The sequence below is a fragment of the Roseateles sp. GW821-FHT09G09 genome, assembly GCF_059415965.1.
This window is the reverse complement of the sequence record NZ_JBWKOG010000005.1, coordinates 1-459,964: the sequence shown is the minus strand read 5'-3', so window position 1 is coordinate 459,964 and position 459,964 is coordinate 1. Positions and strand designations below refer to the sequence as shown.

Below are 459,964 nucleotides of genomic sequence, written 5' to 3'. Positions count from 1 at the left end.
AGACGCGCCTCCGATTATATACGCACGAGGGAATCTCGAATCCTTCACAAGGCTGCCTGGAATTGCCATAGTGGGCACGCGAAACGCAACGCCTCACGGATTGCGTATTGCCGAACGTATCGCAGCCCATGTTTCCTCTCAAGGCTGGTGTGTGGTTAGCGGACTTGCACTGGGCATTGACGCTGCAGCACATGAAGGGGCCCTCAAGGGAGTCGCTCCCACCATAGCCGTTCTAGCTCACGGTCTAGAAAAGGCGAGTCCCCGCGCCAATGAGCCACTGGCTTTGAGAATTCTTGACCATGGGGGGCTATGGGTTTCTGAACACCCGTTTGGCACTTCGGCTCGTCCCGAATACTTCGTGCAACGAAATCGTATTCAGGTAGGGTTATCTGCAGCCTCTGTGATCGTGGAAGGAGCGCTGAAGAGCGGTTCCATGACGCAGGCTGAATACTGTATCCGGTACAGGCGAGATCTTTTCGCCGTGGTTCCAGATTCTGCTAGCGCCGTCTCTACCCAAAGCGTCCTGCCGCGCATGCTTGTCCGTGATCGCGGCGCCAAGGCAATCCAAACGTTGAGAGACTATCCGACGTTACTTGAGGTTGCCGCGAACCGGGTTGCGGAGCTCCGGCAGGATTGACCCATTTTGAGCGCGGGTTCGGAAAGCTTCTTTCTTTGAGACAGTGGCATACATAGTCCATGTCTTTTCAGGAGTTTACTAAGATCGCCCGGTTATGGAGTGTCGTAGCGCCAAACTTTCAATGTGGCTTAAGCAATGAAAACGCCAAATTCATTATTCAAATTTGTCGCTCCTGAGCGCGTTGACATTCTACAGAATGGGGTGATTCGATTTACGCCACCGATAGATTTTAATGATCCGTTTGAACTCCGCCCTCGAATCACTCATTTAACAAGGGAGTGGGTCGACAAGGGGTCAACTGCATTGGGATCTGATGAGCCAATTGACGATGCCGATCGAGACTTCTCCCTCGCACGTTTTCATAGGCTTGCAGAATATTCTTCGATCGTGTCCGCACGCGCTAGCGAGTACGGAGTGCTCGCGCTAAGCGCTTCTTACGACATTAGCGAAAACCCATCTTTGATTGTTGGACATCAAGGCGATCCAAGAAATAATCTATTGATGTGGGCGCATTACTGTAGTAGCCACAAAGGATTTGTAATTGAGTTTTCTTGCGGTGCTTTTGGCATACGTGCGGAACAGGTTGTCTATCAATCTCAGCGACCGCAGCAAACTTTCGAGGAAATTCAATCCGACGAATTCTCAAACTATCTTGCGAAGAGCCCGGAGTGGGCCTACGAGAATGAGTGGAGAATCATTAGAAAGTTACGTGACGCCGACGTTGACAATGGCCGTGGGATCCACCTCTTTAGGTTCGATCCGGAAGGCGTAAGGTCGATTACTGTTGGTTGTGCCGCATCTCCGAATACTTGGGATGAAATACGTAGAATATTGCGCTGTGGTAAATATAAAAATGCCCAATTATTCCGCGCAAAATTAAGCGATAAATTATTTTCTCTTGAATTCGATGAAACCATTTTGAATGGCAATCGCGAGTGGTCTAATTCGAATCATTCAAATGATGTCGTGATTTCTGTTCAAAAAAGGCCTAGATAAATCTCTGCGATTTTCGATTGTGCAGTCGGACCTACAGATGCACGCTGCTTTTCGAATGGCGTCCGAGCATGTCGGAAAGGTCGATGGATTTCAAGCGCGCATGAGTCCGCGGTACGTATTAAAGAAGATGCGCGCATAGAAGGCTTGCGAGCGATAACGTGCAGCCAGTCGTTTCGAAAGTTTCAAGAAACCCTAACGGGGCTGCGCCAACGGGCTGCAATCGTCGACTCCTTTCAACACCGCGAGGTTTACAACCTTCGCAAACGCCCCCGCTTCCCTTCGCAACCCTCCGCAACTTCATCGTTGCCCGTCGGCCCATCCGCTGCGAACATTGTGAACTTCCCCATTTCACAACCCGCAATGGACTGGCCTACCGCGCTGTCGAGCGCTTCTTCGACGGAGATGCTTCGCAGCGAGCTGGTGCTGCCGCGTCACGCGAACCACTACGGCACCCTGTTCGGCCCTGAAGCGCTCTCCTGGCTCGGCCAGAACGCCCACATGGTCGCCACGCGCTTCTGCCACCAGGACATCGTCATGGTGGCCGTGAAGGACGTGCAGTTCCTCGCCCCCGTCCCGGTAGGCTCGGTCCTCCACATCCACTCCCGCGTCTCCCGCGTCGGTGGCACCTCGATGACCGTCGAGGTCCACGCCCGCATCGACAATGCGGCCCCTTCCGACGTCCTCCGCGCCACCTTCGAGATGGTCGCCGTCGACGGCGGCAAGCCCTGCCGAATCACCCCTCGCACCGCGCCCGCCGGGCAGCCGCTACCCTCGATCCCATCGGGCCAGGCCTGAGCCTGCCCGTCCAGCTTCCCCCCAGATTCCACTTCCAGGAGACATCCCCATGAGCGACACCACGACCGCGAACGCGGCAGGCGCCCCCGCCTTCAAGCCCAAGAAGTCCGTCGCCCTGTCCGGCGTCGCCGCCGGCACCACCGCCCTGTGCACCGTCGGCCGCACCGGCAACGACCTGCACTACCGCGGCTACGACATCCTCGAGCTCGCCGAACGCTGCGAGTTCGAAGAGATCGCCCACCTGCTCGTCCACGGCAAGCTCCCCAACGCCGCCGAACTGCGCGGCTACAAGGCCAAGCTGAAGTCGCTCCGCGGCCTGCCCGCCGCCGTGATGGACGCGCTCGAAACCCTGCCCGCCAGCGCCCACCCGATGGACGTGATGCGCACCGGCGTCTCCGCCCTCGGCTGCTCGCTGCCGGAGAAGGACGACCACAACCTGCCCGGCGCCCGCGACATCGCCGACAGGCTGATGGCCTCCTTCGGCTCGATGCTGCTGTACTGGTACCACTACAGCCACAACGGCCGCTCCATCGAGGTCGAAACCGACGACGAGTCCATCGGCGCCCACTTCCTGCACCTGCTCCACGGCATGACGCCGTCCAAGGGCTGGGAACGCGCGATGCACACCTCGCTGATCCTCTACGCGGAGCACGAGTTCAACGCCTCCACCTTCACCGCCCGCGTCATCGCCGGCACCGGCTCGGACATGCACTCGGCCATCGCCGGCGCCATCGGCGCCCTGCGCGGTCCGAAGCACGGCGGCGCCAACGAGGTCGCCTTCGAGATCCAGAAGCGCTACGACACCCCCGACGAGGCCGAGGCCGACATCCGCCGCCGCGTCGAGGCCAAGGAAGTCGTCATCGGCTTCGGCCATCCCGTCTACACCGTCAGCGACCCCCGCAACGAGGTCATCAAGAAGGTCGCCCACCAGCTGTCCAAGGACGCCGGCTCGACCAAGATGTACGACATCGCGGAACGCCTCGAGAAGACGATGTGGGACGCCAAGAAGATGTTCCCCAACCTGGACTGGTTCAGCGCCGTCAGCTATCACATGATGGGCGTGCCGACCGCCATGTTCACCCCGCTGTTCGTCATCGCCCGCACCAGCGGCTGGGCCGCCCACGTGATCGAGCAACGCCAGGACAACAAGATCATCCGCCCCAGCGCCGTCTACACCGGCCCGGAAGACCAGGTCTTCGTCCCGCTGGCACAGCGCCCTTGAGAAGCCGGTCGACGCCGTCGACCGCGATGACCGCATGAGAGAAGTTTCAGAGATGCCAGCCACGACGCCCGCACCCACCATCGCCTCCGCCATCCCGCTCAACGAGACCTGGCGCAAGCCGCTGGCCGGCACCGCGCTCGACTGGTTCGACGCGCGCGCCGCCGTCGAGGCGCTGCGCCCCGGCGCGTGGGACCGCATGTCCTACACCGCCCGCGTCCACGCCGAGAACCTGGTGCGCCGCTGCGATCCCGCCACCCTCGACGAGAGCCTGCTGCAGCTCGCCGACGGCAAGGCGGATCGCGACTTCCCCTGGTACCCGGCGCGCGTGGTCTGCCACGACATCCTGGGCCAGACCGCCCTGGTGGACCTGGCCGGCCTTCGCGACGCGATCGCTGATCAAGGCGGCGACCCCGCCAAGGTGAACCCGGTCGTGCCGGTGCAGCTGATCGTCGACCACTCGCTGGCCGTCGAGTGCGGCGGCTATGACCCGCAGGCGTTCGAGAAGAACCGCGCGATCGAGGACCGCCGCAACGAGGACCGCTTCCACTTCATCGAGTGGTGCCGCACGGCCTTCCGCAACGTCGACGTGATCCCGCCGGGGAACGGGATCATGCATCAGATCAATCTGGAGCGGATGTCGCCGGTCGTGCACGTGGACCGCGGCGTCGCCTATCCCGATACCTGCGTCGGCACCGACAGCCACACGCCCCACGTCGACGCGCTCGGCGTGATCGCCGTCGGCGTCGGCGGGCTGGAAGCGGAGAACGTGATGCTCGGCCGCGCCTCGTGGATGCGGCTGCCCGACATCGTCGGCGTCGAACTCAGCGGCCATCGCCAACCCGGCATCACCGCCACCGACCTGGTGCTTGCGCTGACCGAGTTCCTGCGCAAGGAGAAGGTCGTCGGCGCCTACCTGGAGTTCTACGGCGAAGGCGTCTCCAGCCTCACGCTCGGTGACCGCGCCACCATCTCCAACATGGCGCCCGAATACGGCGCCACCGCCGCGCTGTTCGCGATCGACGAGCAGACGCTCACCTACCTGCGCCTGACCGGGCGCGAGGAAGCGCAGGTCCAGCTCGTCGAGACCTACGCGAAGGCCGCCGGCCTGTGGTCAGGGGAGGGCAACACGCTGTCCGGCGTGGTCTACCCGCGCATCCTGCGCTTCGACCTGGCCAGCGTCGTGCGCAACATGGCCGGCCCGTCGAACCCGCATCGCCGCCTGCCGACCTCCGCGCTGACGGAGCGCGGCATCGCCGGCCCGTGGACCGAAGAACCCGGCCGCATGCCCGACGGCGCCGTGATCATCGCGGCCATCACCAGCTGCACGAACACGAGCAACCCGCGCAACGTCATCGCCGCGGCGTTGCTCGCGCGCAATGCGCGGCGCCTCGGCCTGACGCGCAAGCCGTGGGTGAAGACCTCGCTCGCGCCCGGCTCGCGCGCGGTCACGCTGTACCTCGAGGAAGCCGGCCTGCTCGGCGACCTGGAGGCGCTGGGCTTCGGCGTCGTCGCCTATGCCTGCACCTCGTGCAACGGCATGTCCGGCGCGCTGGATCCCGCCATCGATCGCGAGATCGTCGAGCGCGACCTCTACGCCACCGCCGTGCTCTCGGGCAACCGCAACTTCGACGGCCGCATCCACCCGCGCGCCAAGCAGGCCTTCCTGGCCTCGCCACCGCTGGTGGTCGCGTACGCGATCGCGGGCACCATTCGCTTCGACATCGAACGCGACGTGCTCGGCGTCGTCGAAGGCCGCGAGATCCGCCTGAAGGACCTCTGGCCCGAGGACGACGAGATCGACGCGCTGGTGCGCAGCAGCGTGAAGCCGGAGCAGTTCCGCAAGGTCTACGAGCCGATGTTCGCGATCACCGCGGCGTCGACCACGAAGACCGAGCCGCTGTATGACTGGCGCGCGCAGTCGACCTACATCCGCCGTCCGCCCTACTGGGAAGGCGCGCTGGCCGGCGAGCGCACGCTGCGCGGCATGCGCGCGCTGGCGGTCCTGCCGGACAACATCACCACCGACCACCTGTCGCCGTCCAACGCGATCATGCTGGACTCGGCCGCCGGGGAATACCTGTTCAAGATGGGCCTGCCCGAGGAGGACTTCAACTCCTACGCCACTCACCGCGGCGATCACCTGACCGCGCAGCGCGCCACCTTCGCCAATCCGACGCTGAAGAACGAGATGGTCCGCGGCGCCGACGGCGAAGTGCTGGCCGGCTCGTTCGCGCGACTGGAGCCCGAGGGTCAGGTCATGCGCATGTGGGAAGCCATCGAGACCTACATGGCGCGCCGCCAGCCGCTGATCATCATCGCCGGCGCGGACTACGGGCAGGGCTCGTCGCGCGACTGGGCCGCCAAGGGCGTGCGCCTGGCCGGTGTGGAGGCCATCGTCGCCGAAGGCTTCGAGCGCATCCACCGCACCAACCTGATCGGCATGGGCGTGCTGCCGCTGGAGTTCCTGCCGGGCACGACGCGCTTGACGCTCGGCCTGGACGGCTCGGAGACCTACGACGTGTCGGGCGAGCTGTCGCCGCGCGCGACGCTGACGGTCATCGTCCACCGCCGCAACGGCGAGCGCATCGAAGTGCCGGTGCGTTGCCGCCTGGACACCGCCGAGGAGGTCGAGGTCTACCAGGCCGGCGGCGTGCTGCAGCGCTTCGCGCAGGACTTCCTGGCGGCGGCCGAGGCCGCGTGAGCAGCGCGGCCTGAACGGCATGGGAAGGGCGTCTGAAGGATCCTTGAAGGACCTTCGGCGCCCGCAACAACGACGGAAGCAGTCATGAGTTTTCTCCCTCAAGTGAAGATCCCCGCGACCTACCTGCGGGGCGGTACCAGCAAGGGCGTGTTCTTCCGCCTCGACGACCTGCCCGAGGCCGCGCGCGTGCCCGGCGCCGCGCGCGACCGGCTGCTGATGCGCGTCATCGGCAGCCCGGATCCCTACGGCAAGCAGATCGACGGCATGGGCGGCGCCACGTCGAGCACCAGCAAGACGGTGATCATTTCGCGCAGCACGCGGCCCGGTCACGACGTCGATTACCTGTTCGGCCAGGTGGCGATCGACACGGCGCTGGTCGACTGGTCCGGCAACTGCGGCAACCTGTCCGCCGCGGTCGGTCCGTTCGCGATCCAGGCGGGTTTCATCGACGCGGCCACGCTGCCGCGCGACGGCATCGCCACCGTGCGCATCTGGCAGGCCAACATCGGCAAGACCATCGTCGCCAAGGTGCCGATGCGCGACGGCCAGGTGCAGGAGAGCGGCGACTTCGAGCTCGACGGCGTGACCTTCCCGGCGGCGGAGGTCGAGCTGGCCTTCCTCGATCCGGGCAATGACGATGCCGATGGCGACGACGCCGGCGGCGCGCTGTTCCCGACCGGGAACGTCGTGGACGTGCTGACGATGCCGGAGGACCTCGTCCCCGGCGGCCAACTGCGCGCGACGCTGATCAACGCGGGCATTCCGGCGGTCTTCGTCGACGCGAAGGACCTGGGCTACTCGGGCACCGAGCTGCAGGACGCGATCAACGGCGACCCCGCCGCGCTGAAGCGGCTGGAGGCGATCCGCGCGCACGCCGCGCTGCACATGGGCCTGATCAAGACGCTGGACGAAGCGAAGACCCGGCAGCACACGCCGAAGCTCGCCTTCGTCGCGCCGCCGTCGACCTACCGCTCGTCGAGCGGCAAGACGGTCGAGGCCGACAGCATCGACGTGCTGGTGCGCGCGATGTCCATGGGCAAGCTGCACCACGCGATGATGGGCACGGCGGCGGTGGCGATCGGCACCGCGGCCGCGATCCCCGGCACGCTGGTGTGCGAGGCCGCGGGCGGCAAGGCGCTGCCGGCGGTGCGCTTCGGCCATCCGTCGGGCACGCTGCGCGTCGGCGCGGAAGCGGTGCAGGAAGGCGGCCCGGACGGCCAATGGCGCGTGACGCAGGCGGTGATGAGCCGCAGCGCGCGCATCCTGATGGAAGGCACCGTGCGCGTGCCCGCCGAGGCGCTGTGATCGGCGCCCGCTGATCTGGCCATCGACATCCGTATCGAATTCGAATTCAGACCATCAAAGAGAACTGACATGACATCGACCCGCAAGACGCTGCGCGCGCTGGTGAACGAACGCCGTGGCGTGCTGGTGCCGGGCGCGTTCAACGCGCTGTCGGCCAAGGTGATCGAGGACCTCGGCTTCGAGGCGATCTACGTGACCGGCGCCGGCGTGACCAACATGTGGTTCGGCCTGCCGGACCAGGGCTTCATGGGCCTGTCCGAGATCGCCGATCACACCGCGCGCATCCGCGACGCGGTGAACCTGCCGCTGATCGTCGACGCCGACACCGGCTTCGGCAACGCGCTCAACGTGCGCCACACGGTGCGCGTGCTGGAACGCGCCGGCGCGGACTGCATCCAGCTCGAGGACCAGGTGGCGCCCAAGCGTTGCGGGCATTTCACTGGCAAGGAGGTCATCTCGACCGAGGAGGCGGTGAGCAAGATCAAGGCGGCGGTGGATGCGCGACGTGATCCGGACTTCCTGATCATGGCCCGCACCGACGCCTGCGCGACGCAGGGTTTCGAGGCCGCGATCGAGCGCGCGCAGCGCTTCGCCGAAGCCGGCGCGGACATCCTGTTCGTCGAGGCGGTCACGAAGGCGGAGGAGATCCGCGCGCTGCCGCAGCGTCTGTCCACGCCGCAGCTGATGAACATGGTCATCGGCGGCAAGACGCCGATCACCGATGCGGGCGAGCTGCAGCAGATGGGCTACGGCGTCGTGCTGTACGCCAACGCCGCGCTGCAAGGCGCGGTGGCCGGGATGCAGAAGGCGCTGGGTGTGCTCAAGACGCAGCGCCGCATCGACGAGGATCCCAACCTGGTGATCCCGTTCGCCGAGCGCCAGCGGCTGGTGAACAAGCCGGAGTGGGATGCGTTGGAGAAGAAGTACACCTGAAGCCTCCCTGCTCACGCCGCGTGAATCCCATTCAAGTTTTCTTGAATTAATATCGTTTTACGTCATGGAGAACGGTCCCTACGCTTCGGGACCTTTCAGCAGTTGTTCTCCCGGGAGGGAGCTTCTCCATGACCACGATCCACAACCTCGGCTTTCCCCGCATCGGCGCCAGGCGCGAACTGAAGTTCGGCCAGGAGGCCTACTGGAAGGGCCAGTCCACGCGCGATGAACTCCTCGCCCTCGGCGCCCGGCTGCGCGCGACGCACTGGGCCGCGCAGCAGGCGCTGGACCTCGTGCCTGTCGGCGACTTCTCGTTCTACGACCAGGTGCTGGACATGAGCTTCACGCTCGGCAACCTGCCGCAGCGCGTGCGCGACTTCCACGGCGACACGCTGGACAACTACTTCCGTGTCGCCCGCGGCCGCTCCGCCGAGAGCGCCGAAGCGCACGCGCATTGCTGCGGCGGCGTCGCCGCCGGCGAGATGACCAAGTGGTTCGACACGAACTACCACTTCATCGTTCCCGAGTTCGACGCGTCGACCACCTTCAAGCTCGACGCCTCCCGCCTGCTGGCGCAGCTGGCCGAGGCGAGGACCCAGGGCGTGAAGGCCAAGCCGGTGATCGTCGGCCCGGTGACCTATCTCGCGCTGGGCAAGGCGAAGGATGATTCCGACCGCCTCGCGCTGCTCCCGAAGCTGCTGCCGGTCTACGTGGCGCTGCTCGAGACGCTCGCCGAGCACGGCGTCGAGTGGGTGCAGATCGATGAACCGATCCTCGTCACCGACCTCGAAGCCGGCTGGGCGCAGGCCTTCAAGACCGCCTACGCGGCGCTGTCGGGGTCAGGCGTGAAGCTGCTGCTGGCCACCTACTTCGGCCCGCTGAAGGACAACCTGGCGCTGGCCGCCGGCCTGCCGGTCCAGGGCATCCACCTGGACGCCGTCAACGCCCGCGATGAGGTCTCCGCGCTGACCGCGGCGCTGCCGGCGGACCGCGTGGTGTCGCTGGGGGTGATCAACGGCCGCAACATCTGGAAGAGCGATCTCAACGCGGTGCTCGACTGGCTGGAGCCGGTGGCCGCGACGCTCGGCGAGCGTCTGTGGATCGCGCCCTCGTGCTCGCTGCTGCACGTGCCGGTGGACCTCGCGAGCGAGCAGAAGCTCGATGCCGAGGTGAGATCCTGGCTCGCCTTCGCATTGCAGAAGCTGGCGGAATTGGACTTGCTCGGCCGCGCGCTCAAGGGCGGTCGCGCCTCGGTGCAAGCCGAGCTCGACGCCAACCGCCGCGCGATCGAAGCCCGTCGCCGCTCGCCGCGCGTTAACAACCCGGCGGTGAGGGCCGCGGTCGCGGCGATCGATGCGAAGTCGGGTCAACGTCAGGCCGCCTACGCGCAGCGCGCGGCGAAGCAGGCCGCGCTGCTGAAGCTGCCGGCGTTCCCTACGACGACCATCGGCTCCTTCCCGCAGACCGGCGAGATCCGCCATGCGCGCAGCGAGTACAAGGCCGGCCGCCTCGACGAGGCCGGCTACCAGGCGGCGATGCGCGCCGAGATCGCGCGCAGCGTCAAGGAACAGGAAGCACTGGGGCTCGACGTCTTCGTGCACGGCGAGGCCGAGCGCAACGACATGGTCGAGTACTTCGGCGAGCAGCTCGAGGGCTACGTGTTCACGCAGTTCGGCTGGGTGCAGAGCTACGGCTCGCGCTGCGTGAAGCCGCCGGTGCTGTTCGGCGACATCAGCCGTCCGAAGCCGATGACGGTCGAGTGGACGCGCTACGCGCAGTCGCTGACCGACAAGCCGATGAAGGGCATGCTGACTGGGCCGGTGACGATCCTGAACTGGTCCTTCGTCCGCGACGACCAGCTGCGTTCGGTGTCGTGCAAGCAGCTCGCGCTGGCGATCCGCCAGGAGGTGCTGGACCTGGAGCAGGCCGGCGTGCGCGTGATCCAGATCGACGAGGCCGCGCTGCGCGAGGGCCTGCCGCTGCGCCGGTCGCAGTGGCGCGAGTACCTGGACTGGGCCGTCGAGTCCTTCCGCATCACCGCCAACGGCGTGGCGGACGAGACGCAGATCCACACGCACATGTGCTACTCGGAATTCAACGACATCATCGCGTCGATCGCCGACATGGACGCGGACGTGATCACGATCGAGACCTCGCGCTCGGACATGGAGCTGCTCGACGCGTTCGACGACTTCAAGTACCCGAACGAGATCGGGCCGGGCGTCTACGACATCCATTCGCCCAACATCCCGACGCAGGCGCACATCGTGCACCTGATGCGGAAGGCGGCGGAGCGCATCCCGGCGGAGCGCCTCTGGGTGAATCCGGACTGCGGGCTCAAGACCCGCCAGTGGGCGGAAGTGATCCCGGCGCTGACCAACATGGTCGCCGCCGCGAAGACGCTGCGAGAGTCGGTCTGAATGGCGCCCTCTCCCTCTCACGCTCGCCGGAGAGCAACCGTGTCAAGCCTTCTTTGACTGCCACGTCCGCTGGCCCTCACCCCAACCCTCTCCCGCAAGCGGGAGAGGGGGCAAGAGGGTCCGCTCGGTGCACGCTCACACACTCTCCCGCTTGCGGGAGAGAGGGCAAGAGGGTCTGCTCGGCGCACGCTCACACACTCTCCCGCTTGCGGGAGAGGGGGCAAGGGGGGGCAAGAGGGTCCGCTCGGTGCACGCTCACTCCCTCTCCCGCTTGCGGGAGAGGGCGGGGGTGAGGGCCAGCAGCCTCACGCACGAACTGACGTCAGGGCTTCAGGAAGTCGTTCTCCACCCACGCCGCCGCACTCGCCTCGTTGAACTTGAAGCCGGCCGCCACCCTGACCTGCGCGAGCTGCTCGCCGTCGTCGTTCAGCGCGGTCAGCGTCGCATACGGGTTGTCTTCATCGGGCACGATGTCGAGCAGCACCTGGATGCGCCCGTTCGCCGTGTCCAGCTTGACGCTCTTGTGCAGCCTCGCGTGCAGCTGCTGCTCGTGGCGCCGCAGCACCTCCGAGGCCGTCTTCACCAGCGTGTGGAACGCGGCCGCGTCGAGCGGCTTCGGATTCTTCTTGTCGCGCCCCATGGTCCAGGGCCCGACCAGCGCCGGCTCGGCCTCGCCGATCAGGGTCATGGCCACGGCCCAGCCCTCATCGTCCTCGTTCTTGATGACCTGCGCGGTCCAGCGCTCGTCCTGCCACGTGCGCGGCTCCTGGATGATGGGGCGTTCTTCGTCAGGGAAATTCGTGCTCATGACGATGAAGGTACCACGCGGGCCCGAGCCTCGAAGCAACGCCGAAGCCACGCCGGGTCGTCCTTCGCGACCGGCGACAATCCCTTCATGACCGAGTCCGCCCCGCCGCCGCAAGAGCAACCGCGCAACCCCTTGCACGGCCTGACGCTGGAAACCATCGTGACCGAACTGGCCGCCGAGTACGGCTGGGACGGCCTCGACGAGCGCATCCCGCTGCGCTGCTTCGCCTTCGAGCCGAGCGTCAAGTCCAGCCTGAAGTTCCTGCGCAAGACGCCGTGGGCGCGCGAAAAGGTCGAAGGGCTCTACCTGTTCATGCTGCGGGAGCGGCGGCGGACCACGCGACCCTGAACGGCCATCGTCGTCGACGCGCGACGAACGACGCGCACCGATCAGAGATCGATGATCCCGCGCCTCACCGCGATCGTGACCGCATGCGTGCGATCGCTCGCGACCAGCTTGCCGAGGATGCTCTTCATGTGCGCCTTCACCGTGCCCTCGGCGATGTCCAGCTGGCTGCCGATCCGCTTGTTGGAGCGACCTTCGGCCACCAGCTTCAGCACCGTCGTCTCGCGGCCCGTCAGGTGCTGATCCGCCACGTGCTCGGCGAGCTGCATGGCCAGCGCTGACGGGAAGCGCCGGCCGCCGGCATGCACCGCGCGGATCGTGTCCAGCAGGTCCTTGCGCAGCGTCTCCTTCATCAGATAACCCGCCGCGCCGGCCTGCGCCGCCTCCAGCAACTGCGCCGGCGCGCCGAAGCTGCTGAGCATCACGACGCGCGCCGCCGGGAACTCGCCGCGGATCGCCTTCAGCGCGGCGATGCCGTCCATCGTCCGCATCCGGACGTCCATCAGCGTCACGTCCGGCAGGTACCGCCGGAACGCCTCCAAGGCTTCCGCGCCGTCCTGCGCCTCCGCCACCAGGCGCATGTCGGACTGCAGGCCGATCGCGCCCGCGAGGCCCTCGCGCAGCATCGGATGGTCGTCCACCGTCATCACGCGGATCGGCCGGTCGTTCTTCAGCGGTGTCGTCGTCATCGGGCGTGTCCTCTGTGCGGATCCTCTCCGCGACGACTCTGCCCGTTCGTGGGAGGGGCGGGATCTCTCCTTCGGGAGATGCCCCCGCGTGACGGTGACAGCCGGTGGAAGCCAGGCCGCGCACTGCCTACCCTGTACGAAAGAGGGAGGCGAGGGGGAGCCTATGCGGCATGGCGGCGCGCGCCGACGCTGGCGAACATCGCCCTCACCTCGCCGCATTGGCTCAGGTATCCCTCCCCATTCGGCAACCTCTGCCCCGCCTGAAGGAATCCCTCATGACAACGAACGCCACCCGCCGCACCGTCGCGGCGCTCCTCCTCGCGGGAGGCACCGCGATCAGCGCCGTCGGCGCCCTCGGTGCGCTCCTTGCGGCATCGTCGGCGATGGCCCAATCGACCGCCGCCACCGCCACCGCCGCGACCGCAGCGGCGAAACCTGTCCCCATCGTCGAACGCGACGCCACCGTGAACGGCGTGAAGCTCCATTACCTGACGGCCGGCTCCGGCGACGCGACCCCCATCGTGCTGCTGCACGGCTACGCGCAGACCAGCCGGATGTGGCGCCCGCTGATGCCGCGCCTGGCCACCGACGGCCCGGTGATCGCAGTGGACCTGCGCGGCGCGGGCGGTTCCGGCAAGCCGGACCGACCCGGCGAGAAGAAGCTGCTGGCCCAGGACATCCATGCGCTGACGCAGCAACTCGGCTACAGGAAAGTGAAGATCGTCGGTCACGACATCGGCCTGATGGTCGCCTACGCGTACGCGGCGCAGTACCCGGACGAGGTCGAGAAGATCGCCCTGCTGGATGCCTTCCTGCCGGGCGTCGGCGACTGGACCAAGGTCTGGCTGCTGCGCGACCTGTGGCACTTCCACTTCTACGGCGAGGTCCCCGAGAAGCTGGTCGCCGGCCGCGAGCGCATCTACTTCGAGCACTTCTGGAACGACTTCGCCGCGGACAAGACCAAGTCCATCCCCGAAGCCGATCGCAAGTTCTACGCGGCGGCCTACGGGCAGCCCGGCGGCATGCACGCCGGCTTCGGCTACTTCAAGGCGTTCGAGCAGGACGCCAAGGACTTCGAGGCGATGTCGAAGACCAAGCTGAAGATGCCGATGCTCGTGCTCACCGGCGAGAAGGCCTCGGGCGAGTTCCTGATCGCGCAGGGACGTCTGGTCGCGGAGTCGGTCGACGGCCGCATCGTGAAGGGCGCCGGCCACTGGATCATGGAAGAGTCGCCGGACTACACGATGGACGCGCTCGTCGAGTTCCTGAAGTGAGCCAGATCCTCGAGTGATCCCGATCCGGGCGTGACCCGGCCTCAAACTGGCCCCAGCCCGGCCTCAACCTGCCCTCAACCCGGCGCTCGCGTGGGCAGCACGCGACCCAGCAGCTCGCGCAGCCGCCGCTGAAGGGCCGGTAGGCGCGGCGGCTTGTCGCGCCGGCGGTAGGCCAGTGCGGCAGGGATGCTCAGCAGCACGTCGGTGCCCGCGCCCGGCGCGCTGCGCAGCTCGAAGCTGCCGCCCACGCGGGTCACGCGCTCGCGCATGCCGCTCAGGCCCCAGTGACCCGGGCTGTGGCCGTCGGCCTGCGTCGCGGTCGGAACGCCGACGCCGTCGTCGGCGATCCTGATCGTGAAAGCAGCGTCGGTGTACGCGATGGTGAGCGTGATGCCCGTCGCCTTCGCATGCTGGAACGCGTTGAACAGCCCCTCCCGGCCCACGAGCGCCAGCTCCGCGTGCACGCACGCGTCCAGCAGCCGCGGCGTGCCTTCGACGTCGCAGCGGAACGCCGCGTCATGGAAACCGGAAAGGTCCCGCCCCAGCGCCTCCAGCGTCTGCTCCAGCGTGCCGACGTCGGGCGGCGGCAGGCGCAGGTCGGTGACGCGGTTGCGGCCCTCGATCACCACGGCGTCGGCCTGGTCCAGCACACGCTCCATTTCCGCGCGCGCCGGGGAGTCGTCGGGGATGCCCCACGCCACGCGCTGGAAGCGCAGCAGCAGCCCCTGGAAGCCCTGCAGCAGCGTGTCGTGCAGGTCCTGCGCGATGCGGGTGCGTTCGTCGAGCCGGGCGCTGTAGCGCTCACGCGCCCGCGCTTCGATCTGGCGCAGGCGCATGCGCACGACGAGCGCGATCGCGATCAGGGCCGCCAGCGCGCAGAGGACACGGAAGCCGGTCGACTGGACGAAGGTCGGCGGGATCTCGATGGCCAGCGTGGCAGGCTTGGCGCTCCAGACGCCGTCCTCATTCGTTCCCTGCACTTCGAAGGTGTAGCTGCCCGGACCGAGGTTGGTATAGAAGGCCTGGCGGCGCGAGCCGGCCTCGTGCCAGTTCGTCTCGAGCCCGCGCAACCGGTACTTGAAGCTCGCGCGCTCGGGCATCGCCAGCGACAGCGAGGTGTAGTCGACCTGCAGGTCCTTGGTCCCCGCGACCGCGCGCACGAGGCCGCCGGCGTCGGGTCGAAGCGCCGTGCCGTTCACCAGCACGCGCTGGATGTCGAGTACCGCAGGCGCTGCGCTGCGCGTCAACCGGGCCGGATCCACGGTGACCACGCCGTTGGTCATGGCGAACCAGAGCCGACCGTCGGGCGTCTGCAGCGCCGTGCGCAGCGGCCAGTTGGTCTCCGCCCGGCCGGTCAGGCCATCCTGCGTGTCCAGCTGCGTCAACGGCACCTGGAAGCCCGGCGCCTCCATCGCCCGCCGCAGGTCGGCCGCCGCGATGCGGGTGATGCCGGCCGCGCCGTTCAGCCAGAGCTCGCCCTCGGCGGTCTCGACAATGCCGCTCACGCTGTTGAGCGCGTCCGCCGAGCCGCTGCGCAGGTCGTGGAAACGACCATCGTCGTCCAGACGCTGCACGCCACGGTCGCCGCCGATCCAGACGTGTCCCTTGCCCGCGGTGATCGCCAGCACGCCGCCGACGCGCAGCCCGTCCTTGTCGGCGAAGCGGGTGAGCCGGTCGCCTTCGTCGACGCGCAGGACCTGGCCGTCGACGTAGCCGATCCAGACGCGACCCCGCGGATCCACGGTGATGCTGGAGGCCAGCGAGCCCGACGGGAATCCCTTGTTCCCGGACAACCATTCCCACCGTCCGTCGCTGAAGCGGCGCAGCAGCCCACTGAACTGCGAGGCGACCCAGATCGTGCCCGAGCGGTCTTCGGCCAGATCCTTGATCGTGCCCTTCCAGTTCGGAACGTCCGGGGTGCGTACGACCGTGGACGGCCCGCCGGGATCCAGACGGGAGAGGCCTCTGATCTCGCCCACCCAGACGGTGTCGGCATGGTCGACGAACACCCGGCTGATCGTCGAATTGGGCACGGCGTACTGCCGCAGCTCCTGCTCGCCGCCCGCCGGCGGCAGATGGAAGATGGCGGCGCGTGACGTGAACCAGAGGTCGCCGCGCGGCCCCATGGCCATCGCCAGCGTGGACATGGGAACCGGGAACTGGAACAGGGAGACCCGCGTGGGCCGCAGGCGGTCGAGCCCGCCGTTCGTGGCGATCCAGATCGACCCCTCCCGGTCCTGCAGCAGCCGCATCACCTGCTCGCCGCTCAGGCGCTGGTTCGGCGTCAGGCGCTGGATGGCCGGGAGGCCGAAGGTGTAGGCCTGCATGCCGTCGGTCGCGGTGGTGATGGCCACGGCTGCCGAGGCGGCCGTGGTGGCCGGGACGGCCGATGCGGGCACCAGCGGGAGGAAAGGCGTGGGCGGCGGGGCCAAGGCCTCGGGCGAGAGGTCCCGGCCGACGGCGGGCTCCTCGCCGGGGAAGCGTTCGCGTGTCACCCCGTCGCGTGCACCGGACCAGAAGTAGCCGTCCCGGTCGAACATGGGCATGTAGGTGCTCGCGGCGACGGGGTGGCCGGTGCCGAAGACGTCGCCGGGCACCTGGGGACGCGGCAGCCTGAAGTAGCGCATCTGGAACGGCTCCATCTTGATGACCGCCCAGATCCGTCCGGTCGGATCCACTGCCATGTAATTGGGGGTGGTGCCTGGCGTCTCGACCGGAGAGAAACGGGACTGCCCCGCCGCTTTCACCAGCAGGCCGCGGGTGTTGTTCACCCACAGGTTGCCGTCGCCGTCCAGAAGCACGTTCCAGGTGATGAGATCGGGGGAGGGCTCGGGATAGCCCTCTGCCTTCCCCATCCGTTGCCAGCGGTCGCCGGTTCTCTTGAACAGGCCGCGCGTGCTGGCCACCCAGACGGTGCCGTCCTTCTCCTGTGCGAAGCCGCGCGTGGCGCCTTCGAACCCGCCGGGGCGCATCGGCTCCTGCAGCAGGACGTGGCCGTCGCGGACGTGGGCGAGGCCGCCGCGCATGAAGCCGATCCACAGGCCGTTGTCCGGGGTGGCACGCAGCGAGAGCACGGACCGCTCGGGGAGCTTCTCGCCGGCGAGGGACTCGAAGGTCTCGAAGCGGACGCCGTCGAAGCGCAGCAGGCCGCGATCGGTGCCCAGCCACAGGTAACCGTCGGTGGTCTGCGCCAGGCTGTAGACCGGCCCGACCAGTCCTTCCCGCGGACCCCACGAGGTGTGGTGGAGCTGGTCCAGCGGCGGATGCTTCAGCAGCTCGGCGAGGGGGATGCGCTCCGGCGTCGGCGCCTGGGCGGCCATCGCGGCCATGGCGGCGGCCGGGACGAGGAGCGGCAGCAGCAACGCGAGTCCGGCACGGACGATGGCTCGGAGCAGACGAAGACCGGGTGCTTGCATGTCGGGATGCCGGTGGTGCGGAGCGCGCAACATACCACCCACGGGGCAGGCCGACGTCGCCCGGATGGGAGACGCCGGCACCGCACGCCGGCGCGCGGCCGCTCAGCCTCGGCTGTGCTGCGGCAGCGTGCTGTCCGATGCCGGCCGGCGCCCGGCGCGCCCCGACGCGAAGTCCTCCTGGTGGTGGCCGTTGAGGCGGTCACTGGGGCGCGCATCGCTCCCTTCGGGCAACTCCTCCGGCACTTCCTCCTGCACTTCCTCCGGCACCACGGCGGGGTCGGCGGGATCGGCGTCGGACGATCGCCGGGGCGCACCGCCGCCGTCGTCACCGGTGCGCACGGCGCCGGAATTCGATTCGCCGACGTCGCCCTCGCTGTCGCCCTCGCTGTGGCCTTCCGGCGCATCCGGATCGGTCGATCCGGTCACCGGCTGGTTGTCCCCCACCGGATCGTCGTCTTCATTCTCGGGGCGCGAGGTCGGGGGAGGCGGCGTGCCGCCGGGGGAGGGATGGCTGTTCATGATCACACCTTCGTTGTGCCGGAACCCGGCTCAACGATTCCAGGCAAGCTGGGCGCCGTCGCGCGGGGACAGCCGCGCCAGAACGGCGGTGCTTGGCGTCACGCATCCAGGGAGGCGCTTCACGGCGGCAGGCCCGCCGCCGGGTCGGCGACAGCCCGGTAAGCCGTGCCGATGACGAGCAAACGCAGGGAGAACTTCCCGGCTCGTCGTCAGACGGTTCAGGGCTGGGACTGAGACCGCGGGTGGGGCTCCGCGCTGTCCAGCATGCTGCGCAGGTGCACGTCCATCTGCGGATACGGGATGTCGATGCCGGCGCGATCGAGCGCCGCGAGGACGCGGGCGAGCAGCTCGCCGCGCAGGGTCGTCCATCCGCCGACGTCCTGCGTCCAGACGCGCACCACGAAGTTCAGCGCGCTGTCGGCGTAGCCGGTCATCAGCACCACCGGCGCCGGATGCCCGGACACGCCCGGCGTCTCGCGTGCCGCCGCGCCGAGCACCGCCAGCACCTGGGCCGGGTCCGATCCATAGGCGACGTTGACCGCGATCTCGATGCGGCGGCTGCGGTCGAACAGGGTCCAGTTCGTGAGGTTCCCGCTCAGCAGCAGGCCGTTGGGCACCACCACGTCGGCGCCGTCGAAGGTGCGCAAGATGGTGGCGCGCAGGCCGATCTCGCGCACGGTGCCGGACGTGCCCGCGGCGTCGACCAGGTCCCCCGGCTGGATCGGACGCTCGAACATCAGCACCAGGCCGCAGACGAAGTTGTTGACCACGCCTTGCAGTCCGAATCCGATGCCCACGCCCAAGGCGCCGAACACCAGCGCGAGCTGGCTCACCTTGAAGCCCGCCGCCGACAGCGCCACCAGGAAGCCGAACAGCAGGACGCCGTAGTAGCTCAGCGAGGCGATGCTGTTGCCCACGCCGCGCGGCAGCGCGGCGTGGTGGGGCAGCTCGTCGCGCAGCAGTCGACGGACGGCGCGGGCCACCCACAACGCCAGCCAGCTCGACAGGAGGAACACCAGCACATCGCCCAGATGGATGGAGACCTCGCCCACGTCGACGCCGAGATCCAGCACCCGGGTCCCGATGGCGTGCAACGGGCGGAGCACGCGGAACCGGTCCATGCTGTAGACGAGCCAGCCCAGCCAGGCGGCGAGGACCAGCAGCCGGGTGACCATCACCTCCAGCGTCGGCCCATGCTGCCGGACGAGTTTGCGCTGCGCCAGCTCGGGTTGCCGCACGAGCGCGTGCAGGATGCCGCGCACCGCCGCCACGCCCGCGTAGAGCAGCAGGGCCATGTAGCCGCTGTCGATCACGCCGCTGGTCAGGGTCTCCGCGAGGGAGATGTTCCCGCCGATGTTGGAGGCGACGGAGACCGTGAGCACGGCCAGCACGATCCAGCTGATCCGGCGGACCGCCGCCTGCAGACGGCTTTCGCCGGCGGGGCGGTCACGAGGCGCGCGTCGGAGCAGCCACACGGTGAGCCCCATGGCCAGGACGCTCACGGCCAGCGTGTAGAGGCGGTACAGGCCGACGTCGGCCGGAACGGCCACCCCCAGGCGGTCGGCGATGTAGAGCGCCACCGCGACGTAAGGCCAGACGCCCAGCGCGCGCACCGTGCCCGACGGCAGCAGGCGCAACACCGGGACGAGCGCCAGCACCAGGGCGATTTCCTGCACGAGCAGCGGGGCGTCGGGCTCCAGCACCAGCACGCCCAGCATCGCGAGCAGCAGCCAGGACGAGACGGGGCGACGCAGCGCGCGCGTCACGTGGCCGGGGGCGCCATCATCGGGGGCACGGCGGGCGCGCACCGCCAGCCACAGGATGAGCGGCAGCAGCAGGATCTGGAACAGACGCAGCGCCTGCTGGTTGCCGCCGTCGGCGGCGTGGTAGTCCACCGCGAACTGGCGTTCGATGTCGAAGCCGCGCGCCATCGCGGCGATCGCTCCGGCCGTGCCGGTGCCAGGTCTGAACTCGTGCCACAGCGGCGGCACGTCCGTCCGCAGCAGTTGACGGTCGATCTCGTCGATGGCCGCATCGACCTCGTCACGCCCGGACTGGATGCGGGCCTTCAGCTCGCTCGCGCGCTGCGTCAGGTCGAACTGCCTCGCCAGCACGACGCTCAGCGCCGCTTCGGACGCATCGAATTGCGCCAGCATCGTGTCGACGCGCGCCGAGAGCGCCGGCGGAAGACCGTCGAGCAGGCCCGCCGCGCGCGTGGCCGACCACGCCGCGCGTCGTTGGGCCAACTGGAGGGCGGCCTCCGCGTACGGGGACAGCGCCCGGTCGGACCGCTCTTCCCATCGCGCGAAACGGCGGTCGTCGAAGTCCCAGTGTCGCGCCAGGCTCTCGAGGCGCATGACCGTCAGCGTGCGCAGTGCACCGCCCGCGGCGGCGTTGAGCTTGGCGTTGACCGGCCGCGCGATGGTGTCGAGTTCCCGGCCCAGTCGTTCGGACGGGTCGGCCGCCCCGAGCAGCCGCTTCGCCCGGTCGACGCGCTGCAGGTCTTCGTCGGCGCGCGTCAGGATGTCCGGCGCCGCGACGGGGGCGACCGCGGCGGTCCCCGAGGCCATCGGAGCGGACGGCGCCGGGCTGGCGCCGGCCAGCGTCAGCAGCGGGGCCAGTGCCCCTGCCACCAGGAGCCGTCGGACGTATCGAAGGAAGAGGATGGGCGAGCCGCGCATTTGGCAGGGGATTGTGCATGGGCTGACCGTGCCTGGAGCGCCTCGTGGGCCCCATGCGCCTCATGCGCCTCATGCGCCTCATGCATGACGCCGGACGGCTCAGTGCTCGTCCTTCGTGCGGTCGCTGTCGCTGCGGGTCGTGGCGGCGTCGTCGGTCCTCGACTGGGCTTCATGGCCGCTCTGCCACGCATCCTTGCGCTCCTGCCACAGGTCGGCGCATTCCCCGGTGCTGGTGGGCAGGTTGGAGGTCTGGTCCATCGGATTGCCGGACGTCCCGTCGCCGCGGGCCGCGGCCTTGGCACCCTGCCGCTGCAGCTCCGCGCGCTCCGCGGTGGGCAACGCGCGTTCATCGCCGGGGCGCTGTCGCTTGTCGGGGTGGGGTGGGGTACTGCGCTTCATCATCCGCTCCAGCGTTGATCCTGAACATCATTAGGCGCCCTCGGCGAGGCGTCGGAGGCCGATGATGGCATTCCTCAGCCGGTGAAGCGGTAAGACACCAGCGACTCGCTGTCGCTGTCCGCCACCAGCGCCTTGCCGGCCGGCGGGAACGCGCGCTGCACGCAGTGCTCGCGCGGGCAGACGCGGCAGCCGGGGCCGATGGGGATCGCCTGCTTGGACACCGTGCGCTCGTCGAAGCTCAAGCCCTCCGCGTACACCAGCTCCCGCGCATGCGAGATGTCGCAGCCCAGGCCGATCGCGAACAGCTTGCGCCGCGCCAGGTAGCCGCCGCCGCCGTGCCGCTCGATGGTCCGTGCGATGCCGAAGAAGCGGCTGCCGTCGGGCATCTCCGCGATCTGCGTGAGGAAACGCCCCGGCTGCGCGAAGGCCTCGTGCACGTGCCACAGCGGGCAGGCGCCGCCGTGCCGCGCGAAGTGGAAGCTCGTCGCGCTCTGCCGCTTCGAGATGTTGCCCGCCTGGTCCACGCGGACGAAGTAGAAGGGCACGCCGCGATGGCCGTTGCGCTGCAGCGTCGACAGCCGATGGCAGACCGTCTCCACGCTGACCTGGAAGCGCTGCTGCAGCAGCTCGACGTCGTAGCGCGCGTGGCGCGCCGCGGTCAGGAACTCGCCGTACGGCAGCAGCGTCGCGCCGGCGAAGTAGTGGGCGAAGCCTTGTCGCGCCAGCGCGCGCGTCGCGTCGTCGACGAAGGCGCCGGCCCCGAGTTCCGCCTCGATGGCCTCGGCCTCGGCGATCAGCGCGTACTGCGTCGCAAGCTGGAACGCCTGCTGCGCATCGCTCAGGAAACGCGGCATCCGCAGCAGCTTGCGCCGTGCGTCGTAGTGACGCAGGAAAGCGTCGGACGACGCCTCCCGCGTCTCGCCGTCGTCGCCCACCTCGGTGCGGATGCCGAAGCGCCGCAGCAGCAGCTCCCGCAGCGGCTGCGCGCGATGGCCGGGCACCAGACCGAGCGACTCGGCCAACTGCTCGCCGCGCAGGTCCAGATCGTCGAGATGGTTGTTGCGGCGGTTCAGGTGATCGCGGACGGCCTCGTGCGGCAGCGGCTCGCCGCGGAACGAGGGCGGCGCCCCCGCCGCCTCGCGGCCCTGCTCGCCGTAGAAGCGGTCGATCATCTGCGAGTGCTCGTCCTGCAGCCGAAGGTAGCGTTGATGCAGCGCGACGTAGGACTCGGCCAGTTCCGGCGCCTGCTCCACCAGCCGCGCAACCTGCGCCGGCGCCATCACCGTCGTCGTCAGCGAGCGGTCGCGCAGCGCCGCGTCCAGGTCCGCCAGCAACTGCTGGTCGTGCTCCTCCGAGAACTGTCCGATGCCGCCGCCGAACACCTCCGCCAGCTTGATCAGCACGCTCGCCGTGACCGGCCGCTGGTTGGTCTCGATCTGCGACACGTAGCTGAGCGACAGCGCCAGACGGCTCGCGAGCTCGGCCTGGTTCCACTGCAGCTGCTCGCGCAGCCGGCGGATCCGCGGGCCGATGAACAGCTTGCGGGACGAACTCGGCGGGGGGCTGTGGGGAAGGGCCATGCGATTCACAGGATTCGCTGATTTCACAGAATTCTTGTGGAGTGTTTTGCCGCCGCACCGCTTCACAAGAGGAAGAACTGGTGTCTTGCGAAGTGTGTGGATAGATTCTCTGTGAAATTCAACCCACCGTCGAGTGCGCCGCGAAATCGTCCGTGAATGGTTCGCGAACGGGTCGCGACGATGGCATCGACCTGCTGGAGACCGTGCATGAGCCGCGAAGAGTTGCCCCGTATCCCGTTGCTGATCAACGGCGAATTCGTCCAGTCGCGCAGCACCGACTGGCGCGACGTGATCAACCCGGCGACGCAGCAACGCCTGGCCCGCGTGCCGATGGCCACGCCCGAGGAAGTCGAGGCCGCGATCGCCGCCGCGCAGCAGGCGTTCAAGACCTGGCGCAAGGTGCCCATCGGGCAGCGCGCGCGCATCTTCCTGAAGTACCAGCAACTGATCCGCGACAACATCAAGTCGCTGGCCGCGACGCTGACCGCGGAGCAGGGCAAGACCCTCGCCGATGCCGAAGGCGACGTGTTCCGCGGGCTGGAGGTCGTCGAGCATGCGGCCAACATCGGCTCGCTGCAGATGGGCGAGCGTGCGCACAACGTCGCCGGCGGCGTCGACACCTACACCCTGCTGCAGCCGCTGGGCGTGTGCGCCGGCATCACGCCGTTCAACTTCCCCGCGATGATCCCGCTGTGGATGTTCCCGATGGCCATCGCCTGCGGCAACACCTTCGTGCTGAAGCCGTCCGAGCAGGACCCGATGGTGACGATGCGGCTCGTGGAACTGGCGCTCGAGGCCGGTATCCCCCAGGGCGTGCTGAACGTCGTGCACGGCGGCGAGGACGTCGTCAACGCGCTGTGCGACCACGCCGGTATCCGCGCGATCTCCTTTGTCGGCTCGACGCGCGTCGGCACGCTGGTCCACGACCGCGCGACGAAGGCCGGCAAGCGCGTGCAATGCATGATGGGCGCGAAGAACCACGCCGTCGTGCTGCCCGACGCGCACAAGGAACAGACGCTCAACGCGCTGACCGGCGCGGCGTTCGGCGCGGCGGGGCAGCGCTGCATGGCCGTGTCGGTCGCGGTGCTGGTCGGCGCCGCGCGCGAGTGGCTGCCGGACCTGATCACCAAGGCCAAGGGCCTGAGCGTCGGCGCCGGCGATTCGGCGACGACCGACGTCGGGCCGCTGATTTCCTGCGCGGCGCGCGATCGCGTCGACAGCCTGATCGCGCGCGGCATCGAGGACGGCGCGACGCTGGCGCTCGACGGCCGCCTGCCGCCGCTCAGCGGCCGACTGAAGGAAGGCAACTTCGTCGGTCCGACGATCTTCAGCGGCGTGACGCCCGGCATGACGATCTACGACCAGGAGGTCTTCGGCCCGGTGTTGTGCGTCGCCGAGGCCGCGACGCTGGACGAGGCGATCGCGATGATCAACGCGAATCCGAACGGCAACGGCACCGCCCTGTTCACGCAGTCCGGCGCGGCCGCGCGCCGCTTCGAGGACGAGATCGACATCGGCCAGGTCGGCATCAACGTGCCCATCCCCGTGCCGGTGCCGCTGTTCTCGTTCACCGGCTCGCGCGCGTCCAAGCTCGGCGACCTGGGACCGTACGGCAAGCAGGTCGTCCTCTTCTACACGCAGACCAAGACCGTCACCGCGCGCTGGTTCGACGACGCGTCCACCGGCGGCGTCAACACGACGATCAGCCTCCAGTGAGGCCAAGAGGCCATGAGGCAGTAAGGCGGTGAGGACCTGATGGACTTCGAGCTCGACGAGCAGCAACGCGCCTTCCAGCAGGCGGCGCGCGACTTCGCCCGCGACGAGATGGCACCGCATGCGGCCGGCTGGGACGCGCAGTCCTTCTTCCCGCGCGACACGCTGCGTCATGCGGGTGAGCTCGGCTTCTGCGGGCTCTATGCGCCGGCGGCGACCGGCGGACTCGGGCTGCCGCGGCTGGACGCGAGCATCGTGCTGGAGGAACTGGCCGCGGCCTGCCCGTCGACCACCGCCTTCCTCAGCATCCACAACATGGCGGCGTGGATGGTGAGCACCCATGCGTCGGAGGAGATCGCGCATCGATTCGGACCGGCGTTGTGCAGCGGCGCGAAGCTCGCGTCGTACTGCCTGACGGAGCCGGGGTCGGGGTCCGACGCCGCCTCGCTGCGCACGACGGCGCGGCGCGACGGCGACGACTACGTGATCGACGGCAACAAGGCCTTCATCTCCGGCGCCGGCGCGACCGACGTGCTGGTCGTGATGGCGCGCACCGGCGGCGCGGGCGCGGACGGCATCTCCGCCTTCCTGGTGGAAGGCGATTCGCCCGGCATCCAGTACGGCCGCAAGGAAGAGAAGATGGGCTGGAACAGCCAGCCCACCCGCGCCGTCGCCTTCGACGGCGTGCGCGTGCCGGCGGCGCACCGGCTGGGCGAAGAAGGGCAGGGCTTCCGCATCGCGATGCAGGGGCTGGACGGCGGGCGCATCAACATCGCGACGTGCTCGGTCGGCGCCGCGCAGGGCGCGCTGGCCGCGGCCCAGCGCTACATGCATGAGCGCCACCAGTTCGGCCGGGCGCTGGCGGACATGCAGGTGCTGCAGTTCAAGCTGGCCGACATGGCGACGGAGCTGGTCGCCGCGCGGCAGATGGTGCGGCTGGCGGCGTCCAAGCTGGACGCGAAGTCGCCCGACGCGCAGGTGTACTGCGCCATGGCCAAGCGCCTGGCCACCGACATCGGCTTCAGCGTCTGCAACGAGGCGCTGCAGATCCACGGCGGCTACGGCTACATCCGCGAGTACCCGCTGGAGCGCTACCTGCGCGATGCGCGCGTGCACCAGATCCTCGAAGGCACCAACGAAATCATGCGCGTCATCGTCGCGCGGCGGATGTTGCAGGACCAGGCGCCGGAGGCGATCCGGTGATCAGGACTTCGTGCGGCCGCTGGCCCTCACCCCCCCCTCTCCCGCAAGCGGGAGAGGGAGTTCCACCGCGCCCTGCCTACTTCCTTTCCCGCTTGCGGAAAAGGAAGTGCGCCCCGCTCGCTCCTTTTACTCCCTCTCCCGCTTGCGGGAGAGGGCAGGGGTGAGGGCCAGCGGCCTGTCGAAGTCAGATGACCTTCAACCCCTCGATCCCATCCCCACCTCACTTCCTTGACGCCATGACTGACAACCACGAAACGACGCCCGGCTACGCCGGCCTGCGCCTGGAGCGCCGCGGCCACACCGCGATCGTCACGCTGGCGAATCCGCCTGCCCACACGTGGACGGCGGACAGCCTCGCCGCGCTGACGCGGCTGGTCGGCGATCTCAACCGGGATCGCGAGATCTACGCTCTGGTCATCACCGGTGACGGCGAGAAGTTCTTCAGCGCCGGCGCCGACCTGAAGCTGTTCGCCGACGGCGACAAGGGCGTCGCCGCGACCATGGCCCGTCGCTTCGGCGAGGCGTTCGAGGCGCTGTCGAGCTTCCGCGGCGTCAGCATCGCGGCGATCAACGGCTACGCGATGGGCGGCGGCCTGGAGTGCGCGCTGGCCTGCGACCTGCGCATCGCCGAGTCGCAGGCGGTGATGGCGCTGCCCGAGGCGACCGTCGGCCTCCTGCCCTGCGCTGGCGGCACCCAGTGGCTGAGCTGGACCATCGGCGAGAGCTGGGCCAAGCGCATGGTGCTGCTGGGCGAGCGTGTCGACGCCGAAACGGCGCTGCGCATCGGCCTGGCCGACGACCTCGTGCCGAAGGGCGGTGCGCTGGCAAAGGCGCTCCAGTGGGCCGAGCGCGTGCAGGCGCAGAGCCCCACCAGCGTGACCGCGTGCAAGCGGCTGATCCAGGGCGCACGCGTCGCGCCGCCGCAATCGCAGCTGGCCGCCGAGCGCGAGGCGTTCATCGGGCTCTTCGAGTCCGAAGACCAGCGCGAAGGCGTGCAGGCCTTCCTGGGCAAGCGCAGCCCGCAGTGGCGCAACGCCTGAGGAGCGGCGATGACAGCCCATCAGAACGCCAGTCGGGATACGGATCCGGACGCGCGAACGAGTCAAGCTGAGCACGCGCCAGCCCCGGTGCTGTTCCGCACCGTGGTGACCGCATCGGGCCACCGCTTCGGCCACGCGACGCTGAACGCGCCGGCCAGCCTCAACGCGCTCACCTTGCCGATGGTCGACCTGCTCCAGGCGCAGTTGAGCGCGTGGGCGGACGATCCGCAGGTCGCGGGCGTGGTCCTCGACGGCAACAGCGACAAGGCCTTCTGTGCCGGCGGCGATGTGGTCGGTCTCTACCGCGCGATGCGCGTGGCCGGACCCGGCAAGGTGCCGCGCGACGCCGCCGACTTCTTCGAGCGCGAGTACCGCCTCGACCACACCGTCCATCGTTTCCCGAAGCCGCTGCTGGTCTGGGGCCACGGCATCGTCATGGGCGGCGGCATCGGCCTGATGGCCGGCGCGTCGCACCGCGTCGTGACGCCGCGCAGCAGGCTGGCGATGCCGGAGATCACGCTGGGCCTCTATCCGGATGTGGGCGGGAGCTGGTTCCTCTCGCGGCTGCCGGGACGCACCGGGCTGTTCCTCGCGCTGACCGGCGCGCCGCTCAACGCGGCGGATGCGCTGTGGGCCGGGTTGGCCGATCGCGCCGCACGCGCCGAGGATCACGGCGCCCTGCTCGAGGCCATCGCCCAGGCGCGCTGGGACGGTGAGCGCGCAGCCGACGCCGAGCGGCTCGACGACCTGCTGCGCGCGTTGCCGTCCGCGGACCTCGCGCCTGGCCAGCTCGCACCGCATCGCGCGCGCATCGACGCGCTGATCGGTCCGCACGACACGCTGGCGACGATCGCGCCGCGACTGCGCTCGCTGGCCTGCGAGGCCGATGCCTGGCTGGCCGCCGCCGGAGCGGCCTTCCAGAAGGGATCGCCGACGTCGGCAGCGCTGGCCATCGCCTTGCAGCGCCGCTTGCGGCACGCCTCGCTCGCCGAGGTGTTCCGTCTGGAGTACCAGGCCTCGGTCGGCTGCTGCGTGTTCCCCGACTTCGCCGAGGGCGTGCGCGCGCTGCTGATCGACAAGGACAAGACGCCGCGCTGGCAAGGCGCCTCGCAGGACGAAGGCGGGGCAGCGCATCTGGAGGCGCTGCTCGCGCCGCGCTTCACCGGCGAACATCCCTTGGCCGATCTGCGCTGAGTTCAAGGCAACCCAACCCAACCCAACCCAACCCAACGCAACGCAATGCAAGGCTTCGATGGCATCGCATCGCATTGCCATCGACCCCAAGGGCATCGCACACCGTGCCTGCAATCAAGACAAGGAGACGAGACCATGAACAACGCACCCGGCCAGGCACCTGGAAACGCAACCGCAAACGCAACGACTGCAGAACGCATCGCCTTCATCGGCCTCGGCCACATGGGCGGGCCGATGGCGGCGAACCTCGTGAAGAACGGCTATGCGGTGGCCGCCTTCGACCTGAGCGAAGCGGCGCTGGCCGCGGCGCGCGCGGCGGGCGTCACCGTGGCGCCCTCGGCGGCCGCGGCCGTGGAGGGCGCATCGGTGGTGATCTCGATGCTGCCGGCCAGCAGGCATGTCGAGTCGCTGTTCCTCGGCGACGACGGCCTGATCGCGCGCATCGCCGCCGGCGCGCTGGTGATCGACTGCAGCACCATCGCCCCGGCGAGCTCGCAGCGCGTCGCCCAGGCGGCGCAGGCGCGGGGTCTGGCGATGATCGATGCGCCGGTCTCCGGCGGCACGGCGGGCGCCGCGGCCGGCACGCTGACCTTCATCGTCGGCGGCGATGCGGCGGCCCTGGCGCGGGCCCGGCCCGTGCTGTCCGCGATGGGCAGGAACATCTTCCACATGGGCGCGTCCGGCGCCGGCCAGGTCGCCAAGCTGTGCAACAACATGGCGTTGGGCGTGATCATGGCGGTGACCGGCGAGGCGCTGGCGCTCGGCGTCTCCCACGGCCTGGATCCGCAGGCGCTGTCCGCGATGATGGCCGTCAGCACCGGCCGCAGCTGGGCCACCGAGGTCTGCAATCCCTGGCCCGGCGTGAAGCCCGAAGCGCCCGCGTCGCGCGGCTACAGCGGCGGCTTCGGCAGCGACCTGATGCTCAAGGACCTCGGCCTGGCAGTCGAGGCCGCCCTGCAGGTCGGCGCGGCCGTGCCGCTCGGCGAGCTCGCCCGCAACCTCTATGCGCTCAACAGCCGGGCTGGGCGGGGAGGCCTGGACTTCTCGAGCGTGCAGCAGCTGCTGACGACGCCGTGAGCGCCATCGCCGCGTCGTCGCGCCACAGCGCACGTTGCAAGGCGACCAGTTCATCGGCGCCCGGAGCGCGCTCGCGGGCGCTCCATTCCAGCTCGCCCGCCAGCCACACCCGGCCGCCGCGCAACTGACGCAAGGCGCGCAGCGATGCCAGTGCCTGCGTGCCGCCGTGGTCCTGGGCGCTGATCCGTACCGACAGCTCCCGCTCGCGTGGCAGCCGCTGCGCCGCTTCCTTCAACGCCTCGGAATCGATCGGCGCGTCGATGTGCAGGCCCGCCACCGGCAACTCGCAGGCGAGGGCCAGGTTGCCAGGCAGCAGCGCCGCGCCGGTCGTGAGCATCAGATGCTGATCGACGCCGAGCAGCCGCGCATACGCCCGCCGCAGGGCGTCCTGCCACGCCGGCTGCAAGGCTTCGCCGAGCAGCGGCTCGTCCATCTGCACCCAGGTCACGCCGCGCGCCGCGAGCTTGGTCAGCAGCGTCTCGTAAACGGGGAGCAGCCGGTCCAGCAGGCCCAGCCGGTCGAACCCCGCTTCCACGCTCTTGCCGAGGAACAGCAGGCTCACCGGCCCCAGCAGCGCCACGCAAGGGCTGGCGGGGAGGGCGATGGCTTCGTCGATCTCGGCCAGCAGTGCGCCAGCATCGAGCTGGAAGCGCGTGGCGCTGTCGAAGTCGACAGACCCGATACCGACCAGCCCCAGCATCTGCGTCACCGCGTCGATGCCGGGCCGGGCGCCCACAGTCACGAAGTCCCGGCCCTTGGCCTGCTGCGCCCGCCATACGGCGGCGCGCGACGCCAAGGTCGCCGGAGCGCTCAACCACCGCATGGGTTCATGGATCCTGATCATCTGGCGCGTCGTCTTGCTGAAAGTCGATGCGCATGATCCGGCGTGGCTCGATATGATTCAAACGAAACGTTTTTCGGTTGATCAGCAATTTCATTCATGAACCTGCCGTTGGAATTGAGACACCTCCGCACGCTGTTGGCGGTGCGCGAGGCCGGTAACGTGTCGCGTGCCGCCCAGCTGCTCAACCTCACCCAGTCCGCGCTGTCGCATCAGCTCAAGGGACTCGAGGACCATTACGAGGCCGTGCTCTTCGAGCGCAAGAGCCAGCCGGTTCAGTTCAGCGTGGCGGGCCAGCGCCTGCTGCGCCTGGCCGAGCAGGTGCTGCCGCTGGTGGAGGAGGCCGACCGCGACCTGCGCCGCCTGGCCGCCGGCGCCGCGGGGCAACTGCGGATCGCGGTGGAATGCCACACCTGCTTCGACTGGCTGATGCCGGCGATGGACGCGTTCCGCAGCCGCTGGCCGGAGGTGGAACTGGACATCGTGTCCGGCTTCCATGCGGATCCCGTGGGACTGCTGCACCAGGACCGCGCGGAAGTGGCCATCGTCTCCGAGGTCGACGTGGACGAGGCGGCGGTGGTCGTGCACCCGCTCTTCGAATTCGAGATCGTCGCGCTCCTGCCCAAGGGTCACGTCTTGCTCGCGAAGCCGTGGCTGGAGGCGGCGGACTTCGCCGATCACACGCTGATCACCTATCCGGTGCCGGACGAGATGCTGGACCTCGTGCGCCGCGTGCTGAAGCCCGCGGGCGTGACGCCGCCGCGGCGCACCAGCGAGTTGACGGTGGCGATGCTGCAGCTGGTGGCCAGCGGCCGCGGCCTGGCCGCGCTGCCGCTGTGGGCGGTGGAGAACTACCTCGCGCGGGGCTACGTCGCGCAGCAGCGCATCGGCGAGGGCGGCCTGACCGGCCGGCTGTATGCGGTGAGCACCACCGCGCTGGCCAGCAAGCCCTACCTGGGCGACTTCGTGCGCATCATGCGCGAGACCTCGCTGCTGACGCTGCCGGCGGTCAGTCTGCTCTGAGGGCCGCCTTCGAGGCGGCTGCTGCGGCTGAAGCGGCCGACGCCTTCGACGCGGTCGACGCGATCCTCGCCAGGCTCCCCAGGTCCACCGGCTTCGTGAGGTGCGCATCGAAGCCCGCGGCCGTGGCGCGGCGCTGGTCTTCCTCCTGGCCCCAGCCGGTCAAGGCCACCATGTGGACCGCGTGGCCGATCTCCTCGCGGACGTTCCGGCAGGCCTGGTAGCCGTCGATGCCCGGCAGGCCGATGTCCAGCAGCACGAGGCCCGGCTCGAAGGCGCGGACGTCGTCCACGATGCGCGTGGCGTCGTAGGCCACGCGGACCTCGCCGCCGCACATGGTCAGCAGCATGGCGACGCCGTCGGCGGCGTCCTGGTTGTCGTCGACCACCAGCACGCGGAGTCCGGCCAGATCGGCGTCGCCGTCGTCGCGGTCGGGCAGCGCGGGTGACGCCGCAGGCACGCGCACGGGCAGCCGGATGGCGAATTCGCTGCCATGACCGGCGCCGACGCTGGTCGCCTCGATCGAGCCGCCGTGCAGCGTCATCAGGCTGCGCGACAGCGCCAGGCCGATCCCCATCCCGCCGTGCCGCGAGCTGTCGGACCGCGCCTGCGTGAACAGGTCGAAGATGTTGGGCAGCACGTCCGCGGCGATGCCGACGCCGGAGTCGGTGATGCGGAGCACCTGCTCCGAGCCTTCGCCGGACAGGGCGGGCGCGACGGTCGAGCGGATCGCGATGCGGCCGCCCGCGGGGGTGAACTTCACCGCGTTGTGGAGGACGTTCGAGATGACCTGCGACAGCCGCGTCGGGTCGACCTCGAGCTGCCGCTCCGGGTCATCGAGTTCGACGACGAGGTCGATGCCGCCTGCGGTGATCTGGCCGCGGTGCGCCTCGAGCGCGCTCTCGACCAGCGATCGCAGGCTGACCCATTCGCGCTTGAGCTGCACCTTGCCGGAGCGGATCCGCGAGACATCCAGCAGGTCGTCGATCAGATGGACGACTTGGCCGATCTGCCGCTCCATCATCGGCCGCACCCGCTCGATCAGCTGGATGTCGCCGTTGGCGCGCTTGAGCACCTCGATGCCGCTGCGGATGGGGGCCAGCGGGTTGCGCAGTTCGTGGGCCAGCACGGCGATGAACTCGTCCTTGCGCCGGGCTTCCTCGCGCAATTCGCGCTCGCTCGCCAGCAGGGCTTCCTGCACCTGGTTGCGCTCGATCAGGTCGGCGGCCTGGCGGCCCAGCAGGTCGAGGAAGCGGAGCTCGCGTTCGCTGAGCTCGCGCGGCTCGCGCCAGTGCGTGGAGAACATCCCGATCGGGCGGCCCGAGCGGCTGAGCAGCGGGGTGGACTGGGCGCTGCTGACGCCGGCCGAGCGATGCAGCTCATGGGAGCCGTCCGGATCGGGCAGGGACGGATCGTCGAAGCGCACGAACGACCGTTGCCCGGTGGCGAGCGCGATGCCGCAGGGCGATCCCGACGACGCGTCGACGCTGGCGAAGTGGTCCACCATCGCGGGGAGAAAGCCGCGGGTGGCCAGGAAGGTCAAGGTCTGCGAGGTCTCGTCCAGCAGCTGGATGGTGCCGGCGTTGCCGTCCAGGATCTCGATCGCCGCCTCGAGGATCTCGCCGTACAGGGCCGAGCCGCCATCGGTGCCGATGAGGCGGGCGGCGACGTCGCGCAGCCGCCGGGTGTCGTTGAGCTCGCGGGTGATGACGCGTTCCACCTGGTCGCGCTCGCTCAGCAGCGCGGTGATGCGCTGGTTTTCCCACTCCAGCAGCTCGCGCGTGTCGGCGGCGGCGGCCAGCGCCGCCCGGCGCTGCTCGTCCAGGTCCTGCGCGTCGAGCTGGGTGCCGATGAGCTTGGCGAACAGCTCCAGCGTCTGTTGCAGCACGGGATCGTCGAGCTTGGCCGGCTGCGGGTCGATGGCGCAGAGCGTGCCGAAGAACGCGCCGTCGGCGCGGAAGATCGGGATCGAGACGTAGCTCTCGAAGCCGTATTGCCGGGGGGTCGGGTGATTCCGGAAGTACTCGTCCGTGCTGGCGCTGCCGAAGATGATGGGGCGTCCGTGCTGCCGGATCTCGTCGCAGATCGTCGTGACCAGCTCGAGTTCGTCGCCCGGCTTGAGCCCGAAGGCGATCTCGTCGCGTACGGCGCACGCCGTCCAGGAGCTGTCCGTCACACGGGCGACGGCGGTGAAACGCATCCCCGTGAGACGCGCGGTGGCGTCGAGGATGGTCGGCACGACGGCCATCCGGCCGATCGCGTCGATGTACTGCTGTTCCGTGCCCATGCGCGGATGTTAGCGCTGTCGCCTCCCCAACCGGTCTGCAGGGTCTGTGGGGGTAAGCCCGCAGGCGTCGGGTCGGACGTCGCCGGTCAGGGGCCGGGTCAGGGTCGGGGTCCGGGTCCGGCGGTGGCGCTCATGTGCTCGACGAAGGCCTTCACCTTCGGCGGCACGCGCGCCCCCGCGGCGTAGAGCAGATAGGCGGCGCGCGCATAGGTCCCGGCGGGCGTCCACGCCTCGAGCACGCGGACCAGCCGCCCGGCGTCCAGCCCCGCCTGGGCGGAGAACAAGGGCAGCAGCGCGATCCCCGCGCCATGCGCCGCCGCCGTCGCGAGCGCCAGGCTGTTGCCGATGGCGTGCCGCGGCGCGATCGCCACGACCCGCTGCTCGTCGCCGCGCTTCAGCGGCCAGTTGGCGTCGAACGCGCCGAAGCCCAGGTGGATGCAGCGATGCCGGGCCAACGTCTCGGGACGCTCCGGGGCGCCGTGCGCCGCCAGGTAGGCGGGCGAGGCCACCAGCACATATGGCGTGTCGAACAGCTTGCGCGCGACCAGGTCCTGGGGCGGCTGTGCCGTGATGCGCAGCGCGACGTCGACGCGCTCGGTGACGATGTCCACCGGGCGGTCGTTCAGCGAGAGCTGGAGGTCGACGTCCGGATACGCCTCGGCGAAGGACGCGAGCCGCGGCGCGAGCCACAGCTGCCCGAGCACCACCGGCGCCGAGACGCGCAGCATGCCCGAGGGACGCGCGCCGTAACGCGCGGCGAGCGCATGCACGTTGGTGGCGGCATCGCGGATCAGCGCGCTGTCGCGCAGCACCTGCTCGCCGAGCTCGGTGAGCGCCATCGAGCGCGGTCCGCGGACGAGCAGCTTGGCCTGCAGCGCACGCTCCAGGCGTGCCACGCTCCGGCTCATCGACGAGGGTTCCACGCCGAGCGCGCGAGCGGCCTGCGAGAAGCCGCCGTGCTCGACGACGTGCCAGAAGGCCACCATCTCGTCGAGCAGCAGTTCGTGGCGGTCGGCGTGGCTGCCGCCGTCTTTCACGGGTGGGGACGTGGTCACTCGCGTGGCGCTTCGGGAATGGGCGCCCATGATAGGTCGCACCGACCTTCGTACTCCCTCTCCCGCTTGCGTGAGCGGGAGCGGGAGCGTGCAGGGGTGAGGCCAGCGACGGTGGAAGTGCGGTGGCCGTGTTGCTCCCTCTCCCGCTTGCGGGAGAGGGCAGGGGGTGAGGGCCAGCGTCGCTGTCGCGTCCGAAGACCACCAGCAATCGACTGTTCGACTTGCAGATCTGCTCGTAGATCTCGATACGTCCTCCGCCGTTGTCACGCGCGCCGAACGGTTCGATGTGGTCCGGCATGCCGATGGCCGCATGGACGTCGTAACTCGGAATGCTGACGAGCGGACTGGCGGGGCAGGCCAGCGTGACCGCGAGTGCGTGTACGGCGCTGGATGACCACGGTACGCATGAGCCGTCAGGCGCCGAGTGACATGCCTCTCATGGCGGAGGGCCAGCAGTGCGGGTCCTCCTCATGCTGCTGGCGCAGCCGCTCGAGCAAGGCGCGGGGGCCGTCGTTGCTCGACCGGGCGTCGAGCGCGAGCGAAGCGGACAGTTCATCCACGAGCAACGCCATGCTCCATCGGTCGAAGTAGCGGACCTTCGCCGCGTCATCCAGCAGCAGGACGAGGTCGGAATGGCGCTCGTCCTGGCGAATGCGTTGCAGCGTCGCTTCAACGCTGTCGGCATCGCCTTCAAGCACCTGCGCGAAGGTCGCCGGTGCCACCGCCAGGACGCCGGTCACATCGAGGCGACGATTGTTCAGTTGGGCCCTGGCAACGATCTGTCGGAGCGCTTGGTCCGTGAGACCTTCGGCCATCGTGCTGATGTAGAGAATTCGTCGGAGCATTGCGGGTTGCGTGGCGTCGCGTGGCGTCTCCGGCAGCTTAAGGCGCCATCGCACAGGGCCGCCGCCGCGCGAGTCCGACTCGCGTCAAAACGCACGGGCGACGCGGAGTCGTCGACTATCAAAATCATCATTCATTCAGGCTTGGCCTGGGCGTGCGAACCCGGGAAACCGAAGTCCCAAAAAAAACGGCCCGGCCACTCTCGTGGTCGGGCGCAATCGACTTTCGCCGACCCCGCTCAGGGAGGAAAAGCGGGGACGAGGACACCGCTAGGAAGCGGCATCAACGTGATACGAATTATGCATTTCTATCACTTTGCGTAAAGCCGGCAAAAGCATCAAGGCGAGGTCAGCAAAACACCTACAGGCGCCGGGTGCGGCGTCGGGTCGGCAGGATCATGAGGGCTGCGCCCAGCCCCGCGATCACCAGCGCGCCGGTGCCCGGCTCCGGCACGTTGTTCCCGGGCTGACCCGGGTCGACGGCCGACAAGGCGAGGGTGCCCGCATACGTGGCGATGGACGCGCTGTTGATGCCGGAAGCGACGATGGCGTAGTTGCCCGGGCTGAGCGGCGGCGTGGCGAGCGTCCAGGTCTCGAAGGGATCGCGGGTGAACTCCGCCGCCATCAGCTCACCGGACGGCCCGCGCAGCAGGACGCTGGTGAAATCGATGTCCTGCGCCCCGCCGACCGCGGAAGCCAGCATCAGTTTCACGGCCTGCGGCGTGCCGATCGAGAACGTGAAGGTGTTCGAGAAAGCGCCGGCGTTGGGCGTGCTGACGAAGCCGGCGCTGCCCGCGCTGAGGTCCAGCGGGCCGCCGCTGCCCGATGGGAGGGCGCTGCTGCTGCCCGACAGCGCGATGGTGCCGACGAAGGTCGACAGGGCCGCGCTGCTCGTGCCGTTGGCCGTGAGCGTGTAGTTGCCGGGCGCCAGCAACGCATTGCTGATGATGTGGCCGCTGAAGGGGTCAGGCGTGAACTCGGTGGCGGCGATCGGGCCCGAGGGACCGTTCAGGACGATGCCCGAGAAGTCGAGGCGATGGTCGCCCTGGGTCACCGATGCCAGCAGGATGTTGACCGTGGTCGGCGAGGCGAGCGAGAAGGTGTAGGACTCGGCAAAGTCGCCCGCACCGGGCCTGCCGATGAATCCCCCGGTGCCGGAGGACATGTCGATCGGCGCGGCGGAGGTCGGCATGCCGATGCCTCCGAGGATGAGGGCGGCGGTGAAGGCGAGCGAGGACGGGATGCGCATGGCGGGTTCTCCTGGGTTCCTCCTCGTTGAACGAGATTCCAGGTCGGAACGGGACACGGCCGCGGGGCGGGCGCGTCAAGCGTTCGAGGGACACGGCGGGTCGGGAGACAATCACCGTTTGGACGGCCCCTGATCGGCTGGACAGCCTGTCCCCCCTGCAGCTGGTGCCGTCAGACCGCTCATGACCGACGCTCAATACACGACCTTGCCGCAGTGGCCCAACGCCTATCCGGCCAGCGGCGCCAGCGCCACCCTGAAACGCCTCAACGAGGATTTCATCGTGACCGAACTGCCGCTGCAACTGCCCTCCGGTGAGGGCGAACACATCTGGCTGGACATCGAGAAGAACGGTGCCAACACCGCCTTCATCGCCCTGCAGCTGGCCGATGCCACCGGCGTGGCGGAAAGGGATGTGGGTTATGCCGGCCTCAAGGACCGCTACGCCATCACCCGCCAGTGGTTCAGCATCTATCTGCCCAAGGGCGAGACGCCCGACCTGACCCTGCTTCAGCACCCGGAATTCAAGGTGCTGAGCCAGACCCGCCACGTGAAGAAGCTGCGCCCCGGTGACCTGCAGGGCAACCGGTTCCGCATCGTGCTGCGCGACGTGATCGGCGACCGCGACGCCATCGAGACCAATCTCCAGGCCGTCGCGTCGCAGGGCGTTCCCAACTACTTCGGCGCCCAGCGTTTCGGCCACGACGGCGGCAACGTCGAGCAGGGCCGGGCCATGCTGGCGCGCGAGATCCGCGTGCGCAACCCGAAGAAGAAGGGCATCTACCTGTCGGCGGTGCGCTCCTTCGTCTTCAATGAAGTGCTGGCGCTGCGCATTCAGCAGGGACTGTGGGGCCACACCTTGTCCGGTGACATGATGGACGAGTCGGGCCGACCCACCGGGCCGCTCTGGGGACGCGGCCGCGTGAGCACCACCGATGAAGCGCAGGCCCTGGAAAACGGCGTGGCCGGACGTCACGCCACCTTGTGCGACGGCATGGAACACGCCGGTCTGGATCAGGAGCGCCGCGCCCTGGTGGCGAGCCCGCTGGACATGTCATGGGAATGGCCGCAGGCCGATCAACTGGTGCTCACCTTCTCCTTGCCCGCCGGGAACTACGCCACGTCCGTCCTGAACGAGATCCTCCGCACCACCGAGCCGGAACGGCACACGGAGAGCGAGCCCGCGCCGGTCGAATGAGGATGGACCGCATGCACACCTACGATCCCGCCGCGCCCAACCTGCCCCACAACCCGTTCAACGCCATCGTCGGACCTCGCCCCATCGGGTGGATGTCCACGAAGAGCAAGGCCGGTGTCGTCAATCTGGCGCCGTACAGCTTCTTCACCGCGTTGAACTACACGCCGCCGATCATCGGCTTCTCCAGCATCGGGCGGAAGGACTCGCTGAGGAACGTCGAGGAGACCGGCGAGTTCGTCTGGAATCTCGCCACGCGCGAGTTGGCCGAGGCCATGAACGCGACGTGCGCGCGGGTTCCCCACGGCGTCAATGAATTCGAGCTCGGGAAACTGACCGAGGTCGCCTCGGTCAAGGTGGCGCCGCCGCGCGTCGGAGAGAGCCCCGTCGCCTTCGAGTGCCAGGTGTCCCAGATCATCCAGCTGAGTTCCAAGGACGATGAGCCCGTGGACACCTGGATGATCCTGGGTCAGGTCTTGCTCATGCACATCTCGCCGGCCCTGTTGAAGGACGGGGTGTTCGACACCGCCGCCGCGGGCTTGATCCTGCGGGGCGGCGGTCCCGGCGACTATTTCGAGCTGGGGAACAAGTTCTTCATGGCGAGACCGGACTGAGCGGCAAGACGTGGCAAGCGCGACAAGACGCGGCAAGACGCGACGTCGCCCTGACAGCGACGTCGTCGCCCCCGCCGAGCGCGCTCAGGGCAGCGCGTTGAGCGACGACCTCACGCCGCGCGAGAAGCTCTGCCCGTCGTGGCGGTCCCAGTTGATCGACCACGTCATCACGCCGCGCAGCGTTGGATAGGCCTGCGGCGGCTTGATCGCGCCGCATTGCGACAGCTTCGTCAGGCAGTTGAGCGCCGCCGTGATCGTCGCGACGCTCGCCTGGCCGCTGTTGGCCGAGGACGGCCCCGACGGCAGCCCGAACGCGACCTGGTCCGGCCGCAACCCGCGGAACACGAACGGCCCGGTGCCGTTGTTGGTCGTGAAGCCCTCGATCAGCATCCGGCTGGTGGCGACCAGCATGTCGGCGCTGCCCTCGGCCAGGCCTTGCGTCGCATACGGCGTGTAGACGGCGCCGTTGTTGTAGTACTGGACGTGGAGCACGTTCAGCTCGTCGCGCAGGCCGTCGATGATGGGCAGGTAGGCGCCCCAGATGCCGCTGTAGGCGACGAAGCCGCCCTGCACGTACGGATGCTCCGGCGCCATCGACAGGTAGAAGCCGCTGCCGATGCGCGCCTTCAGCTGCTTCACCGCGCTGACCAGGTTGGCCTGCACCGGCGCGCCGGAGGTGACGCCGGCGCCGCTCTCCAGGTCGATGTCGATGCCGTCGAAGCCGTAGCGCCGCATGATGGCCTCGACGCTGTTGACGAAGTTGGTCACATGCGACGCGTTGTTGAGCGTCACCGTGCCGTTCTGGCCGCCGAAGGACAACACGACCTTCTTGCCCTTGGAGCGCGCGGCCGCCACGTCCGCGATGAAGCGGGCCTCGCCGCCGGCGCTCGGGTCGAGGTTGAAGGCGATGCTGCCGTTGCCCGCGTCGTCCGCGAAGGCGACGACGATCACGTCGTAGTCGGCGGAGACCTCGCTGATCGGGAAGGTCGGACCGGCCGGGTTGGTGAAGTTGTGCCAGTAGCCGATCAGCTGATGCTTGCCGGGCGCGGGTGCCGGGCCGGGCGACGGGGCCGGCGTGGGCGCGGGACCGGGCGCCGGCGTCGGTGCCGGCGAGGGCGCGGGCGCGGGCGGCGTGGGCGCCGGCGACGGGGCGGGCGGCGTCGTGCCGCCGTAGACCGTCCACGGCTGGCCGGTGCCGACCGGGCCGCTGCGGGTCGCGGGGTTGTCGCCCTGCGTCCACCAGTTGGCGCGGTAGATCACGCCCTGGTAGCTGACGATGGCGCCGCCCGAGTACGCCGTGGCGGCATTCCATGCGCCCTGCGGTGCAGGGGCCGGAGCCGGCGTGGTGGGGGCAGGCGCGGGGCTCGGCGTGGGAGCGGGCGACGGGGCGGGCGAGGGCGCCGGGCCGCTCGCCGGACCGACCGGCGTCCACAGCGATGCGTTGGTCGGGTTCCAGCCGGTGCTGGCGTAATCGGTCTGGTTGACGGTGGCCCGGTAGAGCTGGCCGTTGTAGCTCACGACGGTGCCGGCGGTGTAGTACGTGTCGGGCTTCCAGGCCGCGGCGGTCTGGGCGACCGCCTGCAGGGTGAGCACGGCGGCGCCGAGGGCGACGATCAGCCGCAGCGGTGCGGAGGTGGAGGAAGAGGGGCGTCGGACGGAGACGGTCATGGCAGGGGTTCCCAGGTGAGAGGCCGAAGCGGGTCCCGAGCCCGCACCAAAGCCGCCGGCGGCCTGTTCATGGGCGTGCACGGCGAATCCAGCGGTCAGTGGATCTGAATTGGTATTTGTTCGATCCAAGTTTATTGCCACCGCTTGGATACCACTTTCCGAAAAAGCGACGCGGCGGCGGAGCGGGAAAACCCGGATCGTGGTGACAAGGCGTGTATCCCGGCGCCCGCCAGCAGGGCCCCGGACGGGCCTCGTCACAAATCGGCGGGCGTGGCCGGCCAATGGCGAGCCGACCGCAGGGTGTCGATCTCCGGGGTGCCCGTTCGTCGTTTAATGGGACGGCAGTGAGCCGCGCCAACAACCGGAGAACCGCAATGAACTACGTGGATGGATTCGTGATCGCCGTGCCGACCGCCAAGCGCGAGGCCTATCGCCAACTGGCGCAGGACGCCTCCGCGGTGTTCAAGGACCACGGCGCGCTCAGCGTCGTCGAGTGCTGGGGCGACGACGTGCCCGAGGGCAAGGTGACCTCGTTCCCGATGGCCGTGCAGCGCAAGCCCGACGAGACGGTGGTCTTCTCGTGGATCGTCTGGCCGTCGCGCCAGGTGCGCGACGAGGGGATGAAGAAGTCGATGGAGGATCCGCGGATGAACCACGATCCGAAGGACATGCCCTTCGACGGCCAACGCATGATCTTCGGCGGCTTCGACATCATCGTCGAAGCTTGAGCGCGGGCCGCGTTGCCGCACCGGGCCTTGCCGCGCGGGCCTCGTGGTTTCGCGAGATCAGCGCTCAAGCTGGCGCAGGAATCGCCGATATTCCTGGCATGAACATCACCAACACCCCCAGCGTCGCCGCAGCGGTCAGCAATGCGTCCAGCAGCACGCCGAGCACGGTCGGCAATGCCGCCAGCCTGTTGGTGCTCCGCAAGGCCATGGACGTCCAGGAATCCGGCGCGGCCGCGCTGCTCGCGGCTTTGCCTCAACCTGCCCTGGCCACCGAAGGCAATCTCGGGCGCAACCTCAACACCTACGCCTGAGCCGGCCGCCGGTCTTCACAGACCTGTGCGGTCGCCGTGGCCACCACAGGCCGCGGTCACTTGCCGGCGGCGGCCGCCGCGCGCAGCTTGTCCTTCTTGCTCGGCCGCCTGCCCTTGATGCCGCCGGCGGCGGCTTCGGGCGAAGCGATCTCGGTCGGCTCGAAGCCGGCGATGCGTTCGCGCTCGACGCGGCGTCCCTGACGCTTCTCGATCAGCCGGAAGTGCGCCTCCGTGGCGGCGCTGATGAAGCTCACCGCCAGGCCGCTCGCCCCCGCGCGCGCCGTGCGACCGATGCGGTGCGTGTAGTCGTCGGCGGCGCGCGGCAGGTCGTAGTTCACCACCACCGGCAGCCGCGCGATGTCGATGCCGCGCGCACCCAGGTCGGTCGCAACCAGCACCCGGATCCGGCCCGCCTTGAAGTCGGCCAGCGTGCGCGTGCGCGCGCCCTGGCTGGCATCGCCGTGGAAGGCTGCGGCCTCCAGGCCGTTGCGGCGCAGCTTGTCCGCCACGTGGTCGCAGGCGTAGCGCGTCGCGACGAAGACCAGCACGCGCGACCAAGCACCCTGCTCGATCATGTGGCGCAGCAGCGGCGTGCGCTTCGCGGCATCGACCTCGACCGCATGTTCTTCGATCTGCCCTTCGGTCGCCGGCTCGCCGGAGACCTCGATGCGCACCGGGTCGCTCAGCAACTGGTCCGCCAAGGCCTGCACCGCCGCGGGGAAGGTGGCGGAGAACAGCAGGTTCTGCCGGCGCTTCGGCAGCAGCGCCAGCACCCGCGCCAGCTCGTCGGCGAAGCCGGCATCGAGCAGCCGGTCGGCTTCGTCCAGCACCAGGCACTCCACCTCGGAGAGCTTCAGGGCATTCTTCTCGACGAGGTCCAGCAGCCGGCCCGGCGTCGCGACCACGATCTCCGCGCCGCCGCGCAGCGCCATCATCTGCGGATTGATCGACACGCCGCCGTACAGCACCGAGACCTTCAGCGGTTCTTCGAGGAAACGCCCGACCTGGATCACCGTCTCGCCGACCTGCGCGGCGAGTTCGCGCGTGGGCACCAGCACCAGCGCCTGCGTGCGGCGCAGCGCGGGCCGCACGCGGGCATCGAGGCGATGCAGCATCGGGAACACGAAGGCCGCTGTCTTGCCCGAGCCCGTCGCCGCGGAGCCCAGCAGGTCGCGGCCGTCGATGATCGGCGGCATCGCGGCGGCCTGGATCGGCGTCGGCACTTCAAAACCGAGCTCGTCGGCCGCGCGCACGAGGCGCGGCGACAGGCCCAGCGCGGCGAAACTGTCCATGGTGCTCACAGCAGGCGCACCTTCACCGACTTGCCCTTGACCTTGCCGGCGTTGAGCTTGCGCAGCGCCTGGTCGGCGATGCCGCGTTCGACGGCGACGTAGGTCGAGAACTCGTTGACGTTGATCTTGCCGATCTGCGCGCCGTCGAAGCCGAGGTCCTTGGTCAGCGCGCCCAGCACGTCGCCCGGACGGATCTTTTCCTTGCGGCCGCCCAGGATCTGCAGCGTCACCATCGGCGGGCGCAGCGGCTCGGCGCCCGGCTCGGGGGTGAGCTCGCTCAGCGGGTGCCAGGGCGTGACCGTGCCCTGCATCTGGTCGATGCGGCCGACGCGGCCCATCTCGTCGAGGCTGGCGAGGCTGAAGGCCCAGCCTTCCTCGTCCGCGCGGCCGGTGCGGCCGACGCGGTGCGTGTGCACCTCGGCGTCGGGCGTGATGTCCACGTTGATGACGGCTTCCAGCTGCGCGATGTCGAGCCCGCGCGCCGCGACGTCGGTCGCCACCAGCACGCTGCAGCTGCGGTTGGCGAACTGCACCAGCACCTGGTCGCGGTCGCGCTGGTCGAGGTCGCCGTGCAGTTCCAGCGCGACGATGCCCTCGGCCTGCAGCACGGCGACGAGGTCGCGGCACTGCTGCTTGGTGTTGCAGAACGCCAGCGTGCTGGCCGGGCGGAAGTGATTGAGCAGCAGGCCGACGGCATGCAGACGCTCGTTCTCCTTCACCTCGTAGAAGCGCTGGCGGATCTTGCCGGCGGCGTGCTTCTCCTTGAGCGTCACCTCCTGCGGCGCACGCATGAAGCGCGTCGCGATGGACTTCACACCGTCGGGGTAGGTGGCGGAGAACATCAGCGTCTGGCGCGTCTTCGGGCAGTTCGCGATCACCTGGGCGATGTCCTCGGCGAAGCCCATGTCCAGCATGCGATCCGCTTCGTCGAGCACCAGCGTGTTCAGCGCCTCCAGCGTGAGCGTCTCGCGCTGCAGGTGGTCCAGGATGCGGCCCGGCGTGCCGACGACGATGTGCGCGCCGTGGGACAGGCTCGCCAACTGGTTGCGGATGGGCGCGCCGCCGCACAGCGTCAGGATCTTGATGTTGTCCTCGGCGCGGGCGAGGCGGCGGATCTCCTGCGTCACCTGCTCGGCGAGCTCGCGCGTCGGGCACAGCACCAGCGCCTGCACGGCGAAGCGGCGCGGATTCAGGTTGGTCAGCAGCGGCAGCGAGAACGCGGCCGTCTTGCCGCTGCCCGTCTTCGCCTGCGCGATCAGGTCCTTGCCGGCCAGCGCGAGCGGCAGGCTGGCGGCCTGGATGGGCGTCATCGAGAGGTAGCCGAGCTGCTGCAGGTTCGCCCGCATCGCGGGCGGCAGGGGCAGGCTGTCGAAGGAGGTGGCGCTAGGCGCCGCCGGCGGCTGCGAGGCGGCGGGCGCCGAGGCAGCGCCGCCGGTGGGATCGGTGCGGGTCATGCACGATTGTCGCCCAGCGGGTGTGCCATGAAGAAACACAGCATCTGCTCGCTCGCATCGGGCCCCAGCCAGTCGGTGGACGAGCCGCTCTGGTCGCCGCCCGACCAGCCATGCCCGCCGCCCTCGATCAGCCAGAGTTCGGCGTGGACGCGACCTCGCGGCGTGACGTGCGTCCGGCGGGTGTAGGCGCGGGTGCCTTCGCGACCGTTCTCCAGGCGTTGGACGCCGGCCACGCCGGCCGTGGCGTCCGCGTAGATGTGCTCGCCGTTGAGCGGGTGCACGGTCATGTCGCGGGTGCCGTGGAAGACGATGGTCGGCGTGGGGACCGGCGCCTGCGCGGACGCGGCGTCGGCCGGCGGCCGCGTGTCCTGGCCGGCGCGCATCATCGCGATCGCGCCGGTCGCGTCGTCGACCGCGCCGTGCGGCAGGCCCGAGTGCACGCCGACCGAGGCGAACAGCTCCGGGTAGGCGCGGCCGAGGATGACCGCCATTGCGCCGCCGGCCGACAGGCCCGCGACGTGGACCCGGTTCGCATCGACGCGGTGGCTGGCCAGGATGTGTTGCGTCAGCGCCGCGAGCAGGGCGGGTTCGCCCCGGCCGCGTTCCTGGTGATTGGTCTTGAACCAGTTCCAGCAGCCCTGGGGGTTGGCCTGCGTCGACTGCGCCGGATAGAGCACCAGCCAGCCGTTGCGCCGGGCCATTTCGTTCATGCGCGTGCCCAGCGCGAAGTCGTCCGGATCCTGTCCGCAGCCGTGCAGCATCAGCAGCAGCGGGCGCGGTTCGCGGTGGTCGCCCGGCGGGACGTAGAGCTTGTAGTCGATGGCCGCGTGGCCATGGGAGAAGGTGCCGGAGAGGAATTGTTCCTCCGGCAGCGACGTCGGCGGCACGGGGGCACGCGCCGCGCGGGACGGGGGGCGCTCGAACTCAGGTTTCAATTCAGATCCTTCATGGCCAGGCGATCCAGCGGTGGGACGGCCTCTCGGCCGAGAGGAGTCAAGGGGTCTCAGGGAAGCCAATCCCCGGCAAGCCGTTGCGGGTCGAGTTCGTCGCGGATGCCTTCCAGCGTGCCGGTCTTGGGATCGAACGGCAGGTCGATGAACAGGGCGCGGCGGGGCGGAGCGTGCCGGCGCTGGAAGATCAGGGTCCCCAGCTCCGAGCGGTAGGGGCAGATGTAGACGACGTCGAAGGACGAGATCGTGAGTCCCTGGATGTTGGCGAGTCTCGCCTTGACGAACATGTCGCTTCCTTTTCGGCGGTGCCCCGGGCGGGGCGGCGTGGTCGTCAGCGGGTCGGCCAGGCATGCTGGCCGACGCGGCAGTCGAAGGGCCGAAGGCGCGTGTGTCAGTGGCGCGATTGAAGCACGGATCCAGGACAGGAGGGATGAAATTTGGTGGGCGAGGTCCTCGCGTGATTCCGCGTACGTCCGCGGGATCCAGCGTGATCCCCGCGTGATCCCCGCGCGATCCCCGCGTGATCCCCGCGCGATCCCCGCGCGATCCTCGCGTGCCCTCAGCCGAACACCGGCTGCACGAACTCCACGACCTGCGCCGGATCCGCGACGCCGCTCGCGGGTTTCCCGCGCGCCGACTGGACCCGCGCCAGCGACTTGGCGGACTGGTCGCCGAACACGCCGTCGGCCTTCACCGGCTCGCCCGCGTCGGAGAGCGCCAGCTGGAGCAGGCGCACGTCCAGCCCGCGCGTCAGCGGCGAGGTGACCGCCACCGGCCGCGTGCCGGGCGTCGGTCCGGCGTAGCAGCCGGGCGGCGGCTCGGACAAGGTCGCGGGGGAGATCTCCAGCCCGCGCACCACCAGGGGCAAGGCCAGGCCCCATCGATCCTGGTCGATCAGGCGCTGGAAGGCGTCCATGCGGTAGACGGTGGCGCGCAGGTCCTCGCGCGGGCTGGTGGCCAGCCAGTTCATGCGGCGCTTGACGTAGGCCTGGATCCAGCCGCGCTCGCCCCGCTGCGGGAGGCTGCCGTCCTTCTCGGTCGTCTCGTCGCGCAGCCGGTCCCACGAGCCGTGCACGCGGCTGTCGTAGACGACGGCGAACGACAGCGGCAGGCTGAGCCCGAGCTGGCGGCCCGTCTCGACGGCCGGGGTCCAGTAGCGCGTGTCGAAGAACAGGTCCTGCGTCTCGCGCATCACCAGGTCGTCGCCGCAGGCGCGCAGCACGTTGGCGAAGGTCGCGTCCGTGTCGAGGGACAAGTCGCGTGCCGCGGTGCGCGCCAGGAAGGGCGCGAGGCGCTTCGAGAAGCGTGCGCCGGGATTGGCCGCGTACAGCGCGAGCAGGTCGTGCAGCAGGCCCGATCCGAGCGTGGTCTGCGACCGGCCGTAGGTCAGGTGACCGGTGTCGCCGGGGATCAGCGTCACCTGGTCGTAGCGGCCCAGCACGGCGCTGGTCTCGAAGATGTTGACGATGGCCTTGGCCGCCTGCGACTGCGTGGCCGTCAGCACCGGCGAACCGGCGGCTGGTGCCTGGCCGCCCGCGCCCGTGCCCGTGCCCGTGCCCGTGCCCGTGCCCGTGCCCGAGGCCGACGCCGCGATCGTCTTGCCGGCCAGGCCTGCGGACAGCACGCCCATCGTGCCCAGGCCGATGCTGCCTTTGGCGCTGCCAGGGTAGGTCGCCTCGATCGTGAAGAGATCGTGCCCTTGCGCGGTCACCGTCGCGATGCCGCCGCGTTGCTCGAAGGAGCTCCTGATCTCGCTGACCTCGGACGAAGGAACGTCGGTGATGCGTTCGGTGTGTGCCATCGCGGCTCCTCGGAGATTGCCCGGTGGATCGCTTGTAGGGGCATCGCCGAGGGGTCGCATCCTCAATCCGGAGGAGGCCGGTGGGCCGGCTGAGCCCTGTTCACGGGTCCTCGGAGCGGCGCTCCGGATCGCGATCGCGCTCGTAGTGCCGGGCGATCGGGAACGGCGGCAGCCAGGCCTCGCGGCGCACGGTCCAGAGCTCGTAGGTGGGGGTCAGCTGGTCGGGCGCATCCAGCGCGCCCAGGTGGACCTCGATCTCGTCGCCGCTGCGGGCGAAGACGGACGATCCGCAGCGGGGGCAGAAGTGCCGGCCGCGGAACTCGTGGGTGTCGCCCCAGAGGGTGACCGCGTCCTGCGGGTAGATCGCGGACGCATGGAAGAGCGCGCCGTGATGCTTGCGGCAGTCGAGGCAATGGCAGAGGCCGACCCGGTAGGGACGGCCCGTCGCGACGAGGCGGACGTCGCCGCAAAGGCAGCCGCCGGTGAATCGGTCCATGGCGGGATCTCCTTTCGACTGACGAGGCCCGACGACGCTGGACGACGCCCTGGATGACTCAAGGCGCCTTCGACGATTCGCACGCCGCGCGCCGCATGGGGAAGTCTCCGGGCACTCGTCGATGCACGAATCTAACGCTGACGGCGGGCGACCGCCATGCTGGCAGGTCGCACAATGACCTTTTGGCATCTCCAGACAATCCGGCGACATGGATCGATTCGACGCGTTGCAGGCTTTCGCCCGCGTGGTGGAGGCGGGCAGTTTCACCAAGGCGGCGCAGACGCTGCACATGAGCAAGACCACGGTGACGCAGCTGGTGCAGCAGCTGGAGGCGAGGCTGCGCGTCAAGCTGCTGCATCGGACGACGCGGCAGGTCCGCGTGACGCCGGACGGCGCCGCGTATTACGAGCGCGTCGTGCGCGTGCTCGCAGAGCTGGATGACGCGGACACGGCGCTGTCGGATGCGACGAGCACGCCGCGCGGGCGGCTGCGCGTCGACGTGCCGAGCCCGTTCGCGCGCATGGTGATGATGCCGGCGCTGCCGGACTTCCATGCGCGGCATCCGGAGATCCAGCTCGACATGGGCGTCAGCGACCGCATCGTCGACGTGATCGGCGACAACGTTGATGCGGTGCTGCGCGGCGGCGAGGTCACCGTGCCGTCGCTGATCGCGCGGCGCGTCGGGGATCTGCCGCTTGGCGTCTTCGCGTCGCCCGGCTACCTGGAGACCGCGGGCACGCCGGGTCATCCGAGCGAGATCGAGGACCCTCACCACCGCATCGTCGGATTCTTGCGCGCCAGCAAGGGCACGGTGATGTCCATCGAGATGCGCCGCGGCAACGAGGTCGTCGAGGCGCGAGGCCGCTACGTGGTGGCCGCCGACGACGGCAACGCCTACCTGGCGGCGGGCCTCGCCGGGATGGGCGTGCTCTGGCTGCCGCGCTACATGGCCGATCCGCACGCGGCGCGCGGCGAGCTCGTGCCCTTGTTCACCGACTGGGAGATGGACCCGATGCCGATGTACCTCGCCTATCCGCCCAATCGCCACGTCAGCGCGAAGCTGCGCGTCTTCATGGACTGGATCGAGGCGTTGATGGCGCGCCATGCGCCGATGGCGACGGGGCGGTCGTGACACACCCGCTGAGACGCACCCGCTGACGCGGACGCGTCCGGCGCGTGCTCAGGGCGCGGCGTTGGCCGATCCGGAGCCGGCGCTCCGGCGGCTGTCGACCCAGTCATCGACCACCTGCTCGAGCACCGTCAACGGCACGTCGCCGGTCAGCAGCACGACGTTGTGGAACTGCTTGATCTCGAAGCGGTCGCCCAGCTGCTGGCGCGCCTTCTCCCGCAGCGCCTCGATGCGCAACCGGCCCAGCATGTAGGCGCAGGCCTGGCCCGGCCAGGTGACGTAACGGTCGACCTCCTGCGGCGTGATGCCGTAGTCGATGGCCTGCTGGCGGGTCCACTTCATCGCATGCAGGCCGGTGTCGACCACCAGCCGCCGCGCGCGGAACAGCGCGCCGTACAACTGGCCGAGGTGCCCCACCGGATCGCCGTCGTACCAGCCGTTCTCGACCGCCAGCTGTTCCGAGTAGAGCGCCCAGCCCTCCACATAGGCCGAGCCGGCGGAGAACGCCTGGCGGCGGCGGAAGTAGGGCAGGTCCCTGGCCTCCATCTGGATCGCGAGCTGGAAGTGGTGACCGGGGATCGCCTCGTGGTGGACCAGCGTCCGCATGTCGGCGATCTCGTAGGTCGGCCCCGCGAGCGGCGCCCAGAACACGCCCGGCTGCGAGCCGTCGGGCGCCGGGGTCGTGTAGTGCGCGGAGGCGGTGGGCTCGGTCAGCGCGGGCTCGCGGCGGACTTCGACGGGCGCTTTCGGCATCACGTCGAAGATCAGGCGGGCGCGCGCCTCGGCGTCGCGCAGGTAGGCGGTGTAGCGGTCCAGCAATTCGCCCTGCGGCGCGGCGCCCGTGGGCTGGCGGTCGGCGTCCATCTTGCGGAAGCGCTGCTCGATCGTGCCCTCGGCATAACCGAGCTGCCGCAGCAGCCCGTCCATCTCGCCTTCGATGCGGGCGACCTGCTTCAGTCCGATCGCATGGATCTCGGCCGGCGTCAGCTCGGTCGTCGTGTTGGCGCGCAGGCGCGCGGCGTAGAACCTGTCGCCGTCGGGCAGGCGCCAGACGCCGGCGTCGTCGGTCGTCAGCGGCAACTGCGCGCGCATCAGCGCCAGACCGCGTCGCCATGCCGGGACGATGGATCTCGCGACGAGGGTCTCGGCCCGTGCGCGGATGCGTCGGCGGGCGGCGTCGTCCAGGTCGGGCAGACCGGCCATGCGCTCGGTCAGCGAGATCACCAGCGGGTTCGCGGCCGGCGGCACGGCCACGAACTGCTCGATCTGGCCGATCGTCGTCGCGGTGATGAAACGCGGCATCAGCACGCCCTTGGCCTGCGCCGCACGGGCGCGGGCGATGCCCTGGTCCATCAGCGCCGCCAGGCCTTCCATCCGCTTCAGGTAGCTGCGCACGTCGCGCGCGCCGCGCATCGGATGCTCCTGCACGAGGAAGGTGATCGGACCGACGTGCACGCCGGCCATGTGCTCGAAGACGTAGTGGTGATCGAAGAACGCCGCCTCGGCCACGTCCTGCTGCAAGGTCCAGGCCATGAGCGCGGCGGAAGTGCGCTGCGTCGGGGTCATCGCCTCGCGCGGGAACCGGGCGAGTTCGACCAGCGCCTGACGGTCCCGGGCGAGGTCGGCGAGCGCCGAGGCCCGCGAGAGCTCGTCCCATTGGCCGTCCAGTCGGGCCTGCGTGGGGCCGTCGAAGTACTGCATGCGGGTCGCGTGCTCGGGGACGCTCTTCATGCGCGCGGCGGCGGTGCGCTCGGCCCACGCGTCGAAGTCGGCGGCGGCGAAGGAGGTTTTCGCCGTCGCCGCCACGGCGTCGAGGACGGGCACGGCGCTCAGCCAGCCGGCCACGCTGGCCGCGAGCAAGGTCCGGCGCTGGATGGGCAGCGCGGGGGTGGAAAGGGTCATCTTCGTCATGTGCTCTCCCGGGTCGACGAACGGTCGATTGGAACGGGAGGCAGGGTAACGGGCTATTCGTCACTCCCGGCCGGGCCGGAGCGGGTCACTCGGCGCTGAACTCGTAGTCGGCGAACTCGGCGTGGCTCCACTTGATCAGCACGTTCAGCTTGGCGCCGGCGGCGGGGAATGCCGACCGGTCGAACTGGCAGGACAGGCTGACATTGCCGTCCTCGCCGAACAGGCTGAGCTTGCTGCCCTCGCCGCAGGCGAACGGCTGGCCGTCGAGTTCCGGCGCGATGCTGGCCGAGGTGTCGTCATGCCCGCCGGTGAACATCGCGCGGAAGCTGAAGCGCTTGGGCGATGCGCCGGCGGGGAGGGCGCATGTGATCTCGCGCCAGTCCATCATGCGGTCGGTCTCGACACATGCGGCGGCCTTGAGCGAGGTGCCGGGTATTACGGCCGAGGGCGTCTGGGCCCGCGCGGAAGTGCTGAAGTTCGCGGAAAGGCCGCATGCGGTGCAGATGGCGAGCAGCAGGGCGATCGTTCGCATGTCGAGCCTCGATGCATGAAAGCCGGAGATCTTCGCGAGCGTGTGTGACAAGGCGACGCGTGTCACCTTTGATTGTTGTCATCCGGAAATCTTGCGGCGGGACATCGACGTCGATAGACTGCGAAGCTCAAGATCTACATTGAGCGCGGGGTGAGAAAGGTAGTGCCGCCCGAGTCATCGGGTCCCAGCTGGAATGGGAGTTCGCGGTTTCCGCGATAGAGAACCTCGCAATGCGACGGCCCCTTCGGGGGCCGTCTGTCTTTGTGGCCTTCGCGTTTGGCGTCAGGCCTTGACCCTTTGTCCCAGACTGGTCGTTTTCAGGATCTTGAAAAGGGACACCCGTCGCCGCTCCCGTTGGCGTTGACGAATCAACTCCTTCGCATACGCGGATTGCACGTTGAGAAGTAGGCGGCGCCTGCGTTTGAGGTCTCGAAGCACTTGGAAGAAGACGACATAGTGGCGCGGATGGCGGACGTCGCCGTCGTCCATCGCTTCCGACGTCATGAAGTTCAAGGGATCCTCTCCTGCGACTTGGATGGCGCTGCTTCGCAGTTTCCGGATCAGCGCCGGAAGACGATGTTGCGAAAGCTTGAGTCGATCTTCGCAGAGCACGCGCACCTCGCGTCCGTCGTCGAACAACTCGTCCAAGGGAATCTCGTGCCGCGCGCGACCGTCTCGCACCAGCGACCGTGTGAAGCAGTGAGACGAGAAGACCACGACAACGATGACCTCGAAGCCGAGTCCCGGGTCGACCCGGAATGCGAAGGGTTCGAGGTGCGACAGGTCCCAAGCTTTTCCTCCTCGAACGATGTTCCTGAATCGATGGTGAGCACGAAGGGCATCCAGGTGATCGGCAATCGGCACCTCGGTGACGGAAGAATCTTCTCGAACAGGGCGCGGCTCGCCCTCCAGCGTTGAACTGCACATGACTTGGCGGCCCTGGTGATGACGGGCCGGTCATGTTTCCGAGGAAGGACTCCCGTGATCTTGCGCGTGATCAAGGGTTCCGCAGGTCAAGCAGAACGTGCTGCGTTCGTCGTGAGTTCGCGACCTTCAATGTGTGAATCGGTCGCCGCGGGTGACTGAAAAAAGTGGTCGCGTGACTGGACAAAGCCTTGGCCTTTCGGGGGCCGTCTGTCTTTGTGCCTGCCGGCGACGAATCAGCCGTTCACACGAACTGTGCCGCCGCATTCGCCGACGCCCACGCCCACTGGAAGTTGAAGCCCCCCAGGTGACCGGTGACGTCGAGGACCTCGCCGATGAAATAGAGCCCCGGCGACTTCAACGATTCCATCGTCTTGGACGACACCTCCTTGGTGTCGACGCCGCCCAGCGTGACCTCCGCCGTGCGGTAGCCCTCGGTGCCGGCGGGCACGACCTGCCACGCGGACAGGCGCTCGGCGATCTGCTCGAGCTCCGCATGCGCGTACTGCTTGATGGGCTTGGACACGAACCACTGCTCGCCGATCAGCGTCGCCATCTTCTTCGTGAACAGCTCCGCCAGCAGCGTCTTGAGCTCGGCATTGGGCCGGTCGTTGCGTTGCCGCGCGAGCCAGTCCGGCACGTCGATATCGGGCAGCAGGTTGATCTCCACCGCCTGGCCGGGCAGCCAGTACGACGAGATCTGCAGGATCGCCGGGCCACTCAGGCCGCGGTGCGTGAAGAGGATGTTCTCGCGGAAGCTCTTGCCGTTGCAGCTCACCAGGCAATCGACCGAGGTGCCGCTGAGCTCGTTGCACAGGTCCTTGAGCTGGTCCGTGATGGTGAACGGCACCAGCCCGGCGCGAGTCGGCAGCAACGTGTGCCCGAACTGCTTCGCGACCTGGTAGCCGAAGCCGGTCGCGCCCATCGTCGGGATCGAGAGCCCGCCGGTGGCGATCACCAGCGACTGGCAGCGCATCGGGCCCGCGGAGGTCGTGAGCGCGTAGCCCGACTCGGTCTTCGCGATGGTCTCGACGGTGGTGTCGAGCATCGGCGTCACGCCGACCTCGGCGCACTCGGCGAGCAGCATGCGCAGGATGTCGATGGACTTGTTGTCGCAGAACAGCTGGCCGAGCTTCTTCTCGTGGTGCGGGATCTGATGCTTGTTGACCAGCGCGATGAAGTCCCACTGCGTGTAGCGCGCCAGCGCCGACTTGCAGAAGTGCTTGTTCTCGGACAGGAAGTTGGCCGGCTCGGTGTACAGGTTGGTGAAGTTGCAGTTGCCGCCGCCGGACATCAGGATCTTCTTGCCGGCCTTGTTGGCGTGGTCCACGAGCAGCACGCGCCGGCCGCGCTTGCCCGCGAGCGCGGCGCACATCAGCCCCGCGGCGCCCGCGCCAATGATCACGACATCGGTGTCCTGCACATCCACAACTGCTTCCCTTCGACCCTTGAAAACCCGCGTCTTGAAACCCCGCTTGAACCCGCTCCGCGCCGAGCCGCACGCTGCGGGCAATGGGCGCGGGACTTTAACGCATGCGCTTGTGCCGGGTCTTGCGGACCCCGGCATCGGCGGCTAGACTCGCGCCCTCCTTTCTGACTGCTGCTGCAGAAAAGGTCCTCAGCCGCGGCTTCGCGCCGGCGGTTGTCCCTTTTCGCCTGGTCGAACCAGGTCTCGGGCGCCTTCCGGCCCCGGAGCGCACAGCATCATGTCCCACTCCCTTCGACTCCAGCGCGCGTTTGCGCGCTCGCACATCGACCTGCGCGTCGAGGACGGCGTCTACACCGTCCGCAACGACAGCGCGCAAGCCACCATCCTGTTGCCGGCCTCGTTGCCGCTGGAGGAGAAGGCCGTCAAGCAATTGCTCGCCTTCGCTTCGGTGAAGACGCCCGGCGGCGATGCCGCCGTCTGCGCCGCATGCGCGACGCCCGACTTCCATCCGGGCTCGATCGCCCCGGTCGGCGCGGTGGTCGCGACGCCGACGGACGTCGTCATCCCGGCCGCCATCGGCACCGACATCAACTGCGGTATGCGGCTGGTGACGACCGGTCTCTCGCTGGCGCAGGCGGCGCCTCGTCAGTCAGCGCTGATCGCGCGGCTGAAGGCCGTGCTGCTCGAGAACGCGCGCAACGTCCCGACGCCGACCCGGGCCTTCAAGGCGCTGTTCGACGACGGGCCGCTGGCCTTCCTTGACCGGCTCGCGCCGGAGGGCTTGTGGGCCGGCGTCGACCGCGACCGGCTCGCGGCGGAGGTGGATCGCTGCGTCGGTCTCGACCGGCTCGGCGGGCACTCCCGCCACGCGCCGCATGCGTTCGTCGACGGCCGCGATCGCTTCCGCGATCCGTGTCTCGGCACGCCGGGCGGCGGCAACCATTTCGTGGAACTGCAGGTCGTCGATCGCATCCTTGATCGGCACGCCGCCTATGAGCACGGGCTGCGCGCCGGGGACGTCGTCGTCATGATCCACAGCGGTTCGCGCGACATGGGCTTCCATGTCGGCGCCCGCTGGATGGACCGCGCCCGCGGTGCATGGCCCGCCGGCGTGCGTCATCCGGAGAGCAAGCTGTACGCCCTCGAAGGTCCGCTGGCCGGCGAGTACCTCGAAGCCATGGGCGTTGCCGCCCGCTACGCGTGGGCCAACCGCGTCGTGCTGGCGGAGATGGTGAGGCGGGAACTGGCGGACCTGTTCGGCGCGGACAGCTCGAAGCTGGTCGTGGACGTGCCGCACAACGTCGTGCTCAGCGAGCACGGCCTCAACATCCATCGCAAGGGCTCGACACCGGCCCAAGAGAGGCAGCTCGCGCTGATCCCGGGCTCCATGGGCGACGGCTCATACGTCGCTCGCGGACTCGGTCACCCCGATTGGCTCTGGTCCTGCAGCCACGGCGCGGGTCGACGGATGCGTCGCCAGGAAACGCGGCGCCTGCGGGCGGTCGACCGCAGTGATGCGGACTGGCAATGCGTGACGCTGCGCGAGGAACGCCGCATCGAGGAGGCGCCCGAGGCCTACAAGCCGATCGGGCCCGTCATCGATGCGCAGACGAGCGCCGGGCTGATCGAAGGTGTGGCGAAGCTGCGGCCGTGGGTGACGTTCAAGGCGTGAAGGCGCGCCTCACGCTGCCCCTGACCGCCACCGCGGCCAGCACCGCCGGCACCGCCAGCAGCGCGAGGATCCCCGCGAAGCTCCAGCCCAGGCCCAGCAGCACGCCGCCGATCATCGATCCCAGGATGCTGCCGAAGCGGCCCACGCCGAGCATCCAGCTCACGCCCGTCGCGCGCGCCATCGTCGGATAACACGAGGGCGCGTAGGCGTTGAGCCCTGTCTGCCCGCCGCTCATGCAGAAGCCCACCAGCGCGGACAGCAGGCCCAACCCGTTCACGCCCGCGCCCATCGCCGCCAGCAGCAGCACGCTCAACGCGCCGCCCGCGTAGGCGACGCTGATCACCCGCGTCGGCCCCATGCGGTCCATCAGCCAGCCGACCACGACGCCGCCCGCCGTGCCGCCGATCTGGAACATCGCCGTCACCATCGCCGCCTGCGAGATGCTCAGTCCCTGTTCCTTGAACAGCGTTGGCAACCAACCCGTCAGCAGGTAGATCACGAGCAGGCCCATGAAGTACGTCGTCCACAACGCCAGCGTCTGGCGTCCGTAGCCGGCCGAGAAGAGCAGCCGAACCGGCGTGCGGGCCGCCACCTCCGGCTCCTTCGAGACGAACTGCGTGTGCGCCGCGAAGCGCTCGCCGCAGACGCGGCCAAGCGTCGCGGCGATGCGCGCGCCCGGGACGCCGCGCACCGCCATGAAGCGGCACGACTCCGGCAGCCACGCCATCAGCAAGGGCACCAGCACGAGCGGCAGCGCGCCGCCCACCGCCAGCACCGAGCGCCATCCCCAGTGCGGGATCATCCCGGCCGCCACGAAACCCACCAGCGCCGAACCCAGGTTGAAGCCGGTGAACATCAGCGTCACCATCAGCGAGCGGGAGCGCGCCGGCACGTACTCCGACAGTAGCGTCGTCGTGTTGGGCATCGCTGCGCCCAGGCCGATGCCGGTCAGGAAGCGCAGCACGACCAGCTCCGTCAACCCCTGCGCGCGGGATGCCAGCAAGGTGAAGATCGCGAAGACCAGCACCGAGACCACCAGCACCTTCTTGCGGCCCACCCGGTCCGAGGCCGGCCCGGCGAAGAGCGCGCCGAAGACCAGGCCGATGGGCGCGGCGCTCATGACCATGCCGAAGGCGGCCTTCGAGAGACCCCATTCCTGCAGGATCGAAGGCGCCAGGAAGCCCATGATCGCCACGTCCATGCCGTCCGCGGCCACCACCAGGAAGCACAGGGCCAATGTCAGCCATTGACGCGAGGACATCCCGCGCCCGTCGATGAACGCGCGAACGTCCACGGTCGAAATCGTATTCACCAGAGGTCTCCCGTCGCCGTCAGAACGCGTGGCGGATGCCCATGCCCAGCCCCGTCTGCGAGCCGCCCGCCACCGGCGTGCTGCCCGCCGCCGCGGCCGCGTTGCTGACGCCCAGCGCGAGCGTGCCGTCGTTGTCGATGCGGCCCGCCGTCGCGTAGACCGACGTGCGCTTGGACAGGAAGTAGGTGCCGCGCACGGCCCACAAGGTCGCCTCGTTGGCGCTGTTCTTGTAGTCCAGCTTGAACACCTGGGCGTCGAGTCCCCAGCTCGGGTTGAGCGACCACGTGGCACCGGCGTACCAGAGGTTGCTCTTGGGCGTCGTGGCGCTGGCGTCGTTGCGGCGGGCGATCAGCCCCGCCGCGAGCTTCCAGTCGCCGGTCTTGAACCAGCCCGCCACGGTGCTGCGGCGGTCCTTCATCGCGCTGCTGGTCAGGCCCGCGAACGCGCCGGCGCCGCCGCGGATCTCGTCGACCGCCGCCGCGAGGCCCCACACCGGCGTGTCGTACTTGACCATCGCCGACCATTGCCGGCAGGCGTTCTTGTCGGCCGCGTTCTCGCCGGCGCAGTTGGTGCCCGACGGGCTCGGTCCCGCGTTGACCGCGTCGCGCCCGGGGCTCCAGGTGGCGCCCACGGTGAAGCCGCTGAACTGGCCTCGGTAGGCGATCGCGTTGTCCACGCGCGCATTCGGCAGGTAGCTGTCCAGCGAGCCCGAACCGAACATCGCCGGGCCGAGGATGTCCGCGTCGGTCTGCGACCAGAACAGCATCGAGTACTGCCGTCCAAGGCTGATCGTGCCCCAGCCGCCCTGCAGCCCGACGTAGGCCTGACGACCCCACGCGCGGCCACCCTGGTTGAGCGTGCCGCTGTCGGCCCCGATGCCCATCTCCAGCGTGAACACCGCCTTGAGCCCGTCGCCCAGATCCTCCGTGCCGCGGAACCCCAACCGCGACGGCGCGTAGCCGCCGCTCAGGCCCGGCATGCGGGTCAGGCTCGCGCCGGTGGCGCCGACCTTGTTCAGGTATTCGACCGGCACATCGAGCAGCCCGTAGATCTGCACGTTGGTCGAGCTCGGCGTCTGCGTCTGCGTCTGCGCCTGGGCCGGCGCGTGCGCCAGGCCGCAGAGCGCGACGGTGGTCGTCAGGGTCGCCGCGGAAAGTCTTCTTGTTGTCTTCACGATGTCTCCTCGTCTCTTGGGTTGGGGGAAGGGGAAGCGAGCGGATCGGAGGCGGCCGAGGGGGACGCCACCGAATAAAGGACCCGTGCGTTGCGGGTCGCCTGGAATGCGTCCAGCGTCTCGCCGCGCATCGCGGCGTAGATGTGCAGGTTGGAAACGCCGATCACGGCGCCCAGCTTCTCGAGCAGGAAGAAGATGACGCCGTAGCGGATCAGCCCGAGCCAGTCGCGGCGGCGCACGAGCTCGCGTTCTTCGTCGCTGAGCGCGGCGCGTTCGAACATTGCTTCCTCATCGGCGAGGAAATCGCGCCGGACGGCGGGATCGACCAGCGCATGCAGGAAGCGGTTGAGCCGGTAGGCCGTGACGCTGCGTTCCAGCGTGAATGGATAGGTGCCGGGCAGGGCGGCGACGCCGTCGAGCTGGCGGGCCATGTGCGCGCGGTGGCGGTCGAGCGTCGCGTCCGGCAGTGCCTGCTCCCCAAGTGGCCCCTGGTGCACCGGCTCGAAGATCGCCGTCGCGATGCCGGTCATCGACGGCAGCGTGTACGCGCGGTGCAGGCAACGCACCTGCGCGGCGAGCGCGCCGCGCATCACCAGCCACATGATCACTTCCGAGCCTTCGAAGCCGCCCAGGGTCGCGTACTCGGCGTGCGTCATGTCGGCGAGCGCTTCCGGATCCTGTTCGAGCAGGTCGAGGAAGCGCGCGTCCCACGCCGGGTTGTTGAAGCCGGCGCGCTCGCCGTGCACCTGATGCGACAGGCCGCCGGTCGCGACGATCGCGATGCGGAGGTCCTCGGGGTAACTCTCGATCGCGCGGCGCAGCGCCTGGCCGAGCCGGTAGCAACGCCGCGCGCTCGGGATCGGGAACTGCAGCACGCCCATCTGCAGCGGCACCAGCGCCACCGGCCACGCGGGCTCGTGCGGGCACATCACCGACAGCGGCGAGAAGCAGCCGTGGTCGAGCGCCTTGTCCTGGAAGAAGGACATGTCGAACTCGTCCGCCATCAGCGACTGGCCGATGTGCGCGGCCAGCGCCGGATGGCCGTCCACCGGTGGCAGGTCGCGCGCGCCGCCGCCCTCGTCGGCCACGGCCCAGCGCTCGCCGACCCCCAGCGAGAACGCCGAGTAGTGGTCGAAGAAGAACGAGGTGACGTGGTCGTTGTAGACCATCAACAGCACGTCGGGCCTGTTCGCCGCGAGCCAGTCCTGGACTGGCGCGAAGGCGTCGAAGATCGGCGCCCAGGCGGGGTCCGAGCGCTTGTCGCGATCGAACGCGAAACCGATCGTCGGTGTGTGCGAGGCGGCGATGCCGCCGATGATCCGGGCCATGGGGGTGAGGGCGTTGGAGCGGTGCGTGACCGGACGGTCAGAGGGGCGCGGCCGCGTAGGGATTGAAGAACTCGATGCCGGCCCAGTCCGGGACCGACGAGGTGTAGAGCGCGGGGCCCTTCGTGTAGTTCCCCGCCTGGCTCGCGTCGGCGCCGCTGTTGAGCTTGGCCAGCGACGGATACGGGTACACCGGACGCGACGCGGTCACCGCGCCGCCGGCGTCGGTGCGGCTCGTCGTGATGCCGTCCGGCGTGGTGCCCTTCTCGACCCAGTTCACGGCGGCGGTGACCAGGTCCATCTTGTCGTGGCCCTCGCCGCTGCCGCAGTGCGCAACGCCCGGCACCAGGTACATGCGCAGGAAGCTGTCCATCGTCGACTGGCCGAGCACCTTCTGCATGGCCTCGTAGTACGCGATCGTGCCGAGCGGCGAGATGTGCTGGTCCGCCCAGCCGTGCCAGAGGATCAGCCGGCCGCCCGCGGCCTTGAAGGCGCTCAGGTCCGGGTTGGTCGCGTCGTTGAGCGGATGGCGCGGGCGCAGCTTCGCGTAGAACGCTTCGCTGAAGTCGAGTTCGTCGATCGTCGGCGGCGTCGCGTCGGTGAAGATCACCGAACGGGCGCCGTTGACGAAGTTGTCGCTGCCCAGGCGGGTCGTCGGCGTGTCGTTGGACGGCACGAAGACGCCGGACCAGTTCAGCTCGGAGCCGTACTGCGAGGTTCCCACCAGCACGCGCCGGTGGGTCGAGGCGTCGCGCGGGCCGGCGTAGAACTTGCGCGCCGAGGCCACCTCGGTCGCGGTCAGGCAGGCACTGGTGTCGGTGGCGCCGTCCGGGCACTGGATCGCGGCGGGGTCGTAGCTGCACAGCCGCGGATCGCTCAGCAGACCGTCGGTCTGGCCGTCCTGCGCATCGCAGGCGGCGACGACCGCCTGGTGCAGCACGGCGGCCTTGGCCGGGTACATCACGATGTTGCCGGTGGTCAGGCCGTTGTCGCGGTTGGCCCGCGAGCCCCAGCCGTGCAGCAGCGAGTTCTGTGTCTGGAACAGGAAGGCCGGCGCGCCGACGACGATGCCGTTGTAGTCCGTCGGATAGCGCTGCGCGGCCATCAGCCCTTCACGTCCGCCGTCGGAGCAGCCGACGAAGTAGGCGTACTTCTGCGCCTGGCCGTAGAAGGCCAGGGTCAGCTTCTTCGCGGCGAGGTTGGTGATGTGGACCGCGCGGTAGGCGAAGTCCACGCGGCGCTGCGCATCCTGCGACCAGGTGGCCTCGGCGTTGGTATGGCCCATGTTGGTCGAGGCGAGCACGAAGCCGCCCGCCTGCACCAGCGGACAGCCATAGGCTTGGCCGGGGTCGACCGCCGCGCTGGTCGAGCCGCACAGACCGCCGCAACCGAGGTCGAGCGTGCGCTGCGTCCAGGTCTCCAGCGGCAGCCGCACGCGGAAGCCCACGGCGGGTGCGAGCGTGCCCTCGACCGTGCAGAACTTCGTGTCCTTGCCGTTGATCGCGACGGTGCCTTCCGTCGCGGCGGTGATGGTGCTGCCGACGCCGCCGATGTCGACCAGGTTGGTCGCGGCGAGGCTGGCGCAGGTGGCGGTGGGCTTGACGATGCCGAGCTCGACCGACGCCGGCGGCGTGGTCGTGTCGGCGGGCGATCCGTCGTCGCCGTTGCAGCCGCTCAGCCCGCCAAGGACCGCGGCGAGCAGAAGCCCGAGCGTCCTGGTGATAACCCTAGGTTGTGTCATGCTTGTCTCCTGTCGTTGCTGTGGGGAAGGTCTTCGGTTCCCTGTCTCAGCGCGCGCATGGCCGCTTTGTCGCGGCTTCATCGATGTTCTCGTCGGTCGACTCGATCCGGATCAAGTCGATTCGGGGCGCAGTCTAGGAATCGAGGCCGGCATCTGGCAGATGCCGTGGAGCGTGGCGCGATAACCAGTCGTTATCATTCCGGCGCATGAAGCTCACGAACTTGCGGGCGCTGGTCGCCGCGGTGGAGGAAGGCAGCCTGCGCGCGGCGGCGCGTCGCGTCGGGGTGTCTCAGCCGGCGTTGACGAAGATGGTCCGGGAGCTCGAGCGCGAGCTGGAGACGACGCTGCTGCTGCGGTCGACGACCGGCGTGCTGGCCACGGCGCAGGGCATGGTCCTGTACGAGCGCGCCCTGGCCGCCGACCGTGAGCTCTCCCACGCCCGCGAGCAGATCCAGCAGCTGGGCGGTCGCATGACGGGGTCGCTGACGATAGGCGCGGTGCCGCTGGCGGTGATGCTGCTGGTGCCGGAGGCGCTGCGCACCTTCGGCGCGGAGTTCCCCGACATCCAGTTGCGCATCGTCGAGGAGCTCTACATCGCGCAATTGACGCGCGTGCGCAAGGGCGAGGTCGATATCGCGCTCGGACCGTTGCCCGATCAGCTGCCAAGGGGCGAGTGCATCGTCGAGTCGCTGATGCCGATCGACATGGTGGTCGTGGTGCGCAAGGGGAATGCGCTGGCACGGTCGAAGCAGCTCGCGGACCTGGCCGAGGCGCGCTGGGTCTACACCGGCGCGACCGAGGCGACGGGGCTGGCGCGCACGCTGTTCGAGACGAACGGGCTGCCGCCGCCGCCGGCCGGCGCGGTCGTCAATTCAACGCTGGGGCTGCTGTCCGTGATCGCCAGCGGCAATTGCGTCGGCCTGCTGCCGCGGCAGATCGCGGCGCACCCGTTCGCCGCGCAGTTCCTGCAGGTGGTGCCGGTGAAGGAAGCGCCGCTGCGGCTGACGCTGGGCGCGATGGCGCGCAACGACGCGGCTGTGAAGCCGGCGGTCAGGCACTTCATGGCGCATCTTCACCGTGCGGCGTATGTCATCACGCACGGTCGCGCTTGACGCTTCAGCGCTGCCGCCGCCGCTGGCCCTCACCCCCACCCTCTCCCGCAAGCGAGAGAGGGAGTCCGACCGGCTCCACTCGCAGTGACGGCGCCTCTTTCCCCCTCTCCCGCTTGCGGGAGAGGGAGTCCGACCGGCTCCACTCGCAGTGACGGCGCCTCTTTCCCCCTCTCCCGCTTGCGAGAGAGGGAGTCCGACCGGCTCCACTCGCAATGACGGCGCCTCTTTCCCCCTCTCCCGCTTGCGAGAGAGGGAGTCCGACCGGCTCCACTCGCAGTGACGGCGCCTCTTTCCCCCTCTCCCGCTTGCGGGAGAAGGAGTCCGACCGGCTCCACTCGCAGCGGTGGCCCCTCTTTCTCCCTCTCCCGCTTGCGGGAGAGGGCAGGGGTGAGGGCTGCGGTCGTGGCAGTACGGCCCTACCCGCCATGCCGGATCTGAATAGCAGCTAGTCCAAGCCATAACTTGGACGTCGAGGCGCGGCTCTCCACAATGCACCGCAGTCGACCTGGCAGGGCAGCGCCCTGCCACGGTCGTTCCCAGCAAACCCGAGAGCCCCATGATCATCGACGTCCACGGTCACTACACCACCGCTCCCGCCGCGCTCGGCGCCTGGCGCGACCTGCAGATCGCCGGCCTGAAGGACCCGACGCGGGCCCCGAAGGCCAGCGACCTGAAGATCTCCGACGACGAGCTGCGCGAGTCGATCGAGACCAACCAGTTGAAGAAGATGAAGGAGCGCGGCTCCGACCTGACCATCTTCAGCCCGCGCGCCAGCTTCATGGCGCATCACATCGGCGACTTCCAGACCTCGTCCACCTGGGCCGCGATCTGCAACGAGCTCTGCGCCCGCGTGGCGGCGCTGTTCCCGGAACACTTCGTCGGCGCGGCCATGCTCCCGCAGAGCCCGGGCGTCGACCCGGCGAGCTGCATCCCGGAGCTCGAGAAGTGCGTCAACGACTACGGCTTCGTCGGCATCAACCTCAACCCCGACCCGTCCGGCGGCCATTGGACCAGCCCGCCGCTGACCGACCGCCACTGGTACCCCCTCTACGAGAAGATGGTCGAGCTGGACATCCCCGCGATGATCCACGTCAGCACCAGCTGCAACGCGTGCTTCCACACCACCGGCGCGCACTACCTGAACGCGGACACCACCGCCTTCATGCAGTGCCTGACCGGCGACCTGTTCAAGGACTTCCCGACGCTGAAGTTCCTGATCCCGCACGGCGGCGGCGCGGTGCCGTACCACTGGGGCCGTTTCCGCGGGCTGGCGCAGGAGCTCAAGAAGCCGCTGCTCGACGAGCATCTGCTCAACAACATCTTCTTCGACACCTGCGTCTATCACCAGCCCGGCATCGACCTGCTCACGACCGTGATCCCGGTGAAGAACGTGCTGTTCGCGTCCGAGATGATCGGCGCCGTGCGTGGCATCGATCCCGAGACCGGGCACTACTTCGACGACACCAAGCGCTACATCGCCGCCACGGCACACCTCAACGACGAGGAACGCCACCTGGTCTATGAAGGCAACGCGCGGCGCGTGTTCTCGCGGCTGGACGCGCGGCTGAAGGCGCAGGGCCGCTGAGCGTCGCGGCGTGCGGCGGCGCGAAGTGCATGAGGATTCGCGCTGACGCCGGGCTCCCGTGCTGCGACACTCCTGGGCACGCTTTCTGCTTCGTGCCCGGGATGAGCGCCACACCTGACGACCCCCCACCGCCGCCTGCCCCGATCGTCGCCGAGCCGCTCGCCGACCTGGCGATCCGCTCCCACACGGCCTTCGAGGACGCGCAGGCGATCTTCACCGGGACGCTGTTCGTCTCGCTGGCGCTGATCCTGTTCGCGCAGGTCGGGCTGCTGACCGGCGGCACGGCGGGCGCGGCCTTCGTGCTGCACTACGCCACCGGCGTCAGCCTGGGCAAGCTGTTCTTCCTGATCAACCTGCCGTTCTACTGGTTCGCGTGGACGCGCATGGGCCGCGAATTCACGATCAAGACTTTCCTCTCGATCGCGCTGCTGTCGGTGCTGACCGAGTTCTCGCCCAAGCTCTTCGCCATCGACCGCATCCATCCGGCCTATGCCGCGATCCTTGGCGGGGCGCTGCTGGGCTCCGGCTGCCTCTTCCTGGCGCGGCACCGCGCCAGCCTCGGCGGCGCGACCATCGTGTCGCTCTACCTGCAGAAGGCCAAGGGCTGGCGCGCCGGCAAGGTGCAGATGGCGATGGATTGCGCGATCGTGTTGCTCGCGCTCACCGTCGTCGATGCGGAGCGGGTGGCGTATTCGGTGCTCGCGGCCGTCGTGATGAATCTCTTCATCGCCGTCAACCACAAGCCCGGCCGCTACGCGGTGCTGTGAGGGAAGAACTTCACCGCCACGGCGATCAGCAGGATCAGGCCGATCCAGAACTCGCCCCAGCCGGTGCTGCGCGACTTGAAGCGCAGCGCGAGGTGGGCCAGGCCGCCGAAGAACACCAGCCAGGACGCGATCAGCAACGCGGCCATCGTGACGATGCCGGCCTGGCGGGCGTACAGGCCCCAGTTGACCGGGCTGGTGCTCTGCGAGGGCGGCTCCCGTGTGGATGAGGTCGCCGCCGCGCGCCGCGCGGCGTGCTGGGCCTCGCGATCGGCCTCTCGATCGGCCTGCTGCTGGCGGCGCTGATCCTGGCGGGACGCCCGGGCCGGCGCCTCGCCGCGTCGTTCGGTGCGGGCCGCGTTGATGCGTTCCTGACGCGCCGCCTTCATCTGGGCGGCGGTCTGCTGCAGCACCGGCTCGGGCCGGTCCGCCGGCTGCCACCAGGCGCCGCGTGCGAGCGCCGGGGCTTCGCCGGCCGCGGCCTTCTTGCGGAACAGCTCGCCGAAGGCCGAGCGCTTTTTCGCGGAGCCGCCCGGCAGCGCCAGCGCCTGCTTCAGCAGCGGCGCGCCTTGCTGCCGGTCGACCATCGCGACGAACCGTCCGTAGCCGACCAGCACCTCACGCGTCGCCGGGTGGCCGTGCCAGGTCGCCGCCTCGAGGCCGTCGCGCGTCGCCTTGTGCAAGGCCGCTCGCAGCTTGCGGCGTTCCTCGCGGGACACCGACGGCTTCTCGTTGACGATGACGCCCGTGACCTCCTGGCGTGAGCCAGCACGCATCACACGCTGCTTGTCCGGATGCGGCGTGAAGCCTTCGTCGAGGAGCACATGCCGCGCCTGCCGCAGCAGCGTGCCGACCTTGGCCGCGCCCTCGCCGGAGGCGGAGAAGGTCAGGTCGTCCGCGTAGCGCGTGTAGGTGAAGCCCAGTTTGTCCGCCAGCCCCTGCAGCCGCCGGTCCATCTTGCGGCACAGCACGTTGGTCAGCATCGGGCTGGTCGGCGCGCCTTGCGGCAGCACGCGATCGCGGCCCTTGCCGCCGACGAAGAAGCGTTCGCCGTCGACCTCCAACTCGTCGCAGGGGTTCTCGCTGCAGAGCAGCGCGAGCATCGTCGCGACGCGCTCGTCGTAGCCCAGGCCGCGGAACACGCCCTTGATGCGCGGGAAGGTGATGGTCGGGAAGAAGTCCTGGATGTCGAGGTTGATCACCACCGCGCGGCCGGTGTGCGGCGCGGCGTTGGAGACGATGCCGCGCCCCGGCAGGAAACCGTGCGCGGCCGCATGGCAGGGCACCTTCGCGAGCAGCTGGTCCAGCACCCAGTACTGCGCGCGCTTGAGCCGCGGCATCGGCGCGGAGATGGTGCGCTGGCCGCCGGTCTTCTTCGGCAGCAGGAAGCGGCGGTAGTGCGTGGTGCGGGCGACCTCGCGGTGGAAGCACAGGAACTTGAGCTCGGGCAGCGTCAGGCCCATTGCGCCGGCGAGGTCCAGCGGCGTCGCGAGCGCGGGCAGGCCGTCGAGCAGCGGTCGTGCCGACGCGCGGGCTGCGCCGGTCGCATTGACCGCCGGTGCCTGCAGGCCGCCCGACACGCCGGCGCCGAGGTAGCCGGCATCCGTCTTGCGCGCCGCGTGCCAGCGCAGCGCGCGTTCATGGCGGCGCTGCTCACGGGCTTGCGCGGTGGCCTCGCGGCGTGCGCGCGACTCCGCCATGCGCTGCTCGCGCATGGCCTTCATGGCGGCCTCGGGATCGCTGTGGGTGCGCAGCGTCGCTTGCACTTCGTCGAGCGCGCGCGTGAGTTCGATCTCGCGCTCGATCAACGCGGCTTCGATGCCGGGCTTCCCGTCGCCGGCGGGCCAGAAGCCCAGGCGCTGCATCTCTTCGAGCACGACGGCGTCCTTGGACGACGCGCGGATGCGCTCGATGATCTCGGCGCGGGTCAGGACACGGTCGCTCATGCGGCGCCTCCATCGAGGAGCGCCGAGGCGGATGGCGTCAGCGGGGCAGGGGATGGGGCGTGGGTCGCGGATCCGGACCGCAGCGCGGACCCGGCACCGGAATCCGGGATGAGAAGGAGTGCAGCGCGCTTCTCGTCGAAGAGCCTGGAAGGCTTGAGGGACGGGCGCTGTCCACTCGACGCCGCGCGCCTACCCGTCGCACGATTCGCTTCAGGGAAGCCCCATCGGAATCTGCGACGGGTAGGCTGCGCGGCACAGTGAAGACGGCGCCCGTGACGCATGGAACGGCAGGTGGCAAGGACGGCGAAACACCGCCCGGGTTGCAAGAGCCTGCGCGCTGCACTCAAAAACAGTTTAACCGCGGCGGTCGTCATGCGGCCTCCGTGCGGGTGCCAGGTGTTGCGGCCGTCGATGTCGACGTCGACGTCGACGTCGTGGGCGGCAGCTCGGCCAGCCGCGGCTGCGCCAGCTGGCGCAGGGCCAGCATGTGGGCGCAGGGACCGCGGCGCAGCCGGTTCTGGCGGAAGAAGTTGCACTGGCAACTGCCATCGACGAGCTGCTGGTCGGCGTTGAGGATCAGGCGCGGCGTGAGGACCTGCTCCTTGAGCTTGACCTCGCCGTCGACGACGAGGCGCGTGCCCTGCGGTGCGATGTCGCGCAGCTTGGCGCGCTTGTCGTGGATCAGCCTGAGCGCGCTCGCCTCCTCGGGACTGGCGAAACGCAGCGTTTCCATCGGCAGCGGCTCGCGCGCGAGTTCGCGCCAGGCGTAGCGGTTCGTCGGCAGATCGAAGACCGCGCGGCCGGCCTGCACCCACAGGCTGAGCGCCGCGTCGACGTCCGCCTTCGGCAGGCCGGTCCGCGTGGACAACTCGGCGGACGAGGCGATCCAGTCAGCCTGCAGCGCGCCGGCGACGGAGAGCTTGGTCGCGTCGCTCACCTCGTGCCGCGGCTGCAGCAGGTCGAAGCGGCCGGCATCGGACCAGTCGTTGGCGGTCCAGCCGGAAAGACCTAGCGTGACGGTGATGTCGCCGATGTCCACGACCCAGAAGCTGGGCATGCCGCTGCCCAGCAGGTGGACGCGCACGCGGGTCGCGAGCGCGATCAGCCGCTCCAGCGTCAGCAGGCGACGTCGGCCCCAGACGCGGATCGAGCGCGGCTCGGTCAGCGGCGCGCCGACGATCGCGCTGCGGCGCGCGGTGAGTTCGATGTTCCATGGCTCCAGCACCATGCGCGCCGGCCCTTCGGGCGCCAGCTCGAAGCGCAGCGAGCGCGGACCGGCGCGTTCCTTGTGCTGGCGCAGCACGGCGCAGAGGTTGTGCAGGTCCATCGGATGCAGCTCGACCACGGTCGCCGGCAGCGTCATCGCGCTGGACACCTGCAGGAAGCCGCGCACCCAGCTGTCGGGCAGGTCGATCTTTTCCTCGCGGAAGGCGGGATCGTCGCCGGTGGCGACGGTGAAGCCGGCCGGGTCGATCTGCAGCCGCGTGGCCTTGTAGTCGCGGATCTTCTGGAACTCGTCGTACAGGCTGGCCGAGTAATCGATGTTGGTCGTGCCGCAGACCATGCCGTCGCCTGTTCCGCCGACGCGGTCGAAGACGTCGTGCCTCACGCTGACGGCGCAGTAGGTCGACTCGTCCTGGCTGAAGGCCTCGAACAGCACCCGCTCCGGATGCACCGTGATCACCGGGTCCAGCACGTACCAGGCGTCGCGGTTGTTCCAGAACAGCCATTTGAAGTAGGCCGCCTGCGCCGTGTAGAAAGGCGCCAGCAGCGTGATCTTGCGCTGGCGCAGCGAGCGCAGTTCCTCGGTGATCCCGTCCGCGCGCTGCTTCAGGTCGACGGCCTGCGCCATGAAGCGCGCGAGCATCGATTGCTCGTTCTCGGCCAGCCAGGCGCGGTAGGCGGACTTGTCGCGGCCGCGGTAGCGCAGGTCGCTGACGACGACCGAGTGCAAGGCCGAGAGCGCCTCGCGGAAGGCCAGATGCGCGTGCGAGTCACGCCGCAGCAGGCCGTCGAAGGCGACCGGCGGCCGCAGCGTGTCCGGCGCGAAGCTGAAGGCCTGCGACGTCGCGGTGTCGTCGACGGTGGTGCTGCCGTAGTACTTGTAGCGGAACTGCATCGTCGTCAGGCGGTGGAGGCCGGAGAAGTCGAGGGCGCCGAGGAACCAGAAGGACCGGAAGGACCGGAAGGGCCCGGGGGACTGGGCCTGAGCGGTGCGGCGGGCAAGGCGCCATGCGGCCCTCCCGGCGGCTTCCACTGGAGGAAGGGCAGGGCGATGCCGGGGTGCTTCGCGGCGATGTCGCGCAGGCCGGCGATGTACTGCGGCTTGTCGGTCAGGCTGGCGGTGACGACCTGGCGGGCGAAGATCTCGGCCACGACGGCGGCGGTGCCGGCGTCGTCCGTCTGCGCGCGCAGGAAGGCGGTGATGCGCGACTTGGCCGCGCGACCGCGATGGACCTGGCTGAGCACCGTCAGGAAGTAGGGCGTGAGCGCCCGCAGCCGGCGCGCGAGTTCCGCCTTGTCGTCGGTCGGCAGCTCCAGCAGCCATTGCGTGACGAAGAGCTGCACCTGCGTGCCCGGGTGCTGGCTCAGTCGCGTGAGGCAGAGCGAGGCGTCGGCCGCGCTCATGCGACGCACGAGGCGTGCGCGGCCCAGCGCCTGCACCCAGGCCTTCGGATGATCGACCCAGGCGATGAGCAGCTCGACGGCGAGCGATTCATCCGGCAGCCGCTCGCCGAAGAGCGTGCGGGTGTAGTCGACGGCGTCGTCGAAGTCGGCTTCGGCGAGCGGGAGCAACTGCTCGGCCTGTTCGGGCGTCGGCACCGGCGGCAGCGTGAGGTCGAGCGCCTGCATCGACCAGCGGCGCACGGTCGTGTCGGGGTGGCGCGCGAGCGTGGCGAGCTGCCGCAGCGAGAAGTCGGCCGGCGTCAGCGACATCAGTGCCCAGGCGCCGTATCGCTGGGCGCCCGCGCTGCGCGCCTGCAGGGCGCGCCAGGTTCCGGACGCATCGCGCGCGGGCGCGGCGGGGGCCAGGTCTTGCGTCAGCCACCGCAGCGCGTCGGCATGGGCGCCCTCGCCCGACTCGGTCTGGAACAGCGCGCGGTGCAGGCGGTCGGCGATCAGGCGGGCGAACCCGCCATCGCCGCGCGCGACGCGCAGCAGCGCCGGACCGACGGCAGCGCGGATGCCGGCATGCGCGTGGGTGGCGAGATCGCCGATCAATTCGACCTGACCGCGCAGCACCTCGTCGGGCAGCGCGGCCAGCAGACGCACGCCACAGGCGCGGCGGTCGGGATCGTCGGCGCCGATCAGCTGCTTCATCAGCGCCGGCGGCAGCAGCGTGACGCCAACCGGATGCAGCAGCAGCCAGGTGACGCCGACCCGCACCACCGGCACGGCCGGATGGTCCAGCAGCGGCAGCAGCGCGCCGAGCTGTCGCAGCACGGCGTCGCCGGCCGGCGTGGCGAGCGGGCCTGTCAAGAGTTGCTCGATCAGCGCCGCACCTTCGGCCAGGCCGTGATCGGCAGCGTCGGCGGCCAGCAGCGCGGGCGGCAGTTCGTCGAGCAGCGGCTGCGGCGTCGCCAGCAGCGCCAGGCCGTGGCCCTGCCTGCGCGCGCGGTCCTGGCCGCTGAGCAGCAGCGCCACGATCAGGTCCGGGAAGCCCGCGAAGGCGCCCGGATCGCCGGCGATGTGGAGCAGCGCGAAGTCGCGCGCGGCGTGATGCGTGCTGGCCGCCATCAGCTTGAGCCACGGGATCTGCTCGGCCGGCGTGCCGCGCTCGACGTGGGCGCGGGCGACGGCGAAGCCGGTCTCGGCCGTCGGGGCGTACGGGCTGCGCAGCAGTCGTTCGAGGACGCGGACTGTCTGTCGGCCGAGGAAGTCGGCGTGGTCCTGCAAGGCGCGCGCGACCACCGCGTGGATCAGCGCGCTGCGGCTTTCCATCGCCAGGCGCAGCAGCGCTTCGGGATGGGCGTCCCACATCTCTCGCAGGCCTTCGGCGCGCTCGGGCAGCGCGCGCGTGAGATCGATCGGCTCGCGGGTCCAGACCCGCTTCGCCCGTCCGCGATCACCGCCGCCGGCGCCATGGACGGGTTCGCGGTCATTGTCCCGGTCGCCCCGGTTCGGCACTCGCGCCAGCAGCAGCCGCGTGACCAACAGCCAGTTCGCGCCGGCGGGGTAGTGGCGCACGACCGTCGTCCAGCGACGGTCGACGTACTCGGATCGGTGCTCGATGGCGGCAGCGGGGACTTCGTCGTCACGCAGGCCGAGCAGCAGCTCAACGGCGAGCTCGGACGCATGCGGATGCCCGATCGCGGCGAGCCGGCGCACGCTGCGCAGTCCGCGCAGCCGGAGGTACTCGCGCGTCAGGCGGCCATAGGCGCGAGCGGGCTGGCGCTGGCTTCCGCCGCTGCGGACGATGAGGTCCCCGGTCGACGGATCGACGTACTGACGCGTGGTCAGGCCGCCCTTGGCCGGACGCGTGTTCTCGAAGCGCGCATGCAGCACGCCGAGCACCTCCGCATCGCGGCGCAGCTCGGCGGTCTTGTAGACGTAGCGCATCGCCTGGAAGGCTTCGGCCTGCACCGGCAGCGCGCGCAGCAGCGACAGCACCCGCTCGCGCGCGGCGGGGCGGGCGAGCGCGATGTCGTACCAGTCCTGCATCAGGTCGGGCCAGTCGAGCCGGCGAGCGTCGAGCGGATCCAACAGCGCCACGACCAGCTTTGGTCCGTCGACTTCCAGCGCGAGCTCTGACGACCACTGGCTGGCGAGCAGCTCGGCATGCGCGGCGAGCTCGTCCGGCGACAGCAGCATCAGCCGCGCCTGATGGGCGAATCGTTTCGTCGCGGGGCTGCGGCCGCGCTCGGCCAGCATCCGCATCGCCTCGGCCGCGCCGGGATCGCCGAGACGGCCGATCGCTGCGGCCAGGCACAGGTCCAGCAGGTCGCTGCCGCTTTCCAGCAAATCGACGAGGCGAGGCACCAGGCCGCGCAACGCGCGTTGCGCGGCGGGATCGGCCTCGGTCCGGTCGCTGCATTCGGCAATGCGCCAGGCGGAACGGGCCTGGCGCTCGGCGGTCTCGAGCTTCCAGCGCGCGGGCGCGAAGCGCGCGACCAGCGCGGCGATGCGCGGTGGCACGGGACCGGCGGACGACGTCGAGGGGGCGGCGGAAGAAACGGAGGAAGAAGCGGAGGAAGAAGCGGAGGAAGAAGCGGAGGAAGAAGCGGAGGAAGAAGCGGAGGAAGAGGCGGTGGAAGAGGCGACGCGCGCGTTGCCGGGCGCGGTCGCGGCGCTCCCCGAGGACGCCCCGTCCGCGTCGTGCTCGGACAGCGCTTCGAAGCCCTGACGGCGGACCAGCGTCTCGCCCGCGGCGAGGCGGCGGCGGATGAAGTCCAGCGCGCGGCGCTCGGCGTCGGCGAGCGGGCAGGGCGTCGCGGTCAGCGACGATTCGCGGCTGTCCTGGCGCACGGTGACGACGTAGCGCGCGCCGCCGTCGCGGCTGGCGGGCAGGTCCAGCTCGACCAGTTCCACCGTGCAGCGCCGCTCGCGCGGATGACCACGTGACAGCGTCGCGGATGCGATCTTCCTCAAGCTCTTCTCCCCCTGGGCCGGACGATTCTAGGGGGAGCGATGCGACGCTCCCCCGCGGCGGAACGACGACTTAGGGGGAGGACGACGACCTAGGGATGGGCGGCTTCCGCGGGGCTGCCTACGCTGCCTTCCACCCGTGTCCACGGTGGGGCCAGCAGATCAGGCCGCCCCAACCCCACCGTGAAGGGAACCGGTCTCCAGGGCCTCCCTAGCCCGGCGTCCCGGCCTGTCGGCGGCGGAATTCCGTCGTCGGCAGGCCGCCGACGCCCCAGTTTTCCAGCTCGACCTCGTCGATGACGACGAAGGTCGTGTGAGGCGGCTTGCCCATCACCTCGAACAGCAGATCGCTGACGCCCTGGATCAGGGCGGCCTTCTGCTCGGGCGTGGTGGCGCTGGCGCCGGGGGCGGTGCCCTCGCGGGTCACCTTGATGTTGACGTAGGGCATGGTGATTCCTTCGTTTGCTGGGACGCGAAGCGATCCTGCTCAGCGGCCGGCGTGCTGGCCGCCGTCGACGTTGAGCAGCTCGCCGGTCACGAAGCCGGCGCGCTCCAGGTACAGCACGGCCTCGACGATGTCGCTGATCTCGCCCATGCGGCCCATCGGATGCAGCGCGGCGAGGAACTCGTGCGTCTCCGGCGCGTGCATCGGCGTCTTGATCACGCCGGGACGCACCGCGTTCACGCGCACGCCGGTCTTGGCGTACTCGATCGCGAGCGAGCGCGTCACCGCGTCCAGGCCGCCCTTGGTCAGACCGGCCAGGCCGGTCGGCACGGCGGCGATCGGCTGGTCGACCAGCGTCGTCGTGATCGTCACGACGTGACCGCGCTTCTGCTGCAGCATCTGCGGCAGCGCCAGCTGCGTGACGTGGAAGAAGCCGGCGACGTTGACCGCGATCGCGTCCTGGAAGTCCTGCGGCGTGTACTCGACGAAGGGCTTGGCGATGAAGATGCCGGCGTTGTTGATCAGCGTGTCGATGCGGCCGAAGCGGTCGAGCGCGGTCTGCACGACGCGTTGCGCCACGAGGCGGTCGCCGATGTGGCCGGGCACGGCGACGATGTCCGCGTCGTCGCCCTGCTGGATGTGGCGGGAGTTGGCGACGACGGCGTAGCCCTGTGCGCGATACGCGGCAACGAGTGCGGCGCCGATGCCTTGCGAGGCGCCGGTGACGATGGCGACCTTCCGGGCGGACGTGCTGGGGATGTTGGACATGGAGATGCTCCTGTTCATGCGGGATCCGGAGGATCCGGGTGGGTGGATCACGCCGTGGCGATCGGAGAAACGTCCGGCGTTGGACGCAAGGTTAGGAGCCGTCCCTCCCGGGCGGTAGCCGCTATCCTGTCTCAATGGCTGATCAAAAACGCACAGGGTTCCGAGGCGGCGTCGACTGGGAGGACTTGCGGGTCTTCCTCGCGCTCGGCCGGCATGGGAGCCTGTCGGCGGCGGCACGGGCGCTCTCGGTGAATCACGCCACGATCTCGCGGCGCATCCAGGCGCTGGAGGACAGCCTCGGCGAGAAGCTCGTCGATCGCCGACCGGACGGCTACGCGCTGACGGCGGCGGGACGGCGTGCCCTCGCGGCGGCGGGCGACATGGAGTCCGCCGCGCAGTCGCTCGCGCGCGGAGGCGACGACGACGGCGCGGTGCGCGGACTGGTGCGGGTGAACGCGCCGCCGGCGCTGTCGCAGGGTTTCCTGATCGACCGGCTGGCGCGGCTCGCAGCGCTGCATCCGGGATTGGATCTGGACCTTGCGACGGACCTGCGCGCGGTGAGCCTCGATCGTCACAAGGCGGACATCGCTGTTCGTCTGACGCGACCCAGGGATGGCGACTTCATCGTGAAGCCGCTGGGCACGATGGGCTTCGGGTTCTACGGCACGCCGACGGTCTGCGAAGCCGTCGAGGCCGGCGCCGATCCCGTGTTCGTCGGCTTCGACGAAGAGAACGCCGACATGCCCGACGCGCTGTGGCTGGCGCAGCGCTTCCCGCGCTCACGCGTCGCGTTCCGCGCCAACAACCACATGTCGCAGGCGATCGCGGCGAGGACCGGCGCGGGGCTCGCCGTGCTGCCGCATTACATCGGACGGCAGGTGCCGGGGCTGCGCGCGTGCGCGCTGGAGCCTGTGCGTGAGCCGCGGGACATGTGGCTGCTGATCCGCGGCCAGGACCGCAAGGACCAGGCGATCCGCACGGTGGCGGATCACCTGCAGCAGGCGTTCGAGGAAGAGAAGGCGCTGTTCCTGCCGTGACCCCGTGATCTTGGGATGCCCTGATGCCCTGATGCCCTGATGCCCTGATGCCCTGATGCCGTGAGCGTCCGCGAGTCCGCGAGTCTGAGCGGCTCAGGTCGAGGCGAGTTCCTGCAGATTCAGCAGTCGGCGCACGCCGTCCTCGTCCTCGCGCGTCGCCGGCTGGTAGACCACCATGCCGAGGTCGGGACGCTGATCGACGGAGAAGGCCGAGTACTCGAAGGCGATGAGGCCGACGGTCGGGTGTCGCAGCCGCTTCACGCCTTCGCCGAAGGCCTTCACGTCGTGCTCGCGCCAGTAGCGCTCGAACTCGGGGCTGAGCGCGCTGACCTCGCGCACCAGCGCCTCGACCTTGGCGGTGTCGGCGACGCGCGCCGAGTCCGCGCGGAACGCCGCCACGACGAAACGCGCGACGCTCTCCCAGTCGTCCTGCGCAGCCCGCACGCGCGGGTTGCAGAAGATCAGCTTCACGATGTTGCGCTGCTCCGGCGGCAGCGCGTCGTAGTCGGTGAGCACGGCGGCCGCGGCGCGGTTCCAGCCGACGACGTCCCACAGCGGCGTCTTCACGATCGCCGGGCTCAGCGTGAGCGCGTCCAGCACACGCTGAAGCCGCGGCGTGATGCCGACGGCTTCTGGTGCGCGGAGTTCGGGTGCGCGACCGAAGGCGAGCTGGAAAAGATGCTCGCGCTCCACCTCCGTCAGCAGCAGCGCGGTGGCGATGCGCTCGAGCACGACCTCCGACGGCGCGCCGCCGCGGCCCTGCTCCAGCCAGGTGTACCAGGTGGGGCTCACATGCGCGCGTTGCGCGACCTCCTCGCGACGCAGGCCGGGGGTGCGTCGACGCGCCATCGGCAGGCCGAAGGCGGCGGGGTCGAGCCGCTCGCGGCGATCGCGCAGGTAGACGCCGAGCACCTTGTCCTTCGGCGTCTGCACGGCAACGGCCGCAAGCCCGGAAGGCGGCGGCACGGAGGGAAGGGGAAAGACGTTGTTCATCCTGTTAGCCGCCATACCTGGATAAGGTCACTACTACACCGGGATGGATTCTGCGTCGACGATGCGTCGCATCAACTTTCGAGGGTTTCTCTCATGCGCGTTTTCGTCACTGGAGCCACGGGCTTTGTCGGGTCGGCGGTGGTCGATGAATTGATCGAGGCCGGCCATCAGGTGCTGGGTCTGGCGCGGTCGGACGCGTCCGCGGAAGCGCTCGTGCGCGCGGGCGCCGAGGTGCACCGCGGCACGATCGACGATCTGGACGGCCTGCGTTCAGGCGCGGCGTCGGCTGATGCGGTCATCCACACCGCGTTCGATCACGATTTCTCCCGCTTCGCCGAGAACTGCCGACGCGATGGCGTCGCCATCGAGGCGCTCGGCGAGGCGCTGGCCGGATCGGACCGGCCGCTGCTGGTGACGTCGGGGCTGGCGATGGCGGTGTCGGGTCGGCTGGGTCACGAAGGGGATCCGTGCCTGCCGGTGTCCGACGGCTATCCGCGCGCGTCCGAGCCGACGGCGCTGCTGCTTGCGGCGCGCGGCATCAACGCGGCGACCGTGCGACTTTCACCGACGGTGCATGGCGCGGGCGATCACGGCTTCGTGCCCATCCTCATCGACCTGGCGCGGCGCACAGGCCGCTCTGCCTACATCGGCGACGGCCAGAACGCGTGGAGCGCGGTGCACCGGCGCGATGCGGCGGTGGTGTTCCGTCGGGCGATCGAAGCACCGAGGGCCGGTGCGCGCTGGCACGCGATCGCGGAGGAGCGGATTCCCTTCAAGGACATCGCGACGGCGATCGGCGAGCGACTCGGCGTGCCGGTGGTGAGCCTGTCGCAGGACGAGGCGCCGGCGCATTTCGGCTGGTTCACGAAGTTCGCCGGCTTGAACCTCGCGGCCACGAGCACCGTCACGCGTGAGGCGCTCGGCTGGACGCCGAAGCATCCGACGCTGCCGCAGGATCTGGATGACGCCGGGTACTTCGACTTGGCGCCGGACCGGCAACAGTGATCGGCAGACAGGGGTTGGCCCTCACCCCCACCCTCTCCCGCAAGCGGGAGAGGGAGCCCGACCGCGGTCTCTCTACCCCCTCTCCCGCTTGCGGGAGAGGGCAGGGGTGAGGGGCGCGCGCAGCGCGCGGGGTCTAGGCAGCCATGCGGCGCCTCTTACTCCGACTTGCGGGAGAGGGCAGGGCTGAGGGCCAGCGGCCTCACGCAGGCCTCACTTCGGCTGCTTGACGATGCGCAGGTAAGGCTTGGGCGCCTTCCAGCCTTCCGGGTAGATCGTCTTGGCTTCGTCGTCCGACACCGAGCCCGCGATGATCACGTCGTCGCCGTGCTTCCAGTTCACCGGCGTCGCGACGCGGTGCTTGGCGGTCAGCTGGATGGAGTCCAGCACGCGCAGGATCTCGTCGAAGTTGCGACCCGTGGTCATCGGATAGGTCAGCGTCAGCTTGATCTTCTTGTCCGGACCGACGATGAACACCGAGCGCACCGTCGCGTTCGTCGCCGCCGTGCGACCGTCCGACGTGCCCGGCTCCTCGGCCGGCAGCATGTTGTAGAGCTTGGCCACGGCCAGGTCGGTGTCCCCGATCATCGGGTAGTTCACCGCGGCGCCCTGCGTCTCCTCGATGTCCGCCGCCCACTTGGCGTGGTTCTCGACCGGGTCGATCGACAGGCCGATCAGCTTGGCATTGCGCTTGGTGAACTCGGGCTCGATCTTGGCCATGTAGCCCAGCTCGGTCGTGCACACCGGCGTGAAGTCCTTCGGATGCGAGAACAGGATGGCCCAGCTGTCGCCGATCCAGCTGTGGAAGTCGATCTCCCCCTGCGTGGTCTTGGCGGTGAAGTTCGGGGCGATGTCGTTGATGCGCAGAGACATGGTGGGCTCCAAGGTTGAAGGGGCCGTCGCCCGCGAAGGACGATCAGGCAAGCCGGGCGATTCTCGTCGTCAATCGCGCTGCCGGGGGCGTCCGGCAGGGGGAGCGACATTCTTGTCCTCCGGATCGACGATGGGCAGAGTCTGCCCAATGGCCTTACTCGACCAGCGACTTTACTCATGCGGGAAAAGAATGCCGCGCGGCCCCGCGCAGGCTCACTGACCGAAAGTCCAGTTCGCGCCTATCGTCCACCAGCCTTCCTTGGGCGCGCGGGCGGTCGCGGGACTCTTCGCGAAGCTCAGGTCCAGGGTCCAGCGCTCGTCCACCGTGCGGCGCAGACCGAGCCGCGTCAAGGGCCGCTGGCCGTCGTGGAAATGCTCGGCCAGCGTCTGCCAGGCCGGCGTCATCTGCCACTCGACGGCGACGCCGCGCTGGGTGCGATCGTCGGCGCCTCTCAGCAGCGTGCGTCCCAGGTTCAGATGGATCGCCAGGTCCTCGCGCGGCGTCCAGGTCAAGGGCACCAGCAAGGACTGCTGCGACCGCGGGGTCTGGTCTTGCCATCCCAGCGCGGCGACCAGGCCGATCGCCAGTTGCGGCTGCAGGGCGGTCGCCCACTTGAGTTGCACGCCGTGCACGTGGCGCGGCGAGGCGGCGCGGGCGGTCTCGCGGTCGGCGTTGATCCCGACCTCGACGCCGAGCAGATTGCAGCCGAGACCGGCATGCTGCAGCTGGCGGCGATCGAGGTTGGATCGCTCGGCCCAGAGTTCGAGGTTGCACTGGCCGGCGTCGTCGATCGCGGCGTCGTCGACGGCGTGATGTCCGCCGGCGGCGAAGCAGCGGAGGGGCAGCAGCAGGCCGGTCGCCAGGACCAGCAGGAAGAAACGCATGGGAAGACTCCTGCGCGCACTGTCCCGCACGCCGGTTGAGGCGTGATGACGGCGCGGTTCACGATGGATCGGATCGGATGAGTCGTCGCGTGGCGGCGACGGTTGCCTCGGAAAGGCGATCGATGCGACAGGAGGAAGAAGGCGGCACGACGTGGCGCACCACCGGAGCCGGGTCAGCGCGTCAGTCGTGCGGCGGCCGTTCCGGCTCGCGTCGCGAAGGGACTGGGGGAACTGTCCACGGGGGCTCCTGGGGATGAGAGGCGCGGATTTTGTCACCGGCATGACGGCGAAGGCAATCTCGACCCGCCCACGACATCGAGAAAACTATCGCTCCGATAAAACCGAACTGTTGCTGCGCACACTGAGCGAGTTCTAGACTCGTCCGCGCTCGCACGCTGTGGCGGACAAGCGGACTGTTCCCCAAGGCTCAACTCAGGAGGAAGACATGTCAGGCGAATCGAAGTGCCCGTTCTCGGGCGGAACCCACCACCACACGGTGGCCGGCACCAAGGGCAACCGGGACTGGTGGCCCGAGCAGCTCAATCTCTCCATCCTCTCCCTGCATTCGTCCAAGACGAATCCGATGAGCGAGGATTTCAAATACGCGCATGAGTTCCAGACCCTCGACCTCGACGCCGTCGTCAAGGACCTGAACGCGCTGATGACCGACTCCCAGGACTGGTGGCCCGCCGACTACGGCCACTACGGTCCGTTCTTCATCCGCATGGCCTGGCACTCGGCCGGCACCTACCGCGTGCAGGACGGACGCGGCGGCGCCGGGACCGGCGCGCAGCGCTTCGCGCCGCTCAACAGCTGGCCCGACAACGGCAACCTCGACAAGGCCCGCCGCCTGCTGTGGCCGATCAAGCAGAAGTACGGCCGCAAGCTGTCCTGGGCGGACCTGATGATCCTGGCCGGCAACGTCGCGCTGGAATCGATGGGCTTCAAGACCTTCGGCTTCGCCGGCGGCCGCGCCGACGTCTGGGAACCGGAGACCGACGTCTTCTGGGGGCCGGAGACCACCTGGCTCGGCGATGAGCGGTATGCCGGCGATCGCGACCTCGCGAACCCGCTGGCCGCCGTGCAGATGGGCCTCATCTATGTGAACCCCGAAGGCCCGAACGGCAATCCCGATCCGGCCGCGTCGGCGCGCGACATCCGCGAGACCTTCAAGCGCATGGCCATGAACGACGAGGAGACCGTCGCGCTGGTCGCCGGCGGTCACACCTTCGGCAAGGCGCACGGCGCGGGCGAGGTCCACCACGTCGGCGAGATGCCCGAAGGCGGCGACATCGAGGACCAGGGCCTCGGCTGGAAGAATGCGCTCGGCGAAGGCATGGGCGTGTACACGATCACCAGCGGCATCGAGGGCGCCTGGACGCCGACGCCGATCACCTGGGACAACAGCTACTTCGAGACGCTGTTCGGCTTCGAGTGGGAACTGACCAAGAGCCCCGCCGGCGCGCACCAGTGGACGCCCAAGGGCGGCGCCGGCGCGGGCACGGTGCCCGACGCGCATGACAAGACACGCAAGCACGCGCCGATGATGACGACGGCCGACCTCGCGCTGCGCGTGGACCCGGCCTACGAGAAGATCTCCCGCCGCTTCAAGGACAACCCGGCCGAACTGGCCGATGCGTTCGCGCGCGCCTGGTACAAGCTGACGCACCGCGACATGGGGCCGGTGTCGCGCTACCTCGGCAAGCTGGTGCCCCAGGAAGAACTGATCTGGCAAGACCCGGTACCCAAGGTCGACCATCCGCTGGTCGACGACCAGGACGTCACCGCCTTGAAGGCCAAGCTGCTGGCGAGCGGACTGACCGTGCAGCAGCTGGTGTCGACGGCGTGGGCCTCGGCCTCGACTTTCCGCAGCGGCGACAAGCGCGGCGGCGCCAACGGCGCGCGTATCCGCCTCGCGCCGCAGAAGGAATGGCCGGTGAACCAGCCCAGCGAGCTCGAGAAGGTGCTGAGCAAGCTGGAAACGGTGCGCAAGGAGTTCAACGGCGCGGCGGCCGGCGGCAAGAAGATCTCGCTGGCCGACCTGATCGTGCTGGGCGGCTCCGCCGGCATCGAGGCGGCGGCGAAGCAGGGCGGGCATGATGTCGTCGTGCCGTTCACGGCGGGACGCACCGATGCGTCGCAGGACCAGACCGACGTCGAATCGATGGGCTACCTGGAGCCCGCGGCCGACGGCTTCCGGAACTACATCCGCAAGGACCTGGTCAAGCACACGGCCGAGTTGCTGATCGACAAGGCGCAACTGCTGTCGCTGAGCGCGCCGGAACTGACGGCGCTGGTCGGCGGCATGCGGGTGCTCGACACCAACGTCGGCCACACGAAGCACGGCGTCCTCACGACCCGGCCGGGCACCCTGAGCAACGACTTCTTCGTCAACCTGCTGGACATGCGGACGCGCTGGCAGAAGTCGGCGAGCGAAGAGGGCGTGCTCGAAGGCCAGGACCGCACGTCCGGCGCCGCGAAGTGGACCGCCACGACGGCGGACCTGGTCTTCGGATCGAACTCGCAGCTGCGGGCGCTGGCCGAGGTCTACGCGTCCAAGGACGGCGAGAAGGTGCTGGTCAACGACTTCGTCAAGGCCTGGACCCGGGTGATGAACCTGGATCGCTACGACCTGATCTGAGTGGACGAAGGGGCCGCCTGCCCGGGAGGGTGGGCGGCCCTTTTTTTCGGGAGCTGTAGGCAATTTGGCTACGGTGTAGGCAAATTGGCTACACCAGGTCGGGCTCAACCCGGGGCGCTGACCCTTTGCAACGTTTGGTTCCAGAAATCTTTCCAGACGTTTCCTAAGATACCTGGATGGACGTCCCTTCCAACAAGCCGGCCCACCGGCAGCTCCCTACTTCGATGATCGTCGCCGCCCTCCTGGCGTTGGGTCTGGGTGCGTGCGGCGGCGGAGGCAGCGATGCACCGGCGGCCGACCCCGTCACGACGCCCACCAGTCCCACCGATCCCACGAACCCGACCAACCCCGGGCCGACGGATCCTCCGCTGGTCGCCGGCACCTGCGACCTGCCCAACTTCAAGCAGGACCTGCTCACCCGCATCAACGCGCTGCGCGCCGCGGGCGCCAGCTGCGGCACCTCGGGGAACTTTCCCGCCGTGGCGCCGGTGGTCTGGAACGACAAGCTGACGGCGGCCGCCGACGGGCATGCCCTGGACATGGCGGCGAAGAACTACTTCAGCCACGACAGCCAGGACGGCCGCAGCTTCTCCACCCGCATCACCAACGCGGGCTACACCTGGTCCGCCGTCGGCGAGAACATCGCCGCCGGGCAGGGGACCGTCGAGGCGGTCATGACCTCCTGGCGCAACAGCGCCGGCCATTGCGCCAACCTGATGTCGGCGAGCTTCGTCGACGTCGGCGTCGCCTGCCGTCCGGCGGCCTCCTTGGCCAACACGTACAGCAAGTATTGGGTCATGGACCTGGGCAAGGCGCGCTGAGGCTCAGGCGCGCGCCGGTCGCCGCACCGCCCGCAGCTTGCCGCTGCCCCCGCAGCCGCAATAGAACAGCCCGGCGCCGTCCGACTCCAAGCCGCTGACGCCGACATTCGCCGGCATCGCCAGACGCTCGATCACGGCGCCGTCCGCGGGGTCCACGCGGCGCAACTCGCTCTCGTCGCCCTCCCAGGTGCCGTGCCAGAGTTCGCCGTCCACCCAGGTGACGCCGGTGACGAAACGGTTGGACTCGATGGTGCGTCGCACCGCGCCGGTCTCCGGATCGATCTGCACGATCTTGCGGTCGCGGTACTGGCCGACCCACAGGCTCCCCTCCGCCCAGGTGAGCCCCGAATCGCTGCCTTGCCCCGACGGCGCGGGGATCGTTCCGACGACGCGCCCGCTGGCCGGATCGATCTTCTGGATCTGCGAATCGGCGATCTGATAGAGGTGTCGTCCGTCGAAGGCCGTGCCGGCGTCCGCCGCGCAGGGCAGGGTGCGCTGAACGTCGCCGCTGGCCGGATCGATCGCGAGCAGGCCCAGCGCCGTGGCGGCCCAGACCCGGTCGCCATCGTGGCTCACGCCGTGGACGGCGGGCGCGCCGGGGTAGGGGCCGAACTCGCGGACGATCTCGGCCGCGCGGGCTGCGGGCAAGTGTGCGTTGGACGCCATGCGGGCCTCGGCTTGGGGATCGCAGGCGGCGGAATTGGAAGCAGTCATCGTCATCTCCTGTACGGCGAAACCGTCGCCGCATGGATCGCAATCTATCCAGCCGGCGGCTGAGCGGGGGAGTAACAAGATCGTCGCGATTCCCGTCATCGGCGGCGCCAGCCAGCGCTTCGCGCGGGCCTGGCCGAGTGCGCGCACGCGCCCCGCGGCCCCGAGCTCCGCGAGCGCGCGCTGCACCGTCCGCTGGCTTGCGCCGAGCGCCATCGCCAGCGCCGACGTGGACCAGGCCGCGCCATCCGCCAGCAAGGCCTGCAGGGAGGCGGTCTCGCCTTCCGTCGGCGGTACCAGCAGACTGACCGCGCGCTCGCCGTCCACGCGCAGCGCGAAACCGTCTCGCGTCGCTTCGATGCGGGCGACGGGATCGATCAGCGCGCGAAGGCGGCCCAGCTCGACGCGCAGGCGTGCGCGGTGGGTCTCGTCGGGGTGGCGGGTCCGGAAGGCCCGCAGGATGAGCGTCGCCCGATCCGCGTCGCCGGGCCACGCTTCGGCCAGCACGCGGGCCAGCGCGAACAGCACGGGCCGTCGCGCGAGGTCGACGGCCAGCCCCGCGCTGCGGATCGCGCGCCGGCAGGCGTCGATGACCAGCATCGGGGAGGCGAGCAGCGCCTCGACCTCCTCGAGTCGCAGCGCACGCACCTGTCCGCCATCGATGCGTCGCGCGGCCGGGTGATCGAGCGAGGCGCGCAGATCGTTCGCCTCCGCCGTCAAGGCCGGCACGCCGGAACGCTGCGCGGCGACGAGCGCGCGCTCCACGGCGAGCTTCGCATCGCCGCTTCGCAGCGCACGCATCGCGAGTTCCGCCGCGGCCAGGCCGACCATCGCGCCGAGCAAGGGCGGTGCGCCGTCGACGTCCTCCGTGGGGAGTGCTTCAGCGGCCTCGTCGAGGCGGCCCAGCAGGATCAGGCGACGCGCGGCAATGAGCCGGGCCTGCACCGCATTTGCGCGGTCCTCATGGGCGGCCAGCGTCGCCGCGGCCTGCAGCAGCGGGCGCGTCGGATCGCCGAGATCGCGCATCGCCAGCGCGACCTCCGCTTCGGCCACGATGCAGCGCGCGCGGGCGACGGCCTCCTTCGGTCCGAAGGCCTTGGCGGCTTGGCGCAGTAGCTCGCGAGCGCGGGCGTGTTCGCCGAGCTGCGCCATCGCGATGCCGCGCAGCGCGAGCGCCGGCGCATCGTCGCGCAGGGCCACCCGTTGCAACGCGCTCAACGCATCCCCGGCGGCGAGGAAGCGGGCGGCGGCGGTGATCAGGGCGTCCATGGGCCCGCAGCTTAAGCGCCGGTGACAGCGGCCGACCGGCCTTCCGATCCCCCGGGGTCAGGGAGACCCCTCGTCGGCAGGTGGCGGGGGCCACGCATACACTCGTGCCCCATGGAACTGAAGATCGTCGTCTATTCGAAGTCCGCCTGCCCGCAATGCGACACGGCGAAGAGTCTGCTCAAGGCCCGCGGGATCGAGTATCAGGAGATCCTGATCGACGACGAGGCCGAGCGCCTGGCCTTCTACGAGAAGTGCGGCCCGTCCGTGCGGCAGATGCCGCAGGTCTTCATCAACGACCAGCGCGTCGGCGGTGTGACAGGCCTGCAGGCCGCGCTGAAGCAGCTGGGCCGCTGAAGCAGTCGGACCGCAAGCAGTCGGACCGCAAGCAGTCGGGCCGCTGACGCCGTCGGGCGGCGGCCCGGGGAGCGCCGAAGCGCTCCCGGCGATCACTTCGCCGGCGCGATCCCCAGCAGGCCGTCGCGCGTGCTGCCGCGGACCTTCGGGCCGATCCACACCTTCATCATCATCGGGAAGAAGCTCTCGCCCTGGATGGTGTCGCCGACCTTCTGGCCGTTGACGCTGAACTCCGTCGTCTGCTTCGCGGGGTCGTAGTCGATCGTGACCAGGTCGCCCTTGAGCAGCTTCGCGCGGTTGCCGAAAACGACGCCCAGCTGCGAGGTCTGGATGATGTTCTTCGAGAACTCCTCCGCCGCGTTCTGGCGGATGCGGTCCAGCATCGCGTTGGCCAGGTCGCGCGAGGACACGTCGCGCATCATGTAGAAGGTGATGCGCTTCGCGCCCTTCTCGGCCACGGCGGCTTCCATCGTCGTCTGCTTCTTCGGCAGGTAGAAGGCGACCGCGGTGGAGCGCGTCGACAGGATGCTCGAGGTCGCCGCGCCGTTCAGCTGCAGCGTCTGGTTGTGCAGCAGCGCCGTGTCCTGGAACTTGAAGCCCTCGACTTCCACCTCCGCCGCGAAGGCGAACGAGGACATCGCGGCGAGGCCGATGAACAGGGCATTCCGGACGGAGCGGGTGAAGGTGGAACGTTGCATGGGGAAGTCTCCTCGCAGTGACGCGTCGTGTTGTGGGGTTGAGCCGCGAGCCGACCGGACGCGGTGGCGAAAAGTGGCGTGGCTCATGGCGTCGCGAGTTCGAGCCGATGGTGACGGCGATCGCGGGGCGCGGTGCGGACCGGATTAAAGCGCGGCGGGTTGTGGCGCGTCAGCCCCGGAATCTGGGGCCGTGCCTCTAATCCCGGCTCCGATGTGACGAATGGCACAAGCCCCGGCCAGTTCCGCTGGCACGATGCGCCCCGATTCGAAAATCCAGAACTCCCCGGAGGGATCCCCGTGTCCATCGACCTTCTCCGCGTGCGCCCGTCCGCGCTCGCCGCCGCCCTCGTCTCGCTGGTCGCCATCACCGGCACCGCGCACGCCACCGAGAACAGCCAGGTGCGCGCGCTGCTCGGCGCGCCGTCCTATGAAATCTCGACGCCGCAGTTCCCCGGCGTCTACCTGCAGACCTGGTACCAGCACTATGAGGCCGACAAGCTGCGCGACGCCGACGGCAACACGCCGACGCGCGCGCTGACGATCCCCGGCGTCGGCACGCTGCCGCTGACGGTGAACGGCTCGATCAAGGCCGACGTCTTCGTGCCGCGCCTGACCTGGGTCACCGAGAAGATCGTGATGGACGGCCGCCTGGGCTTCTCCGCCGCGTTCCCGCTGGTCAAGCAGACCAACGACTTCACGCTGACCACCGTGCTGCCGGCGGGCCTGCCGCCCACGGCCGTCGCGCAGATCAACCAGCAGCTCTCGGCCGCCGGCAATGCGCTGTCGGGCACGCGCAGCGGCCTGGCCGATCCGGAACTGGCCGCCTACATCGACTGGCAGCAGGACGAATCGCGCGTCGCGCTCGGCGTCGCGTTCAACCCGCCGATGGGGTCGTACGACGCCAGCCGTGCCGTCAATCCGGGCGCGGGCAAGTACTGGACGTTCAAGCCGCTGCTGGTCGCGTCGCGGGTGTGGGAGAACGGCTTTGCCGTCGGCCTCCGCGCCACGTACTCGATCAACACGCGCAACGACGACACCGGCGTGCGCTCCGGCCAGTACCTGCATGCGGACTGGTCCGGCACCTACAACGTCAATGACCAGTGGAAGGTCGGCGTGCAGGGCTACGTGCTCAAGCAGTTCACCGCCGATCGCGGCGGCGATGCCGGTGCCAACAAGGTCCAGGCGCTGTCGGCCGGTCCGCTGGTCGCCTACCTGGCGGAGAGCGGCGAGTGGGGCGTCGACTTCAAGGTGATGAAGGAGTTCTCGGTGCGCAACCGCCCCGAAGGCACCATCACCTGGCTGCGCCTGAACTACCGCCTGAACTGATCGTCAGAAGTCGTAGATGTGCTCGATGTGGTCGCCGGCGCGGTCGGCGCGCCGGAGCTCGTCGCCCAGTCGCGCGATCGGCAGCGCGATGACCGCACGTTTGGTGCCCGGCCGCGTCAGGATCGGTTGCTCGAAGAGCAGCCGCGCCCCGGTCGGCTGCCACGCCTGCGGGACCAGTTCGCTGACCACGATCTCGCCGCTGTTGCCGGCGACGCTGAGGAAGTCCACGTCCTGCCGCGCGAGCCAGCGGCTGTAGGTCGTGAAGCCCTCGTAGCGGGGAATCGTCGCGAAGATCGGTCCTTGCGTCGATGAGGGCGACGACATCGGCGGGACGATGAAGTCCGGATGCGCGGCGCGCTCGGCCGCGTCGTCCGGCGCCCGGCTCAGCCATACGGCGGTCACCGGTTTCGGCGCGTCGTAGATCGTCTGCGTGCCCAGCTTGATGAGCCGTGCATAGCCTTCCTTGACGAGCAGTTCCGTCGTGAGCAGGTAGCGCCGTTCCCACTTGCGCGCCATGTCCGGGCCGGTCATCGGCACGTCGCGCCACAGCGCTTTCAGCTGCGAGGCGAAGTCGAACTTGTACCAGGGGTCGACGCGGATGAAGTTGACGTAGTCCTGCGCGTACCGGGCCGCGAAGCGCTCTTCCTCCACTGGCCCGCCCGCGCCGCGCAGGCCCTCGGCGATGCGGCCGATCGTGCGTTCGTAGGCGCCCTTGAGCGCGTACTCCACCGTCGTGCTGACTCCTATGACCATCACCATCAGGTGGGAGCCGCCGTTGAATGGGTAGCGCGCGATCTCGCGGTTGATCGCGCCGTACGACTGCCAGAACTGCCCGACGTGCGCGAACAGGGGGAAGCGGCTCGGTGCGTCGCTGCGGCCCAGCCAGGCGGCGTACTCCGCCGGGCTGTGCACCAGGTACCACTCGGGGAAGGTGAGGAAGGTCTGGTCGGGCGTGCGGCGATCCTCGACCGGGGTCTCAGGCTCAGCGGCGCCGACGACGCCACCGAAGGCCACCGTGACCCCGATGGCCAGCATCGATGCGACGGCCCGAGCCCTGGCGATCCAGGCCTGCGACCGCCATGGCGCGCGTCCGTTCATGCGACCTCCGCCGGCTTGATAAAGCAGAACAGCGTGTTCATCGTCGGATCGTTGGCCTGCAGCACGCGATGGCCGCTGTCCTCGAAGCCGGCGTCGCGCAGGCGATCCACCCAGTCCTGTCCGGAGGCGAAGTGGCGCCGCTCCGCGACGTTGCTTTCCCAGGTCTCGCCCAGTCCCGCGTTGAAGACCGTGTGCGCCAGCGACACCAGGGCGCCGAGCTCGGGATCGCGCACGTCGTGATCGCGCACGATGAACGCGCCGCCGGGGCGCATCACGCGATGGACCGAGCGCAGGAAGGGGCCGAGCGTCTCCGGCGTCATGTGATGCAGCCCGATGTAGCAGGTCACCAGGCCGATGCTGCCGGAGGCGATGGCGTCGGGCAACGGGGCGTAGTCGTCCAGCGTGAAGTGCCGGCCGGGCCGCGCGATCCGGCCGCGCTCGACGATGTCGACGGGCGACTGGCTCTGGGGCTTCTCCTCGACGAACACCAGCTCGCCGCGCAGCCGCAGGGCCTTCGCCAGTCCGCCGTGGTATCGCGCCTTGGAGCCGATCTCCAGGTAACCGTCGAATTCGCGCGCCGGCAGCACGGCCAGCGTCTGCCGGGTCATCTCCGCCTTCTGCTTGAACAGCGCCGGGAGCGCGTAGCGCAGTTCCGCCGCGGCCGGCTTGATCGACGGCAGCCGGCGCTGGATGTCGCGGTAGATGCTCTCCTCGTCGCGATGGCGCGCGACGGCGTCCGCGATCAGGTGATGGAAGCGATCCTCCGGCGCGGTGTGGAACACGTTCTGGAGGAAGAGGTAGAAGGCGTCGGACAGGCGCGCATCGCCGAACACGCGGTGGAACTCCGTGCTGCCGGCGGCAGGGGTCGCCGCGGCCTCCGGCGCGCAGGTCGGCCCCGGGCAGTACTTGTCCCAGAGGGCATTGGTGAACCGGTGGTGCGGATCCAGCCGCTGCTTGAGCGCGAAGAGCGCGCGCGCGCCCGGATAGGCGCGGTGGAACTGCTCATGCGTCGCGTGCGGCTGGTAGGGCAGGTAGTAGGACCCGCCCACCGACAGCACCGCGTCGATCAGCTCGCGCGTCCACACGGCGACGCGGCGACGCGCGTTCTCGCGGGTGCGCTGCTTGTGATACAGCACGAAGGCGAAGGTCTCCGTCGGCGCCCAGGCCATCAGCGTGTCGGGATCCGGCATCGCATGGCGGATCGAGATGTTGAGCGCGTTCACGCGATGGCGCCGCAGGATCTCGGCCATCCTGGGCACGAAGTCCGTCAGCCGCTCCACCGGCACGAAGTACTCCTGCAGCACGTAGGTGCGGTGCATGCGCGTCGGCGGTTCCAGCTCGGCCACGTCGTACCCGGCCTCGTAGTTGCGCCAGTGCACCTTGCCGCGCAGGTAGAGCAACGGATCGATCAGCTTCTCGCGGCGCTCCTTGCCGAAGGGCGTCTCCGACATCGACCACAGGAAGTAGCGATGCAGCGGATACGCGCTGCGCAGCGGCTGCAGCCGGTCGGGGACGGTGGCGGGCTTGTCGGTCTCCTTCCAGGTGACCGCGCGCAGCGTGCGGTAGTGGGGGCCGTAGAGGTCGGCGTTGTGGAAGACGGCCGCCGGGTTGCCGCGCACCTGGTCCTTGAAGTAGCGCCAGTAGTCCTCCAGCGGCATGACCGCGTCGTGGCGCTCCACCTTCTGGTTGGTGTCGAGGTCGAGCTCGACCTCCACGATCACGCCCAGCGCCCCGTAGCCGCCGATGGCGCCGCGGAAGATCTCCGCATGGGACTCGCGCGTGGCCTCGACGACGCTGCCGTCGTGGAGCGCGACGCGGATCGCGCGCACCGACAGCACCAGCGGACCGAGTCCGACGTAGCGGCCGTGGCAGTTCACGCTCAGCGCGCCGCCGACGGTGAAGTTGGCGTAGGTCTGCATGATCTTCACCGACAGCCCGTGCGGGTCGATGAAGCGCTGGATGTCGCACCAGCGCGTGCCGGCCTGGACGCGGATCGTGCGCGCCGTCGGCGAGAACGCGATCACGCGGTTCATCGACCGCATGTCGATGTGCAGGCTGCCCGGGCTGGCCGTCTGGCCGCCCATGCTGAAGCGGCCGCCGCCGATGGACACGGGACCGGTGGTGCGGCGCAGCGCCTCCTGGACGTCCTCCACCGATGCGGGCGCGACGATGGCCATGACGCGCACCGGATTCAGACCGGTCACGTCGTTGACGATGTGATGGGAAGACAGGCTCATGGGGCGACGGTGAGGTAGTCGGCGGGACGCCGCGCATCGAAGTGGCGGCCTTCGGGGGCGGAGCGGCGCAGGCCGCATTCGATGCACAGGGCGAGCGGGCCCAGCACCGGCAGCGCCGCGAGCAGCAGCCACCAGGCGGAGCGCCCGCGGTCGTGCAGGCGGCGTCCCCAGACCGAGATCAGCAGGACGGTCGCCGCCAGCGCGGCGGCCCATCCCAGCGGCGTGTCCGCGACCGCGATCGCGATCCACAGCGCGAGCGGCACCAGCGTGCCGTGGCGCAGCCAGAATCCGCCCCGCGTGAGCGTGCCGGCCGTCGAGAACTCCCGCATGGCCGTGTGTGTCGATGGCATCGCCATTCCTCCCAGGCGCGCATCATGCCGCAGGGCGGGCACTGCCCCCGCCCCGCGACACCCGCCCGGGTGAGGGGGCCCTCAGCGCTCGTAGAGCTCCAGCGGCAGCCCGTCCGGATCGGCGAAGAAGGTGAAGCGCTTGCCGGTGAGCGCGTCCACGCGCACCGGCTCCACGGCGATGCCCTGGGCTTCGAGTTCGCGCTTGCCCGACTCGACGTCGTCGACCTCGAAGGCCAGGTGGCGCAGCCCCTGCGCCTCCGGGTAGGACGGCCGCGGCGGCGCGTCGGGGAAGCTGAAGAGCTCGATCTGCGAGCCGTCGGGCAGCGCCAGGTCCAGCTTGTAGGAGCGACGCGCCTCGCGGTAGGTCTCCGCGATCACGCGCAGGCCCAGCACCTCGGTATAGAAGCGCCGGGAGCGCGCGTAGTCGGCGCAGATGATCGCGGTGTGATGGATGCGCAGCAGCATGGTCGTTCCATTCTGCCCTGTCGGTCCCTGGGGTCCTTTCAGTTTGTCCGGTCCGTCCGGTCCGTTCGGCCAGCTGTCGACCATCGCGCGGCCGTCAACGGGGTCCGCCGGTCCGTCGTCGCTCCATCAGTGGGCGCCGGCGCTCACGAGCACGTCGCGGGGCCCGGCCACGAAACGGTAGTCGGGTGCCGGTAGCGGCGAGGCCTCGTCGTCCAGCGCGTAGACATGCAGGTGCACGCCCTCGCCGCCGGCCTCGAACTGGCAATGGCCCCCGAAACTCGTGCCCTTGGCCAGACGGCGGTCCAGGTCGTCGTCGTCGTCGTGGACGTCGGCGTTCACCCAGACGTAGTCCAGTCCCTGCGTGCCGTGCTCGATCGCCGTGGAGCGCACCGGCTGGCCGTGCAGCATCGGGCGCAGCAGTGCGACGCAGCGGTCGTGCTGGGCGGTTTCGTAAGCGGTCATCTCCGGCTTGCGGCTGGTCGAGCCTGACCCGCAGGCGCTCAGCAGGGCGCACAGGATCGCCATCGCGACCACGGCGCGGACCGCGGTCGCAGGGCGCTGGATCGATCGAAGGTCAGTCACGGCTACTCCTGGATCGTCCCGCTGGACCGCAGGACGAGACGCGAAGGCTAGCGGCGTCTCGTCAAGCGCGTGTGAATGGGGTCTCTGGGCGAGATGCGCCCGGACCCAGATCCTGGGGACACCCGCTGTGTGGCGGTCAGCCGTCGGGGCGGTTCCCCGGGCGTTGTTCCCCGGCGCATCGCGCCGTCCTGCAGTTCATCCGCTCCGGCGATCGGTCTGTCGGAGGGGCGACCGTCGCGCGCGCGCTTGCCTAGACTCCGCCCCGACATCCATTTTCGAGGGACTCCTTTCATGACCATCCGCTCCATTCACGCCGCCCGTCCGATCGCCTGGCTGCTCGCCGGCGCCGCCGCCGTCCTGTCCACCGGCTGCGTGATCGCGCCCAACACCTCCGAGGCCAACACCCAGCGCATGGAGGATGTCCGCAAGATGAGCGAACAGGCGACCGCCACCTGCGGTGCCGGCAACGTGAAGGAAGTGAATGCCAAGAGCTTCACCTGCAAGTGAAGCGCAGCCGTGACGGCGGTGGCGAGAGCCTCCGCCGTCGCTGCTGACAGGACCTGGCGCGCGGCCCTTCGAGGGACGCGTATCGTTGCTGCTCACCTTCAACGGGAGACGGCGACATGGGCACCGAGAGACACAACCGGCCGCTGGCCGGCCGCGTGGCCGTGGTCACCGGCGCGAGCCGGGGCGCGGGACGCGGCATCGCGCAGGAACTGGGCGCCGCCGGCGCGACGGTCTACGTGACCGGCCGCAGCACGCGCGCCCAGCCGGCGACGCAGTACGGCCGTCTCCAGGCTCTGAGCGGTATGGCGCGCATTCCTGGCTCGATCGACGACACGGCCGATGAGGTCACCCGATTGGGCGGGCGCGGCATCGCCGTGCGCTGCGACCACACCGACGAGGCGCAGGTGCGCGCGCTGTTCGAGCGCGTGCAGGCGGAGCAGGGCGGGCTCGATCTGCTGGTCAACAACGCCTGGGGCGGCCACGAGGTCTTCAGCGGCGTCTTCGACGCGCCGTTCTGGGAGCGCCCGATGGACGAGTGGGACGCGATGCTGGACCGCGGCGTGCGCAACCACCTGCTCGCGAGCCGCGCCGCCGCACCGATGCTCATCGCGCGGGGCGGCGGACTGATCGTCACGACGACCTTCTGGGATCGCGGCAGGTTCCTCAAGGGCAACCTCGTCTACGACCTCGCGAAGGCGGCGATGACGCGCCTGGCCGGCGCGATGGCGCAGGACCTGCGGGCGCATCGCGTCGCGTCGGTGGCGGTGTCGCCGGGGTGGATGCGGACGGAGTTCGTGCTCGCCGGCCACCACACCGACGAGGACCATTGGCAGCAGCGTCCCGAGCTGGCGGGCACCGAATCGCCGCGGTACGTCGGCCGCGCGGTGGCGGCGCTGGCCGCGGATCCGCGCGTCATGGACCGCACGGGCGGAGTGTTGCGCGTCGGCGACCTCGCCGCCGACTACGGCTTCACCGACATCGACGGCCGCCGCATTCCGCCCTTCGAGATGGAGCCCGCCTGACAGGGGCATCGCCCTTGCGCGATCATCAAGACCCGTCTTGTCGAGTCCAGGATCTGCCGCCATGCCTACCTCCAGCGCGCCCTTCGCCCCGTTCTTCCTCGGCACCCGCTTGCCGCTGATCCAGGCGCCGATGGCCGGCGTGCAGGACGCCCGGCTGGCGCTGGCGGTGAGCAATGCGGGCGGGCTGGGTTCCCTGCCTGCGGCGATGCTCACGCCCGAGGTTCTGCAGAAGGAATTGAAGGCGCTGCGAGACGGCACCGACAAGCCGTTCAACGTCAACTTCTTCGCGCACACGCCGCCGACGGCGGACGACGCGCGCGAAGCGCGCTGGCGCGATCGCCTGGGGGCCTATTACGCCGAGTTCGGCATCGATGCGACGCAGATCAAGGCAGGGCCTGGACGCGCGCCGTTCACCGCGGAGATCGCCGATCTCGTCGAGCCTTTCAAGCCGCCGGTGATGAGCTTCCATTTCGGGCTGCCGTCGCCGGAACTGATTGCTCGCGTGAAGGGCTGGGGCAGCCTGGTGCTGGGCAGCGCGACCACGGTCGACGAGGCCCGCTGGCTCGAAGCGCACGGTGCCGACGGTGTCATCGCGCAAGGCTGGGAGGCGGGCGGCCATCGTGGCCATTTCCTCAGCGACGACCTGACGCGGCAGCCCGGCACGATGGCGCTGCTGCCGCAGATCGTGCGTGCGGTGAGGGTGCCGGTGATCGCGGCAGGCGGCATCGCCGATGTACGCGGCATCCGTGCGGCCTTGGCGCTGGGCGCGTCGGCGGTGCAACTGGGCACGGCGTTCCTGCTGTGCGAGGAAGCGACGACGAGTGCGCCGCATCGGGCGGCGCTGCGCGATCCCGCGAATCACCACACGGCGGTGACCAACCTCTTCACGGGGCGTCCTGCGCGCGGCATCGTGAACCGCTACATGCGCGAGGTCGGTCCGCTGAACGACGCGGCACCGGCGTTCCCGCTGGCGACCTCCAGCGTCGCGCCGCTGCGCGCGAAGGCCGAGGCGCAGGGCAGCGGCGATTTCTCGCCGCTGTGGTCGGGCCAGAATTTCGCCGCGGTGCGCGAGATCGGCGCGGCGGCGCTCGTGAGCGAGCTCAGCGCGGCGTTCTGACGCTTGGCTGGGTGGTACTGCCACCGCCGCTGGCCCTCACCCCCGCCCTCTCCCGCAAGCGGGAGAGGGAGTAAGAGGGTCGCTGGCCTTCACCCCCGCGCTCTCCCCCAATCGGGAGAGGGAGTCAGAGGGCCGCTGGCCTTCACCCCCGCGCTCTCCCGCAAGCGGGAGAGGGAGTCAGAGGGCCACTGGCCTTCACCCCCGCGCTCTTCCCCAAGCGGGAGAGGGAGTCAGAGGGGCGGGCATTTCCACTGCCGAAGGCGCTTGACACGGTTGCTCTCCCGCAAGCGGGAGAGGGGGAAAGAGGAGCCGCTGCTGCGAGTGGAGCCGGTCGGACTCCCTCTCCCGCTTGCGGGAGAGGGTGGGGGTGAGGGCCAGCGGCCTCACGCAGTCAAGGCAACGGCGCCCCGCGCGCCGCCACGTACAGCGCGTACCACTCATTGCGGCTGAGCTTCACCCGGAGCGCGTCGCCGCAAGCGCGGATGCGATCCGGATTCGCCGACCCGATGACCGGCTGGATCCGTGCCGGATGCTTCATCAGCCACGCCAGCAGGATGCCTTCGGTGCTGACGCCGTGTTCCTGAGCCAGCTTCTGGACCAACGCGCGGGCGGCCTCGTCGGCCGGGTCTTGAGCGGTCTCCCCGCTGAAGCGGCCGCGGGCCAGCGCGGCCCATGCCTGCAGCTGGATGCTGTGCTGCTGGCAGTGTTCCAGCGTGCCGGTCCAGGCCAGCGCCCCGGGGCGTGCCGCGGCCTGGCGGTCGTTGAAGCAGGTGCCCGCATCCAGCGGTTCCAGATGGCCGAGGCCCAGTTCCAGCTGGTTGACGACCAGCGGCTGGTCCAGCACACGGCCGAGCCAGGCCATCTGGCCGACGTTCATGTTGGACACGCCGAAGTGGCTCACCTTGCCCGCCGCGCGCAGGCGCTGGAAGGCTTCGGCGATCTCGTCCGGCTGCATCAGCGGATCGGGGCGATGCAGCAGCAGGATGTCCAGACGCTCCGTCCCGAGACGCTTGAGGCTGGCCTCGACCGCCTGGACGATGTAGCCGCCCGACAGGTCGTAGCGGCCCGGGCCCTCCTCGTCGGCGAAGCGGATGCCGCACTTGCTCTGCAGCACGATGCGCTCGCGCAGCGAGGGCTGGCGGCGGAACAGTTCGCCGAAGACCGACTCGGCCTTGCCGCGGGTGTAGATGTCGGCGTGGTCGAACAGCGTGACGCCGATCTCCAGCGCGGCCTCGACGGCGGCTTGCGCATGGTCGACGTGGGCCGCGGTGAACGGGGAGTCGTCCCAGTGTCCGCCCAGGCCCATGCAGCCATAGGCGAGCGGGCTGACGGTCGGGAGGTGCTGCTGCAGCGGAAGGGCGTGGCTCATGGTGGGCGTGCGCGTTCTGGAATGGGGAACGCGCCCGGGTGGGCGCGCGGTGCGGGATTGTGACGCGGCGCGCGGGCGCCGCGTTTCATCGCGGTTACGTCGCCGGCAGGACGTCCACGCGCCAGGCGTTGCCGGCGCGCGAGACCTCCAGATGCGAGTCGAAGCGCACGTCCAGGAATCGCTCGATGACACCGAAGTTGGTGCGGCTGTGCTCGGTCAATTCCGTGCAGGTGAAGGCCGCCGGGCGACCCGATTCCGCCACCGCCAGCGCGAGCGGCAACGCGAGCTGATCCGCCAGATGCGGGCCTGCCGCGCCGCCTGAGGTCTCGTACGCGCGCATCTCCGTGAAGACCGTCCGCGCCACGTCCTCCGCCGACAGTCCGCGCTCGCCGAAGGCGATGAACACCTCGGTCAGATGCTCCTGGACCAGCGTCGTCATCAGCGCGTTCCCCGGGCCTTCGTTCTGCCGCGCGGTGCCGACGCGCAGCTGATGCTTGTCCCAGCCGGTCAGGCGTTCCAGCACTTCCAGTTCGCGATCCGCGACACCACGCGGCAGCCCCGGCGCCAGCACTTCGGCGAAGGCTTCCAGCGGCTCGCCGCGCTCGAGCAGGTCGAACGGGCGCAGGCCGCCGTCGGCCGGCGTGATGACGGCGTCGATCTCACCGCCGCCGGCGGGGAAGAAGCCGTGCCGACGCAGCGTCAGGTCGAGCTTCGCTCCGGTGCGTCGCACCAGCGGCGCGAAGCTGCGCTGCAGGAAATGGAAGGGCGGCGCCATCGGGTTGTGCGTACCGCCGGACAGGCGCAGTCGGCTGGCGCCGTCCGCCAGCATCAGCGGCGGCAGTACGGTCTGCAGCACCAGCGTGCAGCTGCCCGCCGTGCCGACCGCGAAGCGGTAGTCGCCCGCATGCACCTGGCCGGGACGGAATTCCAGCGCCTGCGAGCCGAGCTCCGCGCCGATCACCGTCGCGCCGCAGACCTCCTGCGCGGCCAGCACGCAGGTCAGGTGCTGGCGCATCAGGCCCGGCTTGGGTCGCCTGGCGCGGATGCGCTCGATGCGCAGCGGCGTGCCGGTGCACATCGCCAGCGCGAGCGCCGTGCGCAGGATCTGCCCGCCGCCTTCGCCGAGCGAGCCGTCGAGGTCGATGACCTTGTTCTTGTTGTCCATGATTCCCTCTCGCGATCGGACGCCGCGCGGTTTCCTCGTCCGCGCGGCGCCGTTCGCCACTTTCTCGTTCTCGTTGTCCTCGTTCTCACCCCTTCACACACACCACCTGCTTGAGCGTGTGCACCACCTCCACCAGGTCCTGCTGGGCCGCCATGACCGCGTCGATGTCCTTGTAGGCCATCGGGATCTCGTCGATGACGTCGGCGTCCTTGCGGCACTCGACGCCCTCGGTGGCGGCGCGCTGGTCCTTCAGCGTGAAGCGGCGCTTGGCTTCCGTGCGGCTCATCGTGCGGCCGGCCCCGTGCGAGCAGCTCTCGAAGCTCTCCGGGTTGCCCTTGCCGCGAACGATGTAGCTGCGCGCGCCCATGCTGCCGGGGATGATCCCCATCTGGCCCTGCTTCGCGCTCACCGCACCCTTGCGGGTCACGAACACGTCCTGGCCGAAGTGGGTCTCCTTCTGCACGTAGTTGTGGTGGCAGTTCACCGCCTCGATGTGGCTCTCGAACGTCTTCCCGATCACCTTCTTGGCGGCGCCGATCACGCGGCGCATCATCACCTCGCGGTTGGTCTCCGCGAACTTCTGCGCCCAGCCCACCGCGCGGACGTAATCGCCGAAGTACTTCGCGCCTTCCTCGAAATACGCGAGGTTCGCATCCGGCAGGTTGGCCTGGTGCTGCATCGCGTCCTTCTTTGCCAGCTCGATGAACATGGTGCCGATCGCGTTCCCGACACCGCGCGAACCCGAATGCAGCATGAACCACACGAAGCCCAGTTCATCCAGGCAGACCTCGATGAAGTGGTTCCCCGTCCCGAGCGTGCCCAGGTGCTTGTGGTTGTTGGTGTTCTTCAGCTTGGGGTAGTCGCGGCAGATCTCGGCGAAGTCGGGCTGGAGTTCCGCCCAGGCCGCGTCGACCCTCTCGGGCGGGTTCTCCCAGGCGCCTACGTCGCGGCCCTTGGGCGTGCGCCCGTGCGGCACGGCGGCCTCGATCGCGGAACGCAGCGGACCCAGGTTGTCCGGCAGGTCCTCGGCGCGCAGCGTGGTCTTGCAGGCCATCATCCCGCAGCCGATGTCGACCCCGACCGCGGCCGGGATGATCGCCTTCAGCGTCGGAATCACCGACCCCACCGTCGCGCCGATGCCCAGGTGCACGTCGGGCATCGCCGCGATGTGCTTGAACACGACCGGCAGCTTCGCCGCGTTCATCAGCTGCTTGCGCGCCTCGTCCTCGACGGGCACGCCCTGCGTCCACATCTTCACCGGCACACCGCCGGCGACTTCCATCTCGTTGTAGTTCTTCATGACTCGTTCCATTCAAAAGCGCGGTGACAAGGGATCGGCAAGACGTTGTCTGAGCTACCGGCTTGCGCCGGGCGGGATTCGGACCCGCGACCTCCGCGCCCCGAAGGGCGGGTGCTCTACCGATGTAGTCCTGCCTGCATTCACCGCAAAAACAGGGTGCTGGGACTCGACCGGGCAGTTGCCGCGGTGAACGATGACAAGGGGTGGTGAAACGGTTCCTGCTCTATCCGACTGAGCTACGGACTCCCGAAGGAGCCCGGCGGGACTCGAACCCGCGACCTGGGCAGTGACAATGCTGTAGTTCCACCGGCATTCATCGCTCGCCGCGGCAACCGCATCCGGTGCCGTCGACAGCCATCATTCAATCGTTCAATCGTTCACTGCGGATCCAGTGACACGCGCTCGATCTCGCGAACCCAGTGGCCGACCTCGGTCGCACCGGCGGCGAAGTCGCCGACCATACGGAACACCGCGTCCGAGAAGCCGCCCACGTTCATCACGTCCTTCCGCTCCACCGCCTGCGTCGAGGCGCCGGGCTGGATGTCGATGCAGACCAGTTTCGCCGTCGGGCACCGGGCCTTGATCGCCTCCCACTGGGTCAGGGTCTCGGTCGCGCCGTGACGGCGCGCGTCGATCCACGACTCGTTGTCGGACACGATCACGACCAGGTCCACCGCCGCGCGCTCCTCGTTGAGCTGCCGCAGCGGCGCGCTCACCGAGGTCCCGCCTCCGCCGATCGCCGCGAGCTTCGCCGCGTTGGTCATCACCGAATCGCGAGGATTCAGCTTGACCGGCACGACCCGCTGCTCGAACGGCATCACGCGGCAGCGCGGGTTCTTGCGGACCAGCGCCGCGGCCACCAACGCCGCCACGTCGATGCATCGCACCACCGACGTCGCCGAACCGCGCCCGCCGGTCACCGCCGATGACATCGATCCCGACACGTCCGGGCAGACCACGACGCGGCCCTCGATCGCCGGCACGTTGACCAGCGCGGCCTCCATCGCGTCCTGCAGCGCGTCGCGGATCTCCGCCGGCACCGCCGACGCCGCGTTGAACGCCGTCATCAGCTGGTAAGGCAGCACGCGGGCCGAGGCCACGGCGGCCGGATCGCGCAGCAGCGCAGCGAGTTGCGCCGTCATGCCCGGACGGTCGAACACGCCATGGCGTGCGAACGCGTTCAGGTTCTGACGCACCATCTGCCACGAGCCCTGCGCCGCGATGCGCGCCCAGTGCGCGTCGTTCAGCGGCAGCGCCGTCAGCATCTGGAAGGGCACGGGCGGCAGGTCGTCCGCCGTCGCGCCTTCCGTCTTGCCGGCGAGCAGCGCCCGCTTGAAGCGCTCGTAAGCCTGCGTCGCGGGCGGCAGCGCCGCTTCGTCGTAGGGACGGCCGATCAGCCATGCGAACCACGCTGCGCGCCAGGCCTCCGCCGGCTTCGGGTGGACCATGCGGACCACGTCGGCCAGCGTCGGCTCGTTGCCGATCGATGCCTGCAGCAGGCGTTGCTCGCTCGCGTTCACCAGCCATTGCTGGACCAGCTTCTTCGGACGCGACCCCAGCGACTTGCGACCGATCTGACCCGACCGCAGGATCTGGACGAAGTTGCGCAGCATCTTGCCGTTGTCGATGACGCGGCCGAACACGGGCTGCAGCAGCGCGATGTCGCGTTGCGCCAGCACGGCGGCCAGCAGCGCCGGCATGTCCTTCATGTGGCCGGACTGGCGGGCGTAGACCGCGGTCTTGGCCAGGAAGGCGGTGTCGACGTCCTGCGCCAGCGTCAGCGCATCCTCCAGCTGGGACCGGGCGTCGGCGTGGAAGGTCGACGTCATGCAGCCAGTGACCGCCAGTTGCGCCAGGTGGTGCCGGGTCTTGTAGCCGTAGGCACGGGCGCCGGACTGGTTCACCGCGTCCGCGGCGGGCGCCAGCTTGCCGGGCGTCGTCTTGAAGAGTTGCGTGTTGACCATGTTGTCCTCCCTGGCGGATTCGGATGTCGTTCGGCGATGCCGTCCTGGTGGCGTCGCCGTGTTGTCTTGCCTTCTTCTTTGCAACGCCCGTGCCAGGTCTTGCCCGGCCGTGCCAGGCCGCGGCTCGTGATCCATCAAGTCATTGATCCAAAAGGGAAAATTATTTCGATGGTCGAGAGATCGCGGAGAGATCGCCTCCCTCCATTCATCCACGCTGCGATTCCGGATTGGATGATTGGCTACATGACTAGCGAAAAAGCTAGATCGCCGGGTCGGCCCGGATAAACTGCGGCCCCATGGCGAAGAAGAATGTGGTGATCGGCTACCTGGGATCGCAGCTGGACGGCGGCATGGGCGCCGGTCGCTGGGAGAAGTGGCGGCCGACGGTCTCGCTGGTGTCGCAGCCGGACGTGGTCGTGCACCGGCTGGAGCTCTTCCATGCGCCCCAACACCTGGCCCTCGCGGAACTGCTGCGCACCGACATCGCCAAGATCTCGCCGGAGACGGACGTCCATCTCGTCGAGATGCCGCACGAGGACCCCTGGGACTTCGGCGAGGTCTACGCCACGCTCTACGACTGGGTCTGCGGCTACCGCTTCGATCCCGCGCACGAGCAGTACTGGGCCCACATCACCACCGGCACGCACGTCGCGCAGATCTGCATGTTCCTGATGGTGGAGGCGCGTTTCATCCCGGGCGTGCTGCTGCAGACCTCGCCGCCGCGCAAGTGGAAGGAGGGCGAACCCGGCTCGATGACGCTGATCGACCTGGACCTGTCGCGCTACGACCGCATCGCGCAGCGCTTCCAGGCCGAGCAGCACGACGCCGTCGCCTTCCTGAAGAGCGGCATCGCGACGCGCAACCGCCGCTTCAACGCGTTGATCGAGGAGATCGAGCGCGTGGCCGTGCACTCGCGCGCGCCCATCCTGCTGGCCGGACCGACGGGCGCGGGCAAGTCCTTCCTCGCGCGCCGCATGTACGAGCTGAAGCAGACGCGCCACCAGCTCGCCGGCGCCTTCGTCGAGGTCAACTGCGCCACGCTGCGCGGCGACGGCGCGGCGTCGACGTTGTTCGGGCACAAGAAGGGCTCGTTCACCGGCGCGATGGCCGATCGCGCGGGCCTCCTGCGCACCGCGGACGGCGGGCTGCTGTTCCTGGACGAGATCGGCGAACTCGGCCTCGACGAGCAGGCCATGCTGCTGAAGGCGATCGAGGAGAAGCGCTTCCTGCCCGTCGGCGCCGACCGCGAGGTGGCCAGCGATTTCCAGCTGATCGCCGGCACCAACCGCGACCTGCGCGCCGAGGTGGCCGCGGGGCGTTTCCGCGACGACCTGTTCGCCCGGATCAACCTCTGGACCTACAGCCTGCCGGGCCTGCGCGACCGGCCCGAGGACATCGAGCCCAACGTCGACCACCTGGTGCAGCAGGTCGGTCGCGAGAGCGGCCGTGCCGTGCGCTTCAACGCCGAGGCGAAGACACGGTACCTGGGCTTCGCGCAATCGCCACGGGCGCCGTGGAGCGGCAACTTCCGCGATCTCTCCGCGTCCGTGACCCGGCTGGTGACGCTGGCCGAGGGCGGGCGCATCAGCCTGCCGCTGGTCGAGGCGGAGATCGCGCGTCTGCAGTGGCTGTGGGAGCGCGAGACGGCGAGCGGCGGCATCGGCGGAGACGGCGCTGGCGCGGGTGACGCGCTGCTGGAGGCGCTCATCGACGCGCAGGCGCTCGAGGCCATGGACCTCTTCGACCGCCTGCAGCTCGCCGCCGTGCTGCGCGTGTGCGCGGCGTCGTCGTCGCTGTCGGAGGCGGGGCGTCAGCTCTTCCACGCGAGCCGTCAGGCCCGCAGCGTGGTCAACGACGCGGACCGCCTGCGCAAGTACCTGCTGAAGTTCGGCCTCTCCTGGGATCGCATCGCCGCGGCGCGTTGAACGATGACCGCACCCGCCTTCACGCGCACCTCACCCGTCGCCCGTACGGCAGCCGGGATGCTGCTGCAGGACCGGTCACAATCGCCGCTTCCCCGCCTATGACTTTCGACCGGTCCTCCTCCGCTCCCTGCGCCGCTCCCGTGCCCGCGACGACCCTGCGTCACCGCGCGGCGGCTTGGCTGCTCGCCGCGTGCTGCGCGGCGTTCGGCGCACCGGGCGCGATGGCGGCGGGGACGGCCGGCGCTGCATCGGCCGCCTCCTCGGCTTCCGCGCCGGCCGTCCATCCGGCCCTCGACCCGGGCGCCATCGGCGACCTGTCCGATCCGGTCCGCGCGGTCAGCCAGTACAAGATCGACCTCTGGCAGACCGAACAGGGTCTGCCGCTCAACACCGTCCAGGCCTTGCTCCAGTCCCGCGACGGCGGCCTGTGGATCGGCACGGGCGGCGGGCTGGCGCGCTTCGACGGCAAGCGTTTCGTGGGCTTCGACGCCGCGCAGGCGCCGGACGTCGCTTCGCAGCCGGTGTTCGCGCTGCTGGAGGACCGTCGCGGCCGGCTGTGGATCGGGCTTCCCAACGGCGTGACCGTCTACGAGCACGGCCGTTTCTCGCCGGCCGTCACCCAGGCGCAGGCGGGCGGGCGCCGGATCTGGTCCCTGGTCGAGGACAAGGCCGGTGCGATCTGGGCCGCCGGCGACGGCGGGCTGGTCCGCTGGAAGGACGGCGCGGTCAAGGTCTTCGGCGCCGCGGACGGCCTGCCCGCCGCGCGTCTGCGCAGCGCCGCCTTCGACACCGCCGGCACGCTCTGGATCGGCACCACGGGGGCCGGCCTGTTCGCGATGACGCCGGACGGCAAGTTCAAGGTGTTCGATCCGGCGTCCGGCTTCCCGCATGCGCAGGTGCGCTTCGTGCTGGCCGATCCGGCCGGCGGCATCTGGGCGGCGACGGCGGGCGGCGGACTGGTCCGCATGCCAGGCGTCGACCAGCCGCTGGCGCGTGTCTACACGACCGCCGACGGCCTGCCCAGCGACCACCTGACCGCGCTGACCCGCGACGCCCGCGGCGACCTGTGGGTGGGCAGCTGGGGCGCCGGCGTCAGCCGCTTCCGCGACGGGCGCTTCAGCACGATCTCCACCGGCAACGGTCCGGGCACGGGACTGGCCGGCAACCAGATCTGGTCGCTGATGGCCGACCGCGAGGGCAGCCTCTGGGTGGGCACCTGGGTCGACGGCCTGAACCGCCTGCGCAACCGCGCCTTCACCGTGCTCGGCACGCCCGAGGGCCTCAGCCACGACAACGTCCGGTCGGTCGTCGCCGCGCGCGACGGCTCGATCTGGGCCGCGACCTCCGGCGGCGGACTCAACCGGCTGAAGGACGGCCGCATCGAGACGGTGCGCCGGGCCGACGGGCTTCCGACCGACGAGGTCTCCACGCTGCACGAGGCGCGCGACGGCACGCTCTGGATCGGCACCTACACGGCCGGCGTCGCGCGGCGTCGACCGGACGGCCACATCGACACCTTCGGCGCCGACAGCGGCCTGCCCGGCATCGAGGTCCGCGCGATCTTCGAAGACCGCGCCGGCACGGTGTGGGTCGGCACGCGCTCGGCGCTGGCGCGCTTCAACGGCCACGGCTTCGACGTCGTCACCGCGCCGGGCCTGCCCAACGAGGGCGTCGCCGCGATCCTGCAGGACCGCGCCGGCACGCTCTGGTTCGGCACCACCGGCCAGGGGCTGGTGCGCTGGCGCGACGGCAAGGCGCGGCAGTTCACGACGGCCGACGGCCTGCTGTCCGACTGGATCATCGCGCTCAAGGAGGACGCCCGCGGCGAGCTCTGGATCGGCACGAACGGCGAGGGCATCAACCGCCTGAAGGACGGCCGCATCGGCGCGATCAAGCCGGCGGACGGCCTGTGGGACGGGCTGTCGCAGGTCTTCCTCGAGGACCGCGCGGGGCACTTCTGGATCACCTGCAACCGTGGCTTCTACCGCGTCGCGCGGGACGATCTCGACGGCTTCCTCGACGGGCGGCTCAAGCAGGTGCGCTCGGTCGGCTACGGCCCCGGCGACGCGTTGCGCGCGACCAGCTTCGCCGGCAACCTTCAGTCGGCCGGTGCGATCGATGCCCAGGGGCGCGCCTGGCTGCCGTCGTCGGCGGGCCTGGTGGTGGTCGATCCCGGGCGTTTGCCCGGCGGCGGCGATCCGCCGACGGTGCGCATCCAGCAGATCAAGGTCGACGGTGAAACGCTCGCGCTCGACGGCCGGCCGCTGGCACTGCCGCCGGGGCCGGTGGCGCTGTCGGTGAGTCTCGCGGCGTCGACGCTGCGCGAAGCCGACCGGGTGCGTTTCCGCTTCTGGATGGAAGGCCTGTCGCGCGGCTGGACCGACGTCGGCAACGACCGCGAGCTCACCTTTCCGGCGCTGTCGCACGGCCGGTACACGCTGCGCCTGGCGGTGTCCGGCGACGGTCAGCGCTGGCGCGAGTCGGACACCCCGCTGGCCATCACCGTGCAGCCGCGTTTCCATGAGACCGGCTGGTTCCACGTCCTCGTCGCGGTGGGCGCGATCGGCTTCTTCGCGGGTGCCGTGATGTTCCGGATGCGCCAGCTCCGCGAGCGTCACGTCGAGATGGAGCGCCTGGTGGCGCAACGCACCGAGGAACTCCGGCAGGCCAATGAGCATCTGAAGCAGCTGTCCTTCCTCGACGCGGTCACCGGGCTGCCGAACCGCCGCCGCTTCAATGAAGCCGCCGACGAGGAATGGCGCCGCGCGCGTCGCGCCAATACCTCGCTGGCGCTGGTGATCGCCGACGTCGACGCGTTCAAGCGCTACAACGACCAGATGGGGCACCTGAAGGGCGATGAATGCCTGGGCGCCGTGGGCGCCGTGCTGGGCGCGTCGATCGGGCGCGCGGGCGATCTCGCGGCGCGTTACGGCGGCGAGGAGTTCGTGGTGCTGCTGCCCGGCGCCGACCGCGAGGCCGCCCTCAAGGTGGCCGAGTCCGTCCGCGCCGGCATCGAGTCGCTCGCCATGCCGCATCCGACCTCGCCGGTCTGTCCGGTGGTCACCGTCAGCCTCGGCGTCGCGGCCTGCGTGCCCAGCGACGCGTGCACGCTGGAAAGCCTCATCGCGCAGGCGGATGAGGCGATGTACCTCGCGAAGCGGGAAGGGCGGAACCAGGTCCGCTGATCTGCGTCGACCGAGCGGTCGCCGGGCATGCCGCCGAGCGGTCGCCGGGCACGCCACCGAGCGGTCGCCGGGCATGCCACCGAGCGGTCGCCGGGCATGCCGGTGCCCCCGGTCGCTCAATCTCCTCCTCGCCGCTCGGAATTCGCGCCCGGGGGCACTGGCATGCCCGGCTCCAGCATGAGGCGGGACGGGCGCAAGGATTTCATGCCAGTGAAGCAGGAGCGGGTGTACAACACGGACTCCGCGTTACCCGTGTCCGTGCACGCCGCCTTCGCGCACATCGACCCGGCTCCCCAACGTCCGTCCGAACGTTGCCGACCATGACGACCTCGCAGACCGTCCGCCAGCACAAGGGCCGCACCTACATCCTCGATATCCACGGGCCAGGCCCCGGGCCCTGGCGCGGACGATTCGTCGTCAAGGGCAAGGAGGACGGCCGCCCCGGCGTCACCGCCTGGCATGAGCTGGACGACGAGTTCCTCTCCGCCGACGAGGCCGTGGCCCACGCCGATCGCGTGGCATGTCAATACATCGCCACGTTCGCCGAACAGGCATGACCCCACCTGGCTTCGCTTTGAGATGAGCCCGCACATGTAAAGCTGGCCGGCCTGTGTTTTGCCCCGCCGAGGTCCAACCGTTCGGCCTCAGGGAGAAAAAACATGCCAACGTTGTCCAACTTCAACATCGGCACGCGGCTGGCCGCCGCATTTGCCGTCGTCATTGCCTTGCTGCTGCTCGTGCTGGCCGTGGCCGTCTCGGTGCTGAACCGCACCAGCGGCACGATGGACCGGGTGGTCGAGGACCGCTATGGGCAGATCGCCCTGAGCGACGACATCAAGAACGTCGGCGACCAGGGGGTGATCGTCATCGGCCGGCTGCTGATGGCCACCGACCCGGCGCAGGCCAAGCGCTACATGGACGACTACGCCGCCGTCCGCGCCGCCAACACCGCGAACTTCGCGAAGTTCGAGAAGATGCTCAACACCGACGAGGCCAAGGCGATCTTCGCCGAGCAGTCGGACGCCCGTAAGACCTACGGCGCCGCGGTGCGCAAGCTCTTCGACCTGATCGCCGCCGGCCAGCGCGAGCAGGCCATGGCCGTCTACCAGGGGGACATGGCGCAGTCGCAGGTCCGCTACTACGCGCTGATCGACAAGATGGTCGACCACCAGGCCAAGGCCATGGCGGACGACGTCGTCAAGGCCAAGGAAGACGCGCGGCGCTCCAAGCTGTGGATGACGCTGGTGGCCGCGATCGCGGTGGTGCTGGGCGTGGTGACGGCGATCAGCATCACGCGCTCGATCACGCAGCGCATCCACGGCGCGATCCGGCTGGCCGAGGACGTCGCCAAGGGCGACCTGACGCTGCGCCCGATGCCGCAGAGCACCGACGAGATCGGCCGCCTGATCGGCGCGCTGCAGCACATGGTGCGCAGCCTGCATCGCATCGTCTCCGAGGTGCGCCAGGGCGCGGACACCATCTCGGCGGCGGCCAAGGAGGTCGCGCAGGGCAACGCCGACCTCTCGGCCCGCACCGAGGCGCAGGCCAGCGCGCTGCAGCAGACCGCGTCGGCGATGGAACAGCTGACCGCGGCGGTGCGCATGAGCGCCGACAACGCCGACCAGGCCAATGCGAGCGCGGCGTCCGCCTCCGATGTGGCCAGCGAAGGCGGCAAGGCCGTCGGCGAGGTGGTCGCGACGATGAGCGCCATCTCCGCGTCCTCGCAGCGCATCGGCGAGATCATCGGCACGATCGACGGCATCGCCTTCCAGACCAACATCCTGGCGCTGAACGCGGCGGTGGAGGCGGCACGCGCCGGGGAGCACGGGCGCGGTTTCGCGGTGGTGGCGTCGGAGGTGCGCGCGCTGGCGCAGCGCTCGGCCGGCGCGGCCAAGGAGATCAAGGCGCTGATCGTCGAGTCGACCGAGCAGGTGGGGGCCGGCGGCCGGCTGGTCGAAAGGGCCGGCGAGACCATGTCGCAGGTGGTCTCGGGCATCCGGCAGGTCAGCGGCGTCGTCGCCGAGATCAGCGCCTCCAGCCGCGAGCAGAGCATGGGCATCGAGCAGGTCAACGCCGCCATCATCCAGATGGACGACACCACGCAGAAGAACGCCGCGATGGTGGAGCAGAGCACCGCGTCGGCGAAGGCGCTGCAGGATGAGGCGGCGCATCTGAACAACGCAGTGCGGGCCTTCGTACTTTGACGGCCGGGGTCTTTGCAAACTCACCAGGGAGTTTCAGATGAACGACCGCATACAAGAGGGCGCGCCCGCGGGGGAGTCGTCTACCCGTTGGCGACCCGAGGTGCTCGCCTTCATCGACGCGCATCGCCGCGACGGCCATCGCAGCGCGCGGCTGGATCCGCTCGGCCTCGCGCGCCCGGCCGATCCGACGCTGCTCGATCCGCAGCGCTTCGGCCTGCAACCGGGCGACTGGCTGTCGCCGCGCGGCACGCCGCTGTGGAGCGCCCGCACCGTCGCCGACCTCGACCGCGCGCTGAAGGCGATCTACTGCGGTGGTCTGGCGCTCGATGCCAGCGCGGTGCGCGACGCATCACGGCGCGACTGGCTCCACCACGCGATGGAATCCGCGCCGCCGGGCGCGGGCGGCGCGGCGGAGCGCCTCGCGCTGCTCGACCGGCTGGTCCGCGCCCAGGGTTGGGAAGAGCATGTCGCGCAGGCCTTCCCGCATGCGAAGCGCTTCTCGCTGGAGGGCAACGAAACGCTGATCCCGCTGCTGGACGCGCTCTGCGAGCAGGCGGCCGGCCGCGGCGTGCGGCGCATCTTCCTCGGCATGCCGCACCGCGGCCGGGTCAACGTGCTGGTCAACCTGATGGGTTTCCCGCCGGCGCGCGTGCTGGACTTCTTCGACCCGAAGTCGCCGCATCCCGAGCTGCACACCGATCTCATCTACCACCTCGGCGGCGAGCGCGAACTCGACACGCCGCGCGGCCGCCTGACGCTGACGCTCGCGCACAACCCCTCGCACCTGCAGAGCGTGCATCCCGTGCTCACCGGCCTGGCGCGTGCCTGCCAGGACGCGCTCAGCCGCGAGCACGCGGACCAGGACGGCCGGCGGCTGGTGCTGCCGCTGATGCTGCACGGGGACGCGGCCTTCGCGGGGCAGGGCGTCGTGATGGAGACGCTGATGCTGGGCGGCAAGCCGGGCTACACCGTCGGCGGCACGGTGCACGTGATCATCAACAACCAGGTCGGCTTCACCGAGCCGAACCCGATGAGCGCCTGGCCGGCGCAGTACTGCACCGACGTGACGCGCATGGTCGACGCGCCGGTCCTGCGCGTGAACGCGGACGAGCCCGAGCAGGCCCTGCGGGCCGCGGCGATCGCGCTGGACTGGCGGGCGCGCTTCGGTGCCGACATCGTCATCGACCTGATCGGTTACCGCCGCCTCGGCCATTCGGAGAGCGACGTCCCGGCGCTCACGCGGCCGCGCATCCACGCGCTGATGCAGACGCACCCGACGATCGTCGACCGGTACGCCGACGCGCTGCGCGCCGATCGCGTCCTGCCGCCCGACACCGACATGGCTTCGCACCTCACGCACAGCCGCGTGCGGGCGCACCAGGCCTTCTCCGATCCGGCGATGCCGGACTCGGACGACGCGCCGTCCCCCCTGCGCCGTCCCGGTGAGGTGCCGGCCCTCGACGCGGACGGCGTGCAGGCGCTGATCGATCCGATGACGCGGCTGCCCGATGGCTTCGAGCCGCACGCGATGGTGCGCACGCTCACGGACCACTGGCGGCGCATGGCCGGCCTGGCCGAGCCGCCGCTGCGCGCCGACTGGTGCTTCGCCGAGAACCTCGCCTACGCGACGATCCTGCAAGGCGGGCTCAACGTGCGCATCTCCGGCATGGACGTGCGGCGCGGCACCTTCCTGCATCGGCAGGCGGTGTGGACGTCCCAGGCGAATCCCGTGACGGACGCCTCGGGCGAGGGCGTGCCGACGGAGTTCGTGCCGTTGCGGCAGATCGGGGGGGACCACGGCCACGGCGACGGCGACAGGCAGGGCGCAGGTCCCGGCGATCCCTCACGCGGCCGTTTCGACATCTTCAACTCGCCGCTGTCCGAGGAGGCCGTGCTCGGCTTCGAATACGGCTACAGCGTCGGGGCGCGGCGCACGCTCACGGTGTGGGAGGCGCAGTTCGGCGACTTCGTCAACGGCGCGCAGGTCTTCGTCGACCAGTACATCAGTTCCGGCGAGGAGAAGTGGGGCGACACCTCCTCGCTGGTGATGCTGCTGCCGCATGGCAACGAGGGGATCGGGCCGGATCATTCGAGCGGCTACCTGAGCCGCTTCCTGCAGCTGTGCGGCGAGGACAACCTGCGCGTGGCCTGCCCGTCGACGGCGGCGCAGTGGTTCCATCTGCTGCGCCGGCAGGCCTTCGACACCTTGCGCAAGCCCTTGATCGTGATGTCGCCCAAGGGCACGCTGTACCACGAGCCGGCGTCGCACGCGGAGATCGCCGACCTGACGAGCGGCCGCTTCCAGCCGGTCATCGACGACGCGTCGGTCGAGCGTCCGTCGCAGGTCGAGCGGCTGCTGCTGTGCAGCGGCAAGGTGCATCACGACCTGGATCGCGGGCGCCGTTCGGTGGCGCGGGCGGACCTGGCGCTGGCCCGCATCGAGCAGTTCTATCCCTTCCCGGCGGACGCGCTGACGGCGCTCTTCGCGCGCTACCCGGCCCTCGTCGAGATCACCTGGGTGCAGGAGGAGCATCGGCAGCAGGGCGCGTGGACCTTCATCCGCGAGCAGATGGATGCGGTGCTGCCGCAGCAGGTGCAGCTGCGCTGCGTGGCGCGCCGCGCGAACGGCTCCGGCGCGACGTCCTCCCACACGATCCATCAACTGGAGCAGATGGAACTGGTCGCGCGCGCCCTCGGCGAGGCGTGACGTCGATGTTGACGTCGACGCCGACGCCGACGCCGACGCCTATTGCCCCAAGGTGTCCGTCCGTCGCCGGCTCGAACTGCTGCCTCGTCCCTGGGCCTGCGGCCGGCCGAGCTGGAGGATCTCGATCGCATGACACGCCGCCTCGGTGGCGTAGTTGAGCGCCTCGTTCTCGGTCGCCCACGCGGCGTCCGTGCTCGGATGGACGATGTCGTCGACGCCGTCGGCGTCATCCTGGCCGGGTGCGAGCGCATCCCCGAAGGCGTCCTCGGCCGCCGGTGCCGCGGCGGCGAGCCGGTCCGCCTCAGGGCCGGCCGCATCGTGCCGGCGCCGTCCGGCGTCCAGGAGCTGGAAATGTCCGACGAAGGTGTCGCCGGACGCCGGTGTCGATTCGACGCGGTAGGTGACGCCGCGGTACTGTCCGTCGCGTTGCATGAGGGTTCTCCCGGGTCTGCGATGGTGCAGGAGCGGCAATTCCCACGCCCGGCGGGGCGGCACGATGTCGCGGCGATGAAGGACCCGCACGCGATCCGGCGGACGGCACCGGTGTCGGGACGGACGGCGTCCGGAAGTGCTTCCGAGTTGTGACAACATCCACCGCTTCAGACCTGATTCCGACCGCCGATCTTGGACGCCCTGCTCGCCCGCCTCACGTCGACCCTCCCCGTCGCCCGCAACCTGGAACAGCTGACCCGCCCGCTGCTGGACATGCTGGGCACGGTCACCGGACTGGAATCGACCTACCTCACCACCATCGACCTGCGCGCCGGGGAACAGCATGTGCTGCTCGCCCGCAACGCCGGCACGATGACGATCCCGGAAGGCCTGACGGTCGCCTGGTCGGACACGCTGTGCAAGCGTGCGCTCGATGCCGGCCGCATGGTCACGAACGACGTGGCGACGTGCTGGGGCGACTCCGACGCCGCGCGACGGATAGGCATCCAGACCTATGTGAGCGCCCCGGTGCGCGACGACGGCGGCGAGCTGCTGGGCACGCTGTGCGCGGCCAGCGCTGAACGCCGCGCGATCAACCCGGAGGCGCAGTCGCTGCTGCGGCTGTTCTCGACCCTGGTGAGCCAGTTCCTGCAGCGCGAGCGCCTGGTGGCCGACCTGCGCGCCGCCAACGAGCAGCTGGCGACCTTCGCCCTGACCGATGTGCTGACCGGACTGCCGAACCGCCGCGCGCTCTTCGACGAGCTGCAGCGCGAGCTGGTGCGCGCGACCCGCGACGGCCGCTGCGTGCTGCTGGGCTGCATCGACCTGGACGGCTTCAAGTCGGTCAACGACCAGCTCGGCCACCATCGCGGCGACCTGTTCCTGCGCGAGATCGCCCAGCGCCTGTCGCTGGAGTTGCGCGGCTCGGACATGCTGGCGCGGGTCGGCGGGGATGAGTTCATCGTCGTCGGTCCCGGCGTGAGCCTGGGCGGGCTGCCGCGTTCGCAGGGCCCCGTGGTGGACCGCGGCGAACCGGCCCAGGCCGCGCGCACGCTGGAACAGCGCGCCGCGCTGGCCAGCGTCGGCCGTTTCGACCTCGACGGCCACGCGCTGCAGTACGCGGGCGCGAGCGTGGGCGTCCTGGCGCTCGATCCGGCCGGCCTCAGCGTGGAGCAGGCGCTGCACCTGGCCGATCAGCGCATGTACGACGTCAAGCGCGCGCGTCGCCGCAGCATCGTCATGCCGGCGGTCCTGGCGCAGGCCGCGGACTGATCCGTCGGGCGGTGACCGGCGCCGCCGCGCCGGTGGGCACCGGTCAGGCCGATCAGCGCCGATCAGCACCGGTCAACACGACTCAGCGCGGGCGCCCCAGCAGCACCTTCTCGATGAGCAGGTCCACGTCCACCGGCTTGGCCAGGTGGTCGTCGAATCCGGCGGCGATGGCCGCATCGCGGTCCTGCAGCGTCGCCAGCCCGGTCAGCGCGACGGCATACAGCGGCGTCGCCGTGCCCATCGAACGTTCGCGCGCCCGCAGCCGGCGCACCAGCGAATAGCCGTCCGCGCCGGGCATCGCCACGTCGCTGATGAGCACGTGCGGCGGATGCTCCGACGCCGCCGCGACCTGTTCCCATCCCTGCTCGACCGATCCCGCGGCGCGCACGTCCGCGCCGGCCAGTTCCAGCAGGTGCCGCAACGCGTCGAGCGCATGCGGATCGTCGTCCACCAGCAGCACGCGCAGGCCGCCCAGGTCGGCGTCGACACGGTCGCGCGGCGCCGTCTCATGCGTGTCGGAGACCAGTTCCACCGCCGGGAAGCGCACCATCAGGCGGGTGCCGCGGCCCTCGCCGTCGCTGTGCGCCGTGACCGTGCCGCCGTGTGCCAGCACCAGGTGCCGGACGATGGACAGCCCCAGTCCGAGGCCGCCGTACTCGCGCGTGCGGCTGATGTCGGCCTGCGTGAAGCGGTCGAACAGCCGCGGCAGCAGTTCCACCGCGACGCCGATGCCCGTGTCGACGACGGCCAGTTCGATCGTCGGTCCGATGCGGCTCAGCGACACGGTGATCCGGCCGTCGCGCGGCGTGAACTTGAGGGCGTTGCCGACGAGGTTGGCCACGATCTGCTGCATCCGGCGCTGGTCGCCCTGGATGCGGTGCGGCTGCTGCAGGCCGGTGCCGCTGAGCGTCAGGCCCTTGGCCTCGGCGGCCGGCTGCAGGCCGTCGACGACCGCGCGCACGCAGGCCGCGAGGTCGAGCGGCCGCATCTCCAGCGTGAGGTGGCCGGAGGCGATGCGCGACACGTCCAGCAGGTCGTCGATCAGCTGCGCCTGCGCCTGGCAGTGCTTGAGGATGGTGGCGATCGCGCGCGTCGCGGTCGCCTCGCCCAGCGTGCCGCGTTCCTGCGACTGCTTCAGCACCGAGGCCCAGCCGGAGATGACGTTCAGCGGCGCGCGCAGCTCGTGCGACACCATGCCGAGGAAGTCGTCCTTGGCCGTGTTGGCGCGCTCCGCGTCGTCGCGCGCGTGCTGCGCCGATTCGAGCGCGCAGCGCAGCTCATGGATGTCCTGGAAGGCGATCACCGCGCCGTCGATGCGCTCGTCCGCGGTGCGGTAGGCCCGCACGTTGATCAGCCACCAGCGGCCCTCGGTGTCCTGGTGTTCGTGCTCGACCGGGGCCAGGCCTTGCACGGCGGCCTGCACCAGCTGCTCCAGCTGGCCGACGGCGAAGCGGGAGGTGACCTTCACCGCCGGCTGTCCGATCGCCTGGCCCAGCGCCGCGGGATCGAGCCCGAACAGCTGGGCCACCTGCGGCGAGGCGTGCCGCAGCCGCAGCTGGCGGTCCAGCACCACGACCGGCAGCGGGATGCCCTCGACGAGGTTGCTGAGGTCGTCGTTGGCGAGGTCCAGCTCGTCGTTGCGCGACTTGAGCTCCTCGTTCAGCGAGAGCAGCTCCTGGTTCGCCGATTCGAGTTCCTGCTTGGCGCTCTGCAACTCCTCGTTGGCGCTCTGCAGCTCCTCGTTGGTGCTGAGCATCTCCTCGTTGGCGGTGCGCAGCTCCTCGTTGGCCGATTCGAATTCGACCACCAGCGTGCGCAGCTGCGCCTGGGTCGCCTCGAGCTCGTCGGACAGGGTCGTGACGGTGCGTTCGAGCTCGTCGACGCGCGCGCGGGCACCGCTGGGCGAGAAGGGCGGCGTGGACAGCGCCGACGCGGCGTCGGCGACCGGTTCATCCGGCTGGGGCGCCAGCGTGACCAGGAAGTGCTGCGGCGCCTCGCCCGCCTCCAGCGGCAGGACCTCGAGCACGTAGCGGCGGTCGTTGAAGGCGACGCGCTCGCGCCGCACCGGTTGCCCGGTGCGCTTGGCCTCGACCAGCGCCGTGCGCACGGGCACGTTGAGCGCGACGTTCAGCAGGCGCGGCAGCGCGAGCGTGGCCTCGCCGCTGGCCGGCGCGATGAAGGCCGAGACGTCGCCGCGGAACTGCACCACGTCGCCGCCCTGGCTGACGACGAAACCCGGCGGCACGTAGCGCGCGAGCGCGACGCGATTGGCGGCTTCGCTGACCAGGTCCGGCGGCGGCGCCTGCGGCACGCGGGGGGCGTTGCCGTCGCTGGCCCAGGGGCGCAGCGCATCGATCGGGAACAGCGGCCGGTGGCGGCGCGAGTTCGGCAGCTTGCGGTATAGGTGCGGCGCGCCGGCGTGCTCGAAGCCGTCGGCGACCGACGCGGCCTCGGCGCGGCCCAGCAGCATGAAGCCGTCGTTGCGGCAGGCGTAGTGCAGCACCTCGAAGACATGCTGCTGCGCTTCCTTGCGCAGGTAGATCAGCATGTTGCGGCAGCTGATCAGGCCCATGCCCGAGAACGGCGCATGCGTGAGCAGGTTGTGCCGCGCGAAGACGCACATCTCGCGCAGGTCCTTGGCCACCAGGTAACCGCCGGAGCTCGGCACGAAGGCGGTGTCGCGGAAGGGCTGCGGCACGTTCTCCAGCGCGGCGGCGGTGTAGCGGCCGGCGCGCGCGGTCTCGATCGAGGACTCGTTCAGGTCGGTGCCGAAGATCTGCACGCGGCGGTGGATGCCCTCGGCGTTCATCGCCTCCTTGAGCAGCATCGCGATCGTGTAGACCTCCTCGCCGGTCGAGCAGGCGGGCACCCAGACGCGGATCGGGTCGTGGCGCAGCGCCAGCAGCTTGGGCAGCACGACCTGGCGCAGCACGTTGACGAACTCCGCGTCGCGGAAGAACGCGGTGACGCCGATCAGCACGTCGTCGCGCAGCGCGGCGGCCTCGTAGGGGTCGGTGCGCAGGAACTGGAGGTAGGCCCCGACGTCGCGGTCCTTCTGCAGCAGCACGCGGCGCAGGAAGCGGCGGCGCAGGTTGACGTCCTTGACGTAGCCCAGGTTGACGCCGGCCTTCTGCTGGACGATGGCCAGCGCGGTCTCCAGCGCGTCCACGTCCTGCGCGACGCCGGCGGAACCGGGCAGGTCGCTCTCGTGGTGCGGCTGGCCGAAGCGGCGCAGCAGCGCGGCCGGGATGTCCTCCGGGGGCAGGACCTCGTCCACCAGGCCGGTATTGATCGCCGCGACCGGCATGCCGTCGTGCGCGGCGGTGTTGGGCGTCTGCGCGATCGCGAAGCCGCCGGTGGCCTTCAGGTCGACCAGGCCCGCCGCGCCGTCCTGGCCGGTGCCCGAGAGGATGACCACCGCGCCGTCGAGGTCGGGGTCCTGCGCCAGCGAGGCCAGGAAGGCGTCGATCGGCAGGTGCAGCCCGGGCGTGCGGCGGGTCAGGCGGAAGTGCCCGTCCAGCGCCATGACGCCGGCGTTCTCCGGCATCACGTAGACGCGGCCGTGTTCGACCTTGGTGAGGTGCTCGAGGCGCTCCACCGGGAGCGTCGTGCGGTCGCGCAGCACCTCGGGCAGGCGGGTCTCCTCGTTGGGGTCGAGGTGGGTGATGACCAGGACCGCGAAGCCCGGTTCGTTCGGTAGCGCACCCAGCACGGTGCCGAGCGCGTCGATGCTGCCGGCGGAGCCGCCGAGTACCACCACCCGCAGGGGCTGTCGCTCCTCTGTGTCCACCCAGGGTCCCGTTGTCGTGATTGAAAAGCTGCGGGGGAGTCTACCCCCGTCGGAAGACAGGGTCCGCGCGGGGACTCTGTTTCCGGCGACGCGCCGCGAAAGGGATACTGCCTCGCTTCCCCCTCTCCGAACGCCGCCTCCCGGTCCACGCCATGTCATCGTCGATGTCCCCCGCGCCCTGGCAACACACGCATGTCTTCGACGAAGGCAATCCGCTTGCCGCACGCAACACGCGATGGGCCGTGCTGCTGACGGTCGTGATGATGGTCGCGGAGATCGTCGGCGGCTACGTCTTCAACTCGATGGCGCTGCTGGCCGACGGCTGGCACATGAGCTCGCACGCGGTGGCGCTGGGCGTGTCGCTGCTGGCCTACGGCGCGGCGCGACGCTGGGCGAAGGACGGGCGCTTCGCCTTCGGCACCTGGAAGATCGAGATCCTCGGCGGCTACAGCAGCGCGCTGCTGCTGGTCGGCGTCGCGGGGCTGATGCTGTGGCAGTCGGTCGAACGACTGTTCGCGCCGACGCCCATCCATTACGACGAAGCGATCGCGGTCGCCGCCATCGGACTGGTCGTCAACCTGGCCTGCGCGTGGCTGCTGCGCGGCGAGCATCACCACCACGGACATGACCACGCACACGGTCATGGTCATGGTCATGGTCACAGCCATGGGCATGGGCATGACCACGGGCACGCATCCGCACACGCTCACGCCGATGGACATGCGCATGATCGCGACGGCGGCCACGGTCACGACGGTCATGCCGACCTGAACCTCCGTGCCGCCTACATGCATGTGCTGGCCGACGCGGCGACCTCGGTGCTGGCGATCGTGGCGCTGCTGGGCGGCCGACTATGGGGCGCGGACTGGCTGGACCCGGTGATGGGCATCGCCGGCGCGGTGCTGGTGGCGGCGTGGGCGCGCGGGCTGCTGCGCGACACCGGTCGCGTGCTGCTGGACGCCGAGATGGACGCGCCCGTCGTCGACGAAATCCGCGAGGTCGTGGCCGCCGCGCCGTGGCCCGCGGTGATCGCCGACCTGCACGTGTGGCGCGTCGGTCGCGCGCAGTACGCCTGCATCGTCTCGCTGGTCACCGACAGCCCCGAGGCGCGGCCCGACGAGGTGCGCCGCCTGCTGGCCGTCCATGAGGAACTTGTTCACGTCACCGTCGAGATCAACCGGCCCGACCGCGCGACTGTCTGATCCGCGCCGCGGACCTCGCCGGACGTCCTCCGGCGCGCCGCCACAATCGCGGCCCATGAAAACCAACTACCTCCTCGCCGCCATCCTGGTCAGCAGCCTGATCGGCGCCTTCGTGGCCAACCGTTCGATGAAGACCGCCTGCGCGGCGGTCTCCGGCGCGATCGCGCTGTATGCGCTGCTGCGCCAGGTGATCTGAGCGCCCACCCCTCGCATCCCTCGCACCCCGCGGACCTGCCGTCCCCATCAGATCCATCAGATCGAAGTGATCGATCTGATGGATCGCGGTGCGGCTTCACACGCGCTTGACGCACGAGTCCATCCCGCTGACCGCCTGGCCGACCACCGCAGCCTTTCGTCACACCCCCTCCGGCATCCCCCCACGTCCACCCTATGGTGGGATGGCACTTGGGCCGACCCCCGTTGATAGTGGGAACTCGTCAGGAGAGGACCATGCGACCACGTTTCGCGTCACCCGCCGGGGAACCCGGCCACCCGTTCAGCAAGGCCATGCAGCACATCCTGCGGCAGACCGAGGTGTTGCTGCAACGGCGCATTCCGTTCAGCCCGTCCGGCTGGCCGATCGAGGATCCGCCCGCGCTGGAAGGCCTGGAGGTCACCGAGTCCACCTGGGACGAATGGACCGAGGCGATGGCGCATCAGAGCCGCGGCGCATGACCTGACCCCTCCTGGGCCTTGCGCTCGAGCGGCGCCCACACTGCGATCCCTGCGATCCCTGCGATCCCTGCGCTCCCCCCTTGCGCTCCCCCTGCGCTCACACTGCGCTCAAACCGCGCGCTGATCGCCCGGGCCGGTGCCGCCCTCGCGCGAACTTGAGCCGGCAAAGCGGCGAAGAACTCCCCCAGTTCCTTCCCTCGGTGACGCAGTTCACCGAGTCCGCGACGACCGCTGAGTTCGCCGCGCTCATCGCCGCATGCCGGGAGGTGGCCGCGGCGAAGAATCCGTTCACCCCAACGAACGAGAGCGCTTCGCCATGCACGTCAAGTCCAACGCTTCTCCGTCGCCGGCCGTGCACGCCGGCGCTCCGGCGCCCGCGGGCGCCGCCAAGGGCGCCAAGAGCGCCAATGGCGGCGCGCCCGATTTCGCCCGGATGCTGAACGACGCGAAGGCCGGAGCGCCGGCCTCCGCCGCGACCGCACCGATGGCCGCACCGATGGCCGCCCCGATGGCCGCCGCGCCGGCTGCCGCCGGCACGTCCACCGCCACGCCTGCCATGCTCTCCCTCGACACGGCCTCGCTGGCCGCGCGCGGCTGAGCGCCGCCGGGAGTCCCCCTTGAGCAGCGTGCCCCTCCTGTCCAGTCTGGTCGCCCTGGCGACGTCCTCCGACGGCGCGCACGAGAGCGGCCGCGCCGCTGCCTCGGGCGGGTCGTCGGGATCCTCGCGCGGCGGCGGCCCCAGCCTGACGCTCGGTCCCGTGCTCGGCGTGACGGCGACCATCAGCGCCAAGGGCCTGCAGGCGCTGGCGAGCGACGCGGCGGACGCGGTCGAGACCGCCGCCGACGTCGTCACGGACACGGTCGGCGATGTCGCCGGCGGCGTCGGCAACGTGCTCGGCAATGTCGTCGGCTACGGCGTGATGGCCGCGCTGGGCGGCGTCGCCGTGCTCGACGAGCTGGTGTGAGGACGGGGCCATGCGCATCCGACCCGCACGGTGGCCGCGCGCGTCCACCGGGTTCCTCCGGCTCCTCGGCATCGCCGCGCTGACGGCCCTCGGCGGCTGCAGCGCGCTGAGTCCGCTCCCGGCCTGGGAGTTGCTGAAGGGCGCCGGCACTGCGACCTCGACGGCGCTGGCGACGGCCGCGCCGGCCAAGGCCAGCAACACCGTCCATCACGGCGACGCGCCGGTGCGCGCGCTGTGCATCGAATTCAACCGCAACGCGCCGCTCGAGGACCTGGTTCCGGCGATGCAGGCGGAGCTGAAGGGCCAGGGCGTGGACAGCCGCGTGTACGAACCCGGCACGGGGCTGCAGCAATGCGAGGTCTGGCTGCGGTATGTCGCGACGATCGAATGGGGCGTGCCGCCGATGGCCGGCGGCTACCGCGCCAACCTCAGCGCCGCGTCGCTGAGCCTGCACCGGTCCGACGGGACGCTGCTGTCGACCAGCAGCTACGTCGCCGAGGAGAACTTCGGCCTGGCCCGCTGGGCCGGGACGCGCAACAAGATCGCGCCGGTCGTGAAGGCGCTGATCACCGGCTTCCAGAGCTGAGGGAGAGGGATGTGATGTCGACAGAAGAATCCCGCCGCGCGAGGGCGCGGGCAAGGGCACCGGCAAGAGCACCGGCAAGAGCGCCGAAGACCGCTGCCGTCGCTGCCATTGCGGCCATTGCGCTCGGCGCGCTCGGCGCCTGCGGCGTGCTGGGAGCGCTCGGCGGATGCGCCGGCACGTCGCCGACGGTGGCCGGTCCGATGATGGTCACGCCGCCGCAGGCGCCGATGTACATCGAGCGGCCCAACAACGGCGCGATCTACCAGCCGAGCATGGCGACCACCTCGCTGTTCTCGGGCGAGAAGCGTCCGAGCGCGATCGGCGACACCCTGAAGGTGGACATCCAGGAGACGCTGAAGGCAAGCCAGAAGCAGACGACCGACACGAGCCGCGACAACAAGCTCGCGGTGCACGGGCCGGGCGGCCAGAGCAGGATCGGCGCGGTGGAGCGGCTGCTCAACATCGACGCGACGGCCGCGGGCAGCGATTCGTTCAAGGGCTCGGGCACGACCGAGACGGACAACAGTTTCACCACCACGGTGGCGGTGAGCGTCATCAACGTGCTGCCCAACGGCAACCTGCTGGTGGCGGGCGAGCGCAACGTGGGCCTGAACAAGGGCGTGAACACGCTGCGTTTCTCGGGCATCGTGAATCCGCGCGACATCCGCCCGGGCAACCTCGTGTCCTCGCGCGACGTGGTGAACGCGAGCCTGGAGAGCGTCGCGCAGGGCGACGTGTCGGAGGCCTCGTCGCGCAGCTGGCTGCAGCGCGTGCTCGCCAGGAGCCTGTCCATCTGGTGACCCGCTGATCGACGCGCGGTCAACCCGCAAACCGGGCCGGGGCCACGGGCCTTATCGACCGATCGGGATCGGCGGTCCGCTTCTATAACCCACGATTCGCCGTCAAGGCATCCGCGAACCTTCCGCATGAGAGGCGGCGGGCGGAGCCTTGTCCGGCGAGTTTCACGCAGAACACACCATGAGCACGAGAGGGACGCGGACGCCGACGCATGACGGCGCACCGGACGCGACGAGCGACGACTGGCTGGCCGACGGCCAGATCCGGACGTATCGGCGCGGCCAGAAGATCATCGAGGCCGGGACGCCGCTGGCCGAGTGGATCGCGATCAGCGGCGGCGCGGCGTTCCTCGCGGCGAAGGTCGCGGCGGACACGCGCGTGGCCGTGGCGGCGCTGTGGCTGGGCGACGTGATCGGGGCGGATTCGCCGCTGGGCAAGCTGGCGGCGCGTTACGACGTGACGGCGCTGGTCGACGTGACGACGATCCACATCCCGATGCCGCGAATGAAGGATGCGAGCGTGCCCGAGCGCGACGCGGCGACGGGCGAGCTCTATGCGGCGACGGCGTCGCGGCTGCAGGACCAGATCACGATGCGACTGGCCGGCAACGGCTTCCAGCGACTGATCAGCGTGCTGGCGACGCTGGCGGCGGCGCTGAGCAGCTCGCAGCGCGCGGGCACGGCGGGCAACAGCCTGGCGCTGCCGGTGTCGCAGGCGTGCATCGGGCAGTTGTCGGGGCTGTCGCGCCGGCAGACGTGGATCTACCTGGGCCAGCTGGCGGAACGCGGCTGGGGCCGGACCTCGCGCACCAAGGTCACGCTCGAGGGCCTGAACGCGTGGCTGAGCCTGATGGGCGAGGTCGAGTCCCGCGGGCTCGACTGCATCGCGACGGTGGATCAGTGCGACATGACCTTGTCGCAGCTTGCCAGTGCGCGGACGCCGATGAAGTGACCCGGCGGCGCCGGATCAGCTCGCCTCGAAGCTGATCGCCGCGGCCTTCTTCGCTGCCATCGTCGGACCGAAGCTGTTGAGGTTGCGCAGGATCAGGGTGTGGTGGTCGATGATCTGCGGCGCCGTGAGGTCGCCGTAGGCGATCGTCGTGTGGCCGTCCTCGACCAGCGTGACGTCGTAGCCCGAGCTCAGTGCGCGGCGCGTGGACGTGTCGACGCAGAAGTCGCTCTGCGCGCCGCAGACGACCAGGTGTGTCACGCCGAAGCCCTTCAGCACAGCGTCCAGCTCCGTCTTGTGGAACGAGTCCGGCGAGGTCTTGAACACGCGACGGTCGTCCGGCTTCACGTGCAGGCGATCGTCGATCTGCCAGCCTTCGCTGCCGTGGCGCAGCGGCTCGTAGCCGTCCTCCTCGTGCTGGACGAAGACCACCGGCGTGCCGGTGTCCCGCGCCTGCGCGATCAGGCCGTTGATGCGACCGATCACGGCGTCGACCTCGTGGCAGGCGTACTCGCCGACACAGAGCGCGCGTTGCAGATCGATGATGAGCAGGGCAGTGGCCATGGCGTGCGGCACCTCAGAACTTGTAGTTCAACACCACCCGCATCGCGCGGTTGTCGCCGCGGATGTTGTTGGGCTTGTCGAGGTTGAGGTTGTCGCCGCCCAGCCGGTTGGGCGTTGCCCCCGGCTGTGGCGCGTTGCCGATCCAGTCGTCGAAGCCGCCGTAGTTGTCCGCGCCGAGCACGTTCAGCACGTCCAGCCGCAGCGCGACCTGGTGGAGGCCGTACTTGAAGGCCTTGCCGATGCTGATGTCGACCTGCCGGAAGCTGGGCGAATCGCCTTCCACCAGGAAACACTGCGGCGTGCCGCCGATGCAGTTCGTCAGGCGCCGCGGGAAGCCGCTCGCATAGGTGCCCTTGGCCGAGAACGTCAGTCCCCACGGCAGCAGCTTGTCCGTCATGAACGCGCCCACCAGCCGGTGCCGGTCCACCAGCGTGCTCGGATTCCAGCCGCGACCCGCGCGGCCGTAGGTCCAGTCGAAGGTGTCGTTGCTCCACTGCAGGTTGGTCGTCTTCGCGTCGCTGTAGGTGTAGGCCAGCGTGGCCGTCCAGCCGGAGGACTCGGTGTAGGGCTTGTCTGCCTTCACGAACACCGAGTCGGTGCGCGTGCGGCCGATCGAGTCGCCCAGCACCACCTGTCCGAAGCCCGGTGGCCCGCCCCACAGCGGGTCGATCGACGACTGCTGGGCGAAGCCGCCGTTGGCGTCGCGGTTGCCGCTGAACCAGACGAACTGGTTCTTCGCCTCGATGCGGCTGAGTGCGATCTCGCCGTTCCACGTCTTTGACAACGCCTGCCGCAGCCCGATGCTGAACTGGTCCGCGTAGGGCATCTTCAAGTCGTTGCGGATCAGCCAGATCTCGCCGCCGGTCGCCTGGTTCTTCTGCAGCTCGTCGAGCGCATGGTTGGCCATCGTGCGGTCGTAGCTGCGGCCGTAGCCGCCGAAGACCACCGTGTTGCGATTGCCGGAGACGTCGTAGGAGAACCCGACCCGCGGCGCGATCGCGTTCTTGAAGGCCTTGCGGGAGCTGCCGCTGCTGATGTACTGCGACACGTCGATGCCGCCCTTGGCCAGCGACTGCGCGTAGGTCTGGTCCGTCGGCGGGACGATGCCGTAGCGCTCGCCGTCCGGCGCCAGCAGCGCCGCGATGCGGTCGGCCGGCGTCGCGTAGCCGTTGTTGAGCATGTTGTCCTCGTAGTCCCAACGGACGCCGAGGTTGAGCTCAAGCTTGGGCGTGACGCTCCAGTCGTCCTGCAGGTACAGTCCCCACTGCTTGTTCTTGAAGCTGGCGCCGGAGGCCGCCGCCGCGCGCCGGATGTTGCACTGCGCGCTGGTGCTGCCGTTGTTGGAGACGTTGGTGCCCAGGCAGTTGGTGCCGTCCCAGTAGGGCAGGCCGGTGACGTTGTCGATCAGCACCTCCACCGCGTCGACCGAGTTGGCCGTGCCGCTCAGGTCGTAGCGCATGTCCTTGAGCTTCACGCCGCCCTTGAGCACGTGGCCGTCGAAGCCGGTGTAGGTCAGTTCCTCCGACACGAAGGTGCCGCGCTGCTGGCGGCGCTGCGCATCCGGCGAGCCGCCGTCCAGGATCACGTCCTGCGAGGCCGTCAGCACCTGCGGCGACGCCGTCGACACCTTGTAGCGGACCAGCGGCGTGTCCGACGCCGACTTGGGATTCCACAGGTAGTCCTCGTAGCCGATGCGCGCCTCGCTGAGCCAGTCGTCGCGCGACCACTCGTGCTTGAGGTCGATGCGGGTCTCGTCGTTGCGGCGCTCCTTGTCGTTGCCCGGCAGCGAGAGGTTGCGGTCCTCGGCGATGCGGTCGGTCTCGCGGCGCAGCCGCGCGCTGAGGGTCAGGCGATGCTCGTCGTTGAGCTGCGCGTCGAGCTTGCCGAAGAACAGGTCCTCGTGGAACGGGTCGACCTGGCTGCCGCGCCGCGCCAGCAGCTCCGGCACGATGCCGGCGTTCGGCAGCTTCTCGAAGTTCTGGCCGGCAATCTGGCGCGAGTCCTCGATCCGCTTGGCGTCGTAGGCGACGAAGAAATGCAGCTTGTCCTTGACGATGGGACCGCCCACGCTGCCGCCGTACTCGTACTTCTCCGACGACGGCCGCGGGATGCCCTGGGCCTCGCGCTCCTTCTCGAGCGCGTTCATCGACCGCCAGTTGGTGCCGGTGCGGTCGCCGTAGAGCTCGCCATGGAACTCGTTGGTACCGGACTTCGTCACTGCCGTGATCGCGGCGCTGCTGACCTGGTCGAACTCGGCCTTGTAGTTCTGCGTCAGCACCTTGTATTCGGAGATCGCCGACTGCGGAAACGGATTGCCGCGCGTGTCCGACTGGCCGCTGACGCCGCCGCGCAGGATGTTGTTCTTCTGGCCCACGCCGTCGATGAAGACGTTGAGATGGTCGAAGTCCTGCGCGCCCGACTGCACCCGGCTCAGGCCGCTGGAATCGGTCGAGAACGCGACGCCTGGCGCGAGGTCCGCCGCGCTCAGGAAATTGCGGGTGTTCTGCGGCAGCGCCTCGATCATGCGCTGCGACACGACGGTGCCCAGCTGCGAGTCCTTGACGCCCTGCCGGCTCGCGTTGCCTTCGACGGTGACCGTGCCGAGCTGGATCGCGTCCGGCGTGGCGGCCGCGGGCGCGGCACCGAGATCGAGCGAGGCGCTCTCGCCGACGGACAGCGTGATGCGCTCGGTGCGAATTGGCTTGCCGTCGGCGGCGGCGACGCTGATGACGTAGTCGCCCGGCGCGAGGCCGATGAGCGCGTAACGGCCATCGGCGCGCGTGCTCGTCCGGTAGCGGGCGCCGTTGGCGCTGTTGGTGGCCGTGATGGCCAGCCCGCCAGGCGGAACGCCGGCCGGCGCGTTGACGAGGCCGCGCACGGTCGCGCGGCTCACCTGCGCCTGCGCGGACGGGGCGAGCCCGGCGGCCAAAGCGATCACGACGGCCAGTGCGAGCGCGGAGCGGGTTGCGAAGGGGGTGGTGGGGGAGAAGGGAAGGCGACGTGATTCGGTCGTCGGCCGGGGGCGCGGCGCGGTCATCGACCGCGCGTCAGGTGGAAGGACCGGCCTTGGCGCGGCGCATCTGCTCCGCGAAGACCTGTTCCATCGCCTTCTTTTCAGGCAGGACGTACACGATGCCACCGCGCTTGCCAAAGGTCGGCCACAGCGTCTGCTCGAAGAATTTCACCGGCATGTTGATGCAGCCGAAGCTGATGCGGTTGTCCTTGGGCGTCGGCGACGCGAGCCGCTCCAGTCGACGCTCCGCGGGGTTGGTCGGGCGCACGCGGTGCATGGACACGGCGGCGTCGTAGTCGACCCAGAGCACGTCCTCGTGCCCGGCGTTCTTGCCGGGCTGCGCGACGAAACGGCCGGCCGGCGTGGTGCGCTCGTTCGGGCGCACTTCGGCGATGGGCCTCAGGCCGATGCCCGCGACGCTATCGTCGCCGGCGGCGTAGCCCAGCAGCACCGGCGTGGTCGCCTGGAGCTTGCCGTCAGGGCTGAACACCAGCACCTGGGCCTGGCGCTTGTCGAGGATCGCGAACGGTCGACCGTTGTGATCCCAGCCCGACATCACCCATTGGGCGAGCTGGCGGGCCTGCTTGGAAACCTTGGTCTTGCCGAAATCGGCCGTGCCGGTCCGCAACACTGGCGCGGGGGCGTGGACGACCGGCTGGACCGGCGCTGAAGGGGTGTGACGGGCCACGACGGGCGGAGCCGGCCGCAGCTGCTTCATGAGGAAGGTCGCCGCCGGCCAGGCCAGCAGCGCGCCGGCCAGGCCCAGCGCCAGTCCCTGCACCGCCCATCCCGCGCGTTCCCGCAGGTGCTCCGGGATCCATTCCGATACCCCCTTCGAGGGCGGCTTCGGGGGAGGATCGCTGAAGAAGTACCCGCTGGAGGCGCGCAGCATGGTGGGCTTTCAGGGAGAGGTCAGATCCGGGCGTGGCGGCGGAAGGCGCTCACCGATCAGTTGCGGTCGGCGCGCGGAGCCGGCGTGCCGGCGCTGGTCGGTTCGGTCGGCAGCGGATCCTGCTGCGACTGCGGCTGCTGGTTCTGCCACTGGTCCGTCGAGGACGGCTGCGTCTGTTGCGACTGGGCTTCAGGCGTCGTCTGGTTCTGTTGGGTGGTGGCCGTGTTCGACTGGTCGGCCGGCGTCATGCTCTGGTCGGCAGGCGCCTGCTGCTCGGTCTGGGTGGCGGGGTACTGTTCCTGCGTGGCTTGCGTGGTCGGCGTCTGGGTCGACTCGGTCGAGTTCTCGACCTGCGCATAGGCCAGGCCCAGCACGCTGGCGAAGGCGGTCAGGGCGACGGCACCGGTCACGAGGGATTTGGTTGCGTTCATTTGAGTCTCTCCTTTGGGCTTGAGGGGCCGATCGGTGGAGATCGGTTAGGACCAACTTTGGACCGTCGGAGGGGAGTCGGAAGTGGGCTGATGTCGCGAGGCTTTGTAGGACAACCGGCAGGTTGCACCCCGATACATCCGCGTGTTCATCGGGGCAAACGGCGATCCCTGGGAAGTTGCCGGGTCCGATGCGCGGCCGCCTCGCGCCCAAGAAAAAACCGGACGGCCCCTGAAGGGCGGTCCGGTGAAGAAGGCGCTGATGGACGCCTTCGGAGACGGGAGATCTCCGAACAATAGGCATTCACCCCGATCGCATAAATGCTGCGCCGCGCAACGCACCGTTGTGGGGACCTCAACAATCCGACCTGGTGCCGGGTCGTCCCCGATGCCGCCTGGGGATCCCACCGCCTCCAGGGGGTGTTGTGCGGTGATCGCCCGAACTCCCGTTCGCACATTCGGTTACCGCCCGTCCCGTCATCGCTCCCGGTTGTCGGTTTCGTGCGATAGATGTCCGCTCGCTAGGTGGGGTTGTCAATGGATGTCAGTGACATGCGTCAAGATCGCGCCCGCCGCGAGCGTTCTGCGCCAACTTTTTCAGCCCGTCACCAGAAATCGGTTTCCTAACGGTTTCTTGATGCCGAAAGGGACGAGGGACGACGGAACACGGGACGCGGCCGAACGGTGCCGTTGGAGGGTTCGGTGCCGTTCGTCATCAGCGGGCCGCGTCGCGGCCGCCTTTCATTGTTTGAGGAGGACCCATGTCTACTGTGCTGACCGATCAGGGCGGCGGATCCGCCGGCTCGAGCTGGCTGGACAAGGAGCGCACGATCGCCGCTCCTGGTTTCAACCGCTGGCTGGTGCCGCCGAGCGCGCTCGCCATCCACCTGTGCATCGGGATGGCCTACGGCTTCTCGGTGTTCTGGCTGCCGCTGTCCAAGATGCTGCAGACCGCCGGCACCGGCGCCGCCTGCGGCAAGGACGTGGGCTTCTTCGCCCAGCTGTTCACCACCCAGTGCGACTGGAGCGTCGCGACCCTGGGCTGGATGTACACGCTGTTCTTCGTGTTCCTGGGTTGCGCGGCCGCGATCTGGGGCGGCTGGCTGGAGCGCGCCGGTCCCCGCAAGGCCGGCCTGGTGTCGGCCGTCTGCTGGTGCGGCGGCATGCTGATCTCTGCGATCGGCATCCACACCCACCAGTTCTGGATGATGATCCTCGGCTCCGGCGTGATCGGCGGCATCGGTCTGGGCCTGGGCTACATCTCGCCCGTGTCGACGCTGATCAAGTGGTTCCCCGACCGCCGCGGCATGGCGACCGGCATGGCCATCATGGGCTTCGGCGGCGGCGCGATGATCGGTTCGCCGCTGGCCGTCGAACTGATGAAGCACTTCGCCACCCCCACCGACGCGGGCGTGATGCAGACCTTCGTCGTGATGGCCGTCGTGTACTTCGTGTTCATGGTCGCCGGCGCGCTGGGCTACCGCGTGCCGCCCACCGGCTGGAAGCCTGAGGGCTGGACCCCGCCGGCCGCGCAGGCTACCAACACCATGATCACGCAGCGCCACGTGCATGTGAAGAAGGTGTGGGGCATCCCGCAGTTCTGGCTGGTGTGGATCGTGTTGTGCATGAACGTGTCCGCCGGCATCGGCGTGATCGGCATGGCCAGCCCGATGCTGCAGGAGATCTTCGGCGGCTCGCTGATCGGCGTGGAAGCCAGGTTCGCCGAGCTCGACAAGACGCAGCTGGCGGCCATCGCGGCCATCGCCGGCGGCTTCACCGCGCTGCTGAGCCTGTTCAACATCGGCGGCCGCTTCGTGTGGGCGTCGCTGTCGGACAAGCTGGGCCGCAAGCTGACCTACACCGTGTTCTTCGTGCTGGGCGGCCTGCTGTACGCCAGCCTGCCGAGCAGCGCGGCCGCGGGCCACAAGCTGGCCTTCGTGGGCGCGGTCTGCATCATCCTGTCGATGTACGGCGGCGGCTTCGCCACCGTGCCGGCCTACCTGGGCGACCTCTTCGGCACGCAGATGGTGGGCGCGATCCACGGCCGCCTGCTGACCGCCTGGGCCACCGCCGGCATCCTGGGCCCCATCGTCGTGAACTACATGCGCGACTACCAGTTGGGCCTGGGCATCCCGCGCGAGCAGGTCTACAACCAGACGATGTACATCCTGGTGGGCATGCTGGTCGTCGGCCTGCTGGCCAACCTGGCCATCCGTCCGGTCGCCGACAAGCACTTCATGACCGACGCCGAACTGGCCGTCGAGAAGAAGCTGGCGCACGAGAAGGCCGCCGCCGCCGAAGTGGGCAGCGGCCCGGGCGCCGGCCGCGCCACGCCGACCGTGCTGGTCGCGCTGGCCTGGCTGGCCGTGGGCATCCCGCTGGCATGGGGCATCTATCGCACGCTGCTGAGCGCCGCGAAGTTCTTCTCTTGACCCTCACGGCACGGCGCTGACTGCCAGCGCCGATACTGTGAACACGATGGCAGGCCTCGGTCTGCCATTCTTCCTTCTTAGCGAGGGGCGGGCCGAGCGCCGGGCCGCCCCAAGCCGGCCCGCCACCCCCACGGGGGGTGGTTTGAACGGGCCGTGGCCCGATCAAACCGGGGGTGAACATGAGCGACCAGAAGATCCATTTCTACAAGGGACCGGCCGGCGGCTGGGGCGCGCTGAGGAGCGTCGCGAAGCACCTGCAGCAGCAGGGCGTCGCGGTGAAGGGCGCCAAGACGCTGCTGTCGGCCAACCAGGCCGACGGCTTCGACTGCCCGGGCTGCGCATGGCCCGACCGGGATCACCGCTCGACCTTCGAGTTCTGCGAGAACGGCGCCAAGGCGATCGCCGCCGAAGCGACCGCGCACCGCGCCACGGCCGAGGTGCTGGGCGGGCACACCGTCAGCGAACTGGCCGAGTGGTCCGACTACGACCTCGAGAACATGGGCCGCATCACCGAGCCGCTGGTCTACGACCGCGCCACGGACCGCTACCAGCCGATCGCCTGGGACGACGCCTTCGAGCTGATCGCCGCGCGCCTGAACGCGCTGAAGGATCCCAACGAGGCGATGTTCTACACCTCGGGCCGCGCCAGCAACGAGGCCGCGTTCCTCTACCAGCTGTTCGTGCGCGAGTTCGGCACCAACAACTTCCCCGACTGCTCGAACATGTGCCACGAGCCCAGCGGCCAGGGCCTGAAGCCGACGATCGGCATCGGCAAGGGCACGGTGACGCTGCACGACTTCGAGCAGGCGGACGCGATCTTCATCTTCGGCCAGAACCCGGGCACCAACCACCCGCGCATGCTGGGCGAACTGCGCGAGGCGTCCAAGCGCGGCTGCAAGATCGTCAGCTTCAACCCGCTGCGCGAGCGCGGGCTGGAGCGCTTCGCCGATCCGCAGGACAAGCTGGAGATGGCGACGCTGGGCAGCACGCCCATCTCGACCAACTACTTCCAACTGCGCATCGGCGGCGACATGGCTGTGATGAAGGCGCTGTGCAAGCGCGTCTTCGAGCTGGACGATGCGGCGGTGGCCGCCGGCGGCGAGCGCGTGCTGGACCTGGGCTTCATCGCCGAGCACACCCACGGCATCGAGGAATTCGAAGCCAGTATCCGGGCCGAAAGCTGGGAAGCGCTGGAAGCGGAATCCGGCCTGTCGCAGGAGCAGCTCTGCGCCGCCGGCGACCTGTACGCGCAGGCCAGGCGCGTGATCATCTGCTGGGGCATGGGCATCACCCAGCACCAGCATTCGGTCGCGACGATCCAGCACATCGCGGCGCTGCTGATGCTGCGCGGCAACCTGGGTCGCGAAGGCGCGGGCGCCTGCCCGGTGCGCGGCCATTCCAACGTGCAGGGCGACCGCACGATGGGCATCTACGAGAAGCCGCCCAAGTCGCTGCTGGACCGCCTGGGCCAGGTCTTCGGCTTCGAGCCGCCGCGCGAGAACGGCTACGGCACCGTCGAGGCCATCCAGGCGATGCTCGACGGCAAGGGCAAGGTGTTCTTCGCGCTGGGCGGCAACTTCGCCTCGGCGACGCCGGACACGATCGCGACCTGGAAGGCGCTGCGCTCGACCGACCTGACCGTCCACGTGACGACCAAGTTCAACCGCAGCCACACCATCCACGGCAAGGAGGCGCTGGTGCTGCCCTGCCTGGGCCGCACCGAGATCGACATGCAGGCCGGCGGCCCGCAGGGCGTGACGGTGGAGGACTCGATGAGCATGGTCCACCTGTCCAGCGGCATGAACGCGCCGGCGTCGGAGCACCTGCTGTCCGAGCCGATGATCGTGGCGCGCCTGGCGGCCGCGACGCTGAAGGGCCGGTCGAAGACGCCGTGGATGTGGCTGGTGGAGGACTACTCGCGCATCCGCGACAAGATCGAGGAGGTCTTCGACGACTTCGCCGGCTTCAACGAGAAGATCAAGACGCCGGGCGGCTTCCGCCTGCGCAACACCGCCTCGGAGCGTGTCTGGAACACGCCCACCGGCAAGGCCAACTTCATCGCCTACGCGCTGCCGACGGACACGCCGCTGCATCAGGCGCGCGCGCGGATGCGCGACGAGAAGACGGTGGTGTTCAACCTGGCGACGGTGCGGTCCCACGACCAGTACAACACGACGATCTACGGCAACGACGACCGCTACCGCGGCGTCTGGGGCCATCGCCGCGTGGTGTTCATCAACAAGGAAGACCTGCGGGCGATCGGCATGAAGGCGGGCCAGTGGGTCGACATCACCAGCGTCTACAGCGACGGCGACACGCGTCGCGCGGAGAAGTTCGTGCTGATCGAGTACGACATCCCGCGCGGCTGCCTGGCCAGCTACTTCCCGGAGACCAACGCGCTGGTGCCGCTGAGCAGCGTGTCCATCGGCGCCGGCACGCCGACGTCGAAGTCCATCCCGGTGGTGCTGACGCTGCGCGAGCAGGATGCGCCGCTGCCGCAGGACCAGGCCCGCTCGGTGGCGGGCGTGAGCGCCTGAGGACGCGACCATGAGCGCTGCCGACGCGCCCGCCGCCGAGGCCCGAGACGACCTCGACCGTCAGGTCGAGGAGGTCGAGGAGGTCGAGGAAGTCGAGGAAGTCGAGCAAGAGGTGGAGCACGAGGTCGATGACGACGGCGACGGCGACGTGGCCGCGCAGGCGCGCTTCGCGTTGGAGACGCTGGCGGAGCTGGACGGCGGCAATGGCGTTTCGCTGCCGCGTCTGGCCAAGCGCACGGGGCTGCGCGTCAGCGTGCTGCTGCGGCTTTACACCTTGATGAGCGATGCGCGCGTCGGCGACGCGCAGGGACCCGGCTGGGTGCGCCTGCACGTGGACGAGGACGGGCGCTGGATCGCCCGCATCACGCCGGCGGGTCGCGGCGACGACGTGGACGATGCGGTCGCGGAGACAGCGTCATGAGCGACACCCTGAACGATGCCTGCGCGCTGCCCGACGATGACGACGCACCGCTGCCCTCCGCGCTGATCGCGGTGCGGCCGGAGCGGCTCGGCGCCGCGCGCGCGGCGGACGAGGAGTTCGTCGCCGAGGAAGTGCCGATCGCGCTCGAGTACAACGGCCTGTCGCACGCCGTGATGCTGGCGACGCCGCTCGATCTCGAGGACTTCGCGCTTGGCTTCTCGTTGACCGAAGGATTGCTGGCGACGCCAGCCGACCTGCTCGATGTGGAAGTGCGGACGCGACCCAACGGCGTCGCGCTGCAGCTGCGTGTTACCGCGCGCTGCGAGGCGCTGCTGAAAGAACGCCGCCGCAGCATGGCCGGCCGCACGGGTTGCGGTCTCTGCGGCACCGACAACCTCGACCAGGTCTTCCGCGTGCCGGATCGGCCCGTGCCGGCGTTGCCCGCAGGGCTCGCAGACGCCGACGCCCTCGTGCCCGCGCTGTCGCGCGCCATGCGCGAGCTCGCCGCCGCGCAGCCGCTGCAGCAGCGCACCGGCGGCATCCACGCTGCCGCGTGGTGCAGCCCCGACGGCGAAGTCATCCTCGCGCGCGAGGACGTGGGCCGCCACAACGCGCTCGACAAGCTGATCGGCGCCATGGCCAAGGCCGGGATCGACGCCTCGCATGGCTTCGCCGCCGTCACCAGCCGGGCGAGCTTCGAGATGGTCCAGAAGGCGGCGATCGCCGGCATGCCGATGCTGGCCGCGGTCAGCGCGCCCACGCACCTGGCGATCCGCACGGCACAGTCCTGCGGACTGCGGCTCGCAGGCTTCGTCCGCGAAGGGCGGGCGACGCTCTACGCCTGAGGCTTCAGCACTTCCGCGGCAGCTGGCCCTCACCCCCACCCTCTCCCGCAAGCGGGAGAGGGAGTCCGACAGGCGTCCTTCCTCCCCCTGTTCCCGCTTGGCGGAGAGCCGCGCCGACACCTTCTTTCTCCCTCTCCCGCTTGCGGGTGAGAGCAGGGATGAGGGGCGCGCGCAGCGCGCGGGGTCCAGGCAGTCATGCAGCGCTTCTTACTCCCTCTCCCGCTTGCGGGAGAGGGCAGGGGTGAGGGGCGCGCGCAGCGCGCGGGGTCCAGGCAGTCATGCAGCGCTTCTTGCTCCCTCTCCCGCTTGCGGGAGAGGGCAGGGGTGAGGGGCGCGCGCAGCGCGAGGGGTCCAGGCAGTCATGCAGCGCTTCTTGCTCCCTCTCCCGCTTGCGGGAGAGGGCAGGGGTGAGGGCCAGCGGCGGTGGCAGTACTGAAGCGTTCAGTCGAGCGTCTGCCGGTATCTGAGCAGCGCGATCGTTCCCGCGACCAGCAGGAAGACCAGCATCGGCCACAGCTCCGGCACCAGTTGCTCGAACGAATTCCCCTTCAGCATGATCCCGCGCACGATGCGCAGGAAGTGCGTCAGCGGCAGCGCCTCGCCGATGACCTGCGCCCAGCGCGGCATGCCGCGGAACGGGAACATGAATCCCGACAGCAGCATCGACGGCAGGAAGAAGAAGAACGTCGCCTGCAGCGCCTGCAACTGGTTCTTCGCCAGCGTGGAGAAGGTGAAGCCCACCGCGAGGTTGGCGAGCATGAACACGCCGATCATCGTCAGCAGCAGCGTGAAGCTGCCCGCCATCGGGATCTGGAACAGCAGCGCCGCCGCTAGCAGGATCACCCCCAGCTGCACGTAGCCCAGCACGATGTAGGGCAGGATCTTGCCGATCATGACCTCCAGCGGACGCACGGGTGTCGCGAGCAGGTTCTCCATCGTGCCGCGCTCGCGCTCGCGCGTCATCGCGAGTCCCGTGAGCATCACCATCGTCATCGTCAGGATCGTGCCGATCAGCCCCGGCACGATGTTGTAGCGGGAGAGTCCCTCGGGGTTGTAGCGTCGATGGATGCGCCATTCGAAGGGCATCGCGGGCGAGGCGCCCACCGGCCCCGCCGTGGTCGAGGACGTCGAGAGTGCCGTCGCGCCCGCGGCGGCGTTCGGACGCGCGGCGCCGACCAGGTCGCGGCGCAGCGCTTGCGCGCCGAGCTGCGCCAGCGCCGCCAGCGCATTGCTCGACGCGGACGGATCCGTCGCGTCGACGCTCACCAGCACCGCCGGCTGCTCGCCGCGGATGACGCGCCGGCTGAAGTCCGGCGGGATGACGATGAGGAATTGCACCTCGCCGTCCTCCACCATCGTGTCGCCTTCCCGCTCCGACGCCGGCCGGGCCTGGACGCGGAAGTAGCCGCTCTGCGCTAGCGCCGCGACCAGGCTGCGCGCCATCGGCCCGCGGTCCTGCGTCACGACCGCCGTGGGCAATCCCTTTGGATCGGTGTTGATCGCGTAGCCGAAGAGCAGCAGCTGCAGGATGGGCACCCCCACCGCCATCGCGAAGGTGGGCCGGTCGCGCAGCATCTGCTGGACCTCCTTGATGAAGATCGCCAGCACGCGCGCGAGGCTGAAGCGGCTCGTCTTCATCGCCCGCCCTCGAAGTTGTCGGGTGTCTTGCTGATCAGGCTGATGAAGACGTCTTCGAGGTTGGCTTCGGCACGTTCCCAGCGCAGACCAGCGCTTGCGCCACGGTCGTCGCGATGCGGTGCGATGGCGCGCTCCAACGCCGCCTCGTCCTGGCCGGCGACGTGCAGGCTGTTGCCGAACGCGGCGACGCTGAGCACGCCCTCGGCGCCGTTGAGTGCCGTCGACAGCTCGGCCAGGCGCCTGGGATCCTCCGCATGCAGCGCCCAGACGGTGAGCTTGGCCTGCTCGATGATCTCGCGCTGCGTGCCGCGCGCGAGCAGCTTGCCGTAGGCGATGTAGGCGAGCTCATGGCAGCGCTCGGCCTCGTCCATGTAGTGCGTCGAGACCAGCACCGTGATGCCGTCCGCCGCCAGGCGATGGATCTCGTCCCAGAAGTCGCGCCGCGCCTTCGGGTCGACCCCGGCGGTGGGTTCGTCGAGCAGCAGCAGCTTCGGCTCGTGCAGCAGGCAGGCGGCGAGCGCCATCCGTTGTTTCCAGCCGCCCGACAGCGCGCCGGCCAACTGGTCCTGACGCGTCTTCAGTCCGAGCCGGTCCAGCGCCTCGTCGACGCGGCGCTCACGGTTGTCGAGTTCGAAGAGCCGTCCGATGAAATCGAGGTTCTGCCGGATCGACAAGTCCTCGTACAGGCCGAAGCGCTGCGTCATGTAGCCGACCTGCCGCTTGATCTCGCCGGCGCGCCTGCGCATGTCGAGCCCGAGGCAGGTGCCTTCGCCCTCGTCCGGCGTCAGCAGGCCGCAGAGCATGCGGATGGTCGTCGTCTTGCCGCTGCCGTTGGGGCCGAGGAAGCCGCAGATGCGGCCGCGTCCGAGCTGCAGGTCGATATGGTCCACAACGGTCCGCTGACCGTAGCGCTTGGTCAGGCCTCGGACGTCGATGGCGAGCTCGCTGGCGTTGTCGCTCATGGACGTCCCGGCGACGAGGCGGGAGAGGCGGGAGAGGCGGGCGAGGCGCCCGCCACGGGCCGGACCTCGAGCGGCTGACCGGGATGCAGCCGGAGCGCCTGCGCCGGATCCGGCCTGGCTTCGACCAGGAACACCAACCGCGATCGCTGGCTGTTGGAATAGATGACCGGCGGCGTGTATTCCGGCTGCGGCGAGATGTAGCTGACGCGCGCCGCGATCGGCGCGCCGCAGCCATCGCAGCTGAGCTGAACCGTCTGCCCCTGGCGCAGCGAGGCAAGCTCGGGCTCCGGCACGTAGAAGCGCGCCTTGCGCTGCGTCGGCGGCAGCAGCGACACGACGGGCTGCCCGGCGTTCACGTATTCGCCGACGCGGTAGAAGGTGTCGTCGACCAGGCCGGCGGCCGGCGCGCTCTGGCGTGTCTGCGATTCGCGCCACTGCTGCTGGGCGAGCGCCGCCGACGCCGCGTCCGTGTTGGCGCGGGCGGCCGCCTGCTGGTCGTTGCGCGCCGGCAGTTCCGCCACGCGCAGCGAGGACTCGAGCTCCCGCACCCGTTGGCGAGCCTGCGCGGCGGTGGCGCGCGCATCGTCCAGCCGCGAGGCGGAGATGAAACCCTGACCGATCAGTTGCTGCTGCCGCGCGAGGTCGGAGTCCGCCAATGTCGATTGCGCACGCGCCTGCGCGAGCTGGGCGCGGCTCATCGCGATCTCGTCGGGGCGACGGCCCTTGGCGACGTCGGCCTGCTCGGCCTTGGCCGCCGCCAGCCGCGCGTCGGCCTCGGCCCGCGCGGCGCTCACCGGCGTGACGTCGATGCTGAAAAGCGGCACGCCCGCGTTCACGGTGTCGCCGCGCTGGACTTGCAGATCGACGAGCTGTCCGGCGACCGGCGCCGCGACGTAGACCGGATCGCCCTCCGCATAGCCGGACCAGGCCGGCGGCGGCTCGTCCCCGCAGGCGCCCAGCAGCGCGACGGAGATCATGGCGAGCAGACACAGGCGGCGCGGCATCTTCGGCATCGACGCGTTCTCCGGTGACGAGGTGACAGGGATTATTGCCGCGGGCCAGTCGTCGCCCCCCGGTAACGCGACCGCCGTTCCGGCGCCTGTCGGCCCGCGACGTCCCCTCCGGCACCAGGGGCAAGCCGGGTGCCCCGCCGCGTTTCCATGACGGTCGACATTACATTATTCATGTCGATCAACATTTAAAAAGCCTCGCGGCGCCTCGCGCCCCTGCTCAAGGACACCATCATGGACTTCAAGAACACCGTCGCCTTCGTCACCGGCGCCAACCGCGGCCTGGGCAAGAGCTTCGTCAAGGCGCTCCAGGCCGCCGGCGTGACGAAGATCTACGCCGCCGCGCGCGACCCGTCATCGATCGATCTGCCCGGCGTCGTGCCGGTGAAGCTCGATGTGACGCAGCAGGACCAGATCGACGCCGCCGTGCGCGCCGCGGGCGACGTCACGCTGCTGATCAACAACGCGGGCATCTCGCGCGGCTCGCCGCTGCTGGCCGACCACGCGCTGGCGGCGCTGCGCGACGAGTTCGAGACCAACGTCGTCGGCCCGCTGGCGCTCACGCGCGCGTTCGCGCCGGTGCTGAAGGCGCAGGGCGGCGGCGCGGTGGTGAACGTGCTGTCGGTGCTGAGCTGGCTCAACCTGACCGGCGCCGCCACCTACAGCGTGTCGAAGGCGGCGACCTGGTCGGTCACCAACGGCCTGCGCCAGGAGCTGAAGGGGCAGGGCACGTCGGTGCTGGGCCTGCACGTCGGCTTCATGGACACGGACATGACCGCCCGCCTCGACGCGCCCAAGGCCGATCCGCTCGACGTCGCGCAGCAGGTGCTGGACGCGCTGGCCGCCGGTCGCGACGAGGTCTACGCCGACGAGCTGACCCGCGGCGTCAAGGCTGGCCTCTCGGCCGAGCAGGGCAGCTACCGCGGCGGGGTCTGAGCGGGCTCAAGGCCAGGCGCGCAGCAGCCAGTCGTTCAGCGTCTTGACGCGGTCCGGATCGGCGCCGAGCGTGCCGGCCTTCCAGACCGCGTACTGCAGCTTCTGCTCGGCGGTGCTGCGATAGTCCGTGGAGGCCATGACGTAGACGCCGGGCGACTTGAGCGTCAGCGGCTGCTTCGTCCGGTCCAGGCAGAACGAGAAGCCCGCCGTGGGTTCGGCTTCGCCGAGGTCCATGTTGTTCGGGTCGCAGCGGCGCCAGACAGCCGGATCGGTGACCGTGTAGAGCTGGTTGAACTGCTTGAACGCGCCGTTGAGCAGCTTCAGCGTGAGACCGGCCTGCAGCTTGTCGAGGCGGCGGAACGGCGAGGTCTGCGTCGCCTGCGTCGAGACCGCCTCCATGAAGTTGATCGGGTTCAGGTGCTTGACCACGGCCGCCTTGCTGAAGCGTCCGCGGTTGTTGATGATGGAGCGCGTGTCCGTCGGCACCCACAGCGGGATGCTGTTGTTGACGAACTGCGCCGACTTGATGCGCGCCTGCAGCAGGCGGATGTCGCTCATCAGCGCCGCCGTGGACTGCGCCGGCGTCGCGTCGCCCAGCGTCTGCGACAGCAGCGAGTCGAAGCCGGTCAGATAGGGCCAGTCCACCGAGAAGTTCACCCAGTCGCTCTGCGCGCCCGGGTTCAGCGTGACCTGCATCTGGTACCACGCGTTGGTCCGCGTGTAGGAACCGAGCTTGTTGCCGGTCTCCCAGGCCAGCAGCCACTCGCGGGTGATCTTGCCGGCGGCGTCGGTGTCCTGCTGGTAGACCATGTGCGGCGCCAGGAAGAAGGCGCTGACGGTGTTGAACGGCCAGCCGCGCTGCTCGCCCCGGCCGGCCCAGGTCCTGGCGGTCGCGTCGTAGTTGCCGATGAACCAGCGCTGGTCGCCTTCGAGGCCGTAGCGCTGGGCCCATTCCCATTGCTGGACGAGGTTCCACTGGAGCGCGTTGCCGACCACCCGCTCGATGAAGGCGTTGGTCGTGAAGGCGGCGGGTTCCGAGGCGATGCGCGCGGACGAGGCGGACTTCATCAGCTGCGCCGCGCCGACCTGCGCGCCGTACTGGCCCGTGGCCGCGACGTGGTTGCCGCGGCCGCCGCCGAGGAAGGCATAGAGCTCGAAGCCGGAGGGCTGGAGCATGGACTGGATCTCGTTGCGCTGCTGCGGGGTCAGGTGGCTCCAGTCGCCGAAGCGGCCCGAGCGGTGCGACTCGAACCAGGCGGCGATCTTCTTCGAGGTGGCCAGCGGATCGAGGCGCCGGTTCTCGGCGCTGAAGGTCGCGCCGGTCTCGAAGGAGCCCGCCGGGTTGGCGCCCGTCGGCCAGATGTCCAGCGGATGCATCGCCGGCAGGTAGGAGTTCCAGTCCGGGAACTGGATGGGCAGCGGCACCTCGCGGGTGTTGAGCGTCGCGTCGGCGTCCATCACCTTGTCCACGTCGGCCTGGGTCAGCGCGAGCGCCGTGCCGTCGAGCGGCTTGCCGAACAGCGCCTTGACCGCGTCCGTGGGCGAGTCCAGCACCGCGTCCAGGCCGGCGCCGGCGGACCATTCCGCGATGGGCTTGCTGTCAAGACCTGGCCCCGGCTGGTAGGGCGGATTCCACGGCGCGGCCTGCGCGACGTGCGCCATGTCGCGCAGCGCATAGCGCAGGTAGGCGGCGATCTGCCCGCCTTCGGCCTCGGTCAGTCCGTGGAAGCGCGAGCGCTGGACGATCGCGTTGTTGGAATAGTTGAAGTACTGCAGGTCTCGGCCGTCCGAGGCATGGCACGAGGCGCACGCGGCGCGGAGCTGGTGGTTCACCAGCGTCGACTTCATCAGGCGGTTCTCCGCCTTCCACAGCTTCTCGCCGGCGGCGACGTCGGCGGTCAGCGTGCGGCCGGCCACCTTCTCGGCGTTGATGTCGGCGCGCTGCACCGCGTTGGTCGCGAGGCTCTGTCCCTGCGCGTTGCGGAACTGCAGGTCGATGACGCGGTAGCCGTTGGATTCGCCGTCGCTGCCGTTGAAGCGGAACTGCACCAGGTTCACGCCGCTGACCAGGCGCGCGCGGGTGGTCGCGTCCAGCGTGAGCGCCATGCGGGCGGTGTAGAGGCCGCCGCCGCGCTGCAGGCCGCCCTGCACGCGCTCGGCATCGGCGAGCGTCATCGTGGCGTCGGTGATGTCGACCCAGGGGATCGCGCCGGCATTTGCCGCGGCGGTGCCGCCGAGGATGCGCAGGCTCGCCTTGATGGTGGCCGGCTTCTCGAGGGTGGCCTCGTACTCGGGCGGACCGAAGAAGCCGCAGCGATGGCAGCGCAGCCACAGCTCGGTGGCGGCGCCGGCGCCGCTGGCGTCGAGCGTCAGGTTGGCGGTGGCGACGGTGGGCGCGCTGGGGAGGCCTGCGCCCAGCAACTCCAGCGGCAGGCTCAGCGGGGTCGTGGCGGTCGGGCCGCTGGGGGGCGCCGGCGACGGGGCTGGCGCGGGAGAGGGCGCTGGCGCAGGGGACGGTGCCGGAGCGGCGGGATCCGTCGGCGTGGTCGGCGTTGTGGGCGTTGTGGGCGTTGTGGGCGGCGGAGGCGCCTCGGCGACCGGCGGGTTGGCTTGCGGCCGGGACTCGTCGCCGTTCCCGCCGCCGCAGGCGCTCAGCGCCGCGAGCAGGGCGCCGGCCAGCGCGGCGCGGCTCGAACTGACGGCAGCGCGACGCAGCCATTCGGTGGAGGTGGGACGGGGGGCGGGCGCCATGGGGAATCCTCTCGGCGCTGCGGCCGGCGTGTTCGGTCCCGGCGCGCGGGTCGCGCGTCAGGGCAGCGCATTAAAGGGGTCCGCGACAGGGCGCGTCAATCGATCGCGCCCCTCTGACATCGACCGTTACCCGTGTTGCCGAATCCGTCGATTCGCACACCACAGGCCTACCTCCAGCGAGGGAGGTGAAGCCTCTCGCAAGCGGGTAATGCGTGACCCGGCGCATGACCCGGTGCTGACCCGGTGCTGACCCGACGCATGATCCGGCACCATGAAAAAAGCCCCGCGGCGCGAGCACGCCGGCGGGGCTTTCAGAAGAGGACGGGTTCCGCCGTCAGCCGACCAGGCCCAAGGCCCTCGGCAGCGCCAGCGACAGCGTCGGCCAGTAGGTCACGACCATCAGGAAGCCCAGCATCGTGAGCAGCCACGGCCACACGGCGACGGTGAGTTCGGTGATCCCCATCTTCGTGATCCCCGAGGCCACGTAGAGGTTCAAGCCCACCGGCGGATGGCAGAGGCCGACCTCCATGTTCACCGCCATCAGGATGCCCAGGTGCACCGGATCGACGCCGAGCTTGGCCGCCACCGGGAACAGGATGGGCGCCATGATCAGCACGATCGCTGCGGGGTCCATGAAGTTGCCCGCGCCCAGCAGGATCAGGTTGACCAGCAGCAGGAAGACGAACAGTCCGAAGCCCTGCGCCGACATCCACGCGGCCATCGTCTGCGGGATCTGCTCCGAGGCCATCAGGAAGCTGAACAGCACCGCGTTGGTGATGATGTACAGCAGCATCGAGCTCATCGCCGCGGCCTTGAGCAGCACCTTGGGCACGTCCTTCAGGCCCATGTCCTTGTAGACGAAGACCGAGATGATGAAGGCGTACACCGCGGCCACCGCGGCGGCCTCGGTCGGCGTGAACTTGCCGCTGTAGATGCCGCCGATGACGACGACGATCAGCATCAGGCCCCAGAAGCTGTCGCGGAAGGCCTTGAAGCGTTCGCCCCAGGTGGCCTTGACCATGCGCGGGTAGTCGTACTTCTTGGCGCGGTACCAGGTCGTGATGCCCAGCAGGATCGACAGGCACACGCCCGGCACGACGCCGGCCATGAACAGCTGGCCGACGGACGCGGTGCCGACGACCTCGCCGTGCGGACCCGTCGCCGACATGCCGGCCGTGGCGATGGAGAACATCACCAGGTTGATCGACGGCGGGAACAGGATGCCCAGCGCGCCGGACGTCGTGATCACCCCCGCCCCGAACTGCTTCGGATAACCCTGCTTGGTCATCGCCGGCAGGATGATGGAGCCGACCGCGACGACCGTCGCCACCGACGAGCCCGAGATCGCCGCGAACATCGCGCAGGCCAGCACGCCGGCCAGGCCCAGGCCGCCGTACCAGTGGCCGATCATGGTCGTGGCGAAGTGGATGATCCGCCGCGCCACCCCGCCGTGCGTCAGGAAGTTGCCCGCCAGGATGAAGAACGGGACGGCCATGATCTCGAACTTCTCGATGCCGGTGAACAGCTTGAGCGCGACCGATTCGATCGGCACGTTCGTCATCGTGAAGAGGTAGGTCAGGACCGTCAGGCCCAGCGAGATCGAGATCGGCATGCCGGTGAGCATCAGCACCACCAGCAGCGAGAAGATGATCAGCGTGTTCATGCGCGGTCTCCCTTCGAGCCGTTCGACGTCGAGGCCTTCGCGGCTTCCTCGGCGGTCCTCACCGACGCGACGGCGGCGACGTCGTCCTCGATGCCTTCGACATGGCCGTGGTCCGCGTGCGGCGCTTCACCGGTGCGGATGAAGGTCCAGCACACCTGCAGGAAGCGGAAGCACATCAGGTAGGACCCGAGCGGCACGCAGGAGTAGGCGATCCAGGTGGGGATCTCCAGGTCGGGCGAGGTCGGACCTTCGAACAGGTCGGGGTTGTTGATGCCCAGCGCGTGCGTGAATGCGTAGTGCGCGCCGTTCTCCCACACGAAGGTCGCGCCCAGCGTGCCCACCGTCGCGGTGAAGAGGGCGCCGGCCAGCAGGCTGAAGATCACCAGGTACTTCGCGTGCGCGGGCTTGAGCTTGCGCACCACCACGTCGACGCCGACGTGGGTGCCGGCGCGCACGCCGTAGGCCGCGCCGAACTTGGCCATCCACACGAACATGTAGATGCACAGCTCCTGCGCCCAGCTCACGTCGATGCGGATGACGTAGTCCTGCACGGCCGGCACGCCGGCCAGGAAGCGGTGCAGCACGGCCATCGCGATGACCAGCGTCGCCGCGCCCATGAGGAACGCGATCAGCGTTTCCTCCAATCGATCCAGCCACTTCAAGGACATGGCGGTCTCCTTCAGGCAAAGAAAAGCCGCGCCGCCTAAGCAGGGCGCGGCTGAGGAAGGGCGGTGAGCGATTTACTTCGTCGGCGGGACGAAACCGGCGGCTTTGTAGGCAGCCTCAACGGTGGCCTTGCCCACGCGCGACTCCATCTCCTTGTGGACCGGCATCAGCGCCAGCTTCCACTCGTTCACTTCCGCTGGGGTCAGCGTGTAGATGGTCGTCTTGCCGCTGGCCTTGATCTTCTCGAAGGCCTGCTGGTTCTCGGTCTGCGCGATCGCGTTGGCGTAGGTGGTCGCGTCCTTGACGCTGCTGTCGACCACGGCCTTCAGATCGGCCGGCAGGCCGTCGTAGAACTTCTTGTTGATGATCAGCGCGTAGGCCAGGTGGCCGTGGTTGCTGATCGTCGTGTGCTTCTGCACCTCGTAGGTCTTCTGCGTGTAGAAGTTGGACGGTACGCCTTCGGTGCCGTCGACCACGCCGGACTGCAGCGCCTGGTACAGCTCCGAGAAGGCCATCACCTGCGGGATCGCGCCCAGCGCGCGCATCTGGGCGTCCAGCACCTTGGAGGACTGGATCCGCATCTTCAGGCCCTTGAAGTCCGCCACGTGATGCAGCGGCTTGTTGGCGCTCATGATGTGGAAGCCGTTGTCCCAGAAGGCCAGGCCCTTGATGCCCTTGGGCTCGAGCTTCTTGAACAGCTCCATGCCCAAGGTCTGCGTCGTGTTGCGGAACGAGGCGTCGTCCTTGAACAGGAAGGGCAGGTCGAAGACCTCGAATTCCTTGACGCCCAGCGGGCCGAACTTGGCCAGCGACGGGGCCAGCATCTGGACCGAGCCCAGCTGCAGCGCCTCCAGCTCTTCCTTGTCCTTGTAGAGCTGGCTGTTGGGATAGACCTCGACCTTGAGCTTGCCCTTGCTGCGTTCCTCCGCGAGTTCCTTGAAGCGCTGCGCGCCCTTGCCCTTGGGGGTGTCGGGGGCGACGACGTGGCTCAGCTTGATGACGATCGGGGCCTGCGCGAAGGCGGATCCCATGGTGGCCACGCCGGCAATGGCGAGAGCGGCCGACAGCAGCAGGCGGCGGGGGAATTGGGTGGACATGCGGTCTCCTGGTGTTCTTCGGAATCCGCTGCACGGGCGCGCAACATGGGAGGTCGCGCGGCAGGGGGCGGAATGTGACGGATTGTGGAAATCCGGTTCCCGCGCCGCCAGTTGTGGACTTCCACATTGGGGAAACACGTATCCCGCGGGGCCCGTCGTGCGCTCTGCGCAGCGCCTAGACTGCCGCCATGGCCGCGTCCCGACGTCTCCTCCACCTGATCAAGCGCGCGAGCTGGGCGCTGCCGCTGGTGCTCGCGCTGGCCTTCGCGGCGTCGGTCGGCGTGTGGCTGCGATTCAGCGACATGCGCGACCTGGAGGAAGAGCGGCTGACGCTGATCGCCGACGCGCTGTCGCTGGAGGCGCGCATCTCGGACTGGCTCAACGCGGAGCACGCGGCGGTGGATCGCCTGGCGCAGCAGCTGCCGGGCAACGTCGACGACCAGATCCTGCTGAACCATCGCGCGGTGGCTGAAGGCTTGCGGCGCTTGTGGGTCAGCGTGACGGTGCTCGACGCCAACAACCGCGTCATCGCGCATGTGCCGCAGCAGACGCCGCAGGCGCTGGCGCCGTCGCGGGAGCGCAGCGGCGTGAGCCTCGACGAAGGCGGGCTGACCGCGCACTGGAGTTCACCGCGGCCGCAGGGCGGCCGGCTGGTCGTGCGCTTCGCGCCGAGCGCGCTGCTGCGGCAGACGCTGCCGTGGTGGCTCGCGCAGAAGTACGACGTGCGCCTGGTCGACGGACTGGGGCAGCGGCTGGCGCAGACGGGCGACGCGCTCGCGCTGCCCGACACGCAGAGCTACCGCGTCAGCGTCGATCCGGCAATGCGCGAGACGTGGTTGGAACTCAACACCCGCGTGCCGCACCGGCCGTGGTGGTACACGCTGGCGGCGGCGCTGATGGGCGTGTTCCTGCTGCTGTCCGCATTGGCCAGCGGCATGCTGCGCCGGCAGATGCGCGAGGTGCGGCGGGCCGAAGGCGAGGCGCGCACCGAGGCGGCCTGGCGCCGCGCGGTCGAGGATTCGCTGACGGTGGGCCTGCGCGGTCGCGACCTGGACGGCCGGCTGACGCATGTGAACCGCGCCTTCTGCGATCTGGTGGGCTACAGCGCCGAGGACCTGCTGGGCCAGTTGCCGCCGATGCCGTACTGGCTGCCCGACGAGATGGCGGACAGCCTGCGCCGGCACCAGCGCAACATGGCCGGCGGTGCGCCGCGCGAGGGGTACGAGGCGCGCTGGATGCACCGCGACGGGCACGAGCTGGACGTGATGATCTTCGAGGCGCCGCTGGTGGACGCGAACGGCGTGCAGATCGGATGGATGGGGTCGATCGTGGACATCAGCGCGCGCAAGCAGACCGAGGAGCGCGACCGTCGCCGCACCGAGGCGCTGGCACACCAGGCGCGGCTGAGCACGCTGGGCGAGGTGGCGTCGGCGCTGGCGCATCAGCTGAACCAGCCGCTGGCGGCGATCGCGGGCTACAACGCGGGGGCGCTGCGTTCGCTGGAACGCGCGGGCCAGACCGACGAGATCGTGATGGAGGCGCTGCGCCGCCTGGGCGAGCAGGCGCAGGAGGCCGGGCGCATCGTGCAGCGCATCCGCGCCTTCCTGACGCGGCGCGCGCCGCAGCCGGAACGCTGCGCGGTGCCGGAGCTCGCGTCGCGGGTGCTGGCGCTGCTCAAGCGCGACCTGCGCGGCGTGCTCGTCGAGGTGGCGATGCCCTCCGGCCTGCCGGATGTGCAGGCCGATGCCGTGCTCATCGAGCAGGTGCTGATCAACCTGGTGCGCAACGCGCTCGACGAACTGCACGGCAAGCCGGGATCGCAGGTGCGGATCGCGGCGCAGCGTGTCGGCGATCGTTTCGTCCGGGTGGATGTCGACGACAACGGGCCGGGGCTCCAAGGCCGCGGCATCGATCAATTGACGACGGCGTTCTATTCGACGAAGTCCGAAGGCATGGGGATGGGGCTGGCGATCTGCCGTTCGGTGATCGAGGCGCACCATGGCGGCATGGAAGCCGGCGCGAGCGCGCTGGGCGGCGCGAGGATCAGTTTCACGCTGCCGCTGTGTCCGGGGCAGGGCGCCTGCGACGACAGCGAGCACGCCGCCGTCGTGGGCACGGGCGCGGGCACGAATGCGGGCACGAATGCGGGCACGAATGCGGGCACGAATGCGGGCACCCTTGCCGGCACCGGCAAGGGCGTCATCGGACAACACAAGGAGGGCGCGCGATGAGCGACCCACAGGCGACGGTCCACCTGGTGGACGACGAAGCGGCGGTGCGGGACGCGCTGGCTTTCCTGATGCGGACGCACGGGCTGCGGGTGGAGCCGCACGCGAGCGGTCCCGCGTTGTTCGAGGCGCTGGCCCGCGCAATCGACCCGCACGGCTGCATCGTGCTGGACGTCCGGATGGAGCCGCTCTCCGGGCTGCAGGTGCATGACGAGCTGATCGCGCGCGGCGTGCCGCTGCCGGTGATCTTCCTGAGCGGCCACGGTGACATCCCGATGGCGGTGGACGCGATGCAGAAGGGCGCGCTCGACTTCGTCGAGAAGCCGTTCAACGACCAGGCGCTGGTCAACAAGGTGCAGCGCGCGATCGCCACGGACATCCACCGCTGGCGCGAGTCGCGCGCGCACGCGGACGTCGCCGGCAAGCTCGCCAGCCTGACCGACCGCGAGCGCGAGGTCGCGGTGCTGGTCGCGGCCGGCAAGCTCAACAAGCAGGTCGCCGACGAACTCGGCATCGCGATCCGCACGGTGGAGGTCCACCGCGCGAGGGCGTTCACCAAGCTCGGCCTGCGCTCCGCGGCGGAGCTGGCGACGATGCTGGAGCGGTTCGAGGTGAAACGTGGCCCTTGATTTGCGAATCAAGGCAGTTGCGTCGACGGGCTTCGGCGACAAGGCCTTGAACATGAGCAAGGTATCCGGAGTCGCCAGTTGATTCGGCGTCCAGAAGAATCGCCTGAATTGCTGCCTCGTTGTTGAGGCGCTCGACGACGTCGTAGGTCAGTAGGAATTCGGGCATGCGGCCAGCGTAGACCGCATGTCCTCAAGCCGCACTGATCACAAGCGACACGTTGCTTCCGCCGAATGCGAAGGAATTGCTGACCATTGACTTGGATGAGTCGAACGCTCGCGGCTCGCGGATCAGGTCGGCGATTTCCTCGAGCTCGCTCTTGCCGATGTGCGCGCTCGCCGGGAGTTCCCCGCGGCGCATCGCCTGCACGCAGGCGACCAGTTCCAGCGCGCCGCCGGCGCCGATCAGGTGGCCGTGCAGCGCCTTGGTCGCGCTGACCGGCACGCCGCGCACGCCGAAGACGCGCGACAGCGATTCGGCCTCGACCGTGTCGCCGACATCCGTCGCCGTGCCGTGCGCGTTCACGTAGCCGACCTGCGACGCCTCGATGCCGGCATCCGCCAGCGCGGCGCGCAGCGCGCGTTCCTGGCCGTCGGCGTCGGGCCGCGACAGGTGCACCGCGTCCACGCTATGCCCGTAGCCGGCCAGCACGGCAAGCGCCGACGCGCCGCGTGCGCGGGCGTGGCTCTCCGTCTCCAGCACCAGCGCCGCCGCGCCCTCGCCCAGCACCAGGCCCTTGCGTGCATCGTCGAACGGCCGGCAGCTGCGCGACGGATCTTCCGGATCCGCTGGCGCCATCACGCCCATCGCCTGCCAGGCCGCCACCGACCCCGGGTTCAGCATCGCCTCCGAGCCCCCGACCAGCGCCACGTCCGCGCGGCCCTGGCGCAGCAGCATCAGCGCCTCGCCGATCGCCTGCGCCGACGAGGCGCACGCGTTGGAGATCGTCAGCATCGCCGCCTTCAGCCCGTACTTCATCGCCAGGTGCGACGCGGCCGAGTTGCTCATCACCCGCACCACCGTGTACGGATGGATGCGCGGCGTCTCCTTCGTCAGGTGCTCGCCGTAGGACTGCTGCAGCGCGTTCGAGCCGCCCAGTCCCGTCCCCCAGGCCACCGCCGAACGCTCCGGCGTCGCGGACGTCGCCGGCAGGCCGGACTGCGTCCAGGCCTCGCGCGCCGCGTGCAGCGCCATCAGGCTGTGGCGGTCGTGCAGGTTGCGCTGCGCCGGCGGCATGTCCTGTCCCAGCGGCAGCGTCACCGCCGCCGCCGCGAACGGCACCACGCCGCGTGTCGGTTCTCCCGGCTGCAGCGTGATCCCCGACCGCCCCTGCGCCAGCGCCAACGCCAGCGAGTCCGCGTCCGGGCCGAGCGCGCTGCACGCGCCGATGCCGGTGATCCATACCGCTTCCGGGCTCATGCCGGCACCGGCGCTCAGGCGGCGACGGCCGCGGGCGTGCCGCCGGCGTCGGCCTTGGCGGCCAGTTGCTCGTCCACGATCGCGGCCAGGCCGACGATCGTCGGCTGCTTCATCGCGGTGTCGTGGTCGATCTCGATGTGGAACTTGTCCTCCACCGCGAACATGAAGTCGACCAGCATCAGCGAGTCCAGTCCCAGTTCGGCGAAGGTGACGTCGTTCTTCAGTTCGTCGTCGGTCATGCCCAGCTCGTGGCAGGCGAGTTGACGGAGTTGATCAAGCGTGTTGCTCATGGCGGAGGTCCTCGGTCGTGGTCAAAGGGGAATGGCGCTCGGACAGTGCCTCGACGGGCACCAGGCGCTGCAGGAACTGACGCGCCGCCTGGGTGACGGCGCCGCGTTCGTTGTCCAATGTCAACATGTGATAGCTGTGATGGAACCAGTGCACCTCGGGCGTCGTGGCCAGACGGCGCTGCAGCTCCAGCACCGAACGAGGACCGCTGACGTCGTCCTCGCTCGCATGCAGGACGACGGCGGGCGCGTCGATCTCGTGCAGGCGGCGGCGCACGAGGCGGATCATCCGGGACGCCTGATACAGCGACGCGGCCGGCAGCCGGTCCGCGCCGGCCGCGGAGACGTGGCTCGCATTCATCGCCTGCGCGACCCACTCGCGCAGCCGTTCGTTCTTGATGCCGTAGGGCGGCGTCTCGCGGAAGGCCAGCCACTGGCGCAGCGGCGGCACGTAGGCCAGCGGCAGCAGGCGGCGCCATGGCGAGACGTTCCAGCCGTCGAAGTGCAGGCTGGTGGACAGCAGCATCAACGCCGCCGCCGGCCGCTTCAGCGCCAGGGCCAGCGCCAGCACGGCGCCCATCGACAGGCCGCCGACGGCCACGCGGGCGTGTTTCGCGGCCAGCGCGTCGAAGTGCGCGGCCGCCATCTCGACCCATTGTTCGAAGGGCGGGACCGCGCGGCGGACGGGCTTGTCCGCGGCCGGCGCGCCGGCGACCGGGGGCACGACGCCGTAGCCGTCCAGCGCGGGCGCTTCCACGGCGTAGCCGGCGTCGCGCAGCGCGCGGGCCAGCGGCATCATCTCCAGCGGGTTGGCGCACAGGCCGTGCAGGAGCAGCACGGCGGGGCGCGGATCCGGCTGGGCGGGGAAGTCGGGATGGGCGGTGTTCGGCATGGACGGCAGTCTGTCCAAGCTCGCTGTTGCGGACTTGACGACAAGCTGTCCGGAACCTGTCGGCGCCGTTGCCCTCAGGTTTCTGACAGGTGACCGATTGGCCCGTGCAAGGGTCTAGCCTTATGCTGACGCTCCATGCGAATCCTCCTGGTCGAAGACGATGAGTTCCTGGCGGAGTCCACCGCCCGGGCGCTGCGCTCGCAGTCCTGGGTCGTGGACGTCAGCGCCCGCGGCGAACCCGTGCCGCTGTCCTTGCGCGAGGACCGTTATGACCTGCTCATCCTGGACATCGGTCTGGCCGGCATCGACGGCTTCGAGACGCTGCGGCGCGTGCGCGCGCAGGGCAGCACGACGCCGGTCCTGCTGCTGACGGCGCGCGACGCCGTCGAGGACCGCGTGCGCGGCCTGGAAGGTGGCGCTGACGACTACCTGGTCAAGCCCTTCGCGCTGAGCGAGCTGATCGCCCGCGCCCGCGCGCTGGTGCGCCGCAGCCAGGCCCGCACCGGCAACGAGTTGAGACTCTCCTCGCTGCGCATGGACATGGAGGCGCGCCGCGCCTACATCGCCGAGGAGCCGCTGGCCTTGTCGGCCCGCGAGTGGGACGTGCTGGGTTTCCTGCTGGCGCGCGCCGGCAAGGTGGTCGCCAAGGAGCAGATCGCCTCGGCCAGCAACGGCTGGGAGCAGGGCGTCAGCGACAACGCGATCGAGGTCTGCGTCTCGCGCCTGCGCGCCAAGATCGAGCCCGCCGGCCTGCAGCTGCGCACCGTGCGCGGCCTGGGCTACCTGCTGGAAGAGATGCCGTCCCCGCCGGCGGCCAAGGCCTGACCCCCGCGGCATGACCGAGTCGTCCCAGCCCGGCGGCGGCCGGACCTTCAGCCTCAAGCAGCGGCTGCTCATCTGGCTGATGTTCCCCGTGCTGGTCGCGGTGCCCGCGGCCGGCTTCATGCTGTACCGGGTCATGCACGACACGGCGATCTCCTGGCTCGACCAGGCGCTGGGCGACACGGCCCTCGCGGTGGCCAGCCTGCTGCGCGAGCGCGACGGGCAGGTCGTCGTCGACGTGTCGGGGCCGACCGACCGGGCGCTGCGTTTCGACCGCACCGATCGCGTGTACTACCTGGTGCTCGATCCCTCGGGCGAGGTCGTGCTGGGCGACGCGCAGCTGGCGCGACTGAAGCTGCCCAAGCGCAAGCCCAACGAATGGTTCTTCACCCTGGCGACGCTGGACGGCGAATCGCTGCGGGCGGCGGCGCTCGGCGCCACCTGCGGCAACGGACGCGTCTGCCAGATCCTGGTCGCCGAGACGCTGAACAAGCGCGATGCGCTGCAGCAGCAGCTGCTGGTGGTCGTCGGACTGCTGATCGGCGGCATGGCCGTGCTGCTGGCCGGCGCCGGCTGGTGGGCCACCTACCGCGGCCTGAGACCGCTGGCGCAGCTGAGCGAGGAGCTCGAGCAGCGCGACCTGTCGCGCCTGGAGCCGCTGCAGCCCGACGTGCCCGCCGAGTTGCGACCCTTGATCGCGGCGTTCAACCGCCTCTTCGAAAGGCTGCGGCGGGCGTCGTCGGCGCAGCAGGACTTCCTGGCGAACGCGGCGCATCAGCTGCGCACGCCGTTGACCTCGCTCCGCACCGAGATCGACCTGGCCCTGCTGGAGCCGCACGATCCGCAGATGGAGCCGGTGCTCAAGCGGCTGCAGGGGTCGGTGGACCGCAGCGCGCGGCTGGCGACGCAGATGCTGTCGATCGCGCGTGCCGAGGCCGAGCCCGGCGGCCGCGAGCAGCCGGTGAACCTGCGCGACATTGCCGCGCAGGTCGCGGAGGACTGGGTGCCGCGTGCGCTGCAGGCCGGTGCGGACATCGAGTTCGAACTGGAGAGCGCGCCCATGCTGGGGCAGAGCTTCCTGTTGCGGGAGTTGCTGTCCAACGTGCTGCACAACAGCCTGAACTACGCCGGGCCGAATCCGCACATCACGGTGCGTACCGGCAGCGACGGCGAGTGGTCCCGCATGGAGGTCGAGGACAACGGCCCCGGCATCCCGCCGCAGGACCGCGAGCGCGCGCTGCGCCGCTTCGAGCGCGGCAGCGAGTCCAAGGGCACGGGCAGCGGCCTGGGCCTGGCGATCGCGCTGGACATCGCGCAGCGGCATCGCGGGAAGCTGGAGCTGCTCGACGCGACCGCGGGGCAGGGCCTGCGGGTGCGGTTGAGCGTGCCGAGAGAACAGCCGCAGGGCTGAGGTTCAGGCGCTTGACCTTCCCTTCCTCTGGCACGGCTTGCAAAGCAAAACGCCCGGCACAAGCCGGGCGTTTTGCTTGAGGCCGCAAGGCCTCCATCGATGCAGCGCGACCTTCAGGTCTTACTGCGCCGAAGCGACCTGGAGGCTGTCGGACGAGGTATCGCGGCGGCCGGTCACGTAGACCGTCGGCAGCTGCTGACGCTTGGCCGAGATCACCACCGGATCGAGCGTGACGATCTGGGCGCGCATTTCGCGTTGACCTTCTGCGTGGGCCATGCCCAGACCCAGCACCACGGCGGCGACTGCGCCGAAAGCGACGGCCTTGATGCTGCGGCTGGTGGCGGATTCGATGTCGAGGCGGTGGGTCATGTCGTTCTCCTGGATCGGTGGGCTGTGTCGATGGATGGAGTGTCGTCATCGACGCCCCGCGTTTCGAGCAGCAGGAGACGAAGCCGCAGCGCAGCGGCGTGAACTGCATGGGCGGCGGATGAGCGGAGGTGAGGAGGGCGGAGATTCGCTCTGCAGCGGATGGGTGCGTTTCGGCGGATGAACCTCGGGGACGGCAGCGTGGTCAGGGCGCAGCGAAGGACTGTTTGGCAGCGGAAGCGGACCAGGGACATCAAGCGTCGTAGAACGACTCGGGATGCACCTCCACTTCAGCAAGCGCAATTGCCCGCTTGAGCTCTGAAAGCGAGAACGCCACGTCCCGGTCGCCGTGGAGCACCACCTGCATACCTAGGTCCTCGTCTGCACGGAACGTGACGACAGGTAGAGACGGGTTGCTGGGCCGGCCCGTCACTTCGACGTGCATCCCATCGCCGACTGCGGAGAAGCACTGAAGTTGAAGCACAGCCACGTATTCCGGGTCGGATGTATGCATGCCCAGAGCTTAGCCCTGACTGCCGGCTGAACTCACCCGCAGAACCACTTGGGGGTGAGGCCGGACGTCCGCTTCCAGCCTAAAAGCGGTCCCGGCCTTGCTTTGCGATTGAGCCTCGCGTCTCCGGCCGCCGAACATGCAGTCGCCTGGCGCGTGGCGGGTCTCCTCCCTCCGAGTGCGGTTGTCCGCTGAGAGCTCCAAGCGACGTCAGGACCAATTGATGGGCGTCGCCTGGGCCGTCGTACCGGCGGCGGGCTGCTTCTACGTGGGTCTGGTGTGAGCACTGCACGGCATTGACCGCGGCTGGTGAGAAGTGGCTTACGTCCGGGGCTCGAAGACAATGGAGAGAGACGCCGGGCAAGACGCTCGACCATCACCGATCCCCTCGCCCTTGTCCCAGCCACAACTATCACCCTCCGCCTTCCTTCCACGCCGCGAATTGGCCGGAAACGAACGCGACACCTTCATTGCCCGGCGAGAGCGCCTCTTCACTGCCTGCACGCCGCAGGAGCAGCATCTGCTCGTCGCGTGGGCGTGTTGGTATGAGCGGAACAATCCGGAACTGCTCACGCGTCCCAATGCGTTCAGCCGCGCTCAGCAGATCCGGAGCGCTGAGATATTTCTCCCGCTGCTGCGGTTGGCGCTCAAGCAGAAGGCGGAAAAGCCGCCAGGCGCGCTCGTTCGTGGCCTGGCGACCATCGGCGACCTGATCGACCGATGGGAGGCGCGCCGCAGCAGGTTCGCCCAGCAGCGATTTTTCCGGCATGTCCAGGCAGCGTTGCGCGAGGCTTCCCCCGAGGCGGCGATGGGCGCCGTCCACGTGCTGCGGACGCTCCCGGTGCATGTGGGCGTCGGACACCCGCGGGGTGGTCCCGATTCCGACTTCGCCAAGGGGCTGGTCGAGCTCACTGCTGAATGCGCGAGGGACCGCAGGTCTCCGGCTGCGCGTCGTCTCGCTGCGCTGCTGCGCTGCTCGCAGTGGTCCACCGAGTTCTCGACGCCCCTTCACCGCCCACGCGACCTGGGACTGCTCAGGTGGCATCTGCTGCTGGCGCGTATCCAGGAAGATCCCGCTGGTGCAGGCACGGCCTACGACGAGATGAGCGATAGAGACACGACGGCCTATCCCTTGAGTGACATGGACTTGTTCGGGGAACCGATGCTGAGCCAGGAACTGGCGACGGCGCTGTTTGTCTCTCGGCCGGAAGCCGCGGCGACGCTGATGCAACGATCGCTGTTTAGCAGCATGTCCACCGTCAAGCGGCCCGCCAAGGAAGACGATGCTGCAGGAGACATCCGGCGCGTTCTTGATGAGGCGGGCGAGACGCTCGCCGAGTGGGTGCTGACCGACGGCGCGTTGTCACCGATCGCGGCCTTGTCGGCATTGCGTGCTTTGTTCCGCGACGGTGACCCATCGAAGTCCTACTGGCCCATGCTGCCGCGACGGACGGCCGAGCTGCTGCGGGACTTGGCGCCGGCGAACCGGCATCTTGAAGTCAATGGGTGGATGAACGTCGCCCTGTACGAGCCCGCTGGCAGCGCGCTCGGCCAGGAGGCCGTTGCTTGGCTGGGCCGACGCGCGCAGGAGCTTTTGAGCAAAACCGACGGTCTGCCTTTTGCAGCCGGCTCTTCGCTCATCGATTTCCTCGAGAACACCGTGGAGCGGCTTGACGATTCGGTGTTGAGCGGGCGGAACTGGCGACTGCCGGCGCCGGCGGACCACACGATATACCGGATCGTCGACGCGGGCTTGGACGAGCTGTTCGCGCGGCGTTCGACCGACCACCCGGAGCGATCGCTGCGGGATCGCGCCAGCCTGATCCGCAATGCGCCGCATGAACACCTGATCCGCAAACACCACCGTCTGTTTCGACATGAATTCGCGGGGAAAGCGCGAGCGTTTCCGAAGGATGCGGGACTGGCGCTGAAACGGATCGCGCAATACAGCGAATTCAGCCAGATCGACGACCGGATCTATCGACAGGACCTATGCAAGGAAACCTTCAAGGAGTTGCTGCCGCCGCTGGAAGCGATTTCTCCGAAGGATGCAGCCGTTGCTCGCGCAGGGAAAAACTGGGATCCGCGTGAAGAGCCTTTCGAGGACTTCGATGACTGACACAAGTGCTGCGCCGCTGGGATCCGGGCCGGAGGCCCAGCAAGACGCCGAACGCCCGGTCTTGGAGGGGCGCATACAGCCTCAGTCAGAAGCCGACATCCGCTCTGCAGCGATTACGGTCTTTCGGCCCGGATCCAGATCTGACCGCAGCAAACCCCAAAGCAGTCGACCGCATGTGCGGGAGTACGAGTCGTAGATCAGTCAATCAAGGCGCCCAGCCCGCAGCTGTTCACGCTCGTTTACCTCGACCTGGCGGCTTAGGCAAACTTGACCTGGCCCTTCTTCACAACCCGCCCGGTCCCGTTGGCAGCGGGCCTGGCATCAACACCTCGCCGTTCGGGCCCCAGTCGACCTGGGTGATGCCTGGCTCCATCGCTTCCAGCCGGCGCCGTTCCAGCTCGTAGGCGCTGGGCATGGCGCAGGGGTCGAAGGCCAGCGCGGCCTGCAGATCGGCGAGCAGCTGCGCCTCACTCCAGGGTTTGGGGATGAAGCGGAACACCCCGGCGCGATTCACTGCGGCCAGCAGGGTGCCGAAGTCGGTCGCGGCGCTGAGCATCAGGCGCACCGCGCGCGGGTCCAGTTCGCGGGCGCGGGCGAGCAGGCTGACGCCGTCCAGCCCCGGCATGCGGTAGTCGCTGATCAGCACATCGAAGCGCTCGTGCTGCAGGCGCTGCAGGGCCTGCAGCGGATCGCTGCACAGCGCGACACTGAACTGCTGCGGTATGAACTGGCGCTGCAGCAGGCGGCGCAGGGCCTGCAGCACCGGCATCTCGTCGTCGACGATGAGCAGGCGCTTCATGATCCGCTCTCCCGCGGCGACTGCACGGACAGCAGCAGGCTCAGGCCATGCTTGCGCTCGAAGCCCCGGATGCGCTCGATCAAGTCGTCGCTGAGACGCTGGCCGGCCGACAGCAGCAGCACGCCCTCGGGCGACATGAAGTCCTTGGCCAGGACTTGGCCGGCGCGCAGCTCCGCAGTGGCCAGCCGCAGCATGGCCGGCTTGCGCCTGGGCGGCGCGGTCGAGAACAGGCTCACGAAGGCATCGACGACGCCGGGGTCGAACTGGCTGCCGCGCCCGGCGATCACCGCTTGACGGGCCTCGGAGGGACTCAGGGCCTGGCCGTCGAGATGGCCGCTGCGCAGGTCCTCGTAGGCGTCGGCCACCGCCAGGATGCGAGCACCAAGCGGGATCGCCGTGCCGCGCAGGCCGTCGGGGAATCCCTGCCCGTCCCAGCGCTCGTGGTGGGCGCGGATCAGCGGCGCCACGCCCTGCATGTCGTCGTTGGCCAGGAGCGCCTGCTCGCCGAGCACCGGGTGCAGCCGGTATCGGCGCAGCTCATCGCGTTCGAGCTTGTTCAGCGGCCGCGCCAGCACTGCGTCGCTGAGGCCGATGTGACCGATGTCGTGCAGCAGTGCGGCGATGGGCAGATCGTGCGCCGTGTTGGCGTCCAGCGTCATCACCTGCGCGATGCGCCGCGTCAGATCGGCGACCTGGCGGGCATGGCCGACCTGGGCGCGGTCGCGCAGCTCGATCAGCGCGGTGAAGGCCTTGATCGAGGTCAGGTAGTTGCGCTTGGGCCTGTCGTTGGCCGCGGCCAGTTGCTCGGTCCGCAAGGCAACGCGGACCTCCAGATTCGCGTTCAGCGTCTTCAGCTCGTCGTTCTGCTGTTGCGTCAGGCACTCCAACGCCCGCTTGTCGGCTTCGAGCTGCTGGATCTCGGCGACTTGCCTCAGGGTCAGCAGCAACTCGTCGTCGTTCCAGGGCTTGGCGATGTAGCGGTGCACGCGGCCGTGGTTGATGGCGGCGATGGTCGAGCCCAGATCAGCCTGGCCGGTCAGCAGCAGGCGCGCGGTCTGCGGCCAGCCCTGGCCGACCCGTTCGAGCAGCTGCACGCCGTCCATGCCCGGCATGCGCATGTCTGACAGCACGGCGTTGACGGGCTCGCTGGCGAGCAGGGCCAGCGCCTCCTCGGCATTGCCGGCGGTCAGGATGCGCCAGCCGGTGCTGCGGAACAGCCGCCGCAACACGGCCAGGATGTTGGGCTCGTCGTCGACGGCGAGCAGGGTCCAGGGCGTGGGTTCAGCGCTCATGCTGCAGCCCCGGAAGTGCCCGGACGCCGCACCGGCAGCGTGACGCGAAAGCACGAGCCCCGGCCCGGTTCGCTGCGCACGTCGATGCGGCCCTGGTGCTTCTGCACGATGCCATAGGCCAGCGACAGGCCCAGGCCGGTGCCGCGACCGACCGGCTTGGTAGTGAAGAAGGGGTCGAAGACTCGCGCCAGGTGCTCGGGCGCGATGCCGCAGCCATCGTCCTCGACCTCAACCCAGACCTTGTCGCCGGCGTCGGCGCTGCGCACGACGATCAGGCCACGTTCCGGGCCGATTGCATGGGCCGCGTTGACGAGCAGGTTCAGGAATACCTGGTTCAGCTCCGAGGGCAGGCATTCGACGTCGGGCAGCTCGCCGTACTCGCGCTTCACGTCGGCCCGGTACTTGATCTCATTGGCGACGATGTTCAGTGTCGAGTCGATGCCCTGGTGCAGCGAGGCCCAGACCCATTCCTGGTGGGTGTCGACGCGCGAGAAATCCTTCAGGTCCTGGACGATCTGGCGCACCCGGGAGAGGCCCTCCTTGGACTCGCCCATCAGCATGGGGATGTCCTGCTTCAGATAGTCCAGTTCGACCCGTTCGCGCAAGGCCGCGAGCCGCTCCGCGACGGCGCTGCCGGCCAGCGCCGCCTCGGCCTGCTCGTAGGCCTCAAGCATCTCGAACAGACGCACGAGATACGCCTGCAGCGTGCCGAAGTTGGAGAACACATAGCCGATCGGGTTGTTGATCTCGTGCGCCACGCCGGCGGCGAGTTGCCCGATCGAGGCCAGCCGTTCGGACTGCAGCAACTGGTCCTGCGTGCTGCGCAGGCTGTCGTTCAGCGCTCGCAGCTCCTGGTTGGCGCGCTGCAAAGAGAGGAGTTCGGCGTCGGTCATGGGGGTCCTTCAGTGAAGCAGCGCCTCGCAGATGGCCTCGAACTGGGCCTCGGTGTGCGCAAACACCCGCTGGCAGGCGGCGTCGTCCAGGCCGCATGCGGCCCAGACCGGCAGTGCCAGGCTCGGCACCGCCTCGTCGGCATCGCCGGTCAATCCCAGCGCATGGGCGATGGCATCGGCGACATGAGCGATGCCGGTCAGCGTCAGCCCGGGGGCGGCCGATGGTGCGTGGTGCTCGCGGATGGCGTCGACGACGGCCGGTGAGAAGTTCCAATGCCCGGCGATCAGCCCGCCGACCTCGGCGTGATCGATGCCGAGCACGCCGCGCTCGGCATCATCGGCGGGGCAGTCCTGCTCGTGCCGCCAGCGTCCGACCTCGGCGTAGGCCGGCGCAAACGCACTGGCCAGGGCCAGCCGCCCGATGTCATGCAGCAGGCCGACAGTGAAGGCCAGGTCGGCGTCGTCGCGCCCCAGTTCGCTGGCAAGCGCCTGCGCGCACAGCGCACTGCCCAGCGAGTGGCGCCAGAAGGCATCGTGATCGAAATCAGCGGGGTGGCCGAAGCTGCCGGCCAGGCCAGCGGCAGTCACGACCCCGCGCACGGTGCGCAGGCCCAGCACGCCGATCGCCTCGGCCACCGACCCAACCCGCCTGCCACGACCGTAGAAGGACGAGTTCGCCAAGCGCAGGGTCTTGGCGGCCAGGGCCTGGTCCTGGGAGATCTTGGTGGCGAACTGCTCGGCACTGAGCCCTTCCTCCCCCAGCGACTCGACCAGTTCGAGCACCAGCGAGGGTAGCGGCGGCAGGTCGCGCAGCGCGGCAAGCAACTCGTCGCGGGTGATGGCTCGCAAGGCCGTGCTCATCGCGGCGACTCCTGGCGATACCGACGCATCGGATGCAGCAGCGGGTGCACCCGCCCGTCGCGCAGGCTGTGACGAAACAGCTGCGCCAGCGCAGTCGGCTCCACCGGCGTTTTCTCGGGGGTTTCTGGACTGTTCATTTCGGAGCCTCGGTTTGCGGCAGCAGCACGAGCAGGCGGCCGCGCGCATTGCCGTCCAACAGACGGCTGATCGCCCACCAGCGGCGCCCGGCCAGCGTCACCAGCATGGCGACGCCGTCCAGCGCTTGCCGCAGGTTGGGCGGCAACTGCTCGCCGGCCGGCTCACCCAGCCGATCGACGGCCAGACCGCACAGCGCGCGAGCCGGCGCATTGGCGAACACCAGCAGGCCTTCGTCGTCGATGCCGAACGCGGGCACCGGCACGGCATCCAGCAGCTCCTGCGCCGCCTCGCGACTGCCGACCTCGCGCAGGTTGCGCTCGCGCTGGGCGCTCAGCAGCGTCCGCAGGCGCCGGTTCAGCTGGGCCAATTCCTGGTTGGCGGCCTGCACCTCCTGGCCGAGGCGGCGGTTCTGGTCGGCCATCTCCTTGATCGTGAAGGCCTCGCGCAGATGAGCGCGCAGTTGTTCGTCGTCCCAGGGCTTGGCGAGAAACTTGTAAATCGCCCCTTCATTGATCGCGTCGGTGATCGACTGCAGCTCGGTGTAGCCCGACAGCACCAGGCGGATGGTCTCCGGGTAGAGCTGGCGGATGCGGCGCAGCAGCTCGACCCCGGTCATGCCCGGCATGCGCTGGTCGGACAGGATCACGTCGACCTCGTGCCGTGCCATCTGCTCAAGCGCCTGCTCGGCGCTGGTGCTGCTGAGCACCAGCCAGCCTTCGGCGCGCAGCAGCCGTCGCAGCGCGGCGAGGATGTTCTCCTCGTCGTCGACCAACAGCAGGGTGCGCTGCCGCGAACGCCGGCCGATCAGCGCTGCATCAATCTGCCGGCCCTCGCGCAACATGGTTTCGATGGCCTCCGCCGGCACCGCGGCGCTGAACCAGTAGCCCTGCATCTGGTCGCAGCGGTTGGCGGCCAGCAGCGCTGCCTGGCCTTCGCTTTCGACGCCCTCGGCGAGCACCTTCATCTGCAGCTGCTGGGCCATGGTGATGATGGCGCGCGTGATCGACACCGCTTCCGCCGGGGCGCTGACGTCGGGCACCAGGGAGCGGTCGATCTTGACCACGTCCACCGGCAGCCGGCGCAGATAGCTGAGGCTGGAATAGCCGGTGCCGAAGTCATCGAGCGAGACCTCGACGCCGAGGGCGCGAAGCGCGCTCAGGTGCTGCACCGCCTGGTCGAAGTTGGCGATCAGCATGCTCTCGGTGACCTCGACGCCGAACCGCCGCGGGTCCAGCCCGCTGGCCGCGAGCAGGGCCTCGATGCGCCGCGCCAGGTCCGGCTGCAGCAGCTGGCGCGCCGACAGATTGACCGCCATGCGCAACGGCGGAAGCCCGGCGCGCTGCCAATGCGCCGCCTGCTCGATGGCGTGGCGCAGCACCCAGTCACCGATGGGCACGATCAGGCCGGTTTCCTCGGCGATGGGGATGAAACGGTCGGGCGCAATGCGGCCCAGGGTCGGGTGCTGCCAGCGCAGCAAGGCCTCGACGCCGACGATGCGGCCATGGCCCAGGTCGAGTTGCGGCTGGTAGTGCAGTTCGAGCTGTTCGTCGCGCAGCGCATGGCGCAACGCGGTCTCCAGCGTCAGCCGTTCGGGGTCGTCGTCATGCGGCGCACCGGCATAGGCGCTGACCTGGTTGCGGCCCAGCAGCTTGGCCTGGTGCAGCGCGGCGTTGACGCGGCGCAGCAGGGTGTCGGCGTGGTCGCCGTCGGCCGGCGCCATGGCAGTCCCGATGCTGCAGGTCAGGTGGATCTCGTGGCCTTCGATCGTCATCGGCCGGGCGATGCTGTCGAGCAGTGCCTGCCCCATGTGCGTCGCCGCGTCCGCAGGAGCGGGCATCACGACCACGAACTCATCGCCGCCGCGGCGCGCCACTAGGTCGACGCTGCGCACGGTGGCGGCGATGCGCCGAGCGACTTCGCGCAGCGCGGCGTCGCCGACATGGGGGCCGAGCCCGTCGTTGATGCGCTTGAAGCGGTCGAGCTCCAGCATCAGCACCGCGGTTTCGGCGCTGGTATGCAGGATCGCGTCCAGGCGCTCTACGAGTAACTGGCGGTTCGGCAAGCCCGTCAGTTCGTCGAACTGCAGCAGTTGCTGGATGCGGCGTTCGGCGGCGCGTCGTTCGCGCAGGTCGTCGATGCAGACATGGGCGAAGAAGGTGTCGCCGCTGGTCACCAGACTGACGGAGACATCGGCCGGAATCTCATGGCCCTCGTGGTGACGCAGGCTGGTCTCGAACCGCAGCGCGCCGCGTTCGCACAGCTCGCGCCAGCGCTGCGGCCACTGCCCCTCGTTGACCTGGGTGTCGATGTCGGGCACCCGCAGCCGCAACAGTTCGGCGTGCTCCAGGCCGAGAAGCCGGCAGGCCGCGGCATTGGCATCGAGAACGGCACCGTCGGGGCCGACCTGGAGCAGGGCGTCGTTGGCTTGCTCGACCGCGTGGCGAGTTAGCAGCAATTGCTGCTGCGCCTGCTCGCGTTCGCTGACGTCGCGTGCGGAAGGGATCAGCCAGAGCACGCGTCCGTCGGGGCCGAACAGCGGCAGCAAAGAGAAATCCATGGCCAGCATGGAGCCGCTGGCACTGGCGATACGCACATCGAAGCGCGAGGCTTCGCCGCGTGTCGCGCTGGCCAATGCCTCCTGCACGCGCTGCTGGGACAACGCGCAGCCCTGCCACCAGGGCGTGGCCTCGAAGCGCTGGCCGAGCACCTGTTCCGGCGTGCGGCCGATGGCCTGCAGCGCGGCCTGGTTGGCATAGCGCAGCCTGCCGTCGACATCGAGCAGGCCGGCAAAGACCGAGGGGCCCAGCCTGTCCATCACCTCGTGCAGGGACAGATTGGGGCCGGATGCGGGATGGCTGGCCGGCACCAGCGTCAGCGCGGCATGGCGATGCGGCATACGCGAGGCAGGGTGGGTTGGGGCATGCCTTCACTCTGCGCGGCGGCATGCACCGCTGGCGTGATCAGTTGCCGCCGCCGGCGACCGGATCAGATGGGTGCAGGCGTCGGCTGCCCAGCGCGCACGGCGTCGTCGACCAGGCGCGCCAGGGTGCGCATGGCGCGTTCGAGCGTGCCGTCCCATTGCTGCCCGCAGGTCAGCCGGATGTGGTGCTGGAACTCGGCGCGCGCCGAGAACATCGGGCCCGGGGCCAGGCTGATGCGCTCCGCCAGCGCGGCCTGGTGCAGCGCCATCGCATTGACGCCGACCGGCAGCTCCACCCAGACGAAGTAGCCGCCCGCCGGCCGCAGCACCTTGCTGCCATCGGGAAAGTGCCGGCTCACGGCGTCGAACAGACTGTTCCGCTGCGACCGCAGCGCCTCGCGCAGGCCGCGCAGATGGCGATCGTAGCCGCCCTCCTGCAGGTACTCGGCCAACGCCGCCTGCACCGGGATCGAACCGGACAGGCTGGTCATCAGCTTCAGGCGTTCGACCTCGCGCACCCGCCGCCCGGGCGCCGCCCAGCCGACGCGGTAGCCCGGCGCCAGGCATTTCGAGAACGACGAGCAGTGCATCACCAGGCCACGTCGGTCGAAGGCCTTGGCCGGCAGCGGCGCCGTCTTGCCTTCGTAGAGCTCGGCGTAGACGTCGTCTTCGATCAGCGGCACCTCGTGGCGGGCCAGCAGCTCGACGAGGTCGCGCTTCTTCGCCTCGGGCATCAGGCTGCCGAGCGGGTTCTGGAAGCTCGTCATCAGCCAGCAGGCCTTCGGGCGGTGGAGCTCGAGGACCTGTGCCAGACGGCTCAGGTCGATGCCCTCGCGCATATGCGTCGGCACCTCGATGGCGCGCAAGCCCAGGCGCTGCAGCGCCTGCAGCGCCATGTAAAAGGTCGGTGACTCCACCACCACTGCGTCACCCGGCCGCGTCACGGCGTTTAGGCAGAGGTTCAGCGCCTCCATCGCGCCATGGGTCAGCACGATCTCATCGGTGGCGATGGCCATGCCCTGCAGCAGGTAACGCTTGGCGATCTCGCGCTTGAGCCGCAGATTGCCCGGCGGCAGGTCCTCAACCATGCTCCAGGGGTCGAGCCGGCGCGTGCTGGAGACCAGCGCGCGGCGCAGCCGATCCAGGGGATACAAGGTCGGGCTGGGGAACGCGGAACCGAAGGGCACGATATCGCGCGCTCGTGCCGCGCCAAGACAGGCGTAGATCAGGTCGTTGACCTCGACCGGCTGCGATCCGGCATGCGGCTCCGAGGTCTTGGGCTCGGCGAGCAGCACGCCGCTCGCACGGGCGGCGACGTAGTAGCCGGAGCGCGGCTCCGCACGGACCAGGCCGCGCGACTCGAGCAGGTAATAGGCTTGGAAGACGGTGCTCGGGCTCAGGCCCCGACTGGCGCAGGTCTGGCGCACCGAGGGCAGCCGATCGCCAGGCCGCAGCACCCCGGCGGCGATCTGCTGCTCAAGTTCGCGAGCCAGCAGTTCGAACTTCGCGGTGGTGGTGGTTGGCGGGCGATCACGCATAGTGACGGCACCGCGCCTCGGGCGACTGCCGGCTGGGTGAAGTGGCGTGCAGTCAGTCTAGGGCTTGGGGGCGGTGATGCAAGCGCCGGAGGTCGGCAAGGCAGCGATGGTTGGCATGAGCAAGGCCAGCATCAAGTTCGAATAGTGCGCTGGCCGCGTCACAAACGCCTGCCGTCGAACGTCTGGTGGGCAGACACTGGAACCTGTCGTGTCGCTCCCGGCCCCACCGCCTCCCGCCAAGTTCACCCTATCGCCATGGACACCGCATGGAAGATGCCACCGGAATCTTTGATCGCCTGCGCCCGCACCTGCAAGGCATCGCCTACCGCATGCTGGGCTCCACCGCCGAGGCCGAAGAGGTCGTCCAGGACGCATGGCTGCGCTGGCACGACGCCGATCAGGCGGCGATCACCAATACCGAGGCATGGCTGGTCGCAATCGCCACGCGAATCGCGATCGACAGGCTGCGTGCAGCCAAGGTGCGGCGCGAGCATTACGTCGGCTTCTGGCTGCCCGAACCGCAGCTGGCTGACTCGCCGCGTTCTCCCGAACAGGTCCTTGAACATGCCGACGATCTGTCGATGGCGTTCCTGACTTTGTTGGAACGGCTGGCGCCGGAGGCGCGTGCCGCCTTCCTGATGCGCGAAATCTTCGATGCCGACTATGCCGAGCTGGCCCAGACGATCGGCAAGAGCGAGGTGGCGTGCCGTCAGTTGGTGAGCCGCGCGAAAGCGCAGCTGCGCGACGCACGACCGCGCTACGCCGTGGCGCCCGAAGCGCACCTGCGCGTCATGCGCCAGTTCGCCGAAGCGCTCTCGCAGGGAGACTTCAAGGCGCTCAAGTCCATGCTGGCCGAGGAGGCCGAGTTGATTGGCGACGGCGGCGGCAAGGTGCCGAGCTTCGGCAAACCGCTACGCGGAGGACAGCGCATTGCGCAGCTGTTCTATGCGACGTCGCTGCGGTTCAAGGCCTTGGTTCGGATCGAGCTCGCGGTCATCAACGGCCAATGGGGCGTGTTGCGCTTCATCGACGGCGTGCTCGAGTCAGCCCAGGCCTACGAGACCGACGGCGAACTGATTGTGCGCATCCACGTGCAGCGCAACCCGGACCAGCTGGTGCGCATCGCGGCGGCTCGCGCGCCGTCCTGAACCGGCTCGTCACAAGCGCGGCTGCTCGCGCGTCTTCAGGGGGTGTGTCCTCAACCCTGATCGAAAGCGATCCGCCACCATGACCCAACGCCTCAACTATGCCGAACAGTCGTCGGAGTACTTCAAGAAATTCGCCGCCTTCAGCGCCTCGCTGAACGGCAGTTCGATCGAGCAAGGCCTGCGCCACCTCGTCGAGATCCGCGCGTCGCAGCTCAACGCCTGCGGCCTGTGCGTTGACATACACGTCAAGCGGGCGACGATCCACGGCGAGCGCGCGCTGCGCCTGCATCACCTGGCAATCTGGCGTGAGTCGCCGCTGTTCGCGCCGCGCTCGCGTGGACCGAGGCGCTGACGAAGCTGCCTGAGCATGGCGTGCCCGACGAGCTGTTCGAGCGGGTGCGTACGCAACTCTCGGAGAAAGAGGTCTCGGACCTGACCCTCATCGTGATGTCGATCAATGCGTGGAACCGTGCCAACGTGGCCTTCAAGACCGTGCCCGGCGCGTCTGACGCGGCCTTCGGGTTTGACAAGGCCAACCTCCAATGAGCGCGCCGAATCCCATGAAGATCGTCGTCATCGGCGGGAGCGGCCGGATCGGCGCCAAGGTTGTCACCATGCGCCTTGCCCGCGGACACGAGGTCGAGAGCGGGAGGAGGTCGACAGGCCTGTTTCACGGGGCTCGGCGGCGGCAGGGGAGCGATTCTGGCTGAGACGAACAACGCCGTGAGCGTCAAAGGGCGGGCTCAAACGCCGGACGCGGATGCCTGCCATTCCAGTTGGCGGAGCCCCGCGAGCACGAAGGCCCGCGTGCCCGGCGCCTGCAGGCCCTCGGTCACCTCGACATCGTTGGTCGTGCTCGACTTCAACCAGGCGGCCAGCGCCGTGTGGACCACGGACAGTTCGGTCTCCCGCAGCAGGAGATCGAACAGGGGCCGACCCGCCGCCGGATCGGCGAGCTGTAGCAGCGCGCCGGCAGCTTCGCTACGGCACTCCTCGTCCTGACTGGCCAGTTGCTCGATCAACAGGGATCGCGAGCCATCGTCGAGCAGGCGAGCCTGCGCACGCAGGACGGAAGCGACAGCGACACCGCGACGCAGCGCGTCCTGCAGTGCCGGCATCGCCGCCTTCGTGGCGACAGAAGCCAGCGTTTCGACGATACGTTGCACCTCTTCGTCGTGGGTCGCCTGTGCCAACACGGCGACCAGGGCTTCGCTGGTTCGGGCGTCAGGCGTCTTCATCAGAGACAGCATCGCGCCGTCTCGAAGAGAGTGCGTCCCCAGCAGCAGCGGCGCCAGCAGTGCGGCACCGGCGGGATCGCGGAATTCGCCGAGCGCATGCGTATGACGCGGGTTCACGCCTTCGCAGGCCGTTGCGGCGCTGATCAGCGACGGCAGCAGATCGGCGCCCTGAGCGGCCATCGCCTGGCAGACGTCGTTCACGTACTGGTGACTGATGCGTGGCAGCAACTCCAGCAGCAGGGCGTGGACACGTGGGCCTCGCAGGTTCGCGCAGGCGCTCGCCACCGCACTGGCGTTCCAGTGGTGCGGATCGTCCGCCAGGGCCTTCGAGAAGCCTTCCCAGCCCTGTTCGTCGCCCAGCCGCACCAGCGCCTCGGCCACCCCGATCGCATCACCCGGCTTCACTTCGCCCAGCAGCTTGCGCAGGGGGACCACCGCCGCTTCGGGATCGGACGTGGCCAGCTGGAGGGCCGCCGCGCGGCGCACTGGCAGCGACGCCGAGGAGAGGCCGACGCGCGGCCAGTGTTGATCGCCTGGACCGACCAGACGGGCCAGCTCGTCAGCAAGCTCGCTGGCGTCGCGCGGCGTCTTCGCTTGTTCGAGCGCGGCCACCAGGTCGGGCGCGGCCTCCAAGGCCTTCAACTGCCCCAGCGCCTTCGCCGTCACGTGGGCGCCAAGGCGTCGCAGAGGCCCGATCGCCCGCGCGTCGCCCAACTGCCCGAGCGCGGCCACCACGGCATCGCGCCACACCAGCGGTGCGCTGGCACCGATGTCATCCAGCCGCTGGCACAGGATCGTGACCGCGGCCTCATCGCCGACCCGGCCCAGCGCGTCGATGCAGGTGCGGCGCACTCGCGCGTCGTCGTCGTCCAGACCCTGCATCAACCGCTCGCGCTGGGGCGTCTCGGCCTTGTCGACCACCGTGGCGCAGAGGGTTTCGATGACCGTGGAGAAGTCCTTCTTCTTCGCCTTCTCCTCACGACGCAGCGCGCCGATGGCGTCCAGCAGATCGCTCACCCAGCTGCCGTCGGCGCGACGCCGGATCGCTTCCGCCGCTGCGACGCGGACGCTGGGGCTGCGGTGCGCCAGCGCTTTCAGCAAGGGCACGCGGACCTCGGAGCTGGACAGCCGTCCCAAGCTCGCCAGGCCCGTGGCGATGTCTTCCGCGCTTCGGGACTTGAGCAGGCGAAGGTAGAACGGCAGCGCCTCGTTGGTGGGTTCCCGCAGCAAGGCGTGTTTCGCTGCCGCCGCCACGGACGGATGCTCATCCTCCGTGGCCGGGATGAGCAGCGCAGGCGCGCGCCGGGCCAGACGCTCCAGCGCGGGGTGCGCCAGATAGGGCTCCGAACCGGAACGAAGGAACGCGATGATCGCTTCGCCCGCTGGTGCAGACCCGGCACGCGACAGCGCTTCGAGCGCCAGGAGCGCGTCCACGTCGTTGTCGGCGACGCGCAGGGTGTCGGCAAGGGCGGCGGTCAGGGCTTGTTCGTTCATCGGGATGGGGCGTCGTTGTCGGAATGGCTTCTTGGGGGCCAGATCTTGCCACCCATTTGACTCCCAGCGATGCGCGCCGATCCGGGCACGAACGGGACCAGCGCCATCCGGTCCCGTCCCTGGCGCTTGGAGGCGTAGAGGGCCTCGTCGGCCTGCTTGAGCCAGTGCGACAGTTCCGCGTCGGGCTGGCCGGACAAGGTCGCGCCGATGCTCAGCGACACCGGCTCAGGCGTCACGAACATCTCGCGCGCCTGCCGAGAGAACGCCTCGCGCAAGTTCTGGCCCAGCGCATGCGCGGCGGCATCGGAGACGCCTTGCAGCAGGATCACGAATTCGTCCCCGCCCAGTCGCGCGGCCAGCGCGCCTGGGGGCAGTGCGCCGCGGATGAGGTCGCTCAGCGTCATCAGCAGGCGATCCCCGGCGGCGTGGCCGTGCAGATCGTTGACCTGCTTGAAGTGGTCGATGTCGATCAGCAGCAGGGCGCAGGGGTTGGCCGGGGAAGCCTGGTCCAGCAGCGCCGGGGCGCGCAGATAGAGCGCGCGTCGGTTGTCCAGATTGGTCAGCGGGTCGCGTGCGGCGATCTCGGCGATGCGCTCCCCGCGGCGATGTCGCTCGGTGCCGGTCATGGACATCGCGAGCAGCATGATCGCCATCACGCCTTCCACCAGTGACACCAGGATCACCGTGCCGCGGAAGCCCGCGAGGCTGACGAAGGCGTCCGGCGCCATGGCCGAGGCGGCCTTGGCGAGGTAGAACAGGCCGTGTGCCAGCAGGACGAAGCGCAGTTGCGCCGCGCCCGGGCTCAACATGCCGCCGTGAGGGCGCAGCAGCAGGCCCGCGCGCAGGGTGATGACGGCAATCAGCAGGGACTGGATGCCCAGCATCGCCTTGGACCACCAGGGCCCGTCGGGCAGAAGCAGCATCGCGAGCCAGACGACGACCAGCAACCACCAGGCGCGTGGCAGCCGGGTGCGCGTGAATCGCGCGACGCCGGCCAGGAACATCCAGTGGGCGCCGATCAGCAAGCCATTCGGAAACCAGATTCCGAACAGCATATGGCCGCTGGAACGCAGCAGGGCCAGCACGCTGCCCACGGCGATGATGGCGAAGCCCGTGCTCCAGAGCTGCAGCGAACGTTCGCGCACGCTGCCCCATTCCGCGGCCAAGTACAGCGCCGAGGCGGCGGCCATGGCCGCGGTGAGGACGAGCAGGGTGAAGGGTCAAGAACCATGGACAACGGATGAGCGGGTGCGTGCAGGATCCAATTGTTGGCCATGGGAACGCAGCGTTGGATGGACTGGGGCTGCGAAGGAGAACTCGTTGCTCATCTGCTGCCCGTGGTCGGGACGGAGGGACGCTTTGGAGCGGGGGCGGAAACGGACCTTAAAAGCAGAACGCCCGGCGCGAGCCGGGCGTTCTGCTGGGGGAATGATCCTTGGGCTTCAGCCGATGGATGTCCCCATCGATGCCGCGCAACCTTCGGGATTCACAGCGCCGAGGCGACCTGGGCGCCATCGGCCGAGTTGTCGCGGCGGCCGGTGACGTAGACCGTCGGCAGTTGCTGGCGCTTCACGGTGATCACCACCGGATCCAGAGCGACGATTTGAGCGCGCGCTTCGCGCTGGCCTTCTGCGTGCGCGATGCCCAGGCCCATCACCACCGCAGCGACCGCCCCAAAAGCGACCGCCTTGATGGTGCGGCTGGTGGCGGATTCGATGTTGAAGCGGTGGGTCATGTCGTTCTCCTGGATCGGTGGGCTGTGTCGATGGATGGAGTGTCGTCATCGACGCCCCGCGTTTCGAGCACCAGGAGACGAAGACGCAGCGCGGCGGCGTGAACTGCATGGGCGGCGGATGAGCGGATGTAAGGAGGGCGCGGATTCGGATTTGCGGCGGGTGCGTGCGCGTTTCCGCGGTTGGACCTCAGGCTCAGCAGCGTGATCACGGCTCCGCGAGGGACTGCTTGGCAGCGGAAGCGGACGTTGCGCCTACGATGGTGGAATGAGCAAACGCCTGTTCCTCACCTCCGCGCTCAACACCCTGGCTGCGGCCCTATCGACCCTCCGCCGAGCGGGCTACACAGTCACACTGACGACCGAAGGGTATCGAGCGGAAAGCGCCACTACCAGCCTGTTGGCCGAAGACCTAATGCAGCTTCTCAGCTTGGCGCGTTTGCTCGACGTGCGAGGTGCGGCTTGGCCGCCCACTGACGAGGAGGTGCAGGCGTTTGTGAATCTCGAAGGCGAGGTCTAAGGGGGTGCGTTGACACTCCGAGCACTTGTCCCGCGACTGGTTCCATCACCCTCCACTATCTGAGCCATGTGCGTCCGCTCCAAACCTGACGTCGCAACGGCTTTGCAACGAATGCAGACTTTCAAGCGCAAGGCGGACGTGATTCCGCGCCGGCTGTATTATTTTGCGGATGGCAGATCGCGCGTGGATAGTCGATTCGGTAGGTGCAGCGGCCTTTAGTCGGCTGGCAGACGGTTTGACTGGCTCTGCTCTTCAATCGCTGTTGCTTGAAGTGATGCATGCACGAGCCGAGGCGCGATGCGCGAGCGAACTGGTCGATCAGTATGTCCGCGACCCCTTTTGCGCACCGTCGGCGATTGACCTCCGTGCAATGCTTGCCATCGACGCTCAATTGCTGGTGGCCGCCGAGCGCTTCGAGGCGGTCGAACTGTCACCGGTGGCTCCCATGGGGGCCTGTTCGGTTGTTGGTCCCTCTCATCAGAACCGCGTCCTGTCAGCGTTGCGGTCGACCGAGGTCGTATCGGACCCGACGAATGTTCTCGCGTTGGAGTGTTCGCTGCGAATGCGGGCATCCTCGGCGGCTGATGTTCACCTGGCCACAAGCCACCGCGTCCTGCGAGCCCAACCCTTTCCGAGGCAACCAGGATACGCCCAACACTTTCGTCTGTTCGCCCTCGGAAGCGGGGGCGTTGAACGCAAGGATCACGCGTTCACGGTCGAGGCGGTGGTGCTGCATGTGCGCACGATGCTTGCAGGTTTGCTTCGGCTCGAACAGTTGGGCTACTCACTGCACCGGCCTCGCGTGGAGGTGCTCGTGTCGGCGGAAAAGCGGCAACTCGGGTCCCGGATTGCCGACATCCTGAGCGCCGACCTGCAGCCTCTAGAGCATCCTTATTACTCGGGCGGACTTCGCTATCGAATATGGGTGCCGGCACCCGACGGAGGTGAGCTTCCGCTGGCCGATGGTGGAGTCTTCGACTGGCTTGGCCAACTCTCCTCCAATCGCCGCGCCGTCTTCATCGGAAGCGGACTGGGTTCGCAATTGATTGCGCTGCGCTTTGCGCGCCAGTCGCTGGGGTGAGAGAAGCCCGCGCGATGAAGTGATCTGACCCGAGGTCGTCTTTCATTGAGGGCCGCTACGGCGGAAATCGATCGTCCGCCGCGCCAACCACCAACTTCCGCTCCCAGCCTGAAGCCGCGGCTGCATCGCAGCGGAAGCGGACCAAGTTGAAGTAGGCTCCGCCCCCATGGACTACCACCTGTCGGTCAACGAAGCTCTGGCACGCCTCCCTGAGCTGGAAGGTCTGGACATCCGCATTGAGGGGGTCCTGAGTTTCGACTTTGAAGACGTGTGTGTGAGTCACTTCCCAGCCGACGAGCGAGCCGATGGGTATCGGTCCTCGATTTGGCTATGGGTCGGGACTGGCTCACTTGGATTCGACCGAGAAGCCTGTCGTCGTCTCAACGGGAGGCGGGTGATGGTCGAAGGCTCACTGTCCGCCGCGACTCCCACCATGGGCTGTGGACACATGGGCCTGTGGCCGGCGGAGCTGCTCGTCAGGACTCTGAATCGTGCCTGATGTCCGTCCGCTTCCAGCCTAAAGCGCGCATTGAGAGTCTTGGTTGAATTGCGGCGTTCGCTGTGTCGTGCAGCTCGCTCAGCGCCACACGAGCCAGGGGACCAAGGCCCTTCGACCGCAGCAGCTGGGCATCGATCCGGCCCCAGGATTCCCTCCTGGAAATCCGGTCGACACCGCGTGATCATGTCGCCATGAGCATCCGCATCGTCCAACTCGGTGTCACACCGCGCCTGCCCGACGAGGGCCCTCGTCTTGGCACCGTCCGTCGCCCGCCGCGCGGGATCCGCAAGGAGGACTACGGGCGTCTGGACTACTACGACAGCTGGCTGCCATTGCTCTCGCCCAGCGCGGAGCTGATGGCGCAAGGCCGGGCGGCCGAGGACGACAAGCAATGGACCGCCTTCGCCCGCGCGTATCGCAAGGAGATGAGCGAGTCCGCGCCATCGCAGTTGCTGGACACGCTGGCGGTTCTGTCGCACACGTCCAATCTGTCGATGGGCTGCTATTGCGACAATCCGGAGCGTTGCCATCGCAGCCTGCTCACGCACTTGCTGGCTGAGCGCGGCGCTGCAATGCGAAACGAGTGAGGTCAGCGAGCCGCGTCGAACGCGATCGCGTCGAACATCCGCTGCAGCTTCTCGACCCGCGAGGGTGCCAGGAATTGCCTGGCCCACGCGAGACGCCCGAGCAGCGGTGAACGCAGTGCCGGATCAACCGTGCCGCTTGCGCTCGACCTGCCGAGCCGGTGCAGCTCTGCCTTCAAGCGATCGAAGTCCTCCCGCGCGAGGTTCGGCTTCGCATTGACGACGACGCCGGTTACCTGCTGCCGGCCGCCCTTGGGCATCGCGTGCGTCTTGTCGCGTCGCAGCCAGAAGCCCTCGTCTTCGACGATCGCCTGCACCCAGGCGCGGAACTCACGTTGATCGCGGCGCAGTGTTGCGGGGCCGGAGAACACGAGGTCATCCGCATACCGCGTGTAGCGCGCGCCGAAGCGATGGGCGAGCCCGTCCAGCCGCATGTCAAGCGGGAATGCGCAGAGATTGGCCAGCGCCGGCGATGTCGGCGCGCCCTGCGGCAGATGCGGCGAGGCGAGCCGCTTCGCGCCGTCGAAGTCGATCGAGCCGTCCTCGCGCAGGCGCTCTCGCACCGCGACCGGCGTGCGCGCCGTGCAAAGCGTCGTCAGCCGTTCGACGACGGCGTCGGAGAAGCCCAGCGTCCGGAACGTCGCCGCGATCCGAGCGCGTCCGATGCTGGGGAAGAAGTCGCGCAGGTCGAAGCGGATGACGAAGTCCTGATCGGCGTGCACGGTCGCATTCGTCGCGACGTTGCGGCCCGGCACTAATCCGTGAGCGGCTTCGTGGCAGGGGAGCGTGTTCAGGAGGCCGTCGAGCAGACGCCGCTGGATGGCCTTCAGGCGCGGCAATGGCGCTTCGAGCAGCCGCAGGCCGCCGCGGCGTTTCGGCACGAGCAGGCATCGATAGTGAGGCGTCGGCGTGACATGCGGGCGCTGCGGCGTGGCAATGGACTCCCGGTACTGCCGCGCGGGACCGGCGAAGCGATCGAGCTCGTCGAGCGTCAGGCCGAGCCACGCCGCCAGGTCGGCCTCCGTCGGCCAGTCCGGCAGCGCCAGGTGTTCCAGCGCGAAAGGCAAGGGCCGCATCCGCGAGGGTCGCAGCAGCAGGCGCCGCACCGTCGGTCGCGGAAAGCGTTCGCGATCGAAGCCTTCGTGGAAGGCCCCGATCTCCAGCAGCGCTTCGGCGAGGCTGCTCACCGAATGCGCCCGCCACACCGGCGTCGTCCATCGCGCGAGCGCCACGCACAGCGGCTTCAGCCAGGGCCGCGCCTCGGCGCCGAGGCATTGCTCGGCACGCGCCTGCAGCGCCTCGGCCTCACGGGCACGCGGTGACTCGTCGTCCGCCTGCAGCGCGCGGGCGAGCGCCAGCGCGATCCAGCGGGGATAGGTCAACGGCGCGGCAACGGTCATCGGCGGCGGGCGGTCCTTGTCGACGCCGCAATGGCGGCGACGGGGGAGGCAAGAGGTGACCCCCGATGCGCCGCCAACTGACGGGTCCTGCTGATACAGCTCCGCGCGGCAGCGCGGTTGAGTATCGGCGCCGGATGACTGACTGTGGAAAGCGCCGCGGGGAACCCCCGCGGCCGGAGGCGCGAACGCTTCCGAAGGCTTGGCGGCGACCGGAGGTTGGCGACGATTATGGGCGCTTGCCGTGACGCTCAAGCGGCGTCGGGACGGTGTGAAGCCTCAAAGCTCGACCTCGACCGCGTGCTTCGTGCCTCGTGCCTCGTGCCTCGTGCCTCAGGCCGCGCTCAGCACCGCCTGCTTCGCCGCATTCGCCTGCAGCGGGATGTATTCCGCGTCCGACTCGGTGCGCTTGGCCTCGCAGCTTGCGACCAGCTGCTTCTGCCATTGCGAATGGCGTTCGAACAGCTCCGCGATCCAGTCGACGAACACGCGCAGCTTGGTGCTCAGGTGCCGGTTCGGCGGGTACACGACGTACAGCGGCAGCGGGTCCGATTCCCAGTCGCAGAGGAAGGGCACCAGCTCGCCCGAGTCGATGTGCGGCTTGATCATGAAGTAGGGCGCCTGGATCACGCCCAGCCCCGTCAGGCCCGCGGTCATGTACGCGTTGCCGTCGTTCACCGAGACCTTGTAGTGGCCGTAGATCTCGTAGCGCTGGCCGTTCTTGCTGTAGTCGAACGGGAAACGCTTGCCGGTGCGCGTCGAGAAATAGCTGACCACGTGGTGCTGGTCGGACTCCAGGTCCAGCGGATGCTGCGGCAGGCCGTGCTGCTGGATGTAGGCCGGCGACGCGCAGCAGCCGTAACCCCAGTCGCCGATGCGGCGCGCGACCAGCGACTGGTCGGTGATCTCGCCGCCGCGCACGACGCAGTCGACGCTGTCGCCGATCAGGTCCACCGGCCGGTCCGACACGCCGAGGTCGATCTGGATGTCCGGATGTCTTGCATAGAACTCCGGAAGTGCAGGAATCAGCAGCAAGCGCGCCACACTCGACGCCACATCCACGCGGATGCGCCCCTTCGGCGCCGCGCGCGCATGCGACACCGACCCCTCGAGTTCCTCGATGTCCGACAGCAGCCGCGTCACCCGCTCGTAATACGCGGCGCCGTCCGGCGTCACGCTGACGCGCCGCGTCGTGCGGTTCAGCAGCTTGACCTTGAGGTGGTCCTCCAGCGACTGGATCAACCGCGTCACCGCGGTCTTGGGCAGGTCCAGCGATTCCGCCGCCCGCGTGAACGTTCCGGCTTCCACGACGCGTGCGAAAGCCTGCATGGCATTGAGCTTGTCCATCCTTGACCCCTGACGGCGGTCATCACCGCCACTGCTCCGTCAACACAACCCGGCGCGTCTGCGCGCGCGCGAGGTCGCCATCCTGCCCGATCGATTGTTTCGTCGATGAAACGCTGATTCGCGCTCCAGGCTGTTTATCGGACGGCGTCCAGTCTCCAAACTTCGCTGCATTGCAACATGAACCGGTCTGCCCCCACGGGGAGCAGGCCTTTGGCCCTGCCATGGATGCGCTGCCGCTGACCTCCTGCCACGACGACCTCCTGCCCGCCGGCGACGGCGTGGTGCCGGTGCGCGTGTACAAGGGCGCGGCGCGTCGCAAGGACGCACCCGTCGTCATGCATCTGCACGGTGGCGCCTTCACCCGCGGCGACCTGGACAGCGGCGAGCTGGTCTCCCGCCTGCTGGCGGACGCGGGCGCGGTCGTCGTCGACGTCGACTACCCGACCGGCGAGGCCACCGTGTTCCCGACCGCGCTGAAGACGCTGGACGCGCTGCTGTCCGGCGTGCACAAGGCGCGCGCCAAGCTGTCGGGCAAGGGCGCGCCGCTGATCGTCGCCGGCGAAGAAGCCGGCGGCAACCTCGCCGCCGCGCTGGCCCTGATGGCGCGCGACCAGGGCCACCGCAAGCTGTCCGGCCAGATCCTGATCGGGCCCATGCTCAATCCCTGCATGGGCACCGCCTCGCTGCGCCAGGCCGACGCCGGCTACGGCGAGTGCCGCTGGATGCACGGCTGGCGCGCCTACCTCGGCGAATGCGAGGACGGCGATCACCCCTACGCCGCGCCGGCCAACACCGGCCGCCTGTCGGGCCTGGTGCCGGCGCTGGTGGTCAGCGCCGAGGACGACCCGATGCGCGACGAGGCGCTGGCCTATGCCCGCGCGATGAAGCGCGCCGGCGTCGACGTGCAGCAGGCGCTGATCGCCGGCCCCAGCGGCTGGCCCTGCAGCCTGATGAAGCTGCCCTCGCTGTCCGCCCTCCAGCTGCCCTGGGCGAGCGCCCTGCGCCAGAAGCTGGCCGATTTCCTGTCCCTGATCCCACCGGCCGGCAAGCGCCGACTGCAACCCGCCTGACCTCAAGAGCCCGCCAAGAACTCCCAACGTCTACCCCCGTCACCGGAGCACCCACCATGAACAAGAAGATCTTTGCCACCTCGCTCACCGCCGTCGCCGCGGTCGTCGGGGCCCTCGTCGTCGGCCTGCACAGCCAGCAGGCGGTCGCCAACCAACCGTCGGGCGCGCCGCAGGCGATTCCCGTCTCCGTCGCCACCGTCGCGAGCCAGGAAGTGGCCGCGTGGGACGAGTTCTCGGGCCGCCTGGAAGCCGTGGAGCGCGTCGATGTGCGCGCCCGCGTGTCCGGCGCCGTGCAGTCGGTGCATTTCCGGGAAGGGGCGCTGGTCAAGGCCGGCGAACTGCTGATCACCATCGATCCCGCGCCCTACCAGGCCGAGGTCGACCGCGCCGAAGCGCAGGTGCTGGCCGCGCAGGCCCGCGTCAGCTATTCGAAGAGCGAGCTGGAGCGCTCCACCCGCCTGTGGAGCGAGCGCGCCATCGCGCAGCGCGAGCTCGACGAGCGCAGCAACGCCGCCAATGAAGCCAACGCCAACCTGCGCGCCGCGCAGGCCGCGCTGCAGTCGGCGAAGCTGAACCTTGGCTACACGCAGGTGAAGGCGCCGGTGGCCGGTCGCGTCGGCAAGCTGGAAGTGACGCAGGGCAACCTCGTGGCCGCCGGTCCGGGCGCGCCGGTGCTGACGACGCTGGTGTCGGTCAGCCCGATCTACGCCAGCTTCGATGCCGACGAAGGCACCGTCGCCCGCGCGCTGAACGAGCTGCACGGCAACGCCAGGATCGCCTCCGGCGCCCTGTCGAGCATCCCCGTCCAGATCGGCACGGCCGCGACCGCGGACACGCCGTTCAACGGCAAGCTGCAACTGATCGACAACCAGGTCGACGCCCGCAGCGGCACGGTGCGCGTGCGCGCGGTGCTGGACAACAAGGACGGCGCGCTGATCCCGGGCCAGTTCGCCCGCATCCGCCTGGGCCAGGCCAAGAAGAGCGCGGCCGTGCTCGTCAACGAGCGCGCGGTCGGCACCGACCAGAACAAGCGCTTCGTGATGGTGGTCGGCGCGGACAACACGCTGAGCTACCGCGAGGTCCTGCTGGGCGCCAACGTCGACGGCCTGCGTGTCGTGACGTCGGGCCTGAAGGCCAACGAACGCGTGGTCGTCAACGGCCTGCAGCGTGTCCGCCCCGGTGCGCTGGTCGCTCCGACCATCGTCCCGATGAACGCCAAGGCCGAGATCCAGGCCAAGGACGGCGCTCCCAAGGCGGACAAGACCTGACCTGAACCCGAAGGGACGGGCAAGACCCGTCCCCATGGGGCGACGGACAGCCTCCGGGGCGGCGCGACGCTGCCCCGCGGGGGGACCTTTGCCGTTTTCTCCAGTCGACTTGAAAGACTGACATGAATCTCTCCAAATTCTTCATCGACCGCCCGATCTTCGCGGGCGTGCTGTCGGTGCTGATCTTCGTCTCCGGGCTGCTCGCCGTGCGCGTGCTGCCGATCTCGGAATACCCGGAAGTCGTGCCGCCGCAGGTGGTCGTCCGCGCGCAGTACCCCGGCGCCAATCCCAAGGTCATCGCGGAAGCCGTGGCCACGCCGCTCGAGGAATCGATCAACGGCGTCGAAGGCATGCTCTACATGGGCAGCCAGGCGACCACCGACGGCCTGATGACGCTGACGGTCACCTTCAAGCTGGGCACCGACCCGGACAAGGCCCAGCAGCTGGTGCAGAACCGCGTCTCGCAGGCCGAGCCGCGCCTGCCCGAGGAGGTCCGCCGACTCGGCCTGACCACGGTCAAGAGCAGCCCCGACCTGACCATGGTCGTGCACTTGCTGTCGCCCAACGACCGCTACGACATGACCTACCTCCGCAACTACGCGGTGCTGAACGTCAAGGACCGCCTGGCGCGTATCCAGGGCGTGGGCCAGGTGCAGTTGTTCGGCTCGGGGGACTACTCGATGCGCGTCTGGCTGGACCCGCAGAAGGTCGCCGAGCACGGCCTGTCGGCCAGCGACGTCGTCCAGGCGATCCGCGAGCAGAACGTGCAGGCGGCCGCCGGTGTCGTCGGCGCTTCGCCGGGCCTGCAGGGCATCGACCTGCAGCTGCCGATCAACGCGCAAGGCCGTCTGAACAACGAGCAGGAATTCGGCGACATCATCGTCAAGTCCGGTGCCAACGGCCAGGTGACGCGTCTGCGCGACCTGGGCCGCATCGAGCTGGGCGCCGCCGAATACGCGCTGCGCTCGCTGCTGGACAACAAGTCCGCGGTGGCGATCCCGATCTTCCAGGCCCCGGGCTCGAACGCGATCGAGATCTCGAACAACGTGCGCGCCACGATGGCCGAGCTCAAGAAGGCCATGCCCGAAGGCGTGGACTACTCCATCGTCTACGACCCGACGCAGTTCGTGCGGGCGTCCATCGAGTCCGTCGTCCACACGCTGCTGGAAGCGGTGGCGCTGGTCGTGCTGGTCGTGATCCTGTTCCTGCAGACCTGGCGCGCGTCCATCATCCCGCTGCTGGCGGTGCCGGTGTCCATCATCGGCACCTTCGCGGTGATGCATCTCTTCGGTTTCTCGATCAACGCGCTGTCGCTGTTCGGCCTCGTGCTGGCGATCGGCATCGTGGTGGACGACGCGATCGTGGTCGTGGAGAACGTCGAGCGCAACATCGAGGCGGGCCTGAGTCCGCGTGAGGCGACCTACCGCGCGATGCGCGAAGTGTCGGGTCCCATCATCGCGATCGCGCTGGTGCTGGTCGCGGTGTTCGTGCCGCTGGCCTTCATCACCGGCCTGACGGGCCAGTTCTACAAGCAGTTCGCGCTGACGATCGCGATGTCGACGGTGATCTCGGCGGTCAACTCGCTGACGCTGTCCCCCGCGCTGGCCGCGATGCTGCTCAAGGGCCACGACGCGCCCAAGGACTGGCTGACCCGCGCGATGGACAAGGTGCTGGGCCGCTTCTTCGGCGGCTTCAACCGGCTGTTCAACCGCGGCGCCAAGGCCTACAGCAACGGCGTGACCCGGGCAATCTCGCGCAAGGTGATCATGCTGATCGTCTACGCCGCCCTGCTGGGCCTGACGGTGGGCCTGTTCAAGGCGGTGCCGAGCGGCTTCGTTCCGGGCCAGGACAAGCAGTACCTGATCGGCTTCGCGCAGCTGCCGGACGGCGCCACGCTGGACCGCACCGAAGACGTGATCCGCCGCATGAGCGAGATTGCGATGAAGACGCCGGGCGTGGAGCACGCCATCTCGTTCCCGGGCCTGTCGATCAACGGCTTCACCAACAGCTCGAACTCGGGCATCGTGTTCGCGTCGCTGAAGTCCTTCGACGAGCGCACCGGCAAGGGCCTGTCCGCCGGCGAGATCGCCGCCAAGATGAACGCCGACTTCGGTCAGCTGCAGGACGCCTTCGTCGTGATGTTCCCGCCCCCGCCGGTGCAGGGCCTGGGCACCACCGGCGGCTTCAAGTTCCAGCTGGAAGACCGCGGCGGCCTTGGCTACGAGGCGCTCGACGGCGCGGTGAAGGCCTTCATGGCCAAGGCGCAGAAGGCGCCGGAACTGGCGGGTCTGTTCAGCAGCTACCAGGTCAACGTGCCGCAGCTGTACGCGAACCTGGACCGCACCAAGGCACGCCAGCTGGGCGTGGCGGTGACGGACGTGTTCGACACGATGCAGATCTACCTGGGCTCGCTGTACGTCAACGACTTCAACAAGTTCGGCCGCACCTACACGGTCCGCGTGCAGGCGGACGCCGCCTACCGCGCCCGTGCCGAGGACGTGGGCCTGCTGAAGGTGCGTTCGGCCTCGGGCGAGATGGTGCCGCTGTCGGCGCTGATGAAGGTCGAGCCGAGCTTCGGCCCGGAACGCGCGATGCGCTACAACGGCTTCCTGTCGGCCGACATCAACGGCGGCGCGGCGCCCGGCTACTCGACCGGCCAGGCGCAGGACGCGGTCGCGCGCATCGCCGCGGAGACGCTGCCCCCGGGCATCAGCTACGAGTGGACCGAGCTGACCTACCAGGAGATCCTGGCCGGCAATTCGGGCGTGTGGGTGTTCCCGCTGGCCATCCTGCTGGTGTTCCTGGTGCTGGCCGCGCAGTACGAGAGCCTGTCGCTGCCGGTGGCGATCATCCTGATCGTGCCGATGGGGCTGATGGCGGCGATGACCGGCGTGTGGCTGAGCCACGGGGACAACAACGTCTTCACGCAGATCGGGTTGATCGTGCTGGTGGGCTTGTCGGCGAAGAACGCGATCCTGATCGTGGAGTTCGCCCGGGAGCTGGAATTCGCCGGCAGGACGCCGCTGCAGGCGGCCATCGAGGCGAGCCGGCTGCGTCTGCGTCCGATCCTGATGACGTCGATGGCATTCGTGATGGGCGTGCTGCCGCTGGTGCTGGCCACCGGCGCGGGCGCCGAGATGCGCAACGCGATGGGCGTGGCGGTGTTCGCCGGGATGATCGGCGTGACGGCCTTCGGCCTGTTCCTGACGCCGGTGTTCTACGTGGTGGTGCGCCGCCTGACCGGCAACCGGCCGCTCAAGCAGCACGGCGAGGTGCCGCATGACGTCGAGGCGTTCGTGCAGCCCGCGCAGGGCGAGGGCCACGATTTCGGCGCGGGCGGCAACGCCCGTCCGCATCCCGCCGCGCCGCGCCACGAGCACGAATAAAGGATTCGAGCCATGAAAACGAAACTGATGATGACAACGCTGCTGGCGGCCCTGGTGCTGGCCGGTTGCGCGACACCGCCGCCGATCGACGAATCGCGCATTCCGGCGACGCCGACGGCCTTCAAGTCGCAGGCGACCGCGGCCGCGACCGCGACGGTAGGCGAGGCGCGCTGGGCGGTGGCCCCGCCGGCCGATGCCGAGCCGCGCGGCGACTGGTGGCTGGCGTTCGGCGATGCGACGCTGAACGATCTGATCCGCCGCTCGCTGGTCGGCAACAACGACCTGCAAGGCGCGGCGGCGCGACTGGCGCAAGCGCGTGCGCTGCTGCGCAGCACGAATGCGGATCGCCTGCCGCAGGTTGGCGCCAGCGCCGGTGCCACACGCGGCACGGTGGCGGGCCAGGGCCCGGCCGCCACGACGGTCTACAACGCCGGCCTGGGCGCGAGCTGGGAGGTCGATCTCTCCGGCCGCCTGTCGGAGGCGACGCGTGCGGCCTCGCTGGATGCGCAGTCGCGTGAAGCGCTGCTGCAATCCACGCGGCTGATGGTGCAGGCGGACGTGGCGCAGACCTACCTGGCGCTGCGTTTCGCCGATCAGGAACGCCGGCTGGTGCGCGACACCGTCGCGGCCTACCGCGAGACGCTGGCGCTGACGCAGCGTCGTTATCAGGCGGGCGACGTCGCCGAGCTGGACCTGGCGCGCGTGCAGACGGAAGTCGCCGCGACCGAGGCCGAGGCGATCAGCCTCGACCGCCGCCGCGCCGAGCTGGAGAACGCGCTGTCGGTGCTGCTGGGCGAGCCCGCGTCGGGCTTCAAGGTGGCGGAAGACACGGCGCTCGCGCCGCTGCCGTCGATTCCATCGGGTCTGCCGAGCACGGTGCTGGCGCGTCGCCCGGACGTGGCTGCGTCGCAGCGCAGCCTGCTGGCGGCGCAGTCGCGGGTGGGCGTGGCGCAGGCCGCGTGGTTCCCGAGCCTGACGCTGACGGCCAACGGCGGCTACGCGTCGCCGGAGCTGAGCGACGTGTTCCGCTGGTCGGCGCGCGCGTGGTCGGTCGATGCGCTGCTGTCGCTGCCGATCTTCGACGGCGGCCGCCGCAAGGCGGGCGTGGAGTCGGCGAAGGCGGGCCTGGACCTCGCGATGGCCAGCTACCGCCAGCAACTGCTGCAGGCGCTGCGCGAGGTCGAGGATTCGCTGGTCGGTCTGCAGACCTTGTCGCAGCAGGCGGAAGTGCAGGGGCAGGCGGTCCAGTCGTCGACGCGTGCGACGGCGCTGTCGGACTCGCGCTACCGCAACGGGCTGGTGAGTCAGCTCGACCTGCTCGACGCGCGCCGCAGCGAGCTGCGCAACCGCCGCGCGGCGCTGCAGGTGCAGGCCGCGCAGTACCAGGCGACGGTCGGACTCGTCCGCGCCCTGGGCGGCGGCTGGACCACGCCAGCCTGAGCCCCGGCCGGGCAAGACCCGGCCCCTTTCAAATGCGACCGGACCTTTACCGGTGCCCCTTTGGGCGTGCAGGGATGCACGCCCTTTTTTTCGTTGTTCGCTGATTGCAGTGGGTGCTCTGACGCGTTGTCGTAGGCAACCGCGCCTCCTCCACGAGTGGAGGTCATTGTTCTTGCCGGGCGCGACGCTAACGTTGGTGTCACCCAAGAAGACCTTGGAGCGCACGCAGCGCGTGTCGACGGTGGCTTAGGACTGCGCCGAAGCCTGCTCCAGAAAGCGGAAAGCCTCCTTGCGGAGGCCTTCACACTCTTTTCACCGGGTCGCGCCCTTTCGGGTTGTCTAACCGGCGCGTCAGGGGTGGAAATTTACTCCAGCGAGCGCGTGGGGACAAGCCTGGATGCATCCTCAGAGTCAAATGTTCGAACGGGTCATCTCCAAACCTCGTCTCGATAGCTACCGGGGCTACTGGAAAGTCGACGCCGACACGGCCGTCGGCCTCTACATGTGGAATGGAGAGGTCTGTGGCGAGCTGTCCAAGCTTCTTTCCTACCTTGAGATCGCCCTGCGCAACAGCATCCATTGCGAGCTCAGCCTGAATGCCAGCATGGGCGCCAGTTCAAGTTGCCATTGGTGGGACATCCATGCGGGGTCGTTGAAAGCTGAAGCGAAAAATCAGATCAGGCGGGTTCGCGACAATGCGCCCCAGGCCGTGCTCTCTCCGGATGAAATCGTGTCCAGGTTGACCTTTGGGTTCTGGCCCAGGATCCTCACCTGGGTGTCGAAGCAGTTCCCCACGCTTCTGTCCAGGATCCTTCCGGACCATCCGCTGAGCCGGCACGGTGCGTCGCCCAACTGGTTCCACCGCCACGCCCGTCATGCGGCTTGCCTGGAGTTCCTCGAGTTCAGTGATGTGCGCAACCGGATCGCGCACCACGAGCCGCTTTGGAAGTTCTCCGACATCGTCGACACCTCACCGGCAGTTCCAGCTCCGGCCATCCTGATCTGCTCGCGCTCTGTCGATGAGCCCTCCACCTTCGCTCGATTTGCTCGACTGCTGGCCTTGTTGGATCGGACGGTTCATGCGCTGTCGCCCGCACTTCAGGCCAGTCTCGTGGCTTCGAGCTGGCGCGTGCGGCTGGACTTTCTGCTCTCGCCTCGCGGCGTGCAGCGCTACAAGGAGGGACGCCATGTCCCCGAACCGCAGGCCATGAGTTCCAACGCGTTGCGCCAGCAACTGGCTTCCGTGATGCAGCGGAATCGACCGGTCAGGCTATACGACCACGGCGGCGAAGGGATGTTCGTGCCGGTCTAGGTCTGGGAGACGCGCGTCGCAGGTCTGCTGCCTAGAATCTGCTCAACCGAAAGGAAGCATGAAAACGGTCTGGATCATCGACGGCGCCTACCTGTTCAACGTGGGTCGCGGCCGTCCGTTCGATTACCTGAAGCTCAAGAACGAGCTCGTGCAGCGCAACGGTGGTCCGTTCTACGAGAGCTACTACCTGAACTCCACGCGCGACCTGGCGACGGATCAGCAGAGCGCGTTCCACACGTGGCTCAAGGCAGCGCCGCCGCGAGGTCCGAAGATCCGCGTCCAGCTGTACGAGATGAAGAACTTGCATCTTCAATGTCCGGATTGCGGCGTCCAGTTCGACCGTGAAGTGCAGAAGGGCGTGGACGTCGCGATCGCGACGCTGCTGATCAAACTCGCGGTGCAGAACGTCTACGACCGGTTGATCCTGTCGGCGGGCGACGGCGACTTTGAAGACGCGATCTCCTACGTCAAGTCCGATCTCAAGAAGGAAGTCTGGGTCAGTGGCCTGCAGGCCAATCTGTCGACCGACCTCCAGTCCTACGCGGACGAGGTGGTGTGGATGGACGATCTCTATCCGACCATCGCCAGGTGACGGTCGCGGTCGGGGCGCCCAACCCATGAATCCGTGAGTTGATGTCCGGAGGGCCTCAACTCATCGCGTCGCCACATCAGCGTTGGGCCGGCCCCCTCACAGTCCGGCCCTGACGACGCCCCCGTCGATCGGAGTGCTGACATGCAACGTCGCCCGCTTCTCCTCGGTCTTCTGGGCCTGCTCGCGACACTGGGCGCCCGGAATTCGTTCGCCCTTTACGACGCGGCGCCGAACCCGCTGCTCGGCCACCTGGCCGGGTCCTGGCGCGGGACGCTGACCTACCGGGACTGGGGCAAGGCCGAGCGTCTGGTCACCCTGCCTTGCCGCATGCACGCGGCGCTGCTGACGCCTTCGGGCCTGAGCCTCTACTTCGTTTTCGATGACGGTCCGGGGAAGACGGTGTATTCCTACGACCGCTGGCTGTTCGACTTCACCAAAGGCAGGATGGTGTGGGCATCGGGCGACGGCAAGGGGACGGAGACGTCCTATCGCATCGTCTCCACATCCCGGTCCGATGAAGGCGATGCCGTGGTGCTCGTCAACACGGCGGAAGGCAAGACCTACCGACAGACACTGCAGGTGTCCATGCGTTCCTTGAAGCTGGAGAAGGTGGAGATCGCGGAAGACGGCCGGGAGGTGTTTCGAAACGGCTACGACCTGAGCCGGGCCGACGCGTGATGTCCCGGATCCGCCCCGGTCTTCATCTTGACCACAATGGGGCCATGCGCGCTTCGTGGACAGACTGGATCCCCCCTCGCGAGGTCGTGCGCATCTACGCGCTGGCGTGGCTGCCGGTGCTGCTGATCTACCTGGTCGCCGTCGAGACCGACGGGGTCTGGACGCGCGGCTTCAATCTGTGGAGCGCCGTGCACGGCACACTGCGCAACATGGGGCCGCAGTTCGTGCTGCTGCTGCTCCTCTGGCCGGTGACGGGCTGGATGGAAGCTCGGCGAATCGGCGCCGGGCGACAGATCGCGGCCCATGCCGCGGTGTCGGTGCTCTTCGTGCTGACGTGGTACGCGCTGCTGTGGCTGTGGATCGTCGCCGAGGCCGGCGTGGCGGGCGCGGAGCGCGCGCGTGCGAACTGGTTCATCTGGCAACTGGAATTCGGCATGCTGGCCTACGCCGCGGCCGCCGGCGGTTTCAGCGCCTACCGCGCCGTGCGCCGCGCCATGGCACAGGCCGAGGTCGCCGCGCAGGCGCAGACGCTGCTGGCCCGAAGCGAACTGGCCGCATTGCGCAACAGGCTCAATCCGCACTTCCTGTTCAACACGCTGCACAGCATCCTCGCCTTGGTGCGCAAGGATGCCCGCCGCGCGGAAGACGCGCTGTTCATGTTCAGCGAGATGCTCCGCTATCTGCTGGACACCGAGCGCAGCGGGGAAGACCAGGTGCTGCTGCGCGACGAGCTCGCCTTCACGGAGCAATACCTGTCGCTGGAGGCCATCCGCCTCGGTGATAGGCTGCATGTCGACTGGCAGGTGGACGCTGCGGCGCTCAGCGCGACCGTGCCGGCCCTGTCGCTGCAACCGCTGGTGGAGAACAGCATCAAGCACGCCTTCAATCCGCGAAGCGCGCCGGGCACGCTGCGCGTGTCGGTGCGCCGCACGCCGCAGACGCTGGACATCGTCGTGGCCGACGACGGTCCCGGCGTCGCACTTCCCGTTGCCGGCGGTCTGCCCGAGGGGCGGGGACTGGGCCTGCGCACGGTGGCACGGCGGTTGGCGCTGCGGTGGGGCGATGCCGCCCGGCTCGAGGTGACATCGACGCCCGGCGCGGGCTTCGAGGTGGCGATGAGGATGCCGGCATGAGCATCCGAGCCCTGATCTGCGAAGACGAGCCGCTGGCCCGCGAGACGCTGCGCGACTTCATCGCGGCGTCGCCGGATCTGCTGCTGGTGGGCGAGGCGACCAACGGCCGCGAGGGCTTGACGCTGATCCGCGCGCTCGCGCCGGACCTCGTGTTCATGGACATCCAGATGCCGGAACTGACGGGTCTCGAGGTGGTGCGCGAGCTGCTCGCGGCCGGGGAGCACATGCCGCCGCTGATCTTCACCACCGCCTACGACCAGCACGCGGTCGCGGCCTTCGAGCTGCACGCGCTCGACTACCTCCTCAAGCCGTTCACGGCGGCGCGCTTCGATGCCGCGGTGAAGCGGGCCTTGATCACGTCCGCCGCGATGGCCGAGCGTGGCGCGGCCGCCGTGGCGGCGCTTGGCGGCGGGCTAGGTGCGCCGCTGTCGCGCATCCTGGTCCGTGATCGCGGCCGCATCTTTCCGCTGGCGCTGGACGAGATCGAGCATCTGCGCGCCGATCTCAAGTACACGCAGATCATGGCGCGCGGCGAGAGCTTTCTCGTTCGCATGCCGCTGAACGAGCTCGAAGCCCGGCTGGACGCGACGCGATTCCTGCGCGTGCATCGGAATGCCATCGTCAACCTCGATTTCGTCGCGTCGATGCGGCCCGGCGAACAGAGTCAGCTCCACATCCTGATGCGGGACGGCACCGAGCTGTTGGCCAACCGCGAGGCCAGCAAGCGGCTCAGGGACATGGCGATCTGAGCGCGGTCTGTCGTCGCCCATCTGAATGACTTGAGGTCGATCGTCGAATCAGTCCTCACCGCAGGTTCGCGAGCAGGCTTTGCGGATGGTGCTGGAGCCCCGCGGGGAGTACCCGTCCCTGTGGGCTGCGATGCAGTCCATGGCACCGAAGATCGGCTGCGTGCCGCAGACGCAGGTAGAGGACGCGCAGGTGTCCAGATGGCCCAGCAGCTCACCTTCGAAGGGTTGCCCTTCGCTCAGGCCGCAGCCGAGCACGGCGTGACCCCGGCGACAGCCCGCAAGTCGTTGGCTCGCCATCTCGCGGGCGGCGAGTGGGCGCTGGAAGACGCGTCATCGCGGCCAGCCGAACCGACCTCCAGTCCGACGCGGACGAGGTCGTGTGGATGGACGATCTCTATCCGACGATCGCCAGGTAAGGCGCCAAGGACGTTTGCCCTTATCCCTTTTTGGCATACAGGGGCATATGTCTTTTTCGTATTCCAAGTACCGATTTTCCGATAATTCCGCCTTGACGCGCCGGACCGGTCAGCTGGATGTATCTGATACGTACCATACGGCTGGACAGACGAGTTCACCCTCTTGTGGGGGAGTGGTTGGCCATTGCGACCATGCCTATAGTTCGTTCGTCTGGTTTGAGTCAGACATAACTGAACGTTTCCAAGGAGGAATAAAATGATGAATGAAATTCGTGAACTGTCGGTCGAAGAACTGGAACTCGTCGGCGGCGGATGGAAGAAGGTACTGGAATTCTTCGCTGCAGAAGCGGCGCCGTACATCGGCGGAGCAATCGCGGACTACAACAACTCCGGCGCGGCGGCTGAATTCCAGACCGGCAGTGGCAGCGGCGCCGGCACCTTCGGTTAAAAGCGCTGAGGGCCCTTCGGGGCCCTTTCAACGACATGTCCCGACTCATTGAATTTTTGCGGCGGCTGATCGCCCACGAGCGGTGGTTCCTCTTTGCGACGTTGACCGCACCGGTTGCCTGGTTGGTCGCCGCAGGTATTGCGCTGCCGTTCATTCTGGTCGCACAGCCGGAATCCTTGCCAGATCGCGTCGGCTGGCCTCGGATACTTTCCGGCCTGTTTTTTGCGCCGGTGCTGGAGAATCTCATCATGATTGCGATGATCGGAGTGGCGCGGCACTTCTGCCGCGCCTGGCTTTCGGTTGCCATCATGGTATGCATCATGGCACTGGTGCACGCAATAGCGGCCTCGTGGATGGCCATCGCGGCCTCCGTGGCATTTCTTGTCTACGGTGCCAGTTATGTGGCCTGGTACCCGTCCGGCGGTCGGCGCGCTTATTGGATTACTGTGCTGCAACACGCCATATTCAATCTGCCAGCGACATTGGCGGGGACCCTTTTCCGCTGAATATCGGCGGATTCAGGCCAACGCGGCCCATTCAGAATCCACAAAATGAGCAGTTCCTTGTTTCGCACCGCGGTGTTGAAGGAGCAAGGCTCTCGCCGCTATGGCGAGATCGTCCTGACCCACCAGGTCGGGCACAGCCTGCTGGTTGCATTGTTCGTCGCGATGGCGTGTGGCCTGATCCTCTTCTTCGCGACCTGCGACTACCAGCGAAAGGCGCAGGTAGCGGGGGCCGTTGTGCCGGCCGCCGGCCTGATCCGTTTGACACCGACACAGAACGGCATCGTCAGCCGCCGGATGGTGCAGGAGGGTCAGGTCGTGCGCGCCGGAGACGTCCTGTTCGCACTCGTCAGCCAGCGCAACAGCGCCACGGGAGGTGATGCGGAGAAGGCGATAGCCGCCCTCCTTCAGTCGCGGCGACAGAGCTTCGACGGCGAGCGCGAGCAACTTCGGGAACAGTCGGGCCAGCGCATCGAGACCTTGGCCCGCCGTTCCGACGATCTGGCCAACGATGTCGCCCGCGTCGACGCGCAGATGACTTTGCAACTGCGGCGAGTCGCCCTGGCGGAAGAGACATTGGAGCGGCACACCAAACTGCAGACCCAGGGTTTTGTTTCATCGGCCCAGGTTCAGGACAAGCAGGGCGAGCTGCTGGACCAGCGGCAGCGTCTCGGTGACCTCGAGCGCGCCCGGGCGTCGCAGGAACGGGATCTGGCTTCCGCCCGGTCCGAGCTGAAGGACCAGCGCATCCAGGCTCGACGCGACCAGGCGGCCGCCTCTCGCAGCATCGCCTCGCTTGATCAGGAGCTGACCGAGAACGACGTGCGACGCGAATCCGTCATTCGCGCGCCGCAGGATGGCGTGGTCGCCGCAGTCAACGCTGAAGTGGGTTTCGCGGTCACTGCGGGACAGGTGCTGGGCTCGATCGTTCCGCGCGGCTCGCCGTTGATCGCGGAGTTGTACGTGCCCTCGCGGGCTGCCGGATTCATCAAGCCGGGCATGGACGTGATGGTTCGATATCAGTCGTACCCCTATCAGAAGTTCGGGCAGCACCGTGGGCGCGTCAATGCGGTCTCACAAACGGCGCTGCGGCCCGACGAAATCAGCGCGTCCGCGACGAGTGCTCCGCAGGGCGGCGAGCCGCTGTATCGCGTTCGCGTCGAACTTGATTCTCAGGTGGTGACCGCGTACGGCGCGCCGTATCCGCTCAGGTCCGGCATGGCCCTCGACGCCCATGTGCTGCTGGAGAAGCGTCGGCTGTATGAGTGGGTGTTGGAGCCGCTGCTCACCATCACCGGTCGTCTCTGAGAGAAGAAGTCAAGATGATGTCAGTGCCAAGCCAAGCGCCGTCTCCGCGTTTCTGGGGAAGCCGTCGCCTGCCAGTTCATCTGCAATCGGAAGCTGCCGAATGTGGATTGGCCTGCCTGGCGATGGTGTGCAGCTATTGGGGGCACCGGATCGACCTGACGACGATGAGGCGCCGTTTCTCGGTGTCACTCAAAGGTGCAACGCTCAAGGCCCTGGTGGCCATGGCTCAGGCTCTCGGGTTGCAGGCGCGACCGCTGAAGCTTGATGTACAGCATCTGTCCGGTTTGAGGCTGCCGTGCATCCTCCACTGGGACATGGACCACTTCGTGGTGCTGAAGAAGGTCGGGCGATCGGGCGTGATGATCCACGACCCTTCTGTCGGCGAACGTCGCGTGACGATGGCCGCCTTGTCGAATCACTTCACCGGGATCGCGCTGGAGTTGACCCCCAGTTCGACTTTCCAATCCCGACGCGACGAGCAACGCTTCACGCTCGCGTCGTTGATGGGTCGTGTGGTGGGCCTTCGCCGTGGATTGGCGCAGATCATCCTGCTCGCGGTCTCGCTGCAGGTCTGTGCCCTGGTCACGCCGTTCTACATGCAGTGGATCGTTGACGAGGCCCTCATCGCCGCGGACCGTGACCTCATCACCGTGCTCGGCATGGGGTTCCTGGTCCTGGTGCTGATGCAGACCGCGATCGGCGCGGTACGTTCATGGGTGACGACCGTCCTCGCCACCAATCTGAACTTCCAGTGGTTGGGGAACGCCTTCGCCCATCTGATGAAGCTGCCGTTGCCTTACTTCGAGAAGCGGCACCTGGGCGACATCGTGTCTCGTTTCGGCTCGATCCAGACGATTCAACGCAGCTTGACCACCCAGTTCGTCGAAGGCATCGTCGACGGGCTGCTCGTCTTCGGCACGCTGGTCGTCATGCTGCTCTACAGCGTGCAACTGACAGTCGTCGCGCTGGGCGCAGTGGCGATCTATGCCGTTCTGCGCTGGACGATCTTCCAGGCCTTGCGCGAAGCGACGGCCGAACAGATTGTCCATGCCGCGCGTCAGCAGACCCACTTTCTCGAGTCTGCACGTGGCGTTCAAAGCGTGAGGCTCTTTGGCCGTGCGGAGGAGCGCCGCATTGGCTGGATGAACGCGCTTGCGGAGCAGTTCAACGCCGATCTGCGCATCGCCAAACTGTCGATCTCCTATCAAACCGCCAATACGCTGCTGTTCAATGCTGAACGGATCATCGTGATCTGGCTGGCGGCGCTGGCAGTGCTCGACACGCGCTTCTCGGTGGGCATGCTCCTGGCTTTCATCAGCTACAAGGACCAGTTCAGCCAACGCATGGCCTCCCTGATCGACAAGCTCTTCGAGCTGAGGATGCTGCGCCTGCATGGTGAGCGCGTGGCCGATATCGTCCTGACCGACCCCGAAGACAGTACGCACGACATCGAGCTGGATCCCGAGCGCATCGAACCGACGCTGGAGGTCCGCAATGTCTCCTTCCGCTACGCGGATGGCGAGCCTGACGTGCTGAAGGACTGCAATCTCATCATTCCAGCAGGGCAATGTCTGGCAATCACCGGGGCCTCGGGCTGTGGCAAGACGACCTTGGTCAAGATCCTGCTGGGTCTGCTCAGGCCCACGGAAGGAGAGATCCTTGTGGGCGGCGTGAAGCTTGAGAGCCTGGGACTGCACAACTATCGGCGGATCATCGGAACCGTCATGCAGGAAGACCAGCTGTTCTCCGGATCGATCGCCGACAACATCACCTTCTTCGACCCCAAGCCGAATCAGGAGCGTGTGCAGACATGTACGCAGCTTGCTGCGGTCCACGACGAGATCGCGTCAATGCCGATGGGCTACAACACCTTGGTCGGCGACATAGGCACAGGCTTGTCTGGTGGACAGAAGCAGCGAATCCTGCTGGCTCGAGCGCTCTACAGGGACCCCAAGCTGCTGGTCCTCGACGAGGCCACCAGCCATCTGGACGTCGGCAACGAACAGACCGTGAATGCGGCGATCAAGCGGATTGCACTGACGCGTATCCTGGTGGCTCACCGACCGGAGACCATCGCAATGGCGCAGCGGGTCGTTGTGCTTCAAGGTGGTCGCATCGCCCGCGATCTGACGACGGAATTTCAACTGCAGGTGCCCACGAACGGTGCCGAGGCCGCCGACGCTGGCCGCGTGAACCGATAATCGCTCAGCAATGCCCACCCGCCCGCGCCCTCAACCGGCGCCAGCCCGCGCGCATGAGCCACGTCCCGATACCCGCCAGCAGCAGCACGATCACGAACGCTCCGCCGGCTCCCGCCGGCGCGCCTGCGCCTTCCGCGGCGCCGATCAGCGGCTTGAGCGCGTTGTAGCCCGCCACCACCGCCGCGATCCACAGGACCGCGCCGCCCAGGAACTGCCCGATCGCCACCAGCTTGTTCATCCCGTCACTCCGTCCACGTCGGACACTGCCATGCGTGCAGCCTAACGGGCCTCGCGGCGGCTTCGCTCAAAGCCCCTCGGTGAGGAACGGCATCACCGCCGCCAGCAGGGCGTCCGGCGCTTCCTCCGGGATGTAGTGACCGCAGGGCAGCGGCCCGCCGTCGACGTCCACCGCGACGCGTCGCCATTCCTTCAGCGGGTCGAAGCACTTCGCCACCACGCCCTGCGCGCCCCAGTACACGCGCAGCGGCATCGCCAGCTTCGCGCCGGCGTCGCGGTCCGCGCGGTCGTGGTCGAGGTCGATGCCCGCCGCCGCCCGGTAGTCCTCGCACATGCCGTGCGCGGTGCCGGGCAGCGCCAGCGCGCGCTGGTACTCGGCGAACGCGCGCGGATCGAAGGCCGACAGGCCCGCGTGCCGCCGGCCCATCACGTCCAGCGCATACGCCGCCGGATCGGCCTCGATGAGCCGTTCCGGCATCGGTGCCGGCTGGATCAGGAAGAACCAGTGCCAGTACGCCCGCGCGAAGGCCTCGGTCGTCTGCTCGTACATCGCCAGCGTCGGCGCGATGTCCAGCAGCGCGAGCCGCTCGACCGCCGCCGGATGATCCGCCGCCATCCGATGCGCGACACGCGCGCCGCGATCGTGCGCCAGCACGCGGAAGCCGGCATGACCCAGCGCCCCCATCACGCGGACGAGGTCCTGCGCCATGCGGCGCTTGCTGTAGTTGCCGTGGTCCTCATCGCCTGCGGGCTTCGAGGAATCACCATAGCCGCGCAGGTCCGGCATCACGACGGTGAAGCGCGCCGCCAGCGCCGGCAGCACGCGGTGCCAGATCACCAGCGTCTGCGGATGCCCGTGCATCAGCAGCAGCGGCGGACCTTCGCCGCACACGCGCGCATGGATGCGCACGCCGGGCTCGGTCTCGACGAACAGGCGTCGCGTCGACGCAGGGAACAGGGCATCGGCCGGATGCGGCTCGACGGTGACCTCCGCCGAGAAGGCGGAGAAGCCGACGGACGTGGCGGTGGAGGAGGGCGCGCTCATGCGCCGATGCTAGGCGCGTCGTCCCCGCCCCCGCTGTCGGGAACGAGACACATCGCCCGCGAACGCCGCTCCCACGCCGCGAGCGCGACCAGCACCGTGCAGGCGAAGGCGCTGGTCGCGACCGGCGGCCAGTCGTGCACGAACGGCCCCGCCGCTGCCAGCACGATCACCGCCACGCCATGCGACCACGGCCAGCGGCCGACGACCGCCCGCTTGAACAGCCCCACGCCGATCACGTAGATCGCCACGCCGCCGAGCAGGCACAGCGCCGTCTTCAGGTCGGTGTGGCCGTCCGGATGCGCCAGCACGAACTCGTCCGCCGCCGCGTTGACGATGATCCCCGCCACGATCGGCAGGTGGATGTAGGTGTAGGCCAGCCGCGCCAGCCGCCCCGGGTCGTCGCTGTGGGTGATGCGACCCGTCGCGAAGTCGTTGGTCGTGTCGAAGTACAGCCACCACAGCGCGATGCTCCCGGCGAAGGACACCAGGAAGGCCAGCAGGCTCATGGCCGTCAGCGGTGTCTCCGCGAAGGTCGCGCCCGTCACCAGCAACGACTCGCCCAGCGCGATGATCACGAAGAGCGCGCAGCGCTCGGCCAGGTGACCGCCGGAGATCGTCCAGTCCGCCGTCGTCGAGCGCCCCAACCCCGGCACGAAGAAACCGGCCGACGGCCCGACGACCTCGATCGCCAGCGCCGCCACCCACAGCGGCACGCGCAGCGACGGGCTCAACGCGCCGGCGATCCACAACACCGCGGACACCACCAGCCACGCGCCGATGCGCTGGAAATTGCGCACCAGCCCGGCCTCCGCGCCGCGCGCCGCCCAGAGGAAGAACAAGGTCCGCCCGACCTGGATCGCGGTGAACGAGGCCGCGAACATCAGCGCGCGCTCGCCGAAGGCCTGCGGCAGCGAGACCGACATCAGCAGCCCCGCCAGCATCATCGCGAACAGGCAGATCCGCACCGGCAGGCGCTCCGGATCCAGCCAGTTGGTCACCCACGAGGTGAAGATCCACACCCACCAGACCGCCGCCATCAGGAAACCGGTCTGCAGCGCGCCGCCCAGCGTGACGCCGTCATGCGCGAAATGGCCGATCAGCGTGTGCGACAGCTGCGTGACGGCGAAGACGAAGACGAGGTCGAAGAACAGCTCGACGAAGCTGACTTTCGCGTGGCCGTGCGGGTCGGGCTGGCGCAGGAGGGGGATCGAGGGCATCCCCGGACTGTCGCATGCCGGCACCGCCGGACCTCCGGGACCGATGCCGGCTTGACGGCAATCGCACGGCCCTCCCCATAATCGCCTGCAATCCCCACCGGCCCCGCCGCCGCCACGGCCGGTCGAGCGCGCGTCCTCCGCGCGCTCCAGGGTCCCACGCTTCCGCGGCCCGCCAGAGACCGCCCCGCCCGAGACGTCGCCATGCGTGCCTTCGCCGAGCCGATCCATCGCACCAGCCTCGGTCGCGGCGTGGCGCTGCTGATGGCAGCGCTGGTGGCGATGGCCGTGATCGTGACGCTGCTGGTCTGGCGCGCCCGGTCGACCATCGACGACCTGCACCGCGCCGACCACATCAACACCGTCCTCTCGGCGCTGACGCTGCTCAACGAGGACCTGCTCAATGCCGAAACCGGCCAGCGCGGCTACCTGCTGACGCAGCGCGCCGGCTACCTGCAGCCCTACCGGGATGCGGTGCGCAACCTCGACCGGCGCCTGGCGGACCTGTGCGCCTGCGACGACGACCCCACCCACGCGCCCAAGCTCGCCCGCATCCAGGAGCTGGTCCAGCTCAAGATGACGGAGATGAGCCAGACGATCCGGCTGCACGATTCGGGCCGTCACGAGGAGGCGCTGGAGCTGGTGCACGGCGACCAGGGCCTGCATCACATGGATGAACTGCGGGACGTGCTGGGCGAGCTGACCTCGTCGCTGCGCACGGAGCGCGCGGCGATCAGCGAGCGGCTGTGGCGCGAGGCCACCCATTCCGAGCTGCTGATGCTGGCCGGCCTGGCGGTGCTGGCGCTGTTCACGGTGATGGCGACCTCGCAGGTGATGCTGCGCTCGCGCGAGCTGCTGCGGACGCAGAAGCTGCTGCGCGGCATCGCCGACAACGTGCCGGCGCTGATCAGCCATTACGACGGACGGGGCCGTCTGCGCTTCGCCAACGCGGAGGTCGGCCGCGTCTTCCAAGCCGACCCGCAGTCGCTGATCGGCAAGACGCTGGAAGCGGTACGCGGCGAAGAGAACGCCGCGCAGATGCGGCCCTTCGTCGCGCGCGTGCTCGACGGCGAGGCGGTGGCCTTCGACGCGGAGCAGGTCATCGACGGCGAGACGCTGCACTTCCACCAGAGCTTCGTGCCGGAGCTGGCCCGGGGCCGCGTCGAGGGCTTCTACGCCTGCTCCATGGACATCACCGAGCGCAAGCGCGCCGAGGCCGCGATCGCCGCCAGCGAGCGCCGGATGAAGGCGATCACCGACAACCTGCCGGTCTTCATCTGCTACATCGACGCGGAGCGCAAGCTGCGCTACACCAACGAGACGATACGCAGCTGGTTCGGGCTCGACCCGCAGGCGGCGCTGGGGCTGCACATCGACGACGTCTTCGGCGTCGCGAGCACCAGCCAGCGCAGCGCGCAACTGGCGCTGGCGCTGAGCGGCGAGCGCGTCGAGTTCGAGATCACCTCGACCATGCTCGGCAAGCAGCGGCACCTGCGCTCGATCTACGTGCCGGACATGGGGCCGGACGGGCGCGTGACGGGCATCTTCACGCTGTCCATCGACATCACCGCGATGAAGCAGGCCGAGGCGCAACTCGCGCGGCTGGCCAGTTCGGATGCGCTCACGGGACTGCCGAACCGGCGCGAGTTCGACCAGGCGCTGGCCGGCGCGCTCGCCCGGCAACGCCGTCAGGCGCGGGAGGGGCGGATGCTGGCGCTGCTGTTCCTGGACATCGACCACTTCAAGACGATCAACGACACGCACGGGCACGGCGTCGGCGACATCGTGCTGCGCGACTTCGCCACCGTGTTGCGACGCAGCGTGCGGGGCAGCGATCACGTGGCGCGCCTGGCGGGGGACGAGTTCGTCGCGGTGCTCGAGGGCTTGAACCGGCCCGAGGAGGCCGAGCAGGTCGCCGCCAAGATCGTGGAGGCCGTGCGGGCCACGCGGCCCGCGGGCGTCGCGATCACGACCAGCATCGGCATCGCCAGCGTCGCCGATGGCGACGTGCCGTCGATGGACCTGATCGCGCTCGCCGACCGCGCGCTGTACCAGGCCAAGCACCAGGGGCGCGACGGCTGGGCGGCCGTGGGATGGCCCGGGCCGGACCAGCGGCGCTGACCGCGCTACCCGAGGCGCACCCAGGACCACAGCCAGGACGACACCAACGGCGGCATCCGCAGCGGCACCTGCAGCGGCACCTGCAGCGGCACCGGCACCCGAGGCGGTGATCGGCGATGATGACCGGATGAAGCACTCCCGATTCCTCCCGGGTGTCCTCATCGCCGCTGTGCTGGGCCTGGGACTCTCCGCCGTCTCCGCGGTCTCCACCGCTTCCGCGGCGTTCGCGCAGACGGCCGCAGCGCCGCCGACCGGCGCCGGCGCCGGACACGGCGCCGAACCCGGCGCCTCGCGCCCGTTGCGCCCGCTGACCAACGACATCGGCGAACGCATCCAGGCCTGCACGCTGTGCCACGGCGCGCAAGGCCGCGCGACGTCGCAGGGCTACTTCCCGCGGCTGGCGGGCAAGCCGTCGGGCTACCTCTACAACCAGCTGCAGAGCTTCCGCGACGGCCGTCGCCATCACGCGCTGATGGCCGGGCTGCTGCGCAACATGAGCGACGACTACCTGCGCGAGATCGCCGGCTACTTCGCGGCGCTCGACGTGCCTTATCCGGCGCCGGGACCGTCGGGCCTGAACGCGGAGCAGCAGGCGCGCGCGGAGCGGCTGATCCTGCAGGGCGATCCGGCGCGCAAGGTGCCGGCCTGCACGGCCTGCCACGGCCCGTCGATGGCGGGGCGCGCGCCGGCGATCCCCGGTCTGATCGGGCTGCCGCGCGACTACCTGGTCGGGCAGCTCGGCGCATGGCGCAACGGGCTGCGCCGCGCCCACACGCCCGATTGCATGGCCGACGTGGCCAAGGCGCTGTCGACCGACGACATCGCCGTCGTCGCGAGCTGGCTCGCGGCGAGACCCGCCGGCGCACACCCGGAGCCGCCGTCCACGACGCCCTTGCCGGTGCAGTGTGGAGGGCTGGCGCCATGAGCGGAGCTCCGACCTCCAAGCCGACCCTCGGGGACACCGCCAGCAAGACCGGCGAGACGTCTCACGCGGCGCCGATGAGGACCTTCGTCCGCCTGCTGCTGGGCATCGCGATCGCCCTCCCGCTGATGGCCGTGCTGCTGCTGGCCGGCGCGTGGGGGCGGGAGCTGTGGCTGTCCGGGCGGCCGGCCCAGTCCGGCGCGGAAGACACCAGTCCCGCGTTGATCGCCCGCGGCGCCTACCTGGCGCGGATCGCCAACTGCGCCGGCTGCCACAGCCCGCGCGGCGGCGCGCCGCTGGCCGGCGGCATGCCGCTCGGGACGCCGTTCGGCACGCTGTTCAGCAGCAACCTCACGCCCGACGCCGAGACCGGCCTCGGCCGCTGGAGCGCCGACGACTTCTGGCGCGCGATGCATCACGGCCGCAGCCGCGACGGGCGGTTGCTCTATCCGGCCTTCCCGTACACCAGCTACACGGCGATGACGCGCGAGGACGCCGATGCGATCTTCGCGTGGCTGCGGCAGCAGCCGGCGGTGACGCAGACCGCGCCGCCCCATCAGCTGGGCTGGCCGTACCGCTGGCAGTCCGCGCTGGCGGTGTGGCGGCTCATGTACTTCACGCCGGGCGATGCGCCGTCGCGTGACGACCCGGGCATCGATCGCAGCGCCGATCTTGGCATCGGTCGCGGTGCCGATCGTGACGCCGGTGCCGGTGGCGGTGCCGTCCAGGACGTCGCCGGCGAGGCGGCGCTCGCGCGAGGGCGCTACCTCGTCCAGGCGGTCGGCCACTGCGCCGAATGCCACGCGCCGCGCAACCGGCTCGGCGCGCTCAGGGATGCGGCGGGCCTGCGTGGCGGCTGGGTCGGCGTGCAGGGCTGGATCGCGCCGTCGCTGGCCGATCCGCATGCGGCGGGCGTGCAGGACTGGTCCGAGGCGGAGGTTCGGTCGTGGCTGCGATCCGGCTGGTCGCCGAGGGGCGCGGCGCTCGGCCCGATGGCCGACGTGGTCGCGGAAAGCCTTCAGCACCTGAGCGACGCCGACGCGCAGGCGATGGCCGTGTACCTGCACGGCCTGCCGCGCGAGGGATCCGAGGCGGCCGAGTTCAAGCCGGCCTCGTCGACGCAACTGGACCTCGGTCGTCAGGTATACGCCAAGCACTGCGCCGATTGCCACGGCGACCAGGGGCAGGGCCGGCTGATCGACGGCCAGCCGGCCTATCCGCCGTTGGCGGGCAACCGCACGGTGACGTTGGAGGCACCGCAGAACGTGCTGCAGATGCTGGCCGACGGCGGCTATGCGCCGACGACGCCGGGCCATCCGCGTCCGTACGGCATGCCGCCGCTGCGGCAGGTGCTCACGGAAGCCGAGATGGCCGCCGTCGCGACGGTGATCCGGCAGAGCTGGGGGAACAAGGCGTCGGCGGTGACGGAGCAGGAAGTGCTGCGGTTGAAATAAGAGGGACTGGGGGCGCAAAAGTGCTCGAACAGCGTTCCCGGCTCGCGCAGCGGGCGCGCCATATGGGGACGGGCCCCCTTTGATTTCAAGATCTTGAAGCCCGGCTTCTCGGTCCTAGGTGGGGATGCATGGCGGACACGTCCCGCCGCGATCCACCCGCAGGAAGCCAAGGAGCCCCGCATGTACCGTCAACTGTTCGCCCGTGAGCTGTTCAACGACCTCGACCGCTTCCAGCGCGAGATGAGCGGCCTGTTCGAATCCACCGCCGGCCGCGCCCCGTCGCGCGGCGGCTATCCGGCTCTGAACGTCGGCCTGTCGCCGGAAGCGGTGGAGGTCTATGCCTTCGCCCCCGGCCTGGATCCCGCCACCATCGCCGTCGACCTGGAGCGCGGCGTGTTGAGCCTGTCCGGCGAACGTGCAACCTCGCTGGCCGCGACCAGCGAAGGCGCCGCAGCGACCGCTGGTGCCGCCGAAGGCGGGACCGCCGCCCCCGCCGCACCTTCCGCGAAGGCCGCCGGCAAGACCGTCGTCCATCAGCGTGAACGCTTCGCCGGGAAGTTCCGTCGCGTGGTCAGCCTGCCCGACGACATCGATCCGGAACAGGTCTCGGCCTCCTACAAGGACGGCGTGCTGCGCGTCAGCGTCAAGCGCCGCCCCGCGCCGCAGCCGCGCCGCATCGACATCCATTGAGTCCCGGACGCGCCCTTCCGTTTCCGTCGTCCCCGTCGTCCCTCATACCGAACAAGATCCGAAAGCACCCCATGACCACTGCCGTCCAGACCCCCGCCGCCAATGCGGCCGAGCCAGTGAAGACCAACGCCTCGACCGCCGCTCAGGCCGAGCGTCGTCGCGATGACTATGCGATCCAACCCGCGGTCGATGTGATCGAGGACGCGCAAGGGCTGACGCTCTTCGCCGACCTGCCGGGCGTGCCCCGCGAGCAGCTGCAACTGCGTGTCGACAAGGACCGTCTGATCATCGAAGCCGAGATGCAGCTCGACCTGCCCGACGGCCTCAAGGCCGGCCACGTCGAGGTGTCCCGCCAGTTCTACCGCCGCGCGTTCACGCTGAGCAAGGAGTTGGACGCGGAGCAGATCGGCGCCGAGCTGAGCAACGGCGTGCTGCGCGTGCGCATTCCCAAGGCGGCGCATGCGCAGCCGCGCAAGATCGAAGTCAAGCTGAGCTGATCGGGAGGCCGCTGGCCCTCACCCCCGCCCTCTCCCGCAAGCGGGAGAGGGAGCCAGAGGGCCGCAGCGCTTCCACCGCCGTCGGCGCTTGACACGGTTGCCCTCCCGCAGGCGGGAGAGGGAGTCAGAGGGCCGCAGCGTTTCTACTGCCGTAAGCGTTTGACACGGTTGCTCTCCCGCAAGCGGGAGAGGGAGCAAGAGGCGGCATTACTGCAGGCGCGACAGGGTCACGTCCGGCTCCGGTGGCGCGGCCATCGCGGCGAAGGCCGCATCGGCGGCCTCGCCCGCGCGGGCGGCGTCGTCCAGGCTCACCTGCAGCCGGCGACGCATCCACGGCCGCAGGTCCTCCAGCGGACCGACGTCGGGCAGCAGGCTCCAGTCCTGCAGGGCCTGCACCGCGTGCGGCACCGGCTCCTGGCCGACGAGCGCCCGCTGCAGCCGTCTGGCCGATTCCGGCAGCTCGGCCAGGAAGTCGGCGTCCAGGTCCTTCGCGCGGCGCATCAGGCTCTGCCGCATCATCGAGAGATGCGCCATCAGCCGGTAGCCGTGGTCGAGCACCGTGTTGAGTTCCTGCAGCGGCGGGCGCACGCGGCGCGGTTCGGCCGCGCTGCGCGTCAGCGCCGCGGACAAGGCGGCCAGCGCGTCGTAGGCCTGGCGCCGCGCCATGCGCTGCGTCAGCGCGCCGGCCGGCGTCATCGCCGCGGTCATCGCCTGCATCGCGTACTGCTGCAGCGCGCCGCGCGCCCGCTTGAGCGCGCGCGGCAGGTTGCGCCGCTCCCAGGCCGGCAGCACGTAGCTGAAGGCCCAGGCCAGGATCGCGCCCAGCACCGTGTCCGCGAGGCGCTCCGAGATCGCGATGCCGTGCGTCGGATCCGCCAGGTGCGATTGCAGCAGCGCCATCACCGTGGCCGCGATCGCGGTGATCAGGTAGCGGCGCGTGACGAACGCGTGCGCGATGCCGACCGCGATCTGCAGCACGACGATCCACAGCGTCTGGTTCGGGATCAGCGACAGCGCCAGCATCAGGCCGCAGCCGATCGCCGTGCCGAGCACCCGCATGTTGCGGCGTTCCAGCGTCTGGTCGAGGCTGCCGCGCAGCACCACCGCCACCGACAGCACCAGCCAGTGCGGATGCGAGGCCCAGGGCAGCGCGAGCGCGATGAAGTAGGCCGCCGACAAAGCCAGCGCGCTGCGCAGCGCGTGGCGCAACACGGGCGAGTCCAGATGCAGCTGCGCCTTCAGCAGGCCGATCGGCCAGCCCACCGGCGTCACGAAGCTGCGCAGCTCGCCGGCGTCCAGCGGCAGCGGCGGCAAGGGCAGGGCGGCGTCGAGCGCGCGGCCCATCGCCAGCACCTCGCCGTCCAGGTGGGACAGCCGGTCCTGCAGCACGAGCTGCAGGCGCGTGCGCGGATCCTGCGGCGGCAGGTCCGGCCATGGCGTCGGCCGGACGGTGTTCATCGCCGGCGCGCGCTCATCGAGCAGCGCGTCGCGGTACTCGTCCAGCAGCACGGAGAGCGCCCGCAGGCGGCCGACCAGCGCCGTCCGCATGTGCTGACCGACCGGGTCCTCGCCCAGCAGCTCCAGATCGAGGCGGCTCGCCAGCATCAGGTCGCGCAACTCGACGATGTGCAGCAGCACCGCCGCGCTGCGCGGATCGGTCTTCGCGCGCGGGAAGACCTGGTCGCGCGCCGTCTGCAGCAGTTCCGCCAGCTGGGCTTCGTTGCCCAGCCAGTCGCGCATCGCATGCGCCGCGCCGCCACTGCCCAGCAGCTCGGCGCGCGCGCTCAGCAGCTGCGCCAGGCCGTGCAGCGCGTCGGCCAGCGCGAGCCGGTGGAAGCGCCGCTGCAGCACCGCGCTGGAGATCACGCTCCACACGAGGTACAGCGCGATGCCCGCCGCGCCGCTGGCCAGCACGATGTGCAGCGGCTGGTGCGGCCACGCGAGCGCGAACACCATCGCCAGGATGGGCGCGAAGGACACGGGGCCGGCGCGCGGGCCCCAGCTCAGCAGCATGGCGCTGCCGAAGGCGAGCGCCGCGACCAGCGCGCCCATCGCGGCGTGATACGGATGCAGGACCGCGACCAGCCCCACGGCCAGCAGCGTCATGCCGCCGGCGGTGAGCACGCGGTTGCGGTTGCGCCGGACGCTGCCCGGCAGATCGGCCAGACTGGCGCAGATGGCGCAGGCCATCGCCAGCTGCGAGGCGATGTGCGACAACTCGGCCGGAGCCGCGCGCGACACGATCACCTGGACCAGCATCACCCCGAGGGCGACGCTGAGGCCGTTCCACCAGTGCGCCGGCCAGTGACGCCAGCGACCGGCCGCCATCAGGCTTCCCGGACGCGCTGGTTCAGATGGGCCAGGGCCTCTTCGACCTGGTCGACCAGCACCAGGCACAGGTCGCCCGGCTGCAGGCGTTCCAGCGCGCGGTCGATCGCGACGAACTCGCCGCGGATCTCCTCGATGTGCTTGGTCCGCGTCGCGCCCTTCAGGCCCTGCTGCAGCAGCGCCAGGACCTCGCCGTCCTCGCGGCCGCGCTGGCAGGCGTCCTGGAACAGGATGGCCTCGTCGAAGGCCTCGCCCAGGATCTGGGTCTGGATGCGGATGTCCTCGTCGCGGCGGTCGCCGGCGCCGGAGATCACCACCGAGCGCTTGTTGGCCGGCAGCGCCTGCACCGCCTGCACCAGCGCGCGCATCGCGTCGCCGTTGTGGCCGTAGTCGGCGATGACCGTCGCGCCGCGATAGTCCATCACGTTGAAGCGGCCCGGCACGCTGTCCGGATCGCTCATGAAGCTCGCCAGCCCGCGCCGGATCGTGTCCCAGTCCAGGCCCACGCCCCAGGCCGCCGCCACCGAGGCCATCGCGTTCTCGTTCTGGAACGGGATCGCGCCGCCGCGGGTGAAGGGGATGTCACGCAGCGGGATCGACTCGCGCCAGGCGCCCTGCGCCGCGACCAGCGCGTCGCCGTCGATGTAGACGCAGCGCTTGCCCTGCGCGCGGTGCGTCGCCATCAGCGGATGGTGGCGGTCGCTCGCGAAGAAGATCACCTGGCCGGGGCAGACCTCGGCCATCCTGGCCACGACCGGGTCGGCGGCGTTCAGCACCGCGTAGCCGTTGGGGGCCACGTTCTGCACGATCACGCGCTTGACCAGCGCCAGTTCCTCGACGGTGTTGAGGAAGTTCATGCCGAGGTGGTCGCCCTCGCCCAGGTTGGTCACCACCGCCACCTGGCAGCGGTCGAAGCCCAGGCCCTCGCGCAGCACGCCGCCGCGCGCGGTTTCGAAGACCGCGGCCTCGACGTCCGGATGCATCAGCACGTTGCGCGCGCTCTTCGGGCCGGAGCAGTCGCCGCTGTCGGTCTGGCGGCCGTCGACGTAGACGCCGTCGGTGTTGGTCATGCCTACGCGCAGGCCCTGCGTCGCGAACATGTGGGCGACCAGGCGCGACGTCGTCGTCTTGCCGTTGGTGCCGGTCACCGCGACGATGGGGATGCGGCCGTCCTCGCTCGCGCCGCCACGGTGGCCGCCGTAGATGCTGGAGATGATGGCCTCGCCCACGTCGCGGCCCTTGCCGTAGGACGGGCTCAGGTGCATGCGCAGGCCCGGGGCGGCGTTGACCTCGACGATGCCGCCGTTCTGTTCCTCGAGCGGCCTGAGCACGCTCTCGGCCACGACGTCGACGCCGCAGACGTGCAGGCCGACGACCGTCGCAGCGGCGATCGCGCGCGCGGCGACTTCCGGATGCACGTCGTCGGTCACGTCGGTCGCGGTGCCGCCGGTGGACAGGTTGGCGTTGTTGCGCAGGATCACGCGCTGGCCCTTGTCCGGCACGGATTCCGGGGTCAGGCCTTGCAGGTCCAGGCGCGCCATCGCGATGTCGTCCAGGCGGATCCGGGTCAGCGAAGTCGCGTGGCCGTCGCCGCGGCGCGGGTCCTCGTTGACCTTGTCGACCAGCTGGCGCACCGTGTGCACGCCGTCGCCGGTGACGTTGGGCGGATCGCGGCGGGCCGCGGCCACCAGCTTGTCGCCGACGACCAGCAGCCGGTAGTCGCTGCCGGGCAGGAACTTCTCGACCATCACCGTGCCGATCTCGTCCGCGGCCTTGTAGGCGATCTCCATGTGCTCGCGCGAGGCCACGTTGACCGTCACGCCCTTGCCCTGGTTGCCGTCCAGCGGCTTGACCACGACCGGCAGGCCGATCTCGAGCGCCAGCTCCCAGGCCTCGTCGACCGTTTCCACCGGCGCGCCGATGGGCACCGGCACGCCGGCCGACTGAAGCAGGCGCTTGGACAGGTCCTTGTCCTGCGCGATCGATTCGGAGACGGCGCTGGTCGCGTCCACCTCGGCGGCCCAGATGCGGCGTTGCTTCACGCCCCAGCCCAGCTGCACCAGCGAGCCCTGCGTCAGGCGCCGGAACGGGATGCCGCGCTTGCAGGCGGCGTCGACGATGGAACCGGTCGAGGGGCCGAGGCGGATGTCCTCGTCGGTCTCGCGCAGCGCCTTGACGGCGGCGTCGGCGTCGAAGGCGGCGCCCGACTGCGCGGCGTTGATCAGCTCGACGGCCTTGTCGAAGGCGGCGCGGCCGACGTCTTCCTCGCTGTACTCGACGACGACCTGGTAGGTGCCGGCTTCCGAGGTGGTGTGCGTGTGGCTGTAGGTCACCGGGCAGCCGGCCTGCGCCTGCAGCGCCAGGGCGGCCTGCTCCAGCACGTGGGCCAGGGTGATCGGCGTCTTGGCGGCGCTGGCCGGCCGCAGCGGGCCGATGCCGGGGAAGCGTTCGCGCAGGCGGGCCTCGAAGCCGGCCATGTCCGCGATGGTGCGTTCCGTGTCGCTGCAATGCACGACCGCTTCGATCGCGGTGTGGCGGCTCCACATGTTGGGACCGCGGAGGGCACGTGTGCGGGAGACTTCCATCTGTCGTCTTTCGGGTTCGACTGTTCTTTGAAGCGGCTTGCCGTGTGCAGCGTGTACAGCGTGTGCGGCGTGTGCGGCGTGATCGCGCTTCGGTTGGCTTACTGCGGCAGGTCCGGCACGAAGGTGTCCAGCCCGGCCGAGATCAGCTCGGGCGAGATGCCCATGGCCCAGCCGGTCGCGACCGCGGCCAGCACCGCGTCGGTCGCGATCTCCTGGCCGACCGCGCGGAAGCGGGCCTGCAGCGATTCGACGTTGGCGCCGGAGGTTTCCGACGTGCCCTGCGCCAGCATCGCGGCGCCGCCGCGCAGGAACACGCCGCGGCCTTCCTTGCCGCGGTGTTCCGTCAGCGCGGCGTTGCCGGCGTCCAGCGCATAGAGGATCACTTCGCCGTCGGAGAGCTCGGCCATCTCGGCCACCTTGGCCTCGTCGGCGTTCAGCACGGCGACGCCGTCGGACAGCACGACGTCGACCTGGGTGCGCAACACCTTGAAGAGCTGGTCCTCGGTCTGGATGTCGTGGTTGTCGAGCTCGGCCACGCGGCCGAGGTCGGTGACGACGCCGACCTGGCAGCGGTCGTAGGCCAGGCCGTCGCCGAGGATGGTGCCCGCGCCGTTCTCGACCACGATGGCGTCGACGGCGCGGTTCATCAGCAGGCGGTGGCTGGCGGCCCAGGTCGCGCTGGGCTTGCGCTCCACGCGGCGGGTGCCCAGGAACAGGCCGGCGCCGCAGGCCAGGCCGACATGGCGGCCGTTCAGGTGCAGCAGCCAGCCGACCAGGCGCGCGATCTGCGCCGTGCCGCGCGAGCCGGCCACGCCCACGATGGGGATGCGGCCGCTCTCGTCCTCGGCGAACAGGTGGTCGATGATGGCCTGGCCCACCGGCTGGGGCATGCCCTCGGCCGGCTTCAGGTGCATCAGCAGGCCGGGGCCGGCGTTGACCTCGACGATGGCGCCGCCGGTCTCGGACAGCGGCTTGGAGATGTCGCTGCAGACCAGGTCGACGCCGGCGATGTCCAGGCCGACGGTGCGCACCGCCAGCGAGACGGCGTGCGCCACTTCCGGATGGATCTGCGCGGTGCAGTCGATCGCGACGTTGCCGTTGCGCTGGATCAGCACGCGCTGGCCGGCTTCGGGCACGCCGTCGCCGGTCAGGCCCTGGCGCTGCAGGTCCAGCAGCACGACCGGGTCGCCGGTGATGTCGATGCGGTTGAGCGGGAAGTCCTCGGTCGTGCCGCGGCGCGGGTCGGTGTTGATCTGCAGGTCGATCAGTTGGACGACGGTGTGGGTGCCGTCGCCGGTGACCCAGGCCTCCTCGCCGCGGGCGGCGGCGACCACCTGGCCGCCGACGACCAGCAGCCGGTGCTCCATCCCGGGGATGTAGCGCTCGACCAGCACTTCGGAGCCTTCCTTGTCGGCGACGTGGAAGGCGGCCTCGACGTCGGCCTCATGGCGCAGGTCCAGCGTGACGCCGCGGCCGTGGTTGCCGTCGGACGGCTTCACGACGACCGGCAGGCCCAGGTCCTGGGCGACTTCCCAGGCCTCGGCGGCGGTCTTGACCGCCCGGCCGGCCGGCACCGGCACGCCGACCGACTTCAGCAATTCCTTGGTCAGGTCCTTGTCGCGCGCGATGCCCTCGGCGATCGCGCTGGTCATGTCGGTCTCGGCCGTCCAGATGCGGCGCTGGCGCGCGCCGTAGCCGAGCTGCACCAGGTTGCCGTCGTTCAGGCGGATGTGGGGGATGCGGCGGTCGGTGGCCGCGGCCACGATGGCGGCGGTCGACGGGCCGAGGTAGCAGTCGTCGAGCTTGTCGCGGATGGCGGTGACGGCGGCATCGACGTCGAAGTCGTCGCCGTTGATCGTCGCCATCAGGAGCGCGTGGCCCTGCTCCAGCGCGCAGCGGGCGACCTGCTCGTCGCGGGCGCGGAAGACCATGCGGTACACGCCGTGGCGCGAGGTGGAGCGCGTCTGGCCGAAACCGGTCGGCATGCCGGCCAGGTTGAGCAGCTCGATGACGATGTGCTCCAGCACATGGCCCATCCAGGTGCCCTCGGTGAGGCGCTGCAGGAAGCCGCCGCGCTCGCCGACGCCGCAGTGGTGCTCTTCCAGCGCCGGCAGGCGCCTGCACAGGCGTTCGGTGAAACCGGGGATGAGGTGGGAGGGGTGTTCTTCCAGGCCACCCAGGTCCAGCCAGGTTTCCAGCACCGGACGGTAGGTCCACATGTTGGGGCCGCGCAGGTAGTTGATGCGCAGGAGCTTGATGTCGTCGTGTCGGCTCATGAGGGGTGGAAACGTGGAAGGGGGCCGCCCGGCGGACCACCGGACAATGATGCGAAGCACAATTGTGCGCTTAAGCGAAAATTGTGCGAAACATGCCACGACCTGGGTGGACCGGGTCTTGCCCCAGGAAGGGGCGGTGGCAGAAAACTCCCGGGGAAGTCGCCCGGGAATCTCCCGAGAAATCTCCCGAGAAATCTCCCGAGAAATCGCCCGAGAAATCTCGTGTTCCGCAGATCGCCAAGAAGAATCACAAATGCAGCATTCACATCCTGTCGCGTTGGCCGGTGCCGGCGGTGTTCCGACCCTGGGGGGCTTCGAAACACGCCTGCGGCGTGGCGAGAACGTCCGGGCCTCGCTCGAGGTTGACCTGGACGGCCGCCTGCGCTTCTCGGCGGGCGGTCTGCGACTCACGGATCAGCGGCTGCTGGCGCTGGAGGCCCCGGCGGAGGGCCACGGCGACCCGGTCTTCCGGGAATGGCCGCTGACGCCCGACCTGAAGCTGGTGCTGTCCGACCACGCCGGGCTGGGCGCGCTGGAGCTGGTGGACGCCCGCGGCCGGCTGGCGCAGTGGCGTTTCACGATGAAGGCCAACCTGCAGGCGCAGCGCTTCCTGGACGCCTTCAACCGCCGCGACGAGGTCGAGGCCCGCCTGGACGAGGAGCCCGAGCTCTGCCCGAGCTGCCAGGCCGTGCTGCCCGAGGACAGCGAGGAGTGCCCCTCCTGCGCCCGCGAGCTGCACACGCCGCCGTCGACCTGGGTGCTGCTGCGGTTGTGGCGCTTCGCCGGGCCGTACCGGGGTCAGCTCTTGCTGGGCTTCCTGCTGATGCTGGGCGCGACCGGCGCGACGCTGGTGGCGCCTTATCTGGCGATGCCGCTGATGGACGACGTGCTGATCCCGTTCCAGCAGGGCAAGCAGATCGACACCATGCTGGTGGTCATGTACCTGGGCGGGCTGTTCGGGGCGGCGATCGTGTCCTGGATCCTGGGCTGGGCGAAGACCTACATCCTGGCGCTGGTGTCGGAGCGCATCGCCGCCGACCTGCGCACGGCCACCTTCGACCATCTGCTGGGCCTGTCGCTGGAGTACTTCGGCTCCAAGCGCACCGGCGACCTGATGAGCCGCATCGGCTCGGAGACCGACCGGATCAGCGTGTTCCTGTCGCTGCATGCGCTGGACTTCATCACCGACTGCCTGATGCTGGCGATGATCACGGCGATCCTGTTCCACACGAATCCGTGGCTGGCGCTGGCCACGCTGGTGCCGCTGCCCTTCATCGCGTGGCTGATCCACCTGGTGCGGGACAAGCTGCGCACCGGTTTCGAGAAGATCGACCGCGTCTGGGGCGAGGTGACCTCGGTGCTGGCGGACACCATCCCCGGCATCCGCGTGGTCAAGGCCTTCGCGCAGGAGCGCCGCGAGGCCGAGCGCTTCCGCAATGCCAACAAGCACAACCTGGTGGTCAACGACCGGCTGAACAAGACCTGGAGCCTGTTCACGCCCAGCGTCTCGCTGCTGACCGAGATCGGCCTGCTGGTCGTCTGGGCCTTCGGCATCTGGCTGATCGCGCATTCGCAGATCACGGTCGGTACGCTGACCGCCTTCCTGGCCTACATCGGGCGCTTCTACGGGCGGCTGGATTCGATGAGCCGGATCGTGTCGGTGACGCAGAAGGCGGCCTCGGGCGCGAAGCGGATCTTCGACATCCTGGACCACCATTCCAACGTGCCGGAGCCGACCCAGCCGGTGGTGCTGGACAAGGTGCAGGGCGAGCTGTCGCTGCAGGACATCGGTTTCCGCTATGGCAACCGGACGGTGATCCGCGACCTCAACCTGGTGATCAAGCCGGGCGAGATGATCGGGCTGGTCGGCCACAGCGGCTCGGGCAAGAGCACGATGGTCAACCTGATCTGCCGCTTCTACGACGTGACGGAGGGGGCGATCAAGCTCGACGGCGTCGACCTGCGGCGTTTCAAGCTGTCGGACTTCCGCCGGCACATCGGGCTGGTGCTGCAGGAGCCCTTCCTGTTCTTCGGCACGATCGCGGAGAACATTGCCTACGGCAAGCCGGACGCGACGCGCGACGAGATCGTCGCCGCGGCCCGCGCCGCGCATGCGCATGAATTCATCCTGCGGCTGCCGCAGGGCTATGACTCGCTGGTGGGCGAGCGGGGTCAGGGCTTGTCCGGCGGCGAGCGCCAGCGGATCTCGATCGCCCGCGCGCTGCTGATCGATCCGCGCATCCTGATCATGGACGAGGCGACCTCGGCCGTGGACACGGAAACCGAGAAGGAGATCCAGAAGGCGCTGGACAACCTGGTGCGGGGCCGCACGACGATTGCGATCGCCCACCGGCTGTCGACGCTGCGCAAGGCCGACCGGCTGGTGGTCATGGACCGCGGCGAGATCGTCGAGGTCGGGCCGCATGACGAGCTGATCGCCAAGCAGGGCGCCTACTGGCGCCTGTGGGAGGCGCAGGTCCGCCGCGTCGATGCGGAGGAGCAGGACAACGTCGTTGTCGTCGCGCCCAACGTCAACGTCCACACGGCCACGCAGGCCTGATCGCGCCGAGGTCCCTTCATGAACAACATCCAGACCCTGGCGCGCAACGCCTTCGGCCGGCTGATGCTGGTGGACGACGCCGGCCAGACCCACGACAACGTCACGCCCGTGCGGGCGCACCCGCTGAGCGCGCCGGACGAGGGACTCTCGCTGGTCGGCACCGACGGGCATGAGATCGCCTGGATCGACCGGCTCGCCGACCTGCCGCAGGCGCAGCGCGAGCTGCTGCAGGACGAGCTCGCGCATCGCGAGATGACGCCGACGGTGCTGAAGCTGCTGGACGTCTCGACCTTCTCGACGCCGTCGCAGTGGACCGTCGAGACCGATCGCGGCACGACCGCGTTCATCCTCAAGAGCGAGGAAGACATCCGGCGGATCGGGGAAGGGCGGCTGCTCATCGCCAGCTCCCACGGGCTGCACTTCCTGGTGCCCGATCGCTTCGCGCTGGATCGGCACTCGCGCAAGCTGCTTGAGCGCTTCCTCTGACGGAGACCGAGCGCAGCCTCGGGAATCCGGGCCGCCCCCGGCTCATACGCTCGGCAGGCTCCGCTAAATCGCCGGGGGCGGCCCGGCTTCCCGAGGCCCGATCCACCGGGCGTACCTCCTGATCCTGCTGATCCTCCAGATCCTTCTGATCGCGCCACCCTTCTTACTCCCTCTCCCGCTTGCGGGAGAGGGTAGGGGTGAGGGCTAGCGGCGGTGGCAGTACTGGAACCCTCTTAAGCATTTATGCGATAGCCGAGACGCGACGGACCTGCCCTACAATTGACGTTTACGTAAACGTAATACGAACAGCCCAGCGGGCGCCCCGGAGTGGCGTCCGCGGAGGCGGTCGAGGAGACAAACCCATGAGCCTGCCCGGTCTGAACTTCCATCTCGGTGAAGACATCGACGCGCTGCGCGATGCGGTGCGCGAGTTCGCCCAAGCCGAGATCGCCCCCCGCGCCGCGGAGATCGATCGCAGCGACCAGTTCCCGATGGACCTGTGGCGCAAGATGGGCGACGTCGGCGTCCTGGGCATCACCGTGCCCGAGGAATACGGCGGCGCCGCGATGGGCTACCTCGCCCACATGGTGGCCATGGAGGAGATCAGCCGCGCCAGCGCCTCGGTGGGCCTGAGCTACGGCGCCCACTCCAACCTGTGCGTCAACCAGATCAAGCGCAACGGCACCGACGCCCAGAAGCAGAAGTACCTGCCCAAGCTGATCTCGGGCGAGCACGTCGGTGCGCTGGCGATGAGCGAACCCGGCGCCGGCTCCGACGTCGTGTCGATGAAGCTGCGCGCCGAGGACAAGGGCGGCTACTACGTCCTCAACGGCAACAAGATGTGGATCACCAACGGTCCCGACGCGGACACGCTGGTCGTCTACGCCAAGACCGAACCCGAACTCGGCGCCCGCGGCATGACCGCCTTCCTGATCGAGAAGGGCATGAAGGGCTTCTCGATCGCGCAGAAGCTGGACAAGCTCGGCATGCGCGGCAGCCACACCGGCGAGCTGGTGTTCCAGGACGTCGAGGTCCCGGCCGAGAACGTGCTGGGCCAGGTCGGCGGCGGCACCAAGGTGCTGATGTCGGGCCTGGATTACGAGCGTGCCGTGCTGGCCGCCGGTCCGATCGGCATCATGCAGGCGGTGATGGACAACGTCGTCCCCTACATCCACGACCGCAAGCAGTTCGGCCAGTCGATCGGCGAGTTCCAGCTGATCCAGGGCAAGGTCGCCGACATGTACACCGTGCTGCAGGCCGCCCGCGCGTTCTGCTACACGGTCGGCAAGAACCTCGATGCGCTGGACGGCTCGCACGTCCGCCAGGTGCGCAAGGATTGCGCGTCCGTCATCCTCTGGTGCGCCGAGAAGGCCACCTGGATGGCCGGCGAAGGCATCCAGATCTTCGGCGGCAACGGCTACATCAACGAGTACCCGCTGGGCCGCCTCTGGCGTGACGCGAAGCTCTACGAAATCGGCGCGGGCACGTCCGAGATCCGCCGCATGCTGATCGGCCGCGAGCTCTTCGCCGAGACAATGTGACCCCCCCTACCGGCTTCGCCGGCCCCCCGAGGGGGCGCACCCGATGGCCTGGCAGAGCCAGTTCCATGGGGGCTGCTTGGTTGGAAAGCCGCATTCGCTACTGTCACGCCATGTGACGCGACAATGCTGGTCATGAGCACGACGAACGAACTGCAAGACCTGCTGGACAACAACAAGCGCTGGGCCACCGCGACTGAAGAACAGTCGCCCGGCTTCTTCTCGCGCTTGCTGAAGCAGCAGACGCCGCAATACCTCTGGATCGGCTGCGCCGACAGCCGCGTCCCGGCCAATGAGCTGGTGGACCTGCTGCCGGGCGAGCTCTTCGTTCACCGCAACGTGGCGAACGTCGTGGTCCATTCGGACCTGAACTGCCTGTCGGTCATGCAGTTCGCCGTGGACCAGTTGAAGGTCCAGCACATCATCATCGTGGGCCACAGCAACTGCGGCGGCGTGCGCGCCGCGCTGGAAGACCTGCGCGTCGGCCTGGTGGACAACTGGCTGCGCCACGTCCAGGACGTGCGCAACCACCATCAGGAATGGCTGGACCAGGTCGTCCCCGACCAGCGCGCCAATGCGCTGTGCGAGCTCAACGTGCTGGAGCAGGCCCGCAACGCCTGCCAGACGACCGTGGTCCAGGACGCCTGGGCGCGCGGCCAGTCGGTCGCCGTGCACGGCTGGGTCTACGGTCTGCACAACGGTCTGCTGAAGGACCTGAGCATCACCGTCGGCAAGGCCGAGGACGTCGGCCCCGCCTACCGCAGCGCGCTCGAGGCGCTGCACCGCCGCTACGAGGCGGCGATGGGCCGCTGAGCCCGCGCGGCCGCCGAGCGCAACCCAGCGATCACGACCGGGACGGAGCAAGACACCGATGTTCCCTCACGAGCTCAACGATCCGCGGGCCTTCGAGATCGCGCAGGCGATGCTCGAAGGCTTCGACAAGCACTACCGCCTGTTCCGCGCGGCGTCCGCGACCGCCAAGCAGCGCTTCGAGCAGGCCGATTGGCACGGCCAGCAGCGCGCGCAGCGCGAGCGCATCGAGTTCTACGACCTGCGCGTCGACGAGGCCGTCCTGGAACTGGAACAGCGCTTCCACACCAGCGCGCTGCCCAGCGAGGTCTGGCAGCAGGTCAAGCTGCACTACATCGGACTGCTGACCAAGCACCTGCGGCCGGAGCTCGCCGAGACCTTCTTCAACTCGGTCACGACGCGCATCCTCCACCACAGCTACTTCCACAACGAGTTCATCTTCGTCCGGCCGGCGATCTCCACCGAGTTCATCGAGAACGAGGAGCCCGCCGCCCAGCCGACCTACCGCTGCTACTACCCCTCGCAGGACACGCTGCGCGACACCTTCATGCGCTTCGTCTGGAACTTCCAGCTGGCGCTGGAGTTCGAGGACCTCGGCCGCGACATCGACCTGGTGCTGGCGGCCGTCGGCCAGGAACTCGGCGCCTTCCGCTGGCGGACCAACTTCCAGGTGCAGGTGCTGTCCTCGCTGTTCTTCCGCAACAAGGGCGCGTATATCGTCGGCAAGATCATCAACGGCTTCACCGAGACGCCGTTCGCGCTGCCGATCCTGCACAAGGAATCGACCGACGGCCAGACGGAGCGGCAGCTCTACATCGACGCGGCGCTGTTCGGCGAGGACGAGCTGCAGATGCTGTTCAGCTTCGCGCGGGCCTACTTCCTCGTCGACATGGAAGTGCCCAGCGCCTACGTGCAGTTCCTGCGCTCGCTGATGCCGCGCAAGCCGCGCTCGGAGATCTACGCGACGCTGGGGCTGCAGAAGCAGGGCAAGAACCTCTTCTACCGGGACTTCCTCAACCACCTGCGCCACAGCAGCGACAAGTTCCGCATCGCGCCCGGCATCAAGGGCATGGTGATGCTGGTCTTCGACCTGCCGTCCTACCCGTTCGTGTTCAAGGTCATCAAGGACTTCTACCCGCCGCAGAAGGACACGACGCGCGAGCAGATCCAGTCCAAGTACCTGCTGGTGAAGCAGCACGACCGCGTCGGACGCATGGCCGACACGCTGGAGTACACGCGGGTCGCGTTCCCGCGCAACCGCTTCGAGGACGAGCTGGTGGCCGAGCTGAAGCACTTCTGCCCCTCGCTGCTGGAGGAGACCGGCGACGACCTGGTCATCAAGCACCTCTACATCGAGCGCCGCATGGTGCCGCTCAACATCTACCTGCAGGAAGCGTCGCCGGCGCAGCTGGCGCACGCGGTGGTTGAGTACGGCAACGCGATCAAGGACCTGGTGGCGGCCAACATCTTCCCCGGCGACATGCTGTGGAAGAACTTCGGCGTGACGCGCCACGGCAAGGTCGTGTTCTACGACTACGACGAGATCGAGTACCTGACCGACTGCAACTTCCGCAAGGTGCCCGAAGCCCGCAACGAGGAAGACGAGATGTCGGGCGAGGTCTGGTACACGGTCAACAAGCACGACGTGTTCCCGGAAACCTTCGGCCCGTTCCTGCTCGGCCATCCCGGCGTGCGCGACGTCTTCATGGCGCACCACGCCGACCTGCTCGATGCCGCGTTCTGGCAGACCCACAAGGAGCGCATCCTGGCGGGTCACGTCGAGGACGTGTTCCCGTACGACCCGCACAAGCGCTTCCACGTCCGCGACGTCGCACCGGCGCTGAAGGTGCCGGAGTCGCAGGACCGCGAGCTTCCCATCCACTGAACACACAGGCTTTCTAGAAGGAGACCCCCATGTCCGATTCCATCGTCATCGTTTCCGCCGCCCGCACGCCGATCGGCGGCCTGCTGGGCGACTTCGCCGGTCTGGCCGCGTGGGAGCTGGGCGCCGTCGCCATCAAGGCGGCCGTCGAGCGCGCCGGCATCCCGACCGACTCGATCGAGGAAGCCTTCCTCGGCAACTGCCTGATGGCCGGCCAGGGTCAGGCCCCGGCGCGTCAGGCCGTGCTGAAGGCGGGCCTGCCGCAATCGGTGGGCGCGGTGACGCTGTCCAAGATGTGCGGCGCCGGCATGCGCGCGACGATGTTCGCGCATGACACGCTGAAGGCGGAGAGCGCCGACATCCTGATCGCCGGCGGCATGGAGTCCATGACCAACGCGCCGCACCTGATGTTCGCGCGCAAGGGCGTGAAGTACGGCGCCGCGCAGATGTACGACCACATGGCGCTGGACGGCCTGGAAGACGCGTACGAGCGCGGCAAGGCCATGGGCGTCTTCGCCGAGCAGTGCGTCGACAAGTACGCCTTCACGCGCGAGGCGCAGGACCAGTTCGCGATCGCGTCGACGGAGCGCGCCAAGCGTGCGAACGAGGACGGCAGCTTCGCGTGGGAGATCGCGCCGGTGACCATCGCCGGCCGGGGCGGCGACACGGTGATCTCGCGCGACGAGCAGCCGTTCAAGGCCAAGCTGGACAAGATCCCGACGCTGAAGCCGGCGTTCAAGAAGGACGGCTCGATCACGGCCGCAACCTCGTCGTCGATCTCCGACGGCGCCGCCGCGATGGTGCTGATGCGCGAGTCCACCGCGAAGAAGCTCGGCGTGACGCCGATCGCCCGCATCGTCGGCACGGCGGTGCATGCGAACGCGCCGGAGTGGTTCACGACCGCGCCGGTCGGCGCGATCCAGAAGCTGCTGGCCAAGAACAACTGGGACGCGAAGAGCGTCGACCTGTGGGAAGTCAACGAGGCCTTCGCCGCGGTCACCATGGCGGCGATGGCCGAGTTCAAGCTGCCGCACGAGATCGTCAACGTCAATGGCGGCGCCGTGGCGCTGGGTCACCCGATCGGCGCGTCGGGCGCCCGCATCCTGGTCACGCTGCTGGGCGCGCTGAAGCACCGCGGCCTGAAGCGCGGCGTCGCGGCGCTGTGCATCGGCGGCGGCGAAGCGACCGCCGTCGGCGTCGAACTGATCTGAGGACGGACCGGATGACGCAAGTCCTCATCATCGGCGCGTCGCGGGGCATCGGCCTCGAGCTCGTGAAGCAGCACCGCGAGCGCGGCGACACCGTCGTCGCCACCGCGCGGGACGACGCCAGCCTCGAGAAGCTGAAGGCGCTCGGCGCGACCGCGATCAAGCTCGAGGTGTCCGACGTGGTCAGCATCGCCGGCCTGGCCTGGCAGCTCGACGGCTACCAGTTCAACCGCGTCCTGTACGTGGCCGGCCTCTACGGTCCGAAGACGATCGGCCTGCAGCCGCCGAGCGCGGCCGACTTCGACGCCGTCATGCACACCAACGTGCTGGGCCCGATGCGCGTGCTGCCGCAGCTGCTGGACGCGCTCGCGCCGGACGCGCGCATCGGCATCCTGTCCTCGCGGATGGGCTCGCTGACGCTGCGCGCGAACTCGGCGGGCTGGGTGTATCGCGCGTCGAAGGCGGCGGTGAACTCGGTGATGAAGGACCTCTCGCTGACGCTCGACGGCCGCGCGATCTGCGTCAGCCTGCACCCGGGCTGGGTCAAGACCGACATGGGCGGCCAGGAGGCCGACATCGACGTCGCCACCAGCGCGTCCAGCCTGCGCGCGGTGCTCGACGGCCTGAAGCCGGGCGACAACGGCGGCTTCTTCAACTACGACGGCAGCCCGCTGCCCTGGTAACGCTGCCGCCCGGAAGACCGAGCGCGCGCCTCCCTCTTTCCCCCTCTCCCGCTTGCGGGAGAGGGCAGGGGTGAGGGCAGCGGTCGTCCGATACGCGCTGACCACAGATCGAGATTCAGGGAGAGAACGATGAAGCGTTGGGCTCGCGTGACGCTGAAGATCCTGGGCGGTCTGCTGCTGGGCGTGGTCACGCTCGCGGCGGCCTGGGCGGCGTTCAACAACCGGCTGGTCGACGACGCGCCGCGTCCGGTGCCGGACGCGTTGCGCGTGCCGGCCATGACGCTGCCGCCGGAGCGCAACGCGTTCTTCGCGCTGATCGGCCTGACGTCCGCCGGCGACGATCCGCAGGCGGCGGGTCTTCAGCGCTGGGCCGTGATCGACGCCGGCGCGATCGATGTGCGCGAGCCGCCGGCGCCGCGGAAATGGCCGTCGTCGGCGCCGCGCAGCCCCGCCGTCGACGCTTGGCAATGCGACGCGCAGACGCAGGATTGCGTCGCCGTCTGGACGCGCGAGGCCGTCGGCCTGCGCGCGTTGATCGACGCCCATGCCGAGCTCGGCGGTCGCTGCGAAGCGCTCGCGCGGCCCGGCATGGTCCTCGAGGAACCGATGGTCACGCCGCGCGCGGAACTCAAGACCGCCGGCGACAGCTACTCGCGGCGCGCGAGCGGATCGACCTGGCACGGATCGGTGAGCTGTCTGCGCTGGCTGGAGATCCGCGCCGCGCTGGCGGGGCAGTCGGGTGACACCGCCGCGATGCTGGGCTTCACCAGACAGGCCGAAGCCCTGACGGGCGCGATGCTCGCCGGCACGCGCACGCTGATCGGCATCGGCGTCTCGGGCGCGATGGCCCGCATCCACTGGCGTGTCGTCACTGATCTGGCTGCGCGTTATCCGGCAGCCGGAGCCGAGCTGAGCGCCATGCTGCGGCCGTTGCCGGCGCAGGCGCTCGACGCCTCCCACTGGATCCGCAGCGAATCCCAGTTCGGCCGGGAATCCGTCCGGGAGTTCGCTTGCTACGACGAAGGGGTGAATCCCTACGCCGCGCCGTCGGTCACGCCGATGCGCTGCGAGCCGCAGTTCTTTTCAATGCCCCACGCGACGCAGCACCTCATGGACGCGCAGTGGGCGCAGGCGCAGGAAAAGGCCGGCGAAGGGCCGCTGAACCTGCTCGACTGGCAGCCGGCTCCGGCCGCGAACTGGGTGCTCGGCGTGCCGTGGCGCAACTCGATCGGCGGCATGCTGGTGTCGGCCGCAGCGACCGGTTACCCGACCTATGCGCGCAGACAGGCCACGCTGCTGCTGCTCAACGAAGCCGCCCGCCTCGCGCTGGCGGCCGGCGCGGTCGAGCCCGCGAAGCGTTCGGCCTGGCTGTCGCATCAACCGATGGACGCCCGCGTGCGCGAGCGTCTCGCCATCGACGGCGATCACGTCGTCGCGCGCCTGTGGGCGCCCGTGTCCAGCCAGGACACGCTCCGCTACCGCATTCCCTCCGGCGCCACGAGCGCCGCCACCGTCACGGGATCCAACCCGGATCCCGCTCCGTCCAAAAGCTGACCAAGAGCTGACCAAGAGCTGACCATGCTGCTTTCCGAAGACCACCGCGCCGTTCAGGACGCCGTCCGCGCCTACGTGCAAGACCAGATCGCGCCGAAGGCGGCCGCGTGGGACAAGTCCCACCAGTTCCCGGCGGAGGAGCTCAAGGGCCTGGCCGCGCTGGGCTGCTACGGCGTGGCCGTGCCGACCGAGTACGACGGCGCGGGCCTGGACTACCTGGCGCTGGCGATCATCCTGGAAGAGATCGGCGCCGGCGACGGCGCGACCTCCACCGTCGTGAGCGTCAACAACTGCCCGGTGTGCAGCATCCTGATGGCCTTCGGCAACGAGGACCAGAAGCAGCGCTTCCTCAAGCCGCTGGCGCGCGGCGACATGCTGGGCGCGTTCTGCCTGACCGAGCCTCACGTGGGCTCCGAAGCCGGCGGATTGAAGACCACCGCCGTCCTCGACGGCGACGCCTACGTGCTCAACGGCGTCAAGCAGTTCATCACCAGCGGCAAGAACGGCGACGTCGCCATCGTCATGGCGGTGACCGACAAGGCGGCGGGCAAGAAGGGCATCTCGGCCTTCCTCGTCCCGACGACCACGCCCGGCTACGTCGTGGCGCGCATCGAGGACAAAATGGGCCAGCACGCCAGCGACACGGCGCAGATCCTGTTCGAGAACTGCCGCGTGCCCGTCGCCAACCGGCTGGGCGAGGAAGGGCAGGGGCTCAAGATCGCGCTGTCCGGGCTGGAAGGCGGCCGCATCGGCATCGCGTCGCAGTCGGTGGGCATGGCGCGCGCGGCCTTCGAGGCGGCGCTGCGCTACAGCAAGGAACGCGTCGCCTTCGGCGTGCCGATCTTCGAGCACCAGGCCATGCAGCACAAGCTCGCCGACATGGCCACGCAGATCGAGGCCGCGCGCCAGCTGATCTGGCATGCCGCCGCGCTGAAGGACGCCGGCCAGCCCTGCCTGAAGGAAGCGGCGATGGCCAAGCTCTTCGCCAGCGAGATGGCGGAGCGCGTCTGCTCCGCCGCGATCCAGGTCCACGGCGGCTACGGTTATGTCAGCGATTTCCCGGTCGAGCGGATCTACCGCGATGTCCGCGTGACGCAGATCTACGAAGGTACGTCCGAGGTGCAGAAGATCCTGATCGGCCGCGCGCTGGCCTGAGCGGGCCGGCGGGCCGGCCAGCCAGCCAGCCCGAGCCGGCTCATTCGCTTTCCTGGACCAGACGCGCGTTGAGAGCTTGCACCGGCCGCGCGTTCTTGCCGACCAGCTGGCGGAACGCGGCGATCTGGCGGGACGACAGCGTCACCGCTTCCTTCAAGACCATCCAGTGCACGCCCTCCGAGCAGGGCGGCGTGGTCAGCGAGCCGGCGAAGTCGTAATAACCCAGCGACTTCGGCAGCAGGGCGGCGAGGTCCAGCGACAGGTCCTCCACGGTGATCGTCTCGCCCACGCGCGGCAGGTGCTGGAACACCGGTTCCCACGCCGCATTCGAACGCCCCGCGCGGATCAGCACCGCCACCACGCCGAGTTTCCCCGCCGCGTTCTTGTGGACGAAGTGCGCCACCATCGGCTCCGACTTGCCGTCGATGTGTTCCTCGCTGGGCGTGTGGAAGTGGAACTGCAGCAGTTCGTAGGTCTGGCCGCCGACCTCCAGCGTGTTGCCGGCGGGCAGGTTCACCTGCACCGTGTGACCGTTGTTCCAGATCGTCGGCGCGGCGTTGCCGTAACGGAAGTCGAGGCGCGGCAGGGCGGTCTTCACCGGCTTGACGATGTTGATCGGGCTCTGCTGGTGGCCGGAGGCGCACTCGGCGAACGAGGGGTCGATCGCGCCCCAGTGGGCGGCGCCTTTCTCGCCCGTGTAGGCCCATGGGGGCGCGGCGGTCGCGGGCAGGGTGCAGGACAGGAGACCGGCCGACAGGACGGCGAACAGGGCGCGTGCGTGAAGGGTCATGAGGAGCTCGAGGGGCTGATGGCGTGGAACGGCCAAGGACGGCTCCCGACAAAGGGTGTCCGACGGCGGCCGCAGGGCGGCGTTCGTGTCGTGATCACAACGTCATGAACGCGTCGGTCTGAGTGCATCCACAGCGAACATTCGTTCGGCGGCGCGAAGCCTCCGCGTCGTGCGCGATTCACGCTTTCGGACGCTCTCAGCGTTTTCCCGCCCCTCTTCAGTCGGCTTGCTCCCGCGCGGCCCGCCAAGTACATTCCGGCGCCGATGGCGACAAGACCTGACCCCGGCGCGGGGATCCGGCACCGCCGTCGATCAGGGAGAAATTCATGTTGTCGACGATCCGGCGGCGCCTGCCCGCCATGGGAAATCTGCTCGCACCGATGCTGGTGCTGATGGGCGCGGTGATGCTGACGGGATGCGGGGGCGCCGTGAAGGACGTCCTGACCGACACCCGGGACCTGTACCAGCTCGACAAGGGCAATGCCGACTGCACGGTCGACCAGCCGACCGGGACCTGCCAGGACGTCAAGATCCTGGCGTCCAAGCGGCACACCTTCAACAACGACTTCCGCCCGCAATGGGTGGAGAAGCCGGACACGGCCGGCGGGAGCCGCGTCATCGACCATGTCTACCGGGACCCGCTGCCCAATGGCGACATGCAGCTGAGCGTCGGTTTCAATGCCAGGTATCGCCCGGGCGTGTACACCGGCACCATCGAGCTGTCCGCCCTCAGCCTGGACCCGTTCACCGATTGGCTGCCGACGAAGATCCGTTACCGGCTGGAGATCGGCAGCGGCGGCACCACGAACCTGACCACCCTGCCCGCCGTGATTGCGGGAGGGGGCGACTGGGCAAGCTTCGGTGGCAACGGTGCGCGCACCGGCCATGTGCCGGTGTCGCTGGACGCGACGAAGTTCAATGCGCGCTGGACGCGCTGGATCGTCGGCCCGGGGACCGTGTTCGGAGAGGGGGTTCAACTGGGCCAGGGGCTGATCGCGGTGCCCGACCTGGCCACCGGCGGCGGTGCCGTGACCAGCAATGCGACGGTGATCTCGCTCAAGGACGGCACCGACCTGTGGAAGGGTTTGCTGCCGGAGAACCCGACCCAGGTGATCGGACAGGGCACGCGCTTGTACTGGGGCGCCGCGAGCGGTCGGGTGATGGTGACGTCGACGACCGCGGCGACGCTGCTCGGCGATCACACGTCCAAGGGCAACACGCCGGTGGCGGCGGGCTGGACCTTCGCGGGCGGACGGCTGCTGATGCCGACGGATCCGGAGGTGAACTACCTGTCCGCACTGGACGTGGCCGATGTCAAGACGCCGGTGTGGACGACGACCTTGTCCGATCGGATCACGGGCGTGAACTTCATTGCCTGGGGCGCCACCGCCGACACGAACGCTGGCCTGGCCTACGTGAGCGCGGGCGGCGTGTACCGGGCGCTGCGTCTGAGTGACGGCACGATCCAGGCGGAGGCGCAGGTGCCGACGCGGGAGAACATCGGCATCGGTCAGGTCTCGACCTTCCAGGCGCCGGTGCTGCCGGACGATGGCGTGAGCGCCATCCTGCTGAGCCATCGTGATCTGGCGCGGGGGAGCATCGAGCAGAACCACCTGACGGTCGTGGATCGCGCCAGCGGCGCGCAGCGCTGGGACGTGTCGGGTCAGTTCATGGACCACCCGGTGACGGCGCGCGGTGTGGTGTATGCCTCCAACCAGCTCACCAAGTCGGTGGAGGCGCGCAGCCTGGCCGACGGCACGCTGCTGTGGACCTGGGCCATGCCGGCGACGGACGGCTACTGGCAGCGGCAGATGGTCCTGACGGACACCCACCTGTTCGTGTCAACCGACAAGCAGACCGTCGCGATCGATCTGGCGACGCGCACCGCGGCGTGGCAGGCGCCGGTGGGCGGCTGGCTCGGCCTGACGCCGGAAGGCGTGCTGGTGGTGTTCTCGTCGGAGGGCGGCACGAACCAGCTGTCGGCGGTGAGAGCCTTCAACCTGCGTTGAGCGCCATAACGACAGGGATTGCCGGCGGGCGGTGATTCGCGCGTCATTCCTCGTCGATGTTCAGCCCCGATTGCCACACCGGCAGGGCTGCGTCGAACATCGACGGCGCGCTTCCCAGCGCTTTCGGATCCCGGGCCAGCTTGATCCAGGTCAATGTGTCATGGTGGCTGCCCGGCAGCAGGTCACGGCTGCGCTCCTGCATCAACCAGCCGTGCAGCACGGCGTACTGGTCCGGGTGACGCTGCGCAGTCCAGCCCAACGCGACGAGGTCGCCATAACCTTCCTCGCGACGCACGGACTTCATCGACAGGTAGGCGCGCTGCAGGTCCGGGCTCAGGCCGTCCGGCACCGGCGTGGCCGAGAAGCCGGCCGGCAGGTGGAACCAGGCGCCTTCCAGGTAGCGGCGGCAATGGCCGAGCTCATGCGCCGCCATCAGTTCGAGTGCGCTGTCCTCCAAGCCCGCCGGCAGGCGCTGCGTCGCCGCCTCGCCCTCGGGGTTGCCGCGCAGGCTGAGGACGAACTTGCAGCGGCCGTCCTTGAAGCCCAGCGCCAGCGGCGCGGCTTCGGGCGCGTCCTGCGGCTGCACGACGACGTCGACCGGCATGCCCGAGGTCCTGGCGTGCTGAAGCACCGGGGTCATGCCCGCGATCCAGCGCTGTTCCAGCGCCGTCAGGCCGGCGGCGTGAGCGGTCGTCGAGACGACGGTGAGGGCGGCGGCGAGCGCGGCAAGCGCGGCGAAAGACTTCTTCATCACGGCTCGGGTCCTGCAAGCAAGAAAGCAGAGCACCGATAGTGACGGGACCTGCGGCCGTTGTGGGCGCGCGGCTCCGCATGCGAGCCGGGGTCGCGTGACAGGCTGCCGCTGGAACGCGGCGAGTTGTAAACCGGGCCGGAGGGTCGCGTGACGGGTTGCGGGCTCTCGGCCCCGTCGGCAGCCGGGCGCTCAGCCCAGCGCCGTGTCCAGCACCATCATCAGCGCGAAGCCGAGCATCAACCCCTGCGTCGCCCAGCGCTCATGGCCCTTGCGGTGCGACTCGGGGATGATCTCGTGGCTGATGACGAACAGCATCGCGCCGGCCGCGAAACCCAGGCCCCAGGGCAGCAGCAGCGGCCACGCGGACACCACCCACGCCCCCAGCACCGCGCCGACCGGCTCGATCAGCCCCGACGCCGCGCCCAGCAGCAGCGCCTTGCGCCGCGAATAGCCCACCGACATCAGCGCCACCGCGATCACGAAGCCCTCGGGCAGATCCTGGATCGCGATGGCCAGGCTCAGGCTGGCCGCCGCGACCGGATCGTTCGCCGCGAAGGCCACGCCCATCGCGAGGCCCTCGGGCAGGTTGTGCAGCGTGACGGCGATCACGAACAGCGTCGTGCGCCGCAACCGCGTCGGGTCCATGCCCTCGCGGCCCTTGATGAAGTGCTCGTGCGGCAGCCAGCGGTCCATCGCCATCAGCGCCCACGCGCCGAGCAGCACCGCCAGCGCGACCTGCGTCGCCGCACCCGTCGGCGTCGAATGCGCGCGCGCGGCCTCGAGGCCGGGAATGATCAGCGAGAACGAACAGGCCGCCAGCATCACGCCGGCGCCGAAGCCCATCAGCGCGTCCTGCCCGCGTGCGGACAGACTGCGCGTGCCCAGCGCGGGCAGCGTGCCGAAGGCCGTCGCCGCTGCGGCGAGCAGGCCCGCCTGCAGGGCCATCCCGATCACCGAGCCGTGTCCGACGCTGCCGGCCGGCGTGATCCACAGCCAGCCCTGCCGCAACAGCAGGACCGCGCCGATCAGGAGGATCGCAAGACCGAAGGCCTGGCGCAGCCGATGCCGGCGCGCCAAGGTCCTGTCAGGGTGGGCGATCGCGTCAGAGTCCGCCATCGGTGAGTTTCGCGGGATCCAGCATCTGCTGGAGGGTGGCGCGATCGAAGTCGGTCATCTCCTCGGCGACGTCGAGGATGGGCCGCTTCTCCGCATAGGCGCGCTTGGCGATCGCGGCGGCCTTCAGGTAGCCGATCTCGCGGTTCAGCGCGGTGACCAGGATCGGATTGCGCGCCAGCGCATGCTGCAGCCCGTCGGTGTTGACCTTGAAGTCGCGGATCGCCTGCTCGGCCAGCGCCTTCGACGCCGCCGTCAGCAGTGCCAGGCTGTCGAGCAGGTTGGTTGCGATCAGCGGCAGCATCACGTTGAGCTGGAAGTTGCCCGACTGGCCCGCGATCGTGATCGCCGCGTCATGGCCGATGACCTGCGCGCAGACCATCGTCACCGCCTCCGGGATCACCGGATTCACCTTGCCCGGCATGATCGACGAGCCCGGCTGCAGCGCGTGCAGTTCGATCTCCGCCAGGCCGGCCAGCGGGCCCGAGTTCATCCAGCGCAGGTCGTTGGCGATCTTCATCAGCGCGACGGCCAGGCCCTTCAGCGCGCCGGACAGCGCCACCGCCGTGTCCTGCGCCGACAGCGCGGCGAAGAAGTCCGGCGCCGGCCGGAAGCTCAGGCCGGTGAGCTTGGAAAGTTCCTCGGCGAAACGCTGCGCGAAGTCCGGATGCGCGTTGATGCCGGTGCCCACGGCGGTCCCGCCCTGCGCGAGCTCGCACACCGACGGCAGCAGCGCGCGCAGCTGGGCGCGACGCGCGTCGATCTGCGCGCACCAGCCGCCGAGCTCCTGGCCCAGGCGCAGCGGCATGGCGTCCATCAGGTGGGTGCGGCCGGTCTTCACGTGATGGCCGACGCTCTGGATCTTCTCCTGCAGCGTCTGCACCAGCAGGTCCAGCGCCGGCAGCAGCTCGCCCTGCAGCGCCTGCGCGGCGCTGATGTGCAGCACCGTCGGGATCGAGTCGTTGCTGCTCTGGCCCGCGTTGACGTGGTCGTTCGGGTTGACGGTGACCGGGTTCGCCGCGCCGCTGCCGATCAGCCGCGTGGCCACGGTGGCGATCACCTCGTTGGCGTTCATGTTCGAGCTGGTGCCCGACCCGGTCTGGAAGATCTCCACCGGGAAGTGGCTCATCAGCGCCGGGTCCTGCAACAGCTGCGTCGCGGCGCGGTCGATGGCGTGGCCGATGTCGGCCGGGACCTGTTCGAGCGCGATGTTGGCGCGCGCCGCGGCGGCCTTCTGCAGCACCAGGGCGCGCACGAAGCGCTCGGGCATCGGCTGGCGGCTGATCGCGAAGTTCTCGACGGCACGCTGCGTCTGCGCGCCATACAGCGCGTCGACGGGCACGGCGACTTCGCCCATGGAGTCGCGTTCGATGCGGGTGGCCTTGCTAGCCTGGGTCATGGGGATGCTTCTTTCCTGGTCATTCCTGGAGGGGGCTGCGGCTCAGACGCCAATGGAAGCGCTGCAGGCGCGCGACGAGGGCGGCATCGCCCTGGGCGTCGGCCAGCCGGTGCAGCGCCGCCAGCGGGCGGTTGAGTTGATCCAGGCAGGCACATCGCCAATGCCAGGGTAGCAGCGTGTCGTGAGCGGCGCCGTACAGCAGCCGGAGGGCCTGTTCGTGAGCGGGGATCGCCGGGAGGACGCCGGCCTCGACCAACTGCTCCAGCGCCAGCTGGTGCCGCCGCAGCAGCGCCGGGTCGTCGGGGGCGAGGCCGCAGGTGATCTTCAACGCCATCCAGCGCAGGCATTCCACGCCGGGATGATCGGCGGCGGCGCATCCCCCGTCGACCGCCATGGGAGCGGCACGCGACTCCCCCGTGGGAGGGAGTCCCAGCACGGCGGCGGGTAGGGACGGGCCGCGCGGCGCGGGCATGCGAGAAGGCAGCAAGGGCATGGCGACTCCTGGCGATCGAGGCGTGAACCGGGGATCCGGCGGACACGGGCTGGCAGGGACGCTTGCTTGTGGCGGAACGGGAAGCGGCATCCGGCAAGAGCGGCGCCCGACGCAAGGCAGAAAAGAAAAGAGAGGTCGAGCCGGGGACCGATGCCGATCGGATCACGGCGCAACCTCTCTGCAAGTTGCATTGGTCGCGCGGGGTCGGAACCCGCAGGAGTCTTCTCGTTTGTCTCGATCCTAGATGAGAATTGCTCTCATCTGCAAGCCAGTGTCTGCAAGCGCTTGCAGTGCCTGGGGGCTTTGCGCGAAGCGCCGTCAGACCAGGCGAAGGTCCTTGGGGCGCACACCGGGAAAGACGCGGGCCAGGGCCGCGTTGGACAGGCCGAACTGGCGCTGCCACAGGCCGCCGAGCACGGCGCGGTAGTCGTTGAGCACCGGGTAGTCGCGGTTCTGGAACAGCGTGGTCGCCGTCAACGCGATCTGGTCGCCGGCCACCGGGCCGCCGGACGCGAGGCCGCCGCCCAGCAGCCAGTACACGCTGCCGTGACCGTGGTCGGTGCCGCGGTTGCCGTTCTCGCGGAAGGTGCGGCCGAATTCGCTGATCACCATCACGGTGGTCTGGCGCCACAGGTCCGGTCCGAGCTCATCGGCGATGCCCGCCAGGCCGCGGCCGACTTCCTCGAAGCGGTTGGCCAACTGGCCGGTCGCGCCGCCCTGGTTGACGTGCGTGTCCCAGCCGCCGACATCGATGAAACCGAGGCTGAAACGCCCCCGCATCAGCGTTGCGATGCGGCGCGCCTCGAGCTCGAACCCCTTGGCGGGAATCGCGTTGCGACCGGCGGCGTCGGTCATCGTCTTCATCCGGTCGGGAGACAGGTCGCGCGCCAGTTCCTCGCGCAGGGCAAGCCCTTCCTCGACCGAGGCGCCCAGGCTCTGGCCCTGGTACATGCTGGCGATCAAGGCACGGTTCTTCGCGTCGACGGCGGGGCGCGCGGTCTCGCGCAGGCCGGCGTTGGCGATCCTCACCGGGCCGCGGAAGGCGATGGGCAACTGGTCCGTGAACGACAAGGCCTGCTGCGCGTCCAGCTCGGCCGCGAGGCGGTTCAGGAAACCGGAGTTGTAGTCGCGGGACCCGCCCACCGGCTGGCCCAGCTCGATGCTGTCCTGCGTCTCGAAATGGCTGCGCGAGAGGTCCTCCGTCCCGGCGAACGGGAGGAAACGTGCCTGGCCCGCCTGGGCCAGCGGGTAGAGACTGGCTCGCAAGGCCGGGTGCAGGCCCCAGTCGGCATTCAACGGCAAGGCGGCAGCCGCGTCGGTCGAGGACGGTCTGGCGATCGCGATGCGCGGTCGCTGCTCGTAGTAGAAGCTGCTGCTGGTGGGAATCAGCAGGTTGGCGGCGTCGTAGCCGCCGCGCAGGAACACCAGCAAGAATCGGGGGCGTGCGCCCGAAGCCGGGGACTGCACTGCGGTGCCGGTGCCGGTGCCGGTGCCGGTGGCGAAGAGGCGGGCGTGCGAGATCGTCAGGGACCCCGCCGCCAGCGCTTGCAGAAGATGTCGTCGGTCCATGGTCAGCGATACATGAAGTCAGGACTGGAAAGCCACAGCGTCAGCCATTGCTGGGGCGTGGTGGTCTGCGCGAGGGCCGTGCGCGTCGCGGGTGCCAGCGTGGGCTCGACGCGCAGGCGCAGCGGCTGCAGGTCCGGCAGCGGCACCGGCATGTTCGTGCCCTCGGGCCGGTACAAGGCCACCGCACCACCGCCGATCTGGCGCGCCACCTCGAATCGCAAGGTCATCTGCCCCGGGCTGTTCCAGGCGTCCGCCGTCAGCGGATAGCCGTCCGGCGTCTGCTTGTCGTAAAGGCCCTGTCCGAGGCGACGCAACCAGTTCTGCAGCGGCTGCGCGTTCTGCAGTTCACGTTGCTCGAAGCCCGCGCGCAGGCTCGACAGCAGGTAGACGTGCGGATCCTTGAACCGCGGCGTGTCCGCCGACGCGAACTGCGGTGCGTACAGCATCGGGCGCAGCGTCGCGGGCAGGTCGCCCTTCGTTCTCAGGAAGGCGGCGGCCATCGCGTCGACCACGTCCCGTGGCGGCTGTTCGCCGAGGAAGAACACCGCCAGCTTGCCGCAGACGAAGCGCGCCGTCGCCGGCTGCGCCACCAGCAGGTCCAGCACCTCGTCGAGCTCGTCGGCACCGCGGCCCTTGATCGTGCGGCCGAGCAGCTGCTTGTCGCCGAAATCGTGGCGGCCGGGGTGGAACTCGAACAGGCCGTCGCGCTTGTAGAGCGCCTCGAAGCGCGGCGCGACCTTCGCCGGCTCGGGATCGACGCGCACGCCGAAACCCGTCAGCACGCGCGCCAGCTCCTGCACGTCGCGCTGCGTGTAGCCGCCGTCGACGCCCAGGGTGTGCAGCTCCAGCAGTTCGCGCGCGTAGTTCTCGTTGATCGCACGCACCGCGTTCTGGTCGTTGTCGAGGTAACGCAGCATCGCCGGATGCCGGGCGACCGCGCCCAGCATGGTCCTGAACGAGCCCAGCGCCTGCGGACGCAGCGCGCGGTCCTGGTAGTCGGCCAGCATCAGCCGGATGTCGCGCTTGCCCTGGTGCACGTTGAAGTGGTTGAACCAGAACCACGACAGCTGCTCCAGCAGTTGCTGTTCGGCGTAGAGCTCGCGCAGCAGCTGACGTTCACCGGTCTCGCGCGCGGCGAGGCCCTGGGCGTCCTGATAGGCCTTGCGCGCGGCGACGCGTTCCTCGTCGGTCGCGCCCTTGTTGTCGCCGTTGCGCCGGAAGGATTCGGCGGCCCACACGCGCGAGGACAGGTCGCCCTGGCTGATGCCCATCGCGTCGATGCGGGCCTGGACGGCCTTCGGCAGCGGCGTCTTCGGATCGGCCCGGAGCTGGCGTTCGACATAACGCCCCCAACCGACGCGTTCGATCTCGCCCAGTTGCGATTGCGTGGCGCCCCAGCCGATGCGGTTGGCCGCCCGCAGGCGCTGCGACGCGTCCAACGGGATGTCGGGCGCCGAGGGCAGCCCGCCGCAAGCGGCGAGCGCCGCGGAGGCCGTCGCGCCCAGCAGCAGCGAGCGGCGCCGGAGCGCGAGGGCAGGTGCTGGAGCTGGAGCTGGAGCCGGAGCCGGAGCCGGCACCACCGTCGATGGCGGGATCGGTGTCGAGGGTGACATGCGACAAGCATGCCGCCCGCGTATCGACCGTGTCCAGTGTCCTTTGCGCTACTTCACAGTTGTAGCGCGCCGCACGGTCAGAGTTCAGCCACGCCCTTGACGCGTTCGGGCGCCTTCGTCAGCGGCACGACGGCGATGGGCGCCTCGACCGCGCGACCCTGGAAGCGGTCCAGCAGATCCTTCCACTGCGCGCGCACGGTGACGACGTTCGCGAGCTTCACGTGGCCATAGCCGCGGATGCCTTCGGGCAGTCGCGCGAGCTTGATGGCGACGTCGAGCTTCTCGGCGCTCAGGTGCGCCAGCAGCTCGTCGACCAGCGCTTCGTAGTCGCGGACCAGCTGACGTTCGATGCGGCGCTCTTCGGTCTTGCCGAAGATGTCGAGCACGCCGCCGCGCAGGCCCTTGAACTTCGCCAGCGTCTTCAGCGCCTTGAAGGTCCACGAGCCGAGCTCGACCTTCTTCGCGCGGCCGTCGGCGCCCGGCTTGGAGAGCAGCGGCGGGGCCATGTGGAAGCTCAGGTGATCCCAGTCCTCGAACTGCGCCTTCAGCGCGGCTTCGAACTTGCCGTCGGTGTACAGGCGCGCGACTTCGTATTCGTCCTTGATCGCGAGCAGCTTGGCGTAATAGCGCGCGACGGCCTTGGTCAGGCGCAGGCCCTTGCCGGCTTCGCCGAGCGCGGACTCGGCGGCGCGCACGCGCTGCACCAGCGCCTCGTAGCGCGCGGCATAGGCGGCGTCCTGGTAGTCGGTGAGGAAGGCCTTGCGGCGCGAGATCAGGCCGGGCTGGCCGTCCTTGTCGTCGAGCTGGTCGAAGTTGAACCACTGGACCGCGGCGCCGCTCTGCTCGCCGGCCAGCCGGCGCAGCGCTTCCGGCGCGGCGATCGCGAGGCGGCCCAGCGCGAAGGCGGTCTTGTTGTTCTCGATGGCGACGCCGTTCAACTCGATCGCGCGCATCAGCGCCTCGAAGGACACCGGCACCAGGCCGCGCTGCCAGCAGGCGCCCAGCATGATGATGTTGCTGGGCATCGTGTCGCCCATCAGGCGCTTGGCGATGTCCTGCGCGTCGATGCTGGCGAGCAGGTCCTTGCCCTCGCCGACGGCGTGGCGCATCTTGGCGATCAGCGCATCGGCCTGCAGGCTCGCGTCCGGGTTGCGGACGAAGGCGGCGGTCGGCAGCTCATGCGTGTTGGCCAGGATCACCGTGCGGCCGGCCTTGATGGTGGCCAGCGCGTCGGCGCTCGCGCCGACCACCATGTCGCAGGCCAGCAGCACGTCGGCCTGCTGCGTGTCGATGCGGACCTGGTTGAGCAGGTCCTGCGTCGGCGCGACGCGCACGAAGGACAGCACCGCGCCGCCCTTCTGCGCGAAGCCCATGAAGTCCAGCACCGAGCTCTGCTTGCCTTCCAGGTGCGCGGCCATCGTGACGAGCGCGCCCACCGTCACGACGCCGGTGCCGCCGACGCCGGTGACCAGCATGTCGAAGGGACCCGTCCACGCCCAGGGCGCGGGCGGCCGGATCGCGGCGATCTCGCGCGCCAGGTCCGCCGGCCCGAAGGCCGCGCCGGCGCGCTTCTTCAGCTTGGCGCCGTGCACCGAGACGAAGCTCGGGCAGAAGCCGTTCACGCAGCTGAAGTCCTTGTTGCAGCTGCTCTGCTCGATCACGCGCTTGCGGCCGAAGTCGGTCTCGACCGGCACGACGGACAGGCAGTTGCTCGCCTGGCCGCAGTCGCCGCAGCCTTCGCAGACGGACTCGTTGATGAAGATGCGCTTGTCGGGGTCGGGGAACTCGCCCTTCTTGCGGCGGCGGCGCTTCTCGGCGGCGCAGGTCTGGTCGTAGATCAGCACGGTGACGCCGGCGATCTCGCGCAGCTCGCGCTGCACGGCGTCCAGCTCGGACCGGTCGTGGAAGGTCGTGCCCGCCGGGAAGAGGCCGTGGTGGCCCTCGTACTTCTCGATGTCGTCGGAGACCACGACCAGGCGCTTGACGCCTTCGGCCTCGACCTGTCGCGCGATCTGCGGCACCGAGGTCTGGCCGTCGACCGGCTGGCCGCCGGTCATCGCGACCGCGTCGTTGTAGAGGATCTTGTAGGTGATGTTGGCCTTGGCCGCGATGGCCTGCCGGATCGCCAGGTAGCCCGAGTGGTAGTAGGTGCCGTCGCCCAGGTTCTGGAAGACATGCTTCTCGGTCGTGAAGCGCGAATGCGCGGCCCAGTCGACGCCCTCGGCGCCCATCTGGATCAGGCCCGAGGTGCCGCGCTCCATCCAGCTCGCCATGAAGTGGCAGCCGATGCCGGCCAACGCGCGCGAGCCCTCCGGCAGCTTGGTCGAGGTGTTGTGCGGGCAGCCCGAGCAGAAGTAGGGCTGGCGGCGCACCGCGTCGGCGCTGTTGGACAGCAGGCAGGGCGTCAGGAAATCGACCACCAGATGGCGCCGGTCCAGCGCCGGGTTCAGCCGCGCCAGCCAGTCGGCGACGGTCGGCATGATGCGCGACGGTCGCAGCTCGCCGAGCGCGCTCAGCACCGCGGCCCCGTGTTCATCGGACTTCCCGACCACGCGCGGACGTTGCGCGTCGGGCAGGTGGTAGAGCAGTTCCTTGATCTGACGCTCGACGACCGGCGCCTTCTCCTCGATGACCAGCATGTCGGTCAGGCCCTGCGCGAACTCGCGGATGCGCGTCGGCTCCAGCGGGTACACGAGACCGACCTTGTAGACGCGCACGCCGGCGGCGGCCAGCGCGTTGGGGTCGAGGTCCAGGCGGCGCAGGACTTCCATGAAGTCGTAATGCGCCTTGCCGACCGTGACGATGCCCAGCGACGCGCGCGGGCTGACGACGATGTGCTTGTCGATCGAGTTGACCTTGGCGAAGGCCAGCACCGCGTCGATCTTGTGCGCGAGGCGCGACTCCAGTTCCAGCGACGGCAGGTCGACGGAACGGATGTGCAGATTCGTCGGCGGCGTGTGGTCGACTGGCAGCTCGAAGTCCATCGGCACCGCGTCGAGGTCGACCGTCATGCCCGACTCGACGACTTCGGAGATCGCCTTGAAGCCCACCCACGCGCCCGAGAAGCGCGACAAGGCCCAGCCGTAGAGGCCGAACTCGAGGTACTCGGCGACGTTGCCCGGATGGACCAGCGGCATCGACCAGGCCTGCAGCGCGAGGTCGCTCTGGTGCGGCGTCGACGAGGACACGCAGCCGTGGTCGTCGCCGCAGACGACGAGCACGCCGCCCTGCTTCGCGGTGCCGTAGACATTGCCGTGCTTCAGCGCGTCGCCGGAGCGGTCCACGCCCGGGCCCTTCCCGTACCACATGGCGAACACGCCATCGACGGTGCGCTTCGGGTCCAGCGCCACGCGCTGCACGCCCAGGCAGGCGGTCGCGGCGAGGTCCTCGTTGATCGCGGGCAAGAAGTTGACTTCCGCCTTGTCGAGGAACTTCTTCGCCTTCCACAGCTGCTGGTCGACCATGCCCAGCGGGCTGCCGCGGTAGCCGCTGACGAAGCCGGCGGTCTTCAGGCCCTGGCGCTCGTCCTGCGCCTTCTGCATCAGCAGCAGGCGCACAAGGGCCTGCGTGCCGGTCAGGAACACCGGCCCGGCGCTCGCCGCCAGGTTGTCGGACAGCTGGTAGGGGCGCAGGGCCGGCGCGGCGGCAAGACTGGCTTCGGTCATGGCTTGTCTCCCCAATGGGGCGAGCCGGCCGGCAAGCGCCGGTCGGCTCGGAGGTCTGGAAGGATGAATGAGGGGATTCTTTCCGAGACAATGCGAACTTTCTTCCTCCGTTTACTAGCACGGTGGCAAAGATCGACTGAATCATTCTCGGAAAGCGTCAATATGGAGAACGAACGTTTCGATCGGGCGACCCGCCTGATCCTGGAGGCCTTGCAGGCCGATGCGCGTCAGAGCACGCAGCAGCTGGCGGACAAGGTCGGGCTCTCGGCGACGCCCGTCTGGCGCCGGGTCAAGGAGCTCGAGGAGCGTGGCGTGATCAAGCGCCATGTGGCGCTGGTGGACCGGGAGCAGCTGGGGCTTTCGATCTGCGTCCTGGCGAACGTCAGCCTGGTGCGGCACACGGAGGGGGCGGTCGACGCCTTCGAGGCGATGGTCGCGGGCAGTCCGGAGATCGTCGAATGCCAGGCGATCACCGGCGAGGCGGACTACGTCATCAAGATCGTCGCCCCTGACATGAAGGCGTACGACCAGTTCCTGCAGAGCAAGGTCTTCCGCGTCCCGGGCATTGCCAGCGTGCGCAGCAACGTGGTGCTGCGCGAGGTGAAGTACGAAACCGCGTATCCGGTCTCTTGACCCACCCCGCCAGTTCAACGTGCAGTCAGAAACTGAGAGTGGGGCCGGAATGATGCTGGGGGTTCGCGGACGCGATGCCCCCTGCGTCGTGGAGTGCCCGCGCCTGGCCTCCCGCACGAACGCGCCCGCCGCAGTGCGCGTTCTCCTCAATGGGCATCGCGTTTCCCCCGTGAGATCCTGACGCCATGTTCTCCGTCTACGGCACCTCCGGCAAGATTCTCACCGGCGGCCTGGAGCAGGTCCGTGACCTCGCGCCGGTGCAGGCGGTGGCGCGCACGCGTGCCGTGGCGCCGATCGCGCGGCAGGGCGATCTCACGCCGTCGACGGTGGTGCTTGCGGGCGTGGGGCAGGGGGGTGGCGGTGGGGTCGGCGGCGGGCCGGGATTCGGCCCCTCGGCCTACATCGCGCACGAGGCGCTGGCCGCCTACGCCGGCGACACCACCCGCGTGCCCTTGACGCAGGTGCATCAACTGATGAGCCGCAAGCTGATCAGCGTGATGGCGGGCTCGTCGCTGCGGCAGGCGATGCGGACGATGTCGCGCGCCGGCGTCGCGCAGGCGCCGGTGCTCGGGCCCCAGGGCGAGGTGCGAGGCCTGGTGTCGCGCGGGGATCTCACGCGCGGGCTGGCGGAGGACCTCGAGGAGATGGCCGAGATCATGGTGATCGCGCGGCGGCTGGCCGCGCCCGTGGATGACCTGATGTGGACGCCGGTGCCCGTCGCGCAGCCGGACACGCCGCTGCGGGAAGCCGCCCAGTTGATGCTGGACCTGGGCCTGCCCGGCCTGCCGGTGGGCGACGACAACGGCCGGTTGATCGGCTTCCTCTCGCGCAGCGACCTGCTGCGCGGCATGACGCACGAGCCGCCGCTGGACCTCTGGTCCTGACGACGACGGCCCCAGGAACCCGCCAGGGGGTCAGTACTTGCGCATCCCGCGATCGGCTTCTTCCTGCTCGATCGCCTGCAGCGTGCGCCAGTCGGTGCACACGAACACGCCGTCCTCCACGATGCGGTCCGGCAGCGAACCGTCGCCGCGGGCTACCTTCCCGTCCTTGCAGATCAGGGTGCCGCGGGCCTGGCCCTGGTCCTGCAGCGCCTTGCCGATGACCATCGAATCCCGGGTGTACAGCGTCAGCATCAGCAGCGCGAACAGCACGCCCAGCATCAGCGCCACGCCGACAACGATGTCGCTGACGTCGCGCAGCGCCGAGGGCGGCGCCGGCTGTGCCCCTTGCGCGCGGGGCGCGGCGGCAAAGCTCCGCCCCTCGTCGCGCGAGGCGCTCGAAGGCGAACGCGACGTGGACGGACCGGATCGCGTGTTGGCGCGGGACAGACCGGGCGAAGGACGGGTGGTGGCCATGTTCATGAAACGGATCGCTTTGCCAAAGACAAACACCAGCAAGGACGGACCGATGACGGACGGGATGAAGGCTACAGGCGACTGCCCGGGTCAACTACTTAAATGCGGGGCTCCCCACCAAAAATGCACGGGAGCCCGCGACCCTTTCCGTTGGTTACAGCAGTTGCAGAACTAAGATTTCTGCCTATCCAAAGAGCGCCCCCGGGCGCCCTGAAGCGCCCTAAGAGGTGCAGTGCGCATATCGCGCGAACCCACACGCCGACCCTGCGTCTACCTTCGCGAGTTCCAACATCATGTCCCACGCCGATACCCCTCTCACGACCGCCGCGCATCAAGCGCTGCAGAAGCTGTCGCACGAGTTGCCGGATGCCTGCGAGCGTCTGGACTACGTCAAGCGCATGACCGACCAGGCGGCCAACAAGGTGCTGGGGATCGTCGAGTCGGCGCAGGACGACGCGCAGGCGGTGGCGCGTCAGGGCCGCGAGTTGTCGGAGTCGCTGCAGCGCCTGGCCGCCGCGCCGGACCTGAGCGTCGAGCGCGCCCGCGCGATGATGCGGCTGTGCGCCGCCTATGCGGCCGGCGCCGCCGGTTTCGCCGACCGCGTGAAGGGCCTGCAGACCGAGATCATGATGGCCCAGGACTTCCAGGACCTGTCCGGCCAGGTGATCAACAAGGTGCTGAACATGCTGCGCCCGGCGGAGGAACCGCTGCAACAGCTGCTCGCCACGCAGGATCACGCCGCGCCGACCGCCGCTGCGCAAGAGCAGCTCGCCGGCGTGCAGACGCCGGACAAGGCGCTGCAGCAAGACGACGTCGACGCGATGCTGGCGGAAATGGGCTTCTGAAGCCGCTGAACCGCTGAAGCCGCTCCAGCCGCTCCAGCCGTCCCCGACCTGCCGATGAACGCCGTGGTCCGCGTTCAGGACCAGAGCATGGGATCCACTTCGTAGTACCGACGCAGCTCCGCATACAGCGCGGGATGCGCCTGCGCCAGCGCCCACGGCTGCCCGAAGAAACGTTCGCTTGCGACGGCGAAGAATTCCGCCGGCTCCGTGGCCGCATAGTCGCCCAGCGGATCGGGCTCGCCCGCGGCCAGCCGTGCGCGCAGCAGGTCGAAGCTCTGCTGCATCACCACCGCCCAGCGCGCCTGCCGCGCCCGGTTGCCCAGCCACGGCGCGCCGTTGGCCAGACCCTTGACCTGATCGAGCTGGTGCGCGAACTCGTGCACCGCGACGTTGTGGCCGCGCTCCGGCTGCGCGGCGTCGCGCAGCACGTCGTCCCAGGACAGCACGACCTGGCCCTCGCCCCAGGATTCGCCACTCAGCACCTGCCGGTCCTGCATCTGCAGCGGGCCCTGATGTCTCACGCGGTCGACGATGAACGCCCCTGGATACACCAGCACCGTGTGCAGCTTCGGGTAGTAGCCGCGCGTGCGGCCCAGCAGCGGCAGCGTCGCCAGCGCGGCGATGGTCACGCGGACCTCGTCGGTGATGACCTGGCCGGCGCAGCCGATGAAGGATTTCTCCGCCAGGAAGACCTGCATCTGGCGCTTGAGCCGGAGCTGCAGGTCCGCCGGCAGCCGCGCGACCTGCGGCACGTTGCGACGCAGGATCGCGCGCCACGCGGCGGGGAAGGCCTTCGCGCGCAGCCGGGCGCGGCGGCGCGCCTGCCGCCAGGAGTGGCTCATCAGCCAGAAGCAGATCAGCGCCGCGATCAGCGCGAGCAACAGCAAGGTCATGGCGGGGAGCGCATCGGCGCTTCGCTGCAAGGGGACCAAGATGCGCGCGTTCCGGACGCTTTTCAAGAGCGGGTCAGGTCTTGCTCCCTCGTCTGGAGAATCGCGTCGGAAATCGCTGTCCGAACACGACTGCGGCGCCGGCGCGACGAAGTCCCTCGTCCCGGGCGATTGACGGTCGGTGCGAGGGCGAAGACGCCCGGATCCGCCCTGCGCGACCCGGACAATTTCGGCCTGGACGACCGCGGACTTGAGCGCTGATCAAGGCGCCGGCAGACAAAGGTCGCCGTGAGATGAACCGATGAGCATGAGGGAGGGCGGCACCCGGCCGGAAGGCGCGGTGGCCGTCGAGGCGATTTGAAGTTCTTGGAAGTGCAGGCGACGTCGCTGAGGACGTCGCCGTTCGACGTCAGTCCGCTGCAGCAGTACCGCGCGAAGGTCCAGCAGGAGATGCTGGATGGGCCTCCGCCGTCCGTGGTGCTGCGCCTGTCCCCGTTCATCGGGACGGAAGGGCCGCTCAAGGAGATGTACGCGCAGAACAGCGCCGACGTCACCTACGGCCGGCACCCCCTCGGCCAGGAGGCGCCGCCGATCAGCCGTGTCGGGACGCCGCCGTACTCTCACGGCACCTACACGGCCGCCAACTTCCCGGACCTGCGCGTGCAGGTCGAGCTCGGGCCGACGCTCGTCAGCCACGTCGATCGCGCCGGCGGAACGCCGCGCGTGCTGGACGTCACCGCCTGACCCGTTTTAGCATCGCCTGACACCGTGTGCGATTGGCGCGCGGACCATGCAAGGTGGGGGAGGACAAGATGGGTCAACCAGATCGGCAGGATCAGCGTCTGCGCTGGATGCGACGCGTCATCGCGGCGCCCGTCGCGGTGGGGCTGGTGCTGGGCGGTGCGCCGGCACAGGCGGCCGAGCAGACGATCGAACTGAACTCGCGGGGCGGCTATCAGAGCCACCGGCTGCCGGACGGCGCGACCGATGTGGAGCTCTTGCAGCAGACCGCCGGCGGTTGCCGCTTCGGCCGGACCTGGGGCTTCGACCTGACCAGCAAGGAGATGTGGGTCGACGGCGGCTGCGGCGGCCGGTTCAAGGTCACGGTGGCGGGGGGCGGCACGGGCGGAGCGGGCGACAGCGGCAGCTCGGACAACTCGAGCAACGTCGGCGCGGCGGTGGCCGCCGCGGCGGTGATCGCCGGCATCGCGCTGCTGGCGAGCAAGGACAAAGACAAGGACCGCGACAACGACAACGACTGGCAAGGCGACGCCGGCTGGAACAGCCGGCAGATCCGCGGCAAGGGCGGGCTCTGTCTCGACATCGAGGGCGGCGCGCGTCCCGGCCGCAACCTCATCGTCTACGACTGCAACGGTGGCGGGAACCAGCGCTTCGAGTGGAACCGCAACGGCGAACTGCGCGTGTCCGGCCTGTGCCTGGACGTCGCCAACGGCAACAGCTCGGACGGCGCCCGGGTCATGGCCTACGAGTGCAATGGCGGCGCCAACCAGCGCTGGCGCACGCGCGGCGGGGAGATCCGCAGCGTGGACTCCGGCAAGTGCCTCGACATCGAGAACGGCCGCGCCCGCCCGGGCACGGCCGTCATCATGTACCGCTGCAACGGCGGCGAGAACCAGCGCTGGTCGTGGTGAGCGCGTCGCGGTGACGCCGGCCGCCGCGATCAGCGCGCGACGGTCTCCGTCCGTGCGGCGCGGACCGCCTCGCTGAGCACGTCCAGCACCTGGATCGAGTCGTCCCAGGCCAGGCAGGCGTCGGTGATGCTCTTGCCGTATTCCAGCCCGGACGGATCGTCCTTCCCGGGGCTGAACTTCTGCGCGCCGCCCTTCAGGTGGCTCTCGACCATCACGCCGAAGATGCTGGTGCCGCCGGCGCGGATCTGCGCCGCGATGTCGCGCGCCACGTCCAGCTGGCGCTCATGGTTCTTGCTGCTGTTGGCATGCGAGCAGTCGACCATCAGCCGCGTCTCGAGCTTGGAGGTCGCCAGGTCCGCGCAGGCGGCGGCCACGCTCTGGGCGTCGTAGTTCGGCGCCTTGCCGCCGCGCAGGATCACGTGGCAGTCGCGGTTGCCCTTGGTCTCGACGATCGCGACCTGGCCGTTCTTGTGCACCGACAGGAAGTGGTGCGGCCGCGCCGCCGCCTGGATCGCGTCGGTCGCGATCTTGATGTTGCCGTCGGTGCCGTTCTTGAAGCCGATGGGTGCCGACAGGCCCGAGGCCAGTTCGCGGTGCACCTGGCTCTCGGTGGTGCGGGCGCCGATCGCGCCCCAGCTGATCAGGTCGCCGATGTACTGCGGCGAGATCACGTCCAGGAACTCCGAGCCCGCCGGCATGCCCAGGCGGTTGATCTCCAGCAGCAGCTGGCGCGCGATGCGCAGGCCCTCGTCGATGCGGTAGCTCTCGTCGAGGTAGGGATCGTTGATCAGCCCCTTCCAGCCCACCGTCGTGCGCGGCTTCTCGAAGTAGACGCGCATCACGATCTCCAGCGTGTCGGCGTGCTGCTCGCGCAGCGTCACCAGGCGCTTGGCGTATTCGAGCGCCGCGACCGGATCGTGGATCGAGCACGGCCCGATGATCACGAGCAGGCGGTCGTCCTTGCGCTGCATGATGTCGCGGATGCGCTGGCGCGTGCCGACGACGAGCTGCTCCATGGCCGTGCCACGGATCGGGAAGAAGCGGATGAGGTGTTCAGGAGGCGGCAAGGGCGTGATGTCCAGGATGCGTTCGTCGTCGGTCTGGGAGGTCTTGTCCTGCGGCGAATACCAGCGCTCCGCCTGCGTGGCGCTGGGATAAGGACTGTTCGACTGGGCATTCATGGGAATCACGCTTTCTCGTGGGGGTCGGGTGCGACTGGGGCGTCATCGGGTAGTCACTGGCCCGGCCGAAAAAAAACCGCCGGGCTTGTGGGCCCGGCGGTTTCTTGAGGATTCTTTGGCGCTCTGCTTATGCGTTCGCCTCTCCTCCGCCGGGGCGGTGCGAGAACCAAAAATACGCAAAGTAGAACGCGGGTGCGGAACGCATGGGACCGATAGTGCCTGTGCTCACCGCGGCGCGTCAAGCGCCGCGGGGTGACAGCCGCCCGTGTCGCGCGACGACATCGGGCAAGCCATCCTTCGTGAACGCCGAGGTCAGCGGGGTCAGGCCGTGCCGCCGACGGTCAGGCCGTCGATGCGCAGCGTCGGCTGGCCGACGCCCACCGGCACGCTCTGGCCTTCCTTGCCGCAGACGCCGACACCGGTGTCCAGCTGCATGTCGTTGCCGATCATGCTGACGCGGGTCAGCGCGTCCGGGCCGTTGCCGATGATGGTCGCGCCCTTGACCGGGTACTGGATCTTGCCGTTCTCGACCCAGTAGGCCTCGCTGGCGGAGAACACGAACTTGCCCGAGGTGATGTCCACCTGGCCGCCGCCGAAGTTGGTGGCGTACAGGCCCTTGTCGATGCTGGCGATGATCTCCTTCGGATCCTTGTCGCCGCCCAGCATGTAGGTGTTGGTCATGCGCGGCATCGGCATGTGGGCGTAGCTTTCGCGGCGGCCGTTGCCGGTGGGGGCGACCTTCATCAGGCGCGCGTTCATCGCGTCCTGGATGTAGCCCTTGAGGATGCCGTCCTCGATCAGCACGTTGCGCTGCGAGGCGCAGCCCTCGTCGTCGACGTTGAGCGAACCGCGGCGGTCGGGGATGGTGCCGTCGTCCAGCACCGTCACGCCCTTCGCGGCGACGCGTTCGCCGATGCGGCCCGAGAAGGTGGACGAGCCCTTGCGGTTGAAGTCGCCTTCCAAGCCGTGGCCGACGGCCTCGTGCAGCAGCACGCCGGGCCAGCCCGGGCCGAGCACGACGGTCATCTCGCCGGCCGGGGCCGGGCGCGATTCCAGGTTGGTCAGCGCCGCGCTCACCGCCTGCTCGACGTAGGAGGCGATCATCTCGTCGGTGAAGTAGGCCAGGCCGAAACGCCCGCCGCCGCCGCCGGAACCCACTTCGCGGCGGCCGTTGCTCTCGGCGATGACGGTGACGGACAGGCGCACCAGCGGCCGCACGTCGGCGGCCAGCGTGCCGTCGGCGCGCGCGATCAGCACGACCTCGTGCTCGGCGGCCAGGCCGGCCATCACCTGCGCGATGCGTGGGTCCTTGGCGCGGGCCAGGCGCTCGGTGCGCTCCAGCAGGGCGACCTTCTGCGCGCTGTCCAGGCTGGCGATCGGATCGGCGTCGCCGTAGAGCGCGCGGCTGCCGGAGACGATCGGTTCGGTCGGGACCTTGACGCGACGGCTCTGGCCGGCCGACGCGATCGCGCGCACGGTGCGGGCGGCGTCGAGCAGCGCGGCTTCGGAGATGTCGTCGGAGTAGGCGAACGCCGTCTTCTCGCCGGCGACGGCGCGCACGCCCACGCCCTGGTCGATCGAGAAGCTGCCGCTCTTGACGATGCCTTCCTCCAGGCTCCAGCCCTCCGCGCGGGTGGTCTGGAAGTAGAGGTCGGCGTCGTCGACGCGGTGCTCGGTGATCAGGCGCAGGGCCTGAGAGAGCGACGCATCGGTCAGGCCGAAGGGTTCGAGCAGCTGGGCACGGGCGGTGACCAGGCGGGCGAGGGTGGGTTCGCGCGAAATCATCGGCCGATTGTAGGCATCGCCCGGCGCGCCCGCTCGCGGGCGGGCGGGACCGACCCTCCCGGGGTGATGGTGACCGGCGGCGATGGCCGTGACGACGTCCGGTAGCGTCCGATCGCGCCGGGTAGCGTCCGGTAGTGCCCGGCAGCGCCCGGTAGCAATCGCTTCATCGATCTTTACGGCGACCCCGTCACCGTGTCCGCTTGGACGTTCGTTGTCTCCCCAGCGGCAACGAAAACCGCAGCCAACCTCCCAAGGAGAACCTCGATGAAGCGCATGTCCCTGTCGATTGCCCTCGTGTCCAGCCTGATCGCCGCCTCGGCGTTCGCCCAGACCGCTGCTCCGGCGACTCCGGCCGCGACCGCGACGCCGCGCGTCGACCAGCGCGAAGCGAACCAGCAGCAGCGCATCGCCAACGGCGCGGCTTCCGGTCAGTTGACCGCCAAGGAGACGCAGCATCTGGAGAAGCAGCAGGCCCGCGTCGACAACGCCGAAGCGAAGGCCAAGTCCGACGGCGTCGTCACCGCCAAGGAACGCCGCCAGCTGCAGCGCAAGCAGGACGTCGCCAGCGCCGACATCCGCCGCGCGAAGCACAACAACAAGATCGCGGGTAAGTGAGCCAGACCTGACTTGCTCTCCCGGTGTTCGGGAGAGCGCCCCGTGGCAGGTCCGCTGACTGCCGAGGCCACTGGCCCTCACCCCGCCCCTCTCCCGCAAGCGGGAGAGGGAGTCGGTGCAGCGCGGACTTCGTGGGCTCCCTCATCCGCAAGCGGGAGAGGGAGCAAGAGGAGCCAGCGCTGCGAGTGGAGCCGGTCGGACTCCCTCTCCCGCTTGCGGGAGAGGGCGGGGGTGAGGGCCGGGGTCTCCGCAGGAAGATGAATTCAGGGCGCCTCGCCGGCGTCCTCTTCATCTTCGCCCTCAGCGTCCTGCTTCCATTCGAGCGCCTGTTGATACAGCGCTTTGCGCGACTCGCCCGTCAGTTCGGCGGCCAGCGCAGCGGCCTGTTTCAGCGGCAGGTCGCGCACGAGCACGCGCAGCGTGCGCAGCGCCTCGTCGGGCAAGCCCTCATCGCTGGCGACCGCCGGCGCCGCGTGCAGCACCAGCACGAACTCGCCGCGCTCGCGCTGCTTGTCCTCGGCCAGCCAGGCGGGCAGCGTCGCGCAGGCGGCGGTGTGGATGGTCTCGAACTGCTTGGTGACCTCGCGGCACACCGTCAGCGTCTGCGCGGGCGCGAGTTCCGCCAGCAGCGCGATCAGTTCCTGGATGCGATGCGGCGCCTCGAACAGCACCTGGCTGTGCGGCGCGCCGGTCAGCGCCTGCAGCGCGGCGCGGCGCTCGGCCCCCTTGGTCGGCAGGAAGCCCACGAAGCGGAAACCCTGCGCGCGCGCGTCGCCGGCGACGCTGAGCGCCGCCGCCGCGCTGCTGGCGCCGGGCAGCGGCATGACGCGCACGCCGGCCTTCGCCGCGGCGGCCACCAGCACCGCGCCCGGGTCGGAGATCGCCGGCGTGCCTGCGTCGCTCACATACGCGATGCGTTCGCCTGCGAGCAGCCGCGCCACGAGACCTTCCGCCGCCTGCTGCTCGTTGTGCTGGTGCAGCGCCACCAGCGGCTTGTGCAATCCGAGCCATCTCAGCAACTGAGCGCTGACGCGCGTGTCCTCGCAGGCGACCGCGTCGACCAGGCCGAGCACGTGGATCGCGCGCAGGCTGAGATCGGCGAGGTTGCCGATCGGGGTCGCGACGACGTAGAGCGTGCCGCCCGGATATTGCTGATGACCGGCCGCGGCAGAGGCGGCGGCGATCAGCGAAGCGGACGGGGACGTCGACATGTTCAAGAAATTCTCCAGGGGAAGCACGGACACCACGGGGGCCGTGGACAAGCAAGCGCGCGGCGCCGAGGCCGAACAGCGCGCCCTCGATCATCTGCGGCGCCAGGGCCTGCGGCTGGTGGCGCGCAATTATCGGGTGGCGCGCGGACCGTCCGCGCGAGGCGGCGAGGTCGACCTGATCCTGCGCGACCGCGACGGCACGCTGGTGTTCGTCGAGGTCCGCGCCCGGGAGGGTGATGCGCACGGCGGCGCGGCCGCCAGCGTGACGCGGGCCAAGCAGCGGCGCGTGATCTTCGCTGCGCAATGTTTCCTGCGGACGCAGGCGGTGCTGCCGCCCTGCCGCTTCGACGTGGTGGCCATCGACGGCGACGGCATCGAGTGGCTGCGCGGCGCGTTCGATGTGCCGGCGGAGCATTGAGACGCCTTTATCATCCCCGCACCTATGTTGGAACAACGCATACAACAACAATTCTTCGAAAGCGCGGACCTGCTGTACCAGATCGCCGAGGGCCTGTCGCGCCCGCTGGCGGTCGCGGCGCAGATGATGGTGGACGCGCTGACGGGCGGCGGGCGCGTGCTGAGCGCGGGCCTGGGCATCTCGGCCGCGGACGCGACCTACATGGCCTCGCTGCTGTCCGGCCGCTTCGAGCAGGAACGCCCCGGCCTGGCCGCGCTGGCGCTGGACGCGCAGGCGCAGGGCTACGCCGATCCGGCGTCGGCGCTGATGCGCCAGATCCAGACCTTCGGCCATCCGGGCGATCTGCTGCTGCTCTTCGAAGCCCAGGCCAGCGGCGCCGCCGCCGCGCTGCTGCAGGTGGCGCACGGCCAGGAGATGAGCGTGATCGTGCTCAGCGGCACGCAGGACGACGAGTGGCGCGGCACGCTGCTCGACACCGACGTGCAGCTGCGCGTGCCGCACAGCCGCTTCGCGCGGGTGGCGGAGGCGCACCGGCTGCTCTCCCACTGCCTCAGCGACGCGATCGACCTGCAGCTGCTCGGCGCGGGCGAATGACCTTGAACCCGACGGCGATGCCGACGACCTCCCTCCCGACCTCGAAGGACCTCCCGATGACCCAGACCCGTTGGACCCGCCGCCTGATCCTCGCCGCCGCGCTCGGCGGCAGCCTGCTGCAGACCGCCTGCGTGCCGCTGATCGTGGGCGGCGCCGCGGTGAGCGGCGCGCTCGTGGCGACCGACCGCCGCACCTCCGGCACGCAGCTCGAGGACCAGGGCATCGAGCTCAAGACCTCCAACCGCATCCGCGAGCAGCTCGGCGATCGCGTGCACATCAGCGTCAACAGCTACAACCGCATGGTGCTGCTGACCGGCGAGACCCGCAACGATGAGGACAAGGCCGCCGTCGAGCGCATCGCGCAGGGCGTCGAGAACGTCAGCACCGTGCTCAATGAAGTGGGCGTCGGCATGCTGAGTTCGCTGTCCAGCCGTGCCAACGACGTCGCCATCGCGGCCAAGGTCAAGGCCAGCCTGGTCGATGCGAAGGATCTGATCTCGAACGCGTTCTATGTGGTGGTCGAACGCGGCAACGTCTACATCATGGGTCGCGTGACCGAGCGCGAAGCCAACCGCGCCACCGAGATCGCGCGCGGCGTGCGCGGCGTCCAGAAGGTCGTGCGCGCGATGGAGATCATCAGCGAAGCCGACCTGGCCGCGATGGGCCAGTCGCAGTCCAAGGCCAAGGACAGCCCCTGAGCCTCGTCCCCGGCCCCGGCCGGCCTTTGCTCTCCTCGAAGGACCGCCGCGGCGGTCCTTTTTTCTTGCCGCGACGCCTGCCCCGGAAAAAGGGGCGCATCAGTGTCGGCTCCCCCGTGGGCGGTGCGATCTGAACTCGTCGCTTTCGAGCATTTTTGCAAGTCCTTTGACTTGGCTCACACATGGAGGCAATCGCTGCTGACGGATCAGCCATCGCTCCTCATCATCGCGCCTCCCTCAATGAGCAAAGCGGAGGCCGAGCCGATGTACTTTCCTTATCTCCATGGCAAACAGAAGGAGGTGCTGGCCTTGCGGCACCTCGCGCCGGTGCTCGGATCGGAAGGGCGCCTGCAGCCGGTGCTGGAGCCGGTGCGCCAGGCGACGACCTCGGTGCGCCACACGCTCGAAGCCTGCGAGACGCATCGGCTCCAGGTCTGGCTGGTGATCAACCCGGTTCGTCAGGACTTCGAACTGCTGCCGCCGGCGCAATCGCTGGAATGGGGTCGCCAGCTGTTCACCTCGCTGCCCAGGCGGCAATGGATCCATCCGACCCTGATGCTCGGCCCGTCCATGACACCGGCCGTGCTGCGGCGCTTCGTGCAGCTGTTCGGATCGAGGCCGCTGGGAATCGTCGTCGGGCCCGACGCGCCGCCTTTGCCCGAAGTGATGGCGCTGCTCGGCGGCGCCCAGGTGCGCATGGTCTTCTTCAAGGACATCGAGCCCACGCCGTCGGCGCGCGCGGCGGCGGGCGCGGCGGGATGCGTCTGGGTCGAGGACCGGCGGCTGCCGGAGAACCCGGAGCTGCGGGTCAGCGAGCGGCACCTGTTCACCGATCGCGCATTGACCTTCGGCCGTGACGGGCTGGCCGGGTTCTCGGACTACACGACGCTGCCGTCGCGCCCCGAGGCGCCGGAACTGTCGTCGAGGCTCGCGGCCTTCCGGCTCAGCTGCCTGCGCACCGCGCCCGCCACCGGCGAGTTCTGGATCGAGCACTTCATGGGCGGACGTTTCGGGGTCGAGGAGGGTGGCGCGGACGCCCGCTTCCGCCAGTCGCTGCTGGCCTTCCATGCAGCGCTGGACCGGACCGATGTCTCCTTCGGCCCCACGGAGGCGGTGCGGCGCTACCTCGCCGGCCTGATCGAGGGCACCGTACCGACGCGGGCGTTGAGCAAGCAGTGGGAACTCATGCACCACCTCGAACTGGTCAGCGGCGTGCTGGCGGGACGGTTCCCGACCCGGCCGGCGGCCGGTGTGCCGGACAGCCTGCTCACGCCGCCGCCGCGCTCAGGCGCACGGGAATTCCGCTGAGCACCGAGGTGCCGGAGATCGGGTCGCGCGCCTCGTCGTCGAGCAGCAGGTTCATGTTCACGCCCGGATGCCGGGCCGCGACCGAGAGCCGGCTGCCGGTGAGGTCATGCCCCCAGCCGTGCGGCAGGCTCACCACGCCCGGCCGCATGTCGGCGCTGACGGTGATCGGCGCGATGAGGCTGCCGCGCGCGTTGCTCAGGCGGGCGGACTGGCCGTCCGCCAGGCCCGCGCGCGCCGCGTCGTCGGGATGGACCAGCAGCGTGCAGCGGTCCCGGCCCTTCGCCAGCACCGGCAGGTTGTGCATCCAGCTGTTGTTGCTGCGGGTCTCGCGCCGGCCGATCAGCAGCAGCTCGTCGCCGGTCGGATGGCGCAGGGCGGCATCCGCGTGCACGAGGTCCGCCAGCAGCGCGGGCGGCGCCAGTTCGATGCGGCCCGAGGGGGTGCGCAGGACCTCGGGGATGCGAGGCTGCAGCTCGCCGAGGTCGATGCCGTTAGGCGCGGCGCGCACCTGCTTCAACGTCAGGCCGTCCGGCCTGGCGCCGAAGCCGTCGCCGTACGGGCCCGAGCGCAGGGCCAGGTCGAGCCAGCGCGCCGGGCCGGCGCCGCCGTCCAGCATCGCGAAGACGGCTTCGGCGTGATCGCCGGTCTGGCGCTTGAGCTCGGCGCGCAGGGCCGCGTCGTCGAAGGCCTGCAGATCCGCGTCGGCGGGTTGGCCGGCGACGATCGCGGCCAGTCGCAGCAGGGTCTGCCACTCGGGGCGCGGCGCTTCGGACGGCGTGGTGGACGTCTTGGTGGACGGCCCGGGGGACGGCCTGCTGGTCGACCTGTCGGACGAGGCGTCCGCGTCGCCGCCTGCGTCGGCGTCCGTCGGCATCACCGGGCCGGACCAGCGCGCGTGATTGCGCCAGGACAGCTGCGCGAACACCATGTCGTAGTGCCAGTCCTCCAGCGGGGACGGCGGCGGCAGGATCAGGTCGGCGTGCCGGCTGGTCTCATTGATGTACGGGTCCAGGCTGACCATGAAGTCCAGGCCGTCGAGCGCACGGGCGAGCCGCGCGCCGTTCGGCGAGGACAGCACCGGGTTGCAGGCCACCGTGATCAGCGCGTGGACCTGGCCCTGGCCGGGGGTCTCGATTTCCTCGGCCAGACAGCTGAGGGGGAACTCGCCCATCACCTCGGACGCCTTGCCGACGCGACTGTGGCGGCGGCCGGTCGTCACGCCCTTGCCCTGGCCGGGTCGGCCCATCGTGTTGGCGGCGAAAGCCGCGGCCTTCGGGAACATCAGGCCGCCCTCGGTGTCGAAGTGGCCGGTGACGATGTTGAGCGCATCGATCAGCCAGCTGTTCAGCGAACCGAAACGTTGCGTGCAGGTGCCGAAGCGGCCGTAGAGCACCGCCTTGGGCGTCGTGGCGAACTCGCGCGCGAGCCGCCGTTGCGCGTCCGCGGGGATGCCGCAGTGCGCCGCGCCGCGTTCGGGAGGGAAGTCGGCGACGGCGGCGTGCAGCGCGTCCAGGCCTTCGACGTGGTCGGCCATGCGGCCGAGCGTCACGAGGCCTTCCTCGAACACCGTGTGCAGCAGGCCCAGCAGCAGGAAGACGTCGCCGCCGGGGCGGATCGCGAGGTGCTCGTCGGCGGCCTGCGCGGTCTCGGTGCGGCGCGGATCGATGACGATGATGCGCCCGCCCCGCGCGCGCATCGCCTTGGCCTTGCCGCGGTAGTCGGGGCTGGTCCACAGGCTGCCGTTGCTGACCATCGGATTGGCGCCGAGGCAGATGAACAGGTCGGTGCGCGGCAGGTCCGGCACCGGGACGCTGAGCCAGTGGCCGTACATCAGCCCGCAGGCGAGCTGCTTGGGCATCTGGTCCAGCGTCGAGGCGGAGAACAGGTTGCGCGTCCCCAGCGCGCGCGCCAGGTGCGGGAAGTAGCTGAACAGGCCGATCTTGTGCGACGCCGGATTGCCGATCGTCAGCGCGACGGCGTCGGCGCCGAACTGCTCGCGCAAGGGCGGCAGGCGGCGGGCGATCTCCTCGAAGGCCTCGTCCCAGCCGATGGGGTCGAAGCCGGAGCGGTCCGCGCGTCGGCGCACCGGCTGGCGCAGGCGGTCGGGGTCCTCATGCAGGTCCTTGAGCGCGACGCCCTTGGGGCAGAGGTAGCCGTGGCTGAACGGGTCCGCGTCGTTGCCGCGGACGGACACGATCGCGGTGCCCTTGGCGGACGTGCGGGTGCGGATCTCAAGGCCGCAGCAGGCTTCGCACAGCGGGCAGATCCGGGTGTGCGTGTGTTCAATGGTGGTGGTGGCGGCGGCTATGGCCATGGCTGTCTCCCCGTCGTTTGCGGACGATTGTGGGAGCGGCCCAGTGCCCGCGAGGTCATGTGCGCGACATGCGCCGGGGGTTCGGTACTGCCGCCGCCGCTGGCCCTCACCCCCGCCCTCTCCCGCAAGCGGGAGAGGGAGTCCGAACGGTTCCATTCGTTGCGCTGGCTCCTCTTGCTCCCTCTCCCGCTTGCGGGAGAGGGTAGGGGTGAGGGCCAGCGGCCGTTGCAGGCTACATCTGCCGGAACAGATGCGTGTAGCTCTCCGCGACGATGAGCGCGTCCTCGCTCTCCTTGAGCTTGACCTGCATGCGGCCGCGGAAATCGCGCGACACGCCGGCGACTGCCGCCGCGTTGACCAGCGTGGAGCGGTGGATCTGCCAGAACTGCTGCGGATCGAGTTCCTCGACCAGTTCCTTGAGCGGCTTGCGGATCAGCGCCTCGCCCTGGCGCGTGGCGACGCGGGTGTACTTGGTGTCCGACTGGAAGTACAGCACCTCGTCGACGGTGATCAGCTTGAGCGTCTGCCCGACCGACGCGTTGATCCAGCGCAGGTACTGGCGCTTCGTGGTCGCGCCCGCCTGCGCGCCGAGCTGGCTCAGCACCGCGCTCAGGTCGGCGGGCGGACCCGCCAGGCGCTGCTTGATGCGCTGGATCGCGGTGAACAGCCGCGCGGGCTCGAGCGGCTTGAGCAGGTAGTCCACAGCGCCCTCGTCGAAGGCGGCGACGGCGTACTGGTCGTAGGCGGTGACGAACACGACGTGCGATCGCCCTTGCACCTGCCGCGCCACGTCCAGGCCGGTGGCGCCCGGCATCTCGATATCGAGGAAGAGCACGTCCGGCTTGACCTCGTGCAGCAGGCGCAGCGCCTGCACGCCGTCGGCCGCCTCGCCGACGATCGTCAGTTCGGGCCAGAGCTGTTCCAGCCGTTCGATCAGTTCGTGGCGCAGCGTCTCTTCGTCCTCGGCGACGACGGCCGTCGCGGCAGCGGAATGAAAGCTCATGCGGGCAGCTCCAAGGTGAATTCGGTGTCCTCGGCATTGCTGCGGCACTGCAGTCGCGGCGCCGGCGCGCCGGGGGCGCGTTCGAGGCGTTCCAGCCGCTCACCGAGCGCGTGCAGCGCCGCTTCCTCGCCGCCCAGCCCGCCGCGGTCGAACGACAGGCTCAGCCGCAGCCCGCCGCCGGGCGTTTCCTGCGCGCTCAGGCGGGCTTGCGACGGCAGGCGCGTGGTGTCGCGCAGCATCAGCTGCGCCAGCGGCAGCAGCAGCATCGGCGGCAGCGGCCGCGTGGCCAGCCACGCCGACCACTCGGTCGACAGGCTCAGCAGCCGGCGATGGCGTCCGGCGACCACGGCGAGGTAGCTGTCCAGCAGCACCGCCTCGGACGCCAGCGTCACGCCGCTGTCGCGCAGCCGGGGCAAGGCCACGCGCAGATGCCGGATCAGCCGTTCCATCTGCTCGGGGGCTTCGCGGTCGGCGCGTTCGTAGGCGCGTTCGATGTCGACCAGGGTGTCGAACAGGAACTGCGGCTCCACCTGCGCCTGCAGCGCCGCCAGCCGCGCGGCGACGGCGTCGCGCTGCATCGCGCTCTGCTCGCGCAGCAGCGCCTCCACCTTGGCGCGGGTGCGGCGGCGGCGCATCGCCATCTCGTACCAGGCCACCGACAGGCTGGCGGTGACGCAGACCGACAGGCAGTCGCCGATGAAGTTGACCCAGCCCACCGGCTGGCACGGCATGTCGCACTTGCGGGCGCGCGCGAGTTCGGCGATGGAAGGCAGCCCGAGCATCGGCATCAACTGGTCGTAGACCAGCTTGGCCAGCACCGATCCGAGCAGCACCGCCGCGGCCAGCCGCGCGACGCGCCACCGGTTCTCGGGCGCGCTGCGCGAGGCCGGCAGCCAGGTCAGCAGCAGCACCAGCGACACCATCAACGGCGTCAGCATCTGGTTGGCGAGCGCCGCCGGCCAGCGCGCGTCGTCCATCACGTAGAAGATCGACGACGCATCCACCAGCCCGTAGAACACGCCGATCAGCAGGAACCAGGACAACTCCTCCAGGCGCAGGGAGCGCCACGAGTGCCAGAGGTGGGCGACGGGTTCGCGCACGGTCACGTGGTGGCTCCGGCGGCTCCAGCGGTGCCGGTCGCGGTGGACAGCCCCGCGGCGGCGTCGCCCGGGGCGCGGCCCATGCCGCCGCCCGTGCCGTTGCCCGTGCCGTTGCCCGCACCGCCCGCGAGGGGCACGCGCACCCGCGCGACGACGCCGCGCGGTGCCGCCGCCTCCAGCTCCAGCCACGCCTGGCGCCCGAACATCGCCATCAGTCGCGCGCGGGTGTTGGCCAGGCCCACGCCGCTGCCGCCGCTCGCGGCGAAGCCCTGGCCGGTGTCGCGCACCTCCAGCAGCAGCGCGCCGCCGTCGGGGTCGCGTCGTGCGGTGATGTCGATGCGGCCGCCCTCGGGCAGCGGGGACAGGCCGTGCTTGATCGCGTTCTCGACCAGCGTCGGCAGCACCATCGGGGGCAGCGGCGTCGCGAAGAGCGCGGCGTCGGCCTCGATCTCGAAGCGCAGCCGCTCGCCCATGCGCATCTGCAGGATGGTCAGGTAGCTGCGCGCCAGCTCGAGTTCCTGGCCGAGCGTGGACATGCCTTGGCGCATGCTCGGCAGCGCCGCGCGCAGGTAGGCGATCAGGCTGCCCATCATGTCGCGGCCGCGCTCGGGCGCGGTCTCGTAGAGGCGCTTGACGTTGGCGAGCGTGTTGAAGAGGAAATGGGGTTCGATCTGCGCGTTCAGCGCGGAGAACTGGGCCTCCATCTGCTGCGCCTGGAGGCGGTCGTGCTGGCGCGCCAGTTCCGCGAGCCTGGCCTGGGCGCTGCGCTCCTCGCGCACGCCGTGCAGCAGCGCGGCGAAGAAGCCGCCCAGCACCAGCCACAGGGCCATCGTCGAGGCCAGCCAGTCCCAATGCAGCGGCGCCGCCGGATCGCCCAGGTTGGCGACCTTGTAACGCAGCAGCGTGCCGACCGTCGCGCCGACAGCCACCGCGACCGCGCGCACGGCCAGGGGCCAGCGCAGCGTGCTGCGCGCGAGCAGGGCTTCCGCCAGCGCCAGCGCGGCCAGCACGCTCAGTGCCGTCAGCAGGGTCTGGCGGGTGAAGCGCAGCCACTCCATGAGCCAGCCGGCGATGCTGTCGTCCTGCGTCAGCCAGGTCAGCGAACGCGCGCCCGCCATCGCGAGGCAGAAGTAGAAGCAGGCCGCGATCATGCGCAGGTTGAAGAGCTGCAGCGCGGCGTCCCGCGCCGAGCCGCGGGGTTGGGAAGGGAGGTCTGCGGGCGTGGCGGGGAGCGCATCGGACATGGGCGGGATTCTGTCCGCCTCACGGACGCCTTGCCAGCGCGTGCGACGAAGCCGGACAGGGCGGGACGAGTCCGCCCCTCGCCGGACCGAAGTCCCGCGGTCGGAGGCGGCATACTTCCCGCCCATGAAGATCCATATCGGAAACGGCGCCCGCCTGTTCGTGGACGTCGAGGGACCCGGCCTGGTGCCGGACGGGGCACGGATGCGGGAGAAGCCGACGCTGATCTGCATGCATGGCGGGCCGGGCTTCGACCATGCGGCGTTCAAGCCGGCGTTCAGCCAGTTGGCGGACCTCGCGCAGATCGTCTACTACGACCACCGCGGCCACGGCCGCAGCGATCCGCGTCCGCCGTCCGAATGGACGCTGGACATGTGGGCCGACGACATCGTGCGCCTCAGCGACGCGCTGGGCATCGAGAAGCCGATCGTGCTGGGCCAGTCCTTCGGCGGTTTCGTCGCGCAGCGCTACATCGCGCGGCATCCGGGCCATGCGGCCAAGGTGATCCTGTCGAGCACCTCGCACCACATGGGGCTGGCGCGCAAGCTCGATGCCTTCGAGCGGCGCGGCGGACCCGAGGCCCGCGCGCTGGCCGAGGCCTTCTGGAGCCGCCCGACGCGGGAGACCTTCGAGGCCTACTGGAGCGGCGTGCGCCACCTCTACAACACGCAGCCGGCGGCCGATCCTGAGGCAAGCGGTCGCACGCTGGTGAACCTGGACATCCTGCTGCACTTCGTCAGCGGCGAGAAGCAGGACCTCGGCCTCCTGAAGGGGCTGGAGAAGGCGCAGTGCCCGGTACTGGTGATGGTCGGCGAGGACGACCCGGTCTGCCCGCTCGAGGACGCGCTGGAGATCCACGACGCGCTGCCGGCGCAGTGGCGTCAGCTGGCGCGGTTCCCCGGGGTTGGCCACGGCGCGTGGCGCGACGATCCGGTCGCGGCCTTCGCGGTGCTGAGGAAGTTCATCGCCGCGTGAATCGGTCTAACTCCCTCTCCCGCAAGCGGGAGAGGGAGCAAGAGGGTCAGGACGCGACCAGCGCCTTGAGGTCGCGCTCGACCAGCGTCGCGTCGCCGAGGTTCAACTCGATCACGCGGCGCAGGTGGGTGATGCTCTCGATGTCGATGCCCAGGCAGAGCAGCCCGACGCGATCGCCTTCCACGTGCGCCAGCTGCGCCGCCATCGTGATGCGACCGTCATGCGGCGCCAGCGGCAGATCCAGCAGGCACAGCGCACCGGGCTCGACGCCCGAGCCGGGCGGCAGCAACAGCAGCGCGCCCTTGAGCGACAGGTCCAGCACCTGCACCGGCAGGCGTTGCTCGACCGTCACCAACTGCGCCGGACTGGCGAAGGCGATGCGGGAGAAGTGACGGCGTTCGGCGCTCATGGTGTCGTCGGGCGTGGACCGGGCTTCAGAGCTCGGCGTAGATCGTGCTCTTCTCGATCGCCTGGTGCAGGCGCGACGGCGCCAGCGGTTCCAGGCCCATGGTTTCCAGCAGGTACCACGAGGCGCGCAGCAGCGCGGACGTGGCCTGCCGGAGCTCGGTCGATTCGGGCGACTCCGAGCGCGACAGCATCGCCTGGAGCTGGCGGGACTGGTGGTGGCTGGGCACCTCCGGCACCTGCGACGGCACATGGGCCTGGGTGAGCCGGCCCAGCAACTGCTGGACCTCATGGCCGTGCTCGGGGGACTGGATCAGGCGCGCCAGGTCGCCGAGCAGCCGCTCGCCGGCGGCGGCCAGCAACTGCGCGGAGTGGTCCGCGCCGCCGGCCACGTAAAGCGCCGACGCCATGTCCAGGTACTCCAGCGCTCGCGCCAGACGGGGCAGGTCACTGCTCACTGCATGTCCTCCTTGATGCACTCTTGTCACGACTGCGTTTTGCATGCATCGCCGCTCCTTGTTCTGGAAACCGGTTCCCTCTTGACGGCGTGGAGGGAGTGTATCGGCGTGCCGCGACGCTGCGCGCACCGTTTGTCACGACGACGGGTAGCATCCATCGGTTCGCAGGGCGGGCATTCTTTTTGCCGTCCGACCAGGCCCGGCGGGGGCGACGCCAGAATCCCACGCCATCCAGACATACCCGGAGATGCACATGGACCGTCAAGACATTTCGACCGAGGGGCTGATCGATCTCAGCGAGGCGCCGACGATGCGGGCGCGCCGCGACGCGCTGGGACGGCTGGGCCGCTATGCCGCCGCCGGGCTGGTGCTGCCGCCCGGACTGGCCGCGCTGCCGGCGCTGGCCGCCGACAACGAGGACGACACCTACGACGAGGATTCGGTGCTGAAGGCGGCGACCGATTTCTTCGGCGAGACGACCGAGGGCCTGGCCAAGGTGATCGAGAAGGCCTTCAAGGACCAGGGCCGCCCGAACGCCTACATCAAGGGCCAGGAAGCCAGCGGCGCGCTGACGGTGGGCCTGCGCTACGGCGAAGGCTCGCTCATCATGAAGCGCGGCGGCGGCAGCAGTGTCTACTGGGCGGGCCCGTCGGTGGGCTTCGACGTCGGCGGCAATGCCTCGAAGGTGTTCACGCTGGTCTACAAGCTGCCCAAGGCGAGCGCGATCTACCGCCGCTTCCCCGGCGTGGACGGCAGCCTGTACTACATCGGCGGCGCGGGCGTGAACTACCAGCGCGCCGACGGCATCACGCTGGCGCCGATCCGGCTGGGCGTGGGGCTGCGCGCGGGCGCGAGCGTCGGCTACGTGCACTACCGGCGCGAGAAGTCGATCAATCCGTTCTGAGCTTGGATCGCGGAAGGCCGCCGACGGCGGGGTCCGCGAGGGCGAGGCCGGCGCTCAACCGCTCCAGCCGGTTCAGCCGGTGCGCAGCGGCGCGCCTTCGCGCTGGCTGCGCGCGAGCGCCTGTTCCGCGCGGCCCAGCAGGCCGCTGCCGGTATCGCCCGGACCGCGCCAGGCGGTGAGGCCCATGCTGAGCGGGCCGGCGGTCGGCTGCTGCTGCATCCACACCGCGCGGAAGCGCTCGCAGACCTTGCGGCCGGTGGGCAGGTCGACGTCGTGCAGCAGCATGAGCATCGCCTCGCCCTGCCCGAGGGCGAGCACGTCCTGCGCGCGGCATTGCTGGCGCAGCATGTGCGGCAGCGCGCCGGCGGGCGCCCGTGCCGCGCCCAGTGCGACCAGGCACCAGGCCATGTCCGGGGAATTGTGCTGCTGGCGCTCGACCAGCCGCGCGAGCAACTGGTCGCGCGAGGCCAGCGGCGAGGACGCGCCGGACTCGATGGCCAGCACATGGAAGCGCTTGAAGTGGGCGAGGGCCACGTTGTAGTCGCCGTGCGCCTCGGCCAGCGCGCTGAAGGTTTCCTGCATCGGCGCGTGGTCGTCGCCGTGGATCTTGCGCAACTCGTCCAGACGCGAACGGGCTGCGTCGAGTTGGCCGTCCAGGATGAGACGGCGGGCTTCGGCGCAGCCTTGTTCCAGATCGCCCAGGGTACCGGGGCTGGAGCGCAAGACCTTATCAACAGTCATAACGGAAAAGAATAGCGTCCGCTATACGACCAAACCATGGGACGAACCCGGGGAAACGCCGTTGCACTCGCATCAAATGGTGTGTGGAGCGCAAGTGCGTGCTTACCGGTGGACACGCTGAAGCCAGTTTGGTGACGAGCCGATGAGCGGGCGGTGGCGGCGGGGAGGCCGGGACTAGGATGGTCCGAGCCCCGTTGACGGAGACCCGCGCATGACCCAGAAGAACCTTCCCGCAGCCGCGATGCCGTTGCAGCGCCTGCTGCCCCAGGCGACCGCGGAGACGCTGCCGCCGCAGGACATCAGCGCCGAGGTGCTGCTGGAGAAATACGCCAAGGGCGGCGAGCGCAGCCTCGAGGAGGTACGGGCGCGGGTGGCGCGCGCGCTGGCGGCGGCGGAGTCGCCGGAGCACCGCGCCCACTGGGAGGCGCAGTTCCTGGAGGCGCAGCGGCGCGGTTTCGTGCCGGCGGGACGGATCGCCTCGGCGGCGGGGACGGGGCTGTCGGCGACCTTGATCAACTGCTTCGTGCAGCCGGTGGGCGACGCGATCGCGGAGGAAGAGGACGGTCATCCCGGCATCTACACGGCGCTGACCGAGGCGGCGGAGACGATGCGGCGCGGCGGCGGCGTCGGGTATGACTTCTCCCGGATCCGGCCGCAGGGCGCGTACGTGAAGTCGACGCAGTCGAGCGCGTCGGGGCCGGTGAGCTACATGCGGGTGTTCGACCGCAGCTGCGAGACGGTGGAATCGGCCGGCTCGCGGCGCGGCGCGCAGATGGGCGTGCTGCGCTGCGACCATCCCGACATCGAGGCGTTCATCCACGCCAAGGACCAGGGCGACCTGAAGAACTTCAACATCTCGGTCGGCGTGACCGACGCGTTCATGGAGGCGGTGGAGGCGGACGCGGACATCGAGCTCGTGCACAGGGCGGCGCCGGGCGACAAGCAGCGCGCGGCCGGCGCGACGCAGCGGGCGGACGGACTGTGGGTCTACCGCCGGATGCGGGCGCGCAAGCTGTGGGACCAGGTCATGCGCTCCACCTACGACCACGCGGAGCCGGGGGTGCTGTTCCTGGATCGGATCAACGCGGACAACAACCTGCATTACTGCGAGTCGATCAGCGCGACGAATCCGTGCGCCGAGCAGCCGCTCCCCTCCTACGGCTGCTGCTGCCTCGGCTCGATCGACCTGACGGTCTTCGTCAAGGACGCGTTCGTGGCGAAGGCCTCATTCGACGAGGCCGGGTTCTCCGACATCTGCAAGACCGCCACCCGCATGCTCGACAACGTGCTCGACGTGACGCCGTGGCCGTTGCCCCAGCAGGCGCGCGAGGCCGCCAACAAGCGCCGCGTGGGGCTGGGCTTCACGGGCCTGGGCGACACGCTGGTGATGCTCGGCCTGCGCTACGACGGCGAGCCCGCTCGCGCGATGGCGCGGCGCATCAGCGAGATCATGCGCGACGCCGCCTATGAAGCCTCCGCCGACCTCGCGATCGAGCGCGGCGCCTTCCCGCTCTTCAACGCCGATCTCTACCTGTCGGGCGGCAACTTCGCCTCGCGGCTGCCGCCGTGGCTGAAGGACAAGATCCGCGCGCAGGGCCTGCGCAACTCGCACCTGCTGTCGATCGCGCCCACCGGCACGATCTCGCTGGCCTTCGCCGACAACGCCAGCAACGGCATCGAGCCCGCGTTCTCGTGGAGCTACACCCGCAGGAAGCGGATGCCCGACAACTCCTTCAAGGAGTACGCCGTCGAGGACCATGCCTGGCGGCTCTACCGGCACCTGTTCGGCGCCGACGCACCACTGACCGACGCCTTCATCACCGCGCTCGAGCTGCAGGCGTCGGACCACGAGGCGATGGTCGCGGCCGTCGCTCCCTACGTCGATACCTCGATTTCCAAGACCGTCAACGTCCCCGCGGACTACCCCTACGGCGACTTCCAGGACCTCTACCGGCTGGCCTGGAAGAGCGGGCTCAAGGGCCTCGCGACCTACCGCCCGAACAGCGTGCTCGGCGCGGTGCTCAGCGTCGAGCCGATCGCCAAGCCCGAGCCGCTGAAGGCCGACATCGGCCCCAACCAGCGGCTGCGCGTCGAGCGTCTGCCCAAGCCGGTGCTCGCCTCGCTGCGCTGGCCGAGCCGGCCGGAGATGCCCGGCGGCAATCCCGCCTGGTCCACGATGATCCGCCACCCGCATGGCGACTTCGCGCTCTTCGTCGGCGAGCTGCCGGCGGAGGGGCCGGATGCGGGCCTCTTCGGCCGCACGCTGCCCTTCGAGGTCTGGGTCAACGGCGCGGAACAGCCGCGCGGCCTCGGCGCGCTGGCGAAGACGCTGTCGATGGACCTGCGCGCCAACGACGCCGCCTGGCTGCGGCTGAAGCTCGACGCGCTGGCGACCGTCGCCGAGGAACGCGCCTTCGAGATGCCGATGCCGCCGCAGGGCGAGCCGCGGCTGTTCCCGGGCGTGGTCGCGGCGACGGCGGCGGTGATCCGCTGGCGCTGCGAGCAGCTCGGCGCGCTGCAGGAAGGCGGTCCGACGCCGGTGCTCGATGCGATGTTCTCGCGCGAGGAGCCGCGCACCGGCACGGCCGGCACGCTGGCGTGGGCGGTCGACGTGGACAACCCCGCCACCGGCGAGCTGTTCACCTTGACGCTCAAGGAAGTCAGCCTGCCCACGCCCGACGGCGGCAGCGTCACGCGGCCCTGCGCGATGGGCTTCTCAGGCAACTATCCGAAGGCGCTCGATGGATTGGCGCGCCTGCTGTCGCTGGACATGCGGGTGCTCGACCCGGGCTGGATCGGCATGAAGCTGCGCAAGCTGCTCAACGTGGGCGAGCCGCTGGGCCATTTCATGGCGCCGGTGCCGACGCTGTCGGGGGAAAGACGGCAGCAGGTGTGGCCGTCGACGGTCGCGTATGTCGCGCGTCTGGTCATCCATCGCTACGCGATGCTGGGCGTGCTGGACGAGAGCGCTTATCCGCTCGTCGACATGGGCCTGATGCAGCAGGCGCCGCTGAAGGGCGCCGTCGCGGTGCGCGCCGCCTCGGAGGCCGGCGGCATCGTGGCGATGGCCGGCAAGCAGTGTCCCGAGTGCGGCAACGCCACGCTCATCCACCGCGACGGGTGCGAGTTCTGCACCGCGTGCGGGTTCGTGGGGCAGTGCGGGTGACGGCCCCGCCGGGGTCGGCCCCGGTTGCTCAGGCCTGACCGGGGGCCTTGTCCTCGGCCGGGGCGGCTTCGCCGACGGTGCCGGCGGCGTTGTTCACGTCGTCCGGCGGCGCGTCCGAACCTGCGCCGCTGGCCTTGCGATGGGCCTTTTCTTCCTTCTTCTTTTTCTTGGCCAGCTCGCGTTGGCGTTTTTCGTATGAGTAGTTGGGGGTAGCGATATCGGCCTCCGATAGGTTGGGGGTGATCGATGAGCCTGACGTTTCCGCCATTGCGCGAATCCGGGCCAGTTCCTGGCGATGGACGTTGGTCCCGGTGGTGGTCAATCGAAGGCCGCCGCCATGCCATTCCAGCCAGTCCAGATCGACCAGACGGTCGATCAGCTTTTCCGGAATCTCATTGGCCTGACGCCGCTGGAGCGCATCGACACTCTGCCGCAACGAAGCACGGAGCTCGTCGAGGGTTTGTGGGACAGGCATGGTGCTCCTCCTCCGATCTCGCTCCGCGACATGCGGTGCGAACAGATTCGCCAAGCAATCAAGGCGAGGACTTGCACGGCTTCCGACAGGAGAGACGAAGCGAAGACTTCGGGATGACAGGCTCACGGTCTATCGGCTGATCGTAGCGCAGACCGCGCGCGAACCTTTTTCGCGGAAAACGAATCCGTTAAGACGGCGTTTGCGTACAGCGTCATCGGTGGGGCATTCCGGCCTCGCCGCCCACCTACGAGGAGCTGCGATGACCCCGCTGAATGCCCAGAATCCCCGCACGAAGTCCGTCCTGGCCCTGCTGGCGCCGGTGGCGCTGCTCGGCGCCTGTGCCACGACCGGTCCGTCGGGCTCGACCGCGCCGACGTTCTCCCAAGCGGGCCTGCCGGCCGCCGTGCAGGTGCCGGACGGCCACAAGGTGGCGTTGGAGACCGTCGGCGTCGGCAAGATCACCTACGAGTGCCGCGCGAAGAAGGACATGGCGGGACAGGCCGAGTGGGCGTTCGTCGGCCCTGACGCGACCTTGAGCGACCGGCGCAGCACCGTGGTCGGGAAGTACTACGGACCGCCCGCGACCTGGGAAGCCCGCGACGGCTCCAAGGTCACCGGCACGCAGGTCGCGGTGGCGCCGGCGGCGACGGGCAGCATCCCGCTGCAGCTGGTGAAGGCGAATCCCGCCGTCGGCATGGGCGCCATGCAGGGCGTGAGCCACATCCAGCGCGTGGCCACCCGGGGCGGTGTCGCGCCGCAGACGGCCTGCGACGCCTCGGGCGTCGGGCAGAAGCAGGTCGTCGACTACCAGGCGGATTACATCTTCTGGGCGCCGGTGGCGATGCGCTGACGGGTGGCGACTGCCGGCGCGCGGTCAGCTTCAGCGTGCCGCCGTTCAGCGCGAGTGCGCCGGCGGCGCCCAGGCGCTGGTCGCCTTGCTGCGGACCAGCCTGCCGCTGCCGCCCAGGCCGCCGATGTGGATCACCGAATCGCTGGCGCCGCGGATCACGCCGCCGGCGCCGTTGATCACCGTGGCGTTCGCATGGAGCGCTTCGCGCTGGCCGGCGGAGAGAACGCCCTGCGCGGCACCGCTCGAGCGGGGCCGATGGAGGCGGTCCTGACACACGCCTGTCACGGCGCGATGAAACGGGAATCCCCGGACGCCATCGGAGAAACCCGCCGCTCGTGATCATCGTCACGGCGTGCCTCCCCGCGAATGCGGGGGGTCGGAAAACCGATCCCGCACTGCGTCACGTCGCGGCGGGAGTGACATATTCGTACGACTGGTTTCAAAAGTAGCATTTCGACTGTTTCTACGCCTCTTCAGGAACAGGTCATGAATGCTCTTTCGGTCAAGAAGCAGCTGATGTTCGCCTTCGCCGCGCTGGTCGCGACGGTGGTGCTGGTCAGCGTCGTCGCCTTGCGCAACCTTGCCGGCGCGGATGCGCGCTTCAGCGGCTTCGTCCACGGCATCAACGAACGCGAGTCGATGGCCGTCGACGTCCGCATCGACGCCAACCGCCGCGCCATCGGCGTGCGCGACATGGTGGTGGTCAAGGAAGCGGCCGACCTGGAGGCGTCGAAGAAGATGGCGCTCGACGCGCATGCCGCGATCGGCGCGGATCTGAAGCGGCTGAGCGATGCCGTCGCCGCCGCGCCCGACGCCAGCCCGCGGGAGCGGGAACTGCTGGCCCGCATCGTCGAGGTGGAAACCAAGTACGGCCCGGTCGCCGCGCACATCGTCGATCTGGCTGCCGCGGGCAAGCGCGACGAGGCGATGGAGACCATGACCCGGGATTGCCGCCCGCTGCTGGCGGCGCTGTTGAAGGCGGCGCGGGAGTATGCCGACCACGCCGACAAGGTCGGCGACGAGGTGGCCGCCGCCGCCACCGCCCAGTACCAGGCGCAGCGTTGGTGGATGACCCTGATCAGCCTGGCCGCCGTCGGCCTGGCGATCGGTCTCGGGTGGGTGATCACGCGTCGCCTGATGAAGGCGCTCGGCACCGAGCCGGCGCAACTGGCCGACGCCGCCCACCGCATCGCCGACGGCGACCTGCGCCCGGTCGAAGGCGCCGCCTCGGCGCCCGCCGACAGCGTGCTCGCCTCGATGGGCCTGATGCAGTCGCAACTGGTCGCGCTGATCGGTCAGGTGCGCGGCTCCGCCGACCAGATCGCGATGGCCAGCACCCAGATCGCCCAGGGCAACAACGACCTGTCCGCGCGCACCGAGGAACAGGCCTCCGCGATCGAGGAGACCGCCGCGTCGATGGAACAGCTCAGCGCCACCGTGCGCCAGAACGCGGACAACGCCCAGCAGGCCAACCAGCTGGCGCGCAACGCCAGCGACGTCGCCGTCCGCGGCGGTGAAGTGGTGGGCCAGGTCGTCGAGACGATGCGAGGCATCAACGACAGCAGCCGCCGCATCGCCGACATCATCGGCGTCATCGACGGCATCGCCTTCCAGACCAACATCCTGGCGCTGAACGCGGCGGTCGAGGCCGCGCGGGCCGGCGAGCAGGGCCGCGGCTTCGCGGTCGTGGCCTCGGAGGTGCGCAGCCTGGCGAGCCGGTCCGCCGGCGCGGCCAAGGAGATCAAGCAGCTCATCGGCGATAGTGTCGCCCGCGTCGAGCAGGGCACCGGGCTGGTGGACCAGGCCGGCGCGACGATGACCGAAGTCGTCGGCGCGATCCGCCGCGTCTCCGACATCGTCGGCGAGATCAGTGCCGCCAGCGTCGAACAGAGCGCCGGCGTCACGCAGGTCGGCGAAGCCATCACCCAGATGGACCGGGCCACGCAGCAGAACGCCGCCCTGGTCGAGGAAAGCGCCGCCGCCGCCGACAGCATGAAGCAGCAGGCCAACGACATGGTGGGCGCCGTGGCGGTCTTCCGGACCGGCGACGACATGCCGGCCCCGGCGACGTCGGCGCGAACACCGGTTCGCGCCGATGCGCAGTCCGTGACGCGGGTGTCGACGCTCCAGCGCGGAGCGTCTGCAAGGACCGCTCCGGTGTCGGCATCGCCGTCCAGGGCGGCCTCTTCGCCCGCGTCGGTCGGCTCGCGCCCGAAGGTGCGCGTCGTCGCGGCCACGCCTGCGCCACAGCGGCGTTCAGCGCCGACGCCGGACCTGCACGTGGTCCGGCCGCCCGCCGCGCCCGCGAAGGCCGTGGCCGCACCCGCGCTGGTGGGCGACGACGACTGGACCTCGTTCTGAATCGGCGGGACGGCGGCGGACGCCGTCCCCCACCGCCACGCCCCCTGCGATGGCGGGCGCCGATCGGGCTCGGACTGACAGGCACGAGTCATCCGATGCGGTTTTGCGGCAATTCTTCTCGCACCGGTTTGCTGGCGTCGATGACTGAGGAAGGCCATGCGCTGCTTTCAAGAGCAAGCGTTTCCTTTCCATCTACTCCTGAGGCAGACCATGAACGGTCTTTCGATCAAGAAGCAATTGATGCTTGCGTTTGCCACCCTCGTGGCAGCTGTCGTGCTGGTCAGCGTCTTCTCCCTGCTCAACCTGGCGGGCGCGGATGCGCGCTTCAACGGGTTCGTCCACGGCATCGATGCGCGCGAGTCGATGGCGGTGGATATCCGCATCGACGCCAACCGCCGCGCCATCGGCGTGCGCGACATGGTCATCGTGAAAGACGCGGACGACCTCGAAGCCTCGAAGAAGATGGCGCTCGACGCGCATGCGGCGCTCGGTCTGCACCTGCGCCAGCTGCGCGATGCGGTCGCGGCGGCGCCTGACGCCACGCCCCGCGAGCGGGAGCTGCTGGGTCGCATCGTCGAGGTCGAAGACCGCTACGGCCCGGTGGCTGCGCACATCGTCGATCTGGCTGCCGCGGGCAGGCGCGACGAGGCGATGGCGGCCATGACCCAGGACTGCCGACCCCTGCTGGTGAAGCTGCTGGCCTCGGTGCGGGAGTACAACGACTACGCCCTCAAGGCCGGTGACGAGGTGGCCGCCGCGTCCACCGCGCAATACCAGTCACAGCGCTGGTGGATGTCGCTGATCAGCCTGGGCGCCGTCGCCGTCGCCGTGGGCCTGGGCTGGCTGATCACGCGCCGCCTGACGATGGCGCTCGGCACCGAGCCGGCACAACTCGCCGCTGCCGCCCACCGCATCGCCGAAGGCGACCTGCGTCCGGTCGAGGGTGCCGCGCAGGCCCCTGCGAACAGTGTGCTCGCGTCGATGGGGGCGATGCAGTCGCAACTGGTCGCGCTGATCGGCCAGGTGCGCGGCTCCGCCGACCAGATCGCGATCGCCAGCACCCAGATCGCCCAGGGCAACAACGACCTGTCCGCGCGCACCGAGGAACAGGCCTCCGCGATCGAGGAGACCGCCGCGTCGATGGAACAGCTCAGCGCCACCGTGCGCCAGAACGCGGACAACGCCCAGCAGGCCAACCAGCTGGCGCGCAACGCCAGCGACGTCGCCGTCCGCGGCGGTGAAGTGGTGGGCCAGGTCGTCGAGACGATGCGCGGCATCAACGACAGCAGCCGTCGCATCGCCGACATCATCGGCGTCATCGACGGCATCGCCTTCCAGACCAACATCCTGGCGCTGAATGCGGCGGTCGAGGCCGCGCGGGCCGGCGAGCAGGGCCGCGGCTTCGCGGTCGTGGCCTCGGAGGTGCGCAGCCTGGCGAGCCGGTCCGCCGGCGCGGCCAAGGAGATCAAGCAGCTCATCGGCGACAGCGTCGCCCGCGTCGAGCAGGGCACCGGGCTGGTGGACCAGGCCGGCGCGACGATGACCGAAGTCGTCGGCGCGATCCGCCGCGTCTCCGACATCGTCGGCGAGATCAGCGTCGCCAGCGCCGAGCAGAGCGTCGGCGTCACGCAGGTCGGCGAGGCCATCACCCAGATGGACCGGGCCACGCAGCAGAACGCCGCCCTGGTCGAGGAGAGCGCCGCCGCCGCCGACAGCATGCGGCAGCAGGCGGCCGAGATGGTCGGTGCGGTCGCGGTCTTCCGCACCGGCAATGACGGCCATGACGGCCCTGCGGAGGCGGCCGCCGCGCGTCAAGCATCGCCGGGCGGCGTCGCGGTCTCCCCCGGGCGCATGTCCCTGCGCGCGGCTCATCCCGTGTTCTGAACCCGGGCGGTCGGGAGTACCCTGTCCCGCAAGAAAAGGATGTCGAGCGGGTCCGCATCTGACTATGCTTCCGCACCGTCGCGGTGCTCGTGGCGGGTGCCGAGGAGGTATCGATGCCGGCTCTCCGTACCGCCAGTCCCCTGGCCCGATTCGACTATCCGCACGCCGCTCGCCGCGAGATGCTGGCCTTCCTGCCGAAGGACTGCCAACGCCTGCTGGACGTCGGCTGCAACACCGGTGCCTTCGGAGAGGCCGTCAAGCAGGCGCACCCCGGCATGGAGGTCTGGGGCGTCGAGCCCGATGCCGGCGCCGCGGAGCGCGCCACCGCCCATCTGGACCAGGTCATGCAGGGTTTCTTCGGCCCCGCCCTGACGCTGCCCGAGGCGCACTTCGACGTCATCTCCTTCAACGACGTGCTCGAGCACATGCCCGACCCCTGGGAGGCGCTCAACCACGCCGCGCCGCTCCTGGCGCCTGGCGGCGTCGTGGTGGCCTCGCTGCCCAACCTGCTGCACATCGACACGATCTGGCCGCTGGTCCACGACCGCGACTTCCGCTACGAGCCCTGCGGCGTCCGCGACCGGACGCACCTGCGCTTCTTCACCCGCACCAGCGCGCTGCGCATGTTCGACGAGTGCGGCTATGAGGTGCTCAGCGTCCAGGGCATCAACGAGCAGTGGTACACCGCCTCGCTCAAGCGCCGGCTGGCCTTCCGGCTCTTCGGCCGGCGGCTCGAGGAGACGAAGTGGGTGCAGTTCGCCTTCGTCGCCCGGCCGAAGGCGCCCCGGCTGGTGTCCTGACAGCGGTCCTGACTGCGGCCCTGTACGGCGGCCCTGTACGGCGGCCCTGTACGGCGGTCCTGGCCGGCGGAAAGAATCGCCCCACCGCCGACGGGTGTCCTCCGCAGCCGCGACAATGCGGCGCATGCGCGCCCTGATCGACCTGCTGATCCAACACGACTTCCTGCTAGTCTTCCTCGTGACGCTGGCCGCGCGCATCGGTGCGCCCGTGCCCGCGGCGCCGCTGCTGGTGGTGGCGGGCGGACTGGCCGCCGCCGGGCGGCTGTCGGCGGTGTCGCTGGTCGTGGCGGCGGTGCTCGCCAACGTCCTGGGCGACGCGATCTGGTTCATCGCCGGCCGCAGCTACGGCCACCGGGTGCTGCGCCTGTTGTGCCGCGTCTCGCTCTCGCCCGACGTCTGCGTCCGCCAGAGCGAAAGCCTCATCGCCCGATGGGGCGGCAGCTCGCTGCTGGCCGCGAAATTCCTGCCCGGCATCTCGGTCGTCGCGGCGCCCATGGCCGGCGCGCTCGGCATGGGCTGGCGGCGCTTCATCGCCTACGACGCCGTCGCCGGGCTGGTCTGGACGGCGTGTTTCCTCGGTCTCGGACTGATCTTCAGCGACCAGATCCAGGACGTGCTGGACTTCCTCTCCAACGCCGGCATGTTCGCGGTGGCCGCGATCGTCGCGGTGCTCGCGCTCCTGGTCGGCAACCGCTGGCGGCGTCGTCGCCAGATGGCGAAGCTGCAAGGCGAAGTCGAACGCATCAGCGTCGAGGACGCCGCCGCGCTCTGCGAGCAGGACATGGCGCCGCTCTTCATCGACGTGCGCAGCGACCCCGGCCGTGCCGCCGATCCGCGCACGCTACCGGGCGCGCTCAACATCCCGCTGACCCGCCTGCCGGAGTACGCGGCGCAACTGCCCGACGATCGCCTGCTGGTCCTCTACTGCAACTGCCCGAACGAGGTCTCCGCCATCCAGGGTGCGCACGAGCTCCTCAAGCGCGGTCACCCGCGGGTGCTGGCGCTGGACGGCGGCCTGGACGGCTGGCATGAACTTCAGCGTCGCCAGGGCCGGGACCGGGGCGACAGCGGCGACGGCGATGCGGCGGGACGGTCGCCCAAGGCCACGCCGGCCGCGTCCCCTTCGGCGCCCCCGGTCACGCAGTCGGCGATGCCGGCCGTCCCCTGATCTGAGGAGGGGCGGCTCCCGCGGCTGGCCCGGCGCTTGCATACTGGCGCCCATGAGCGTCGCCGTCCTGCCTGCCGCCACTCCGGTCGTTGCGCCGACCATCCTCGATCTGGAGGCTTCCGGTTTCGGGCGGGGCAGCTACCCGATCGAGATCGGTTTCGTCGAGGCGGGCGGCCTGCCGTTCTGCTCGCTGATCCAGCCCGCGCCCGAGTGGGAGCACTGGGACCAGCAGGCCGAGGCCCTGCACGGCATCACGCGCGAGCTGCTGCTGCGTCACGGACGCCCGCGTGAGTGGGTCGTCGACGAACTCAACAAGCGCCTGGCGGGTCAGACGGTCTACTCCGACAGCTGGGGTCACGACTATCCGTGGATGAGCAAGCTGTTCGACAGCGTCGGCCGCCTGCCGCGTTTCCGGATCGAGGACCTGCGCCGCCTGCTCAGCGAAGACGAGGCCCAGCGCTGGAACGCGGTGCAGCAGGAGGTCCGTGCCGAGGCCAAGCTGCGGCGTCACCGCGCCAGCGCCGATGCCAAGGTCCTGCAGATGACGCTGATGCGCCTGAAGCATGGCCCATCGACGCCGACGGCGTCGCTGGATGGCCGCAGCCCCGGGGACTTCGGCAACTGCGGCTGAGCGCGCACCGCATCGCGCCGCGCGGCTACTTCGTCGACGTCTTCCGCTCCGCGCAGAGGCTCCCGCTCGATCGTCCCCGACCGGCCCGTTTCGCCCGATAGAGCTGCTCATCCGCCTGCGTGACGAGGTCGTCGATGTCGGCCAGCCGTGCCCACTGGACGCAGAACCCGACGCTGGTGCCGATGTGGAGTTCGAGCGCACCGATGCGGAACGGCATCGTCAGCGCGTGCACCAGTTTGTCGGCGACGACCTGCGCGTCGACCGGCTTCGCGACATGGCTGAGGAACACCGCGAACTCGTCGCCGCCGATGCGCGCCACCAGGTCCTGCGGCCGCAGCGCATGCCGCAGCCGGCCGGCGACGGCCTTGAGCAGCGCATCGCCCACGGGGTGGCCGTACTCGTCGTTGACCGGCTTGAAGCGGTCGAGGTCGAGGTACAGCAGCGCCACCAGTTCGTCGCGCTCGGTGGCGCGGCGGAGCGCGGCATTGACCTGCGACGCGAAGCCCGCGCGGTTGAGCAGTTCGGTGAGCGGGTCCGTGTTGGAGGCCCGCAGCAGGCGCAGCTGTTCCTGCTTGACGTCGGTGACGTCGCGCGCGACGCCGTAGGCGCCGATGATCGTGCCGTCGTCGGTGACCAGGGGGGCGTAGGTGAGCTCGACGTAGCGGGTGTCGCCGCGGTCGTCGCCGCGGTCGTCGCCGTCCAGCGGCATCGGGCGGCTGACGCCGTCGTCGTCGCGCATCTCGACGACGCTGGTCTCGCCCGCGAAGGCGCGCAGGATCAGCGGATGCACGGCGGGGTAGAGCGCGTCGAAGACATCGGACGCATGGCGGCCTTGCCAGGAGTTCTCCCGGATGTCGAAGCGGCGCTCGAAGGCCTTGTTGCAGAAGAGCACGCGTTCATCGGTGTCGACCGCCAGCATCATGACGTTGACGCTCTGCGCCATCGCGCCCATCACGGCCTGGTTGCGCTCGCGCTCGCGTCGGGCGGCGAGCTCGGGGGTGATGTCGGCGACCGTGCCGGCGTGCGCCACGATGCGTCCGCCCAGCCGCATCGGCCGCATGCGCAGCCGGGCCAGCAGCTCCGTGCCGTCGCGGCGCGCCAGCCGCCGCACGCGGTCGAGCGGTTCGCCCACCGCGACCAGCGCGGCCCACTGCTCGCGCGTCAATTCGCGCTCCGACGCGGGCAGGCGGTCCAGCCAGCCCCAGGCCAGGTCCTTGGGGTCCACCTCCAGCAGGCGCAGGTAGGTCTCGTTGGCGTAGACGGTGCGGCCCAGCAGGTCGCAGCGGAACAGGCCCATCGGCGACGCGTCGGCGGTGGCTTCGCGCTCGGCCTCGCGCAGCCGGGTGCGCTGCTGCAGCCGCGTGAACCACGCCATCAGGCCGACCGCGATCACGGTGACCAGGAGCGAGAAACCCAGCACCGCGCGGCGTTGCTGCAGGTAGCCGGCGAGGATGCGCTCGCGCTCGAAGGACACGAACAGGCGCAGCGGGTAGTCCTGCAGCACGCGGTAGGACACGATGCGGTCGCGCCCGTCGGCGGGGCTCTGCGACACGATGAACTGGCCGCTGGCCGGCGGGCTGGGCGGCAGCAGGTCGCCGCCGGGGACCTGCCGCAGGTTGGTGCCGACAAGACCTGGCACCTCCGGCCATCGCGCCATCGCGACGCCGTCGTCGCGTTCCAGCAGCACGGCCATGCCCGAACGCATCGAGCGCGTCCGGTACACGCGCAGCAGCGCGTCGAGGTCGATGAAGCCGACCGTCGCGGTGAACGGGCCGGTCGGCGCGCTCAGGCGGGTGGCCACCGGCAGGACGAAATGGGCGCCCGGCCGCAGCCGGATCGGCGCGCCGAGGATGACGCTCGGTCCGCCTGGCCGGCCCAGCTCCGACAGGAAGCTCTTCGGGCCGAGGTCGACGTAGGGTTCGCCGGTGACCGACGGGATGCGCCATAGGCGGCCGTCCGCGCTGGCGAGCATCACGTCGGTGATCCCGCGCGAGTTGTCGCGCAGCGAATCGGCCAGCAGGGACACGGTGGCGTCGAGGTCCTGGCGCTCGTTCTTGCGGGTGAGCAGCAGCAGGTCGAGGGTGCGCAGGCTACCTTCGGTCTCGCGCAGCAGCTGTTCGGTGTCCTGGGCCGCGTTCAGGGCGATGCTGTGCAGGTCGTCCTGCAGGTCCTCGACCAGCGACTTCGGATAGAGCAGCGCGAACCACAGCACCAGCGCCCACAGCACCACCAGCACCAGTCCCAGCGCCAGGAAGGGGCCGAAGACCAGCAGGCGCCTGACCTGGAGGCGCTCCGCGACGGACTGGCTGAATGAGGAGGCGGGCATCGGTGGGATTGTGGCCGTGCCGCGTACGCCTTCAAACGCCCAACAACGGGGGCTCGGGCGGCTTGTTCGGCGCGTCCGGCACGTGGCTGTCCGGATCGCCGCGGGCCAGCTCGCCCAGGCAGCGCAGGCACAGGCATCGATCCGGCCAGCGCGCGGCGAGCTCCCGCCGCAGGCCCTCGCCCAGCCGCGTGCCGAAGCAGGCGCACCAGCCCTCGTTCACGCCGCAATGGAAGCCGCCGCCGCAGCGCGGGCAGGCGGTGTCGAGGGCGTCGACCGGGCCGGTCGAGACGGTCGAGCCGGTTGAACCGGTCATGCCGCTCGTATCGGTCATGCCGATCGTGTCGGTCACGTCGGCCATGTCGGTCATGTCGGTCGTGCTGGCGGGGAGCGGCGTCGGCGTGCTCATGACGTCGATTGTCGGCGATGCTCAGCCGAACAGGCCTCGATGCCGCTCGCGCAGCAGGTTCTTCTGCACCTTGCCCATCGCGTTGCGCGGCAGCTCGGTCTCGACGAAGACCTGCTTGGGCACCTTGAAGCCGGCGATGCGGTCCTTCAGCGCCGCGATCAAGGTCCCGCCGTCGAGCGCGGCGCCGGCGCGCGGCACCACCACGGCGATCACGCCCTCGCCGAAGTCCGGATGCGGCACGCCGATGACGGCCGACTCCGCCACCCCGGGCAGCTCGTTGAGCCAGCCCTCGATCTCCGCCGGGTACACGTTGTAGCCGCCGGTGATGATCAGGTCCTTGCTCCGGCCCACGATCGTCACATAGCCACGGTCGTCACGCCGGCCCACGTCGCCGGTCTTGAACCAGCCGTCGGCGGTGAACTCCTCCCGGGTCTTCTCCGGCATGCGCCAGTAGCCCGAGAACACGTTGGGTCCGCTCACCTGGATGTGGCCGATCTCGCCGTCGCCGGTGCTGGGGCAGGGCGCGCCCGCGTCGTCGACGATGCGCAGGCCCACGCCCGGCAGCGGGCGGCCGACCGTGCCGCCGCGGCGCTCGCCGTCCTCGGCCGGGTACGGATTCGAGGTCAGCATCACCGTCTCGCTCATGCCGTAGCGTTCGAGGATCGTGAACCCGGTGCGGCGCTGCCACTCGTGGAAGGTCTCGATCAGCAGCGGGGCCGAACCGCTGATGAACAGCCGCATCCGCGCGCACGCGTCCTTCGTCAGCGTGGCCTGCTCGAGCAGCCGCACGTACAGCGTCGGCACGCCCATGAACAGCGTCGCGTCGGGCAGCCGCGCGATCACCCCGCGCGGCTCGAAGCGGTTGAACCACAGCATCCGGGCGCCAGCCAGCAGCGCCCCGTGCGACGCCACGAACAGGCCGTGCACATGGAAGATCGGCAGCGCGTGGATCAGCACGTCGTCCGCCTTCCAGCCCCAGGCGTGCTTCAGCACCTCCGCGTTGGACAGCAGGTTGCCGTGGCTGAGCATCGCGCCCTTGCTGCGACCGGTCGTGCCGCTCGTGTAGAGGATCGCGGCCAGGTCATCGGCCTGCTTCCCGGCCACCTGGTGCGTGTCCGGCATCTGCACCGCGCGGTCCAGCAGCGTGCCGCTGCGGTCCTCGTTCAGCGTGAACACCCACGGCACCTTCGCCTGGAACGCCAGCTTGCTGATCCATCCGAAGTTCTTCCCCGCGCAGACGACCACGGCCGGCTCCGCGTTGCCGACGAAGTACGCGAGTTCCGCAGCCTGGTAGGCCGTGTTCAGCGGCAGGTAGACGTAGCCGGCGCGCAGCACCGCGAGGTACAACAGCAGCGCCTCGACGCTCTTCTCCGTCTGCACCGCCACGCGGCTGCCCGCGGGCAGGTCCAGCGAATCCAGCAGGTTCGCGATCATCGCCGTGGCGCGGTCGATGTCGCGCCAGCTGTAGCGCTGACCGGCGTCGGGGCCGTCGGCCAGCTCGATCGCGCAGGCGTCGAGCTCGTCGGGGAAATTCGCGCGCAGCGCGGCGAACAGGTTGGCGTTCGCGGTGGCTTTCAAGGGAGCGTTCATCAATCCAGTTTCGCACCGCTGCGCTTGACCACGTCGGCCCAGCGCAGGACCTCGCCGTGCACGAACTTGCCGAACGCGTCGCCGTACAGCGTCGGCATGTCGGTGCCCAGGCCGGTCCAGATGGTCTTCAGTTCCTCCGTCGCGTAGGCCTTGCGCAGCTCGGCCTGCATCGCGGCGATCACTTCCCTGGGCGTGCCCTTGGGCGCCCACAGCCCGTACCAGGTGGCGACCTGGTACTGCGGGATGCCGGCTTCCACCGCGCTCGGGATGTCCGGGAAACCCGGCGCGCGCTTGGCGGAGGCCACCGCCAGCGCCTTGATGCGGCCGCCGCGGATGTGCGCCGCCGACGAGCCCAGGCCGTCGAACATCAGGTCCACCTGGCCCGCCATCAGGTCCTGCAGCGCCGGGCCGGCGCCGCGGTAGGGGATGTGGGTGATGAAGGTCTGCGTCTGCAGCTTGAAGAGCTCGCCCGCCAGGTGGTGCGAGGTGCCGTTGCCCGCCGAGCCGTAGTTCAGCTTGCCGGGGTTCTTCTTGAGCAGGTCCAGCAGGCCCTTGACGTCGGTGACCGGCACCTTCTGCGGATTGACGACGATCACCTGCGGCACGCTGGAGACCAGGGCGACCGGGATGAAGTCCTCCTCCAGCTTGTAGTCGAGCTTCGGGTACATCGCCGGCGCGATCGCGTGGTGCACCGCGCCCATGAAGAAGGTGTAGCCGTCCGGCGCCGCCTTGGAGGCGATCGTCGCGCCCACGGTGCCGCCGGCGCCGCCCTTGTTGTCGATGATGAACTGCTTGCCGGTCTGCTTGGTCAGCACGGCGGTCAGCGGCCGCGCGAAGGCGTCGGTGCCGCCGCCGGCGGGGAAGGGCACGACGATGACCACCGGCCGGCTCGGCCACGTGGCCTGCGCGAAGGCCGACGGCGCCATCCCCGCGCCCGCGGCGGAGAGGGAGGCCAGGGCGGCGGCGCCCAGCAGGCGGCGGCGGGTCGTGGAACTCTGGGTCATGCGTGTCTCCTGTGGGCCTCTGCGGGCCGCGGTGTCGGTGAGCAAGGGGAAACCGGAGTGATGCGGCGGTTTATAGCCGGATCGCCTCCCGCGTGGCTGAGTGGGCGCCTCGGGGATTCCCCAGGGCGATCGTGCGGCGGGACGGCCTTCGCACCGCGGAGGCGGCTGCTACATTGGTCCGCATCAGATCCGGGGCGGCGCCGCGCGGCGGCAGGGCGACCCCGGACCCCCTTCCACAAGGCGGCGGGCCCGGGACGGACGTCCAGGAAGCATGCCCAGGAAGAATGCCAAGGAAGAGTGCCAAGGAGACAAGGCATGAACGACATTCCCCAGGATGCCGAGGCGGTGCTGCGGCTGGCGGCGCAGTCGATGTTCGACGTGCTGGCCAGCACCGCGCAGGGCGCGATGGTGGTGAACCGCGAGCACCGCGTCGTCTGGATCAGCGAAGGCTACAAGCGCTTCCTGCCCGCGCTCGGTTTCCGCGACGAATCCGAGTTCGTCGGGCGCCGCGTCGAGGAGGTCGTCCCCAACACCCTGATGGCGCAGGTCATCGACACCGGGCAGCCCATCCTCGTGGACCTGCTGACCAACAAGGCGGGGACCTTCCTCGTCAGCCGGCTGCCCTTGCGCGGCCCGGGCGGCGACGTCATCGGCGCGATGGGCATGGTCCTGCTGGACCATCCCGAGACGACGATGCAACCGTTGATGAACAAGTTCGCCTGCCTGCAGGCCGAGCTCGACGACACGCGGCGCCAGCTGGCCGCGGAGCAGTCCCGCAACCGCCGCGCCAAGCACCGCATCATCGATTTCATCGGCGCCAGCCCCGCCGCGGTCGAAGTCAAGCGCCACGCGCGCCGCGTCGCGCAGACCGAGGCCACGGTGCTGCTGCTCGGCGAGACCGGCACCGGCAAGGAGCTGCTCGCGCATGCCATCCATGCGGCCTCGCGGCGCGCGGCCAGGCCGCTCGTGTCGGTGAACATCGCCGCCGTGCCGGAGACGCTGCTGGAGGCCGAGTTCTTCGGCGTCGCGCCCGGGGCCTACACCGGCGCCGATCGCAAAGGCCGCGACGGCAAGTTCAAGCTGGCCGACGGCGGCACGCTCTTCCTCGACGAGATCGGCGACATGCCGCCGGCCCTGCAGGCCAAGCTGCTGCGCGTGCTGCAGGAGCAGGAACTGGAGCCCCTGGGCAGCAACGAGGTCGTGAAGGTCGACGTCCGCGTGATCGCCGCCACCAGCCGGGACCTCGCCGCGATGGTGCGGCGCGGCGAGTTCCGCGCCGACCTGTTCTACCGGCTGAACGTCCTGCCCATCCGGCTGCCGGCCCTGCGCGAGCGCTGCGAGGACATCGCGACGCTGGTCGACGGACTGCTCGGGGACATTGCACGACGCAGCGGTCTCGCGCCGAAGACGCTGAGTGCCGCCGCGCTGAAGGCCCTCGAAGGCAAGACCTGGCCCGGCAACGTGCGCGAGCTGCGCAACGCGCTCGAACAGGCCTTCCTGATGAGCGACGACGAGGAACTGCTGCCGAGGCATTTCGGGCTCCATGAATCGGCGATGACGACGACCGGGACGACGACGTCGTCGTCGTCGTCGATGACGACCACCTCCGCGGCAGGAGCCGCAGCCGCGGCCGCGTCGACCGAAGCGATCACCGCGAGCGATGCGGACGTTGCGGGGGCCGGTGCCCCTCCGAGCGACCTTCCGAGCATGCGCAGGAGTGGGAGCGAGGAGGGGTACCGGCTCCCGCAACGTGTGCTCGGTGCCACCCCGGCCACCCTCCCCGCCCGCAAAGCCGAGCTGGAGCGTGCTGCCATTGCCCAGGCGCTCAAGAGCACCAACGGCAACCGTGTTGCTGCTGCGCGGCTGCTGGCGATTTCCCGCGCGACGCTTTACGAGAAGCTGGCGAAGTACCCCGAGCTTGCTTCTGCCTGACGCGTACGGCAACGCGAGGCTGCTGGCACGGCGGGCCGATGCCACGCCACATCGTCACGTTTGCCCTGTGTTCATGGGCTTTTTCGAGGGTTCCGGAGGCTTGCCGCACGGTGTGCGACATGCGCATATTCGAGGTCAGGGCAGATGATGAGGACCGGATGGACCGGCCCGCCCAGGAGACTTCATGAACACGCTCACCTCGACCGCGACCGGATTTCGTGCGGAGGCGCCTGCCGGCGCCGGGACCCTGGCGAAGGGATCGGGCCCTCGTGCCTGGACGCTCGCCACCAAGCTGCGCGTGGCCGTGCTGACTGCGGTGGTCGGTTTCGTCGTGCTGGTGATGTGGTTGAGCCACCGCTCCGCCATGAGCCTGCTGGACGTCAAGATGATCACGACGGTCGAGCAGGTGAAGAACGCCGAGCAGATCGCCAAGCGCCACTTCGACCGGATCGGCGCCGGCGGCCTCACCGAGGCCGACGCGAAGAAGCAGGCCGCTGCGGAAATCGGCAAGATCCGCTACTCCGGCAACGAGTACATCTGGATCAACGACATGACGCCCAAGATGGTCATGCATCCGATCAAGCCGGAGCTCAACGACAAGGACCTGTCCGGAAACAAGGATCCGAACGGCCTGAAGCTGTTCGTCGCCTTCGTCGACACGGTCAAGGCGCAGGGCAGCGGCTTCGTCGACTACCTGTGGCCCAAGCCGGGCGCCAAGGATCCGGAGCCCAAGCGCTCCTACGTCGCCGGCTTCAAGCCCTGGGGGTGGGTGATCGGCTCGGGCGTCTACATCGACGACGTGTCCGGCATCGCCCGCCGCGACGCGACGATCGCGCTCGCGCTGGTGATCGCCTTTGGCGTCGGTGCGCTGGTGGCCGTCGAGTGGTTCGCCCGTGGCTTGAAGCGGCGGCTGAACCAGATGCGCGAGGTGGTCGAGGCCGTGGCCAACGGCGACCTGCGCGCGCAGGCCGTCGGCGGACAAGGGACGGGCAATGACGAGATCGGCCAGGTGCTCACGCAGGTCGCCGCGATGCAGGGCCGGCTCAGCGATCTGGTCCGCGCGATCCGCGACGCCACCGATTCGATCCAGCATGCCTCGCGCGAGGTCGCGATGGGCAGCCAGGACCTGTCGCAACGCAGCGAGCAGGCGGCGTCCAGCCTGCAGCAGACCGCGGCGTCGATGCACGAGCTGACGCAGCAGGTCACGCACTCCGCGCAGGCCGCGCACCAGACGAATCAGCTGGCCATCGGTGCGGCCGACCGGGCCAGGCTGGGCGCGGACGTGATGGGCGAGGTCGTGCAGACCATGGACGGCATCGCCGGCGCCAGCCGCAAGATCGCCGACATCATCTCCGTCATCGACGGCGTGGCCTTCCAGACCAACATCCTGGCGTTGAACGCGGCGGTCGAGGCCGCCCGTGCGGGGGAGCAGGGTCGCGGCTTCGCGGTCGTGGCTTCCGAGGTCCGCGCCCTGGCCCAGCGCAGCGCCAACGCGGCCAAGGAGATCAAGGCGCTGATCAACGACTCGGTCACGCGCGTCGACGCGGGGGGCGCGCAGGTCGGCCGTGCCGGCGAGGCGATGGGCCAGATCCTGCAGTCGGTGCAGCAGGTCAGCGGCACGGTGGCCGAGATCAGCCAGTCCAGCGCGGGTCAGTCCGACGGCCTCGCGCAGATCAACCAGGCCGTCAAGCATCTGGACGACATGACGCAGCAGAACGCGGCGCTGGTCGAAGAGACCGCCGCCGCCGCCGAGTCGCTGCAACAGCAGGCCCGCCTGCTCAACGAGCACGTGGCGACCTTCCGCACCTGAGGGCGCGCTGTCCGATGTCTGGACATTGACCGGTTTCCAGACACGCTTCCCTTTCCCACCGCACGCCGCTGTCCGGAACCTGGACAGCGGCGTCGCCGTTTCTGGCATGCCGATGTCGGCACGGACCTTGCGATGGAGGAACCCCGAGACCGGCGCACGACCGGTCCGCCCCCAGGAGACAAGTTCCATGATCCATCGCTTCATCCGCGCCGCGACCGGCGCGGTCCTGGCGCTGTCCGCCGTTGTCGGCGGCAGCACCCCGGCGCTCGCGCAGGGCAAGGAGATCCGCATCGCCCACGTCTACAGCCGCACCGGCCCGCTCGAGGCTTACGGCAAGCAGACGCAGACCGGCTTCCTGATGGGCCTGGACTACGCGACCGGCGGCACGATGACGGTGGCGGGCCGCAAGCTTGTCGTCATCGAGAAGGATGACCAGGGCAAGCCCGACGTCGGCAAGAGCCTGCTGGCCGCGGCCTACGGCGACGACAAGGCGGACATCGCGGTGGGGCCGTCGTCGTCGGGCGTTGCGCTCGCGATGCTGCCGGTGGCCGAGGAGTACAAGAAGATCCTGCTGGTCGAGCCCGCCGTCGCCGATTCGATCACCGGCGACAAGTGGAACAGGTACATCTTCCGGACCGGCCGCAACAGCTCGCAGGACGCGATCTCCAACGCGGTCGCGCTCGACAAGCCGGGCACCGTGATCGCGACGCTGGCGCAGGACTACGCGTTCGGCCGCGACGGCGTGAAGGCCTTCAAGGATGCGATCAAGAAGGCCAAGGTCGTTCATGAGGAATACCTGCCGACCACCACGACCGACTTCACCGCCGGCGCGCAACGGCTCATCGACCGGCTCAAGGATCAGCCCGGCCGCAAGGTGATCTTCATCATCTGGGCCGGCGCGGGCAACCCGTTCAAGATCGCCGACCTCGACCTCAAGCGCTACGGCATCGAGATCGCCACCGGCGGCAACATCCTGCCCGCGATGGCCGCCTACAAGGCCCTGCCGGGCATGGAAGGCGCGACCTACTACTACTTCGGCATCCCGAAGAACCCGGTCAACGAGTGGCTGGTGGCCAACCACTACAAGCAGTTCAAGGCGCCGCCCGACTTCTTCACCGCCGGCGGCATGAGCGCCGCGATCGCGGTCGTCGAGGCGCTCAGGAAGACCGGCGGCGACACCAGCACCAACAAGCTCATCCAGGCCATGGAGGGCATGAGCTTCGAGACCCCCAAGGGCCGCATGACCTTCCGGCCCGAGGACCACCAGGCGATGCAGTCGATGTACCACTTCAAGATCAAGGTGGATCCGGCCTTCGCCTGGGGCGTGCCTGAGCTGGTGCGCGAAATCAAACCCGAGGAAATGAACATTCCCGTCCGCAACAGGCGGTAGAGACGAAGGTCCGTCGACATCAAGGAGGTTTCCGATGAAGTTCTCCGTTCTGATCCGTTCGCTCGCTGCCGCGATGGCGCTCGTCGGCGGGGCCCACGCCGCCGTGCCGCTGCCCTCGCTCAACATCGACAAGACCCAGATCACCGTGTCGGGCCTGTCCTCCGGCGGCTTCATGGCCAACCAGCTCGGCTACGCGCATTCATCGACGTTCAAGGGCATCGGCGTCTTCGCCGCCGGGCCCTACAACTGCGCCGGCCACAGCAACTACACCGCCTGCATGTACAACGCGACGATCTCGTCGTCCGCGCTGAACACGATGCAGGCCGACCTCAACAACTGGAGCGGCACGGCGATCGACGCCAAGAGCAACGTCGCCGCGCAGAAGGTCTACCTGTTCGTCGGCCTGAGCGACACGACCGTCGGGCCCAACCCGATGAACGCGGTGCAGACGCAGTACCTCAACAACGGCGTCCCGGCGGCCAACCTGGACTACGTCCAGCGCAGCGGCACCGCTCATGTGCTGCCGACCGACTTCGACGCCACCGGCAACAACAGCTGCGGCAGCAGCGCATCGCCCTACATCGCCAACTGCGGCTACGACGGCGCGAAGGCGGTGCTCACGAAGTTGTACGGCACGCTGAGCGCGCGCAACAACAGCCCCGCCGCGGCCAACTACATCGAGTTCGACCAGACCGCGTTCAGCACCAATCCCGGTCTCGCGGCGACCGGCTGGGCCTACGTGCCGGCCAACTGCGCGGCGGGGCAGGTCTGCAAGCTGCACGTCGCGCTGCATGGCTGCCAGCAGAACTACGCCACCATCGGCGACAAGTTCGTCAGGAACACCGGCTTCTCGCGCTGGGCCGACACCAACAACATCGTGGTGCTGTTCCCCCAGACCAAGGTCGACAACACCTCGCGCTCGACCGCCGCTAGCGGCCTGCTGCCCAATCCGAACGGCTGCTGGGACTGGGTCGGCTGGTACGGCTCGAACTTCGCGCAGAAGGCCGGCACCCAGATCGCGGCGATCAAGGCGATGGTGGACAAGGTCGCCGGCGGCACGACGGGCAATCCGGGCGACCCCGGCGACCCTGGTGACCCCGGCGATCCGGGCACGCCCGCGACCTGCGTCACCGCGTCCAACTACAACCACTCGATCTCGGGACGCGCCTACGCGCTCTACGGCTTCACCTACGCCAACGGCTCCAACCAGGCGATGGGTCTGTGGAACATCTTCGTCACCACGACGCTGAAGCAGACCGCGCCCAACTACTACGTGATCGGCACCTGCCCCTGATGCTCGAGACCCGCGACCTCACCGTCCGATTCGGCGGCCACACGGCGGTGGACCGCGTCAGCTGCGCCTTCCATCCGGGCACGCTGACGGCCATCGTCGGGCCCAACGGCGCCGGCAAGACGACCTATTTCAACCTGATCTCCGGTCAGCTCGGTGCAAGCGCCGGCCGGGTGCTGCTGGACGGCGAGGACCTGACGCGCCTGGCCGCGCCGCTGCGCACGCGGCGCGGACTGGGGCGCGCGTTCCAGCTGACGCAGCTGTTCCCGACGCTGAGCGTGCTCGAGAACGTGCGCCTCGCCGTGCAGTCGCGGCGCGGGGAGGGCCTGCGGATGTGCTCCGTGTGGCTGAACCACCGCGAGCTGCTCGACGAGGCGCGCGCGATCGTCGAGCGCGTCCGGCTCGGTCATCGCGTCGATGCGCCGGCCGCGAGCCTGCCGCACGGCGATCAACGCAAGCTGGAGGTCGCGATGCTGATGGCGCTCAAGCCCAAGGTCTATCTGTTCGACGAACCGACCGCGGGCATGAGCGTCGACGAAGTGCCGGTGATCCTGGACCTGATCCGGGCGCTGAAGGCGGAGGGCACGCACACCCTCCTGCTGGTCGAGCACAAGATGGACGTGGTGCGGGAACTGGCCGACCGCATCGTCGTGCTCCACAACGGGCAGCTCGTCGCGGATGGCGAGCCGGAGGCGGTGATCGCCTCAGCGGTCGTGCAGAACGCCTATCTGGGGCTCGCGATGCCGGACGCCGCATGAGCGCCATCCCACCGACCCCCATGCCGACGGGCGCGACCATGAACGCGCCCATGAACGCGCCCATGAATGCGACGACCACCTCGACGCTGCTGTGCCTGGACGGCGTGCACACGCACATCGGGGCGTATCACATCCTGCACGGCGTCGATCTGGCCGTCGTGGAAGGCGAGGTCACGATGCTGCTCGGCCGCAACGGCGCCGGCAAGACGACGACGCTGCGCACGGTGATGGGCCTGTGGCGCGCGAGCGCGGGCCGCGTGCGCTTCGACGACCGCGAGATCCAGGCCATGCCGACGCCGGAAATCGCGCGTCTGGACATCGCCTACGTGCCCGAGAACATGGGCATTTTCGGCGAGCTGACGGTGCGCGAGAACCTGCTGCTGGCGGCGCGGGGTGCGCGCTCGCTCGATGACCTCGACACGACGCGGCTGGACTGGCTGTTCGGGCTCTTCCCGGCGCTGCGCAAGTTCTGGCTGTACCCGGCCGGCAAGCTGAGCGGCGGGCAGAAGCAGATGCTGGCGATCGCGCGCGCGATGATCGAGCCGCGCCGGCTGCTGCTGGTCGACGAGCCGACCAAGGGGCTCGCGCCGGCGATCATCCGCAACCTCATCGAGGCGCTGCGGGAGATCCAGCGCGGCCGCGACGGCGCGCGCACGACGGTGCTGCTGGTCGAGCAGAACTTCATGGTCGCCCGCGCGCTGGGTGACGGCGTCGCCGTCATGGACGACGGCCGCGTCGCGCATGCCGGCCGCATGGCCGACCTCGCCAACGACGAGGCGCTGCAGCGGCGCCTGCTCGGCCTGTCCCTGGCGGCTCACCAATGATTCCGACCGATCCCGTTCCCCAGGCGCGTTTCGACGCGATCCCGCTGTTGCTGGTCGTCGCGCTGGCGCTGGCGGCCCTGCCGCTGATCGGCTCGATGTCGAGCTGGGCGACCCTGACGATCGCCGGTCTCGCGATGGGGCTGATCGTCTTCGTCATCGCCTCGGGCCTGACGCTGGTCTTCGGCCTGATGGACGTGCTGAACTTCGGCCACGGCGTGTTCATCTCGCTCGGCGCCTTCGTCGCGACGACGGTCATGGGCGCCATGAACGCCTACGGCGGATTCGTGGCGAGCCCGTCGCTGACGGTCAACCTCCCCGCGGTCGCCGTCGCGGCGCTCGCGGGCATCGTCAGCGCGGCCGCCCTGGGCCTGGTCTTCGAGCGCGTGCTGGTGCGTCCCGTCTACGGCATGCACCTGAAGCAGATCCTGATCACGATGGGCGGGATGATCATCGGCGAGGAACTGATCAAACTGGTCTGGGGCGCCCAGATGATCCCGCTGCAGCCGCCGGAATCGCTGCGCGGCGCGCTCGTGGTCGGCGACGTCGCGGTCGAGAAGTTCCGGCTGCTGGCCGTCGTCGTCGGCCTGGCCGTCTTCGTCGGGCTGCTGTGGCTGCTCAACCGGACCAAGCTCGGCCTGCTGATCCGCGCCGGCGTCCAGGATCGCGAGATGGTCGAGAGCCTGGGCTATCGCATCCGGCGGCTGTTCGTGGCGGTCTTCGTCGCCGGCTCCGGCCTGGCGGGGCTGGGCGGCGTGCTGTGGGGGCTCTACCAGCAGAGCGTGGTCCCGCAGATCGGCGCGCAGGTCAACACGCTGATCTTCATCGTGATCATCATCGGCGGGCTGGGATCGACGCTGGGCTGCTTCGTGGGGGCGCTGCTGGTCGGACTGATGGCCAACTACTGCGGTTTCCTCGCGCCGAAGGTGGCGCTGTTCTCCAACATCGGGCTGATGGTCGCCGTGCTGCTGTGGCGGCCGCACGGCCTGTATCCGGTCGGCCACCGTTGAGCGGAGCGACATCCTCATGCGCCTCCTCCGATCCCTGCTCCGTGGTCTTCTTTCACACGACCTGCCCCGCAGCCGCGTGCTGGCCGCGCTGCTGCTGCTCGTCGTGTTCGGACTCGCGCTCGCGCCGTTCGTGTTCCCCGGGACCCGGGCGCTCAACGTCGCGGCCAAGATCCTCGTGTTCATCGTGCTCGTGGGCAGCTACGACCTGCTGCTCGGCTACACCGGCATCGTCAGCTTCGCACACACGATGTTCTTCGGCATCGGCGCCTACGGGGTCGCCATCGCGAGTTCGCGGATGGCGCCGGGCTTCACGGCGCTCGCCGTCGGCATCGGCGGGGCGCTGGCGCTGTCGCTGCTGCTCGCGCTCGTCATCGGACTGTTCTCGCTGCGCGTGAAGGCGATCTTCTTCGCGATGATCACGCTGGCCGTCGCGGCGGCGTTCCAGGGACTGGCCTCGCAGCTGTCCGACGTCACCGGGGGGGAAGACGGCCTCAACTTCCGCTTGCCGGCGCTGCTCTCGCCGTCGACCGAGTTCTTCGAGGAACCCGTGCTCGGCGTGGTCGTCGACGGCCGGCTGCTGAGCTACTACCTGCTGTTCGTCGTGACCGTGGTGCTGGTGCTGGCGCTGCTGCGCATCGTCAATTCCCCATTCGGGCGCGTGCTGCAGGCCATCCGCGACAACGACTTCCGCGCCGAGGCGATCGGCTACCGGTTGGTGACCTACCGGACGCTGTCGACGCTGCTGGCGGCGGTCTTCGCGACCCTGGCCGGCGCGCTGCTGGCGATCTGGCTGCGCTACAACGGGCCGGACACCTCGCTGTCCTTCGAGATCATGCTGGACATCCTGCTGATCGTCGTGATCGGTGGCATGGGCACGATCTACGGCGCGGTGATCGGCAGCGCGCTGTTCGTGCTGGCGCAGAGCTATCTGCAGGACCTGATGCGCGTCGGCGCCTCGGCGGTGGAGGGTGTGCCAGTGCTGTCGCAGCTGATCGCGCCCGAGCGCTGGCTGCTGTGGATGGGGGTGCTGTTCGTGCTGGCGGTGTACCACTTCCCGAACGGGCTGGTCGGGCGCCTGCGGCAGGCGAGGAGGGGATCGTGAAGTCGACGTCGAACTACCTGCGCTGTGAAGGGCGCGAGATCCATTGCCAGACCTGGGGCGATCCGGGCGCCGAGCCGGTGATCGCCTGGCACGGCCTGGCGCGGACCGGGCGCGACATGGACGAGCTGGCGGCCCACTTGGCGGGGACGGGCCGCTACTTCGTGGTGTGTCCGGACACCCTCGGAAGAGGGCTGTCGCAGTGGAGTCCGGATCCCGACAACGAGTACTGCCTCGCGTTCTACGTGAAGCTGGCGGTGGCGCTCGTCGATCAACTGGGGCTCGAGGCGTTCCACTGGGTGGGCACCTCGATGGGTGGCGCGATCGGGCTGCTGGCCGCCGCGACCTCGCTGCGCGGGCGCATCCGTCGGCTGGTGCTCAACGACATCGGGCCGGAACTCGCCGAGCCGGCGATCCAGCGCATCCGCAGCTATGCGGGCTCGCCGTCGGCCTTCGACACGGTGTCGGCGCTGGAGCAGTACTTCCGCCAGATCTACCAGCCGTACGGCTGGATGAGCGACGCGCAGTGGCGGCGGCTGACGGAGAGCTCGGTGCGTCGGCTGCCCGACGGGCGCGTGACGCCGCATTACGACCCGGCGATGGTGCGCCAGTTCTTCGTCCATCCGGACGATTACAAGCGCTGGACCGAGTGGGACTCGCTGAGCTTGCCGGTGCTGTGCCTGCGCGGCGAGACCTCGGATCTTCTGCTGCCGGAGACGGCCGACGCCATGCGCGTGCGCGGTCCGCGGGCGGAGGTCGTGACGATTCCCGGCTGTGGCCACGCGCCGGCGCTGAACGTGCCGGAGCACTTCGCGATCGTGCAGCGGTTTCTCGACAACGGCTGAGCGTGCGACATGCGAGGACTCATCGCTTGATGAGCCAGCCCAGCACGCCGCCGAACACGGCGGTGAGCGTGGAAAGCGCCCATTGGCGGTTCTCATCGATCACGCACTGGTCTCGCAGCGTGAACAGGCTGAAACCGACGAGCACCATCAAGATGAGCATGCTCACAAAGAAGAGACCCAGGTCCTTGATTCGGCGAGTGCGTGCATCTGCCCGAGACTCGGGGATTCCCACCTTGGCGTCGAGCAGTTGGGCAGCCTTCGACGTCGCGTCCTCGCTGCTCATGTCAGATCCAGTTGACCTGCGTCTTCAGATGATGCTCGTGGCCCTCGTCGACGAATCCGAGGATCCGGCCATACCGGACCTCGCGGCGCAGCTTGAAGTAGGTGTAGAGCGCGCGGTCGATCACTTCCATCTCAGAGCGACGATCCTCACGTGCGGCCCAGCGGATGTCGTCGTAGGCGGCATCGGTCAAGGTGGCGGTCAACGGGACTGGCATGCAGCATTCCTTTCAGATCCGCACCCGGACATCGGGCGCGGATCGAAAGTGGAGCACGCACGCGCTGCTCAACGCCAGTGCCGCGACGGGGGATTCCTGGAAGCTTTGCGCGCGATCAAGGACCCCCGAAATAACGACTGATCACCCGTTGTGGCGACGCCTCGTCCCTCTTCGGGGCGATTCTTGCGGGGTCAGTCGTTGAGCTGCGGAAGATCCAGCCAGCGCGCCAGCCGGCGGCGCAGCGTCAGGAAGTCGAGCGGCTTGGTCAGGTGCTCGTCCATGCCGGCCTTCAGGCTGTCCGCGACGTCGCTGTCCAGCGCGTGCGCCGTCAGCGCCAGGATCGGGAAACGCGGCAGCCGGCCCTGGGCCTGCTGCTCCCGCAGCCGGCGCGCGCATTCCAGGCCGTCCATGCCCGGCATCTGGATGTCCATCAGCACCAGGCTGGGGGCGGCCTGCTCGCACAGGTCCAGCGCTTCCTGGCCGTTGCGCGCGAGCTGGGTCTTCAACCCCATCAGCGCCAGGAACTCCAGCGCGACGACCTGGTTGATCGGGTTGTCCTCGACCAGCAGCACGAAGGGCTCGCCGGGGGCCGGGCGTTGGCCGGACACGGACGCATCGGTCATCGTCGACGGCGGCGCCGGCTTCGCGGACGCGTCCGACGTCATCAAGACGAGCGCGGTCTCGGAGATCTCGGAAACCTCGGAAAAAGGATGGCCGTCGTGTCTGTCCATGTCGCTTGTCGTCCCCGATCCGATCGGGATGCGGGTATTCCCTGAAAAATCGTCCGCCGTTCGGGTGGAGCCGGGAGCGGGTGTTGCTCGGCGACGACGGGGTCCATTGTTGCCGCACGCCCTGGAGACTAGCAAGTGTGCGGAAGTCATCAATCGGAGGCCTTGACAAGAGGTAGCCGAACGCTTCCTGAGCGGCAGTCCGCTTGCATTTGCTTACCACTGTGTCGCGGCGGACGCCACGGCGACGGTCGTCCCCTGCTTCGCCCCGTCGTTCGGTCCCTGCTGCCAATCCAGGGTCCGGCGCTCCCTAGAATCATCGCCCACTGCCTTTTTCGAAGCGCGAGAGCCGACACCACATGTCCGATTCCGATATCCGCATCCGGGGCGCCCGGCAGCACAACCTCAAGAACCTCGACCTGGACATCCGCACGGGGGAACTGACGGTGGTGACCGGGCCCAGCGGGTCGGGCAAGTCCAGCCTGGTCTTCGACACGCTGTATGCCGAGGGCCAGCGCCGCTACGTGGAGACCTTCTCCGCCTACGCCCGCCAGTTCCTGGACCGCATGGACCGCCCGGCGGTCGACAAGGTGGAGGGCGTGCCGCCCGCCATCGCGATCGACCAGACCAACCCGGTCCGCACCAGCCGCTCCACCGTCGGCACGATGACGGAGCTCAACGACCACCTGAAGCTGCTGTTCGCGCGCGGCGCCGCGCTGTTCGACCGCGAGGCCGCGTTGCCGGTCCGCCACGACACGCCGCAGACGATCTATGCCGAGCTGCTCGACCGCACGAAGACCGACGACCCGCGCCTGGTGCTGACCTTCCCGGTCGAGCTGCCCGAGTCGGTCAGCGCCGGCGAAGTCGAGCAATGGCTGTCCGCCTCGGGCTTCACGCGGGTGCAGTCCGAGCGCGTCGTCAACGGGCGCAAGGTCCTGGATGTCGTCGCCGACCGCTTCCGCATCCAGGGCGTCGAGCAGGCGCGCGCGATGGAGGCCATCGAACTCGCGCTCAAGCGCGGCAGCGGCCGCCTGACGGTGCACGTGCTCAGCGCCGAGGAAGGCGTCGAGCCGACGTTGTGGCGCTACTCGACCGGCCTGCATTGCCCGGAGAGCGACATCCGCTACGCCGATCCGCAGCCGGCGCTGTTCTCGTTCAACTCGGCGATGGGCGCGTGCGAGACCTGCCGCGGCTTCGGCCGGGTCATCGGCGTGGACCTCGGCCTGGTGATCCCCGACGAGCGTAAGACCCTGCGCGGCGGCGCGATCAAGCCGATGCAGACGCCCGCCTGGAAAGAGAGCCAGGACGACATGCTCAAGTACGCCGGCGATGCGGGCATTCCCCGCGACACGGCGTGGAACCAGATGACGCCGGCCCAGCGCGACTGGGTCATCAGCGGCAGCCCGAACTGGAACGGCAACTGGAACAAGCAGTGGTACGGCGTGAGCCGGTTCTTCGAATACCTGGAGAGCAAGGCCTACAAGATGCACATCCGGGTGCTGCTGTCCAAGTACCGCAGCTATACCGAGTGCCCGACCTGCCGCGGCGCGCGGCTCAAGACCGAGGCCCTGCTGTGGCGCGTCGGCTCGAAGGCGCTGGCGGACGCGGCGTTGCCGGCGGACAAGCGGTTCATGCCGGCGGGCGTCCAGTGGTCGCGCGAACAGCTGGAAGCGCTGCCGGGCCTGTCGGTGCACGACCTGATGCAACTGCCGATCCACCGGCTCAGGCGCTTCATGGATGAGCTGCAGTTGCCGGGCACGCTGCTCGACGAAGCGCTCAAGCTGCTGCTCGACGAGATCCGCAACCGCCTCAAGTACCTCGTCGACGTCGGCATCGGCTACCTGACGCTGGACCGGCAGAGCCGCACGCTGTCCGGCGGCGAGGTGCAGCGCATCAACCTGACGACGGCGCTGGGGACCTCGCTGGTCAACACGCTGTTCGTGCTGGACGAGCCCAGCATCGGCCTGCATCCGCGCGACATGAACCGCATCGTCGAGGCGATGCAGCGGCTGCGCGACGCGGGCAACACGCTGGTCGTCGTCGAGCACGACCCGGCCGTGATGCTGGCGGCGGACCGGCTCATCGACATGGGCCCGGGACCGGGCCAACTCGGAGGGCAGATCGTCTTCGACGGCACGCCGGAGCAGATCCGTTCGGCCGACACCTTGACCGGCGCCTACCTCGGGGCGCGCAGGCACGTGGGCATGGGCCTCAAGCGCGTCGTCGAGGAGAGCACGCCGCGCCTGATCCTCGAAGGCGCGCGCGAGCACAACCTCAAGGACGTCAGCGTCGAGTTCCCGTTGCAGCGCATGGTCGCGGTGACGGGCGTGTCCGGCTCGGGCAAGAGCACGCTGATGCAGGACGTGCTCTATCCCGCGCTGGCGCGCTGGTTCGGCCAGGCCACCGAGACGCCCGGCCAGCACGACCGGCTGCTCGGCGCGGACTGGCTGGCCGACGCGGTCTTCGTGGACCAGTCGCCGATCGGCAAGACGGCGCGGTCGAACCCGGCGAGCTACGTCGGCGTCTTCGACGAGATCCGCAAGCGCTTCGCCGACACGGCCATGGCCAGGGAGCGCAGCTACGGCGCCGGCATGTTCAGCTTCAACGCCGGCGACGGCCGCTGCCCGACCTGCGGCGGATCGGGCTTCGAGCACGTCGAAATGCAGTTCCTGTCCGACGTCTACCTGCGCTGCCCCGATTGCGACGGCAAGCGCTTCCGCGCCGAACTGCTCGAGGTCAAGCTCGAGCGCGCCGGCCGGCAGCTCAGCGTGTCGGACGTGCTGGAGCTGACGGTGGCCGAGGCCCTGGGTATCTTCAAGGACGACCGCGAGGTGATCAACAAGCTGCAGCCGCTGTCGGACGTCGGGCTCGACTACCTGACGCTGGGGCAGCCGGTGCCGACGCTGTCGGGCGGCGAGGCGCAGCGGCTCAAGCTGGCCGGCTACCTTGCCGAGGCGGCCTCCAAGCCGCGCCAGGCGACGGCGACCAAGGGCACGCTGTTCCTGTTCGACGAACCGACGACCGGCCTGCACTTCGACGACATCGCCAAGCTGATGCGCGCGATGCGCAAGCTGCTGTCGGCGGGGCACTCGCTGATCCTGATCGAGCACAACCTCGACGTCATCCGCGCGTCGGACTGGGTCATCGACCTCGGCCCCGAGGGCGGCGAGGACGGCGGCCTGGTCGTCGCCACCGGCACGCCGGAACATCTGAAGGACCACCCGACCTCGCACACCGCGAAGGCGCTGCGCGAGTACGCGCTGGAGATGGACCGCGCACCGGTGAAGGTGTCGGAAGGCCAGCCGCTGCAATCGCTGCTGCGCCGGCGCCGCCAGGAAGACGAGGTCATCCGCATCGTCAACGCGCGCGAGCACAACCTGAAGTCGGTCAACGTCAGCATCCCGCGCGGCAAGTTCAACGTCGTGACCGGCGTGTCCGGCTCGGGCAAGAGCACGCTGGCCTTCGACATCCTGTTCAACGAGGGGCAGCGCCGCTACCTGGAATCGCTGAACGCCTATGCGCGCTCGATCGTGCAGCCGGCGGGCCGGCCCGAGGTCGACGCGGTCTGGGGCATCCCGCCGACGGTCGCGATCGAGCAGCGCCTGTCCCGCGGCGGTCGCAAGAGCACGGTCGCGACGACGACCGAGGTCTGGCACTTCCTGCGCCTGCTCTACGTGAAGCTGGGCGTCCAGCATTGCGCGAACGACGGCACGCCGGTCAAGCCGCAGAGCGTGGAGGCCATCGCCGCGCAGCTGCTGCGCGACTACAAGGGGCGGCACATCGGGCTGCTCGCGCCGCTGGTGGTCAACCGCAAGGGCGTCTACACCGACCTCGCGAAGTGGGCCAAGCAGCGCGGCCACACGCACCTGCGCGTGGACGGCGAGTTCCTGCCGACGAGCCCATGGCCGCGCCTGGATCGCTTCAAGGAGCACAGCATCGAACTGCCGGTCGGCGACATGACGATCGCGCCGGAGACCGAAGCCGAACTGCGCGAGCTGCTGGCCAAGGCGCTCGACCACGGCAAGGGCGTGGTGCACGTGCTGTCGCCGCTGGACGGCCTGCACGACGCGCTGCGCGGCGGCAAGCCGACGCGCGGCATCGGCGAGCTGCGCGTGTTCTCGACGAAGCGCGCCTGCCCGCAGTGCGGCACCAGCTATCCGGAACTGGATCCGCGGCTGTTCAGCTACAACTCCAAGCACGGCTGGTGCACGACCTGCGTCGGCACGGGCCTGGCGCTGACGCGCGAGCAGCGCAAGGCGCTCGACGACACGCTGCAGGACAAGGACAACCGCGGCCGCGAACAGAGCTTCCCCGCGGAGGAGGCCGAGATCGAGGACCTGAGCGACGCGCCGTGCCCCGACTGCCACGGCGCCCGGCTGAATCCGGTGGCGCGCGCGGTGAGCTTCGAGCACGAGACCATCGGGACGGTCGCGTCGTGGAGCGTGAAGGAGGCCCGCGAGTGGATTGCCGGCCTGACCCTGACCGGCCGCGACGCGGAGATCGCGCGCGACGTCGTCGTCGAGATCAAGGGCCGCCTGGAGTTCCTGGAGGAAGTGGGGCTGGGCTACCTGACGCTGGACCGCGCGGCGCCGACGCTGTCGGGCGGCGAAGCGCAGCGCATCCGGCTGGCGGCGCAGCTCGGCAGCAACCTGCAGGGCGTCTGCTACGTGCTGGACGAACCGACCATCGGTTTGCATCCGCGCGACAACCAGATCCTGCTGAAGGCGCTGGCGACGCTGGGCGACAAGGGCAACACGCTGGTGGTCGTCGAGCACGACGAGGACACGATCCGGCGCGCCGATCACATCATCGACATCGGCCCGAGCGCGGGCAAGCGCGGGGGGCGCGTGATCGCCGAGGGCACGGCCGAGGAGATCGCGAAGAACCCCGATTCGCTCACGGGTCGTTTCCTGTCGAGACCGCTGGTGCACCCGCTGAAGGAGCGCCGCGTGATGGAGGCGGACGCGCCGAAGCTGACGGTGCTCAACGCGTCCCTGCACAACCTGCGCGGCGTGACGGTGGACGTGCCGCTGCACCGGCTGGTGGCGATCACGGGGGTGTCGGGGTCCGGCAAGTCGACGCTGGCGCGCGACGTGCTGCTGGCCAACATGGCCGCGGCCGTGCCCCTGCGCCGGGCGCCGTCGAAGTGGCTGGGCTGCGACGCGATCGCGGGACACGCGCAGGTGGACCGGGTGCTCGAGGTCGATCAGACGCCGATCGGCAAGACGCCGCGCAGCTGCCCGGCGACCTACATCGGTTTCTGGGACGCGATCCGCAAGCTGTTCGCCGAGACGCTGGAAGCGAAGGCCCGCGGGTACGCGCCGGCCCGCTTCAGCTTCAACACCGGCGAAGGCCGTTGCCCGGGCTGCGAGGGCCAGGGCATGCGCACGATCGCGATGAGCTTCCTGCCGGACGTGAAGGTGCTCTGCGACCAGTGCCACGGACAGCGTTTCAATCCCGAGACGCTGGCGGTGAGCTGGCGCGGCAAGAGCATCGGCGAGGTGCTGCAGATGGAAGTCGACGAGGCGGTGGAGTTCTTCGCCGCGATGACCTCGATCTCGCACCCGCTGAAGCTGTTGCAGGACGTGGGGCTGGGCTACCTGACGCTGGGGCAGCCGAGCCCGACGCTGTCGGGCGGCGAGGCACAGCGGATCAAGCTGGTGTCCGAGCTGGTGAAGGTGCGCGACGACGTCACGCGCCGCGGCCAGAAGGCGCCGCACACGCTGTATGTGCTGGACGAGCCGACGGTGGGGCTGCACATGGCGGACGTCGAGAAGCTGATCCGCGTGCTGCACCGGCTGGTGGACGGCGGACACAGCGTGGTCGTCATCGAGCACGACCTCGACGTGATCGCGGAGGCGGACTGGGTGCTGGACCTCGGGCCGGAAGGCGGCTCGGCCGGTGGGCTCGTGGTCGCGCAAGGCCGGCCGGAGACGCTGGTCGAGCAGGGGACGCACACCGGGAAGGCGTTGCAGCCGGTGCTGGCGAGACGGTGAGGCGCTGCTGCACCGCGCCGTGAAAAACGGCCTCGCGAGAGGCCGTGTTCATTGGTGTCGAAGGGTGGGGCGCATCAATGCGGCTTGCGCCGCTGCCGCTGCTCGAAGTCGTCGCCGTGATAGACGTTGCCGTCCCAGGTGCCCGAGCGGTGCTTCGCGCGGGCGATCGCGTCGAGCGCCGCATCATGGGCCGCGCGGCGCCGGTCGCGGGAATTGAAGCGACCCCGCAGGCTGAACTGGCTCATGCGAAGTCCGGTCCGCTTCAACCAGCCGCGCCAGGCCAGTTGATGCCGGCGTGGCAAAGCCATGTCGATCGCGAGGAACACGCAGGTCAGCAGACCGAGAGCGGCGAGGACTTTGGCGAACATACGTCGGCGCTGTGAATCACACCTTGCTGGTGTGTAAGCCGACCACTATACGCGAGGCCCCGCAGCCCGTCTGTCAGTCGCGATGCCGGCCGTGACCGTGGCCGTGGTCGCCCCGATCGCCCCCGCGGTCGCCCCGATCCCCGCGGTCACCGCCGCGATCCCAGCCACCGCGATCACCGCCCCGATGGTCGTCGCGGCGCTCGTCCCAGCGACGGCCTTCCCAGCCGCGACGGTCGTCGCGATGGTCGTGCCAGTCGCGGCGGCCGTCCCAGTCCCGCCGGCCGTCCCAATCGCGGCGCGGCGGATCCCAGCGCGGCGGCGGCGGCGCGTACACCGGCATCGGATGCGCGTGCGGACGGCCGTAGTACGCCGGTGCGTAGGCCCGGGAGTACCAGTCCTCCCGCACGAAGTACACCTGCCGGCCGCAGGCACCGTAGTAGCCGCAATGACGGGCCCAGGAGCGGTAATGGCCCGGGGGCACGCGCAGGTACAGCGGTGGCGCCGGCGCATAGGCGCGTTCGATCACCATCGGCTGCGCGTACACCACGTCGGGGGGGACGTTGCCCACGTCGATCCGGCCGTAGAAGCCCGGCTGCCCGACGCTGATGGACACGCCCACGTCGCCCGCGAAGGCCGCCGGCGCGCTCAGGGCGCCGGCCGTCAGCGCCACGGCGCCGAGGATGCGTTGGATCAGGTGCTTCATCGAATGCCTCTCTTTGGTGCTTGTCGTCCGCTTGGCGTTCCACCCCCTGTCGGAGGTCATGGGCGCAGCGTCCGGAAAGGGCCAGCCTAGGGAAAGTATGGACAGTTAACGCGCGCTTGACGGATGCGGTGGACATCGCAGCGGTAAGCAGTTGTTGACCGTGTCCCTAGAATCCCGCGTCCCCGCCGACCCTGCGGGACGTGGAGCAACGATTGAAGCAATGGATCCTGACTTCCCTGGCGCTGGCGACCCTGGCGACGGGGCTGATCACCAGCGAGGCGTCGCTGGCGCAGACGGCCGCCGCACCGGTGGCTGTGACCAACCGCCCGCTGACGCTGGAACAGCTGTTCCGCGCCGAGCCCTATCGCGGCGAGTCCGCGAAGGAGGCGAAGTTCAGCGCGAGCGGCCGTTACGTCGCCTACCTGTGGAACCCGTTCGGCGAGCCGGGCAGCGACCTCTACGTGCATGACACGCAGACGGGCAAGACGCTGCGCCTGACCTCGCCGCCGCAGATGGCCGCGGTGGAGACGCCCGAGAACCTGGACCGCTACGCGAAGAAGCTTCAGCAGAAGCGCGACGAGCTGGTCGAGCGTCAGGCGCGCGAGGAGGCGCAGGCCGCCTACCTGCGTGGCGAGGCGGTCGACCTCGAGCAATGGGAGCGCAAGGCCATCGAGGCGCTGAAGGTCGAGCTGACCGAGCGCAAGGCGCGCGAGGACGCCCGCAAGGCGGCCGAGAAGGCCGCCTGGGGCGATGCGCCGGCGGCCGCCGCGGCCCCTGCGTCCGGTGCGTCGGCGCCGGAGGCGAAGAAGCCGGCCAAGGATCCCAAGGACATGGCGCTGTGGGAGCTCCGCGACGAGCTGAAGAAGAAGCGCGAGCGCGAGAAACTCAAGCCCGAGGACCTGTACCCCGGCGTGTCGCAGTTCGTGTGGGCGTCCAAGGGCGAGGAACTCGTGCTGGCGTACCGCGGCCAGCTGCTGCGCTGGAAGGCGGGCAGCGAGCGCGCCGAGCCGCTGCTCGCCACCGGTCGCACGCTCAAGCCGGTGGCCTACGCGCCGGACGACCAGTTCCTGATCGTGCAGGACGAGACGCGCGTGCTGCGCGTGCGCCTGGCCACGGCCGGCATCGAGGTGATCAACCGCGAGCTGTTCAATCCGGACGACGAGGACCGCAAGTTCAAGATCGCCCAGACCGCGATGAGCGATGACGGCCGCTGGATGGCGCTGGTCGCCAACGCGCCGCTGGTCGGCGCCGACGGCAAGCCGCTGCCCAAGCCGGGTCGGCAGGTCGAGATCATGAATTTCAACGACCGCTGGGCGACCGCGAAGAAGGTCGACCGCGAGGTGTCCGACGACAAGCGCGGCGTGCCGTCGATGGCGATCTACATCCGCAAGGTGCCGAGCCCGGGCGCCGCGCCGGAGCGCCAGCCGCAGCCGGTGTTCACGCATCCGGGCGGCGACAGCTGGTTCGAGATCTCGCCGGTCGTGTGGGCCCGCGACGGCAGCGTCTACGCGTTCACGACCTTCGAGCGCGAGAAGGACCAGTTCCGCGTCTACCTCGGCAAGCCGGGCGACGCGAAGCCGGAGATGGTGCTGGAGCGTCGCGCGCCTATCCACCACGAGCTGGTCAACGTGATGACGCCGTCGTTCACGCCGGACTCGAAGCAGCTGGTGCTGATCCTGGCCGACAACGGCTGGCGCCAGCCCTACGCGATGAGCCTGGCGGCCGGCGCCGATCGCTCGGTGAAGCCGCTATTGACGGGCGAGTTCGAGGCCTTCCAGGTGTTGGGCTTCACGCCGGACGCGAAGACGATGTTCGTCGTGGCCAACAAGGACGACTACGCGGCGATGAACGTCTGGCGCGTCGAGTTGAAGGACGGCCGCATGACGGCGCTGGGCCGTTCGCCGGACTACCACCGCAACGCGGTCGTCGCCCGCAACGGCCAATGGGCCGCGGCGGTAGCCGGCAACTGGGCGGAGCGTCCCGAACTCAAGCTGCTGAAGGGCCAGGCTCCCGCGGCCGGCGCGGAGGCGGGCAAGCTGCTGACGCAGAGCCACGACCCCGCCTGGGCACTGGTCGACGTGCTGCGTCCGGAGCGCTTCAGCTTCAAGAACCGCCACGGCGACACCATCCCCGCCTACGTCTTCAAGCCGCTGGGCTGGGCGCCGAGCGACAAGCGCGCGGCGATCGTCTACACCTACGGCGGTCCGCTCAACGACCGGCACTCGGTGGAGACCGACAGCTTCCAGCCGACCGGCTACGTCTTCGCGATGTACATGGCGGCCAAGCACGGCTACGTGACGGTGACGGTGGACCCGCGCGGCCACTCCAACTACGGCGAGAAGTTCGCCGATGCCAACTGGGAGAAGCCCGGCGCGCCGCAAACCGAAGACCTCGAGGACCTGGCCGCCTACATGAAGGCCAACCTGGGCGTCGACGGCGCGCGCATCGGCCTGAACGGCTGGAGCTTCGGCGGCTTCCAGACTCAGTACACGATGTACACCAAGCCCGACCTGTTCGCGGCCGGCATCGCGGGCGCAGGCCCGACGGAATGGGAGAACTACAACAGCTGGTACAGCGGCCGCACCATCGGCAAGGTCGACCGGACCAAGCCCGTGCTGCGCAAATATTCGCTGCTGCCGCTGGCGAAGAACCTCAGGAAGCCGCTGCTGCTGGTGCACGGGATGCAGGATCCCAACGTCCTCTACCAGGACACGGTCAACGTGTACCGCGCGCTGCTGGAGTCGGGGAAGGAAGGGCTCGTGGAACTCTTCCTGGATCCGGACGGCGAGCACGCCCTCGGCGGCGCGGTGAAGGCCGTGGGCTGGCATCGGAAGTACGAGCAGTTCTGGCTGCGGAACCTGGGGGCGGCGCAGCAGAAGTGATGCAGGAACGGTGGGGCGGCGACGCCCGCCTGTAGCGGTGAGTGCGGCGACGCCTGACTGGAGCGGTGGTTGCGGCGACGCCCACCTGCTGAGGACAAGCGTCGGCCGCCAGGTCGCAGGGCTGTCGGACCTGCGGCCCTCCAGCGCTCGCGGGCGTCGTCCAGTCCACTGGACTGGACTCGGTCCCGCTCTCCCCCGGCCGCAAGGGCCGAAACCCCGCGACCTGCCGTCCCCCATCAGCCCCGCACTTCGTCGGTTTTGCTACCGAGGACTGCGGGGCTTGTCGTATCCGGGGATCAGGGCGCCGCGACGACCGTCTTCACGCGCTCGCCCACCTTCGGCAACGCTTCGCCGCCATAGCGGCCGTTGAGCAGCTTGAGCTGCGCCTCGGTGATCACCGAGGTCTTCGCCATCTCGGCGAAGCCGCCGGCCGGGTAGGGCCGCAGCGCGACCTTCCACGGCTTGGCGAGTTTCCTGTCGTCGGTCGTCAGCGCGCGGAAGCTCTCTTCGGCCTGCGTGAGCGCAGCGCGTCGCGCCTGCAGCGACTGACCGTCCTTCGCGGCGTAGACCAGCGCGTACACCGCGCCCTTGGCGCTCGTGATGAGCGTGATCTCGGCGTTGCCGCGCTGGCCTTGCGCGTTCTTGCGCACGCCGCTGAAGTGCGTGGCCTTCAGGCCGTTGATCGTCTTCGCGTCGGTGCGACCCTGCTCGGCGCCCCAGCGGCGCAGGATGTCGTCGTGCACCGTCCCCGCCTTCTCGGGCACCGGCTGCAGGATGAGCGCCGCATCGCGCTGCGGACTCATCACCGTCAGCGTCTCGCTGCCGTTCTGCAGCGCCCAGCCCGCGGGCGCCGTGAGCGCGATGTCGAGCGTCGGATGCAGGAACTGCTGGCCGCGCACCAGCCCCTGCGAGGGGCTGTCGCCGAACACCATGCCGTCGATCGCCTGGAGGAAAGCCGCGCGGTTCTCGTCGACCGGCTGACCGCCGGTGAGCTGCGCGGCCTCGTCGCGGATGCGCTGGAGGCGCTGCTCGTTGCTCGGGTGCGAGGCCAGCCAGCTGTTGCCGGTCTGCGGCTGCTTGCCCTGCGCCTTGGCCTGGTCGGCGGCGAACTGCTCCTGGTCCTTCAGCACCTGGATCACGTCGACCATGTGCTTCGGGTCGTAGCGGTTGCGCGCCAGGTACTCGGCGCCGAGCTGGTCGGCCTGGAGTTCCTGCTCGCGGCTGTAGGAGGCGACATAGCCCGCCGCGGCGTTCTGCGAGACCTGGCCCGCGATGTCCGTCGCGCCGCTGACGCCGCGCGATTCGAGGACAGCGCCCAGCACCGTCGCGGCCAGCACGCCGATGCCGGCGTTCTGCTGACGCGTCGCGCGCTGCGCGCCGTGCCGCGCGGTGACGTGGCCGATCTCGTGTCCCATGACGCCGGCCAGGTCGGCTTCGTTCTCCATGTACGCGAGGATGCCGCGCGTGACGTAGACATAGCCGCCGGGCAGGGCGAAGGCGTTGACCTCGGGGCTGTCGAGCACGGTGAAGTGCCACTCGAGTTCCGCCCGGTGCGACTGGGCCGCCAGCCTGTTGCCCAGCGCGGTCACGTAGGCCTGGAGCTTCGCGTCGTCGACGACCGAGTACTCCTTGAGCACGTCCTGATGCGCCTGACGTCCCGTCGCGACTTCCTGCTGCGGGCTCATCGCACTGCGCTCGGTGCGGCCGGTGACCGGGTTGACGACGTTGGTGCCGCAGCCGGCGATCGTCAGCAAGGCGGCGGTGGCCAGCACCGCGAACGGGAAGTTGCGCTTCATCGGAATCCGCGGCGAAAGAGGAACGAGCGCCCGGCCGGTCGACCGGGCTGGAGGTCAACTGCGCTGGCGATCAGGCGATCAGGCGTTGAGGCGTTGAGGCGCTGAGGCGCTCACTCGGCCTGCGTGCGCAGCGTCCACAGCGTCAGGACGCCTTCCGGCACCTCGCGGCTGAGCGCGTCGCGCCAGTGCAGGTCGGTGAGCTTTTCCTGGTCCTCGGCGCTGAGCTGGCTCTCGTCGCCGCCCAGCAGGGCGATCGGCGCCAGCGCGGCCGCGGTCTTGACGTGGTCGAACAGCGGCGTCCAGGCCTCGCCGTCCTGGTCGACGCCGATCATGAAGCCGGTGCACCAGTCCTCGGCGTCCACCAGCTGCTGTTCGCCTTCCTCGGCGACGCTGAAGATGGGCTCCCATTCGTCCTGCTTGGAGGTCCACTGCACCGACAGGCTGTGCACGTGGCGCAGCAGCAGCAGGGCGATCTTCTTGCGCTGCTTGCCGCTCGGGAACGGGTCGCCGCCGCCCCACACCGGGCTCATCCATTCGGCGCCGGGCTTGTCGCTCAGCGGCAGCGGGCTCAGCAGCTGCGCGCTGAGGTAGCCGTCCAGCGCCTCGATGTTCATCGCGGCGTCGTTGTCCAGCTCGGACAGGAAGTCGTCCAGGTCCGACAGCTCGTCATCGGTCAGCGGGGTGTAGAGGGCCTTGTCGGGCTGGTACTGCGGAAAGTCCATGTCGGATCCTGGAGAGTCGGGCGATGTTCAGTGGAGTCGGCCGGGTCAGCCGTGGCGGCCGTGACGGCTCTTGGGCTTGCGGCCGTCCATGTCGGTCAGCTGCGTCTTGAGCAGCGCCATCAGCACGCGGGCGTTGGCCTCGGTCATGACGAGCAGGGTGCTGGGCTCGATCCCGTCGACCGGCTCGCGTTCCTTGACCAGGGCGTCCAGCTTGAAGGTCACCAGGCCGCTGGTGGAGGAATTCGAGGCGCCCTTGAGCTTCTGGACTTCGATGTGATGCGTCTTCATGGCCGTCATTCTCGGCGATGACGCAGGCGCTGGATACCGGTCACCACCGCCACGACGACGATGCCCGCCAGGATGCCGGCGATGGCGTCGCCCAGCACCTCGACGACCGTGCGGACGAAGCCGGTGACGCCCATCGCCTCGACGACATGCTGGATGGCGTGGTGCAGGAAGGGCGCGCCGTGCGTCAGGATGCCGCCGCCGACCAGGAACATGGCCGCGGTGCCCGCCACCGACAGCGCCTTCATCAGCCATGGCGCCAGCCACAGCAGGCCGCGTCCCAGCGCCTGCTGCCAGGCGGCGGCCTTGCGGCTCAGCCAGAGTCCGGCGTCGTCCAGCTTGACGATGCCGGCGACCAGTCCGTAGACGCCGATCGTCATCACGACGGCGATGCCGGACAGCACCAGAAGCCGCGTCGTAAATGTCGCGTCCGCCACCGTGCCCAGCGTGATGGCGATGATTTCGGCGGAGAGGATGAAGTCGGTGCGGATCGCGCCCTTGACCTTGTCGCGCTCCAGCGCGGCAAGGTCGACGGCCGGGTTCTTGACCGCCTCGGACAGCGCCGCCTCATGGACGTCGTCCTCTTCGGTGTGCAGCCACTTGTGGGCGAGCTTCTCGACGCCTTCGAAGCAGAGGTAGGCGCCGCCGATCATCAGCAGCGGCGTGACCAGCCAGGGCGCCCAGGCGCTGATGGCCAGCGCGGCCGGGACCAGGATGGCCTTGTTGATCATCGAGCCCTTGAAGACGCCCCAGACCACCGGCAGTTCGCGGTCGGCGCTGACGCCGGTGACCTGTTGCGCGTTGAGCGCGAGGTCGTCGCCGAGGACGCCGGACGTCTTCTTGGCGGCCATCTTGGAGAGCAGGGCCACGTCGTCCAGGACCGTGGTGATGTCGTCGAGCAGTGCGAGCAGGCTGGAGGCCATGGCGGAAGAGTCCCGTTCCCTGAAAGTGATGATTTGTGCGAAGCCCGCCTTTGTACCGCAAGCCATCGGCGTTTCGAGCCGACGCAGGCGGTTTTCCGACCCTCACCAGCGTCACGGAATTGAAGCCGGTGGCACACTCCGGCGTCATGAAACGCCGCACCGCCTCCTTGCTGTTCGCCGCCGCGCTCGCCGCGGTGTCCGTGACCTCGGTCCACGCCGCTGACGCCGCCTCGGGACCCGGTCCCTACGACGAGCAGGCCGACGCCCGCGTCGACGTCAACAACGCCGTCGCCCGCGCCGCCAGGGAGGGCAAGCAGGTGCTGGTGGTCTACGGCGCCAACTGGTGCAAGGACTGCCTGGCGCTGAACAAGGGCTTCGGCGACGGCCACCTCGGCACCGCCGTCGACAAGCGCTTCGTCACGGTCAAGATCAACGTCGGCCGCTTCGACAAGAACGTCGATGTCGCCAACCAGATGGGCGTGACGTTGAAGAAGGGCATCCCGACCGTCGCGGTGCTCGGCACCGACGGCCAGGTCCTGGGCACGACCAAGGGCGGCGAACTGGCCGACGCCCGCAACATGGGCGAAGACGCCGTGTTGAAGGTGCTGGAGTCGCTCGGCAAGAGCTGACTCGGCGGCAGCGGGATCCATGCGTAGGCAGGCATTCCGGTTCCAGGGATGGAGCCGGACGCCGGGTTCCAGGTGTCGCTGTTGAGTCCTGACCCCCGATAGCGCTCCGGCTATCGCCGGGGCCGATGGTCAGTCTCTTCTGCGCTGCAGCACGCCCGCAGGCCCCGCGATCAGGGGTCAAGTCTTGCGCCCAGGCCGGAATCCCAGCCCGGACGCTTGTCTTTTGTGCGGCCATCGCCTATTTCTTGGGCATGGCCAGGCCCCTTCGCATCGAATTCCCAGGCGCCGTCTATCACGTGGCGACGCGCGGTGACGTGCATGTCTTCACCGACGACGAGGATCGCCAGGCGATGCTCGGACTGATCCAGCAGGCGGCGGAGCGTTTCGACGCCCAGGTGCTCGCCTATGGGCTGGGCCGCGAACACTACGAACTGCTGCTGTTCACACGGCAGGCCAATCTCTCCCGCCTGATGCGCCATCTGAACGGTGTGTACACCCAGGCGCACAACCGCCGGCATGGGCAGATCGGACACGTCTTCCAGGGGCGGTTCAAGGCCGTGCTGGTGGACCGCGAGCATCTGCTGCTGGACGCCTGCCGCTACGTGGAGTTGATCGGGCGGCGCGCCGGGCTGGCGTCGTCGCCGACGGCCTGGCGCTGGAGCAGCCTGCAGGCGCACGCCGGTCTGGTGGCCGCGCCGGACTGGCTGGAGGTCGACGGCCTGTGGACCAACGTCCTGGGCCGCGTGCCGCAGAACGCGGCGGATCGCCGCAAGGCCGCGCAGCGCTATCAGGCGATCGTGGAAGCCGAACCGGACCTGGACATCTGGACCCAGCTGCGGCATCAGATCTTCCTGGGCGATGCGGCCTTTGTGCAGCGGACCGTGCGGCTCAGCGAGCACCCGCCCCGCACGCCGCGTCCGCGTCGCTGGGGCGACTGGCTCAAGTCCAGCGGCAGCCGGGAAGAAGCGCTGTATCGCGCGCACACCGAAGGCGGTCAGTCGATGACCGAACTCGCCCGGGAATTGGGACTGTCGGTGTCTCGAGTGAGCCGGCTCATCGCCGGCCATGAACGTCAGCGCTGAAAAGCGGCTGAAGGCTCAATGCAGAGCCCGCGCCGGAGCGGCGGGGCAGGCTGCCACCGATTCATCCGACTCGGCCGCCTCGTTCCAGGCGGCCGTTGTCATGTCGCGAGCGGCGCTCAGCTGATGACAGAGTTCGGCGACGCCCAGGCCGTCGGCTTCGCCTTCCGGCATCGGCAGCGCGGAGACTTCGCCCGGCAGATCCGCCAGCGCGCCCAGCAGCTGGAACAGCAGTTCCAGATCCGGCTCGGCGTCCGGCGCCCGTTGCTGGCGAGCCAGCCCCAGGCTGCGGCACAGGTAGAAGCAGGCTTCCGCCGCCTGATCCGACATCGCGTGCGACATCGCCAACTGCTCCAGCGACTCCGCCCGGGCCGCCTGGGCGGCCGGATCGTCCGAACGGTCCGCCAACGCGTCCAGCGCGGCGGACGCCGGCGGCACGGCGATCAGATCGTCGTCCTGGGGCAGCAGCGGAGAAGCAGTCTTGGAGTTCGCCATGAGAGTTCAGCAGGGGAACAGCGGTTCAGCCAATCAACGAAGTAGATGCTAGGCAGCTACCGGCAAACGCGCCTCCCACAGCTCGGGGGGAACCCCCGCCGCGCAAGCGCCCGGGAGGCCGGTTCACGTGAACCTGTCACACTTCGTGACACGAACAGCCCTGAGCTTAAGGGCTTACTCGCCGATTTGGGTGAATCACTTCGCCTTCTTCGGACGGCTCCAGCCCGAAATCACGGTTTGTCGGCCCCGCGCCACAGCCAGGCCGCCGGGTTCCACGTCCTTGGTGATGGTCGAACCGCCGCCGATGGTGGCGCCGTCGCCCAGCGTGACCGGGGCCACCAGCACGCAGTTCGAGCCCACATGGACGTCCGCGCCAATGGTCGTGCGGTGCTTGTTGGCGCCGTCGTAGTTGGCGGTGATGCTGCCGGCGCCGTAGTTGACGCGCTCGCCCACGGTCGCGTCGCCCAGGTAGGCCAGGTGGTTGGCCTTGGCGCCCTGGGCCAGCGTCGAGTTCTTCACCTCGACGAAGTTGCCGATGTGGACCTCCGCGCCCAGTCGGGCACCCGGACGCAGTCGCGCGAACGGGCCGATCAGCGCGCCCTCGCCGACGCTGGCGCCGGCGGACTCGCCGTCGATGTGGGTGAACTCGTGGATGCGGGCGTTCGCGGCGATCGTCGCGTTGCGGATCACGCAGTTCGCGCCGATGCGCACGCTGTCGCCCAGCGTCACGTGGCCTTCGAAGACGCAGTTGACGTCGATCTCGACGTCCCTGCCGCAGTCCAGCGTGCCGCGCAGGTCGAAGCGGGACGGGTCCGCGAGACGGACCCCTGCCGTCATCAGCGCCTCGGCCTGGACGAGCTGGAAGCGACGTTCCAACTGGGCCAGCTGCGACGGGCTGTTGACGCCCAGCACCTCGGTTTCGTCCTGCGTCTTCACGCCGACCACGGAGACGCCCTCGGCCACGGCCATCGCGACGATGTCGGTCAGGTAGTACTCGCCCTGCGCGTTGTTGTTGTCCAGCCGGCCGACCCAGCGCTTCAGCGCCTCGGTGGGCGCGGCCATGATGCCGGTGTAGCACTCGCGGATGCGGCGCTGCGCGTCGCTGGCGTCCTTGTGCTCGACGATCGCCTTGACCTGGTCGCCCCCATCGCCCCCATCGCCGCCTCGGACGATGCGGCCGTAGCCGGTCGGGTCGGCGTACTCGATGGTCAGCAGCACGAGCTGGTCGCCGCCGCAGGCCTCGACCAGCGCACGCGTCGTCGCGGTGCTGATGAGCGGGGTGTCGCCGCTCAGGATCAGCGTGGTGCCGCCGGCGACCAGCGCCGGGACCGTCTGCTGGATCGCATGGCCGGTGCCGAGTTGCGGCTCCTGGCGCACGAAGCGCAGGCCCTCGCCGCCGACGGCGGCCTCGACCTGGTCGGCGCCATGACCGGTGATGACGATGCGGGCGTCCGCGGCCAGTGCGGCGGTGTTGCCGAGCACGTGCTGGAGCAACCCGCGGCCGGCCAGCTTGTGCAGCACCTTGGGCAGGCTGGATTTCATGCGGGTGCCCTTGCCCGCGGCCATGACGACGATGTTCAGCGACATAAGAAAAATCGCGGTTCCCTGTTGGAGAGACCGCGATTATCAGGGTCGCCCGCGACGCGCCTCACGGCGTCGCGGTGACCGGTTGTCGCCGCTTGTGGGTGCCGGCCGGCGCCCGCGGGCAGGAGGGCGTCCTACTTCGACGGCGTCAGCGGCACGCTCACCCGGTGCGGTTCGGGGCGCGTCTGCGGGAAGTCGGCCAGCGAGGCCTCGAAGAGCGCGCCGAAGAGCTCCTTGCCGCCCTCGGTGAGTCCGTCGTTGGAGGCGCGCGCCTCATACAGCGGCTCGTTGGTCTTGCGGTCGCGCAGCAGCATGGCGACCTCGCGGTCGTAGCGGCGCTCCATCATCGGATCCATCGGGTACGAATAGCCCCAGCGGCTGTAGTACGGGCGCCAGGCCGGGCCGTAGCGCCAGCCCCAGTAGCTGCCATTCCAGCGCCACCACAGCGGGTCGTCCCAGGGCGCGGGGCCGGAGCGGCTGACGCGCGCGCCCAGCGACACGACGACGTCGGCCGCCTTCGCGTCGGCGGACTCGGTGAAGCCCGCCTTCCGCAGCGCGCCACGGGCGGCGTCCTCGAGCGAAGCCTGGCTGGCCTCGTTGCGCTGCTGGGAGGGCAGCCGCTCGAAGGCGAAGGTGCCGGGCTGTCGACCCGCCGGCCAGCTGCCGAAGGTCTGCGCATCGGCGGTGACGGTGTTCAGGGCTGCGCAGCCGGTGAGCGACAGCGCGGCCGCCGCGCCCAGGCTCAGCAGGGCGACTCGACGATTCAAGGTGAACATGGTGACCTCCAGTCGGATACCGCTCGGGGTCGTCGACCCGGGCACGCGCCGCGCCCGGTGACGCCGCTTGACGGCGAGACAGTCCGACGATTGTGGCCCGAGCCGGTTGACCCGCGCGTGCGGAGGGCGTGACGGCCCGGTAAACCTGTGTTCAGTCGGCGGCCGAGTAGGCCTCGCCCGCGTCGTCGACGGGGGCCGGGACTTGCCCCTTGGCCCCCGGGCGGACGAAGTTGACGACGCCGGCGGCCGGCGCCGGGGTGCCGCACTGCTCGTCCTCGTCGAAGGCGATGTCGCCGTCCGCCACCGGCGCGCCGGTCGCCTTGATCGTCTGGAACGGGAACAGCTCGCGGTCCATCATGTGCGAGGTCACGATGTTGCCCATCGCGGTGAACATGTTGTCCACGCGGCCCGGGAAGCGCTTGTCCCAGTCCTGCAGCATGGCCTTGACGGTGGCGCGCTGCAGGTTGGGCTGGCTGCCGCAGAGGTTGCACGGGATGATGGGGAACTCGCGGTGCTCGGCCCAGCGCTCCAGGTCCGATTCCTTCACGTAGGCCAGCGGGCGGATGACGACGTTCCTGCCGTCGTCGCTGACCAGCTTGGCGGGCATGCCCTTCATGCGGCTGCCGAAGAACATGTTCAGCATCAGCGTGGTGACGATGTCGTCGCGGTGGTGGCCCAGCGCGATCTTGGTCGCGCCGAGCTCGCCCGCCACGCGGTACAGGATGCCGCGGCGCAGGCGCGAGCACAGCGAGCAGGTCGTCTTGCCCTCGGGCACCAGGCGCTTGACGATGGAATAGGTGTCCTGCTCCTCGATGTGGAAGTCCACGCCGCGCGACTTCAGGTAGGCGGGCAGGATGTCCTCGGGGAAGCCGGGCTGCTTCTGGTCGAGGTTGACGGCCACGATGCTGAACTTGATCGGCGCGCGGTCGCGCAGGTTGATCAGGATGTCCAGCAGCGAGTAGCTGTCCTTGCCGCCGGACACGCAGACCATGACCTTGTCGCCGTCCTCGATCATGTTGAAGTCGCCGATCGCCTGGCCGACCTGGCGGTGCAGACGCTTCGAGAGCTTGTTCATCTCGTGCGCATGCTTCTTGGCCGCGGCATCCGCGGCGGCCAGATCGATGCCTTCAATGGTGGTGGTCGAGTCGGTCATGTTCAGTCCTCAATGTATTCATCAAGCAGGGCCCGCGGAACCGGCTCTGCCGGGCCGCCAGGCCCGCCCCCTCGAGGGGGCGCGCGTCGGCGCGTGGGGGGGTGGGTCAGATCTTCACCACTGGCCACATTCGGCGCTGATGGCGACTTGGCAGTCGGGGAAGATTTCGAGCTTGGTCACCTTGATGCGCACGCCCACCACGCCGGGCAGCTTCATCAGCCGGACGGAGAGCTTGCCCAGCAGGGCCTCGAGCAGGTCGGTGTGTTCCGCGGTGCACTCGTCGATGATGATGGTGCGCACGCGGCGGTAGTCCAGCACGTGGCCGATGTCGGCGTCGCGCGAGACGATGGTCTGGGCGCCGAGGTTGATCTCGGCGTCGACCAGGATGGGCTGCGGGCCCTCGCGTTCGAAGTCGAGCACGCCGAGGTTGGCGCCGAAGCGCAGCCCGTTGATGTGGATGACCTGGCGGTTGTTGCGGCGCAGCGCCGGCGGCGGTTGCGACTCGCGCAGCGGGCGCAGGAAGGCCTCGATCTGCTTGGCCGCGACGACGCCGTCGCCCAGCGCGGTCTGCACGCAGGGATGCTGGCGGCCGCTGGCGTCACCGGCGACGAACAGGCCCAGCACGCCGAAGCGCGGCTCGTCGCGGAAGGGCTGCGACGGCGCGGTGACGCCGGCGCGCTGCAGCGCGTCCGCGACCAGCAGCCAGGCGGAGGGCGCGGGCTCGTAGCCGAGCAGCACGGCGACGTGGTCGAAGCGCTCCTCGCCGTAGGCCTTGGACGTCACGGTCACGCCGTCCGCAGCGGCGGACACCGCGGTCGGCAGCGCCTGCGCGGGCCGGCGGCGCAGGCCGGTCGCCCCGTCGAGCTGCTGGATCAGGTGGCTCTGCGCGCGCCACTCGGAGCGCGACCACAGCGTGACCGCGTGACCGCGACCGGCGAGGTACAGCGCGTTCTCGATGGCGTTGTCGCCGCCGCCCAGCAGCAGCACCTTGCCGGGCGGCAGGCGGTCGCGCACGGCGGTCAGCTCGATGGCGTCGAGCACGCGATCGTGGCGGTCCCGTTCGGGATAGAGCGGCGACGGATGGCGCGGCGTCAGTCCGGTGGCGAGCAGCAGCGACCGCGCCCGCAGCGGGCGCAGGTTGCCGGTGGCGGCAGGTTCGGCGGTGTCTCCGGCCTGCGCCGCGAAGGCAGGACCGCCATCGAGGTAGAGCGTCCAACCCTGTTCGGCCTGCCAGTCGAGGGTGTTGAGCGTCTGGCCCAGCACGGTGTGCACGCCAGGTTGTGCGGTGGCGTGGCGGGCGTAGCGTTCGCCCAGTTCGGCGAGCGACTCGCCCGGGGCGCCGAGCAGCCAGTCCTGCTGGTAGTCGAGGGGCCGCAGGCTGTCGCACAGGCGGGGGGCGCGCTCGATCAGCGCGACGCTCAGTCCCAGCTGCGTCAGCCAGCTCGCGGCGCTGCAGCCGGCCGGACCGCCGCCGATGATGGCGGCGTCGACGAGCGCGGGCAGGCTGGCGGGCAGTCGGTCTGGCGGGGGCTGGGACATGGCGAGGCGGGGAAGGCGGGCGCCGCGACGGCCGATGGGCGCCGCAGCAAACCCGCGATTATCCCGGATGGGCGCCAGAACGACCCGTCTGGGGCCTTGGCGAACAGGATTCCGCCGTCAATCCTTCCCCGAGGTGTCGGGTGGCGTGCACCTTTGAAGCGAGGGACAGCCGCCCGGGAGCGCCCTCAGAAGCATTCGTCGAGCAGCAGGTGGAAGTCGAGCTTGCGTCGGTCCGGCTCGGCGATGCCATAGGCGTTGAACAGCGTGCGGCGCAGCGTCGGACCGAACTCGTCGAGGCAGTTCGCCAGGATCGCGAGGTCGCGGTAGCGATCCGCGACGCCTGCGCGGCCGAGGTCGATCACGCCGACGACGTCGCCGTGCTCGTTCATGAGGAGGTTGTCCAGCGAGAAGTCGCCGTGGCTCACCACCGGATCCTCCGCGAGCGGAAGCACCGCGCCGAGCGCCTCCCACACCTGCTGAGGCGACCACCCTTGGCGGGCGTCGTCGAAGTCGTCGGCATCGATGAGACCGGCAGCGAGGCGCTGCCGGGCGAGGTCGAGTTGCAGGCGATGGTTCGCGTTGAACGGGCAGGGATCGACGGGCAACTGGTGCAGGTCGCGAAGCCGACGACCGATGGACGTCACGATCGCCTCGGCGCGCGCCGGGTCGTCCTTGAGCCATTCGTAGGCCGTGCGACCGGGGACGGCGCGGGTCAGCAACCAGGCGGCGCCGTCCGACCATTCGAAGTGCTCGACGCGAGGCACCGGCCAGCGATCGGCGAACCACTGCAGGCGGGCGAACTCGTCGACGATGGCGATCGCCGCCCCGCCGTTTCCATGCTTGAGGTACAGCGCTGGCGCATCGGCTCGATGCAGTCGATGAACGTGCGCGCCGGCCTCGCCGACGAGGTTGCGGTGCCAGGCGCAGCCGGCCAGCCTGGCCGCGAGGCCTTGCGGCAACTCGGGCGCGGCGGCGGGGACTTTGCGGGGAGCGTCGGACTCGTTGTGGTCGGTCATGAAGCGCGATGAGGCGATGAAGACCGGGCGAGTATCGGCGGCAGACAACCTTCGCTCAGGTCGCATTGCCCGAAAGAGCAATGCCCGGCTCACCCGGCGGAAGGTAGCCGGACGAGGCGGCGGCACCGACAGTGCTTCCACGCCAATTGGAGCCTTCGATGTCAACGCCCTCCTGTCCTTCTTCTGCCGGCCACGCCTCGTTGAGCGTGTCATTCCGGCAGCTCCTGAGCCTGACTGTCCTCGCCGTCGGATTCCACGCCGCCCACGCCCTGGGCGCCACGATCCAGTCCGCCGGCAAGCTGACCTTCGTGGATGCGAACACCGTGGTGGTGGCCGACTGGCGGGGCGGGCAGTTGCACGCCATCACCTTGCCGGCGGCGTCTCCGGGAACGTCGGCGGCGTTCAACCTGAAGAACGTCTCGGGCGCCATCGCCCGCGCGCTGCACACGAGTGCCGAGAAGCTCCGCTTCGAGGACATGGCGATCCGGCCCGGCAGCGAACTCGCCTACCTTTCGCTGTCGGTGGAAGGGAAGACGAAGGAGGCCCGACCGACGCCGGCGCTCGTCTCGGTGACGACCGCCGGCAGGGTGGATGTCATCCCGCTGGACCGGGCGAGGCGGGAGTCCGTGGCCATCGGCAATGTCCCCGCCGCCGACAAGCATCTCTGGCGCGACACGCCCGCGGCGACCTACACCGTCACCGACATGACCTACCACGCCGGCAAGCTCTACGTCGCGGGCCTGTCGAACGCCAGCTTCGCCTCGACGCTGCGCGTGTTCGATTTCCCGTTCAAGGGCGATGCCGCAGTCAGCAGCATCGAGATGTACCACCCGGTCCACAACATGCGCGAGACGCGAGCGCCCATCCGCAAGATGGTCATCGCGACGCTGAACGGCGAGCCCACGCTGGTGGCCGCGTTCACCTGCTCGCCGCTCGTCACCATCCCGCTGAAGGACCTGAAGGACGGCGCCCACATCCCCGCCAAGACCATCGCCGAATTCGGCTGGGGCAGCGCGCCCGTGGGCATGGTCATGTTCGACGCGGGGCAGGGGCCGATGGTCCTGCTGACCCATTCGCACAAGTCCGCTGATCTGCTGTCCGTGACCGACATCGCCCAGGCCTCGACCCAGCCGGGACTGGCCGCGCCCATCAAGTGGCCGACCGAGCCGGTGCTGGGCGTGAAGTCCATCTATGTGCCGGTCCGCGTGGCGCATATCGACAACCAGGACGACACCTTCCTGGCCGCGTTGCGGCGGAACGAGGCGTCGGGTGCGATGGAACTGGTCTCGATGCGCAAGGGCCTGTTCCTGCGCCTGAGCGACTTCGTCAACGAGTACGACTTCGCCGACTTCCGCTATGCGGAGAAGGACGGTTGGCGCGACGTGCACGGCACGCTCCGCACGGACGAGGGCTACGCGGACCTGGCGCCCGCGAAGCAATGACGGCAGCGCGGCGCCTCCTGGCGATGCTCGCGGTGGCCTGCGCAGCCTGCATGGGAGATGCCCAGGCCGTGTCCGTCGACATTCACCCGACGGGGGACACGGTGCCGGAGAACCTGCTGCGGATCGAGCTCCGATTCCAGCAGCCGCAGCGCCTGCCGTTCGACATGACGCGCCTGACGCTGTCGGACGACCAGGGCGTGGTGCTGGAGAACGCGTTGCTCGACCTGGCCCTCCCCAATGCCGACGCACGACGCATCACGGTGTTGATGGATCCGGGTCGGGTGAAAAGCGGCGTCGGCCCCAACCTCGATGCGGGACGCGCGTTGCGGGTCGGTCAACGGGTCTCGCTGCGGGTTGCGGCCGAGGCCGGCGACGCCTCGGGAGCCGCCGCTGTCAAGACCTGGCGGGTGACGGGCGCGATGTCGAATCGCCTGTCGCCTGCGGACTGGCTGCTGACAAGACCCCGCGCGCACAGCCGTGATGCCCTGGTCATCGACTTCCGCGATGCGGTCAGTGCCTCGGGCGAGGGACTCATCGCCGTGACCGACGCGGCCGGGCGTCGACTCTCGGGCACCACGTCCCTGACGCGCGGCGACTCGGCGTGGCGGTTCACGCCAACGCGGCGATGGAAGACCGGGCGCCATCGCCTCGTCGTCTATCCGGAATTCGAAGACCCGGCCGGGAACAGGCCTTGTGCAGCGTTCGAGGAACAGGCGCAAAGTTCGACGCGCTGTGAAGCAACCCGCCGGGATTTCGACACCGTCACCCCCGGCCATCAGGATTGAAAAGGAGCAACGACATGGACCTGCAGTTGAATGGAAAGCTCGCGCTCGTGAGCGGCAGCACCGCCGGCATCGGCTACGCGATTGCGAGCACCCTGGCGCGGGAAGGCGCGCGGGTCATCGTCAATGGACGGACGCAGGCGGCCGTGGACGAGGCCGTCGAGCGCATCCGCTCGGAGACGGGCGCGGCGGCCGAGGGCTTCGCGGGTGACCTGAGCCTCGCCGAGCCGGCGCAAGAGTTGGTGCGCCGGTTTGCGGGCATCGAGATCCTCGTCAACAACCTCGGCATCTTCGAGCCCAAGCCCTTCGAAGACATTCCCGACGAGGACTGGCGCCGCTTCTTCGAGGTCAACGTCCTGAGCGGCGTCCGCCTGGCCCGGCTCGTGCTGCCGCAGATGAAGCGCGCCAACTGGGGCCGCATCATCTTCATCTCCAGCGAGAGCGCCATCCAGATCCCGCCGGAGATGGTCCATTACGGCGTGACGAAGACCGCCCAGATCGCCGTGGCCCGGGGGCTGGCGGAGTCGGTCGCGGGCACCGGCATCACGGTGAACAGCGTGCTGCCGGGACCGACGAAGTCGCGCGGCGTCGGCGACTTCGTCGAGAGCCTGGCCGCGGCGAACTCGAAGAGCTTCGAACAGGTCGAGGCCGAATTCTTCGAGCATGTGCGTCCCACCTCGCTCATCAAGCGCTTCGCGACGCCGCAGGAGACCGCGAACCTCGTCGCCTATGTGGCCAGCCCGCTGGCCTCGGCCACCACGGGGGCGGCGTTGCGGGTGGACGGCGGCGTCGTCAAGAGCGCGTTCTGAGCCGGACCTGTCCTTCGCCAGGGGCGTGGCTTCGTGCTACCGCCCCGGCGCCCGGCACTCGAAATACGCCATGTCCTCCCACTCGCCGTGGAGCTGGAAGCTGCGCGTCGAGCGGCCGAACTCGGTGAATCCGTTGTACTGCAGGACCCGGATCGAGCCGGCGTTCCCGGCGCGGGCCTTGGCCTCGACGCGGATGAGGCCCAGCTCGCCGAAGGCCTTTTCGAGCACGAGGCGCAACGCTTCCTTCGCATGGCCCTTGCCGTTCTCGCGCTCCGCGATGCGATAGCCGACTTCGCACGCGTGGTAGTGCCTGCGCTTGATCTGGCTCAGGTTGATGCGGCCGACCAGCGCGCCCGCGATGTTCCGGATCAGGAACTGATGGCCCGTGTCGGCCTCGGCCTCGCGGCGCGCGGTCGCGATGGCGGCCTCGATGCCGCCGTCGGCGTAGTACGACGCGGGCCTCGCGTTGATGCGGGCTTCAAAGAACGCGCGGTTGTCGAATTCGAAGCGCCGCAGATCGGCGAGGTCGCGCTCGGAGACGGGATGGAGACTCAGCATGGGCGCCGAGCATAGCGGCGCCGGGCATGGCGGCGCCGGCGCGCGGGCCGCTCCTCGATCAGCTCAGCGCGGCGCGCGCTTCAGGCGCTTCCACACCCGCCATCCCAGCAGCACCGCCAGGATCGTGCCGTACACGATGGGCTCGGCGAAGTTGTTCTTCCCCGCGCGCATCCAGATGAAGTGCATCAGCCCGACGATGGCGATCGCGTAGACGAGCTTGTGCAGCAGCTGCCAGCGCGCCGCGCCCAGCGCCTTGATCGCGCGGTTGAACGAGGTGGCCGCCAGCGGCACCAGCAGCAGCCAGGCGACGAAACCCATCAGGATGAACGGCCGCTTGGCGATGTCGCGCAGGATGTCGGTCAGGTCCAGGCCCTTGTCGAGCCAGCCGTAGGCCAACAGGTGCAGGCTGGCGTAGAAGAAGGTGAACAGCCCCAGCATCCGCCGGAAACGCGCCAGCGCCGGCTGGTTCGTCCAGGTGCGAACCGGCGTGACCGCCAGCGTGATCCACAGGAAGCGCAGCGTCCAGTCGCCCAGGCCGCGGATCAGCGTCTCCGCCGGATTCGCGCCGAGCAGGTCCGGCTGCGCGATCGCGCCGAAGAGGTACCAGCCCAACGGCAGCAGGCACAGCACGAAGAGCACGACCTTGGCCGCCGGATGCAGCAGCGGATGGCGCTTCGCGGACGGGCGCCGCGGCGTGGACGGGGCGGGCTGCGGCCGGGACGGCGCGGCGGGCGAGGCACTCATGGCGGGATCCCGGGCGTCAGTAGTTCTTCTTCAGGTCCATGCCGGCATACAGCTGCCCGACCTGCGCCTCGTAGCCGTTGAACATCAGCGTCGGGCGGCGCTTGGCGAAAAGACCGTCCTCGCCGATGCGGCGCTCGGAGGCCTGGCTCCAGCGCGGATGGTCGACCTGCGGGTTCACGTTGGAGAAGAAGCCGTACTCCTGCTGCGCCGCCTTGGTCCAGCTGCTCACCGGCTGCTTCTCGACGAAGCGGATCTTCACGATGGACTTGGCCGACTTGAAGCCGTACTTCCAGGGCACGACCAGCCGCAGCGGCGCGCCGTTCTGGTTGGGCAGCACCTCGCCGTACAGGCCGAAGGCCATCAGCGTCAGCGGGTGCATCGCCTCGTCCAGGCGCAGACCTTCGACATAGGGCCAGTCCAGCACGCCCGAGCGGACGCCCGGCATCTGCGCCTTGTCGGCCAGGGTCGTGAACTCGACGTACTTCGCCTTGGACGTCGGCTCCGCCTTCTTCAGCAGCTCCGCCAGCGAGTAGCCCACCCACGGCACGACCATCGACCAGCCCTCGACGCAGCGCAGGCGGTAGACGCGTTCCTCCATGGGCGCGACCTTCAGCAGGTCGTCGAGGCCGAAACGGCCCGGCTTGGCGCACTCGCCCTCGATGACCACGGACCAGGGCCGCGGCTTGAGCGTGTGGGCGTTCTCGGCGGGATCGGACTTGTCGGTGCCGAACTCGTAGAAGTTGTTGTACGAGGTGACGTCCTTGTAGGCCGTCAGCTTTTCCATCACCGTCGCGCCGGGCACGGTGCTCTTGGCGCCGGGCAGCTTGGCCAGCTTGCCGGGGCCGGCCGTCTGCGCGCCCGCCGTGCCGGACAGGCCGCCCAGGCCCAGGCCGGTCAGCCCCAGCGCGCCGGCCGACTTCAACCAGTCGCGGCGGCTGTCGTAGACCTCGCGGGCGGTGATCTCGGAGGACGGAATGCGCTGACCGTCGCGGGGCTTGTGGAAATGCATGGCGGACCTTCGGGGGAGGGAAGTCCGAACCTTACGACAGACGCGCCCTGTTGACATGAGGGTGCGCTTAAGGCCCCCGCATCCGGGGCGGGGCGGGGCGGGGCGGGTCGCCGGCTCATGCCGCGGCTCAGGCCCGCCTCAGGTCTGGCTCAGGCCCTCACCGGCATCGCATCGATCGTGATCAGGTCCCGCCCGCCGTGGGCGCTGTTGATCTTGCCGCCGAGGGTGACCTTGCCGCCGCCCAGGAAACGCTCGGCCATGCCCGTCGGCCCCGCCTCCTTGTCGTCGACCTTGTTCGGCGTGGCGCGGATCTCGCCGCCCGTCGACGACTGCTCCTTCACCCGCTGGTTGGTCTCGTTCACGAACAGGCGGAACGGCTGCCAGCTGCCTTCGTCGCTGACGTGCGCGGCGATCTGCTTCTGCAGCGACCGGACTTGCGCCGCCGCGTCGGGGTCCGGTAGCGTGCCCGGCGGCAGCGGGCGCTCGATCACCGCCAGCTGCTCCATGCACGCGTTGATCGCATCCGCCGCGTCCTGCGTCAGGCACTTGCGTTCGATGAACAGGCGGTTGTTGCCCGGCGGCAGGTTCGCCGTCTGCTGGAGGAAGCCCCGCAGCATCTCGTCGCCGCCGCGCAGCGCGCCGTCCGGTCCGCGCTCGCCCAGGCGGGCCGCCCATTCGGGCTGGCTGTTGACCAGCTTGAAGAAGGCGTCCTGCGTGGCGAACTCGCGGTGCTTGTAGGAGATGTTGGGCTTGACCTTGCCGTCCTCGGTGGTGATGCGCACGAAGCCGTTCTTGGCCTGCAGCACCATGTCGGTCTCGATGCCGACCTTGTGCCGCGTGAACAGGCCGACGTCGGGATGGTCGTGGTGCTTGAGGGTGGGATGCGAGATCCCCACCGTCGCGCCCATCCCCAGCGAGGTCCGCGAGCCGCTGCTGGCCTGCACCGCCTGGGTCGCGCCGCCGGTGTCGCGCGCCTTGCCGCGGTTGAGGAAGGTGTGCTTCAGCCCGACGTTGCCGGTCAGGGACGCGCTGCCCAGGCCGACCGATCCGCCCACCATGCCGTCGGCGCTGATCGAGCCGTTGATCTGGTGGTTCTGGCCGGCGTTCCAGCCGAAGGAGATGTCGCGGTAGTCGCCGACCCGGCCCACCATCTCGCGCCACATCTCGCCGCCGTTCTTCGGCCGTCGCGCCGCGGTCTGCTGCGAGATCTCGAAGACCGCGTTGACGACCATCTCGCTCATCTGCTTCCAGTTGTCCGACTGCGTGCCCTGCTTCACCGCATCCGGCAGCGACTCGTGCTCCTTGCCCTGCTTGTTGGTGCGGATCATCAGGCCCTCGCTGAACAGGTGGGAGCCGCCGAGACGGCCCATCACCTGCCCGGTCACGCCCACCGGGCCCAGCGCGGCGCCGGCGCGCACGCCGACGCCCAGCATCTCGGTCACCTTGGTCTCGTTGCCCAGGTAGATCACGCCGGTGTTGGAGGCCACGCCGGCGCGCAGCACCGCCGTGCGGGTGTGGTCGACGTTGAACTCGCCGACCGGCGTGATGCCCGTGCTCACGCCGCCGATGCCGTCCACCTGCGCCGCCAGGTAGCCGAACATCCCGCCGATGCCGTTCTTGCGGCCGTCGCTGTAGTCCGCCATGTCGCCGCCGGCGACGACGGAGATCATGACCTGGCGAAGGATGTCCTTGCGGTCTTCCTTGCTGGCGGCATCGAAGCGGGTCTGCAGGTCGTCGAGCTTGCTGTCCAGCTGGGCCTTGCCGCGCAGGATCTTCACGTCGTCGTTGAGCGCCGTCATCGCCGGCGAGGCGATCGCCGTCGACGAGTCGGCCAGCTTGCCGCCGCCGAACCACGCGTCCAAGGTGCTCGCCATCAGCGGCTTGCCCAGGTGCGCGCTGGCCTCGTTCGTCATCGTCGTGTCGTGCAGCGGCTGTTGCGGATGCGCTCCCGCCGTGGCCATCTGCTGGTTGAGCGCCTGGGCGCGCGCCTTCACGTCGTCCGCGGAGATCCGCGTGCCCTGCGTCAGGTCGATCTTCGGGTTGAAGACCGCCGGCACCTGCTCGGCCCAGAGTTCCATCGTGGCCAGGCGCATCAGGCTGCGGGTGCGGTCCTGCGGCGAGAGGGTGGCGAATTGCGCCGTGAGGTCATTGCGCAGCAAGGTGCGGCTGTCGTCCAGGGCCTTGGTCAGGCGCTTGGCATGTTCGCCGGGCACGGTGCCGAGGTTGGATCCCAGCGGGCCCGCCTGCATCAGCGTCTTGAGCGGCGTCTTGTCCTTGCCCACCTTGCGCCGGATCGTGCCGACCGGGTCCTTGATCTTTTCCAGCGCCGTCGGACCGGCCACCGAGGTCTTGCAGGCCAGGTCGATGTAGGTGTTGAACTTGTGCAGCCGCTTGGCCATCAGGTGGAAATCGCTGCCCTGGCCGCTTTCGGTGAAGCCGTTGCGCAGCGCGACGTAGGCGGGCTTCATGGCGGGGACGTTGTCGGCGGTGCCGGACGCCCGGTTCATGTTGGCGAGCGCGAATTCCAGCGCCTGCGCCGGCAGGGTGGCGCGATGCTCGGCCTGGCGGCGGGCCATCCCGTCGCGCCGTGCGTTGCCGGTGCCGAGCCAGCTGGCATTGAGCATCTGCGCCTGCCCGGCCTGCGGGGTGTGGGTCGCGGCCTGGATGTCCGCCGTCGACTGCGTGCCGCCCACACCCAGCAGCTTCACCAGCGCATCCTCGGCCCGCAGGCTGAGCTTGTAGTGCTCGACCGCGTGCTCCGCATGGGGCCGGTCCGCGTGGCCGGCGGCGGGCAGGCTGAGGCCCTGCATCGCGAGCAGCGCCTCCATGCCGCCCGAGGTCGCCGCCAGCGCGCGGCGCGCCGTGTTGGCCATGCGCTGGATCCCGGGATCGGTGCTGGGCGCGGTGGCGCCGGCTTCGGCCAGCGGCGAGGGCGTGCCGGCCGCGCGCGCGTTCACGTTGGCAAGCGGCGGCGGGGGCGAGTTCCAGATGTGGTTGTAGACGGCCGCGGCCTGCGCCGGGTCCTGCGTCACCGAGCGCAGCACCGACGCGATGAGCAGCGCCTCGTCGTGGCGCAGCGGGTGGCCGTCGGGCCGGCTCGCGGCGTTGGCGCGCGGATGCCCCAGCAGCCCCTGCGCCAGCCGGGTCGCGGCGGGGGTGGCCTCGGTGGCCTGCGCGGCGGTGGGCGCGCCGGCGGTGCCCGCCGCGTGCGCGGTGAACTTCCGGCTCACCTCCGTCGTGAACGCCACCGCGTTGCTGAACGCGTCCGGCATGCGCGCGGCCTGTTTCGTCGAGACGTCGCCGCCGCTGAGCAGGTTGGCCGCGGCGGCGGTGGCGGTCTTCACCTTCTTGTCGACGGCCTTCAACTGACCCGGGCTGGTCGCCGTGGTGACCGCGTTCGCGGGCGGCGGGCTGTCGCGGAAACGTGTCGGCGCGGCCCCGTGGGTGGAGCCGCTGAAGTTGAGGGTGGAGAAGTCGAGCTTCGCGGGCCCGGTGCGGTTCTTCAGGGCCTCGAACGCCCGCCCCACGCCGTCGGTGCCCTGCTTCACGGCGCTGCGATCGTCCGCCGGCGGCGTGGCCGGCGCGGGGCGCATGGTCTCGCACAGGTGTGTCACCGCCTGGTCGAGCGCGAGCTTCGAGGTCTCGGCGGCGGCGTGGAGGCCGTCGCGGACCGCGACGGCTTGCGCCGCGGCGGCATCCGCCGGCCCGGCCACCTGGGTGCGGTGCGCGGTCTGGGCGGCGACCGCGTCGTTCCGCGCGTTGTGGGCGGTCTGCGCGGCCGTGGTCGCGGTCTGCAGCGCGGTGTCGGCGGCGGCCAAGGTGTGGCGCGCCGTGTCCAGCTGACCCTCGAGACGCGTCACTGGCTCCTGGGCGGTCCGGAGGGTCTCGCGCGCAACGCGCAGGCGGCTGTTGAGCTCGCGGACATTGACCTGCGGCGCCGACGACGGCCCGGGTTGGCCTGCCCGGCTCAGGCTGCCCTCGAGGCTCTGGACGAGTTGCGTGGCCTCTCGCACCGCCCGGCGCAAAGGCCCGTGTTGATCGAGCTGGTGCTCGAGTCCGGCGACCGTGGCCTGGGCCGTCGTCTGTTCGTTGCGCCGCGTGGTGAGCGTCTCATCGGACTGATGCGCTCGCTCCGTCGTCGTGGCCACTTGCGCGGTCAGCGTGGCCAGGGTGCGATGCGCGTCGGTGGCGGTCGCCGCGGCCGTTGCGGCCGTGGTCGCGGCGTCCCGATGCGCCGTCATCGGCCCCAGATGCGCGTTCAGCGCGGCGCTGGCCTGTTGTTGCGCCGCGTCCAGCGCCGTGACCGCCTGGTCCGCGGCGGTCCTGACGCGCTGCGCAGCGCCGTGTGCCGCCGTCGCGTCGGCGAGCGGACCCCGTGCGGCCTCCCGTCCGTTGCGATGGGTGTCGAGGGCCGCCGCGTTGTCGTTCACCGCGGTCTGGGCACGGTCCACGGCCTGCTGCAGCGGCTGCAAGGTGGTGTCGGCCCGGGTGAGGTCGGCTTGCGCCCGCTGCACGTTGGCCTGCAGTTGGGCGGCAGTGGGCGGCGGCGGATTCGCCGGGGCACCGGGTGCGGCGGGCGCGGCCGGCGCGGGCGGATTCGCGGCAGCCTGCTGCGCCCTCGTCAGCGCGGTCTCGGCGCGGGCTCGGGCCTGGACCGCCGCCGTGTAGGCGGGGTCGTTGCGTGCGGCGTCGCGCGTGGCCACCAGAGCGGCCGTGGCGCCGTCAGCTGCTTGGAACTGCTGGTCGTGGTGATCGAAGTCCGTTTGTCGCTGAGCCCGCAAGGCATTGGCGGTGCCTTCGGCGGTGGCCGCATCCGTCGCGATCTGGCGTCGGGCCGTCAATTGCGTCGTGGCCTCCGCGTCGGCGCCGGTGTGCCGCTGCTGCAGATCCTGGATCGAGCTGTCGCGGGCGCTCGCTACCGCATGCGCCTGCGACTGGCGATCGGCGCGCACCGGCACTTCCGCGTGAGCGTCCCGGGCGAGGTTCATGGACTGGTCGACCGCCGGACTGCGCTGCGGGGTTGTCTGGGGTTGCAGCGGCGCGGCCTGGCCGCCGGCCGTGCGCGTCGGCGGCGCGGCGCGCTGCCGCGCCTGCGGCGTCGCGTGGTTGTGGCGCGGGACGAGGTTGCGCAGCGCGAAGGACTGCGGCGCCTGCTGAGGCGTCTGCGGCGCGCCGGTGGTTCTGGTGGTTGCTGTGGCGCCCGTTCCCGTGGCGGGCGCCGTGGACGTGGACGGCGAGGATCGCCCGCCGAAGTGCGTGCGGAAGAAGTTGCTCATCGGGGGGCCTCCCCAGCGTCGCTGGCTTCCTCCGACTGTCAGCCCCCGTGCGGCGGCGCCGTCTGCCTCTCCCGAAGCGACGGTCGACGACGCGAAGGCGATCCGTTCGCGCAGGCGCCTTGCCACGGCCATGACACAGGAAGACAAAGGGCGGCGCCGGGCTCCCGCCCGACGCCGCCCTGGGGAAGGCTCCGCCGCGCCTTACAGCGTCCCGTAGGAGTGCAGACCCGACAGGAACATGTTGACCCCCAGGAAGGCGAAGGTCGTGACCAGCAGCCCGATCAGCGCCCACCACGCGCCGACCACGCCGCGCAGGCCCTTGATCAGGCGCATGTGCAGCCAGGCCGCGTAGTTCAGCCAGACGATCAGCGCCCAGGTTTCCTTCGGGTCCCAGCTCCAGTAGCCGCCCCAGGCTTCCGCCGCCCAGAACGCGCCCAGGATGGTCGCGATTGTGAAGAACGCGAATCCCAGCGCGATCGACTTGTAGGTCAGGTCGTCCAGCACCGTCAGCGCCGGCAGGCGCGCCGTCAGCGGACCGCGCAGGGCGACGCTGGCCGCGAGGAACACCGCCACGCCGGCCATCTTGCCGGCCCAGCCGTTCAGGCCGCTGGCGATCTCCGGCGAGACGTTCGCGCCGAAGCGGAAGCCCACCAGCACCAGCACCAGCCCCACCGGCACGCCGATCAGGCCGATCACCAGCGCGCGCGGCGTCTCCGTCTTCAGCAGCGTGGCCAGGGCCACCATCGCAGCCATCGCGAAGCTGCCGTAACCGATGAAGTTCGCCGGCACGTGGATCTTCATCCACCAGCTCTGCAGCGCCGGCACCAGCGGCTGGATCTCATGCGCCTCGCGGGCCATCGTGTACCAGAGCAGGAAACCGACCGCCGCACTCACCACCAGCATCACGTAAGCGCCCAGCGCCCGTGTCGCGAAACGCTGCTCGTAGTACAGGTACATCAGCGTCGTCAGCCAGGTGAAGAGGACGAAGACCTCGTACAGGTTGCTGACGGGGATGTGGCCGATGTCCGGCGCGATCTGGTGGCTCTCGAACCAGCGCACCATCGTGCCGATCAGCGCCATGCCCACGGCGCCCCAGGCCAGCCGCGTGCCGATGGCCTCGGCGGCGCTGACGCCTTCCTTCTTCAGGAAACCCAGCCAGTAGAACAGCGTGCTCATCCACACCAGCACGCTCATCCACAGGATCGCGCTCTGGCTGGAGAACAGGTACTTCAGGAAGAAGACCTTCTCGCCCGCCGCCAGGTCGGCGCCGAAGCTGTCGGTCTGGCGCAGGTAGAGCTGGATCGCGAAGAGGCTGGCCGCGCCCACGACCAGGCACAGCAGCCGCAGCGGCCGCCAGAACCAGCCCAGCGCGATCAGCGCCGGCGTGGCGCCGGCCAGGATGCCCTTCTCGTAGACGTCCATCGACGCGCTGTAGCGGCTGAACGCGAAGCCGGCGCCGATCAGCACCAGCGCCGCGAAGATCCAGTCGAAGGGGCTGCGGGCCTGGAAGTAGCCGCGCTTGCCGATCACCAGCGAGCGCGTCGGGGTCGCCTCGGAGGAGCCCGGCAGTTGCGACGGCAGTTGCGAAGGCAACTGCGACGGCAGGTGGGACGGATCCGCGGTGGTGGTGTTCATCTCAGGCCTCCTCATGCAGCAGATGCCGCTTGAGCGATTCGAATTCGACGGGCAGGTCGGGGGTGTCGCGGTTGCTGGACAGCGCCATGCGGACGCGGGTCTGTTCGGAGCGGCCCGGCGCGGCTTCCAGCCACAGCCACAGGCGGCGTTCCTTGATGTAGAGCATCGCAAACACGCCGACGATCAGCAACACCGCTCCGAGGTAGACCAGGGTCTGGCCCGGCGCGCGCGTCACCTGGAACACGCTGGCCTGCACCTGCTGGAAGTCGTCCAGCTGCATCACCACCGGCGACGGATAGAACATCGCGTCCGACAGCGACATCACCGACTGCGTCATGAAGGTCTGCGTGGCCTCGCCCGGCACGGGCTGCGGACGGCCGAGCTGTTCCTCGGCCTGCTTGTGCAGCTCGAACAGGCTGCCGTTGAGGATGCGCAGCAGCACCTCGGACACGCGGGCGCGCTCGGCCTCGGGCACTTCGCGCTCGACGAACTGCGACAGCGCCGGCAGGCCGCCCACCGCCGCGCCCTGCGCGGGCGCGTCGGCCTTCAGCCCCTCGGCGCCCGCGAACAGCGTCAGCGTGCGCAGCGCGGTCGCCTCCAGCTGCGCCTGCATCGCCGGCTTGTCCGGCGGGCTGGCGCCCAGCGCATAACGCCGGGCCGCCAGCAGCCGCTGCGCCGGATCGGCCAGCGCGCGTCGCAGCGCCAGCCAGCCGTCCATGCTGTCCTTGGCGTCCACCGGCACGCGCAGGTAGCGGAAGCTGTCCGACAGGGTGTCGCGCACGCCGAGCAGGTAGACCCGGTGGCCGTCGAGCTCCAGCGGCAGCATGTAGTTGTTGTACTCGCGCGCCTGGCCGGAGGCGTCGCGCAGCTTGTAGCTGAACGACGGACCGACGTTGCGCAGCGTCTTCTTGCCCTCGAGGTTCGCGCCCGAACCCAGGTGCTGTTCCAGCCGGCCGACCAGGTCCACTTTGCGCACGTCCGTGCCGTTCTTGTCCTTGCCGTCGTCGGCGAAGTTCTCGACGTTGATGACGCGCAGGCCGGTGAATTCGAGGCCGAACTTCTCGCCGTCCGCCGTCAGCGTCGTGGTGCCGTTGACCTTGCCTTCCAGTGGCGTGTCGTGCGCCGCCTGCAGCGCGCGCAGCTTCAGCTTCATCGACGAACCGCCGTCCTCGAAGCTGCTCTGGTACAGCGTGACGCCGCGGTAGGTCACCGGTTCGTTGACCTTGACCGTGGCCTTCGTCGACGAGCCGTCACGGCGGTCGTGCAGGACGATGTCGCTGGCGAACAGCTTGGGCATGCCGGTCGCGTAGTACTCGACGATGAACTTCTTCAGCTCGACGTCGAAGGGCAGGTCCTGCACCACCACGCCGCTGGGCATGGAGATCAGCGCGTTCGACGAGCGGCTGCCCTCGGGCACGTACAGGTTGCCGCGGAAGCTCGGGTTGCCGGGCGCCAGGCGGTTGACATGCGTGACCTGGGTGAGGTCGTCGCCCTGGTAGATCTGCTTGCCCTGCGCCCACATCATGACGCGCACGACCAGGTCGCCGTCGAACAGCCCGCCCAGGCAGATCAGCACGATGGCCGAATGCGCCGCCAGGTAGCCGATCTTGTGCGCCGAGCCCTTGCGCGCGCCGATCATGACGCCGCCGTTGCGCACCTGGGCGCGGGCCTTCCAGCCTTCGGCGCCCAGCCAGGCATTGACCTGGCCCAGCGCGGCTTCCGGATTCATGTGCAGGTAGCCCAGCGCCTTGTGCCTGAAGGCCTGGATCGACTGCTCGCGCATCGTTTCCTTGTAGGTCTTCAGGTCGCGCAGGATCTTGGGCGTGTGGCGCGCGATGCACAGGCTGGTCGACACGACCAGGAAAGCCAGCATCAGCAGGAACCACCAGGCGCTGTAGACGGTGTAGAGGTCGAACTTGCCGAACAGCTCCGACCAGAACGGTCCGAACTGGTTGACGTAGTTGGGCATCGGCTGGCGCTGCTGCACGACGGTGCCGATCACGGAGGCGATGCACAGCACCGTCAGCAGCGCGATGGCGAAGCGCATCGACGCGACCAGCTCCATGGCGTCGTCGAGCGCGACGCGCGCGACCGCCTTGGCGGTCGGGGCGGGGGGCCGGGGAGGACTGTCGGGGGACATCTCGGGGGACGACTGGGGCGACGACGGGGGAGACGGCTGGATAGACGACTGGGTCATGGCCGGCATTCTCGTTGCCCCGGGTGACGAATCGGGCGAGAGCCGGCAAAAGCGAAGGCCGGTGATCGGATCACCGGCCTCGTTCGTCGGGACCTTCCCCGAAAGGTGCGTCCCGCCGGGGATCGCTCAGCGCAGGCCGGCGATGTAGTCCGAGACCGCCTTGATCTCGCGGTCGCTCATCTTGGCGGCGATCGCCAGCATCTGCGGGCTGTTCGGCCGCCCGCCGGCGCGGAACGCGGTCAGTTGGGCCTCCGTGTAGTCGCTGTGCTGGCCGCCCAGGCGCGGGTACTGCGCCGGGATGCCGGCGCCGTTCGGGCTGTGACAGCCGGCGCAGGCGGGCACCTGCTTGTCCGCGATGCCGCCCCGGTAGATCTTCTCGCCCAGGGTGATCAGCTCCTTGTTCTTCGCGAAGCCGGGCTTGGCGCCCTTGCTGGCGTAGAACGCGGCGACATTGCGGATGTCGTCGTCCGTCAGCGGCGCGGCCATGCCCGACATCACCGCGCTCTTGCGCTTGCCCGACTTGAACTCGTGCAATTGCTTGGCGAGGTAGTCGGCGTGCTGGCCGGCGATGATGGGGTTGGCGGGACTGCCGCGGCTGCCGTCCGCCGTATGGCAGGCGGCGCAGACTTGCGAACTGATGGCCTGGCCCTTGGTCAGATCGGGCTTGGCCGCCGCAGCGGGTTCATTGGCGTTGGCGGCGCCGGACATCAAAACCAGGCTCGACAACAAGAAAGCGGCAGTCTTCATGAATGTTGAGGGTTGGGTGAGCGCAACCGCGGGATCTTACAATGCACCTCTTTAGAGCCCGCGCAGCCCGATGACCGATTCCAACAAGAAACCCGCCCCTGCGGCCCCAGGGAAACCCGCAGGCCGTGGCGCGGGACGCGCTGGAGCGTCAAAGAAGAAGCAGGGACCCGGGAAAACGGGTATGCGCGCGGCCGCCAAGGCCCGCACCAAGGCGGCGGAAAAAGCCAAGGCGCAAGGCCTGCCCCCGCCGCCCAAACGCGTCAGCACGCAACCCCTGACCCCGGGCAGGCGCGCGCTGGCCTGGACGCACACCGCGCGCTTCCTCACCACGGCCAGCCAGCTCAAGCACCTGCCGGTCAACGGCGTGCTGCCGGCGGACGCGCAGGCGCGTGACGAGGCGGCGCTCGAGGCCCAGGAAGAGTTCGATGAGTTCGACGGGGTCGACGACGAATCGCTGGATGACGCCGACGTTGGCGCGCCCGAAGCCGACGCGGGGTCCGACGCCGGATCCGAGGCGGCGGTCGACGGCGAGGCCCTCGCGCAAGACCTGCCCCCGCGCCAGTTGCCCGAGATCGCCTTCGTCGGTCGCTCCAACGCCGGCAAGTCCACCGCGGTCAACACGCTGGCCCAGCAGAAGCGCCTGGCCTTCGCGTCGAAGACGCCGGGCCGCACGCAGCACATCAACCTGTTCGCGGTGGGCCCGCGCGACGCGCCCGACGCGCTGTTCGCCGACCTGCCCGGCTACGGCTACGCGGCCGTCGCGCGCGACGCCAAGCTGCGGTGGCAGCGCGTCATGGCCGACTACCTCGGCCAGCGCGAATCGCTGTCGGGCGTCGTGCTGATGGTCGACTCGCGGCTGGGCCTGACCGACCTCGACAAGCAACTGCTCGAGTTCGTCTCCGACCGCGTCACCGCGGGCGAGGTCAGCCTGCTGGTCGTGCTGACCAAGGCGGACAAGCTCAATCGCAAGGAAGGCGCCGCCATCCTGGCGCAGGTCCAGAAGGACCTGGGCGTGCTGGCGACGGACGAGTCCGACATCGCCGTCACGCTGTTCTCGGCGCTGAGCAAGCAGGGCCTGGAAGACGTGGCCGAGGTGATCTACGATTGGGCGCACGCCGCGCCGGGCGCTGCAGTCAGCGAAGACGAGGACGACGCCGAGGAAGACAACCCGGAAGGCGACTCGACGCCTGCTTAAGGCCGGCCGATGAACACGTAGAAGGCGGTGCCGCCGCGCGGCGCGTAGCCGATGCCCACGTACAGCGGCCCCAGTCCCGTGTCCGAGCCCAGGAAGATGCTGCTCGCGTAGCGCATGTCCTTGATGCTGATGTCGCGGCGCGACAGCCAGGTGTTGCCGGCCTCCAGCGTGCCGCCGATGAAGAACCCGCGCGACAGGAAGGGCTGGTCGTTCAGCCGCCGGTAGTAGGTCGCCCGCGTGAACAGCAGCGAGTTGCCGCTGAGCTGGTTCGGGTTGTAGCCCGACAGCTGGTGGAAGCCCCCCAGCGTGTAGCCGCCCAGCCCCGTGTCGTCCGGCTGCTGCGACGCCACGGCCCGCGCGTACAGGCTGAGCGTGTGCCCGCCGAAGCTGCGCACCACGTTCCCGTCCGTGTTCAGCCGCAGGAAGCGGCCGCTGCTGAGGTTGCGGTTGTCCTGGCGGCCGCCTTGCGCCTCGACGGTGAAGCGGTAGCCGTGCTGCGGGAAGTTCGCGTAGTCCAGTTGGTCCACGACGGTCCGCAAGCGGAAGCCACGCTCATAGCTGGTCCAGCGCAGCTTGCCCATCGCGGGCGTCGCGACGGTGATCAGGTCGGGCTTGGCATGCCGGATCTGGCTGATCACGCCGAGCCGCACCTCGCCCCAGCGCCCCCAGGGCTGGCCGACGTCCAGCCCCACGGAGGCGTCGCGCCGGACCAGCCGGGCCTGGCCGAGGCTGGCGTTGTCGGGGTCGTTGTCGTCATAGACGATCTGCTTGCGCTGGTTGGCCTCGGCCCAGGCGCTGAGGAACCAGTCGTCGGCCACGCCCAGCTTCAGGCCCAGCGGGTGGTACAGCTCGGTGTAGAGCCGCGGCGTCTCGCCGATCGTGATCTGGTTGCGCCACTCGGTGCCCTTGTCGGTCAACCAGTGGCGGTTGTGGCTCAGGCGCAGGTTGAAGAAGCTGTCGCCGCCGGAATCGGTCGACAGGTCCATCCCGACGCGGAAGTAGTTCGGCCCCCAGGGCTTGTCTTCCATGTTGAAGACCAGGGTCTCGCCCTCGGCGCGCTGCTCGACGTGGTAATCCACGCGGTTGTAGTCGCCACTGGAGGAGAGGAAGCGCATGTCGCGCTCGGCCGTCTCGTTGTTGAAGGGCTGGCCCGGCTTCGATTCGAGCTGGCTGCGGAAGCGCTCCGGATTGGTGTTGTCCGAGCCCTCCATCTTGACCGCGGCGATGAACACGCCCGGCGGCTTGGCGCCGATGCGCGCGATCTCCCAGTCCTTGTAGGTCCGCTCGTCGACGGCGTAGGGGCGCAGCTGCGGCAGCAGCGCCTCGGCAGCGTCCTCGCCGGCGCGGATGAGCTCCCGCACCTTGTCGAAGTCGCCCGAGGTCAGCGTGCCCAGCCTGGGCGTGATCAGCAGGTCTTCGCCGGCGGACATGCTGGCGATGGAGCGCTGCACGTTCTGCTCGGTGAGGATGTTGATCATCTGCGCGGTCAGCCCGAGCAGCGAGTTCAGCGTCTCGCGCCCCCCCACCGGCGTGCCGACGTTCACCGCGATCAGCCGGGTCGCGCCCATCTCGCGGGCGACATCGACCGGCAGGTTGTTGACCAGCCCGCCGTCGCCGAGGATGCGGTCCTCCCACTCCACCGGTGCGAACACGCCGGGCACGCTCATGCTGGACCGCAGCGCCAGCGCCAGATCACCCTCGGCCAGGATGCGTTCGCGGCCGTTCTCCATGTCCGTGGCGACGGCGCGGAAGGGCGTCGGCAGCTGGTCGAACCGGGTGACGTTGCGCACCGGCAGGGTCAGCCGGCGCAGCAGCGCCTCCAGGCCCCGGCTGGAAAGCGTGCCGGTGGGCACGCGGACCTCGCCGTCGCGCAGGCCGAACTCGATCGTCGCGGAGAACTCGAAGTCCTCCTCCTTGCGGCGCTGCGAGAGGTCCTGGCGGTCGACGCGGCTCGCGAACAGCCGGTCCCAGGCGATCCGCGACAGCTCGCGGTCCAGGTCCTCGGCGGTCATGCCGCTGGCGTAGAGGCCGCCGATGATCGCGCCCATCGAGGTGCCGGTGACGATGTCGACCGGGATGCGCTCGCGTTCGAGCACCTTCAGCACGCCAACGTGCGCCAGGCCGCGCGCGCCGCCGCCTGAGAGCACCAAGCCGAGCTTGGGTCGTCGGGCCTGGTCGGCCGCGGGGGTCGCCACCGGACCGGGCGGGGGATTGGGCGGGACCGTCTGGGCGAGGAGGGCGGCGGGCGCGGCAAGCGCCATCAGCGCCGTCAGCGCCATGAGCAGTGCCGGCAGCGACGTCGACGCGAGGGTCCGCGGCACGCGGCACAGGGCGCTCGGGCGTGCAGGACGGTCGGGACGGTCGGGACGGGAGCGGGCGAAGGGATCTCGGGACACGGCGGACATCGGACTGGCGGCACTGGCCCGCGGCGACGGCGCGGGGCGGGCGCATTGTGACCCGAACCGCTTCGACATCGAACGCGACATCGAACCGGCCATCGAACCGCCCATCGAACCGGCGGATGGCCCTCAGCGATCGTTGCCGTTGGGGGGCGCCCGGTCCAGGTCCAGCATCAGGGTGCCGATCGCGCGTTGCAGCAGCGGTTCGTCTTCCAGCTCGGTGATCAGCCCGTTGGCGACCAGCTGTTCCAGCGCGCCGCGCGTCACCGAGTGGCGTTCATCCGCCACCTGGCCGACGAACAGGAACATCTGGCGGCTGTCGCTGATCCACGCGATCTGCGCGGTGATCCATTCGCTCTGATGGAAGAAGTGGTACCAGCCGCCGACGTGCACGCCGGCGATCCAGTCCTGCAACGCCGCGTGGGCGTGGGGCGAATGCGCCTCGCTGTAGAGCGCCACCGGCACCGTCGGCAGCTGGCCGCGGTCGACGCGCTCGTAGGCCCAGCGCGAGGGGAGTTGGGACTCGCGCTCGTCGAGCAGCTGCTGCAGCAGTTCCTCGGACGTCTGCGCCGGACGACGCGGCGAGGGCGCCGCCGGGACGGCCTCCTCGACGGCCGGTTGACCGCGCAGGACGCGGCCGTGCTGGCGCATCAGCTCATCCAGGAACGTCTGCCGCTGCATCGCCGGCAGGGCGATGGCATCCATGCCGCGGTCCAGCGCGCGGACGAGGTCCGGCAACTGGCCCCGCAGCCGAGCGCGGGCGGCCTCGTCCGGCTGCGGCGCGACGCTGTGCAGCAGCGCGTCCACGAGTTCGATGTAGGTCTGCGGCTCCGAGGCGTCCCGACCGTGCTGGACCATCGCCTGCGCGATGACCTCGACCCAGGGGCCGAGCAGGAAGCGCCGCATCAGCTTGCCGGCCTGCGCGTCGTCGAGCTGGTGCTGCAGCTGGTCGCGCAGCATCCGCTGCCATTCCTGGCGGCGCTGCTCGCGGTCCAGGCGCTCGAGCGCCACGGCGCTGCGCTGGCCGCGGGCCTCGGCCTGCGCGCGGATGTGGGTGTCGACCTCGGTCAGCGCCTGCTGGAACTGCAGCGCGGACGGATGCGCGCTGTCCAGCAGCGGCTGGATCACGCGCTCCAGGAACTGCAGGAAGGCCTTCAGTTCCGCATCGTCGCTGCGCTGGAAACCCGCGCCGTGTGCGGCCAGCCGGTTCAGCAACTGCCAGGTCGGATGGTCCTGGCGACGCAGCAGCGTGGGATCGGCCTTGGACAGGCGCACGATGGCCACCTGCAGGCGCCCCATCAGCACCTTCAGCGGCGGCTGCAGGCTGTCGTCGGCCAGGATCTGGTCGTACAGGCGCGACAGCAGGTCCGTGCCCGGCGCGCCCACGCCCGGCCCCAGCTTGGGCGGGGGCGAGGCCAAGGCGCCGGCGGAGGAGGCCGGCAAGGACGCGGCCGCGGCCGCGGCACGCGCCGATCCGAGCTCCGCCGCGCGCGTGTTCATCAGGTCCAGCTTCATGGCGACCTGGTCCAGCGTCGCGTTCTGCGTCGGCGTGTCGGTGAGGCTCTTGAACTGGCGCAGGCGCAGTTCCGATTCCTTGAGCGCCGACCCGTGGCTGGTCAGCATGCCGCTCAACTGCGCCTGTCTCAGGCTCTGGCACAGGAGGGTGTAGATCGGCTGCAGCCGGATCGCCAAGGGATGCGCGGCCAGGCGCATCACCTTGTAGCGGCCGTCGGCGTCGAGGTCCACGCCTTCGACGGCGCGCGCCAGCGCCTGCGCGAACAGCGCCGCCCGCAAGGGGTTGTCGTTCTTCAGCGGCCGCGCGATGCCGCGCAACGCGGCGAAGAAGTTGCCCAGCTGGTGCAGTTCGGCCCGGGACTGGTCCTCGATCGCGGTGATCACATGCGCGATCGCGACGTCCTTCAAGGCCTGGCTCTCGTCGACGAGGCTGAAGGACAGGTCGCCGCCGCGCTGGGGCGCGCGCTCTCGCTGCAGCGGATCGCCGCCGTCTCGGGCGATCTTCAACAGCATGGTGAGCGAGCCTTCGAAGTCGGCCGCGAAGGTCGCGCGCCGCTTGGACCATCCGGCCAGCAGTTGGTGATGTTCGAGCCGGCTCTTGAGCTCGTCCTGCAAGCCGTTGAAGACGGCGTGTGCCAGCGAGGGCACATGCGCGATCATGTCGTCGAGCAGGGACTGCAGGGAGGGCGAAGACGCTTGGACCATCATTTGTGACAAGTTGTCAGCCGCATTATGGTCGCCCCACATTCAGGTGACATCCCCTGGGGCACGGGGACGTGCGACATGGGGAAAACCTGATGGATGCCCGGCCTTGGGGCCGGCGGGGACGATCGATTCTGGGTGAATGCCGCACCGGGCGCGGCAAGGGCTGAGCCTACTTCGTATCCGGACGCAACACGATCGCGTCGTGCGAACGAAAAAAGGGGTCGCCGAAGCGACCCCTTTGCAGAGCGTTGGCGCGTGGCCCGCAGGCCGTGCGCCGGGCTCAGGCGGACATCACATGTCCATGCCCATGCCGCCCATGCCGCCGGGCATGGCCGGGCCGGCGGACTCGTCCTTCGGCGCTTCGGCGACCATGCACTCGGTCGTCAGCATCAGCGAGGCCACGGAAGCGGCGTTCTGCAGCGCGGTGCGGGTCACCTTGGTCGGGTCCAGGATGCCCATCTCGATCATGTCGCCGTAGGTGCCGTTGGCCGCGTTGTAGCCGTGGTTGCCGGAACCGGCCAGCACGGTGTTGACGACGACGGAGCTTTCTTCACCGGCGTTGTAGACGATCTCGCGCAGCGGGGCTTCGATGGCCTTCAGGATCAGCTTGATGCCGGCGTCCTGGTCGGCGTTGTCGCCCTTGATGGCGCCAGCGGCCTGACGGGCGCGCAGCAGCGCGACGCCGCCGCCGGCCACGATGCCTTCTTCAACGGCGGCACGGGTGGCGTGCAGCGCGTCTTCGACACGGGCCTTCTTTTCCTTCATCTCGACTTCGGTGGCGGCACCGACCTTGATGACGGCGACGCCGCCGGCCAGCTTGGCCACGCGCTCTTGCAGCTTCTCGCGGTCGTAGTCGCTGGTGGCTTCCTCGATCTGGACGCGGATCTGCTTGACGCGCGCCTGGATGTCGTCGTTGGAGCCGTTGCCGTCGATGACGGTGGTGTTTTCCTTGCCCACTTCGACGCGCTTGGCCTGACCCAGGTCAGCCAGCGTGACCTTCTCGAGCGACATGCCGACTTCCTCGGCGATCACCTTGCCGCCGGTCAGGATGGCCAGGTCTTCCAGCATCGCCTTGCGGCGGTCGCCGAAGCCCGGAGCCTTGACGGCGACGACCTTCAGGATGCCGCGGATCGTGTTGACGACCAGGGTCGCCAGCGCTTCGCCGTCGACTTCTTCGGCAATGATCAGCAGCGGACGGCCCGACTTCGCGACGGCTTCCAGGGTCGGCAGCAGATCGCGGATGTTCGAGATCTTCTTGTCGTAGAGCAGGACGAACGGGTTGTCCAGGATCGCCGACTGCTTTTCCGGGTTGTTGATGAAGTACGGCGACAGGTAGCCGCGGTCGAACTGCATGCCTTCGACGATGTCGAGCTCGTTGTCCAGGCTCTTGCCGTCTTCGACGGTGATCACGCCTTCCTTGCCGACCTTGTCCATCGCCTTGGCGATGATCTCGCCGACGTCCGCGTCGGAGTTGGCGGAGATGGTGCCGACCTGGGCGATCTCCTTGGAGGTCGTGGTGGCCTTGGAGGCCGCCTTCAGCTGGGCGACCAGGGCGGTGACCGCCTTGTCGATGCCGCGCTTCAGGTCCATCGGGTTCATGCCGGCGGCCACGTACTTCATGCCTTCGCGGACGATGGCCTGGGCCAGGACCGTGGCGGTGGTCGTGCCGTCACCGGCGTTGTCCGAGGTCTTGGAAGCGACTTCCTTGACCATCTGGGCGCCCATGTTCTGCAGCTTGTCCTTGAGCTCGATCTCCTTGGCGACCGAGACACCGTCCTTCGTGACGGTGGGGGCGCCGAACGAGCGCTCCAGCACCACGTTACGGCCCTTGGGGCCCAGCGTGACCTTGACCGCGTTGGCCAGGATGTTCACGCCTTCGACCATGCGGGCACGGGCCTCGCCGCCGAAGACAACGTCTTTTGCTGCCATGTGTATCTCTCCGAAATCTCTATCTGGATGAAAGTCTGTCGCGGTCGCCGATTACTTGGCGATGACGGCGAACAGGTCTTCCTCGCGCATGACGAGGAGTTCATCGCCGTCGACCTTGACGGTCTGGCCGCTGTACTTGCCGAACAGGACGCGGTCGCCGACGGCGACGTTCAGGGCGATGAATTCACCCTTGTCGTTGCGCTTGCCCGGGCCGACGGCCAGCACTTCACCCTGGTCGGGCTTCTCGGCGGCGTTGTCGGGGATGACGATGCCGGAGGCCGTCTTGGTTTCGTTTTCCAGGCGCTTAACGATCACGCGATCGTGCAGAGGACGCAGTTTCATCAGATCTCCTTGACTAATGCAGACTTGCTTCAAGGGCCCGCCGTGCGCTCAGCGCCAGCCAGCCCATCACAAGAAGTAAGCCCCTCGGCCAGGGCCTGGGGGCTTGTTAGCACTCGACCATCGCGAGTGCTAGCAGGGAGATTATATGGACGGACGTCGACGTTTCAAGGGCGTCTGCCGACACCCCAGCCGAATACATGGTCCAGCGACCACCGGCCGGGGCCCCGACCCAGCAGGTAGAGCATCGGCGCCGCCCAGCTCAGGTGGGTCGGCCAGCCCGACGGATAGACGAAGGTCTGGATCACCGCCGTCATCCCCAGCACGCCCAGGGCGGCGACCCGCGTGAACAGCCCCAGCACCAGCAGGATCGGCAGGAGGTGCTCCGCGCCCGTGGCCAGGTAGGCAGCCCATTCCGGCGGGATCAACGGGAGCGCGTAGTCCTGGCGGAACAGCAGGAAGGTCGTGTCGGTCAGGGTGAACCAGCCCTCGACCTTGGTGCGGCCGGACAGCCAGAACACGCCGGCGATGCTGAAACGGCAGGCCAGCGCGATGAGGTCGTGGGAGATCAGGCGCTCCAGGCGCTGCCGGAGGGCGGGCAGCGACCAGGGCGAGCCGGTCTCGGCGGGGGAGGTGGCAGTGAGCGTGTTCATGACGGGATCTCCATGACGCCGGTGAAGGCGCCTTGATTGAGCAGGCGGCCCAGCGCGGCGCCGGGATCGAAGGCAGGGAAACGGGCCTGGACGGCGTCCAGGGCTTCGCCGAGCGATGCGCCGTCGGCGCAGGCGTCGAGGAGCGCGCACGCGGCGGCATCGATGCCGAGCGCGACGACCGCGCCCGACGGGCGGGTCAGCAGCGCGCCCTGGCCTTGCCAGTGCGGCGGATTCGGATCGGGTGAGCAGGCGCGTGCTGCGTCCCACAGGCTGAACGCCGGCCAGTCGCCGCACCAGCGCCAGCGCGCCGCCGGATGCGGAACGAGGCGGGAGGCGGCCAGGCGTTCGGGATCGAGCCCGGCGATCGTCGCCACGTCGACCACCGGCGCGTCGGCGGCGACGTGGCTTTCGCTCCAGAGCCGGTCCAGGCGCGCGACCTCGCCGAGCCAGGGCAGCCCGCTGCCCGCGAGGGCCTTGTCGAGGAACGCGGGAAAGCGCTCGCCGTAGTGCTGGAGGTCGCCGCCCGACGGCGGGTCGGCGCGCACGGCGTCGAGCGCGACCGCCTGCATCCACGCGTCGCCGGTCAGCCGGTGCACCGAGGGATACAGCGACAGCAGCGCGTCCGCGCAGCCCTTCAGCACGGTGTTGCGATAGACGGCGAAGCCGGGCTGCGCCGCCGCGCCCAGGCGCATGAGCGTGAGCTCGTCCTCCGGCTCCGCCCAGAGCGCACGCCAGAAGCGGTCCTGGAATCCGGCGAGCGACTCGACCGTCGGCTCGGCTGACGGTGCGGCGCGTGTCATGCGGACACCTCCTGGAGCGCGCGCGCCTCGGCGTCGAGCACCGATTGCGCGCGACTGCGCTCGGCACTCAGTTCGGCGAAAGGCGGCAGATTGCCGTCGCGCTCGAGCAGGGTCGGTCGGGGACCGATGCGCGCGGTCAGTCGCTCGAGCAAGGCCCAGACCGGTGCCGCGACCGCCGCGTCATGGCTGTCGATCAGCAGACCGGTGGCGGCGTTGGCATCGGCGCGATGGCCGGCGACGTGGATCTCCATCACCGCGTCGCCGTCGATCGCATCGATCCAGGCCGCGGCGTCGATGCCGAGATTGCTCGCGGACACGAACACGTTGTTCACGTCCACGAGCAGCCCGCAGCCCGAGCGTCGGACCAGCTCATGCAGGAAATCGACCTCGCCCCATTCGTGCGCGAGGGTCAGGTAATGCGTGGGGTTCTCGATGGCGACGCGGCGTTGCAGCGCGTCCTGCATGCGGGAGAGGTTCGCGGTGACATGCCGCAGCGCCTCCGTCGTGCGCGGCACCGGCAGCAGGTCCGGCGCATAGGCGCCGCCGAAGCGGCTCCACGCTAGGTGCTCGGACACCAGCGCCGGCTGCAGCCGGTCCGCCAGCGCGGCGAGGCGGCGCAGGTGGTCCGCGTCCGGCGGGGACGTGCCGCCCAGCGACATCGACACGCCGTGCAGCGACAGCGGATGGGTCGCCCGCAGGGCTTCGAGCAGCGACAGGCGCGGTCCGCCCGCGACGAGGTAGTTCTCGGGATGGACCTCGAACCAGAGCCCGGGATCGCGCGCGGCCAGCGCGTCCTCCGCGAACTCGGGCTTGAAGCCCAGACCGGCGCCCAGCGCGTGTGTCATGGCCGCGCGAGGGTCAGGACTTGACCGGGGCCAGCATGCCCATGCCCTTGGGGGTCTTGATCGTCGTGCAGGTGCCGGCGGGGACGTACTTCCAGGCGTTGGCCTGATAGTCCATCTTGGCGGTGCCGGCGCAGGTGGTGCCGGGGCCGGCGGCGCAGTCGTTCTTGCCGGCCATCGAGACGCCGTAGCAGCGTTCCTTCTCGGCGGCAGCGGGCTTGGCGTCCTGCGCCATCGCGGAGGCGGACAGGGCGGTCAGGGTGACGAGGGCGAGGCTGAGGGTGGTCGACTTCATGGGGCACTCCTTGTGCGTTGGATGCGGGTTGAGGGTCGGAAGCGGCGGTCTGTCCGTCACGTCCCGCAAGCTAGTTCGCAGCCCGGCGGCGAGGGGTTACAGCGGCGACGGAAATTTTTCGGATCTTTTTTTCAGCCCCCCTGTAACCTTCCGGCCCCATGACGCGAATAGATCCCGTGATCGCGACAGAACATGAGTTGCACGACCTCTTCGTGGCCGGGCTGGACGGGGACGCGGGGGCCTACCACCGCTTCCTCCAGCGCCTGGGGGCGTTGCTGCGCGGGTACTTCCGGCGCCGGTTGCAGCAGTTGCCGGACGAGGTCGAGGACCTGGTGCAGGAGACGCTGATGGCCGTGCATGCGCAGCGCCAGACCTACCGCCGCGGCGAGCCGCTGACGGCGTGGGTGCACGCGGTCGCGCGCTACAAGCTGGTCGACCTCTGGCGACGGCGTGAGCGCCACGAGGCGCTGAACGAGCCGCTCGACGACGACCTGGCGGTCTTCGCGACCGCCGACCACGAGGCGGGCGATTCCCGCCGCGACCTCAGCCGGCTGCTGGATCAATTGCCGACCCACCAGCGCCTGCCGATCCTGCACACGAAGGTCGAAGGGCTGTCGGTCCAGGAGACCGCCCAGCTCACCGGCTTGAGCGAGTCGGCGGTGAAGGTCGGCGTGCATCGGGGATTGAAGACGCTGGCGCGGCTGTGGAAGGACATGACATGAAGACGGACGACCTGATCGGACTGCTGGCGCAGGACGCCGGCCCGGTGCCGACGCACACGGGGGAGCGGCGTTTCGCCGTCGCGCTGCTGGTGGGCGTGGCGCTGGCGCTGGCATGGGTGCAAGGGGCGTTCGGCATCCGCGCCGACCTGGCCGAGGTGATGGGCATGCCCGCGTTCTGGCAGAAGGTGGCGATGCCGCTGGCCGTGGCCGCGACCGGCCTGGTCGTCGTGTTCCGTCTCGGTCACCCCGGCGCGCGGATGAACGGCTGGTGGCTGGGCGTGTGGCTGCCGGTGTCGCTGCTGTGGATCTGGGCAGCGGTGGTGCTTTGGATGGCCGAGCCCGGCGCCCGCCTGCCGCTGGTGCTGGGCACGACGTGGCGGGTCTGCGTGTTCAACGTGACGGCGACGGCGCTGCCGATCGGCGTCGGCCTGCTATGGGCGTTGCGCGGGCTGGCGCCGACGCGGCCCGTGCTCACCGGCGCGGCGGCCGGCTGGCTGGCCGGCGCGGTGGGGGCGTGTGTCTACTCGCTGCATTGCCCCGAGATGGCCGCGCCATTCGTCGCGATCTGGTACGTGCTCGGGATGGGCATGTCGGCGGCGCTGGGCGCGCTCGCGGGTCGGCATTGGCTGAGATGGTGAAGGCCGGAGGCCCGACCCTTACGCGATGTACGACAACGGCAGTGCCGTCGTGAACTTCAGCTCCTCCATCGCGAAGCTGGAGCTGACGTCCGACAGTTGCGTCCCCGCGATCAACCGGCGGTAGACCTGGTCGTAGGCCGCGATGTCCGGCACCACCACGCGCAGCAGGTAGTCCACGTCCCCGCTCATCCGGTAGAACTCGACCACCTCCGGGATCGCCTCGATCGCCGCGCGGAACTGGTCGAACCAGGCTTGCGAGTGCACGTTCGTCCGCACCGACACGAACACCGTCACCCCGACGTTCACCTTCTTCGGGTCCACCAGCATGACGTTGCGAGTGATCACCCCCGACTCCTTCAGCCGTTGCACCCGGCGCCAGCAGGGCGTCGTCGACAAGCCGACCTCTGCCGCCAGCTCACTCACCTGCACGGAAGCGTCGCGTTGCAGGACATCGAGAATCTTCCGGTCGATGGAATCCAGTTTCGTCATGTCAGCCAATCTTGGAATTCAATTGCCGAAATCGGCCAAGAAAGGATGGATTTTGCACGTGGATTCCAAGCGTGAATTCTGACAATCAACGACCATGGAAATCTATCTCGACGCGAACGCCACCACCCCCGTCCTGCCGCAGGCCCGCGATGCCGCGCTCTCCGTGATGGCGGACGCGTTCGGGAACCCGAGCAGCATCCACGGCAGCGGCCTCAAGGCCCGGGCCCGGCTCGACGCGGTCCGGGCCACCGCGCGACGCGTGCTGGGCGCGCCCGGCGGCCGGCTGGTCTTCACCAGCGGCGCGACCGAGGGCATCCAGACCGCCGTGCTGTCCGCGCTGACGGCCCTGCGCCAGCGCCGCGAGGCCGGCCAGGCCATCCCCCCGCGCCTGCTCTACGGCGCCACCGAGCACAAGGCCGTCCCCGAGGCGCTCCGCCACTGGAACGGGCTGCTGGGCCTGGACCTGGAGGTCGTCGCGATCCCCGTCGGCATGGACGGCCGCCATGACCTGGCCTGGTTGCGCGCCAACGCGTCCTCCGCGGGCCTGGTCTGCACGATGGCCGCCAACAACGAGACCGGCGTCATCAGCCACCTCGACGGCATCGCCGAGGCACTGCGCGGCAGCGGCGCGCTCTGGCTGGTCGACGGCGTGCAGGCGCTCGGCAAGCTGCCGCTGCTGCTCGGCGAGCGCGCGATCGATTACGCGCCGTTCTCCGGCCACAAGCTTTACGCGCCGAAAGGCGTCGGCATGCTGTACGTCCGCGAGGGCGCCCCGTTCACGCCGCTGATGGCCGGCGGCGGGCAGGAGGGCGCGCAGCGCTCGGGCACCGAGAACATGGCCGGCATCGCGGCGCTGGGCGCGGTGCTGGAAGCGCTCGAGGGCGGCGGCGTGTTCGCCTCGCTGGGACAACTGCTGGATCGCCGCCAGCGCCTGGCCGATGCCCTGCGAGAAGCCTTCCCCGGCGTCGTGTTCAACGCGCCGTTCGACATCAGCCTGCCGACGACCCTGAACGTCTCGGTGCCCGGGCTGAGCGCCAAGCTGCTGCTCGACCTGTTCGACGCCGCCGGGTTGCGCGTCAGCGGCGGATCCGCCTGCGGCGCGTCGAAGGCGGCGCCGAGCTATGTGCTGCAGGCGATGGGCCTGCCGGCCTGGCGCGCCGGCTCCGCGGTGCGCCTGTCCTTCGGCGCGGCGGATGCCGAGTCGACCCTCGATGAAGCCTGCAGACGCCTGCGCGCCTGCGGCGAGTCGCTGCGCGCGACCTGCCAGACGCCCGCGCCGAACGAGACCCCGCAGGCGCCGGACCTGCTCACGCGTTTCGCCGTCGACGGCGCGTGCTGCTACGTCGTCGCCGACGTGCCGAGCCAGCGTTGCGTGGTCGTCGATCCGCTGCCGGAACTCACCGGCACGCTGGCGCAGTGGATGCGCTGTCGCGGGCTGACGCTGGCCGCGATCCTGGATACGCACAGCCACGGCGACCACGCATCGTCGGCGCAGGCGCTGCGGGACGCGATGACGACCCTGCTGGCGGAAGAGGCGCTGCCCGAGCGGGTCGATGCGCTGGGATGGCCGCAGGGCAGCGAGGTGATCGCGCTCGGCGCACACCGCTTGTCGCGCCTCGCGATCCCGGGTCACACGGAAGACTCCACCGCCTATCTGCTTCACGCGGGCGGCGAGCTGATCGCGGCCTTCGTCGGCGACACGGTGATGCCGGGGGCGCTGGGCCGCAGCGATTTCGCTCAGAGCGCGCCGGCAGCCTTCGGTCCGTCGTTGAAGACGCTGGAGCGCAACGTCGGCCTGCACGGCCTGCTGCTGCCCGGCCACGACTATGACGACCGCTTCGCGACGACCCTCGCCGTGGAATGCGGCGCGCAGCCGCTGCTCGATGGCGTGCTGAAAGGCCGCCTGAGCGCCGAGGCTTTCGCGATCGGCAAGGGCGTGCTGGAACACGACCTCGCGCCGACCGAATACCAGACCATGGCCTGCGGCGCGCGCGTGGACTGCGCGCGCACGACCGAGCGTGTGGAGCTCGACGTCGCCGGACTGCAGGCCCTGCTGGGCGACGGCTTCGGACCGAAGCCGGTGCTGGTGGACGTCCGCGAGGCCTACGAGGCGCGCATGAGCCCGACCGAGGAGCTCGCCCCCGAGGCGGTGCCGCTGTCGACGCTGGTCAATGCGCTGCCGCGCTGGCGTGCCTTGCCCGAGCAGACGCCGGTGATCTTCTTCTGCCGCAGCGGCAACCGCAGCGCGCAGGCGGCGCGGGCGCTGCGCCGGCTGGGCCACGGGCAGGCGTGGAGCCTGGCCGGCGGACTGGCGCTGTGGCCGACCGCACGGACCGCCACGGTGCTCGACGCCATCGCGATCTGAACGCGGCCGTGTGAGGCCTCCGGGCCATCCCTGAATTGACCGTCGTCCCGACTGCCTCTATGCTCGCGTCATGAAAGCGCTTTCAAGCGCTGGCCTGAACACGACAACAAAGGTAGTTCGATGACGGAGACAACTTCAGCGGGCGCGCGCGCGTCCCTGCGATGGACGCTGTCCGCGAAAGGCGCGGACCTGGCCAGTTCCACACGCCTGGCGGCGCAGCCCGAACTGGCGCTGCAGCCGGTGGCGCAACTGATGGCCGATGCCGCGATCGCCGGCATGCCCAAGCTGGTCGTGAACAGCGCGCGGCGTTTCCAGCGCATCGAAGGCTTCGGCGGCGCATTCACCGAAGCCGCCGCGACGACCTGGCAGAAGCTGCCGCCCGCCGAGGCGAACGCCCTGCTGCGGGCCTACTTCGACCTGAACGCGGGCCATGGCTACACGTTCAACCGCGTCCACATGAACAGCTGCGATTTCTCGCTGGGCAACTACGCGCATGCGGACGTGCCGGGCGACGAGGCGCTGACGCACTTCAACATCGACCGAGACCGCCGCGCGCTGCTGCCGATGATCCAGGCGGCCATGAAGGTCGCGCCGGTGCCGATGAAGCTGCTGGTGTCGCCGTGGAGCCCGCCCGCGTGGATGAAGACCAACGGCGAAATGAACAACGGCGGCAAGCTGCTGCCGCAGTACGCGAAGGCCTGGGCGCAGTGCTACGTGAAGTTCATTCAGGCCTATGAGGCCGAGGGCGTGCCGGTCTGGGGCGTGTCCGTGCAGAACGAGCCGGACGCGGTGCAACGCTGGGACTCCTGCGTCTACACCGCGGAGGAGGAGCGCGACTTCGTCCGCGATCACCTCGGGCCGGCGCTGCATGCGGCAGGGCTGCAGCGGATCAAGGTCGTCATCTGGGACCACAACCGCGACCAGATGGTGCAGCGCGCGGACGTCGTGTACTCGGACCCCGAGGCCGCGAAGTACGTGTGGGGCTGCGGCTTCCACTGGTACGTCGAGGACCACTTCGACCACGTCGGCCTGCTGCACGACGCGTACCCCGACAAGCAGCTGCTGTTCACCGAAGGCTGCCAGGAAGGCGGACCGCACATCGGCTCGTGGAACACCGGCGAGCGCTATGGGCGCAGCATCCTCAACGACCTGAACCGCTGGACGGTGGGCTGGATCGACTGGAACCTGCTGCTCGATGAGACGGGCGGTCCGAATCACGTCGGCAACCTGTGCAGCGCGCCGATGCTCGCGGACCGCGAGCAGAACCGGCTGATGCCGCAGAGCTCGTACGACTACCTCGGCCATTTCAGTCGTTTCATCCAGCCAGGCGCCTTCCGCGTGCTGTGCTCGGCGAGCAGCCAGGACCTCGAATGCACCGCGGCGGTCAACGAGGACGGCAGCATCGCCGTCGTCGTGATGAACCGCAGCGAGCGGGCGCACCGCTTCTCGCTGCGGATCGATGGGCAGGCGGGCGTCGCGGCGCTGCCGCCGCGCTGCATCGCGACCTACGTGTTGCCGCGCTGAGGTCGACGTGGGCCACTTTGCCCCCCTCACTGCGCCCGCGATGGCCATGACCGGCACGCGTGCCGGGACCGCCACCGACGGAGACCGCGCCAGCGCGTCGTCGACGGCCTACGCCTGCGTCGAGGCGCTGTACGTCTATCCGGTGAAGTCCTGCGCCGGCGTGCGCGTGTCCGATCTGCGCTTCGACGGGGATGGCCGCATCGTCGGCGACCGCGAGTGGATCGTCGTCGACGCGCGGGGCGAGCTCGCCTGGCTCGGATCGCATCCGAAGCTGACGCTGCTGCAACCCAAGCTGCTGGCCGACGCGCTGCTGCTCTGCGCGCAAGGACAGCAGCCGCTGCGCCTGGCGCGCGAAGCGGAAGGCGATGCGACGCAGGCGCTCATCTGGAATGCCGAGGAGCGCCGCATGGTGATCCATCCGGGCCGCGATGCGGGCGCGGTGGCAGCGCAGTTCCTGCGCGAGGTCACCGGCGACGATCTCCGCCTCGTGAAGCTCGAGCGCCCATCGATGCTGGCCACGGCGCCCAACGCGCTGCATGCGGTCTCCACGGGGTCGGTCGTCGAGCTCAACGACCTGCTCGCGGCGCATCGGCACGACTGCATCGACGTGCGTCGGCTGCGTCCCAACCTCGTGCTGCGCGGCCTGCAGGACGCGCTGGTGCCGTTCGTCGAGGAACATCTGCTGCAGCTGGTCTGGCGCGACGGCGAGGGCTGGTGGCGACGCATGACCTACGCCTCGGCGAGCGAGCGCTGCATCGTGCCGACTGTGGATCCGGACACCGGCGAGGTGAGTCCCGGGCTCGACGCGGCGATCGCCGAGCTCAGCGCGCAACGCTGGCCGGGGGAGGCCTCGCGCTTCGGCGTCTACCTCCAGCCGCCGCCGGGCGGATCGCTGGTTGAAAGCACGGTCCTGACGATGGAGCTCGACTTTTGAGCGCGCACGACGAGCGCCAGGGGCGTCACGGGCGCAATGGGCCCGACGAGCCCAACGGGCACAGTCCGCAGGGGCTCACCCGCCGCGGGATGCTCGCGGCGATGACCGCGCCGGCGTGGTCCGGCGTGCTCGTGGTGCCGGCGCTGGCACAACAGACGCGCGAGGTGCTGACCATCGCCGCCTTCCCGCTGATGGACGAGATCGCGAAGGCGGCGATCTCCGCGTGGCAGGCGATGCATCCCGACGTCGAGCTGCGCATCCTGATGCGCCAGTACTCGGACCACCACACGGCGATGACGACCGCCCTGTCGACGGCGGTGGGGCTGCCGGACGTGATGGCGCTGGAGTCCAGCTTCGTCGGCCGCTTCGCGCAGGGCGGCGGGCTGGAGGACCTGCGTCAGTCGCCGTTCGGCATCGAGGCCTTCCGCCAACGGCTGGTGCCGTATGCCTACGACCAGGCGGTGGCGCGCAGCGGCGCGGTGGTCGCGGTGCCCGCGGACATCGGGCCCGGCACGATGCTCTACCGCAAGGACATCCTCGAGCGCGCCGAGGTCGCGCCGGAGGAGCTGACGCGCAGCTGGGACGGCTACGTCGCGACCGGCGAGCGCATCAAGGCCCGCACCGGCGCCTACCTGATCGCGAACGTGCAGGAGATCAAGGACATCCTGATCGCCGACGGCCTGAAGCCGGGCGAGGGCATCTACTTCGACACCGAGTCGCGCGTGCTGGTGAACTCGCCGCGCTTCGAGCGCGCGTTCGAGGTGTCGTTGCGCGCGCGGCAGAAGGGGCTCGATGCGAAGGTGCCGGCCTGGTCCAACGACTGGGGCGCGGGCTTCAAGCAGGGGCGCCTGGCGACGGAGCTGTCGGGCGCGTGGCTGGTGGGACAGCTCAACGCCTTCATCGCGCCGGAGACCAAGGGCTTGTGGCGGGCGTCCTCGCTGCCCGGCGGCGCGCATGCGCCGTACGGCGGCACCTTCTACGCGATCGCGAGGAAGTCGGCGCCGTCGCGCAAGCGTCTGGCATGGGACTTCATCCAGCTGATGACGCTCAACCCGCAGCGGCAGCTGCAGGCCTTCAAGTCCTACGACGCCTTCCCCGCGCTGCGGGACGTCCACGACGATCCGTTCTTCAGCGAGCCGATGGACTTCCTCGGCGGTCAGCGCGCACGGCTGCTGTGGCGCGACGACGCGCTGCGCATCACGGCGCTGCCGGTGCACAAGCAGGCCAAGTTCGCCGAGGAGGTCGTGCAGACCGAGCTCGACAAGGTGCTGCGCGGACAGAAGACGATCAAGCTGGCGCTCGCGGATGCCGAGCAGTTGCTGCAGCGGCGCGCGAAGCGCTGAACACCTCACAGACACGGAGACCTGGTTCATGAAGCAACGATTGACGCGTCGCTGGGCGGCGCTGCCGCTGCTGGCCGCCCTGGCGATCGACGGCAGCGCGGCGCTCGCGCAGGCGCAGACGGCGACGGGCAAGGGCGGCGCGGCCACCGGCCCGATCGGACTGCCGGCGGGGTTCACGCTGGTCTGGGCCGATGAATTCGACCAGGGCACGCTGCCGGACGCGTCGAAGTGGGCCTACGACACCGGCATGAACAAGCAAGGCTGGCACAACCGGGAGAAGCAGTACTACTCGGGTCCCCGTGCGGAGAACGCCGCGCTGAAGGACGGCCGGCTGGTGATCACGGCGCGCAAGGAGTCCTTGTCCACCTTGCCGGATTGGGGCGGGCAGAAGTACACGTCGACGCGGCTGATCACGAAAGGCAAGGCCGAGTGGACCTACGGCTACTTCGAGATCCGCGCGAAGCTGCCCTGCGGCCAGGGCACGTGGCCGGCGGTCTGGATGCTCGGCAGCCAGGGGGACTGGCCGGCGTCGGGCGAGCTCGACATCCTGGAACACATGGGACAGAAGCCGGACTGGGTCTTCAGCACCGTGCACACGACCTCGGGCCACGGCGGACACGGCGTCGGCGACGGTCGCAGGCTCGCCACCGCCTGCGGCCAGTTCCACACCTACCAGATGCTGTGGACGCCGAAGGAGATCCGCTTCGGCATCGACGGCCAGGTGCACGCGGCCTATCCCAACCTGGGCCAGGGGCCGGCGCAATGGCCGTTCGACAAGCCGCAGTTCCTGATCCTCAACCTCGCCATCGGCGGCGACCTCGGCGGGGAGATCGACGACACGATCTTTCCGATCGGGTATGAGGTCGACTTCGTGAAGGTGTATCAGGCGGGGAAGTGAGCGGGCCTCAAGGCCGCGCCAACGCCGACGCCAGCGCCTAGGCCAACGCCGAGGCGAGCGCCACCGCGTCCGCGCCGGCTGGAATCCGCATCGGCGACTGCGGATCCGTGACGGCGCGCCAGACGGCCTCTGCCACGTCCTGCGCGACGGTCACCGGCGTCGACAGGTCGCGCACCGCCGCGAAGACCTGGTCACGGAACGCCACGTAGGCTTCGGGCACGTCGGGGCTCATCAGCTTGCGGGCGTTGTCGCCAAAGCTCGTCGTCGGCGAGCGGCCCGGCAACACCAGCCGTGCGCGGATGTTGAAGGGCGCCAGCTCCAGCGCGAGCGACTCGGTGAACGCGTTGACCGCCGCCTTGCTGCCCGTGTAGACCGACAGCAGCGGCAGCGACTTCAGCGTCACGCTCGACGTGACGTTCACCACCACGCCCGCGCGGCGCTCGCGGAACTGCGGCAGCACCGCCTGCGTCATCGCGATGGTGCCGAGCACGTTGGTCTCGTAAAGCGCGCGGGCGTTGGCCATGTCGACGGCCTCCAGCGACGACAGCAGGCCGACGCCGGCGTTGTTGACCAGCGCATCGATCGGACCGGCGTCCTCGAGGCATCGGCGGATGCCGTCGGCATCGGTGACGTCGAGCGGCAGCACACGAAGGGCTTCGGACTTCGGGAGCAGGTTCTCGCGCGGCGTGCGCATCGTCGCGACGACGCGCCATCCCTGGTCGAGGAAGAAACGTGCCGTCTCGAGGCCGAAGCCGGACGAGCAGCCGGTGATCAGGACGGTGGAAACACGGGACATGGAGAACTCCTGGTGGGGGGAGCCCGCACGATAAGGAGCGCGATCCGGACTGGCTACACTGCGGCGTCCATTGGTTTGTCGAGATCGTCCAGATGATCGATCCCCTGGCGGAAGTCGTGTCGCTGCTGCGACCGCAGGCGCCGTTCTCCAAGCTCGTGATCGCCTCTGCGCCCTGGGCCGTGCGCCGGAGCGAAACGGGGCGGCCGTTCTACTTCGTCGCGCTCGAAGGGTCGTGCCACCTGACGATCGAGGGTCCCACGGGCAGCCAGACGATCACGGTGCGCCAGGGCGATTTCGTCCTGCTGCCGGCCGCGCGCAACTTCGCCACCTCGAGCCTGGATCGCGAGCCGCCGCGCGAGGGCGAACCCGTCACCACGCCGATCGCGCCGATGCCCGGCGGCGCGCGCATCGGCGACCCGGACGGGAAGGTCGACATGCGGATGCTGGTCGGCCACTGCGTGCTCGGCTCGCCGGACGCGGAGCTGCTGGTGTCGCTGCTGCCGCAATGGGTCCATGTGCCCGGGGAGCGTCGCCTGTCGACGTTGGTCCAGCTGGTCGGCGACGAATCCCGTGCCGATCGGCCCGCGCGGGAGATCGTGATGTCCCGCCTGCTGGAGGTGCTGCTGATCGAGGCCTTCCGCTCGACGGCGAGCACGGCGCAAACGCCGGGGCTGGTGCGGGGCCTGGCCGATCCGAAGCTGGCACAGGCGCTGCGGCGCATGCATGCGGCCCCCGCGCTGCCGTGGACGGTGGTCGAGCTGGCGAAGGAGGCGTCGATGTCGCGCTCCGCCTTCTTCGAGCGCTTCAGCCGTGCGATCGGCGTCGCGCCCATGGCCTACCTGCTCGCGTGGCGCATGGCGCTGGCCAAACGATGGCTGCGGCAGCGCGAGCTGTCGATCGCGGAGATCGCCGAGCGCGTGGGCTACAGCGCCGTCGGTCCGTTCGGCGTGGCGTTCACGCGGCATGTGGGCATGCCCCCGGGGCGGTTCGCCCGGCGTGGCAGGGAAAGCAGGGATGTCGAGGTCTGATCTGTCCAAGTCTGTGTGGAACGGCGCCACGCTGCTGGGCCTGGTGGCCATCCTGTTCTGGAGCACGTCCGTCGGCGTCACGCGCAGCACGATCGAGTTCCTCGGCCGGACCGGCGCGCCAGCGGTGCTCTTCACGGTGGCCGCGCTGCTGCTCCTGCCGACCCGCACCTCGCTGCGCGCGCTGCCGCGCCCTTACCTGTGGCTGGGCGCCGCGCTGTTCGTCGGGTATGAGCTGTGCTTCGTCCTGGCGCTCGGCTTCGCGCGCTCTCGGCACGAGGCCATCGAGGTCGGCATGGTCAATTACCTCTGGCCCAGCCTCACCGTGCTGTGCTCGGCGATCGCGGGCCGCCAGCGGCTGAACGCGCTGATGCTGTCCGGGCTCGCGCTGGCCTTCGCGGGCGTGGTCGCGGCGTCCTCGCCGCCGGAAGGCCTGTCGCTGAGCCGCTTCTTCCACAACGCCGCGTCGAACCCGCTCAGCTACGGCCTCGCCTTCATCGGCGCCATCGTGTGGGCCCTCTACAGCACCTGCACCAGGCACATGGCCGAGGGGAAGAACGCGCTCTGGTTCTTCATGGCGTTGAGCGCGGTCGGCTTCTGGATCGTGCACGCGCTCAACGCGGAACGGACGCCGATGAACGGGTCGACGCACATCGTCGTCCAGGTCGCGCTGGCGAGCGCGGCCGTGACGCTCGCCTACCTGCTGTGGAACATCGGCATGCTGCGCGGGAACATCCAGGTGCTCGGCCTGGCGGCCAACGCGACACCATTGATGTCGGCGCTGTTCGCGTCGTTGCTGCTGAGCGCGCCCTTGCCGCCGGTGTTCTGGGGCGGGGCGGCGATGGTGGCCGCCGGCTCGCTGGTCGCGGGGATCGGGGCCAGGCGGTCGGCCTGATCCGCCTGCGCGGCCCCCTCAAACGCGGGGTGCGGCATTCCCGCCTCCGGGCTTCCCCGCAACCTCCTTGTCACGAAGCGACCCTACGCTCCGGCCGTTCCTTTACGTGCGTGAAGTCAAGCGCACAACATCACACATTTGCTGACAAAGTTTTGCCGTAAACGTTTGCGCAAACTTTTGGTCTCACCAAATCCAGTCCGAGGGTCGCCATGACATTCAAATCCTTCCTGCTCGCCGCAGGCCTACTGCTCACCGGTCTCGCGCACGCGGACACCGTCGCGTTGTGGAGCTACAGCCCCGACCGGGGCGGCATCATCTCCACCAAACCGACGTACACCGACAACGGCAACGCGTCCTTCGACCCGCTGGGCGTCAGCTCCACCTTCGTCAGCCAGTCCGGCTCGTCGGACACCACCGCCGGTTCGATGGCGCTCAACACCGCCGGCTACGCCGCGCAAGGCAGCGGCGATCGCACGACCGGCGTGCGGTTCTCGATCGACACCACCGGCTTCCAGGACATCGTCCTGAGCTTCGACCAGCGCAACAGCGCCACCGCCTCCGCCTGGACCGCGCTGCAGTACACGCTCGACGGCGAGAACTGGATCGAGGCCACCACCTTCCGCATGCTGCGCGACAGCGTCTTCGTGAAGGGACTGGGCTTCGACTTCTCCGACATCGCCGGCGTCGACAACAACGCCAACTTCGCGGTGCAACTGGTCAGCATGTTCGCGCCCGGCACGCAGGGCTACAGCGCCACCGGCGCCTCGAGCAATTACGGCACCGCCGGGACCATCCGCTACGACATGGTCCTGTTCGCCGGCTCGCTGATCCCCGAGGTCGAGGTGCCGGAAGTGCCCGAGCCCGCCTCGATCGCGCTGACCCTGGTCGCGCTGGGCGCGATGAGCGTGAGCCTCCGCCGCCGCAAGCAAGCCTGAACAACGTCGAGGAGAACATCCCCATGAGCTTCCGCACCCTGTTCCCGATCACCGGACGCGCCGTGCTGCGCGTCACCACCCTCAGCGCCCTGGCCGTCATGCTGACCGCCTGCGGCGGCGGCCTCAACGGCGAGAAGCCGGCGGCGCAACAGCAGGCGGCCGCGCCGGACGACCGCGCGACCGCGCTGACCGCCGACCCGTCGGCCAAGTACCCGGACCATCATGAGTTCGACGCCGCGCTGGACGTGCCCTTCACCGGCGCCGAAGCCACCGGCGCGCGCGAGTTCGCGGTCCATCTGGACTACGTCGGCGCCCCCGCCGGCACGCTGCTGGCCTACCGGGTCGAGCTGCGCTCGCCCGCCGGGGCCGTCGTCAAGCGCTGGAGCGGCGTCGAGAAGTACGCCGGCGACGTCAAGTCGGTCCCGCTGAACTGGGCCGGCCGCACCGACGCGACCCTGCCGGACGGCCTCTACACCGCGACGTTGACGGCGCTCAGCGCCAAGGCGGACACCGCGCTCAAGGGCTCGGGCGCCGACGCGCAGTTCGCCGAGATCCTCGCCGCCCAGCAGGCTGGCGAAGGCGGCCACGCGGTCGAGCAGAGCTGGACCTTCGCCCTCGGCAAGCCGGCCAAGGTCGCGATGGGCACGCTGCGTCCGCTGGCGATGGGCGCCTCGGGCGAGTCCGACCAGCGCGCGCGCGTGCAGTCGGCGGCGGTGGGCGCGGGCTCCTGGCCCTACACCATCTACTACGGCAGCTTCCACGGCCAGACCAACGACTCCGACGGCGGCGGCGCCATCGGCAGCTGCAGCTCGTCGCAGCCGGCGCAGACCGGCGCCTTCGGTCCCGACGCGGCCTTCCCGTACGCCAAGGGCGCGGGCCTGGACATCTTCGCCAACACCGACCACAACCACTACTACGACGGCTCGTCGAGCACCAACACCGGCGGCAGCGCCACCGCCGCCAAGGCGCGCTACCAGCGCGGCCTGCAGATCGCGGCCGACTACAGCGCGGCCAACGCCGGCTTCCTCGCCGTGTACGGCATGGAGTGGGGCGTCATCAACAACGGCGGCCACCTGAACATCTTCAACAGCAACGAGCTGTTCTCGTGGGAATACAACGCGCAGAACGAGCTCTTCGGCGACCGCTACATCGCCAAGAACGACTACGCGACGCTGTACTCGGTGATGCGCGCGCAAGGCCTGATCGGCCAGTTCAACCATCCGGACTCGAGCGGCCAGTTCATCATCAACGGCACCGACATGGCCTACAGCGCCGACGGCGACGAGGTGATGGTGATGTCCGAGGTGATGAACACCTCCGCGTTCTCGTCCAACACGACCGAGACCGAGACCTCGCGCAGCTCCTACGAGGGCTCGTGGAAGAAGCTGCTGGAGCGCGGCTTCCACGTGGCGCCGGCGACCAACCAGGACAACCACTGCGCCAATTGGGGCAAGTCCTACACGAACCGGACCGCGGTGCTGATCCCCACGGGCACGGCGCTGAGCAAGGCCGCGCTGGTCGACGCGCTGAAGGCGCGCCGCGTCTTCGCGACGCTGGACAAGAACTCGCAGCTGATCTTCAGCGCCAACGGCAAGATCATGGGCGAGCGCTTCGACAATGCCGGCGCGCTCGCGCTGAACGTCGGGTTCTACAACCCGAACGGCCGCACGGTGGTGCAGACCGAGATCTGGGAGGGCGTCCCCGGCCGCAACGGCACGGTCACGCTGCTGAGCAGCAGCCCGACCGCGACGATCACGCCGGCCAACGGCAAGCATTTCTACTACGCCAAGGTCACGCAGGACGACGGCAAGGTGCTGTGGTCCGCGCCGATCTGGGTCAACCAGGGCGTCAGCGGCGGCGACACCACGCCGCCGTCGGTGACGGCCGCGGTGAACGGCACGACCGGCACGATCACCTTCTCCGCCACCGCCAGCGACAACATCGGCGTGACGCAGGTGGAGTTCTGGCTGGACGGCGCGCTGCGCGACATCGACACGACGTCGCCATACGCGATCGACGTCAACTCGACCCAGCTGACCAACGGCACGCACAGCCTCGTGGCCAAGGCCTACGACGCGGCCGGCAACACGACGACGTCCGCGCCGGTGAGCTTCACCGTCAACAACGTCGTCGACGCGGCGGACGAAGTCGAGCCCAACAACACGATCGCCGCGGCGAACGCCCTGGGCAGCCGCAACCAGCTGACCGGCTTCATCGGCAGCGCCGCCGACATCGACTTCTTCAAGGTCACGCTGGCCGCCAACCAGCGCCTGCGCGTGGACATGACCGGCCCGACCTCGGCGAGCATCGACTACGACCTGTACGTGGTGAAGTCCACCGGCACGGGCCTGGCGCGCTCGGAGGCGGTCGGCAGCACGGAGTCGCTGACGTACCAGAACGGCGCGACCGCGCAGACGGTCTACATCAAGGTGATGTCGTACACGGGAGCTAGCACGACCTCGCCCTACAAGCTGACCATCAGCTATCCCTGATGAAGGCACACGGCCGCCAAAGGGCGGCCGACGAGGAGTAGGAGAAGTCGGAGTCGGAGTCGGAGTCGGAGTCGGAGTCGCGAGCGCTCTCGCTCTTGCTCTTGCTCTTGCTCTCCCTTTTGCTCCCTCTCCCGCTTGCGGGAGAGGGCGGGGGTGAGGGCCAGCGGCCGGTGAAGTCAGAGGAAGGCGGTCCCGAGAAGGACCGCCTTTTTCGTCAGCGCGCCGCGTGAGCTTGCTTGTCCGTCCGCTCCGGGGACGACTCCCAACCGCCGCCCAGCGCGAGGAACAGCTGCACCTGCTCGTCGATCAGCGTCGCCTCGGACGCCGCGAGTGCGGCATCGCTCGCGGCGAGCGCCCGCTCGGCGTCGAGCGCGTCCAGGTAGCCGACCTTGCCGCCCTGGTACAGCCGCCGGGCCTGTCCGGCGACGATCGCCGCCTCGTCGCGCGAGGCCTGCAGCGCCGCGCGGCGATCCAGCTCGCGGGCGTACTGGTTGAGGGCGGTCTCGGTCTCGCGCAGCGCGTTCAGCACGGTGCCGTCAAAGCGCGCCGCGGCCTGCCGCGTGCCCGCTTCGGCCTGCGCGATCCGCGCGTCGGCGATGCCGTTGTTCGGCAAGGTCCAGGAGATCAGCGGACCGAGGCTCCAGCTCAGCGTGTCGCTCTTGCCGAAGCCCGCGAGCGTGCCCGCCGAGCCGGCCGACAGGCCCAGACTGATCTTCGGATACCGGTCCGCGATCGCGACGCCGATGCGCGCCGTCGCCGCATGGAGTTCGCGCTCGGCCTGCCGGATGTCGGGACGGCGGCGCAGCAGCGCGGCGCCGTCGCCGACGGGAATCGTGCCGGTCACCTGCGGTGCGACATGGCACTCGGCCAGTTCTTGCGGGAAGTCCTCCGGCAGCTCGCCGGTCAAGGTCGCGAGCCGGTACAGCGCCGATTGCCGCTGCGCCAGCAAGGGCGGCAGCGCCGCGCGCAACTGCTGGAGCTGGCTGCGGGCGCGCGCCGCGTCGATCTCGCCGACGCGGCCGGCGCGCTGCAGTCGCTCGGTGACGTCGATCGCCTCGCGCTGCAGATCGACCGAATGCTGCGCGGAGGCGAGCCGCTGGCCGGTCGCGCAGGCCTCCGCATACGCACGTGCCGTGCCCGCCGCCACGTTCACCTTGACCAGGTCGAGCGCGGCCGCGGCGGCCTCGCTGCTCGCGTGCGACGACTCGATCGCGCGACGGATCTGGCCGAACAGGTCGAGCTGGTAGGAGAGGCCCACGCCGGCGCTGTAGCGATAGGTGTCGGGCGGCACGTAGTCCTTCTTCAGCATCGACAGGCCCGACGGGTGTCCGTAACTCGGTCCGCCGTTGACGCTGACGGTCGGCTTCTCGCCGCCGGCGACCTCGGATTCGAAGGCCTGCACGCGCTCGAGATTCGCGACCGCCTGGCGCAGATCGGTGTTGCGCGCGAGCGCCTGTTCCACCAACGCATCCAGCTTCGGATCCTGGAACAGCCGCCACCAGTGCGGCGGCAGCGGCGTGGCATCGAACGGTACGGATGGCCCGGCCTCGCCCTTGGCGTCGGCATCGTTCTTCGCGGCCTCCGCCGCACGTTGCTGTTCAAGGAAGGTGGCTGAGGCGCGCGGCTTCAGCACGACGGCCTCGGCGGGCACCTGATAGTCCGGACCTTTGGGCGCCGTGGAACAGGCGGCCAGCGCCGCGGCTGCGATCACCGCCAGCAGGGGCTTCATCGCGCTTGTCATGACTTCGCCCCCGTCTTCACGGCCGCAGTGACCGTCGATGCGGGAATCACCTGCACGGTCACCGTCTGCCCCGCGACGAGCCGCTCGCCCGGCGGCAGCGGATCGAGCTTCACCCGCACCGGCACGCGCTGCGGCAGCCGCACCCAGTTGAAGGTCGGGTTCACGCTGGGCAGCAGGTTGGCGCTGGTGCTGCGGTCGCGGTCGGCGATGCCGGCGGAGAGGCTGTCGACGCGACCCGTCAGCGCGCGGCTCGCGCCCATCGGCTTGACCTCGACGGCGTCGCCGACGTGGATGCGGGGCAGCTTGGTCTCCTCGAAGTAGCCCTCGACGTAGAGCGAGCCCGCGTCCACGAGCGCGAGCACCGGATGCCCGGCGCTCGCATAGGCGCCCTGGCGCAGGTCGAAGTTGGTGATGGTGCCGGCGGACGGGGCGCGGATCTCGGCGCGCGCCAGGTTGAGTTTGGCGCTGTCGACGGCCACCTCGGCCTGCGCGACGGCGGCACGGGCTTGCTCCGCGCGGCTGCGGGTCTGCTCACTCGCTTCCTGCGAGACCAGCGAGCCGAGTCCCTTGTTGCGATCGGCCTCGCGCAGCGCCTGCGCCAGCGCGACCTTCTGCGCCGACAACTGCGCCTGCGATTGCCGCAGCGCCAGCTCGTAGCGCGCGCGGTCGACCTCGAACAGCAGCGCGCCGGCGGCGACCTGCTGGTTGTCCTGCACCGGCACGGCGGTGACCAGGCCGGAGACGTCCGGCGCGATCTGCACGACGTTGGCGCGCACGCGACCGTCGCGCGTCCAGGGCTGGAGTTCGTAGCGGTCCCAGAGCCTGCCGGCCGCCCACAGGGCGCCGCCGACCACCGCGAGGGTGACGGCCATCGAGATCAAGCGGCGAAGGGGGAAGGAGGAGGTGTTCATGTCGTCGGGTCCGGACTTGCGGAGAGTCATTCGTTGATCGGTCGGAGGCGAGGTCGTTGTCATCCCGGCCCGTGCAGCAGGCGAAGCGAGGCGACGCTCAGGCCCCATAGCAGCAGCACGTAGACCGCGAGGTCGAACAGCGCCGGATGCCAGATCCAGCGGTATGCGCCGACCGAGGCCAGCAGCCGCCGCACCGCGGACAGCGCCAGCAGCGCCAGCGCCGCGAGCGGCATCAGCCAGGGCAGATAAAGCCCGAAGAAATCCACTGCGCCGGTCATGCCGGGTTCTCCTTGTTCAGATCGTTCGAGTGAGCCGGGTCAGCGGTGTCAGTCGGGGCGGTCAGGTTCATCTCTTCGGAGGCGCCGAGGTCGTTGGCGGCGACGGCGTCGACAGGAAGCTGTGGCGTCGGCGCCTGCGGGAACAGGTTGCGACGCAGGCCCATGAGCGCGCTGGCGGCGGGGATCGCCGCCACGGGCAGCGCCTGCGAGGTGGGGTAGGCCGCGACGAGCCCGGCGAGCGCCGCGTCCAGCCGATCCAGCACGGCGGCCGGCGGCGACGCGATCGCGTCGGCCCGACCGGCGATGCGGTCCCGCTGCCAATCGCCGATGGCGGTCAGCAGGGGCTGCAGCGGCAGCGCCGCCGCTTGCGGCAGCCGGCCGCGCGCAGCCTGGAGCGCGACCAGGTCGGCGCCGACGCGCAGGTCGTGCAGGGCATCGTCGGTGGGCACGCCCGGCACCGAGCCGCCCGCTTGCGCGACGCGCGGCGCCAGCAGCGAGATGCGGTCCAGCATGCGCAGCAGATAGGCCTGCGCGCGGCCGGCGGAACGGGGCAGGCGGGCGAGCTCGTCGAGCTCGCGCCAGGTCGCGCGCTGGATGCGCCGGGCGCTCCAGTCGGCGCCGACGGAGCGCATGAGCCGCGTGACCTGCGCCGCGACGAAGACGCCGGCCAACTGGCCCGACATCGAGTTGAGGAAGCTCGTCAGGTCCGCCTGCGCCGTGTCGTGCATCACCAGCGTGCCGATCACGCCGAACAGGAAGGGCAATGCGGCGCCGAAGGTCGAAGGCCGGCCGACGTACGCGCCGACGATCAGGAACATCGGCGCGCAGACGGCCATCAGCGTCCACATGTCCCGCACCAGCGGCAGCAGCACCAGCACGTAGATGGCGCCGAAGGGCATCGACAGCACCGTCCAGCGGAGGAAGCCGTGGATGGCCGGCACCGGGTCGTCCATCGCCGCGAAGAAGCAGCAGAAGATCGCCGCCATCATCGCGGCCGCCGAGCCCATCGGCCAGCCGGTGAGGATCCAGAACGCGCAGCAGACCAGGATCGCGATCAGCGCGGCCGCGCCGGACCACAGCGCCATGCCCATGTCCCGGTGCAGCTTGGGGCCGCTCAGCGCCGGCCCGGGGCGCGAGGGCATGGCCTCGCCCGCGAGGCCGCGGTCGATGTCGGCCCGCAGGTGCATGCAATGCAGCCAGCCCTCGAGCAGCGCGCTCATCCGCTCCGCCAGCGCAACGCGCAGCAGGCGCGCCCACGGGTCGTCGGCCAGGCGATGGCGCGCCGCCTCGCCGGTCAACGCGGCGAGTTGCGCGCGCAGGGCGGGCAGTCGGGCCTGGGCCTCGGTGGCCGGCAGTGCGAGCCACGGGCCGATGGCGGCCAGCATCGCGCGCACGTCGTCGGGCAACCGGCCGGCGTCGCCGCCATGCGCTTCGAGCGCCTGCAGCCGGTCCTCGACGCCCGCCAGCAGCGGCGTCAGCGCGGCGACGCCGTCCTGCATCGCATGCACGGCATCGGCGGTCCAGCGCAGGTGGCTGGTGTCGAAGGGGATGTGGATCGACAGCAGCCGCAGCTGCGTGATGTCGCCGGCGACGCGGCGACGGTCCGCGCCGCCGTCGCGGCGGGCGGCGATGTCGCCCAGCCAGGCGCGCGTGTCCCCCAGCGTGCGGTCCAGCAGACCCAGCACCGAGCTCGACAGGCTGTTGGGCAGCACCAGGCTGTGCACCAGCGTCGCGGCCAGCACGCCCAGGCCGATCTCCTCCAGGCGCGCGACGGCGGTGTCGAAGATCGCCAGCGGCGTGTCCACCGACGGGAAGCCGATCAGCGCGGCCGTGTAGCCGGCCAGCATGAAGGCATAGGCGCGCGGCGTGCGGTCGCGCAGCGACAGGCACAGGCAGCCCGCGACCCACAGCGCGAGCGCCAGGCTCAGCAGCTCCGGCGCGTTGGCGAAGCGGGGCACCAGCAGCACCGCCGCCGCGCCGCCGATCAGGGTGCCGATGAAGCGGAACAGCCCCTTCGAACGCACCGCGCCGGCCAGCGGATTCGCGACGACATAGGCCGTCATCAGCGCCCAGAACGGCCGCGGTTGGCCCGCCCAGCTGGCCAGGAACACCGCCAGCATCGCGGCAGCGAAGGCCTTGAACGAGAAGAGCCATTCAGCGGCCGTGAAGCCGGGGCGCAGCACGGCCGGCAGCGTCGGCAGCCGCAGTGGCGGCAGCCGCAATGACGGCGTCCGGAGCGACGGCACCCGCTGCATCGGCACTCGGAGCTTCGGCAGCCGCATCGACGGCCGGCGCAGCAAAGGGAGGGAGAGGGTGGGGAACTTCATGACCGCGGTACGGCTTGGGTCTCGGCGTCACTTGCGCCGCGGCGGCACGACCGCCTTCGGCGCGCCGACCCGCTCCGACAGCGTGGCGAAGACGCGCAGCGCGGCCTCGATGTCGGCGTCCGGGATGCCCTCGTAGAGCGCGTTGCGCAGGTCGCGCAGCGTGTCCTCGATCTGCTCGCAGGCGTCCGCGCCCAGCGCGGTCAGGTGCAGCGTCCTGGCGCGGCGGTCGTCGGGATCCTCGTGGCGCTCGATGAAGCCGCCGCTGATCAGCTGCTCCACCGAACGCGTCAGCGACGGTCCCTCGATGCTCAGCAGCGTCGCCAGTTCGCCCTGGCGCAGGCCGTCGCCGCGACGGCCGATCATGACCAGGGGCCAGGCGAGCGCCTGCGACAGCCCCACGACAGGGGCCATGGCCAGGTTGGCCTTGGCGCGGTACGCCCGCTCCAGGACGGGCAGCGTCATGCCGATCGACATCAGCGCGGTCTCGCGCGCGGTGCGCGTCAGGGTGCGCGTCGGGGTGTGGGGCGGCTTGGAGCTCGAGGACGTCATGACCGCGATTCTAATTAGGTAGCTTGCTATCTAATTCAGTAGGGTCATTCCGATCGGACGGATCCGTTGCGCAGGGGCAAGGGCGCCTCGCGGCGGCGAGGGGCAAAAGAAAACGGCCGATCTCCCGACCGGCCGTTGCTTTTTCGCGTCGCGGGCTGTCAAGCCCGTGTCGCGACTTTGGGTGTCAGTCCTTGTCCTTCATCGTCAGCATCCGGTTGGTCCGCAGCGCCACCAGCGTGACGATGGAGCCCGAGAGCAGGTAGACGGTGACCGCCCACAGCCCGAACTTCGCCGACAGGCCCAGCGCCACCAGCGGGGCGAAGGCCGCGCCGATGATCCAGGCCAGGTCCGAGGTCAGCGCCGCGCCCGTGTAGCGGAAGCGGGGCAGGAAGTTGGACGTCACCGCGCCCGAGGACTGGCCGTAGGACAGCCCCAGCAGCACGAAGCCCACCAGGATGAAGATGTTCTGGCCCATGCTGCCGCTGTCCAGCAGGATGGGCGCGAACAGGCTGAAGATCCCGATCGTCGTGGCGAGCATGCCCAAGGTGCTGCGCCGGCCGATGCGGTCCGCGATCATCCCGGAGATGGGCATCGCCGCCGCCGCCAGCAGGGCGCCGATGACCTGCACGATCAGGAACTGCGTGACGTTCTGGTCGCCGTAGAGCATCACCCACGACAGCGGGAACACCGTGACGATGTGGAACAGCGCGTAGCTGGCCAGCGCGGCGAACGCGCCGATGAACAGCGTGGTGCCCTGCTGCTCGAACAGCTCGTCCGTGTCGCAGGGATCGAGCTCGTGCTCCTCCATGTTCTTCTCGTACTCGTGCGTCACGACCAGGCGCAGGCGTGCGAACAGCGCCACGACGTTGATCGCGAAGGCCGCGAAGAACGGATAACGCCAGCCCCAGCTCAGGAAGTCGATGGTCGCCAGGCTGCTCCACAGGTAGGCGTAGAGCGCCGCCGCGATCAGGAAGCCGATGGGCGCGCCGAGCTGCCCCAGCATCGCGTACCAGCCGCGCCGGCCCTCGGGGGCGTTCAGCGCCAGCAGCGAGGGCAGGCCGTCCCAGGACCCGCCCAGGGCCAGGCCTTGACCGATCCGGCACAGCGCCAGCAGGCCGATGGCCGCGCCGCCCCAGGTGTTGAACCCGGGCAGCACGGCGATCGTGCAGGTCGAGATGCCCAGCAGGAACAGCGCCACCGTCAGCTTCACGCTGCGGCCGAAGCGCCGCTGGATCTCCATCCCGACCAGCGTGCCGATCGGGCGCACCACGAAGGCCAGCGCCAGCAGGGCGAAGGCGTACAGCGTCCCCTCCAGGCGCTCCATGTGCGGGAAGAAGATCGACGGGAACACCAGCACCGAGGCGATGCCGTAGACGAAGAAGTCGAAGTACTCGGACGCCCGGCCGCTCACCACGCCCACCGCGATGTCGCCCGGGGCGACCGCGTCCTGCTCCTCCTTCGTCGCCACCCCGGTGCCTCGCGGCAGCGGCTGGCCCACGGTCGCCAGGTGTTGCCCGGCTGTTGAAAGGGTGCTGCTGTTCATACGTCTCCTACCTGGGACAAAATGTCCAATAGTTAGCTTTGGTCAATCGGGCAAAATCTGCGCCCGGCGTGCAACGGTCGACAAGTGTCGTTTTCCCCTTTATCGCTTTCCCTTCGGAAGAAACCCCACCAGGTTCCGGACGACGGGTTCCCGAGGCCTTCTCGGGGCGAAAAGGGGGTTCCGCGTGAACTACGCCTGATGGTCTGCTGAGTCCCATGTACCTCAAAGCATCTGCAAAAACAAGTCTCGCCGGCCCGATCCGGTCACTGGCCCGTCTCGGGCTGCTGGCCCTGGTGCTGCCCCTCACCGCCTGCAACCTGGTCGTGATGAAACCTTCGGGCGACATCGCGAACCAGCAGGCGCAGCTCATCGTCGCATCGACGCTGCTGATGCTGCTGATCATCGTCCCGGTGATCATCCTCACCCTGGTCTTCGCCTTCCGCTACCGCGCGTCCAACACCCAGGCGACCTATTCGCCGGAGTGGGACCACTCGACGCGGCTGGAACTGATCATCTGGGGCGCGCCGCTGCTGATCATCATCGCGCTGGGCGCGATGACCTGGATCAGCACCCACAAGCTGGACCCCTTCCGCCCGCTCGAACGGCTGGACGCGCAGCGCGCGATCCCCGCCGGCGTCGAGCCGCTGAACGTCGAGGTCGTGGCGCTGGACTGGAAGTGGCTGTTCATCTATCCGGAGCAGGGCGTGGCGACGGTCAACGAACTGGTCGCGCCGGTGGACCGCCCGATCCACTTCAAGATCAGCTCGTCGACCGTGATGAACGCGTTCTACGTGCCCGCCATGGCCGGCATGATCTACGCGATGCCCGGCATGCAGAGCCAGCTCCACGCCGTGATCAACAAGCCCGGCGTGTATGACGGCTTCTCCGCCAACTTCAGCGGCGACGGCTTCTCGCACATGCGCTTCAAGTTCCACGGCCTGTCCAACGACGAGTTCGCCGCCTGGGTCGAGCGCAACAAGGCCGACGGCGTCGCGCTGACCAAGGAGCTGTACCTCGATCTCGAGAAGCCGTCCGAGCGCCAGCCGGTGCGCCGCTTCTCCAGCATCGCCCCCGGCCTGTTCGACGCGGTCGTCAATCGCTGCGTCGACGGTTCCAAGATGTGCATGGGCCAGATGATGGCCATCGACGCCGCCGGCGGCGGCGGCAAGGGCGCCATCGACGGCCTGGCCAGCAAGCCCTGGAGCAATGAGCAGAAGCGGATCTTCGTGGCCGCGCTGTGCACGCCTGACAACGCGGGGCAGTACGCCTCGCAGTGGCAGGCCTCGGCCACCCGTAACTGATCGGCGTCCCCGGCGTCCGCTGTGAACAGCTGCGCCGGAACCGCAAGCACAACAGAGATCCAAGATGATTGACGTTCAAAAGCTCATCTTCGGGCGCCTCAGCCTGGAGGCGCTTCCGCTGCACGAGCCGATCCTGATCGGCACCTTCGCGATGGTCGCCCTGGGCGGCCTCTTCGTCCTCGCCCTGATGACGAAGTTCAAGCTGTGGTGCCCCTTCTGGCGCGACTGGGTGACCAGCATCGACCACAAGAAGATCGGCATCATGTACATCGTGCTGGGCCTGGTCATGCTGCTGCGCGGCTTCGCCGACGCGCTCATGATGCGCGCGCAGCAGGCCATCGCCTTCGGCGACCAGCTGGGCTTCCTGCCCCCGCACCACTACGACCAGGTCTTCACCGCCCACGGCGTGATCATGATCTTCTTCGTGGCGATGCCGTTGATCACCGGCTTCATGAACTACGTCGTGCCGCTGCAGATCGGCGCGCGCGACGTGGCCTTCCCGTTCCTGAACAACTTCAGCTTCTGGATGACCACCGGCGGCGCCGTGCTGTGCATGGCCTCGCTGTTCGTCGGCGAATTCGCGCGCACCGGCTGGCTGGCCTATCCGCCGCTGTCGGGGCTGCTCGCCAGCCCGGGCGTGGGGGTGGACTACTACATCTGGTCGCTGCAGGTCGCGGGGGTCGGCACCACGCTCTCGGGCATCAACCTGATCGCGACCATCATCAAGATGCGCGCGCCGGGCATGACCATGATGAAGATGCCGGTCTTCACCTGGACCTCGCTGTGCTCGAACATCCTGATCGTGGCCTCGTTCCCGATCCTGACCGCGGCGCTGGCGCTGCTGTCGCTGGACCGTTACGCCGGCACCAACTTCTTCACGACCGATCTTGGCGGCAACGCCATGATGTACATCAACCTGATCTGGATCTGGGGCCACCCCGAGGTCTACATCCTGGTGCTGCCGGCCTTCGGCATCTTCTCTGAGGTGGTCTCCACCTTCAGCCAGAAGAAGCTGTTCGGCTACGCGTCGATGGTCTATGCGACCGTCGTGATCACCATCCTGTCCTACCTCGTGTGGCTGCACCACTTCTTCACGATGGGGTCGGGGGCCAGCGTCAACTCGTTCTTCGGCATCACGACGATGATCATCTCGATCCCGACGGGCGCGAAGATCTTCAACTGGCTGTTCACGATGTACCGCGGCCGCATCAAGTTCGAGGTCCCGATGTACTGGACCGTCGGCTTCATGGTCACCTTCGTGATCGGTGGCATGACGGGCGTGCTGCTGGCGGTGCCGCCGGCCGACTTCGTGCTGCACAACTCGCTGTTCCTGATCGCCCACTTCCACAACGTGATCATCGGCGGCGTGCTGTTCGGCCTGCTGGCGGGCATCTCGTTCTGGTTCCCGAAAGCCTTCGGCTACAAGCTGGATCCGTTCTGGGGCAAGTGCTCGTTCTGGTTCTGGCAGATCGGCTTCTTCGTGGCCTTCACGCCGCTGTACGTCCTGGGCCTGATGGGCGTGACGCGCCGCATGAGCCACTTCGACGATCCGTCGTTCCAGATCTGGTTCCAGATCGCCGCCTTCGGCGCGCTGCTGATCGCGGCGGGCATCGGCAGCTTCCTGATCCAGCTGGTGGTGAGCTACTTCAAGCGCGACCAGCTGCGCGATTTCGACGGCGATCCGTGGCAGGGCCGCACGCTGGAGTGGTCGACCTCGTCGCCCCCGCCGCAGTACAACTTCGCGTTCACGCCGGTGGTCCACGACCACGACGCGTGGCACGACATGAAGACCCGGGGCCACCAGCGTCCGGTCGCCGGCTTCAAGGAGATCCACATGCCGAAGAACACCGGCGCCGGCGTGATCCTGGCCGGCCTGTCGACCCTGTTCGGCTTCGCCCTGATCTGGCACATGTGGCTGGTGGCGGGTGTCGCCTTCGCGGTGACCGTCATCGCGGCGATCGTCCACACCTTCAACTACAAGCGCGACTACTACATCCCCGCGGATGAAGTGGCCCGCACGGAAGAAGCCCGCACCAAGGTGCTGGCCGCCCAGGCCTGATTCCGCAGCGAGCGAACTCCAAATGCAAGCAACGACCATGACGAACAACACCGGCACGCCGGTGTTCTACGACAACGGCGACCATCACCCGCAGCACGGCACGCTCCTCGGGTTCTGGATCTACCTGATGAGCGACTGCCTCATCTTCGCGGTGCTGTTCGCAACGTATGCGGTGCTGGGCCGCAGCTACGCGGCCGGCCCGTCGGGCGCCGACCTCTTCGACCTGCCGCTGGTGGCGCTGAACACCGGTTTCCTGCTGCTCTCCTCGATCACCTATGGCTTCGCCATGATCAAGATGCTGGGCAACAAGAAGACCGGCACGCTGGCCTGGCTGGCGATCACCGGCGTGCTCGGCCTGTGCTTCCTGGCGGTGGAACTCTATGAGTTCGCGCACCTGATCCATGAAGGCGCGGGTCCGCAGCGCAGCGCCTTCCTGTCGTCGTTCTTCACGCTGGTCGGCACGCACGGCCTGCACGTCACCTTCGGCTGCATCTGGCTGGTCACGCTGATGATCCAGGTCAGCAAGCTGGGCTTGACCAAGGAGAACAAGCGCCGCCTGATCTGCCTGTCGATGTTCTGGCACTTCCTGGACGTGATCTGGATCGGTGTCTTCACCTTCGTTTATCTGATGGGAGTGCTGCCGTGAGCAACAACCACCAACACGACCACGGCCATGACGCGCATGGCCACGACCATGGCCATGGCGGCCACGGCCACGACGATCATGAGGACGTCGGCTACCACGCCACCGTCAAGGGCTACCTGATCGGCTTCCTGCTGTCGCTGATCCTGACGGCGATCCCGTTCTTCCTGGTGATGACGAAGTCGATCTCGTCGTCGGCGGCGATGGGCATCGTGCTGCTGGGCTTCGCGGCCGTGCAGATCGTGGTCCACATGGTGTACTTCCTGCACATGAACTCGAAGGTCGAGGGCGGCTGGTCCATGCTGTCGCTGATCTTCACGATCGCCGTCGTGGTGATCATGCTGGCCGGCTCGATCTGGGTGATGTTCCACCTGAACAGCAACATGATGCCGGTCCACGACATGCGCAACATGCCCTGATGACCGCGTTCCTCACGGAACCGCAGCGGCCGCGCCGCGGCATCGCCTTCTGGGCGTTGCTGCTGGGCGCGGCCCTTTCATTTGCGGTGTTCATTTCGCTGGGCGTCTGGCAGCTGCAGCGGCTGGCGTGGAAGGAAGACCTGATCGCGCGGCTGGACAAGCGGCTGGCGGCGGCGCCCGAGCGCGCGCCCGGCGCGGACCGCTGGAGCGCGATCACCAAGGACGGCGACGAGTACCGCAAGGTCGCGCTCACCGGCAGCTTCGACCACTCGCGCGAGACGCTGGTGGGCGCGAGCACCGAGCTCGGCACCGGCTACTGGGTGCTGACGCCGCTGCGCACCGAGCGCGGCGACTGGGTGCTGGTCAACCGCGGCTTCGTGCCGCCGGAGTTCAAGACCCGCGCGTCGCGCACGGCGTCGGAGACGCAGGGCGAGGACAAGGTCGTCGGCCTGCTGCGCATGACGGAGCCGGGGGGTAGCCTGCTGCGCAAGAACGAGCCGGCGCAGGACCGCTGGTACTCGCGCGACGTCGAGGCGATCGCCAAGGCGCGCCAGGTCGTCGAGGGCCCGGTGGCGCCGTACTTCGTCGATGCCGCCGCGGCCGACGACCAGACGCAATGGCCGCGCGGCGGGCTGACGGTGGTGCGCTTCAACAACCATCACCTGCAGTACGCGCTGACCTGGTTCGCGATGGCGGCGATGCTCGCGGGCGTCGGCTTCTGGCTGTGGCGCTTCGATCGCCGCCGCACGACGGACTGAGGCCGCGACCATGCCCTTGAGCCGTCCCGATCCGGACGACGACCACCCCGACGACAGCCGCTACCTGGACGGCGCGGCCGGGGCGCTGGGCATCGAGGACTCCTCCGGCGAGGGCGCGCTGCAGGCCGGCCGCAACAACCTGCAGCAGCTGGTGCAGCTGCGCTGGCTGGCGGCGGCGGGGCAGTTCGGCACGGTGCTGTCGGTGCACTTCGCGCTGCACATCCGGCTGCCGATGCCGGAGATGATGACGCTGCTGGCGATCCTGGTGCTGTTCAACGTCGCCTGCTGGCTGCGCACGCGCTGGGTGCCGAGCGTGCGCAACGCCGAGCTCTTCGCCGGCCTGCTCGTCGACATCGCCGTGCTCAGCGGCCAGCTGTACTACAGCGGCGGCGTCACCAACCCCTTCATCTTCCTGTTCCTGCTGCAGATCGCGGTGGGCGCGGTGCTGCTGCCTTCGCGCTACATCTGGTTCACGGTGGCGGTGACAGGCGGCTGCTTCGTCGCGCTGACGCAGTGGCACCAGCCGCTGCTGGTGCCGGACATGGAAGGCCTGGCGCTGCCGACGCACTACATCGGCGGCCTGCTGATCTGCTTCGCGATCAACGCGGCGCTGCTGGTGATCTTCATCCAGCGCATCGGGCGCAACCTGCGCCAGCGCGACGCGCGGCTGGCCGACCTGCGCCAGCGCGCCGCCGAGGAGGAGCACATCGTCCGCATGGGCCTGCTGGCCTCGGGCGCGGCGCACGAGCTCGGCACGCCGCTGGCGACGCTGTCGGTGATCCTGGGCGACTGGTCGCGGATGGCTCCGTTCGCCGGCGATCCGGAGCTGCGCGAGGAGATCGAGGAGATGCAGATCCAGCTGGGCCGCTGCAAGGCCATCGTCAGCGGCATCCTGATGTCGGCGGGCGAGCTGCGCGGCGAGGCGCCGACGGTGACCACGCTGCAGGCCTTCCTTGACGAACTGGCCGGGCACTGGCGCGCGACGCGTCCGCATCACGGCCTCGAGTACCTGCCGGCGCCGGACCTGCCGAAGATGCGCATCGTCTCGGACGTCGGGCTCAAGCAGATGATCGACAACGTGCTGGACAACGCGCTCGAGGCCGCGCCGGGCCGTCCGGTGACGCTGCGCGCGCTGGCCGATGACGGCGAGCTGGTGCTGCGCGTGAGCGACCGCGGGGCGGGTTTCCTGCCCGAGATGCTGGAGCGCTTCGGCAAGCCGTATCAATCGAGCAAGGGCCGGGCGGGCGGCGGGCTGGGCTTGTTCCTCGCGCTGAACGTGGTGCGCTCGCTGGGCGGCAAGCTGCAGGCGCGCAACCGGCCGGCGGAAGAGGGCGGCGGCGCGGAAGTCGAAATCCGCATGCCCCTGTCCGCACTGGCGCCCCTTGGACTCCCCGACAATGCTGCCCATGACGCCGGATGACCTGATCGCCGATACCGACCGCCTGCTGCTGATCGTCGAGGACGACGACGCGTTCGCGCGCACGCTGTCGCGCTCGTTCGAGCGCCGCGGCTACCAGGTGCTGCGCGCGACGAGCGTGGAGCAGGTGCAGAAGCTGCTGACCGATCGCGGCCCGGAGGAGGCGCCGGAATACGCGGTCGTCGACCTGAAGCTGGCGGGCGGCGGCTCGGGCCTGGCCTGCGTGCAGACCTTGCACGAGCACGACCCGGAGATGGTGATCGTGGTGCTGACCGGCTACGCGAGCATCGCGACGGCGGTGGAGGCGATCAAGCTGGGCGCGCGGCACTACCTCGCGAAGCCGGCGAACACCGACGACATCGAGGCCGCGTTCTCGCGTGCGCAGGGCGATGCGGAGGTCGAGGTCACCGACCGCGCCACCACGTCCATCAAGACGCTGGAGTGGGAGCACATCCACGAGACGCTGGCGGCGACGGACTTCAACATCTCGGAAACCGCGCGGCGGCTGGGCATGCACCGGCGCACGCTGGCACGCAAGCTGGAGAAGCAGCGGGTGAAGTGATTCCGCAACACCGCTCGTGTGGCGCGCGTCGGAGCGGGCTTATCCTTTTCTGACTGCGGTGAGGTTGCCGCAGTGGAAGGAGAGTGAATGAAGCCCTCTGAAGCACTCGCTCTGAAGCGGGACCAACTGGGCGCCATCGTGGCCCGATATCCCACCACAGCCAACCTGCGTGTGTACGGGTCGGTGCTGCATGGCAAGGATCAGGACAACGAGGAACTGGACCTGCTGGTGGACGCGCTGCCCGGTGCCACACTGTTCCATCTGGGTGGTCTCTACAGCGACCTGGAAGAGTTGCTGGGTGTTCCCGTGTGCCTGCTGACGCCCCCTGAGGTGCCGGTCAAATATCGCAGTCGGGTTCTCGCTGAGGCGCGGCCTGTATGAGCCGCTTCACCTTGGTGGATCATTTGGAGCACATGCAGGAGGCCGCGATCTTCGCGTGCAACCATGTGGACGGACTCGGCAAGGCCGATTTTCTGGAGGACAAGAAGACGCAACACGCTGTGCTCTTCAATATCCTGGTCTTGGGAAGAAGCTGCGGCGAGGCTGCTGGCGGAGCATGAGGCGTTCCTTGCCGCCAATGAGCAGCTGCCGTGGGGCCTCATGAGGGGATTGCGCAATCGGATTGCCCATCGCGCCATCGACATCAACATTCACATGATCTGGGACACGGTGGAGGTTCATCTTGTCGACCTGCTGAGGCAATTGCCTGCGGTGCAGGCAGCCGCGATCAACGAAGGCTGATTTCAGAACCAGAAACGACAGAAGGGGCCGCGAGGCCCCTTCGTCGTGTTGAGCGTTCGACGCTCGCCTGAGCCGCGCTCAGTTCGTGCGCGTCGCCGCCGGCGCGCGCATCACGCGCGACTTGCCGCCGGTGGTGACGATGATCACCGGCTCGCCGGAGGCGAAGTTCTCATTGCCCTGCGCCTGGACGATCGCGCGACGTTCGCCGTTGCGCAGCTGCAGCAGGATCTCGACCGCCTGTTCCTTCGTCGTGCTGCGCTCCACCGCGTTGCCCAGCGCCGCACCGGCCACCGCGCCCAGCACGCCGACGATCACGCCCTCGCGGCTGCCACCGACGCTGCCGCCGGCCACGCCGCCCGCCACCGCACCCGCGACCGCGCCGACACCGCTCTGCGAGCCGTCCACCGTCACCGGGCGCCAGGACAGCACCGTGGCGTCCTGCACCTGCGACATGCGCTGCGCGTCGCCGCGCTGGATGACGTCGGGATTCGTCGTGGTGCAGGCGGCCAGGGCCACCACCATCGTGGCAATCAGCAGCTTCTTCATCTCAGTTCTCCAATCGATGCACGGCCAACGAACATCAGTGCGTCGCCGTTGACCAGGCAACAAGTCTTTACCTCGACGGCATGCGGCATGCCGCCCCCTCGAAGGGGCATGAAAAGACTCTACAGGAGTCGCCTTTGAAGGCTCTTAAGCCGATGCGAACGACTGCGATGGCAGCGCGGATAAGCGCTGACTCAGATCGGATAAAGCCGCGACGACTTCGGCACGCTCGCCAGCAGGAACTCCATCTGGTCCGCCACGATGCGGCGGCCGCGCAGGATCATGTCCTCATGCAGGCTGGGCACGTAGGGCAGGTAGAGGAGGGCCATGTGCGCCTCTTCCGGCGTGCGGTTGCCCTTGCGGCCGTTGCAGGCGCGGCAGGCGGTGATGCAGTTCATCCAGGTGTCGCGGCCGTTGCGCGACACCGGTTGGATGTGCTCCCGCGTCAGCAGGTCCGCATGCAGCACGTGCCCGCAGTAGGCGCAGACATGGCGATCCCGCGCGAACAGCTTGAAGTTGGACAAGGCCGGCGCTTGGCGCCACGCGCGGCTCGGCACCGCGCCGCGGACCGCCACGATCGGATGCAGCTCGATCCGAGATTGCAGCCCGGTCAGCCGCTGGTATCCGCCGCGCAGGACGTGGAAGGGCTCCCCCAGCGTCCACGCGATGGCGTCGCTGGCGTACAGCACCGCTGCTTCCTTCGACGAGATCCAGGCCTGCGGTCGGCCCGAGATGTCCAGCTGGAGAACGTCCACGGTCGTTGACCTCCTGCGACGAAGAGTAATCCAGTCGGCGGGGGCAATTCAAGTGCCGGACGGGCACGGTGGTGCCGCCGAGACGTTGTTTCAGCTGTTCGCCGAACTTAGGCGCCCGTTGGCCGAGGTTCAAGTCGGGGCATGACCTGGAGGTGCTGACTCGTTCGAGTCATGCGCCGCGGTCACCAGCGCGTCACGCGCTCAGGACGGCAGCTTCCCCAGAGCCCGCAGTTCAGCCACTGTCACCAGCCCGCCCGCGGAGAGCGCGTCGTCGGGCAAACGCGCCTGCCCCAGCCGCGTGTCCGGCGCCAGCACGTCCAGCCGCTCCCGCAGCGTGGGCGTGTCGTCGCTGTCGATCTGCACGACGCAGAGTTGCGCATCGCCCGGCGCGCCGCTCCAGCCGATCAGGTCGGCGGCGTCCAGCCCCACGATCAGTTGCGCCGCCAACGGCGGCAGCGAGGCCGGCGGCCCCGCGATCACGTGCACGACGACCTCCGAGCCGTCCCGCATCGCGAGTTTGACCGTCTGGTCGAGCCGCTCCCGCAGCGCCGCCGGGGAGAGCGGCTCCGGCGCCGGCACCTGCGGTTGGCCGGTGAGCTGGCACAGCATCACGTCGAGCTCCTCGGCCTTGTCGAAGAAGCCGTTCGCGCCGGCCGCCAGCACGGCCGCGCGGTAGGCGTCGGTCTGGTGCGACAGCACATGCACCTGCCCCGCGTAGCCCTGCTTGCGCAGCGCCTTCAGCACCGCCAGGCCGGAGCCGCCGTGGGCGAGCGACAGGTCCAGCAGCACGGCGTCCGGCCGCAGGTGGCCGATCAGCGTGAGGGCCGTGGTCTCGTCGGCCGCCTCGCCGACCACCCGCAGCCCGGGCACCGACGCCAGCCGCTGCAGCAGTTGCCGGCGGATGGTCAACGAGTCCTCGACGAGGACCAGGGTCATGGGAATCGCTGTCGCTTGCATCGTGATCTCGTGTCTCCCTCGGCACAGGTGCTGGCCGTGGTCATTCGTCCAGCGGATCGAGGTCGCCCCAGCTCGTGCGGCTGATCGCGCGCTTGACCTCGTCCATGAAGTGTCCCTGAGGCTGGGACGGCCCGCGGGCGCCCGGCGCCCCCGGTGCGCCCGGTGCGCCCGGTGCCGGCGTCGGCCCCGCGCCGTCGACGGCCGGATCGCGGACGGCGGTCGCGCGCTGCACGTGGCGGTTCAGCAGCTCGCGGTCGCGCGTCGTCAGCTGCGAGGCCGCCACGACGATCACCGGGATCGCCGCCGTCAACGGGTCGCGCTGCAGCGCCTCGACGACGCCGATGCCGTCGACCTCGGTCATCAGCAGGTCCAGCACGATCAGGTCGGGCACGTGGCGGCGCGCGAGCTCGATGCCTTCCTTGCCGCCGGTCGCGCGCAGCACCGAGAAGCCCGGCTGCGACAGGTGCGCGCTGAGCGATTGCAGGTCCCCCGGCGCGTCGCTGATCGCCAGCACCAGGAACTTGCGCGTGGCCGTCGGCTTGAAGCCGAGCATCTCCAGCTCCTTGCTCAGCGCCTTGCGCGAGACCGGCTTGTGCAGCACCGCCGACGCGCCGAGCGACAAGGCCACCTCCTGCCCCGCGTCGACCGACACCACCACCACCGGGATGTGCGCCCAGCCCGGCAGGTTCTTCAGGCGCGACAGCAGCTCCCAACCGTCCAGCCCGCCCGGCAGGTTGACCTCCAGCGTGATCAGGTCGGGCCGCAGCTGCGGCGCGAGCTCCAAGGCCGCCTCCGCGGAGGCCACGTGGCGCACGCGGAAGCCCGCCGCGTTCAGCTGCGTCTGCATCAGCGCCGCGGCCGGCGCGTTGTGCTCGATCACCAGCGCCAGCGGGCGCGCGCCGGGCTCGTCCGGCAGGATGACGTCGGGCACCACCGGATCGCGCCACGGCAGCCAGCAGGTGAAGCAGCTGCCCTTGTCCGGCGCGCTGCTCACGGCCACCGCGCCGCCGTGCAGCTGCACCAGGCGCGCCACCGTCGCCAGTCCCAGGCCGGTGCCCTCGACCTTGTGCGTCAGCACGTTGCGGACCTGGTTGAAGGGCTGGAAGAGCTTGTCCAGCCCCTCCGGCGGGATGCCGATGCCGTTGTCGGTGACGCTGATCTGGATGAACTCGCCGTACTCGCTGTCCGGCAGTTCCGAGCGTCGCCCGTCCGGGAAGCCCGGCAGCGCCTCACGGGCGCGGAGCCGCGTCACGCGGCGCGCCTCGAGCCGGATGTTCCCGCCCTTGGGCGTGAACTTCGCGGCGTTGGACAGCAGGTTGTAGATGATCTGCCGCAGCCGGCGGCGGTCGACGCACAGCCGTTGGTTGCCGCCGACGCCGAAGAAGTCCATCTGGATGCGGTTCAGCCGCGCGCGCTCCTGGACGATGGTCAGCGCGTCGCGCAGCAGCTCGTCGAGGTCGACCGGCTCGATGTCCAGGTCGACCCGGCCGGCCTCGATCTTGGCCATGTCCAGCAGGTCGTTGACCAGCGACAGCAGATGCTGCCCCGCGTTGTGGATGTGGTTGCAGAACTCGGACTGGCGATCGCTGACCGGTCCCGCCGCGCCGTCGCGCATCAGCTGCGCGAAGCCGATGACGGCGTTCAACGGCGTGCGCAGCTCGTGCGACATGGTCGACAGGAAGGCGGTCTTGGCGCTGCTGGCGCGGCTGAGTTCGGCGTTGAGCTGCTCCAGCGCGTCGTTGCGCTGCTGCAGCACGGCCAGCAGCTCGGCGCGGCTGTCGGCCAGGTCCCGCGCGGCGCGCGCCTCGGCGGCCTCCATCGCGCTGCTGTGCAGCTCGGCGTGGACGCGGCGGGCCTCGTCCTCGAACTGCTTGCGACGCAACTGCGCGCGCAGCCGGGCCTTGAGCAGCTCGACCTCGCCGTTGGCCTTGACGACGTAGTCGTCGGCGCCGGCCTCGAGCCCGGCCAGCATCGAGGCCCGCCCCTCGAAGGCCGTCAGCAGCACCACCGGGATGTCGCGCAGGGCCGGCGCGGCCTTGATGCGCCGGCAGGTCTCCAGTCCGCCGATGCCCGGCATCTGCACGTCGAGCAGCACGGCATCCACCGGTTGCACCGCCAGCAGCTCCAACGCCAGCTCGCCGGTGCCGGCGGCGATCACGTCGTAACCGTCGTCGCGCAGCGTGGCGCCCAGCTCCGCCAGCACGTTGGCGCTGTCGTCGACCAGCAGCAGGCGCTTGGGACCGGACAGGCTCGCGCCCTGTTCGGGCACGCTGGACTTGGCGCTGCGCAGCATCGCGGCGACGCGCGCCAGGATCAGGTCCACGTCGTCCTGCTTGCGCGCGAACGCGTCGGCACCGGCCTCCAGCGCGCGCAGCTCCGCTTCCGGGCCTTCGTCCGCGGTCAGCAGCAGGCAGGGCGTGTGGCGCAGCGCCGGGTCCAGCCGCAGCCGGCGGATCACCGCGGCGCCGTCGATGCCCGGCATGTGCTGGTCCACGATCACCGCGTTGGGCCGCAGCGCCGCGGCCTGGCGCAGGCCTTCCTCGCCGTGAGCGGCCATGTGGATGTCGTAGCCTTGCGGTTCCAGCGCGTCGCACAGCGCCTCCCGGAAGGTCTCGCTGTCGTCGATCAGCAGCACCGTGGCGACATGCGGGTCCGGCGTCGCCACGCGGGCCTGCCGCTGGCGCACCAGCTCGCGGGCGCGGTCGACGACGTAGGTGCGGTCGTAGGGCTTGCCGACGTACTCGTCCGCGCCGTGCGCGATGCCGCGCAGCCGGTCGCCGGCCTGCGAGGCGTTGGACAGGATCAGCACGATGCAGTCGGCGCCGCCGCGCGGCGTGGCGCGCAGCTCGGCCAGCCAGCTGCCGCCGTCGCCGTCGGGCAGCTGGTTGTCCAGCAGGACCAGCGCGGGCATGCCGTCGGCCAGGGCGGCCCGGGCCTGCGCCAGCGTCGCGCATTCGACGCAGTCGAAGCCGGCGTCCTCGAGCGCCTCCCGCAGGTCCATCCGGACCGTCAGGCTGTCTTCGACGATGAGGGTTCTCTTGTTCATGTGTGGGCCCCTCCCCAGGCCATGCCGCTCAAGCCCATCAGGGCGGGTCCGATGTCGGCCAGCGTCAGCACGCGCTCGGCGGCGCCCAGCTGGGCGGCCTCGCGCGGCATGCCGTAGACCATCGAACTGGCTTCATCCTGCGCCAGCGTCGCGCCGCCGGCGCGGCGGATCGCGAGCAGGCCTTGCGCCCCGTCGCGTCCCATGCCGGTCAGCAGTGCCGCCGCGACGCCCGGACCGCTCTCCGCGGCCAGGGATTCGAAAAGCTCGTCCACCGACGGCCGGCACGAATGGCGCGGCGGCGTGTGAGTGAGCTCGAGTTGTCCGCCGCGCACGACCAGGTGCACGTCCGGCGGCGCCAGGACCACCTGGCCGGCCAGGTCGCGCAGGCGCTCGCCGCCGTGGGCGTAGCGCACGCGGTGCGGCGTCTGCGCGTCCAGCCATTCGGCGAAGCCGCGGCTGAAGACGGCGTTGATGTGCATCACGATCAGCACCGGCAGCGGCGCGGGCGCGGGCAGCGCCTGCAGCACCTTCATCAGCGCGCCCGGACCGCCGGTGGACGCGCCCAGCGCCAGCACCGCGCGACGCGGCATCGGCGGCGGCGCCGGGACGCGCGCGGCGGGCCGGCCGCCGATGCGCGCGCGCACATGCGTGATGACGCGGATCCGCGCCACCAGCCGCAGCAGCGTGACGTAGCGCTGTTCCCATTCGCCCTCGGGCTGGCCGGCGCTGGGTTTCTCCAGCACCTCGACGGCGCCGGCGGCCAGCGCCTCGTAGGTGCGCAGCAGTTCGCCGCGGTTGGTCGAGGACGAGACGATCAGGATGGGCGTCGGGCAGTGGGCCATGATGGCTTCCGTCGCCGCCTGGCCGTCCATGCCCGGCAGCATCATGTCCATCGAGACGACGTCCGGACGCAGCTGCTGGCACAGCGCCACGGCCCGCGCGCCGTCGTGGGCTTCCCCGACGACCTCGATGTCGCGCTGCGCGGCCAGGACCTCGCGGATATGCGCCATCACGGTGATCGAGTCCTCGACCACCAGCACCCGCAGCGTCTTCGTCGACGGCGGCGCGCTGCCGCCCAGACCGCCGATGCCGCCGGTGCCGCCGCCCACGCCGCCGGTGCTTCCGATGCCGCTGCTCATGCCGCCGCTCCCTGGCGCGCCGCGCCGCCGGCGGCCGCGTCCGCCGAGCGCGCGACCAGGCGCGCGACCTGCGCGAGGAATTCGTTCTGCGCGAACTCGCCCTTGACGATGTAGCCGTCCGCGCCGACGGCCTTGCCGCGCGCGAGGTCCTCCGGCGCGTTGCGCGAGGTGACCAGCACCGCCGGGATGTCGCGCAGCGCCGCGTCGCCGCGGATGCGCGACATGAATTCGAAACCGTCCATGCCCGGCATCTCCACGTCGCACAGGATCAGCGCATAACGCTCGCGCTTCGCGGCCTCCAGGCCGTCCTCGGCGGAGGCGGCCATGTGCACGCGGTAGCCGGCGGCCTCGAGGATGCTCTGCTCCAGCATGCGCGTGGTGAGCGAGTCGTCGATGACCAGGATCGTGCCGGTCCGGGCCGGCGCCGCGACCGGGCGGGGCCGCGCCTGGCGCGCCGCGGCGATCAGGCCTTCGGGCGCGAGCACCGGGACCGGCTGCCGCGCCGCGTCCAGCGCCAGGCCGGAGATCAGCGGCGAGGGCGGCAGCAAGGCCGGCGGGGGCCGCAGCACGACGCTGGTCACGCCGTCGAGCGAATCCACGCCCAGCACCGCGCGCTGACCGCCGGCGCGCAGCACCAGCGCCGAACGCGGCGGCGGGGCCGCGACGCCGGGGCGCAGCGCCTCGGCCAGGGAGAGATGGGGGAGCAGCTCGTCGCCGACGGCCACATGCGAGCCGTTCAGTTCGGGTCGCTGCAGCACGCATTCGACGGCTTCCAGCGGGACCCAGGCCGACACGGTGCCGGCGCACAGCCGGATCGCGCGCAGGGCGGCCAACTGCAGCGGGACGCAGAGCTCGACCGTCGTGCCTTCGCCGCGCCGGCTGCGCAGCGTCAAGCGGCCGCCGAGCCGGTCCGCCGTGTCGCGCACCAGGTCCATGCCGACGCCGCGCCCGGCCAGGGCGTCGACGCGCCGCGCCGTGCTCAGGCCGCCGCGCAGCAGGCGTTCGATGAGGGCCGCGTCATCCAGCCGCGCCGCGCCGGGCACGCCCTTGTCGACGGCGGTGCGGCGCACGGCGTCGAGATCCAGACCGGCGCCGTCGTCCGAGCAGCAGAACAGGACCTCGCGACCGCGACGCTCGATGCGCAGTTCGATGAGGCCTTGCGGCGGCTTGCCGGCGGCGATGCGCTCGGCCGGCGATTCGATGCCGTGCGCCACGGCGTTGCGGACCATCTGCACCAGCGCGCCGGAGAGGGCGTTCAGCAGCGCGGCCTCGAGCTTCACGTCGCCGCCGTGGCCGGTCAGCCGCGCCTGCTTGTCCTGCGAGCGTGCGGCATCGCGCGCCGCCCGCTGCAGCGGCGCGAACAGCTGCGACGCCGGCAGCAGCCGCAGCTGCTCGGCGCTGTCGCGCAGGGCGACGAGCTCGCGCGCGAGCTGGCGCGCGCCGCGCTCGATCTGGTCCTCGATGCGCGCCAGCGGGCCGGCCAGCGTCTCCTGCTGACCTTCCAGCGCGCCGCGCAGCTCGCGCAGCAGCACGCCGGCGCGCTCCAGCGGCGCGAGGTGACCCTGCGTGCGCGCGATGTCGGCCAGCAGGCCGTCGACCTCCTCGGGCATCAGCTGCGGAATCGTCAGCATCGCGCCGACGGGATCGTCGACCGGATCGGGACGGGATGCCGTCGCGGAGAGCAGGCCGACCGCATCGGCCTGCGGGCTGGCAGCGGCGGCGCCCGTCGTGCCGGAACCTCCCGCCGCGTCGGCCTGGCCCGCGCGCGTCGCAGCGGGCGCGAGGCCGCCCGCCGGCGAGGACGCAGACGCCGGCGATCCCGCGCCTGCCGCCGGCGCCGGCGTGTCAAGCGCCGTGATCGACGCCTGCGTCGCGTCGATCAGCGTCAGCAGCGCGTCGAGCTCGGCCCGGCCCGGCGCGTCGCCGGTGTCGCGCAGCGGCGTCAGCAGGTCCTCGATCGCATGCGCCTGCGCCGCGATGGCGGGCAGGCGCACCACGCTCGCGGCACCCTTGAGCGTGTGGGACAGCCGCAGCAGCCGGGGCGGCAGGTCGGGCGCGGGCGCCTGCTCGGCGGCGAGCACGGCCTCGCTCATCTGCCGCAGCAGATCGCGGGCTTCGACGCGGAAGAAGCGGTAGGGGTCCTTGGCCACGGGGGTGTCTCGATCAGGTCGCCGGTCAGGTCGTTGGTCAGGTCATCGATCAGGTGGGCTGCGACTGCACCAGGCGCAGCAGGTCGCGCGACATCTCCGCCAGCTCGGTGGCGGTCTGCGAGGTCTGGCCGGAACTCGCCTCGGTCTCGCGCGACGCCTGCGCCGTGTTGGACAGCGCGACGTTCAACTGCTCGACCGCGGTCGCCTGCTGCTTGGTGGAGAGCTCGATCTCGCGCGCGGCGTCGGTGGTCGTGACGACCTGGCCGGCGATCTTGGCGAAGCTCGCGGCGACGTCGTCGAACTGGCGCGCGCCCGCGTCCACCGCCTTGGAGCCGGTCTCGGTCGCCATCACGGTGGTGTTGACCGCGCCGCGCACGTCGTCGATCTGGAGCCGGATCTCCTTGGTCGACGCCGTCATGCGGTCGGCGAGCTTGCGGATCTCGTCCGCCACGACGCTGAAGCGCCGGCCGGCGTCGCCGGCCACGGTCGCCTCGATCGTCGCGTTGATCGCCAGGATGTTGGTCTGCTCGGCCAGCTCGCCGACCAGGTCCAGCACCACGCCGATCTGCTGCGACTTGCGGCCCAGGTCCAGCATGTGGTCGACGACGAGGTCGATCTGCCGCCGCATCGCGGCGATGCTTTCGCGCGCGGACTGCAGCGTGCCGTCGCCGCTGCGGGCCAGGCCGGCCGTCTGTTCCGCGATGACCACCACGCGCTGCGCGCTGTCGGCGATCTGGCGCGAGGTCGCCAGCAGCTCGGAGATGGTGGTCGAGATCTCGGTCATCGAGGTCGCCGTTTCGCGCGCGCCCGCGGCCTGCTGGTTCGCCGCGGCCTGCAGCTCCGCCGACGATCGCTGCACATGCTTCACCGCCGTGCCGACCTGCCCGCTCAGCGCGCGGCTCAGCGTCAGCGCCGCGATCAGCACCAGCAGCGCGCCCGCCACCGTGCCCCAGATGATCGCCGCCCGCACCGTGGCGGCGGTGGACTCGACCTCCCGCGCGCGCTCGCGCAGCACCTCGTTCTCTTCCTCCTCCATCTGGCCGACGACCGCGCGCAGCTCATCCATGCGGCGCTTGCCCTCGCCCAGCGCCACCGTCTTCAAGCTGGTGTCCAGGCCGCTGGCGCGCCGCGTCTCGATGCGGTCCTTGTGCAGTTGCATGAGCCCGTCGATCATCGTGACGGCCTGGTTGAACCGGGTCTGCTGCGCGGGACTGTCGCGGAGCATCGGCTTGAGTTCCGCCAGCACGCGCGGCACGTTGGCGAGGGCGCTGCGATAGGGCTCGAGGTAAGGATCCTCGCCGGTCAGCAGGTAACCGCGCTGCGCCGTCTCGGCATCTTTCATGTAGCTCATCAGCGCGCCGATGTGGCCCACCGCCGCATGCGTGCGGGCGACCTGGTAGCTGGTCTGCGTCATGACGTCGACGCCGCGGTAGGCCAGGATCCCGATGAGCAGCAGCAGCGCGAAGGACAGCGCGAAGCCCACCGACAGCTTTCTTCCGAAGGTCCACATGGCACGGGTCTCCCTGTCATCGTCCGGCGGTGCCGGCGCTGGTTGTTGTCGTGAAGGCGGTCGTGGACGTCGACGTCGATGTCGATGTCGATGTCGATGTCGATGTCGATGTCGAGGCCTCGTGCTCGGCGCCGACCCGCGCGTTGGCCGTGACGGCGGCGATCAGGCCGTCGAGCTCGATCAGCGGGCGCAGCGCGCCGCCGCAACGCACGGCCCAGCCGGTGCCGGCGGTGTCGTTCTGCTGCAGCCGGTCGCCGGCGGCGAGCCGCCACTGGCCGTCGAATCCCTCGAAGGCCAGCGCGAGCGGCGCCGCGCGCGCGATCGCCCACCAGCGCACGTCGCCCGCGGGGCCGCGGCCGATCAGCGCCTGCAGGTCGTACAGCGGCAAGACCTGACCCTGATGACCCGCGAGTCCGAGCAGCCCGGGGGCGGCGGCGGGATACGGGGCGGCGGGCATGGCGGGTGTCAGTCCGGCCAGGTCGGCCAAGTTCAGGGCGAACGGGTCGCCGGCAATCCGTATGCCCAGCACGTCGAGGACCGCCTCGTCGTCGGCCTGGCGGCGGGGCTCGCCGAACGAGCGGTCGAAGGACTCGCGCCATTCGGCCAGCAGCTCGCGGGACGCTTGCGTCATGCGCGGGTCTCCTGCATCTCGTCGCGGCACAGGCGCCGCAGGTCGTCGCGGTCGAAGCCGCCGCCGAAGCGGCGCAGCCGCCCGGTCGATTCGTCGGCCAGCAGTTCGAGCGCCCGGGCCAGCTCGCGGCGCGCGGCGACGACCTCGCCGCGGCGGCGGGCGAGCAGGCCCAGCCGCAGGTGGGGCAGCGCGAAGGACGCGTCCTTGGCGGCGGCGCGCTGGTGGTGCCACTCGGCGGCGGGCAACTGGCCGCGTTCTTCCATGGCCAGCCCGTGCAGGTACAGCCCCTCGGCCTGCAGCGCCGCCGGGGTGCCGGGCGAGACCAGCCGCGCGCAGGCGCGCAGGCCGTCCTCCACCTGGCCGGATTCGATCAGTTGCAGCGCTTCGTCGAGCAGGGCCTGGTCGGCGGCGTCATCCCGGCCGGGGACGCCCGACAGCGTCTGCGCGACGGCAGCGTCCGAGGCCCGTTCAGAACCCGCAAGGGGGGCCAGGGAGGCCGGGCCGTCGGCGGTGGCGGCGACGGGCCGCTGCGCGGGTGCCGCCGTCGCCGACCATGCGAGGGGCCAGGCGCCGGCGTTCCCGGGCGTCTCGCGCCGGTAGAAGAAGCAGCCGTGCGCCTGTCGCAGCACCAGGCCGGCCTCCTGCGCCACGTCCTTGCCGCGCAAGGTCTCTGCGTGGCCCAGGAAGAGCGTGCCGCCCGGCGCCAGCGCGCCGGTCAGATTGCGGATCGCCTGGTGCAGGGCGCGGGGCTCGAAGTAGATCAGCACGTTGCGGCAGAAGATGATGTCGAAACTGCCGGGCGCCCAGAACATCGCATCCGGCAGCCCGAGGTGACGCTGCGCGAAGCGCACGCGCTCGCGGATCGCCGGCAGCGGCGTCCACATGCCGGGATCGGCGCGGTGGAACCAGAGGTCGCGCTGCTCCTGCGGCGTCGCGCGCAGGCTCCACTCGCCGTAGCGGGCCGCCGCGGCGCGCGCCAGCGCGGCCGGGTTCAGGTCCACCGCGAGCACGTCCCAATCGATGCCTTGGGCCTGCAGGCCGGCGCGGTGCAGGGTGATCGCGAGGGTGTAGGCCTCCTCGCCGCTGGCGCAGCCGGCGGACAACGCACGTAGCCGCCTGCCAGGGCCGCCGACCTGCCCGCCTGACTGCCCGCCTGACTGCCCTCCAGATGGCCGACCGGGTTGTCCACCGACGCTTCCCGACGCGCCGTGCGCAGACGCCGACATCCCGCGCACCATCGATGGCAGCAGGTCGAAGCGCAGCGCGTCGAACTGCTCGGCATGCCGGAAGAAGAAGGTCTCGCCGACGGTCAGCTCCACCGCCAGCGCGTCGAGCCGCGCCCGTGTCGGCGCGAGCTCCATCTGGTCGAGGAAGCGCTCCGGGCCGACCGGCCCCGCGACGCGCGCGAGCGCCGCGGTGAGGCGGTCGTCCTGGCGGTCGTCGAAGTGCAGCCCGAGCCGGGCGGCGAGCAGGGCCCGCAGCCGCGGCAGCAACGGAGGGAAGTCGACGGCGGCGGGCGCGGCGCGCGTCATGAGCCGGCTCCCGCGCGAGGCGGCGATGTCGCTCCGCCGGACCCTGCGGCCCGTCCGGTCTGTTCCATGGCGGCGCCGAGGGCGTCGGGGAGCGAGGACGGCGAGGCCGGCGAGGACAGCGAGGACAGCGTCTCGGCCGGCAGCAGGCGGGCTTGATCGAGCACGGCGATCAGGTCGTCGTCGCGTTCCGCCAGCGCGGCGATGGCGCCGTGCGCGCGATCGCGCAGCAGCGGGGGCAGGTCGCGCACGGTGCCGGCGGGCAGGGCCTGCAGGCCGAGGACCTCGGTCACGGCCAGCGCGACGCGGCGCTCGCCGGCGCGCACGACGACGTAGCGGCGGGGCGCGACGGGCTCGAGGCCCAGCAGGCCGGTCAGGTCGACGACGGGCACCCAGTCGCCGCGGATGCGCGCCAGGCCCTGGACGTGGACCGGCGGCGACGCCAGCGGCCGCAGCGGCTGCGGACGCAAGGTCTCCTCGACGGCATCCAGCGGCAGGCCGCACAACCGGGACTGGACCCTGCACACCAGAACCCGGAACACCCCCATCGCGCCATTCGATGGCTTGTGCATTCTTCTGGCTCCCTGTTTGTGCCAGTCTATGCCGGCATCCGGCGGGCCCGCGCTGGCGAAGGTCACTTCGGCGCCGCCGCCCCGCAGGAGACCCAGCGTCGCAGAGAAGGCGGCGCCCACGGGTGCGGGTAAACCCGTGGCTGGTTTTTAGGCCGGCATCACTAAAAAAGGGTGGTCAAGGATTGCGTTTCCGGCCCGGAACTGCTCAAAATAGAACGATCGTTCGTTTTATTATTCCGGGCACCGTGTCCACCTCTTCCTTCACCTCCGCCAAGCCAGTGGCCGCCAAGCCGATCGCCTCGTCGCGCAGCGGCTCGCGCTCGCTGCACAAGGGCGCGCAGACCCGTGCCGCGATCCTCGACGCGGCGCTGGGCCTGGCCTCGCACATGGGGCTGGAGGGGCTGTCCATCGGCGCGCTCGCCGATGTGACGAAGATGAGCAAGTCCGGTGTCTTCGCCCATTTCGGCTCGCGCGAGGAACTGCAGATCGCCGTGGTGCGCGAGTACCACGCCAAGTTCGAGGAAGAAGTCTTCTACACCGCGATCCGCCAGCCGCGCGGCCTGCCGCGCCTGCGCGCGCTGTTCGAGCGCTGGGTGCACCGGACCTCGGTCGAGGTCGACTCGGGCTGCATCTACATCAGCGGCGCCGTCGAATTCGACGACCGGCCGGGCCTCGTGCGCGACGCGCTGGTCGGCATGGTGCGCGACTGGCATGCCGCGATCCGCAAGGCCATCCTGCTGGCGCAGGAGGTCGGCCACCTCGCGCCGGACGCCGATCCGGACCAGGTCCTCTTCGAGATGCACGGCCTGATCCTGTCCTTGCATCACGACGCGCGTTTCCTGCGCAGCGACGGCGCGCTGGCCCGGGCCCGCACGGGCCTGGAGCGCATCCTCGACAGCTTCGCCACGCCGGCCGGCCGCAAGGCCGACGCCGAGACGCGGCAGACGCCGCCCCAATCCGCCACCGCCACCGCCACTTCCGGCGTCACCGGGGCCGCGGCCCCGGGCCGCAAGCGCGCCTGAGCGGGGCGAGTCCCTTCCGATCCTTTCACAGAACCATTCCTCAGGAGAGCCCCCATGCCCCAGTACAACCCGCCCCTGCGCGACATGCAGTTCGTGCTGCACGAACTGCTGCACGCGGTCGACGAGCTGAAACTGCTGCCCGCGCATGCCGAGATCGACGAGGACACCATCAACGCGGTGCTGGAAGAGGGCGGCAAGTTCGCCTCGGAAGTCCTGACCCCGATCAACCTGTCGGGCGACCAGGAAGGCTGCACGCTGGACAAGGCCACGCACGAGGTCAAGGCGCCCAAGGGCTTCAAGGAAGCCTACGCGCAGTACGTCGAAGGCGGCTGGCCCGCGCTGTCGTGCGATCCGGAGTTCGGCGGCCAGGGCCTGCCGGTCCTGCTGAACCAGTTCATGTACGAGATGATGAACTCGGCCAACCAGGCCTGGACGATGTACCCGGGCCTGAGCCACGGCGCGTATGAGGCGCTGCACGCGCACGGCACGCCCGAGCAGAAGGCCACCTACCTGCCCAAGCTGACCTCGGGCGTGTGGACCGGCACGATGTGCCTGACCGAACCGCATTGCGGCACCGACCTGGGCCTGCTGCGCGCCAAGGCCGAGCCGCAGGCGGACGGCACCTACAAGATCACCGGCCAGAAGATCTTCATCTCCGCCGGCGAGCACGACCTGGCCGAGAACATCATCCACCTGGTGCTGGCGCGCCTGCCGGACGCGCCGCAAGGCTCCAAGGGCATCTCGCTGTTCGTCGTGCCCAAGTTCAACGTCAAGGCCGACGGCGCGCTGGGCGAGCGCAACCCGGTCTACTGCGGCGGCCTGGAACACAAGATGGGCATCCACGGCAACGCCACGGCGCAGATCGTGCTGGACGGCGCCGTCGGCACGCTGGTCGGCCAGCCGCACAAGGGCCTGCAGGCGATGTTCGTGATGATGAACGCCGCCCGCCTGGGCGTCGGCAACCAGTCGCTGGGCCTGACCGAAGTGGCATACCAGAACGCCGTCGTCTACGCCAAGGACCGCATCCAGATGCGCGCCCTGTCGGGCCCGAAGTCGCCGGACAAGCCGGCCGATCCGATCATCGTCCACCCCGACGTCCGCAAGATGCTGCTGACCGCGCGCGCCTATGCCGAAGGCGGCCGCGCCCTGTCGGCCTACACCGCGCTGCAGCTGGACAAGGCGCTGGCCAGCGACGACGCGGACGAGGCCAAGGCCTGCGAGGACGAGGTCGCCCTGCTGACGCCCATCATCAAGGCCTTCATCTCGGACAACGCCTGGATCGCGACCTCGCACTGCATGCAGGTCTTCGGCGGCCACGGCTACATCCACGAGTGGGGCATGGAGCAGTTCGTGCGCGACTCGCGCATCAACATGACCTACGAAGGCACGAACACCGTGCAGTCGCTGGACCTGCTGGGCCGCAAGATCCTGGGCAACAACGGCGCGACGCTGAAGAAGTTCGGCAAGAAGATCGCCGAGTTCGTCGAGGAAGAGGGCACCAGCGAGGCGATGCAGGAGTTCATCAACCCGCTGGCCGACATCGGCGACAAGGTCACCAAGCTGACCACCGAGATCGGCATGAAGGCCTTCCAGAACCCCGATGAAGTCGGCGCCGCCGCGGTGGACTACCTGCGCGTCGTGGGTCACCTGTGCTTCGCCTACATGTGGGCGCGCATGGCCAAGCTGGCGCTGGAGAAGAAGGACAGCGGCGATCCGTTCTACACCGCCAAGCTGGCGACGGCGCGCTTCTACTTCGCCAAGCTGCTGCCCGAGACCGCGAGCCTGATCCGCACCGCCCGCGCCGGCCTGAACCCGCTGATGGAAATGGACGAGGCGCTGTTCTAAACCGACAGCGTCTCGGGCGCCCCCTCGAGCGGGGCGCCCGCGTTCCCCCTTCCAGCGTTCAAAGACAAAAAACGGAGAGAGACACGATGAAACCGCTGTTCGCCACCGCCGTCGCCCTGGGCCTCGGACTGTCCGCCAACCTCGCGCTCGCGCAGGCGACGACCTCGACGACGCCGGTCGGCGTCTGGAAGACCATCGACGACGACACCAAGCAGGAGCGCTCGACGGTGCGCATCAGCGAGGTCAACGGCGTGCTCTCCGGCAAGATCGAGAAGATCACCGATCCCGCCAAGCAGGACGCGAAGTGCGATGAATGCAGCGACGAGCGCAAGGGCCAGCCCATCATCGGCCTGACGATCCTGCGCGGCGTCAAGAAGAACGTCGGCGACGCCGCGCTCTGGGACGGCGGGGACATCCTCGACCCGGGCAACGGCAAGGTCTATCGCGTCCGCTTGCGTCCGGTCGACGGAGGCAAGAAGCTCGAGGTCCGCGGTTTCGTCGGCATGCCGATGCTCGGCCGCACGCAGACCTGGATCCGCGTCGAATAAACAACCACATTCCTACATCCTCGGGATGTTCATTGGAGAAACCATGAGTCGATTCCAAGTTCGCAAGGTTGCCGTGCTCGGCGCCGGCGTGATGGGCGCGCAGATCGCCGCCCATCTGGTCAACGTGAAGGTGCCGGTCGTCCTGTTCGACCTGCCCGCCAAGGAAGGCCCGAAGAACGGCATCGTGACCAAGGCGGTCGAGGGCCTGAAGAAGCTCAAGCCGGCGCCGCTGGGCGTGGCCGAGAACGCCGCACTGATCCAGCAGGCCAACTACGAGGAACACCTCGAGCTGCTCAAGGACTGCGATCTGATCATCGAGGCCATCGCCGAGCGCATGGACTGGAAGCTGGACCTGTACACGAAGATCGCGCCCTTCGTCGCGCCGCATGCGATCGTGGCGTCCAACACCTCGGGCCTGTCGATCACCAAGCTGTCGGAAGTGCTGCCCGAGTCGATCAAGCCGCGCTTCTGCGGCATCCACTTCTTCAACCCGCCGCGGTACATGTACCTCGTCGAGCTGATCAACACGCCGACCACCAACCCGGAAGTGATCGATCAACTCGAAAGCTTCGTGACTTCCGCCGTCGGCAAGGGCGTCGTGCGCGCCAACGACACGCCGAACTTCGTCGCCAACCGCGTCGGCATCGCCGGCATGATGGCCACGATGATCGAGGCCGAGAAGTTCGGCCTGTCCGTCGACGTCGTCGACGACCTGACCGGCAAGAAGCTGGGTCGCGCCTCGTCGGGCACCTTCCGCACGGCGGACGTGGTGGGCCTGGACACGATGGCGCACGTCGTCAAGACGATGCAGGACAACCTGAAGGACGATCCCTTCTATTCGACCTATGCCACGCCCAAGGTGCTGGCGGGCCTGATCGAGAAGGGCGCGCTGGGCCAGAAGGCCGGCGCGGGCTTCTACAAGAAGGTGGGCAAGGACATCCAGCGCCTGGACTTCGCCACCGGCGAGTACGTCGCCGGCGGCGGCAAGGCCGAAGAGATCGTCGCGCGCATGCTGAAGAAGCCGGCCGCCGACCGCATCAAGCTGCTGCGCGAATCGACCAACCCGCAGGCGCAGTTCCTGTGGTCCATCCTGCGCGACTCCTTCCAGTACGTGGCCGTGCACCTGGACACCGTCGCCGACACCGCGCGCGAGATCGACTTCGCCATGCGCTGGGGCTTCGGCTCGCAGCAGGGCCCGTTCGAGCTGTGGCAGGCCGCCGGCTGGAAGCAGGTCGCCGAGTGGGTCAAGGCCGACATCGACGCCGGCAAGACGCTGTCGAGCGCGCCGCTGCCCGCCTGGGTCTTCGAAGGCCCGGTCGCCGAGAACGGCGGCGTGCACTCGAAGGACGGCTCGTGGAGCGCCGCCGAAGGCAAGTTCAAGCCGCGCGCCAAGCTGCCGGTCTATGAGCGCCAGGCCTTCCCCGAAGCGCTGGTCGGCGAAGGCGCCGTCGAGCCGCTGAAGGCCGGCACCGAAGAGTTCAAGAACGAGGAAGTCCGCGTCTGGTCGCTGGACGGCGAAGTGCTGATCGCCTCGATCAACGCCAAGCTGCACCTGATCAGCCCGACGGTGACCGAAGGCCTGCTCAAGGCCGTCGAGATCGCCGAGGCCAAGTACAAGGGCCTGGTCATCTGGTCGCCGGACGACGTGTTCTCCGCCGGCGCCAACCTCGAAGCGCTGATGCCGGTCTTCATGACCAAGGGCGCCAAGGGCATCGCGCCGGAAGAGAAGAAGCTGCAGGACATGATGCTGCGCGTGCGTTACGCCAGCGTCCCGGTCATCGCCGCGATGCGCGGCCTGGCGCTGGGCGGCGGCTGCGAACTGGCGGTGCATTGCGCCCGCCGCGTCGCGCACATGGAGTCCTATGTCGGCCTGGTGGAAGTGGGCGTCGGCCTGATCCCGGGCGGCGGCGGCCTGACCTACATCGCGCGTCGCGCGGCGGAGATGGCCTCGGCCGGCAACGCCAACGCGGACATCTTCGCCTTCCTGAAGGACGGCTTCACCAACGCCGCGATGGCCAAGGTGGCGACCTCCGCGCTGGAAGCGCAGAAGCTGGGCTACCTGCTCGACAGCGACATCATCGTCCCCAACAAGGACGAGCTGCTGTTCGTCGCCACGGCGCAGGCCAAGGCGATGGCGGACTCCGGTTATCGCGCCCCGCTGAAGGCCAAGTTCCCGGTTGCTGGCCGTTCCGGCATCGCCACCGTGAAGGCCCAGCTGGCCAACATGCGTGACGGCGGCTTCATCAGCGCGCACGACTTCCACCTGGCCTCGCTGATCGCCGACGTCGTCTGCGGCGGCGAAGTCGAAGCGGGTTCGCTGGTGACCGAGGAATACCTGATGTCGCTGGAGCGCAAGCACTTCTGCAGCCTGCTCGAGCATCCCAAGACCCAGGAACGCATCATGGGCATGCTGCAGACCGGCAAGCCGGTCCGCAACTGATCCGAGCGGCACACAAGGAATCCATCATGAGCAAGCAAGTTCAAGACGCCTACATCTGCGCCGCCACCCGTCTGCCCATCGGCAAGTCGGGCCGGGGCTACTTCAAGAACACCCGTCCGGACGAGATGCTGTCGCGCGTCATCCAGGCCGCCATGGCCCAGGTGCCGGGCCTGGACCCGTCGGTGATCGAGGACGCCATCATCGGCTGCTCCTTCCCCGAGGGGGAGCAGGGCATGAACATCGCCCGCGTCGCGGCCGTGCTGTCGGGCCTGCCGAACACGGTGGGCGGCGTGACGGTGAACCGCTACTGCGCGTCGGGCATCACCGCCCTGGCGATGGCGGCGGACCGCATCCGCGTCGGCGAATCCGAAGTGATGATCGCCGGCGGCGTCGAGTCGATGTCCATGGTCCCGATGGGCGGCAACAAGCCCTCGTTCCCGCCCGCGATCTTCGAGCGCGACGAGAACATCGGCCTGGCCTACGGCATGGGTCTGACGGCCGAGAAGGTCGCCGACAAGTGGAAGGTCTCGCGCCAGGCGCAGGACGAGTTCTCGCTGGAATCGCACCGCCGCGCGCTGGCCGCGATCGAAGGCGGTTTCTTCAAGGACGAGATCACCCCGTTCGAGTTGAAGGACCGCCAACCGGACCTGAACGGTGACGGCGTCATCGTCAAGAGCCGCATCGTCGACACCGACGAAGGTCCGCGCAAGGACACGTCGATGGAGGGCCTGGCCAAGCTCAAGCCGGTGTTCGCCGCCAAGGGCAGCGTCACGGCCGGCAACAGCTCGCAGACCTCGGACGGCGCGGGCGCGCTGATCGTGGCGTCGGAAGCCGCGGTGAAGCGTTTCGGCCTGACGCCGCTGGCGCGATTCGTGTCCTTCGCCGTGCGCGGCGTGCCGCCCGAGATCATGGGCATCGGCCCGATCGAGGCGATTCCGGCCGCGTTGAAGCTGGCCGGCATCAAGGCCGAGGACCTGGGCTGGATCGAGCTGAACGAGGCCTTCGCCGCGCAGTCGCTGGCGGTGCTGAACGATCTGGACAGCAAGGGCATCGTGCTGGACCGATCCAAGGTGAACCCCAACGGCGGCGCGATCGCCCTGGGTCACCCGCTGGGCGCGACGGGCGCGATCCGTGCGGCGTCGGTGATCCACGGCCTGCGTCGCACCGGCGGCAAGTACGGCATGGTCACGATGTGCGTCGGCGCCGGTCAAGGCGCTGCCGGCATCATCGAGCGTCTGTAAACGCTGCGTCTGGCATTACTTCGCCGGCCGCTGGCCCTCACCCCCACCCTCTCCCGCAAGCGGGAGAGGGAGTCCGACTGGCTCCACTCGCAGCGTTGGCGCCTCTTTCTCCCTCTCCCGCTTGCGGGAGAGCTACCGTGTCAAACGAATGCAGCGGTAGACCTTGCTCCCTCTCCCGCTTGCGGGAGAGGGAAGGGGTGAGGGCCAGCGACGGTGGAAGTACAGAGGCCTTCTTGCTCCCTCTCCCGCTTGCGGGAGAGGGCAGGGGTGAGGGCCAGCGGCGGTGGAAGTACTGAAGCCTCTTGCATGGCTTGCCGGGGAGATCGCGATGATCAGTTTCCGAGCGGAAGACGGCTTCGAGCTGCGAGGCCATCTCTACGGCGACGCGGCGACCGCGAAAGCGGGATTGCTGATCGCTCCGGCGATGGGCGTCGAGCAGCGTTACTACGCGGCCTTCGCGCGCTGGATGGCGTCGCAGGGCTGGCTGGTGCTCAGCTTCGACTACCGCGGCATGGGCGCCTCGCGTCCCGACGCGATGAAGCGCTCCCTGCGAGGGCTCGAGGCCGACATCCACACCTGGGCCGAGCGCGACGCCGCCGCGGCCTTGTCGCACCTTGACCGCCTGCTCGGCGACCGCCGCGAGATCCACTGGCTGGGTCACAGCCTCGGCGGCCAGATCCTGGGCATGCTGCCCAATCGATCCCGCGTGTCGCGCGCCGTGACGGTGGGCTGCGGCAGCGGCTACTGGCGCGAGAACTCGATCGGCCTGCGCCGCTACGTCTGGTGGCTCTGGTACGTCGTCGTCCCGCTGGCGCTGCCGGCCTTCGGCTACTTCCCGGGCCGCAAGCTGCGCAAGGTCGGCGACCTGCCGCGCGGCGTGATGGCGCAATGGCGACGCTGGTGCCTGGACCGCGAGTACATGATGGGCGAGGGCGGCGACGCCCTGCGCGCGCAGTACGCATCGCTGTCGGTGCCCATGCTCTCGCTGGCCTTCACCGACGACGAGTTCATGTCCCGCCGCAACACCGAGTCCCTGCACGGCTTCTACGCCGGCGCGCGGCCGGAGATGCGCCGCATCGCTCCCAAGGACATCGGCGAGCGCCGCATCGGCCATTTCGGTTTCTTCCGCGATCGATTCGAGCGCAGCCTCTGGCCGCAGGTCAGCGCCTGGCTGGCATGATCGCGACATTCACCTGAACACCATCATCCGAACACCAGCCGTCGAGCAACGGCAGACCCAACGAGGAGAGTGCTCCATGAGCATCAAGACCGCCATCGTGAACGGCGTGCAGACCATCGAGATCGCACGGCCGGAAAAGAAGAATGCGCTGACCCGCGCGATGTACCAGGAGATGGCCGACGCGCTGGTGACGGCCAACGCCGACAACGCCGTGCGGGCGGTGCTGATCCAGGGCCAGCCGCAGATCTTCACGTCGGGCAACGACATCGAGGATTTCATGGGCAGCCCGCCGCGCGACGAAGACGCGCCGGTGTTCCAGTTCATGCGCGCGATGGTCGGCTGCGACAAGCCGATCGTGGCGGCGGTGAACGGCGCGGCGATCGGCATCGGCACGACGCTGCTGCTGCATTGCGACTTCGTCTACGTCGCCGACGACGCGCGCCTGGCGATGCCCTTCGTGAGCCTGGGCCTGGTGCCGGAGTTCGGCTCCAGCCTGCTGGTGCCGCGCCTGATGGGCCCGCGCCGCGCTGCGGAGAAGATCCTGCTGGGCGACCCGTTCACCGGCGAGCAGGCGGTGGAATGCGGCGTCGCCAACGCGGTGTTGCCGGCGTCGGAAGTGGTGGCGCATGCGCGCCGCATCGCCGAGCGTTTCAACAAGCTGCCGCCGAGCGCCGTGCGCGAGAGCAAGCAGCTGATGCGTCGCAGCTCGAAGGACGAGCTGCTCGCGACGATCCAGACCGAGGCCGAGATCTTCGGCGCGCGCCTGCGCAGCCCCGAGGCGATGGAAGCTTTCCAGGCTTTCTTCCAGAAGCGCCAGCCGGACTTCTCGAAGTTCTGATCCGGCGCGGCGATGCCGCAATGAATGAAAGGGCGCCGCGGGCGCCCTTTCTGCTTTCTGAGACGCCTGGTCGACCGACCGACGCCGTCCGAAAAAACACGATTGGCTGCGGAATGAACAACGCGCCCCTCAGGGCGCGTTGTCGTTCAGGGGCGTCGATCGCTCAAGCGGTCTCGGCCGGTCCGGCCACGCGCACCGGCAGGTCGTCCGGGTCGACGGTCTTGCCCGACAGCGCCAGGTCCAGCGCGTCGTGGTCCAGCGCGCGTTCCCACTTCGACACGACGATGGTCGCCACCGCGTTGCCGACGAAATTGGTCAGCGAGCGGCATTCCGACATGAAGCGGTCCACGCCCAGGATCAGCGCCATGCCGGCCACCGGCACCTCCGGCACCACCGACAGCGTCGCCGCCAGCGTGATGAAGCCCGCGCCCGTCACGCCCGCCGCGCCCTTGGAGCTCAGCATCGCCACCAGCAGCAGCGTGATCTGGTGGGTCAGCGTCAGCTCGGTGTTGGTCGCCTGCGCGATGAACAGCGCCGCCAGCGTCATGTAGATGTTGGTCCCGTCCAGGTTGAACGAGTAGCCCGTCGGCACGACCAGCCCCACCACCGTCTTCTTGCAGCCGGCCTTCTCCATCTTCTCCATCAGCGACGGCAGCGCCGACTCCGACGAGGAGGTGCCCAGCACCAGCAGCAGCTCCGCCTTCAGGTAGCGGATCAGCTTCAGGATCGAGAAGCCGCACAGCCGCGCCACGATGCCCAGGACCACCAGCACGAAGAACAGCGAGGTCAGGTAGAAGCTGCCCACCAGCATGCCCAGGTTGAGCAGCGAGGCCACGCCGTACTTGCCGATGGTGAAGGCCATCGCGCCGAACGCGCCGACCGGCGCCGCCTTCATCAGGATGTGCACCATCCGGAAGACGGGCGCGGTCAGCGACTCGAAGAAGGCCAGCACCGGCTTGCCGCGCTCGCCCGTCAGCGCCAGCGCGATGCCGAACAGCACCGCCACGAACAGCGTCTGCAGGATGTTGCCGTCCGCCAGCGCGCCGATCAGCGACTTCGGGATCACGTCCATCAGGAAGCTGACCAGGGTCAGGTCATGCGTCTTCTCGACGTAGCGGTGCACTTCCTTCTGGTCCAGGTCGGCCACGTTGACGTTCATGCCGGCGCCCGGCTGCACGACGTTGGCCACCACCAGGCCGACGATCAGCGCCAGCGTGGAGAAGAACAGGAAGTAGGCCATCGCCTTGCCGAACACGCGGCCGACCGCGCTCAGCTGCGTCATGCTGGCGATGCCGGTCACGATGGTCAGGAAGATGACCGGCGCGATGATCATCTTCACCAGCTTGATGAAGGCGTCGCCCAGCGGCTGGAACTTGACGGCCAGGGCCGGCTCGAAATATCCGAGCGTGATGCCGATGGCGATCGCGATCACGACCTGCAGGTAGAGATGGCGATACCACGGCACGGGCGAGGCCGGCGTGGCGGAAGCGGAGGGGGTCAGCATGGATACGGCTCCGGTTGCGGGTGGCCGCAGGCGCCGTCACCGGCGTGTCTGCGCACCCTGGCCGGGCAGTATCCCACCCGTGAACTTTTGCCGTTTGCGGGATCTACGTACAAACCCTGTCCCCGCGGGCGCCGCAGCGTCGCTTTGGGCGCCCTGCGGCGTTGCAACTCCTCGCCATAGCGCTGCTATGGCTCCGGGTTGCGCCTTGCCGGGCATCCCAAATCGACGCCGCGGCGCCCGCGGGGCAAGCGCGGAGGGGTCAGTCGGCCTGGCCGAAGACGCGCGACTTGCCGTCGCGATCGATGGCGACGTAGGTGAGGTTGGCTTCAGTGACCTTGACCACGTGCGGGTTGGCCGGGTTGCGCTCGGCGAAGACCTCGACGTGCACCGTGATCGAGGTGCGACCGATGCGCGTGACCTGCGCGTAGAAGCTCAGCAGGTCGCCCACCGACACCGGCTGCTTGAAGATGAACTGGTTCACCGCCACCGTCGCGATGCGGCCGCGCGAGATGCGCGCCGGCAGCACCGACCCGGCCAGATCGACCTGCGCCATGATCCAGCCGCCGAAGATGTCGCCGTTGCCGTTGGCGTCCGCCGGCATCGGCATCACGCGCATCACGAGCTCGCGCGGGCCGATGGTCTCGGGCGACAGCAGGGGCGCGCCCGACGGGTGCGCGGCGGGGCCGGCAGTGCTGCCGGGGGCATTCGGATCGGTGGAGTCGCTCATGATGGGCAAACGGTGACAATGAGCGGCATTGTCGTCCAGCATGTCCGCCCTCGCCAGGGCGGGTGCCCGACTCCACGGCAGGCCCACGCTCCCTCTCCATGCGCCGTTCCACACTCGCCGGCACCGCGCCGACTCCCGCTGCTCCTCCCACCGATGGCGCCGCCGCGTCCACTGCGTCCGCCGCGTCCACTGCGACCGCGGCCCCGCCCGAAGCGCGCGGCGACTGGCACACCATCGCTCGCCTGCTCCCGTACTTCTGGCGCTACCGCTGGCGCGTCGGCATCGCGCTGGCCTTCATGGTCGCGGCCAAGCTCGCCAACGTCGGCGTGCCGCTGCTGCTGAAGAAGCTGGTGGACAGCCTCGACCTCCCTGCCGGCAGCGCCCAGGCCATGATGGTCGTGCCGGCCGGCCTGCTGCTCGCCTACGGGATGCTGCGGCTGTGCACCTCCCTGTTCACCGAAGCCCGCGAGCTCATCTTCGCCAAGGCCACCGAGGGCGCCTCGCGCAGCATCTCGCTGCAGGTGTTCCGCCACCTGCACGACCTCAGCCTGCGCTTCCACCTCGAGCGCCAGACCGGCGGCATGACCCGCGACATCGAGCGCGGCACGCGCGCCGTGCACGCGCTGATCTCGTACTCGCTCTACAGCATCTTCCCGACGCTGGTCGAGGTCGTGCTGGTGCTCAGCCTGCTCGCGGTCAAGTTCGACGTGCTCTTCGCCTGGATCACCGGCGCGGCGCTGGTGTTCTACATCGGCTTCACGATCGTGGTCACCGAGTGGCGCACCAAGTACCGCAAGCTGCTCAACGAGCTGGACTCGCACGCGCACAGCAAGGCGATCGACTCGCTGCTGAACTACGAGACGGTGAAGTACTTCAACAACGAGGACTTCGAGGCCGCCCGCTACGACCAGAGCCTGGAGCGCCTGCGCCGCGCGCAGCTGAAGTCGCAGCGCACGCTGTCGCTGCTCAACAGCGGGCAGCAGGTGATCATCGCCGCCGCGCTGGTGGCCATGCTGTGGCGCGCGACGCAGGGCGTCGTCGACGGCCGCATGAGCCTGGGCGACCTGGTCATGATCAACGCCTTCATGATCCAGCTCTACATCCCGCTGAACTTCCTCGGCGTGATCTACCGCGAGATCAAGCAGAGCCTGACCGACCTGGACAAGATGTTCGGCCTGCTGGCCCGCGAGCGCGAGATCGCCGACGCGCCCGGCGCCCAGCCGCTGCGCGTGGACGGCGCGGCGGTGCGCTTCGACGACGTGCACTTCGCCTACGAGCCGCAGCGTCCCATCCTCAAGGGCGTGAGCCTGGAGATCCCGGCGGGGAAGAAGGTCGCCGTCGTCGGGCCGAGCGGCTCGGGCAAGAGCACGCTGGCCCGGCTGCTCTACCGCTTCTACGACGCGCAGTCGGGCCGCATCGCGATCGACGGGCAGTCCCTCGCCGACGTCACGCAGCACAGCGTGCGCCGTGCCATCGGCATCGTGCCGCAGGACACCGTGCTGTTCAACGACACCATCGCCTACAACATCGCCTACGGCCGGCCCGAGGCGACGACGGAAGAGATCGAGGCCGCCGCCCGGTCCGCCCACATCCACGATTTCATCCGTCATCTGCCGCAGGGCTACCAGACCATGGTCGGCGAACGCGGCCTGAAGCTGTCCGGCGGCGAGAAGCAGCGCGTCGCGATCGCGCGCACGCTGTTGAAGAACCCGCCGATCCTGATCTTCGACGAGGCGACCTCCGCACTGGACTCGCGCAACGAGCGCGCCATCCAGGCCGAGCTCGAGGCCGCCGCGCAGGACAAGACCGTGCTGGTCATCGCGCACCGGTTGTCCACCGTCGTCGACGCGCACGAGATCCTGGTGATGGAGCAGGGCCTCATCGTCGAGCGCGGCACGCACGCGGCGCTGCTCGCGCAACGGGGCCGCTACGCGCAGATGTGGGCGCTGCAGCAGGACGGCCACGATCGTCAGGACCAGGACCCTCAGCAGGGGCTTGAGCAGCCCCTCGCACCACACGGATAAACTCCCGCGCCGTGGAAACCAAATGGCTTGAAGACTTCGTGAGCCTGGCGGAGACGCGCAGCTTCTCCCGCTCGGCTCAGCTGCGGCATGTCACGCAGCCCGCGTTCTCGCGCCGCATCCAGGCGCTCGAGGCCTGGGCGGGCGTCGATCTGGTCGACCGATCCTCCTATCCGACGCGGCTGACCGCCGCCGGCGAGACGCTGCTCGGCCAGGCCGTGGACCTGCTCGGCAACCTGCAGGCCACGCGCAACATGCTGCGCAGCCACCAGTCGGCGGGGCAGGACATGATCGAGTTCGCCGTCCCGCACTCGCTGTCCTTCAGCTTCTTCCCGCACTGGCTGATGGAACTGCGCCAGCGATTCGGCGAGGTGAAGTGCCGGCTCAACGCGCTCAACGTCCACGACGCGACGCTGCAGCTCAGCGAAGGCAACTGCGACCTGCTGGTCGTCTACCACCACCCCAGCCAGCCGCTGCAGCTGGACCCGGAGCGTTACGAATCGGTCTCGCTCGGCCACGAGACGCTGGCCGCCTATGCGAAAGCTGACACAAGCGGCGCGCCGATGTTCCGGATTTCCGGACACCCGGGCCAGAAGATCCCCTTCCTCAGTTACGCCTCCGGGGCCTACCTCGGGCGATTGGTGGAACTGATCGTCAAGGGCGCGGCGCAGCCGCTCAACTTCGAATCGGTCTTCGAGACCGACATGGCCGAGAGCCTCAAGGCCATGGCCATCGAGGGCCACGGCCTGGCCTTCCTGCCGGCCAGTTCGGTGAAGAAGGAAGTGAAGGCGCGCCGCCTGGTGCGGGCCGCCGAGCCCGGCCAGTACGAGCTCAACATGGAGTTGCGCATGTACCGCGAGCGCCAGGGGTCGACGCGGCGGGTCAAGCCGGTCGCGCAGGCGCTGTGGAACTTCCTGACCGATGCGGAGAAGATCGGCGGCTGAGTCGATGCTGGAGTCGACGCCGGGGTCGATGCCTGAGTGCCTGACCTGAACCGGGCACGGAACCTGCATACGTAAGCCACGCTACAAGTCGAGATGCGTGATACTCCCTACCCAGCAAAGCGACCGCTCATGGTCTGCTCTGCCGGTTGGGGGGCTCACCGGACGAACCTCCCTCGAATCCGCTTTTTGAATCCGAACAAGCAGGAGCATCTATGAAGAAGGCATTGCTGGTACTGGCCCTTGGCGCGGCGTTGGTCGGCGTGGCGCAGGCCGACACGCTCAAGAAGATCAAGGACACAGGCAGCGTGACCATGGGCGTGCGCGAGTCCTCGGGCGCGCTGTCGTACACGCTCGGCGACGGCAAGTACGTGGGTTACCACGTCGAGGTCTGCCAGAAGGTGCTGGCCGACGTGCAGAAGCAGCTGGGCCTGGCCAAGCTGGACATCAAGTACCTGCCGGTGACCTCGCAGAACCGCGTGCCGCTGGTGCAGAACGGCACCGTGGACATCGAGTGCGGTTCCACCACCAACAACCTGACGCGCCAGAAGGACGTGGCCTTCGCCGTCACGACCTACGTCGAGGAAGTGCGCATCGCCGTGAAGGCCGATTCGGGCATCACCTCGATCGCCCAGCTGAACGGCAAGACCGTCGCGACGACCACCGGCACGACCTCGGTCCAGCTGCTGCGCAAGCACGAGCGCGCCAACGGCGTGGACTTCAAGGAAGTGCTGGGCAAGGACCACGCCGACAGCTTCCTGCTGCTGGAGTCGGGCCGTGCTGACGCCTTCGTGATGGACGGCCAGATCCTGGCCGGCAACATCGCCAAGTCGCGCAACCCGGCGGGCTTCAAGATCGTCGGCGAAGTGCTGTCGGTCGAGCCGATCGCCATCATGCTCCGCAAGGACGACCCGGCCTTCAAGAAGGCCGTGGACGACAGCATCAAGGGCCTGATGAAGTCGGGCGAGATCGCCAAGCTGTACGACAAGTGGTTCATCCAGCCGATCCCGCCGACCAACACCAAGGTCGGTCTGCCGGCGACGGCCGCGACCAAGGACGCGTGGGCGAATCCGAACGACAAGCCGGTCGAGGAATACCTCAAGAAGTGATGGTCCTTGCCTGAGCACAAGGCGCCCCACGGGGCGCCTTGTCGCAACAGGCCTTCGCAGTGATGGATGGAGCACGCCATGGCGAGCTGGGATTGGCAGTTGTACTGCACAGACATGGTGACCGAGGAGGTCGCGCCGAAGTGTTTCGGTGCTCCCGGTTATGAGACTTACCTGGACGCGATGATCCACGGCTGGGGCTGGACGATGTTCGTCTCGGTCGTGGGCCTGCTGGTCGCGCTGGTGGCCGGGTCGCTGATCGGGGTGCTGCGCACGGTGCCGAACAGGAAGCTGGCGCTGTTCGGCGAGTCCTGGACGGAGCTGTTCCGGAACATTCCGCTGATCGTGCAGCTGTTCATCTGGTACCACGTGGTGCCGCGGCTGTTCCCGGTGCTGGACCTGCCGCCCAGCGTGCTGGTGGTGATCGCGATCGGGCTGTTCACGTCAGCGCGGATCTCGGAGCAGGTCAAGGCCGGCATCCTGACGCTGCCCAAGGGCCAGCGCTACGCGGGCCAGGCGCTGGGGCTGACCCTGCCGCAGACCTACCGCCACGTGCTGCTGCCGATGGCGTTCCGCATCGTCATCCCGCCGCTGACCAGCGAGAGCATGAACATCGTCAAGAACTCGGCGGTGGCTTTCGCGGTGAGCATTCCCGACCTGGCGCAATTCGCGCTGCAGGCGTCGGAGCAGTCGAGCTTCGTGCAGATCTTCCTGCCCGTGACGATCCTGTACTTCGTCTCCGCCTACGCGATCAACCGCGTGGCCAAGGTCATCGAGTGGTACGTCCGCGTGCCCGGCATCCTGGGGGCGAAGTGACATGACGCAACTCGATTTCTCGTTCCTGACCTGGGATGTCCTGACGTCCTTCGTGGCCAAGGGGCTGTGGTTCTCGATCCAGCTGACGGTCTCGGCCATGATTGGCGGCATCGTGCTGGGCACGGTGCTGGCGCTGATGCGGCTGTCGGGCAAGTGGTGGCTGGAGAAGCCGGCGGCGATCTACGTCGACACGCTGCGCTCGATCCCGCTGGTGATGGTCATCCTGTGGTTCTTCCTGCTGATCCCGTACATCGCGGGACCGCTGGGGCCGGAGAAGACGGCGCTGATCACCTTCACGCTGTTCGAGGCCACCTATTACTCGGAGATCATGCGCGCGGGCATCCAGTCGGTGTCCAAGGGCCAGGTCTTCGCCGGGTACGCGATGGGCATGACCTACCGCCAGACCATGAGCCTGGTGGTGCTGCCGCAGGCCTTCCGCAACATGCTGCCGGTGCTGCTGACGCAGACCATCGTGCTGTTCCAGGACACGTCGCTCGTGTATGCGATCGGCGCCTACGACCTGCTGAAGGGCTTCGAGGTCGCCGGCAAGAACTTCGGTCGGCCGATGGAGACCTACCTCTTCGTCGCCGTCGTCTATTTCGCGATCTGCTTCAGCCTGTCCATGCTGGTCCGCCGGCTGCAGAAGAAGATCGCCATCATCCGCTGAGGTCCGCTCCATGATCGAAATCAAGAACGTCTCCAAGTGGTACGGCCCGTTCCAGGTGCTGACCGATTGCTCCACCAACATCCAGAAGGGGGAGGTGGTGGTGGTGTGCGGCCCGTCGGGGTCGGGCAAGTCCACGCTGATCAAGACCGTCAACGCGCTGGAGCCGATCCAGGCGGGCGACATCGTCGTCCACGGCACCAGCCTCACCAACCCCAAGACCAACCTGCCCAAGCTGCGTTCGCGCGTGGGCATGGTGTTCCAGCATTTCGAGCTGTTCCCGCACCTGTCGGTGACGGAGAACCTGACGCTGGCGCAGGTCAAGGTGCTGGGCCGCAACATGGCCGACGCCAAGACGCGCGGGCTGAAGATGCTGGAGCGCGTGGGCCTGATGGCGCACAAGGACAAGTTCCCGGGCCAGCTGTCGGGCGGCCAGCAGCAGCGCGTGGCGATCGCGCGGGCGCTGTCGATGGACCCGATCGTGATGCTGTTCGACGAGCCGACCTCGGCGCTGGATCCCGAGATGGTCGGCGAGGTGCTGGACGTGATGGTCCAGCTGGCCAACGAGGGCATGACGATGATGTGCGTGACGCACGAGATGGGTTTCGCCCGCAAGGTCAGCCACCGGGTCATCTTCATGGACGCCGGCAAGATCATCGAGGACTGCACCCGCGACGAGTTCTTCGGCGATCCGGACGCGCGCTCGCCGCGCGCCAAGGACTTCCTGGCGAAGATCCTGCAGCACTGATCCCGGACGCCGCTGGCGTCCCGCGTTCTGCCCGGAAGGCCCGCTCCGCAAGGTGCGGGCCTTCTGCTTTCCGGACGTCCGACGATTCGACCGAACTGTGCGGGGAGTCGCACGAGGCGCGATGGCATCGTGCGGGAATCCGCCCGGCAACACCTGGCACCAGCCAAGGAGTATCGTCACGTTGATGGTGTTGGCGGGGCTGCATTTGGGGCGGTGAGACAATCCCGCCCCATGAGCGAAACCCTTGTCCTGACCCGTCCCGACGACTGGCATGTGCACCTGCGCGACGGTGCCGCCCTGCAGAGCGTCGTCCCGTATACCGCGCGCCAGTTCGCGCGTGCGATCGCGATGCCCAACCTGAAGCCGCCGATCACGACGGCCGAACAGGCCCTCGCGTATCGCCAGCGCATCCTCGCCGCGGTGCCTGTCGGCGTGGACTTCGAGCCGCTGATGACGCTCTATCTGACCGACCGCACCACGCCCGAGGACATCGCCGCCGCCAAGGCCGCGGGTGTCGTCGCGCTCAAGCTCTATCCGGCCGGGGCCACGACCAACAGCGATGCCGGCGTCACCGACATCCGCAAGACCTACGCGACGCTGGCGGCCATGCAGAAGGCCGGCCTGCTGCTGCTGGTGCACGGCGAAGTGACCGATGGCGACGTCGATGTCTTCGATCGCGAGGCCTTCTTCATCGACCGCGTGATGCAGCCGCTGCGCAAGGACTTCCCCGAGCTGAAGGTCGTCTTCGAGCACATCACGACGAAGGAAGCCGCGCAGTATGTGACCGGCGCCGACCGCTTCACCGGCGCGACCGTCACGCCGCAGCATCTGCTCTACAACCGCAACGCGATCTTCATGGGCGGGCTGCGTCCGCACTACTACTGCCTGCCGGTGCTCAAGCGCGAAGAGCATCGCCTCGCGCTGATCCAGGCGGCCACGTCCGGCAGCGCCAAGTTCTTCCTCGGCACCGACAGCGCGCCGCATGCGTCGGTGATGAAGGAGAACTCGGTGTGCGGCGCCGGCTGCTTCACCGCGCTGTCTGCGATCGAGCTCTACGCCGAGGCCTTCGAGGCCGCGGGCGCACTCGACAAGCTCGAGGCTTTCGCGAGCTTCAACGGCGCCGACTTCTACGGCCTGCCGCGCAACACCACGCAGGTGACGCTGCGCAAGACCGAGTGGACGCTCCCCGACGCCGTCCCCTTCGGCGAGGCCGCGCAACTCAAGCCGCTGCGCGGCGGCGAAGTCATGAGCTGGAAGCTCGACTGATTGACGGAGTCCCCGGTCGCAGAACCGCGGAAGTACGGCAGTGGTTGGGGACGGCAGTGCGTGGGGTTTCGGAGCTTGACTCCGGGGCCCCACGCACTGGCGGCCAACGCACTGAACGAGTCAGGTAGGCGGTCCTACTTGAACTGATACGACGCCGACAAGTAGAAGAACCGTCCGCGAGGATCGGTGTAGCTCGGGTCGTATCCCGAGATGAAGAAGTAGGCCTGGTTCGAGAACGGCGGTGCCTTGTCGAACAGGTTCTTCACCCCGGCGCGGAGGGTGAGGGCGGAGGTGGCCTCCCATCCGCCTGCCAGGTCCCACAGCGAATACGCCTTCACCTTGTTCTTCGAGACGATGTTCCCGGCGTCGTTGTCGATGGCTGAGTTCTGATCGTCGTAGCCACTGTAGAAGCTGTTGGCGAGGTTCAGGCTCCACGGACCGCGCGACCAGTCGAGGTTCAGCCGATGGCGCCAGCGTTGCACGACGCCGTCGGTGACGAAGCGGCCAAGGTTGCTGATGAACGGATCGCCGTCGCCGGTCTGCTTCTTCGACGACAGCGTCAGCGTGCCCACCAGCTTGGCGCCGAAACGTCCCCAGTCCGTGGCGGGCGAGCGGAACTGCAGCGTCAGGTCCAGCCCCGAGGCCTTCTGCTTGCCGCGGTTTTCCTTGTGCAATTCGATGAAGCAGATCGACGAATCGTCGGGGTCGAAGTCGCAGCCGTCGACCGGCACCGCGTCGCTGTAGCGGTGGATGAGGGAGGCGTACTTGTCGGCGTTGGCGAGGATCACGTCCTCGCCGATCGTGCTGATCAGGTTGCGTTTCTCGATGTTCCAGTAGTCCAGGCCGACGCTCCAGTTCGGCGTCGGATCCGTCAGCAGGCCGATCGAGAACTGCCGCGACTTCTCCGGCTTCAGCTTCGGATTCGAATAGATGCGCGTTTCCCAGAAGTCCGAACAGGTGGTCAGGTCGTTGTTGTTCTCGCGCATGCAGACCGGGTCGGCCAGCACCGGCGTCGTGCTGGTCTTCACCGACCGGTAGAGGTCGTTCATCGACGGCGCGCGGAAGCCGGTGCCCGCCGAGGCGCGGAAGGTGAGGTCCTTCATCGGCGCGAAGCGCAGGCCGATCTTGGGATTCGTCGACCCGCCGATCTTCTGGTAATGGTCGTGACGCACGGCCAGTTGCAGCTCCCACTGCTGGGCGAAAGGGACCAGCAGCTCCCCGTACGCGGCCCAGATGTTGCGCCCGTTCTTGGTGAACTGCGCATCGCCTGGCGTCGGGTCGCCGAGGATGTCGTCCGACAGCAGCAGGTCGCTCGCCGACGACTCGGACTTCTCGCGCCGCGCTTCCGCGCCGACTGCGACCGCCATGTCCCCGCCGGCCAGGCGGCTCAGCGTGCGCGTGGCCTTGAAGTCCAGGCTGTCCATCGTGCCGCGCGCGCGGCGCACTTCCTGGTTGATGTTGTTGTCGCGCAGGAAGTCGAGGCCTGCCTGGCTGGACGGCCCGAACGGGTTGAGGATGCCGTCGGCGTACGCCTGCATCGTCGCGTTGTATGGCAGATAGCCGCGAACGTCGCGGTCCGAGATCCGGTTCACGCTGTGGTTGAGGCCCCAGTCGTAGTCCCACGCGCCGACCGTGCCGGTCATGCCCAGCACCACGCGGCTGCCGGTGCTGGTGAGTTCGCTGGCGCGCATGCCGGCTTCGAGCATGCGGGTGCGGACCTCGATCTCCGGATCCACGTCGGCCAGGCCGGTCGCGGCCAGCGCCGGGATCATGGACACGTCGAGCAGCGCGTTGATCCGGTTGCTGGTGCCGACGTACCAGCTCTTGCTGCGGGTGTACGAGGCTTCGACGAAGAGCTGGTGGTTGCCGCCCAGCGCCACCACGCCGCGGCCGAGGAAGCTGCCCTTCTCGGTCTTCGGATACAGCTCCAGGTCGCGCATGTAGTCGTACGAGCAGGCGTCGACGCCGCCGATGCCCGCCGGCAGATACAGCGTGTGCGGCGCCTGGCAGTTGGGGATGCTCAGGTTGATCGTGCGGTTCGTGATCGGCTTGCCGTTGAGCAGGAAACCCTGCTCCTGCAGGTAGTCGCGCTGGTCCGAACTCAAACGGATGTTGCCGGGGAAGGTCACGCCCGACAGCAGATGCGGCAGCCGCTCGGGGATGCGCAGGTCGGAGATGAAATCGCGCTGCGAGGTCCTCAGCGCGTCGGTCTTCTGGAAGTCCAGCACGCCCATCACGTTGAAGCCGTCGCGCGACAGGTCGCCGTGGCCGGCGGCGATCGACGCCGTGCGCTTGCCCGCGCCGCCTTCGCCCGTCTTGCCGCCGTAGACGTCGAGCTGCACGCCCTGGTAGTCCTTGCGGGTGATGAAGTTGACGACGCCGCCGATCGCGTCGGTCCCGTAGATCGCGGAGGCGCCGTCGAGCAGCACCTCGACGCGTTCGATCGCCGCAGCGGGGATGTTGTTCAGGTCGACGCCGTTGTCGTCACCCGGCGACGCGAAGTTGGCCATGCGCCGGCCGTTCAGCAGCACCAGCGTCGACGAGGTGCCCAGCCCGCGCAGGTTGGCCGAGTTCAGCCCCATCTGGTCGCGCACGCCGCCGGTGCCGATGCTGACGCCGTCCGTCAGCGCGTTGCTCATGGCCGAGACCGTCGCCATGATCTCGGCCGCCGTGGTGACGCCGGCCTTGACGATGTCGCTGCGGTTGATCACCTGCACGGGCAGCGCGCCTTCATCGGCGATGCGCTTGATCGCCGAGCCGGTGATCTCCACGCGCTGCAGTTTCTGTGCCGCCGGCGCGGAGGCGGCCGACTCCGGCGGTGCGACCTGGGCGTGCGCCGCGCCGCACAACGCGATCAGGGCCGCGGCCGCGCAGGCACGGGGGGCGAACGGCGGGCGAAGCGTGGCGCGTGTGGGACGGACGGTCATGAGGGGCTCCCGGAGGCCGATGGGGGGTGGTTCTGTCGGACCAGTCTAGGGAGCGGACCGTCACGGACAAGGGTGATGACCCGCGACAGTCGCGACGAAGCAACTGAGCTGTGACCAATGGTCACCCGTTGGCGGGCGGGCGAGGCTATGGTGATGCGCAAAGGCCGCCCCGCGCGGCGGGAGGCTCTGACGATGTTCGAACGCTGTGTCCTGTGGCGCGCCGCTGGTGCGCTGGTGTTGGCGTGTTCCGTGCTGCCGGCGTCCGCCGCTCCGCCGGCCACCTCCGCGCCGTCCCGGCCGGGGGCTGCCGCGAAACCGCCGGCCCCCGCAGCCCCCGCAGCCCCTGTTGCAGCCGCCGCGGCTCCCCCCGCTTCCGCGCCCCAGGCAACGCCTGCCCCTCTGTCGGATGTCCCCATTAAAGGCCACGCCATGGCCATCGGCGGCGCGCTGAAGGCCGACAACGACGAGGTCTGGAACCGGCTGATCGCGCTGGCGGGCGGGCGCGGCGCGCGCTTCGTCGTGTTCGGCACGGCGGCCGAGGATCCCGAAGCCAGCGCCAAGCAGGTCGTCGAGCAGCTGCAGCGCCGCGGCGCCTTCGCCGAGGCGCTGCCGGTCGCGCCGAAGTTCTCCTGGGTCGACCTCAGCAAGGTCGTGCGCGACGCCGCGCTGATCGCCAAGGTGCGCAACGCCAAGGGCATCTTCTTCACCGGCGGCTCGCAGGAGCGCATCGTCGACGTGCTCTACCCGGGCGGGCACTCCACGCCGATGCTCGACGCCATCTGGGAGGTCTACCGCAAGGGCGGCGTCGTGGCCGGCACCTCGGCCGGCGCGGCCGTGATGAGCACGGTGATGTTCCGCGACGCCCCCAGCGTCATCAGCATCCTCAAGGGCCAGTGGGAGGAGGGCAAGCAGATCGACCGCGGCCTGGGCTTCGTCGGTCCGGGGCTCTTCGTCGACCAGCATTTCCTCAAGCGCGGGCGCTTCGGCCGCATGGTGCCGCTGATGCTGGCCAAGGGCTACAAGCTCGGCCTCGGCGTGGACGAGAACTCCGCCGCCGTGATCCGCGGCGACGAGGTGGAGATCATCGGCCACAAGGGCGCGCTGCTGGTCGACCTGAGCGAGGCGTCCTCGGACCGCCAGCTCGGCGTCTTCAACCTGAAGAACGCCCGGCTGACCTACCTCGACCACGGCGACCGCATGAACCTGCGCACCCGGGGCGTCACGCCGTCGGCGGTGAAGCTGCGCGGCCAGAAGCTCGAGCCCGGCGCGCCCGACTACAAGCCCTACTACACGCTGCCGCAGTTCTACACGGACATGCTGGGCGACTCCACGATCTCCACGGCGATGTCCATCCTCATCGACAGCGTGCAGCCCGAGTTCCGCGGCCTGAGCTTCGAGGCCGCGCCCAAGGCGGGCGACACGCTCGCCGACCTGGGTTTCCTGTTCCGGCTCTACAAGGGGCCGGGCAGCATCGGCTGGAGCACCGACGAGCTCGGGCCCGAGGACTACACCGTGGTCAACCTCTATCTGGACGTGACGCCGGTGCGCATGCCCCTGCCCCTGTTCAGTCCCTGGTCCGGCGAATCCCGCCCGAAGAAGCCGGCCGTGGCCGAGGAACCGCCGGCGGGCGAGCGCCCACAGCAGTGAGGCGCCCGCGGACCGGGCCTCGGACGCCGCAGGGGAAGCGCCGCACCGGCGGTCGCCCGGGCGATCGGCAAGGCCGTCCGGCATCCCGATTGCTGGCGGCCTCTGCAAAGCCGCTAGCATGCGGCGTCCGCTCGCTCTTGCGCGTTCCCGCGCTTCCCCAGCGCATCCCCAGCTCTTCCCCAGCTGCTCTCCTGGAGTCTCCTGCGTTGTCGCGAAAACTTCTCACCCCAGGGCGTGCCGCCGTCGGGGCGGTCCTGTTGCTGCTGACCGCGGCGCTGGGCCTGCCCGTCGCGGCCCAGACACGCCCCACACCGGTTTCGCCGGTGTCGCCGGTTGCGCCGGTGTCACCGGCCGTGCCCCCCGGCGCTCCCGCGATTGCCGCCAGCCAGGCGATGCCCTCGGCGCCGGTCTCGGCCAGCGCCCGCCGGCTCTATGACCGCAGCCGCTCGCAGCTGCTGCAGGTCCGCACGCTCTACAACGGCAGCCAGGCCTCTGTGGGCTCGGGCTTCGTCGTCAGCGCCGAAGGCCACGTCATCACCAACTACCACGTCATCAGCCAGCACGCGCTGGAGCCGGAGCGCTACCAGCTCCAGTTCCAGACGCCCGAAGGCGACGGCGGCGACATCGAGCTGCTGGACTTCGACGCCCGCCGCGACCTCGCGCTGCTGCGCATCGTGGGCAAGGGCGGCGCGGGCAAGGTCGATGCGAAGGCCGATCCCAAGGTCGACGTCAAGGCCGACCCCAAGGCCGACCCCAAGGCCGATCCCAAAGCCGGCGCCAAGGCCGATCCCAAGGCCGGCGCCAAGCTCGATCCGGCGCTCGATCCGAAGGGCGTCATCGCCCGCATGACGGCCACGCCGCTGGTGTTCCGCAAGGCCGACCAGCCGCTCGCCAAGGGCGAGCGCATCTACTCGATGGGCAACCCGCACGACGTCGCGTTCGCCGTCGTCGAGGGCACCTACAACGGCCTGGTCGAGCGCAGCTTCGACCCATTGATCTACTACTCCGGCTCGATCAATCCCGGCATGAGCGGCGGCCCGGTGATCGACGAGGACGGCGAGATCGTCGGCATCAACGTGTCGACGATGATCTTCGCGCAGCAGATGAGCTTCCTCGTCCCGGCGGAGCACGCCGCCGCGCTGCTCGCGCGCAGCCGCAACGCCGCGCCGATGAAGGGCGCCGCGTGGCCCAGGCTGCGCCAGCAGTTGATGGCCTACCAGGACGAGCTCTCGCGCAACTTCCTGGCGCAGCCGTGGCGCACGCTCGCGCATCCCCGCTACCGCTTCCCGATCCCGCAGGAGGAGTACATGCGCTGCTGGGGCAGCGGCTCCTCCGCCGACGAGCAGGGCCTGCAGATGCAGCGCACGCAATGCCGGATGGAGCACGCGCTGTTCATCAGCGAGTCGCTGCAGACCGGCTACTTCGGCGTCACCGAGGAGGTCTACGACGGCAGCAGGTTGGGCGCGCTGCGCTTCGCCAACATCTACTCGGCCAGCTTCCGCAACGAACGCCTGGGTGGCCCCGACCGCGACCGCACCGCGCCGTACTGCAAGGAGGACTTCGTCCAGCAGAAGGACGGCCCGCCGCTGCGCGCCGTGGCCTGCCTGCGCGCCTACCGCAAGCTCGACGGGCTCTTCGACCTCACGGTGCTGGTCACCAACGTCGATGCCGCCACCGAAGGCGCGCTCGGCCGCTTCGACGCCCGCGGCGTCAGCTTCGCGAACGCCACCCGGCTGACGCGTCACTATCTCCAAGGATTCGCATGGACCACGCCGCGGTAATCGAGATCGTCGACCGGGACGGTCATTGCCGGGAGGTGCACAAGGTGCGCGCGTGGCCGCTGCGCATCGGACGCTCGCCGGACGCCGACCTCGTGCTGTCCGACCCGCACCTGGCCGGCACGCACGCGCTGCTGCACTGGGAGCGCGGCGAGCCGGCGGCCCGGCACCGCGACGAGGACCGGGACGAACCGGCGTCGTCCACCGCGGGCGGCCCGGTGCTGGAGCTGCTGCCGAGCCAGAACGGCGGTTGGCTCGACGGACGCCGCCTCGCGGCGGGCAGCCGCGCGGCGTGGCCGTCGTCGGCCCTGCTGCAGATCGGCAGCACGCGGCTGCGGCTGCGCACCGCCCTGGATCCCCTGCCGGCCGAGAAGCCGCTGAACCGCGCCGACGAACCCGTCAAGCGCGACGCGCGCCCGTCGTGGGCGCTGCCCGCGCTGCTGCTCGTCTGGGTGCTGATGCTGTGGGGCGGCGGCTGGGCGACGGACGACGGCTCCGCGACCTGGGTGACCACGGTCAGCGGGCTGTTGAAGCCCATCGCCGGCATCCTGATGTGGGCGGCGCTCTGGGCCTTGATCACGCAGCTGTTCAGACACTGGTTCGCCTTCGGCGCCCACCTGTGGCGGGCCTTGATCGCCGGCGTCGCGCTGGTGCTGCTGGGCCTGCTGCTGCCCCTGCTGGCCTATGCCTTCAATCTGCCGCGCCTGGCGGCCGTCGAGCAGGTGGCGATGTCGGTCGGCGGCGCGGCGCTGCTGTGGTGGCATGCCACGGTCGTGTGGCCGCGCGCCTCGCGCCGGGTGGCGGTCGGCATGGGCGCGATGTGTGTCGTCGGTCTGGTGCTGACGATCGGTGCGCGCACCGAGCAGCAGTACTGGCTGGGCCCCAGCTACATGGCCACGCTCGCGCCGCCGGCGCTGCGGGTCGCATCGCCCCAGCCGATCGACAGCTTCATCGACGGCATGGACAAGCTCGAGGTGCCGCTGCTCAAGCAGGCCGAGAAGCGCAACGAGCAGGCCGGGGGCAGCGGCGACAACGAGGAGTAAGCGCCGCGGGTGTCGCAGCGGGTGTCGCAGCGGGTGTCGCCGCGGGCGGCTCGGCGAGTGCTTGGCGGGTGCTCCGCCGAGGGCTCGGCCGAGGGTTCAGCCGAGCGCTCAGCCGGTGGTGGCGGCGACCGGCACCGCGCGTGGCGCGGTGCGCCGGCGCAGCCAGGCGACCACCGGCAGTTCGAGCATGTGCCCGATCAGCCAGCCGCCCACGACCGCCACGACGACGGCGATCGAGAAGGTCACCACTTCCGGCAGCGCGCGATACACGCCGGCCTTCGCCAGCAGGGCCAGCACGATGTTGATCAGCAGGCAGTGCGCCAGGTAGAGCGAATAGGACACTGCGCCGAGCCGCGACAGCGCGGCCGGCACCCGCACGGCCTGGCACCGTTCCATGGCCACGAGCGTGCCCAGCACCAGCGCCGAGGCCAGGCCCAGCGCGACGCGTCCGCCGAAGGCGTGGGCGCCCTGCGGCCCGAGCCGCTCGTAGAGCACCGCGGCGACGAAGATCGCGCCGACGAGGAGCCCTTGCCGGCGGACCAGCGGCAGCGCCGCGCGCCGGGCGAGCAGCCCGGTCGCGACACCCATGAGGAACTGCAGGCAGTGGGGATCGCCGAGCTTCCAGGGCAACTCGCCCGCCAACTCGCCCGGCAAGGCGCCGAAGGCCTGCGCCACGACGAGCGCCGCCCACAGGCCGTACAGCGCGAGACCGCCGCGCAGATGCAGCAGCAGCACGCAGAAGCTCAGGTAGAACAGCACCTCGTACTGCAACGACCAGGCGACGCCGACGTACTCCGGCTCCTTCGCGCCTATCCACAGCAGCAAGGTGCCGGGGATGTCGTCGCTGCCGAGTTCCGAGACCGGCGTGCGCCCGGCCAGCAGCCGCGACAGGATCGACGGTCCGGCGGTCATCGCCAGCACCAGCCAGTAGATCGGGAACACGCGCACGAAGCGCTTCCACAGATAGCCGGGCCAGCGTGCGGCGCCGCGGCCCAGTTCGGCGTGGTGGACGAAGGTGATGATGAAGCCGCTCAGGACGAAGAAGAAGTCGACGCCGACGTAGCCGAAGTCGAACAGGCCGCCGAGCGCGACATGGCCGGTGAACTGGGGCACGCGCATGAGGTGCGTCGCGTGCATGAGCACCACCGCCAGCGCGGCGAGCGCGCGCGCCGCCTCGATCGAGGCCAGCTTCGGCGCGTGGGAGGGGGCGGTCGGGGCCATGAGGCGGCGGCACGTCGGTGAGAGCCTGGACAGGCACGCACGGTACGGCGGCATCGCGCCTCGCGTTCACCCGGCGTCCCCCGGGACGGGGGAACCCCTGCAGGGGACAGCGTCGCCCTCAGTTGGCCTTCAGATGGCCCTCAGCTGGCCGTCAGCCGCTTTTCCATGAAGACCGACAGCGGGTCCTCGGCATAGTTGCCGAACGGCGCGCGGCGGTCGTAGCCCAGCCGCTCGTAGAGCTTGAGCGCCTCCGGCTGGTGCACGCCGGTCTCCAGGCGCGCCAGTTCGATGCCTTGCGCCCTGAGGTGGGACTCGAGTTCCTCCATCAGCATCTTGGAGATCCCGCGTCCCCGGAAATGTGGCTGGACGAACACCCGCTTGATCTCGCCGTACGGGACCTCGGCGTCGTCGACGACCTTGACCGCGGCGCAGCCGGCCAGCCATTCCGCGAGCCACACGCCAATGAAGCGCACCCGCGGCTGCGCCAGCGCGTGCGGATCCTCGAGGTGGTTGCTCTCGCTGGGGTAGAGGGCCGCCATGTACGCGTCCGACTGCGCCAGCAGGGACAACGCGGCGGGGCTGTGGGGGTCGAGAGGTTCGATCTGCATGCCCCGAAGGTAGCAACCGATGTGCCCAACCGGGCCGGATCCGCGAAAGACCCTGAAAAGTTCTGCAAGCCAATGTTCGCTTGCAGGTCTGTCATAAGCGTGAAGCAAGCCGATAGGCCGGATTCTGTGCGCGGATCCTCTTGCGATTCCCCGCGTGACCGCCATTCCTCTGGGCCGGGCATCGCTGCCCGGCTCGGTGCCACCTACCCGCCAGCTCTGCGAGCCGCATCGACGCTGGCCTACTTGGTGTTGCTGCGCGTAGAGATTGCCCGTTTCACCCGATGCGGACTTGCGTCCGCCTCGACTCGTCTCTGTTGCTCTGATCCTCGGCTTTCGCCGGGCAGCCGTTAACTGCTACGCCGCTCTATGCAGTCCGGACCTTCCTCCAGTGCCGTGTTTCCACGATCGCACCAGCGGCGGTCTGGCTTGCTTCACGGGAGCGAGTTTACCTCGGGGGCGACGGGGTCCGGACCGGCTCAGGCCTTGCCGGCGAGCACGGCCTCGATGGTCTTCTGCACCGCCAGCGCCTCGGCGAAACCGGGCAGGCTGTGCGAGTGGCCGTCCAGCATCGCCGACCAGTGGCTGAGCTGATCGGTCATGCCGTTCATGCGCAGGGTCTCCGCGTCGCCCATGCTCTGGACGCGTTCGCCCTGACGCTGCTGCGTCACGCCGAACCAGTCGCGCAACTCGATCTCGCCTTCGCTGGCGCGCCACAGCATGCGGTTGTCGTCGGCGCGGTCGCCGCCGATGCTCGCGCTGATCGTCACCGGCACGCCGGCGGCGACCAGTTCGGCCTCCAGCGCCTGTTCCGAGCCGATGCCGTCGTCCGGGTAGTCGACGCGGCTGCGCACGACCTGCGCCGGCCCCAGCACGCGTTGCAGCACGAAGACGAAGTGCGACAGCACCTCGCGGGAGAAGCCCCCCTCGACGCGCTGCGACAGCCACGCGCCGGCGCCCGCCTGCCAGGGCCGCGGCCAGGCGGAGAAACGCAGTTCGATGTCGACGCCGTGGAGCGCGCCCATCGGACGCCGCGATCCCGCGCCGAACGCCAGCTGCAGCTGCGCCAGGCCGGTCGACGACGCCAGCGAGTAGTTCACCGCCGCCCGCAGGCGCTCGCGCTCGATGCGGTCGATGCAGGCGCGCGCGGCCTCGAAGTCGGTGGTCAGGGGCTTCTCGCACAGCACCACGAGGCCGGCGTCGAAGGCCTGCTCCGTCAGCGCGATGTGCGGTCCCGGCGGCGTCGCGATGTAGAGCCCGTGCAGACCGGGTTCCTGGATCAGCGCCTCGGCGCTGGTCGCCGCCCGCAGCAGCGGGTAGTGGGCCAGCGCCTGCGCCAGCACCGCGGGGTTCTCGTCCCAGACGCGGGTCACCCGCAGACGGGCGTGCCCGGCCAGACGCGCCAGCATCCGCTGACCCATCACACCCAGTCCGATCACCCCAATGCTCAATACGCCTGGCACCACGTTCCGCCCGAAGTTCCGCAAAAGTCCCGCAGTGTAGGGGTCCCGCTACACTGGCGACCGCCGTCCGGCTTGGCCGGGCGGCCCGCGCACGCTTCACCCGCAAGCGGCGTTCCCGGCCGGCATGACGGCCGGTCCCGCCGCCTGGCGGCGTTATCGTCGGCGGCTTCCCCGTCCGCACGCTCGCAACGCACCCACGCATGAACCCCGAAGCCAGCCAACTGTGGCGCGCCCCGCGCTGGGCCCTCGCCATCCTGCTGGCCGCGCTGGCCACGGTGGGACCGTTCTCGATCGACACCTACATCCCGGCCTTCGCCGGCATCGCCCAGGCGCTGGACGCGACGCCGATCGAGATGCAGCAGACGCTGTCGGGCTACCTGCTCGGCTTCGCGGTGATGAACCTGTTCCACGGGGCGCTGTCGGACAGCTTCGGCCGCCGCCCGGTCGTGCTGTGGGGCATGGCCGTCTTCGCGCTGTCCTCGATGGGTTGCGCGCTGGCCGGCAGCATCGGCCAGCTGGTGTTCTGGCGCACGGTGCAGGGGCTGTCGGCGGGGGCGGGCGTCGTGGTCTCGCGCGCCATCATCCGCGACATGTTCCCGCCGTCGGAGGCGCAGCGGGTGATGTCGCAGGTGACGATCTTCTTCGGCCTGGCGCCGGCGATCGCGCCCATGATCGGCGGCTTCCTCTACGTGCATGCCGACTGGCACGCCATCTTCTGGTTCCTGGTCTTCATCGGCGCGCTGCTGTTCGGCGTCACCTGGCGCCTGATGCCCGAGACCCTGCATCGCGACCACCGCCAGCCCTTCCACGTCGGCTCGCTGATGCGGGGCTACCGCTCGCTCGTCGGCAGCCGGCGTTTCCTGCTGCTGGCGCTGGCCAGCGGCATCCCGTTCAACGGCATGTTCCTGTACGTGCTGGCCGCGCCGGTCTTCCTGGGCGAACACCTGGGCCTGGCGCCGACGCAGTTCTTCATCTTCTTCCTGTTCAGCATCGGCGGGATCATGGGCGGCGCCTGGCTCAGCGGCCGGCTCGCCGGCCGGATCGCGCCGCGCAAGCAGATCCGGCGCGGCTTCCTGATCATGGGCTTCACGTCCATCGCCAACGTCGTCTGCAACCTGACGCTGCCGCACAGCGCCTTCTGGGCCTTCCCGCTGATCAGCAGCTTCGCCTTCGGCTGGGCGCTGATGGTGCCGGTGGTGACGCTGCTGGTGCTGGACCAGGCGCCCGAGCGCCGCGGCATGGCGTCCTCGCTGCAGGCCTGCATCGGCAGCGCGGCCAACGGCCTGGTCGCGGGCGTGCTGGTGCCGCTGGTCATGCATTCGATGCTGGCGCTGGCGGTGACCTCCGCCGCCATGATGTGCATCGGCCTGGTCGCCTGGACCTGGGTCAAGCGCGAGGTGTCCGCGTCCTCGGCGCCCGTGGCGTGACATAGGCCCCCCCGGGGCCGCCCGAGCCGTCGACCACGCGAGCCCGGCCCTCAAGATGGGCGGCCAGGCTCCGAAATAGGAGGGTGATCCTTCTGTCGTCCCCGGAGCCTCCTGTCATGTCCGACCGTCCCGCAACCGGTGCCCTGCTGCCGGCGGCCCTCTGCCTGTTCCTGCTGCTGCCCGGCGCGCCACGTGCGGCCGAATCGGCCGCGCCCGCGCCCGCACCCGCACCGAAAGGGGAGGCTTCCGGCGAGCAGCTGCGCGATCGCCTGGCGGACCGTCTGAAAGAGGACGCCGCGGCGCTCAAGCTCAGCACCAAGCCGGCGGGCACGCCAGGCGCGGCGGCGGATATCAAGACCAGCAACCCGGTCGACCTGCGCGCCCGCCGTGCGGCCAAGCCCGCGGCGGCGGCCTCCGCGGCGAAGTCGTCGACGCCGTGGTCCTACACCGGCGAGGGCGCCCCCGACAAATGGGGCCAGTTGCAACCCGAGTTCCGCCAATGCGCGATCGGCACCCGCCAGAGCCCGATCGACCTGCGCGACACGATCAAGGTTGACCAGGAACGCCTCCAGTTCGACTACAAGCCCAGCAGCTTCTCGGTGGTCGACAACGGCCACACGATCCAGGTGAACGTGGCGCCCGGCAATGCCCTGACGATCATGGGTCGCCGGTACGAGCTGCAGCAATTCCACTTCCACCGTCCGAGCGAAGAGCGCATCAACGGCCGCCAGTACGACATGGTGGCCCACCTGGTCCACAAGGATGCCGACGGCCGCCAGGCCACGGTGGCGGTGCTGCTGGAGCGCGGCCAGGACCAGACGCTGATCCAGACCGTCTGGAACTACCTGCCGCTCGAACGCGGCGACACCTATGCGGCGCCCGTTCCGATCGACCTCACCCAGCTGCTGCCCCGGGACCCGGCCTACTTCTCGTACATGGGATCGATGACCACGCCCCCCTGCACCGAAGGCGTGCTGTGGCTGGTGCTGCGCCAGCCGGTGCAGGTCTCGTCGCAGCAGATCTCGGTGTTCTCGCATCTGTACCCGATGAACGCCCGCCCGCTGCAGGCGCAGTCGGGCCGCCTGATCAAGGAATCGAACTGAACCCGCGAGGGCCCCGCGCCCTCCGGACCCTGACTGCTTGAGCCGCGGAAGTCCTGTTTCCGCTGGGGGCCGAGGCCGTGACCGCCGTCACGCCTCGGCCTTCTTCTTGGTGGAAACCCTTGGTTTCAGGTAGCGCTACCTGCACAATTTCGGCCTCCTCCCCCCCCAGGACTCCGCCGTGTTGAAGACCATCAAGTCGCGCCTGATCGCGATCAGCATCCTCATCGTGGTGGCGGCCGTCGCGCTCGCCACCTTCGCCAGCTACTGGGCCGTGCGCGATCACGCGCGCCGCCAGGTGCAGGCGCAACTGACCGATCTGGCCACGGCCAACGCCGCGGGCGTCGCCGCCTGGGTGAAGACGCAGAAGGACGTGGTCGCCGCGATGGCGCCGGCCGCGCAGCTCGAGGATCCGCGCGCCGTGCTGACGCAGGCGCTGCAGTCGGGCCGGCTGGACCTGGCCTACGTGGGCGGCGCGGACAAGCGGATGATCTCCATCCCGGACCGCCAGCGCCCGGCGGAGTACGACCCGACCGGTCGCGGCTGGTACAAGCTGGCGTCCGGCACGGACCAGCCGGTGATCACCGCGCCCTACGTGGCGGCGTCGAGCAGGAAGCTGGTCGTGACCTTCGCCAGCGCGGTGCGCGCGGGCGGCGAGCTCAAGGCCGTGGTCGGCACCGACGTGGCGCTGGACGACATCGTCGCGACCATGAAGTCGATCAAGCCGACCGCGAGCGGCTTCGCGATGCTGCTGGACAAGCAGGGTACCGTGATCGCCCACCCGGACGCGGCGCTGACGCTCAAGCCGGTGAAGGACCTGTCCGCCGCGCTCGACGGCGCGTTGCTGGCGACCGCGCACGGCGACGAGCCGACGCTGGCCGAGGTCGGCGCCGGCCGCTTCTTCCTGAAGGCCGTGGACGTGCCGGGCACCGACTGGGTGCTGGTGGCCGCCGCCGAGCGCAACGAGGCCCTGGCCGCGCTGACCGACGTGCTGCGCAACGCGGGCCTGACGATGCTGGTGGTGACGGTCGTGGCGGCGCTGGTCGCCGCGGCCGCCGTGGGCGCGCTGCTGAAGGGCCTGGCCGGCATCAAGCGGGCGATGAACGACATCGGCGCCGGCGAGGGCGACCTCAGCCAGCGCCTGCAGGTGCGCGGCGAGGATGAACTCGCGGACATCTCGCGCGGCTTCAACCAGTTCGTGCACAAGATCGAGCAGGTGATGCTGCAGGTGCGCGAGACCAGCCAGTCGATCGCGGTCGCGTCGCGCCAGATCGCCGCCGGCAACCATGACCTGAGCCAGCGCACCGAGGAGACGGCCAGCAACCTGCAGGAGACGGCCAGCTCGATGGAAGAGCTCAACAGCACCGTGGCCAACAGCGCCGCGAATGCCGATCAGGCGCGGCAGCTGGCCGACACCGCCAGCCGCGTCGCGCGGCAGGGCGGCGAGGCGATGGGGCAGGTGGTCGCGACGATGCAGGAGATCAGCACGAGCTCGCGGCAGATCGGCGACATCATCGGCACGATCGACGGCATCGCGTTCCAGACCAACATCCTGGCGCTGAACGCGGCGGTGGAGGCGGCTCGCGCGGGTGAGCAGGGCCGCGGTTTCGCGGTCGTGGCGAGCGAGGTGCGGGCGCTGGCGCAGCGGTCGGCCGGCGCGGCCAAGGAGATCAAGTCGCTGATCACGGCCAGCGTCGAGCGCGTCGACACCGGCGCGCGCCAGGTCTCGAGCGCCGGCGAGACCATGGACGAGGTGGTCGGCAGTGTGCAGCGCGTGGCGCAGATGATCGGGGAGATCAGCCACACCGCGCAGGAACAGAGCCATGGCATCGGCCAGGTGAACGTGGCGGTGGCGCAGCTGGATCAGGTGACGCAGCAGAACGCGTCGTTGGTCGAGGAATCGGCGGCCGCCGCGGAGAGCCTCAAGGACCAGGCGCAGAAGCTCGCCGACGTGGTCGGCACCTTCCGCCTCAGCGGTTCGGTGTCGACCTCCTCGACGACGTTCTGATCCCAGGTCTCGATCGGCTGACGGGCTGAGGCCGCTGGCCCTCACCCCCACCCTCTCCCGCAAGCGGGCGAGGGAGTCCGACCGGCTCCCTTCTTCCCCCTCTCCCGCTTGCGGGAGAGGGCAGGGGTGTGGGCCAGCGGCCTGTGCAGTACGGGGATGCCGGGCGCGACGCTCAGCGCGCCGGATCGACCGCGTGGAAGCGCAGGAACATGTCGGTCGCCGAATCGGCCACCTGCCGCTGCTGCGTCGTGTCCAAGGGCGGCTGCCCCATCGTGATCTGCGGCCAGAACGCGAAGCCCTTGACCAGCGCCTGCAACTGCGCCGCCGCAAAGCCCGGATCGCCTTCCCTGAGCCGCCCGTCCGCCATCGCCGCGCGGATCCACACGGTCAGCGCCTCCTCGCGGCCGCCGAGCCGGCACAGCATCTCGCGCGCCCGTTGCGGCGCGTGGATCGCCTCGGCGATCAGCACCCGCGCCAGGTCCAGGAACTGCGGGTCGTCGCTCATCGCGAGCTTCTGCTCGACCAGCGTCAGCAGCTGCTCGCGCAACGGCCGGTCGGCCCGATAGGTCAGCTTCAGCTTCGCCTCGGTCGCGACCCAGAGCCGCTCCAGGATCGCGTCGAACAGCGCGTCCTTGCCGCTGAAGTGGTTGTAGACGGTGCGCTTGGACACCTGCGCCCGACCGGCGATGCGATCCATGTTGGCGACCTCGAACCCATGCTCGCGGAACTCCGCGATGGCTGCGTCGACGATCGCCTGCCGCTTGCGGTCGGTGAGGCGGTCGGTGAGCCGCACGCGCTCCACGTCGCCGCACCCGGCGAGGTCTTCGGGCATCGGCGCGGACGGGGGAAGGACGGCGTCGGAAGTCATGGCAGCAATCTTACACCGGGGAGTTTACTTTTTAGATCCCAGCGTCTAGACTGCCGAAAAACTACACTGTGTAGTGCAAGTTTCAGATGAGCCCCCATCCTCCCCGCCGATCCGTCGCCCGCTCACTGCTGCCGCTCTCGCTCACCGCGCTGAGCGGCGTCGCCGCCGTCCTGATTGTTGGAGCCCTTGCCATGACCGCTTCCCGCGTGATGTCCTCGCCCACCGTGGTGCCCGCCAACGGGTCCTCCGCTCCCGCGCCGGAGGGCACCCAGCCCGCCCTCGAGCAGTCGCCCCAATGGGCGAAGGGCCAGTTCCACAACCCGGCCGTGGAGCCCGAGCAGGGCTTCTGGAAGACGATGGGCATCATGTGGGACTTCATGTTCCACAAGCCCGCCGGCACCGCGCCGGACACCCCCATCGAGGTGAGGGCGCTGACCAAGGATCAGCTGCTGGCCGCGCCGGACCGGACGCTGTTCCGGCTCGGCCACTCGACGGTGCTGCTGAAGCTGCGCGGCCGTTTCTGGCTGACGGATCCGGTCTTCTCGGAGCGCGCGTCGCCGTTCTCCTTCATGGGTCCGAAGCGTTTCCATGCGCCGCCGATCGCCCTCGACGAGCTGCCGGAGATCGAGGCCGTGATCCTGTCGCACGACCACTACGACCACCTCGACCACGACACCGTGCTGGCGCTGGCGCCGAAGGTGCGCCATTTCGTGACGCCGCTGGGCGTGGGGCAGCGCCTGATCGACTGGGGCGTCCCCGCGGCGAAGGTGCAGCAGTTCGACTGGTGGCAGGGCACGTCGATCGCCGGTGTGCAGCTGACCGCGACGCCGGCGCAGCATTTCTCCGGCCGCAGCTTGAGCGACCGCAACTCGACGCTGTGGGCCTCGTGGGTGCTGATCGACGACGACCTGCGCGTGTTCTTCAGCGGCGACACCGGCTACTTCGACGGCTTCAAGGCGATCGGCGACCGCTTCGGTCCCTTCGACCTGACCTTGATGGAGACCGGCGCCTACGACCCGCGTTGGCCCTATGTCCACATGCAGCCGGAGCAGACCATGCAGGCGCACGTCGACCTGAAGGGCAAGCGCTTGCTGCCCATCCACAACGGCACCTTCGACCTGGCGATGCACCGCTGGCAGGACCCGTTCGAGCGCATCAGCGCGCTGGCGCGGCTGCGCAACGTGGAGCTGGTGACGCCGGTGATCGGCGCGCCGCTGGCGATCGAGCAGCCGGGGCAGACGCCGCAGTGGTGGCAGGGCGCCGCCACCGGCGCCGCGACCACCGAGCCGATCGGTGGGCCGGCGGCTTCCGCCGCCAGCCGCTGAGCGACGCGCGCCTCGCGAAATCCGCTCTTCCTCCCCCAAAAGCCCGGCCTCGCCGGGCTTTTTGCATTGCCCCCCACTTTTCCACCACCGTCACCGGGTTTCACGCCGATTCAAGCGGGTCGACGCCCCGACGGGCGCCTGCCTCAGGGTGTCGAGGTCGCCGCGGCTGTCCCGGTTTCGGGTGGGTACGACTGCCGGTTTGAGTTGATCCATCACTTGCACAGCAGTTCTTAAGTCCTTCATTCTGAACAACTTTTATTTCACGCACTGGCTTGATAATGGGAGCTAAGTAATTGATTTGATTGGGAAAAACGCCAAATTTCCTTGACCGGGGCCCGGCCGACCATTAAAGTGGGAGAAAGTGCAATTCGGTGGGGCAAAGTGGCGAATGTCGTGTTTCAGGGGGCGAGTGCCTTGGCGTTGGACGCCAAGGGGCGCTTGACCGTCCCTGCACGGCACCGCGAGGTCCTGCAGGCGCTGTGCGGCGGCCAGCTCACGCTGACCAAGCACCCCGAAGGTTGCCTGATGGTCTTCCCCCGTCCCGCCTGGGAACAGTTTCGCGACAAGGTCGCTGCGCTGCCCATGTCCGCCGCCGGCTGGAAGCGTGTCTTCCTCGGCAACGCGCAGGACGTCGAGATCGACGCCGCCGCCCGCGTGCTGATCTCGCCCGAGCTGCGCACCGCCGCCGGCCTGCAGAAGGACACGATGCTGCTCGGCATGGGCAGCCACTTCGAACTCTGGGACGCCCAGGCCTACGCCGCCCACGAGGCCGCCGTGATGCAGTCCGAGATGCCGGCCGTGCTCCAGGACTTCAGCTTCTGACCGTCATGAGCGAGCAGTCTCCTTCCTCCGCCGCGCCCGCCTTCAGCCACACGACCGTGCTGCTGCACGAGACGGTCGACGGTGCGTTCACGACCCCCGACGGCATCTACGTCGACGGCACCTTCGGACGCGGCGGCCATTCGCGCCTGCTGCTGTCGCGGCTGGGGGAGAAGGGGCGGTTGATTGCCATCGACCGCGACCCGGAGGCGGTCGCGGCCGCGACGTCCGGACAGACGCGGGTCGACGACCCGCGTTTCCACATCTGCCACAGCGCATTCGCCGACATGGCCGCGCAACTGGACGCGCTGGGCGTGGCCCAGGTCGACGGCATCCTGCTGGACCTGGGCGTGTCCAGTCCGCAGATCGACAACCCGGAGCGGGGTTTCAGCTTCCGCTTCGACGGCCCCCTCGACATGCGCATGGACACGACGCGGGGCGAAAGCGCCGCGGACTTCATCGCCCGCGCGGAGGTGGACCAACTTGCACAGGTGATCCGCGACTATGGCGAAGAACGGTTTGCTCTCCCGATTGCAAAGGCGCTTGTGGCTCGCCGGGAAGGCGGGCGCCCTGTCCGCACAACCGCCGAGCTTTCCCAAGTCGTGGCTGGTGCAGTCAAAACCCGCGAGCCGGGCAAGGACCCTTCGACGCGCACATTTCAGGCTCTACGGATATTCGTCAACGCCGAGCTTGAAGAGCTGCAGCAGGGGCTGAGCGCCGCGCTCTCCAAGCTCAAGCCGGGCGGCCGCCTGGCGGTGATCAGCTTCCACTCGCTGGAAGACCGCATCGTCAAGAACTTCATCGCCGAGCACAGCAAGGAAGTGTTCGACCGCCGCGCCCCGTTCGCCGAGCCCAAGCCGCAACCCTTGCGCGCCATCGCGCGCATCAAGCCGAGCGAGGCCGAGGTCGCCGCCAATCCGCGCGCGCGTTCGTCCATCCTGCGCGTGGCCGAGCGCACCGACGCGCCGCTGCCGCCGCCGGTCGCCGCAGACACCGGCAAGCGCAAGAAGGGCGGGCGTCGATGATCGGCCGTCTGAACCTGCTGCTGATCGCCGCGGTCCTGGTGTCCGGCTTCTACATGGTGCGCAGCGCCTACGAGTCGCGCCGCCTGTTCACCGAACTCGATCGCGCGCAGACCGAGGGGCGCCGGCTCGATGCCGACTACCAGAAACTCCTGGCCGACCGCCAGGCGCAGGCGACCAACCTGCGCGTCGAGCAGGTCGCGCGCGAGCGCTTGAAGATGCGTCCGATCTCGCCGGCGATCACCTTCAATCCGGACGCGCCGGCGATCGAGGCCAGCGGCGTGCGCGGTCGCGCGCCGGCCGCCGTGCAGGGGGCGGCCCGATGATCGGCAAGCTCCGCAAGAAGCTGGGGAACGGCGCCCGCAATGCCTCGCGCAATGCGGCCCGAAGCACCTCGCGCAACGGCGTCACCCGCGGCGTCAGCTATTCGAGCAGCCCGCTGCTGGCCTCGAAGACGCCGCCGTGGCGCTCGCGTTTCCTGGTCGCGCTGGTGGGCCTGGCGTTCACCGGCCTGCTGGCGCGCGCGGCCTACATCCAGCTGATCGGCGAGGACTTCTTCCAGCGCCAGGGCGAGGCCCGCTACGCCCACAAGATGGAGCTGCCCGCCAGCCGCGGCAAGATCAGCGACCGCGGCGGCCAGGTGCTGGCCGCCAGCGTCGCCGTGCCATCGATCTGGGCCTTCCCGAAGGAAGTCGACACCGATCCCGAGAAGCGCCGCCAGCTCGCGAAGCTGCTCGACATGTCGCGCGCGGAGCTCGACAAGCGCCTCGACCCGGCCAACCGTTTCGTGTTCCTGCGCCGCCAGGCCGACGACGAGACCGCCCGCAAGATCAAGGAACTCGGCCTGAAGGGCGTGTTCCAGGACCGCGAGTACAAGCGCCAGTACCCCGAGGGCGAGGCCGCCGCGCACATCGTCGGCTTCACCAACCTCGAGGAGCAGGGCCAGGAAGGCATCGAGCTCGCGTTCCAGAAGGACCTGCAGGGCCGCGACGGCTCGCGCTCGGTCGTGCGCGACCGGCTGGGCCGCGTCGTCGAGGACATCGGCGAGCGCATCCCCGAGACCAACGGCAAGGACATCGAGCTGTCGATCGACGCGAAGGTCCAGTTCTTCGCCTACCAGCGCGTGCGCGACGCGGTGGCGGAGAACAACGCCAAGGCGGGCTCGGTGGTCGTGCTGGATGCCCGCACGGGCGAGGTGCTGGCGCTGGCCAACTATCCGAGCTACGACCCGGGCCACCGCCAGAACCTGTCCGGCGAGCAGCTGCGCAACCGGGCGCTGACCGACGTCTTCGAGCCGGGCTCGACGATGAAGCCCTTCACGACCGCGCTGGCGCTGGAGACCGGCCGCGTGCGTCCCGACACGCTGCTGAGCACGGGCCCGCGCAGCGTGGTGATCTCCGGCTGGTCGCCGACCGACGCGCACCCGCACGGCGACCTGACCGTGACGCAGGTGATCCAGAAGTCCAGCAACATCGGCGCCGCGCGGATGGCGCTGATGATGCAGCCGCGCGAGATGCACGAGATGTTCACCGCGATCGGCCTGGGCCAGCGCCCGCAGATCGACTTCCCCGGCGCGGTGACCGGCAAGCTGCGCCCGTGGAAGAGCTGGCGCCCGATCGAGCAGGCGACGATGAGCTACGGCTACGGCCTGTCCGCGTCGCTGCTGCAGCTGGCGCGCGCCTACACGGTCTTCGCGCGCGACGGCGACATCATCCCGATCACGATGACCAAGCACCCGGCCGACCAGCCGGTGAACGGCATCAAGGTCTTCAGCCCCAAGGTCGCCGCGGACATCCGCGGCATGCTGCAGATGGCGGCCGGCCCGGGCGGCACGGCGCCGCAGGCGATGGTTCCCGGCTACAGCGTCGGCGGCAAGTCCGGCACGGCGCACAAGCAGGAAGGCAAGGGCTACGCGAGCCACAAATACCGTTCGTGGTTCGTGGGCATCGCGCCGATTTCCAAGCCGCGCATCATCGTCGCGGTGATGGTCGACGAGCCGAAGAACGGCCAGTACTTCGGCGGCGCGGTCGCGGGTCCGGTCTTCAGCCAGGTGGTGGCGCAGACGCTCAGATTGCTGGGCGAGGCGCCGGACCTCGACGTGAAGCCGCAGATCGTGGCGCAGCAACGGCTGCAAGCCGTCGACGAGAGTTTCTGAGCGGGCACGAACCATGTTGATGCATCTGAAATCCCCCGAAGCCGCTGCCCGCTGGCTGCAGGAATGGACCCCGAGCGGCCAGCTGCGCACGGACAGCCGTGCCGTGGGCCCGGGCGACGCGTTCATTGCGTGGCCGGGTTACGCGAAGGACGCGCGGCAGTTCGTCGCGGGCGCGCTGTCGGCCGGCGCGGCGACCGCGCTGGTCGAGCACGCCGGCGCGGCCGGGTACGGCTTCACCGACGCGCGCATCGCGTCGCTGCCGGACCTGAAGCTGAACTGCGGCCGCATCGCGTCGGCCTTCTACGGCGAGCCGAGCAGGCGCTTGAACGTGCTCGCGGTCACCGGCACGAACGGCAAGACCTCCAGCGCCTGGTGGATCGCGCAGGCGCTGACGCTGCTGGGTTCGCGCTGCGGCGTGATCGGCACGCTGGGTGTCGGCCAGCCGCCGGTGCCGGCCGTGGGGCAGGGCGCCGTGCCGGGAACGGCGACGTCCGCGTCGATCGAGGCCACCGGCCTGACGACGCCCGATCCGGTCCGTCTGCAGGAAGCCTTCAAGCGCATGGCCGACGACGGTTTCGGCGCGTGCGCGATCGAGGCGTCCTCGATCGGCATCGAGGAACACCGGCTGACCGGCACCACCCTCCAGGTCGCGCTGTTCACCAACTTCACGCAGGACCACCTCGATTACCACGGCGGCATGGACGCCTACTGGGTGGCCAAGCGCAAGCTGTTCGACTGGGACGGCCTGAAGGCCGCGGTGCTGAACCTCGACGATCCCAAGGGCGTCGAGCTTGCGGCCGAGCTGGGCGCTGCCGGCAAGCTCGACGTGTGGACCTACGGACTCAACCGTGCCGACGCGCGCCTGAGCGCCGTCGACCTGCGTCATGACGCCAGCGGTCTGGCGTTCACGCTGCGCGAGGGCGCCGCGTCGGTGCCGGTGCAGACCGGCCTGATCGGCGACTACAACGTGTCCAACCTGCTCGGCGTGATCGCCGGCCTGCGGGCGCTGGGTCATGGGCTCGAGGACATCGCGCGCGTCGCCGCGCTGGTGACGCCTGTGCCGGGTCGCATGCAGCGCGTGGGCAGCGGTCGCGAGTTGCCGCAGCTGGTGGTCGACTACGCCCACACGCCCGATGCGCTGGAGAAGGCGCTGAGCGCATTGCAGCCGCTGGCGGCCGCGCGTGGCGGTGAACTGCGCGTCGTGTTCGGCTGCGGCGGCGACCGCGATCCGACCAAGCGCCCGCTGATGGGCGCGATCGCCGCGCGGCTGGCCGCGCACGTCGTGCTGACCAGCGACAACCCGCGCACCGAGGATCCGCTGAAGATCCTCGCCGACATCGAAGCCGGCCTGCCGGCCGGTGTCACGCGTGAGGTGATCGCGGACCGCGCCGAGGCGATCTCGCGCGCCGTCGATCAGGCGGGCGCGCGCGATGTCGTGCTGGTCGCCGGCAAGGGCCACGAGGACTATCAGGAGATCCACGGCGAACGTCGCGCGTTCTCCGACGTGCAGGCGGCGCGCGCCGCGCTGATCGAAAGGGCGGGGCTGTGAGCGACGCAACGCCGATCACCGCTGGTTCCGCCGCTTCGGGTGTGCCGATGATGACGCTCGGTCGCGCCTTCGACCTGCTGTCGCCGCTGCTGCCAGCCGCGACGCTGGTGGGCGAGCCTTCCACGCCGCTGCTGCGCGTGCACACCGACACGCGCTCGCTGCGCGCGGGCGACCTGTTCGTCGCGCTGCGCGGCGAGCGTTTCGACGCGAACGATTTCCTGGCCCAGGCGAAGGCCTCAGGCGCCGCCGCGGCCATCGCCGAGCGCGGTCTGGCCGAGGCCGACCTGCCGGGCCTGCTGGTGCCCGACGCGAAGGCCGCGCTGGGCCTGCTCTCGCAAGCCTGGCGCGAGCAGCATCACCTGCCGGTGATCGCCGTCACCGGCAGCAACGGCAAGACGACGGTGACGCAGATGATCGCGTCCATCCTGCGCGCCTGGCTGGGCGACGCGGCGATGCTCGCGACCGAAGGCAACTTCAACAACGAGATCGGCGTGCCGCTGACGCTGCTGCGCCTGCGCCAGAACGACACCGTGTGGCATCGCGCGGCGGTGGTCGAGCTCGGCATGAATCACCCGGGCGAGATCGCGCCGCTGTCCGCGATGACGCAGCCGACGGTCGCGCTGGTCAACAACGCGCAGCGTGAGCACCAGGAGTTCATGCACACCGTCGAGGCGGTCGCGCGCGAGAACGGCGCCGTGATCGGTGCGCTCGGCACGGCCGGCGTCGCGGTGTTCCCCGCCGAGGATCCGTGCGCGCCGGTGTGGCAGTCGCAGGCCGTGGGCCGCGCGACGCTGACCTTCGCGCTTCAAGGTCAAGCCGACGTGATGGGCCGCGCGCAATGGGTCGCGCCGACTGATGCGAGCGCCGCCGCCGCTGTCGCGAGCGGTGCGGCCGGTGCCGGCGGTGCGGGTCATTGGGCGATCGAGATCCTCACGCCCGCCGGGGCCGTCCCGCTCGCGCTGGCGATGGCCGGGCAGCACAACGTCCGCAACGCGCTGGCCGCCGCGGCCTGCACGCTGGCCGCTGGCGCGCCGCTGGCGGCGATCCGCGACGGGCTGCAGTCGTTCAAGGCCGTGAAGGGCCGATCGGCGCTGCAGACGGCGGTGTGGCAGGGCCGTCGCATCACGCTGATCGACGACAGCTACAACGCCAACCCCGACAGCGTGCGCGCCGCCATCGACGTGCTGGCCGAGCTGCCGGGCACGTCCTGGCTGGTGCTCGGCGACATGGGCGAGGTCGGCGAGCAGGGCCCCGCCTTCCACCAGGAAGTCGGCGCCCATGCGGCCGACCAGGGCCTGGCCGCGCTGTGGACGGCCGGCGCCGCCGCGCGCGACGCCGCGACCGCGTACGGCGCGGGCGCCCGCGCGTTCGACACCGTCGCCGACCTGATCGGTGCGCTGAAGGACGCGCCGCAAGTGCAGAACATCCTGGTCAAGGGTTCGCGCTTCATGAAGATGGAACAGATCGTGGCCGCCTTGCAGTCCGGCGGCCCAGGAGACCCCCATGCTGCTTAGTCTGGCCCAGTGGCTGCAGGCCAACTACCCTGAACTGGGGTTCCTTCGCGTCTTCAACTACATCACCTTCCGCGCGGTGATGGCGGCGCTGACGGCGCTGCTGATCGGCCTGGCCTTCGGCCCGTGGGTGATCCGCCGCCTGACCGAGCTCAAGATCGGCCAGCCGATCCGCGAATACGGCGTGCAGCAGCATCTGGCCAAGAGCGGCACGCCGACGATGGGCGGCGTGCTGGTGCTGATCGGCATCGGCATCTCGACGCTGCTGTGGTTCGACTGGTCCAACCGCTTCGTCTGGGTGGTGATGCTGGTGACGATGGGCTTCGGCCTGATCGGCTGGGTCGACGACTACCGCAAGGTGGTCAACAAGGATCCCGAGGGCATGCGCAGCCGCGAGAAGTTCATGTGGCAGTCCCTCATCGGCCTGATCGCCGCGATCTACCTGGCCTTCAGCGTGTCGGAAACCAGCTTCCTGGGCGTCGTGCAGCTGTTCTTCCGCTGGGTCACGAGCGGCTTCTCGACCGAGCTGCCGCCCAAGGCCGACCTGATGCTGCCGTTCTTCAAGTCGATCAGCTACCCGCTGGGCGTGTTCGGCTTCATCGGGCTGTCCTACCTCGTCATCGTCGGCACCAGCAACGCGGTGAACTTCACCGACGGGCTGGACGGCCTGGCGATCATGCCGGTGGTGATGGTGGGCTCGGCGCTGGGCGTCTTCGCCTACGTGACGGGCTCGTCGGTGTACAGCCGCTACCTGCTGTTCCCCTACATCCCCGGGGCCGGCGAGCTGCTGATCTTCTGCGCCGCGCTCGCGGGCGCGGGGCTGGCCTTCCTGTGGTTCAACGCGCACCCGGCGCAGGTGTTCATGGGCGACGTCGGCGCGCTGGCGCTGGGCGGCGGCCTGGGCACCCTGGCCGTCATCACGCGCCAGGAGATCGTGCTCGGCATCATGGGCGGCGTCTTCGTCGCCGAGGTGCTGTCGGTGATGCTCCAGGTGACCTGGTTCAAGTACACGAAGAAGAAGTACGGCGAGGGCCGGCGCATCTTCAAGATGGCGCCGCTGCACCACCACTTCGAGAAGTCGGGCTGGAAGGAGACGCAGGTCGTCATCCGGTTCTGGATCATCACGATGCTGCTGTGCCTGGTCGGCCTGGCCAGCCTGAAGCTGCGCTGAGCGGGAACGGAACGACGATGTCCTCCCTCCACTTCCCGGCGCTCTTCCAGGACCGGCACGCCCTCGTGCTGGGCCTGGGCGACTCCGGGCTCGCGATGGCGGCCTGGGCCGCGCGCCTGGGGGCGCGCGTCACCGTCTGGGACAGCCGCGAGCAGCCGCCGCAGCTGGCCGCGCTGCGCGAGCGTCTGCCCGACGCCGCGTTCGAGCACGGCGACTTCTCGCCGACCCTGCTGGGCACGATCGATCACAGCTGGGTGCTGCTGAAGAGCCCGGGCCTGTCGCCGCTGGACGCGCGCCTGAAGCCGCTGCTCGCACGGGCGGAAGAGATCGGCCTGCGCGTGCGCGGCGAGCTGGAGCTCTTCGCGCAGGCGCTGGCGGAACTCAGGACGCTGTACCGCTACGAGCCCGGCGTGCTCGCCATCACCGGCACGAACGGCAAGACGACCACGACCAGCATGACCGCGCTGCTGGTCGAGCGCGCCGGCCGCCGCGTCGCGATGGCCGGCAACATCGGCCCGACGCTGCTGGGCACCTTGAGCGATGCGCTCGACAAGGAGCCGATGCCGCAGCCGAAGGAGGACGAGGTCGCCGCCGACATGGCCGCCGAAGCCGATGCGGCCGACGCCGCGGATGACGCCGTCGTCGACCTGGCTGTGGAATCCGTGGTGTCGACGGAGCCCGGCGAGACCGTGACGATCGAAGACGTCGGCGACGTGCCCGAAGTGCCGAACGCCGACGTGCTGCTGGCGTCCTTCGACGCGAACGAGATCGAGCCGGCTGACGCCGCCGATTCGACCGTGGCGGTCGACTCCGTCGATCCCGTCGATCCCGTTGAATCGGTTGAACCTGCGGTGCAGTCCGCTGCCGCGCAAGCGTCCACCGACGATCGCACCGCGCTCGAAACCGTCGCCGAGTTGCTCGACGAGCAGCCGCTGCCGATCAAGCCGCCGCCGCCCAAGCCGGCCGAGTTCGAGGTTCTGCCGCAGGTCTGGGTCCTGGAGCTGTCGAGCTTCCAGCTCGACGGCGTGAAGGGCTTCGAGCCGAGCGCGGGCGCGGTGCTCAACATCACGCAGGACCATCTGGACTGGCACGGCGACATGCCGGCCTACGCGCGCGCCAAGGGCCGCGTCTTCGGCGAGCACGGCGTGCTGGTCATCAACCGCGACGACCCCCAGGTCGAAGCGCTGGTGCCCGCGCCGATCACCGTCAAGCAGGGCCGCGGCCGCCCGGCGAAAGTGGTCGAGCGCCAGGTCGTGCGCTTCGGCCTGGATGCGCCGCGCCGTCCCGGGGATTTCGGCCTGCTGCTCGAGAACGGCATGGCGTGGCTGGTGCGCGCCCGCGAGCAGGAGGAGGAACTCAAGGGCCTCAAGCGCCGCAAGGACGATGAGGACGAGCTCATCATCCAGCGCCTGATGCCCGCCGACGCGCTGCGCGTGCGCGGCCGCCACAACGCCGCGAATGCGCTGGCGGCGCTGGCGCTCGCCACGTCCATCGACTGCCCGCTGGCGCCGATGCTGCACGGCCTGCGCGAGTACCGCGGCGAGCCGCACCGCGTCGAGTTCGTCACCTCGATCCACGGCGTCGACTTCTACGACGACTCCAAGGGCACCAACGTCGGCGCCACCGTCGCCGCCGTCATGGGCCTGGGCGCCGACCGTGCCCCCGCCAAGCTGGTGATGATCCTGGGCGGCGACGGCAAGGGGCAGGACTTCTCGCCGCTCGCCACGCCGATCGCGCTGCATGCCCGCGCGGTGGCGCTGATCGGCCGCGACGCGCCGCAGATCGAGGCCGCGCTGCAGGACAGCGGCGTCGTGATGCACCGCCACGACTCGCTCGAAGCCGCGACGCACTGGTCGCTCGCCCAGGCGCAAGCCGGTGACAGCGTGCTGCTGAGCCCCGCCTGCGCCAGCCTGGACATGTTCCGCAACTACGCCCATCGCGCCGAGGTGTTCATCGCCACCGTGCGCGCGCTGGCGGAAGACGAGGGCCTCATCGGATGAGCGGCGCCTCCTTCTTCGAGACCGTGAGCGAGCGGGTGCGCGCGCTGGCCTCGCGCCGCGGAACGGGCGCGCGGGCCGCGGGCGCCGGCGCTGCGGGCAGCATCGACGTGCCGGTGCGCGACTGGGTGTCCACCTCGGCCGGCCAGCCCACGCGGCTGCTCGGCTTCGACCTGACGCTGATCTGGGTCGTGCTGTCGCTGCTCGCGCTGGGTCTGCTGATGGTCTATTCGGCGTCGATCGCGCTGCCGGACAACCCCAAGTTCGCGAAGTACCAGCCGATGCACTTCTTCGTGCGTCAGAGCCTCTTCATCGCGATCGGCCTGCTGGCGGGCTGGATCACCGTGATGGTGCCGGTGAGCTTCTGGGAGCGTCACGCGCCCAAGCTCTTCGTCGTCGCGCTGGCGCTGCTGATGATCGTGCTGATCCCGCACGTCGGCAAGGGCGTCAACGGCGCGCGCCGCTGGCTGCCGCTGGGCGTCATGAACTTCCAGCCTTCCGAGCTGGCCAAGCTGGCCATCGCGATGTACGCGGCCAACTACATGGTCCGCAAGATGGAGGTGAAGGAGAACTTCGTCCGCGCCGTCTGGCCGATGGCCGCCGCGCTGGCCTTCACCGGCATGCTGCTGCTGGCGGAGCCGGACATGGGCGCCTTCATGGTCATCGCGGCCATCGCGATGGGCATCCTGTTCCTGGGCGGCGTCAACGGCCGCATGTTCTTCCTCAGCGTCGCGGTGCTGATCGGCGCCTTCGTGCTGATGATCACCTTCAGCGACTTCCGCCGCGAGCGGATCTTCGCCTACCTGAATCCGTGGGACGAGAAGTACGCGCAGGGCAAGGCCTATCAGCTGACGCATTCGCTGATCGCCTTCGGCCGCGGCGAGTTCTTCGGCCAGGGCCTGGGCGCCAGCCTCGAGAAGCTGCATTACCTGCCCGAGGCCCACACCGACTTCCTGCTCGCCGTCATCGGCGAGGAACTCGGCTTCATCGGCGTGGCCGTCGTGATCTTCGCGTTCTTCTGGCTGTCGCGCCGGCTGTTCCACATCGGCCGCCAGGCGGTGGCGCTGGACCGCGTCTTCGCCGGCCTCTACGCACAGGGCATCGGCATCTGGATGGGCGGCCAGGCCTTCATCAACATGGGCGTGAACCTCGGCGCGCTGCCGACCAAGGGCCTGACGCTGCCGTTGATGAGTTACGGCGGCTCGGCCACCGTCCTCAACTGCGTGGCACTGGCGATCTGCTTGCGAATCGACATCGAGAACAGACAACTGATGCGGGGAGGGCGGGCATGAGCACGCGTCACCTCGTCGTCATGGCCGCCGGTACCGGCGGCCACGTGATTCCCGGACTGGCCGTCGCCGCCGAGATGCAGCGCCGCGGCTGGACGGTGTCGTGGCTCGGCACCGAAGCGGGCATGGAGAACAAGCTCGTGCCGCCATCGGGCCTGCCGATGGATCGCCTGTCCTTCGCTGGCCTGCGCGGCAAGGGGCTGAAGCATTCGCTGCTCGGCATCGTGCGCCTGTTCAAGGCGCTGGGGCAGAGCGCCCACGTCTTCAGCGCGCGCAAGGCCGACGCGGTGCTTGGCATGGGCGGCTACGTGTGTTTCCCCGGCGGACTGATGGCCTGGGTGATGCGCCGCCCGCTGATGCTGGTGAACGCCGATGCGGCGCTGCTGCTGTCCAACAAGGCGCTCGCGCCGGTCGCGAAGAAGATCGCCTTCGGCTTCGACGGCCTCGCCGCCGCGCAGCAGAAGAAGAGCGTGGTCACCGGCAATCCGGTCCGCGTCGAGATCGAGGACCTGCCCGCGCCCGAGCTGCGCTTCGCCGATCGCACCGGTCCGCTGAAGGTGCTGGTGGTCGGCGGCTCGCTCGGCGCGCGCGCGATCAACGACGTGCTGCCGCAGACGCTCGCGCTGTGGGACGAGCACCAGCGCCCGCAGGTCACGCACCAGACGGGCGAGGCCAACTTCCCGCTCGTGCAGGCGGCCTACGCCAAGCTCGGCGTGCAGGCCGAGGTCGTGCCCTTCATCACCGACATGGCGCAGCGTCTGGCCGAGGCCGACGTGGTGATCTGCCGCGCCGGCGCGGTGACGGTGTCCGAGCTGTGCGCCGCAGGTGTCGCCAGCATCCTGGTGCCGCTGGTGGTTAGCACGACCTCGCACCAGCGCGACAACGCGCAGTACATGGCGCAGCACGGCGCGGGCACGCACCTGCCGCAGGGCGAGCTCAGCGCGCAGGCGCTGTTCGACCTGCTGCAGCAGCCGCGCGAGCACTGGCTGGCGATGGCCTCGAAGGCGCGCTCGCTGGCGCGTCCGCGCGCGGCAGGCCGCGTGGCCGATGAGCTTGAAGCGCTCGTGAACGCACGCGAGGCCAAGTCCGACAACGGAGCGCGCGCATGAAACACGCCCTCCAACGCATCCATTTCACCGGCATCGGCGGCGCCGGCATGAGCGGCATCGCCGAACTGCTGGTGGCGCAGGGCTATCGCGTGAGCGGCTCCGACCAGGGCGAGAGCGAGACCACGCGTCGCCTGCGCACGTTGGGCGTCGACGTGAAGATCGGCCATGCCGCCGAGCACGTCGGCTCGGCGCAGGTGCTGGTCAAGTCCAGCGCGATCAAGGCCGACAACCCCGAGCTGATGGCCGCCCACCAGCACGGCATCCCAGTGCTGCTGCGCGCGCAGATGCTGGCCGAGCTGATGCGCCCGCGCATGGGCATCGCCGTCGCCGGCACGCACGGCAAGACGACGACGACCTCGCTGCTGACGACGGTGATGCAGCAGGCCGGGCTCGATCCGAGCTATGCGATCGGCGGACAGCTGCTGGCCGCGGGCGCCAACGCGGCGCTGGGCGGCGGGCTGCACATGGTCGTCGAGGCGGACGAATCGGACGCCTCCTTCCTGCACCTGCTGCCGCAGCTGGCGATCGTCACCAACATCGACGCCGACCACATGGACACCTACGGGCACGACATGGCCCGTCTGCGTCAGGCCTTCGTCGACTTCCTGCACCGGATGCCCTTCTGGGGCGCGGCCGTGCTGTGCGGCGACGACGAAGGCGTGCGCAGCATCGTGCCGCTGCTGTCGCGGCCGGTGATCCTGTACGGGTTCGACGCCGGCAACGCCGTGCGCGCGACCGACGTCGCCGCCGAGGCCGGCGGCGGCATGCGCTTCGTCGCACTGCGCCGCGACCGCCAGGGCCGCGAGCTGCCGGCGCTGAACGTGCTGCTGCGCCTGAACGGCCAGCACAACGTGCTGAACGCGTTGTCGGTGATCGCGATGGCGATGGAGCTGGGCGTCGACGACGGCGCGCTGCTGCAGGGGTTGGCCAACTTCGGTGGCGTGGGCCGGCGCTTCCAGTCGTATGGCGAGCTGCCGGTGCCGTCCGCGCGCGAAGGCGAGGGCGCGGGCACCGCGCTGCTGATCGACGACTACGGCCACCACCCGGTCGAGATGCAGGCCGTGCTGAAGGCCGCGCGCGGCGCCTACCCAGGCCGACGTCTCGTGCTGGCGTTCCAGCCGCACCGCTACACGCGCACCCGCGACTGCTTCGAGGAATTCGCCGACGTCCTGGCGCAGGCCGACGGCGTGCTGCTGACCGAGATCTATGCCGCCAGCGAGTCCCCGCTGCCCGGCATCAGCGGCGAGAGCCTGGCGCGCGCGGTCGCCGACCGCGGCACCGCGGCGGGCTTCGTCGGCGACTGGCAGGGACTGCCGCAGGCGATCGCCCACCAGGCGCGCGCCGGCGATGTGGTGATCGTGATGGGGGCCGGCTCGATCGCCGCCGTCCCCGCGCGCACCGTTGAACTCATGACGAAGGGAGGCCGCGCATGACCACGGACCTCGGCAATGCTTCCGCGCCCTCGGCGCTGTATCACCACCTGGGCATCGATCGCATCGACGCGAAGTCGCTCGGCAAGGTCGCCGTGCTCTTCGGCGGCGACTCGGCCGAACGCGAGGTCTCGCTGATATCGGGCAGCGGCGTGCTGGCCGCGCTGCAGTCCGAAGGCGTCGACGCGCACGCCTTCGACCCGGGCCAGCGCAACCTGCTCGAACTGAAGTCCGAGGGTTTCCAGCGCGCCTTCATCGCGCTGCACGGCCGCCACGGCGAGGATGGCACGGTGCAGGGCGCGCTCGAACTGATGGGCATCCCCTACACCGGCTCCGGCGTGATGGCCTCGGCCATCGCGATGGACAAGATCACGACCAAGCGCGTCTGGCTGGCCGACCAGCTGTCGACGCCGCGTTGGGTCAGCCTCCGGCGCGGCGAGCTGCAGCGCGAGCGCGTCCGCGCCGTGCCGGATGAACTCGGTCTGCCGATCTTCGTCAAGCCGCCGCACGAGGGATCCTCCATCGGGGCGAGCAAGGTGATGGGCTACTCGGACATGCAGGAAGCCGTCGAACTCGCCGCGAAGTACGACGCCGAAGTGCTGTGCGAGGAATTCGTCGACGGCGCCGAGCTGACCTGCCCCGTGCTGGGCGAAGGCGCCGACGCCATCGCGCTGCCGGTCATCGAGATCCGCGCCGAAGGCGGCAACTACGACTACCAGAACAAGTACTTCACCGACACGACCCAGTATCTGGTCGGCCAGTTGCCGGCCGACGAGCAGGCCCGCGTGCAGGACTTGGTGCTCGCCGCCTACCGCTCGCTGGGCGCGCGCGGCTGGGGCCGCGTCGATGTGATGCGTCGCCAATCCGACGGCCGGCTGTTCCTGCTGGAGATCAACACCTCGCCGGGCATGACCTCACACTCGCTGGTGCCCAAGGCGGCCGCCGCCGTCGGCATCTCCTACCCGAAGCTGTGCCTGTACCTCCTGTCGCAATCGCGGCTGGACAGCCAGGCCTGAACGGACTCGCACGAGACCCCCAGCCACCGCCATGGGCGCCACCTTCACCCACACCGCCAGCCCGCTGCCGCCGGACATCCGCGTGATGAACGGCGTGGCGGGCCTGCTGCTGGCCGTCGTGGCGCTGGCCGCGGGGGCGGTGGGACTGCATTGGCTGGCGAGACAACCGGCGTTCTCGATCAAGTCGATCACGGTCGAGGGCGACGTGAGCCGCAACAGCAGCGCGTCGCTGCGCGCCAACGCGCTGCCGCGGCTGACCGGCAATTTCCTGACGATGAACCTGCAGCAGGCGCGCGCCGCCTTCGAGTCGGTGCCCTGGGTGCGCCACGCGACGGTGCGCCGGGTCTGGCCGCTGCACCTGGTGGTCGCCCTGGAGGAACACCGTCCCGCCGCCTACTGGGAAACCAAGGCCGAGAACGCCGACGCGGACAGCGAGGCGGTCGTCGATACCCGGCTGGTCAACAGTTTCGGCGAGGTCTTCGAGGCGAATCTCGGCGACGTCGAGGACGAGGACCTGCCCACGCTGGCCGGTCCCGCCAAATCCTCCGCCGCGATGCTGGCGATGTGGCGGCAACTCGATCCCTTGACCCACGGAAAACTGGACGAGGGCGTCGCCCGGCTGGATTTGTCCGGCCGCGGCTCCTGGAAGGCGACGCTGGAAAAGGGCGCGATCGTCGAGCTCGGCCGCGGCAGCGAGGCCGAGGTCGTCGCCCGGTATGGCCAATTCATCGCCAGCATTCCCCAGATCACCGCCCGCTACCGCACCTCGCTGGTATCGGCGGACCTCCGCCACGAATCCGGATATGCGGTCCGGCTCGCGGGCGTGACGACGGTTACCACTGCGCCCAAGGGCGCCAAGAAGAATTGAGGACAGGCATGGCCAAGGAATACAAGGATTTGGTCGTCGGGTTGGACATCGGCACCGCCAAGATCATGGCGGTGGTGGCCGAGGTGATGGGAGACGGCCAATTGCGCATCGCCGGTCTGGGCGTCGCGCCGAGTCACGGCCTCAAGCGCGGCGTCGTGGTCAATATCGACGCCACCGTCCAGTCCATCCAGCAGGCGCTGAAAGAGGCCGAAATGATGGCCGACTGCCGGATCTCGAGGGTTTATACCGGGATTACCGGCAGCCATATCCGCGGCCAGAACTCGACCGGGATGGTGATCGTGCGGGACAAGGAAGTCACGCCGGTGGATGTCGCCCGGGTCGTGGAAACCGCCAAGGCCATCAATATCCCGAACGACCAGCGCCTCCTTTTGGTGGAGCCGCAGGAATTCGTCATCGACGGCCATGAGGTGAAAGAGCCGATCGGCATGAGCGGCGGTCGGCTGGAGGTCAAGGTCCACATCGTGACCGGCGCCCAGAGCGCGGCCGAGAACATCGTCAAGTGCGTGCGCCGCTGCGGGCTGGAAGTCGAGCAACTCGTTCTGAATCCTAGCGCTTCCAGTTTGGCGGCACTAACTTCGGATGAGCGCGACCTGGGCGTCGCCTTGGTCGACATCGGCGCCGGCACGACCGACGTGGCCATTTTCACCGGCGGTTCGATCCGCCATACCGCGGTGATTCCGATCGCCGGCGACCTGATTACCAGCGATATCGCGATGGCGCTGCGCACCCCGACCAAGGATGCGGAGGAAATCAAGGTCGAGCATGGCGTGGCCAAGCAATTGCTGGCCGATCCGGCGGATCAGGTCGAAGTGCCGGGTTTGGGCGACCGGGCACCCCGCATGCTCTCGAAGCAGGCTTTGGCCGGGGTCATCGAACCTCGGGTCGAGGAAATCTTCTCGCTGGTTCATCAGGTCATCCGGGAATCCGGCTACGAGGAACTGCTGTCCTCGGGAATCGTCCTGTCGGGCGGTTCCTCGGTGATGCCGGGGATGGTGGAACTGGCCGAGGATATTTTCCTGAAACCGGTACGTCGGGGAAATCCGACCTACAACGGCGCATTGTTCGACATGGTGGCCAATCCCCGTTCGGCCACCGTGATGGGATTGTTGGAGGAAGCGCGGCTGTCGCGCACACGGGGATTCAAGGCGGCGCAGCAGGCGGGGTCCGTGAAGACCTTGTTCGGACGCGCCAAGGACTGGTTCCTGGGGAATTTCTAAGAAGCTGGCATTGACCGGCTCACGCTTTCTTTACGACGTTTGAGGGTTTTGCCCCCTAAAAAAGGGTGGATCCCACTTCTATTTTGCTGATGGCAACTGCACAATATGGACAGGAGGTTTGATATGGCGATCGAGATGATCGAAGAGTTTGATCAAGGCACCCAGATCAAGGTGATCGGCGTGGGCGGCGGCGGCGGCAACGCGGTCGAGCACATGATCAGCCAAGGTGTCCAGGGCGTGGAATTCATCGTGGCCAACACGGATGCCCAAGCCCTGAATCGCTCCAAGGCCGATCAACTCCTGCAACTGGGCCATACCGGCCTGGGCGCCGGCGCGAAACCCGAGGTCGGCAAGACCGCCGCCGAGGAAGCCGAGGCGCGCATCCGCGAATCCATCACCGGCGCGCACATGCTGTTCATCACCGCCGGCATGGGAGGCGGGACCGGCACCGGCGCGGCGCCCGTGATCGCCCGCGTGGCCAAGGAGATGGGCATCCTGACCGTCGGCGTGGTCACCAAGCCGTTCGAGTTCGAAGGCAACCGCCGCGGCAAGGCCGCGGACCTGGGCCTGCAGGAACTCGAGGCCAACGTGGACTCGCTGATCGTCGTGCTCAACGACAAGCTGCTGGAAGTGCTGGGCGACGACGTCACGCAGGACCAGGCCTTCGCGCACGCCAACGACGTGCTGAAGAACGCGGTCGGCGGCATCTCCGACATCATCCACATGCCGGGCCTGGTTAACGTCGACTTCGAAGACGTGAAGACCGTGATGAGCGAGCCGGGCAAGGCGATGATGGGCACGGCCGTGGCCGCCGGTCCGGACCGCGCGTCCAAGGCCGCGGAAGGCGCGGTGGCCTGCCCGCTGCTGGAAGGCATCGATCTGTCCGGCGCGCGCGGCGTGCTGGTGCTGATCGCGGCCAGCCGCAACAACTTCAAGCTGGCCGAGAGCCGCAACGCGATGACCGCGATCAAGCGCTACGCCGCTGAAGACGCGCACATCATCTACGGCACCGCCTACGACGAATCGCTGGGCGACCAGCTGCGCGTCACCGTGATCGCGACCGGCCTGAGCCAGCGCGCCGCGGCGCGCCAGCAGCCGCAGCTGGTCGTGCAGCAGCCGCAGCTGCGCACCGGCACCGACAACATGCCGGTGCTGACGCAGCCGGTGGTGATGCCGGGTTCGGCCGCCGCGCAGGGCTCGCCGGCCGCCGCGCCGATGTCGACCACCGACTTCGGCGGCATGAGCGTGCCGAGCGTCTGGCGCCACGGCCGCACGGCCGCGGCCAAGGTCGAGGCCCTGTCCTCCAACGGCATGGACGAGATCGAGATCCCGGCCTTCCTGCGCAAGCAGGCGGACTGAGACCGACCGCACGCGACGCCATCAGCTTCAAGGCCGCGCCCCGTTGGGGTCGCGGCCTTTTTTCGTTCTGACGGCCACGGCACGGAGCCCGCGCATTCGAGGGGGCTGAGGCACTTGTTGCAATTGAAGGCTCGTGCCGCCCGGTGAACTTCGGCACACTGGCGCGCGATCACAAGACAGAGCGAATGCATGGTCCACGGTGAGGTGGGGAAAACGACGTCGGCACCGCCGGACGCGCGCATGCGTGCGCGTGCGCGGCGGGCGTGGGCGTCGCGTCCGTCGACGCCGCTGCTCATCTCGCTGTTCTCGCCGTTCTCGCCGTTCTCGCCGTTCTCGCCGTTCTCGCCGTTCTCGCTGTTCTCGCTGTTCGCCAGTCTGATGCTGGCGCTGTTCGCGCTGACGCCTCAGGTGGCGGGCGCGCAAGGCGGGCAGCCCGCGCCGGCGATCGGCGCCGCGCCGCAGGCGCAGGTCTCGCGCGCGTCGCCGCTCGGACCGGTGCGGCCGGTGCCCGAGGCCTCGCCGCTTGCCGGCGCGCAGCGCGCGACCGAGGCCGAGGTCGCCACCAGCGACTGGACGCAGGACCAGCTGAAGGCCTGGTGGCGTTCCCTGCGCGTCATGGACGGCGCGAACGGCGCGCTGCCCAAGGGGCTGCTGCCGCCGGAAGACCCGGCGTCCTGGCAGCGGATCCAGCTGCCCGAGGTCCAGCAGCGCGAGGCCACGCCGCACACGAGCGACGTGCGCTTCCAGATGCGCTGGTACCGCGTGCGATACGCCGCGCCGAACGGCCGCTGGCCGACCAGCGTCGCGCTCTACATGCCGCGGCTGGTGGCCTTGGCCGCGGCGGTGCTGGTGAAGACCGACGACGGCTGGCGGCCGGTCTTCGACAACCAGTCCGGCGCGCGCGAGCAATGGGTGCGTCCGCTGTGGGTGGTGCTGCCCTCCGCGCTGACCGAGATCCAGCAGGCGCGCGAGATCGAGGTGATCATCGCCGTGCCCGTGATGCAGGCCGGCTACTACTCGGTGTCCAGCGTGTGGCTGGGCGCGCGCGAGGACCTCGAGCCGAAACACGACCGCCGCTGGGTGCTGCAGATCGGCGTGCCGCAGGCGACCGGGCTGACGCTCGTGACCCTGGGACTCTTCGCGCTCGTGCTGTGGGTGAAGCGGCGCGAGGACCCGTCCTATCTGCTGTTCTCGCTGGCGACGGTCGCCTGGCTGGTCCGCAACCTGCACTACCACCTGGACCTGCCGCGCACGCGCGATGCGCTCGAATGGTTCTGGTGGGTCACGCACGCCTCGATGTCGTGGGTGATGCTGCTGACCTTCCTCTTCGCGCTGCGCTTCGCGCGGCAGCGCTTCACGCGCTTCGAGCGCGGCATCGGGCTCTTCGTGCTGGTGTCCAGCCTGGCGTCGATGCCGCTGTGGGGCAACGGCTTCGACGCGCTGGTGCTGCTGCACATCTGCAATGCGGTCGTGGGACTCGCGGGCACCGGCTTCGTGGCCAGCGTGGCCTGGCGCCAGGGCACGCGCGAGTTGCGCGTCATGGCGGCGGCGCTGGTGATCGGCGTCGTGCTGGGCGTGCACGACCTGGGCCTGCTCGCGGGCTGGTGGTGGCCGGAGCACATCTACCTGATGCCGTTCGCGACGCTGGTGATCCTGGCGAGCTTCCTCTACGCGGTGCAGTTCCGCTACATCGAGGCGCTGCGCGGCGTCGAGCGCGCCAACGGCGAACTCGCGCAACGGCTGGAGGAGCAGAGCGTGCAGCTGAGCGCGCAGCACGACAAGCTGCGCGAGGTCGAGCGCCAGCAGGCGCTGCTGCTGGAGCGGCAGCGGATCATGCAGGACATGCACGACGGGCTGGGCTCGTCGCTGCTGTCGGCCATGGTGGCGGTGGAGCAGGGCACGATGCAGCAGGACCAGGTGGTGACCGTGCTGCGCGAATGCGTGGACGACCTGCGGCTGGTGATCGATTCGCTGGAGCCGGTGGGCCACGACATCGTGTCGCTGCTGGCGACGATGCGTTACCGGCTGGGCAAGCGGCTGCAGCTGGGCGGGCTGAAGCTGGAATGGGACGTGCACGACCTGCCGCCGCTGGAGTGGTTGGAGCCGCCCGATGCGCTGCACGTGCTGCGGCTGATGCAGGAGGCGCTGACGAACGCGCTGAAGCACGCGCGGGCGTCGCGGGTGCGGGTGGTGACGCGCGACCTCGGCAAGCGCGTGGAGATTCGCGTCGAGGACGACGGCGAGGGCTTCGACGTCGCCTCGATCGCGCAGGGCCGCGGGCTGCGTGGCCTGCAGCGGCGGGCCAAGGTGCTGGGCGGACTGCTGCGCGTGGACAGCAGCCCCGGGCACGGCACCGTGGTGACGCTGCGGCTGCCGGTGGCGCGGTCCGACCATGAGGCCGTGATCCAGGCCGGCGCCCAGCAGGGTTGACCCCGATTTGGGACAATGGGCCCATGATCAAGCAACGCACCATCAAATCGCTGACCCGTGCGGTCGGGGTCGGCATCCACAGCGGCCAGAAGGTGGAGATCACGCTGCGTCCGGCCGCGCCCGGCACCGGCATCGTGTTCCGGCGCGTCGACCTGGCCCAGCCGGTGGACATCCCGGTGAACACGCACAGCGTCTGCGACACGCGCATGGCCACGACGATCAGCCCGGGCGGCGATCCGGGCCAGCCCAAGGTGCAGACGATCGAGCATCTGCTCTCGGCCTGCGCGGGCCTGGGGCTGGACAACCTGCTGATCGACATCAACGCGGACGAGGTCCCGGTGCTGGACGGATCGGCCGCGAGCTACGTCTTCCTGCTGCAGTCGGCGGGCATCGAGCTGCAGAACGCGCCCAAGCAGTTCCTGCGGGTGAAGAAGCCGGTGGAGGTGCGCAAGGGCGAGGGCAAGAGCCTGATGTGGGCCAGGCTGGTGCCGCACCACGGCTACACGTTGAGCTTCCAGATCGAGTTCGACAACCCGGCGGTGTCGGCGACGGGTCAGCAGTACGTCTTCGACATGGGCAGCGGCCAGTACAAGCGCGAGATCGCGCGGGCGCGCACCTTCGGCATGACCAAGGACATCGAACTGATGCGCTCGCGCGGGCTGACGCTGGGCGGCAGCATGGACAACGCGATCGTCGTCGACGACTACCGCGTGCTGAACGCCGAGGGCCTGCGCTACGACGACGAGTTCGTGAAGCACAAGATCCTGGACGCGATCGGCGACATGCAGGTCGTGGGCCATCCGCTGCTGGCGGCGTACACCTCGTTCAAGGGCGGGCACGCGCTGAACAACCTGCTGCTGCGCGAGCTGCTCTCGGACGCCGAGGCGTACGAGATCGTGACCTTCGAGGACGAGCGCGAAGCGCCGGCGGGTTTCGCCGAGCTGGCGCCGGCGTGGTGAGCCCGAAGGAACGCTGACCGTGCTCGTCTTCCGCCTCGTCTTCGCGCTGCTGCTGGCGGCGGGCCTGCTGTGCTTCGCCGTCTACATCGGCACGCGGCAACCCATCTGGCGCCGCCGCGGCATCCTGCTGATCAAGTGGACCGTGATCGCCGGCATCGGCTTCTTTGCGGTGTTGATCCTGGAGCGGTTGGTGTTGCTGGTGTAGCGGCGATCGTTTCGCCAACGAAGAAGGCCGCTCATTGAGCGGCCTTCGCGTTTTCCGGTCGGGAGAACTACTCCTCCAACGCCTGCAACTGCACCAGCCGCTGATAGATCCCGCCATCGACCGCCATCAGCTCGTCGTGCGTGCCGCGCTCGTCAAGGTGACCGTGGTTCAGCACCACGATCTGGTCGGCCTCGCGGATCGTCGACAAGCGGTGCGCGATCGCGATCACCGTGACCTGGCCGCGCAGGGCGCGCAGCGCCTCGCCGACCTGCGCCTCGGTGGCGCTGTCGATGTTGGCCGTCGCCTCGTCCAGCAGCAGGATGCGCGGATCGCCGGCGAGCGCGCGGGCCAGCGCGATCAGCTGCTTCTGCCCCGTCGACACCGCCAGCCCGCCGTCGCCCAGCCGGCTGTCGTACCCCTGCGGCAGCGCGCTGAGGAAGTCATGCGCGCGCGAGGCGCGCGCCGCGGCCTCGATCTTCTCGTCGGAGATCGCACGCCCCATGCGGATGTTCTCGCGCACGCTGCCGGCGACCAGGTAAGGCTCCTGCGGCACCAGGCCGAGCGCGGCGTGGAAGGTCTCGTCGGGCAGCTGGTCGAGCGGCTGGCCGTCGATCAGGATGCGCCCCTGCTGGGGCTGGTAGAAGCGCAGCAGCAGCGCCAGCAAGGTCGACTTGCCCGACCCCGTGTGGCCCGCGATGCCGACGAAGCTGCCGGCCGGGATGTCGAGGTCCAGGTCGCGCAGCACGGGCTGATCGGGCTTGTACGCGAACTGCAGGTGCTCGAAGCGGATCGCGCCCGCGCCGACGACAAGATCGGGCCGGTACGACCTCGGCTCGCACGGCTCGCGCAGCAACGCCCGCACGCGCGACGCCGCCACCAGCGCCTGCTGCAGCTGGCTGAACTGCATCGTGATCTGGATCAGCGGCTCGACGACGCGCGCGATGTACGCAAGGAACGCGTACAGCAGCCCGACCTCGATGCCGGACACCTCGCGCAGTCCGAAGCCGTAGATCACCGTCACGATCAGCAGCACGTTCAGCAGGTCCAGCGCCGGACGCAGCAGCCAGGCGTTGGCGCGCAGCTCCTGCACGCGCGCCTCCAGCTGTGCGCGGTTGGCGGTCTCGTAGCGGGCCGCGAAGCGCTGCGCCGCGCCGGCCGACTGCAGCATCGCCATGCCGGCCATGCTCTCGGCCATCTGCGCGTTGAGCTCGGCGCGCAGCGCGCGCGCCCGCTGCACCGGGCCGCTGCTGGCGCGCTGGTAGAGCCAGATGATCCCGGAGCTGGCCGGCACCAGCGCCAGCACGATCAGCATCAGCCGCCAGTCCAGCCAGGCCATCGCGACCAGCGCGCCGGCCACGACGATGGTCGAGTCCAGCATCACGAAGAGCACCTGCCGGTACAGGTTGTTGACCGCGTCGGTGTCGTTGGTGATGCGGCTCAGCAACTGGCCGGTGATGCTGCGGTCGAAGAAGGCCATCGGCTGCGCCAGGACGTGCGCGTAGACCTGCTCGCGCAGGCGCAGCACCGAGCGCCGCGCGACGGAGGCCATGCGGCGCAGCTGCGCGTAGCGCAGCAGGCTGGCGGTCCAGCCGGCGAGCAGCATCGCGCCCAGCAGCAGCGCCATCGGACCGAGCTCGAAATTCCGGGTCAGCACATGCGCGTCGATGAAGTGCTTGCCGAGGATCGGACCGATCGCTTCGAGCGCCGCCGCCACGACCAGCCAGCCCAGGCCCTTCACCAGCCCGCGACGCTCCGGCGCGGCGGCCTGCGCCAGCAGCGCCAGCGCCTCGCGCGGCGAGTGGTCGTTCTGCGGGCTCGTCGGTTTCTTGCCGTCCTTGCCGGACGCGGTCTCAGGCGGCGTCAAGGCTGGCCTCCAGTTGTTGATAGCGCCACTGGCCGGCGTACCAGCCGCCCAGCGCGAGCAGTTCCTCGTGGCGACCCCGCTCGACGATGCGTCCCTGCTTGAGCACGACGATCTCGTCGGCCTCCATCACCGCCGACAGCCGGTGGCTGACGACGGCGAGGCTGCGCTCGGGGTGGCGTTGGCGCAGTTCGCGCCAGTGGTCGAGGATCTGCGTCTCGGTGCCGCTGTCCACGGCCGACAGCGCGTCGTCCAGCAGCAGCACCGGCGCCTCGGCCAGCAGCGCCCGCGCGATCGCGACGCGCTGGCGCTGACCGCCGGACAGCGTGACGCCGCGTTCGCCGACCAGCGTCTCGTAGCCCTGCGGCAGCCGCGCGATGTCCTCGTGCACTGCGGCCAGCTCGGCCACGGCCAGGACCTGCTCGCGCGTCGCGTCCGGGCGGGCGAGGGCGATGTTGTCCGCGATCGAGGCCGAGAACAGGAACGGCTCCTGCGGCACCCACGCGAGCGTGCGCCGCAGCGCGTCGAGGCGGATCTCCGGCGCGGGCAGGCCGCCCAGCCGCACGGCGCCCGCGTCGGGCTCGTACTGGCGCAGCAGCAGGCGCAGCAGCGTGGACTTGCCCGACCCCGTCGCGCCGACGATGCCCAGCGTGCGGCCCGGCGGCAGCGTCAGCGCGATGTCCTCCAGCGTCGGCTGCGTCACGCCGGGGTAGCGGAAGGACACGCGGTCCCACGTGATGTCGGCGTGCGGCGGCATGTCGCGGGTGCCGGTGTCCACCAGACCGACCGGCGCTTCCAGCACCGGATGCAGCCGGGACCAGGCGGCGCGTCCGCGTTCCAGCAGCGACAACACCCAGCCCGCCGCGAACATCGGCCAGATCAGTTGACCGAGATACATGGTGAAGGCGGTCAGCTGGCCGATGCTGATGGCGTCCGTGCCGACCAGCCACGCGCCCACGCCCAGCGCGATCACCGTCGCGGCGCCCAGCGACAGTCCCACGGCGGGCTCGAACATCGCCTCCCAGCGCTGCGCCTGGAAGGCGGCGTCGCCGGCCTCGCGGGCCAGTTCGCCGAACTGCTCGCGGCTGCGGCGCACCAGGCCCAGCGCGCGCACGGTGCGCACGCCGGCGAGGCTGTCCTGCACCTGCTGGTTCAGCGTCGAGAAGCGCTTGAGCGAATCGGCGGAGGCCACATGGATCCGCGACGAGATGCGCCAGAACGCGTAGGCCATGAGCGGGAAGGGCACGAGCGCGGCCAGTCCCAGGCGCCAGTCGACGCTGATGGTCATCATCCCCAGCACCAGGATCAGCGTCAGCGAGCCGTCGAAGGCGGCGAGCAGCGCCTCGCCCGCGGCCATCTCGATCGCGTCGACGTCGTTGGACGCCAGCGCCATCAGGTCGCCGGTGCGCTGCGCGTGGAAGAACGCCGGGCCCTGATTCGTCAGCTGCGCGTACAGCCGCATGCGCAGCTGGCGACCCAGCTCGTAGGCGGTGCGGAACAGCGCCAGGCGCCAACCGACGCGCAGCAGGTAGATGGCGAGGCCCGCCAGCACGAGCAGGCCGAGCTGGCCGACCAGGTCCCAGCCGGCGAGGCGGTGGGACACCAGCGCGTCGACGACGTGGCCGACCTGTCGCGGGATCCAGACCGTCAGGACGGCGATGGTGCTGAGCATCAGCGCGCTGGCCGCGTAGGGCCGCCAATGGCCGCGGATATGGCCGAGGATCAGGCGTGAGAGGGACGACGACATGGCGGCGCATTGTGCCCGCCGGGTCCTGACCGCCGGAAGGTCAGGGCCATGGCCCGGGCGAGCCTCAGGGCGCGGAGGACGCCCGCGCGATCATGCCGATGCGCGCGTGGACCAGGTCGGTCAGCACACGCAGGCGACGCTCGTCGAAGTTGCCGCTGAGCGCGTAGGCCAGCTTGCCGTCGATCCAGTAGAGGCTGCGCGTCGTCTGGCCCGCTTCGACGCGCTGCATCAGGCGGAAGGCCACCGGCGCTTCGGGCGAACTCGCACCGGTGCTGACGTAGAGCGTGAAACGTTCGCCGGCCTCGTTCTCGTACATGAACTGCGCGCGGGCCAGCGTCGCGCCGCCGGACGCACCGGCCGCGCCGGCCGTGGCGTCATCGCCCGCCGGCAGCAGCCGACCACCGACCAGCTTCCAGCCGTAGTCGCGCAGCACAGGCGCATACAGCGGTTGGCCGAGCCGCTTGCTCAGCCACTGCATCAGGTGATCGGCCTGGTCCGCGCCGACCTCGACCGGATGGCGCTTCTCGGGCTGATACACGGCGTGCGCGATGGCGGCGTCGCGGACGTATTCGGGGATGGACGGATCGCGGCCGGCGGCGCGCGCGGCCGCAGCGGCGGCGGCCATCTCGGCGGCCTCCTTCTTGCCGTACCACCAGGCGTGGCCGCCCCAGCCGCCGGCGACACCGGCGCCCAGGCCGACGGCCAGCAGCAGCGCCGCAGCCCAGGCGCGCGGCCAGCGCGAGGCATTCGCGGCCGGCGGACGCAGTGCGGTGGTCAGCGACGGGGGCACGGGCTCGTCGAGCCAGTCGCGATGCAGCGCCTTCAGCGACTCGCGCTGCTCGCGCCAGCCGAGCACCTGCTGCGCGGCGCGCGGGTGGCTCAGCAGCCAGTCCGCGACCTGCGCGGCGCGTTCGGGGGGCAGTTGTCCGTCCACGTAGGCGTGGAGCGTGGCTTCGTCGATCTCGATGTCTGCTGGCGTCATGGTGCGGCGCTCATTTCACCACCCGCAGCGGCGTGCGGCCCGGCGCGGCGCCGTCCATCGACAGCCGCAGCCGTTCGCGGGCGCGGGACAGCCGCGACATCACCGTGCCCACCGGCACGTCCAGCACGCGCGCGGCGTCCTGGTAGCTCAGTTCCTCGACGCAGACCAGCAGGAGGATCTCGCGCGAGGCCGCCGGCAATGCGGCCAGCGCCCGCTCGAGATCGAGCCGCAAGGCGACGCGCTGCTGCGGTTCCTCGATCGCCGGCTGCGGTGCGTCGTCCTCATCCAGCGAGTCGTGCAGCGCCTCGCGGGCGTCGCGCCGCTGGTTGAGGTAGAGCCGATGCATCAGCGTCAACAGCCAGTTGCGAAGGGCGTCCTGGCGCGTCGGTCCGGGTTCGGCATGGAACAGCGCGCCCTTGCGGGCGGCGCGTTCCAGCGTGTCCTGCAGCAGGTCGTCCGCTCGCGCGTGGTCGCCGCACAGCAGCCGCGCATGGCGGCGCAGGCGGGGAAGCAGCGGGAGCGCTTCGTCGAGGACCGGGGGCATGGGCGGGGCGGTCTGCGCGTTCAGGACGTCCGGTCGGTGCTTGGCGTTCCAGGCCTGACGTTCAGGGCTTGGCCGTGTGCCAGACCTGATTGATGCCGTCGCCGTTGCGTTCGCCGGGCTTGGCGTCCTTGGCCCAGAAGTACAGCGGCTTGCCCTTGTAGGCCCACTGCTTGGAACCGTCGTCGCGGGTGATGACGGACCAGTCGCCGGAGGCCTTGTCCTCGGCGCGGGCCATCAGCGGCGGCCAGTTGGTGGCGCAGCCGCCGTTGCACACGCTCTTGCCGTTGCCGGCGGTGTCCTTGTCGAAGGTGTAGAGCGTCATGTCGTTCGCGCCGACCAGCGCGTCGCCCTTGGCGGTCGCGGGGGCCGTCTGCGCGGCGGCCAGGCCGGCGGCGGCCATCAGGACGGCGGCGGCGGTGAGCTTCAGGGTGATTTTCATGCAGGGTCTCCTGGTGGATGGGTACTGCAGAAACACGGTGGAGGGTCAGCTTATTCCATCCGCGAGACATTCCCTGGCATCAGCGGGTGCGTCAGCGGGATTTGCTCGATGGCGATCCGGGCACTAGCCTGCGGGTTCCTACCCAGCTGCCAGGAGACCCCCGCATGACCGACCGCGCCCAGGCGCTTGCCGCCGAGCTGATCCGCAACTTCCATGAGGCCGAGCTGACCTCGTTCAAACGCGAGCCGCTGTACGAGTCGCGCTTCACGCGCCTGGCGCGCGGGACCGCCGCGCGCAAGCTCGGCGCGTCCTACGACATCGTCGAGCCCGGCAAGACGACCTGTCCGTACCACCTGCATTACGCGCAGGAGGAGATGTTCATCGTCCTCGAAGGCACCGGCACGCTGCGCGTGGCCGGCGAGCGCCTGCCGATCAAGGCCGGCGACGTGATCTTCATCCCCGCCGGGCCCGAGTACCCGCACCACATCATCAACACCTCGGACGCGCCGTTGAAGTACCTCTCCGTCAGCACGATGGAGCAGCCGGAGATCTGCGTCTATCCGGACTCGAACAAGTTCATGGCCGAGCGCGGCCCCGACAAGGCGACCCGCCCGTTCGAGGCCATCCGCAAGGTGGGCGAAGGCGACCTCGACTACTGGTACGACGAACCCTGAGTCGCATCGCATCAGGCGGCGGCGCCGGGGCCCCTCGAAGCGAACCCTGACCGAAGGGAAGACTGTGAGCGGCGAGGGGCCCCCGGCGCTGCCGCCTGATGCCGCTCGGTCCCCAGCCGCTCAGTACGTCCGCGAGCCCTTGAACTGCGCGTGCTGGCGCCGCTGCAGCGTCGTCTGCTTGCCCATCGCCTCGAAGGAGACGCGCGCATGCGCGTCCATGATCGCGATGCCCAGCGCGTCGGCCGCGTCCTTGCCCGGTTCGCCGGGCAGCTTCAGCAGCCGCGCCACCATCGCCTGCACCTGCGACTTCGCGGCGCCGCCGTGGCCGGTGATGGCCTTCTTCATCTGCACCGCGGTGTACTCCGACACGTGCAGGTCGCAGGACACCAGCGCCGTCAGCGCCGCGCCGCGCGCCTGGCCCAGCAGCAGCGTCGACTGCGGGTTCACGTTGACGAAGATGATCTCCACCGCCGCGCAGGTCGGCTGGTAACGCGACACCACCTCGCGGATGCCGTCGAAGAGGATCTTCAACCGCCCCGGCAGGTCGCCCGTCGGCAGCGCGTTGGTCTTGATCGTGCCGCTGGCGACGTAGGCCAGCCGCGGCCCGTCGGCGTCGATGACCCCGAAGCCGGTCGTCTGCAGGCCGGGGTCGATGCCGAGGATACGCATGCCGTCGCCTCCTTGCGCGTCAGGTACCGGCGCGGAAGTACCACCGCACCGAATGGAAGAACACCGGCGCCGCGAAGCACATCACCGCGATGCGGTCCAGCAGGCCCACCGCGCCGGTGATCGCGCTGCGGTTGCCCCAGGCGTTGATGCCGGCGTCGCGCTTGAGCGCCTGCATCACGAACACGCCGAAGCTGCCGCAGCCCGCCGCGACGAACGCGGCGATGGCCGCCTGCCCCGCCTTGAACGGCGTGATCCAGTACAGCAGCGCGCCCGCCAGCGCCGCCGTGAACGCGCCGATCCACCAGGCCTTCATCGTGAACGAGCGGCTGATGCGGCGCGCCACCGGCTTGGCGCGGAAGCGGCTGGTCGCCACCGCCTGCGCGACCTGTCCGCAGGCCACCACGGCCACCAGGAAGAACAGCAGGAAGGCGCCGCGCCCCTCGTACTTCGGGAACTCCAGCAGCAGCAGCGCCGGCGCGTGCGACAGGCCGTAGACGCAGACCATGATGCCCCACTGGATCTTCGAGTTGCGCTCGAGGAAACGTCCCGGATCGTCCGCCAGCGCGCTGGCCACCGGGATCGCCAGGAAACCGTAGACGGGGATCAGCACCGAGAACAGGTCGAAGTGGCGCGTGCCCACCAGCACGTACTGCAGCGGCAGGATCACGAAGAAGGCCATGATCAGCCCGCGATGGTCGGCGCGGCGGGTGTGCAGCAGCGTGATGAACTCGCGGAAGGCCAGGAAGGAGAACACCGCGAACAGCAGCGTCGCGCCGACCGGCCCCGACACCCACGCGGCCCAGAACAGGCAGGCGCCCACCCAGACCATGTTGAGCTCGTGGCGGAAGCGCGCCCAGCGCGCCTGCCACGCGTCCTGCTCGTCGTCCGGTCGCTCGCGCAGCGACCACAGCACCGAGGCGATGCTCACCAGCAGCAGCGCGCCGAACAGCACCACGAACAGGAAAGCCACCTGCTCGCCGCTGTTCAAGGATTTGAGCCACTTCATTCCTTCCACCCTCCCGGACGCAGCGCCATCACGGCGGCGCGCGCGCGCTCCAGGAAGGCGCGCTTGTCCTCGCCGGGCTCGATCCGGATCGGCGCGCCGAAGGTGACCGTGCACAGGATGGGCACCGGCACGATCTCGCCCTTGGGCATGACGCGCTGGACGTTGTCGATCCAGGTGGGGATGAGTTGCACGTCGGGGAACTGTTCGGACAGGTGGTAGAGGCCGGCCTTGAAGGCCTGCGGCGCGCCCTTGTTGGAGCGCGTGCCCTCCGGGAAGATGACCAGCGAGTCGCCGCCCTGCAGCGTGTCGACCAGCGGCTCCAGCGGATCCTCGTCGGGCGTGGCGCGCGTGCGGCTGACGTAGACCGCGTTGAACACCGCGCTCGTGAGCCAGGTCTTGAGCGCGGAGCTCGTCCAGTAGTCGCGCGCGGCGATCGGGCGGGTCCGCGCACGCAGTTCGCCGGGCAGCGAGGCCCAGATCAGCACCCAGTCGAAGTGGCTCTGATGGTTGGCGAAGTAGATGCGTTGTTCGGACGTCGGAGGACAGCCTTTCCAATGTCCCTGCGCGCCGGTGATCAGGCGCGCCAGCCAGGACAGGAACAGGCCGGTGATTTCGGCAAGGACCATGGCGCCGGATTATCCCGGACCGCCGCGCACGATCGAGGGTTCCACTCAAGTGAGTTGGTTTCGTGAGAAATTGCACAAGAACTGGTCATGGTCGTCGGGTGGGACTTGGCAAGAAACTGGGTCCTTCACCGTTTTCCCAGTTCCCGAGCAAGCCGATGACGACGCCACTTCTCGATCCCGCCAAGACGCCGCACACGTCCACCACCGCCATGCCGCCCGCCGGAGCGCCTGCCTCCGCCGCGCGCCGCGCGTCGCGAGCCCGCGATCTCGACGACCCCGTTCCGCCGGAAGGGGCGGACGGCGGAGACGATCCGGGCAGTTCGACCGGGACGGCACCGGGGACCGGGGAAGCCCGACTCGCGTCCGCGAGCGACTCGGGCAAGGCTGCCGACACTGACGCCAGCACCAGCGCCAACTTCAACGCCGATGCGGACGCCAATGCGGCGACGCATCAGGCGGACTCGTGCCGGCAGATCCGCGGCGACGGCACGGAGGAAGACTGCAACCAGTCCGCCGTGTGGCCCTGGCTGATCGCCGGCGCTGGGGTCCTGCTGGCCGGTGCTGCGGGCGCGAGCGGCGGGAGCAGCGACAGCCACGCCGTCACCACCGCGGCACCGAATCCGCCAGCGCCGCCGCCGCCGGCACCGGCACCAGCACCAGCACCAGCACCGGAGCCGCCTCCTCCGCCGCCGCTGCTCGCGGCGCCTCGGCTGTCCACCAGCACGGGCAAGGACACGATCGACGGCGCGGGCCACGTCGACGTCACGCTCGTCGCGCCGGGGAGCTCCTGGGTCTATCGCATGGACGGCGACACCGCCTGGCATGCCGGACAAGGCGACAGCATCGACGCCGGCACCCTGAACCGCGGCGTCCACGCGGTGATGGTCGCGCAGGTTGACGACCAGGGCCGGCCCGGCGAGGTCGCCACGCTGGCCGTGCGGGTGCATGACGACATGCTCGCGCCCGCGCTGACGCTGGCGCATGACAACGGCAGCTCGTCGACCGACGGGCTGACCAACGACGGGACGATCACTGTCTCCGGCCTGGCGGCCGGCGCGACCTGGTTCTATCGGGTGAACGGCGCGACCGATTGGGCTCAGGGGAAGGAGGGGCAGGTGCCGGCCAACGCGCTCGTCGCGGGCCAGAACAGGATCGAGGCCTACCAGGTCGACGCCGGCGGCGAGCGCAGTCCATTGACCAGCCTGACCGTCACGCTGGACCTGACGCCGCCGGAGGTCCCGCTGCTGCAGACCAGCAACGGCACCGACCTGCTGAACGCCAAGGACTTCATCAACGTCTCCGGCATCGAGGGCGGCGCCAGCTGGAAGTTCCGCCTGAACGGACAGGGCGACTGGATCGAGGGGCAGGATGGACGCATTCCCGCGGCCGCACTCTCGAATGGCGAGAACCATGTCGAGGTCGTGCAGGTCGATGCGGCAGGCAATGTCGGCGCCGCAGCGGCGCTGACGGTCCGGCAGGATCTCGATGCGCCGGATCCGCTGCAAGCGCATGTGGACGGCGGGCAGGGCAACCTCGTGTCCCTGCAGGGCTCGATCGCCATCGACAACCTCGAGGACGGCGCGACCTGGAAGTACCGCATCAACGGCGAGAGCGACTGGCACGTCGGCAGCGGTTCGCAGCTGTTGGCGAACTACCTGATCGAAGGCCGCAATGACGTGACGCTGATGCAGACGGACAGTACTGGCCACGACAGCGCCGCGACGTCCATCACCGTCACGCGTGACAGCCTTGTCCCCGATCGTCCGGACCTGGTGACCAGCACCGGCCTGCCGCTGATCAATGCGCAGGGCAGCCTGCTGATCCATCGGCTGGAAGATGCCGCGATCTGGGAATACCGGATCGATGGGGGTGACTGGGTCACCGGGACGGGGAGCTCGCTGGCGGCCAGCGCGCTCCATGAAGGCGCGCAGACGGTCGACGTGCGTCAGGCCGATGTCGTCGGCCACATGAGCGAAGTGGAATCGATCTCGGTCACATTGGACTCGATCCCCCCCGGCGCTGTGCTGTCGAGCGTGCTGAAGTCAAACGGTGCCGCAGCGCCCGACAGTCTCATCAACGCGGCCGGGTACGTCTCGATCGGCAACATCGAGGCAGATGCCCGCTGGGAATTCAAGGTCAACGGCGATGACCATTGGCGGTCAGGCGCGGGAACGCAGCTGACAAGCCGATTCCTGGATGAAGGTGTCAATGCCGTGGCGCTGCGGCAGGTTGATTCGGCAGGCAATGTCGGCGAAGCAAGTTCGGTGACGCTGACCCTGGATACGACGCCTCCAGAACTCAGCGTGACCAAGAACCGCCAAGCTGGTGAGTATCTTGACGGTAGCTACATGCAACTGAACGGTCAAAGCGCCTTCCAGGTGAAGGCTCAGAACAACGAGCAGCTCCACGTCTCGTTTTCCGGTCGTCAGTACGACTTTGGTCCGAATGAAGGGGCGAGTTGGGGCGCCGGTCTTTTCACCGAGGGAGGAAATACCTTGCAGGTGACGGCGTCCGACAAGGCCGGAAATACTTCCTCTCGCACGATCCGTGTGTTTGTGGATAACGTTGCGCCCCCCGCGCCGGGTGTGAGTCTCAAGAATGACACCGGTTCGAACCACTCGGACCGCATCACGTCGGATGGCACCATCGTCGTGTCAGGCATCCCGAACGACGACTTGTATTACGTCGGGTACAGCCTGGATAACGGTCAACACTGGTCGAACTGGCAGAGCAGCACTGAAATTCCCGGCTCGGTGTTCGGCTCGGACGGAGCACAGAACGTGCTCGTGCGGGTGGCAGATACTTTCCTCAACATCAGTCCGACAACGTCCTTGCAGTTCACGCTCGACTCGTCGGTGATCTGAGGACGGGCCACGCCGGCGCCACGGCGATGTCTGCCTCCCAACGCCCTGCAACGGTCAGCCCGTGCGGGGCGTTGTCATTGCGCTCGGATCAGTGTGGCGGCTTTCTCCGCGATCGCCACCACCGGCGCATTCGTGTTGCCGCTGACGACACTCGGCATGATCGAGGCGTCCACGACCCGCAGCCCCTCGATGCCGTGCACGCGCAGGCGGTCATCCACGACCGCCTGCGCGTCCTGGCCCATGCGGCAGGTGCCGACCGGGTGATAGACCGTGTCGACACGCCGGCGCAGCAGCGCTTCGATGTCGGCGTCCGTGTCGACGTCGGCGCTCCACAGCTCCTTCTTCCAGAACGCCTTCATCGCCGGCGCGCGCATCAGGTCGCGCGTGAGCTTGTAGCCCTCGATCAGCTCCCTCACGTCCTCGGCCTCGTGAAGGAACCCGGGATCGATCCGCGGCGCGGCCAGCGGATCGGCGCTGGCGAGCGTCAGCGCGCCGCGGCTGCGCGGCCTCAGCAGGCACACGTGACACGACAGGCCGTGACCCAGCCGCAGCTTGCGCGCGTGGTCCTCGACGAGCGCGACGACCAGGTGCAGCTGCACGTTCGGCGCCGGCAGGTCCGGGCGTGTCGACAGGAACCCGCCGCACTCGGCGAAGTTGCTGGTGACGAGGCCGCGTCGCTCGCGCCGATAGCGCTGGACCTGGCCGATGAAGCGGGCGCTCCCGCGCGCGGAGATGCCTGCGAGATCGAGGCAATCCGATTCGTAGCCGAAGACGAAATCCGGATGGTCATGAAGGTTGCGACCGACGCCGGGCAGGTGATGCCGCACCGCGATGCCCTGCGCCTGCAACTGCGCGCCATCGCCGATGCCCGACAGCATCAGCAGTTGCGGCGATTGCAGCGCCCCGGCACAGACGACGACTTCACGAGCCGCCCGTACCGTCCGGCGATGACCGCCTTGTTGCACGTCGACGCCGACGGCACGTCGGCCCTCCAGCACGAGCGACAAGGCCCGCACGCCCGTCTCCACGCGCAGGTTGGCGCGGCGGCCAAGCTGCGGTTGCAGATACCCGCGCGCGACGCTCCAGCGCTCGCCGCCATGCTGCGTGACCTGATAGACGCCGAGTCCTTCCATGTCCGCGCCGTTGAAATCATCGAGGACCGCGTGCCCCGTCGCTCGCGCCGCGGCGCGCCACGCGTCGTGGATCGGCGAGTCGGTGCGCAGGTCGCCGACGCGCAGCGGGCCGTCCTGCCCGTGCCAGGGCGCGCCGAAACGCTCGTTGCCTTCTGCCTTGATGAAGAAAGGCAGCAGGTCCTCGTAGCCCCAGCCGGCATTTCCAGCGGCCGCCCAGGCGTCGTAGTCGCTCCGGTGCCCGCGCGTGTAGACCATCGCGTTGATCGCCGACGATCCGCCCAGCGCCTTGCCGCGCGGCTGGTAGCCGCGCCGGCCGCCCAGGCCGGGCTGGGGCTCGGTCTCGAAGCCCCAGTTGTTGATCTTCGCGGCGACCTGCAGCGCGCCGGCGAAGGGCGTCGTCGTGACCCAGCCGTCGCCGCGCCCGCCGGCTTCGAGCAGCAGCACGCGGCAGGCCGGGTCTTCGCTGAGCCGGCTCGCCAGCACCGCGCCCGCGGAGCCGCCGCCGACGATCACGATGTCGGCGTCGAACCTGTCCGTCGCGCTCATGCGATCTTCTTCAGCAGGCCGAGCAGGCGGTCGAAGGTCGCGCCGTAAGGCGGATGGAACAGTCTGGTGCCGGCGAAGCGCGATTGCAGGAACACCGGCTTGAGCTTGCTGAAGGTGTTGAAGCCCCAGACGCCGTGGTACGACCCCATGCCGCTGGCGCCGACGCCGCCGAAGGGCTGCTCCTCCTGGCCGAGGTGCCAGATGCAGTCGTTGACCGTGACGCCGCCCGCATGCGTGCGGGCCAGCACGTCGTCGCGCGCGGCCCGGTCCTCGCCGAACCAGTACAGCGCCAGCGGCCGGTCGCCGGCGTTCACGTGCGCAATCGCCTCGGACGGATGGCCGTAGGGCACGATGGGCAGCAGCGGGCCGAAGATCTCCTCGCGCATCACCGCCATCTCGGGCGAGGTGTCGAGCAGCAGGGTCGGGACGAGGCGACGATCCGCCGGCTCGTCGTCGTGCGTGGGGCGCAGCGTGGCGCCGCGGGCGCGCGCGTCGTCGAGCAGTCCCCTCAGGCGCGCGTGATGGCGCGGGCTGACGATGGCGGTGTAGTCCGGATTGGCGGCGATGCGCGGATACAGCCGGCGCACGGCGGCGACGATCGCCTCCGTCAGCGGCTGCACCAGCTCCTGCGGCGCGAGCACGTAGTCCGGCGCGACGCAGGTCTGGCCGGCGTTCAGCAGCTTGCCGAAGGCGATGCGCTCGGCGGTGCGGGCGATGTCGGCGCTGCGGTCGACGATCGCGGGCGACTTTCCGCCGAGCTCCAGCGTGACCGGTGTCAGGTGTTGCGACGCGGCCTGCGCGACCACGCGACCCACCGGCGTCGAGCCGGTGAAGAACAGGTGGTCGAAGGGCAGTTGGGTGAAGACCTTGCCGACTTCCGCATCGCCGGTGACGACGGTCATCTCGTCGGGAGCGAAGTGCTGGGCCACGAGCCGGGCCATCAGGTCCGAGGTGGCGGGCGTGAGTTCGGACGGCTTGATCATCACGCGATTGCCGGCGGCCAGTGCCGCCAGCGCGGGCGCCATCGCGAGGTAGTACGGATAGTTCCACGGCGAGACGATGCCGACCACGCCCAGCGGCTGCGGCATCAGCCGGTTGCCCGCGGGCAGGAAGTGCAGGGCGGTGGGGGCGCGCTTGACGGCCATCCAGCGCTTGAGGTGCCGCATCGCGTGGCGGGCGCCGGACTGGACGGTGAAGAGATCGGCCAGCAGGCTCTCGTGCCGCGAGCGGTGCCCGAAGTCGCGGGACATCGCGTCCGCGAGCGCCTCCGCATGGTCGGCCGTCATGCGCAGCAGCCGGTCGAGCCGGTCGCGGCGCTGCGCGTAGGTCGGCATCCGCTCGCGATCGAACGCGGCGCGCTGCTGCTCCAACACAAGATGCAGGCGCTCGTGCAGGGCTTGGTCCATGGGGTGTCTCCGCCTTGTCGTTCTCGAATGAGAGCGAGCGTACGCCGGCTTCGGTGCCGCACCCAAGCCGTGCGATCCCGAGTAGAGATCAATGACTAATCCGCGTCAGTCACTTGACGCGTTTCGAGTATTGCGAGAATTTCGAGTGTCCTTAAACTTTCTACCTACAGCCATGGCAACGAACAAGTCGGTTCCCTCATCCGGATTCGTTCTCGATGTACAGCCGCTGGTCGACGCGGTCAGGCGGCATGTGCCGCTTTCTGCGGCGAAGGAGAAGCTGGTACGGCTGGCATTCGAGCAGGTGCTCGGCGTTCAATTGCTCAGACCTGCTTCGGAACTGGAACAGGGTAGGCGTTCGAAGACGAAGAAGGAGGGTGAAGACATGGTGCTCACGACACAACAGGCGGCGAACCTCGTGAGGTGTCGCGGCCGTAACTGGCGGCCCGCATTGATGCTGGCGATATCCCACTTTTCCAGCGGGTAGGGAATCAACGCCGCGTTCTGAAGTCGGACCTGTTGGCTTGGCAGAAGCGCGTCCGGCGCGAGCAGTGGGAAGCGCTGCAGCAACTGGGTCGATCGATCGGCGATGAGTACGAGGCCGTGGATCTGTGACTGATGCGATCAGCGTCTCCGTCGTTGCAGATGCAGATACGCTGTTCGGCGGAACCACACGTGCGTTGCTCATTCATCTGGACTACGAAGGACTCATCGCACTTCACTGGCGTGCAGACATCCTGTCGGAGATGAGTCGCGCCCTCGTGCGTTCCGGTCGACGCAGGGATACTGCGCACGCGTGCGAGAACGAGGTGCTGATGCGCCGTTCGCTCCCAGATGCCGAAGTGCATACCGAGGACGTTCTGCGAGAGCTCGTCAGGGCCAAGGACGCGGTCCATTCCCTGAAGGATGCCCATGTGGCTGCCTGCGCGATGGCGCTGGTTCCGCGCGACCCGGGAGCGATAGTCCATCTCCTGACGAAGAACCTGAAAGACTTTCGCAGACTCGCGCTCCAAAGGGCCGGGATCCATCTCCAGCCCGATGGCCAGGAGATCACGGCATGCCAGTTGGCCAGTTGCCTGGAGGCCTGAGGCATCTTGGCGCGGCAACGAAAAAGCCCGGCCGGAGCCGGGCTTTCGAGGCGACGAGGCCGTCCGCTCAGAAGCGGTAGCCGACGCTCAGCGTCACGCCGTCGATCTTGAGGTTGTCCTTGTCGAAGTAGGACGTGTAGTCCAGCGCGCCGTACACCTGCTTGTTGAAGTTGTACTTGGCGCCCAGGCCCCACGAGAAGCTGCTGTCCGTGCCCGAAAAGGACTGGCCACCACCCGACAGCTTCAGCTTCGAGTCGGCATAGCCCAGACGGCCGAACACTTCGAAGTCGTTGTTGAAGGCGTACTTCGGCGTCAGGTACAGGCCGTAGCTGCGCGACACCTTGAACTTCACGCCTTGCGTCGTGTCGTCGGACACGCCGGTGGCGAACATGGCTTCCAGCGCCAGGTAGGGGTTCACGTCCCAGCCGACGATGCCGCGGAGCGCGCCCGGCTTGGCCGACACACCGGTCGTGTCTTCCTTGATCTTGACGAAGGTGTAGCCCAGTTCGCCGTACACGCCGTTCTGCGCTTGGGTCGTCGATTGGGCTTGGGCGGCGCCGGCGGCCAGCAGGGCGGCGGCGACGATGAGGGAGATCTTGCTCATTGGAATACTTCTCTCGAAAAAAGCACCTCAGCGGTGCGGGCCGAAAGGTAGCAATGAGCGGCCAGGAAGCGCCGTGAAGGAGGTCATATCCCTGTAAAAAAGTGCGATAGGAGTGGCGGCCGTGCGACGTTCGATCCACGTGCCCCCCCTTTCGGTGGGAGTCTCCGAGGCGATGGCAGCACAAGCATTGACGCTGTCTTGACGTCGCTGGACGTCGCTTGATGCGCGGGAGAGGGGCCTGTCAGAACCGACCCCACCCCGGCGATCAATGACGGAAGTGGCGCACGCCCGTCATCACCATCGCGATGCCGCGCTCGTCGGCCGCGGCGATGACTTCCTCGTCGCGCATCGAGCCGCCCGGCTGGATGACGCAGGAGGCGCCGGCGTCGGCCAGCACGTCCAGGCCGTCGCGGAACGGGAAGAAGGCGTCGCTCGCCACGGCCGAGCCGGTCAGCGTCAGGCCGGCGTTCTCGGCCTTGATCGAGGCGATGCGCGCCGAGTCGATGCGGCTCATCTGGCCGGCGCCGACGCCCAGCGTCATGCCGCCGCCGCAGAACACGATCGCGTTGCTCTTCACGTACTGCGCGACGGTCCACGCGAACATCAGGTCGTCGAGCTGCTGCGCGGTCGGCTGCAGCGTGGTGACGACCTTCAGGTCGGCCTTCGTCAGGAAGTGGTTGTCGGCCGTCTGCACCAGCAGGCCGGAACCGACACGCTTCACGTCCTGCGCGTTGCGGCCCTGGTCCCAGGGGCGCGCGCCGCCCGGCGGCAGCGCGATCTCGAGCAGGCGCACGTTGACCTTGCCCTTGAAGACCTCGCGCGCCTCGGCGCTGAAGGACGGCGCCATCAGCACCTCGACGAACTGCTTGGACACCAGTTCCGCGGCGGCGCGATCGACCTCGCGGTTGAACGCGATGATGCCGCCGAAGGCGCTGGTCGGATCGGTCTTGAAGGCCTTGGCATAGGCGTCGGCCGCGGTCGCCGCGACGGCCACGCCGCAGGGGTTCGCATGCTTGATGATCACGCAGGCCGGCGCGTCGAAGCTCTTCACGCATTCCCACGCGGCGTCCGCGTCGGCGATGTTGTTGTAGCTCAGCTCCTTGCCCTGCAGCTGCTTGCCGGTCACCAGCGAGCCGGGCGCCGGATGCAGGTCGCGGTAGAGCGCGGCGGTCTGGTGCGAGTTCTCGCCGTAGCGCAGGTCCTGCACCTTGATGAAGCTGCTGTTCATCTGCGCCGGATACTCGGACAGGCTGCCGTCTTCCAGGCGCGCGCTCAGGTAGTTGCTGATCGCGGCGTCGTACTGGGCGATGCGGTTGAACGCGGCCACGGACGCGGCGAAGCGCGTCCTGTCGCTGGTCTTGCCCTGCGCCTTCAGCTCCTCGAGCACCTGCGCGTACTGCGACGCGTCGGTCAGCACCGTCACGTCCTTCCAGTTCTTGGCCGCGCTGCGGACCATCGCCGGGCCGCCGATGTCGATGTTCTCGATCGCGTCCTCCAGCGTGCAGCCGGGCTGGGCGACGGTGGCCTCGAAGGGGTACAGGTTGACCGCGAGGATGTCGATCGTGTCGATGCCGTGCTGCTCGATCGCGGCGACGTGCTCGGGCAGGTCGCGACGCGCCAGCAGGCCGCCGTGGATCTTGGGATGCAGCGTCTTCACGCGGCCGTCCAGCATCTCCGGGAAGCCGGTGTGCTGCGCGACTTCCGTCACCGGCAGGCCGGCGTCGGCCAGCAGCTTGGCGGTGCCGCCGGTGGACAGCAGGCGCACGTCGAGCGCATGCAGCGCCTTCGCGAAGTCGACGATGCCGGTCTTGTCGGAGACCGAGATCAGGGCGGTGAGTTGAGCCATGGACATTCCTTCGAAGCGGGGGATTCGTAGTGCCGGGTGGAGCGGGGAGAACCGGCTTGGCCGGGCTCCTGCGCTCGCCCCGTGAGGGGCCGCGGCGGGCGCCGGCAGGGGGCTAGATCAGCTTGTGTTCGACGAGCTTGCGGCGCAGCGTGTTTCTGTTGATGCCCAGCCACTCGGCAGCCTTGCTCTGGTTGCCGTCGCTGTGCTGCATCACCACTTCCAGCAGCGGTTTCTCGACCAGCCGGATCAGCATCTCGTGCATCGAGTGCGGGACTTCACCGCCGAGGTCCCTGAAGTAGACCTCCAGGTTTTCGCGCACGCAGGAGTCGATCGGTTTTGGCGTCATGCCGTCAGCCTTCTTTCTTGATCTTGGTGTTGTTCTTCGTTCGCGGCTACGGCGACGACATCGATGGCATCGACGGCATCGGCGCTGTCGACCGTGTCGTCGAGGCGCGCGCCGGCGGCCGGCAGGTAGGGCAGCCGGTCATGATCGTCCGCCAGCGCGTCCAGCCAGTCCGTCAGCGCGCGGACCTGGTCGTCGCAACTTTCGAGGGTGTTCATGCGGCGGCGGAAGTCCTCGCCGCCGGGCAGCGCCCGCACGGCCCAGCCGATGTGCTTGCGCGCGCTGCGCATGCCGGTCAGCTCACCGTACAACGCGTAATGGTCGTGCAGGTGCTCGATCAGCCAGCCCTTGGCCTCGGCGACGCGCGGCGCCGGCCGCTCCTCGCCGGTGGCCAGGAAGTGCGCGATCTCCGCGAAGATCCACGGCCGACCCTGCGCCGCGCGGCCGATCATGATCGCGTCCGCGCCGGTCGCGGCCAGCACCTCGCGGGCCTTCCGCGGCGTGTCGATGTCGCCGTTGGCGACGACGGGGATGCGCAGCGCGGCCTTCACCGCGGCGATGGTGTCGTACTCGGCGTGGCCGCTGTAGCCCTGCTCGCGCGTGCGGCCATGCACGGTGACCATCGAGACGCCGGCGGACTCCGCCGCGCGCGCCAAGGCGACCGCGTTCTTCTCCGCCTGGCACCAGCCAGTGCGCATCTTCAGCGTGACCGGCACGCCGCGCGGCGCGCAGGCGGCCACCACGGCCTCGACGATCTCCAGCGCCAGCGCCTCGTCCTGCATCAGCGCCGAGCCCGCCCACTTGTTGCAGACCTTCTTGGCCGGGCAGCCCATGTTGATGTCGATGATCTGCGCGCCGCGGTCCACGTTGTAGGCGGCCGCCTCGGCCATCATCGTCGCGTCGGTGCCGGCGATCTGCACGGAGATCGGCGCCGACTCGCCCTCATGGTTCGCGCGGCGCGAGGTCTTCAGACTGTTCCACAGGTCCTTGCGCGAGGTCACCATCTCGCTCACCGCATACCCCGCGCCGAGCTTCTTGCACAGCACGCGGAAGGGCCGGTCGGTCACACCCGCCATGGGAGCGACGAACAGACGGTTCGGCAGGACGTAGGGACCCAGCTGGAGAGGGCCGGGCAGCGGCGTGGACATCGGAAGCAGTGGAGCGGTTGCACAAAAAAGAGGCAGAAGTATACCGCCGTTGGAACCGTCGACAGCGGGGGGCGTGATCGCCTGCGATCGCCTGCGATCGCCCACAGGAACCCGGGGGCCCCCTCCTCATACTTGTCGCATGCTCCAAAAATCGTCGGGGACCCCCGGGTTCCCGTGGGCTCCGAGGGAGGACTGGTGGGAGGTGGTTTTACAGAGAAGGTTGCTTGCGCCAGAGGGCGAAGCCCTGTTCGACGAAGCGGGCCATCACGCGGTCCTGCGACAGCTTGTAGATCGCGCGGGCAATGCGACCCCGCAGCTCGGGCGTGTTGCAGCGAGATCGGTGGGAGAGCGTCACGTACAGGCCCTCGCGCGCGATCGCGGGCATCAGCGGCTGGATCGCCGGACCCCCGTTTCGCGCGGCATAGGCCTCGGCCGGCGTGTCCTCATAGATCAGGTAGTCCGCGCGGCCGCGCTGCAGCATCAGGATCGCCTGCTCGATGCTCGCGACCTGGCTGATCTTCAGCGACTGGCGGGCGTAGTTGTCGAACTCGACGCCGAAGCTGTTGTTGATCACCGTCACGCCCTGCTTGGGCGCGAGGTCGCTCCAGCGCTTGTAGGCCACCGGCGCCGCAGTCCGCGTCCAGATGACGCTGCGCGTCTCGCGGAACGCAGGATGGAAGTAGTCCATGTACTCAGTGCGCGGCAGCGTGAAGAAGGCGCCCGCGATCAGGTCGATGCGACCCGCGCGCATCTCCTCCTGCACACGGCCCCACGGTCCGACGTAGCGGGTCTCGACCGGAACGCCGATCTCCGCCGCGAGCCACTGCATCAGATCCGCGTTGGCGCCGACCAGCTTCTGCTCGTCGGTCGGATCGCGCCACAGATAGGGCGGGTACTGCGGGTTGCCGGACGCGACCAGCATCGGGCAGCCGGCGATCGGCCCAGGGGGCGGTGTCTGCGGTGTCTGCGGGGACGGCGCGGTGCCGGGCGCCGCGCTTGCCTGCGCAGCGGACGGCGGCGCGGTCTGTGCCATCGCGACGGCGCCGAACGGCGACGGTCCGGAACTTCCCGGACCGGCGACGGCCAGGCCGATCAACGCGAACGACGAAACGGCTAGGCGGCGCAAGGACATGGTCTTCAGATAATCCCACGCATGGAAGCTTGGCTGCAACAGATGATTCACCTGATGCTGGAGACCCTATCTCTCCCGCAAGTGGGGCTGGGCGCGGTGTTCGTCATCGCGCTGATTTCGGCGACGCTGCTGCCGATGGGGTCGGAGCCCGTCGTGCTGCTGCTGGTGCATGCGAAGCCGGAGCTGTTCTGGCCCGCGATCCTCGTGGCCACCGCGGGCAACACGATCGGCGGGGCGATCACGTGGTGGATGGGCTACGGCGCGGAACGCGCCTACGAGGCCGCCGTGCATCACACGCCGCGCGACCAGCGCGTGCTCGGCTGGCTGCGGCGCTTCGGCGCGAAGACCTGCCTGATGAGCTGGCTGCCCATCGTCGGCGATCCGCTATGCGCCCTCGCAGGCTGGCTGCGGCTGCCGTTCTGGCCGTGCGTGGCCTACATGGCGGTGGGCAAGTTCATGCGCTACCTGCTCATGACGGCCATCGGCATCGCGATTCTCGAGTGAACGCACGGACGCGCTCTCGCCACTTCGGGGGTGACCGCTGGCGTCGAGCGCCCGAGCTTGCACAATCACGGGGCACTCGAGAGGAGACCCCGCCATGAGCACCCCCAGCACCCCGGCGTACGACGCCCTGTGCCAGCGCCACCAGCGCATCCACCGTCTGTCCCACCTGCAGTCGATCGCCTCGTGGGACCAGTCCGCGTTCATGCCCACACGCGGCGCGCAGGCGCGCGCCGAGGCGCTCGCCGAGATGGGCGGGCTGCTGCATCAGCTCGGCACCGACCCCGCGCTGCGCCAGCTGCTCGACGACGCGGCGCAGGAGCCGCTCGACGACTTCCAGCGCGCCTCGCTGCGCGAGATGCGCCGCGTGTGGCGGTCGGCCAATGCGGTGCCGCAGCGGCTCGTGGAAGCGCGCTCGCTGGCCAACTCGCACTGCGAGCATGCGTGGCGCCACCAGCGCGCCGCGAACGACTGGACTGGCTACGTCGAGAACCTGCGGCCGGTGGTGCGCTACGCGCGGGAAGAGGCGCAGTGCCTGTCCGACGATTCGGGCCTGAGCCGCTACGACGCGCTGCTCGACCAGTACGAACCCGGCATGCGCTCGGCCGACATCGACCGCGTCTTCGGCGATCTGCGCCAGTGGCTGCCCGGCCTGATCCGGCAGGTGATGGCGCGCCAGGCCGACGACCGCGTGATCCATCCGCAGGGCCCGTTCCCCGCCGCGTCGCAGCGCGCGCTGGGCCTGGACGCGATGAAGCTGCTCGGCTTCGACTTCGAGGCGGGCCGGCTCGACGAGAGCGCGCACCCGTTCTGCGGCGGCGTGCCGGAGGACGTGCGGATGACGACGCGTTACCGCGACGACAGCTTCCTGCAGAGCCTCACCGGCACCATCCACGAGACCGGCCACGGCCGCTACGAGCAGAACCTGCCGCGCGAGTGGCTGGGCCTGCCGGTGGCGGGCGCGCGCTCGATGGGCCTGCATGAAAGCCAGAGCCTGTCCTTCGAGATGCAGCTGGCCTCGCATCCCGGGTTCGCCGGACTGCTGCAGCCGCTGGTGGAGCGCCACCTGGGCACGCAGCAGGGCTTCGCCGCCGACAACCTGCACAAGCTGATGACGCGCGTCGCGCCGGGCTACATCCGCGTGGACGCGGACGAGGTGACCTATCCGGCGCACGTGATCCTGCGCTACGAGATCGAGCGCCCGCTGATCGAGGGCGAGATCGAGGTCGAGGACATCCCCGCGCTGTGGGACGCCAAGATGCAGGAGCTGCTGGGCCTGGACACGCGCGGCAACTACAAGGACGGCTGCATGCAGGACGTGCACTGGGGCTGCGGGCTGTTCGGCTACTTCCCCTGCTACACGCTGGGCGCGATGTACGCGGCGCAGTGGTTCGCGACGATGCGTCGCGAACGGCCGACGCTGGACGCGGAGATCGCGCGCGGCGAACTGACGCCGGTCTTCGACTGGCTGAAGGCGCGCATCTGGTCGCAGGGCAGCCGCTGGGAGACGCCGGAACTGGTGCGGCGCGCCAGCGGCGAGGCGCTGAATCCCGCGCACTTCCGACGCCACCTCGAGTCGCGCTACCTGGGCTGAGCGCCGGCGCACGCGCCAACGAGAAAGGGCACCCCGCTGGGGTGCCCTTTTCTCCTTGCGCGTCCGCGGTCTCTACCCCACGGCGCGCTCCCAACGAGTCGTCGAGGACTCGAATGCGGTGGTCGGCGGGGTCAGGCCTTGCCGGCCGTCTTGCGGCGGCGCAGGACGAGGCCCATCGCGCCCAGGCCGGCCAGCATCAGCGCGAGGCTCTGCGGTTCCGGCACGGCGGTGACGCTGACGTTGTCCAGCGAGGTGCCGTAGGAATCGCTGATGCCCGCGGCGGCGAAGCGCAGCGTCATCGGGCTGCCGGTGCCGGTGAAGGTGGTGGTCAGGGTCTGCCAGGTGGTGGTCGTGTTGTTCCCGACCAGGCCGCCCAGGCCGCCGATGCTCCAGTCGATGCCGTTGCTGGCGGCGCTGCGGAAGTCCGGACGGTTGGCATAGGAGAAGGACAGCGTGTAGGTCGCGCCCGCCACGGTGTTCAGCGTCTGGCTGATCCAGCTGTTGGCGGTGGTGTCGAGCTCGACGTAGTTGCCGCCGCTGAACGCGCTGCCCGCGACGTTGTTGCGGATCTCCAGGCCGTTGGGGCCGACGGTCCAGCCGGCGGTGCTGCCGACGATGCTGTAGCTGCCGTTGCCGACCGCATTCGATTCGAAGCTGCCGTTGGTGATCAGGTTCACCGGGGCCGCCAGGGCGAACAGCGGGGCGGCGAAAAGAGTGGCGGCGATGAGGCGCTTCATGGGCAGGACTCGGAAGTTCGACAACAGGTGCGCGGGAAGATCCGCGCTTGTGTCGAATTGTTCGAGACCGCCTCCTCGCTGCCATCCCCCTGGGCGATGGGGCTCGCGATACGTTTCGTGACGCAGTGCACACCGCAGCGCGGCGGCGCGGGGTCAGGTGGTGCGCTTGCCGCCCTTCGCCGCTTTCGGCGCCTTCGCGCGCGCCGATGCGGAAGTCGTTCCGGACGACTTTGCCGCGGGCTGCTTCACCGCAGGCGGCTTCGTCGAAGACCTCTTCTTGGCGGAGGCCGCGGGCGCGCCAGCGGATGCTTCGGATGCGGTCCGGGTTGCCGTCGACTGGGCGGCGGGGTGTTTGGCGGCGGGCCCCGCCGTCGGTGCGCCGCCGGCCTGTGCGGCGCGCAGCAGCGCGACTTCGGCGCTGAGCGCCTCGACGCGCGCCTTCAGCTGCGCGACTTCGTCCGCGGCCGGCATGCCCAGTCGCGCGAGCGCGCGCGCCACGCGGTCCTCGAAGATCGATTCAAGCTTGTCCCAATGCTGGCCGGCCCGCGCGCCGACTTCGCCCGCCAGATCGCTCATGCGGTGCGCGGCGCTGTCGAGCGTCGCCTCGGCCTTGCCGACGGCCGCTCCTCCCTGGTCCTGCGCCTTCGCGAACGCGGCCAGTCCCGCCGACCAGATCTGCTGCGCCGAGGTCCTCACCTGCTCCGCGAACGGTGTGTCCGTCGACGTCGACGTCGATGCCGCCGACGCGGCGGACGCGGCCTGCTTGGGGCGGCTTCGTGCCGTCGTCGGGCCGGCCGTCTTCTGTTGCTTCTTGACCATGGGCGTTCCTTGTCGTCGTCGCGGGGCGGGGGCCTGACGCCCGCCGCTCGCCGAGAACCGGACTATAGGCGGCGCATCGGTGGCTTGTCGGTCGCGTGCGGTGTCGCAAGCGCACGTCGACCCGCCCCGCAACCCCCCATCGGGGCGATCGGCGCAGGGACCAGAATGTCGGGCATGTCCTTGCCGACCCCTTCGACCTCCTCGAGGGCGCGCCGTCCCGGCGACGAGTTCCCCGACACCGTGCCCGAATCGCCCGCGGCCTTGCCGCCGCTGGCGATGGATCGCGACCTGCCGTCGCGCCCGGGCGCGGCCATCGGCTGCCCGCAGTGCCGCTCGCCGATGCGCCATGTCAGCCTGCCGGGCCACCATGCGCCGGCGACCGTCGACGTCGACCATTGCGGTCCCTGCGGCCTGGTCTGGTTCGACGCGCGCGAATCGGTGCATCTCTCGACGGCCGCCTGGATCCAGTTGCTGCGCGACCTGCACCGGCTGCGCCGCGGCGACGTGCCGCATCAGCCGGACCGGGCCTGCCCGCTGTGCGCGAAGAGCCTGAAGGAAGTCCGCAACTTCACCCGCTACGGACGCTTCCCGGTGCTCGAGTGCGGCAGCTGCGGCGGCCATCTGCACAGCCAGGCCGGCATGCTGGCCGAGCGCGGCCTGGTCCGTCCGCTGCTGCCCGGCGAGCGTTACGCGCTGCAGGCCGAGAAGCGCCAGTGCTTCTGCCTGAGCTGCGGCGGTCCGGCCGATGGGAAGGGGGAGGACTGCGCGTGGTGCAAGAGTCCGCTGCTGATGGTCGACATGCCGCGGCTGGCGAACGCGCTGCGCAAGCGCTCGCCGTCGGAACCGCTGCTGATGCCCAACGGCGGCAAGCCGGTCGGCTGGGCCTGCCGGGGATGTGGCGCGCCGATGGACCCGACCCGCGAGACGCGCTGTGGGCAGTGCCACCACACGGTCGTCGCGCCGTCGCTGGAGGACCTCGGCCCCTTGCTCGACGCGCTCGAGCACGATGGGGAGGAAGCCGACGCGCAGATCGAGCGCGAACGCCGCGAGCGCCGCGAGCGGCTCGCCTCCTATCCCTTCGAGCACCGCGATCCGGCCGGCGGCAAGCACGGGCTCTTCTGGAAGGGCAAGTACGAGAAGCGCTACGACGCGGAGAACCAGCGCCGCGAGGAGCGCCGGGACGGTGGGCTCGGTTGGGCCTCGTCCGGCTGGCCCGGCTCGCACGGGGACGGGCCGCCATCGTTGATCGGGATCGCGCTGCGCATCGCCGCGCGGCTGCTGTGGCGCTGACGCCCCGGGGAGCCGGGGAGGCCTGGACCGCCTGAGCGAGCGGAGAGATCGGAGCGGGCCGGGGAAGGTCCGCGGGCCTCAGAGTTCCAGCACCCCGATCGGCTTGGCGCAGGCGGCCGGCGTGCCGCCGCCGCGCACGACGAAGGGCAGCTCGCCCCACGGGCCCGAATCGCGCGGGCAGCCGTTGCGCAGCGTGCCGCCGGGGCAGGCGCATCCCTTGGTCTTGACCAGCTTGTCCAGCGTCTGCGCCTGCTGCGGGTTGAGCTTGGGCAGGTCGTGTCGCAAGACCAGCTGCAACGCCGTCGGCGGCGCGGGCGCGTCCAGCGCGGGCACCGGGCCCAGCAGCGTCGCCATCGACTGCGTGTCCTTCAGCGCCGCCGCGGGCTTCATGGCCTTGGCGCGGCGCAGGTAGTTCAGCGCCACCTCCATCGCCGCGTAACCGCGCGCGGCCGAGGCCGTGAACGGCTTGCGGAACGCCGCGCCGTAGGTGTTGGCGACCTGGTCCCAGCGGCCGCGGTCGATGGTGAGCACGGGGCAGAGCACCGCGTCGACGCGTTCCGACAGCGTGGCGTCGAAGTCCATCCAGCACGAGGTCCGCGCGCTGATGCGCAGGCCCGTTTGGCGGCGCAGGTCGGCGGCGATCTTCTCGCCGGCATTGAGCTCGATGCGGCCCAGCTGCAGCTGCAGGTCCTGGGCCTTCATCCGCTCCGCGTTGCTGGAGATGAAGGGGATGCCGGCGGCCCGCAGCGCGTCCGCGCCGGCGTTGATCTCGCACCAGTTGCCCAGCACGACGTCGACCTTGGCCTTGATGAATTCCTGCGAGATGGCGTCGGCCTTGCGGGCGTCGCAGCCGCTGTCCTTGACGAGCAGCTTGGGCGCGGCGTCGCCGGGCCAGGTCTTGAGCGCCAGCGTCATGCCGAGCTGCAGTTCCTCGGCCTGCGCGGCGCTCGGATAGCTGCCGGGGAGGATGACGCCGATGGTGGCGGCGGAGGCCGACGCGGCGGCGCAGAGCAGGACGGCCGGCAGCGCGGTTGATCGCGCGGCCGATAGCGTGGCCGATAACGCGGCCGATAACGCGGCTGGTAGCGCGGCTGGTAGCACGGCCGGTCGTGCGGCGCCCACGACGGTGGCCAGGACCTTGCGGATGTTCATGACGATCCCTCTTGTTCTTCGTGGCCGTGGTCGGCCGTTCGTTGACTTTGTCGCCCGAACTGCTTGGTGGCGTCCGAGGCTGGAGGTATCGCCTGCTCGTCGTGCGCGCGCACTGGAGGTTTTCCCGGGAGTCCCCACGAATGAAAACGCCCCGGCGGGCCGGGGCGGTAAGACGTCACAGTCGTGACGAAGAGTGCGGCAAACGCGCAACGCGCGCCGTACAGCGCACGAAGCTCAGGCGGGCCAACCCTGCAGCACGAGCTTGCCGCGTTGGCGCTGACTCTCCTGCAAGGCGTGGGCGCGCTTGAGGGTGTCGGCGGAGATCGTGCCGACGACGTCGGACAGCGTCGTGCGGATCTTCCCGGCATCGACCAGCGCGGCGACCTCGGTCAGCAGTCGGCCCTGCGCGGCGATGTCGTGCGTCGCATGCATGCTGCGGGTGAACATCAGCTCCCAGTGCAGCGACAGGGACTTGCCCTTGAGCGCCATCACGTCCAGGTCGTTCGGGCCGAAGTCGTCGATCATCGCCAGCTTGCCCTGCGGCTCCAGCGCGTCGACCAAGCCCTGGAAGTGCTGCGGCGTGTGGGTGAGGCTGGTGACGTAGCGCAGCGGCGGCACACCGGCCTTCTGCAGCGCGGCGATCTGCGGGGCGATCGGTTCGCGATGGTTGATCACGTGGTGGGCGCCGAGCGCATGCAGCCACTTGCCGCCTTCGCCGTCCGGCTCGGAGCTGGTGCCGATGACGGTCAGATGCGCGTGCCGGCGCGCCAGCTGGACCAGGATGGAGCCCACGCCGCCGGCCGCGCCGGTGACCAGCAGGCTGACCGGACGCTCGGGCTGCTGCTGGACCTGCAACCGGTCGAACAGCAGTTCCCAGGCGGTGATGGCGGTCAAGGGCAGCGCGGCGGCCTCGGCGTCGCTCAGCGACGCGGGCGCCTGCGCGGCGATGCGATGGTCGACGCACTGGAACTGCGCGTTGCTGCCCGGACGGGTGATGTCGCCGGCGTACCAGACGCGGTCGCCGACGGCGAAGCCGGTGACCTCCGTGCCGATCGCGCGGACCGTGCCGACCGCGTCCCAGCCGAGGATCACCGGGGTCGTGCCGTCGGCGCTGGCGCGGCGCAGGCGGACCTTGGTGTCGACCGGGTTGACGGCGACCGCGGCGACCTCGACCAGCATGTCCTTCGGACCGGGCGCGGGGGTGGGCAGGTCGAGGTCGATGAGCGATTCGACCTCGGTGATGGGCAGGGACTTGAAGTAGCCGACGGCTTTCATGGCGGGGACTCCTGGATTTCGGATGGGAAGGGCGGGCGGCGTTGGCCGGATGCTGTGGGAACGAATGGTGAGCCTTCCGGCAGAATCAATGAAGACAGTTGAATCGCTATCAGTTTCAACGTCGGATTGAAGATCGACCGGGGAAGGCCGTCATGGACATCGAGAACACTGCCGAGCTGCGCCTGCTGATCGAATGCGCGCGCGGCGGCAGCCTGACGGCGGCGTCGCGGGAGATGGGCATCACCCCGGCCGCGGCCAGCGCGATGCTGAAGAAGCTGGAGGCGCGGCTGGGGGTGAGGCTGGCGGAGCGCAGCACCCGGGCGCTGCGGCTGACGGCCGCCGGCGAGCGGCTGAGGGACTATGCGCAGCGCGCGCTCGAGTTGCTGGACGAGGGCCTCGCGCTGGTCACCGAGGGCGACGACGTGGCTGCCAAGGGACGCGGCGCCACCGCGCTGCGCGGGCGCATCCGGGTCAGCGCGTCGAGCGACCTGACGCGGCGCATCGTGCTGCCGCTGCTGGATGGGTTCCTCGACCGGCATCCCGGGATCGAGCTGCAGCTCAACGTCGGCGACGCCCTGCAGGACGTCGTGCGCGACGAGGTCGATCTGGCGCTGCGTTATGGCGAACTGGCCGACTCGCGGCTGGTGGCGCGCAAGCTGCACGACGGTCGCCGGCTGCTGGTGGCGTCACCGGACTACCTGAAGCGGCACGGCCGGCCGTCGCATCCCGGCGAGCTGACGCAGCACGAGTGCATCCGCTTCAAGATCGGCGACCGGCTGGAGCGCGAGTGGCGCTTCTGGCGTCGCGACGCGATGCAGGCGGCGCCGGTGGACGTGACGGTGCAGGGTCGCCGCACGGCGGACGACGGCGGCATCGCCCACCAGTGGGCCCTGGAAGGGCGGGGGCTGACCTACAAGAGCTGCCTCGACATCCGCGACAGCCTCGCCAGCGGAGCGCTGGTCGAGGTGCTGCCCGACTGGGTCGGGCGGCCGATGCCGTTGCATGCGCTGATGCCGAGCCAGCGTTTCCTGCCGCAACGGCTGAAGGCGCTGGTCGATCATCTGGCGGACGCTCTCCGGCGCTGAGTCGCGCCGGCGCGCGCTTCAATGCTTGTGGTCGCCGTGGCCCGCGTGCGGATCGTTGGCGTCCGCGACCGGGCCGGTCCGGGCCGGCGCCTGGACGCTCACGGTCGAGCGGGACTTGTCGGCACCCTCGAACACCAGCGTCAGCACGACCGCCTCCCCCGTCTTCAACGGGCCCTTCAGGTCCATCAACATGACGTGATAACCGCCGGGCTTGAGCTCCACCAGCTTGCCCGCAGGCACCGCCAGCGATGCCACCGGGCGCATGCGCATGACGTCGCCGTCCATGGCCATCTCGTGCACCTCGGCCACGCCGGCCGAGGGGGTGCTGACCGAGATCAGCTTCACGTCCGTCGGCGACTTGATCTGCAGGAAGGCACCCGTGGACTTCTGCTGCGGCACCGTGGCGCGCACCCAGGCGTTGGCGACGACGACCTGGGCCTGGGCCTGGGCGAGAGCGGCGGTCAGCAGGAGGGCGGGAACCCAGGCCAGGCGGGCAAGGGAAGGGAACTTCATCGGGGCGTCCAATCCGTCTGTTCTTTGATGAGGGGGCAGTATCCGACATCGCTCGCCTGAGGGAACGCTGGCCCCCCGGCCTCCTACGACTCGCAGGCTCCCCAAGTCGGCCGGGGGGCCAGCGTTCCCTCAGGCTCGGAGCGAGGCTGGCGTCGATTCATGGGCTGCGGGGGGTGGGGGGCGGGTCGAGGGCGTCCATGGAGCGAAGCACGCGTTTGACGATCGCTTCGCGCTGGGGAGAGAAGGCGGGATCCTTCATGTCCATGTTGAGGGCGAAGTAGACAGGGCGCGCGTCGCGATCCTGCTCCACCCAGCCGACGAACCAGCCCAGGCCGGGCTCGGCGTTGTCCGCCCAGCCAGTCTTGGCGTACAGGCGCCAGCCGGGACCCTGCTCGCGCAGCATGACCTTGCGGGCGATGTCGTAGCTGCGGTCGGACAGCGGCAGCGCGCGGTCATGCAGGCGGCGCAGGAACTCGATCTGGCCGACCGCCGAGATGCGCAGGTCGCCGTCGAGCCAGAAACGGTCGCCGACCGGACCGGCAACAGCGTTGCCGTAGCGGAAGTCGCGCACGAACTGCTGCACGGTCGGCTGGCCGATCTGCCGGGCCAGCGACTGGAACACCCAGACCGCCGAGACCTTGTAGGCGGAGGCGAGCGTCTGGTCGCGGTTCCAGTCCTCGATGCGGCGCGGGGTGCCGTCCCACTTGAACGGCTGCGTCTCGTCGACGGCAGCGCCGGTCTCCAGGGCGATCAGCGACATCGGGATCTTGAAGGTCGACGCGGGCAGGAAGCCCTGGAAGGCGCGGACGCTGTCCGACGCGATCCAGCGGTGCGCGCGGGTGTCGAGGACGGCGATCGTGCCGCCGGTTCCCAGTTCGTCGAAATTGCGCTGCAGTTCGGGACGGGTCTCCCAGCGTTCGCGCTGGTCGGCGGGCGTGGTCTGCGCGATCGAGGCGCGGCAGGCGGTGAGGACGAGACAGGCGAGCAGGGCGCTCGCCATCAGGCGGGGCAAGGACATGGACGTCTCCGGGCTGTGAGGGACGTCGCCAGTGTGCGAAGTCCCTCGCGACCGACGGCGTCGAAGTGCCGTTACGCCTGTTCCGGCAAGGCCCGAAGGCAGCGAGTGCTGGTGGGGCCGGAATGATGTGGGGGGTTCGCGGACGCGATGCCCCCCACGTCGTGGAGTGCCCGCGCCTGGCCTTCCGCGGTATTCGAGGCTTTCACGCCTGCCGCGATTGCGGCATCAACGCGTCGGCCTCGCCGAGATAGCGCCGGCGCGCGCCCTCGTCGCGCAGCTTGCGCGCTTGCAGCCGCGCCTGGCGCACGAGATCCGTGGCGCTGAAGGCGTCGCCCTCGTCGAGCGCGTGCCGGGCCCAGAGCAGGAGGAAGGCGCAGCGCTGGTCGGCGGGGATTTGGGACTGTCTGGCGCGGCACGACGCCCAGCGCTGCGCGGCGAGCTCGCCGAAGGACGTGGCGGGCAGGGGCAGGCCTTGCGCGGTGGCCAGCCGCTGCAGCGCGGCGAAGTCGAGGCGACCGAGCGCCGCGAGCCGCAGCAGGAAGATGGTGTTCAGCAGCGAGCTGCGGCCAAGCTGCCAGCGCGCGCAGAGCGCGTCGCTGAGCAGCAGCCAGCGCAACGCGTCTTCCACGGCGGGGCTGTGTGGGCTGGGGGGGCTGTGGGGGCCGCCGGCGGGCAGGAGGTCGGCCTCGACGAGGCGGCCGATGGCGTTGGACAGGTTGGCGGCGCAGACCTGTAGCGCGTCGGGCAGTCCGGCCAGGGAGGCGCTGCGCAAGGCGTCGCCGAGGCTGGCCAGCGACTGCGCCGCGAGCGCCGCGTCGCCGCGCGCGATGGCCAGGTCGCGCAGCACGATGCCGCGCAGGTTGCCGTGGTCGCAGCGCAGCGTGGAGTCGGCGGCGAGCACGTCGGGATCGACCTCGTCGAGCTTGTCCAGCGCGAGCGGCAGCGCGCCGCCCACCGCCAGCACCGAGCGCCATCCCCAGTGCGGGATCATCCCGGCCGCCACG

General features: G+C 69.4%; 378 protein-coding genes, 1 other RNA gene and 4 pseudogenes (1 of these 383 cut by a window edge). 196 read left to right on the top strand and 187 right to left on the bottom strand.

The window, feature by feature from the left end:
* The 8 genes from AC07O8_RS16120 to metE form a co-directional block, all read left to right on the top strand.
* Nucleotides 1–637, top strand: the 3' portion of a protein-coding gene (locus AC07O8_RS16120) for a DNA-processing protein DprA (protein ID WP_495048990.1). Its footprint begins 284 nt before the window's first position; 637 of the gene's 921 nt are visible here — the last part of the coding sequence; its start codon lies beyond the left edge, outside the window; it ends in the stop codon at nt 635–637.
* 135 nt (nt 638–772) lie between these two features.
* Nucleotides 773–1,633: a DUF2971 domain-containing protein gene (locus AC07O8_RS16115; protein ID WP_495048989.1), complete on the top strand. Its 861-nt coding sequence runs from the start codon at nt 773–775 to the stop codon at nt 1,631–1,633.
* 360 nt (nt 1,634–1,993) lie between these two features.
* Complete coding sequence (locus AC07O8_RS16110) at nt 1,994–2,428, top strand: acyl-CoA thioesterase (RefSeq protein ID WP_495048988.1); 435 nt, start codon at nt 1,994–1,996, stop codon at nt 2,426–2,428.
* A gap of 49 nt (nt 2,429–2,477) precedes the next feature.
* Complete coding sequence (gene prpC, locus AC07O8_RS16105; RefSeq protein WP_495048987.1) at nt 2,478–3,650, top strand: bifunctional 2-methylcitrate synthase/citrate synthase; 1,173 nt, start codon at nt 2,478–2,480, stop codon at nt 3,648–3,650.
* A 52-nt stretch (nt 3,651–3,702) separates the two neighbouring features.
* Nucleotides 3,703–6,351, top strand: a complete 2,649-nt coding sequence (acnD, locus tag AC07O8_RS16100; protein ID WP_495048986.1) for a Fe/S-dependent 2-methylisocitrate dehydratase AcnD — start codon at nt 3,703–3,705, stop codon at nt 6,349–6,351.
* 84 nt (nt 6,352–6,435) lie between these two features.
* Nucleotides 6,436–7,656, top strand: a complete 1,221-nt coding sequence (gene prpF, locus AC07O8_RS16095; RefSeq protein ID WP_495048985.1) for a 2-methylaconitate cis-trans isomerase PrpF — start codon at nt 6,436–6,438, stop codon at nt 7,654–7,656.
* Between the two features lie 69 nt (nt 7,657–7,725).
* Nucleotides 7,726–8,589, top strand: coding sequence for an isocitrate lyase/PEP mutase family protein (locus AC07O8_RS16090; protein WP_067278390.1), 864 nt, complete (start codon nt 7,726–7,728; stop codon nt 8,587–8,589).
* A gap of 128 nt (nt 8,590–8,717) precedes the next feature.
* Nucleotides 8,718–11,009, top strand: coding sequence for a 5-methyltetrahydropteroyltriglutamate--homocysteine S-methyltransferase (gene metE / locus AC07O8_RS16085; RefSeq protein ID WP_495048984.1), 2,292 nt, complete (start codon nt 8,718–8,720; stop codon nt 11,007–11,009).
* A gap of 322 nt (nt 11,010–11,331) precedes the next feature.
* Here metE and AC07O8_RS16080 read toward each other — a convergent pair whose 3' ends face one another.
* Nucleotides 11,332–11,817 carry a hypothetical protein gene (locus tag AC07O8_RS16080; protein WP_088404788.1) on the bottom strand — a complete coding sequence of 162 codons (486 nt, stop codon included), beginning with the start codon at nt 11,815–11,817 and terminating at the stop codon, nt 11,332–11,334.
* An 87-nt stretch (nt 11,818–11,904) separates the two neighbouring features.
* Between AC07O8_RS16080 and AC07O8_RS16075 the strand changes: the two genes are divergently transcribed.
* Nucleotides 11,905–12,165, top strand: coding sequence for a VF530 family protein (locus tag AC07O8_RS16075; protein ID WP_495048983.1), 261 nt, complete (start codon nt 11,905–11,907; stop codon nt 12,163–12,165).
* Nucleotides 12,166–12,206: 41 nt separating this feature from the next.
* On the opposite strand, the gene AC07O8_RS16070 is transcribed toward AC07O8_RS16075, so the two are convergent.
* On the bottom strand, nt 12,207–12,851 hold the full coding sequence (locus tag AC07O8_RS16070) for a response regulator (RefSeq protein ID WP_495048982.1): 645 nt from the start codon (nt 12,849–12,851) through the stop codon (nt 12,207–12,209).
* A gap of 383 nt (nt 12,852–13,234) precedes the next feature.
* On the opposite strand from AC07O8_RS16070, the gene AC07O8_RS16065 reads away from it, so the two are divergent.
* Nucleotides 13,235–14,125, top strand: coding sequence for an alpha/beta fold hydrolase (locus tag AC07O8_RS16065; RefSeq protein WP_495049107.1), 891 nt, complete (start codon nt 13,235–13,237; stop codon nt 14,123–14,125).
* A gap of 74 nt (nt 14,126–14,199) precedes the next feature.
* Here the strand turns inward: AC07O8_RS16065 and AC07O8_RS16060 are convergent, their stop codons facing one another.
* From AC07O8_RS16060 to AC07O8_RS16040, 5 genes are all read right to left on the bottom strand, one after another.
* A complete protein-coding gene (locus tag AC07O8_RS16060; RefSeq protein WP_495048981.1) occupies nt 14,200–17,541 on the bottom strand; it encodes a sensor histidine kinase in 3,342 nt (1,113 codons plus the stop codon).
* Nucleotides 17,542–17,643: 102 nt separating this feature from the next.
* Nucleotides 17,644–18,060, bottom strand: coding sequence for a hypothetical protein (locus tag AC07O8_RS16055; RefSeq protein ID WP_495048980.1), 417 nt, complete (start codon nt 18,058–18,060; stop codon nt 17,644–17,646).
* A gap of 218 nt (nt 18,061–18,278) precedes the next feature.
* Complete coding sequence (locus tag AC07O8_RS16050) at nt 18,279–20,741, bottom strand: mechanosensitive ion channel family protein (protein WP_495048979.1); 2,463 nt, start codon at nt 20,739–20,741, stop codon at nt 18,279–18,281.
* A 99-nt stretch (nt 20,742–20,840) separates the two neighbouring features.
* The gene (locus tag AC07O8_RS16045) at nt 20,841–21,140 is read right to left on the bottom strand and encodes a CrpP-related protein (RefSeq protein ID WP_495048978.1); all 300 of its coding nucleotides are present in this window, start codon (nt 21,138–21,140) and stop codon (nt 20,841–20,843) included.
* A 74-nt stretch (nt 21,141–21,214) separates the two neighbouring features.
* A complete protein-coding gene (locus AC07O8_RS16040) occupies nt 21,215–22,720 on the bottom strand; it encodes a helix-turn-helix domain-containing protein (protein ID WP_495048977.1) in 1,506 nt (501 codons plus the stop codon).
* A gap of 207 nt (nt 22,721–22,927) precedes the next feature.
* Here AC07O8_RS16040 and AC07O8_RS16035 point away from each other — a divergent pair, with 207 nt between their 5' ends.
* From AC07O8_RS16035 to mmsB, 5 genes are all read left to right on the top strand, one after another.
* A complete protein-coding gene (locus AC07O8_RS16035) occupies nt 22,928–24,436 on the top strand; it encodes a CoA-acylating methylmalonate-semialdehyde dehydrogenase (protein ID WP_495048976.1) in 1,509 nt (502 codons plus the stop codon).
* Nucleotides 24,437–24,475: 39 nt separating this feature from the next.
* On the top strand, nt 24,476–25,636 hold the full coding sequence (locus AC07O8_RS16030; RefSeq protein WP_495048975.1) for an acyl-CoA dehydrogenase family protein: 1,161 nt from the start codon (nt 24,476–24,478) through the stop codon (nt 25,634–25,636).
* A 236-nt stretch (nt 25,637–25,872) separates the two neighbouring features.
* A complete protein-coding gene (locus tag AC07O8_RS16025) occupies nt 25,873–26,676 on the top strand; it encodes an enoyl-CoA hydratase (RefSeq protein ID WP_495048974.1) in 804 nt (267 codons plus the stop codon).
* 87 nt (nt 26,677–26,763) lie between these two features.
* Nucleotides 26,764–27,870 (top strand): enoyl-CoA hydratase/isomerase family protein, encoded by a 1,107-nt coding sequence (locus AC07O8_RS16020; RefSeq protein WP_495048973.1) that lies wholly within the window; start codon nt 26,764–26,766, stop codon nt 27,868–27,870.
* 135 nt (nt 27,871–28,005) lie between these two features.
* Nucleotides 28,006–28,947 (top strand): 3-hydroxyisobutyrate dehydrogenase, encoded by a 942-nt coding sequence (mmsB, locus tag AC07O8_RS16015; protein ID WP_495048972.1) that lies wholly within the window; start codon nt 28,006–28,008, stop codon nt 28,945–28,947.
* Here mmsB and AC07O8_RS16010 read toward each other — a convergent pair.
* A complete protein-coding gene (locus AC07O8_RS16010; RefSeq protein WP_495048971.1) occupies nt 28,880–29,770 on the bottom strand; it encodes a hypothetical protein in 891 nt (296 codons plus the stop codon). The two genes, mmsB and AC07O8_RS16010, sit on opposite strands and share 68 nt — an antisense overlap.
* Nucleotides 29,771–29,887: 117 nt before the next feature.
* Between AC07O8_RS16010 and AC07O8_RS16005 the strand changes: the two genes are divergently transcribed.
* Nucleotides 29,888–30,811 carry a LysR family transcriptional regulator gene (locus AC07O8_RS16005; RefSeq protein WP_495048970.1) on the top strand — a complete coding sequence of 308 codons (924 nt, stop codon included), beginning with the start codon at nt 29,888–29,890 and terminating at the stop codon, nt 30,809–30,811.
* On the opposite strand, the gene AC07O8_RS16000 is transcribed toward AC07O8_RS16005, so the two are convergent.
* From AC07O8_RS16000 to AC07O8_RS15985, 4 genes are all read right to left on the bottom strand, one after another.
* Nucleotides 30,798–33,095: a hybrid sensor histidine kinase/response regulator gene (locus AC07O8_RS16000; RefSeq protein ID WP_495048969.1), complete on the bottom strand. Its 2,298-nt coding sequence runs from the start codon at nt 33,093–33,095 to the stop codon at nt 30,798–30,800. The genes AC07O8_RS16005 and AC07O8_RS16000 overlap by 14 nt on opposite strands.
* Before the next feature lie 98 nt (nt 33,096–33,193).
* Nucleotides 33,194–34,150: a LysR family transcriptional regulator gene (locus AC07O8_RS15995; protein ID WP_495048968.1), complete on the bottom strand. Its 957-nt coding sequence runs from the start codon at nt 34,148–34,150 to the stop codon at nt 33,194–33,196.
* Between the two features lie 413 nt (nt 34,151–34,563).
* Nucleotides 34,564–34,995, bottom strand: coding sequence for a BLUF domain-containing protein (locus tag AC07O8_RS15990; RefSeq protein ID WP_495048967.1), 432 nt, complete (start codon nt 34,993–34,995; stop codon nt 34,564–34,566).
* Nucleotides 34,996–35,353: 358 nt separating this feature from the next.
* The gene (locus AC07O8_RS15985) at nt 35,354–36,241 is read right to left on the bottom strand and encodes an FxDxF family PEP-CTERM protein (RefSeq protein WP_495048966.1); all 888 of its coding nucleotides are present in this window, start codon (nt 36,239–36,241) and stop codon (nt 35,354–35,356) included.
* 181 nt (nt 36,242–36,422) lie between these two features.
* Here AC07O8_RS15985 and truD point away from each other — a divergent pair, with 181 nt between their 5' ends.
* Nucleotides 36,423–37,436, top strand: coding sequence for a tRNA pseudouridine(13) synthase TruD (gene truD / locus AC07O8_RS15980; protein ID WP_495048965.1), 1,014 nt, complete (start codon nt 36,423–36,425; stop codon nt 37,434–37,436).
* A 2-nt stretch (nt 37,437–37,438) separates the two neighbouring features.
* Complete coding sequence (locus AC07O8_RS15975) at nt 37,439–38,047, top strand: flavin reductase family protein (protein ID WP_495048964.1); 609 nt, start codon at nt 37,439–37,441, stop codon at nt 38,045–38,047.
* Nucleotides 38,048–38,131: 84 nt separating this feature from the next.
* Here the strand turns inward: AC07O8_RS15975 and AC07O8_RS15970 are convergent, their stop codons facing one another.
* Nucleotides 38,132–39,715 (bottom strand): chitinase, encoded by a 1,584-nt coding sequence (locus AC07O8_RS15970; protein ID WP_495048963.1) that lies wholly within the window; start codon nt 39,713–39,715, stop codon nt 38,132–38,134.
* 374 nt (nt 39,716–40,089) lie between these two features.
* Between AC07O8_RS15970 and AC07O8_RS15965 the strand changes: the two genes are divergently transcribed.
* Nucleotides 40,090–40,443 carry a DUF1428 domain-containing protein gene (locus tag AC07O8_RS15965; protein WP_495048962.1) on the top strand — a complete coding sequence of 118 codons (354 nt, stop codon included), beginning with the start codon at nt 40,090–40,092 and terminating at the stop codon, nt 40,441–40,443.
* A gap of 98 nt (nt 40,444–40,541) precedes the next feature.
* Nucleotides 40,542–40,754, top strand: a complete 213-nt coding sequence (locus AC07O8_RS15960) for a putative motility protein (RefSeq protein ID WP_495048961.1) — start codon at nt 40,542–40,544, stop codon at nt 40,752–40,754.
* A gap of 56 nt (nt 40,755–40,810) precedes the next feature.
* On the opposite strand, the gene AC07O8_RS15955 is transcribed toward AC07O8_RS15960, so the two are convergent.
* From AC07O8_RS15955 to AC07O8_RS15930, 6 genes are all read right to left on the bottom strand, one after another.
* Nucleotides 40,811–42,046, bottom strand: a complete 1,236-nt coding sequence (locus tag AC07O8_RS15955) for a DEAD/DEAH box helicase (protein ID WP_495048960.1) — start codon at nt 42,044–42,046, stop codon at nt 40,811–40,813.
* A gap of 5 nt (nt 42,047–42,051) precedes the next feature.
* A complete protein-coding gene (gene dbpA / locus AC07O8_RS15950; protein ID WP_495048959.1) occupies nt 42,052–43,500 on the bottom strand; it encodes an ATP-dependent RNA helicase DbpA in 1,449 nt (482 codons plus the stop codon).
* Nucleotides 43,497–44,435 carry an extracellular catalytic domain type 1 short-chain-length polyhydroxyalkanoate depolymerase gene (locus AC07O8_RS15945; protein ID WP_495048958.1) on the bottom strand — a complete coding sequence of 313 codons (939 nt, stop codon included), beginning with the start codon at nt 44,433–44,435 and terminating at the stop codon, nt 43,497–43,499. Before AC07O8_RS15945 ends, dbpA begins: the two co-directional genes overlap by 4 nt.
* Nucleotides 44,436–44,503: 68 nt before the next feature.
* Nucleotides 44,504–44,737 (bottom strand): hypothetical protein, encoded by a 234-nt coding sequence (locus AC07O8_RS15940; RefSeq protein ID WP_495048957.1) that lies wholly within the window; start codon nt 44,735–44,737, stop codon nt 44,504–44,506.
* A 272-nt stretch (nt 44,738–45,009) separates the two neighbouring features.
* Complete coding sequence (locus AC07O8_RS15935; RefSeq protein ID WP_495048956.1) at nt 45,010–46,251, bottom strand: chitosanase; 1,242 nt, start codon at nt 46,249–46,251, stop codon at nt 45,010–45,012.
* 100 nt (nt 46,252–46,351) lie between these two features.
* Nucleotides 46,352–46,747 (bottom strand): GFA family protein, encoded by a 396-nt coding sequence (locus tag AC07O8_RS15930; protein WP_495048955.1) that lies wholly within the window; start codon nt 46,745–46,747, stop codon nt 46,352–46,354.
* 208 nt (nt 46,748–46,955) lie between these two features.
* Here AC07O8_RS15930 and AC07O8_RS15925 point away from each other — a divergent pair, with 208 nt between their 5' ends.
* Nucleotides 46,956–47,879 (top strand): LysR family transcriptional regulator, encoded by a 924-nt coding sequence (locus AC07O8_RS15925; protein WP_495048954.1) that lies wholly within the window; start codon nt 46,956–46,958, stop codon nt 47,877–47,879.
* A 48-nt stretch (nt 47,880–47,927) separates the two neighbouring features.
* Here the strand turns inward: AC07O8_RS15925 and AC07O8_RS15920 are convergent, their stop codons facing one another.
* From AC07O8_RS15920 to AC07O8_RS15905, 4 genes are all read right to left on the bottom strand, one after another.
* Entirely contained in the window at nt 47,928–49,787 is a 1,860-nt protein-coding gene (locus AC07O8_RS15920) for a DUF885 domain-containing protein (protein ID WP_495048953.1), read from the bottom strand.
* An 85-nt stretch (nt 49,788–49,872) separates the two neighbouring features.
* On the bottom strand, nt 49,873–50,319 hold the full coding sequence (locus AC07O8_RS15915) for a hypothetical protein (protein ID WP_495048952.1): 447 nt from the start codon (nt 50,317–50,319) through the stop codon (nt 49,873–49,875).
* A 282-nt stretch (nt 50,320–50,601) separates the two neighbouring features.
* On the bottom strand, nt 50,602–51,246 hold the full coding sequence (locus AC07O8_RS15910; protein ID WP_495048951.1) for a YjaZ family protein: 645 nt from the start codon (nt 51,244–51,246) through the stop codon (nt 50,602–50,604).
* Nucleotides 51,247–51,487: 241 nt separating this feature from the next.
* On the bottom strand, nt 51,488–52,666 hold the full coding sequence (locus AC07O8_RS15905; protein ID WP_495048950.1) for a BaiN/RdsA family NAD(P)/FAD-dependent oxidoreductase: 1,179 nt from the start codon (nt 52,664–52,666) through the stop codon (nt 51,488–51,490).
* A 283-nt stretch (nt 52,667–52,949) separates the two neighbouring features.
* Between AC07O8_RS15905 and AC07O8_RS15900 the strand changes: the two genes are divergently transcribed.
* Nucleotides 52,950–54,344 carry an RtcB family protein gene (locus tag AC07O8_RS15900; RefSeq protein WP_495048949.1) on the top strand — a complete coding sequence of 465 codons (1,395 nt, stop codon included), beginning with the start codon at nt 52,950–52,952 and terminating at the stop codon, nt 54,342–54,344.
* Here AC07O8_RS15900 and AC07O8_RS15895 read toward each other — a convergent pair.
* From AC07O8_RS15895 to AC07O8_RS15880, 4 genes are all read right to left on the bottom strand, one after another.
* Nucleotides 54,334–55,605: an MFS transporter gene (locus AC07O8_RS15895; protein ID WP_495049106.1), complete on the bottom strand. Its 1,272-nt coding sequence runs from the start codon at nt 55,603–55,605 to the stop codon at nt 54,334–54,336. The genes AC07O8_RS15900 and AC07O8_RS15895 overlap by 11 nt on opposite strands.
* Before the next feature lie 70 nt (nt 55,606–55,675).
* Nucleotides 55,676–56,797: a porin gene (locus AC07O8_RS15890; protein WP_495049105.1), complete on the bottom strand. Its 1,122-nt coding sequence runs from the start codon at nt 56,795–56,797 to the stop codon at nt 55,676–55,678.
* A 29-nt stretch (nt 56,798–56,826) separates the two neighbouring features.
* Complete coding sequence (locus AC07O8_RS15885) at nt 56,827–58,158, bottom strand: gallate dioxygenase (protein ID WP_495048948.1); 1,332 nt, start codon at nt 58,156–58,158, stop codon at nt 56,827–56,829.
* 37 nt (nt 58,159–58,195) lie between these two features.
* Entirely contained in the window at nt 58,196–59,896 is a 1,701-nt protein-coding gene (locus AC07O8_RS15880; RefSeq protein ID WP_495048947.1) for a tannase/feruloyl esterase family alpha/beta hydrolase, read from the bottom strand.
* Between the two features lie 206 nt (nt 59,897–60,102).
* Here AC07O8_RS15880 and AC07O8_RS15875 point away from each other — a divergent pair, with 206 nt between their 5' ends.
* The 3 genes from AC07O8_RS15875 to AC07O8_RS15865 all read left to right on the top strand — a co-directional run bounded on the left by AC07O8_RS15875 (nt 60,103) and on the right by AC07O8_RS15865 (nt 63,360).
* The gene (locus AC07O8_RS15875; protein ID WP_495048946.1) at nt 60,103–61,008 is read left to right on the top strand and encodes a LysR family transcriptional regulator; all 906 of its coding nucleotides are present in this window, start codon (nt 60,103–60,105) and stop codon (nt 61,006–61,008) included.
* A gap of 556 nt (nt 61,009–61,564) precedes the next feature.
* Nucleotides 61,565–62,593: an amidohydrolase family protein gene (locus AC07O8_RS15870; RefSeq protein ID WP_495048945.1), complete on the top strand. Its 1,029-nt coding sequence runs from the start codon at nt 61,565–61,567 to the stop codon at nt 62,591–62,593.
* 101 nt (nt 62,594–62,694) lie between these two features.
* On the top strand, nt 62,695–63,360 hold the full coding sequence (locus tag AC07O8_RS15865; RefSeq protein WP_495048944.1) for a YitT family protein: 666 nt from the start codon (nt 62,695–62,697) through the stop codon (nt 63,358–63,360).
* Here the strand turns inward: AC07O8_RS15865 and AC07O8_RS15860 are convergent.
* The 5 genes from AC07O8_RS15860 to AC07O8_RS15840 form a co-directional block, all read right to left on the bottom strand.
* Nucleotides 63,345–65,303, bottom strand: coding sequence for a reverse transcriptase family protein (locus tag AC07O8_RS15860; protein ID WP_495048943.1), 1,959 nt, complete (start codon nt 65,301–65,303; stop codon nt 63,345–63,347). The genes AC07O8_RS15865 and AC07O8_RS15860 overlap by 16 nt on opposite strands.
* Nucleotides 65,304–65,673: 370 nt before the next feature.
* Complete coding sequence (locus AC07O8_RS15855) at nt 65,674–67,422, bottom strand: SWIM zinc finger family protein (protein ID WP_495048942.1); 1,749 nt, start codon at nt 67,420–67,422, stop codon at nt 65,674–65,676.
* A 5-nt stretch (nt 67,423–67,427) separates the two neighbouring features.
* Nucleotides 67,428–70,892, bottom strand: a complete 3,465-nt coding sequence (locus tag AC07O8_RS15850; protein ID WP_495048941.1) for a hypothetical protein — start codon at nt 70,890–70,892, stop codon at nt 67,428–67,430.
* A gap of 208 nt (nt 70,893–71,100) precedes the next feature.
* Complete coding sequence (locus tag AC07O8_RS15845) at nt 71,101–71,337, bottom strand: tautomerase family protein (protein ID WP_495048940.1); 237 nt, start codon at nt 71,335–71,337, stop codon at nt 71,101–71,103.
* A 39-nt stretch (nt 71,338–71,376) separates the two neighbouring features.
* Nucleotides 71,377–72,102: an SDR family NAD(P)-dependent oxidoreductase gene (locus AC07O8_RS15840; RefSeq protein ID WP_495048939.1), complete on the bottom strand. Its 726-nt coding sequence runs from the start codon at nt 72,100–72,102 to the stop codon at nt 71,377–71,379.
* 134 nt (nt 72,103–72,236) lie between these two features.
* Here AC07O8_RS15840 and AC07O8_RS15835 point away from each other — a divergent pair, with 134 nt between their 5' ends.
* On the top strand, nt 72,237–73,139 hold the full coding sequence (locus AC07O8_RS15835) for a LysR family transcriptional regulator (RefSeq protein WP_495048938.1): 903 nt from the start codon (nt 72,237–72,239) through the stop codon (nt 73,137–73,139).
* Nucleotides 73,140–73,232: 93 nt separating this feature from the next.
* Here the strand turns inward: AC07O8_RS15835 and AC07O8_RS15830 are convergent, their stop codons facing one another.
* A complete protein-coding gene (locus tag AC07O8_RS15830; protein ID WP_495049104.1) occupies nt 73,233–74,072 on the bottom strand; it encodes a helix-turn-helix transcriptional regulator in 840 nt (279 codons plus the stop codon).
* Nucleotides 74,073–74,225: 153 nt separating this feature from the next.
* Here AC07O8_RS15830 and AC07O8_RS15825 point away from each other — a divergent pair, with 153 nt between their 5' ends.
* Complete coding sequence (locus AC07O8_RS15825; protein WP_495048937.1) at nt 74,226–75,137, top strand: SDR family oxidoreductase; 912 nt, start codon at nt 74,226–74,228, stop codon at nt 75,135–75,137.
* Between the two features lie 210 nt (nt 75,138–75,347).
* Here the strand turns inward: AC07O8_RS15825 and AC07O8_RS15820 are convergent, their stop codons facing one another.
* Together AC07O8_RS15820 and AC07O8_RS15815 are read right to left on the bottom strand one after the other, a co-directional pair.
* A complete protein-coding gene (locus tag AC07O8_RS15820; protein WP_495048936.1) occupies nt 75,348–76,007 on the bottom strand; it encodes a peroxiredoxin in 660 nt (219 codons plus the stop codon).
* A 213-nt stretch (nt 76,008–76,220) separates the two neighbouring features.
* The gene (locus AC07O8_RS15815) at nt 76,221–76,892 is read right to left on the bottom strand and encodes a PA4824 family protein (RefSeq protein ID WP_495048935.1); all 672 of its coding nucleotides are present in this window, start codon (nt 76,890–76,892) and stop codon (nt 76,221–76,223) included.
* Between the two features lie 445 nt (nt 76,893–77,337).
* On the opposite strand from AC07O8_RS15815, the gene katG reads away from it, so the two are divergent.
* Nucleotides 77,338–79,533 carry a catalase/peroxidase HPI gene (gene katG, locus AC07O8_RS15810; protein ID WP_495048934.1) on the top strand — a complete coding sequence of 732 codons (2,196 nt, stop codon included), beginning with the start codon at nt 77,338–77,340 and terminating at the stop codon, nt 79,531–79,533.
* A gap of 176 nt (nt 79,534–79,709) precedes the next feature.
* The gene (locus tag AC07O8_RS15805; RefSeq protein WP_495048933.1) at nt 79,710–80,354 is read left to right on the top strand and encodes a CAP domain-containing protein; all 645 of its coding nucleotides are present in this window, start codon (nt 79,710–79,712) and stop codon (nt 80,352–80,354) included.
* Nucleotides 80,355–81,134: 780 nt separating this feature from the next.
* Here AC07O8_RS15805 and AC07O8_RS15800 read toward each other — a convergent pair.
* A pseudogene (locus AC07O8_RS15800) lies at nt 81,135–82,334 on the bottom strand (helix-turn-helix domain-containing protein); the annotation flags it as partial.
* A gap of 111 nt (nt 82,335–82,445) precedes the next feature.
* On the opposite strand from AC07O8_RS15800, the gene AC07O8_RS15795 reads away from it, so the two are divergent.
* Nucleotides 82,446–82,688, top strand: a complete 243-nt coding sequence (locus tag AC07O8_RS15795) for a glutaredoxin family protein (protein ID WP_067278103.1) — start codon at nt 82,446–82,448, stop codon at nt 82,686–82,688.
* Between the two features lie 92 nt (nt 82,689–82,780).
* Here AC07O8_RS15795 and AC07O8_RS15790 read toward each other — a convergent pair whose 3' ends face one another.
* A complete protein-coding gene (locus AC07O8_RS15790; protein WP_495048932.1) occupies nt 82,781–83,386 on the bottom strand; it encodes a chalcone isomerase family protein in 606 nt (201 codons plus the stop codon).
* A 297-nt stretch (nt 83,387–83,683) separates the two neighbouring features.
* Here AC07O8_RS15790 and AC07O8_RS15785 point away from each other — a divergent pair, with 297 nt between their 5' ends.
* Nucleotides 83,684–84,712, top strand: a complete 1,029-nt coding sequence (locus tag AC07O8_RS15785) for a SphA family protein (RefSeq protein ID WP_495048931.1) — start codon at nt 83,684–83,686, stop codon at nt 84,710–84,712.
* 3 nt (nt 84,713–84,715) lie between these two features.
* On the opposite strand, the gene AC07O8_RS15780 is transcribed toward AC07O8_RS15785, so the two are convergent.
* From AC07O8_RS15780 to AC07O8_RS15760, 5 genes are all read right to left on the bottom strand, one after another.
* Complete coding sequence (locus tag AC07O8_RS15780) at nt 84,716–85,810, bottom strand: hypothetical protein (protein WP_495048930.1); 1,095 nt, start codon at nt 85,808–85,810, stop codon at nt 84,716–84,718.
* Nucleotides 85,807–88,047: an FAD-binding protein gene (locus AC07O8_RS15775; protein ID WP_495048929.1), complete on the bottom strand. Its 2,241-nt coding sequence runs from the start codon at nt 88,045–88,047 to the stop codon at nt 85,807–85,809. Before AC07O8_RS15775 ends, AC07O8_RS15780 begins: the two co-directional genes overlap by 4 nt.
* Entirely contained in the window at nt 88,044–88,397 is a 354-nt protein-coding gene (locus AC07O8_RS15770) for a DUF805 domain-containing protein (protein WP_495048928.1), read from the bottom strand. Before AC07O8_RS15770 ends, AC07O8_RS15775 begins: the two co-directional genes overlap by 4 nt.
* An 81-nt stretch (nt 88,398–88,478) precedes the next feature.
* On the bottom strand, nt 88,479–88,862 hold the full coding sequence (gene gloA2, locus AC07O8_RS15765; RefSeq protein WP_495048927.1) for an SMU1112c/YaeR family gloxylase I-like metalloprotein: 384 nt from the start codon (nt 88,860–88,862) through the stop codon (nt 88,479–88,481).
* A gap of 126 nt (nt 88,863–88,988) precedes the next feature.
* On the bottom strand, nt 88,989–89,444 hold the full coding sequence (locus AC07O8_RS15760) for a hypothetical protein (protein ID WP_495048926.1): 456 nt from the start codon (nt 89,442–89,444) through the stop codon (nt 88,989–88,991).
* Between the two features lie 291 nt (nt 89,445–89,735).
* Here AC07O8_RS15760 and AC07O8_RS15755 point away from each other — a divergent pair, with 291 nt between their 5' ends.
* The 3 genes from AC07O8_RS15755 (at nt 89,736) to AC07O8_RS15745 (ending at nt 92,090) form a co-directional block, all read left to right on the top strand.
* The gene (locus AC07O8_RS15755; protein ID WP_495048925.1) at nt 89,736–89,951 is read left to right on the top strand and encodes a hypothetical protein; all 216 of its coding nucleotides are present in this window, start codon (nt 89,736–89,738) and stop codon (nt 89,949–89,951) included.
* Nucleotides 89,952–90,067: 116 nt separating this feature from the next.
* Nucleotides 90,068–90,973 carry an SDR family NAD(P)-dependent oxidoreductase gene (locus AC07O8_RS15750; protein WP_495048924.1) on the top strand — a complete coding sequence of 302 codons (906 nt, stop codon included), beginning with the start codon at nt 90,068–90,070 and terminating at the stop codon, nt 90,971–90,973.
* A gap of 61 nt (nt 90,974–91,034) precedes the next feature.
* Complete coding sequence (locus tag AC07O8_RS15745) at nt 91,035–92,090, top strand: NAD(P)H-dependent flavin oxidoreductase (protein ID WP_495048923.1); 1,056 nt, start codon at nt 91,035–91,037, stop codon at nt 92,088–92,090.
* A gap of 391 nt (nt 92,091–92,481) precedes the next feature.
* Here the strand turns inward: AC07O8_RS15745 and AC07O8_RS15740 are convergent, their stop codons facing one another.
* The 4 genes from AC07O8_RS15740 to AC07O8_RS15725 all read right to left on the bottom strand — a co-directional run bounded on the left by AC07O8_RS15740 (nt 92,482) and on the right by AC07O8_RS15725 (nt 97,888).
* On the bottom strand, nt 92,482–93,459 hold the full coding sequence (locus AC07O8_RS15740) for an aldo/keto reductase (RefSeq protein WP_495048922.1): 978 nt from the start codon (nt 93,457–93,459) through the stop codon (nt 92,482–92,484).
* 94 nt (nt 93,460–93,553) lie between these two features.
* A complete protein-coding gene (rtcA, locus tag AC07O8_RS15735; protein ID WP_495048921.1) occupies nt 93,554–94,624 on the bottom strand; it encodes an RNA 3'-terminal phosphate cyclase in 1,071 nt (356 codons plus the stop codon).
* Nucleotides 94,625–94,709: 85 nt separating this feature from the next.
* Nucleotides 94,710–95,924 carry an RtcB family protein gene (locus tag AC07O8_RS15730; RefSeq protein WP_495048920.1) on the bottom strand — a complete coding sequence of 405 codons (1,215 nt, stop codon included), beginning with the start codon at nt 95,922–95,924 and terminating at the stop codon, nt 94,710–94,712.
* Between the two features lie 377 nt (nt 95,925–96,301).
* Complete coding sequence (locus AC07O8_RS15725) at nt 96,302–97,888, bottom strand: vWA domain-containing protein (RefSeq protein WP_495048919.1); 1,587 nt, start codon at nt 97,886–97,888, stop codon at nt 96,302–96,304.
* Between the two features lie 296 nt (nt 97,889–98,184).
* On the opposite strand from AC07O8_RS15725, the gene rtcR reads away from it, so the two are divergent.
* The 5 genes from rtcR to AC07O8_RS15700 all read left to right on the top strand — a co-directional run bounded on the left by rtcR (nt 98,185) and on the right by AC07O8_RS15700 (nt 107,909).
* A complete protein-coding gene (rtcR, locus tag AC07O8_RS15720) occupies nt 98,185–99,813 on the top strand; it encodes an RNA repair transcriptional activator RtcR (RefSeq protein ID WP_495048918.1) in 1,629 nt (542 codons plus the stop codon).
* 140 nt (nt 99,814–99,953) lie between these two features.
* Entirely contained in the window at nt 99,954–102,998 is a 3,045-nt protein-coding gene (locus AC07O8_RS15715) for a two-component regulator propeller domain-containing protein (protein WP_495048917.1), read from the top strand.
* Nucleotides 102,999–103,318: 320 nt separating this feature from the next.
* A complete protein-coding gene (locus AC07O8_RS15710; protein ID WP_495048916.1) occupies nt 103,319–103,555 on the top strand; it encodes a hypothetical protein in 237 nt (78 codons plus the stop codon).
* A 102-nt stretch (nt 103,556–103,657) separates the two neighbouring features.
* The gene (locus AC07O8_RS15705) at nt 103,658–105,202 is read left to right on the top strand and encodes a methyl-accepting chemotaxis protein (protein WP_495048915.1); all 1,545 of its coding nucleotides are present in this window, start codon (nt 103,658–103,660) and stop codon (nt 105,200–105,202) included.
* Nucleotides 105,203–105,239: 37 nt separating this feature from the next.
* Nucleotides 105,240–107,909 carry a 2-oxoglutarate dehydrogenase E1 component gene (locus tag AC07O8_RS15700; protein ID WP_495048914.1) on the top strand — a complete coding sequence of 890 codons (2,670 nt, stop codon included), beginning with the start codon at nt 105,240–105,242 and terminating at the stop codon, nt 107,907–107,909.
* Nucleotides 107,910–107,948: 39 nt separating this feature from the next.
* Here the strand turns inward: AC07O8_RS15700 and AC07O8_RS15695 are convergent, their stop codons facing one another.
* A complete protein-coding gene (locus AC07O8_RS15695) occupies nt 107,949–108,341 on the bottom strand; it encodes a hypothetical protein (RefSeq protein ID WP_495048913.1) in 393 nt (130 codons plus the stop codon).
* A 192-nt stretch (nt 108,342–108,533) separates the two neighbouring features.
* Between AC07O8_RS15695 and AC07O8_RS15690 the strand changes: the two genes are divergently transcribed.
* Nucleotides 108,534–109,613 (top strand): sensor domain-containing diguanylate cyclase, encoded by a 1,080-nt coding sequence (locus AC07O8_RS15690; RefSeq protein ID WP_495048912.1) that lies wholly within the window; start codon nt 108,534–108,536, stop codon nt 109,611–109,613.
* Between the two features lie 82 nt (nt 109,614–109,695).
* Here AC07O8_RS15690 and AC07O8_RS15685 read toward each other — a convergent pair whose 3' ends face one another.
* Nucleotides 109,696–113,403, bottom strand: a complete 3,708-nt coding sequence (locus tag AC07O8_RS15685) for a CheR family methyltransferase (protein ID WP_495048911.1) — start codon at nt 113,401–113,403, stop codon at nt 109,696–109,698.
* Nucleotides 113,404–113,567: 164 nt separating this feature from the next.
* Between AC07O8_RS15685 and dmeF the strand changes: the two genes are divergently transcribed.
* The 8 genes from dmeF to AC07O8_RS15645 all read left to right on the top strand — a co-directional run bounded on the left by dmeF (nt 113,568) and on the right by AC07O8_RS15645 (nt 118,580).
* On the top strand, nt 113,568–114,605 hold the full coding sequence (dmeF, locus tag AC07O8_RS15680) for a CDF family Co(II)/Ni(II) efflux transporter DmeF (protein ID WP_495048910.1): 1,038 nt from the start codon (nt 113,568–113,570) through the stop codon (nt 114,603–114,605).
* Nucleotides 114,606–114,660: 55 nt separating this feature from the next.
* Nucleotides 114,661–114,801 carry a hypothetical protein gene (locus AC07O8_RS15675; protein ID WP_495048909.1) on the top strand — a complete coding sequence of 47 codons (141 nt, stop codon included), beginning with the start codon at nt 114,661–114,663 and terminating at the stop codon, nt 114,799–114,801.
* A gap of 254 nt (nt 114,802–115,055) precedes the next feature.
* Complete coding sequence (locus AC07O8_RS15670) at nt 115,056–115,280, top strand: hypothetical protein (RefSeq protein WP_495048908.1); 225 nt, start codon at nt 115,056–115,058, stop codon at nt 115,278–115,280.
* Nucleotides 115,281–115,596: 316 nt separating this feature from the next.
* A complete protein-coding gene (locus AC07O8_RS15665; RefSeq protein WP_495048907.1) occupies nt 115,597–115,878 on the top strand; it encodes a hypothetical protein in 282 nt (93 codons plus the stop codon).
* A 19-nt stretch (nt 115,879–115,897) separates the two neighbouring features.
* Nucleotides 115,898–116,245, top strand: a complete 348-nt coding sequence (locus AC07O8_RS15660; protein WP_495048906.1) for a hypothetical protein — start codon at nt 115,898–115,900, stop codon at nt 116,243–116,245.
* A 10-nt stretch (nt 116,246–116,255) separates the two neighbouring features.
* Entirely contained in the window at nt 116,256–116,831 is a 576-nt protein-coding gene (locus AC07O8_RS15655) for a cell division protein FtsI (protein ID WP_495048905.1), read from the top strand.
* A gap of 14 nt (nt 116,832–116,845) precedes the next feature.
* Entirely contained in the window at nt 116,846–117,631 is a 786-nt protein-coding gene (locus AC07O8_RS15650) for a flagellar basal body L-ring protein FlgH (protein ID WP_495048904.1), read from the top strand.
* A 178-nt stretch (nt 117,632–117,809) separates the two neighbouring features.
* The gene (locus AC07O8_RS15645; protein ID WP_495048903.1) at nt 117,810–118,580 is read left to right on the top strand and encodes a Crp/Fnr family transcriptional regulator; all 771 of its coding nucleotides are present in this window, start codon (nt 117,810–117,812) and stop codon (nt 118,578–118,580) included.
* 15 nt (nt 118,581–118,595) lie between these two features.
* Here AC07O8_RS15645 and AC07O8_RS15640 read toward each other — a convergent pair whose 3' ends face one another.
* From AC07O8_RS15640 to AC07O8_RS15625, 4 genes are all read right to left on the bottom strand, one after another.
* Entirely contained in the window at nt 118,596–119,141 is a 546-nt protein-coding gene (locus tag AC07O8_RS15640; RefSeq protein ID WP_495048902.1) for a cysteine hydrolase family protein, read from the bottom strand.
* Between the two features lie 13 nt (nt 119,142–119,154).
* Nucleotides 119,155–122,079 carry a TonB-dependent receptor gene (locus AC07O8_RS15635; RefSeq protein ID WP_495048901.1) on the bottom strand — a complete coding sequence of 975 codons (2,925 nt, stop codon included), beginning with the start codon at nt 122,077–122,079 and terminating at the stop codon, nt 119,155–119,157.
* 109 nt (nt 122,080–122,188) lie between these two features.
* The gene (locus AC07O8_RS15630) at nt 122,189–123,046 is read right to left on the bottom strand and encodes a hypothetical protein (RefSeq protein ID WP_495048900.1); all 858 of its coding nucleotides are present in this window, start codon (nt 123,044–123,046) and stop codon (nt 122,189–122,191) included.
* 56 nt (nt 123,047–123,102) lie between these two features.
* Entirely contained in the window at nt 123,103–123,477 is a 375-nt protein-coding gene (locus AC07O8_RS15625; RefSeq protein ID WP_495048899.1) for a hypothetical protein, read from the bottom strand.
* A gap of 758 nt (nt 123,478–124,235) precedes the next feature.
* Between AC07O8_RS15625 and AC07O8_RS15620 the strand changes: the two genes are divergently transcribed.
* The 4 genes from AC07O8_RS15620 to fdhD all read left to right on the top strand — a co-directional run bounded on the left by AC07O8_RS15620 (nt 124,236) and on the right by fdhD (nt 129,709).
* Nucleotides 124,236–125,906 (top strand): OFA family MFS transporter, encoded by a 1,671-nt coding sequence (locus AC07O8_RS15620; protein ID WP_495048898.1) that lies wholly within the window; start codon nt 124,236–124,238, stop codon nt 125,904–125,906.
* A 179-nt stretch (nt 125,907–126,085) separates the two neighbouring features.
* On the top strand, nt 126,086–128,443 hold the full coding sequence (locus AC07O8_RS15615) for an FdhF/YdeP family oxidoreductase (protein ID WP_495048897.1): 2,358 nt from the start codon (nt 126,086–126,088) through the stop codon (nt 128,441–128,443).
* Nucleotides 128,444–128,453: 10 nt separating this feature from the next.
* Entirely contained in the window at nt 128,454–128,864 is a 411-nt protein-coding gene (locus AC07O8_RS15610) for a hypothetical protein (RefSeq protein WP_495048896.1), read from the top strand.
* Entirely contained in the window at nt 128,861–129,709 is an 849-nt protein-coding gene (fdhD, locus tag AC07O8_RS15605) for a formate dehydrogenase accessory sulfurtransferase FdhD (protein ID WP_495048895.1), read from the top strand. Before AC07O8_RS15610 ends, fdhD begins: the two co-directional genes overlap by 4 nt.
* Nucleotides 129,710–130,150: 441 nt before the next feature.
* Here the strand turns inward: fdhD and AC07O8_RS15600 are convergent, their stop codons facing one another.
* Genes AC07O8_RS15600 through AC07O8_RS15590 form a run of 3 tightly spaced genes read right to left on the bottom strand, consistent with a single transcriptional unit; the run spans nt 130,151 to nt 133,322 of the window.
* On the bottom strand, nt 130,151–131,347 hold the full coding sequence (locus tag AC07O8_RS15600) for an ABC transporter permease (protein WP_495048894.1): 1,197 nt from the start codon (nt 131,345–131,347) through the stop codon (nt 130,151–130,153).
* Nucleotides 131,344–132,309: an ABC transporter ATP-binding protein gene (locus AC07O8_RS15595; RefSeq protein ID WP_495048893.1), complete on the bottom strand. Its 966-nt coding sequence runs from the start codon at nt 132,307–132,309 to the stop codon at nt 131,344–131,346. Before AC07O8_RS15595 ends, AC07O8_RS15600 begins: the two co-directional genes overlap by 4 nt.
* Nucleotides 132,306–133,322: an HlyD family secretion protein gene (locus AC07O8_RS15590; RefSeq protein ID WP_495048892.1), complete on the bottom strand. Its 1,017-nt coding sequence runs from the start codon at nt 133,320–133,322 to the stop codon at nt 132,306–132,308. The genes AC07O8_RS15595 and AC07O8_RS15590 overlap by 4 nt, the downstream gene beginning before the upstream one ends.
* Before the next feature lie 231 nt (nt 133,323–133,553).
* On the opposite strand from AC07O8_RS15590, the gene AC07O8_RS15585 reads away from it, so the two are divergent.
* Complete coding sequence (locus tag AC07O8_RS15585) at nt 133,554–134,255, top strand: SDR family oxidoreductase (RefSeq protein ID WP_495048891.1); 702 nt, start codon at nt 133,554–133,556, stop codon at nt 134,253–134,255.
* 6 nt (nt 134,256–134,261) lie between these two features.
* On the opposite strand, the gene AC07O8_RS15580 is transcribed toward AC07O8_RS15585, so the two are convergent.
* The 4 genes from AC07O8_RS15580 to AC07O8_RS15565 form a co-directional block, all read right to left on the bottom strand.
* Nucleotides 134,262–137,006 (bottom strand): hypothetical protein, encoded by a 2,745-nt coding sequence (locus AC07O8_RS15580; RefSeq protein ID WP_495048890.1) that lies wholly within the window; start codon nt 137,004–137,006, stop codon nt 134,262–134,264.
* Between the two features lie 334 nt (nt 137,007–137,340).
* A complete protein-coding gene (locus tag AC07O8_RS15575; RefSeq protein ID WP_088404913.1) occupies nt 137,341–138,669 on the bottom strand; it encodes a TRAP transporter large permease in 1,329 nt (442 codons plus the stop codon).
* On the bottom strand, nt 138,666–139,331 hold the full coding sequence (locus AC07O8_RS15570) for a TRAP transporter small permease (protein WP_495049103.1): 666 nt from the start codon (nt 139,329–139,331) through the stop codon (nt 138,666–138,668). The genes AC07O8_RS15575 and AC07O8_RS15570 overlap by 4 nt, the downstream gene beginning before the upstream one ends.
* Nucleotides 139,332–139,409: 78 nt before the next feature.
* A complete protein-coding gene (locus tag AC07O8_RS15565) occupies nt 139,410–140,432 on the bottom strand; it encodes a TRAP transporter substrate-binding protein (protein WP_495048889.1) in 1,023 nt (340 codons plus the stop codon).
* Nucleotides 140,433–140,620: 188 nt separating this feature from the next.
* Here AC07O8_RS15565 and AC07O8_RS15560 point away from each other — a divergent pair, with 188 nt between their 5' ends.
* Both AC07O8_RS15560 and AC07O8_RS15555 read left to right on the top strand, forming a co-directional pair.
* Nucleotides 140,621–142,663: a PAS domain S-box protein gene (locus tag AC07O8_RS15560; RefSeq protein WP_495048888.1), complete on the top strand. Its 2,043-nt coding sequence runs from the start codon at nt 140,621–140,623 to the stop codon at nt 142,661–142,663.
* Entirely contained in the window at nt 142,660–143,289 is a 630-nt protein-coding gene (locus AC07O8_RS15555; RefSeq protein ID WP_495048887.1) for a response regulator transcription factor, read from the top strand. Before AC07O8_RS15560 ends, AC07O8_RS15555 begins: the two co-directional genes overlap by 4 nt.
* Nucleotides 143,290–143,479: 190 nt before the next feature.
* On the opposite strand, the gene AC07O8_RS15550 is transcribed toward AC07O8_RS15555, so the two are convergent.
* The 3 genes from AC07O8_RS15550 to AC07O8_RS15540 are packed head-to-tail and all read right to left on the bottom strand — an operon-like array spanning nt 143,480 to nt 145,885.
* The gene (locus tag AC07O8_RS15550) at nt 143,480–144,706 is read right to left on the bottom strand and encodes a beta-ketoacyl-[acyl-carrier-protein] synthase family protein (RefSeq protein WP_495048886.1); all 1,227 of its coding nucleotides are present in this window, start codon (nt 144,704–144,706) and stop codon (nt 143,480–143,482) included.
* A gap of 14 nt (nt 144,707–144,720) precedes the next feature.
* Nucleotides 144,721–144,996, bottom strand: coding sequence for an acyl carrier protein (locus AC07O8_RS15545; RefSeq protein WP_495048885.1), 276 nt, complete (start codon nt 144,994–144,996; stop codon nt 144,721–144,723).
* Nucleotides 144,980–145,885, bottom strand: coding sequence for an alpha/beta hydrolase (locus AC07O8_RS15540; RefSeq protein ID WP_495048884.1), 906 nt, complete (start codon nt 145,883–145,885; stop codon nt 144,980–144,982). Before AC07O8_RS15540 ends, AC07O8_RS15545 begins: the two co-directional genes overlap by 17 nt.
* Nucleotides 145,886–146,020: 135 nt before the next feature.
* Here AC07O8_RS15540 and AC07O8_RS15535 point away from each other — a divergent pair, with 135 nt between their 5' ends.
* Both AC07O8_RS15535 and AC07O8_RS15530 read left to right on the top strand, forming a co-directional pair.
* On the top strand, nt 146,021–146,710 hold the full coding sequence (locus AC07O8_RS15535) for a response regulator (protein ID WP_297525182.1): 690 nt from the start codon (nt 146,021–146,023) through the stop codon (nt 146,708–146,710).
* A 10-nt stretch (nt 146,711–146,720) separates the two neighbouring features.
* The gene (locus AC07O8_RS15530) at nt 146,721–148,118 is read left to right on the top strand and encodes a sensor histidine kinase (RefSeq protein ID WP_495048883.1); all 1,398 of its coding nucleotides are present in this window, start codon (nt 146,721–146,723) and stop codon (nt 148,116–148,118) included.
* A 120-nt stretch (nt 148,119–148,238) separates the two neighbouring features.
* Here AC07O8_RS15530 and AC07O8_RS15525 read toward each other — a convergent pair whose 3' ends face one another.
* A complete protein-coding gene (locus AC07O8_RS15525) occupies nt 148,239–148,487 on the bottom strand; it encodes a hypothetical protein (RefSeq protein ID WP_495048882.1) in 249 nt (82 codons plus the stop codon).
* Between the two features lie 250 nt (nt 148,488–148,737).
* Nucleotides 148,738–148,998: a hypothetical protein gene (locus tag AC07O8_RS15520; RefSeq protein WP_495048881.1), complete on the bottom strand. Its 261-nt coding sequence runs from the start codon at nt 148,996–148,998 to the stop codon at nt 148,738–148,740.
* 439 nt (nt 148,999–149,437) lie between these two features.
* On the opposite strand from AC07O8_RS15520, the gene AC07O8_RS15515 reads away from it, so the two are divergent.
* Nucleotides 149,438–151,114, top strand: a complete 1,677-nt coding sequence (locus AC07O8_RS15515; RefSeq protein ID WP_495048880.1) for a hypothetical protein — start codon at nt 149,438–149,440, stop codon at nt 151,112–151,114.
* A gap of 283 nt (nt 151,115–151,397) precedes the next feature.
* Here AC07O8_RS15515 and AC07O8_RS15510 read toward each other — a convergent pair whose 3' ends face one another.
* The 7 genes from AC07O8_RS15510 to AC07O8_RS15480 all read right to left on the bottom strand — a co-directional run bounded on the left by AC07O8_RS15510 (nt 151,398) and on the right by AC07O8_RS15480 (nt 159,555).
* Entirely contained in the window at nt 151,398–151,913 is a 516-nt protein-coding gene (locus tag AC07O8_RS15510) for a response regulator (RefSeq protein WP_495048879.1), read from the bottom strand.
* Complete coding sequence (gene nosR, locus AC07O8_RS15505) at nt 151,910–153,205, bottom strand: response regulator c-di-GMP phosphodiesterase, NosR family (protein WP_495048878.1); 1,296 nt, start codon at nt 153,203–153,205, stop codon at nt 151,910–151,912. The genes AC07O8_RS15510 and nosR overlap by 4 nt, the downstream gene beginning before the upstream one ends.
* On the bottom strand, nt 153,202–154,098 hold the full coding sequence (locus tag AC07O8_RS15500; RefSeq protein WP_495048877.1) for an ATP-binding protein: 897 nt from the start codon (nt 154,096–154,098) through the stop codon (nt 153,202–153,204). Before AC07O8_RS15500 ends, nosR begins: the two co-directional genes overlap by 4 nt.
* Before the next feature lie 9 nt (nt 154,099–154,107).
* On the bottom strand, nt 154,108–154,959 hold the full coding sequence (locus AC07O8_RS15495) for an HDOD domain-containing protein (RefSeq protein WP_495048876.1): 852 nt from the start codon (nt 154,957–154,959) through the stop codon (nt 154,108–154,110).
* On the bottom strand, nt 154,956–155,096 hold the full coding sequence (locus tag AC07O8_RS15490; RefSeq protein WP_495048875.1) for a hypothetical protein: 141 nt from the start codon (nt 155,094–155,096) through the stop codon (nt 154,956–154,958). Before AC07O8_RS15490 ends, AC07O8_RS15495 begins: the two co-directional genes overlap by 4 nt.
* Entirely contained in the window at nt 155,093–157,993 is a 2,901-nt protein-coding gene (locus tag AC07O8_RS15485; RefSeq protein WP_495048874.1) for an EAL domain-containing protein, read from the bottom strand. Before AC07O8_RS15485 ends, AC07O8_RS15490 begins: the two co-directional genes overlap by 4 nt.
* 89 nt (nt 157,994–158,082) lie before the next feature.
* On the bottom strand, nt 158,083–159,555 hold the full coding sequence (locus tag AC07O8_RS15480) for an aminotransferase-like domain-containing protein (RefSeq protein ID WP_495048873.1): 1,473 nt from the start codon (nt 159,553–159,555) through the stop codon (nt 158,083–158,085).
* Between the two features lie 266 nt (nt 159,556–159,821).
* On the opposite strand from AC07O8_RS15480, the gene AC07O8_RS15475 reads away from it, so the two are divergent.
* Both AC07O8_RS15475 and AC07O8_RS15470 read left to right on the top strand, forming a co-directional pair.
* The gene (locus AC07O8_RS15475) at nt 159,822–160,703 is read left to right on the top strand and encodes an RNA polymerase sigma-70 factor (RefSeq protein ID WP_495048872.1); all 882 of its coding nucleotides are present in this window, start codon (nt 159,822–159,824) and stop codon (nt 160,701–160,703) included.
* 79 nt (nt 160,704–160,782) lie between these two features.
* A pseudogene (locus AC07O8_RS15470) lies at nt 160,783–161,249 on the top strand (carboxymuconolactone decarboxylase family protein).
* A 197-nt stretch (nt 161,250–161,446) separates the two neighbouring features.
* On the opposite strand, the gene AC07O8_RS15465 reads toward AC07O8_RS15470, so the two are convergent.
* From AC07O8_RS15465 to AC07O8_RS15455, 3 genes are all read right to left on the bottom strand, one after another.
* A complete protein-coding gene (locus AC07O8_RS15465) occupies nt 161,447–163,435 on the bottom strand; it encodes a HEAT repeat domain-containing protein (RefSeq protein WP_495048871.1) in 1,989 nt (662 codons plus the stop codon).
* The gene (locus AC07O8_RS15460; protein ID WP_495048870.1) at nt 163,432–164,625 is read right to left on the bottom strand and encodes a GGDEF domain-containing protein; all 1,194 of its coding nucleotides are present in this window, start codon (nt 164,623–164,625) and stop codon (nt 163,432–163,434) included. The genes AC07O8_RS15465 and AC07O8_RS15460 overlap by 4 nt, the downstream gene beginning before the upstream one ends.
* Nucleotides 164,626–164,921: 296 nt before the next feature.
* Nucleotides 164,922–165,170, bottom strand: a complete 249-nt coding sequence (locus AC07O8_RS15455; RefSeq protein ID WP_495048869.1) for a hypothetical protein — start codon at nt 165,168–165,170, stop codon at nt 164,922–164,924.
* A 265-nt stretch (nt 165,171–165,435) separates the two neighbouring features.
* Here AC07O8_RS15455 and AC07O8_RS15450 point away from each other — a divergent pair, with 265 nt between their 5' ends.
* The 4 genes from AC07O8_RS15450 to AC07O8_RS15435 all read left to right on the top strand — a co-directional run bounded on the left by AC07O8_RS15450 (nt 165,436) and on the right by AC07O8_RS15435 (nt 167,854).
* On the top strand, nt 165,436–165,687 hold the full coding sequence (locus AC07O8_RS15450; RefSeq protein WP_495048868.1) for a hypothetical protein: 252 nt from the start codon (nt 165,436–165,438) through the stop codon (nt 165,685–165,687).
* Nucleotides 165,688–165,949: 262 nt separating this feature from the next.
* Nucleotides 165,950–166,768, top strand: a complete 819-nt coding sequence (locus AC07O8_RS15445) for a hypothetical protein (RefSeq protein WP_495048867.1) — start codon at nt 165,950–165,952, stop codon at nt 166,766–166,768.
* A gap of 166 nt (nt 166,769–166,934) precedes the next feature.
* A complete protein-coding gene (locus AC07O8_RS15440; protein ID WP_495048866.1) occupies nt 166,935–167,267 on the top strand; it encodes a hypothetical protein in 333 nt (110 codons plus the stop codon).
* A 191-nt stretch (nt 167,268–167,458) separates the two neighbouring features.
* Entirely contained in the window at nt 167,459–167,854 is a 396-nt protein-coding gene (locus AC07O8_RS15435) for a DUF488 domain-containing protein (RefSeq protein ID WP_495048865.1), read from the top strand.
* 2 nt (nt 167,855–167,856) lie between these two features.
* On the opposite strand, the gene AC07O8_RS15430 is transcribed toward AC07O8_RS15435, so the two are convergent.
* Nucleotides 167,857–169,503 (bottom strand): reverse transcriptase family protein, encoded by a 1,647-nt coding sequence (locus tag AC07O8_RS15430; RefSeq protein WP_495048864.1) that lies wholly within the window; start codon nt 169,501–169,503, stop codon nt 167,857–167,859.
* A gap of 78 nt (nt 169,504–169,581) precedes the next feature.
* Nucleotides 169,582–170,595, bottom strand: coding sequence for a LysR family transcriptional regulator (locus tag AC07O8_RS15425; RefSeq protein WP_495048863.1), 1,014 nt, complete (start codon nt 170,593–170,595; stop codon nt 169,582–169,584).
* A 221-nt stretch (nt 170,596–170,816) separates the two neighbouring features.
* On the opposite strand from AC07O8_RS15425, the gene AC07O8_RS15420 reads away from it, so the two are divergent.
* The 13 genes from AC07O8_RS15420 (at nt 170,817) to AC07O8_RS15360 (ending at nt 187,099) form a co-directional block, all read left to right on the top strand.
* Nucleotides 170,817–171,665 (top strand): alpha/beta hydrolase fold domain-containing protein, encoded by an 849-nt coding sequence (locus tag AC07O8_RS15420; protein ID WP_495048862.1) that lies wholly within the window; start codon nt 170,817–170,819, stop codon nt 171,663–171,665.
* Between the two features lie 56 nt (nt 171,666–171,721).
* The gene (locus AC07O8_RS15415; RefSeq protein WP_495048861.1) at nt 171,722–172,933 is read left to right on the top strand and encodes an efflux RND transporter periplasmic adaptor subunit; all 1,212 of its coding nucleotides are present in this window, start codon (nt 171,722–171,724) and stop codon (nt 172,931–172,933) included.
* A gap of 122 nt (nt 172,934–173,055) precedes the next feature.
* A complete protein-coding gene (locus tag AC07O8_RS15410) occupies nt 173,056–176,319 on the top strand; it encodes an efflux RND transporter permease subunit (RefSeq protein WP_495048860.1) in 3,264 nt (1,087 codons plus the stop codon).
* 12 nt (nt 176,320–176,331) lie between these two features.
* Nucleotides 176,332–177,759: an efflux transporter outer membrane subunit gene (locus tag AC07O8_RS15405; RefSeq protein ID WP_495048859.1), complete on the top strand. Its 1,428-nt coding sequence runs from the start codon at nt 176,332–176,334 to the stop codon at nt 177,757–177,759.
* Between the two features lie 415 nt (nt 177,760–178,174).
* The gene (locus AC07O8_RS15400; protein ID WP_495048858.1) at nt 178,175–179,071 is read left to right on the top strand and encodes a hypothetical protein; all 897 of its coding nucleotides are present in this window, start codon (nt 178,175–178,177) and stop codon (nt 179,069–179,071) included.
* Nucleotides 179,072–179,129: 58 nt separating this feature from the next.
* Entirely contained in the window at nt 179,130–179,663 is a 534-nt protein-coding gene (locus AC07O8_RS15395; RefSeq protein ID WP_495048857.1) for an NYN domain-containing protein, read from the top strand.
* A gap of 141 nt (nt 179,664–179,804) precedes the next feature.
* Nucleotides 179,805–180,341, top strand: a complete 537-nt coding sequence (locus AC07O8_RS15390; RefSeq protein ID WP_495048856.1) for a hypothetical protein — start codon at nt 179,805–179,807, stop codon at nt 180,339–180,341.
* Nucleotides 180,342–180,385: 44 nt separating this feature from the next.
* The gene (locus tag AC07O8_RS15385) at nt 180,386–181,474 is read left to right on the top strand and encodes a sensor histidine kinase (RefSeq protein WP_495048855.1); all 1,089 of its coding nucleotides are present in this window, start codon (nt 180,386–180,388) and stop codon (nt 181,472–181,474) included.
* The gene (locus AC07O8_RS15380; RefSeq protein ID WP_495048854.1) at nt 181,471–182,223 is read left to right on the top strand and encodes a LytR/AlgR family response regulator transcription factor; all 753 of its coding nucleotides are present in this window, start codon (nt 181,471–181,473) and stop codon (nt 182,221–182,223) included. The genes AC07O8_RS15385 and AC07O8_RS15380 overlap by 4 nt, the downstream gene beginning before the upstream one ends.
* Nucleotides 182,224–182,895: 672 nt before the next feature.
* A complete protein-coding gene (locus AC07O8_RS15375) occupies nt 182,896–183,087 on the top strand; it encodes a hypothetical protein (RefSeq protein WP_495048853.1) in 192 nt (63 codons plus the stop codon).
* A gap of 35 nt (nt 183,088–183,122) precedes the next feature.
* Nucleotides 183,123–183,593 (top strand): hypothetical protein, encoded by a 471-nt coding sequence (locus AC07O8_RS15370; RefSeq protein WP_495048852.1) that lies wholly within the window; start codon nt 183,123–183,125, stop codon nt 183,591–183,593.
* A 45-nt stretch (nt 183,594–183,638) separates the two neighbouring features.
* On the top strand, nt 183,639–184,898 hold the full coding sequence (locus AC07O8_RS15365) for an HlyD family secretion protein (RefSeq protein WP_495048851.1): 1,260 nt from the start codon (nt 183,639–183,641) through the stop codon (nt 184,896–184,898).
* A 14-nt stretch (nt 184,899–184,912) separates the two neighbouring features.
* Nucleotides 184,913–187,099, top strand: a complete 2,187-nt coding sequence (locus AC07O8_RS15360) for a peptidase domain-containing ABC transporter (protein ID WP_495048850.1) — start codon at nt 184,913–184,915, stop codon at nt 187,097–187,099.
* Between the two features lie 4 nt (nt 187,100–187,103).
* Here the strand turns inward: AC07O8_RS15360 and AC07O8_RS15355 are convergent, their stop codons facing one another.
* The 3 genes from AC07O8_RS15355 to AC07O8_RS15345 form a co-directional block, all read right to left on the bottom strand.
* Nucleotides 187,104–187,337 carry a hypothetical protein gene (locus AC07O8_RS15355; protein WP_495048849.1) on the bottom strand — a complete coding sequence of 78 codons (234 nt, stop codon included), beginning with the start codon at nt 187,335–187,337 and terminating at the stop codon, nt 187,104–187,106.
* Nucleotides 187,338–187,403: 66 nt separating this feature from the next.
* Nucleotides 187,404–188,381, bottom strand: coding sequence for an alpha/beta fold hydrolase (locus AC07O8_RS15350; RefSeq protein WP_495048848.1), 978 nt, complete (start codon nt 188,379–188,381; stop codon nt 187,404–187,406).
* Nucleotides 188,378–189,598 carry a low temperature requirement protein A gene (locus AC07O8_RS15345; RefSeq protein ID WP_495048847.1) on the bottom strand — a complete coding sequence of 407 codons (1,221 nt, stop codon included), beginning with the start codon at nt 189,596–189,598 and terminating at the stop codon, nt 188,378–188,380. The genes AC07O8_RS15350 and AC07O8_RS15345 overlap by 4 nt, the downstream gene beginning before the upstream one ends.
* 201 nt (nt 189,599–189,799) lie before the next feature.
* Between AC07O8_RS15345 and AC07O8_RS15340 the strand changes: the two genes are divergently transcribed.
* The 5 genes from AC07O8_RS15340 (at nt 189,800) to AC07O8_RS15320 (ending at nt 195,279) form a co-directional block, all read left to right on the top strand.
* A complete protein-coding gene (locus AC07O8_RS15340; RefSeq protein ID WP_495048846.1) occupies nt 189,800–191,716 on the top strand; it encodes a diguanylate cyclase domain-containing protein in 1,917 nt (638 codons plus the stop codon).
* Between the two features lie 127 nt (nt 191,717–191,843).
* A complete protein-coding gene (locus AC07O8_RS15335; RefSeq protein WP_495048845.1) occupies nt 191,844–192,641 on the top strand; it encodes a c-type cytochrome in 798 nt (265 codons plus the stop codon).
* On the top strand, nt 192,638–194,092 hold the full coding sequence (locus AC07O8_RS15330) for a c-type cytochrome (RefSeq protein ID WP_495048844.1): 1,455 nt from the start codon (nt 192,638–192,640) through the stop codon (nt 194,090–194,092). Before AC07O8_RS15335 ends, AC07O8_RS15330 begins: the two co-directional genes overlap by 4 nt.
* 180 nt (nt 194,093–194,272) lie before the next feature.
* On the top strand, nt 194,273–194,782 hold the full coding sequence (locus AC07O8_RS15325) for an Hsp20/alpha crystallin family protein (RefSeq protein ID WP_495048843.1): 510 nt from the start codon (nt 194,273–194,275) through the stop codon (nt 194,780–194,782).
* 71 nt (nt 194,783–194,853) lie between these two features.
* The gene (locus AC07O8_RS15320) at nt 194,854–195,279 is read left to right on the top strand and encodes an Hsp20/alpha crystallin family protein (protein ID WP_495048842.1); all 426 of its coding nucleotides are present in this window, start codon (nt 194,854–194,856) and stop codon (nt 195,277–195,279) included.
* 207 nt (nt 195,280–195,486) lie between these two features.
* On the opposite strand, the gene AC07O8_RS15315 is transcribed toward AC07O8_RS15320, so the two are convergent.
* The 3 genes from AC07O8_RS15315 to AC07O8_RS15305 form a co-directional block, all read right to left on the bottom strand.
* Nucleotides 195,487–197,607, bottom strand: coding sequence for an FUSC family protein (locus tag AC07O8_RS15315; RefSeq protein ID WP_495048841.1), 2,121 nt, complete (start codon nt 197,605–197,607; stop codon nt 195,487–195,489).
* On the bottom strand, nt 197,607–200,192 hold the full coding sequence (gene cphA / locus AC07O8_RS15310; protein ID WP_495048840.1) for a cyanophycin synthetase: 2,586 nt from the start codon (nt 200,190–200,192) through the stop codon (nt 197,607–197,609). Before cphA ends, AC07O8_RS15315 begins: the two co-directional genes overlap by 1 nt.
* Before the next feature lie 98 nt (nt 200,193–200,290).
* Nucleotides 200,291–202,468: a cyanophycin synthetase gene (locus AC07O8_RS15305; RefSeq protein WP_495048839.1), complete on the bottom strand. Its 2,178-nt coding sequence runs from the start codon at nt 202,466–202,468 to the stop codon at nt 200,291–200,293.
* Between the two features lie 253 nt (nt 202,469–202,721).
* Here AC07O8_RS15305 and AC07O8_RS15300 point away from each other — a divergent pair, with 253 nt between their 5' ends.
* The 9 genes from AC07O8_RS15300 to AC07O8_RS15260 all read left to right on the top strand — a co-directional run bounded on the left by AC07O8_RS15300 (nt 202,722) and on the right by AC07O8_RS15260 (nt 214,344).
* The gene (locus AC07O8_RS15300; RefSeq protein WP_495048838.1) at nt 202,722–205,028 is read left to right on the top strand and encodes a cyanophycin metabolism-associated ABC transporter; all 2,307 of its coding nucleotides are present in this window, start codon (nt 202,722–202,724) and stop codon (nt 205,026–205,028) included.
* An 18-nt stretch (nt 205,029–205,046) separates the two neighbouring features.
* Complete coding sequence (locus AC07O8_RS15295) at nt 205,047–205,514, top strand: cyanophycin metabolism-associated DUF1854 family protein (RefSeq protein WP_495048837.1); 468 nt, start codon at nt 205,047–205,049, stop codon at nt 205,512–205,514.
* Between the two features lie 362 nt (nt 205,515–205,876).
* Nucleotides 205,877–207,055: an isovaleryl-CoA dehydrogenase gene (locus AC07O8_RS15290; protein WP_067277909.1), complete on the top strand. Its 1,179-nt coding sequence runs from the start codon at nt 205,877–205,879 to the stop codon at nt 207,053–207,055.
* A gap of 132 nt (nt 207,056–207,187) precedes the next feature.
* Entirely contained in the window at nt 207,188–207,865 is a 678-nt protein-coding gene (gene can, locus AC07O8_RS15285) for a carbonate dehydratase (RefSeq protein ID WP_495048836.1), read from the top strand.
* A gap of 58 nt (nt 207,866–207,923) precedes the next feature.
* Complete coding sequence (gene aceK, locus AC07O8_RS15280; RefSeq protein WP_495048835.1) at nt 207,924–209,747, top strand: bifunctional isocitrate dehydrogenase kinase/phosphatase; 1,824 nt, start codon at nt 207,924–207,926, stop codon at nt 209,745–209,747.
* A gap of 29 nt (nt 209,748–209,776) precedes the next feature.
* On the top strand, nt 209,777–210,955 hold the full coding sequence (locus AC07O8_RS15275; RefSeq protein ID WP_495048834.1) for an acetyl-CoA C-acyltransferase: 1,179 nt from the start codon (nt 209,777–209,779) through the stop codon (nt 210,953–210,955).
* Between the two features lie 11 nt (nt 210,956–210,966).
* Nucleotides 210,967–211,635 carry an SDR family oxidoreductase gene (locus tag AC07O8_RS15270; protein WP_495048833.1) on the top strand — a complete coding sequence of 223 codons (669 nt, stop codon included), beginning with the start codon at nt 210,967–210,969 and terminating at the stop codon, nt 211,633–211,635.
* Nucleotides 211,636–211,764: 129 nt separating this feature from the next.
* A complete protein-coding gene (locus tag AC07O8_RS15265) occupies nt 211,765–213,189 on the top strand; it encodes a hypothetical protein (RefSeq protein WP_495048832.1) in 1,425 nt (474 codons plus the stop codon).
* Between the two features lie 24 nt (nt 213,190–213,213).
* The gene (locus AC07O8_RS15260; protein ID WP_495048831.1) at nt 213,214–214,344 is read left to right on the top strand and encodes an acyl-CoA dehydrogenase family protein; all 1,131 of its coding nucleotides are present in this window, start codon (nt 213,214–213,216) and stop codon (nt 214,342–214,344) included.
* Nucleotides 214,345–214,384: 40 nt separating this feature from the next.
* On the opposite strand, the gene AC07O8_RS15255 is transcribed toward AC07O8_RS15260, so the two are convergent.
* Complete coding sequence (locus tag AC07O8_RS15255) at nt 214,385–215,134, bottom strand: carbonic anhydrase (protein ID WP_495048830.1); 750 nt, start codon at nt 215,132–215,134, stop codon at nt 214,385–214,387.
* Between the two features lie 326 nt (nt 215,135–215,460).
* On the opposite strand from AC07O8_RS15255, the gene AC07O8_RS15250 reads away from it, so the two are divergent.
* Nucleotides 215,461–217,143: a PQQ-binding-like beta-propeller repeat protein gene (locus tag AC07O8_RS15250; protein WP_495048829.1), complete on the top strand. Its 1,683-nt coding sequence runs from the start codon at nt 215,461–215,463 to the stop codon at nt 217,141–217,143.
* Nucleotides 217,144–217,186: 43 nt separating this feature from the next.
* Here AC07O8_RS15250 and AC07O8_RS15245 read toward each other — a convergent pair whose 3' ends face one another.
* From AC07O8_RS15245 to AC07O8_RS15215, 7 genes are all read right to left on the bottom strand, one after another.
* Nucleotides 217,187–217,894, bottom strand: a complete 708-nt coding sequence (locus AC07O8_RS15245) for a hypothetical protein (RefSeq protein WP_495048828.1) — start codon at nt 217,892–217,894, stop codon at nt 217,187–217,189.
* 192 nt (nt 217,895–218,086) lie between these two features.
* The gene (locus AC07O8_RS15240) at nt 218,087–219,013 is read right to left on the bottom strand and encodes a ZIP family metal transporter (RefSeq protein ID WP_495048827.1); all 927 of its coding nucleotides are present in this window, start codon (nt 219,011–219,013) and stop codon (nt 218,087–218,089) included.
* Entirely contained in the window at nt 219,000–220,409 is a 1,410-nt protein-coding gene (locus AC07O8_RS15235; RefSeq protein ID WP_495048826.1) for a class II fumarate hydratase, read from the bottom strand. Before AC07O8_RS15235 ends, AC07O8_RS15240 begins: the two co-directional genes overlap by 14 nt.
* A gap of 19 nt (nt 220,410–220,428) precedes the next feature.
* The gene (locus AC07O8_RS15230) at nt 220,429–220,902 is read right to left on the bottom strand and encodes a hypothetical protein (protein ID WP_495048825.1); all 474 of its coding nucleotides are present in this window, start codon (nt 220,900–220,902) and stop codon (nt 220,429–220,431) included.
* 318 nt (nt 220,903–221,220) lie between these two features.
* Nucleotides 221,221–222,471 (bottom strand): DUF1501 domain-containing protein, encoded by a 1,251-nt coding sequence (locus AC07O8_RS15225; RefSeq protein ID WP_495048824.1) that lies wholly within the window; start codon nt 222,469–222,471, stop codon nt 221,221–221,223.
* Between the two features lie 2 nt (nt 222,472–222,473).
* The gene (locus tag AC07O8_RS15220; RefSeq protein ID WP_495048823.1) at nt 222,474–224,084 is read right to left on the bottom strand and encodes a DUF1800 domain-containing protein; all 1,611 of its coding nucleotides are present in this window, start codon (nt 224,082–224,084) and stop codon (nt 222,474–222,476) included.
* 77 nt (nt 224,085–224,161) lie between these two features.
* Nucleotides 224,162–227,749, bottom strand: coding sequence for an indolepyruvate ferredoxin oxidoreductase family protein (locus AC07O8_RS15215; protein ID WP_495048822.1), 3,588 nt, complete (start codon nt 227,747–227,749; stop codon nt 224,162–224,164).
* A gap of 162 nt (nt 227,750–227,911) precedes the next feature.
* Between AC07O8_RS15215 and AC07O8_RS15210 the strand changes: the two genes are divergently transcribed.
* Nucleotides 227,912–228,382: an Lrp/AsnC family transcriptional regulator gene (locus AC07O8_RS15210; RefSeq protein ID WP_495048821.1), complete on the top strand. Its 471-nt coding sequence runs from the start codon at nt 227,912–227,914 to the stop codon at nt 228,380–228,382.
* Nucleotides 228,383–228,567: 185 nt separating this feature from the next.
* On the top strand, nt 228,568–229,266 hold the full coding sequence (locus AC07O8_RS15205) for a CBS domain-containing protein (protein WP_495048820.1): 699 nt from the start codon (nt 228,568–228,570) through the stop codon (nt 229,264–229,266).
* A gap of 30 nt (nt 229,267–229,296) precedes the next feature.
* Here AC07O8_RS15205 and AC07O8_RS15200 read toward each other — a convergent pair whose 3' ends face one another.
* A complete protein-coding gene (locus tag AC07O8_RS15200) occupies nt 229,297–229,746 on the bottom strand; it encodes a hypothetical protein (protein ID WP_495048819.1) in 450 nt (149 codons plus the stop codon).
* 287 nt (nt 229,747–230,033) lie between these two features.
* On the opposite strand from AC07O8_RS15200, the gene AC07O8_RS15195 reads away from it, so the two are divergent.
* Complete coding sequence (locus tag AC07O8_RS15195; RefSeq protein ID WP_495048818.1) at nt 230,034–230,585, top strand: protein phosphatase CheZ; 552 nt, start codon at nt 230,034–230,036, stop codon at nt 230,583–230,585.
* A gap of 74 nt (nt 230,586–230,659) precedes the next feature.
* Here AC07O8_RS15195 and AC07O8_RS15190 read toward each other — a convergent pair whose 3' ends face one another.
* Complete coding sequence (locus AC07O8_RS15190; RefSeq protein WP_495048817.1) at nt 230,660–231,478, bottom strand: M90 family metallopeptidase; 819 nt, start codon at nt 231,476–231,478, stop codon at nt 230,660–230,662.
* 354 nt (nt 231,479–231,832) lie between these two features.
* Here AC07O8_RS15190 and AC07O8_RS15185 point away from each other — a divergent pair, with 354 nt between their 5' ends.
* Together AC07O8_RS15185 and AC07O8_RS15180 are read left to right on the top strand one after the other, a co-directional pair.
* Nucleotides 231,833–232,219: a hypothetical protein gene (locus AC07O8_RS15185; RefSeq protein WP_495048816.1), complete on the top strand. Its 387-nt coding sequence runs from the start codon at nt 231,833–231,835 to the stop codon at nt 232,217–232,219.
* A 68-nt stretch (nt 232,220–232,287) separates the two neighbouring features.
* Nucleotides 232,288–233,127 carry a lectin gene (locus AC07O8_RS15180; RefSeq protein ID WP_495048815.1) on the top strand — a complete coding sequence of 280 codons (840 nt, stop codon included), beginning with the start codon at nt 232,288–232,290 and terminating at the stop codon, nt 233,125–233,127.
* 29 nt (nt 233,128–233,156) lie between these two features.
* On the opposite strand, the gene AC07O8_RS15175 is transcribed toward AC07O8_RS15180, so the two are convergent.
* Nucleotides 233,157–234,308, bottom strand: coding sequence for a 3-deoxy-7-phosphoheptulonate synthase (locus AC07O8_RS15175; protein ID WP_495048814.1), 1,152 nt, complete (start codon nt 234,306–234,308; stop codon nt 233,157–233,159).
* A gap of 321 nt (nt 234,309–234,629) precedes the next feature.
* Nucleotides 234,630–236,093, bottom strand: coding sequence for a metalloprotease TldD (tldD, locus tag AC07O8_RS15170; RefSeq protein ID WP_495048813.1), 1,464 nt, complete (start codon nt 236,091–236,093; stop codon nt 234,630–234,632).
* A gap of 264 nt (nt 236,094–236,357) precedes the next feature.
* Here tldD and AC07O8_RS15165 point away from each other — a divergent pair, with 264 nt between their 5' ends.
* A complete protein-coding gene (locus AC07O8_RS15165) occupies nt 236,358–236,708 on the top strand; it encodes a hypothetical protein (protein WP_495048812.1) in 351 nt (116 codons plus the stop codon).
* Between the two features lie 263 nt (nt 236,709–236,971).
* On the opposite strand, the gene rsmI is transcribed toward AC07O8_RS15165, so the two are convergent.
* The gene (gene rsmI / locus AC07O8_RS15160) at nt 236,972–237,919 is read right to left on the bottom strand and encodes a 16S rRNA (cytidine(1402)-2'-O)-methyltransferase (protein ID WP_495048811.1); all 948 of its coding nucleotides are present in this window, start codon (nt 237,917–237,919) and stop codon (nt 236,972–236,974) included.
* On the opposite strand from rsmI, the gene AC07O8_RS15155 reads away from it, so the two are divergent.
* From AC07O8_RS15155 to AC07O8_RS15140, 4 genes are all read left to right on the top strand, one after another.
* On the top strand, nt 237,918–238,337 hold the full coding sequence (locus tag AC07O8_RS15155) for a YraN family protein (RefSeq protein ID WP_495048810.1): 420 nt from the start codon (nt 237,918–237,920) through the stop codon (nt 238,335–238,337). The genes rsmI and AC07O8_RS15155 overlap by 2 nt on opposite strands.
* 24 nt (nt 238,338–238,361) lie before the next feature.
* Nucleotides 238,362–238,931 carry an SIS domain-containing protein gene (locus tag AC07O8_RS15150; protein ID WP_297530831.1) on the top strand — a complete coding sequence of 190 codons (570 nt, stop codon included), beginning with the start codon at nt 238,362–238,364 and terminating at the stop codon, nt 238,929–238,931.
* A gap of 56 nt (nt 238,932–238,987) precedes the next feature.
* Nucleotides 238,988–239,629: a BON domain-containing protein gene (locus AC07O8_RS15145; RefSeq protein WP_495048809.1), complete on the top strand. Its 642-nt coding sequence runs from the start codon at nt 238,988–238,990 to the stop codon at nt 239,627–239,629.
* Between the two features lie 240 nt (nt 239,630–239,869).
* Nucleotides 239,870–240,937 carry a sce7725 family protein gene (locus tag AC07O8_RS15140; RefSeq protein ID WP_495048808.1) on the top strand — a complete coding sequence of 356 codons (1,068 nt, stop codon included), beginning with the start codon at nt 239,870–239,872 and terminating at the stop codon, nt 240,935–240,937.
* Here AC07O8_RS15140 and AC07O8_RS15135 read toward each other — a convergent pair.
* The 4 genes from AC07O8_RS15135 to AC07O8_RS15120 form a co-directional block, all read right to left on the bottom strand.
* Entirely contained in the window at nt 240,897–243,251 is a 2,355-nt protein-coding gene (locus AC07O8_RS15135; RefSeq protein WP_495048807.1) for a molybdopterin-dependent oxidoreductase, read from the bottom strand. The genes AC07O8_RS15140 and AC07O8_RS15135 overlap by 41 nt on opposite strands.
* Before the next feature lie 232 nt (nt 243,252–243,483).
* Entirely contained in the window at nt 243,484–244,254 is a 771-nt protein-coding gene (locus tag AC07O8_RS15130) for a LytR/AlgR family response regulator transcription factor (protein WP_495048806.1), read from the bottom strand.
* Nucleotides 244,251–245,360 carry a histidine kinase gene (locus tag AC07O8_RS15125; protein ID WP_495048805.1) on the bottom strand — a complete coding sequence of 370 codons (1,110 nt, stop codon included), beginning with the start codon at nt 245,358–245,360 and terminating at the stop codon, nt 244,251–244,253. Before AC07O8_RS15125 ends, AC07O8_RS15130 begins: the two co-directional genes overlap by 4 nt.
* Nucleotides 245,357–246,598 (bottom strand): sensor histidine kinase, encoded by a 1,242-nt coding sequence (locus AC07O8_RS15120; protein ID WP_495048804.1) that lies wholly within the window; start codon nt 246,596–246,598, stop codon nt 245,357–245,359. Before AC07O8_RS15120 ends, AC07O8_RS15125 begins: the two co-directional genes overlap by 4 nt.
* Nucleotides 246,599–246,722: 124 nt before the next feature.
* Here AC07O8_RS15120 and AC07O8_RS15115 point away from each other — a divergent pair, with 124 nt between their 5' ends.
* Nucleotides 246,723–247,571: an alpha/beta fold hydrolase gene (locus AC07O8_RS15115; RefSeq protein WP_495048803.1), complete on the top strand. Its 849-nt coding sequence runs from the start codon at nt 246,723–246,725 to the stop codon at nt 247,569–247,571.
* A 46-nt stretch (nt 247,572–247,617) separates the two neighbouring features.
* Here the strand turns inward: AC07O8_RS15115 and AC07O8_RS15110 are convergent, their stop codons facing one another.
* Both AC07O8_RS15110 and AC07O8_RS15105 read right to left on the bottom strand, forming a co-directional pair.
* On the bottom strand, nt 247,618–247,980 hold the full coding sequence (locus tag AC07O8_RS15110; protein WP_495048802.1) for a PilZ domain-containing protein: 363 nt from the start codon (nt 247,978–247,980) through the stop codon (nt 247,618–247,620).
* A gap of 25 nt (nt 247,981–248,005) precedes the next feature.
* Entirely contained in the window at nt 248,006–248,434 is a 429-nt protein-coding gene (locus AC07O8_RS15105; RefSeq protein ID WP_297530840.1) for a hypothetical protein, read from the bottom strand.
* A 253-nt stretch (nt 248,435–248,687) separates the two neighbouring features.
* On the opposite strand from AC07O8_RS15105, the gene AC07O8_RS15100 reads away from it, so the two are divergent.
* Nucleotides 248,688–249,338, top strand: coding sequence for a DUF1134 domain-containing protein (locus tag AC07O8_RS15100; protein ID WP_495048801.1), 651 nt, complete (start codon nt 248,688–248,690; stop codon nt 249,336–249,338).
* Between the two features lie 72 nt (nt 249,339–249,410).
* Here the strand turns inward: AC07O8_RS15100 and AC07O8_RS15095 are convergent, their stop codons facing one another.
* Nucleotides 249,411–250,079, bottom strand: a complete 669-nt coding sequence (locus tag AC07O8_RS15095) for a GGDEF domain-containing protein (protein WP_495048800.1) — start codon at nt 250,077–250,079, stop codon at nt 249,411–249,413.
* 241 nt (nt 250,080–250,320) lie between these two features.
* On the opposite strand from AC07O8_RS15095, the gene AC07O8_RS15090 reads away from it, so the two are divergent.
* Entirely contained in the window at nt 250,321–253,245 is a 2,925-nt protein-coding gene (locus tag AC07O8_RS15090; protein ID WP_495049102.1) for an adenosylcobalamin-dependent ribonucleoside-diphosphate reductase, read from the top strand.
* Nucleotides 253,246–253,273: 28 nt separating this feature from the next.
* Here AC07O8_RS15090 and AC07O8_RS15085 read toward each other — a convergent pair whose 3' ends face one another.
* Nucleotides 253,274–253,720: a hypothetical protein gene (locus AC07O8_RS15085; protein WP_495048799.1), complete on the bottom strand. Its 447-nt coding sequence runs from the start codon at nt 253,718–253,720 to the stop codon at nt 253,274–253,276.
* 259 nt (nt 253,721–253,979) lie between these two features.
* Between AC07O8_RS15085 and AC07O8_RS15080 the strand changes: the two genes are divergently transcribed.
* Nucleotides 253,980–254,570, top strand: coding sequence for a DUF3455 domain-containing protein (locus AC07O8_RS15080; RefSeq protein WP_495048798.1), 591 nt, complete (start codon nt 253,980–253,982; stop codon nt 254,568–254,570).
* A gap of 45 nt (nt 254,571–254,615) precedes the next feature.
* Here the strand turns inward: AC07O8_RS15080 and AC07O8_RS15075 are convergent, their stop codons facing one another.
* Nucleotides 254,616–254,855 carry a hypothetical protein gene (locus AC07O8_RS15075; RefSeq protein WP_495048797.1) on the bottom strand — a complete coding sequence of 80 codons (240 nt, stop codon included), beginning with the start codon at nt 254,853–254,855 and terminating at the stop codon, nt 254,616–254,618.
* A 201-nt stretch (nt 254,856–255,056) separates the two neighbouring features.
* Between AC07O8_RS15075 and AC07O8_RS15070 the strand changes: the two genes are divergently transcribed.
* From AC07O8_RS15070 to AC07O8_RS15050, 5 genes are all read left to right on the top strand, one after another.
* Nucleotides 255,057–256,931, top strand: coding sequence for a methyl-accepting chemotaxis protein (locus AC07O8_RS15070; protein WP_495048796.1), 1,875 nt, complete (start codon nt 255,057–255,059; stop codon nt 256,929–256,931).
* A gap of 240 nt (nt 256,932–257,171) precedes the next feature.
* Nucleotides 257,172–258,815 (top strand): methyl-accepting chemotaxis protein, encoded by a 1,644-nt coding sequence (locus AC07O8_RS15065; RefSeq protein WP_495048795.1) that lies wholly within the window; start codon nt 257,172–257,174, stop codon nt 258,813–258,815.
* Between the two features lie 113 nt (nt 258,816–258,928).
* Entirely contained in the window at nt 258,929–259,615 is a 687-nt protein-coding gene (locus AC07O8_RS15060) for a class I SAM-dependent methyltransferase (RefSeq protein ID WP_495048794.1), read from the top strand.
* A 124-nt stretch (nt 259,616–259,739) separates the two neighbouring features.
* Nucleotides 259,740–260,783, top strand: coding sequence for a VTT domain-containing protein (locus tag AC07O8_RS15055; protein WP_495048793.1), 1,044 nt, complete (start codon nt 259,740–259,742; stop codon nt 260,781–260,783).
* A gap of 52 nt (nt 260,784–260,835) precedes the next feature.
* A complete protein-coding gene (locus AC07O8_RS15050) occupies nt 260,836–261,414 on the top strand; it encodes a 3'-5' exonuclease (protein ID WP_495048792.1) in 579 nt (192 codons plus the stop codon).
* A 25-nt stretch (nt 261,415–261,439) separates the two neighbouring features.
* Here the strand turns inward: AC07O8_RS15050 and AC07O8_RS15045 are convergent, their stop codons facing one another.
* From AC07O8_RS15045 to AC07O8_RS15030, 4 genes are read right to left on the bottom strand one after another with little or no spacing between them, the layout of a single operon-like run.
* Entirely contained in the window at nt 261,440–263,740 is a 2,301-nt protein-coding gene (locus AC07O8_RS15045; RefSeq protein WP_495048791.1) for a bifunctional diguanylate cyclase/phosphodiesterase, read from the bottom strand.
* 31 nt (nt 263,741–263,771) lie between these two features.
* The gene (locus tag AC07O8_RS15040; RefSeq protein WP_495048790.1) at nt 263,772–264,146 is read right to left on the bottom strand and encodes a cysteine-rich CWC family protein; all 375 of its coding nucleotides are present in this window, start codon (nt 264,144–264,146) and stop codon (nt 263,772–263,774) included.
* Nucleotides 264,147–264,167: 21 nt separating this feature from the next.
* Nucleotides 264,168–265,736, bottom strand: coding sequence for a malonate--CoA ligase (locus AC07O8_RS15035; RefSeq protein WP_495048789.1), 1,569 nt, complete (start codon nt 265,734–265,736; stop codon nt 264,168–264,170).
* A complete protein-coding gene (locus tag AC07O8_RS15030) occupies nt 265,736–266,740 on the bottom strand; it encodes a Bug family tripartite tricarboxylate transporter substrate binding protein (protein WP_495048788.1) in 1,005 nt (334 codons plus the stop codon). Before AC07O8_RS15030 ends, AC07O8_RS15035 begins: the two co-directional genes overlap by 1 nt.
* A gap of 315 nt (nt 266,741–267,055) precedes the next feature.
* Here AC07O8_RS15030 and AC07O8_RS15025 point away from each other — a divergent pair, with 315 nt between their 5' ends.
* The 9 genes from AC07O8_RS15025 to AC07O8_RS14985 all read left to right on the top strand — a co-directional run bounded on the left by AC07O8_RS15025 (nt 267,056) and on the right by AC07O8_RS14985 (nt 277,696).
* A complete protein-coding gene (locus tag AC07O8_RS15025; protein WP_495048787.1) occupies nt 267,056–268,672 on the top strand; it encodes a sigma-54 interaction domain-containing protein in 1,617 nt (538 codons plus the stop codon).
* A gap of 184 nt (nt 268,673–268,856) precedes the next feature.
* Nucleotides 268,857–270,482: a methyl-accepting chemotaxis protein gene (locus tag AC07O8_RS15020; RefSeq protein ID WP_495048786.1), complete on the top strand. Its 1,626-nt coding sequence runs from the start codon at nt 268,857–268,859 to the stop codon at nt 270,480–270,482.
* A gap of 187 nt (nt 270,483–270,669) precedes the next feature.
* A complete protein-coding gene (locus tag AC07O8_RS15015; protein WP_495048785.1) occupies nt 270,670–271,872 on the top strand; it encodes a substrate-binding domain-containing protein in 1,203 nt (400 codons plus the stop codon).
* Nucleotides 271,873–271,906: 34 nt separating this feature from the next.
* Nucleotides 271,907–273,166, top strand: coding sequence for an extracellular catalytic domain type 2 short-chain-length polyhydroxyalkanoate depolymerase (locus tag AC07O8_RS15010; RefSeq protein WP_495048784.1), 1,260 nt, complete (start codon nt 271,907–271,909; stop codon nt 273,164–273,166).
* Nucleotides 273,166–273,921 carry an ABC transporter ATP-binding protein gene (locus AC07O8_RS15005; protein ID WP_495048783.1) on the top strand — a complete coding sequence of 252 codons (756 nt, stop codon included), beginning with the start codon at nt 273,166–273,168 and terminating at the stop codon, nt 273,919–273,921. The genes AC07O8_RS15010 and AC07O8_RS15005 overlap by 1 nt, the downstream gene beginning before the upstream one ends.
* A gap of 50 nt (nt 273,922–273,971) precedes the next feature.
* Complete coding sequence (locus tag AC07O8_RS15000) at nt 273,972–274,745, top strand: ABC transporter ATP-binding protein (protein WP_495048782.1); 774 nt, start codon at nt 273,972–273,974, stop codon at nt 274,743–274,745.
* Nucleotides 274,742–275,752: a branched-chain amino acid ABC transporter permease gene (locus AC07O8_RS14995; protein WP_495048781.1), complete on the top strand. Its 1,011-nt coding sequence runs from the start codon at nt 274,742–274,744 to the stop codon at nt 275,750–275,752. Before AC07O8_RS15000 ends, AC07O8_RS14995 begins: the two co-directional genes overlap by 4 nt.
* A gap of 34 nt (nt 275,753–275,786) precedes the next feature.
* On the top strand, nt 275,787–276,854 hold the full coding sequence (locus AC07O8_RS14990; protein WP_495049101.1) for a branched-chain amino acid ABC transporter permease: 1,068 nt from the start codon (nt 275,787–275,789) through the stop codon (nt 276,852–276,854).
* Nucleotides 276,851–277,696 (top strand): alpha/beta fold hydrolase, encoded by an 846-nt coding sequence (locus AC07O8_RS14985; RefSeq protein WP_495048780.1) that lies wholly within the window; start codon nt 276,851–276,853, stop codon nt 277,694–277,696. Before AC07O8_RS14990 ends, AC07O8_RS14985 begins: the two co-directional genes overlap by 4 nt.
* 19 nt (nt 277,697–277,715) lie before the next feature.
* Here the strand turns inward: AC07O8_RS14985 and AC07O8_RS14980 are convergent, their stop codons facing one another.
* From AC07O8_RS14980 to AC07O8_RS14970, 3 genes are all read right to left on the bottom strand, one after another.
* Nucleotides 277,716–277,979 carry a hypothetical protein gene (locus AC07O8_RS14980; RefSeq protein ID WP_495048779.1) on the bottom strand — a complete coding sequence of 88 codons (264 nt, stop codon included), beginning with the start codon at nt 277,977–277,979 and terminating at the stop codon, nt 277,716–277,718.
* Between the two features lies 1 nt (nt 277,980).
* Nucleotides 277,981–278,193 (bottom strand): hypothetical protein, encoded by a 213-nt coding sequence (locus AC07O8_RS14975; RefSeq protein WP_331613202.1) that lies wholly within the window; start codon nt 278,191–278,193, stop codon nt 277,981–277,983.
* Nucleotides 278,194–278,384: 191 nt separating this feature from the next.
* Complete coding sequence (locus AC07O8_RS14970) at nt 278,385–278,924, bottom strand: response regulator (protein WP_495048778.1); 540 nt, start codon at nt 278,922–278,924, stop codon at nt 278,385–278,387.
* 356 nt (nt 278,925–279,280) lie between these two features.
* Here AC07O8_RS14970 and uvrA point away from each other — a divergent pair, with 356 nt between their 5' ends.
* Entirely contained in the window at nt 279,281–284,917 is a 5,637-nt protein-coding gene (uvrA, locus tag AC07O8_RS14965; RefSeq protein WP_495048777.1) for an excinuclease ABC subunit UvrA, read from the top strand.
* 74 nt (nt 284,918–284,991) lie between these two features.
* Here the strand turns inward: uvrA and AC07O8_RS14960 are convergent, their stop codons facing one another.
* Nucleotides 284,992–285,285 carry a hypothetical protein gene (locus AC07O8_RS14960; RefSeq protein WP_297530648.1) on the bottom strand — a complete coding sequence of 98 codons (294 nt, stop codon included), beginning with the start codon at nt 285,283–285,285 and terminating at the stop codon, nt 284,992–284,994.
* A gap of 73 nt (nt 285,286–285,358) precedes the next feature.
* Nucleotides 285,359–285,988, bottom strand: a complete 630-nt coding sequence (locus AC07O8_RS14955; RefSeq protein WP_495048776.1) for a hypothetical protein — start codon at nt 285,986–285,988, stop codon at nt 285,359–285,361.
* A gap of 212 nt (nt 285,989–286,200) precedes the next feature.
* Between AC07O8_RS14955 and AC07O8_RS14950 the strand changes: the two genes are divergently transcribed.
* Entirely contained in the window at nt 286,201–288,870 is a 2,670-nt protein-coding gene (locus AC07O8_RS14950) for a S9 family peptidase (protein ID WP_495048775.1), read from the top strand.
* 296 nt (nt 288,871–289,166) lie between these two features.
* Here AC07O8_RS14950 and AC07O8_RS14945 read toward each other — a convergent pair whose 3' ends face one another.
* The 4 genes from AC07O8_RS14945 to AC07O8_RS14930 form a co-directional block, all read right to left on the bottom strand.
* On the bottom strand, nt 289,167–290,666 hold the full coding sequence (locus AC07O8_RS14945; RefSeq protein ID WP_495048774.1) for a M48 family metalloprotease: 1,500 nt from the start codon (nt 290,664–290,666) through the stop codon (nt 289,167–289,169).
* 110 nt (nt 290,667–290,776) lie between these two features.
* Nucleotides 290,777–291,388, bottom strand: a complete 612-nt coding sequence (locus tag AC07O8_RS14940; protein ID WP_495048773.1) for a UPF0149 family protein — start codon at nt 291,386–291,388, stop codon at nt 290,777–290,779.
* Nucleotides 291,389–291,433: 45 nt separating this feature from the next.
* Complete coding sequence (locus AC07O8_RS14935) at nt 291,434–291,676, bottom strand: hypothetical protein (RefSeq protein ID WP_088405006.1); 243 nt, start codon at nt 291,674–291,676, stop codon at nt 291,434–291,436.
* A gap of 5 nt (nt 291,677–291,681) precedes the next feature.
* Entirely contained in the window at nt 291,682–292,596 is a 915-nt protein-coding gene (locus AC07O8_RS14930) for a DUF808 domain-containing protein (RefSeq protein ID WP_495048772.1), read from the bottom strand.
* 146 nt (nt 292,597–292,742) lie between these two features.
* On the opposite strand from AC07O8_RS14930, the gene AC07O8_RS14925 reads away from it, so the two are divergent.
* A complete protein-coding gene (locus AC07O8_RS14925) occupies nt 292,743–293,225 on the top strand; it encodes a thioredoxin family protein (protein ID WP_495048771.1) in 483 nt (160 codons plus the stop codon).
* A gap of 251 nt (nt 293,226–293,476) precedes the next feature.
* The gene (locus AC07O8_RS14920; RefSeq protein ID WP_495048770.1) at nt 293,477–294,307 is read left to right on the top strand and encodes a transposase; all 831 of its coding nucleotides are present in this window, start codon (nt 293,477–293,479) and stop codon (nt 294,305–294,307) included.
* 15 nt (nt 294,308–294,322) lie between these two features.
* Here the strand turns inward: AC07O8_RS14920 and AC07O8_RS14915 are convergent, their stop codons facing one another.
* The 7 genes and pseudogenes from AC07O8_RS14915 to AC07O8_RS14885 all read right to left on the bottom strand — a co-directional run bounded on the left by AC07O8_RS14915 (nt 294,323) and on the right by AC07O8_RS14885 (nt 300,867).
* Nucleotides 294,323–294,799: a hypothetical protein gene (locus AC07O8_RS14915; RefSeq protein WP_495048769.1), complete on the bottom strand. Its 477-nt coding sequence runs from the start codon at nt 294,797–294,799 to the stop codon at nt 294,323–294,325.
* A gap of 195 nt (nt 294,800–294,994) precedes the next feature.
* Entirely contained in the window at nt 294,995–296,386 is a 1,392-nt protein-coding gene (glmU, locus tag AC07O8_RS14910; protein WP_495048768.1) for a bifunctional UDP-N-acetylglucosamine diphosphorylase/glucosamine-1-phosphate N-acetyltransferase GlmU, read from the bottom strand.
* Between the two features lie 131 nt (nt 296,387–296,517).
* Nucleotides 296,518–297,159 (bottom strand): DUF4136 domain-containing protein, encoded by a 642-nt coding sequence (locus AC07O8_RS14905; protein ID WP_495048767.1) that lies wholly within the window; start codon nt 297,157–297,159, stop codon nt 296,518–296,520.
* Nucleotides 297,160–297,310: 151 nt separating this feature from the next.
* Complete coding sequence (gene ttcA / locus AC07O8_RS14900; RefSeq protein ID WP_495048766.1) at nt 297,311–298,312, bottom strand: tRNA 2-thiocytidine(32) synthetase TtcA; 1,002 nt, start codon at nt 298,310–298,312, stop codon at nt 297,311–297,313.
* 114 nt (nt 298,313–298,426) lie between these two features.
* Nucleotides 298,427–298,795 carry a dihydroneopterin aldolase gene (locus tag AC07O8_RS14895; RefSeq protein ID WP_495049100.1) on the bottom strand — a complete coding sequence of 123 codons (369 nt, stop codon included), beginning with the start codon at nt 298,793–298,795 and terminating at the stop codon, nt 298,427–298,429.
* 84 nt (nt 298,796–298,879) lie between these two features.
* A pseudogene (locus tag AC07O8_RS14890) lies at nt 298,880–299,851 on the bottom strand (FAD-dependent oxidoreductase); the annotation flags it as partial.
* Nucleotides 299,852–300,036: 185 nt separating this feature from the next.
* Complete coding sequence (locus tag AC07O8_RS14885) at nt 300,037–300,867, bottom strand: APH(3') family aminoglycoside O-phosphotransferase (protein ID WP_495048765.1); 831 nt, start codon at nt 300,865–300,867, stop codon at nt 300,037–300,039.
* A gap of 158 nt (nt 300,868–301,025) precedes the next feature.
* Between AC07O8_RS14885 and AC07O8_RS14880 the strand changes: the two genes are divergently transcribed.
* Genes AC07O8_RS14880 through AC07O8_RS14870 form a run of 3 tightly spaced genes read left to right on the top strand, consistent with a single transcriptional unit; the run spans nt 301,026 to nt 303,900 of the window.
* Nucleotides 301,026–302,309 (top strand): hypothetical protein, encoded by a 1,284-nt coding sequence (locus AC07O8_RS14880; RefSeq protein WP_495048764.1) that lies wholly within the window; start codon nt 301,026–301,028, stop codon nt 302,307–302,309.
* Nucleotides 302,310–302,332: 23 nt separating this feature from the next.
* Nucleotides 302,333–303,094: a hypothetical protein gene (locus tag AC07O8_RS14875; protein ID WP_495048763.1), complete on the top strand. Its 762-nt coding sequence runs from the start codon at nt 302,333–302,335 to the stop codon at nt 303,092–303,094.
* Between the two features lie 14 nt (nt 303,095–303,108).
* A complete protein-coding gene (locus tag AC07O8_RS14870; RefSeq protein WP_495048762.1) occupies nt 303,109–303,900 on the top strand; it encodes an SDR family NAD(P)-dependent oxidoreductase in 792 nt (263 codons plus the stop codon).
* 36 nt (nt 303,901–303,936) lie between these two features.
* On the opposite strand, the gene AC07O8_RS14865 is transcribed toward AC07O8_RS14870, so the two are convergent.
* The 7 genes from AC07O8_RS14865 to AC07O8_RS14835 all read right to left on the bottom strand — a co-directional run bounded on the left by AC07O8_RS14865 (nt 303,937) and on the right by AC07O8_RS14835 (nt 316,027).
* Complete coding sequence (locus tag AC07O8_RS14865; RefSeq protein ID WP_495048761.1) at nt 303,937–304,458, bottom strand: GNAT family N-acetyltransferase; 522 nt, start codon at nt 304,456–304,458, stop codon at nt 303,937–303,939.
* A gap of 63 nt (nt 304,459–304,521) precedes the next feature.
* Nucleotides 304,522–305,202 carry a protein-methionine-sulfoxide reductase heme-binding subunit MsrQ gene (gene msrQ / locus AC07O8_RS14860; protein WP_495048760.1) on the bottom strand — a complete coding sequence of 227 codons (681 nt, stop codon included), beginning with the start codon at nt 305,200–305,202 and terminating at the stop codon, nt 304,522–304,524.
* 16 nt (nt 305,203–305,218) lie between these two features.
* On the bottom strand, nt 305,219–306,211 hold the full coding sequence (msrP, locus tag AC07O8_RS14855) for a protein-methionine-sulfoxide reductase catalytic subunit MsrP (protein WP_495048759.1): 993 nt from the start codon (nt 306,209–306,211) through the stop codon (nt 305,219–305,221).
* Between the two features lie 149 nt (nt 306,212–306,360).
* Nucleotides 306,361–311,487 carry a hypothetical protein gene (locus AC07O8_RS14850; RefSeq protein ID WP_495048758.1) on the bottom strand — a complete coding sequence of 1,709 codons (5,127 nt, stop codon included), beginning with the start codon at nt 311,485–311,487 and terminating at the stop codon, nt 306,361–306,363.
* A 201-nt stretch (nt 311,488–311,688) separates the two neighbouring features.
* Entirely contained in the window at nt 311,689–313,122 is a 1,434-nt protein-coding gene (gene ccsB, locus AC07O8_RS14845; protein WP_495048757.1) for a c-type cytochrome biogenesis protein CcsB, read from the bottom strand.
* A gap of 1 nt (nt 313,123) precedes the next feature.
* Nucleotides 313,124–315,262, bottom strand: coding sequence for a cytochrome c biogenesis protein ResB (locus tag AC07O8_RS14840; protein WP_495049099.1), 2,139 nt, complete (start codon nt 315,260–315,262; stop codon nt 313,124–313,126).
* A 183-nt stretch (nt 315,263–315,445) separates the two neighbouring features.
* Nucleotides 315,446–316,027, bottom strand: coding sequence for a c-type cytochrome (locus AC07O8_RS14835; protein WP_495048756.1), 582 nt, complete (start codon nt 316,025–316,027; stop codon nt 315,446–315,448).
* Between the two features lie 586 nt (nt 316,028–316,613).
* Between AC07O8_RS14835 and yihA the strand changes: the two genes are divergently transcribed.
* Nucleotides 316,614–317,261: a ribosome biogenesis GTP-binding protein YihA/YsxC gene (yihA, locus tag AC07O8_RS14830; protein WP_495049098.1), complete on the top strand. Its 648-nt coding sequence runs from the start codon at nt 316,614–316,616 to the stop codon at nt 317,259–317,261.
* Here yihA and AC07O8_RS14825 read toward each other — a convergent pair.
* The 8 genes from AC07O8_RS14825 to AC07O8_RS14790 all read right to left on the bottom strand — a co-directional run bounded on the left by AC07O8_RS14825 (nt 317,258) and on the right by AC07O8_RS14790 (nt 326,738).
* Complete coding sequence (locus tag AC07O8_RS14825) at nt 317,258–319,582, bottom strand: patatin-like phospholipase family protein (RefSeq protein WP_495048755.1); 2,325 nt, start codon at nt 319,580–319,582, stop codon at nt 317,258–317,260. The genes yihA and AC07O8_RS14825 overlap by 4 nt on opposite strands.
* A gap of 207 nt (nt 319,583–319,789) precedes the next feature.
* On the bottom strand, nt 319,790–321,922 hold the full coding sequence (locus AC07O8_RS14820) for a DUF1631 family protein (protein WP_495048754.1): 2,133 nt from the start codon (nt 321,920–321,922) through the stop codon (nt 319,790–319,792).
* A gap of 249 nt (nt 321,923–322,171) precedes the next feature.
* Nucleotides 322,172–323,809, bottom strand: coding sequence for a chaperonin GroEL (groL, locus tag AC07O8_RS14815; protein ID WP_067277666.1), 1,638 nt, complete (start codon nt 323,807–323,809; stop codon nt 322,172–322,174).
* A gap of 51 nt (nt 323,810–323,860) precedes the next feature.
* Complete coding sequence (groES, locus tag AC07O8_RS14810; RefSeq protein ID WP_297524612.1) at nt 323,861–324,151, bottom strand: co-chaperone GroES; 291 nt, start codon at nt 324,149–324,151, stop codon at nt 323,861–323,863.
* A gap of 164 nt (nt 324,152–324,315) precedes the next feature.
* Nucleotides 324,316–324,801 carry a DoxX family protein gene (locus AC07O8_RS14805; RefSeq protein ID WP_495048753.1) on the bottom strand — a complete coding sequence of 162 codons (486 nt, stop codon included), beginning with the start codon at nt 324,799–324,801 and terminating at the stop codon, nt 324,316–324,318.
* Nucleotides 324,798–325,601, bottom strand: coding sequence for an HvfC/BufC N-terminal domain-containing protein (locus AC07O8_RS14800; protein ID WP_495048752.1), 804 nt, complete (start codon nt 325,599–325,601; stop codon nt 324,798–324,800). The genes AC07O8_RS14805 and AC07O8_RS14800 overlap by 4 nt, the downstream gene beginning before the upstream one ends.
* Nucleotides 325,598–326,446, bottom strand: coding sequence for an MNIO family bufferin maturase (gene bufB / locus AC07O8_RS14795; protein ID WP_495048751.1), 849 nt, complete (start codon nt 326,444–326,446; stop codon nt 325,598–325,600). Before bufB ends, AC07O8_RS14800 begins: the two co-directional genes overlap by 4 nt.
* 13 nt (nt 326,447–326,459) lie before the next feature.
* Complete coding sequence (locus AC07O8_RS14790) at nt 326,460–326,738, bottom strand: BufA1 family periplasmic bufferin-type metallophore (RefSeq protein ID WP_495048750.1); 279 nt, start codon at nt 326,736–326,738, stop codon at nt 326,460–326,462.
* Nucleotides 326,739–326,914: 176 nt separating this feature from the next.
* Here AC07O8_RS14790 and AC07O8_RS14785 point away from each other — a divergent pair, with 176 nt between their 5' ends.
* Nucleotides 326,915–327,460 carry a sigma-70 family RNA polymerase sigma factor gene (locus tag AC07O8_RS14785; RefSeq protein ID WP_495048749.1) on the top strand — a complete coding sequence of 182 codons (546 nt, stop codon included), beginning with the start codon at nt 326,915–326,917 and terminating at the stop codon, nt 327,458–327,460.
* Nucleotides 327,457–328,098, top strand: coding sequence for an NrsF family protein (locus AC07O8_RS14780; RefSeq protein ID WP_297524603.1), 642 nt, complete (start codon nt 327,457–327,459; stop codon nt 328,096–328,098). The genes AC07O8_RS14785 and AC07O8_RS14780 overlap by 4 nt, the downstream gene beginning before the upstream one ends.
* Nucleotides 328,099–328,116: 18 nt before the next feature.
* Here AC07O8_RS14780 and AC07O8_RS14775 read toward each other — a convergent pair whose 3' ends face one another.
* On the bottom strand, nt 328,117–328,578 hold the full coding sequence (locus tag AC07O8_RS14775; protein ID WP_067283033.1) for an Lrp/AsnC family transcriptional regulator: 462 nt from the start codon (nt 328,576–328,578) through the stop codon (nt 328,117–328,119).
* A gap of 103 nt (nt 328,579–328,681) precedes the next feature.
* On the opposite strand from AC07O8_RS14775, the gene AC07O8_RS14770 reads away from it, so the two are divergent.
* From AC07O8_RS14770 to AC07O8_RS14750, 5 genes are all read left to right on the top strand, one after another.
* The gene (locus AC07O8_RS14770; protein ID WP_495048748.1) at nt 328,682–330,952 is read left to right on the top strand and encodes an aminotransferase class V-fold PLP-dependent enzyme; all 2,271 of its coding nucleotides are present in this window, start codon (nt 328,682–328,684) and stop codon (nt 330,950–330,952) included.
* Nucleotides 330,953–331,072: 120 nt separating this feature from the next.
* Nucleotides 331,073–332,476: a glycoside hydrolase family 30 protein gene (locus tag AC07O8_RS14765; protein WP_495048747.1), complete on the top strand. Its 1,404-nt coding sequence runs from the start codon at nt 331,073–331,075 to the stop codon at nt 332,474–332,476.
* A gap of 40 nt (nt 332,477–332,516) precedes the next feature.
* Entirely contained in the window at nt 332,517–333,410 is an 894-nt protein-coding gene (locus AC07O8_RS14760; protein ID WP_495048746.1) for an MOSC N-terminal beta barrel domain-containing protein, read from the top strand.
* On the top strand, nt 333,407–334,753 hold the full coding sequence (locus AC07O8_RS14755; protein ID WP_495048745.1) for an extracellular solute-binding protein: 1,347 nt from the start codon (nt 333,407–333,409) through the stop codon (nt 334,751–334,753). Before AC07O8_RS14760 ends, AC07O8_RS14755 begins: the two co-directional genes overlap by 4 nt.
* A gap of 28 nt (nt 334,754–334,781) precedes the next feature.
* Nucleotides 334,782–335,651, top strand: coding sequence for a glycoside hydrolase family 16 protein (locus AC07O8_RS14750; protein WP_495048744.1), 870 nt, complete (start codon nt 334,782–334,784; stop codon nt 335,649–335,651).
* A gap of 37 nt (nt 335,652–335,688) precedes the next feature.
* Here the strand turns inward: AC07O8_RS14750 and AC07O8_RS14745 are convergent, their stop codons facing one another.
* On the bottom strand, nt 335,689–336,447 hold the full coding sequence (locus AC07O8_RS14745) for an SDR family oxidoreductase (protein WP_495048743.1): 759 nt from the start codon (nt 336,445–336,447) through the stop codon (nt 335,689–335,691).
* A 92-nt stretch (nt 336,448–336,539) separates the two neighbouring features.
* On the opposite strand from AC07O8_RS14745, the gene AC07O8_RS14740 reads away from it, so the two are divergent.
* From AC07O8_RS14740 to AC07O8_RS14725, 4 genes are all read left to right on the top strand, one after another.
* The gene (locus AC07O8_RS14740) at nt 336,540–337,475 is read left to right on the top strand and encodes an AraC family transcriptional regulator (protein ID WP_495048742.1); all 936 of its coding nucleotides are present in this window, start codon (nt 336,540–336,542) and stop codon (nt 337,473–337,475) included.
* Nucleotides 337,462–338,367 (top strand): aromatic amino acid DMT transporter YddG, encoded by a 906-nt coding sequence (gene yddG, locus AC07O8_RS14735; protein WP_495048741.1) that lies wholly within the window; start codon nt 337,462–337,464, stop codon nt 338,365–338,367. Before AC07O8_RS14740 ends, yddG begins: the two co-directional genes overlap by 14 nt.
* A gap of 209 nt (nt 338,368–338,576) precedes the next feature.
* Nucleotides 338,577–339,302, top strand: coding sequence for a PEP-CTERM sorting domain-containing protein (locus tag AC07O8_RS14730; protein WP_495048740.1), 726 nt, complete (start codon nt 338,577–338,579; stop codon nt 339,300–339,302).
* Between the two features lie 23 nt (nt 339,303–339,325).
* Nucleotides 339,326–341,794, top strand: a complete 2,469-nt coding sequence (locus tag AC07O8_RS14725) for a CehA/McbA family metallohydrolase (RefSeq protein WP_495048739.1) — start codon at nt 339,326–339,328, stop codon at nt 341,792–341,794.
* A gap of 214 nt (nt 341,795–342,008) precedes the next feature.
* Here AC07O8_RS14725 and AC07O8_RS14720 read toward each other — a convergent pair whose 3' ends face one another.
* From AC07O8_RS14720 to AC07O8_RS14695, 6 genes are all read right to left on the bottom strand, one after another.
* A complete protein-coding gene (locus AC07O8_RS14720) occupies nt 342,009–343,523 on the bottom strand; it encodes an efflux transporter outer membrane subunit (protein ID WP_495048738.1) in 1,515 nt (504 codons plus the stop codon).
* An 8-nt stretch (nt 343,524–343,531) separates the two neighbouring features.
* Complete coding sequence (locus AC07O8_RS14715) at nt 343,532–344,446, bottom strand: efflux RND transporter periplasmic adaptor subunit (RefSeq protein ID WP_495048737.1); 915 nt, start codon at nt 344,444–344,446, stop codon at nt 343,532–343,534.
* A 59-nt stretch (nt 344,447–344,505) separates the two neighbouring features.
* A complete protein-coding gene (locus AC07O8_RS14710) occupies nt 344,506–344,724 on the bottom strand; it encodes a DUF1656 domain-containing protein (RefSeq protein WP_331614413.1) in 219 nt (72 codons plus the stop codon).
* Nucleotides 344,721–346,916 (bottom strand): FUSC family protein, encoded by a 2,196-nt coding sequence (locus AC07O8_RS14705; protein WP_495049097.1) that lies wholly within the window; start codon nt 346,914–346,916, stop codon nt 344,721–344,723. Before AC07O8_RS14705 ends, AC07O8_RS14710 begins: the two co-directional genes overlap by 4 nt.
* Nucleotides 346,917–347,078: 162 nt before the next feature.
* A complete protein-coding gene (locus tag AC07O8_RS14700; protein WP_495048736.1) occupies nt 347,079–347,600 on the bottom strand; it encodes a MarR family winged helix-turn-helix transcriptional regulator in 522 nt (173 codons plus the stop codon).
* Nucleotides 347,601–347,784: 184 nt separating this feature from the next.
* Nucleotides 347,785–349,143, bottom strand: a complete 1,359-nt coding sequence (locus AC07O8_RS14695; protein ID WP_495048735.1) for an MFS transporter — start codon at nt 349,141–349,143, stop codon at nt 347,785–347,787.
* A gap of 215 nt (nt 349,144–349,358) precedes the next feature.
* On the opposite strand from AC07O8_RS14695, the gene cyoA reads away from it, so the two are divergent.
* The 10 genes from cyoA to AC07O8_RS14645 all read left to right on the top strand — a co-directional run bounded on the left by cyoA (nt 349,359) and on the right by AC07O8_RS14645 (nt 357,043).
* The gene (cyoA, locus tag AC07O8_RS14690; RefSeq protein WP_495048734.1) at nt 349,359–350,444 is read left to right on the top strand and encodes a ubiquinol oxidase subunit II; all 1,086 of its coding nucleotides are present in this window, start codon (nt 349,359–349,361) and stop codon (nt 350,442–350,444) included.
* Between the two features lie 64 nt (nt 350,445–350,508).
* Nucleotides 350,509–352,503: a cytochrome o ubiquinol oxidase subunit I gene (gene cyoB, locus AC07O8_RS14685; protein WP_495048733.1), complete on the top strand. Its 1,995-nt coding sequence runs from the start codon at nt 350,509–350,511 to the stop codon at nt 352,501–352,503.
* Nucleotides 352,504–352,540: 37 nt separating this feature from the next.
* Nucleotides 352,541–353,149 (top strand): cytochrome o ubiquinol oxidase subunit III, encoded by a 609-nt coding sequence (gene cyoC, locus AC07O8_RS14680; protein ID WP_431105026.1) that lies wholly within the window; start codon nt 352,541–352,543, stop codon nt 353,147–353,149.
* Complete coding sequence (cyoD, locus tag AC07O8_RS14675) at nt 353,146–353,565, top strand: cytochrome o ubiquinol oxidase subunit IV (RefSeq protein WP_495048732.1); 420 nt, start codon at nt 353,146–353,148, stop codon at nt 353,563–353,565. Before cyoC ends, cyoD begins: the two co-directional genes overlap by 4 nt.
* Entirely contained in the window at nt 353,565–354,323 is a 759-nt protein-coding gene (locus AC07O8_RS14670; protein ID WP_495048731.1) for an SURF1 family protein, read from the top strand. The genes cyoD and AC07O8_RS14670 overlap by 1 nt, the downstream gene beginning before the upstream one ends.
* A gap of 10 nt (nt 354,324–354,333) precedes the next feature.
* Entirely contained in the window at nt 354,334–355,743 is a 1,410-nt protein-coding gene (locus AC07O8_RS14665; RefSeq protein WP_495048730.1) for an ATP-binding protein, read from the top strand.
* On the top strand, nt 355,730–356,302 hold the full coding sequence (locus AC07O8_RS14660) for a response regulator transcription factor (protein ID WP_495048729.1): 573 nt from the start codon (nt 355,730–355,732) through the stop codon (nt 356,300–356,302). Before AC07O8_RS14665 ends, AC07O8_RS14660 begins: the two co-directional genes overlap by 14 nt.
* 87 nt (nt 356,303–356,389) lie before the next feature.
* Nucleotides 356,390–356,683 (top strand): nucleotidyltransferase family protein, encoded by a 294-nt coding sequence (locus tag AC07O8_RS14655; protein WP_495048728.1) that lies wholly within the window; start codon nt 356,390–356,392, stop codon nt 356,681–356,683.
* Nucleotides 356,680–356,862 (top strand): HepT-like ribonuclease domain-containing protein, encoded by a 183-nt coding sequence (locus AC07O8_RS14650; protein WP_495048727.1) that lies wholly within the window; start codon nt 356,680–356,682, stop codon nt 356,860–356,862. The genes AC07O8_RS14655 and AC07O8_RS14650 overlap by 4 nt, the downstream gene beginning before the upstream one ends.
* 40 nt (nt 356,863–356,902) lie before the next feature.
* Nucleotides 356,903–357,043, top strand: a complete 141-nt coding sequence (locus AC07O8_RS14645; protein WP_495048726.1) for a HepT-like ribonuclease domain-containing protein — start codon at nt 356,903–356,905, stop codon at nt 357,041–357,043.
* Between the two features lie 78 nt (nt 357,044–357,121).
* On the opposite strand, the gene AC07O8_RS14640 is transcribed toward AC07O8_RS14645, so the two are convergent.
* From AC07O8_RS14640 to AC07O8_RS14595, 10 genes are all read right to left on the bottom strand, one after another.
* A complete protein-coding gene (locus AC07O8_RS14640; RefSeq protein ID WP_297524564.1) occupies nt 357,122–357,589 on the bottom strand; it encodes an outer membrane lipoprotein in 468 nt (155 codons plus the stop codon).
* Between the two features lie 191 nt (nt 357,590–357,780).
* The gene (locus AC07O8_RS14635; RefSeq protein WP_297524563.1) at nt 357,781–358,341 is read right to left on the bottom strand and encodes an HNH endonuclease; all 561 of its coding nucleotides are present in this window, start codon (nt 358,339–358,341) and stop codon (nt 357,781–357,783) included.
* A gap of 201 nt (nt 358,342–358,542) precedes the next feature.
* Entirely contained in the window at nt 358,543–359,277 is a 735-nt protein-coding gene (locus AC07O8_RS14630; protein ID WP_495048725.1) for a response regulator, read from the bottom strand.
* Between the two features lie 61 nt (nt 359,278–359,338).
* Complete coding sequence (locus AC07O8_RS14625) at nt 359,339–362,344, bottom strand: response regulator (RefSeq protein ID WP_495048724.1); 3,006 nt, start codon at nt 362,342–362,344, stop codon at nt 359,339–359,341.
* Complete coding sequence (gene cheB, locus AC07O8_RS14620) at nt 362,341–363,483, bottom strand: chemotaxis-specific protein-glutamate methyltransferase CheB (protein WP_495048723.1); 1,143 nt, start codon at nt 363,481–363,483, stop codon at nt 362,341–362,343. Before cheB ends, AC07O8_RS14625 begins: the two co-directional genes overlap by 4 nt.
* Entirely contained in the window at nt 363,480–365,633 is a 2,154-nt protein-coding gene (locus tag AC07O8_RS14615; RefSeq protein ID WP_495048722.1) for a hybrid sensor histidine kinase/response regulator, read from the bottom strand. Before AC07O8_RS14615 ends, cheB begins: the two co-directional genes overlap by 4 nt.
* A 49-nt stretch (nt 365,634–365,682) precedes the next feature.
* Entirely contained in the window at nt 365,683–367,143 is a 1,461-nt protein-coding gene (locus tag AC07O8_RS14610; protein WP_495048721.1) for a CHASE3 domain-containing protein, read from the bottom strand.
* A 16-nt stretch (nt 367,144–367,159) separates the two neighbouring features.
* On the bottom strand, nt 367,160–367,774 hold the full coding sequence (locus AC07O8_RS14605; protein WP_495048720.1) for a chemotaxis protein CheW: 615 nt from the start codon (nt 367,772–367,774) through the stop codon (nt 367,160–367,162).
* Nucleotides 367,771–369,306, bottom strand: a complete 1,536-nt coding sequence (locus AC07O8_RS14600; protein WP_495048719.1) for a CheR family methyltransferase — start codon at nt 369,304–369,306, stop codon at nt 367,771–367,773. Before AC07O8_RS14600 ends, AC07O8_RS14605 begins: the two co-directional genes overlap by 4 nt.
* Nucleotides 369,303–369,875: a chemotaxis protein CheW gene (locus AC07O8_RS14595; RefSeq protein WP_495048718.1), complete on the bottom strand. Its 573-nt coding sequence runs from the start codon at nt 369,873–369,875 to the stop codon at nt 369,303–369,305. The genes AC07O8_RS14600 and AC07O8_RS14595 overlap by 4 nt, the downstream gene beginning before the upstream one ends.
* 245 nt (nt 369,876–370,120) lie before the next feature.
* Here AC07O8_RS14595 and AC07O8_RS14590 point away from each other — a divergent pair, with 245 nt between their 5' ends.
* The 7 genes from AC07O8_RS14590 (at nt 370,121) to AC07O8_RS14560 (ending at nt 378,989) form a co-directional block, all read left to right on the top strand.
* A complete protein-coding gene (locus tag AC07O8_RS14590; protein ID WP_495048717.1) occupies nt 370,121–370,897 on the top strand; it encodes a TetR/AcrR family transcriptional regulator in 777 nt (258 codons plus the stop codon).
* 54 nt (nt 370,898–370,951) lie between these two features.
* Nucleotides 370,952–372,742 (top strand): acyl-CoA dehydrogenase C-terminal domain-containing protein, encoded by a 1,791-nt coding sequence (locus AC07O8_RS14585; protein ID WP_495048716.1) that lies wholly within the window; start codon nt 370,952–370,954, stop codon nt 372,740–372,742.
* A gap of 86 nt (nt 372,743–372,828) precedes the next feature.
* On the top strand, nt 372,829–373,290 hold the full coding sequence (locus AC07O8_RS14580) for a DUF2147 domain-containing protein (protein WP_495048715.1): 462 nt from the start codon (nt 372,829–372,831) through the stop codon (nt 373,288–373,290).
* Nucleotides 373,291–373,333: 43 nt separating this feature from the next.
* A complete protein-coding gene (locus AC07O8_RS14575; RefSeq protein ID WP_495048714.1) occupies nt 373,334–375,730 on the top strand; it encodes a 3-hydroxyacyl-CoA dehydrogenase/enoyl-CoA hydratase family protein in 2,397 nt (798 codons plus the stop codon).
* A gap of 26 nt (nt 375,731–375,756) precedes the next feature.
* Nucleotides 375,757–376,971: an acetyl-CoA C-acyltransferase gene (locus tag AC07O8_RS14570; protein WP_088406167.1), complete on the top strand. Its 1,215-nt coding sequence runs from the start codon at nt 375,757–375,759 to the stop codon at nt 376,969–376,971.
* 328 nt (nt 376,972–377,299) lie between these two features.
* Nucleotides 377,300–378,151 (top strand): alpha/beta hydrolase family protein, encoded by an 852-nt coding sequence (locus tag AC07O8_RS14565; RefSeq protein WP_495048713.1) that lies wholly within the window; start codon nt 377,300–377,302, stop codon nt 378,149–378,151.
* A gap of 76 nt (nt 378,152–378,227) precedes the next feature.
* The gene (locus AC07O8_RS14560; protein ID WP_495048712.1) at nt 378,228–378,989 is read left to right on the top strand and encodes an enoyl-CoA hydratase; all 762 of its coding nucleotides are present in this window, start codon (nt 378,228–378,230) and stop codon (nt 378,987–378,989) included.
* 163 nt (nt 378,990–379,152) lie between these two features.
* Here the strand turns inward: AC07O8_RS14560 and AC07O8_RS14555 are convergent, their stop codons facing one another.
* Both AC07O8_RS14555 and AC07O8_RS14550 read right to left on the bottom strand, forming a co-directional pair.
* Nucleotides 379,153–380,493 (bottom strand): dicarboxylate/amino acid:cation symporter, encoded by a 1,341-nt coding sequence (locus tag AC07O8_RS14555; RefSeq protein ID WP_495048711.1) that lies wholly within the window; start codon nt 380,491–380,493, stop codon nt 379,153–379,155.
* A gap of 259 nt (nt 380,494–380,752) precedes the next feature.
* Nucleotides 380,753–381,220, bottom strand: a complete 468-nt coding sequence (locus tag AC07O8_RS14550) for an acyl-CoA thioesterase (RefSeq protein WP_495048710.1) — start codon at nt 381,218–381,220, stop codon at nt 380,753–380,755.
* 98 nt (nt 381,221–381,318) lie between these two features.
* On the opposite strand from AC07O8_RS14550, the gene AC07O8_RS14545 reads away from it, so the two are divergent.
* From AC07O8_RS14545 to pyrC, 7 genes are all read left to right on the top strand, one after another.
* A complete protein-coding gene (locus AC07O8_RS14545) occupies nt 381,319–383,244 on the top strand; it encodes an ABCB family ABC transporter ATP-binding protein/permease (RefSeq protein WP_495048709.1) in 1,926 nt (641 codons plus the stop codon).
* An 11-nt stretch (nt 383,245–383,255) separates the two neighbouring features.
* Nucleotides 383,256–384,185, top strand: a complete 930-nt coding sequence (locus tag AC07O8_RS14540; RefSeq protein ID WP_495048708.1) for a LysR substrate-binding domain-containing protein — start codon at nt 383,256–383,258, stop codon at nt 384,183–384,185.
* Between the two features lie 212 nt (nt 384,186–384,397).
* The gene (locus tag AC07O8_RS14535) at nt 384,398–385,291 is read left to right on the top strand and encodes an amino acid ABC transporter substrate-binding protein (protein WP_297524534.1); all 894 of its coding nucleotides are present in this window, start codon (nt 384,398–384,400) and stop codon (nt 385,289–385,291) included.
* 78 nt (nt 385,292–385,369) lie between these two features.
* A complete protein-coding gene (locus tag AC07O8_RS14530; protein ID WP_297524532.1) occupies nt 385,370–386,104 on the top strand; it encodes an amino acid ABC transporter permease in 735 nt (244 codons plus the stop codon).
* A gap of 1 nt (nt 386,105) precedes the next feature.
* Nucleotides 386,106–386,771: an amino acid ABC transporter permease gene (locus AC07O8_RS14525; RefSeq protein ID WP_495048707.1), complete on the top strand. Its 666-nt coding sequence runs from the start codon at nt 386,106–386,108 to the stop codon at nt 386,769–386,771.
* 10 nt (nt 386,772–386,781) lie between these two features.
* The gene (locus AC07O8_RS14520) at nt 386,782–387,516 is read left to right on the top strand and encodes an amino acid ABC transporter ATP-binding protein (protein WP_495048706.1); all 735 of its coding nucleotides are present in this window, start codon (nt 386,782–386,784) and stop codon (nt 387,514–387,516) included.
* Nucleotides 387,517–387,747: 231 nt separating this feature from the next.
* On the top strand, nt 387,748–388,782 hold the full coding sequence (pyrC, locus tag AC07O8_RS14515; RefSeq protein WP_495048705.1) for a dihydroorotase: 1,035 nt from the start codon (nt 387,748–387,750) through the stop codon (nt 388,780–388,782).
* Between the two features lie 134 nt (nt 388,783–388,916).
* On the opposite strand, the gene AC07O8_RS14510 is transcribed toward pyrC, so the two are convergent.
* Nucleotides 388,917–391,709 (bottom strand): TonB-dependent receptor, encoded by a 2,793-nt coding sequence (locus AC07O8_RS14510; RefSeq protein ID WP_495048704.1) that lies wholly within the window; start codon nt 391,707–391,709, stop codon nt 388,917–388,919.
* A 429-nt stretch (nt 391,710–392,138) separates the two neighbouring features.
* On the opposite strand from AC07O8_RS14510, the gene AC07O8_RS14505 reads away from it, so the two are divergent.
* From AC07O8_RS14505 to AC07O8_RS14495, 3 genes are all read left to right on the top strand, one after another.
* Complete coding sequence (locus tag AC07O8_RS14505; protein ID WP_495048703.1) at nt 392,139–393,356, top strand: cyanophycinase; 1,218 nt, start codon at nt 392,139–392,141, stop codon at nt 393,354–393,356.
* A gap of 206 nt (nt 393,357–393,562) precedes the next feature.
* Entirely contained in the window at nt 393,563–395,137 is a 1,575-nt protein-coding gene (locus tag AC07O8_RS14500) for a S1 family peptidase (RefSeq protein ID WP_495048702.1), read from the top strand.
* Nucleotides 395,119–396,177, top strand: coding sequence for an FHA domain-containing protein (locus tag AC07O8_RS14495; protein WP_495048701.1), 1,059 nt, complete (start codon nt 395,119–395,121; stop codon nt 396,175–396,177). Before AC07O8_RS14500 ends, AC07O8_RS14495 begins: the two co-directional genes overlap by 19 nt.
* Nucleotides 396,178–396,285: 108 nt before the next feature.
* Here the strand turns inward: AC07O8_RS14495 and AC07O8_RS14490 are convergent, their stop codons facing one another.
* The 4 genes from AC07O8_RS14490 to AC07O8_RS14475 form a co-directional block, all read right to left on the bottom strand.
* Nucleotides 396,286–397,398: an acyltransferase family protein gene (locus AC07O8_RS14490; protein WP_495048700.1), complete on the bottom strand. Its 1,113-nt coding sequence runs from the start codon at nt 397,396–397,398 to the stop codon at nt 396,286–396,288.
* A gap of 140 nt (nt 397,399–397,538) precedes the next feature.
* On the bottom strand, nt 397,539–398,006 hold the full coding sequence (locus AC07O8_RS14485) for a GNAT family N-acetyltransferase (RefSeq protein ID WP_495048699.1): 468 nt from the start codon (nt 398,004–398,006) through the stop codon (nt 397,539–397,541).
* 97 nt (nt 398,007–398,103) lie between these two features.
* An RNA gene (gene rnpB / locus AC07O8_RS14480) (RNase P RNA component class A) lies at nt 398,104–398,439 on the bottom strand.
* A gap of 43 nt (nt 398,440–398,482) precedes the next feature.
* Nucleotides 398,483–399,442 carry a Gfo/Idh/MocA family protein gene (locus tag AC07O8_RS14475; RefSeq protein WP_495048698.1) on the bottom strand — a complete coding sequence of 320 codons (960 nt, stop codon included), beginning with the start codon at nt 399,440–399,442 and terminating at the stop codon, nt 398,483–398,485.
* Nucleotides 399,443–399,666: 224 nt separating this feature from the next.
* Here AC07O8_RS14475 and AC07O8_RS14470 point away from each other — a divergent pair, with 224 nt between their 5' ends.
* From AC07O8_RS14470 to AC07O8_RS14460, 3 genes are all read left to right on the top strand, one after another.
* The gene (locus AC07O8_RS14470) at nt 399,667–400,893 is read left to right on the top strand and encodes a multidrug effflux MFS transporter (protein WP_495048697.1); all 1,227 of its coding nucleotides are present in this window, start codon (nt 399,667–399,669) and stop codon (nt 400,891–400,893) included.
* Between the two features lie 116 nt (nt 400,894–401,009).
* Nucleotides 401,010–401,996 carry a carbonic anhydrase gene (locus AC07O8_RS14465; RefSeq protein WP_495048696.1) on the top strand — a complete coding sequence of 329 codons (987 nt, stop codon included), beginning with the start codon at nt 401,010–401,012 and terminating at the stop codon, nt 401,994–401,996.
* A gap of 178 nt (nt 401,997–402,174) precedes the next feature.
* Nucleotides 402,175–404,001 (top strand): methyl-accepting chemotaxis protein, encoded by a 1,827-nt coding sequence (locus AC07O8_RS14460; protein WP_495048695.1) that lies wholly within the window; start codon nt 402,175–402,177, stop codon nt 403,999–404,001.
* A gap of 172 nt (nt 404,002–404,173) precedes the next feature.
* Here the strand turns inward: AC07O8_RS14460 and AC07O8_RS14455 are convergent, their stop codons facing one another.
* Entirely contained in the window at nt 404,174–404,833 is a 660-nt protein-coding gene (locus tag AC07O8_RS14455) for a TetR/AcrR family transcriptional regulator (protein WP_495049096.1), read from the bottom strand.
* Between the two features lie 245 nt (nt 404,834–405,078).
* Between AC07O8_RS14455 and AC07O8_RS14450 the strand changes: the two genes are divergently transcribed.
* The 19 genes from AC07O8_RS14450 (at nt 405,079) to AC07O8_RS14360 (ending at nt 428,321) form a co-directional block, all read left to right on the top strand.
* On the top strand, nt 405,079–406,194 hold the full coding sequence (locus AC07O8_RS14450; protein WP_495049095.1) for an MBL fold metallo-hydrolase: 1,116 nt from the start codon (nt 405,079–405,081) through the stop codon (nt 406,192–406,194).
* 393 nt (nt 406,195–406,587) lie between these two features.
* Nucleotides 406,588–407,016: a division/cell wall cluster transcriptional repressor MraZ gene (mraZ, locus tag AC07O8_RS14445; RefSeq protein WP_297530284.1), complete on the top strand. Its 429-nt coding sequence runs from the start codon at nt 406,588–406,590 to the stop codon at nt 407,014–407,016.
* A gap of 5 nt (nt 407,017–407,021) precedes the next feature.
* Nucleotides 407,022–408,038: a 16S rRNA (cytosine(1402)-N(4))-methyltransferase RsmH gene (gene rsmH, locus AC07O8_RS14440; protein WP_495048694.1), complete on the top strand. Its 1,017-nt coding sequence runs from the start codon at nt 407,022–407,024 to the stop codon at nt 408,036–408,038.
* A complete protein-coding gene (gene ftsL / locus AC07O8_RS14435; RefSeq protein ID WP_495048693.1) occupies nt 408,035–408,361 on the top strand; it encodes a cell division protein FtsL in 327 nt (108 codons plus the stop codon). The genes rsmH and ftsL overlap by 4 nt, the downstream gene beginning before the upstream one ends.
* Nucleotides 408,358–410,190: a peptidoglycan D,D-transpeptidase FtsI family protein gene (locus AC07O8_RS14430; RefSeq protein ID WP_495048692.1), complete on the top strand. Its 1,833-nt coding sequence runs from the start codon at nt 408,358–408,360 to the stop codon at nt 410,188–410,190. The genes ftsL and AC07O8_RS14430 overlap by 4 nt, the downstream gene beginning before the upstream one ends.
* A gap of 13 nt (nt 410,191–410,203) precedes the next feature.
* Nucleotides 410,204–411,739, top strand: coding sequence for a UDP-N-acetylmuramoyl-L-alanyl-D-glutamate--2,6-diaminopimelate ligase (locus tag AC07O8_RS14425; protein WP_495048691.1), 1,536 nt, complete (start codon nt 410,204–410,206; stop codon nt 411,737–411,739).
* Nucleotides 411,740–411,786: 47 nt separating this feature from the next.
* Complete coding sequence (locus AC07O8_RS14420; protein ID WP_495049094.1) at nt 411,787–413,253, top strand: UDP-N-acetylmuramoyl-tripeptide--D-alanyl-D-alanine ligase; 1,467 nt, start codon at nt 411,787–411,789, stop codon at nt 413,251–413,253.
* Complete coding sequence (gene mraY, locus AC07O8_RS14415) at nt 413,243–414,421, top strand: phospho-N-acetylmuramoyl-pentapeptide-transferase (protein WP_495048690.1); 1,179 nt, start codon at nt 413,243–413,245, stop codon at nt 414,419–414,421. Before AC07O8_RS14420 ends, mraY begins: the two co-directional genes overlap by 11 nt.
* A 17-nt stretch (nt 414,422–414,438) precedes the next feature.
* Nucleotides 414,439–416,421, top strand: coding sequence for a UDP-N-acetylmuramoyl-L-alanine--D-glutamate ligase (murD, locus tag AC07O8_RS14410; protein ID WP_495048689.1), 1,983 nt, complete (start codon nt 414,439–414,441; stop codon nt 416,419–416,421).
* Nucleotides 416,418–417,710, top strand: a complete 1,293-nt coding sequence (gene ftsW / locus AC07O8_RS14405; protein WP_495048688.1) for a putative lipid II flippase FtsW — start codon at nt 416,418–416,420, stop codon at nt 417,708–417,710. Before murD ends, ftsW begins: the two co-directional genes overlap by 4 nt.
* Nucleotides 417,707–418,816, top strand: a complete 1,110-nt coding sequence (murG, locus tag AC07O8_RS14400; RefSeq protein WP_495048687.1) for an undecaprenyldiphospho-muramoylpentapeptide beta-N-acetylglucosaminyltransferase — start codon at nt 417,707–417,709, stop codon at nt 418,814–418,816. Before ftsW ends, murG begins: the two co-directional genes overlap by 4 nt.
* Nucleotides 418,813–420,249 carry a UDP-N-acetylmuramate--L-alanine ligase gene (gene murC, locus AC07O8_RS14395; RefSeq protein ID WP_495048686.1) on the top strand — a complete coding sequence of 479 codons (1,437 nt, stop codon included), beginning with the start codon at nt 418,813–418,815 and terminating at the stop codon, nt 420,247–420,249. Before murG ends, murC begins: the two co-directional genes overlap by 4 nt.
* Nucleotides 420,246–421,262, top strand: coding sequence for a D-alanine--D-alanine ligase (locus AC07O8_RS14390; protein WP_495048685.1), 1,017 nt, complete (start codon nt 420,246–420,248; stop codon nt 421,260–421,262). Before murC ends, AC07O8_RS14390 begins: the two co-directional genes overlap by 4 nt.
* 31 nt (nt 421,263–421,293) lie before the next feature.
* On the top strand, nt 421,294–422,130 hold the full coding sequence (locus AC07O8_RS14385) for a cell division protein FtsQ/DivIB (RefSeq protein WP_495048684.1): 837 nt from the start codon (nt 421,294–421,296) through the stop codon (nt 422,128–422,130).
* An 8-nt stretch (nt 422,131–422,138) separates the two neighbouring features.
* Nucleotides 422,139–423,368 (top strand): cell division protein FtsA, encoded by a 1,230-nt coding sequence (ftsA, locus tag AC07O8_RS14380; RefSeq protein WP_067276931.1) that lies wholly within the window; start codon nt 422,139–422,141, stop codon nt 423,366–423,368.
* A 123-nt stretch (nt 423,369–423,491) separates the two neighbouring features.
* Nucleotides 423,492–424,727, top strand: coding sequence for a cell division protein FtsZ (gene ftsZ / locus AC07O8_RS14375; protein ID WP_495048683.1), 1,236 nt, complete (start codon nt 423,492–423,494; stop codon nt 424,725–424,727).
* A 240-nt stretch (nt 424,728–424,967) separates the two neighbouring features.
* Nucleotides 424,968–427,157 carry a sensor histidine kinase gene (locus AC07O8_RS14370; protein ID WP_495048682.1) on the top strand — a complete coding sequence of 730 codons (2,190 nt, stop codon included), beginning with the start codon at nt 424,968–424,970 and terminating at the stop codon, nt 427,155–427,157.
* A 23-nt stretch (nt 427,158–427,180) separates the two neighbouring features.
* Complete coding sequence (gene lpxC, locus AC07O8_RS14365) at nt 427,181–428,116, top strand: UDP-3-O-acyl-N-acetylglucosamine deacetylase (RefSeq protein WP_495048681.1); 936 nt, start codon at nt 427,181–427,183, stop codon at nt 428,114–428,116.
* Nucleotides 428,117–428,135: 19 nt separating this feature from the next.
* Nucleotides 428,136–428,321 (top strand): hypothetical protein, encoded by a 186-nt coding sequence (locus AC07O8_RS14360; protein WP_495048680.1) that lies wholly within the window; start codon nt 428,136–428,138, stop codon nt 428,319–428,321.
* A 67-nt stretch (nt 428,322–428,388) separates the two neighbouring features.
* Here AC07O8_RS14360 and AC07O8_RS14355 read toward each other — a convergent pair whose 3' ends face one another.
* From AC07O8_RS14355 to AC07O8_RS14335, 5 genes are all read right to left on the bottom strand, one after another.
* Entirely contained in the window at nt 428,389–430,185 is a 1,797-nt protein-coding gene (locus AC07O8_RS14355) for an ABC transporter ATP-binding protein (protein ID WP_495048679.1), read from the bottom strand.
* A complete protein-coding gene (locus tag AC07O8_RS14350; RefSeq protein ID WP_495048678.1) occupies nt 430,172–431,929 on the bottom strand; it encodes an ABC transporter ATP-binding protein in 1,758 nt (585 codons plus the stop codon). The genes AC07O8_RS14355 and AC07O8_RS14350 overlap by 14 nt, the downstream gene beginning before the upstream one ends.
* Before the next feature lie 64 nt (nt 431,930–431,993).
* Entirely contained in the window at nt 431,994–432,911 is a 918-nt protein-coding gene (locus AC07O8_RS14345) for an anti-sigma factor family protein (RefSeq protein WP_495048677.1), read from the bottom strand.
* A gap of 10 nt (nt 432,912–432,921) precedes the next feature.
* Nucleotides 432,922–433,455, bottom strand: coding sequence for an RNA polymerase sigma factor (locus AC07O8_RS14340; RefSeq protein WP_495048676.1), 534 nt, complete (start codon nt 433,453–433,455; stop codon nt 432,922–432,924).
* Nucleotides 433,456–433,516: 61 nt separating this feature from the next.
* Nucleotides 433,517–433,894 carry a COG4315 family predicted lipoprotein gene (locus tag AC07O8_RS14335; RefSeq protein ID WP_495048675.1) on the bottom strand — a complete coding sequence of 126 codons (378 nt, stop codon included), beginning with the start codon at nt 433,892–433,894 and terminating at the stop codon, nt 433,517–433,519.
* Nucleotides 433,895–434,058: 164 nt separating this feature from the next.
* On the opposite strand from AC07O8_RS14335, the gene AC07O8_RS14330 reads away from it, so the two are divergent.
* A complete protein-coding gene (locus AC07O8_RS14330; protein WP_495048674.1) occupies nt 434,059–434,568 on the top strand; it encodes a cupin domain-containing protein in 510 nt (169 codons plus the stop codon).
* Nucleotides 434,569–434,688: 120 nt separating this feature from the next.
* On the opposite strand, the gene ruvC is transcribed toward AC07O8_RS14330, so the two are convergent.
* Genes ruvC through AC07O8_RS14315 form a run of 3 tightly spaced genes read right to left on the bottom strand, consistent with a single transcriptional unit; the run spans nt 434,689 to nt 436,869 of the window.
* Nucleotides 434,689–435,237 (bottom strand): crossover junction endodeoxyribonuclease RuvC, encoded by a 549-nt coding sequence (ruvC, locus tag AC07O8_RS14325; RefSeq protein ID WP_495048673.1) that lies wholly within the window; start codon nt 435,235–435,237, stop codon nt 434,689–434,691.
* A 19-nt stretch (nt 435,238–435,256) separates the two neighbouring features.
* On the bottom strand, nt 435,257–436,243 hold the full coding sequence (locus tag AC07O8_RS14320) for a phosphatidate cytidylyltransferase (RefSeq protein WP_495048672.1): 987 nt from the start codon (nt 436,241–436,243) through the stop codon (nt 435,257–435,259).
* Entirely contained in the window at nt 436,240–436,869 is a 630-nt protein-coding gene (locus tag AC07O8_RS14315) for a lysophospholipid acyltransferase family protein (protein WP_297531602.1), read from the bottom strand. Before AC07O8_RS14315 ends, AC07O8_RS14320 begins: the two co-directional genes overlap by 4 nt.
* A gap of 155 nt (nt 436,870–437,024) precedes the next feature.
* On the opposite strand from AC07O8_RS14315, the gene AC07O8_RS14310 reads away from it, so the two are divergent.
* Complete coding sequence (locus AC07O8_RS14310; RefSeq protein WP_495048671.1) at nt 437,025–439,733, top strand: Ig-like domain-containing protein; 2,709 nt, start codon at nt 437,025–437,027, stop codon at nt 439,731–439,733.
* A gap of 74 nt (nt 439,734–439,807) precedes the next feature.
* Here AC07O8_RS14310 and AC07O8_RS14305 read toward each other — a convergent pair whose 3' ends face one another.
* Together AC07O8_RS14305 and AC07O8_RS14300 are read right to left on the bottom strand one after the other, a co-directional pair.
* The gene (locus AC07O8_RS14305; protein WP_495048670.1) at nt 439,808–441,412 is read right to left on the bottom strand and encodes a GMC family oxidoreductase; all 1,605 of its coding nucleotides are present in this window, start codon (nt 441,410–441,412) and stop codon (nt 439,808–439,810) included.
* Nucleotides 441,409–442,818 (bottom strand): coniferyl aldehyde dehydrogenase, encoded by a 1,410-nt coding sequence (locus AC07O8_RS14300; RefSeq protein ID WP_495048669.1) that lies wholly within the window; start codon nt 442,816–442,818, stop codon nt 441,409–441,411. Before AC07O8_RS14300 ends, AC07O8_RS14305 begins: the two co-directional genes overlap by 4 nt.
* Before the next feature lie 172 nt (nt 442,819–442,990).
* Between AC07O8_RS14300 and AC07O8_RS14295 the strand changes: the two genes are divergently transcribed.
* Together AC07O8_RS14295 and AC07O8_RS14290 are read left to right on the top strand one after the other, a co-directional pair.
* The gene (locus AC07O8_RS14295; RefSeq protein ID WP_495048668.1) at nt 442,991–443,302 is read left to right on the top strand and encodes a hypothetical protein; all 312 of its coding nucleotides are present in this window, start codon (nt 442,991–442,993) and stop codon (nt 443,300–443,302) included.
* Nucleotides 443,303–443,426: 124 nt separating this feature from the next.
* Nucleotides 443,427–443,903 carry a PIN domain-containing protein gene (locus AC07O8_RS14290; RefSeq protein ID WP_495048667.1) on the top strand — a complete coding sequence of 159 codons (477 nt, stop codon included), beginning with the start codon at nt 443,427–443,429 and terminating at the stop codon, nt 443,901–443,903.
* Nucleotides 443,904–443,970: 67 nt separating this feature from the next.
* Here AC07O8_RS14290 and AC07O8_RS14285 read toward each other — a convergent pair whose 3' ends face one another.
* The 5 genes from AC07O8_RS14285 to AC07O8_RS14265 form a co-directional block, all read right to left on the bottom strand.
* The gene (locus tag AC07O8_RS14285; protein WP_495048666.1) at nt 443,971–444,507 is read right to left on the bottom strand and encodes a porin family protein; all 537 of its coding nucleotides are present in this window, start codon (nt 444,505–444,507) and stop codon (nt 443,971–443,973) included.
* Between the two features lie 265 nt (nt 444,508–444,772).
* On the bottom strand, nt 444,773–446,353 hold the full coding sequence (purH, locus tag AC07O8_RS14280; RefSeq protein ID WP_495048665.1) for a bifunctional phosphoribosylaminoimidazolecarboxamide formyltransferase/IMP cyclohydrolase: 1,581 nt from the start codon (nt 446,351–446,353) through the stop codon (nt 444,773–444,775).
* A 112-nt stretch (nt 446,354–446,465) separates the two neighbouring features.
* Nucleotides 446,466–446,699 (bottom strand): helix-turn-helix domain-containing protein, encoded by a 234-nt coding sequence (locus AC07O8_RS14275; RefSeq protein ID WP_297531610.1) that lies wholly within the window; start codon nt 446,697–446,699, stop codon nt 446,466–446,468.
* Nucleotides 446,696–447,844: a tRNA dihydrouridine synthase DusB gene (dusB, locus tag AC07O8_RS14270; protein ID WP_495048664.1), complete on the bottom strand. Its 1,149-nt coding sequence runs from the start codon at nt 447,842–447,844 to the stop codon at nt 446,696–446,698. The genes AC07O8_RS14275 and dusB overlap by 4 nt, the downstream gene beginning before the upstream one ends.
* Before the next feature lie 208 nt (nt 447,845–448,052).
* On the bottom strand, nt 448,053–448,976 hold the full coding sequence (locus tag AC07O8_RS14265; protein WP_495048663.1) for a substrate-binding periplasmic protein: 924 nt from the start codon (nt 448,974–448,976) through the stop codon (nt 448,053–448,055).
* A gap of 21 nt (nt 448,977–448,997) precedes the next feature.
* On the opposite strand from AC07O8_RS14265, the gene AC07O8_RS14260 reads away from it, so the two are divergent.
* Nucleotides 448,998–449,480 (top strand): YqaA family protein, encoded by a 483-nt coding sequence (locus AC07O8_RS14260; RefSeq protein WP_495048662.1) that lies wholly within the window; start codon nt 448,998–449,000, stop codon nt 449,478–449,480.
* Between the two features lie 94 nt (nt 449,481–449,574).
* Nucleotides 449,575–451,071, top strand: a complete 1,497-nt coding sequence (locus tag AC07O8_RS14255) for a carboxypeptidase M32 (RefSeq protein WP_495048661.1) — start codon at nt 449,575–449,577, stop codon at nt 451,069–451,071.
* Nucleotides 451,072–451,202: 131 nt separating this feature from the next.
* Here AC07O8_RS14255 and AC07O8_RS14250 read toward each other — a convergent pair whose 3' ends face one another.
* Nucleotides 451,203–451,808 (bottom strand): DUF642 domain-containing protein, encoded by a 606-nt coding sequence (locus AC07O8_RS14250; protein ID WP_495048660.1) that lies wholly within the window; start codon nt 451,806–451,808, stop codon nt 451,203–451,205.
* A 153-nt stretch (nt 451,809–451,961) separates the two neighbouring features.
* Entirely contained in the window at nt 451,962–452,627 is a 666-nt protein-coding gene (locus AC07O8_RS14245) for a phasin family protein (RefSeq protein ID WP_495048659.1), read from the bottom strand.
* A gap of 174 nt (nt 452,628–452,801) precedes the next feature.
* On the opposite strand from AC07O8_RS14245, the gene AC07O8_RS14240 reads away from it, so the two are divergent.
* Complete coding sequence (locus AC07O8_RS14240; RefSeq protein WP_495048658.1) at nt 452,802–453,917, top strand: TFIIB-type zinc ribbon-containing protein; 1,116 nt, start codon at nt 452,802–452,804, stop codon at nt 453,915–453,917.
* Nucleotides 453,918–453,995: 78 nt separating this feature from the next.
* Here AC07O8_RS14240 and AC07O8_RS14235 read toward each other — a convergent pair whose 3' ends face one another.
* Both AC07O8_RS14235 and AC07O8_RS14230 read right to left on the bottom strand, forming a co-directional pair.
* On the bottom strand, nt 453,996–455,069 hold the full coding sequence (locus AC07O8_RS14235; RefSeq protein WP_495048657.1) for a hypothetical protein: 1,074 nt from the start codon (nt 455,067–455,069) through the stop codon (nt 453,996–453,998).
* Nucleotides 455,070–455,303: 234 nt separating this feature from the next.
* A complete protein-coding gene (locus AC07O8_RS14230) occupies nt 455,304–456,344 on the bottom strand; it encodes a zinc-binding alcohol dehydrogenase family protein (protein WP_495048656.1) in 1,041 nt (346 codons plus the stop codon).
* Between the two features lie 152 nt (nt 456,345–456,496).
* On the opposite strand from AC07O8_RS14230, the gene AC07O8_RS14225 reads away from it, so the two are divergent.
* Nucleotides 456,497–457,429, top strand: a complete 933-nt coding sequence (locus AC07O8_RS14225; protein ID WP_495048655.1) for a LysR family transcriptional regulator — start codon at nt 456,497–456,499, stop codon at nt 457,427–457,429.
* Nucleotides 457,430–457,447: 18 nt separating this feature from the next.
* Here the strand turns inward: AC07O8_RS14225 and AC07O8_RS14220 are convergent, their stop codons facing one another.
* The 3 genes and pseudogenes from AC07O8_RS14220 to AC07O8_RS14210 form a co-directional block, all read right to left on the bottom strand.
* A complete protein-coding gene (locus AC07O8_RS14220) occupies nt 457,448–457,942 on the bottom strand; it encodes a copper chaperone PCu(A)C (protein WP_495048654.1) in 495 nt (164 codons plus the stop codon).
* Between the two features lie 157 nt (nt 457,943–458,099).
* A complete protein-coding gene (gene blaOXA, locus AC07O8_RS14215; protein WP_495048653.1) occupies nt 458,100–458,960 on the bottom strand; it encodes a class D beta-lactamase in 861 nt (286 codons plus the stop codon).
* A gap of 202 nt (nt 458,961–459,162) precedes the next feature.
* Nucleotides 459,163–459,964: pseudogene (locus tag AC07O8_RS14210) on the bottom strand (hypothetical protein); the annotation flags it as partial.

Coding starts and splice junctions, on each gene's coding strand:
- AC07O8_RS15370 (WP_495048852.1), top strand. CDS start 183,123: ATGTCCCGACTCATTGAATTTTTGCGGCGGCTGATCGCCCACGAGCGG.
- AC07O8_RS14390 (WP_495048685.1), top strand. CDS start 420,246: ATGACCACGGACCTCGGCAATGCTTCCGCGCCCTCGGCGCTGTATCAC.
- mmsB (WP_495048972.1), top strand. CDS start 28,006: ATGAACAACGCACCCGGCCAGGCACCTGGAAACGCAACCGCAAACGCA.
- AC07O8_RS15780 (WP_495048930.1), bottom strand. CDS start 85,810: ATGAACGGACGCGCGCCATGGCGGTCGCAGGCCTGGATCGCCAGGGCT.
- AC07O8_RS14510 (WP_495048704.1), bottom strand. CDS start 391,709: ATGACCGTCCGTCCCACACGCGCCACGCTTCGCCCGCCGTTCGCCCCC.
- AC07O8_RS15195 (WP_495048818.1), top strand. CDS start 230,034: ATGTCCCACGCCGATACCCCTCTCACGACCGCCGCGCATCAAGCGCTG.
- murC (WP_495048686.1), top strand. CDS start 418,813: ATGAAACACGCCCTCCAACGCATCCATTTCACCGGCATCGGCGGCGCC.
- AC07O8_RS15915 (WP_495048952.1), bottom strand. CDS start 50,319: ATGCGAACGATCGCCCTGCTGCTCGCCATCTGCACCGCATGCGGCCTT.
- rsmI (WP_495048811.1), bottom strand. CDS start 237,919: ATGTCGACGTCCCCGTCCGCTTCGCTGATCGCCGCCGCCTCTGCCGCG.
- AC07O8_RS15030 (WP_495048788.1), bottom strand. CDS start 266,740: ATGACCCAGAGTTCCACGACCCGCCGCCGCCTGCTGGGCGCCGCCGCC.
- AC07O8_RS15705 (WP_495048915.1), top strand. CDS start 103,658: ATGCCAACGTTGTCCAACTTCAACATCGGCACGCGGCTGGCCGCCGCA.
- katG (WP_495048934.1), top strand. CDS start 77,338: ATGTCAGGCGAATCGAAGTGCCCGTTCTCGGGCGGAACCCACCACCAC.
- AC07O8_RS15990 (WP_495048967.1), bottom strand. CDS start 34,995: ATGCTCCGACGAATTCTCTACATCAGCACGATGGCCGAAGGTCTCACG.
- AC07O8_RS15220 (WP_495048823.1), bottom strand. CDS start 224,084: ATGTCACCCTCGACACCGATCCCGCCATCGACGGTGGTGCCGGCTCCG.
- AC07O8_RS14655 (WP_495048728.1), top strand. CDS start 356,390: ATGAAGCCCTCTGAAGCACTCGCTCTGAAGCGGGACCAACTGGGCGCC.
- AC07O8_RS14230 (WP_495048656.1), bottom strand. CDS start 456,344: ATGAAAGCCGTCGGCTACTTCAAGTCCCTGCCCATCACCGAGGTCGAA.
- AC07O8_RS15530 (WP_495048883.1), top strand. CDS start 146,721: ATGACCGAGTCGTCCCAGCCCGGCGGCGGCCGGACCTTCAGCCTCAAG.
- AC07O8_RS14935 (WP_088405006.1), bottom strand. CDS start 291,676: ATGAAGACGCATCACATCGAAGTCCAGAAGCTCAAGGGCGCCTCGAAT.
- AC07O8_RS14995 (WP_495048781.1), top strand. CDS start 274,742: ATGATTCCGACCGATCCCGTTCCCCAGGCGCGTTTCGACGCGATCCCG.
- AC07O8_RS16070 (WP_495048982.1), bottom strand. CDS start 12,851: ATGACGACGACACCGCTGAAGAACGACCGGCCGATCCGCGTGATGACG.
- AC07O8_RS15405 (WP_495048859.1), top strand. CDS start 176,332: ATGAAAACGAAACTGATGATGACAACGCTGCTGGCGGCCCTGGTGCTG.
- AC07O8_RS15400 (WP_495048858.1), top strand. CDS start 178,175: ATGTTCGAACGGGTCATCTCCAAACCTCGTCTCGATAGCTACCGGGGC.
- AC07O8_RS16090 (WP_067278390.1), top strand. CDS start 7,726: ATGACATCGACCCGCAAGACGCTGCGCGCGCTGGTGAACGAACGCCGT.
- AC07O8_RS14700 (WP_495048736.1), bottom strand. CDS start 347,600: ATGACGTCCTCGAGCTCCAAGCCGCCCCACACCCCGACGCGCACCCTG.
- AC07O8_RS15355 (WP_495048849.1), bottom strand. CDS start 187,337: ATGAACAAGCTGGTGGCGATCGGGCAGTTCCTGGGCGGCGCGGTCCTG.
- AC07O8_RS15900 (WP_495048949.1), top strand. CDS start 52,950: ATGTCCCACTCCCTTCGACTCCAGCGCGCGTTTGCGCGCTCGCACATC.
- AC07O8_RS15455 (WP_495048869.1), bottom strand. CDS start 165,170: ATGACCCACCGCTTCAACATCGAATCCGCCACCAGCCGCACCATCAAG.
- AC07O8_RS16110 (WP_495048988.1), top strand. CDS start 1,994: ATGGACTGGCCTACCGCGCTGTCGAGCGCTTCTTCGACGGAGATGCTT.
- AC07O8_RS14425 (WP_495048691.1), top strand. CDS start 410,204: ATGTTGATGCATCTGAAATCCCCCGAAGCCGCTGCCCGCTGGCTGCAG.
- AC07O8_RS14570 (WP_088406167.1), top strand. CDS start 375,757: ATGAGCAAGCAAGTTCAAGACGCCTACATCTGCGCCGCCACCCGTCTG.
- AC07O8_RS14920 (WP_495048770.1), top strand. CDS start 293,477: ATGGCCAGGCCCCTTCGCATCGAATTCCCAGGCGCCGTCTATCACGTG.
- glmU (WP_495048768.1), bottom strand. CDS start 296,386: ATGTCGCTGAACATCGTCGTCATGGCCGCGGGCAAGGGCACCCGCATG.
- AC07O8_RS14305 (WP_495048670.1), bottom strand. CDS start 441,412: ATGAGCGCGACGGACAGGTTCGACGCCGACATCGTGATCGTCGGCGGC.
- AC07O8_RS14850 (WP_495048758.1), bottom strand. CDS start 311,487: ATGAGCAACTTCTTCCGCACGCACTTCGGCGGGCGATCCTCGCCGTCC.
- uvrA (WP_495048777.1), top strand. CDS start 279,281: ATGTCCGATTCCGATATCCGCATCCGGGGCGCCCGGCAGCACAACCTC.
- AC07O8_RS15550 (WP_495048886.1), bottom strand. CDS start 144,706: ATGAGCCCGGAAGCGGTATGGATCACCGGCATCGGCGCGTGCAGCGCG.
- AC07O8_RS15040 (WP_495048790.1), bottom strand. CDS start 264,146: ATGAGCACGCCGACGCCGCTCCCCGCCAGCACGACCGACATGACCGAC.
- AC07O8_RS14625 (WP_495048724.1), bottom strand. CDS start 362,344: ATGAACAAGAGAACCCTCATCGTCGAAGACAGCCTGACGGTCCGGATG.
- AC07O8_RS14955 (WP_495048776.1), bottom strand. CDS start 285,988: ATGAAGCACCTGATCCAACGCATCCTCGGCGCCGTGGCGCTGACGGCC.
- murD (WP_495048689.1), top strand. CDS start 414,439: ATGTCCTCCCTCCACTTCCCGGCGCTCTTCCAGGACCGGCACGCCCTC.
- AC07O8_RS15585 (WP_495048891.1), top strand. CDS start 133,554: ATGGACTTCAAGAACACCGTCGCCTTCGTCACCGGCGCCAACCGCGGC.
- AC07O8_RS14545 (WP_495048709.1), top strand. CDS start 381,319: ATGCGCCGTTCCACACTCGCCGGCACCGCGCCGACTCCCGCTGCTCCT.
- AC07O8_RS15035 (WP_495048789.1), bottom strand. CDS start 265,736: ATGAACGCTCCCTTGAAAGCCACCGCGAACGCCAACCTGTTCGCCGCG.
- AC07O8_RS14220 (WP_495048654.1), bottom strand. CDS start 457,942: ATGAAGTTCCCTTCCCTTGCCCGCCTGGCCTGGGTTCCCGCCCTCCTG.
- AC07O8_RS15165 (WP_495048812.1), top strand. CDS start 236,358: ATGAAGCGCATGTCCCTGTCGATTGCCCTCGTGTCCAGCCTGATCGCC.
- AC07O8_RS14370 (WP_495048682.1), top strand. CDS start 424,968: ATGCGTGCGCGTGCGCGGCGGGCGTGGGCGTCGCGTCCGTCGACGCCG.
- AC07O8_RS14550 (WP_495048710.1), bottom strand. CDS start 381,220: ATGAGCGACTCCACCGATCCGAATGCCCCCGGCAGCACTGCCGGCCCC.
- metE (WP_495048984.1), top strand. CDS start 8,718: ATGACCACGATCCACAACCTCGGCTTTCCCCGCATCGGCGCCAGGCGC.
- AC07O8_RS15695 (WP_495048913.1), bottom strand. CDS start 108,341: ATGCAACGCGACGGACAGTACCGCGGCGTCACCTACCGCGTCGAATCG.
- AC07O8_RS14765 (WP_495048747.1), top strand. CDS start 331,073: ATGACGGAGACAACTTCAGCGGGCGCGCGCGCGTCCCTGCGATGGACG.
- can (WP_495048836.1), top strand. CDS start 207,188: ATGAGCACGACGAACGAACTGCAAGACCTGCTGGACAACAACAAGCGC.
- AC07O8_RS14225 (WP_495048655.1), top strand. CDS start 456,497: ATGGACATCGAGAACACTGCCGAGCTGCGCCTGCTGATCGAATGCGCG.
- AC07O8_RS16000 (WP_495048969.1), bottom strand. CDS start 33,095: ATGGGCACGGAACAGCAGTACATCGACGCGATCGGCCGGATGGCCGTC.
- AC07O8_RS15360 (WP_495048850.1), top strand. CDS start 184,913: ATGATGTCAGTGCCAAGCCAAGCGCCGTCTCCGCGTTTCTGGGGAAGC.
- AC07O8_RS15535 (WP_297525182.1), top strand. CDS start 146,021: ATGCGAATCCTCCTGGTCGAAGACGATGAGTTCCTGGCGGAGTCCACC.
- ruvC (WP_495048673.1), bottom strand. CDS start 435,237: ATGCGTATCCTCGGCATCGACCCCGGCCTGCAGACGACCGGCTTCGGG.
- AC07O8_RS15225 (WP_495048824.1), bottom strand. CDS start 222,471: ATGGACCGACGACATCTTCTGCAAGCGCTGGCGGCGGGGTCCCTGACG.
- AC07O8_RS14610 (WP_495048721.1), bottom strand. CDS start 367,143: ATGTGGACCTTCGGAAGAAAGCTGTCGGTGGGCTTCGCGCTGTCCTTC.
- AC07O8_RS16005 (WP_495048970.1), top strand. CDS start 29,888: ATGAACCTGCCGTTGGAATTGAGACACCTCCGCACGCTGTTGGCGGTG.
- AC07O8_RS15365 (WP_495048851.1), top strand. CDS start 183,639: ATGAGCAGTTCCTTGTTTCGCACCGCGGTGTTGAAGGAGCAAGGCTCT.
- AC07O8_RS14960 (WP_297530648.1), bottom strand. CDS start 285,285: ATGTTCGCCAAAGTCCTCGCCGCTCTCGGTCTGCTGACCTGCGTGTTC.
- AC07O8_RS15700 (WP_495048914.1), top strand. CDS start 105,240: ATGAACGACCGCATACAAGAGGGCGCGCCCGCGGGGGAGTCGTCTACC.
- AC07O8_RS14575 (WP_495048714.1), top strand. CDS start 373,334: ATGAGTCGATTCCAAGTTCGCAAGGTTGCCGTGCTCGGCGCCGGCGTG.
- AC07O8_RS15525 (WP_495048882.1), bottom strand. CDS start 148,487: ATGACCCACCGCCTCGACATCGAATCCGCCACCAGCCGCAGCATCAAG.
- AC07O8_RS15375 (WP_495048853.1), top strand. CDS start 182,896: ATGATGAATGAAATTCGTGAACTGTCGGTCGAAGAACTGGAACTCGTC.
- AC07O8_RS15180 (WP_495048815.1), top strand. CDS start 232,288: ATGGGTCAACCAGATCGGCAGGATCAGCGTCTGCGCTGGATGCGACGC.
- tldD (WP_495048813.1), bottom strand. CDS start 236,093: ATGATTTCGCGCGAACCCACCCTCGCCCGCCTGGTCACCGCCCGTGCC.
- AC07O8_RS14250 (WP_495048660.1), bottom strand. CDS start 451,808: ATGAAGCGCCTCATCGCCGCCACTCTTTTCGCCGCCCCGCTGTTCGCC.
- AC07O8_RS14555 (WP_495048711.1), bottom strand. CDS start 380,493: ATGCTGACCCCCTCCGCTTCCGCCACGCCGGCCTCGCCCGTGCCGTGG.
- AC07O8_RS14245 (WP_495048659.1), bottom strand. CDS start 452,627: ATGGTCAAGAAGCAACAGAAGACGGCCGGCCCGACGACGGCACGAAGC.
- AC07O8_RS15580 (WP_495048890.1), bottom strand. CDS start 137,006: ATGGCGCCCGCCCCCCGTCCCACCTCCACCGAATGGCTGCGTCGCGCT.
- AC07O8_RS14840 (WP_495049099.1), bottom strand. CDS start 315,262: ATGTCCCCCGACAGTCCTCCCCGGCCCCCCGCCCCGACCGCCAAGGCG.
- AC07O8_RS15985 (WP_495048966.1), bottom strand. CDS start 36,241: ATGCGCATCCCGTCCTCGCTCGCCTTCACCGCCGCCCTCATCCTCGGA.
- AC07O8_RS15895 (WP_495049106.1), bottom strand. CDS start 55,605: ATGTCCTCGCGTCAATGGCTGACATTGGCCCTGTGCTTCCTGGTGGTG.
- AC07O8_RS15135 (WP_495048807.1), bottom strand. CDS start 243,251: ATGGCCATAGCCGCCGCCACCACCACCATTGAACACACGCACACCCGG.
- ftsW (WP_495048688.1), top strand. CDS start 416,418: ATGAGCGGCGCCTCCTTCTTCGAGACCGTGAGCGAGCGGGTGCGCGCG.
- AC07O8_RS15245 (WP_495048828.1), bottom strand. CDS start 217,894: ATGAAGAAGTCTTTCGCCGCGCTTGCCGCGCTCGCCGCCGCCCTCACC.
- AC07O8_RS14335 (WP_495048675.1), bottom strand. CDS start 433,894: ATGAAAATCACCCTGAAGCTCACCGCCGCCGCCGTCCTGATGGCCGCC.
- AC07O8_RS14580 (WP_495048715.1), top strand. CDS start 372,829: ATGAAACCGCTGTTCGCCACCGCCGTCGCCCTGGGCCTCGGACTGTCC.
- AC07O8_RS15840 (WP_495048939.1), bottom strand. CDS start 72,102: ATGTCCAACATCCCCAGCACGTCCGCCCGGAAGGTCGCCATCGTCACC.
- AC07O8_RS15845 (WP_495048940.1), bottom strand. CDS start 71,337: ATGCCCTACGTCAACATCAAGGTGACCCGCGAGGGCACCGCCCCCGGC.
- prpC (WP_495048987.1), top strand. CDS start 2,478: ATGAGCGACACCACGACCGCGAACGCGGCAGGCGCCCCCGCCTTCAAG.
- AC07O8_RS15565 (WP_495048889.1), bottom strand. CDS start 140,432: ATGTCCACCCAATTCCCCCGCCGCCTGCTGCTGTCGGCCGCTCTCGCC.
- cyoC (WP_431105026.1), top strand. CDS start 352,541: ATGACGAACAACACCGGCACGCCGGTGTTCTACGACAACGGCGACCAT.
- AC07O8_RS15320 (WP_495048842.1), top strand. CDS start 194,854: ATGACCACTGCCGTCCAGACCCCCGCCGCCAATGCGGCCGAGCCAGTG.
- AC07O8_RS15555 (WP_495048887.1), top strand. CDS start 142,660: ATGAGCGACCCACAGGCGACGGTCCACCTGGTGGACGACGAAGCGGCG.
- AC07O8_RS16055 (WP_495048980.1), bottom strand. CDS start 18,060: ATGAACAGCCATCCCTCCCCCGGCGGCACGCCGCCTCCCCCGACCTCG.
- AC07O8_RS15740 (WP_495048922.1), bottom strand. CDS start 93,459: ATGAGCCACGCCCTTCCGCTGCAGCAGCACCTCCCGACCGTCAGCCCG.
- AC07O8_RS15210 (WP_495048821.1), top strand. CDS start 227,912: ATGGAGAACGAACGTTTCGATCGGGCGACCCGCCTGATCCTGGAGGCC.
- AC07O8_RS14790 (WP_495048750.1), bottom strand. CDS start 326,738: ATGAAGTCGACCACCCTCAGCCTCGCCCTCGTCACCCTGACCGCCCTG.
- AC07O8_RS15415 (WP_495048861.1), top strand. CDS start 171,722: ATGAACAAGAAGATCTTTGCCACCTCGCTCACCGCCGTCGCCGCGGTC.
- AC07O8_RS14505 (WP_495048703.1), top strand. CDS start 392,139: ATGGCCATCGGCGGCGCGCTGAAGGCCGACAACGACGAGGTCTGGAAC.
- AC07O8_RS14800 (WP_495048752.1), bottom strand. CDS start 325,601: ATGACACGCGCCGCACCGTCAGCCGAGCCGACGGTCGAGTCGCTCGCC.
- AC07O8_RS14420 (WP_495049094.1), top strand. CDS start 411,787: ATGATGACGCTCGGTCGCGCCTTCGACCTGCTGTCGCCGCTGCTGCCA.
- cheB (WP_495048723.1), bottom strand. CDS start 363,483: ATGAGCAGCGGCATCGGAAGCACCGGCGGCGTGGGCGGCGGCACCGGC.
- AC07O8_RS14645 (WP_495048726.1), top strand. CDS start 356,903: ATGAGGGGATTGCGCAATCGGATTGCCCATCGCGCCATCGACATCAAC.
- AC07O8_RS15410 (WP_495048860.1), top strand. CDS start 173,056: ATGAATCTCTCCAAATTCTTCATCGACCGCCCGATCTTCGCGGGCGTG.
- ttcA (WP_495048766.1), bottom strand. CDS start 298,312: ATGACCGACTCGACCACCACCATTGAAGGCATCGATCTGGCCGCCGCG.
- AC07O8_RS15620 (WP_495048898.1), top strand. CDS start 124,236: ATGTCTACTGTGCTGACCGATCAGGGCGGCGGATCCGCCGGCTCGAGC.
- AC07O8_RS14485 (WP_495048699.1), bottom strand. CDS start 398,006: ATGCAGATCGAACCTCTCGACCCCCACAGCCCCGCCGCGTTGTCCCTG.
- AC07O8_RS15300 (WP_495048838.1), top strand. CDS start 202,722: ATGCAGCATTCACATCCTGTCGCGTTGGCCGGTGCCGGCGGTGTTCCG.
- AC07O8_RS15795 (WP_067278103.1), top strand. CDS start 82,446: ATGGAACTGAAGATCGTCGTCTATTCGAAGTCCGCCTGCCCGCAATGC.
- AC07O8_RS15650 (WP_495048904.1), top strand. CDS start 116,846: ATGTCGACAGAAGAATCCCGCCGCGCGAGGGCGCGGGCAAGGGCACCG.
- AC07O8_RS15200 (WP_495048819.1), bottom strand. CDS start 229,746: ATGAACATGGCCACCACCCGTCCTTCGCCCGGTCTGTCCCGCGCCAAC.
- AC07O8_RS15485 (WP_495048874.1), bottom strand. CDS start 157,993: ATGCCGCATCGCCATGCCGCGCTGACGCTGGTGCCGGCCAGCCATCCC.
- AC07O8_RS14450 (WP_495049095.1), top strand. CDS start 405,079: ATGTCCTCGCCCACCGTGGTGCCCGCCAACGGGTCCTCCGCTCCCGCG.
- AC07O8_RS14660 (WP_495048729.1), top strand. CDS start 355,730: ATGACGCCGGATGACCTGATCGCCGATACCGACCGCCTGCTGCTGATC.
- AC07O8_RS14285 (WP_495048666.1), bottom strand. CDS start 444,507: ATGAGCAAGATCTCCCTCATCGTCGCCGCCGCCCTGCTGGCCGCCGGC.
- AC07O8_RS14315 (WP_297531602.1), bottom strand. CDS start 436,869: ATGGTCCTTGCCGAAATCACCGGCCTGTTCCTGTCCTGGCTGGCGCGC.
- AC07O8_RS15190 (WP_495048817.1), bottom strand. CDS start 231,478: ATGACCTTGCTGTTGCTCGCGCTGATCGCGGCGCTGATCTGCTTCTGG.
- AC07O8_RS14330 (WP_495048674.1), top strand. CDS start 434,059: ATGACCGACCGCGCCCAGGCGCTTGCCGCCGAGCTGATCCGCAACTTC.
- cyoA (WP_495048734.1), top strand. CDS start 349,359: ATGTACCTCAAAGCATCTGCAAAAACAAGTCTCGCCGGCCCGATCCGG.
- AC07O8_RS15805 (WP_495048933.1), top strand. CDS start 79,710: ATGGACGTCCCTTCCAACAAGCCGGCCCACCGGCAGCTCCCTACTTCG.
- AC07O8_RS15055 (WP_495048793.1), top strand. CDS start 259,740: ATGCGCGCCCTGATCGACCTGCTGATCCAACACGACTTCCTGCTAGTC.
- AC07O8_RS16035 (WP_495048976.1), top strand. CDS start 22,928: ATGAGCCGCGAAGAGTTGCCCCGTATCCCGTTGCTGATCAACGGCGAA.
- AC07O8_RS14880 (WP_495048764.1), top strand. CDS start 301,026: ATGTCAACGCCCTCCTGTCCTTCTTCTGCCGGCCACGCCTCGTTGAGC.
- acnD (WP_495048986.1), top strand. CDS start 3,703: ATGCCAGCCACGACGCCCGCACCCACCATCGCCTCCGCCATCCCGCTC.
- AC07O8_RS15475 (WP_495048872.1), top strand. CDS start 159,822: ATGGAAGATGCCACCGGAATCTTTGATCGCCTGCGCCCGCACCTGCAA.
- AC07O8_RS14805 (WP_495048753.1), bottom strand. CDS start 324,801: ATGAACACGCTCACTGCCACCTCCCCCGCCGAGACCGGCTCGCCCTGG.
- AC07O8_RS14650 (WP_495048727.1), top strand. CDS start 356,680: ATGAGCCGCTTCACCTTGGTGGATCATTTGGAGCACATGCAGGAGGCC.
- ftsA (WP_067276931.1), top strand. CDS start 422,139: ATGGCCAAGGAATACAAGGATTTGGTCGTCGGGTTGGACATCGGCACC.
- AC07O8_RS15290 (WP_067277909.1), top strand. CDS start 205,877: ATGAGCCTGCCCGGTCTGAACTTCCATCTCGGTGAAGACATCGACGCG.
- AC07O8_RS14870 (WP_495048762.1), top strand. CDS start 303,109: ATGGACCTGCAGTTGAATGGAAAGCTCGCGCTCGTGAGCGGCAGCACC.
- AC07O8_RS15335 (WP_495048845.1), top strand. CDS start 191,844: ATGAAGCACTCCCGATTCCTCCCGGGTGTCCTCATCGCCGCTGTGCTG.
- purH (WP_495048665.1), bottom strand. CDS start 446,353: ATGGCTCAACTCACCGCCCTGATCTCGGTCTCCGACAAGACCGGCATC.
- dbpA (WP_495048959.1), bottom strand. CDS start 43,500: ATGACCCGCACCGATCCCACCGGCGGCGCTGCCTCGGCGCCCGCCGCC.
- AC07O8_RS15350 (WP_495048848.1), bottom strand. CDS start 188,381: ATGAGCGCGCCCTCCTCCACCGCCACGTCCGTCGGCTTCTCCGCCTTC.
- AC07O8_RS15865 (WP_495048944.1), top strand. CDS start 62,695: ATGAGCGCCACACCTGACGACCCCCCACCGCCGCCTGCCCCGATCGTC.
- AC07O8_RS15440 (WP_495048866.1), top strand. CDS start 166,935: ATGGACTACCACCTGTCGGTCAACGAAGCTCTGGCACGCCTCCCTGAG.
- AC07O8_RS14385 (WP_495048684.1), top strand. CDS start 421,294: ATGGGCGCCACCTTCACCCACACCGCCAGCCCGCTGCCGCCGGACATC.
- AC07O8_RS15835 (WP_495048938.1), top strand. CDS start 72,237: ATGGCTGATCAAAAACGCACAGGGTTCCGAGGCGGCGTCGACTGGGAG.
- AC07O8_RS15855 (WP_495048942.1), bottom strand. CDS start 67,422: ATGCAGTTCCGCTACAAGTACTACGGCAGCACCACCGTCGACGACACC.
- AC07O8_RS15390 (WP_495048856.1), top strand. CDS start 179,805: ATGCAACGTCGCCCGCTTCTCCTCGGTCTTCTGGGCCTGCTCGCGACA.
- AC07O8_RS14235 (WP_495048657.1), bottom strand. CDS start 455,069: ATGAACATCCGCAAGGTCCTGGCCACCGTCGTGGGCGCCGCACGACCG.
- AC07O8_RS15925 (WP_495048954.1), top strand. CDS start 46,956: ATGGATCGATTCGACGCGTTGCAGGCTTTCGCCCGCGTGGTGGAGGCG.
- AC07O8_RS16060 (WP_495048981.1), bottom strand. CDS start 17,541: ATGCAAGCACCCGGTCTTCGTCTGCTCCGAGCCATCGTCCGTGCCGGA.
- AC07O8_RS15235 (WP_495048826.1), bottom strand. CDS start 220,409: ATGACCCAGGCTAGCAAGGCCACCCGCATCGAACGCGACTCCATGGGC.
- AC07O8_RS14455 (WP_495049096.1), bottom strand. CDS start 404,833: ATGCCCGAAGACCTCGCCGGGTGCGGCGACGTGGAGCGCGTGCGGCTC.
- AC07O8_RS14350 (WP_495048678.1), bottom strand. CDS start 431,929: ATGTCGTCGTCCCTCTCACGCCTGATCCTCGGCCATATCCGCGGCCAT.
- AC07O8_RS15050 (WP_495048792.1), top strand. CDS start 260,836: ATGAGCGTCGCCGTCCTGCCTGCCGCCACTCCGGTCGTTGCGCCGACC.
- AC07O8_RS15255 (WP_495048830.1), bottom strand. CDS start 215,134: ATGACCCTTCACGCACGCGCCCTGTTCGCCGTCCTGTCGGCCGGTCTC.
- AC07O8_RS15095 (WP_495048800.1), bottom strand. CDS start 250,079: ATGACTGTTGATAAGGTCTTGCGCTCCAGCCCCGGTACCCTGGGCGAT.
- cphA (WP_495048840.1), bottom strand. CDS start 200,192: ATGGAAGTCTCCCGCACACGTGCCCTCCGCGGTCCCAACATGTGGAGC.
- AC07O8_RS14865 (WP_495048761.1), bottom strand. CDS start 304,458: ATGCTGAGTCTCCATCCCGTCTCCGAGCGCGACCTCGCCGATCTGCGG.
- AC07O8_RS15930 (WP_495048955.1), bottom strand. CDS start 46,747: ATGGACCGATTCACCGGCGGCTGCCTTTGCGGCGACGTCCGCCTCGTC.
- AC07O8_RS14835 (WP_495048756.1), bottom strand. CDS start 316,027: ATGTCCGGCGCCGCCAACGCCAATGAACCCGCTGCGGCGGCCAAGCCC.
- AC07O8_RS15060 (WP_495048794.1), top strand. CDS start 258,929: ATGCCGGCTCTCCGTACCGCCAGTCCCCTGGCCCGATTCGACTATCCG.
- AC07O8_RS14320 (WP_495048672.1), bottom strand. CDS start 436,243: ATGAAGTGGCTCAAATCCTTGAACAGCGGCGAGCAGGTGGCTTTCCTG.
- AC07O8_RS15725 (WP_495048919.1), bottom strand. CDS start 97,888: ATGGTCAACACGCAACTCTTCAAGACGACGCCCGGCAAGCTGGCGCCC.
- AC07O8_RS15240 (WP_495048827.1), bottom strand. CDS start 219,013: ATGGCGGACTCTGACGCGATCGCCCACCCTGACAGGACCTTGGCGCGC.
- AC07O8_RS14875 (WP_495048763.1), top strand. CDS start 302,333: ATGCTCGCGGTGGCCTGCGCAGCCTGCATGGGAGATGCCCAGGCCGTG.
- AC07O8_RS14255 (WP_495048661.1), top strand. CDS start 449,575: ATGAGCACCCCCAGCACCCCGGCGTACGACGCCCTGTGCCAGCGCCAC.
- AC07O8_RS15385 (WP_495048855.1), top strand. CDS start 180,386: ATGCGCGCTTCGTGGACAGACTGGATCCCCCCTCGCGAGGTCGTGCGC.
- nosR (WP_495048878.1), bottom strand. CDS start 153,205: ATGAGCGCTGAACCCACGCCCTGGACCCTGCTCGCCGTCGACGACGAG.
- AC07O8_RS14730 (WP_495048740.1), top strand. CDS start 338,577: ATGACATTCAAATCCTTCCTGCTCGCCGCAGGCCTACTGCTCACCGGT.
- AC07O8_RS15880 (WP_495048947.1), bottom strand. CDS start 59,896: ATGACACAACCTAGGGTTATCACCAGGACGCTCGGGCTTCTGCTCGCC.
- AC07O8_RS15910 (WP_495048951.1), bottom strand. CDS start 51,246: ATGTGCAGTTCAACGCTGGAGGGCGAGCCGCGCCCTGTTCGAGAAGAT.
- AC07O8_RS15970 (WP_495048963.1), bottom strand. CDS start 39,715: ATGACCGTCTCCGTCCGACGCCCCTCTTCCTCCACCTCCGCACCGCTG.
- AC07O8_RS15940 (WP_495048957.1), bottom strand. CDS start 44,737: ATGTTCGTCAAGGCGAGACTCGCCAACATCCAGGGACTCACGATCTCG.
- AC07O8_RS15675 (WP_495048909.1), top strand. CDS start 114,661: ATGAAAACCAACTACCTCCTCGCCGCCATCCTGGTCAGCAGCCTGATC.
- AC07O8_RS15420 (WP_495048862.1), top strand. CDS start 170,817: ATGGATGCGCTGCCGCTGACCTCCTGCCACGACGACCTCCTGCCCGCC.
- AC07O8_RS14300 (WP_495048669.1), bottom strand. CDS start 442,818: ATGGACCAAGCCCTGCACGAGCGCCTGCATCTTGTGTTGGAGCAGCAG.
- AC07O8_RS15495 (WP_495048876.1), bottom strand. CDS start 154,959: ATGAGCACGGCCTTGCGAGCCATCACCCGCGACGAGTTGCTTGCCGCG.
- AC07O8_RS14490 (WP_495048700.1), bottom strand. CDS start 397,398: ATGGCCCCGACCGCCCCCTCCCACGCGCCGAAGCTGGCCTCGATCGAG.
- AC07O8_RS14470 (WP_495048697.1), top strand. CDS start 399,667: ATGAACCCCGAAGCCAGCCAACTGTGGCGCGCCCCGCGCTGGGCCCTC.
- AC07O8_RS14940 (WP_495048773.1), bottom strand. CDS start 291,388: ATGGACTTTCCGCAGTACCAGCCCGACAAGGCCCTCTACACCCCGCTG.
- AC07O8_RS15325 (WP_495048843.1), top strand. CDS start 194,273: ATGTACCGTCAACTGTTCGCCCGTGAGCTGTTCAACGACCTCGACCGC.
- AC07O8_RS14670 (WP_495048731.1), top strand. CDS start 353,565: ATGACCGCGTTCCTCACGGAACCGCAGCGGCCGCGCCGCGGCATCGCC.
- AC07O8_RS15315 (WP_495048841.1), bottom strand. CDS start 197,607: ATGGCGGCCGGTCGCTGGCGTCACTGGCCGGCGCACTGGTGGAACGGC.
- AC07O8_RS15610 (WP_495048896.1), top strand. CDS start 128,454: ATGAGCGCTGCCGACGCGCCCGCCGCCGAGGCCCGAGACGACCTCGAC.
- AC07O8_RS15560 (WP_495048888.1), top strand. CDS start 140,621: ATGGCCGCGTCCCGACGTCTCCTCCACCTGATCAAGCGCGCGAGCTGG.
- AC07O8_RS14930 (WP_495048772.1), bottom strand. CDS start 292,596: ATGGCCTCCAGCCTGCTCGCACTGCTCGACGACATCACCACGGTCCTG.
- AC07O8_RS14240 (WP_495048658.1), top strand. CDS start 452,802: ATGTCCTTGCCGACCCCTTCGACCTCCTCGAGGGCGCGCCGTCCCGGC.
- AC07O8_RS16050 (WP_495048979.1), bottom strand. CDS start 20,741: ATGCGCGGCTCGCCCATCCTCTTCCTTCGATACGTCCGACGGCTCCTG.
- AC07O8_RS16010 (WP_495048971.1), bottom strand. CDS start 29,770: ATGCGGTGGTTGAGCGCTCCGGCGACCTTGGCGTCGCGCGCCGCCGTA.
- AC07O8_RS15250 (WP_495048829.1), top strand. CDS start 215,461: ATGTTGTCGACGATCCGGCGGCGCCTGCCCGCCATGGGAAATCTGCTC.
- AC07O8_RS15655 (WP_495048905.1), top strand. CDS start 116,256: ATGCGCATCCGACCCGCACGGTGGCCGCGCGCGTCCACCGGGTTCCTC.
- groL (WP_067277666.1), bottom strand. CDS start 323,809: ATGGCAGCAAAAGACGTTGTCTTCGGCGGCGAGGCCCGTGCCCGCATG.
- AC07O8_RS16040 (WP_495048977.1), bottom strand. CDS start 22,720: ATGGCCCTTCCCCACAGCCCCCCGCCGAGTTCGTCCCGCAAGCTGTTC.
- AC07O8_RS14520 (WP_495048706.1), top strand. CDS start 386,782: ATGATCGAAATCAAGAACGTCTCCAAGTGGTACGGCCCGTTCCAGGTG.
- AC07O8_RS15920 (WP_495048953.1), bottom strand. CDS start 49,787: ATGACGAAGATGACCCTTTCCACCCCCGCGCTGCCCATCCAGCGCCGG.
- AC07O8_RS15150 (WP_297530831.1), top strand. CDS start 238,362: ATGTTGGAACAACGCATACAACAACAATTCTTCGAAAGCGCGGACCTG.
- AC07O8_RS15010 (WP_495048784.1), top strand. CDS start 271,907: ATGAAGTTCTCCGTTCTGATCCGTTCGCTCGCTGCCGCGATGGCGCTC.
- AC07O8_RS14585 (WP_495048716.1), top strand. CDS start 370,952: ATGCCCCAGTACAACCCGCCCCTGCGCGACATGCAGTTCGTGCTGCAC.
- AC07O8_RS15820 (WP_495048936.1), bottom strand. CDS start 76,007: ATGTCTCTGCGCATCAACGACATCGCCCCGAACTTCACCGCCAAGACC.
- AC07O8_RS15860 (WP_495048943.1), bottom strand. CDS start 65,303: ATGAGCGACCGTGTCCTGACCCGCGCCGAGATCATCGAGCGCATCCGC.
- AC07O8_RS14535 (WP_297524534.1), top strand. CDS start 384,398: ATGAAGAAGGCATTGCTGGTACTGGCCCTTGGCGCGGCGTTGGTCGGC.
- AC07O8_RS15710 (WP_495048916.1), top strand. CDS start 103,319: ATGACGACCTCGCAGACCGTCCGCCAGCACAAGGGCCGCACCTACATC.
- AC07O8_RS14915 (WP_495048769.1), bottom strand. CDS start 294,799: ATGGCGAACTCCAAGACTGCTTCTCCGCTGCTGCCCCAGGACGACGAT.
- AC07O8_RS15955 (WP_495048960.1), bottom strand. CDS start 42,046: ATGGACAGTTTCGCCGCGCTGGGCCTGTCGCCGCGCCTCGTGCGCGCG.
- AC07O8_RS15480 (WP_495048873.1), bottom strand. CDS start 159,555: ATGCGTGATCGCCCGCCAACCACCACCACCGCGAAGTTCGAACTGCTG.
- AC07O8_RS14310 (WP_495048671.1), top strand. CDS start 437,025: ATGACGACGCCACTTCTCGATCCCGCCAAGACGCCGCACACGTCCACC.
- AC07O8_RS16065 (WP_495049107.1), top strand. CDS start 13,235: ATGGCCCAATCGACCGCCGCCACCGCCACCGCCGCGACCGCAGCGGCG.
- AC07O8_RS15815 (WP_495048935.1), bottom strand. CDS start 76,892: ATGCGTTTCTTCCTGCTGGTCCTGGCGACCGGCCTGCTGCTGCCCCTC.
- truD (WP_495048965.1), top strand. CDS start 36,423: ATGACCGACGCTCAATACACGACCTTGCCGCAGTGGCCCAACGCCTAT.
- AC07O8_RS14465 (WP_495048696.1), top strand. CDS start 401,010: ATGTCCGACCGTCCCGCAACCGGTGCCCTGCTGCCGGCGGCCCTCTGC.
- AC07O8_RS15100 (WP_495048801.1), top strand. CDS start 248,688: ATGGACCGTCAAGACATTTCGACCGAGGGGCTGATCGATCTCAGCGAG.
- AC07O8_RS14925 (WP_495048771.1), top strand. CDS start 292,743: ATGAAACGCCGCACCGCCTCCTTGCTGTTCGCCGCCGCGCTCGCCGCG.
- AC07O8_RS14760 (WP_495048746.1), top strand. CDS start 332,517: ATGGCCATGACCGGCACGCGTGCCGGGACCGCCACCGACGGAGACCGC.
- AC07O8_RS14530 (WP_297524532.1), top strand. CDS start 385,370: ATGGCGAGCTGGGATTGGCAGTTGTACTGCACAGACATGGTGACCGAG.
- pyrC (WP_495048705.1), top strand. CDS start 387,748: ATGAGCGAAACCCTTGTCCTGACCCGTCCCGACGACTGGCATGTGCAC.
- AC07O8_RS15500 (WP_495048877.1), bottom strand. CDS start 154,098: ATGACCGACGCCGAACTCCTCTCTTTGCAGCGCGCCAACCAGGAGCTG.
- AC07O8_RS14265 (WP_495048663.1), bottom strand. CDS start 448,976: ATGTCCTTGCGCCGCCTAGCCGTTTCGTCGTTCGCGTTGATCGGCCTG.
- AC07O8_RS15275 (WP_495048834.1), top strand. CDS start 209,777: ATGTCCGATTCCATCGTCATCGTTTCCGCCGCCCGCACGCCGATCGGC.
- AC07O8_RS15110 (WP_495048802.1), bottom strand. CDS start 247,980: ATGAGCGCCGAACGCCGTCACTTCTCCCGCATCGCCTTCGCCAGTCCG.
- gloA2 (WP_495048927.1), bottom strand. CDS start 88,862: ATGCTGCTGCGCATCCATCACACCGCGATCATCTGCGCCGACTACGCG.
- AC07O8_RS15090 (WP_495049102.1), top strand. CDS start 250,321: ATGCCGTTGCAGCGCCTGCTGCCCCAGGCGACCGCGGAGACGCTGCCG.
- AC07O8_RS15935 (WP_495048956.1), bottom strand. CDS start 46,251: ATGGCACACACCGAACGCATCACCGACGTTCCTTCGTCCGAGGTCAGC.
- fdhD (WP_495048895.1), top strand. CDS start 128,861: ATGAGCGACACCCTGAACGATGCCTGCGCGCTGCCCGACGATGACGAC.
- rtcA (WP_495048921.1), bottom strand. CDS start 94,624: ATGGACAACAAGAACAAGGTCATCGACCTCGACGGCTCGCTCGGCGAA.
- AC07O8_RS16080 (WP_088404788.1), bottom strand. CDS start 11,817: ATGAGCACGAATTTCCCTGACGAAGAACGCCCCATCATCCAGGAGCCG.
- AC07O8_RS15215 (WP_495048822.1), bottom strand. CDS start 227,749: ATGACCGAAGCCAGTCTTGCCGCCGCGCCGGCCCTGCGCCCCTACCAG.
- AC07O8_RS15270 (WP_495048833.1), top strand. CDS start 210,967: ATGACGCAAGTCCTCATCATCGGCGCGTCGCGGGGCATCGGCCTCGAG.
- yddG (WP_495048741.1), top strand. CDS start 337,462: ATGTCGAGGTCTGATCTGTCCAAGTCTGTGTGGAACGGCGCCACGCTG.
- AC07O8_RS15975 (WP_495048964.1), top strand. CDS start 37,439: ATGGACCGCATGCACACCTACGATCCCGCCGCGCCCAACCTGCCCCAC.
- AC07O8_RS16075 (WP_495048983.1), top strand. CDS start 11,905: ATGACCGAGTCCGCCCCGCCGCCGCAAGAGCAACCGCGCAACCCCTTG.
- AC07O8_RS15600 (WP_495048894.1), bottom strand. CDS start 131,347: ATGAAGACGAGCCGCTTCAGCCTCGCGCGCGTGCTGGCGATCTTCATC.
- msrQ (WP_495048760.1), bottom strand. CDS start 305,202: ATGAGTGCCTCGCCCGCCGCGCCGTCCCGGCCGCAGCCCGCCCCGTCC.
- msrP (WP_495048759.1), bottom strand. CDS start 306,211: ATGCATTTCCACAAGCCCCGCGACGGTCAGCGCATTCCGTCCTCCGAG.
- AC07O8_RS15730 (WP_495048920.1), bottom strand. CDS start 95,924: ATGAAGAACTACAACGAGATGGAAGTCGCCGGCGGTGTGCCGGTGAAG.
- AC07O8_RS15000 (WP_495048782.1), top strand. CDS start 273,972: ATGAACGCGCCCATGAATGCGACGACCACCTCGACGCTGCTGTGCCTG.
- AC07O8_RS14970 (WP_495048778.1), bottom strand. CDS start 278,924: ATGGACAGACACGACGGCCATCCTTTTTCCGAGGTTTCCGAGATCTCC.
- AC07O8_RS16030 (WP_495048975.1), top strand. CDS start 24,476: ATGGACTTCGAGCTCGACGAGCAGCAACGCGCCTTCCAGCAGGCGGCG.
- AC07O8_RS16045 (WP_495048978.1), bottom strand. CDS start 21,140: ATGAAGCGCAGTACCCCACCCCACCCCGACAAGCGACAGCGCCCCGGC.
- AC07O8_RS15080 (WP_495048798.1), top strand. CDS start 253,980: ATGACCCCGCTGAATGCCCAGAATCCCCGCACGAAGTCCGTCCTGGCC.
- AC07O8_RS15425 (WP_495048863.1), bottom strand. CDS start 170,595: ATGGACAAGCTCAATGCCATGCAGGCTTTCGCACGCGTCGTGGAAGCC.
- AC07O8_RS15965 (WP_495048962.1), top strand. CDS start 40,090: ATGAACTACGTGGATGGATTCGTGATCGCCGTGCCGACCGCCAAGCGC.
- rtcR (WP_495048918.1), top strand. CDS start 98,185: ATGGCGAAGAAGAATGTGGTGATCGGCTACCTGGGATCGCAGCTGGAC.
- AC07O8_RS14560 (WP_495048712.1), top strand. CDS start 378,228: ATGAGCATCAAGACCGCCATCGTGAACGGCGTGCAGACCATCGAGATC.
- AC07O8_RS15065 (WP_495048795.1), top strand. CDS start 257,172: ATGCTTGCGTTTGCCACCCTCGTGGCAGCTGTCGTGCTGGTCAGCGTC.
- AC07O8_RS15025 (WP_495048787.1), top strand. CDS start 267,056: ATGAACGACATTCCCCAGGATGCCGAGGCGGTGCTGCGGCTGGCGGCG.
- rsmH (WP_495048694.1), top strand. CDS start 407,022: ATGAGCGAGCAGTCTCCTTCCTCCGCCGCGCCCGCCTTCAGCCACACG.
- AC07O8_RS14780 (WP_297524603.1), top strand. CDS start 327,457: ATGAAGACGGACGACCTGATCGGACTGCTGGCGCAGGACGCCGGCCCG.
- AC07O8_RS15625 (WP_495048899.1), bottom strand. CDS start 123,477: ATGAACGCAACCAAATCCCTCGTGACCGGTGCCGTCGCCCTGACCGCC.
- AC07O8_RS15120 (WP_495048804.1), bottom strand. CDS start 246,598: ATGTCCGATGCGCTCCCCGCCACGCCCGCAGACCTCCCTTCCCAACCC.
- AC07O8_RS14430 (WP_495048692.1), top strand. CDS start 408,358: ATGATCGGCAAGCTCCGCAAGAAGCTGGGGAACGGCGCCCGCAATGCC.
- AC07O8_RS14945 (WP_495048774.1), bottom strand. CDS start 290,666: ATGAAGCGCAACTTCCCGTTCGCGGTGCTGGCCACCGCCGCCTTGCTG.
- AC07O8_RS15330 (WP_495048844.1), top strand. CDS start 192,638: ATGAGCGGAGCTCCGACCTCCAAGCCGACCCTCGGGGACACCGCCAGC.
- murG (WP_495048687.1), top strand. CDS start 417,707: ATGAGCACGCGTCACCTCGTCGTCATGGCCGCCGGTACCGGCGGCCAC.
- AC07O8_RS15640 (WP_495048902.1), bottom strand. CDS start 119,141: ATGGCCACTGCCCTGCTCATCATCGATCTGCAACGCGCGCTCTGTGTC.
- AC07O8_RS15825 (WP_495048937.1), top strand. CDS start 74,226: ATGCGCGTTTTCGTCACTGGAGCCACGGGCTTTGTCGGGTCGGCGGTG.
- dmeF (WP_495048910.1), top strand. CDS start 113,568: ATGTCCCCCGCGCCCTGGCAACACACGCATGTCTTCGACGAAGGCAAT.
- ftsZ (WP_495048683.1), top strand. CDS start 423,492: ATGGCGATCGAGATGATCGAAGAGTTTGATCAAGGCACCCAGATCAAG.
- AC07O8_RS15045 (WP_495048791.1), bottom strand. CDS start 263,740: ATGCCCGCCTCCTCATTCAGCCAGTCCGTCGCGGAGCGCCTCCAGGTC.
- dusB (WP_495048664.1), bottom strand. CDS start 447,844: ATGTCCACGCCGCTGCCCGGCCCTCTCCAGCTGGGTCCCTACGTCCTG.
- AC07O8_RS15745 (WP_495048923.1), top strand. CDS start 91,035: ATGCCTACCTCCAGCGCGCCCTTCGCCCCGTTCTTCCTCGGCACCCGC.
- AC07O8_RS15115 (WP_495048803.1), top strand. CDS start 246,723: ATGAAGATCCATATCGGAAACGGCGCCCGCCTGTTCGTGGACGTCGAG.
- AC07O8_RS15750 (WP_495048924.1), top strand. CDS start 90,068: ATGGGCACCGAGAGACACAACCGGCCGCTGGCCGGCCGCGTGGCCGTG.
- AC07O8_RS15615 (WP_495048897.1), top strand. CDS start 126,086: ATGAGCGACCAGAAGATCCATTTCTACAAGGGACCGGCCGGCGGCTGG.
- AC07O8_RS14595 (WP_495048718.1), bottom strand. CDS start 369,875: ATGCACAAGCCATCGAATGGCGCGATGGGGGTGTTCCGGGTTCTGGTG.
- AC07O8_RS15140 (WP_495048808.1), top strand. CDS start 239,870: ATGAGCAAAGCGGAGGCCGAGCCGATGTACTTTCCTTATCTCCATGGC.
- AC07O8_RS15230 (WP_495048825.1), bottom strand. CDS start 220,902: ATGCCCTTGCTGCCTTCTCGCATGCCCGCGCCGCGCGGCCCGTCCCTA.
- aceK (WP_495048835.1), top strand. CDS start 207,924: ATGTTCCCTCACGAGCTCAACGATCCGCGGGCCTTCGAGATCGCGCAG.
- cyoB (WP_495048733.1), top strand. CDS start 350,509: ATGATTGACGTTCAAAAGCTCATCTTCGGGCGCCTCAGCCTGGAGGCG.
- AC07O8_RS15015 (WP_495048785.1), top strand. CDS start 270,670: ATGATCCATCGCTTCATCCGCGCCGCGACCGGCGCGGTCCTGGCGCTG.
- AC07O8_RS15670 (WP_495048908.1), top strand. CDS start 115,056: ATGCGACCACGTTTCGCGTCACCCGCCGGGGAACCCGGCCACCCGTTC.
- prpF (WP_495048985.1), top strand. CDS start 6,436: ATGAGTTTTCTCCCTCAAGTGAAGATCCCCGCGACCTACCTGCGGGGC.
- AC07O8_RS15665 (WP_495048907.1), top strand. CDS start 115,597: ATGCACGTCAAGTCCAACGCTTCTCCGTCGCCGGCCGTGCACGCCGGC.
- AC07O8_RS15130 (WP_495048806.1), bottom strand. CDS start 244,254: ATGAGCTTTCATTCCGCTGCCGCGACGGCCGTCGTCGCCGAGGACGAA.
- AC07O8_RS15450 (WP_495048868.1), top strand. CDS start 165,436: ATGAGCAAACGCCTGTTCCTCACCTCCGCGCTCAACACCCTGGCTGCG.
- AC07O8_RS16115 (WP_495048989.1), top strand. CDS start 773: ATGAAAACGCCAAATTCATTATTCAAATTTGTCGCTCCTGAGCGCGTT.
- AC07O8_RS15520 (WP_495048881.1), bottom strand. CDS start 148,998: ATGCATACATCCGACCCGGAATACGTGGCTGTGCTTCAACTTCAGTGC.
- AC07O8_RS14905 (WP_495048767.1), bottom strand. CDS start 297,159: ATGTTCACCTTGAATCGTCGAGTCGCCCTGCTGAGCCTGGGCGCGGCG.
- AC07O8_RS15435 (WP_495048865.1), top strand. CDS start 167,459: ATGAGCATCCGCATCGTCCAACTCGGTGTCACACCGCGCCTGCCCGAC.
- ftsL (WP_495048693.1), top strand. CDS start 408,035: ATGATCGGCCGTCTGAACCTGCTGCTGATCGCCGCGGTCCTGGTGTCC.
- AC07O8_RS15875 (WP_495048946.1), top strand. CDS start 60,103: ATGAAGCTCACGAACTTGCGGGCGCTGGTCGCCGCGGTGGAGGAAGGC.
- AC07O8_RS15790 (WP_495048932.1), bottom strand. CDS start 83,386: ATGCAACGTTCCACCTTCACCCGCTCCGTCCGGAATGCCCTGTTCATC.
- AC07O8_RS15775 (WP_495048929.1), bottom strand. CDS start 88,047: ATGAGCCTGTCTTCCCATCACATCGTCAACGACGTGACCGGTCTGAAT.
- AC07O8_RS15645 (WP_495048903.1), top strand. CDS start 117,810: ATGAGCACGAGAGGGACGCGGACGCCGACGCATGACGGCGCACCGGAC.
- AC07O8_RS14740 (WP_495048742.1), top strand. CDS start 336,540: ATGATCGATCCCCTGGCGGAAGTCGTGTCGCTGCTGCGACCGCAGGCG.
- AC07O8_RS14630 (WP_495048725.1), bottom strand. CDS start 359,277: ATGACCCTGGTCCTCGTCGAGGACTCGTTGACCATCCGCCGGCAACTG.
- AC07O8_RS15380 (WP_495048854.1), top strand. CDS start 181,471: ATGAGCATCCGAGCCCTGATCTGCGAAGACGAGCCGCTGGCCCGCGAG.
- AC07O8_RS14275 (WP_297531610.1), bottom strand. CDS start 446,699: ATGACGCCAAAACCGATCGACTCCTGCGTGCGCGAAAACCTGGAGGTC.
- AC07O8_RS15510 (WP_495048879.1), bottom strand. CDS start 151,913: ATGAAGCGCCTGCTCATCGTCGACGACGAGATGCCGGTGCTGCAGGCC.
- AC07O8_RS15540 (WP_495048884.1), bottom strand. CDS start 145,885: ATGCCGAACACCGCCCATCCCGACTTCCCCGCCCAGCCGGATCCGCGC.
- AC07O8_RS14770 (WP_495048748.1), top strand. CDS start 328,682: ATGGAAATCTATCTCGACGCGAACGCCACCACCCCCGTCCTGCCGCAG.
- AC07O8_RS14525 (WP_495048707.1), top strand. CDS start 386,106: ATGACGCAACTCGATTTCTCGTTCCTGACCTGGGATGTCCTGACGTCC.
- AC07O8_RS15345 (WP_495048847.1), bottom strand. CDS start 189,598: ATGCCCTCGATCCCCCTCCTGCGCCAGCCCGACCCGCACGGCCACGCG.
- AC07O8_RS14720 (WP_495048738.1), bottom strand. CDS start 343,523: ATGAAGCCCCTGCTGGCGGTGATCGCAGCCGCGGCGCTGGCCGCCTGT.
- AC07O8_RS14715 (WP_495048737.1), bottom strand. CDS start 344,446: ATGAACACCTCCTCCTTCCCCCTTCGCCGCTTGATCTCGATGGCCGTC.
- AC07O8_RS15005 (WP_495048783.1), top strand. CDS start 273,166: ATGCTCGAGACCCGCGACCTCACCGTCCGATTCGGCGGCCACACGGCG.
- AC07O8_RS15175 (WP_495048814.1), bottom strand. CDS start 234,308: ATGAATGCCCAGTCGAACAGTCCTTATCCCAGCGCCACGCAGGCGGAG.
- AC07O8_RS15770 (WP_495048928.1), bottom strand. CDS start 88,397: ATGCCATCGACACACACGGCCATGCGGGAGTTCTCGACGGCCGGCACG.
- ccsB (WP_495048757.1), bottom strand. CDS start 313,122: ATGAACACCACCACCGCGGATCCGTCCCACCTGCCGTCGCAGTTGCCT.
- AC07O8_RS16025 (WP_495048974.1), top strand. CDS start 25,873: ATGACTGACAACCACGAAACGACGCCCGGCTACGCCGGCCTGCGCCTG.
- AC07O8_RS15145 (WP_495048809.1), top strand. CDS start 238,988: ATGACCCAGACCCGTTGGACCCGCCGCCTGATCCTCGCCGCCGCGCTC.
- AC07O8_RS15305 (WP_495048839.1), bottom strand. CDS start 202,468: ATGAGCCGACACGACGACATCAAGCTCCTGCGCATCAACTACCTGCGC.
- AC07O8_RS15070 (WP_495048796.1), top strand. CDS start 255,057: ATGAATGCTCTTTCGGTCAAGAAGCAGCTGATGTTCGCCTTCGCCGCG.
- AC07O8_RS14820 (WP_495048754.1), bottom strand. CDS start 321,922: ATGTGGGGCGACCATAATGCGGCTGACAACTTGTCACAAATGATGGTC.
- AC07O8_RS14980 (WP_495048779.1), bottom strand. CDS start 277,979: ATGAGCAGCGAGGACGCGACGTCGAAGGCTGCCCAACTGCTCGACGCC.
- AC07O8_RS15590 (WP_495048892.1), bottom strand. CDS start 133,322: ATGCCGAAGATGCCGCGCCGCCTGTGTCTGCTCGCCATGATCTCCGTC.
- AC07O8_RS15575 (WP_088404913.1), bottom strand. CDS start 138,669: ATGAACACGCTGATCATCTTCTCGCTGCTGGTGGTGCTGATGCTCACC.
- AC07O8_RS14605 (WP_495048720.1), bottom strand. CDS start 367,774: ATGACGCAAGCGTCCCGCGAGCTGCTGGCCGAATGGCGCGAGTCCTTC.
- AC07O8_RS14600 (WP_495048719.1), bottom strand. CDS start 369,306: ATGACGCGCGCCGCGCCCGCCGCCGTCGACTTCCCTCCGTTGCTGCCG.
- AC07O8_RS14695 (WP_495048735.1), bottom strand. CDS start 349,143: ATGAACAGCAGCACCCTTTCAACAGCCGGGCAACACCTGGCGACCGTG.
- AC07O8_RS15870 (WP_495048945.1), top strand. CDS start 61,565: ATGATCATCGACGTCCACGGTCACTACACCACCGCTCCCGCCGCGCTC.
- AC07O8_RS14295 (WP_495048668.1), top strand. CDS start 442,991: ATGGCAACGAACAAGTCGGTTCCCTCATCCGGATTCGTTCTCGATGTA.
- blaOXA (WP_495048653.1), bottom strand. CDS start 458,960: ATGTCCTTGCCCCGCCTGATGGCGAGCGCCCTGCTCGCCTGTCTCGTC.
- AC07O8_RS15595 (WP_495048893.1), bottom strand. CDS start 132,309: ATGAGCGACAACGCCAGCGAGCTCGCCATCGACGTCCGAGGCCTGACC.
- AC07O8_RS15395 (WP_495048857.1), top strand. CDS start 179,130: ATGAAAACGGTCTGGATCATCGACGGCGCCTACCTGTTCAACGTGGGT.
- AC07O8_RS15340 (WP_495048846.1), top strand. CDS start 189,800: ATGCGTGCCTTCGCCGAGCCGATCCATCGCACCAGCCTCGGTCGCGGC.
- AC07O8_RS15755 (WP_495048925.1), top strand. CDS start 89,736: ATGACCATCCGCTCCATTCACGCCGCCCGTCCGATCGCCTGGCTGCTC.
- AC07O8_RS15545 (WP_495048885.1), bottom strand. CDS start 144,996: ATGAGCAACACGCTTGATCAACTCCGTCAACTCGCCTGCCACGAGCTG.
- bufB (WP_495048751.1), bottom strand. CDS start 326,446: ATGACACACGCGCTGGGCGCCGGTCTGGGCTTCAAGCCCGAGTTCGCG.
- AC07O8_RS15085 (WP_495048799.1), bottom strand. CDS start 253,720: ATGCCTGTCCCACAAACCCTCGACGAGCTCCGTGCTTCGTTGCGGCAG.
- AC07O8_RS15265 (WP_495048832.1), top strand. CDS start 211,765: ATGAAGCGTTGGGCTCGCGTGACGCTGAAGATCCTGGGCGGTCTGCTG.
- AC07O8_RS14495 (WP_495048701.1), top strand. CDS start 395,119: ATGGACCACGCCGCGGTAATCGAGATCGTCGACCGGGACGGTCATTGC.
- AC07O8_RS15020 (WP_495048786.1), top strand. CDS start 268,857: ATGAACACGCTCACCTCGACCGCGACCGGATTTCGTGCGGAGGCGCCT.
- AC07O8_RS15490 (WP_495048875.1), bottom strand. CDS start 155,096: ATGAACAGTCCAGAAACCCCCGAGAAAACGCCGGTGGAGCCGACTGCG.
- AC07O8_RS15885 (WP_495048948.1), bottom strand. CDS start 58,158: ATGGCCCGGATCATCGGCGGCATCGCCGCCTCGCACACACCGACGATC.
- AC07O8_RS14345 (WP_495048677.1), bottom strand. CDS start 432,911: ATGACGCCAGCAGACATCGAGATCGACGAAGCCACGCTCCACGCCTAC.
- AC07O8_RS15155 (WP_495048810.1), top strand. CDS start 237,918: ATGTTCAAGAAATTCTCCAGGGGAAGCACGGACACCACGGGGGCCGTG.
- AC07O8_RS14665 (WP_495048730.1), top strand. CDS start 354,334: ATGCCCTTGAGCCGTCCCGATCCGGACGACGACCACCCCGACGACAGC.
- AC07O8_RS14975 (WP_331613202.1), bottom strand. CDS start 278,193: ATGCCAGTCCCGTTGACCGCCACCTTGACCGATGCCGCCTACGACGAC.
- AC07O8_RS14745 (WP_495048743.1), bottom strand. CDS start 336,447: ATGTCCCGTGTTTCCACCGTCCTGATCACCGGCTGCTCGTCCGGCTTC.
- AC07O8_RS14260 (WP_495048662.1), top strand. CDS start 448,998: ATGGAAGCTTGGCTGCAACAGATGATTCACCTGATGCTGGAGACCCTA.
- AC07O8_RS15960 (WP_495048961.1), top strand. CDS start 40,542: ATGAACATCACCAACACCCCCAGCGTCGCCGCAGCGGTCAGCAATGCG.
- AC07O8_RS15295 (WP_495048837.1), top strand. CDS start 205,047: ATGAACAACATCCAGACCCTGGCGCGCAACGCCTTCGGCCGGCTGATG.
- AC07O8_RS14340 (WP_495048676.1), bottom strand. CDS start 433,455: ATGCCCCCGGTCCTCGACGAAGCGCTCCCGCTGCTTCCCCGCCTGCGC.
- AC07O8_RS15260 (WP_495048831.1), top strand. CDS start 213,214: ATGCTGCTTTCCGAAGACCACCGCGCCGTTCAGGACGCCGTCCGCGCC.
- AC07O8_RS15460 (WP_495048870.1), bottom strand. CDS start 164,625: ATGGCCGCCGCCTCGGCGCTGTACTTGGCCGCGGAATGGGGCAGCGTG.
- AC07O8_RS14725 (WP_495048739.1), top strand. CDS start 339,326: ATGAGCTTCCGCACCCTGTTCCCGATCACCGGACGCGCCGTGCTGCGC.
- AC07O8_RS14710 (WP_331614413.1), bottom strand. CDS start 344,724: ATGACCGGCGCAGTGGATTTCTTCGGGCTTTATCTGCCCTGGCTGATG.
- AC07O8_RS15465 (WP_495048871.1), bottom strand. CDS start 163,435: ATGAACGAACAAGCCCTGACCGCCGCCCTTGCCGACACCCTGCGCGTC.
- AC07O8_RS14750 (WP_495048744.1), top strand. CDS start 334,782: ATGAAGCAACGATTGACGCGTCGCTGGGCGGCGCTGCCGCTGCTGGCC.
- AC07O8_RS15630 (WP_495048900.1), bottom strand. CDS start 123,046: ATGCTGCGCGCCTCCAGCGGGTACTTCTTCAGCGATCCTCCCCCGAAG.
- groES (WP_297524612.1), bottom strand. CDS start 324,151: ATGAAACTGCGTCCTCTGCACGATCGCGTGATCGTTAAGCGCCTGGAA.
- AC07O8_RS15205 (WP_495048820.1), top strand. CDS start 228,568: ATGTTCTCCGTCTACGGCACCTCCGGCAAGATTCTCACCGGCGGCCTG.
- AC07O8_RS14565 (WP_495048713.1), top strand. CDS start 377,300: ATGATCAGTTTCCGAGCGGAAGACGGCTTCGAGCTGCGAGGCCATCTC.
- mraY (WP_495048690.1), top strand. CDS start 413,243: ATGCTGCTTAGTCTGGCCCAGTGGCTGCAGGCCAACTACCCTGAACTG.
- lpxC (WP_495048681.1), top strand. CDS start 427,181: ATGATCAAGCAACGCACCATCAAATCGCTGACCCGTGCGGTCGGGGTC.
- AC07O8_RS14885 (WP_495048765.1), bottom strand. CDS start 300,867: ATGACCGACCACAACGAGTCCGACGCTCCCCGCAAAGTCCCCGCCGCC.
- AC07O8_RS14640 (WP_297524564.1), bottom strand. CDS start 357,589: ATGAAGAAGCTGCTGATTGCCACGATGGTGGTGGCCCTGGCCGCCTGC.